This window comes from Ramlibacter humi (assembly GCF_004681975.1).
Taxonomy (GTDB): domain Bacteria; phylum Pseudomonadota; class Gammaproteobacteria; order Burkholderiales; family Burkholderiaceae_C; genus Ramlibacter; species Ramlibacter humi.
In genome coordinates this window covers 609,934-1,069,601 of the sequence record NZ_SMLK01000001.1, presented here as the reverse complement: position 1 = coordinate 1,069,601, position 459,668 = coordinate 609,934, and the positions used below count along the sequence as shown (strand labels likewise).

The following is a 459,668-nucleotide window of genomic DNA, read 5'->3' as shown; positions in this document are numbered from 1 at the left end:
CGCCTTGCCGCGAACGATGACCACGGGGCGGATCAGCTGGTGGTCCTGCGGGCGCCAGCTCACTTCACCCACCATGGAGTTGAGCTTGCGCGGCGACTCGTACGACTTGATCACGTCCGGCGGGTAGAAGGTGCCGGCGTGTTCCACCGCCTCGGCCCACAGCGCGAACTCCATGTAGGCGTTCTCGGCGCCCCATTCGGGCTTGTAGCCGAACTTCTTCTCGAAGGCCTCGACGAACTGCTTGGCCAGCGGGTACTTGTCTTCCATCGTCCACCAGAAGTCGGTGGCGGCGAACACGCCTTCCGTCACTTCCGGGCCGACCTCGCGCGCCAGGAAGGGGATCTGGTAGGGGATCACCAGCTTCATCTTGGGCAGCAGGCCGAACTGCTTGGCCTGCTGCGTGGACAGCACGGCGTCGTGCCCCCAGTTGACGTTGATCAGGAACTCGGCGCCCGAGTTGGCGATGTTGGTGAGGTAGGAGCTGTAGTCCGGCGCGCCCAGCGGCGAGACCTGATTGGTCACCATCTGCCAGCCGCCGTTCTTGGTGAGGAAGTCGTTCACCGACTTGGTCACCGTGTGGCCGTAGGTGTAGTCGGGCGTCATGAACGCCGCCTTCTTGTTCTTGCCGTAGGCCTTCAGCAGCGCCGGGCCGATGGCGTTGGCGGCCGTCTCGCCATAGATGTTCTGGCGCACGCCGTAGCGCACGCAGTCCTTGCCGGTGGTGTCGTTGGAGCCCGAGATGCCGCAGCAGAACAGCACCTTCTCGCGCTGCGCCAGCTTGTTCAGCGCCACGGCTACCGCGCTGGACGTGCCCCCGGTGATCATGATCGCCTTGTTCTCGGTGATGAAGCGCTGCTGCGCCTGCACCGCGTCGTTCGGCTTGGCGGCCGAATCGGCCACGCCGTACTTCAGCTGCTTGCCCAGCACGCCCTTCCTGGTCTTCGGCGAGATTGCCTTGATCAGCGGGTGGCCTTCGTTGATGTGCTCGACGGCCAGCTGGTAGCCCTTGAGTTCATCCTCGCCCTGAACGGCGTAGGTGCCGGTGCGCGGGACGGAGATGCCGATGAAGACGGAATCGCCCTGCGTGCCCGCCGGCCACGTGCCGATGGGCGATTGGTCGGCGGCATGCGCCGTGTTGAGCAGGGACGGCAGCGCCATGCTGCCGGCGCCGGCGAGGCCGGCCTGCAGCAGCGCGCGGCGGCCGGGCGAAGGGGGCACATTCTTCATTGCGATCTCCTGTTCCTGGACGAACTGCGCAGGTATATCGTCAGCCGATATATGAAAAGCATATCGATGCACGATATGTTTCTTCATCCGCACAAGCCCTAACCGCCAAACCCACGGACGGGTTCGGAATGAAAGGAACGTGAAAGGAAAGCAGTGAAGGAAAGCGGCGCGCGCCTTCCTTCACTGCGCAGGCAGATCAGCGGGAGACGAGGGGCCGCCGGCTCGGCGGTGGGAGAGCGCGGGCGATCAGGCGGCGGCGCGTTCCGCGGCTTCGAGCGTGTTGACCAGCAGCATCGCGCGGGTCATGGGGCCCACGCCGCCGGGCACGGGCGTGATCCAGCCGGCGACTTCTTTCACGCCTTCGAAGTCGACGTCGCCGCAGAGCTTGCCGGCCTCGTTGCGGTTCATGCCGACGTCGATGACCACGGCGCCGGGCTTGACCATGTCGGCCGTGAGCACGTTGCGCTTGCCGACAGCCGCGACGACGACGTCGGCCTGCCGCGTATGCGCCGCCAGGTCCTTGGTCGCGCTGTGGCAGATGGTGACGGTGGCGTTCTTCTGCAGCAGCATCAGCGCCATCGGCTTGCCGACGATGTTGCTGCGGCCGATGACCACGGCGTGCTTGCCGCGCAGGTCGTAGCCGATGTCTTCCAGCATCTTCAGGCAGCCGTACGGCGTGCAGGGCCAGAAGCCCGGCTGCCCCGTGACCAGCGCGCCCGCGCTGGCGACGTGGAAGCCGTCGACGTCCTTGGCCGGCGAGATGGCTTCGATGACCTTGCCGCTGTCCATGTGCCTGGGCAGCGGCAACTGCACCAGGATGCCGTGCACCGACTTGTCGGCGTTCAGCTCGCGGATGCGGGCCAGCAGCTTTTCCTCGCTGAGGTCGGCGGGGTAGGTCTCCAGCGTGGCCTTCAGCCCGGTCTCGGTGCTGTCGTTGACCTTGTGCTTGGTATAGACCTGGCTGGCCGGGTCTTCGCCGACCAGGATGATGGCCAGGCAAGGCTGGACGCCTCGCGCCTTCAGTGCCCGGGTGCGGCCCGCGACTTCGGCACGAATCTTTTTTGCGAGTGCGTTGCCGTCGATCAGCTGTGCCGGCACTAGAAAACCTCCGCGCTGCGCGCTGCGGTATTCGCCTTGGGAGCGGCCCGGCGGCTCATGCCTTCGCCGCCTGGTTCTGGCCCAGGGCGATCTTCAGCAGGTCGGCGACCGTGTTGGCGTTGAGCTTTTCCATGATGTTGGCGCGGTGCGCCTCGACGGTCTTGATGCTGATGCCCAGGTCGTCGGCGATCTGCTTGTTCAGGCGGCCGGCGACGATGCGCTCCAGCACCTGGGCTTCGCGGCTGGTGAGCTTGGAGAGCAGGGCGTCGCGGCTGGCGGCGCTCTGGTATTCGGCGAACGCGCCCTTGGCGTGTTCGAGCATGCGCTCGACCAGGCTGACCAGTTCTTCTTCCTTGAAAGGCTTCTGGATGAAATCCATCGCGCCTTTCTTCATCGTGTTCACCGCCATCGGCACGTCGCCGTGGCCGGTGATGAAGACGATGGGCAGCGGGGACTTCCGCTCCATCAGGCGGTCCTGCAGTTCCAGGCCCGTCATGCCGCCCATGCGCACGTCGACGATCAGGCAGGCGACTTCGCGCGGGTCGTAGCGGGAGAGGAAGGTCTCGGCCGATTCGAAGCAGCGGACGCGGTAGTCCTTGCCTTCCAGCAGCCATTGCAGCGAGTCGCGGACGGCCTCGTCGTCGTCGACGACGTACACCGTGCCCTTTTTGGGAATGAGGCTCATGCGACTACTCCGGTGTCCTTGTTTGCTGCGGAACTGATAGCGCCGGACACAGGAAGCCAGAAGGAGAATCGGCAGCCGGCGATGTCCGCGCCATTGTAGATGTTCTCCGCCTGCATCCTGCCCTGGTGCGATTCGACGATGGAGCGGCAAAGGTTCAGGCCGATGCCCATGCCTTCCACCTTGGTGGAGAAGAAGGCTTCGTACAGGCGGTCCATCACTTCGGGCGCCAGGCCCTTGCCGGTGTCCAGCACGGTGAACTCCACCACCGCCTGGCCATCCACCTGCCGCGGCACGGCGCGCAGTTCGACGCTGCGCTGCGCGGGCGGGCGGCGCGCGTGGTCGATGGCCTCGGCTGCGTTCTTCATCAGGTTGACCAGCACCTGCTCGATCAGGATCGGGTCCACCAGCAGCTTGGGCAGGCGCGCGGCCACGTAGTGCGACAGCCGCACGTTGCGCCGGCGCAGTTCGATCTCGGCCAGCTCCACCGCCTCGCCCACCATCGTGGCCACGTCGGCCTCGGTGCGATTGGGTTCGCTGCGGCGCACGAAGCTGCGGATGCGCTGGATGATCTGGCCCGCGCGCTGCGCCTGGTGCGCGGTCTTCTCCAGCGCCTTCAGCAGGTCGTCCTCGCGGATCTGCCCGCCGCGGATGCGCGACACCATGCCGTTGCAATAGTTGTTGATCGCCGTGAGCGGCTGGTTCAACTCGTGCGCGACGCTGGACGCCATCTCGCCCATGGTCACCAGCCGGCTGGCGGCCTGCGCGCGCTCGGCCTGCGCGGACGCCTGTTCCTCCGCATGGCGGCGCGGCGTGATGTCGGTGGCGATCACCATCTGCGCCAGGCGGCCGTCCACCCAATTCAGGTAGCGTGAGCGCACTTCCAGCCACTTGCCCAGTTCGGGGACGAAGATCTCGGCGTTCTCGGACTGCGCCGTCGTCAACTGCCCCGTGGGCAGGCCGACGAAGGAATCCACCTCGTCCAGCGATTCGTCGGTGCGCGGCTGGTCGGGCACGCCCGCCTGCGCCACCATCTGCAGGTGGCCGCCGGTGTGCAGGCCGAACCACAGGCGGTACAGCTTGTTGGCGAACAGCAGCTCCTCGCTGCCCAGCGGCGCCACCGACACGGAAGCATCCAGCGCTTCCAGCACCGTGGTGAAGCGTTCGTACGAAGCGGACAGCTGCTCGCGGATGCGGTTCGGCTCGGTGATGTCCGTCATCGACGTCATCCAGCCGGTCTGGTGCCCCTTGGGGTCGATCAGCGGCGAGACGTACATGCGCGCGTCGAACAGGCTGCCATCCTTGCGCTTGACGCGCACCTGGAAGCCGCCGGGGGTGGTGCGGCCGTTCAGTTCGTCGTCCAGCCGCGCGTTCAGCTGTTCGCGGTCGGCGTCGGGCCAGTAGGGGAAGGGCGCGGTGCGGCCCACCAGCTCCGGTTCGCTCCAGCCGGTCATCTGGCAGAACGCGGGGTTCACGTAGGTGATGCGGCCCTGCATGTCCAGCGCGCGCATGCCGGTGAGCATGGAGTTCTCCATCGCGCGCCGGAAATTGGTTTCGGCGATCAGCGCCTGCTGCGCCTGCACGCGGCGGCGCGTGTGGCGCCAGTTGCCGATCAGCATCCACGCCGTCATGGCGCTGAGCGTGCCCACCAGCCAGAACAACCCGCTGCCCACCAGCCCCAGCGACGTGCGGTAGGCCTGGCCGCGCAGCACCAGCCCGTTGCCCACCGGCGTGACGGGCACCTCGAATTCATTGGTGCGCGGCGCGACCCAGGAGGGCAGCCAGCCGGCGGTGTTGCGCGGCGGCAGGGTCTGGCCCGCGAGCAGGCGGCCCTTGCCGTCGTGCAGCGACACGGCGTAGCGTGCGGAGACTTCGGCGGGGACGCCGTAGCGCAGCAGGCCGTCGATGGAGTACTCGGCCAGGATCACGCCCGCGAAGCGCGCCTGGTCCGCCAGCGGCACGTGCAGTTGTAGCAGCGGCGCCAGCTCCGTGCCGCCCGCCGGCTGCGCGTACACCGGCTGCTGCAGGTCTCGCACCAGCAGGAAGGTGGTTTCGGTTTCGCCGGGTTTGAGCACGTCGCCGGCTTCGCGCTGCTGCTGCGGCGGCAGGCTGGGCGCGGAGTAATCGGCCTTGATGCGGCGGCGGTCGTCGATCCAGGCCAGTGACTGCAGCTCGGGGTACTGGATCACCAGGGTCTCGGCGCGGCCGACGAATTCTTCCGGGTCGACGTCCTTGTTGGCGATGTCGCGCGCGATGCGCATCAGCTGTTCCTGCCGCTCCAGCAGGCGCAGGCGCACGCGCTGCTGCGCATATTCCACATCGCGCCGCACAGCTTCCTGCTCGCGGTCCATTTCTTCCAGCCGCAGGTACCAGAACGCGGAGATGATGGCCGCGAGGAACAGCATCACGGCGGCCAGGGGCGCCAGCATGGCGAAGCGGTCCTGTCGGCCCGGCGTCTGCCGGCGCCACCAGCGCCGCAGCCAGGACATCGGCGGCGCAACTTCGTGCAGCTCGGGAACGACGCTGTCTTGCATGGAGCCTTGGAGTGTAGGTGAGCCCTTCCAGTGCCCGTACCTGATGAAATTCATGATGTGAAATACATCGGCACGATTTGAAATGTGCTGAATTTCGTGCGAAACTGCCCGCCGCCGCAGGCCAGCCGTTGCTGGCGTACTAAATTCCCGAACTTCCAGGAGACAAAACCATGTCAGCCCAGCCCGAGCAAGCGTTCGGCGCGGCGGCCAACGACGCCGACGCCCAGGAAACCCGCGAGTGGATCGACGCGCTCACCGCGCTGATCTCCACCGAAGGCCGCGAGCGCGGCCATTTCCTCCTCGAGCAGCTGCTGGAGGAAGCACGGCAGCACGGTATCGACATGCCGTTCTCCGCCACCACCGGCTACGTCAACACCATCGAGCCGGAAGACGAGGAGCGCTGTCCCGGCAACCTGGAGATGGAAGAGCGCCTGCGCGCCTACATGCGCTGGAACGCGATGGCCATGGTGGTGAAGGCCAACCGCCTGCACCCCGAAGACGGCGGCGACCTGGGCGGGCACATCAGCTCGTTCGCTTCGCTGGCCACCATGTTCGGCGCCGGCTTCAATCATTTCTGGCACGCCGAGAGCGAGAACCACGGTGGTGACTGCCTCTACGTGCAGGGCCACAGCTCGCCCGGCATCTACGCCCGCGCTTTCCTCGAAGGCCGCATCACCGAGGAGCAGCTGCTGAACTTCCGCCAGGAAGTGGACGGCAAGGGGCTGTCCAGCTACCCGCACCCGAAGCTGATGCCGGAGTTCTGGCAGTTCCCCACGGTGTCCATGGGCCTGGGCCCGCTGATGGCCATCTACCAGGCGCGATTCCTGAAGTACCTGCACGCCCGCGGCATCGCCAATACCGAAAACCGCAAGGTGTGGGCCTTCTGCGGCGACGGCGAGATGGACGAGGTGGAATCGCTGGGCGCCATTGGCGTGGCGGCGCGCGAGAAGCTGGACAACCTGATCTTCGTCGTCAACTGCAACCTGCAGCGCCTGGACGGCCCGGTGCGCGGCAACGGCAAGATCATCCAGGAGCTGGAAGGCGAGTTCCGCGGCGCCGGCTGGAACGTGATCAAGCTGGTGTGGGGCAGCTACTGGGACCCGCTGCTGGCGCGCGACAAGGAAGGCATCCTGCGCCAAATCATGATGCAGACCCTGGACGGCGACTACCAGGCGATGAAGGCCAACGACGGCGCCTTCGTGCGCAAGAACTTCTTCGGCCAGCATCCCAAGGCGCTGGAGATGGTCGCCAAGATGAGCGACGCGGACATCTGGCGCCTGAACCGCGGCGGCCACGACCCGCAGAAGGTTTACGCGGCCTACCACCAGGCGGTGAACCACAAGGGCCAGCCCACGGTGCTGCTGATCAAGACGGTGAAGGGCTTCGGCATGGGCAAGGCCGGCGAGGGCCGCAACATCGCCCACCAGGCCAAGAAGCTCACGGACGAGGACATCAAGATCTTCCGCGACCGCTTCAACATCCCGATCCCGGACGACAAGCTGGCCGACATCCCGTTCTACAAGCCGGAGGAGCACACGCCCGAGATGCAGTACCTGCACGAGCGGCGCAAGGCCCTGGGCGGCTACCTGCCCAAGCGCCGCACCAAGGCCGACGAACAGCTGAAGGTGCCGCCGCTGGAAACCTTCAAGGCGGTGCTGGAGCCGACGGCCGAAGGCCGCGAGATCAGCACCACGCAGGCCTACGTGCGCTTTCTCACCGCGCTGCTGCGCGACAAGGAACTGGGTCCGCGCGCGGTGCCCATCCTGGTGGACGAGGCCCGCACCTTCGGCATGGAGGGCCTCTTCCGCCAGATCGGCATCTACAACCCGGAAGGCCAGAAGTACACGCCGCAGGACCGCGACCAGGTGTCCTACTACAAGGAGGACGTGGGCGGCCAGATCCTGCAGGAAGGCATCAACGAAGCCGGCGGCATGGCCAGCTGGATCGCCGCGGCGACGTCGTACTCGACGAACAACCGCATCATGGTGCCGTTCTACATCTACTACTCGATGTTCGGCCTGCAGCGCGTCGGTGACCTGGCCTGGGCGGCCGGCGACATGCAGGCGCGCGGCTTCCTGCTGGGCGGCACTTCGGGGCGCACCACGCTGAACGGCGAGGGCCTGCAGCACGAGGACGGCCACAGCCACGTGCTGGCCGGCACCATCCCCAACTGCGTGAGCTACGACCCGACGTTCGCGCACGAGGTGGGCGTGATCATGCAGCACGGCCTCAAGCGCATGGTGGAGAAGCAGGACAACGTTTTCTACTACATCACGCTGCTGAACGAGAACTACCCGATGCCCGGCCTGCAGCCCGGCACCGAGGAGCAGATCGTCAAGGGCATGTACCTGTTCAAGCCGGGCGCGAAGAAGGCGAAGGCGCCCATGGTCAACCTGCTGGGCTCCGGCACCATCCTGCGCGAGTCCATCGCCGCGCAGGAACTGCTGGAGAAGGACTGGGGCGTGTCGGCCAACGTGTGGAGCTGCCCCAGCTTCAACGAGCTGGCGCGCGACGGCCAGGATTGCGAGCGAGCCAACCTGCTGCACCCGTCGGACCAGCCGCGCGTGCCGTTCGTGACGCAGCAGCTGGAGCCGCACGCCGGCCCGGTGGTGGCTTCCACCGACTACATCAAGGCGTACGCGGAACAGATCCGCGCCTTCATGCCCAAGGGCCGCAGCTACAAGGTGCTGGGCACCGACGGCTTCGGCCGCAGCGACTTCCGCAGCAAGCTGCGCGAGCACTTCGAGGTGAACCGCCACTACATCGTGGTGGCGGCGCTCAAGGCCCTGGCCGACGACGGCGCGCTGCCCGCGGCCAAGGCGGCGGAAGCCATCGCGAAGTACGGCATCAAGGCCGGCAAGATCAACCCGTTGTACGCCTGACCGCGGCCCGCGGCGAAGAAGAACAAGCAGGAGAACAAGCCCATGGCATCGGTCGAAGTGAAGGTCCCCGACATCGGGGACTTCAAGGAAGTCGCGGTCATCGAAGTGCTGGTCAAGCCCGGTGACACCATCAAGCCGGAGCAGTCGCTGATCACCGTGGAGAGCGACAAGGCCTCGATGGAGATCCCCGCCACCACGGGCGGCGTGGTGAACGAACTGAAGGTGAAGATCGGGGACAAGGTCTCCGAGGGATCGGTGGTGCTGGTGGTGGAGGCAGAAGGTGCTTCGGCGCCGTCAACTGCCGCTGCGCCGGCTGCCGCACCCGCCAAGGCTTTCGCGCCTGCACCGGCCCCAGCTGCTGCGGCGCCTGCGCCAGCCACTGGCGGCAAGGTCGAGGTCAAGGTGCCGGACATCGGCGACTTCAAAGACGTCGCCGTCATCGAAATTCTGGTCAAGCCCGGCGACACGGTGAAGCAGGAGCAGTCGCTCATCACCGTCGAAAGCGACAAGGCTTCGATGGAAATCCCGTCATCCGCCGCGGGCGTGGTGAAGGAACTGAAGGTCAAGATGGGTGACAAGGTCAACATCGGCGACCTGATCGCGGTGCTGGAGGGGCAGGGCGGGGCGGCTGCGCCGGCCAGCGCGGCACCTGCGCCTGCACCTGTAGCAGCAGCAAGTTCCGGCGCCGGAGCGCCCCCACCCCAGCCCTCCCCCAGCGGGGGAGGGAGCGAGAGAACGGTTCCCACCGCGGCGCTTCCGCCGCACGAGCCCACTTCTCCTACCGGCAACCTGCCGCACGCTTCGCCTTCGGTGCGCAAGTTCGCGCGCGAACTGGGCGTGCCTCTGGAAGAGGTCAAGGGCACCGGCCCCAAGGGCCGCATCCTGCAGGAGGACGTGCAGCACTTCACCAAGGCGGTGATGAAGGGCGACGCCACCACCAAGGCGGCTGCCGGCAAGGGCGGCGGCGCGGGAGGTGGCGAAGCGCTGGGCCTGCTGCCGTGGCCGAAAGTGGACTTCGCGAAGTTCGGGCCCGTCGAGCGCAAGGACCTCTCGCGCATCAAGAAGATCAGCGGCGCGAACCTGCACCGCAACTGGGTCATGATCCCGCACGTCACCAACCACGACGACGCGGACATCACCGAGCTCGAAGCGTTCCGCGTGCAGCTCAACAAGGAAAACGAGAAGAGCGGCACCAAGGTGACCATGCTCGCTTTCCTCATCAAGGCCAGCGTCGCGGCACTGAAGAAATTCCCCGACTTCAACAGCTCGCTCGATGGCGAGCAGCTGGTGGTGAAGAACTACTGGCACATCGGCTTCGCGGCGGACACGCCCAACGGCCTGGTGGTGCCGGTGATCAAGGACGCGGACAGGAAGGGCATCCTGCAGATCAGCCAGGAGATGGCTGAGCTCGCGAAGAAGGCGCGCGACGGCAAGCTGTCGCCCGCCGACATGACGGGCGCTACGTTCACGATCTCTTCGTTGGGCGGCATCGGAGGCCGTTACTTCACTCCCATCATCAACGCGCCGGAAGTCGCTATCCTCGGGGTGTGCCGATCGCAGACCGAACCGGTCTGGGACGGCAAGCAGTTCCAGCCCCGGCTGATGCTGCCGTTGTCGCTGTCGTGGGACCACCGCGTCATCGACGGGGCGTCGGCAGCGCGCTTCAACGCGTACCTCGGTTCGGTGCTGGCCGATTTCCGCCGAGTGCTCCTGTAGAAGCCTTGAAGAAGAAGAAGACCCGCAGCCCATGACCACCGTCGTCGTAGTGAAGAAGGCCGGCCAGATCGCGATCGCCGCCGATACCCTGGTGACTTTTGGCGACACGATGCTGTCGAAGCGATACGAGGACAACACCAAGATCTTCAAGGTCGACACCGATGCGGGGCCCACCTACATCGGCATGGCGGGGACGGTGGCGCACTTCCCGGTGCTTCGCAAGGCGATGGGTTCCATGCCCCGCGAGATCCTGAAGCTGCACGGCAAGGACGACGTGTTCGACACGTTCACCAAGCTGCACCCGTACCTGAAGGACAACTTCTTCCTGCAGACCAAGGAAGAGGACAGCGACCCGTACGAGTCCAGCCAGTTCAGCGTGGTGCTCGCCAACTCCAGCGGCATCTACGGCCTGTACAGCTACCGCGAGGTGTTCGAGTTCAAGGAGTTCTGGGGCATCGGCTCGGGCCGCAGCTTCGCGCTGGGCGCCATGCACGCCAGCTACAACCGGCTGAAGACTGCGCGCGAAGTCGCGGAAGCCGGCATCACCGCCGGCTGCGAGTTCGACCGCAACTCCGCGCTGCCGTTCGACGTGTTCACGGTCAAGGCGAAAGACGCCAAATAAAGGGCGCGCGCCGCGCGCCCCACATCTGCGAGGGGCAAGCTATGAGCTTGGTGGAAGTGAAGGTCCCGGACATCGGGGACTTCAAGGACGTGGCCGTCATCGAAGTGCTGGTCAAGCCCGGTGACACGGTGAAAGAAGAGCAGTCGCTTGTGACGGTTGAAAGCGACAAGGCCTCGATGGAGATCCCTTCGACCCACGCCGGCGTGGTCAAGGAGATGAAGATCAAGATCGGCGACAAGGTCTCCGAAGGGTCCGTGCTGCTCACGCTGGAAAGCCAGGGTGCAGCGGCGGCATCGCCCGCACCGGCTCCCGCACCCGCCGCGGCGAAAGCTCCCGCTTCCGCGCAAGCAGCCGCGCCCGCACCCGTCGCGTCCACCTACGCCGGTGGCGCCGACCTCGAGTGCGACATGCTGGTGCTGGGCGCCGGCCCGGGCGGCTATTCGGCCGCGTTTCGCGCCGCCGATCTCGGCATGAAGGTGGTGCTGGTGGAGCGCTACGCCACGCTGGGCGGCGTCTGCCTCAACGTGGGCTGCATCCCTTCGAAGGCGCTGCTGCACGTGGCGGCGGTCATGGACGAGGTCAGCCACTTCGAGTCACTGGGCGTGAGCTTCGGCAAGCCCACCGTGGACCTCGACAAGCTGCGCGCGCACAAGTCCAAGGTGGTGGGCAAGCTCACCGGCGGCCTCGCCGCGATGGCGAAGATGCGCAAGGTGACGGTGGTGCGCGGCTACGGCACCTTCGCCGATCCGCACCACGTCCAGGTCGAGGAAACCTCCGGCGACGGCCAGGAAAAGACCGGCAAGAAGCAGACGATCAAGTTCAGGAACGCCATCATCGCGGCCGGTTCGCAGGCCGTGCGGCTGCCCTTCATGCCGCAGGATCCGCGAGTGGTCGATTCCACCGGCGCGCTGGGCCTGGAGAAAGTGCCCAAGCGCATGCTCATCCTGGGCGGCGGCATCATCGGCCTGGAGATGGGCACGGTGTATTCCACGCTGGGCGCGCGGCTGGACGTGGTGGAGATGCTCGACGGCCTGATGCAGGGCGCCGACCGTGACCTGGTGCGCGTCTGGCAGAAGATGAACGCGCCGCGCTTCGACAACGTCATGCTCAAGACCAAGACCGTCGGCGCCGAGGCAACGAAAGACGGCATCCTGGTGAAGTTCGAAGGCGAGCAGGCGCCCAAGGAGCCGCAGGTCTACGACCTGGTGCTGCAGGCCGTCGGCCGCAGCCCCAACGGCAGGAACATCGGCGCCGAGAAAGCCGGCGTCACCGTCACCGACCGCGGCTTCATCCCGGTGGACATCCAGATGCGCACCAACGTGCCGCACATCCATGCCATCGGCGACGTCGTGGGCCAGCCCATGCTGGCGCACAAGGCGGTGCACGAAGCGCACGTCGCGGCCGAAGCCGCGGCCGGCGAGAAGAGCACCTTCGACGCGCGCGTGATCCCCAGCGTGGCCTACACCGACCCCGAAGTCGCGTGGGTCGGCCTCACCGAGGACCAGGCCAAGGCGCAGGGCATCGCGCTGAAGAAGGGGCACTTCCCCTGGACCGCTTCGGGCCGCGCCATCGCCAACGCGCGCGACGAAGGCTTCACCAAGCTGCTGTTCGATGCGCAGACGCACCGCATCCTGGGCGGCGGCATCGTCGGCACGCACGCCGGCGACATGATTGGCGAGATCGCGCTGGCCATCGAGATGGGCGCGGACGAGGTGGACATCGGCAAGACCATCCACCCGCACCCCACGCTGGGCGAAAGCATCGGCATGGCCGCCGAGATCGCGCACGGCACCTGCACCGACGTTCCGCCGCAGCGGAAGTGAACTGCCCCGGGCCTCGGCCCGCGGCGCGGGTTCAGGGCGACTGGTGGGTGGCGGGCTGCTGGGCAGTTGCCTGCGGCGTCCCCACCAGCACGCGGCGGGCGCCGTCGAAGCGGCGCTGCCAGTAGCTGCCGCTCATGTCTTCCACGCGCACTTCGGCGCCCGGCTTGGGCGAGTGGATGAACTTGCCGCCGCCGACGTAGATGCCGACGTGGCTGAAGGCGCGGCGCATGGTGTTGAAGAACACCAGGTCGCCGGGCTGCAGGTCTTTCTGGTCGATGGGCTGCGTGGCCGCCGCCTGCTGTTCGGCGCGGCGCGGCAGCAGCAGGCCGACGGTCTGCTCGTACATCGCGCGCACGAAGCCGCTGCAGTCGAAGCCGGTCTCGGCCGAGTTGCCGCCGCGGCGGTAGGGCACGCCCAGGAAACCCATGGCGGTGACGACCAGTTCGGACGTCGTGTCGCTGATGCGGCCGCGCATCTCGTCCAGCTTGCCCAGCAGGCCCTTGTCGGCCACGAAGCGGCCCAGGTCGTCGTCCGCCGCCGCAGGTGCGGGTGCAGCCTGAGCCGAAAGGGCGCAGGCCAGCAGCAGGACAGTGACGGGCCACCTCAACATGACGGGCGCAGGGTAAGCAGGCGGAAACGAGAAGTCAAGCGAAGTTTGAAATGTAAGCTGTTGATGCGGCAGCATTTTTGACGTAGTCCTGACGGGTCATAGTGCGACCGGACCCCTGCGTTCGAGCCAAGGAGTTTCGCCGATGAGCTGGTTTGGTCAATCCCGTACCGCCCTGACGGCAGCGTTTCTGGCGACCTGCATGCAGCTGGTGGCCGGCGGAGCTGCGGCCGAGCCTCGCGCACAGACGGTGGCGTCGGGCTTCCCGCATCCCTGGGCCGTGGCCTTCATCGAGGGCGGCCGCTTCCTCGTCACCGAGCGCGGCGGCCGCATGCGGGTGGTGGAGGCGGATGGCCGCGTTGGGCCGGCGATCGCCGGCGTTCCGCCAGTGGTGGCACGCGGGCAGGGCGGGCTGCTGGACGTGGTGACCGACAGCGGCTATGCATCGAACCGCACCGTGTTCTTCTGTTTTTCGGAGCCGGGCGAGGGCGGCAACTCGACGGCGATGGCGCGGGCACGGCTGTCGGCCGATCGCACGCGGCTGGAGCAGGTGAAAGTCATCTTCAGCCAGCGGCCCAAGGTGGAGAGCACCGCGCACTTCGGGTGCCGCATCGTGGAGACGCCCGAAGGGCTGCTGTTCCTCACGCTGGGCGAGCGCTTTTCGCGCAAGGAAGATGCGCAACGGCTGGACAACGACCTGGGCAAGATCGTCCGTCTGACCAAGGACGGCGCGCCCGCGCCGGGCAACCCCTTCGTGGGCCGCGCGGGTGCGGCGCCGGAAATCTGGAGCTATGGCCACCGCAACGTGCAGGGCGCGACCTGGGGTCCTGACGGGCGGCTGTGGACGCACGAGCACGGCCCGCAGGGCGGCGACGAGATCAACCTGCCGCAGCCCGGCCGCAACTACGGATGGCCTGTGATCACGTACGGAGAAAACTATGGCGGCGGCCCCATCGGCGAGGGCATCACCGCAAAGGCCGGCATGGAGCAGCCGCTGCACTACTGGGTGCCTTCGATCGCGCCCTCGGGCATGGCTTTCCTCACCAGCGACCGCTACGGTCCGGCGTGGAAGGGCAATCTGTTCATCGGCTCGCTGAAGTTCGGCTACCTCGACCGCATCGAGCTGGCCGGCGGCAAGGTCGCCCGCGAAGAGAAGCTGCTGGAAGGGGTGGGCCGGGTGCGCGACGTGCGGCAGGGCCCCGACGGCCTGCTGTACGTGCTGACCGATGAGGAAAACGGCAAGCTGCTGCGCTTGCAGCCTTAAGGCTTGACCAAACCCTTGCGCACCGCGTAGCGCGTGAGGCTCGCGATGTCGTTGAGCTTGAGCCTTTCCATGATCCGCGCGCGGTGCACGTCCACGGTCTTGGGCGACAGGCCCAGGTCGAAGGCGATCTCCTTCGACGCCTTGCCTTGCGCGATGAGCTTGAGGATTTCCAGCTGGCGGTCGGTCAGCTCGTCGCTGGCGCTGGGCTCCGAGGGCTGCAGCAGCCGCTGCGCAATGACCGGGCTGAAGTAGGTGCCGGTGGCCATCACGCTGCGGATGGACTGCTCCAGCTCGAACGGGGGCGCGTCCTTCATCAGGTAGCCGCAGGCGCCGCTGGCCACCGCGCGCTTGACGAAGTCCACCGTGTCGTACATCGACAGCACCAGCATGCGCACTTGCGGCTGCCGCATGCGGATCTCGGCGATGGCCGCGATGCCGTCCATGTGCGGCATGGAGATGTCGGTCATCACGATGTCGGGCTTGAGCGAATCGACCAGCCGTATCAGCTCCTGGCCGTCGCGCGCCTCGGCGATCACCTCCACGCCGTCGATCATGCCCAGCAGCGCCTTGATGCCCGAGCGCACGAGGTCATGGTCGTCGGCGAGCACCACCCGCACGGGTCCGGATCCATTCGTCTTCATGTTCTTCTTCTCGTCGTCAGAGAACGGCGCGCACGGCACAGCCCGCGCCGGGCCGCGAACGCAACTGCAGGCGGCCCCCCGCCAGCTCGGTGCGCTCGATCATTCCATACAGTCCCAGGTTGCGTTCGCTCGGCTGCGCCATCAGCACTTCCTGCTTGTCGAAGCCGACGCCGTTGTCCACCACCAGCAGGCCGATGCGGCCACCCGGCAGGAAGCGCAACCGCACGCGGATGAGCGTGGCGCGCGCATGCCGGATGGTGTTGTTCAGTGCTTCCTGCACCAGCCGCACCGCGACGCTGGCGTTTTCGCCCAGCTGCTGCGGTTCCTCGCCGCGCGCTTCCACCTCGAACGCGATGTCGGCCGGCTCGGCCACGCGCTGCACCGCCGAGCGGACCGCCGCCACCAGGCCCAGCAGGTCCAGCTGCGCGGGCCGCAGTGAAAAGGAGAGCGTCTTCAGTTGCTCGACCGCGGCTTGCGCCATTTCCACCGCCGTTCCCGCGTGCTTGCGCGCGACTTCCGGCTCGGTGACGCGCTGGGCGGCATGCAGGTGGATCACCACGCCCGTTAGCGTCTGGCCCAGCTGGTCGTGCAGTTCGCGCGAGATGAGGGTGCGTTCGCGTTCCTGCGCGACCACCAGCCGCGCGGACAGCTTCTTCAGCCGCCGGTACGCCGCCTCCAGCTCACGGGCCAGCCTTTCCTGCTCGGCCGCGCGGCGGCGCTCGGCCATCACGCGGTCGATGATCTGAGGCAGCGTGCCGAGCTTGTCCTTGGTGACGTAGTCCATGGCGCCGCAGCGCAGCACGTGCACCGCGGCTTCCTCGCCGATGGCGCGCGTGACCACCACCAGCGGTGTGGGCACGCGCTGGGCCATCAGGATTTGCAGGGCCGCGTACGGCGAGAACCGCGGCATGTTGAAGTCACAGAGGATCGCGTCGTGGTCTTCCTGCTGCAGGGCCTGCGCGAAGGCGGCGGCGTCGTCCACCCGCTGCATCCGGTACTCGCGTCCGGGGTCCGCGCGTTCCAGGGCGATGCCCATCAGCTCGAAGTCGTCCGGGTTGTCTTCCACGCAGAGCAATCTGACGGTGGAAGGGGCGACGAGGATGGAGCTCATGGATTGGCGGGGGCAGGGGCAAAAGTTTACCTAGGAGTGAGGGATTGCCGGTGCCCCGATGAAGCCCGTCAGTAAGCAAATTTCCTAAGGTCGGGCCCGGCAACGGCTAGCTCCCCGCCCGTGTCCGCATGGTGTCATCGGTGGACGGGATCGATCGGGAGAACACCATGGACAACGCATCGCAATTCGGCGCTTCGCACGGCACGGCCGCTGCGCCCGTCCTGCCTGCGGCATGGGTGACCGACTCCGTCCGCCGGCTGGAGCCCTTGCTGATGGCCGCGTTGGCTGCGGCCATCGCCTCGACGGCCGTGTTTGCGGGCGAAGGCCCCAGCGGCCTGGCGGCTGCCGCGCTGGCCCCGATGCTCGCGGCGGCCTGGGCCAAGGTCTGGCCGGCCCGGCACCAGGCCGGCGTCGCCGCCCGCAGCACGCTGATGGTGACGGCCATCCTGCTCGCCGCGCTGTGCGCGAGCGCCGGCGGCACGCTGCTGCCGACGATCTGGCTGGGCTTTGCCGGCCTGGCCTATGGCGTGCTGCTGCGCGGCGCGTGGACCACCGGCCTGACTGTTTTCGCGGTGGCCGGCTGGGCCGGCGTGGAATTGCTGGCCGGCCGGCCGTTGCTGGAAGGACTGCAGGGCCTGGCGCTGTTGGTCCTGGCGCCCCAGATCGCCGCCGTGGCCGGCGGTGCCTGGCTGCGCCGGCTGGACGCGCGCCGCGAGGCCACCCGCTTCGATGGTGTCACCGGGCTGTTCAGCCGGGACGGCCTTTGCGCCGCCGTGGACCTGCTGGGCTCCGCCGGGCGGCCGGCAGCGGTGGCCGTGTTCGATTGCAACGACCTGCTGGAGATCCAGCGCATCTACGGCACGCGCATCGGCCGCGGCATGGTGAGCCGCGTGGTCCGGCAACTCGGCCTGCTGGCCGGGGAGCGCGGCTTCGCCGCCCGTACCGGCCCGGCCGAGTTCACGGTCGTGCTGCCCGGCGCCGGCCGCGAGCGCGTGCTGGCGGCGGTGCAGCAGGCTTTCGGCACGCCCACGCGCGTGGAGTACGACTTCCGCGACAGCGAGATCATGGTGGTGCCCAACGTGCTGATCGGCATCGCCGGCGAAGGCGAGGACGTGGGCGCGCTGCAGGCCGCGCTGAGCCGCCGCCTGCAGTGGGACCGCGCGTACGAGGAGCGCCGGCTCGACTACCTTCGCCGCGAGCGCGAGCGGCACTCGCGGCCGGCCGAGCTCGCCCCGCATCGCAGCCGCCCGGCGGACGATGAGGACCTGCCGGTGCTGACCGCCGCAGTCTGAGCGACCGGATAATGGCGTCCCCCACCTGAGGACGCCGATGCTTCTGGACGCCGACGATTGCCTGCTCGTGCTGGTCGATTACCAGCAACGCCTGATGCCCGCCATCCATGAGGGGCCGGCCGTCGTCGCCAGCGCGCTGAAGCTGGCCCAGGCCGCGCGCCTGGCCGGCGTGCCGGCTTTCGGCACCGAGCAGAACCCGCAGGGCCTGGGTCCGCTCGATCCCGCGCTGCCGCCGCTGCTGGCATCCGTGCTTCCCAAGATGAGCTTCGGCGCGGCCGAGGTGCTGCTGCCCGTGCTGCGGCCGCCCGCGCGCAAGCCTTCGGGCAACGCGCGCAGCCTGCCCAAGCACCTGCAGAAGCCGGTGGCCGAAGAACCGGGCCGCAACAGCGTCGTGCTGGCCGGCTGCGAGGCGCATGTGTGCCTGCTGCAGACCGCGCTGGAACTGCTCGACCAGGAGTTCGACGTCTGGGTCGTGACCGACGCCTGCAGCTCGCGCACCGAACGCAACCGTGACGCCGCCTTCGACCGCCTGGCTGGCGCGGGCTGCGAACTCGTCACCACCGAGATGGTGGTGTTCGAGTGGCTGCGCTCCGCGGAACACCCGCGCTTTCGCGAGGCCCTGGCACTGGTCAAGTAGGCTCGCGCCGCGTCAGCCTGGGGCAAGCCGCCGGTCCACAATAGCCCGGCCGGCAAGGCAACCACAGGAGACGCGATGGCAGGTTCCGCCACCAGTTACGCCGAGTTCTACCGCCGCTCGATCGAGCAGCCGCAGGAGTTCTGGGCCGAGCAGGCCCGCCTGATCGACTGGCAGACGCCGCCGCGGCAGGTGTGCGACGACAGCCGTCCGCCGTTCACGCGCTGGTTCGTGGGCGGCACCACCAACCTTTGCCACAACGCGGTCGACCGGCACCTGAAGGACCGCGCTTCGCAGACGGCGTTGATCTGCGTCTCCACGGAGACCGACACCGAAAAGACCTACACGTTTGCCGAGCTGCATGCCGAGGTGCAGCGCACCGCCGCGATGCTGCAGGCGCTGGGCGTGCGGCGTGGCGACCGCGTGCTGATCTACATGCCGATGATCCCGGAGGCCGCCTTCGCCATGCTGGCCTGCGCGCGCATCGGCGCCATCCACTCGGTGGTGTTCGGCGGCTTCGCCTCGGTGTCGTTGGCCTCGCGCATCGAGGACGCGCAGCCGAAGGTGATCGTCAGCGCCGACGGCGGCTCGCGCGCGGGCAAGGTGATCCCGTACAAGCCGCTGCTGGACGAGGCCGTCCGCCTGTCGTCGCACAAGCCGCAAGCCGTGCTGCTGGCCGACCGCGGCCTGGCGCCGATGGACCGCGTGCCGGGCCGCGACCACGACTGGGCGCCGATGCGCGAGAAGCACCTGCATGCTCAAGTGCCGTGCGCCTGGCTCGATTCCACCGAGATCAGCTACACCATCTACACCAGCGGCACCACGGGCCGGCCCAAGGGCGTGCAGCGCGACACCGGCGGCTACGCCGTCGCACTGGCCGCGAGCATGAAGCACATCTTCGAAGGCAGCGCGGGCGAAACCTACTTCTCCACCAGCGACATCGGCTGGGTGGTGGGCCACAGCTACATCGTGTACGGCCCGCTGATCGCGGGCATGGCGACCATCATGTACGAAGGCTTGCCGATCCGGCCCGATGCGGGCATCTGGTGGAGCCTGGTCGAGAAGTACAAGGTCACCGTGATGTTCAGCGCGCCCACCGCGGTGCGCGTGCTGAAGAAACAGGACCCCGCTTTCCTGAAGAAATACGACCTGTCCAGCCTGCGCGGCCTGTTCCTGGCCGGCGAGCCGCTGGACGAGCCCACCGCGCGCTGGATCGCCGACGGCCTGGGCGTGCCCATCGTGGACAACTACTGGCAGACCGAAAGCGGCTGGCCCATGATCACGCTGGCCAACGGCGTCGAGCCGCAGCGCGCCAAGTTCGGCAGCCCCGGCGTGCCCATGTACGGCTACAAGATCAAGATCCTCCACGAGTCCACCGGCGAGGAACTCACGAAGCCGAACGAGAAGGGCGTGGTGGTGATCGAAGGCCCGACGCCCCCGGGCTTCATGCAGACGGTGTGGCGCGACGACGAGCGCTTCGTCAACACGTACTGGAAAAGCATCCCCGGCAAGCAGGTGTACAGCACCTTCGACTGGGGCATCCGCGACGAGGACGGCTACTACTACATCCTGGGCCGCACCGACGACGTGATCAACGTCGCGGGCCACCGCCTGGGCACGCGCGAGATCGAGGAGAGCATCTCCAGCCATCCGGGCGTGGCCGAGGTGGCGGTCGTCGGCGTTGCCGACCCGATGAAAGGGCAGGTGGCGATGGCTTTCGCCGTGCCCAAGGATTCCGCAGTCGTCGGCGACGCGAATGCGGCGATGAAGCTGGAGGGCGACGTGATGAAGCTCGTCGACCAGCAGCTCGGCGCGGTCGCGCGCCCCGCGCGTGTCCGTTTCGTGACGCTGCTGCCCAAGACGCGCAGCGGCAAGCTCCTGCGCCGCGCGATCCAGGCCGTCTGCGAGGGCCGCGACGCCGGCGACCTGACCACCATCGAAGACCCAGCTGCCCTGGAGCAGATCAAGGCGCTGGTCAAGCAATGACCTGCCCCCTCTCCCCTTCGGGGGAGAGGGCTGGGGTGAGGGGGTTCGTGAGCGTTCATCCGCCCCGCGGATGCGCCGTGGGGCGCGGACCGGAGGACGCGGAAGCGGGCCGTGCCACGAAGTGGCACAATCGCTCCCGCAACTCCGGTCCTTCCAGCCCCACAGTTCGCATCCGCCAACCGGTTCAGCCGTGTCGCGGAAGGTTCCACAACCAGCTGAAGCTTCCTGAAGGGAAGCAGAAAGTAGCGAGACAGATGAGCGACCAAAGCTCGGTCTATACGGCCTATCGCGGCAACTCGTACCTCTTCGGCGGCAACGCGCCGTACGTGGAGGAGATGTACGAGAACTACCTGGCCAATCCCACCAGCGTCCCCGAGACCTGGCGCGAATACTTCGACGCGCTGCAGCACGTGCCCGCCTCCGACGGCAGCAACGCCAAGGACGTGCCGCACATGCCCGTGATCAACGCCTTCGCCGAACGTGCGAAGCAGGGCGGCACCAAGACCGTGGTCGCCGCAGGCGGTGACCTGGAAACGGCGCGCAAGCGCACCGCCATCCAGCAGCTGATCGCGGCCTACCGCAACGTCGGCTGCCGCTGGGCCGACCTGGACCCGCTCAAGCGCACCGAGCGCGAGAACATTCCCGAGCTGGAAGCCTCGTTCTACGGCTTCTCCGCCGCCGACCAGGAAGCGGTGTTCAACACCAGCAACACGTTCTTCGGCAAGGACAGCATGTCGCTGCGCGAGCTGATCAACGCGCTGCGCGAGACCTACTGCGGCACCATCGGCGCCGAGTACATGTACATCAGCGACCAGGGCCGCAAGCGCTGGTGGCAGCAGAAGCTGGAAGCCATCCGCGCCAAGGCGACCTTCCCGGCCGAGAAGAAGAAGCACATCCTCGACCGCCTGACTGCGGCCGAAGGCCTGGAGCGCTTCCTGCACACCAAGTACGTCGGCCAGAAGCGCTTCTCGCTGGAAGGCGGAGAGAGCTTCATCGCGTCGATGGACGAGCTGATCCAGCAGGCCGGCGCCAAGGGCGTGCAGGAAATCGTGATCGGCATGGCCCACCGCGGCCGCCTGAACGTGCTGGTGAACACGCTGGGCAAGATGCCCGCCGACCTGTTCGCCGAGTTCGACCACACCGCCAAGGAAGATCTGCCCGCGGGCGACGTGAAGTACCACCAGGGCTTCTCGTCCGACGTCACCACCCCCGGCGGCCCGGTGCACCTGTCGCTGGCCTTCAACCCCTCGCACCTGGAGATCGTGAACCCGGTGGTCGAAGGCTCCGTGCGCGCGCGCATGGACCGCCGCGCCGACCCCAAGGGCAAGCAGGTGCTGCCGGTGCTGGTGCACGGCGACGCCGCCATCGCCGGCCAGGGCGTGGTGCAGGAAACGCTGGCGCTGGCCGAGACCCGTGGCTACTTCACGGGCGGCACGGTGCACATCGTGATCAACAACCAGATCGGCTTCACCACCAGCGACCCGCGCGACACGCGCTCGACGCTGTACTGCACCGACATCGTGAAGATGATCGAGGCGCCGGTGCTGCACGTGAACGGCGACGATCCCGAGGCGGTGGTGCTGGCCACCCAGCTGGCGCTGGAATACCGCATGGAGTTCGCCAAGGACGTGGTGGTCGACATCGTGTGCTTCCGCAAGCTGGGCCACAACGAGCAGGACACGCCTTCGCTCACCCAGCCGCTGATGTACAAGAAGATCGCGGCCCACCCCGGCACGCGCAAGCTGTACGCCGACAAGCTGGCCGCGCAGGGCCTGGGCGACACGCTGGGCGACGACATGGTCAAGGCCTACCGCGCCGCCATGGACGCCGGCAAGCACACGGTCGACCCGGTGCTGACCAACTTCAAGAGCAAGTACGCGGTCGACTGGAGCCCGTTCCTGGGCAAGAAGTGGACCGACGCCGCCGACACCGCCATCCCGACGGCCGAATGGCGCCGCCTGGCCGAGCGCATCACCACGGTGCCGGACAACTTCACCGTGCACCCGCTGGTGAAGAAGGTGCTGGAAGACCGCGCCGCCATGGGCCGGGGCGACGTCAACGTCGACTGGGGCATGGGCGAGCACATGGCTTTCGCCTCGCTGGTGGCCAGCGGCTACCCGGTGCGCCTGTCCGGTGAAGACGTCGGCCGCGGCACGTTCACGCACCGCCACGCCGTGCTGCACGACCAGAACCGCGAGAAGTGGGACATCGGCACCTACATCCCGCTGCAGAACGTGGCCGAGAACCAGGCCCCGTTCACCTGCATCGACTCCATCCTGTCGGAAGAGGCGGTGCTGGGTTTCGAGTACGGCTACGCGTCCAACGACCCGCACACGCTGGTGATCTGGGAAGCGCAGTTCGGCGACTTCGCCAACGGCGCGCAGGTGGTCATCGACCAGTTCATCGCCTCGGGCGAAGTGAAGTGGGGCCGGGTCAACGGCCTGACGCTGATGCTGCCGCACGGCTACGAAGGGCAGGGCCCGGAGCACAGCTCCGCTCGCCTGGAGCGCTTCATGCAGCTGTCGGCCGACACCAACATCCAGGTGTGCCAGCCGACGACGGCCAGCCAGATCTTCCACATCCTGCGCCGCCAGATGATCCGCCCGCTGCGCAAGCCGCTGGTGATCATGACGCCCAAATCGCTGCTGCGGAACAAGGACGCCACCTCGCCGCTGGCCGAGTTCACCAAGGGCGGCTTCCAGACCGTCATCCCGGAGAACAAGGACCTGAAGGCCGACAAGGTCAAGCGCGTGGTCGTGTGCTCGGGCAAGGTGTACTACGACCTAGCCAAGAAGCGCGAGGAGAAGGGCATCGACGACACCGCCATCCTGCGTGTGGAGCAGCTGTACCCCTTCCCGCACAAAGTGTTCGCGGCCGAGCTGAAGAAGTACCCCAACGCCACCGACATCGTGTGGTGCCAGGACGAGCCGCAGAACCAGGGCGCCTGGTTCTTCGTGCAGCACTACATCCACGAGAACATGCTCGAAGGCCAGAAGCTGGGCTACTCCGGCCGCGCGGCTTCGGCGTCTCCCGCGGTGGGCTACTCGCACCTGCACCAGGAGCAGCAGAAGGCCCTGGTGGATGGCGCGTTCGCCAAGCTCAAGGGCTTCGTCCTGACGAAATGACAAATGACGAATGACTCGCCGCTGCGCGGCGGGATGACGGTCATCCGTCATTGAGCGCGCAGCGCGAGGTCATTTGTCATCGAACAAGACAAAACACTGGAAAGAACTCAAATGGCGATCGTTGACGTCAAGGTGCCGCAGCTGTCCGAATCGGTGGCCGAAGCCACCCTGCTGCAGTGGAAGAAGAAGCCCGGCGAGGCCGTGGCGCAGGACGAGATCCTGATCGAGATCGAGACCGACAAGGTCGTGCTCGAAGTGCCCGCGCCCAGCGCCGGCGTGCTGGCCGAGATCGTGGTGGCCGACGGCGGCACCGTGGTGGCCGACCAGCTCATCGCGAAGATCGACAGCGAAGGCAAGGCCAGTGCTGCGGCTCCGGCACCTGCCGCGGCTGCTCCGGCGCCCGCCGCACAAGCATCTGCCGCCGCGGCGTCTGCCGGCAGCAAGGGCGACGTATTGATGCCCTCGGCCGCCAAGCTGATGGCCGACAACAACCTGGCCACGGGTTCCGTGGCCGGCACCGGCCGCGACGGCCGCGTGACCAAGGGCGACGTGCTGCAGGCCGTGGCCGGTGGCGCCGCCAAGGCCGCTGTGGCCCCGCCCGCGCCGGTGCGCGCCGCCGTGGCGCCCGCGCTGCAGCAGGTGGCCGCACCGGTGTCGCCCGACCTGGGCGACCGCCCCGAGCAGCGCGTGCCCATGACCCGCCTGCGCGCCCGCGTGGCCGAGCGCCTGCTGCAGTCGCAGTCGACCAACGCCATCCTCACCACCTTCAACGAGGTCAACATGGCCCCGGTGATGGAGATGCGCAAGCGCTTCCAGGAGAAGTTCGAGAAGGAGCACGGCGTGAAGCTGGGCTTCATGTCGTTCTTCGTGAAGGCCGCGGTGCATGCGCTGAAGAAGTACCCGGTGCTCAACGCCAGCGTGGACGGCAACGACATCGTCTACCACGGCTACTTCGACATCGGCATCGCGGTGGGTTCGCCGCGCGGCCTGGTGGTGCCGATCCTGCGCAACGCCGACCAGATGTCGTTCGCCGACATCGAGAAGAAGATCGCCGAGTACGGCGCCAAGGCGCGCGACGGCAAGCTGGGCCTCGAGGAGATGACCGGCGGCACCTTCTCCATCTCCAACGGCGGCGTGTTCGGCTCGATGCTGTCCACCCCCATCATCAACCCGCCGCAGTCGGCCATCCTGGGCGTGCACGCCACCAAGGACCGCGCCGTGGTGGAGAACGGGCAGGTGGTGGTGCGCCCGATGAACTACCTGGCCATGAGCTACGACCACCGCATCATCGACGGCCGCGAAGCCGTGCTGGGCCTGGTGGCGATGAAGGAAGCGCTGGAAGACCCGGCGCGCCTGCTGTTCGACCTGTAAGGGGACGCGATGGCCAAGCAATTCGACGTGGTCGTCATCGGTGGCGGCCCCGGCGGCTACATCGCCGCCATCCGCGCGGCGCAGCTGGGGTTCAACACCGCCTGCATCGACGAGTGGAAGACCAGGGACGGCAAGCCCGCGCCGGGCGGCACCTGCACCAACGTGGGCTGCATCCCTTCCAAGGCGCTGCTGCAGTCTTCGGAGCATTTCGAGCACGCCGGCAAGCACTTCGCCGACCACGGCATCGAGGTCGGCGGCCTGAAGCTGGACGCCGCGAAGATGCTGGCGCGCAAGGACACCGTCGTGAAGCAGAACAACGACGGCATCCTGTACCTGTTCAAGAAGAACAAGGTCAGCTTCTTCCACGGCCGCGGCTCGTTCGTGCGCGCCGCTGAAGGCGGCTACGAGATCCAGGTCACTGGCGCCAACGAAGAAGTGATCACCGGCAAGCACGTGATCGTGGCCACGGGCTCCAACGCGCGCGCGCTGCCCGGGGCGCCGTTCGACGAGGAGAACATCCTGTCGAACGATGGCGCGCTGCGCATCCCGCAGGTGCCGAAGAAGCTGGGCCTCATCGGCTCCGGTGTCATCGGCCTGGAGATGGGCTCGGTGTGGCGCCGCCTGGGCGCCGACGTCACCATCCTCGAAGGCCTGCCCACTTTCCTGGGCGCGGTGGACGAGCAGATCGCCAAGGAAGCCAAGAAGGCTTTCGACAAGCAGGGCCTGAAGGTCGAGCTGGGCGTGAAGGTCGGCGAGGTGAAGTCCGGCAAGGGCGGCGTGTCCGTGGCGTACACCAACGCCAAGGGCGAAGCGCAGAAGCTGGAAGTCGACAAGCTGATCGTCTCCATCGGCCGCGTGCCCAACACCATTGGTCTGAAGCCGGACGCGGTGGGCCTGAAGCTCGATGAGCGCGGCGCGGTCATCGTCGACGACGAGTGCAAGACCAACCTGCCCAACGTCTGGGCCATCGGCGACGTGGTGCGCGGCCCCATGCTGGCGCACAAGGCGGAAGAAGAGGGCGTGGCGGTGGCCGAGCGCATCGCGGGCCAGCACGGCCACGTGAACTTCAACACCATCCCCTGGGTGATCTACACCAGCCCCGAGATCGCGTGGGTCGGCCAGACCGAGCAGCAGCTCAAGGCCGCCGGCGTGAAGTACAAGGCCGGCACCTTCCCGTTCATGGCCAACGGCCGCGCGCGCGCGCTGGGCGACACCACCGGCATGGTGAAGATGCTGGCGCATGCGGACACGGACGAGATTCTGGGCGTGCACATCGTCGGCCCCATGGCCAGCGAGCTGATCTCCGAAGCCGTGGTGGCCATGGAGTTCAAGGCCAGCTCGGAGGACATCGCGCGCATCTGCCATGCGCACCCGTCGCTGTCGGAGGCGACCAAGGAAGCCGCGCTCGCGGTCGACAAACGCACGTTGAACCTCTGAGTCTCATGGCCCCCACGCTCCCCCACTGCGTGTGGCTCGCTGCCCCCCGAGGGGGCCCAGCCGCCTTCGGGCGGCCGAGCGGCGGCTGATGCCCACGGTCCGCGAGGCCTACGACAGCGAACTGCTCGCGCGGGGTTACCAGAGTGACCCCGCGCAGTTGCGCGCCGTCGAGGCCCTGGACCGCTGCGCCCGCGAATGGGCGCAGTTCAAGGAGCAGCGCTCCAACGCCTTCAAGAAGCTGATCAACCGGCCGGCCATCCCGCGCGGGGTGTACATGTATGGCGGCGTGGGCCGCGGCAAGAGCTTCCTGATGGACTGCTTCTTCCAGGCCGTGCCGCTGGTGCGCAAGACGCGGCTGCACTTCCACGAGTTCATGCGCGAGGTGCACCGCGAGCTGGCGGAGCTGCAGGGCACGGTGAACCCGCTGGACGCGCTGGGCGAGCGCATCGCGCGGCGCTTCCGGCTGATCTGCTTCGACGAGTTCCACGTCGCCGACATCACCGATGCGATGATCCTGCACCGCCTGCTGCAGGCGCTGTTCGACAACGGCGTGGGCTTCGTCACCACGTCCAACTTCCGGCCGGACGATCTGTACCCGAACGGCCTGCACCGCGACCGCATCCTGCCCGCCATCGAGCTGCTGAACGAGAAGCTGGAAGTGGTGAACGTGGACAACGGCACTGATTACCGGCGCCGCACGATGGAGCACCTGAAGCTGTACCACACGCCGCTGGGGCCGGAAGCGGATGCGGAAATGACGAAGGCCTTCGACCGGCTGGCCGAGACGCACGACGAGGAGCCGGTGCTGCACATCGAGCAGCGCGAGATCCGCGCGCGGCGCAAGGCGGGTGGGGTGGTGTGGTTCGACTTCCGCACGCTCTGCGGCGGTCCTCGGTCGCAGAATGACTACCTGGAGATCGCCACGCAGTTCCACACCGTGCTGCTGTCCGACGTGCCGTACATGCCGGTGAACCTGGCTTCCGAAGCGCGGCGGTTCACCTGGCTGGTGGACGTGCTGTACGACCGGCGCGTGAAATTGATCATGTCGGCTGCGGTGCCGCCGGAGGCGTTGTATACCGAAGGCCCCCTGGCTCACGAATTTCCGCGTACCGTGTCCCGCCTGAACGAGATGCAATCCGCCGAATTCCTGGCCCAGGAACGCCGCACCGTCGACACCCGCCTCACATGAAGCCCATCGCCGCCGTCTTCCTTTTGCTCGCTGCCGCCGCCCCGGCCTGGGCCCAGTCCCAGCAGGAGGTGGCCGCCGAGCGGGCCCGCATCGCGGCGGAGCGCAGCCACATCGAGGCGGCTTTCACCCAGGCGCAGAAGGCCTGCTACCAGAAGTTCGCGGTCAGCGACTGCATCGACGAGGCCCGTGACACGCGGCGCGAGCAACTGGCCGACCTGCGCCGGCAGGAAATCCAGCTGAACGACGCGGAGCGCCGGCGCCGCTCGGCCGAGCGCATCAAGGACCTGGACGAGCGCCAGTCGCAGGAAAAGCAGGACCAGAAGGCGCAGTCGCGCGGGAAGGCGCTGGCCGACCAGCAGACGCGCGAATCGCGGGCGGCCACCAAGGCCGACAAGGCGGCGCAGGCCGCTTCGGCGGCCCAGGCGCGCGCGCAGAAGGCCGCGGGCAAGGAAACCAAGGATCCCACGCTGCCCGACGCGCAAGCCAACGCCAGCCGCTACGACGAGCGCATGAAGGAAGCCCAGGAGCACCGGGCCAAGGTGGAGAAGAAGCAGGCCGAATCGCAGAAGCCGGCCAAGGCGCCCTTGCCGGTGCCGCAGTTGCCGCTGCAGTAACGCGCGGCCCGGCGGCTCTCAGCCTTCCAGCGGCTCCAGCTTCACGATCACCAGCGAGAGGTTGTCGCCGCCCCCACGGCCGCGCGAGCGCGCCTTCTCGATCAGGAACTCGCTGGCTTCGCGCGGCGACAGCGAAGAGAGCACCGAGCCCAGCTCATGGTGGCTGAAGTAGTGCCACACGCCGTCGCTGCAGGCCATCAGCACGTCGCCCGGCCGCAGCTGGGGCACGTAGTGCAGGGTGGCCGGCGGATCTTCTTCGGCGCCCAGGCAGCCCATCAGGATGTTGGACTGCGGATGGACGTTCGCCTCTTCCTCGGTGAGCTGGCCGGCGTCCACCAGCGTCTGCACGTAGGAATGGTCCAGCGTGCGCTTGACCAGCTTGTTGCCGTGGAACTGGTAGATGCGCGAATCGCCCGCGTGCACCCAGTGGCAATCGCCGGCCGGGTTGATCAGGTAGGCGGCGATGGTGCTGTGCGGTTCCTGCTCGGCCGCGATGGCGGTGAGCTTGATGACCAGGTGCGCTTCCTGGGCGATCTGCTTGAGCAGCACGCCGGCGTCGTCGTGGTCGGGCGAGTAGCGCTCGAACAGCTGCTTGGCGGTCATCATGACCTGGTCGGACGCCTTGCGGCCGCCGCTGCGGCCGCCCATGCCGTCGGCGACGACGGCCAGCACGCAGCCGCTCACGCGCGGATGGGCGATCAGCGCGACCTGGTCCTGCTGGTATTCGCGGTCGCCCTTGTGGATGCCGGTCGCGGCGGTGAGTCGGTAGCCTTTGCCCATGCTGCTTTCGGGGGAGCGGGTGGGGTCCGCGCTCGATAATTGGCCTTGGAGGACGTATTATCGTTTGAACCCGAAGAGCTCCGTCCGCCGCACTGTCAACTTTCCCGTGGAAACCAACCTGCACTCGCCCGAGCGAAGGCTGATCGAGCTGCGGATCGAGCACGCCGACCTCGACGCGCTGATCGACACCGCTACCGCGGAGAAGCCGATGGATGAGCTCACCGTCCGCCGCCTGAAGAAGCGCCGGCTGGCCCTGCGCGACCAGATCGCCCAGCTGGAACTCGCGCTCGACCCGAAGGAACCGGCCTGAACAGCGCCGAAGAACAGCGCTGAGAGAAGTTTTCCGAATGACCCTGACCGAAGCCGTCCGCGGCGCCTTCGCGGCCGACGGCGCGTTGCCGCGCGCGGCCGAAGCCTTCCGCCCCCGCGACGGCCAGACCGAGATGGCGCTGGCCGTCGCCGATGCCATCGAAACCGGCGGCGCGCTCGTGGTGGAAGCCGGCACGGGCGTCGGCAAGACCTTCTCCTACCTCGTGCCCGCGCTGTTGTCCGGCGAGCGCGTGCTGGTCTCCACCGCCACCAAGACCCTGCAGGACCAGCTGTTCGGCCGCGACCTGCCGCGCCTGGTGGAAGCGCTGGGCGTGCCGGTGCGCACCGCGCTGCTCAAGGGCCGCGCCAGCTACCTGTGCCTGCACCGGATGGAGCAGGCCCGCCGCGATCCCGGCGTGGACCGCGCGGCCACCGTGACGCTCGCGCGCATCGAGCAGTGGTCGCAGGCCACCCGTACGGGCGACCTGGCGGAGATGCCGGGGCTGGACGAGCGCTCGCCCGTGCTGCCGCTGGTGACGTCCACGCGGGAGAACTGCCTGGGGTCGCAGTGCCCGCGCTTTCGCGAGTGCCACGTCAATCATGCGCGACGCGAGGCGCTGGCCGCCGACGTGGTGGTGGTGAACCACCACCTGTTCTTCGCCGACCTGGCGGTGCGCGAGTCGGGCATGGCCGAACTGCTGCCGACGGTGAAGGTGGCCGTGTTCGACGAAGCGCACCAGCTCAATGAGACGGGCGTGCAGTTCCTGGGCCGCCAGCTGGGCACGGGCCAGCTGATCGACTTCGCGCGCGATCTTCTGGCCGCGGGCCTGCAGCTGGCGCGCGGGCTGGCCGACTGGTCCGGGCTTGCCGGCTCGCTCGACCGGGCGGGGCGCGAGCTGCGGCTGGTGGTGGGGCGGTCTACCGCGGGCTCGCGCTTGCGCTGGACAGCACAGGCGCCGGAAGGCGTGCCGCCGCAACCGTGGGAAGAGGCCCTGGACGACCTGCGCGCAGCCTGCGAGGACGCGATGGACGCGCTGTCCACGGTCAGCGAAATCGCGCCGGACTTCGTGCGCCTGCACGAGCGCGCCGCGGGCATCGCGGAGCGCGCCGCACGGTTCGCGGGCCCGGCCGAGCCGGGCGCGGTGCGCTGGGTGGACGTGGGCACGCAGTTGCGGCTGGTCGAGTCGCCACTGGACATCGCGCACGCCGTGCGCACGCGGCTGCTCGGCATGAAGGATGACGAGGACGACGGCGCGCAAGACGAGCAGCTCACCGGTGGCCGCGCCTGGATCTTCACCTCGGCCACGCTGGGCGACGACGCGCGGCTGTCGTGGTTCACCGAGCCTTGCGGCCTGTCGAGCGCGCAGGTGCTGCGCGTGGGCAGCCCGTTCGACTACCCGTCGCAGGCGTCGCTCTACCTGCCCGCCAACCTGCCCAAGCCGGCCGACCCGGGGCACAGCCTCGCGGTGTCCCGCCTGGCCGGGCAGGCGGCGCAGCACCTGGGCGGCCGCACCATGGTGCTGACCACCACGCTGCGCGCGCTGCGCGCGATCGGCGAGGACCTGCAGCGCCGCTTCGACGGCTCGCGCGACATCGAGGTGCTGGTGCAGGGTCAGTGGCCCAAGCGCCGCCTGATCGAGCGGTTCCGCGAAGGCTCGGCCGGGGGCGCGCCGGGCTGCCTGCTGGTGGCCTCGGCTTCGTTCTGGGAAGGCGTGGACGTGCCGGGCGACGCGCTGGAGCTGGTGGTCATCGACAAGCTGCCTTTCCCGCCGCCCGGCGACCCGCTGGTGGAAGCGCGTTCCCAGCGGCTGGAAGCGCAGGGCCGCAGCCCGTTCAACGACTACTTCGTGCCGGAAGCGGCGGTGGCGCTGAAGCAGGGCGCCGGCCGGCTGATCCGGCGCGAGAGCGACCGCGGCGTGCTGGTGGTGTGCGACACGCGCCTGGCGACCATGGGATACGGGCGGCGGCTGCTGGCCGCGCTGCCGCCGATGCGGCGCCTGCGTTCAGGCGAGGAATTCGAAGCCGCGCTGGATGCGCTGGCCGCGGCACGTCTCGCCGCGGCCTGAGGCCATCACCAGAGCTGCCACCAGGGCTTGCTGACCGTGCGGCCGCCGTTGGTCAGCAGCTCGCTTTGCGGATAGGTCTTCTCCAGCACGCGCTTGCTGTCGTCGCGCAGTTGCGTCATGCCCAGCGCGTCGTACGACTTCACCAGGATGAACAGCGCCTCTTCCAGCGCGGGCACGTCCTGGTAGTCGGCCAGCGCCGTCTGCGCGCGGTTGATGGCGGCGACGTACGCGCCGCGCGAGTAGTAGTAGCGGGCGACGTGCACCTCGGACTGCGCCAGCGAGTTGACGATGTACGTCATGCGGGCGCGGGCATCCGGCGCGTAGCGCGATTCGGGGAAGCGGGTGACCAGTTCCTTGAACGACTCGAACGATTCCTTCGCCGCCTTCTGGTCGCGCTCCGACAGGTCCTGCCGCGACAGCCACGAGAACATGCCCAGGTTGTCGTTGAAGTTGACCAGGCCCTTGAGGTACAGCGCGTAGTCGTAGGCGGGGCTGGACGGGTGCAGCTTCATGAAGCGGTCCAGCGTGGCGATGGCCTGGGCCTGGTCGCCGGTCTTCCACTGCGCGTAGGCCTTCTCCAGCTGCGCCTGCTGCGCCAGCGGCGTGCCGGCGGCGCGGCCTTCCAGCTTCTCGAACAGCGGCACCGCCTTGTCGTAGTTGCCGGAACTCAGTTCGTCCTTCGCTTCGGAGTAGATCTTGTTCGGGCTCCAGTTCGCGGTCTTGTCGTCGCTCGTGGTGGAGCAGCCGGCCAGCAAAAGCAGCATCGCGGCGGCGGCAAACGATAATTTCGCTCGGAGCATGAGGCGCAAACCTTCTTGAAACAGGGCCGCACGATTATAGGGACCGCACCCGGCGGGCCCACACCGGAACCGCCCGACGAGGAAGCCGAAGCCGACTCGGGATCGGAGCTGCGCGCCTTCACGGTGGACGCTTCCCTGCACGGCAAGCGGCTGGACCACGCGCTGGCGCAGCTGGTGCCCGAGTTCTCGCGCAGCTACCTGCAGCAGCTGGTGGCCGCGGGCGCGGTGCGCCTCGCGGGCGCTCCGGCGTCGCGGCCCGCGCACCGGGTGAAGGCGGGCGCCACCCTGGAAGTCGAACTGCGGCCCACGCCGCAAAGCATGGCGTTCCGCGCCGAGCCCATGCCGCTGTCGGTCGTGCATCAGGACGACCACCTGCTGGTGGTCGACAAGCCGCCGGGGCTGGTGGTTCACCCCGCGCCCGGCCACTGGAGCGGCACGCTGCTCAACGGCCTGCTGGCCCGCGACGACCGCGCGTCGCTCTTGCCGCGTGCCGGCATCGTGCACCGCCTGGACAAGGACACCAGCGGCCTGATGGTGGTGGCGCGAACCCGCGAGGCGATGGACGCGCTGGTCCGCATGATCGCGGCGCGCGAAGTCTCGCGGCAGTACCTGGCCATCGCGCACCGCGCCTGGCGCGGCGAGCCGGTGCGCAAGGTGGAAGCGCCCGTCGGACGCGATCCGGTGCACCGCCAGCGCATGGCGGTGGTGGACCTGGCGCTTCACTCCGGCAAGCAGGCGATGACCACCTTCGAGATGCTGGACACGGCGGACGCCGGGTGCCTGGTGCGCGCCACGCTGCACACGGGACGCACCCACCAGATCCGGGTGCACATGGCTTTCCTCGGCCACCCGCTCGCGGGCGACACGCTTTACGGCGGCACGGCCGCCAGCGGCATGGCGCGGCAGGCCCTGCACGCGCAGCGGCTGGCGTTCACGCATCCCATGACGGGCGAGGCGCTGGCGTTCACCTCGGCCTTGCCCGCCGACTTCGTGGAAGGGCTGGCGGCGTGGGGGCTGCGTTACAATCCGTCCCCAGCGATGGCGTCCCCGGCCATGCCCGGCCGGCCCCCCGCCGCCGGCCAGCCGCCCGCGATGCCGCCCCCACGAAGACGGGCCCCATGACTGGAGCGCCACCGGCGCCCGATCCAGCCAGGAAGTACGCAAGACATGAATACCGCGGATGCCAAGCGCGTCCTCGAAACCGCACTGATCTGCTCCTCGCAGCCGCTGCAGGTTCGCGAGCTGCGCGTGCTGTTCAACGACGAGCTCGGGGCCGACACGGTCAAGTCGCTTCTGGAGGAACTGCAGGACGACTGGACCCAGCGCGGCGTGGAGCTGGTCTGCGTGGCCAGCGGCTGGCGCTTCCAGAGCCGTCCCGACCTGCGCGAATACCTCGACCGCCTGCATCCGGAAAAGCCGCCCAAGTACACGCGGGCCGCGCTGGAGACGCTGGCCATCATCGCGTACCGCCAGCCCGTCACGCGCGGCGACATGGAAGACATCCGTGGCGTCACCATCAACACGCAGATCCTCAAGCAGCTGGAAGACCGTGGCTGGGTCGAGGTGATCGGCCACCGCGAAGCGCCCGGCCGCCCGGGGCTGTACGCCACCACACGCCAGTTCCTGGACGACCTGGGGCTGGCCTCGCTCGACCAGCTGCCAATGCTGGAATCGCCCAGCCAGCAGGCCGAGGTCTTCGCCGGCCTGGCCGAAGCCGCCGAATCGCCGCTGCAGCCCGCGTTGGTCATGGAAGGCGAGGGCGCCGACGCCGCCGCCCTGCCGCCCGAAGCCTCTTCCGAGGGCAGCCCGGCCGACGCCGGCGATGCCCCGGCCGATCCGCCATCCCCGCCCGGCGAGTCCGGCGACGCGGCGCCCGCGCCGCCCTCACCTGAAGTCGCATGAACCCTAACGACCAGCCTGCCTCCTCCGAAGCGCCGGCCACCGAAGAGAAAGACAAACCGGCGGCCGCGCCGCAGGCCGCAGAGCCCGCGGACGAGCCGCAAGCCGAGTTCGACGACGGGCGCGAGGACGACGAAGCGGAGGGCGGCGACGAGGACGAAGAAGACGAGGACGGCGAACCGCGCGGCCGCGGCCAGCGCCGCGCGCGAGAGCCCGCGCCCCCGCCGGCTGAGCCGGTGCGTTTCGAGGACGTGGTCTCCGGGCGCTACGACGCCGAAGGCGAGTCGCCCGATGGGGCCACCGCCAAGCGCGTGCTCGCGCCGCAGGCCGAGACGCCCAAGCTGCACAAGGTACTGGCCCAGGCCGGCCTGGGTTCGCGCCTGGAGATGGAGCAGCTGATCATGGAGGGGCGCATCTCGGTCAACAACGAGCCCGCCCACATCGGCCAGCGCATTCAGTGGGGCGACTCGATCAAGGTCAACGGCAAGCCGATCAAGGTGCGCATCGCGCCGCCGCCGGCGCGGGTCATCGCGTACCACAAGCCGGTGGGCGAGGTCGTCACGCACGACGACCCGCAGAACCGGCCCACCGTGTTCCGAAAGCTGCCCAAGCTGCAGCAGGGCAAGTGGCAGTCGGTCGGCCGGCTGGACCTCAACACCGAAGGCCTGCTGCTGTTCACCAGCTCGGGCGAGCTGGCCAACCGCCTGATGCACCCCCGCTTCGGACTGGAGCGCGAATACGCGGTGCGCGTGCTCGGCGCCCTCAGCAACGAGGAAAAGCAGCGGCTGCTGGACGGCATCGACCTCGAGGACGGCCGCGCGCAGTTCGGCTCCATCGAGGAAGGCGGCGGCGAGGGCGCCAACGCCTGGTACCGCGTGACCATTTCGGAAGGCCGCAACCGCGAGGTGCGCCGCCTGTTCGAGGCGCTGGGCCACGCGGTCAGCCGCCTGATCCGCATCCGCTATGGCGCGATGGTGCTGCCCAAGGGCCTGAAGCGGGGCGCCTGGACCGAGCTGGACGAGCGCGACATCCGGTCCCTCACGCACGCGGCCGGCGGCATGCCCCAGCCGGCGGGTGAGCGGGGCGGGCGCAGTGAAGGCGAGGGCAATTCGCGCAACCGCCGCCGGGGCAACCGCGGCGGCGGACCGCGCCCCGACGGCTCGCGCAACGCGGGGCCGCAAGGCAACCCGCCCAAGGGGCAGGGCGGCCAGCGCCGCAACAAGGGCGGTGGCGGAGGCGGCGGTGGTGGCGGCCAGCCCGATCCGATGAAGACCTCGTTCGGCTACATCGGCGCCGACAGCTTCCTGCGGCAGAGGCAGGGCGGCGGTCCCGGCGGCGGCCAGCGCCGCGGCGGGGGCGGCAATGGCGGCGGTGGTGGCCGGCGCGGCAACCGCGGCGGCCGCTGAGCCAAAGAAAGTCACGCCCGCGGGTTAAAATATCGGGCTTTGCCGAACTCGGGCCGCCTGTGGCGGTCCCACCTGCCGGTCCCCGCAGCCGGCATCCATTCCACAACAAACGACAGGTAATTCCCAAATGGCGATCGAACGCACCCTCTCCATCATCAAGCCGGACGCCGTGGCCAAGAACGTGATCGGCCAGATCTACGCCCGCTTCGAAGCCGCCGGCCTGAAGGTCATCGCCGCCCGCATGGCGCACCTGTCGCGCCGCGAGGCCGAGCAGTTCTACGCCGTCCACAAGGAGCGTCCCTTCTTCAAGGACCTGGTGGACTTCATGATCTCCGGCCCGGTGATGATCCAGGTCCTGGAAGGCGAGAACGCCATCCTGAAGAACCGCGAGCTGATGGGCGCCACCGACCCCAAGAAGGCCGACAAGGGCACCATCCGCGCCGACTTCGCCGACAGCATCGACGCCAACGCGGTGCACGGCTCCGACGCGCCCGAGACCGCCAAGGTCGAGGTGGGCTTCTTCTTCCCCGGCATGAACGTCTACTCCCGCTGACAAGGCGGGCGGTACCCATGCGATGACGGCCAATCTCCTGGATTTCGATCTCGAGGGGCTGGCCGCGTTCTGCGAATCGCTGGGCGAGAAGCGCTTCCGCGCCACCCAGCTGTTCCGCTGGATCCACCAGCGGGGCGAATCCGACTTCGACCGGATGACCGACCTGGCGAAGTCCCTGCGCGGGAAGCTGAAGACCGCGGCGCACGTGCAGGCGCTGCCGGTCATCTCGCAGCAGGCTTCCGCCGACGGCACCATCAAGTGGCTGTTCGACGTGCGGGACGGCAACGCCGTCGAGGCGGTCTTCATCCCCGAGGACGACCGCGGCACGCTGTGCATCTCCTCGCAGGCCGGCTGCGCCGTCGGCTGCCGCTTCTGCTCCACCGGTCACCAGGGCTTCTCGCGCAACCTCACCACCGGCGAAATCGTCGCCCAGCTGTGGTTCGCCGAGCACTTCCTGCGCCGCCACCTGGGCAGCGACGAGCGCGTCATCTCCAACGTGGTGATGATGGGCATGGGCGAGCCGCTGCAGAACTACTCGGCGCTGGTGCCGGCGCTGCGCACCATGCTGGACGACCACGGCTACGGCCTCTCGCGGCGGCGCCTGACCGTGTCCACCTCGGGCGTAGTGCCGATGATGGACCGCCTTGGGCAGGATTGCCCCGTGGCGCTGGCTGTGTCATTGCATGCGCCGAACGACGCGCTGCGCGACAACCTCGTGCCGCTCAATCGCAAGTACCCGCTGGCCGAGCTGATGGACGCCTGCAACCGGTACCTCGAACACGCGCCGCGCGACTTCATCACCTTCGAGTACTGCATGCTCGATGGCGTCAACGACCGCGACGAGCACGCGCGCGAACTGGTGGCGCTCGTGCAGGGACATGCGGGCCGGGGCGTCAGCTGCAAGCTGAACCTGATCCCGTTCAACCCCTTCCCCGAATCCGGGCTGACGCGCTCCCCCAACACCCGCGTCGCGGCCTTCGCGAAATTGCTGAGTGATGCTGGTATCGTCACCACCGTGCGCAAGACGAGAGGTGACGACATCGCCGCCGCCTGCGGCCAGCTGGCCGGCGACGTGAAGGATCGCACCCGGGTGGGCGAGCGCATCGCCCAGCAGCGCACCGTGATGCTGAAACAGGTGCCGGCCGTGGCCGCCGCCAAGGAGTCGTGAGCATGGAGCGCGGGTTGGGGCGGATCGGGCTGTTGGCGGCCCTGGTGCCGTGGGCGGGGCTGTTGTCGGCGTGCATGGCCCTCTCGGGCTGTGCCACCACCGGAGGCGGCGACGCGGCGCGCTCGTCCGACATCCCCACCGAATTCGACGAGACGGACGCCCGCCGGCGCGCGCGCATCCGCATGGAACTGGCCGTGGGCTACTTCGAGCAGGGCAAGACCACCGTCGCCCTGGACGAACTGAAGCAGGTGCTGGCGGCCGACCCTACCTTCCCCGACGCGTACAACCTGCGCGGCCTGGTCTACATGCGGCTGAACGATTACCCGCAGGCGGAAGAGAGCTTCCGCCGGGCGGTGGCGCTCAACCCGCGCGATTCCGGGGCCATGCACAACCTGGCCTGGATGTACTGCCAGCAGCGCCGCTTCGCCGACGCGGACAAGACCTTCGACCAGGCGCTGGCCAACCCGGGTTACGGCGACGTGGCCAAGACGTTGATGGCCAAGGGCTTGTGCCAGTCCAGCGCCGGCAAGCCGGCCGAAGCCGAGAAGACCCTCGCGCGCGCCTACGAGCTCGATGCCGGCAATCCCATCGTCGGCTACAACCTCGCGACCCTGCTTTATGCGCGCGGGGACTACCAGCGTTCGCAATTCCTCATCCGCCGCATCAACAACAGCCAGCTGGCCAACGCCGAGACCCTCTGGTTGGGCGTGAAGGTCGAGCGCAAGCTGGGCGACCGCCTCGCCGCCGCGCAGCTGGCCGACCAGATGCGCCGGCGCTTCCCGCAATCCAGGGAGGTGACCGCCTACGACCGCGGGGCTTTCGATGAGTGAGTCGGTGGAAGCGGCAACGCCCACGGCGGGCGAACTGCTTCGCGAGGCGCGCGAGGCAGCGGGACTGCACGTCGCCGCGCTGGCCGTGTCGCTGAAGGTGCCGGTGCGCAAGCTCGAGGCGCTGGAAGACGACCGCTACGACCAGTTGCCCGATGCGGTGTTCGCCCGCGCGCTGGCTTCCAGCGTGTGCCGCACGCTGAAGGTCGATCCGCAGCCGATCCTGGCGCGCCTGCCGCAAAGCGCGGTGCCCCGGCTGGTGCAGTCCAGCGAAGGCATCAACGCGCCGTTCCAGGCGCCCGGCGATGCTGTCGCGCCGGCCTGGCGCGACCACGCCACGCGTCCCGTCACGCTGGCCGTCGGCGCCCTGCTGGTGGGTGCACTGGTGATCATGTTCCTGCCCAGCCTGTCCAACCTGCGGGCCGATGCGACCACGCCCAAGGTCACTGAATCAGCGGCCGTGCCGATGGCCGCCGCCGTGGTGGTGCAGCCGGCCACCGACGGCCCCGCAACGCCGGGTGCCGTCGTCTCCGAACCTGTCGCCGTGCCGGCGATGACCACGCCGGATGTCGCGCAACCGGCGCCGGTCGCGGCACCCGCCGCGGTGAATGCCGCGGCTTCGGCGCCGGCTCCGGCGGCCACCGCCTCGGCGCCGGCCGCCAAAACCGAACCGCCGGTCTCCACCACCGGCATCATTGTTTTCAAGACCACCGGACCTTCCTGGATCCAGGTCACCGACAGCAAGGGCACCGTGACCCTGCAGCGGCTGATGACTGCTGGCGAAACCGCCGGCGCGTCCGGCGCTCCCCCGCTGGCCGTGACCGTGGGCGATGCCAAGGCCACCGCCGTGTCGGTGCGGGGCAAGGCGTACGACCTGGGGCCGGTGTCGCGCGACAACGTCGCGCGTTTCGAGGTGAAGTGATGCCCGATCAACCCTGCCTGCCGGTGCTGCCGGCGGCGCCCGCTTCCCGCCGCAGCCGCCAGGCGCGCATCGCCTGGGGTTCGCGCGTGGTCACCGTCGGCGGCGACGCGCCGGTGCGCGTGCAGTCGATGACCAACACCGACACCGAAGACCCCATCGCCACGGCCATCCAGGTCAAGGAACTGGCCATCGCCGGCTCCGAGGTGGTGCGCATCACGGTCAACACGCCCGAAGCGGCGAAGCAGGTGCCCTACATCCGCGAGCAGCTCGACCGCATGGGCATCGACGTGCCGCTGGTGGGCGACTTCCACTACAACGGCCACCGCCTGCTCACCGAGTTTCCCGACTGCGCGCAGGCGCTGTCCAAGTACCGCATCAACCCCGGCAACGTGGGCAAGGGCGACAAGCGCGACCGCCAGTTCGGCCAGATGATCGAAGCCGCCATGCGGTTCGACAAGCCCGTGCGCATCGGCGTCAACTGGGGCAGCCTCGACCAGGAATTGCTGGCTTCGCTGATGGACGAGAACGCGCAGCGCGCGCAGCCCTGGGATGCGCGCAGCGTGATGTACGAAGCGCTGATCACCTCGGCCATCGAATCCGCGAAGCGAGCGGAGGAGATGGGCATGCCGGGGCACCAGATCATCCTGTCGTGCAAGGTCAGCGGCGTGCAGGACCTCATCTCCGTGTACCGCGAGCTGGCGCGCCGCTGCGACTACCCGCTGCACCTGGGCCTGACCGAAGCCGGCATGGCCACCAAGGGCACGGTGGCTTCCAGCGTGGCGATGGGCATCCTGCTGCAGGAAGGCATCGGCGACACCATCCGCGTGTCGCTGACGCCGCAGCCGGGCGAATCGCGCACGCAGGAAGTGGTGATCGCCTCCGAGATCCTGCAAGCACTGGGGTTGCGCGTCTTCGTGCCCAGCGTCACCGCCTGTCCGGGCTGCGGCCGCACCACCAGCACCACCTTCCAGGAACTGGCCAAGCAGATCGACGACCACCTGCGCGCCAACATGCCCGTGTGGCGCAGCAAGTACCCGGGCGTCGAGAAGCTCAGGGTCGCCGTGATGGGCTGCATCGTCAACGGTCCCGGCGAGAGCAAGCACGCCGACATCGGCATCAGCCTGCCCGGCACCGGCGAGGCGCCCGCCGCGCCCGTCTTCATCGACGGCGAAAAGGCCCTGACCCTGCGCGGCGAGAACATCGCCGCCGAATTCCACAAGATCGTCGAAAACTACATCGAGAAGAGGTTCGGCCACGCAGTGGCCGAAACCGCCTGACTCGGGATCGCTTCCATGGCTGAAAAACTCAGTGCCGTCAAAGGCATGAACGACATCCTGCCGCCGTCCGTGCCGCGCACGGAGAAGCTGCCGGATTCGGTGCTTTGGCAATGGTTCGAGACGGCAGTGTGCGACGTGCTCGGCCGCTACGGCTACCAGTACCTGCTGACGCCCATCGTCGAGCCCACCGCGCTGTTCGTGCGCGGGCTGGGCGAGGTGACCGACATCGTCGAGAAGGAGATGTACTCCTTCACCGATTCGATGAACGGCGACCGCCTCACGCTGCGGCCCGAGGCCACGGCCGGCATCGTGCGCGCGATGATCGAGCACAACGCGCTGTACAACGGGCCGCTGCGGGTGTGGACCGTGGGTCCCATGTTCCGCCACGAGCGTCCGCAGAAAGGCCGTTACCGCCAGTTCCACCAGCTGGACGTGGAAGCGCTGGGCTACGCGGGCCCGGACGTCGACGCCGAGATGATCCTGATGGCTCGCGCGCTGTGGCGCGAGCTGGGTCTGGTGGAAGGCCAGCACGTCCGGCTGGAGATCAACAGCCTGGGCCAGCCCGACGAACGCCGCGCGCACCGCGACGCGCTGGTCAAGCACTTCGAGCAGCACGCGGACGTGCTGGACGAAGACTCGCGCCGCCGCCTGCAGTCCAACCCGCTGCGCATCCTGGACAGCAAGAACCCCGCGATGCAGGCCGTGGTGGAAGCGGCGCCCAAGCTGATCGACTTCCTCGGCGCCGAGTCGCTGGCGCACTTCGACGCCGTGCGCGGCGTGCTCGATGCCGTCGGACTGGAATACCGCGTGAACCCGCGCCTGGTGCGTGGCATGGACTACTACAACCTCACCGTATTTGAGTGGGTGACCGACCAGCTCGGCTCGCAAGGCACGGTGTGCGGTGGCGGCCGCTACGACGGGCTCATCGGCCAGCTGGGCGGCAAGCCCGCGCCCGCGGTGGGCTTCGGCCTGGGCATCGAGCGCCTGTTGCTGCTGATCCAGGCCCTGGGGCTGCCGGTGCCCTCGGGCGCGCCCGACGTTTACGCGGTGGTCATGCCGGGCACGCCGCTGCCGCCCGTGGTGGCAGCGCTGGAAGCGCTGCGCGCGGCCGGCGTCAGCGTGGTGCAGCACGGCGCCGGGCCCGATGGCCTGGGCAGCCTCAAGTCGCAGTTCAAGAAAGCCGATGCCAGCGGCGCGCGTCACGCGCTGGTGTTCGGCGGCGACGAGCTCGCGGCCGGTGAGGTCACGGTCAAGGCATTGCGCGACGGCGGCGGCCAGCAGGAACGCCGTTCGCTCGCTTCCGTCGCGGCCTGGGCCGCCACCCTGAAGAGCTGAGCCGGCGGCTCACTACAATGCTCGGCTGCCCCGGGCAGTCACAAGGACTTCATGGCCTCTCACCTCGACCTCGAAGAACAGGAGCAGCTTGACGAGCTCAAGCACTTCTGGAACACGTACGGCAACCTCATCTCCTGGGCGCTGATCCTGGTGTTCGGCGCCATCGCCGCGATGAACGGCTGGCAGTGGTACCAGCGCACCCAGTCGGCCAAGGCTTCGGCGATCTACGAAGAGGTGGAGCGTGCCGTGCAGGGCGGCGACCTGGCCCGCGCCGAGCAGGGCTTCGCCGATGCGCGCGACAAGTTCTCCGGCACGGTGTTCACGCAGCAGGCCGGCCTGCTGGTGGCGCAGGCGGCCATGGACAAGGGCAAGCCCGACACCGCCAAGGCGGCGCTCACCTGGGTGGCGGAACACGCTTCCGACGAAGGCCTGCAAGCCGTGGCGCGGCTGCGCCTGGCTGCCGTGCTGGTGGAAGCCAAGGCTTACGACGACGCGCTCAAGCAGCTGTCGGCCGAGATGCCGGCGCAGTTCACCGCGCTGGCCGCCGACCGCCGCGGCGACATCTACAACCTGCAGGGCAAGAAGGCCGAGGCGAAGGCCGAGTACAGCAAGGCCTACCAGGGCCTGGACGAGCGGGCCGAGTACCGCCGCCTGCTCGAGGTGAAGCTCACCGCCCTGGGCGTGGACCCCAAGACCCTCGCACCCGCCGACAAGTCCGCCGCGGGAGCCGCCAAGTCATGATGAAACCCGTGATGCGCACCCTGGCCGTCGCGCTGGCCGCCACGGCGCTGGCCGGCTGCTCCGTCTTCAGCTTCTTCAGCGGTCCGGAAAAGCCGAAGGCGGCCGAACTGCCCGCCAATCCCGCCACGCTGGGCGTGCGCCCCGCGTGGGCCAACCACGTCGGGCCGGTCAACTTCCCGCTGGTCATCAACGTCACCGGCAACCAGCTGGCCGTGGCCGCGGGCGACGGCACGGTGGCCGTGCTCGACGCCGCGACGGGCCGTGACCTGTGGCGCGGCAACGCGGGCGCGCCCATCGCCGCCGGCGTGGGCAGCGACGGCACGACCCTGGCGGTCATCACCACGGCCAACGACCTGGTGGCCCTGTCGGGCGGTCGCGTGCTGTGGCGCGAGAAGCTGCCCGCGCAGTCGTACACCGCGCCTCTGGTGGCGGGCAACCGCGTGTTCGTGCTGGCGGGCGACCGTTCCGTCAGCGCCTTCGACGGCCAGAGCGGCCGCAAGCTGTGGACCCAGTCGCGCCCCGGCGAACCGCTGGTGCTGCGCCAGGCCGGTGTGCTGCTGGCAGTAGGTGACACGCTGCTGGCCGGGCAGGGCGGCCGCCTCGTCGGATTCAACCCGCTGAACGGCAGCGTGCGCTGGGAAGCGCCGGTGGCCAGCGCGCGCGGCACCAACGACGTGGAACGCCTGATCGACCTGGTCGGCCGCGTCAGCCGCCAGGGCAACTCGGTCTGCACCCGCGCGTTCCAGACCGCGGTGGGCTGCGTGGACGCCTCGCGCGGCCAGGTGGCCTGGAGCAAGCCGGCCAACGGTTCCGACGGCGTGGGCGGCGACGATCGCTTCGTCGTCGGCACCGAATCCGACGGCCGCGTGGTGGCCTGGCGCCGCGACAACGGCGAGCGCGCCTGGATCTACGACCGCCTGCTGCACCGCACGCTGACCGGCCCGGTGGTGGTGGGCAGCTCGGTCGCCTTCGGCGACGCCGACGGCAACCTGCACGTGCTGGCGCGCGACGACGGCACGCTGCGCAACCGCATTCCCACCGACGGCAGCGGCGCCGCGGCGGCGCCGGTGGTGGCGGGCTCGACGATGGTCATGGTCACGCGCAACGGCGGCGTCCACGCCTTCGTCCCGCAATAAGCTTCCCGGAGGGCGGCCTTGAAACCCGTGATGGCCCTGGTGGGCCGCCCCAACGTCGGCAAGTCGACGCTGTTCAACCGGCTGACCAAGTCGCGCGACGCCATCGTCGCCGACTTCGCGGGCCTCACGCGCGACCGCCACTACGGCAACGCGAAGCAGGGCCGCTACGAATTCATCGTCATCGACACCGGCGGCTTCGAGCCGACGGCCGAGACCGGCATCTACAGCGAGATGGCCAAGCAGACGCGGCAGGCCGTCGCCGAAGCCGACGTCGTCGTGTTCGTGGTCGATGCGCGCGGCGGCCTCTCCGCGCAGGACCACGACATCGCCGGCTACCTGCGCCGGCTGGGCAAGCCCACCGTGCTGGCGGCCAACAAGGCCGAAGGCATGACCGAAGGCGTGCAGCTGTCGGAGTTCTACGAGCTGGGCCTGGGCGAGGTGAACGCGGTGTCCGCGGCGCACGGGCAGGGCATCCGCAGCCTTGTCGACACGGCACTGGGGCTGCTGCAGCTGCCGGAAGAAGACGAGGAAGAGGGTGCGGAGTCCGAAGACGGCGTGGTGAAGCTCGCCGTGGCGGGCCGGCCCAACGTCGGCAAGTCGACGCTCATCAACACCTGGCTGGGCGAGGAGCGCCTGGTGGCGTTCGACCTTCCCGGCACCACGCGCGACGCGATCAGCGTGCCGTTCGAGAAGGGCGGCCGCAAGTACGAGCTCATCGACACCGCGGGCCTGCGCCGCAAGGGCCGCGTGTTCGAGGCCATCGAGAAGTTCTCGGTGGTCAAGACGCTGCAGGCCATCGAGTCGGCCAACGTCGTGCTGCTGCTGCTGGATGCCACGCAGGGCGTCACCGACCAGGACGCGCACATCGCGGGCTACATCCTGGAAAGCGGCCGCGCGGTGGTCATCGCGGTGAACAAGTGGGACGCGGTCGACGAGTACCAGCGCGAGCAGCTGCAGCGGCAGATCGAGGCGCGGCTCGCATTCCTGAAATTCGCTTCGCTGCATCTCATCTCGGCGAAGAAGCGCCAGGGCCTGGGCCCGGTGTGGAAGTCCATCGGCGAGGCGCACCAGGCCGCCATGACCAAGATGCCCACGCCGGTGCTCACGCGCTTGCTGCAGGAAGCGGTGCAGTTCCAGGCGCCCAAGCGGTCCGGCATGTTCCGGCCCAAGCTGCGCTACGCGCACCAGGGCGGCATGAACCCGCCCGTCATCGTCGTCCACGGCAATTCCCTGGAGCACGTGACGGATGCGTACAAGCGCTTCCTGGAAGGGCGCTTCCGCAAGCACTTCAACCTCATCGGCACGCCCCTGCGCGTGGAGATGAAGACTTCGAAGAATCCGTACGCCGACAAGGAATAACGGTGCGGCGCCCGGAAGCGGGCCGGTGCCCCTTGAACGGCAGCCCGGCGGCCCCACGTCGGGGTATGCCGGACGGACTACTTGCACAGCTGTGTTGCTGTGGTAAGGTGTCCGTCCCCCCAAATCTTCGAACACGGAGAATATCGTGAGCAACAAAGGGCAGCTGCTACAAGACCCGTTCCTGAACACGCTGCGCCGCGAGCACGTGCCGGTCTCCATCTACCTGGTCAACGGCATCAAGCTGCAGGGACAGATCGAGTCGTTCGACCAGTACGTCGTCCTGCTGCGCAACACCGTGACCCAGATGGTTTACAAGCACGCCATCTCCACCATCGTCCCCGGCCGCGCCGTGAACTTCTCCACGGCCGAGAGCAACGAGTCCGCCGCCAGCTGATACGCCGGCGCGGCCACCGCGCTCGCCCGGGCGTTTCCCTCCATTCGAGACCCCGGACCCTCTCTTGTCGGAACTCCCAGATAGAGCCGCCGCCCCCACGATCCTCGTGGGGGTGGACCTTGGCCTGCCCCATTTCGATGCCGAGCTGCAGGAGCTCGGCGAACTCGCCCGCACCGCCGGGCTGCAACCCGTCGCCCGCCTCACCGCGCGCCGCAAGGCCCCCGACGCCGCGCTGTTCGTCGGCAAGGGCAAGGCGGATGAGATCAAGGCGCTGGCCGAAGAGGCCGGCGCCAGCGAGGTGCTGTTCGACCAGGCGCTCAGCCCCGGCCAGCAGCGCAACTTGGAACGCCACCTCGGCCTGCCGGTCAACGACCGCACGCTGCTGATCCTGGAGATCTTCGCCCAGCGGGCGCGCAGCCACGAAGGCAAGCTGCAGGTCGAGCTGGCGCGGCTGCAGTACGTCAGCACACGGCTGGTTCGCCGCTGGTCGCACCTGGAGCGCCAGACCGGCGGTGCCGGCCTGCGCGGCGGCCCGGGCGAAAAGCAGATCGAGCTGGACCGCCGCATGATCGGCGACGCGATCAAGCGCACCAAGGACCGGCTGGACAAGGTCAAGAAGCAGCGCAACACCCAGCGCCGCCAGCGCGAGCGGCAGGGCGCTTTCAACATCTCGCTGGTGGGCTACACCAACGCCGGCAAGTCCACGCTGTTCAACGCGCTGGTGAAGGCGCGTGCGTATGCGGCCGACCAGCTGTTCGCGACGCTGGACACCACCACGCGCCGCCTGTACCTCGAGGACGAGGAGGGCGGCACCGGCGGCCGCTCGGTGTCGCTGTCCGACACGGTCGGGTTCATCCGTGACCTGCCGCACGGGCTGATCGACGCTTTCCAGGCCACGCTGCAGGAAGCGGCCGATGCCGACCTGCTGCTGCACGTGGTGGACGCGGCCAATCCGCACCATCCGGAGCAGATCCAGGAGGTGCAGCGCGTGCTCGAGGAGATCGGTGCCGGCCAGGTGCCGCAATTGCTGGTGTTCAACAAGATCGACGCGCTCGAGCCTTCGCAGCGCCCGCACCATTCGGCCGACTGGTTCGAGCTGGACGGTGCGCCGGTGCGCCGCGTCTTCGCCAGCAGCCGCATGGGCGAAGGCCTGGCGGTGCTGCGGCGCGACCTGGCGCAGCGCGCGCAGGCGGCGGCCAGGTCATCCTTGCAGCCAAGTGATGAATTGCACGACGCGCCCGCCTGATTGGGCACAATCCCGGCAGCCAACGAGAACAAACACACCTTGCGCATGAACCTACAACCCGCCGGCCGGATGGCCGCCCTGACCGGGCGGCTGCGAGGCATGTTCAACCTCAACGACCCGCGCTGGGGCCGGGGCGGCGACGACGGCAAGGACCGTCAGGACCCGCAACGCCCGGATCGCGGGCCCAACCAGGGGCCGCCGGATCTCGACGAACTCTGGCGCGATTTCAACCGCCGCCTGGGCGGCCTGTTCGGTGGCGGGCGCGGCCGCGGCCCGCGCGACCCGAACAACAATAACTACCAGCCAGACATGAAGAGCGCGGGCATCGGCATCGGCCTGATCGCCGGCTTGCTGGTGCTGATCTGGCTGGGCACCGGCTTCTTCATCGTGCAGGAAGGCCAGAAGGCGGTGATCACGCAGTTCGGCCGCTACAAGGCCACCGTGGGCGCGGGCTTCAACTGGCGCCTGCCGTACCCCATCCAGCGCCACGAGCTGGTGTACGTCACGCAGATCCGCAGCGTGGACGTGGGCCGCGACAGCATCGTCAAGGCCACCGGCCTGAAGGAATCGTCGATGCTCACCGAGGACGAGAACATCCTCGACGTGAAGTTCTCGGTGCAGTACCGCCTGAAGGACGCGCGCGCCTATCTCTTCGAGAGCAAGAACCCGGCGGAGACGGTGGTGCAGGTGGCCGAGACCGCCGTGCGCGAAGTCGTCGGCAAGATGCAGATGAATGCCGCCCTGGGCGAAGAGCGCGAGCAGATCGCGCCGCGCGTGCGGCAGTCGATGCAGGCCATCCTGGACCGCTACGGCGTGGGCATCGAGGTCGTCGCCATCAACCTGCAGCAGGGCGGCGTGCGCGCCCCCGAGCAGGTGCAGGCCGCCTTCGACGACGTGAACAAGGCGGGCCAGGAACGCGAGCGCCTGAAGAACGAAGGCCAGGCCTACGCCAACGACGTGATCCCGCGCGCCGCGGGCTCCGCCGCCCGTTTGCGCCAGGAAGCCGAGGCGTACAAATCGCGCGTCGTCGCGCAGGCGCAAGGCGATGCGCAGCGTTTCCGCTCCGTGCTGGCCGAATACCAGAAGGCGCCGCAGGTCACGCGCGACCGCATGTACCTGGAAACCATGCAGCAGATCTACGCCAACGTCACCAAGGTGATGGTGGATTCGCGGCAAGGCTCCAACCTGCTGTACCTGCCGCTGGACCGCATCCTGCAGCAGGGCGGCGCGGCGGCCGCACCGGCCGCCCCCGAGCCCGCGCCGTCGGCCGGCGCCTCGCCTTCTTCCTCCTCCTCGTCCGGCGCGTCGGCCGGCGACGCCCGCACCCGCGACAACGGACGCAGCCGCGAGCGCGAGAGCCGTTGACCGAAGCAGGACGAGACAACAAGATGAACCGCATCGGATTCTTCGCCGCGGCCGCCCTGGTGGTGCTGGCCCTCCTCAGCTCCATGCTCTTCGTGGTGGACCAGCGCCAGTTCGGCGTGGTCTACGCGCTCGGCCAGATCAAGGAAGTGATCACCGAGCCGGGCCTGAACTTCAAGCTGCCGCCGCCGTTCCAGAACGTCAGCTACATCGACAAGCGCCTGCTCAACCTGGACAGCAACGACACCACGCCGGTGCTCACCGCGGAGAAGCAGCCGGTGGTCATCGACTGGTACGTGCGCTGGCGCGTCACCGATCCCACCCAGTACATCCGCAACGTAGGTCTCGACGAGGCCACCGGCGCCAACCGCCTGGCCAACGTCGTGCGCAGCGCGTTCAACCAGGAGGTGAACAAGCGCACCGTGCGCGAGCTGCTCTCCAGCCAGCGCGAGAAGCTGATGGCCGACGTGAAGGCCGAGGTGCTGGAGCAGGTGAAGGGCGCCAACCCCTGGGGCATCGACGTCATCGACGTGCGCGTGACGCGCGTGGACTACAGCGAAGCCATCACCGAATCGGTCTACCGCCGCATGGAAGCCGAGCGCAAGCGCGTGGCCAACGAGCTGCGCTCCACCGGCGCGGCCGAGAGCGAGAAGATCCGCGCCGACGCCGACCGCCAGCGCGAGGTCATCATCGCCAACGCTTATCGCGACGCCCAGAAGATCAAGGGTGAAGGCGACGGGCAGGCCGCTTCGCTGTACGGCGAGGCTTTCGGCCGCGATCCGCAGTTCGCCCAGTTCTACCGCAGCCTCGAGGCCTACCGCGCCACCTTCAACAAGAAGAGCGACGTGCTGGTGGTCGACCCCAATGGCTCGGAGTTCTTCAAGGCGTTCCGCGGTTCGGGCGCGACGCCTGCCGCCCCTGCCAGGAAGTAGGCGTCTTGGGAGCAGGGCGTCTTGGGCGCTGACACCTTCTGGGCCGCGCTGGCGCTCGTGCTCGTCTTCGAGGGACTGTTCCCGCTGATCGCGCCGCGCGGCTGGCGCAATACGTTCCAGGCGTTGCTGCAGCTGCGCGACGGGCAGCTGCGGTTCTTCGGCCTGTGCAGCCTGCTGCTGGGCCTGCTGCTGCTGTGGGTGGCGCTCTCTTAGCCGCCTAGCGTCCCACCAGCGAGAAGCTGCCGGCGTTGTCTTCCAGCCAGCGCACCGAAGCGCTGCTGTCGTGCTGCGCGGGATTGAAGTCCCGCCTCAGGTAGTCCTTCCAGGGGCGGAAGGTCTGGCGCACCAGGCCGCGCCGGCCGAACAGGTACGAAGCGGCGCTCTTCCAGGTGCTCCACTTCCACAGCTCGCCTTCCTGCCGCAGGTTGCTCACCGTCTGGCGCAGCGTGTCGCCCAGGAAGATCAGCGTCACGCGCCGGAACCAGCGAACGCGCCACTCGTGGCTGCCGCCCAGCGCTTGGTACAGGTCGAAAGCCGTGCTCTTGTGCTCCGATTCCTCCGCGCTGTGCCACAGCCACAGCGTCTTCAGGCGCGGGTCGCGATCGCCCAGCAGGTCGGCGTTGCGCAGCATCCAGTCGGCGAAGATGGCGGTGAAGTGCTCGTTGGCCGCGGTGATGGCCAGCCAGTGGCGCACGTCCACGCCTTCCATCAGCGACAGCCGAGCGCGGGCGCGCGGCTCCCAGTGGTTCACCAGCCCGCGCTTTTCGAGGTGGCCGTTGTACAGGGCATGCAGGCGGCGATGGGTCGCCTCCTGGCCGACGAAACCCTGCACCTCGGCGCGGAAGCGTTCCTGCTTTTCCTGCGGCAGTTCCTTGAAGCCGTTGCGCACCGAATCGATGAAAAACTGTTCCCCGACGGGAAAGCTCATCGAGAGCGCATCGAACAGGGCGGTGCGGAACGCGTCGCCAGCGCACCAGCGGCTCTGGATGGGCTGCTCCATGTCGACGAGCAGGCGGCGGACGGTGAGATCGGTCATGGCAGGAATCCAGCGCAACGGTACGTGACGGTACCAATGTCGCGGATGATGCGAGCTGGCATGGGTACTGTCAAGTACCGATCATCTGCCGGGCGACGAGCGGCAAAATCGCGCGCCATGGCCGAGCCCGAGCTTCCCATCCCCGAACACCGCAGCCGACTGCTGGAGGGCATGGCCCGCGCCGTCGCGGCGAAAGGCTACGCGGCGACCACCATCGCCGACATCGTGCGCGAGGCCAGCGTGTCGCGCCGCACCTTCTACGAGCACTTCGGCGGCAAGAACGAGTGCCTGATCGCGCTGTACGAGGCGGCGAGCCGCAACGCGCTGAAGGTGCTGCGCAGCGCGATCGATCCCGCGCGGCCCTGGCCCGCGCAAGTGGAGCAGGCGCTGGGCGCCTACCTGCAGTGCCTGGCGAGCAATCCGATCCTGATGCGCACGCTGTACGTGGAGATCCTCAGCCTCGGTCCCGAAGGCCTTGCCTCGCGCCGCCGCGTGAACCAGGAGATTGCCGACTTCATGCTGGGCGTGGTGAACGGCGCCGGGGCGGGCCACGCCGTCACGCCGCAGATGGCGATGGCGGTGGTCGGCGGCATCAACGAACTGGTGCTCGAGGCCATCGAGCAGGACCGCGTGGCGCAGCTGGGGGAGCTGGTCGGCCCCGCCGCGCAGCTGGTGCACGCCGTCACCGGCAAATGAAAAAGGCCCGCGCGAGGCGGGCCTTCCGGTCGAAGCCCGCATGAGCGGGCCCGTGTCTCAGTTCGATGCCGCGGAAGCAGGCGCTGCCGCTGCGGGCGCAGCTGCAGCGGGTGCCGCCGCCGTCGGCGCGGTCACCGCCGCGGGCGCGGCATGTGGCGCAGCCGGCGCATCGCCCGGATGGAACTTCACCACCAGCGGCACGATGAGCAGCGCCACGATGTTGATGATCTTGATCAGCGGGTTGACCGCGGGGCCGGCCGTGTCCTTGTAAGGATCGCCCACCGTGTCGCCGGTGACCGCCGCCTTGTGCGCATCGGAGCCCTTGCCGCCGTGGTGGCCGTCCTCGATGTACTTCTTGGCGTTGTCCCAGGCGCCGCCGCCCGTGCACATGGAGATGGCGACGAACAGGCCCGTGACGATGGTGCCCATGAGCAGGCCGCCCAGCGCCTTCGGGCCCAGCACCAAGCCGACGACGATGGGCACCGCCACCGGCAGCAGCGACGGGATCATCATTTCCTTGATCGCGGCGGTGGTCAGCATGTCGACCGCGCGGCCGTACTCGGGCTTGGCCGTGCCTTCCATGATGCCCTTGATCTCGCGGAACTGGCGGCGCACTTCCTCCACCACGCTGCCCGCGGAACGGCCCACGGCTTCCATGGCCATGGCGCCGAACAGGTAGGGGATCAGGCCGCCGATGAACAGGCCCACGATCACCATCGGGTCCGACAGGTCGAAGCTGACCGTGCGGCCGAAGGTTTCCAGCTTGTGCGTGTAGTCGGCGAACAGCACCAGCGCGGCGAGGCCGGCGGAGCCGATGGCGTAGCCCTTGGTCACGGCCTTGGTGGTGTTGCCCACGGCGTCCAGCGGGTCGGTGACGTCGCGCACGCTGGGCGGCAGTTCGGCCATCTCGGCGATGCCGCCGGCGTTGTCGGTGATGGGGCCGTACGCGTCCAGCGCCACCACGATGCCCGCCATGCTCAGCATCGACGTCGCGGCGATGGCCACGCCGTACAGGCCCGCGAGCCAGTAGCTGGCGACGATGGCCACGCAGACCATCAGCACCGGCCAGGCGGTGGACTTCATGCTCACGCCGATGCCGGCGATGATGTTGGTGGCGTGGCCAGTGGTGGACGCTTGTGCCACGTGCTTGACCGGGGGGTAGTCGGTGCCGGTGTAGTACTCGGTGATCCACACCATGCCGGCGGTCAGCAGCAGGCCGACCACGCAGGTGCCGAACAGCGCCATCTGGCTCACCGTCTTGCCCTGCACCGTCAGCCCTTGCGGGAAAAACTGCTGGGTGACGAAGAAGAAGGCGATGAGGCTCAGCACGCCGGCCACGATCAGGCCCTTGTACAGCGCGGGCATCACGTTCTTCATGCCGGGCGAAGCCTTCACGAAGAAGCAACCGATGATGGAAGCGATGATGGACACCGCGCCCAGCGCCAGCGGCAGGATCACCGGATTGGCGCCGGCGCCCGTGACCATCAGGCCGCCAAGCACCATGGTGGCGATCAGCGTCACCGCGTAGGTCTCGAACAGGTCGGCGGCCATGCCGGCGCAGTCACCCACGTTGTCGCCCACGTTGTCGGCGATCACCGCCGGGTTGCGCGGGTCGTCCTCGGGGATGCCGGCTTCGACCTTGCCCACCAGGTCGGCGCCCACGTCGGCGCCCTTGGTGAAGATGCCGCCGCCCAGGCGCGCGAAGATCGAGATCAGCGAAGAGCCGAAGGCCAGGCCGATCAGCGGGTTCAGCGCCTTGCTGTCCGCCGCCGTGCCGCCCAGGTACCAGTAGAAGAGCGTCACGCCCAGCAGGCCCAGCCCGACCACCAGCATGCCGGTGATGGCGCCGCCCTTGAACGCCACGCCCAGCGCCGGGGCGATGCCGCCCGTGGCCGCCTGCGCGGTGCGCACGTTGGCGCGCACCGAGACGTTCATGCCGATGAAGCCGCAGGCGCCGGACAGCACCGCACCGACGACGAAGCCCGCGGCCGTCTGGCCGTCGAGGAACACGCCGATGAGGATGGCCAGCACCACGCCGACGATGGCGATGGTCTTGTATTGGCGGGCCAGGTAGGCCGCCGCGCCGGTCTGCACCGCCGCCGCGATCTCCTGCATGCGGGCATTGCCCGCGTCCATCGCGAGGATCGAGCTGCGGGCCCAGAACCCATAAGCCACGGCGAGGATGCCGCAGACGAGCGCCAGGATAAGCGCCGAGTTGCCAGTCATTCTTCCAGTCTCCTTCCATTGTCTGCTTGGAGGAAGCACCGCAAGCGGCACCTCCGCTGCGTTGCTTCCTCGTCGCATCCCGATGGCGGGAGACGATTGGCCAACGCGCGGACTATACAGGCGGAACCATGACGGGCCCGCTGCAGACGCGCCCCAGCAAGGCCGGCGAAAGTAAAATGCGGGTTAATCCTAGGCTTTCATTCCCAGCAGAACTCCATCCATGTCCCTCGACAACGTCACGCCCGGCAAGCAGGCCCCCGACGCGTTCAACGTGATCATCGAAATCCCGATGAACGCCGATCCCGTGAAGTACGAGGTCGACAAGGAAACGGGCGCCATCTTCGTGGACCGCTTCATGAGCACGTCCATGCACTACCCGACCAACTACGGCTACGTGCCGCAGACCATCAGCGGCGACGGCGACCCGGTGGACGTGCTGGTGATCACGCCGGTGCCGCTGATCCCCGGCGTGGTGGTGACGTGCCGCCCCATCGGCATGCTTCGCATGCAGGACGAAGCCGGCGACGACGCCAAGGTGCTGGCGGTGCCCGTCGACAAGGTGCTGGCCATCTACACGCACTGGCAGAAGCCCGAGGACATGAACCCGCTGCGACTGAAGACCATCGCGCACTTCTTCGAGCACTACAAGGACCTGGAGCCGAACAAGTGGGTCAAGGTGCTGGGCTGGGAAGGCCCGGAAGCCGCGCGCCAGGAAGTGCGCGAGGGAATGGAGAGCTACCGCAAGAAGCACGGCTGAGACGCCGCGCATCCAATGGAAAACGGCCGGGTCATGCCCGGCCGTTTTCGTTGGTGCGACGCGAGTCAGGCGCGCGCGGGATCGGGGAACACCAGCGCCTGCAGGCCGAACAGCGCGGGCGGCTGGAACGGCTTCCACGCCTTGGGCGATTGCGCCAGGCGATCGGCCACGGCCCACCAGGCCGAGGGATTGAGGCCCAGTCCCATGTGGCTGGCCACCACCTCGATGTTCTCCGTGCGCGCATGGTCGGGCCGCTGCAGGCTGCCTTGCCACGCGACAATGCCGTCGCTGCGCGAATAGATGCTGGTGGTGGGCACCGGCGGCGCGGCGGGCAGGTCGTACTGAGAGGCTTCGCGTTCGATGTCGCGGCCGCTGGCCAGTTCGTAGATGCGCCACGCGTTGGTGGACTTGGGGTGCGCCGAGAACGGCGTGCCCAGCGTGACGACGCAGCGCACGAGCTGCGGGAATTCCTTGGCCAGTTCGCGCGCGTACACGCCGCCCAGGCTCCAGCCGACCAGGCTCACCGGCCCGCCCGAGCTTTGGCAGGCGTCCTGCAGGTCCTGCCGCGCGCGCTCCAGCACGCCGGCGCGCGGGCCGAAGTTGAAGCCCTGGTCCCACCCGCGTGCGGCGTAGCCCAGCGAGCTGAGGTAGCGGCGCAGCGGGATGGTCGTCGCATCGGAAGCCGACAGCCCGGGAAACACCAGCACCGCGTGGCCATCGCCGGCGGGCGCGCGGCGAAGCACGGGCCACGCGGGCAGCAAGGCGCCGAACTCCCAGGGCGCGCGGAACTCCAGCGCCAGCAGGCCCAGGCTGGGCGGCGGCAGCGGTTCGTCGGCGGTGCGGTGGGAGCGGGAGCGTGCGCGGGTGGCGGGCATGGAAGGCCGGGAAGTGGAAACCCGACCATAGCAGCTGCGGCGCCCCGCAGCCCTCGCGAAAGCCATTAGCGGAATTAGGGGCCTGAGCCTAGGCGGCCTGCTTGCGCTGCGGCTTCGCGGCCGGCTTGCGCGGCGATGGCGGCTTCGTCTTCGCTGCGCGCTTTCTCGGCGCGGGCTTCGCCGGAGCCGCCGTTGCGGGCGCGGCAGCTGTGGGCGCTTCCGTGCCGAACACCTCGACGGCTTGCTCGAATGCCTTCTCCAACCCGCTGGCGAGCTGCTGCAGTTGCGGCAGGGCAGCCGGGTCCGCGATCAGGCCGAAGTCCACCCGTCCCGCATACGTCTGGATCGTGATGTTCAGCGCCATGCCGTGCAGGATGATGGACAGCGGGTGGAAGGTCAGCATGCGCGCGCCGGCCAGGTACAGCGGCATCTGCGGGCCCGGCACGTTGCTGATGGCGACGTTCGCCAATGCGGGCAGCCGCTCGGCGATGCCCGCGCTGCCGTAGGTCTTCAGCGCGAGCCGGCCCGCGCCGCCGACCAGCCAGGGCGCCATCAGCGACGGGTAGTCGGTGGGCAGCACCGACTTCAGCCCCGACAGGGCTTCCTTCACCTTGCCGGTCGATTCGAGGATGGCCTGCATGCGCGCCTTCGGGTCGGCCAGGTGCGTGCCCAGCTGCACCAGCGACAGCGAAGCCTGGTTGTTCAGCTCCTTGTTGCTCTCTTCGCGCAGGCTGACCGGCATGGCCGCCACCAGCGGCTTGCGCGGCACGGTGCCGTGCGCGTGCAGGTATTCGCGCAGCGCCGTGGCGCACACCCACAGCACGACGTCGTTGAAGCTGCCGCCGGCGGCCTTGGCCACGGCGCGCGCTTGCGCGAAGGGCAGGGTGGCGGTGGCGAAAGAACGGCGCGCGGTGATGCCGACGTTGAAGATCGTCCTGGGCGCCAGCTGCACCGGCGCCTTGGTCCTGGTGATCGACTGCCTGGCGAGGCCGCCGATGGACCCTGCGGCGGCGGGCAGCGTGCGCGCGAGCTTCGCGTACTGCGCCAGCGAGTTGGAGAACACCGCGCCGATCATCTCGCCGATGCGCAGGTCCGCGCCGCTGCGGCCGCGCCGCGAAGGGTCGGCCGGCGCCACTTCGCGCGGCACCGGCGTGAGGTCGAGGATGGCGTTGGCCAGCACCGTGCCGCCCTTGCCGTCCAGCGCGGCGTGGTGGATCCTGGAGTGGAAGGCGACCAGCCTGCCTTCCACCGCCATGCCCTTGGGCGGCGCCACGTTGTCGAAGATCGTGAACTGCCACAGCGGGTGGTTGCGGTCGATCAGCTCCGCGTGCAGCTTCGCGGCCGCGGCTTCCACCTGTCGCACGGTCAGCTTCGCGCCCGGCGCCTTGCGGATGTGGAAGTCGAGATCCACCTCGTCGGCTTCGACCCACATCGGGTGACCCATGTCGAAGGGCATGAACGCCAGGCGGCGCGTGAAGATGGGCGCCAGGTGCAGGCGGCCGGCGATGTGGTCCTGCACCGCGCGGTGGAAGCTGCCGCGGAAGCCCTTGGGCAGCTCGTACAGGTGGAGCGAGCCGACGTGCATCGGCGTCTCCGGCGTTTCCAGGTACAGGAACGTGGCATCCAGGCCGCTGAGTGTCTTCATGGGCGTCTCCTGCGCCCACGGTAACGCCGGGCCCGGCAGGTGGCATCGGGGTTTGCCTGCCCGATCGCGCTTTGGGGTTCAGCCTTTCTCGCGCCGGAACGGCGAGCGCGCTTCCAGATGCTCCAGGTAGTGCTCGATGCCTTCGCCCTCGCGCGCGAGGAAGCGTTCCACCGCATCGGCGAAGGAAGGATGAGCCAGCCAATGGGCGCTGTGCGTCTTCACCGGCATCAGCGCGCGCGCCATCTTGTGCTCGCCCTGGGCGCCGCCCTCGAAGCGCTGCACGCCATGCTCTATGCACCACTGCAGCGGCTGGTAGTAGCAGGCTTCGAAGTGCAGGCTGTCCACGCGTTCGATGGCGCCCCAGTAGCGGCCGTACGCGACGGCGGGCTGGGCGCTCTCGTCCGACACCGCGACAAGGCTGCACGCCACGTCGCGGCCGTTGCGTTGAGCCAGGAACAGCACCCAGTTCCCGCCCATGTCCGCCGCCATGCGGCGGAAGAAGTCGCGGCGCAGGTACGGCGGATTGCCGTGCTCGCGGTAAGTGCGGTCGTAGCAGCGGTAGAAGAAGTCCCACTCGCGATCGCCGATCTGCGCGCCGCGCAGCGCGCGGAACGTGACGCCGGCCTCGGCGACCTTGCGCCTTTCCTGGCGGATCTTCTTGCGCTTGTCCTGCGACAGCCCGGCGAGGAATGCGTCGAAGCTGTCCCAGCCCTGGTTTTCCCAATGGAACTGCACGGTGTGGCGCGCCATCAGGCCCGCGGCTTCGCACGCGCGCACGTCCGCGGGCGACAGGAAGAGCAGGTGCAGCGACGAAAGCTCCAGCTTCTCGCACAAGGCCGGCAGGCCGCGCGCCAGCGTCTCGCGCGCCGCGTCGTCGCGCGCGAGCAGGCGTGAGCCGGGCACGGGCGTGAACGGCACCGCGACCAGGCCTTTGGGGTAGTAGGCCAGGCCGTGCTGCTCGTACGCGTTGGCCCACGCCCAGTCGAACACGTACTCGCCGTATGAATGGTCCTTCACGTAGAACGCGCACGCGCCATGCAGCTCATCGCCGCGCCAAAGCGTGACGAAGCTCGGTTGCCAGCCGGTGTCGGCGGTGGCGCTGCGGCTGGCATGCAATGCGGCGAGGTACTCGTGCCGCATGAACGGCGTGGGCTGGTCCTGCGCCGCAAGCAATTCGTTCCACGCGGATGCGCCCACCTCCAGCGGCGATTCGCAGAGGCGGATGACATAATCGTCCGGCTGTTTTTTCACTGCTGCCATGGCCCTTCAGATTTGCATCGCCCAGCTCAACTACGTGGTGGGCGACATGCCGGGCAACGCTCAGAAGATCATCGACGCGGCGCGCCAGGCTTATGAGCAAGGCGCGCGGCTGGTGGTCACGCCCGAGCTGTCCCTGTGCGGTTACGCGGCCGAAGACCTGTTCCTGCGCCCGGCGTTCATCGCCGCTTGCGATGATGCCGTCAAAACGGTGGCCCGCGAGCTGGCGGGGTTGAAAGGCCTGCACGTCATCGTCGGCCATCCCGTCGGCGGCGACGTGCGCAGCAAGTCGGTGCAGGTGCAAAGGCGCCTGAACGCCGCCACCGTGGTCAGCGAAGGCCGCTTGCTGGAAACCTACGCCAAGCGCGAACTGCCGAACTACCAGGTGTTCGATGAGCGCCGCTACTTCACGCCGGGCCGCGGCACCTGCGTGTTCCAGGTCGAAGGCGTGAACGTCGGCTTGCTGATCTGCGAGGACGCGTGGTTCGACGAGCCGGGCGAGCTGGCGCGCGAAGCCGGCGCCGAGATGCTGGTGGTCACCAATGCATCGCCTTTCCACGTGGGCAAGGGCGGTGAGCGCGTCGCGCGCATGGCCGACCGCGCGCGTGCCGCGAACGCGCCCGTGGTCTATGCGCACTTCGTCGGAGGCCAGGACGAGGTGGTGTTCGACGGCAGTTCGTTCGCGGTCGCGGCCGATGGCACCCTGGTTGCGCGTGCTCCCTCGTTCAAGGAAGACCTCTTCACCGTGACGGTTGAAGGCGGTGGCGGAAAATTGTCGCTCTCCGGCCCGATGTCGCCGTCGCGCGAACCCGAGGCCGACCTGTGGGATGCGCTGGTGCTGGGCGTGCGCGACTACATCGGCAAGAACGGTTTTCCCGGCGTGCTGCTGGGCCTGTCGGGCGGCATCGACTCGGCGCTGGTGCTGGCCATCGCGGTGGACGCGCTGGGCAAGGACAAGGTCCGCGCCATCATGATGCCGTCGCCGTACACGCAGGACATTTCCTGGATCGACGCGCGCGACATGGCCAAGCGGCTGGGCGTGCGCTACGACGAGATCTCCATCGTGCCGGAGTTCGAGTCTTTCAAGGCCTCGCTCGCGAAGGAATTCGAAGGCCGCGCCGAGGACGCTACCGAGGAAAACATCCAGGCGCGCATCCGCGGCGTGCTGCTGATGGCGCTGTCGAACAAGTTCGGCAGCATCGTGCTGACCACCGGCAACAAGAGCGAAATGGCCACCGGCTACTGCACGCTGTACGGCGACATGGCGGGCGGCTTCGCGGTGATCAAGGACGTGTTCAAGACCAACGTTTTCAGGCTGGCGCGGTGGCGCAACGCGAACGATCCGTACGGCACGGGCGCCAACCCGATTCCTGAACGCATCATCACTCGCCCTCCCAGCGCCGAACTGCGCGCGGGCCAGGTGGACCAGGACAGCCTGCCGCCATACGACGTTCTCGACGCGATCCTGGCGCGCTACATGGAAGACGACGAGGGCGTGGAAGCCATCGCCGGCGAGGGATTCGACCGCGAGTTGGTGGAACGGGTGGCGCGCCTGGTGCGCATCAACGAATACAAGCGCCGCCAGGCGCCGGTGGGCATCCGCGTGTCGCACCGGGGCTTCGGCAAGGATTGGCGCTATCCTATTACCGGAAAGTTCCGGGCCTGAGGGGCGCAGAGGAAGGACCACATGAAACAGATCACCGCCATCGTCAAACCGTTCAAGCTGGAGGAAGTGCGCGAGGGGCTGGCCGAATGCGGCGTCACCGGCCTGACGGTCACCGAGGTGAAGGGCTTCGGCCGCCAGAAGGGCCACACCGAGCTCTATCGCGGCGCCGAGTACGTGGTGGACTTCCTGCCCAAGGTGAAGGTGGAAGTGGTGGTCAAGGACGACGACGTGGACCGCTGCGTCGACGCCATCGTGAAGGCCGCGCGCACCGGCAAGATCGGCGACGGCAAGATCTTCGTCACCAGCGTGGAGAGGGTGGTGCGCATCCGCACCGGCGAGACCGACGAGTCCGCGGTCTGAGCGCCCCGGCCCGCGCGGCCGCCGTCCTGATTTCAGATTTCCGAGAGGTCCTGCGCCGAAGGCGCGGTGGATTCGTCCACCAGCGCCTGCAGCATCGCGTGCGTGTCCGTGCCGACGCGCACCAGGTCCATCTGCCAGTCGTTCATGAAGCCGTGGCCCACGCTGCCTTGCAGGAACTTCAGCAGCGGCTGGTAGTAGCCGTCCGTGTCCAGGATGCCGACCGGCTTGTCGTGGTAGCCCAGCTGGCGCCAGGTCCACACCTCGAACAGTTCTTCCAGCGTGCCGATGCCGCCCGCCAGCGCGAGGAAGGCGCCGGCGCGCTCGGCCATCATTCGCTTGCGTTCGTGCATGGTCTGCACGACGTGCAGCTCGGTGCAATCGCGCTTGGCCCATTCCTTCTCGACCAGTGCCTGGGGAATGATGCCGATCACGGTGCCGCCCGCGGCGAGCGTGGCATCGGCCGCGATGCCCATCAGGCCGTTGTTGCCGCCGCCGTAGACGAGTTGCCCGCCGCGCTGGCCGATCCAGGTGCCCACCGCGCGCGCCACGTCGACGAAGGGCTGCGCCACGCCGTTGCGCGAGCCGCAGTACACGCAGATGGAAAAAGGAGGCTGCGCCATCACCAGCCGGCCCTCTGCGCGATGGCGGCGGCCCAGATGCCGATGGCCAGCAGCAGGGCCAGCAGCACGGCGGCGCTGCCCATGTCCTTGGCGCGCTTGGAGAGGTCGTGCCACTCGGGGCCGATGCGGTCCACCACGGTTTCGATGCCCGTGTTGAGCAGTTCGACGATCATCACCAGCATCACCGAGCCGGCCAGCAGCGCCACCTGCACCCAGCCTTGCCCGAGCCAGAAGGCCAGCGGCACGAGCACGATGGCCGAGACGGCTTCCTGCCGGAAGGCGGTTTCGCCCCAGCCGGCGCGCAGCCCCTGCAGCGAGTAGCCGAACGCGTGCCGCAAGCGGCTGAGGCCGGTGCGCAGCTTCTGCGGATTGACGGGGGGCAGGCCTTGGGTCATGGCCACGATTGTCTACGAGCGCATGCCCACGCCGACCGGCCGGGCGCCGACCAGGCGCGTGCCTGCCAACGCGTCGTGCCAGAACTGGCGCTGCGGGTGGAAGCGGCTGAGGAGCGCCCACATGGCGACCCAGCCCGCGATGAGCACCACCATCTCGCCGACGGCCAGGTGCATCGGCCCGAGGGCCATCAGCGCGGGCAGGAACCACAGCCAGCTGCACAGGTAACGCAGCAGCGCGCGGCCCTGGGTGAGCGGGCGGCCGTCGCGGTCCACCACGCGGATGCCCCAGGTCTTCATCGCCAGCGTCTGGCCGCGGCTCCAGAACCAGCCGAAGTAGATGCCGAAGATGACGAAGAGGAAGGCCTGCAGCAGGTGCCGGCGCGAATCCATGCCGCTGCGCACCTGGCCGAGCGTGCTGAACAGCCAGCCGGCGATGAACACCACCGCGAACAGCAGCATGCCTTCGTAGACCCAGCACGCCATGCGGCGTGCGAGTGGGGGAGCTTGCAGGTTTTCCGGGGCGGGCGCGGCCGCGCCGCCGGGATCGATCGGCTGCTGGGACATCCGGTGAGCTTACTGGTGCGCGGGAGCCGGCAGGGGCACGGCGGAAGCGCCCTCGGGGCCGGCGGCGATGCGCGGCGACGACTTGCCGCTGGGGTCGGGCCGTGGCGTGTTGGCCAGCTTCTGCGGCGGCACCGGCTTGACGGCGGCGGCGGTGGAAGCGGTCTTGCCGCCGGCGCCGGCCGCCAGCTTTTTCTTTTCCTCGGGCGAGAGGGCCTGGTAGGCCTCCCACTTGGCCTTCTTGTCGTCGGCCGAGAGGTTCTTGGTTTCGGCGAAGTTCAGCCGGGCCTGGGTGCGCTGCTGCGGGCTGAGCGCCACCCATTCGTTCATGCGGCTGTGCAGCTTGGCCTGCTCTTCCGGCTTCATCTGCCGGTAGTTGCGCGACATCGCGATCCACTTGCGCTTCTGGCCTTCGCTCAGCCTGGACCAGTCGCCTGCCAGGGGCCGCAAGGCCTGCTGCTGGTCGGGCGTGAGTTCCGCCCAGGTGGGGCGGGGTTCGGCGGCGGCGCGTTGGGCGGAAGCGGCGCGGCTTGCGGCCGGCTTGGTCGAGGCGGGCTTGGCTGCCGACGCCCCGGCGGCGGGCGGATTGGGGACCTGGGCGGCGCACAGGCCCGCCAGCAGGGCCGCGGCGAGGCCTGCTGCGAGAGCCGGACGGAGGCGCGCTGCCCGCATGCCGGCCCCGGTCAGGGGTTGGACTTGAGGAACTGGACGAAGCCCGGGTCGGCGTAGGCGGCCGGCGGCAGGTCGTCGGTGAGCAGGGCGGCGTCGACGTCCGCCACTTCGCGGGCGCGGCGATCGTTCTGCACCACGTGGATGGTGACCAGCCCGGCGGCCAGCACGATCAGCGGCAGGGCGGAGGCCAGGCGCTGCCAGAAGCTCAGGCCTTCCTTGCCGCCCAGGGTGGCCTGGCCGTCAGCCGAGGCGGAAACGGAACGGGCCGTCTGCAGGGCGGCCAGCTTGCGATGCGACAGGGCCTGCATGCGGGCGGCACGCAGGCGCTCGGAGATGTCGTGCGGCAGCCCGGCCGCGCCGGCGTCCAGCCGGGCCGCGACCCGGCGGGCGAATTGGTCCTGGCGGGCCTGCGCCAGGGCGGGGGTGACGTCGTTCATGGTTGTAATCCCTTTGCCTTCAGTGCCTTGCTGAGGGCCTGGACCGCCCGGGAACAGTGCGTCTTGACGCTCCCTTCCGAACAGCCCATGGCCGCCGCCGTTTCGGCCACGTCCATGTCCTCCCAGTAACGCATCAGGAAAGCCTCGCGTTGACGCGCGGGCAGGGCCTGTATCTCCTGCTCGATTTCCCGCAAGACCTGGGCCCGGCGCGTGCTGTCCTCGGCGCTCTCCGCCTGCTGGGAGCCTTCCAGGACCGTATAAGTTTCCAGAAGGTCGAAATCCCCGTCCTCGCCGGCGGATTCGAAGTCGCTCAGGTTCGAAAAGAGCGCATTGCGCGTCTTCTGGCGGCGGAACCAGTCCAGCGTGCAGTTGGACAGGATGCGCTGGAAGAGCATCGGCAGCTCGGCCGGCGGCTTGTCGCCGTAGTGCTCGGCCAGCTTCATCATGCTTTCCTGCACGATGTCCAGCGCGGCTTCCTCGTCGCGCACGTGGTAGACCGAACGTTTGAACGCCCGCTTCTCGACGCTCTTGAGGAAGTCGGAGAGTTCTCTTTCGGTGGCCAAGGGGCGGGGAGCGAACGTCGAGGTGATTGAGGCGGCGGGATTATGGCACCCGCATGCCCTGTTGCAGGGTTGCCCGTCCACCGATGCCATAATGCGCGCTGCAAGTCAAAGGCAAACGAGCCCGGATCCGGCGGAAGCAACAGGCCCGCCCATGGTCCGAGGTTCTAAGTCCCGACGAGGCCTCACGAGGGCTGGCGAAGGGGCACCCCAAGGTTCTTCTCGGAAACCGGAAAGGTTGATCATGGAAATCTCCAAGGCGGAGCTCACCTCCGCGGCGGCAGCGCCCACGGGCCTGCAGTCACCCCCTCCTCAGGACCTCCGCGGCGCGGAAATCCTCGTCAAGTCGCTGCAGGCCGAAGGCGTGAAGTACGTCTGGGGCTATCCCGGCGGTGCCGTGCTGCACATCTACGACGCGTTCTACAAGCAGGACACCATCCAGCACGTGCTGGTGCGCCACGAGCAGGCGGCAGTGCACGCGGCGGACGGTTATGCGCGTGCGACGGGCGACGTCGGCGTGGCCCTGGTGACGTCGGGCCCCGGCGTCACCAACGCCATCACCGGTATCGCCACCGCGTACATGGATTCGATCCCGATGGTGATCGTCACCGGGCAGGTGCCCACGGCCGCCATCGGCCTGGACGCCTTCCAGGAATGCGACACGGTCGGCATCACGCGGCCCATCGTCAAGCACAACTTCCTGGTGAAGGACGTGCGCGACCTGGCCGAGGTGATGAAGAAGGCTTTCCACATCGCCCGCAGCGGCCGTCCCGGCCCGGTGGTGGTGGACATCCCGAAGGACGTCTCGTTCAACAAGACTGCCTACGCCGGCTACCCGGACAAGGTGGAGATGCGCTCGTACAACCCGGTGCGCAAGGGCCACGGCGGCCAGGTGCGCAAGGCCGTGCAGATGCTGCTGGCGGCCAAGCGCCCGTACATCTACGCGGGCGGCGGCGCCATCCTGGGCAACGCGACGCAGGAGCTGCGCCAGCTGGCCGACATGCTGGGCTGCCCCACCACCAACACGCTGATGGGCCTGGGCGCTATCGACGGCACCGACCGCAAGTTCCTGGGCATGCTGGGCATGCACGGGACGATCGAGGCCAACAACGCGATGCAGAACTGCGACGTGCTGCTGGCCGTGGGCGCGCGCTTCGACGACCGCGTGATCGGCAACCCCAAGCACTTCGCTTCGGGCGACCGCAAGATCATCCACATCGACATCGATCCCTCCAGCATCTCCAAGCGGGTGAGGGTCGACGTGCCGATCGTGGGCGACGTGAAGGACGTGCTGGCCGACCTCATCTCGAACATCCGCGAATCGGGCCAGAAGCCCGACGCGCAGGCGCTGGCCGCGTGGTGGGACCAGATCGAGACCTGGCGCAAGCGCGACTGCCTGAAGTACGACCGCGGCAACAAGGAAGTGATCAAGCCGCAGCACGTCATCGAGACGCTGTGGAACATGACCAAGGACGTCGACACGTACATCACGTCCGACGTCGGCCAGCACCAGATGTGGGCCGCTCAGTTCTACAAGTTCCGCGAGCCGCGCCACTGGATCAACAGCGGCGGCCTGGGCACCATGGGCGTGGGCATCCCCTACGCCATGGGCATCAAGCTGGCCAAGCCGCAGAGCGAGGTGTACTGCGTCACGGGCGAAGGCTCGGTGCAGATGTGCATCCAGGAGCTGTCCACCTGCCTGCAGTACAACACCCCGATCAAGGTCATCTCGCTGAACAACCGCTACCTGGGCATGGTGCGGCAGTGGCAGGAGCTGGACTACGAAGGCCGCTACAGCCACAGCTACATGGACGCGCTGCCCAACTTCGTGAAGCTGGCCGAAGCCTATGGCCACGTCGGCATGCTGATCGAGAGGCCGCAGGACGTGGAGCCGGCGCTGCGCGAAGCGCGCAAGCTGAAGGACCGCACGGTCTTCATGGACTTCCGCACCGACCCGACGGAAAACGTCTGGCCGATGGTGCAGGCCGGCAAGGGCATCACCGAGATGCTGCTCGGCTCCGAGGACCTCTGACCCCCAACCCGTAACGCGGCGAACCGAATCGTCCCGCCGAGCCCGCCGCTTACCGGCGGCGGGGGAGGGCGGCGAAAAGGCGAGCCGGAGGACACATGAAACACATCATCGCAGTGCTGCTGGAGAACGAGCCGGGCGCGCTCTCCCGCGTGGTGGGCCTGTTCTCGGCCCGCGGCTACAACATCGAATCGCTCACGGTAGCGCCGACCGAGGATGCCTCGCTGTCGCGCATGACCATCCAGACCACCGGCTCGGACGACGTCATCGAGCAGATCACCAAGCACCTGAACCGCCTGATCGAGGTGGTGAAGGTGGTCGACCTGACCGAGGGCGCCTACACCGAGCGCGAGCTCATGATGGTGAAGGTGCGCGCGGTCGGCAAGGAACGCGAGGAGATGAAGCGCATGGCCGACATCTTCCGCGGCCGCATCATCGACGTCACCGAGAAGAGCTACACGATCGAGCTGACGGGCGACCAGTCCAAGAACGACGCGTTCCTGGAAGCGATCGACCGCAGCGCCATCCTCGAAACCGTGCGCACCGGCGCCAGCGGCATCGGCCGCGGCGAACGCGTGCTGCGCGTGTAGCGGGCGGCAGGAATCGAGGCTCAGCCCACCACCCGTTCGGGCTGAGCTTGTCGAAGCCCCGGTGCGCCGGGGTTGCTTGAGCCCTTCGACAGGCTCAGGGCGAACGGGTTGTCATTCAACTGGAGAGAAGCATGAAGGTTTACTACGACAAGGACTGCGACCTGAGCCTGATCAAGGGCAAGACCGTCGCCATCATCGGCTACGGCTCGCAGGGCCATGCGCACGCGCAGAACCTGAACGACAGCGGCGTGAAGGTCGTGGTCGGCCTGCGCCCGGGCGGCGCTTCCTGGCCCAAGGTCGAGAAGGCCGGCCTGAAGGTCGCGGCCGTCAACGAGGCCGTGAAGATGGCCGACGTGGTCATGATCCTGCTGCCCGACGAGCAGATCGCCACCGTCTACAAGAACGACGTCGAGCCGAACATCAAGCAGGGCGCTTCCGTCGCCTTCGCGCACGGCTTCAACGTGCACTACGGCCAGGTCGTGCCGCGCGCCGACCTCGACGTGTGGATGGTCGCGCCCAAGGCGCCCGGCCACACCGTGCGCAACACCTACACGCAAGGCGGCGGCGTGCCCCACCTCGTGGCGGTGCACCAGGACAAGAGCGGCAAGGCCCGCGACCTGGCGCTGTCTTACGCGATGGCCAACGGCGGCGGCAAGGCCGGCATCATCGAGACCAACTTCCGCGAAGAGACCGAGACCGACCTGTTCGGCGAGCAGGCCGTGCTGTGCGGCGGCACCGTGGAGCTGATCAAGGCCGGTTTCGAGGTGCTGGTGGAAGCCGGCTACGCGCCCGAGATGGCGTATTTCGAGTGCCTGCACGAGCTGAAGCTGATCGTCGACCTGATCTACGAAGGCGGCATCGCGAACATGAACTACTCGATCTCCAACAACGCGGAGTACGGCGAGTACGTCACGGGCCCGCGCATCGTCACCGAAGAGACCAAGGCGACGATGAAGAAGGTGCTCAAGGACATCCAGACCGGCGAATACGCCAAGAGCTTCATCCTGGAAAACCGCGCTGGCGCCCCGACGCTGACCTCGCGCCGCCGCCTGATGGCCGAGCACCAGATCGAAGTGGTGGGCGAGAAGCTGCGCGCCATGATGCCCTGGATCAAGGCGAACAAGCTGGTCGACAAGTCGAAGAATTGACGACCAATCCCCGCGAAGGTGGGGACCTGTGAAAAGGCCCGCGACAGCGGGCCTTTTTTCATTGCGCGCCAGCGCCCTTTACACTCACGCCCCATGCACGACGGCACCGACAGTATCGAGACGCCCGCGCCCGAAGGCGTGGTGGTGCGCAAGCGCCGCAAAGGCATCTACATCCTGCCCAACCTGTTCACGCTGGCCGCGCTGTTCGGCGGCTTCTTCGCCGTGGTGATGGCGATGAACCAGCGCTTCGACATGGCCGCGGTCGGCGTGTTCGTGGCGATGGTGCTGGACAGCCTGGACGGCCGCGTGGCGCGCATGACCAACACGCAGAGTGCCTTCGGCGAGCAGATGGACTCGCTGTCGGACATGGTGTCGTTCGGCGCCGCGCCCGCGCTCATCGCGTACGAGTGGGCGCTCAAGGGCCTGGGCCGCTGGGGCTGGATCGCCGCCTTCGTCTATTGCGCCTGCGCTGCGCTGCGCCTGGCGCGCTTCAACGTCAACACCGGCGTGGTGGACAAACGCTATTTCCAGGGCCTGCCTTCTCCCGCCGCCGCCGCGCTCGTCGCCGGCTTCATCTGGCTGGCGACCGACAACGGCATCAAGGGCTACGAAGTCGAGTGGGTGATGTTCGGCTTCGCGCTGTACGCGGGCCTGACGATGGTGACCAACGTGCCGTTCTACAGCTTCAAGGACATCTCCATGAAGCGCAGCGTGCCGTTCGCCGCCATCGTGCTCATCGCGCTGATCATCGCGGTGATCAACATCGACCCGCCCATCGTGCTGTTCTCCCTCTTCTGCATCTACGGCATCTCCGGCTACGCCGTGTACGGCTGGCGCAAGGCAAAGGGCCAGCAGACCAGCGTCATCAGCACGTCCACCGACGAGCCGGACGAGCGGGGCCTGCACCGCTGACCCGCGAAACCGCTGGACAGCCTGCCCATCCTTCGTGTTACCATCCCGCGCCATGAACCTGCTGTCGCTGGCCCTACTGCTAATCCCCCACGGGCGGAGACGGTAGAGCGCGCGCGCAAGCACCTCACTCGACGGCCCGTATGCACCAGCAGCGGGCCGTTTTGTTTTGGGGCTGCTGGTTCACCTCCACGAAACGAAAGATCACATGTCCATGTTGAAGAACCCCGCCACCAAGTACCGCTCCTTCGCGCCGGTGGGCCTGAAGGACCGCACGTGGCCGGACGCGGTGATCAGCCGCCCTCCGGTGTGGTGCAGCGTCGATCTGCGCGACGGCAACCAGGCGCTGATCGAGCCCATGGACATGGCCCGCAAACTGCGGATGTTCCAGGCGCTGGTGAAGATCGGCTTCAAGGAGATCGAGGTGGGCTTCCCCTCGGCTTCCCAGGTGGAGTTCGACTTCATCCGCAAGCTGATCGAAGAGGACCTGATCCCCGACGACGTCACCATCCAGGTGCTGACCCAGGCGCGCGAGCCGCTGATCCGCCGCACGTTCGAGTCGCTGCAGGGCGCGCGCCGCGTCATCGTCCACCTGTACAACGCCACCGCGCCCGTCATGCGCAAGGTGGTGCTGGGCCTGGATGAAGACGGCATCGTGCAGCTGGCTACCAGCCAGGCGCGCCTGTTCAAGGAACTGGCCGCGGAGCAGCCGAAGACGGAATGGACCTTCCAGTATTCGCCCGAGATGTTCTCCGGCACCGAGCTGAAGTTCGCCAAGCGCGTCGTCGACGCGGTCACCGAGGTGTGGCAGCCCACCCCGGCGCACAAGTGCATCGTCAACCTGCCGTCGACGGTGGAGCACTCCACGCCGAACATCTTCGCCGACATGATCGAGTGGATGCATCGCAACATCGCCCGCCGCGATTCCGTCGTGCTGTCGGTCCACCCGCACAACGACCGCGGCACCGGCACCGCCGCCGGCGAGTTCGCCATCATGGCCGGCGCCGATCGCCTGGAAGGCTGCCTGTTCGGCAACGGCGAGCGCACCGGCAACCTCGACCTGGTGAACGTCGCCCTCAACATGTACACGCAGGGCGTGAACCCCGGGCTGGACTTCTCCGACATCGACGACATCCGCCGCACGGTGGAGCACTGCAACCAGTTGCCGGTGCACCCGCGCCACCCGTACGCGGGCGACCTGGTCTATACCTCGTTCTCCGGTTCGCACCAGGACGCCATCAAGAAAGCTTTCTCGGCCCGCAAGGAAGGCGACATCTGGGACATGCCCTACCTGCCCGTGGACCCCAAGGACCTGGGCCGCAGCTACGAGGCGGTCATCCGCGTCAACAGCCAGTCCGGCAAGGGCGGCATCTCCTACCTGCTCGAAAGCGAGTACGGCCTGGAGCTGCCGCGCCGCCTGCAGATCGAGTTCAGCCAGGTCGTGCAGGCCGTGATGGACGCCAGCGGCAAGGAGCTGAGCGCGCGCGAGATCCACGAACTGTTCACGCGCGAGTACGGTCTCGGCGGCATCCCCGCGCCGTCGCACCAGCTGGTGGAAGAGGCGGGCGCTACCGGCACCACGGTGAAGCTGAACGCGGAAGTGGTGGTCGACGGCAAGCCGATGACCGTGCGCGGCATGGGCAACGGCCCGATCGACGCTTTCGTCGAAGGCCTCTCGGCCGCCACCGGCGTGGAAGTGCGCGTGCTGGACTACCACGAGCACGCCATCGGCGCCGGCGCCAACGCGCAGGCCGTGGCGTACCTGGAATTGCGCGTGGGCTCGCGCACGCTGTTCGGTGTCGGCATGGACGCCAACATCGTGTCCGCCTCGCTCAAGGCCATCGTCTCCGGCCTGCAGCGTGGCCGCAGCGGGCAGGCGGAAACGCCGCGCGAAGCCGCCCCCGCGAAATAATCGCGGTTCGCCAACAGGAGCACCGCGCATGGCCGACCAGCTGATCATCTTCGACACGACCCTGCGCGACGGCGAGCAATCGCCCGGCGCGTCCATGACCAAGGACGAGAAGCTGCGCATCGCGCGGCAGCTGGAACGCCTGAAGGTGGACGTCATCGAGGCCGGCTTCGCCGCCAGCTCCAACGGCGACTTCGAGGCGGTGCAGGCCATCGCCGCGGCGATCAAGGACAGCACCGTGTGCTCGCTGTCGCGGGCCAACGACCGCGACATCGCGCGCGCGGCGGAAGCGCTCAAGAGCGCGGCCCGCGCGCGCATCCACACCTTCATCGCCACCTCGCCGCTGCACATGGAAAAGAAGCTGCGGATGACGCCCGAGCAGGTGCTGGAGCAGGCGAAGCAGTCCGTCCGCTTCGCGCGCAACCTGTGCGGCGACATCGAGTTCTCGCCGGAGGACGGCTACCGCAGCGAGATGGACTTCCTCTGCCGCGTGCTGGAAACGGTCATCGCGGAAGGCGCCACCACCGTCAACGTGCCCGACACCGTGGGCTACGCCGTGCCCGAGCTGTACGGCAACTTCATCAGGACGCTGCGCGAGCGCGTGCCCAACTCCGACAAGGCCATCTGGTCCGTGCACTGCCACAACGACCTGGGCATGGCGGTGGCCAACTCGCTGGCCGGCGTGAAGATCGGCGGCGCGCGCCAGGTCGAGTGCACGATCAATGGCCTGGGCGAGCGGGCGGGCAACTGCTCGCTGGAAGAGATCGTGATGGCCGTGCGCACGCGCAAGGACTACTTCGGGCTGGACGTCGCCATCGACACCAAGCACATCGTGCCGGCCAGCCGCATGGTCAGCCAGACCACGGGCTTCGTGGTGCAGCCCAACAAGGCCGTGGTCGGCGCCAACGCGTTCGCCCATGCCAGCGGCATCCACCAGGACGGCGTGCTCAAGGCGCGCGACACCTACGAGATCATGCGGGCCGAGGACGTGGGCTGGTCGGCCAACAAGATCGTGCTGGGCAAGCTGTCGGGCCGCAATGCGTTCAAGCAGCGCTTGCAGGAGCTGGGCGTGCAGCTGGACAGCGAGGCCGAAGTCAATGCCGCGTTCGCCAAGTTCAAGGAACTGGCCGACCGCAAGAGCGAGATCTTCGACGAGGACATCCTGGCGCTGGTCAGCGACGAGACGGTCACCGACGAGCAGGAAACCTACCGCCTGATCTCCCTGGCCCAGCACAGCGAAACCGGCGAGCGGCCGCATGCCGTGGTCGTGTTCGCGGCCCACGGCAAGGAAGTCCGCGGTGAATCCGACGGCAACGGTCCGGTGGACGCTTCCCTGAAGGCCATCGAGGCCCACGTGGCCAGCGGGGCGGAGATGGTGTTGTATTCCGTCAACGCCATCAGCGGGTCCACAGAAAGTCAGGGGGAGGTGACTGTCCGGCTGCAGAACAGCGGAAGAGTTGTCAACGGCGTGGGGGCCGACCCCGACATCGTGGTGGCTTCGGCCAAGGCTTACCTGAGCGCCCTCAACAAGTTACAAAGTAAAGCTGAGCGGGTGGCTGCACAAGGTTAGGGTTGTGTCCATATAATTCGGCTGCTGACTTAGGAATACCGCCTAAGTCGTTGAAGTAGTACAGTTTTTCACCGTCGACCATCCACCCGGCGGTGCCTGTGGACACGAAGGAGTCCGAATGCAGCCGAAGGTGCCGACGCCCACCAGGAAGACGTTGACACGCGTGCTACACGCGGTGACTGTATTGGCGTTCGTCGCCGGCCTGCTGCCGGACGCCGCCGAGGCTGCCACCGCGCGCAAGGCGGTCAAGAAATCGCGTCCCGCCGCCACGCAGCGCGTCGCCCGCACGTTCGTTTCCACCAAAGCCCGCCGCTCGGTCGTCTACGCGCCGGCGCGTCCGTCGTTCGGCCAGATCGCCGGCCTGCACGGCGGGAAGGACGCGCTGGACCTGAAGTCCAGCGTCGCCCTGGTCATCGACCAGGACACGCGCGAAGTGCTGTTTTCCAAGAACGACCAGGCCGTGCTGCCCATCGCGTCGCTCACCAAGCTGATGACCGGCGTGCTGATCAGCGAAGCGCACCTGCCGATGGACGAGACCATCACCATCACGCAGGACGACGTGGACACCGAGAAGGGCAGCTCGTCGCGCCTGCGCGTGGGCTCCACGTTGACGCGCGCCGAAGCGCTGCACCTGGCGCTGATGTCCAGCGAGAACCGCGCGGCGCACGCGCTGGGCCGCACCTACCCGGGTGGCCTCGCGGTGTTCGTGTCGCAGATGAACGCCAAGGCCAAGCTGCTGGGCATGAAGGACACGCAGTACGTGGAACCCACGGGCCTGTCCAGCCGCAACCAGTCCAGCGCGCATGACCTGGCCACGCTGGTGAACTTCGCCTATCAAGATCCGCAGCTGCGCGAATATTCCACGTCGCCCGGCTACCAGGTCGCGGTCGGCCACCGCACGCTGCAGTACAACAACACCAACCGCCTGGTGAAGAACCCCGACTGGGAGATCGGCCTGCAGAAGACCGGCTACATCTCCGAAGCCGGCCAGTGCCTGGTGATGCAGGCCAAGATCGCCGGCCGCAAGCTGATCATGGTGTTCCTGGATTCCGCCGGCAAACTCAGCCGCATCGGCGACGCGGAGCGCGTGCGCCGCTGGGTCGAGAACAACGTGCCCACGCCCGCCGGGTCCGCCACGCCGGGCGCCACGCCCTCGGCTACCGTGATCCGGCAGGTGAGCGGCTGAGATCGGCGCAAGCGCCCCATGAAAAAAAGGCCCCTCACGGGGCCTTTTGCTTTTACGCCGCGGCTCTTTGCGCGGGCGGCGTGTACCCCAGCGCCGCCGAGATCTCGCTCGCCGTCGCCTGCAGCTTCGTCAGCCAGCCTTCGTCCAGCCGATCCGCCGGCGCCGAGATGGACAGGCCCGCGATCAGCTTGTTCTGGTCGTCGTAGATGCCCGCGGCCATGCAGCGCACGCCCAGCTCCAGCTCCTCGTTGTCGCGGGCGATGCCGTACTGGCGCGCCTTGGCCAGTTCGCGCTCCAGCACCGGCAATTGAGTGATGCTGTTGCGCGTGTGGCCCGCCAGGCCGGTGCGCGTGGCGTACGCGCGTACGCGCGGCGCGTCATCCGCGGCCAGGAACAGCTTGCCGGTGGACGTCAGGTGCAGCGGCGCGCGGCCGCCGATGGCGCGCACCACCTGCATGCCCGAGCGCTCGCTGTACGCGCGCTCGACGTAGACGATCTCGTCGCCCTGGCGCACCGACAGGTTCACCGGCTGCTGGATCATCTTGTGCAGCTCGCGCATCGGCGTCAGCGCCGCGTCGCGCACGTTCAGCCGCGCCTTCACCAGGTTGCCCAGCTCCAGCAGCCGCATGCCCAGCCGGTAGCTGCCGGCTTCGGGCCGGTCGACGAAGCGGCCGACCGCCAGGTCGTTGAGGATGCGGTGCGTGGTGGAAGGGTGCAGGCCGGTCTTCTCGCTGATCTCCTTCAGCGACACGGCTTCCTCGCGCGAGGCCAGCACGTCGATGAGCGCGAACATGCGCTCGATGACCTGGATGGTGGGGGTGGCGGGCGCGCCGCCTTCGGACTTTCTCATGGGAACGGCTGCTTCAGGCGTTCCCGCGATTTTATCTTGTGAAATCAGCCGCCGCGGCGGGCAACTTCGACCCAGCTGCCTTCCTGCAACACCTGGTGCGGGCGGAAGCGGGCCTTGTAGCTCATCTTGGGACTCTCGCCGATCCAGTAGCCCAGGTACACGTGCGGCAGCTTGAGCTTCTTCGCCTGGTCGATCTGCCACAGCACGCTGTACGTGCCGTAGCTGGCATTGGGATCGGGCTCGTAGAAGGTGTAGACCGCCGAGAGGCCGTCGCCCAGCACGTCGAGGATGGACACCATGCGCAGCGCGCCGGGCGAGCCGTCGGGCAGGGTGTCGCGGAACTCCACCAGGCGCGAGTTCACGCGGCTTTGCAGCAGGAACTGCGTGTACTGGTCGATGCTGTCGTGGTCCATGCCGCCGCCCGCGTGGCGGCCACTCTGGTAGCGCAGGTACAGCTGGTAGTGTTCAGGAACGAAGCACAGCTTCAGCACGCGGGCCTGCAGGTTGGCGTGGGCCGCCCACGCGCGGCGCTGGCTGCGATCGGGCTGGAACTGCTCGGCCAGCACGCGCAGCGGCACGCACGCGCGGCAGCCGTCGCAGTAGGGCCGGTAGGTGAACATGCCGCTGCGGCGGAAGCCGCTGGTCACCAGGTCGGAATACGCGTCGTTGTGGATCAGGTGGCTGGGGGTGGCCACCTGCGAGCGGGCCTGCTTGCCCGGCAGGTAGCTGCACGGGTAAGGCGCCGTCGCATAGAACTGCAGTGTCTGGAGCGGAAGGTCCTTGAGGTGCGTCACGCAGCGGGCTTTCGCAACAGGAGTTCGCTCCAGTATACGGAATCGAATTTCCATCGCGGTGTTGCACGGCGCGCGCGTTTTGCGACGGCCGCAACGAATTCCTTGCGCGGGATCTCGCGCGCGCCCAGCGAGGCCAGGTGCCGCGTGTTCTGCTGGCAGTCGATGCACTCGATGCCGTGGTGCAGGCAGAAGGCCACCAGCCCCGCCAGCGCGACCTTCGAAGCGTCCGGCACGCGCGTGAACATCGACTCGCCGAACACGGCCTGGCCCAGTGACACGCAGTACAGGCCGCCCGCCAGCTGCCCGTCGATCCAGGTCTCCACGCTGTGCGCGAAGCCGGCGGCGTGAAAAGCCTCGTAAGCCTGCACCATCGGCGGCACGATCCAGGTGCCCGACTGGCCCTCGCGCGGGCTGCCGGCGCAGGCGCGGATCACCTCGTCGAACGCGGTGTCGAACCGCACCTCGCAGCGCGGGTCTTCCATGAACTTCTGCAGCGTCTTGCGCAGCGACCGGTGCAGGCGGAACTCACCGGGGAACAGCACCATGCGCGGGTCGGTGCTCCACCACAGGATGGGCTGGCCTTCGCTGAACCACGGGAAGATGCCGCCCGAATATGCGCGCTTGAGCGTGGGCACGTCCAGCGCGCCGCCGGCGGCCAGCAGCCCGGGAGCGGGCTGCGATTCGTCCCAGGCCTCGCCGGCCGGGGGAAACGGGTCGCCTGGGTCCAGCCAGGGAAGCTTCATCGCGCGCACGTCGGATCGTCTCCAGCCCCGATTGTGGTCGCATATGCTCGCCGCATGGACTTCCAGGAAGCGATCGACTTCGCCGTTGCGCACGAAGTGCCTTGGCCGCGCGACCCCACCTGCGACCCCGCGCGCTGGGGAGTGCACCACGCCGACCCGGCGCCGTTCAATCGCCTGCGCGGGCCGGTGCATGAACGCGGCGGCGTCTCAGGCGTCATCCGCGCCGGCGGCAGCGAAGCCGCGGCCTGGGGCGAACCGGACCGGGCCGACCTGACGTTCAGCGTCGCCAAGACCTACCTTGCGCTGCTGGCGGGACTCGCCCACTCGCGTGGACTGCTCGACGTGAACGAGCGCGTCGGCAACCGCGTGCCCGGCATCGGCTTCGAAGGCGCGCACAACGGGCAGGTCACCTGGACGCACCTGCTGGAGCAGACCAGCGAGTGGTCGGGCACCTGCTTCGGCATGCCCGACACCGTGGAGCACAACCGGCGCGTGTCGCACGACCCGAAGCCGCCGCAGGGCGCGAAGGGCGAACCGCGGCAACTGCAGGTACCCGGCACGTACTGGGAATACAACGACGTGCGCATCAACCAGCTGTCGCTGGCGCTGCTGCATGTCTTCAGGCGGCCGCTGGAGGAGGTGTTCCGCGAGGAATTCCTCGTGCCGCTGGGCGGCGGCGAAGGCTTCGCGTGGCGCGGCTACGACGACGCATGGGTCACCATTGACGGGCAGCGTATCCCGTCGGTGCCCGGAGGCTCGCACTGGGGCGGCGGCGTGTCGATCTCCGCGCGCGACCAGGCGCGCATCGGGCAGCTTCTGCTCGACGGCGGTGCACACCAGGGGCGGCAGTTGTTGCCCGCCGAATGGATCGACCGCATGCGGCAGCCCTGCGCGGTGGCGCCGTTCTACGGTTGGCTGAGCTGGCTCAACCGCGACGGTGCGATGTTCGCCGACGCCTCGCGCGAAAGCTGGTTCCTGGTCGGCGCGGGCGGACATTACACGTGGATCGATCCGGCCAACTCGGCGGTGGCGGTGGTGCGCTGGATCGACCCGGCGCGCTCGCCCGGGTTCGTGCACCGCGTGGTGCGGGCGCTGGCCCGCGGCAGCTAACCAAAGTTTTCAAGGGTTCCCCCGTTGGCGCCGGCAGATCGGCGGCCCTAGCCTGCGCGCAGTGCCCGCCATTCCCCGGGCCAACCACGCGAGGAGACCCATGCGCTTCCTGCAGAAAATGGCCGCCGGCCTGTTCATGACGTTCGCCCTGGCGGGCATCGCGTCGGCCCAGGCCGACTATCCCAACAAGCCGATCCGCTGGATCGTCGCGTACCCGCCCGGCGGCAGCACCGACGTGACCGCGCGGCTGATGGCGCAGTGGCTCAGCGCGCGGCTGGGGCAGCAGGTGATCGTGGACAACCGCGCGGGCGGCGGCAACAACATCGGCACCGAGGCGGCCATCCGCTCGGCGCCTGACGGCTACACGATCTTCCTGGTCAACCCGGCCAACGCGATCAACGCCACGCTGTACCCCAAGCTGCCGTTCAATTTCCTCGAAGACATGACGCCGGTGGGCGGCATCATCCGCGTGCCCAACGTGATGACGGTGCGCAAGGACTTCCCCGCGAAGACGGTGGCCGAGTTCATCGACTACGCGAAGAAGAACCCGGGCAAGGTGAACATGGCTTCGTCGGGCTCGGGCACCTCGGTGCACCTGTCGGGCGAGTTGTTCAAGAGCATGGCCGGCATCGACATGAAGCACATCCCGTACAAGGGCGCGGGCCCGGCCACCACCGACCTCATCGCCGGGCAGGTGGACGTGATCTTCGACAACATGCCTTCCATCATCGGCCACATCCGCAACGGCACGGTGCGACCGCTCGGCGTCACCAGCGCGCAGCGCTCGCCCGCGCTGCCCGACGTGCAGGCGATCGCAGAGACCGTGCCCGGCTATGAAGCCAGCGCGTGGTTCGGCGTGTCGGCTCCCAAGGGCACGCCGGCGTACGCCATCGAGCGGCTCAATCGCGAGATCAACGCCGCGCTGAATGATCCCGGCATGAAGGAGAAGCTGGCCAATCTGGGCGGCGTGCCGATCCCCGGCACGCCCGAACAGTTCTGGCAGCTGCAGCGCATGGAAACCGAGAAGTGGGCGAAGACGGTGCAGTTCTCCGGCGCGAAGGCCGAGTAGCGAACCCGTTTCGCCCGCACCGTCAACGCATACAATCCGCTCGCCTTCGCTTCGAAGGCAATCCGCTGGGGGTGTTGCTGCCGAACGGCAGCGACTGAGAGAGTCCCTTTGAACCTGACTGAGGTAATCCTCGCGCAGGGAAGCAAGCATAGGGCGGTGCTCCGGATTCTCGACAGGAGCATTCCACCGCCCATCGCGAGCCGACCTGCCACTGAACGTTGGAGAAAACGTCGTGGCAACCATGAAACCCATCCCGGGCGCCATCGCGCTCCTGCTGTCGGCGTGCGTGCTGGCGGCGCACGCGCAGGACACCACGCTGCGCCCCGTCACCGTCACGCCCGCGGCCGTGCCCACCGCGCCGGACGTCACCGGCTTCGGCGACGTGCCAGCCAAGGAAGTGCCGGCCTCGGCCACCGTGATCGGCGCGCCGCAGATCGAAGCCGCGGGCGCGCGCCGCCTGGCCGACCTGACGCGCTTCGACAGCTCGGTGAGCGACGCGTACAACGCGCCGGGCTACTGGGACATCATGTCCGTCCGCGGCTTCACGTTGGACAACCAGTTCAACTACCGCCGCGAAGGCCTGCCGATCAACGCCGAGACCACCATCCCGCTGGACAACAAGGAGCGGGTGGAAGTGCTCAAGGGCACCAGCGGGCTGCAGGCGGGCACCAGTTCGCCCGGCGGCCTGGTCAACTACGTCGTGAAGCGGCCGACGGCGCACCCCTTGCGCACCGTGAAGCTCGAAGCCACCGAGCGCGGCGGCCTGCTCGGCGCCGCGGACCTGGGCGGCCGTTTCGGCGCCGGCGATGCCTTCGGCTACCGCCTGAACGTCGCGCAGGAGCGGCTGCGTCCCTATGTGCGCGCCACCGACGGCGAACGCAGCCTGGCGGCACTGGCGATGGACTGGCGCGTGACCCGCGACTCGCTGCTGGAAGGCGAGTTCGAATGGAGCCACCACGCGCAGGCCAGCCAGACCGGCTTCTCGCTGCTGGGCAACGTGCTGCCCGCGCCGGTGGACCCGCGCCTGAACCTGAACAACCAGCCCTGGACGCCGCGCTCGCAGTTCGACGCGCTGACCGGCACGCTGCGCTTCACGCAGGCCATCAACCCCGACTGGCGCTGGTCCGCCCAATGGGGCACGCAGCGGCTGAAGAGCGACGACTACACGGCGTTCCCCTTCGGCTGCATGGCCGAAGGCAACTTCGACCGCTTCTGCTCCGACGGCACGTTCGACTACTACGACTTCCGCAGCCAGGACGAGCGCCGCCGCCGCGATGCCGCGGCGCTGAAAGTGTCGGGCCGGTTCCAGACCGGCGGCGTCACGCACGACCTGTCGACCGGCGTGCTGGTGCACCGCACGCGAGACCGATTCAACCCGCAGGCGTTCAACTACACCGGGGCTTCCGGCACCGTGGACGGCCTGACGGTCGTGCCGCCCGCTCCCGAGCCGACCACGCCGGTGCCCGATCGCGACGAGCGCGCGACCGAGCTTCACCTGCAGGACGCCATCCGCTGGAACGACCGCTTCACCACCTGGCTGGGCGTGCGGCACACGCGGCTGGACCGCGGCTACGTGCAGAACCTGACCACCCCCTGGGCGGCGATCAGCTACAAGTTCGACGGCGTGGTCGCTTACGGCAGCTGGAGCCAGGGCGTCGAGTCGTGGCAGGTGACCAAGAGCCCCGTCTTCGCGCTGGCCAACGCCGGGCTGGTGCTGCCCGCCGCGAAGTCGCGCCAGATGGAGGCGGGGTTGCGCGGCGGCGATGCGGCGCTGGGCTGGAACGCGGCGCTGTTCCAGATCCGCCGGCCGGTGACCAACTTCGACTACTGCACGCGCACGTTCCTCTGCACGATCGGCGAATACGACGGCGAAGCGGTGCATCGGGGCGTGGAGGCCGAGGCGCATTGGGCCAAGGGCCCGTGGTCGCTGCAGGGCGCCGTGACGCTGCTGCGCGCGCGGCGCGAGGGCAGCGTGTACGAACCGCTGACCAACGGGCAGCGGCCCACGAACGTGCCCGAGACGGTGGTGCGCATGACGGCGGGCTACCGTGTCGCTGCCGTGCCCGGCCTGTCGGTGGAAGGCCACGTGTCGCACGAAGGATCGCGCTCCGTGCTGTCCGACGGCTCGATCTCCATTCCCGGCTGGACCCGCGTCGACGCGACGCTGCGCTACGAGACGCAGCTGAACGGCGCGCAGACCACCTGGACGCTGGGCGTGCAGAACCTCGCGGACAAGCGCTACTGGCGCGAATCGCCCTACCAGTTCGGGCACGTCTACCTCTATCCGGGCGCGCCGCGCACGGTCCGTTTGTCTTTCACAGCCGCGCTGTGACGGCCGGGCAAAAAATGACGCTATAATCGCGGGCTCATTCCCCGATAGCTCAGTCGGTAGAGCGCCGGACTGTTAATCCGTAGGTCCCTGGTTCGAGCCCAGGTCGGGGAGCCAAATCGAAAAGGCCTTGGTCGAAAGACCAGGGCCTTTTTCTTTGCCGCCGCAGGATGCCACCCCAAGAAGAAAGGGCCCCGAAAGGCCCTTTGTCGTTGATGCGGCAGCAGCGCTCAGTCGAACACCGGCGTCTCCACGCCCAGCACCTTGTGCAGCTTCGGCGACGTGGTCGTGTACTGCAGGTGGATCTTGCCCTTCTCGGGGAAGATGATGGGCGCGGCGGCGAAGGCGGCCAGCGCGCATTCGTGGAAGCCCGAGAGGATCAGCTTCTTCTTGCCCGGGTAGGTGTTGATGTCGCCTACCGCGAAGATGCCCGGCACGTTGGTGGAGAACTTCTCGGTGTCCACCTTCAGCTGCTTGCGCTCGATGTCCAGGCCCCATTCGGCGATCGGGCCCAGCTTGGGCGACAGGCCGAAGAAGACCAGCAGCGTGTCGGTGGGCACGACGCGCGTCACCCCGTCTCCGCCGGTGACCTTGGCGCCGGTGAGCTTGCCGTCCTTCTCTTCGTAGCCGGTGACCTGGCCGACGATGAACTGCATCTCGTACTGCTCGCACAGCTCGTGCATCTTGGCCACGGACGCGGGCGCGGCCTTGAAGCCGTCGCGGCGGTGCACCAGGATCACGCTCTCGGCCTTGTTCGGGCCTTCGGCGGTGAAATTCAGCGTCCAGTCCAGCGCCGAATCGCCGCCGCCCACGATCACCAGGTTCTTGCCGGCGAAGTCGGCCGGGTTCTTCACCCGGTAGTGCAGCTGCGAGCCGTCGAACTTGTCCAGGCCGTCCACCTTGAGCAGGCGCGGCTCGAAGGCGCCCACGCCCGCCGCGATGAAGATGGTCTTGGTCAGGAACTCGGTGCCCTTGGACGTCTGCACGTAGAAGCGGCCGTCGTCCTGCTTCTGCACCGCGGTGACCGTCTGGCCCAGGTGGAACGTGGCGCCGAAAGGCTCGATCTGCTTGAGCAGCGCGTCGGTCAGTTCCTTGCCCGTGCACACCGGGATGGCCGGGATGTCGTAGATGGGCTTGTCGGGGTACAGCTCGATGGGCTGGCCGCCGGGGTAGGCGAGCGAGTCGATGACGTGGGCCTTGATCTCCAGCAGGCCCAGCTCGAACACCTGGAACAGGCCGACCGGGCCGGCGCCGATGATGACGGCGTCGGTCTCGATGGGGCCGTCGTGCTCGGCGGCGGTCTTGATCACTTCTTGGTTGAGTTTGAGGTCCATTTTTCCTTCAGCGGACCAGCTCCGACAGCTTGCCGGGCTTGTCCTTCCATTCCTCGGCGTCGTCCAACGCCGGCTTGCGCTTGGTGATGCTCTTCCAGCCGGCGGCGCGGGCCAGCTCGGCGTTCAAGGCGGTGAAGGCCACCTGGTCCGCCGGGACGTCTTCCTCGGCGTAGATGGCGTTGACCGGGCACTCGGGGATGCAGACCGCGCAGTCGATGCACTCATCGGGGTCGATCACCAGCATGTTCGGCCCTTCGCGGAAGCAGTCCACGGGGCAGACGTCCACGCAGTCGGTGTACTTGCAGCGGATACATTGTTCGGTGACGACGTGGGTCATGACTTGACGTGGTGCAGTTGCGCTGGGGAAAACCCCGAATTTTAGCGGGCGGCCATGGCCACGCCAGCAGGCGGGTGGATGGCCGTACAGGCGCTTTCAGCGCACCAGCAGCGCTCCGGAAGTCTTGTGGCTGGCCGTGTCCACCAGCACCAGCGAACCGGGCAGGCGGGCACGCCCGAAAGGCCGGGCCGCCAGGGGTTCCTGCAGTGCCAGTTCGACGTGGCCGATGGCGTTGGGTTCCAGCTGGGCGGCGTCCTGTTCGGCCAGCGTCTGGATGTCCAGGCGGTGCACCACGCGGCGCACCTTGGCCTTCACCCAGCGGTGGCCATGCAGCGCCCAGTAAACGCGTCCCGCCACCAGCGGCTCGTCGTCCAGCCAGGCCACGGTGCCCGAGATCTCGCGCACCGCTTCCGGCGCATCGGCGGCCAGCAGCCAGTCGCCGCGCGACACGTCCACTTCGCGATCCAGCACGACGCCCGCGCTGTGGCCGGCGCCGATGGCGCGCGGCTTGCGCACGGCGTCCAGCACCTGCGACACGGTGGCGGCCTGGCCCGAGGGCATCACGCGCACGGCCTGGCCCGGACGCACCGTGCCGGCGGCCACGCGGCCCCAGAACACGCGCCGGCCCTGGCTGGTGTCGGACGAGGAGGAGAACTTCTCCACCCACTGCACCGGGAACGAGAAGGACTCGTCCACTTCGGCGGCGGTCACCGGCAGTTGTTCCAGCACGCGCAGCAGCGTGGGGCCTTCGTAGCCGCACCAGCCCGCGGGGGCGGCTTCGACCACGTTGAAGCCCTTGAGCGCCGACACCGGCACGATGGCCGTGGGCTCGATGCCGGCGGCCAGCGCGAAGCGCACCAGCGCGGCCGAGATGCGGCGGAAGGCGAGGGCGGGGTTTTCCACCGCGTCCAGCTTGTTCACCGCGAACACGATGGAAGGCACGCGCAGCAGGTGCGCCAGCAGCGAATGGCGATGCGTCTGCGGCAGCAGCTTCACTTCCTCGTTGCCCCAAGCCAACTTGGTGGCGTCCACCAGCACCACGGCGGCATCGGCGCTGGAGGCCGCCGTGACCATGTTGCGGGTGTACTGCTCGTGGCCGGGCGCGTCGCCGATGATGAACTTGCGCGCCGGCGTGGCGAAGTAGCGGTAGGCCACGTCGATGGTGATGCCCTGCTCGCGTTCGGCGGTCAGGCCGTCGGTCAGCAGCGCCAGGTCGGTCTCGCCGGCGCGCTGCACGCCCGCCAGCTGGTCCTGCAGCACGGCCTTGCTGTCCACCAGCAGGCGCCCGATGAGGGTGCTCTTGCCGTCGTCGACGGAGCCGCAGGTGATGAAGCGAAGGGCGGCGTCGTGGTCGCCGGCCGCCAATACCCCGTCATTCCCGCGGAGGCGGGAATCCATGGCTTCCTGGGGTGCGCGTGCCGCAGCCGCGTCGCGGTGGATCCCCGCCTTCGCGGGGATGACGACTTCCTGGTCCATCAGAAATACCCGTCCTTCTTGCGCTTCTCCATCGAAGCGTCGCTCGTCTTGTCGTCCATGCGCGTGGCGCCGCGCTCGCTGACTTCCACGGCCAGCGTCTCGGCCACCACTTCGGCGGCATTCGCCGCGGGGCTGGCCACCGGGCAGGTGCAGGTGATGTCGCCGACGGTACGGAAGCGCACCGTGCGCGTCACCGGGTACTCGCCGTCGCGCGGCGGGGTGAGTTCGGTCACCGGCACCAGCAGGCCCTTGCGCTCCACCACCTGGCGCTGGTGCGCGTAGTAGATCGAAGGCAGCTCGATGTTCTCGCGCTCGATGTACTGCCAGACGTCCAGCTCGGTCCAGTTGGAGATGGGGAACACGCGGAAGTGCTCGCCCGGCTGCAGGCGCGTGTTGAACAGCGTCCACAGCTCGGGGCGCTGCGCCTTGGGCTGCCACTGGCCGAAGCTGTCGCGGTGCGAAAAGATGCGTTCCTTGGCGCGCGCCTTTTCCTCGTCGCGGCGGGCGCCGCCGATCAGCGCGTCGAAGCGGAATTCCTCGATCGCCTCCAGCAGCGTCACCGACTGGTGCACGTTGCGCGACTCGCCCGGGTGGGCCAGGCGCACCGTGCCGCGCTTCATCGAATCCTCGACGCTGCGCACGACCAATTCCGCGCCCAGCTGTTTGGCGCGGTAGTCGCGGAAGTCCGTGACCTCGGGGAAGTTGTGCCCGGTGTCGATCATCAGCAGCGGGTACGGCAGGCGGCCCGCGCCGAAGGCCTTCTCGGCGCACTTCAGCAGCACCAGCGAGTCCTTGCCGCCGGAGAACAGCAGGGTGGGGCGCTCGAAGGCGCCGGCCACTTCGCGCAGCACGAAGATGGCTTCCTCTTCCAGCGCGTCGAGGTGGCGGTTGCTCAGCTGCCCGAGCAGGTGCGGTTCCACGCGGGCGTTCATGCCGCACCCCCTTGTGATGCCCGTTCGCCCTGAGCCTGTCGAAGGGCTTGCGCGGGGGCGGCTTCGACAAGCTCAGCCCGAACGGAGGTGGGGGTTTGTTCCTTCACGTGCAATCCGCACTCCTTGGCGTTCTCGTCTTCCCACCACCAGCGGCCGGCGCGGAAGTCTTCGCCCAGGCTGATGGCGCGCGTGCAGGGCGCGCAGCCGATGCTGGGATAGAACTCGTCGTGCAGCGGGTGGTAGTCCACGCCGTTGCTGGCGATGTAGTGCCACACGTCGCCCCAGGTCCAGTTGGCCAGCGGGTTGAACTTGGTGCGCGGCTCGCTGGTGTCGATCAGCGGCACGTCGGCGCGCGCGGCGGACTGCTCGCGGCGCAGGCCCGTGATCCAGGCCTTCTGGCCGGCCAGCGCGCGCTGCAGCGGTTCCACTTTGCGGATGTGGCAGCAGGCCTTGCGCAGCTCGATGCTGCGGTACATCGCGTCCTCGCCTTCGCGGCGCACGAACTGGATCACCTGCTCCTGCACCGGCGTGAAAACGTGCACCGGCGCGCGCGAAGTGGCTTTCAGCCTGTCCAGCAGCTGCAGCGTCTGCGGGTGCAGGCGGCCCGTCTCCAGCACGAACACCGGGATGTCCAGCTCCAGCTGGTTGACCAGGTGCGTGATGACCATGTCCTCGGCGCCCAGGCTGTTGGCCTGCGTCAGCGGCGAGAACTCCGCAGCCGCGCGGATCAGCAGCTGCTGGGTCTCTGCGAGCTTCTGGTCGTAGTCCTTGGAGGCGCGGGCGTGCAGCTCGGTGGCCTTCACGTCGTCCACCTCGCGAACAGCGGCCGCGGGTCCTGCACGTCGCCCTGGTAGAACGCCGGGAAGCGGTCGAACTGCCGCTGCGCGTGGGCGCGGTCCTGGCCTTCCTTCAGCACGGCGCTGGAAAAGCCCGTGCGCTGCATCTGCACCAGCTGGTCGATCAGCACGGCGCCGACGGCGCGCAGCTCGCCCTGGAAGCCGCGGCGGCGCAGCGCCACGGCCTGGCTGTACGCGCGGCCGTCGGTGAACTTGGGGAAGTCCAGCTCGATGACCTGCGCGCCGGCGAAGTCCACGGTCTCGGCATCGACGTCGTTGGCCAGCCGCAGCACCGCCAGCTGGGTGCCCATGCCGGCGTATTCGGCCGCGGTCAGGATGTTCAGTTTGCGTTCCATTACGCGGCTTCCCGTTCGGTGAATCGCGCGGCGTTGGCGGCGGCCTTGAACGGCTCGATGCCCACGCGGCGCACGGTGTCGATGAAGGCTTCGGCGCGGCCGTCCGTGACCTGCCTTTCGCGGCGGTAGGCCTCGATCACGGCCTCGACCACTTCCGGCACTTCGGCGGCGGAGAACGAAGGCCCCACCACCTTGCCCGGCTGCGCGGCGCCCGACAGGTTGGAGCCGTCGGCGCCGCCGATGGTGACCTGGTACCACTCCTTGCCGTCCTTATCGACGCCCAGGATGCCGATGTGGCCCGAGTGGTGGTGGCCGCAGCTGTTGATGCAGCCGCTGATGTTCAGGTCGATCTCGCCGATGTCGTACAGCTCGTCCAGGTCCTGGTAGCGCTGCGTGATGGCTTCGGCGATCGGGATGGACCGCGCGTTGGCCAGCGAGCAGAAGTCGCCGCCGGGGCAGGAGATCATGTCGCTGAGCAGGCCGATGTTGGCGCGCGCCAGGCCCAGCTTGCGCGCGGCGGCGTACAGCTCGGGCAGGTCGTCCTGGTGCACCCAGGGCAGCAGCAGGTTCTGGTGGTGCGTCACGCGCGCCTCGCCGCTGGAGAAGCGGTCGGCCAGGTCGGCGGCCGCGGCCAGCTGGTCGGCGTTGGCATCGCCGGGCGCCTGGCCCAGGCGCTTGAACGACAGCGTCACGGCACGCAGCTGCGGGTCGCGGTGCTCGTGCACGTTGCGCTGCAGCCAGCGGTCGTAGGAAGGATCGGCTTCCGCGTCGGCACGCACGATCTCGTGCAGGCGCGCATCCTTCTTCGCGGGCTGAACCTTGGGCACTTCGAAGTGGGCCGCCACGCGGTCGAACTCGGCTTGCGTGATGGTGTGATGCGCACCGCCGGCGGCGATGCGGGCGAACTCTTCTTCCACCTGGTCGATGTAGCGCTGGCCCTCGGCCTTCACCAGGATCTTGATGCGCGCCTTCCACAGGTTGTCGCGGCGGCCGTAGCGGTTGTAGACGCGGATGCACGCCTCGACGTAGTTGAGCATCTGGTCCCAGGGCAGGAACTCGCGCACCACGCTGCTGATGACCGGCGTGCGGCCCATGCCGCCGCCCACGTGCACGCGCATGCCCAGCTCGCCGGCTTCGTTCTTCAGCAGCTGCAGGCCGATGTCGTACCAGCGCAGGGCCGAGCGGTCCTCGCGCGCGCCGTTGATGGAAATCTTGAACTTGCGCGGCAGGAACAGGAACTCGGGGTGCAGCGAGCTCCACTGGCGCAGGATTTCGGCGAAGGGGCGCGGATCGGCGATCTCGTCGGGCGCGATGCCCGCCAGCTCGTCGCTGCAGATGTTGCGGATGGTGTTGCCGCTGGTCTGGATGCCGTGCATGTTCACGCTGGCCAACAGCTCCATGACGTCGGCGCTCTTGACCAGCGGGACCCAGTTGAACTGCACGTTGGTGCGGGTGGTGAAGTGGCCGTAGCCGGTCTTCAGGCGCGTGACGACGGGCGTGCCGCCGCGCACGGGCACTTCGCCCAGGGCCGATTGCTTCTCCTGCGCTTCCTGCAGCAGGGCGGCGGTGGGCTGGTCGTAGTCGCGGGCGATCTTCGACAGCACGCGCAGCTGGGCGCCGGAGATCTCCCCGTAGGGCACCGCGATGCGCAGCATCGGGGCGTAGCGCTGGATGTACCAGCCGTTCTGCAGGCGCAGGGGCCGGAAGTCGTCGTCGCTGAGCTGGCCGGCCAGGTTGCGCTCCAGCTGGTCGCGGTACTGGGCCGCCCGGGCGCGCACGAAAGCCTTGTCGAACTCGGAATACTGATACATGGGCCGCGACTCTACGGACGGCCCTTATGGAACCAAACGATTTTTTAATCCGCGCCTTATGCGGATAAGCTTATTCGCCAGTGCCGGCGCGGGTTTCCTGGCGGCATGAGCTGATGTCCGGATAAAGGCTTTCCAGCGCGGCAGTGGACCGCGATAATCCCGGCGCGGCACAGCAAGAGGGCAAATTGCAGCGGGTTTTCGTCAAGGTGGTGGGGTTCAGCGACGTCGAGCGCCATGCGCTCAACACGCTGTTCCGCCTGTCCGAAGAGCGTGAGACCGGCTACGCCCTCTGGACCCCCGACTGGGGCATCGACGCCCAGATCACCCTCATCGACAGCGAATCGCACGAAGCGCTGGTCGAGTTCGAATCGCCCAGCAACGAGGGCATGAAGACGGTTTGGGTGGGCGCTCAGCCCAACCCGCAAGCCTGGCGCAGCTTCTCCCGTCCCATCGATTGGCCCGCGGTCATCTCGCTCATGGACCAGGTGTTCATGCCGCCGCCCGACATCGCGGTGGAGCTGGATTTCGACTTCGAGGATGCCCAGGACACCCGGCCGCCGGAACCCGGCGAGCCGGTGAAGCGGGCACTGATCGCCAACGCCGACCGGGCCGAGCGCCTGTACATCCGCGCCCGCATGTCGCTGGCCGACCTGACCCAGGCCGACGAAGCCGAGACGGCCGCCGACGCGCTGGAGCTGGCCCGCAACAACCGCTACGAGGTGGCCGTCATCGACTACGGCCTGCCGGGCGCCAAGGGCGGCTACGAGCTCGTGCGCCAGCTGACGCGCACCGAGCAGCGCATCCCGCACGTCATCGTCACCAAGGACAAGCTCTCCACGGCCGAGAAGGTCGGCGGCCTGTTCGGCCGCGAGCCGGTGGTGCTGGAAAAGCCCGTCCACCCGCTGAAGCTCACCGCGCTGCTCAGCCGGGTCTGACCCTGGCCGCGTCCAGCGCGGCCGCCAATCTCGCGGGCAAGGGCAGCGGTTCGCCATGCAGGCGCGCCGCCAGCAGCTCGGCGCACAGCAGCGCGAAAGTCAGGCCGCGCGAGCCCAGCGCTGTGCTGACCCAGAGACCTTCCCCCAATGCACCCACCAGCGGTCGCCGGTCCGATGAGGCGCAGCGCACGCCCGCCCAGGCGCGCACCCGGCCTCGCTCGAAGGCGGAGGCGAGTGCCGATGCCGCTTCGGGCGCCAGCTGCTGCAGCCGCGCGAGGTTGGCCGCGTGGTCTTCGGGACGCTCGTCCGTGCCGCTGTCGCCGCGGCCGTAGGTCGAGCCGGTCAGCCAGGCCTGGCCTTCGCGCAGCGGCACGGCGGGCAGGAAGTGGCCGTTGCCGTTGAGCGGGGTGGGCGCCGGCGGATCGCCGTCGGCGACGCCCCAGCTCACCTGGCCGCGCACCGGGTTCAGCGGCAGGTGAGGGGACAGCACTTTCGTGCCGAGCGCGGCGGCGAGCACCACGAGATCGGCTTCGGCGAGCACTTCATCGTTCGCGCCGACCACGCGCCAGCAGTCGCCTTCACGCTGCACACGGGACACCGCCGTGCCGCCGCGCCACTCGATGCCGGGTGTTGCCAGCCACGCGCGTACGAGCGATGCCGGCTTCACCCAAGCCGCTGCTTCGTGCCACACGGAGGTGTGCGAGTCGTCCTGCCAACGCTGCCAGTCTTCTTCGCCAGGGCCCAGCGCGGGCAGTGGCCGGTTGTCGTCCAGCCTTTTCTCCAGCGAGCCGGTTCTGGCGAAGTCGTTTCCATCGACCAGTCGCGCCGCCGCTTCCGCCAGCGTCATGCGCACGCCGGCGCGCGAAAGGCGCGAGAGCAGGTTGTCGTCGGGGGAGGTGTGAGGCGCCAGCAGGCCGGCGGGCAGGGCGGAGGCGCCGGAGGCGGGTTCGGGGGCTGCATCGATCACCTGCACGTGCCATCCGCGCCGCGCGAGGCTGGCCGCTGCCGCCGAACCCGCGATGCCGCCGCCAACGACAACGGCCCGCGTTGGCGCCGTCATGACTGGATTTCCACGTACGCTCTCGCTCCTCACGCGGGAACGACGGCGGGAGGGTTTCCACGCGGGATCGAATGTTCCTCGCAGGACTCCGGCAGGACCTTGCTCGAGCTGAAACCCGTTCTGCCGAAGTTCAGGCTCCGCTTTGGACGGCGCCACGATCCCCGCGCCGCGCTGGCAGCACCGCGCCATTGCCTTGGCCGTGCCGGGTTCCCAGGTGCCCAGGATCACCGAGTCCGCCTCGAACGCGAGTTCCTGCAAGACGGCCTGCGCCTCGCCCACGCACAGCGTCAGCAGCACGCGCCCATCGTCGAACGACAGGCGATGGAACCCCGGCACCAGCCCCCACCATTGCGCGGCGAGTTCGCGCGCGAGCGGCTCGAGCTCGGGTGCAGTCGCGCGCGCGGCGCGCAGCAGTTCGTCCGCGGATACCGAGGACGCTTCGACGCCGACGAAGTGCAGCAGGCGAGGGCGCCGCGGATCGTCCCGCCACGCCTGCCACGCCGCCAGGAAGTCCAGCCCGGGGCCAAACCCGGTCTGCAGGATGCGCCACTGCGCCTGCCCGGCCCATGCGGCGGGCAGGCTGCAACCTTCAAGAGAAACTTGCCGAGCCGGCTCGGCCACGGTGGCGAAGCGTCAGGCGGAAGGCGGCACGTAGCCGGCCGCCTGCTCGGCACCGCCGCCGAAGAAGTGCGCTTCCATCTGGCGCTTCAGGTACTCGCGGGCGCGCTGGTCGGCGAGGTTCAGCCGGTTCTCGTTGACCAGCATGGTCTGCTGCTTCAGCCAGCCCTGCCAGGCTTCCTTGCTGACGCTTTCATAGATGCGCTTGCCCAGCTCGCCGGGATAAGGCGGGAAATCGAGGCCCTCGGCCTCGCGGCCGAGCTTGATGCATTGGACGGTGCGCGCCACGGGCGACTCCTAAGCTTATGCGGATAAACAACTGAAAATTGGTTCGTTCCCTTGCGGAACGCGGGCTCCCAGAATCCGCCGCATCACATCGACACCTGAGTGGAGCGGACCTTCATGAGCCTTCGTCGCGACTTTATCAAGATTCCCCTGGCCGCCGCCTTCGGCGCCTCGTTGCTGTCTGCCGGACTCCCGGCCTTCGCCCAGCAGCAGCCCGTGACGCTGCTCAATGTCTCGTACGACCCCACGCGCGAACTCTACGTCGAGTTCAACCAGGCTTTCGCGAAGTACTGGAAGGGCAAGACCGGCCAGGACGTGACGGTGAAGCAGTCGCACGGCGGCTCGGGCAAGCAGGCCCGCTCCATCATCGACGGCCTGGAAGCCGACGTCGCCACGCTGGCGCTGGCCGGCGACACCGACGCGCTGGTGAAGAACGGCGGCTGGGTGAAGGAAGACTGGCAGAAGCGCCTGCCGCACAACTCGTCGCCCTACACGTCGACCATCGTGCTGGTGGTGCGACAGGGCAACCCCAAGGGCATCAAGGACTGGGACGACCTGGTCAAGCCCGGCGTGAGCGTGATCACCCCGAACCCCAAGACCTCGGGCGGCGCGCGCTGGAACTACCTGGCTGCGTGGGAATTCGCCAAGCGCAAGTACGGCGGCGACGCGAAGGCCAAGGAATTCATCGCGAAGCTGTTCGGCAACGTGCCCGTGCTGGACACCGGCGCGCGCGGCTCCACCATCACCTTCGCCCAGCGTGGCCAGGGTGACGTGCTGATCGCCTGGGAAAACGAAGCGTTCCTGCTGGAAAAAGAGTTCGGCGCCAGGTTCGACGTGGTCGCGCCCTCCGTCTCCATCCTGGCCGAGCCCGCGGTCACCGTGGTGGACAAGGTCGTCGACAAGCGCGGCACCCGCGCCATCGCCGAGGAGTACCTGAAGTACCTGTACACCGAGGAAGGCCAGGACATCATCGGCAAGAACTTCTACCGCCCGGCCATCTCGCAGAAGGCGCAGGCCAAGTACGCAAAGCAGTTCCCGAAGATCAACCTGTTCACCATCGACCAGGCTTTCGGCGGCTGGACCAAGGCGGACAAGGAGCACTTCGCCGACGGCGGCAGCTTCGACCAGATCTACACGAGGAAGTGATGCCGGCCGCCCAGTCCCTCCGCCGCCTGGCAACTTCCGCCGTGCAGCGCAACGCATGCGCGGTGCTGCGGACGACGACGCTGGCATGGGGACTGGCGCAGACCCGGCCGGTGGCGGCGCCGTTGCTCCGCGCTGCGTTCACGTTCAGCGCAGCGCCGCGGCCAGCAGCGTGAGGCCCGAGAACACCATCAGGCCGTCCACGATCAGCCGGAAGGCATCCGGCGACAGCCGCAGCACCACGTGCTTGCCGGCGAACGACCCCGCCATCAGCGAGCAGCCGGCGATCAGTCCCTTGGTGACGGTGCTGAGCGGCAGCGCGCCCATGCCGCTGAAGGTGGCCAGCTTGGTGGCATACACCGCCAGCGACGCCAGTGCTTCGGTGCCCAGCAGCGCGCCGCGCTCCAACCCGTAGGACGTGAACAGCGGCACCTGCAGCGGCCCGGTGGACACCACGATGCCCGTGAGGTAGCCGAGCGGCGCGCCGATCACCGGCACGGCCCACAGCGGCAGGCGAACTTCCCGCCGCTTCAGCCACCGGCGCGCCGGCACCATCGCCAGGAAGAACAGGCCCAGCGCGGCCTCGATCAGCGCCGCGGGCGCGGCCAGCAGCGTGCGCACGCCGAGCACCGCGCCGGGCAGGGCGGTGATGCAGAACAGGGCGGCGGCTTTCCAATCCAGCTCTCGCCGCCACGCGACCACCCGGCCGAAGTTGCCCATGAACGCGGCGATGGCCATCACGGGCACCGCCTCCACCGGCCCCCAGAACCACACCAGCACCGGCATCAGCACGATGGAAGAGCCGGTGCCCACGATGCCGCCCAGCGTGCCGCCGAACAGGCCGACGATCAGGACGAGGGCGTAATCCATTCGCACCGGACTCTAGCAAGCCCGGCCGCGCGCCCAGTGGGGCCGTGCGTTCTCCGGTATCGTCGCGGAATGCCTGCCGCTTCTCCCTCCGCACCTTTCGACCTCGGCGAGATCGTCTCCGGCCTGCGCGGCGCGCGGGAGACGTGGCGCGATTCGCAGGGCCGCCTGCGCGAAGCCGGCGGCCGCGAGCTGCCTTCGCCGCAGGCGCTGGAGCGCATCGTCGAACTGCTCAAGGGCGCGCTGTTCCCCATGCGCCTGGGCCCGCCGGACCTGCGCAACGAAACCGAGGACTTCTACGTCGGCCACACGCTCGACGCCGCGCTGCAGGCGCTGCTGGGGCAGGCGGTGCTGGAACTGGGCCACCGGTCGCGCCAGGGCAGCGAACGCGAAAGCGCATCGACGCGCGCGCCGGAGATCGTGCACGAGTTCGCGCGTTCGCTGCCCGGCATCCGCCGGCTGCTGGACACCGACGTGCTGGCCGCCTGGCAGGGCGACCCCGCGGCGCGCAGCGTGGACGAGGTGCTGCTCTGCTATCCCGGCGTGCAGGCCATGATCCACCACCGCCTGGCGCACCGGCTGTACCAGCTGGGCCTGCCGCTGCTGGCGCGCATCGTGGCCGAGGTGGCGCACAGCCGCACCGGCATCGACATCCATCCCGGCGCCACCATCGGCCCCGGTTTCTTCATCGACCACGGCACCGGCGTCGTGATCGGCGAGACGGCCATCATCGGCGAGCGCGTGCGGCTGTACCAGAACGTCACGCTGGGCGCCAAGCGCTTCCCCGTCGGCGACGACGGCAGCCTGACCAAGGGCCTGCCGCGGCACCCGGTGCTGGAAGACGACGTGGTGATCTACGCCGGCGCCACCGTGCTGGGCCGCGTGACCATCGGCAAGGGCGCCGTGATCGGCGGCAACGTCTGGGTCACGCACGACGTGCCCGCGGGCGGCAGCGTCACGCAAGCGCGTGGCAACGAGGATCGGCCGATTTCGTGAAAGCGGGATCGGACTCCCTTACGCAGAGCGCGCAGAGGTAGCGCAGAGGACGCAGAGAAGACAGAAAACTCGAAGGTTTTCCTCCGCGATCTCTGCGTTACCTCTGCGCGCTCTGCGCAAGGGTGTCCGCTTTCTTACTTCAGCCCCTCCCACCACCGCGTGTTCACCCGCGGCTTGCCGACGGTGAGGACTTCGCCGATTTCGGGCGTGGCCAGTTGCAGGCCCTGCTGCTCGGCCAGGGCCGCGACTTTCTCCAGCGGTTCGCGCCAGCCGTGGAAGGCCAGATCGAAGGTGCTGTTGTGCACCAGGTAGAGCGTGCGCGCGCCCAGGTCGCGGAAAGCCTTGACGGTCTCTTCGGGGCGCATGTGCACGGCGGGCCAGTAGCTGTCGTAGGCGCCGTTTTCCATCAGCGCGATGTCGAACGGGCCCAGGCGCTTGCCGATCTCGGCGAAGCCGGGGAAGTAGCCCGAGTCGCCGCTGTAGAAGATGCTTTCGCCGCCGCTGCGCAGCAGCCACGAAGCCCACAGCGTCTTGTTGCGGTCGAACAATGAGCGGCCGCTGAAGTGCTGCGCCGGCGCGGCGACGAGTTCCACTTCGCCGTGCTTGCCAGACTGCCACCAGTCGTATTCCTCGATGCGGTCGGCCGCCACGCCCATCGCGCGCAGCCGCGCACCCACGCCCAAGGGCACGAAGTAGCGCTTCACCTTGCCCAGCAGGCCGGTGATGGTGGGCTCGTCCAGGTGGTCGTAGTGGTCGTGCGAGAGCACCAGGCCGTCGATGGGCGGCAGGTCGGCCAGCGCCAGCGGCGGTTCGTGGAAGCGCTTGGGGCCCGCCCACGTCAGCGGCGAAGCGCGCGGGCCGAACACCGGATCGATCAGCCAGAAGGTGCCGCGCAGCTTCAGCAGGTGCGACGAATGGCCCAGGCGGATGACGTGGTTGGCCGTGACATCCAGCGAATCCAGCGCCGCGCGCGTGAGCGTGCGCACGGGGATCGGGTCTTCCGGCACCGTGCCGACCTTCTTCTCCAGCAGGAAGCGCTTCCAGATGTCCCAGCTGCCGCGCTGCCCGGGCAGGTCGGGATTGGGACCGTTCCGGAACGTGCAGTCGGCGGCGACGAACTGCGGCGAATTGGCGAAGCGCGGGTCGCAATCGGCCGCGCCGGCGCCGGCGGTGAAGCCCAGCCCGCCCAGCGCGGCGAAGAGCGGACCGCAAGCGCGGCAGCGCAGCCGGTTCATGCGCGCGTCCCCACGAAGAAGGCGGGCAGGGCGGCGGTGGTCATGGCGGTCTCCTCTCCAGGTCGATGGCAGCGAGGGTAGGGCGGTCTGCACCCGCGGGCGTGGCGCCATGCGCCAATCCACTCGCCCGGCACGTCACGCGGCAGGCGCAGCCTATCATCGGCCCGCTGACTTCGACCATGGACAACGCTACGCCCCTGGCGCCCCTGCCGCGCAACCTGCTGGACGCGATCCGCGATGCGGGTGTGGACCCCGCTTCTCTGGCTCGCCGCCTCGGCATCGAGCCGGCGAGCCTGGAAACCGGCGTGTCGTTCGCCGACGTCGACCGCTTCATGCTCGCCGCGTGGGAAGCGCTGGCCGACCCGGCTTTCGGGCTGAAGGCGGGCAGCCGCCTGCGGCCCGAGCGCTTCGGCATCGTGGGGATCGCGGCCATGAGCAGCCCGGACCTGGGCACGGCGCTGAAACGCAAGGCCCGCTACAACCGCCTGGTGTGGGGCGACGTGTACGAGGTGGACCGCCGCGGCGATCGCGCCACCATCCGCGTCGCCTGCGTACTGCCGCCGCGCCCGTACGCGCAGGCGCGCATCGACATGGAACTGGCTTCGCTGCTCACGTTCTCGCGGTTGGTCACGGGCCGTGAAGTGACGCCGGTGGCGGTGACCGTGCGCCAGGCCGCGCCGGCGTACCGGCGGCTCTACGGCGAAACCTTCGGCTGCCCCGTCACCTTCGAAGCGGAAGACGACAGCCTGGTGCTGCGCGCGAGCGACCTGGACCTGCCGCTGGTCAGCGCGAATTCTTCCGTGGGCGCGGCGCTGGTCGCCGCCGCCGAGGCGCACCTGGGGCGCATGGTGGCGCCGGTGGAGGAAGACGGCTTCCGGCCGCGCGCCGCGCAAGCCGTGCGGCGCCTGCTGCGCGGCAGCGAACCGACGCTGGACGCGGTGGCTGACCAGCTGCACATGAGCAGCCGTACCGTGCAGCGCCGGCTGGCCGAACACGGCCTGAGCTTCACCGCGCTGCTGGACGAGGCGCGGCGCGAATCCGCGCTGGACTACCTGCGCGGTCACAGCGTCACGGCGGAAGAGATCGCCTTCCTGCTGGGTTTCGCCACGCCCAGTTCGTTTTTCCGCGCGTTCAAGCGCTGGACCGGCCGCACGCCCGAGGCGTGGCGGCGCGAGATGCGGCTGCGCCCGGCCTGAACCCATCGGCTGATTCAATCGTCTCCGGTGGTATCCCTTTGCCCCCAAGGCGGGCCACCGGTCGCCACAATGGTTGGTCTTCCAACCTCATCCCCGCCCTCCCATGGACAAGTACCGCATCGCCGTCGTCGTCGGCAGCCTCCGCAAGGATTCGATCAACCGCAAGCTGGCGCTGGCGCTGGCAGCGCTGGGGCCGCAGGACTTCAGCTTCGAGCACGTCGCCATCGGCGACCTGCCGCTCTACAACCAGGACGACGATTCGAACCAGCACGCCAACGTGAAGCGCCTGAAGTCCGAAGTGGCCAACGCGCAGGGCGTGCTGTTCGTGACGGCCGAGTACAACCGCTCGGTCCCCGGCGTGCTGAAGAACGCCATCGACCATGCGTCGCGTCCCTACGGCCAGAGCGCCTGGGCCGGCAAGCCCGCCGGCGTGATCGGCATGTCCGGCGGCGCCATCGGCACCGCGCTGGCGCAGCAGCACCTGCGCAACATGCTGGCCTACCTGGACATGCCCACGATGGGCCAGCCCGAGGCTTTCGTCCAGAACAAGGAAGGCCTGTTCGACGACAAGGGCCACATCGCGAACCCCGACACCCGCAAGTTCCTGCAGACCTGGATAGACCGGTACGTGGCCTGGGTGAAGATGCACGCGAAGATGTGAGACTGGGAGCGGACTCCCTTACGCAGAGTTCGCAGAGGAAGCGCAGAGGACGCGGAGAAGACAAAGAAAACTTAAAGTTTTTTCCTCTGCGATCTCTGCGTCACCTCTGCGAACTCTGCGCAAGGGAGTCCGCTTTCAGCGGCCCCTGAACTAGGCAGCGATAGCTTCGTCGGCCACCGCCGTTTGCCGGTCGATGTCGGCGCGCGCTGAAGCGATGGCCTTGGCCTTCGCCTCTTCGCCCATCGCGATGCCCTCGGCGCGCACGATGTGCACGTCGGTCACGCCCATGAAGCCGAGCACCGTGCGAAGGTAGCCTTCCTGGTGGTCCACCGGGGCGTTCGAGTAAACGCCGCCGCGAGTCGAGGCGATGATCACGGTCTTGCCGCCGGCCAAGCCTTGCGGGCCTTGGGCGGTGTAGCGGAACGTGCGGCCGGCTTGCGCGATGCGGTCGATCCACGCCTTCAGCTGCGTCGGCACGCTGAAGTTGTACATGGGCGCGCCGATCACCACCACGTCGGCGGCCAGGAACTGGCTCACCAGTTGCTCCGACAGCAGGTTCTCGCGGCGTTGCTCTTCCGTGAGGTCGTTGGCGGCGATGCCCAGCTTGAACCCCAGCGAGTCCATGTCCAGGTGAGCCGGCGCGTTCACGGCCAGGTCGAGGTGCTCGACCACGGTGCCGGGGTGGCGGGCGGTCCACTCGGCGACGGTCTCGCGGGTGAGCTGGCGGGAGACGGAAGCGGTGCCCAGCGGGCTGGAATCGATGTGCAGCAGTTTCATTTCAAGGTCCTCCAAAGGAATGGATTGATTGTGGAAATGAACCGGTCGCCTGATAAGTCCCTGGTTTCGGGATAGATTGTTGCAATCATGGAACGATCGGAGCCGCCCCCGTGCAAGACCTGAACGACATGCTGCTGTTCGCCGAGGTGGTGGACCAGGGCAGCTTTGCTGCCGCCGGGCGCACCCTCGGCCTGCCCAAGTCGACGCTGTCCCGGCGCGTGGCCGAGCTGGAAGGGCGCTTGGGCGTGCGGCTGCTGCATCGCACGACCCGCAAGCTGTCGCTGACCGAAGCGGGCGAGCTGTACCACCGCCACTGCGTGGCGATGCGCGAGCAGGCGCAGGCGGCCGAGGAAGCGGTGGCCGCTTTCCACGACGAGCCGCGCGGCACCGTGCGCGTGGCCTGCCCGGTGACGCTGGCGCAGATCAACATCGGGCCGCTGCTGCCGGCGTTCCTGGCGCGGCACCCGTTCGTGCGCATCGAGATGCAGGTGACCAACCGCGTGGTGGACCTGGTGCAGGAAGGCTTCGACGTCGCGCTGCGCGTGCGCCCCACGGTGGACGACAGCGGCAGCCTGGTGGTCAAGCGGCTCGCGCGCACGCGTGCCCTGCTGGTCGCCAGCCCCGCGCAGCTGGAGCGCGAGGGGCGGCCGGCCTCGACGGCTGATCTTCCCCGGCTGAGTACCGTCGCGATGTCCGCGGTTGACGGCCGCGCGAGCCTCGTACTTCAGGGCCCGCAGGGCGAGCGCTACGAGCTCGCGCACCGGCCCGTGTTCGTCGCCGACGACCTGCTCACGGTGAAGCACGCCATCACCGAAGGCCTGGGCATGGGCATCCTGCCCGACTACATCTGCGCGCGCGAGATGCGCGGAGGCACGCTGGTGGAAGCGCTGCCGGGCTGGAACCCCGCGCCCGGCGTGCTGCACGCCGTGTTCCCGTCACGCCGCGGCATGGTGCCGGCGGTGCGGCGGTTTCTCGATTTCCTGGGCGAGCAGGTGAAGGAAGAAGATCTCGGCGCGAACTGCCCCGGTTAAGACAGGAAGCGGTGGATTCCCGCCTCCGCGGGAATGACGGAAGTTGGCGTTGCGGGAATGACGAGGGTTGGCGCCATCCCCGCGAAGGCGGGGATCCACGGCTTGCGCCTCCCTCTAAGCCGTCGCGAAGAACTTCGGCGTGGCGCGCTCCATCGCGTCGGCGTACACCTCGACGTAACGCTTCGCGCTCGCCTCCCAGCCAAAAGGCTGCGCCATCCCATTGGCCTGGATGCGGCGCCAGGTCACGGGATCGATCCACGCCCGCCGCAGCCGCTGCACCGCGTTGGAGAACCCTTCCTCGTCGGCGGTGCGCATCACGAAGCCGGTGCCTTTGTGCGGATCCTCGGTGGCGTCCAGCACCGAATCGACCAGCCCGCCCGTGCCGCCCACCAGCGGCGGCGTGCCGTACGCCTGGCTGTACATCTGGTTCAGCCCGCAAGGCTCGAAGCGCGAGGGCATGAGGAAGGCATCCGCGCCGGCTTCGATCATGTGCGCCAGCCGCTCGTTGAAGCCCAGCGTCACGTGCATCGCGCGCGGCGACCTGGCGGCGGCGTCGGTCAGTGCCTTCTGCAGGCCCGCATCGCCGCTGCCCAGCACCACCAGCTGCGCGCCGCCTTCCAGCAGCTCGGGCAGGCGCGCCAGCACCAGGTCGATGCCTTTCTGCGAGGTGAGCCGGCTCACCATGCCGAACATCAGCGCTTCGGGGTCGGGCGCGAGGCCGCACTGCGCCTGCAACATGGCCTTGTTGCGCGTCTTGCCCGCCATGTCGCCCGGGCCGAAGCGCGCGGGCAGCAGCTCGTCCACCTGCGGGCTCCACACCTGCATGTCGATGCCGTTCAGGATGCCGGTGAGGTGTTCGCGCCGCCAGCGCAGCGCGCCATCCAGGCCGCAGCCGAACTCCGGCGTCTGGATCTCGCTCGCGTAGTTCGGGCTGACGGTGGTGATGGCGTCGGCGAACTGCAGGCCGCCCTTGAGCATCGACAACTGGCCCCAGAACTCCACGCCGTCCATGCCGCGCCAATAGCCGGGGATGCCCAGCAGGTCGGCGTGGTGCATGTCGAACACGCCCTGGAACGCCAGGTTGTGGATGGTGAGCACGCTGGCCGCGACGTGCCCGTGCACGTTGCGCTCGCGCGCATGCGCCAGGTACAGCGGCGCGAGTGCCGCGGGCCAGTCGTGGCAGTGCACGACGTCGGCCTGCCATTCGCCCAGCGGGCTGGCCGACGTGCCCAGCTTCGCCGCGATGCGGCTGAGGAAGCCGAAGCGCCGCACGTTGTCCAGGTAGTCCTGCCCCGACGCGTCGACGTAGGGGCCGCCGGCGCGTTGGTAGAGGGCAGGGCAGGCCAGCAGCAGCATGGTGACGCCGCTGTCCAGCTTCACGGTCAGCAACTGCGCCGCGGGCCAGCCGTCTTCCGCGGGCAGGTCCACCGAATCGCCGACTTCGCCGGCGACCTTCATGCCGCGGTAGGCGGGCAGCAGCACGCGCACGTCGTGGCCCAGCGCCGCCAACGCGGTGGGCAGCGCGCCACTGACGTCGCCGAGCCCGCCGGTCTTCACGAACGGCGCGCACTCGGGCGTGGCGAACAGGATCTTCACGACGTTTCCTCGGCCACGAGCACGGCAAACGGCAGGCCGCCCGCGCCCGCGAACACGTTTTCCAGCGGCAGCCCGTCGTCGCCGACGCGCAGGTCATGCCCGGTGAACCAGTGCCGCCAGCGGCCCCAGCGGCGCAGGCCCGCGGCTTCGGCCGCGCGCACCTGGGTGCCGCGCCACAGTTCGGGGCTCCAGCGCGATTCGTCGCCGCCGCACAGCGTGCACGTCAATCGCGCCGCGACCACGATCACCGCCTGCGAATCCCACACGCGCACGAAAGCCAGCGCGTGATCGCCGGCCGGGCCTTCCGCCGGCAGCGGCTGGTAAGCGCCATCGCGGAACAGCCGCGCGAACCGCTCGCGCAGCTGCAGCAGCCGCCACGTCACCAGCTGCTTCACCCGGCCATCGGCCGCCCGTGCCTGCAGCTGCTGCCACATCGCCGCGGTCGGCATGCCGTCGCGGCATTGCGCCTTCAGCTCGGCCAGCGACCGCGCCAGCTTGCCGAAGTCCACCGGGCGCCGGTTGTCCGGGTCCACCAGGCTGAAGTTCCACTGCTCGCAGCCCTGGTAGATGTCGGGCACGCCCGGCACCGTGAGCTTCAGCGCGACCTGCGCCAGGCTGTTGCGGAAGCCCCAGGGCGCGAGGCGCGCGGTGAACTTCTGCAGTTCGTCGACGAAGGGGTTGGGCTGGCCGGGCCGCAGGATCGCGTCCACGTAGCGCGCCAGTGCTTCCTCGTAAGTCTGGTCGGGGCAGACCCAGCTGGTATGGCGCTTGGCTTCGCGCACCGCCTTGCGCATGTAGTCCTGCACACGCTTGCGCAGGTCCTCGCGCTCCTGCGCGTGTGGCGTTTCGGCCGGCCAGATGCCCACCAGCGTCTGGAACAGCAGCCAGATGTCGTTGCGACTGGGCGCGTAGCCGGACTCGGTCTCGCCCAGGTACAGCTCGGCCCAGCCGGACCAGCGCTGAAGCGCGTCGTTCCACAGCTGCGGCACTTCGGACAGCACGTCGATGCGCGCGCGCGTGTCTTCGCCGCGCTTGCTGTCGTGCGTCGAGGTCGCCAGCAGGCAGTGCGGGCGATGGCGCGCGCGCGCCTGGTTGGACCCGTGGAAGGCCGCCACCGAGATGCCGAAGCTGGCCGGCTCGCCGCCCACTTCGTTCAGCGACGTCAGTCGCAGGTAGCGGTAGAACGCCGTGTCCTCCACCGCCTTGGCCATCACCGGCGCGGTGAACTGCTGCCAGCGCGCGAGGAAGCGCGCGCGCTGGTCGGCCGGCACGTCGGCCAGCTCGCCTTCGCCCAGCAGCAGTTCGCGCACGTGGTCCAGCACGCCGGCTTCGCTGCCGCCCAGGCGGCGCTTGGCCGATGCGACCGCCCAGTCGATGTGGCGGCGATCGGCGGGGCTGGCCGGCTCGCCCACGCGCAGGTAGGTGCGGTACACCGGGAAGCCCGAAGCGATCTCCGCCAGCGCCAGCCGCAGGCGGTTGCGCGTGAAGTCGCAGCGGCGGCGGTTGACGCGCGTGATGCGGTACGCGGCTTCCACCAGCCAGTTCAGCTCGGAAAACAGCGAGGTGCCGATGATCAGCCGCTTGGCCTGGTAAGCCACCTCGCCGAAGTCGTCCTGCAGCCCGGTGAACCCGCGGTAGCTGCGGTCCAGCGCCACGACCTGGCGCGAATCGACGAACAGCCCGTTCACCAGCGTGGCGAAGCGGTAGCCGGTGTCGCCGTGCACCGGCCACAGGTGCGACAGCGGCTCGTGCTCGGCCAGGATCTTCTCGGCGACCAGGTACAGCGCGCGCGGCTCGCGGCCCGCGACTTCGGCCTGCCGCGCGAAGCGCGCCTGCAGCCGCTGGAAATACTGCTGCGGGTCCGACAGCCCGTCGGGGTGGTCGATGCGCAGCGCGTCCAGGTGGCCGTCCTGCAGCCACTGCAGCACGCGCGCGTGCGTGGCCTCGAACACCTCGGGCCGCTCCATCCGCAGCGCAGCCAGCGTGTTCACGTCGAAGAAGCGCCGGTAGTTCACGTCGTCGCTGGCGACGTGCCAGTCGGCCAGCCGGTATGCCTGGCGCGAGATCAGCTTGTCCAGCAGGTCGAAGCTGGCCGGGTCGCCGGCCGTGCCGTTGAAGCGTTGCACGCAGGAATCGATCCAGTGCGCCAGCCAGTCGTTGCGCGCCACCAGCCGCGCGAGGTTGCGCTTGTAGATGGCCGCGTCGCGCACGCGGGCGCGGCGCTGGTCGTCTTCCTGGCTGTCGCGCGGCGGCAGGCGCTCGAAAGAAGCCAGCACCGATTCGACGACCGCGTGGCTGTCGCTTTCCGCTTCGTCCTGCGCGGGCGGCGCGGGCAGCACGGCCAGGATGTCGGGGTAGGTCGCCGGGTCGATCGGGAAGCGGTGGTCCCAGTAGCGCAGGCCGAACTCGCCGCTCTCGCGCGAGAAGTGCAACTGCAGCTCGCCCGATTCCAGCACGCGGCCGTAGTGGTCGCCCAGCACCGGCAGCAGCACCCGGCCGCGCATCTCCGGCGCGGCCGGCGACCATTCGATGTCGAAGGTCTGCGCGTGCGAGGAGGCCTGGCCGTGCTCCAGCACTTCCAGCCACCACGCGTTGTCGGCCTCGAGCACGCCCATGTGGTTGGGCACCAGGTCCAGCATCTGGCCCATGCCGTGGCGGCGCAGCGCCCGGCACATGCGCTCGAAGTCGCGCTCGTCGCCCACCTCGGGGTTGATGGCGCCGTGGTCGATGATGTCGTAGCCATGCGTGCTGCCGGGGCGCGCGCGCAGGTACGGCGAGCTGTACAGGTGGCTGATGCCCAGGTCATGCAGGTAGGGCACGGCTTCGGCCACGTCGGCAAAGCGGCAGCCTTCGTGGAACTGCACGCGGTAGGTGGCGACGGGAATGGTGGCCGTCTCCAGCGCGGGCAACTCGGCGGGCGCGGATTCCGGCGCGGGGCCGGTGCGTTCGGCGCGCAACACGGCGGCGACGGCGGCGAAGCGCTCGTCGCTGGCCAGGTCCTCCACCGCCACGCTGATCTTGCGCCGCCAATTGGGGAAGCGGTCCTCGGTCGTGCCGGGCACGTTCACCTGCAGCAGCTGCCCGGTGACGTCTTCCAACTGCACGCCCACCAGCCAGCTGGGCGTGCGCGCCAGGTAGGCGTACACCGCCGCGACGAAGGGTGGCGTGGCATCGGGCACCGACGTGGGCTGCGCGTTGGTGTCCGGCGGCAGCAGGTTCTGGTGCTGCAGGGCCAGCAGCAATCGCGCGCGGTCCTGCGAGCGATCGATCACCGCACGTTCGCGTGCGCCGTCGCCGGGGAACAGGCCCAGCTTGGCGATCTGCTCCAGGTCCTCGCCCAGCCAGAAGCCGCGCAGCGTCGGCAGGTCGTGCGTGCTGACCACGGCCAGCGCCTGCGGCTGCCAGTCGGGCGGCTGGCGGAAGCTGCCGTCCTCGGTGCGTTCGAACAGCAGCGGGCGGTACGACAGCAGGCAGCGCTCGCGCATCGCCTCACGCATGGCGGGCGCCACGTTGCCCAGGTCCTCGCCGATCACCAGGCACTGGTGGCGATGGCTTTCCAGCGCCAGGATGCCCAGCAGGTCTTCCAGCGGATAGGTCACGTAGGTGCCGCCCTGGCCGCCGATCCAGAAGAGGCGCATCAGGGCCATCACGTGGTCCATGCGCAGCGCGCCGCTGTGGCGCATGTTGGCGCGCAGCGTTTCGATGAAAGGCTGGTAGCGCGCGGCCTTCAGCTGCACCGGGTTGAGCGGCGGCAGGCCCCAGTCCTGGCCCAGCGCGTTCAGCGGGTCCGGCGGCGCGCCCACGTGCATGCCCAGCGCGTACAGCGAAGGCTGGACCCAGGTTTCGGCGCCGCCTTCGTTGACGCCCACGGCCAGGTCGCAGTACAGGCCGAGGCCCATGCCGCGCGTCTTCGCGTAGCGCTGCACGGATTCGAGCTGCACTTCGGCCAGCCATTGCAGCCAGAAGCGGAACTGCACGGCGGATGCGTGATCGCGGCGGAAGGCCTGCACCGCGGCGCCGCGCGGGTCCTTGTACTCGTCCGGCCACGCGGGCCAGCCCCATGCGTTGGCGTCGGCGGCATGCAGGTGCGCCTGCAGCGCCTCGAACAGCGCGTGCAGGCCCAGCGTGTCTTCGCGCTCCTGCATGAAGCGAACGAAGTGCGCGCCGCGCGAGCTGCCCGGGTGCATCTCGTGCTGTTCGAAGTGCCGCCACAGGATGGCCAGCATCTCCTCCTTGGCCGAAGCCACGCCGGGGTAGTCCACCAGCTCGGCTTCGCGCAGGCGGCGCAGGCGGTCCTGGAATTCCTCGTCGTGCAGCTTGCGGCGCGCTTCGTCGCAGCCCGACAGGTCGGCCAGCGCCTGCACGTCCAGGTACACGGGGTTCAGCGCGGTGCGGCTGGAAGGGCTGTAGGGGCTGGCGACTTCAGGGCGATGCGGGAACAGCGCGTGCAGCGGCGACAGCCCGATGAACGAAGCGCCTTGCCGCGCGGCAGTGTCCACCAGCCGGCGCAGGTCGCCGAAATCGCCGATGCCCCAGTTGCGGCCGGAGCGCAGCGCGTACAGCTGGATGGTGCAGCCCCACCAGCGCTGGCCTTCCAGCAGCGCGCTGGGCGCCCAGCACTTGCGCGGTGCGGCGGCCACGACGCAGAGCGCCTGCGGGTCGCCGTCGAGCGTGAGGTGCCAGTAGCCGGCGGGCAGGGCAGGCAGGTGGATGGCGGCGTGGTCAGCATCGTGCTGCACGTCGCCTTGGTGCAGCGGTGCGCCGCCTCGCTCGGATGTGATCGACCAGCGCGTGCCGGCGCCGTGCCAGGCGATGCGCGAAGGTGCGTTCTCCTGCACCACCTGCACTGGCGGCAGGCCTTGCGATTGCGGCTCGGGCGTGTGGCGCAGGCCCATGCTGGTGAGCGCCTGGTCCAGCACTTCCGGCGCGACTTGCTTGTCTTCGCCCCAGAAGGAGTGGTAGCGCAGCGCGACGCCGTGCCGCTCGGCCTGGCGGGCGAGGTCGTCGAAGTCGTTGTTCTCGAGGCTCATGTTCTTGTTTTGCGACGCACCGCAACCAACCTTGTCATGCAGGGCTCGACCCGGCATCCACCGAATCGCGTCCATGCGATGCCCGCGTGCGGGAGGTGGATCCCGGCGTTCGCCGGGATGACACAGGGGGCCGGGTTCCTCATTGCGTGATCTCCGCGCCGATTCGCCAACGCGCGGCCCAGGCGGGCCACACGCCATCGGGTGTTTCCCTGGGCCAGCGGTGGCGGAAGACATCTTGCGCTTCGACCGGTCCGGTCCGCAGGGCTCCCGCCTGCACCGGTTCGCCGCCGAGGTTCACCTCCAGCGACAGCACCTGCCCATCCTCATACCGCCACTGCACCGCGATGCCGCGCGCGCCCACCCGCTGGTGCGTGTGTTGGCCGGTGATCAACTGCGATTGCCGCGGCAGGATGAATTGCCGGCGCGCGGCTAGGGCATCGCGCACCATCGCCAGCCACTGCCTGCCGCGCTCGCTGTCGCGCTCCTGCGCCGTCGGCCTGCTGGCTTCGAAAGTTTCCGCGCTGCAGGGGTCGGGCAGCGGCACCGGCTTGCCGTCGACCTCCTTCGTCACGTGGCCGAACTCGCGCTTGCGGCCTTCCCGAACCGCCTTCTTCAGGTCGCCTTCCCAATCGGCAAAGTACAGCCACGGGTGCGTGCTGCCGAACTCTTCGCCCAGGAACAGCATCGGCACCGCGGGCGTCAACAGCGCCAACAGGGTCGCGAGCGGCGCGGCATCGGGTCCAGCCAGCTGCGACAGGCGCTCGCCGAACGCGCCGTTGCCCACCTGGTCGTGGTTGTGCGCGAAGTTCACCAGCGCCGTGAGCGGCACCGGCGGCGTGGCGCGCGGATTCACGCGCGCGCCGCCCGGCTTGCGCTTGCTGTCCTCGAACAGCATGCCGTGGGTGAGGCAGCGCGCCAGCAGGTCGAGTGCGTCCTCGCCCGGCAGGCGGCCGTAGTCGTGGTAATAGCCCTGGGTCTCGCCCGTCATGGCCACGTGCAGCGCGTGGTGGAAGTCGTCGTTCCACTGCCCGTCGTAGCGGCCGGGCTCGGGGCCCGGGGCCAGCCGTTCGTGGTTGTTGTTTTCGTTTTCCAGCACCAGGTGCACGTGGCGGCCGCCGGTGGCCTCGCGAACACGGCGCGACAGTTCCTCCAGCACGTGGGGCTGGCTGGCGTCGTGGATGGCGTGCACCGCGTCCAGCCGCAGGCCGTCGAAGCGGTATTCGGTGGTCCAGTACACCGCGTTCTCGATGAAGAACTCGCGCACCCAGCTGCCTTCGCCGTCGAAGTTGATCGCGGCGCCCCACGGGCTGCTGTGCGTCTTCGAGAAGAAGTCCGGCGCGTAGCGGTGCAGGTAGTTGCCTTCCGGGCCGAAGTGGTTGTAGACCACGTCCAGGAACACCATCAGCCCCAGCCGGTGCGCGGCCTGGATGAAGTGCTTCAGTTCGTCCGGCGTGCCGTAGGCCGCGTGCGGCGCGTAGGGCAGCACGCCGTCGTAACCCCACCCGAAGCGGCCGGGAAAGTCGGCCAGGGGCATCAACTCCACCGCCGTGATGCCCAGGTCCTTCAGTTCGGCCAGGCGCTTCCCGGCCGCGACGAATGTGCCTTCGGGCGTGAATGCGCCGATGTGCAATTCGTACAGCACCACCTCGTGCCAGGGGCGGCCGTGCCAGCCGTCATCCCACTCGAACGCCAGCGGATCCACGACAGCGCTGGGTGCGTGCACGCCGCGCGGGTTGCAGCGCGATGCCGGGTCGGGGACGTTGAGTTCGTCGTCGATGCGCCAGTGGTAGAGTGTGCCGGCCTTCGCGTCGACGACTTCGCAGGACCACCAGCCCTGGGCGTCACGCTGAGCGGGATGAACCACCCCGCCGTCCGGGCTGAGCTTGCCGAAGCCTGTCCTGAGCTCCGTCGAAGGGCCGGGGGCCGCGCCTCGCCCTTCGACAAGCCCAGGGCGAACGGAGCCGGGAACGGACGGAGGCTCATACGTCACGACCGCGGCCTGCTTCGCCCCCGGCGCCCACAACCGGAACTCCACGCCGCCCTGCGGCTTCAGGTGTGCCCCGAAGGGCATGCGGTGCGCCTGCTTCATCCGCCGCGGCCTTCGACCAGCACTGCCATCGCATGCGATTCCAGCTCGATCTTGGCCTGCGGCTGCACGCGCTCGGCTTCGTCGGGCAGGAAATGCCCCTGGCCGGTGTCCACGCGCACGCGCCATTCCTCGATGCCGGGCACTTCCGGCAGGGTGAAGATGACTTCCTCGTCCGACGCGTTGAACAGCAGCAGCACGCTGGGGCTGGGCTTGCCGTCCGCCGGCGAGAACTTGCCGTCGAACAGCGCGGCGATGCAGCGCACCGAGGGGTTGGTCCATTCCTCTTCGGTCATGGACAGGCCCCACACGCTGAACCACGCCAGTTCGGCCCGGCCTTCGTCGTCGGGCTCGCCGGTCGGCCAGCGGTTGTCGCGCAGCACCGGCAGTTCGCGCCGCAGCTCGATCAGCGCGCGGGTGAATTCGATCAGCGGGTCGGCCTTGCGTTCCTCGCCCCAGTCGAACCAGCTGACCGGGTTGTCCTGGCAGTAGGCGTTGTTGTTGCCGCCCTGCGTGCGGCTCATCTCGTCGCCGCCCAGCAGCAGCGGCACTCCGCGCGAGCAGAAGAGGGTGGTGATGAAGTTGCGCTTCTGCCGCTCGCGCAGCGCCAGCACGTCGGGGTCGGTGCTCGGGCCTTCGGCCCCACAGTTCCAGCTGCGGTTGTGGCCCTCGCCGTCGCGGTTGTCCTCGGCGTTGGCTTCGTTGTGCTTCTCGTTGTAGCTGACCAGGTCGTTCAGCGTGAAGCCGTCGTGCACCGTCACCAGGTTGATGCTGGCCGAAGGGCGGCGCCGCGAATGGCCGTAGATGTCGGCGCTGCCGGCCAGGCGCGCGGCGAATTCCTGCACCGCGCCGTCGGCGCCGCGCCAGAAGTCGCGCACCGAATCGCGGTAGCGGCCGTTCCACTCCGACCAGCCCGGCGGGAAGCCGCCCACCTGGTAGCCGTTGTCGCCGATGTCCCAGGGCTCGGCGATCAGCTTCACCTGCCGCAGCACCGGGTCCTGCGCCACCGCGGCCAGGAAGGGCGAGCGGTGGTCGAACTCGTACTGGCCGTTGCGCGCGACGGCGGGCGCCAGGTCGAAGCGGAAGCCGTCGACGTGCATCTCTTCCACCCAGTAGCGCAGGCTGTCCATCATCAGGCGCAGCGTCGCGGGGTGGCTGATGTCCAGCGTGTTGCCGGTGCCGGTGACGTCGGCGTAGTAGCGCTTGTCCTCGGGCACCAGCCGGTAGTAGGCCGTGTTGTCCAGGCCTTTCAGGAACAGCGTGGGGCCCAGGTGGTTGCCTTCGCAGCTGTGGTTGTAGACCACGTCCAGGATGACCTCGAGGCCCGCGGCGTGCAGCGCCTTCACCATGCGCTTGAAATCGTTCGCGTCGTTGCCGGCGCAGTAGCGCGGCTCGGGCGCGAAGAAGGCGACGGTGTTGTAGCCCCAGTAGTTGGCCAGGCCCAGGTCGATGAGGCGGCGCTCGTCGTTGAACGCGTGCACCGGCAGCAGCTCGACCGACGTGACGCCCAGGCGCTTCAGGTGCGCGATGGCGGCCGGGTGCGCCAGGCCGGCGAAAGTGCCGCGTTGGCCCTGCGGCACCTCGTCCATCTGTTTCGTGAAGCCGCGCACATGCACTTCGTAGAAGACCGTGTCTTCCAGCGGTACCTCGGGCCGGCGGTCGTCGTCCCAGTCGAAGCGGTTGTCCAGCACGATGCACTTGGCCGCGCCGGGGGCGTTGTCCGCCGTGTCCATGGCCAGGTCGCGCGCGGGGCCGCCCAGCGTGTACGCGTATTGCCACGCGCCGCCGCGCAGCGGACGGTCCAGCGCGCGCGCGTACGGGTCGAGCAGCAGCTTGTTCGGATTGCAGCGCAGACCGTGCTGCGGCTGGTAGGGCCCGTGAACCCGCAGGCCGTAGCGCGTGCCGGGAGGAAGGCCGGGCATCAGGCCGTGCCAGACGTCGTCGGTGCGGCAGGGCAGGGCGTAGCGGCGCACCTCGCGCGCGCCGGTGCGGTCGAAGACGCACACCTCCACCTTCTCGGCCATGCTGGAGAAGACGGCGAAGTTGACGCCGTGCTCCGTGAGCGTGGCGCCGAGCGGCCAGGGACGGCCGGGCTCGCAGTGGTCCGGCAGCTTGGCTTCGAGGGGGGGCGCGGGGATGGCGGCGACGGCCGCTGCCGTCATGCAACCACCTCCAGCCGCCCCTTGCCGGCGCGGACGATGCTGCGGGCCTGGCTGACGTGCCTGGCCCCGGCCCTGAAGTAGCCGGCCGGCACAACCACGATGCCGCTTTCGGTGACGTGGAAACGGCGGCGGTCCTGGTCCAGGTCGAAGCCGATGCGCTCGCCGGGCGGCACGTCGTTGTCCTGGTCGATGATGGCGCGCTGCACCTGGGCGCCTCGGCCGATGCGGCTGCGCTCCATCACGATGCAGTGCTCCAGCCGCGCGCCGCGGTCCACGTGCACCGAGCGGCGCAGCATGGCGTGGTCGAGCGACGCGCCGTCGACGATGCTGCCCGAGCCCACCACCGAGCGGTTGATGACGCCGTTCTCGATCTGGGCCGATTCGGCCTGGTCGGGGCTGGCGTAGATCGGCCAGCGCGAGTTGGTCATGCGGAACTTGGGCGCCGCGCCCAGCGTGTCGAAGTGCGCCTCGAAGTAGGCGTCGATGGTGCCCACGTCGCGCCAGTAGGCATGCTCCTCGTACGGCTCGGTGCCGGGGATGTGGTTGGTATCGAAGTCGTACGCCACCAGCTTGTGGCTCTTCACCATGCTGGGCAGGATGTGCTTGCCGAAGTCGCTGGTGCCGTTCTCGTGCATCTTGCGCAGCTGCTCCAGCAGCACGTCGGCGTTGAAGATGTAGTTGCCCATGGAGCCGAGCGCGTGGGTGTGGCTGCCGGGCATCGGCTTGCACTTCTTCGGCTTTTCCATGAAGTCGGTGATCCGGTTGTTGTCGTCGATCTCGACGATGCCGAACTGGCCGCTCTGCGACAGGCGCACGGGCAGCGTGGCGACGCTGGCGGCCGCGCCGCTCTGGATGTGGAAGTCGATCATCTGCCGGATGTCCATGCGGTAGATGTGGTCCGCGCCGAACACCGCCACGATGTCGGGCTTCATGCTCTCGATCAGGTGGATGTTCTGGTACACCGCGTCGGCCGTGCCCTGGAACCACTCCGGGCCATTGCGCATCTGCGGCGGCACGCAGGTGATGAAGTGCTGCGGCATGAAGCGCGCCATGGTCCACGTCTGGCGCACGTGCTCGATCAGCGACTGGCTCTTGTACTGCACCAGCAGGTAGGTCGAGTAGATCTCGGAATTGACCAGGTTGGACAGCACGAAGTCGACGATGCGGTGCTTGCCGTTGAAGGGCACCGCGGGCTTGCAGCGTTCCGCGGTCAGCGGGTGCAGGCGAGAGCCTTCGCCGCCTGCCATCACGAAGGCCAGGACATTCCTATGAGCGGACATGGGGGACTCCTCCAGAGATCGTTGCATTCGGGTCGCGGTCCACGAGGACGAGGACCGACAAGGGCGGCAAGGTGAGCGAAGCGCTGGCCGGCGCGCCGGCCAGGGGTGTCTCGTCCGCTTCCACGCGGCCGAGGTTGCCCATGCCGCTGCCGCCGTAGTGCACGGCGTCGCTGTTGAGCAACTCGTGCCACGTGCCGGCATGGGGCAGTCCGAGCCGCAGTCCGTGGCGCGGCTCCGGGGTCATGTTGACGAGGGCCACCGCCAGCGCGTCGCCGGGCCCGCCCCGCCGCGCGAAAGCCAGCACCGTCTGCGGCTCGGCCACGTCGACCGGCAACCACGAGAACCCCTCGCCATGGAAGTCGTTGACGTGCAGCGCCGGCCACCGGCGGTACGCGGCATTCAGGTCGGCCACCCAGCGCGCCACGCCGGCGTGCAGCGGCCGCGCCCACAGGTGCCAGTCGAGCGTGCGCTCGTGGTGCCATTCCTGCAGCTGGCCGAACTCGCCGCCCATGAAGAGCAGCTTCTTGCCCGGGTGGGCCCACATGTAGCCGTACAGGGCGCGCAGGCCCGCGAAGCGCTGCCATTCGTCGCCGGGCTGGCGGCCGAGCAGGCTGCCCTTGCCGTACACCACCTCGTCGTGCGACAGCGGCAGCACGAAGTTCTCGTTGAACGCGTAGACCGAGCTGAAGCGGATGTCGTCGCCGTGCCAGCGCCGGTAGAAGTGGGGCCGCTGCATGTAGCGCAGCGTGTCGTTCATCCAGCCCATGTTCCACTTCATGCCGAAACCCAGGCCGCCGTGGTGCACGGGGCGCGACACGCCGGCCCAGGCGGTGGATTCCTCCGCGATCATGTGCACGTCGGGGAAGGCGGCGTACACGGCGCTGTTCAGGTCCTGCAGGAAGCGCACCGCTTCCAGGTTCTGGTTGCCGCCGAACTGGTTGGGGATCCACTCGCCCGGCTCGCGCGCGAAGTCCAGGTACAGCATGGATGCCACCGCATCCACGCGCAGGCCGTCGAAGTGGTACTTCTCCAGCCAGAACAACGCGTTGCTGATCAGGAAGTCGCGGACTTCATAGCGGCCGTAGTTGAAGATCAGGCTCTGCCACTGCGGATGGAAACCCAGGCGCGGGTCGGCGTGCTCGTACAGCTCGGTGCCGTCGAAGCGGGCGAGGGCGTGCCAGTCGCTGGGGAAGTGCGAACCCACCCAGTCCAGCAGCACGCCGATGCCGTGCTGGTGCAGCGTGTCCACCAGCACCATCAGGTCCTGCGGCGTGCCGTAGCGCGCGGTGGGCGCGTAGTAGCCGGTGGTCTGGTAGCCCCAGGAGCCGTAGAACGGGTGCTCGGCGATGGGCATCAGCTCCACGTGCGTGAAGCCCATCGTGCGGCAGTGCGAAGCCAGGCGCACGGCCAGGTCGCGGTAGTTGAGGACGCGACCGTCCTCCTCGCGCTGCCACGAACCCAGGTGCACCTCGTAGATGGACATGGCCTCGCGGTGCGACTGGCGCTGGCCGCGCTGCGACATCCACTCGCGGTCGCCCCAGCTGTGCGACAGGTCCCAGACCTGCGACGCCGTGCCGGGCGGGTGCTCGCAGCGGAAGGCGTAGGGGTCGGCCTTGTCGAACCACTGGCCGTGCGCGCCCTGGATGCGGTACTTGTAGTAGTCGCCGGGCCGCGCGCCCTCGACGCGCCCGTGCCACAGGCCGCTGCCGTCCTCGATGCGCTGCAGCGGCTCGCAGTGCCAGCCGTTGAAAGAGCCGGCCACACCCAGGCTGCGCGCGTTGGGCGCCCAGACCGTGAAGCGCGTGCCGCTGCCGTCGGGGTGCGCTCCCATCACGTCGTACTGGCGGAAGTGGTGGCTCGGCCGTGCCGCCCTGCGATCCCCGGTCGGGACGGTCGAGCTCACGGCGCCGGATTGGAGTTGTGCGGACGTCATGTCTCGTAACTTGCGTGAGAAGAAATTCTGTTGGGCGCGGGCCGCGAAGGATGAAGGAGGCGCAGCGCAATGGGAGTAGGCGGGAACCTACAGGTGCGTGTCGATTCCGCTGACGTCCGCGCGGGCGCGAACGTAGCTCGGCCGCGAGCCGTTACGGTGCGCTACCGCGAGATCTCAGCCGACAAGCGTTTGCAATGGCTGAGCTGGGCAAATGCGGGAGCGGACTCCCTTACGCAGAGGGCGCAGAGGTTTCGCAGAGAGCGCAGAGGATGCAAGAAAACTTTGAGGGTTTTCTCTGCGAACTCTGCGCTTGCTCCGCGTCCTCTGCGTAAAGGAGTTCGCCTCTAGCGGCGCTGGATCAGACGCCGAGGTGCTGGGCCAGCAGTTGCGGCTGTGACAGCAGCTCGTCGGAAGTGCCGCTGAACACGATCTCGCCCTTGACGAGGATCAGGTTACGGTTCGTGAGCTGTGTCACGTGCTTCCAGTTTTTGTCAACGATCACGGTCGAGATGCCGGATTCGCGGATGAGTCCGCAGATGCGCCAGATCTCGCGCGCGATCAGCGGCGCCAGCCCTTCCGTGGCTTCGTCGAGGATGAGCACGTCGGGGTTGGTCATCAGCGCGCGGCCGATGGTCAGCATCTGCTGTTCGCCGCCCGACAGTTGCTGGCCGCCGTGCGACAGGCGTTCGCTCAACCGCGGAAAGGTGTCCAGCACGCGGTCGTAAGTCCAGTCGCGCTGCCCGCGGGTGCCGGGGCGCGCGGCCATCTTCAGGTTCTCGACCACGCTCAGGTTGCCGAAGATGCCGCGGCCTTCGGGGACGTAGGCCACGCCCAGCTGCGCGATCTCGTACGGCGCGCGGCCGGTCATGTCTCGGCCCATCACCTGCACCCGGCCTTCGCGCGGCTTGACCAGGCCCATCAAGGTCTTCAGCAGCGTGCTCTTGCCCATGCCGTTGCGGCCCATCAGGCCGATGGTCTCGCCGCGGCCGACGTGGAAGTCCACGCCGCGCAGGATGTGGCTCTGGCCGTAGTAGGTATGCAGGCCGGTGGCCTGGATGAGGGCGGTGGTCATGTCCTGAAGTCCGGAAAGCGGACACCCTTACGCGGAGTGCGCGGAGGTTTCGCAGAGGACGCGGAGAAGGCAAAGGAAATTCTTCAAAGGTTTTCCTCTGCGATCTCTGCGAAACCTCCGCGTGCTCTGCGTAAGGGAGTCCGTGTTCAATGCTCTTCCCCCAGGTACGCCGCCTGCACGCCCGCGTCGGCGCGAATCTCGGCGGGCGTGCCGCTGGCGATGACCTGGCCGTTGACCATCACGGTCAGGCGGTCGGCCAGGGCGAAGACGGCGTCCATGTCGTGTTCCACCAGCAGGATGGCGTGCTCCTGCTTCAGGCGGTGCAGCAGTTCCACCATGCGCTCGGCTTCGGCCACGCCCATGCCGGCCAGTGGTTCGTCCAGCAGCAGCACCTTGGGTTGCGTGGCCAGGGTCATCGCGATCTCCAGCTGGCGCTGCTCGCCGTGGCTGATGGTGCCGGCGATGGCGTCGCGGCGCGGCTTCAGGCCGGCGAGGTCGATCGCGCGCTCGGCCAGCTCGTTGGTCGGCGCGTAGGAGGTGGCGCGGCGCAGCCAGCTGGCCGCGTGCTGCGCGCGCGACTGCGCTGCCAGGCGCACGTTCTCCCACACGGTGAACGGCAGGAAGATGTTGGTCTTCTGGTAGCTGCGGCCCAGGCCCGCGCGCGAGATGCGTTCCGGGCTGCGGCCGGTGACGTCGGCACCGCCCAGCGTGATGCTGCCGGTGGTGAGTGGGAGGTCACCGGAGAGCAGGTTGGTCAGCGTCGACTTGCCGGCGCCGTTGGGCCCGATCACCGCGTGGATGCGGCCGCGCCACAGGTCGACCGATACGTCGTTGACCGCCGCCAGGCCGCCGAAGCGCTTGACTAGGTTCTTCGCGGAAAGCAGCACTTCACTCATCGCGCTTGCCCTTCCCGCGCAGCAGGCGTTCGGCCACGCCCAGCAAGCCGCGCGGCGCGAAGGCCACCACCAGGACGATGAACAGGCCCATCCACAGCTGCCAGTGCTTGCCGGCGTTGAACGCACCGATGGTGGGCAGGCCCTTGAATTCGTCCAGCAGCCACTCGAAGGCGAAGGCGCCGACGATGGCGCCGGCGAAGTTGCCCATGCCGCCCAGGATGACCATCATGATGGCGTGCGCGCTCATGTGGAAACCGAGCAGCTCGGGGTTCACGAAGCCGGTCTGCGCGCCCCACAGGTAGCCCGCCAGGCCCGCCAGCGCGCCGGCCAGCGTGAACGCGGTGAGCTTGTAGCCGAAGGTGCCGTAGCCCAGGGCGCGCATGCGGTGCTCGTTGACGCGGATGCCGGCGAGCACGCGGCCGAACGGGCTCCACAGCACGCGGCGCAGGAACAGATAGGTGGCGCCGAGGCAGAAAAGGGTGAAGTAATAGAAGACGAGCTTCTTCTCGAGGTCGAAGAAGCCGGCATCAGGCTTGAAGTTGATGTAGAGGCCGTCCGAGCCGCCCAGCTTCAGCGGCAGCAGCCCGAAGACGTTCAGTTCCTTGTTGTCGAACACCAGGTAGAACAGCATCTGGGCGAACGCCATCGTCACCATGATGAAGTAGATGCCGTGGGTGCGCACCACGAAGAAGCCGATCACCAGCGCGAACAGCCCGGAGACCAGCACGGCGAATGGCAGCGTCCACCACAGGCTGACCGCGGCGCTGTCCGAAGACACCAGCGAAAGTGCGTAGCCGCCGATGCCGAAGAAAGCCGCGTGGCCCAGCGACACCAGGCCGGTGACACCCTGCAGCAGGTCCAGGCTCATGGCGAAGATGGCCAGGATCATCATGCGCGCGACCATCTGCGCGTAGAAGTCGCTGCCCACGAAGGGGAAGGCGGCCAGGGCGATGAAGCCGAGGGCCAGTGCGACCTGCAGGCTGCGGGGCAGGGCTTCGAGATGGGACTTGGTGGCGCTCATTCGCTCCCCATGGCGCCATGCCCGCCCACTACCGCGTCATTCCCGCGAAGGCGGGAATCCATGGTTTCCGTGTTCATGACCGTCGAGTGAAAGCCATGGATTCCCGCCTTCGCGGGAATGACGAAATCCTTGCTCATTGCTTGAACAGCCCTTCCGGCTTCCACAGCAGCACCGCCGCCATCAACACATACACCAGCATCCCCGACACCTGCGGCAGCAGCACCTTGCCGAAGGTGTCCACGGCGCCGACCAGTAGCGCGGCGATCAGCGCGCCGCGCACCGAGCCGATACCGCCGATGACCACCACCACGAAGCACATGATCAGCACCTGCGAACCCATGTTCGGGTACACGCTGCTGACCGGCGCCGCGATCATCCCGGCGATGGTGGCCAGGCCCACGCCCAGCGCGAACACGATGGCGTGGATGCGCTTGATGTTGATGCCCAGCGCCTCGGTCATGTCGTGGTTGAAGGCGCCCGCGCGGATCTTCATGCCCAGGCGCGTCTTCGAGATGAGGAAGTACAGCCCCAGCGCCAGCGCGATGCACACGCCGGACATGAAGAGGCGGTACACCGGGTACGACAGGTTGTCCGTCAGCGGGATGGAAGCGCCCAGCGCCGCCGGGATGTCCACGCCGTGCACGTCGTCGCCCCACAGGATGGAGCGCATCTCCTCGAACACGTAGATCAGGCCGAACGTGAGCAGCACCTGGTCGAGGTGGTCGCGCCGGTAGAAGTGGCGGAAGAGCAGCTTTTCGAGCAGCAGGCCGAAAGCCACCGCGATGACCGCGCCGCCCAGGATGGCCAGCGTGAGGCTGCCGAACCGCGACGACAGGTACCAGGCGACGTACGCGCCCAGCATGTAGAAGCTGCCGTGCGCCAGGTTGACCACGCCCATGATGCCGAAGATCAGCGTCAGGCCGGCGGCCAGCATGAACAGCAGCAGCCCGTACTGCGCCGAGTTGAGCAGCTGCAGCAGGAAGTTGGAGAAATCCATCAGGCGTTTCGGCGCGAGAGAAGGAGCAACCCGCCCATCACCGTGAACAGCCCGCCACACACGCGGTTGATCCAGCGCACCACGTGCGTCTGCTTCAGCCAGCCCGCGATGCGGCCGACGCCGAACGCGGCCACCACCAGCATCAGGAAGTCGCCGATCACGAAGGTGGCAGCCAGCAGCGTGAACTGCGGCAGCACCGGCTGCGCGGGGTCGATGAACTGCGGGAAGAAGGCCGAGAAGAACAGGATGGCCTTGGGATTGCTCGCGCCCACCAGCAGGCCCTGCACGTACAGCGAACCGCCGCGCACCGCGCGCGCGCCCAGCTTCAGCGTGCCGCCGCTGCGGAAGGTCCTGATGCCCAGGTAGACCAGGTAAGCCGCGCCCACCACCTTCAGCACCATGAACGCCGTCTCGGACGCCGCCAGCACCGCGCCCATGCCCGCCGCCGACAGCGCCATCACGCCCACGCTGGCGGTCAGGGCGCCTGCTGCGGACGACAGCGCGCGCACCGGCCCGTGATTGAGCGCGTTGGTCACGGTCATCAGCATGGTGGGACCGGGCGTCACGATCAGCAGCGTCACCGCGGCGAGGTAGATGAGGTAGGTCGCGAGGGTCATCCGTGGATTGTGGCGGTCAAACAAAAGGGAGGCCTAAGCCTCCCTTCCTGGGGGCACGGGAGGCCGAAGCCTCCCGTTAAAGAGAGCAGGATGCGTGCCGGGCTCAGCCCATCTTGCAGCCGGTGCCGGGGTCGGCCAGCTGCTTGGCGGCCACGCCGATCACCTTGTTCTCGCCCTTTTCCACGCGGCGCAGGTAGATGTCCTGCACCGGGTTGTGCGACTTGCTCATGGACCACTTGCCGCGCGGGCTGTCGATGGTGGCGCCTTCCATGGCCTTGTACAGCGCCTGCTTGTTGGCGAGGTCGCCCTTGACGGCCTCAGCGCCCTGCGCCAGCAGCAGGCCGGTGTCGTAGCCTTGCACCGCGTACACGTCGGGCTGCATGCGGAAGCTCTTGGCGTACTCGAGGCGGAATTTCTGGTTGCGCGGCGTGTCCAGCGAATCGCTGTAGTGCATCGTGGTCATGATGCCCTCGGCCGCCGGGCCCGCGGCGTCCAGCACGCCTTCGGTGAGGAAGCCCGAGCCCCACAGCGGGATCTTGTCCTTCAGGCCCGCCGCGGCGTAGTCGCGGATGAACTTGGCCGCGCCGCCGCCGGCGAAGAAGCAGGCCACGGCGTCGGGCTTGAGCGAGGCGATCTCGGTGAGCAGCGCCTGGAATTCCACGTTCGGGAAGGGCAGGCCCAGTTCCTTGACGATCGTGCCGCCGGCCTTGGTATAGCTTTCCTTGAAGCCTTCGAAAGCCTCGTCGCCCGCGGCGTACTTCCAGGTGATCCACACCGCCTTCTTCAGGCCCTTGTCGACCATGGGTTTGCCCAGCGCCAGCGTGGGCTGGCTGTTGGTGAACGAGGTGCGGAACACGTTGGGCGCGCACAGGCCGCGCGTGGCGGCGTGGACGCCGGCGTTGGGGATGAGGTTGAGCACGCCGCTTTCGCGCGCGACGCGCTGGATGCCCATCTGCACGCCCGAGTGCACCGTGCCGATCAGCACGTCGACCTTGTCGCGCTGCACCAGGCGGTTGGCGTTCTCCACGCCCTTGGAAGGCTCGGACTCGTCGTCCACCTTGAACCACTCGATCTCGCGGCCGGCCAGCTTGCCGCCCTTCTCGTTGAGGGCCATGCGCACGCCGTTCTCGATGGCGACGCCCAGCTGCGCGAAGGTGCCGGTGTAGGGCAGCATGAAGCCCACGCGCACCTTGTTGGACTGCGCGCGCACGATCTGCGGCAGCAGCAGGCCGGCGGACGCGGCGCCGACGGCGGCGGCACCGCGGGTGAGGACGAGACGGCGTGTGGTCATTGTTGTTTCTCCAGTGTGGAACGTTCGCCGGTTTGTACCGCAGCGCCTCTCGCGCCGCACCATGAATTACCCGAATGACGGATGACGAACGACTCGCCGCTGCGCGGCGGGATGACGAATGGCAGGCGACGGGTATCCGCGTTCCCATCTGTCATTTGTCATCCCGCCGCGCGCAGCGCGCGGGGGGTCATTCGTCATTGCAACCCGCGCAGCCTGAAGCGCTGGATCTTGCCCGTCGCGGTCTTCGGCAGCTCGGGCACGAACTCGATCCAGCGCGGGTACTTGTACGGCGCGAGCTGGCCCTTCACGTGCTGCTGCAGGTCCGCGCCGCTGGCGGATTGGCCGGACTTGAGCACGACGTAGGCCTTGGGCTTCACCAGCTGGTCGGCGTCCTGCACGCCGATGACCGCGGCTTCCAGCACGGCGGGGTGCGTCATCAGCGAAGCTTCCACCTCGAACGGCGAGACGTAGATGCCACCCACCTTCAGCATGTCGTCGCTGCGGCCGCCGTAGGTGTAGTAGCCGTCGGCGTCGCGCGTGTACTTGTCGCCGCTGCGCGTCCAGTCGCCCGCGAAGGTCGCCTTGGTCTTGCCGCGGTTGTTCCAGTACATGATCGCCGCGCTCGGGCCCTTGATCTGCAGTTCGCCGATCTCGCCCGCGCCGCACTCGCGGCCGTCGTCGCCGACGATGCGCAGCTCATAGCCGGGCACCGCCTGGCCGGTGGTGCCGTAGCGCACCGCGCCGGGGCGGTTGGACAGGAAGATGTGCAGCATCTCGGTGCTGCCGATGCCGTCCAGGATCTCGCAGCCGTAGTCGGCGGTCCAGCGCCTGCCGATCTCCGCCGGCAGCGCCTCGCCGGCGCTGGTGCACACGCGCATCGCGACTTCGGATTTCTTCGGGCGCTCGGGCGAAGCGAGCAGCGCCGCGTACAGCGTGGGCACGCCGTAGAAGATGGTCGGCTGGTATTTCTTCAGCACGCCGAACACGTCGCTCGGCGCCGGGCGCAGCGGCAACAGCACCGTGGTGGCGCCCACCGCCATCGGGAAGGTGAGGGCGTTGCCCAGGCCGTAGGCGAAGAACAGCTTCGCGGCCGAGTACACGACGTCGTCCTCGCGGATGCCCAGGATGGCGCGGCCGTACAGCTCGGCCGTCTGCACCAGGTGCGAATGCAGGTGCACCGTGCCCTTGGGCGTGCCGGTGGATCCGCTGGAGTACAGCCAGAAGCAGGTGTCGTCGCTGCAGGTGGCGGCGACCTGCGGCTTCGCGTCGCCGGAAGCCACCATGCCGGCGACCGAGTCGGGGCCTGCACCGCCGGCGACGACGACCGAGCGGAGCGTGGACACGCGCGGGATGACCGCGTCGAACGTGGGCAGCAGCGGCTTGGAGACGAACAGCACCTGCGCGCGCGAATCGCGCAGCATGAATTCGAAGTCGGGCGCGGTGAGCAGCGTGTTGGCCGCGATGGGCACCACGCCGGCCAGGATGCAGCCGAGGAAGACGACCGGCCACTCGGGTGTGTCCAGCATCGCCATCAGCACGCGCGACTCGGGCTGCAGGCCGCGGGCGCGCAGCGCGTTGGCGAAGCGGTGGGCCTGTTCGGCGAGCTGGCCGTAGGTGAGGGTGGCGCCGCTGGAAGCGTCGATGTACGCAACCTTGGAAGCGCGCGAGGCGTTGCGCTGCAGCAGGTCGTGCGCCGCGTTGTAGTCGCGCGGGATTTCGACGCGCGGCGGGCTGGTGCTGTGGTCGGCCTGGCTCAGGTGCATGTGGTTGTCTCCATTCTTGTGCGCGGAACCCGTTCGCCCTGAGCTTGTCGAAGGGCTGCGCCCCGGCCCTTCGACAAGCTCAGGACAGGCTTCGACAGGCTCAGCCCGAACGGGCACGGGCATCACGCCGCTGTCTTTTCGTCCGCCAGCGCCTGCGTGAGCCACTGCCGGCACCACGCCGTGCCTTCTTCCTCGGGCATCGTCCCGGCGCTGGCATCGTGGCACCACACCTCGCCGATGCGGTGCGCGCCAAGGCCTTCCAGGCGCTCGTCGAACTTCTTGCCGCCGAAGCAGAAGGTCTGCTGGTAGGTGCGGTCGCCCAGCGCGATGACGCCGTAGCGCACGTGGCCCAGGAACTTCGGTTGCGTGTCCAGCGAGTCGTACAGGTTGCGCGCGTTGTCCGGCACGTCGCCGGAACCGTAGGTCGATGAGCAGATGAGATAAAGTGCATCTTCGTCGAAGGCGCTGATGTCCAGCCCGTCCATCAGCTGCACCTCGATGTCTTCCACGAGGTCGGCGCAGTCCATCTGGATGGCCTGGGCGACATAGTCGGCGGTGCTGGTCATCGTGCCGACGAGGATCTTGAGCTTCATGGTCCGGGTCCTTCTCCAAGTCGCATGCAGTAAACTGCTTGACATGCGATCGAGAGGAAGTATATTGCAATCTTGACGCAGGTCAAACGAAACGCAGAAACCTGAGCCGAAGATGCAGCCGATGGCCGATACGGACCCCAAAGCCACCCTCTCCGAACTGGGCGGGCGGGTGCGCGCCTGGCGTGCACGGCGCGGCATGACGCGCAAGCAGCTGGCCGCCGATTCGGGGCTGTCCGAGCGCTTTCTCGCCGACGTGGAGACAGGCAAAGGCAACGTCTCCATCAATTCGCTGGAAGCGGTGGCTCGCGCGCTGAACATCTCGATCCTCGAGCTGCTGCAGGACGCGCCGCGCCCCGCGCTGGCGCGCGTGCACCACCTGCTGGGCCGCCTGGACGAAGCGCAGCTCGACCAGGCTTATTCCTTGATGGCCGGCGCCTTCGGCCTGGGTGACGCGCAGGGGCGCGAGCAGCGCGTGGCGCTGATCGGCCTGCGCGGCGCGGGCAAGTCGACGCTGGGCGAGCAGCTGGCCGCCGACCGCGGCGTGCCTTTCGTCGAGCTCGACCGCGAGATCGAGCGCGAGGCCGGCACCAGCATGAACGAGATCCAGCTGCTGCACGGCCAGGCCGGTTACCGCCGTTACGAGCGCCGCGCGCTGTTGCGCATCGCCGAGGACCATGCCGATGGCGTGGTGATGACCACCGGCGGCAGCATCGTGAGCGAGCGCGAGACCTTCGACCTGCTGCAAAGCCACTTCTGGTGCGTCTGGCTCAAGGCCAGCCCCGAGGAGCACATGAGCCGCGTCGTCGCCCAGGGCGACATGCGGCCCTTCGACACGACCCGTGGCGCCACCGCCGAAGCGCTGGACGACCTGCGCCGCATCCTGGCCAGCCGCGAGTCCCTGTACGCCCGCGCCGACGCGGTGGTGGACACCGCCCACCGCTCGGTGAAGCAATCACTCAAGGACCTGGAACGAGCCGTTCCGCAAACCCCCACCCCCGTTCGCCCTGAGCCTGTCGAAGGGCCGGGCGCAAGGCTTCGACAGGCTCAGCCCGAACGGACTGGGTCTTGAACCCACAAGGAGACCGCATGAACGCCATGACCGAACCCCTGCTGTTCAAGCAGGGCGAGCGCGAGCTGGTGCGTTTCGAGACGCACCCGGCCAAGTACCAGCACTGGACGCTCACCGTGGAAGGCGACGTCGCGCGCCTGAAGCTGGACATCGACGAGGACGGCGGCATCAAGCCCGGCTACAAGCTCAAGCTCAACTCGTACGACCTGGGCGTGGACATCGAGCTGCACGACGCGGTGAACCGCATCCGCTTCGAGCACCCCGGCGTGAAGGTGGTTGTGTTCGAGTCGGGCAAGGACCGCATCTGGTGCTCGGGCGCCAACATCTACATGCTGGGCCTGTCCACGCACGCGTGGAAGGTGAACTTCTGCAAGTTCACCAACGAGACCCGCAACGGCCTGGAAGACTCTTCGCGCTTCGACGGCCTGAAGTCCGTCGCGGCCGTCACCGGCGCGTGCGCAGGCGGCGGCTACGAACTGGCGCTGGCGTGCGACCGCATCGTGATGGTGGATGACCGTTCGTCCACCGTCAGCCTGCCGGAAGTGCCGCTGCTGGGCGTGCTGCCCGGCACCGGCGGCCTGACGCGCGTGACCGACAAGCGCAAGGTGCGCCGCGACCTGGCCGACATCTTCTGCACCACCAGCGAAGGCGTGCGCGCCGACCGCGCCCGCGACTGGAAGCTGATCGACGCGTATGCCAAGCCGCAGCAGTTCCCGCAGCTGGTGGCGCACGAGGTCGAAGCGCTGAAGAAGCAGTCCACCCGCAACGGCCCGGAGAAGGGCATCGAGCTGACGCCGCTGGGCGCGAAGATCGACGACGCGGGCTACCACTACTCGACGGTGGACGTGCAGATCGACCGCGATGCGCGCATCGCCACGCTGACCGTCAGCGCGCCCGCGGCCGCCATCGAAGCCAGGCCGGATACCATCGCCGCCGCGGGCGCCAACTGGTGGCCGCTGAAGCTGGCCCGCGAACTCGATGACGCCATCCTGAACCTGCGCGCCAACGAGCTGGAGATCGGCACCTGGGTGCTGAAGACGCGCGGCGACGCGCGCCTGGTGCTGCAGGCCGACGAGGTGCTGGAAGCGCAGAAGTCGCACTGGCTGGTGCGCGAGACGCTGGGCCTGCTGCGCCGCACGCTGGCGCGCCTGGACGTCACCAGCCGCTCGCTCATCGCGCTGGTGGACCAGGGCTCGTGCTTCGCCGGCACCTTCCTCGAACTGGCGCTGGCCGCCGATCGCACCTACATGCTGGACCTGCCGGATGCGCCCGACGCCGCGCCTTCGCTGCACCTGTCCGCTGCCAACTTCGGCCGCTACCCCGAAGTGAACGGCCAGACCCGCCTGCAGACGCGCTTCTACGGCGACGAAGGCACGATCGCGCAGCTGCAGTCGCTGCAAGGCAGCCCGCTGCGCGCCGACCAGGCGCTGGGCCTGGGCCTGGTGACGCTGACGCCCGACGACATCGACTGGGACGACGAGATCCGGCTGATGCTGGAAGAGCGCGCCTCGCTGTCGCCCGACGCGCTGACCGGCATGGAAGCGTCGCTGCGCTTCCCCGGCGCCGAGACCATGGAAACCCGTGTCTTCGGCCGCCTGTCCGCCTGGCAGAACTGGATCTTCATCCGCCCCAACGCCGTGGGCGAAGACGGCGCGCTGAAGCTGTTCGGCACCGGCAAGAAGGCCCGCTTCGACTGGAAGCGGGTTTAAGCAATTCAAATGCGGGGTCCGCAACGCAGAGAACGCAGAGGTTACGCAGAGATGACACGGAAAGCCACCTACGGTTTTCTCTGCGTTCTCTGCGCTCGCTCTGCGTTCTCTGCGTTGCGGACCCCGCATTTCTACCGCGAGGAATCACCATGTCCACCATCGACCTCCAAGCCCTGATCCCCAACAACGTCGGTCTCAACGACAACCGCCAGTTGCAGCGCGCGCTGGAGCACTGGCAGCCGGCCTTCCTGAAATGGTGGGAAGAGATGGGCCCGAGCGACTTCAACGCGCGCGACGTCTATCTGCGCACCGCCGTGGGCGTGGACGCCGGCGGCTGGGCGCAGTACGGCTACACGCCCATGCCCGATTACCGCTGGGGCATCTTCCTGGCCGACCGCCAGGAAGGCCGCAAGATCGGTTTCGGCGACTTCATGGGCCAGGACGCCTGGCAGGACGTGCCCGGCGAATTCCGCTCCACGTTCCGCCGCCTCATCGTCACGCAGGGCGACACTGAGCCCGCGTCGGTGGAGCAGCAGCGCCTGCTGGGCCACACCGCGCCTTCGCTCTATGACCTGCGCAACCTGTTCCAGGTGAACGTGGAAGAGGGCCGCCACCTGTGGGCCATGGTGTACCTGCTGCACGCGTACTTCGGCCGCGACGGCCGCGAGGAAGCGGAAGAACTGCTGGAGCGCCACAGCGGCGACCCCGACAAGCCGCGCATCCTGGGCACGTTCAACGAGCCCATGGACAACTGGCTGTCGTTCTTCATGTTCACGTACTTCACCGACCGCGACGGCAAGTTCCAGCTGAAGTCGCTGGCCGAAAGCGCTTTCGACCCGCTCAGCCGCACCTGCCAGTTCATGCTGACCGAGGAAGCGCACCACATGTTCGTGGGCGAGACCGGCGTGGGCCGCGTCATCCGGCGCACGCTGGAAGTGATGAAGGAACTGGACACCGACGACTGGAAGAAGGTGCGCGAGGCCGGCGCCATCGACCTGCCCACCATCCAGAAGTTCATGAACTTCTGGTTCAGCAGCTCGCTGGACCTGTTCGGCTCGGAAGCTTCGTCCAACGCGGCCAACTACTTCAGCAACGGCATCAAGGGGCGCCCCGACGAAACCAAGTTCGCCGACCACGTCGAGACCGACACCAGCATGACCATCCAGGTGCCGGACGGCAAGGGCGGCGTGAAGGACGAGACCATCTCGGTGCGCAATGGCATCAACGAGGTGACGCGCCTGGAGTACGTCAAGGACTGCAACGTGGGCGTCACGCGCTGGAACATGGCGGTGAAGCGCTCGGGCATCCCGTTCGAGTTCAAGCTGCCTTCCATCCGCTTCCGCCGCAACGTCGGTGCGTGGGCCGGCCTGCACACCGACCCGCAGGGCAACCCCGTCACCGCCGCCGAGTTCGAGGCGAAGAAGGGCGAGTGGCTGTTCAGCGAGGACGACCTGCGCTTCGTCAAGAGCCTGATGCAGCCCGTCACCCAGCCCGGCAAGATGGCGGCCTGGATCGCTCCACCGGACCGCGGCATCAATGCCCAGCCGGTGGAGTACGAGTACGTGAAGCTGTAGGAGATCCCGCACCCGGATGGGTTGCCCGAGCTGACCGACAGCGGCCGGGCTGCGGACCATGCTGGACCTCATGTCCCGTGCCAGCCGGCACGACGGGACGTCTCTCATGGAGGAATCCAAGCATGAGCAAGCTTCTGACCATCCTGGTGGCCTCGCTGGTCGCGGGCGGCGCATTCGCGCAGACGACCATCGGCGGCTCCGCCAACACGGGCACCACCACCGGTGGCTCGACCGTTGCGCCCTCGGGCGCTTCGTCCACCGGCACTTCGCCGGCCACCGATGCCACCCGCCAGGGCCAGGGCGCCACCAGCACGGGCGTGCTGGGCGCCAGCGGCGGCGCGATCGTGCAGCCGGGCGGTGTTTCGGCCACCACGGGCACCTCGACCAGCGCGACCACCACCACGCCGGGCACGGCGGCCGGCACCACCTCGGGCACGGGCACGACCGGCAGCACCACGGGCAGCAGCACCACGCTGCCGGGCGGCACCGTGGGCAGCACGTCCAGCAGCAGCGGCACGCTGGGCAGCTCGTCAAGCAGCACCGGCGTGATGGGCGCCAGCGGCGGAACGCTGGGCGGCGGCACCACCGGTTCGGTGAGCGGCACGACGCCCGACACCACGGCCACGCCCGACACCTCGACGCTGGGCAACCGCGCCGACTGCCCTCCGGGCCTGGCGAAGAAGGACAACGGCTGCATGCCTCCGGGACAAGCGAAGAAGGTCACGCCGTAAGCGGCACCTGACCTTCGCGACGGGAACGCCGGCCTTGCGCCGGCGTTTTCTTTTCAGCGTGGAGCAGCGGGCTCGGGCGCGTCCGGTGTTTCGGCCGGCGACATCTCGCGCATGCGCTGCACGAGGTCGTCTTCGCTCTCGGCGGGCGTGGTGCCGGGCGCGGGCGGCGCATCGCCGAGGAAGTGCACCGATGCGGGCCATGCGAACACGAGCACCGTCACGAGCAACTGCACGGCCGCGTACGGCGCGATGGCGCGCAGCAACGGGCGCGTGCCCACGTGCTGCGCAGAGAGGCCTCGCGTCATCAGCACCGCATACCCCAGTGGCGGCAGCAGGAAGCCGAGCTGCAGCGCGAGCAGCAGCAGCACCGCCACCTGCCGCGCGTCGCCCAGCTCCACCACCAGCAGTGGCGCGACGACCGGCACGACCACGAAGATCATCTCGAACGCATCCAGCACCCAGGCGCACGCGAGCACCGCGGCCAGCACCACCGCGGCGGTGACGTGCGCGGGCCAGGGCGAATGCAGCACCAGGCCGGCCAGCCAGCGATCGGTGCCGAACAGGCGCAGCACCAGGCTGAAGGTGGTCGCGCCCGCCAGCAGCGCGAACAGCGCGCCCGACAGCGCCAGCGTGTCGTTCAGCACCTCGCGCCACGCGGCCCAGGGCAGCGCGCGCAAGGCCAGCGTGGCCGCCGCCAGAAGGCATGCGCCGGCCGCGGCGGCTTCCACCGCGAACAGCCGGCCAGCCAGCACGCCGCCCAGCAGCGCCGCGATGCCCGCCACCACGAAGACCGTCAGCGCCACGTCGCCGCGCGAAGGAGAGGGCGCTTGCGTCTTCGGCAGGCGGCGCGCGCCCCACCACGCGGCCAGCGCCCACAGCAGCAGCACGGCCAGCCCGGGCAGCAGGGCGGCGTTGAACACGTCCTGCGTGTTCACGATGCGCTCCGCGCCGAGCTTGTAGCCGGGGAGGTTGCTCGCCTCCGTGTGCGCGCGAAGCATCGCGTCGCCCAGCAGGATGAGCACCAGCGAAGGCGGCACCACCACGCCCAGCGTCGCCGAAGCGGCGGCCAGAGCGACGCGCCCCGAAGCGTCGCCACCGGCTTGCCGGCGGCCGGCCAGCCGCGCGAGCAGGGCCGAGCTGGCGGCCACCGACCCGTTCATCGGCGCGATCACCGCGCCCGTGGCCAACGCGGCCAGCGGCTCGCCCGCGCCGGTGCGGCGCAGCGCGTGCGCGAAGGTGCGGTACAGCGCGTCGGCCGCGGGCAGCCGCGCCAGCAGCAGGCCGACGAAGACATACAGCGGCATGGCCTGCAGCAGGTCGTGCTCCAGCAGGTTCACGATGCGCGTGGGCAGCGCGGCCAGCACGTTGGTGTCGAACACGCCCGCTGCCAGCCCGACCGCGGCGGCGGCTGAAGCCACGCCGATCAGCAGCGCCCACACCGGCAGGCCGGTGGTGGCCACCAGCACGCCCAGCGCCACCAGCATCCACAGGCCGGCGGTGTTCATCGGGCGGGCCGCGGCGACATCGCGTCGAGGAAGGCTTGCACCAGCGCCAGCGCGGCCAGCAGCCACAGCGCCAACCGCACCAGGAAGTAGCCGGGATTCAGGGTCTCGGCGAAGCGTTCCTGCTGCAGCAGCGACTGCCACACCGTCGGCGCCGACGACCAGAGCAGATAGGCGGCCCACGGACCGACCAGCACCAGCACTGTCCATCGCCGCCACGGCGCGTTGGCATCGCCGCGCGGGGCCCGCAGGTGCGTGCCGGCGCGGCCCGCGGCCGCCACGCCCACCGCCATGACCAGGGCGAAGAGGATTTGCGCGGCGTCGTTGGCCTGGCGCGAACCGGCCTGCACCACGTCCCGCAGCGGCCACTGCGCGAACAGCAGCACGACCAGCGGCAGGATCAGCGCGGCAGCCGCCGCGAACAGCCAACGCATGTCAGCGCACTTCCGCGCCGCGCTGCGCCAGCAGCTCGCGCAACAGGGACCGGTGGCAGCGCGCCTCGTTCTCGCAATAGCAGCCGACGGCGAAGTCGGCGTGCTTCGACAGGGCGGCCAGCAGGTCCAGCGAGCGCGACGCATCGGGTTGCGCCATCTCGGCCTTGTAGCGCTTGCTGAAGGCCGCCCAGTCCTTGTCGGTCTCGGCTTTCAGGCCCAGCTGCATGGTTTGCGCGCTGGGCGCCAGGTTGGGGTACCAGACGTCGTACCAGTCGTCCGACGCGAACTTTTCCCTGGGCACGCCCCGCGGCGGCCGCCGCACGGTGCCAATGCGCAGGCCCTCGCCCTTGGCGCGCGGGGTGCCCAGCCTCACGATATGGACCGCCATCTGCCTCTCCTCGTCGTGGCCCGGCGGCTAGAATGCCGGGGATTCGGAGCGTAGCGCAGTCTGGTAGCGCATCTGGTTTGGGACCAGAGGGTCGTAGGTTCGAATCCTATCGCTCCGACCACTTTCCTCGCCTTCAGCCCGCGCCTGGCCAACACCAGGATCTGCGGGGTCGGCATCCCCTTCGACGAAGAAGCGCAGCTTCGCATTGATGCTGCCGGCGGCCGGCAGGTGCTCCACGGGTTCGTAGGAATCCGAGTAGCCCGAACGTGTCGTTGCCGAGCCAGGGTGGGGAGGGTCTCCTGCCTCCATGTCCCCCGCCGCCTGAACGGCGTAGCTCCTCCTTGACTTACGGCAGGAGACCCTCCCCACCCTGGCCCTACGGCGCGCGATGCTGGAAGGCACTCTTGAGCGGCGGAGGTGCGGGCCGCTCGGGCGGCCTTGAAACCCGCGCGAATTCCCTTCCGGGTCCCTCTCTTGATCTCACGCGATCTCCAAGCCGCCCGAGCGGCCGCGCACCTCTGCGCTTATCGAGTGCGTGACGTTCCCGCCCCCTGACCCGGTCACGACTGCCCCAGAATCAAGCCATGAACACAGAACAGGTCCTGATCGTCGGCGCCGGCCCGGTAGGCCTGACCTTGGCCATGGACCTCGCCCAACGCGGCATCCAGGTCCTGGTCGCCGAAACCCGCCACCGCGGCGAGCCCCCCAGCGTGAAGTGCAACCACGTCGCGGCCCGGACGATGGAAATCTTCCGTCGCCTGGGCATCGCGAAGGCGGTGCGCGACACCGGCCTGCCCGCCGACTACCCGAACGACGTCGCCTACCGCACCACGTTCACCGGCGAGGAGTTGTCGCGCATCCCCATCCCCTGCCGGCGCGACCGCTACACCGACAAGAGTGGCCCCGACGGCTGGTGGCCGACGCCGGAGCCGCCGCACCGCATCAACCAGATCTATCTGGAGCCGGTGCTGTTCGCCAACGCGGAAGCCATGCCCAACGTGCGCATCGTCAACCGCGTGCGCATCGACGATTTCGAGCAGGACGAGGACGGCGTCACGGTGACGGGTGAATACCTGGATGGTGGCGACGCGTTCACGGCGCGGTGCCGGTACCTGGTGGGTTGCGACGGCGGCCGCTCGATGGTGCGCAAGCGCATCGGCGCCAAGCTGTCGGGCACCGACGTGGTGGGGCGCGTGCAGTCCACTTACTTCCGCGCGCCGGACCTGTACTCGCGCGCGAAGAACAAGCCTTCGTGGGCCACGTTCTCGCTCAACCCGCGCCGCTCCGGCAACGTGTACGCCATCGACGGCCGCGAGACTTTCCTGCTGCACAACTACCTGCGCGCCGATGAGACCGAGTTCGACTCGGTCGACCGCGACTGGGCCATCCGCGAGATCCTGGGCGTGGGCCCGGACTTCCGCTACGAGGTGATTTCCAAGGAAGACTGGATCGGCCGGCGGCTGGTGGCCGACAGGTTCCGCGACCGCCGCGTGTTCATCGCGGGCGACGCGGCGCACCTGTGGATCCCGATGGCGGGTTACGGCATGAACGCGGGCATCGCCGACGCGATGAACCTGTCGTGGCTGCTGGCCGGCCACCTGAACGGCTGGCTCACCGAGGCGGCGCTGGCCGCGCACGAGGCCGAGCGGCAGCGCATCACCGAGCAGGTGTCCAACTTCGCGATGAACCATGCCATCGCGCTGCAGAAAGAACGCGAGGGCGTGCCGGCGGGTATCGAGCAGCCGGGACCGGAAGGCGAAGCCGCCCGCACGGCCGCCGGCAAGGCGCTGTACGACCTGAACGTCAAGCAGTACTGCTGCGCGGGCCTGAACTTCGGCTATTTCTACGACCGCTCGCCGCTGATCGCGTACGACGGCGAGGCGCCGCCGGCCTATTCGATGGACCGCTTCACGCCATCCACCGTGCCCGGCTGCCGCACGCCGCACCTGTGGCTGGACGACGGCCGCTCGCTGTACGACGCGATGGGGCCGGAGTACACGCTGCTGCGCTTCGATCCCGCCATCGACGTGCGGCCGTTGCAGGAAGCCGCTGCGAAGCGCGGCCTGCCGCTGGAAGTGCTGGACGTGTGCTCTGCCGAAGCGGCCGCGCTGTACCCGCAGAAGCTGGTGCTCTCCCGCCCCGACCAGCACGTGGCCTGGCGCGGCGATGCGCTACCAGCCGACCCGGTGGCGCTGGTCGACCGGCTGCGCGGCGCAACGGCCGGGTGATGGATCCCGGCGTTCGCCGGGATGACAGTGGGTTGTCATGGCGGGCTTGACCCGCCATCCACCTCCCGCACTCATGAGGTGCGCGCGAACCGGGCTCGCTTCTTGCACGGCAAGGCCACAGGCGCCTTCGCCGCAGGAAAGCAGTACCCGATGCCCCAAGCCCGCGCCGCCCGCCGGCGGCTGGAACAGGACGATGCCCAGCGCTGGACCGCCACGTCGCCGTTGCTCGACCTCGACGATCCCAAGCTGAGGTTGCGCGCGCAGTCCATCGTGCAGCTGTGCAAGACCGAGCGCGAGCAGGTGCTGGCCCTCTACGCCTGCGTCAAGCGCATGCCCTTCGCCATGTCGTTCAAGATGCGGCTGCACACCGCGCGCGAGGTGCTGCAGCAGGGCCGCGGCGATTCCTTCGACAAGGCCACGCTGCTGGTCGCGCTGCTGCGGCTGGCGGGCTTTCCCGCGCGGCTGCGCTTCCTCACGCTGGACGGGGCCGTGATCCGCGGGCTGCTCGGCGCGGCGCCCCGGCCGGTGCGCCCGGTGCTGGAGGTGTTCCGCGACAGCCGCTGGATCGCCACCGACACCTACATCTTCGACGGGCCGTACGCGGCCGCGGCGCGGCGGCGCCTGCGCGACAGCGGCTGGACGCACGGCTGGGGCATGTGCGTGCACGGCGCCGCGTTGTGGGACGGGCAGACCGATGCCTTCCTCAACGGCGACGAACCTCATGAAGACGGGCTGGTGCTGCACGACCATGGCGTGTTCTGCGACCCGCTGGAGTTCGTCTCCTCGCCCAGCTACCGCGAGATCCACGGCCGGCTGGCGCGCGCGGTGCAGTGGAACGTGCTCGCCTCGGGCCTGGAGCGCGGTATCCGCGAACTGCGCCAGCACCTGCCCGACACCGCCGCCTGTGGAACGCCCGCGTGAGCCAGGAGAGCCCGATGACCGCATCCAACGTGTTCCTCTTCGGCGCGGCGGCGCCGGGTTCCGCGGAAGGGCGCGTGCGCGGCATCGCGGCGCAGCAGGTGCCCAAGGTGCGCGAAGCGGCGCTGGCATTGCGCGAGCAGGTCGTGTCCTGGGACTTCGCCGGGCTGGAATCGGTGCTGCTGTCGCACCTGAACGGCCTGGCCGGCCTGCGCTTCGACCTGCTGGTGTCGCCGGGCCTGCGCGCGGGGCCGCTGGAGCGCGACCAGGCGGCTTTCCGCGGTCAGGTGGCGGCGGTGTCAGATTGCACGGAAGCGACGTGGCGTGCCCTGCGCCGCACGCTGGAACTGGGCAAGGGCGCGCGCGGCGAAGCCGAGGCGCTGGCCGCCGAATTCGCGATGGAGTCGCGCTCGCTGCTGCGGCGCGTGGCGGAAGAATCGCGCACCGCGGGCGCGCTGCAGGCCACGTTGCAGGCGAGGGCGCACCAGGCCGCGACCGAGGCGGCGCGCAAGGCGCTCCATGACATGGCCGCGCGCAACGGCGGCGTGTTCGGTTTGCTCGACCGCCTGCAGCGCCTGTGCGACGCGGCACGGCCGCTGCAAGCCTCGGCGTACGAGCTGGCGGAGGCGCACACGGAACTATTGGGCACGATGCGCAAACTCGCCGCGCGGCTCAAGGGCGGCCTGCTGGAGCGGCTGCGCGCGCTGGTGACGGGCGAGATGGGCTCGCCCGCCGACGAGCTTCGGCAAGCGCAGCAGGCGCGGTCGGAGCTGCAGTCGGGCTTGTCGGAAGCCATCAGCGAAGTGCAGCGCGTGCAGTCGTGCAGCCAGGATCTGCTGGTGTGGCTGAAGGCGGTGGAGCACGAGGCGCAGTCCGTCATCCCTGCGGAGGCGGGGATCCGCGGCTTTCATGAGCCTGGACGCCATGGATTCCCGCCTTCGCGGGAATGACGCTGCTCTGCGGTTCTGTGTCACGAGTGCGCTGCACACTGCGGCCAATGCCTGAATTCACCCGCATCAATCTAGCCCTGCAAGGCGGCGGTTCCCACGGCGCGTTCACCTGGGGCGTGCTCGACGCGCTACTCGAAGACCGCCGCCTGTCTTTCGAAGGCCTCAGCGGCACCAGCGCCGGCGCGATGAACGTGGCCGCACTGGCTTCCGGCTGGGCCGTCGCCAGGCGCGCCAACCGCGACCCGCGCGAAGGCGCCCGCGAAGCGCTGGCCGCGTTCTGGGACGAAGTCGCCACGCTGGGCGCAGCCGGCTCGGTGCACCGCAAGCTCTTCGCCAGCCTGTGGGGCCTGTCGCCGCTGGGCGCTTTCGGCTTCGTGCCTTCGCAGCCGATCTCGCCGTACCAGTTCAACCCGCTGGACCTGAACCCGCTGCGCGACCTGCTGGAGCGCCGCATCGACTTCGCCGCCATCCGCGCGCAGCACACGCACCGGCTGTACGTCAGCGCGACGGAGGTGGAGACGGGGCGCGCGCAGATCTTCACCGGTGCGGCGCTGACGGCCGACGCGGTGATGGCGTCCGCCTGCCTGCCGCAGCTGTGGCGCGCCACGGTGATCGGCGGCCAGCCGTACTGGGACGGCGGCTACTCGGCCAACCCGGCGATCACGCCGCTGCTCACGCTGTCCGAGAGCCGGGACGTGCTGCTGGTGCAGATCAACCCGCTGCGGCGCGAAGAGGTGCCGCGCGAAGGCGGCGACATCGTCGACCGCATGGCGGAGCTGGCCTTCAACGCCAGCCTGCTGACGCAGATGCGCCAGCTGCACGCGTGGAACCAGCTGGCGGAGAGGGGCGCCGCCGCGGGACGCGGGGCGATGCGCGTGCACCGCGTGGACGGCGGGCGCGTGCTGGAGGAACTGCCGCAATCCTCGCGGACCACCGCGGACCCGGTGCTGGTGCGGCGCTTGTTCAAGGCCGGCCGCGAGGCGGCGCAGGCCTGGTGCGATGCGAATCACGGCGACGTCGGCCGCCGCAGCACGGTGGACCTGCGGAAGGAGTATGGCGACGGCACCTGGCTGCAGCTCGCCGCACCGCCGGCGCCGGCCGTTCGGCGGCTGCGGCCGCGGCGCATGCTCCTGAAGTCACGGCCGCGCATCGACGGACGCAAACGCTAGTGCGGCTGCGGCTGCGGCTCGGCCGTGGCCGGCCTGCCGGGCTGGGTCCGGTTACCGGCCGCCAGCAGCTGGGCTTCCAGCCGCGCGGGGTTCAGCGGCTTCTGCAGCACTTCGGTGCCGGGCAGGCGGGCGCGGATGGACCGCAGGTCCACCTCGCCGGTCATCACGATGCCCGGGATCCCCGGCCGGCTGCGCCACGCGGCTTCCAGCAGTTCGGCGCCGTTCATGCCGGGCATGTTGAAGTCGGTCAGCACCACGCCGATGTCCGCGTGCTGCTCCAGCAGCGCCAGCGCCGTGCGCCCCTCGGGCGCGGACAGCACCGCGAAGCCCAGAATCTCCAGCAGCGCGACCATCGCATCCAGCACATCCGGGTGGTCGTCCACCACCAGCACGCGCATCGGTCCCGGTTCCGCCGGCGGTTCGGCCACCGGCGCGCGCGGCAGGAAGACGTCGACACGCGTGCCGTGCTCGGGCGTGCTGTCCACCCGCATCGTGCCGCCGCAGTGCTGCACCACGCCCAGCGCCTGCGCCAGGCCCAGTCCGGTGCCGCGTCCCGGGCCCTTGGTGGTGAAGAACGGCTCGAAGCACCGGGTCAGCGTTTCGGCGTCCATGCCCATGCCGTCGTCGATCACGCTCAGGCCGGCATACGCCCCTGGTTTCAGGTCGCCGCGTCCCAGGGGACCGGCGGCGACTTCGTGGTGCCAGGTGCGCAGCTTCAGCGTGCCGCCGGACGGCATCGCATCGCGCGAGTTGAGGCACAGGTTGAGCACCACCATCTCGACCTGCGTCGGGTCGGCCAGCACTTCCGGCAGGCCGGGCTCCAGCTCGAGTTCGATCGACAGCCCGCCGCGCGCGGCCTGCTGCACCAGCGGCTGCAGGCCTTCGACCAGCTCGTTGAGGTCGAAGGCCTGCAGCGCCACGTCCTTGCGCCGCGCGAAGCTGAGCAGTTGCCCGACGATCTTGGCGCCGCGCCGGCTGGCGTCCAGGCCCGCGTCCAGCACCTTGCGCACCTCGGGCTGCGGTGAGGCGCGCAGGCCGACTTCCAGGTAGCCGGTGATCGCGGCGAGGATGTTGTTGAAGTCGTGCGCGATGCCGCCGGTCAGCCGCCCGATCGCCTCCAGCCGTTCGGCCCGGATGCGGCTTTGCTCGGCCTGCTTCTGTTCGGTGACGTCGCGCCCCACGGCGTAGAACCTGGCGTCGCCGCGGACGGCGGCCGCGCGCCACGAGACGATGCGCTCTGTGCCATCGCCGTGGTGCACGCGCGTTTCGAAGTCCACCGCATCGCGCCCGCCGAGGATCAGGCCGATCTCGCTTTCGATGCGTTCGATCTCCTGCGGCGGCACGAACACGGAGAAATGCTGTCCGGCGGCCTTGTCGGCCGGCACGCCCATCACGCGCTCGAACGACGGGCTGACCATGATGAGGCGGCCGTCGGCGCCCATGCTCATCAGGATGTCCAGAGACAGGTCGAAGATGCGGCGCAGTTCCTGCGTCTGGGCGTGCACCCGCTGGGCCAGTGCTTCCTTGACCTGCTGCAGTTCCGTCACCGACAGCTCGCCCTGCGCCAGTTCCACGGTCACGCCCGCCCATTCGGCAGGCAGGCCATCGGGGCCGGCGACCGGCGCCGCGCGCGAAACCACCTGGGCGTGCCGCCCGCCCAGGCGCGCGCTGCGCAGTCGATAGGTGGCCTGGAACGGACGCCGGTCGAGCCGGGCCTGCGTCCAGGCGGCGCGGGCGCTCGCATGATCGTCGGGGTGGATGGCGTCGATCCAGCCCATGCCCAGGTGCTCGCTGGGCGGCTGGCCGGTGTACCGCTCCCACGCCAGCTGGGGCTCGATGAAGGTGCCCGCTTCCGATGCCGACCACCGCGCCGACGGCCGGTCGGCCAGCAGGGCGTCGCACAACGCGCGCAGGCGCGCGGCCTCCGGTTCCATCGCCGATGCATCGTTGCCGCCCATGCGATCAGGATAGGGGTGGCGCACAGACACCCAAGCGCGCGCGGCTGGCTCCTAGGGCGTAAAACCGTTACCGCCATGTGCGGCCGGTTCGCGTTTGCAAGGAACGTAAGCGCGAAGGGGCCGCGGTTTCCCGCGGCCCCCTTCAGGCAAGCCCATCGATGCGGGCTTGCCGTGCGAAGCGCTGCTATCAGCGCGCGGTCGCGCCGCCCGAAGCCGACGAGCCGGTCGAGCCGCTGGTGCCCGAGCTGCTGCTCGTGCCCGCGCTGCCGCTGCCCGACGGAGTCGTCGCCGTGGAGCTGCCCGACGAGCCCATGCCCGAGCGAGTGCCGGAGCTCGAAGAGCCGCCGCTGCCGCTGGGCGCCGACGAGCTGGTCGACGACGGGCCGATCGACCCGCTGGCGGAACCGCCGGTCGAGCCCATGCCGGACGCGGTGCCGGAAGCGGACCCCGACGCGGTGGTTCCGCAAGCGGACAGGGCGGCCGCGGCGGCGATCGTGAGGGCGATGGTGAGTTTGTTCATCGGAACTCCTTTTTCGTTGGCGAGGCCGGATGGCCTGCTGGAGCAAGGATGCCGTCCCCGGGTTCCATGGGAGAGTTTCCCAGCCGCCCGAGCTTCCGTCGGAATCCGCAGCCCGCGCGCGTCGGCGCAACTCGACTCGGCCATTCCCTGTGCCGCGCTGGAGGCCCTTCGACGAATACTTTCTTCTCGTCGGTTGGCCACAACACGGCGGCGAGCCGCTGGCCTGCCCGGCCGCCCGCCCGGAGAATCGCGGCTTTCGCGGAGGCGGGGATGAGGCATGGATGGAACGGGCGGCGGCCGCCCGCAGGTTGGAAGCTGGCGGCGGTGGCCCTGGCGGCAGTGTTGGCCGCCGTGCCGGCGCAGGCCGACGAGCATTACGGCAACAGTGCCGCCGCCAAGGCGGCCATGGAGCAGCTGCGTACCGATGCGCCCGCCGAGGTGCGCGCGCGCTGGGGCGCATTCGCCGACCTGGCGGGCGGCGCGTTCATCGCGCAGGACGTCGGCTCGTACGAGGTGATGTGGCGCGACCTCGAGTGGCTGGTGCCGGGCGCGGTCATGCGCTGGGGCAACGGCATGTGCCGCAGCGGCGAGTGCTACCACGCCGACTACGTCGTGCAATGGAATCCGCAGGAGAAGCGGCTGGACTTCTTCTACGAGAACAGCCTGAAGATGACCGCGCAGCCGCGTGCCGACGGCGCGCTGCCGATCCGCTACGGCTTCATGGGTTTCGAGACCGTGCTGCCGGAGCAGGGCCTGTACAGGACCGAGAGGTATTCGCTCGAACCTGCCACCCAGTCGCGCCTGCTGGCGATGAGCAAGGGCAAGGCCGGCAGCGCGCAAAGAGCCGCGCAGGAAGCCGCCGGCGGCCAGGGCACGGCCGCCGCGGCGGCCGTGCCTTCGGGCCCGGCTGTGGAGTCCGCCATGAAGGCTACGGGGCAGTCGGCGGCCGAGCTGTCCCGGCGCTGGGGCCTGCTGCTGGGCGTGCTGGACAAGCGCTTCATGGACGTGGACGGGCGCGATGTCGCCTGGCGCGCCTTCGAATGGCAGCAGCCCGGCGTGGCCATGCGGCAGTGGGTGGTGGGCTGCGGCAACTTCGGCTGCGGCAGCCCCTACCAGGTCATCATCCGGCCCACCGACACCGAAGGCTTGCTGGAGGTGAACGACACCGTGGACGGCAGCCGCCGCTACTTCGCCGTCGAACCCGACGGCGCCCTGCGCCTGCAGTCCACCCGCACCGGCGTCGTGCTGGGCAAGTGGAGGCTGGGCGCGTCCGGCCAGCTGTCGATGCACGGCCGCTGGTTCCGTCCCGTCGATGCCGACACTCTGGCGCAGGCGACGCAAGGCAAGTCCAAGGCGGTGGCGCTCGCGGCGGACAACCCGCCGCCCAGACCGGCCGCGGTCGCGCCGGTGCCCGCGCCGGCACCCGCCGCGGCGGCGCCTGCCGGCGGCAGCGACCTCAAATCGCAGCTGGCGGCGATGCAGCAGCAGATGGCCGCGCTGGCGAAGAAGATCGAAGAGCAGGACAAGGCCGCGCGCACGCCCGCGGCCGCATCCACGCCGGCGCGGGCGCCCTCCGCGGCGACGCGCCAGTCCGCGCCCGCGCCGGCGCGCGCCGCCGGGCAGGGGGCGGCTTGCGGTGCGGTCGAAGGCGTGTACGGCACGGGCGACAACTACCAGGTGCAGGTGAGCTTCGAAGGCGACACCCTGGTGCTGCAGGAGCCCAATCGCCGCTCGGTATACCGGCACGAAGGCAACTGCCAGTTCGCCTTCACGCACCCGAACGGCACGACCTACCGGCTGGGCGTTTCGGGCAAGTCGCTCAACGCGTACAAGGGCGACCCTTCCTCGGGCACCGCGCTGGGGCTGCTGCGCGCCGCGCCGGCGGCCGAAGCCGCGCGCGTCGCCGCGCCCGCTTCGGGCAGCTGCAAGGCCGAGGCGATCTCGTTCCAGAACGCCGAGGCCGCCAACCCGAACCGCGTGGATCACCTGTACGGCATCCGCTCGCTGCCGGACCGGAGCGCCGAACCGTCGGGCCGTTACCAGGCGCCCGAACCGAACGGGCGCCCCTGGACCGTGCTGGGACCGAATGGCGTCGGCGGCACCTTCGAGGAATACGGCGCGCCGCGGCCGGACTTCATCTACGGCATCCGGCGCTGGTGGATCCAGGCCAACTGCGACGGCAGCCCGGTGGTGGAAAAGGGCGCGGCGGGCAGCCGCTACCTGCTGATCTACGAACTGGACCGCCCGCGCCAGGGCAGCAGCTGGCAGCGCGACGAGCTGATCGTCCTCGAGCGCGAGGACAAGATGTTCTTCATCGACCGCGTGAAGTCCAAGCGCTGAAGTGAAGGCGGCTGCGCCGCCTCACGCGTGCGCGCTCGCCTCGCGGTACGCCGCGACCTCGGCCTCGATCTCGTGCAGCCATTGCAGCGCGCGCTCGGGCTGCACGCCGTCCAGCTCCGCGCGTGCGCACAGCGTGGCCACCCGCGGCGCGCCGACGGTGCCAGCCGTGCCCCTCAGCTTGTGCGCGGCTTCGGACACCCGGCGCCCGTCGCCCTCGGCGGCCGCGCGCGCGATCGCCCGCAGGTTCTCCGGCGCGCGGTCCAGGAACAGCCGGCGCGACTGTTCCCACAGCGGCCGGTTGCCCAGGAAGCGGTCCTGCAGCGTGCCCTGCTCGTACGGTTCGTCGCTGGTCACCAGCGGCGCGGGCGCGGAGATCTGCGCCTCGCCGGCGTCCAGCCACTTGGCCATCATGTTGCCCAGGAGGCGCGGCTCGATCGGCTTGGTGAGGTAGTCGTCCATGCCGGCCATCAGGCAGCGCTCGCGGTCGCCCGCCATCGCATGCGCGGTCAGCGCGATGATGGGCGTGGCCAGGCCCCGCTTGCGCAGTTCCATCGTCGCGCGCAGGCCGTCCATCTCCGGCATCTGGCAGTCCATCAGGATCAGGTCGAACGCGCGTCGCTCGCATTCGTACAGCGCTTCCAGCCCGTTCTCCGCCGTGGTCAGCCGCGTGTAGCCCAGGCCGGCCAGCAGGCCCTTGGCCACCACGCGGTTCACCTCGTTGTCTTCCACAAGCAGGATGGCGGCATTGGCGCGTGCCCGCGGGCCTTCCTTTTCCTCGCCGGCCACCGAAACCTGCGCCGCGCGCAGCGGCAGTTCCAGCGTGAAGGTGGATCCCACGCCGGGGCGGCTGGCCAGCTGCACGTCGCCGCCCATCAGCCGCGCCAGCTCGCGCGAGATCGCCAGGCCCAGGCCCGTGCCCTGGTAGCGGCGCCGCGCGGAAGCGTCGGCCTGCGTGAAGCGCGTGAACAGGCGGGCCTGGTCCGCTTCCGCGATGCCGATGCCGGTGTCGCTGACAGTGAAGCGCAGGCGCGGTCCTTCGGCGCCGGCCGGCGCGTCCACCTGCAGCGAGACGCCGCCGACGTGGGTGAACTTGCAGGCGTTGCCCAGCAGGTTCAGCAGGATCTGCTTCAGGCGCACCGCGTCCAGCAGCACGCCGGCGGGCACGGACGGCGCCATCTGCACCGTGAACGCGAGGTCCTTCTCCGCCGCGCGCACGGTCACCACGTCGGCCACCTCGCGCACCAGGGCGCGCAGGTCGGCCTGCGTTTCCACCAGGCTCACCCGGCCGGCCTCGATCTTGGAGAAGTCCAGGATGTGGTCCACCAGGCCCAGCAGCGACTTGGCGCAGCTGTGGATCATCGCGACGTAGCCGCTCTCGCGGCCCGGCAGCCGGGCGTCGCTCAGCAACTGCGCCAGCCCGATCACGCCGTTGATGGGCGTGCGGATCTCGTGGCTCATGGTGGCGAGGAAATCGCTCTTGGCGCGGCTGGCTTCGCCGGCCGACTCCAGCGCCCGGCGCAGCGCCTCGTCGGCCCTGCGGCGCTGCGTGATGTTGCGGCTGACGCCCACCACGCGCAGCGCGCGGCCCTCGGGCGAGCGCGCCGTCACCTGGCCTTCGGTCAGCAGCCAGATCAGTTCGCCGCCCACGGTGCGGATCGGGTGCTCCTCGGCGAAGCGGGGCGTCTCGCCGCGCAGCATCGCCTTGTGCGCCGCGTACAGGCGCGGCAGCTCCTCCTTGGGGATGCGCGCCAGGATGTTCCCGCCGGGCGTGTGGCGTTCCTCGGGGGGCAGGCCCAGCATGTCGGCCCAGCGCCCCGAGATGTAGGCCGCACCGGTGGTCACGTCGTATTCCCACAGGCCCACCTCCGAGGCGTCGTGGGCGCGCTCCAGGCGCTCGCGGCTGACCTCCAGTTCAGCCGTGACGCGGCGGGCTTCGGTCACGTCGTTGTAGGTCGTGACCAGGACGCCGCCGGGCATGGTGTCGCCGATCACCTCCACCGTCCGGCCGTCGGGCAGCAGGCGTTCGCTGCGGTGGGGCGCGAGCCTCGCGTTGCGGGTGCGTTCCTCCACGAGCGCCTGCGGATCGCCCGGCCCGTAGTCGCCGCGCCGGGCCAGGAGCAGGCCGATCGACTGGAACGTCGCGTCCGGCGCCTCGAACACGTGGTCCGGCAGGTTCAGCATGCGGCGCACACGCCGGTTGCTGATCACGTGGCGCATGCCGTCGTCGAACACCGTCAGCCCCGACGGCATGTGCTCGATCACGGCCTGCAGCAAGGCGTTCTCCTTCTCGGCGCGGTCCTGCAGCTCGTGCATCTCGGTCACGTCCAGCAGCGCGGCGACGAAGCCGGGCGTGCCGTCCGCGCGGGTGACCGCGTGGGTGCGGAACTTGACCCAGCGCTGCCGCTCGCCTTCGTGCGGGATCGGCCGGATCAGGCCGTTCATCGGGCGCCGCTCGCGCAGCGCGACCTCCCATTCGGCGCTGAACGCCTTGCGATCGTCCGGGTGGATGCGGTGCACCCAGCGCATGCCGCGCATCGCCTCGAAGGATTCGCCGCCCAGCACCTTCGGCCACAACGAATTGGCTTCGGTCACCGCGCCGGTCACGTCGCCCCAGCTCAGGCCGACGGGCGCCAGCTCGGCCAGCAGTTCGATGCCGGAGAGGCTGCGCTCGTGGCGCAGGGCGAGTTCCTGCTCGCGCAGCAGCAGCACGTCGACGGCGTTGCGCGCCAGCTGGCCCAGCCAGTGCGATTGGTCACCGGTGAGCCGCCCCGGTTCGGGGCCGGCCACACAGAGCGTGCCGATGCGCTCGCCGCCCGGCATCACCAGCGGGTGGGCGGCGTAGTGCAGGATCGGCCTTCCTTCGTGCTCCGCCGGATCGCCGGCGACCCGCGGGTCGGTGCGGGCGTCCTCGATCTCGAAGAAGCCGTCCTGCCGGATCACGTGCTGGCAGTAGGAGAGGTTGCGCGGGCTGCCGGTGCCTTGCCGCAGCCCGACCGCCGACTTGAACCACTGCCGCTCGGCGTCCAGCAGCGAGATCAGCGCGATCGGCTGGCCGGTGAGCGACGCGGCCAGCTTCGTGATGCCGTCCAGCACCGCTTCCGCGCCCGTGTCCATCACCTGCAAGGCGGCCAGCCGCGCCAGGCGGCACTGCTCCTGCAGGTCCAGGTGCGGCTCCTTGATCATGCCGCGTGGGCCGGGGCGGCCCCCAGTTCGCGCAGCTGGCGTTCCACCAGCCGCAGCAGCTCGTCCAGCGTCAGCTTCGCGCGCGCCGCGCCCGCGGGGCCCCTGGACAGCAGGTCCTTCAGCAGCGCGGTGCCGCGCCACAGGCCCAGCACCAGCGTGCCGCTGTACAGGCGCTGCAGGCGCGCATCGGTGTCGCCGCCGGCGGCCAGGGCCGCGGCGCATTCGGCCGCGTCGTCGCGCAGCTTGCCCAGAAGGCCGCCCAGCTGGTCGGCCCCGATGGCCAGGCGCCGGCGCGTGACCAGCACGTTCTCGGACTCGGACGCGCGGCGCTCGCGCAGCACGCGTTCCACCAGCGTGCGCGTCTGCACGGCCAGGTAGGGCTTGAGGATGTAGCCCGCCACGCCGCCGGCGATGGCGTTCTGCACGGTCTGGCGGTCTGACGCGGCGGAGATCAGCACGAAAGGCAGGTCGTGCAGCACCGGATGCGCGCGCACGCGCTGCATCAGGCCCAGCCCGTCCAGCCGGGGCATGTTGATGTCGCAGCAGCACACCTCGGGACGCAGCCCTCCCTGCAGCTTCTCCCAGGCCTCCTCGCCGTCCTCGGCCAGGGCGACCTGGCCCAGGCCATGGAGGATGTTGGCCAGCGACATGCGGGCGATCTCGTCGTCGTCCACGATCAGGATGTTCATGGGAGTCCTTTCGGCCCGCGAAGGGGGGAATGAAGGAAGGGGGGCATCAGCCGAATGCCTAAGCCCTCAAGCCGGCGCCGCCGCTGCCGAAACCGCTGGTCATGGACACCGCCGCGACTTCGCCCGAAGCCCAGCGCCTGCTGGCGATGGCGCCCGCGGCGCTGCCCGTGCTGCACGCCACCCGCGAGGGCCTGGCGCACTGGGCGGCGCGGCCCGACCATGCCGACGCCAACCGGCTGGCCGACGTGGTGCTGCGCGACCCGTTCATGGTGATGCGCACGCTGCACCTCGTGGCCAGCCGCTTCGGCTCGCGCCTGGCGACGCCGGTGCAGACCGTGACGGCCGCGCTGGTGCTGGTGGGCGTGGACCCGTTCTTCCGGGCCTGCGAAAACCTGCCGGTGCTGCAGGACCGCCTGGCGCACGAGCCCGCGGCGCTGCAGGGCGCGCTGGCCGCCATCGAGCGCGCGCATGCGGCCGCGCGCATCGCGGCGGCTTTCGCGGTGCACCGCCAGGACGACGACGCCGAACTGCTGCACCAGGCCGCGCTGCTGCACGACTTCGCCGGGCTGTTGCTGTGGTGCGAAGCGTCGGGCGCGGCGCTGGCGATCGCGATGGCGCAGAAGATGGATCCCGCGCTGCGGTCCGTGCAGGCGCAGCGTGCGGTGCTGGGCATCGAGCTGTCCGCCATCGGCCAGCAGCTGCTCGAACGCTGGGGCGTCGCGCTGCCCGTGCGGCAGGCCGTGGACGCGCTGCACGGCGACAGCAGCCGCACGCGCACGCTGCGGCTGGCGGTGCAGGTGGCGCGGCACCTGGAACACGGCGGCTGGCACAACCCGGCCCTGCCCGACGATTTCACCGAAGCCGGCCACCTGCTGAACCTGCCCGCGGATGCGGCGGCGTCGCTGGTGCGGCAAGCGCTTTGAATACGGGGCATCTCACGACAGCAGGTCGAACAGCGTCTGCTTCGACAGGGTCGCATACGCTTTCAGGGCCGCCTGGCTGCCGACCTGGGCGTTCTGCAGGTCGCTGATGGCGCTGGCCAGGTCCAGGTCCTGCAGGCTGCTGCGGCGGGTGGTGACGGCCAGCTTGTCCTGTGCGTTGCCGTCGGCGGCGCCCTGCACGGCGTTCATGGCTTCGCCCACGCGGGTGCGCGCCAGGCTCATGCCGTCCAGCGCGCGGTCCAGGCCGGCGTGGGCGCGCTCCAGGCCTTCGTTGTAGGCGGCGGTGGTGGGGCTGCCTTCCAGCAGCGCGATGGCGGAATCCAGCGAGGCGAACACGCTCTGCGTGCCCGCGGGCGCGATGTCGAAGCTGTCGCCGGTGGCGGGCGTGCCGGAGATGGTCACGCGCTGGCCGGCGATGTCGATCGCGCTGCCCGAGGTGAACGCCACGTTGCTCGCCAGCGTGGTGCCCGCCGTCGTGTCGGTGACGGTGTAGGTGGGGGCTGCCGCGGTGCCGCCGATGGTGACGGCGTAGGCGTGGCCGGTGAGGGCGGACGCGTCGGACACGCTGCCCGCGCCGATCCAGCCGCTGCCGGTGTTGGCGGCGGCCGAAGCGGTGGTGAACACGCCGTTGCCCTGCGGCAGGTTGAGGAAGACTTCGCGGCCGTCGACGGTGGACGGGTAGCGGGCGCTTTCGCCGATGCGCTGGTCGCCGGCGGCGGGCGTGTACGCCGGCACCTGCGTGCCGGAGAAGGGATCGGTGCTGGTGCCCTGGCCGCCGAACACGCGGCCGCCCGCGCCGTCGCTGGTGTTGGCCAGCTCCAGCAGCTGGTCGCGCGCGTTGCGCAGCGTCAGGGCAAGCGCCTTGCGGTCCTGCGCGTTGTAGCCCGCGTTGCCCGCGGCGACGATGGCTTCGCGCGCCGATTGCAGCAGGTCGGTGCCGCGCGACAGCGCGCCGTCGGCGGTGCTGAGCACGCTGGTGGTCAGGTCCGTGGCCCGCGCGTCCTGCGCCAGGCGCGAAAGACGCGAGCGCGCGAGTTCGGCTTGCGCGGCGGCGGCCGGGTCGTCGCTCGGCCGCTCCACGCGCAGGCCGCTGGTGATGCGCGACTGCAGGCGGGCCTGCTGCGCCCCGCGGGCGGTGAGCGCCTCTAGCGCCTGGTTGGAAGACTGGAGGGTGGCGACGCGCATGGTGATCAGCGGGTGGCGTTGAGGAGGCTCTCGAACAGGCTCTGGCTGGCCTGCAGGATGCGGGCGCTGGCCTGGTAGGCCTGCTGGAAGCGAAGCAGGTTGGCGGCTTCCTCGTCGAGGTTGACGCCGGACACGGCCTGCTGGCGGGCGGCGGCGTCGCTGGCCAGCTGCGCGGAAACGTCCGCGGCGGCCTGGCCCGACTGCGCGCGGTTGCCCACGTCGGCCAGCAGCGAGGCATAGGCTTCGTTCAGCGTGCCGCCGCCCACCAGCCCTTGCGAAGCCAGCTGCGTCAGGGCGAGCGCGTTGCGGTTGTCGGCGGTGGGCGATGCAGTGACGCCGACGGTGAACGCATCACCGGCCTTGGGCGTGCCGTCCAGCTTCACCGTCCAGCCGTTCCAGTCGCCGGACGCCGGCACTTTCTGCCCCGGCGTGTACGGCACGTTGGTGAGGCTGCCGCCCGCCAGGCCGGTGACGTTGAACGAGGTCGGCGGGTTGTTGAAGGTGATGGTCACCGGCAGCGTGTTGTCGCTGCTGGCGCGCACGATGGAGAAGCCCGACGCGCTGGCGCCGCCGGTGTTGGTGGCGGCCGGCTGGATGGTCGATGCGAAAGCGGTGGCGACTTCGCGCGGCGTCAGGGGGCGCACGGCCAGCTGCGTGGCCGCGCCGGCGAACGGGCGCACGCGCCACTGGTCGCCGGCGGCCGCGGTGCCGCTGCTGGCGGCGAAGGTCAGCCCGTCCACGGTGGCGGGCAGCGACGCGGAGACGGTGGTGTTGCCGTCCGCCATGCGCACGACGCTGTAGTTGGTGCCGTCGAAGCGCACTTCGTAGTCGCTGGGCTGCAGCGCGGCGGACGACGTGACAGTGACGGCCAGCGAAGCCGTGCCGGTGTTGCCGGAGGCGGGCTGCGACGTGGGCGAGGGCAGGGTGAAGATCGCCGCGCCGGGCTGGCCGTTGGCGTCCACGCCCAGGGCTTGCTGGCGATTGAAGGCGTCGGCCACCACGGTGGCGATGCGGCCCACCTGGTTCAGCGCGGCGGGCAGGTCTTCGTCGCGCAGCCGCAGCGCACCGGCCAGGCTGCCGCCGCCCAGCGCGGTGGCGTCCAGCATCTGCGTGGTGGATCCGACGGTCAGTTGCAGCGCGTGCTGGGTGGCGTCCGCGGGATCCGCGATCGCGTCCAGGCGCGACACCTGGCGGCCCACCAGCAGCGGGGCACCGGAGTTGGTGAAAAGGTTGAGGCCGCCGTTGTCGGCGGCGACCGCACGCACGCCGATCAATTGCGACAGCGCCTGCACCGCGCCGTCGCGCTGGTCCAGCAGGTCGTTGGGGGATTGGCCGCTGCCGGTCGCTTTTTCGATCTGCGCGTTCAGCCGGTCGATCTCGCCCAGCTTGGTGTTCACCGCCGCCGCATCGGAAGGCAGGCGGCCGTCGGTCTCTTTCGCCAGCGACGCGATCTGCGAGCCGATGCTGTCGATGCGGCCGGCCAGCTGCGAGGCGCGCGAGAGGAACACCTGCCGCGCCGAAAGGTCGGCCGGGCGGTTGGCCAGGTCGCCGGCCGCGGAGAAGAAGGCGTCCAGCGAGGCGCCGATGCCCATCTCGCTGTTGCCGAACAGCGTGTCCAGCGATTGCAGCCCGGTGGCGCGCGTGGCGTCGGCGGCGCTGGTGGAAGCGGCCGAGCGCGCGGCCGTGGTGAGGAACTGGTCGTACTGCCGCTGCACCGTGGTCAGGTCGACGCCGCGGCCGAAGAAGCCCGAGCCGGTGTACAGGCCGCCCGCCGTGGACAGCACCGCTTCCTGCCGCGAATAGCCCGCCGTGTTGGCGTTGGCGATGTTGTGCGAGACGGTGGTGAGCGTGCCTTGCGCGGCCAGCAGCGCACGGCTTCCGATGTTGAGAAGGGCGTCGGCCATGTCGTCGCTCAGGCGACCAGCGCGCGCTGCAGCGCGATGGTGTGGTGGATGGTGCGGGCCAGCTTGGCCCCGTACTGCGGGTCGGTGGCGTAGCCGGCGCGCTGCATGCCGCCGGCGAACTGTTCCACCGTGCTGGAGCGGGCCACTTGCGCGTAGCGCGGGCTGCCGGCCAGCATGCGGGCGTAGTCGGTGAAGGCGTCGGCGTACGACGAGTAGCTGCGGAAAGCCGCCTTCTGCTTGACCGGCTGGCCGTCCTCGTACTCGGTGGTGGCGACTTCGGTTTGCGCGCCCTGCCAGCCGCCCTGGGCCTTGATGCCGAAGAGGTTGAACGAGTTGCTGCCGTCGGCGTTGCGGATCGCGCCCTTGCCCCAGCCCGATTCCAGCGCGGCCTGGCCGAGGATGAAGGAGGCGGGCACGCCGGTGCGGCGCTCGGCTTCCTTCGCATGCGGCAGCATGTCGCGGATGAAACCGGCCGCGCGGCTGCCGGTGTCGGCGTTGCCCGTCGCTCCGGTAGCGGGAGTGGCTGCGGCAGCGGCCTGGTTCTCGGCCGACACCGGCGGCAGGTTGCCCATCTGCCTGGACAGCTGCTTCTCCAGCATGTCGGCCAGCCCGCCGGGACGTCCCGCGAACTGCTTGGCGAAATGCGAATCGAGCATGGACGTGAACTGGTCGCCGCCCGCCCCCTTGTCGGTGGATGGCGTGGCGTCGCGCATGCTCTTGACGACCATCTGCATGAACAGCGACTCGAACTGCACGGCGGCCTGGCGGGTGGCGGCCTTCGGGTCGGCCGCGGCCTGGCGCCGCAGGCCGTCCAGCGAGCGGGCGTCCAGGTTCAGGCCGGCCGTGTTCGGGTCGGTGCGCATCAGATGATCTCCAGCTCCGCCTTCAGCGCGCCGGCGGCCTTGATCGCCTGCAGGATGCCGATCAGGTCCTGCGCCGAGGCGCCCAGCGCGTTCAGCGACTTGACGATCTCGGCCAGGTCGGCGCTGGCGGGCACGTTGAAGAGGGTGCCCGCGCCTTGCTGGATCCTGATGTCGGATTTTTCGGCGACCGTGGTCTGCCCCTGCGACAGCGGCGCGGGCTGGCTGACCATGGGCGTGGTGGACACGGTGACCGACAGGTTGCCGTGCGCGACCGCGCAGGCGCCCAGGCGCACCGACTGGTTGATGACGACGGAGCCGGTGCGCGCGTTGACGATCACCTTGGCGGGCGGCGCGGCCAGCGCCACTTCCAGGTTCTCCAGGCCGGCGATGGCCTTCACGCGGCCGGCGCCGCCGGGCAGGCGCACCTGCACCACGCGCGCGTCCAGCGGCTGCGCCGCGTCGCCGCCCAGCGAGCGGTTGATGGCGTCGGCCATCGCTCTCGCCGTGCTGAAGTCGGTCTGGTTCAGCTCCAGGTGGATGACGTCGGCTTCCAGCGCGGGGTTGGGGACCGCGCGTTCCACCGTGGCGCCACCCGGCACGCGGCCGGCCAGCAGGTGGTTGATGGCGACCTTGCTGCCGGCGGACGAGGCGCCCGCGCCGCCGATGACCAGGTTGCCCTGCGCCATCGCGTAGATCTGGCCGTCGGCGCCGCGCAGCGGCGTCAGCAGCAGCGTGCCGCCGCGCAGGCTGCGCGCGTTGCCCAGCGAGGACACCGTGATGTCGATCTGCTGGCCGGGCTGCGCGAAGGCGGGCAGGGCCGTGGTGACCATCACCGCGGCCACGTTCTTCATCTGCGGCGTCACGCCGGGCGGCAGCGTCACGCCGAACTGCGACAGCAGCGACTGCACGCTCTGGCCGGTGAACTGCACCTGGTTGGTGGCGTCGCCGCTGCCGTCCAGGCCGACGACCACGCCGTAGCCGATCAGCTGGTTGACGCGCACGCCGGAGACGGTGGCGAGATCGCGGATGCGCTCGGTGTTGCCGGCGGCGAAGGCCGACGAGCACAACGCGAACGCCAGCAAAAGCCTCGCCATTCCCGCGCCCCACTTCGTCATCCCCGCGAAGGCGGGGATCCATGGCTTCCCTCGGAGGCCGTGAAAGCGGACGCCATGGCTTCCCGCCTTCGCGGGAAGGACGCCATCGAGGAAGGAGGTGCGCGTGAAACTCATACCGGCGCCACCGACAGGAAGAACCGCGACAGCCAGCCCATGCCCTGCACGCGGCCGACGTCGCCGCGGCCACGCTGCTCCAGGCGCGCTTCGGCGACCTGCGTGGAACTCACGACGTTGCCGGCGCGGATGTTCACCGGGTTCACCACGCCGGAGAAGCGCAGCACGTCCACGTTCTGGTTCACGCCGATCTGCTTCTCGCCGGCCACCAGCAGGTTGCCGTTGGGCATGACCTGCGCCACTGTGACGGTGATCACGCCGCTGAAGGTGTTGGTGCTGTTGGTCTTGCCGTCACCGCTGCCGGAAGTTGCCGACTCGCCGCCCACGCCCAGCTTGCCCATGCGCGAGCCTTGCAGGATGCCGAAGGGCAGGGCGCTGACGCTGGACTCGGTCTTGCCGCTGCGGTCGTACTTGCTGGTGGACTGCTGGCTGGCGTTGAGCGTCTCTTCGATCTGGATGGTGAGCGTGTCGCCCACCAGGCGCGCGCGGCGGTCCTCGAACAGCGGCCGGTGCGAAGCGGCCTGGAAGATGGCGCCGGGCGTCGGCGCGGGCATGGCGGCTTGCGTGACGGGAACGGGCGGCACGGCGTGCATCTCCACCGGCGGGGTGGACACGACGGCGCAACCGGCCATCAGCGCGGCGCTCAAGAAACCGGAAGAACGGGCGAAAAGATTCGTCATGGCGGGCCTCGGAATGCTCATCAGAGTTGCGACAAACGGCCCAGCATCTGGTCGGACGTCTGGATGGCCTTGGAATTGATCTCGTAGGCGCGCTGCGTCTGGATCATGGCGACCAGCTCCTCGACCACGTTGACGTTGGAACTCTCCACCGAGCCCTGGTTGAGCGAGCCCAGCCCGTTGCTGCCCGGGTTGCCGGTCTGCGGGTTGCCCGAAGCGGCCGTCTCGGCGAACAGGTTGCCGCCGCGCGGGTCCAGGCCGGCCGGGTTCACGAAGTTGGCCAGCTGCAGCTGCCCCACGTTGGTGGGCTGCGCGCTGCCCGGCACCTGCACCGACACGACGCCGTCCTTGCCGATGGTGATGCTTTGCGCGTTGGCGGGGATGGTGATGTTGGGCTGCACCAGGTAGCCGGCCGAAGTCACCAGCTGGCCTTGCGCATCGACCTGCAGCGCGCCGTCGCGCGTGTACGAGGTGGTGCCGTCGGGCATCTGGATCTGCAGGAAGCCCTGGCCGTTGATGGCCAGGTCCAGCGAGTTGCCGGTCTGCGTGAGCGCGCCCTGCGAGAAGTTGCGCGAGGTGGCGACGGCGCGCACGCCGCTGCCCAGCTGCAGGCCGGTGGGCAGCTGCGTTTCGGCGGTGTTGCTGCCGCCGGCCTGGCGCAGGTTCTGGTACAGCAGGTCCTCGAACACGGCGCGGCTGCGCTTGTAGCCGTTGGTGCCGACGTTGGCGAGGTTGTGCGTGATGGCGTCCAGCTGGGTCTGCTGGGCTTCCAGGCCGGTCTTGGCGATGTCGAGCGAGCGGAGCATCTGCTTTCCTTTTCTCGTGTTCAGCGGACCGGGGCGAGCAGTTGCGATGCGCGCTGGTCGTCCTGCTCCGCGGACTGCAGGAGCTTCATCTGGGTGTCGAACTGGCGGGCGGCGGCGATCATGCCGACCATGGCCTCGACCACGTTCACGTTGCTGCCCTCCAGCGCGCCGGCGGCCACGCGCACTTCCGGGTCGGCCGGCGCTTCCCCGCCGCCGTCCATGCGCAGCAGGCCGTCGTCGCCCTTGCGCAGCGCGCCGGGCTCGGGGTTCACCAGCTTCAGGCGGCCGACCTGCTGGGCCGGGCCTGTGGCCGGCTGCGCGGTCACCGTGCCGTCGCGGCCGATGCTCACCGTGGCGCCGGCGGGGATGTTCAATGCGCCGCCTTCGCCGTTGACCGGCAGGCCTTGCGAAGTGACCAGCGCGCCCTGGTCGTTGACCTGCAGCGCGCCGGCGCGGGTGTAGGCCTCGGTGCCGTCGGGCGCCTGCACCGCCAGGTAGCCGCGGCCGAGCACGGCCACGTCGAGGTTGCGGCCGGTCTGCTCGATGGGACCGCTCTTCTCGTTGAAGCCGGCCGAAGCCTCCAGCGACACCACGCGCGTGGGCATGCCTTCGCCGCGCACGGGCACGGCGCGGAAAGCCGTCTCGCTTGCGCGAAAGCCCGGCGTGTTGGCGTTGGCCAGGTTGTTGGCATGGCCGTCCTGGCGCTGCATCAGCGCGCGGGCGCCGGCGGCGGCGGTGTAGATCAGGCGGTCCATGGCGCGGCCTCAGCGTTCGATCAGCGCAGGTTGACCAGCGTGGAGAGCATCTGGTCCTGCGTCTTGATGGTCTGCGCGTTGGCCTGGTAGGCGCGCTGCGCACTGATCATGTCCACCAGCTGCGTGGTGAGGTCGATGTTCGATTCCTCCAGCGCGCCGCCCTGCAGCGAGCCCAGCGTGCCGGTGGCGGGCGTGCCGATGACCGGCGTGCCCGACGAGGTGGTGGAGCGCCACAGGTTGTTGCCCATCGGCACCAGGCCCTGCTCGTTGGCGAAGTCGGCCAGCGCGATGCGCGCGGCGCCGATCGTGCGGCCGTTGGAATAACGCGCCTGCACCGTGCCGTCGCCGTCGACGGAGAAGCCGGTGAGCTGGCCGGGGCCGAAGCCGTCCTGCGACAGCGCCGTGACGCCGAAAGCCTGACCGAACTGAGTGGTGCCGGTGAACGACAGCGTGACGGGCGCGGACGTCGCCGACGACGAGGGCGGCACCGGCAGCGTGGACGTCGGGTAGGGCAGCTGCACCGACAGGTCGCCGGCGGTCAGCACGCCGGCGTTGAGCGTGCCGGACTGCGCGGTATCCAGGGTGCCGTCGGCATTGAACGTCAGGCGGCCGGCGGGCGGCTGCACGCCCGCGGCCAGGGCCGGCACGGGGTTGCCGTCGAGCGAGGCGTACACGTCCCACTGGTTGTCGACCGCGGTGCGGCGGTAGTAGGTGCTGAGCACGTGCTCGTTGCCCTGCTGGTCGTACACCGTCATCGAGGTGGAAGACGCGTACGACGCCGAATTGGTGGTCGAGAAAGCCGGCGTGCTGGCCGTGGGCGCCGCGGCGCGGCCGTCCAGGTTCAGCGCCAGCGTGCCCTTGGTGGTGACCTGCGGCTGGATGCCGGTGGACGACAGCTGGATGTCCGACAGCACGCCGGTGGTGACGCCGGTGGTGGGGTCGACCGAGTAGCCCTGCAGGCGCTGGCCGTCGCCGGTCACCAGGTAGTTCTGGCTGTCCATCTGGAACTGGCCGTTGCGTGTGTACGAGCGGTCCAGCGCGCCGGGCTGCGACACCACGAAGAAGCCGCGGCCGTTGATGGCCAGGTCGCGTGGGTTTTCCGTCGAGCGGATGGAGCCCTGGCCGAACTGCTGCGTGACGGCCGAGACCGCCACGCCCATGCCCGGCGTGGAGCCGGCCTGGTGCAGCGCGGTGTTGGCGTAGATGTCCGCGAACTCGGCGCGCGACACCTTGGCGCCCACGGTGTTGGCGTTGGCGATGTTGTTGCCGATCACCTCGAGGTTGCGGGCGGCGGCGTTCAGGCCGCTGATGCCTTGCTGGAAGCTCATGTGGCTTTACTCCCTGGGATTCAAAGGTAGGCCTGGACGGCGTCAAGCGGTTTCACGCCGCCGGTGCCCAGGTCGAGTTGCACGGCGCCGTCGGCGCCGGTGGTGACGGCGCGCACCTGCGCGGGTGCGAGCGCGGTGGCATCCACCGCCTTGCCGGAAGCCGTGGCGGTGACGCGGAACTTGTAGGTGCCTTCGGGCGCGGTGCCGCCGGCATCCAGCTGGCCGTTCCACTGGAAGCTGCGCACGCCGGCCGCGGTCTTGCCCAGCTGCAGCGTGCTGACCGCCTGGCCGGTGGCGTCGATCACTTCCACCTTCACCGTATCGGCGTCGGCGCCCAGCGACACGCCGCCGGTGGCCTGGCCGTCCGCCAGCGTGAGCTGGTTGCCCTCCACCAGCACGTTGCGGCCGGAGAGTTCGGTAGCGCTGGTGGCTTGCATGCGGTTGAACGCCGACAGCAGCGAAGCCACCGTGGTGTTCAGCTTCTCGATGCCGCCCACGGTGTTGATCTGCGCGATCTGGCTGGTCATCTGCGCGTTGTCCAGCGGATTGAGCGGGTCCTGGTTCTTCATCTGCGCGACCAGCAGCTTCATGAAGCGGTCTTCCTGGTCGGCGGCGCTGGTGAGCGAGGACACCTTGCTGGCGGTGCCGGTGGTTGCGCTGGTGGGGGAGGTGACGGTCGTCATCGCGCGTTTCCTTTACTGACCCATCTGCAGCGTCTTGGCCAGCAGCGCCCGGGCGGTGTTCATCACCTCCAGGTTGTTCTGGTAGGCGCGCGAGGCGGAGATCATGTTGACCATCTCGTCGACCACGTTGACGTTGGAGTGCGTCACGTAGCCGTCGGCGTCGGCCATGGGGTGGGCGGGGTTGTGCACGCGGCGGCCGGGCGCTTCGCTCTCGGTGATGCCGGCCACGCGCACGCCGGCCGCTTCGCCGGCGTCCTGCAGTTCGGACTGGAAGGTGACCTGGCGCGCCTTGTACGGCTGACCGTCGGGGCCGGCCACGCTGTCGGCGTTGGCGAGGTTGCTCGCCACCACGTTCAGGCGCTTGGACTGGGCCGACACGGCGCTGCCGGCGATGTTGAACAGCTGGACCAGGGACATGGCGCGCTTCCTTATTGGCCGGTGATGGCGGACAGCATGGTCCGCACGTCGTGGTTGACGAAGCGCAGCGTGGCTTCGTAGCGCATGGCGTTGTCGGCGAAGCTGGCGCGCTCGCGGTCCAGGTCCACCGTGTTGCCGTCCAGCGCGGGCTGCTCGCTGGTGCGCCAGGCGGGCTCGGCGGCGGCGGGCGACACCGGTGCGATGTGACCGGCGTTCGTCGCGGCCATCGCGCCGCCGGCTTGGCCGCGGGCCTGGGCCAGCGCCTGCGAGAAATCGAAATCGCGCGCCTTGAAGCCGGGGGTGTCGGCGTTCGCGATGTTGCCCGCCAGCAGCTTCTGGCGCTCGGCCAGCAGCGACAGGGCCGTGGCGTGGGCGTCGAGGGAAGTGGTGAACAGGGACATGGCGGCGATCCTTATCGGGGTCGGGGCAGTATCGGCAGCGGGTTGCGACACTGAAGCGGGGATAAGGCGGCCTTTGGCTCGGCTTTTGGGCGCCGCGGGGCAGGGGCCTGGCACCTAAAGTCACCCCATCCCCAACCGCGAGGCTTCCCATGCGCTTTCCCTTCTTCCTTTTGCTGGTGGCCGCCGCGCCTGCTTTCGCGCAGGCGCAACGCTCGCCGTTTGAAGAGAGCGTGCTGCGCGCCGCGGTGGACAAGCACATGGCCGCCCAGGCGGCGCAATTGACGCGCTACGAAGTGCAGGTGGGCCCGTTCACGCCGCGCGCCGACCTGCCGGCGTGCGCGCGTACCGACACCTTCCTGCCGACTGGCGCGCGCCCCTGGGGCCGCATGGCCGTGGGCGTGCGCTGCGTGGAAGGCGGTACCTGGACCGTGATGGTCCCGGTGACCGTCCGCGCCTGGACCACCGCGCTGGTGGCCGCCGCGCCGCTGGCCGCGGGCGCCGTGCCTTCGGCCCAGGACCTGCAGGAGCAGGAGATCGAACTCACCCGCGAAACCGCGCTGCCGCTGCGCGACGCGCAAGCCGTGCAGGGCCGTGCCCTGACGCGCCCGCTGGCCGCTGGCCAGCTGCTGCGGGCCGACATGCTGCGCGCGGTGCAGGTGGTGAACGCGGGCGACGCCGTGCGGCTGCGCATCGCGGGCGCCGGCTTCAACGTCTCGGCTGCCGGCCAGGCGCTGACCGCCGCCGCCGAAGGCCAGCCGGTGCGGGTGCGCACGGAGCTGGGCCGGGTGCTCAGCGGTACCGCGCGTGAAGGCCGGATCGTGGACGTGGCCCTGTAACGGGGCCTCGGCGGCATAAAAAGGCGGAAAAAGGCCGCTTTCCGGGGCTTAAGTTCCCGCCGGACGCGCCGAAGATTCCCCCAAAGCCCCTGAAGCGGGGGCCTGGAGCAGACCCATGAAGATCGGATCGACCCACGACTTGACGCCCGCCGCCCCGGCCGCGGGCAGCAGCCGCCCGGCGGCCCCCGTCGCGCCCCTGTCGGCCACGCCGGCCGTGGACACGGCGGACGTTTCGCCCGCGGGCGCCGCGCTGGTGCGCGCGGCCGGCGGCAGCGACTTCGACCAGGCCAAGGTGGACGCCGTCCGCAAGGCCATCTCCGAAGGCCGCTTCACCGTCAACGCCGGCGCCATCGCCGACCAGCTGATCTCCGACGCGACGGCCCTGCTGTCGCCGCGCAGCGCCGGATGACCGGCGGCGCCGAGCGCGCCATCGCGCAGCTCGAAACCATCGTCGCGCGGCAGCAGGAGCACCTGCGCCGCGGCGAGGCCGATGCGTTGCACGCGCTGGACGCGGCGCTGCGCACCGGCCTGGCCCTGCTGGGCGCGCAGGTGCGCGCCGGCGGGCTGCCCCTTGCCTTGAAGCCGCGCGTGGCGGCCCTCTCCCTGGCCTGCGAAACGTGCTGGCGCCTGGCCCAGCGCCGCGGCCAGGATGCCGAAGCCGCCCTGCAAGCGCTGGGCGCCGGCCAGACGCGCCTGCAGGAAGCGCGGTTGCGGGGCGTGTACGGCCGCACCGGCGGCGTCAGCAGCGGCTGGCGCAGCGGCGGCACCGCCATCGCCTGAGCGCGGTTCCCGCGCGCGAGTCATCGCGCCGTCACCGCCGGTCCGCAGCCTTGCGGCATTTCCCTATCGGGCGCCGCCGCGAGCCGCCGAAATCTGGGGAAGCCATCTGCGCAAGGACCCTCCCATGCTCGAGACCATCGAACGCTACCGCCATCTCTTCCTGGCGACCTACACCGTGCAGGCCGACGGGGCCTGGCACGGTTACACCAAGATCTGCCCTGTGAGGCCACTGTCGGTTTGGGAGACGTCGCATGCGTTTCGCAAGACGACTTCGGGCGGGTGCGAGTCGCAGCCGCAGGCGCACGAGATTTCGCGGCGGACGGCGCGGGATTTCATCGACCGCGTGTTCGATGACGTGCCGGAGGGCGTGGATGCGGATGCGGCGGATTCGGTGCCGATGATGTTGGAGGCGGAGGGGGTGGTGAGAGGGCAGGGGGCTTCGCCGGCCTGAGGGTCAGCAATCGCTCCCGTTCTTGTCAATCCGGCAATCGCCAGAATCCATCTCCCGATCTCTTATGCCGCGGAACGTTGGTGCCGTGGCTGCAGGCTCTTGTGCGCGGCGTTTGTGCTTTCGCTTTCGCATAGTCGGATGGGTATCCGGCGAGACGGGAGGCGTGAAGAGAGGGGGACGTGGCGTGAAGCTCCGCGGGGGGTATCGCGCGAAGGTGGACTACCTGTTCCTTGTGGAATCGGCCTTGCTCAGGCCTTCCTTAGATCTCCAGACCATTCCACCCCTCTGCACGGTAAGTGCGGAAGCCGGTCAGGCCCGCATCATGGAACGCAGCGGCCACGTCTTCGCGAATGAGTGTCAGTCGCCGCATGCGATGGCACCGGAACATTTTCGCGTCAGCAGAGATGGCGTCCTTCTGGAGACGAAGCTTCTTGATCCGTCCGATCTGCTCCTTGTCGATGTGGTTCATCTTGTAGTCGGAGCCCTGCATGTCGATGGCATTCTCGGCTCCGATCAGGTTCAAAAGAGCGTACTCGCCTGGCACGTCCTCGCCACGATGGTTCTTCAGGACGACGGGCAGGAGCTCGGCGTTGTGGATCGACAAGGAGTCGATGACCCTTCGGACCCTACCGGAGACAACGGGTGTGCTCAGCGTGGTGGACTGAAAGTCATACAGCTTGTCGAAGGTGGGAAACAGCGGGGAGAAACACACCTCAGCATGCAGAGGGAACTCGTGAGCCATGCGGAGACCCTCGCCAAACTTCCAAATGGCCGGACTGCCTTGCGGGTAGTCGTTGATAACTCCGCCGGCCTGGGCAGAGGTTGTCAGAACAAAATAGTCCATGCAAAGGGCAACGAGCGACGGGTGCGAGAGCGGGTCTTGCAGAGTACAGAGGGGAAGCGGCCGCGTCGTCCTGCGGGCGCAGTAATCCGGGGAACACATGAAGCATTGGCCGTGTGCAGCGGTATGCGGAAGCCGCATTCCTGCCCAAGGTCCAGGCGCGCGCCGCGCAACTCGCAAAGACGGCACCGTACGGCCCAGTGCTTGACAAGATGCCTCACGAAAGCCGAGTGATTGCGGGTCGCTGCGACCGCGGTGCATCTGTGCGCGGCGTCCCTGTCTTCGTATGATGGGACCCGAAATCATGCAGAGCGAGGTGACCATGTTCCTGGATCACATCATTGTTCCGGCCAAGGACAGAAGAAGCTCCGCGGAGCTTCTCGCCAGGGTGCTCGGCGTGAACTGGGCGGAGCAGGGCGTCGGCCCGTTCTGCCCGGTGTATGTGAACGACGGGCTGACACTGGATTTCGACCAGTGGGACGGCGCGTTGCCCAGGCAGCACTACTGCTTCAGGATGAGCGAAGCGGAGTTCGACCAGGTGGTCGCCCGGCTCGGCGAGTTGGGCATCCCTTATCGAAGCACTCCTCACGGTCCGCCCGACTCTCGGGTGAACATGCACCATGGCGGGCGCATCGTGTACTGGAGCGAGCCTGACGGGCATGTATGGGAAGCCCTCACCGTGAGCTATGCGAGAGAGCCTCGGCCCGAGCGATGAAACGTCCTGGCGTGCATGCGACACTTGCGCCATGACGCCTCCCGAAGTCCGATGAAAGCCCTTGCCTTTGCCGCCGCATTGTTGTTTGCCACCGCGGCGTACGCCGCCGACGCCGAGCCGCCCGCGTCCACCCCCGGCGAGCAGCAGGCGCTCTACACCATGCGCATGTTCATGGACCTGTGCCTCACGCCGCAGGCCGACCCGCAGAAGGTCGGCGAGCAGGCCGAGAAAACCGGCTTCCGACCGCTGCGGCCGGAGGCGGCCAAGCGTTTCCTGGGCAACGCCGAAGGGCGGGCGTGGGCCGTGCAGCTGGCGGTGGGCGACTGGGCGCTCACGCTGGACCGGCAAGGCGTGTGCACGGTGTGGGCGCGCAAGGTCGACGCCAAGGCGCTGGAGGAGGTGGTCTCGTCATGGCTGCCGTCGCGCAGCACCGGTTTCGAGACGGAGCCGGGCCAGCCCACCACCACGCCCAACGGCCTGCGCACCGTCGTCTACAGCGTCCATCGCGGGCCCGCGCCGTATGCCTCGTGGGTGCTGAGCACTTCGCCGGTGGACGGTGCGTTCTTCCAGGGCGCGGTGTCGCTGAGGATGGCGAAGTAGGGCGCCCGGGATGAGCTACGACTTCCTGGTGTTCAAGCCGACGGTGGAAGTCCGCTCGATGGCCGACCTGTCCGAAGAGGCGATGGCGCCGCAGCAAGCCGCCGAGGTGATGGCGGCGCTGTCGCGGCTCTACCCCCTCCTGCAGTGGCGGGACACCTCGGTGCCCGGCGCGCCGCCGCACTTCGGCGCCCAGTACGAAGATGGCGAGACCTGGTACGAGTTCAGCGTGGAATCGCCTTCGTCGCTCGCCTGGTCCATCCGCACTTCGCACCGCGCCACGCAGCGCGCGGTGGTGGCGCAGATCTGCCGCACGCTGGGCTGCCTGGCGTTCGATGGCCAGGCCATGACGATGATCGGGCCCGACGGCAAGACGTTCGCGACGGGCTGAAGGCTCATCGCTGGCGGCGGATGACGAAAGCGTTGTCCGCCGGCTGGAAGCCCACGGCGGGGTAGTACGACATCGCGTCGGGCGCGGACAGCAGGATGAGCGACACCTCATCGCCGATGACGGCTTGCGTCCGCCGGATCAGCTCACGACCGATGCCACGCCCTTGCAAGGCCTGGTCCACCGCCAGGTCGGACAGGTAGCAGCAGTAGCTGTAGTCCGTCAGCGAACGCGCCACGCCCACCAGTCGCCCCGCGCACCAAGCCGAGATCACCAGCGCCGGCGCCGCAAACATCCTGGCGATGCGCGGCAGGTCGGCCGTCGGGCGCTTGATGCCCGATGCGTCGAAGACGCGGGCCACTTCGACGGGATCCAGGGGCAGGTTATGGCGGTAGTCGATGGGGGTCGTGTTCATCCGCGCACGATAACGGACGTCCAGCCGGACGGCCGTCCACCAAGGTGTCATGCCGGGCCTGACCCGGCATCCATCACCGGGAAGTCGAACTGCGCAGGCGCAACTTTCCGGGGATGGATCCCGGCGTTCGCCGGGATGACATGGATGCGCAAGCAAAAAAGAGGGGCGCCACCAAGGGCGCCCCAAAATCACCTTGGAGGGGACTTTGCAAATCCCCCGGTACAAAAAAAAGAACTCAGAACGTCGTCCAGTCGTCGTCCGTGCCTGTCTTCGCCGGCGTGGACAGGTTGGGCGACACCACCGGTCGGCTGACCGGGGCGCTGGCCTTGGTGGTGGCGTAGGCCGGGCGCGGCACGTTCGCGGGTGCCGGCGGGGCGCCGGTCACGTTGGGCATGTTGGACGCCACCGAAGCCTGGCCGGCGAGCTTGAACACCGACACCGCGCCCACCAGCTGGCCGGCCTGGGCTTTCAGGCTGTCGGCGGCGGCGGCGCTTTCTTCCACCAGCGCGGCGTTCTGCTGCGTGGCCTGGTCCATCTGCGCGACGGCTTCGCCGATCTGCGCGACGCCGGCGCTCTGTTCGCGGCTGGCGGCGCTGATCTCGCCCATCAGGTCCGTGACGCGGCGGATGGACTGCACCACTTCTTCCATCGTCGTGCCGGCCTGGTCGACCAGCGCGCTGCCTTGCTCGACGCGCTCGACGCTGGCGGTGATCAGCTGCTTGATCTCCTTGGCGGCGTCGGCGCTGCGCTGGGCCAGTGATCGCACCTCGCTGGCGACCACCGCGAAGCCGCGGCCTTGCTCGCCGGCACGCGCGGCTTCCACCGCGGCGTTGAGCGCGAGGATGTTGGTCTGGAAGGCGATGCCGTCGATCACGCCGATGATGTCGGCGATCTTGCGGCTGCTGTCGTTGATGCCCTTCATGGTCTCCACGACCTGGCCTACCACTTCGCCGCCGCGGGTGGCCACGTCGCAGGCCGCCACGGCCAGCTCGTTGCCTTGTTCCGCGTTCGCGGCGTTCTGGTGCACGGTGGTCGCCAGCTGCTTCATCGAAGCGGCGGTTTGCTGCAGTGCCGAGGCCTGTTCCTCGGTGCGGCTGGACAGGTCGTTGTTGCCCTGCGAGATCTGGCCCGAAGCCGTCGCCACGCTGTCGGCGTTCTGGCGCACGCCGTTCACGATGGCCGACAGGCTGTCCTGCATGCGCTTGAGCGCCGCCACCAGGCTGGACTGGTCGCCGTTCTTCACCTGGATCTGCACGCTCAGGTCGCCGTCGGCGACGCGCTTGGCCAGGTCGGCGGCTTCAGCCGGTTCGCCGCCCAGCTGGCGGGTCACCCCACGCACGATCCAGATCCCCAGCGCGGCGGCCACCACCAGCGCGAAAGCGCCGATGCCCATCACCCAGATGATCGCGGATTGGTAGGCGGCGTTGGCGCTGGCCGACGAGGTGCGCGAGCCCTTGTCTTCGTACTGCACCAGGTCGTTGAGAACCTGCACCATGTCGTTGAAACTCTTGCGCGAATCGCCGCGCAACATCGCCAGCGCTTCGCCCTTGGTCTTGGCATTGCGCGACAGCGCGAACAGCTTCTGCTGCTGGCCCAGCCAGGCGTCCTCGTGCTTGCGGAACTGGACCAGCAGGGCCTTCTCCTCCGCGGAGTCGGCCACGGGTTCGAAGGAGCTGATGGCTTCGGTCATGGCCGCCTTCTGCTCGATGATCTGGCCTTCGATCGCGACCATGTCCGATTCGGACGTGGACAGCAGGTGGTCGCTCTCGGCGCGGCGGATGCGGTTGGCCGCGGAGCGCGCATCGCCCAGCGTCCGGATGCTGGGCAGCCAGTTGATGGCCATTTCGTCGGTCGCGGTGTGGATCACCTGCAGGCGTTGCAGCGCGATGCCGCCGACGGCCAGCGTCAGCGCCAGCATGGCGGCGAAGGCAAGGGCCAGCCTGGTGCTCAGCTTCAATCCGGATTTCTTGGACATGTTTCTCGGCTTTCAGGGAAGGGAAGGGGGCCGCCCAGCGCGGACCTTACGGTGCTTATCGGCGGCGGCGCGCGGAAGTTGATGCTCAATACGCCTTCAGCCGCGAGCGCAGGCGCGCCACGGCCTGGCTGTGCAGCTGGCACACGCGCGATTCCGTCACGCCCAGCACCGCGGCGATCTCCTTCAGGTTCATGTCGTGCTCGTAGTACATGGACATCACGTACTGCTCGCGCTGCGGCAGGTCCTCGATGGCGCCCACCAGCGCTTCGCGGAAGCGCCGGTCCGACAGCTGCGCGGCCGGGTCGGCCTTGGCGTCGGGCGTGGTGTGGCGGTCCAGGTAGTGCGAATCGTCCTCGCCGGCCTCGTAGTCGTCGGTGTAGACCAGCTGCGCGCCGCGCACGTCCACCAGCATGTCGTGGTACTCGGCCAGCGTCACGCCCATGTGCTGCGCGATTTCGCTGTCGGCCGGCGCGCGGTGCAGCTTCTGCTCCAGCTTCTGCACGGCGTCGGCGATGTCGCGCTGGTGCTTGCGCACGGAGCGGGGCACCCAGTCGGTGCCGCGCAGCTCGTCCAGCATGGCGCCGCGCACGCGCTGCAGCGCGAAAGTCTCGAACTGCGCGCCGTGGCCCTGCTCGTAGCGCTCCAGCGCTTCCATCAGGCCCATGACGCCGGCCTGGATCAGGTCGTCCACTTCCACGTTGGCGGGCAGGCGGCCGATCATGCGGTGCGCCGTGCGCCGCACCAGCGGCAGGTAGTGCTCGATGCCGGGCTGGGGCGTGCTGGACTGCAGCTTTCCTTGGGCGGTGTACATGGCGAATTCCTCGGGGGAGTCTCGTTCGTCTTTCATGCGGCCACCGGTTGCGCGGCGGTGCGGAGAAGGGTGTCGGCGGTGCGGGCCAGTGCGGCCTGCGGCGCCTGTGGCGCGCGCGGCAGCCAGCCGGCCATGGCCACGTCCGCGCCCAGGAAGGCGGCGGCCGCGGCGGCCAGGCCGGCATGGGCGCGCTGCGCGTCGGCGTTGTCTTCGGCGCCGCGCACCACGCAGGCGAAGCGCCGGAAGCCGTGGCCATGCAGCTGCTTGGCCTGCGCGTACGCCTGCATGCGCGAAGCGCCGCTGGTGTCCAGCACCAGCACGGGCACGGTGCGGGCGGGCGAGGCGATGCACGCCAGTTCCGCCGCCGGCATGGCCAGCAGCAGTTCGTCGAATTTCGGGGAGACGCGCGAGAACGCGTCCAGCAGCGGGGCGGCCGCGCTGCCGGAAGCGGCGAAAGCTTCCAGGCCGCGATCACCGCGCAGCACGTAGATGCCGTCGGCGGTGGGCTGCGCCACGGCGTCGAACTCGCGCTCGCCGCGCAGCAGGTGCAGCAGGTCGTGGCGCGTGGGTTTCAGGCCCAGCGCGCCGGCCACCGCGCCGCGCGCGGCGTCCAGCACCACGGGGCGGCGGCCCAGCGAGCGCAGCGCGCGCGCCAATTGCGCCACCCAGCCCGCGGGGCCTTCGCCCAGCGGGAAGGCCAGCAGCTGCAGCGGAGCGATGCGGCCCGCGCGGCGCAGGCCCGCGGCCTGGTCGCCGCCTTCAAGCATGGTGCCCCTCCTGCGAAGAGCGCGTGCCGGGCGGCAGCGTGAGCAGCAGGCCCAGGTCGGTGTCGTCGGGCGCGAAGCGGCCGGCGGGCTTCATCAGCGCCTTCTGCGCCAGCAGCTGCGAATGCGGGCGGTGCCAGTCTTCGGGCACGCGCTGGCCGTTGGCGATGCCTTCCACCACCAGGCGGTGGCGCAGCGCCACGTCCACGGCGCCACCGCAGCGCACGGCTTCGTCGAGCTTGGTGATCACGCAGCGCGTGCCGGGGCCGGCGGTGTAGGCCTGCGCCACCTGGTCCAGCGTCTCGCCGGACACGGCGGCGTTCAGCACCAGCAGGCGGGTGACTTCCTTGGCGGGCAGGCCGGCCAGCAGCTCCTGCACGCGGCGGTCGCGCTGGCCCAGGCCCACGGTGTCGATCAGCACCAGCTTGCGGCCGGCGAACAGCTGCAGCAGCTCGTGCAGCGAAGCGGCGTCGCGCGCGGTGTGCACGGGGATGTTCAGCAGGCTGCCGAAGGCGCGCAACTGGTCGCTGCCCGCCATGCGGTAGGTGTCCACCGTGATCAGGCCGACGCTGGCAGGGCCGTGCTGCTGCGCGAACTGCGCGGCGATCTTGGCGGTGGTGGTGGTCTTGCCCACGCCGGTGGGGCCCACCAGCGCATACACGCCGCCGCGCTGGTGCAGGCCGTCGTCGCCGGCGCAGCGCAGGTTGTGCGACAGCATGTCCAGCATCCACTTCTCGGATTGCGTTTCCGGCACGTCGTCGGGCAGGCGGGCGACCAGCTCGCGCGCCATCGCGGGCGAGAAGCCGTTGCCCACCAGCAGGCGCAGCAGGCGCGTCTGCGCCGGGCTGCGGCGCGCGTTGTCGAACCAGGCCAGGCCCGAGAGCTGGCGCGTGATGGCGCTGTGCATGCTGCGCAGCTCCGTCATCAGTGCCTCGCTCGCCGCGGCGTTCACGGCCTGCGGCGCGGGCAACGCTTCAGCGCGAGGGGGCTCGGTGAAGGTTGCGGCCTCGGCCAGCGCGGCTTCGGCCAGCTGCTGGCGCGCGAAGCGGCCGGGCTCGGTCGGCGTGCGGCGCGGGGTGGGCATGGGCGCCGGCACTTGCGCCGCGACGGGCGCTGCTTCCTGGCGCTGGCGCTCGCGCACGTAGTCCTGGAACGACAGCGTGCTCATGAGCGGCGCTTCCTTGGGCTTGGCCGCCGCCGGCAGCGGCAGGGGCAGCTCGGGCGCGTCGGCGTCCTCGCCGGCCATGGCCAGGATCTCCACGCCGCCGGGCACCGGGCGGTTGGACAGCACCACGGCGTTGTCGCCGCATGCGGCGCGGGCCTGGGCGAGGGCTTCGCGGGCGTTCTTGCCGACGAACCGCTTGACGTTCATGGGGTGACTCCGAGGACGCGTTGGATGTGGATGGAATGGGTGCGCGGGATTTCCGAGTGCGCCAGCACGTGCAGGCGCGGGGCCTTGCGGCGCACCAGGCGCGACATGGCGGTGCGGATGCGGTCGGGCACCAGCAGGCAGGCGGGCAGGCCGGCTTCTTCCTGCTCGCGCGCGGCCGCTTCGGCCTGGTTGCACAGCAGTTCGGCCATGCCGGGGTCCAGCGGCGCGGTGGCTTGCGGCGAAAGCGCCTGCACCAGCACTTGTTCGAGTCCGGGTTCGACGGCGATGACGCCCAGCTCGCGCACCGAGCCGTACAGGTGCTGCACGATGGCGGGCGCCAGGCCGATGCGGATCTCGCGGGTGAGGGATTCGGCGTCGGGCGTGCCACCGGCTTCGGCGACGAGTTCCAGCACGCCGCGCACGTCGCGCAGGTGCACGGTCTCGTCCAGCAGGTTGCGCAGCACCTTCTGCAGCACGGGCAGGGGCACGACCTTGGGCACGGTCTCGTCCACCAGCGAAGGCGCGTACTTGCGCACGTGGTCCAGCAGCTCCTGCAGCTCGTTGCGGCCCAGCAGCTGGGCGGCGTGCGCCTGCATCACGTGGTTGAGGTGCGTGGCCAGCACGGTGGAGGCGTCCACCACGGTGTAGCCCAGGGCCTGGGCGTCTTCGCGCAGGCGCGCTTCCACCCAGGTGGCCTCCAGGCCGAAGGCGGGGTCCTTGGTCAGCGTGCCGGCCAGCGGCACCTTGATGTGGCCGGGGTTGATGGCCATGTACATGCCGGCCAGCGCCTGGCCTTCGCCCACCACCACGCCGCGCAGCAGGATGCGGTAGGCGGACGGGTGCAGTTCCAGGTTGTCGCGGATGTGCACGGCGGGCGGCAGGAAGCCCACTTCGCCGGCGAACTTCTTGCGCACGCCCTTGATGCGGCCCAGCAGGTCGCCGCCCTTGTCCTTGTCCACCAGCGCGATCAGCCGGTAGCCCACTTCCAGGCCCAGCACGTCCACCGGCGCCACGTCGTCCCAGCTCGCTTCGCCGTTCGACGCGGCCGCCGCCGCAGCAGGTGCTTCGGCCGGCTTCTCTTTCGCCAGTTTCGACAGGTACCACGCGCCCCAGCCGCACAGGCCGGCGAGCAGCAGGAAGGGCAGGTGGGGCATGCCCGGCACCAGGCCCAGCACGCCGATGACGGCGGCGGTGAGGCCCAGCGCGCGCGGGATGGAGAACAGTTGCGACGCCAGCTGCTCGCCGATGTCGTCCTCGCCGACGCGGGCGACGATCAGGCCGGCGGCCACGGAGATGACCAGCGCGGGCACCTGCGCCACCAAGCCGTCGCCGATGGCCAGCAGCACGTACTGGTCCAGCGCGGTGGACAAGGGCAGGCCGTGCTGCAGCGTGCCGATGACCAGGCCGCCCGCGACGTTGATGAACAGGATCAGGATGCCGGCGATGGCGTCGCCGCGCACGAACTTCGACGCGCCGTCCATGGCGCCGTAGAACTCCGCTTCCTGCGTCACTTCCTTGCGGCGCTTGCGGGCTTCCTTCTCGTCGATGCTGCCGGCCGCCATGTCGGCGTCGATGGCCATCTGCTTGCCGGGCATCGCGTCCAGCGCGAAGCGCGCCGACACCTCGGCGATGCGGCCGGCGCCCTTGGTGATGACGACGAAGTTGATGATGGTGAGGATGGCAAACACCACCACGCCGACGGCGAAGCTGCCGCCGATCAGGAAGTGGGCGAACGACTCGATCACCTGGCCCGCGGCGCCGGTGCCGGTGTGGCCGTTGAGCAGCACCGCGCGCGTGGAAGCGACGTTCAGCGACAGGCGCAGCAGCGTGGTGACCAGCAGCACACCGGGGAAGCTGGCGAAGTCCAGCGTGCGCTTGGTGGACGAGGCCACCATCAGCACCACCAGCGAGACGGCGATGTTGAAGGAAAACAGCAGGTCCAGCGCGAACGGCGGCAGCGGCACCAGCATCATCGCCAGCACCATGACGATGAGCAGCGGCGCGCCCAGCGCCTTGGGTGCGGGCAGCCAGCGCATCAGCCCGGCGGGGCCGGGCGCGCCATGGGCGGCGGGAACGATGGCCGTGCTCATGCTTCAGCGGCCTGCGGGTCCATGCTCGCGGGGACTTCGATGACGGGGGTCTCAGGCGTGCGGCGCGCGTCGCGCAGGGCGTACACCCAGGCCAGCACCTGCGCGACGGCGGTGTACAGCGCCACCGGCACTTCCGCGCCGATGTCGCCGTGGCGGTACAGCGCGCGCGCCAGCGGCGGCGCTTCCAGCGTGGGCACGCGCGAAGCCTTGGCGACTTCGCGGATCTTCAGTGCCAGGTGGTCGGTGCCCATCGCCACGATGCGCGGCGCGCCCCCGGCACCTTCCTCGTAAGCCAGGGCGACGGCGTAGTGGGTCGGGTTGGTCACCACCACGCTGGCCTTGGGCACGTCGGCCAGCATGCGACCGCGCGACAGCTCGCGCGCCATGCGGCGGCGCTGGCCCTTGACGTGCGGGTCGCCTTCCGATTCCTTGTTTTCCTGCTTCGCCTCGTCGTGCGTCATGCGCAGCTCGCTCTTGTGGCGGAAGATCTGCAGCGGCACGTCGATCAGGGCGACGGCGAAAGCCACCAGCGCCAGCAGCGTCATGCCGGCGGCGATCCAGTCGACACCGGCGGACAGCGCGGCCACCAGCGGCATGCGGGCGAAGTTCTGCAGTTCGCCGCCGTGGTTCCACAGGTAGAGGCCAGCGGCGGCCACCAGCGCGGCGGCCGCGGCCACCACGCGCAGGTGCTGCAGCATGCCCTGCAGCGAGAACATGCGGCCGAAACCGGCGAGCGGGTCCAGCCGATCGAGCTTGGGCTCGAGCGCCTTGGACGTGAGGTTCCAGCCGCCGACGGCGACGCCGCAGGCGGCCAGCAGCAGGGCGAGGACGAGCGAGACGGGGGCGGCCAGCAGCAGGCCTTCGCCGCCCAGGTCGGCCAGGCGGGTGGCCATGCGCGCTTCCTCGAAGGCGGCGGCGCGGTCGAAGCGCAGGCCGCGGCCCACCAGTTCCAGCGCGCCCTTGCCCAGCCAGGGCCCGGCGGCCAGCAGCAGGCCGATCGCCGACAGCGCCACGGCCAGGTGGCCCAGCTCGCGCGAGCGCGGCAGCTGGCCTTCCTCGCGCGCCTGGTCAAGGCGGCGCTGGGACGCTTCTAGCTGTTTGTCTTCCTTGCTGGCTTCGGACGCGGACATCGGGCAACTTCTTCAGTTGCCGGTGATTGTTCGATCCGGGCGGAAAACTTAAGTGCGGAGAAGAAGGGGAAATGTGCCCTTCACGGGGCGGGGGAGGCGGGAGCGGACTCCCTTACGCAGAGGGCGCAGAGGACGCGCAGAGGACGCTGAGAAGGCGAGGAAAACTTTTGATGGTTTTCCTCTGCGATCTCTGCGACACCTCTGCGCGCTCTGCGCAAGGGAGTCCGACTTTCAGAACCCCAGCGATTCCAGCAGGTCGTCGACCTGTTCCTGGTTGGTCACCACGTCGGCGCGGGTGACGTCGGCCACGGGGCCGTCCAGGGGGCCGCGGTCGGTGAGGGTGGAGGGCGGCGACGCTTCCAGTAGCAGCTTCAGCAGCGACTCTTCCAGGCTGGCGGCGATGTCCACGACCTTGCGCACGGTCTGGCCGGTGAGGTCGTGGAAATCCTGGGCCAGCATGATGTCGGTCAGCTGCGAATTGGTGGCGGCGGCGTTGTCGCGCACCATCTGCGTGAACCCGCGCAGCGCGCCTGCGTCGGGGCGGCCGGAATCCAGCATCGCATCGATGCGCGCGGCCTGCTGCACCAGCGCGTCCTGGCGGGCCTGGGCGGCGTCGACGGTGTTCAGCACCTTCTCGGCCGCCTCGCCGGTCAGGCGGGCGATCAACTGCAGGCGCGAGCGCGCGTCGGGCAGCGAGCCGAGGGATTGCTCGATCTGCTTGTCGTAGCCCAGTTCGCGCAGGGCTTCGTGCAGGCGGCGGGTGATCTCGCCCACGCGCTGGTAGAACAGTTGCGCGTCGGGCGGGGTGGAGGCGTGTTCGGCGGTCATGTCGGGGCTTCCCTCTTCTTGCGATTCGCCGCCGTTCAGGCCGCCAGCTGGTGCTTCTGCAGGATCTTGCCGACCTTCTCCTCGAGCGTCGCCTTGGTGAAAGGCTTGACGATGTAGCCCGAAGCGCCGTTCTGCGCGGCCAGCACGATGTCTTCCTTGCGCGCTTCGGCGGTGATCATCAGCACCGGCAGGTTCTTCGTCGACGGCTCGGCGCGGATGGCGGCCAGCAGCTCGAAGCCGTTCATGTTGGGCATGTTGATGTCGGACACGACGAAGTCGAAGCCACCCCCCTTGATCTTCTGCAGGGCGACGGCGCCGTCCTCGGCCTCGTCGGCGTTGGCGTGGCCCGCTTCCTTGAGCAGGTTGCGCACGATGCGGCGCATGGTGGAGAAATCGTCGACGATCAGGAACTTCAGGTCGGCAGGGGCGGTCATGGACGGGCTCCGGGTACGGCGGGTTGGTTGGAGACGGTTTCGGGGTGGGGGGCGGAAGCCGTGGCGGCCGGTGCCGGCGCGGCGCTTTCGCGGCGGGCCAGCAGGCGTTCCAGGGCCTGCGCTTCGGACACGGGCACTTCGGTGCCCGACTGCCAGCGTTCGCGGCCGAGCTGGCCGAGCACGAGGATGGAGATGCGGCGGTTGAGCGGGCTCATCGGGTCGGCGGCTTCGAAAGGCACGGAAGAACCCAGGCCCAGCACGCGCACCACGCGGTCTTCCGACAGGCCGCCGGCCAGCAGTTCGCGGCGCGAGGCGTTGGCGCGGTCGGACGACAGCTCCCAGTTGGAGTAGCCGCGCTCGCCGCCGGAGTAGGCCGACGCGTCGGTGTGGCCGGACAGCACGACGAGGCCGTCGTACTCGTTCACCAGCTGGCCGATGCCGCGCAGCAGCTCGCGCATGTAGTCCTTCACGCGGGCGCTGCCGGCGTCGAACATGGGCCGGCCCTGGTCGTCCACGATCTGGATGCGCAGGCCGTCGGGCGTGACGTCGGTGCGCAGCTGGCCGCGCAGGCCCGCCAGGCGCGGGTTGCTGGCGATGGCCGCTTCCAGCTTGGCCTGGACTTCCTGCATCTTGCGCATGTCGGCCGCTTCGACTTCGGAACGCAGGGCCTGCAGGTTGTAGGCGTGGCTCTCCGACTTCACCTCGCCGCGCTGCATGTTGCCGTTGGTGCGGGTGAGCGACTGGCCGCCGCCCTTGATGATGCTGGAGCTGTCGCCCGAGCCGCTGCCGCCGGTGAGGGCGACCTTCAGCGGGCTCTGGAAGTACGAGGCGATGCCCTGCAGGTCGCCCTGGGCGGTGGAGCCCAGCAGCCACATGAGCAGGAAGAACGCCATCATGGCCGTCACGAAGTCCGCGTAAGCGATCTTCCACGCGCCGCCGTGGTGGCCGCCGTGGCCGCCCTTCTTGATGCGCTTGACGATGATGGGCTGGAGTTTTCCGGTCGCGGCCATGATGTGTTCCTCAGGCTGCCTTCCTGGCGCCCTTGACGTGGGACTCGAGCTCGGCGAAGCCGGGGCGATCGGTGGAGTACAGCACCTTGCGGCCGAACTCCAGCGCGATGGCAGGGGCGTAGCCCTGCACGCTGGCCAGCAGCGTGGTCTTCACGCACTGCAGTTCCTTGGTGGCTTCGTCCACCTTCTGGTTGGCCAGCGACGCGAGCGGGCTCACGAAGCCGTACGCCATCAGGATGCCCAGGAAGGTGCCCACCAGGGCGCCGGCGATCATCTGGCCCAGCACCGCCGGCGAAGCGCCGACCGAGGCCATCGTCTTCACCACGCCCAGCACCGCGGCCACGATGCCGAAGGCGGGCAGGCCGTCGCCCACCGCCTGGATGGCGTGGGCGGGCACGGCGGCCTCGTGGTGGTGCGTCTCGATCTCGTTGTCCATCAGGTTCTCGAGCTCGTGCGCGTTCAGGTTGCCCGACACCATCATGCGCAGGTAGTCGGTGATGAACTCCATCAGGTGGTGGTCGGCGGAGATCAGCGGGTACTTCCTGAAGATCGCGCTTTCCCCGGGCTTCTCGATGTCGCCTTCGATGGACATCAGGCCGTCCTTGCGCGCCTTGACCAGCACGTCGTAGAGCAGGGCCATCAGCTCCAGGTAGCGGGCCTTGCTGTACTTGCTGCCCTTGAGCAGGGTGGGCAGGTACTTGAGCGTGGCCTTGATGGTCTTGCTGCTGTTGCCCACCAGGAAGGCGCCGAGCGCGGCGCCCCCGATCACGAACAGCTCGTGCGGCGCCGCGTGCACGATGACGCCGAAGCTGCCACCCGCGATCGCATAGCCGCCCAACACGCAGCCGATCACCACCACGTAACCGAGCAGGACGAACATCTTGTTTTCCACTTCACGCCCCCCGCGCGAAGGCGCAGGGACGGCCATGAGGGAGTTAACGGCTCTGGGTGGCCCGGCTTGAGCGCCGCGGCTAGGCAAATCGCCTAAATGCGGACGCCCTTACGCAGAGTGCGCAGAGGGAGCGCAGAGTACGCAGAGAAGAAACACCTTGAATGGATTTCCTCTGCGACCTCTGCGCTCCCTCTGCGCACTCCGCGTAAGGGAGTCCGTATTGGTATCAGTGGATAGCGCCCGCACGCTTGGACTTGCCCGCGCGGGCCGGCGGTTCGCACAGGCCGCAGACGAAGGGCTTGAACCCCGGGCCGTATTCGTGGGTGTGGGTCACGAAGTGGCCGCCGCACTGGGTGCACAGGGTCAGGCACAGCATGTCGCTGTGGACGAACTTCACCAGGCGCCAGGCGCGGGTGATGGACAGCATGGGCTCCACGCCCTGGCTCACCATCTCCTCGCGGTACAGCTCCCACGCCTTGATCAGCAGCTCGGTCGACGGCAGCGCCAGCGACTTGTCCAGGCGCTCGTGGATGTTCATGAACAGCGAGCTGTGGATGTTCGGCTGCCAGGCCAGGAACCAGTCGGTGGAGTAGGGCAGCTGGCCCTTGGAAGGCGACTGGCCGGTGATCTCGCGGTGCAGGCGCACCAGGCGTTCGTGCGACAGGCTGGTCTCGGACTCCAGCACCGCCATGCGCGCGCCCAGCGCGATCAGGCGCATGGCCTGCTGCAGCTGCTGGTTCTCGGCGATCAGGCTCTTGCTCATCGCGCGTGCTCCCGTCAGGCCGCGGCGGCGCCGGCGGCGAAGCTGGAAGCGCGGCTGGCCATCAGCACGCTGGCGTGCAGGCGGCCGGCGGTGGAGTCCTCGGACTGGCGCGGCGCGTGGCGGTCGGTCAGCAGGCCCCAGACCATTTCATCTTCGAAACGCATGGCGCACAGCGTCTGGGTGCGCGAGGCGGCACGGACCAGCTGCTGGGGCGACATGGCGGCGATGAGCTCGGACACTTCCTCGCTGATCCCCAGGCGGAACAGGGCCTGCGCCTTGTCGGCGCGGATCATGTTCTGCGCGAGCATGAGGTACGACAGGTTGAGCTCGCGGATTTCCTGGGTGACTTGTTCGGGGGGCATGTGTCTCTCGTTCGGTGTTCGGTGGATAAGGGGTCGAACCGCGTGTCTGTTCGATGGACGTACTGTGCCTTTGTGTAACTGTCTTCTTGATGAGAAAAAACAGTTGTGTCGGGCCAGCAAATTCCCTAAGGCGGACAAAAGCTCCCCATTGACTTGAGCAAATTCCCTAAGCGCCCGGCGAACCGGCGAGGTTCAAGTCCGGCGGCGGCGCGCCGAAGACGGAAGGCAACGGGGCAGTTCCCCGCCGGGCCCGCGAAGAAGGATTCGCGGCTTTGCAAAACCTGGGGCCGCGGGCCCGCACCTAGAGGACAAACGAAATGGCTTCCGTCATCAACACCAACATCGCTTCCCTGAACGTCCAGCGCAACATGAGCGCTTCGCAGTCGGCGCTGAACACCTCCATCCAGCGCCTGTCCACCGGCCTGCGCGTGAACAGCGCCCGCGACGACGCGGCCGGCCTGGCGATCGCCGAGCGCATGAACGCGCAGGTGCGCGGCCTGAACGTCGCTGCCCGCAACGCCAACGACGGCGTGTCGCTGGCGCAGACGGCCGAAGGCGCGCTGGGCAAGGTCGGCGAGATGGTCCAGCGCATGCGTGAACTGGCCGTGCAGTCGTCCAATGCCACCAACACGCAGACCGACCGCGACGCCCTGCAGCAGGAAGTGAGCGAACTGAAGTCGGAAATCGACCGCGTCGCCGGCAGCACCAACTTCAACGGTACCAAGCTGCTGGACGGCAGCTTCTCGTCGGCCAAGTTCCAGGTCGGCGCGGACGCCGGCGAGAGCATCACGATTTCCAGCATCACCAACGCGTCGCTGGCCGGCATGGGCGTGGTCAACCGCGCCAGCACGCAGAACGCGGCGCAGATCTCCGACCTGACGGCCACCACGGCCGGCGACCTGGTGATCAACGGCACCGACGTCGGCGCGCTGGCTGCCGCGGGCACGACGCAGGAGCGCCAGGCACAGGTGGTCGACGCGATCAACCGGGTGTCCACCACCACCGGCGTGGGCGCGTTCTTCGACGCCCAGAACAACAAGATCGTGCTGACCTCGTCGAGCAACATCACGATCACCGGCACGGCCGCCAACACGGCCAAGGTGGGCTTCGCCGCCGCCGACTCCGCCACCGCCGCCGCCAGCGCCAACATGGCTTCGCTGGACGTCAGCAGCTACGGCGGCGCGCAGCTGGCCATCCAGCAGGCCGACGCGGCGCTCAAGCAGGTCAACAGCGCGCGCGCCAAGCTGGGCGCCATCCAGTCGCGCTTCGAGAACGCGGTGGCCAACATCCAGATCGCTTCGGAGAACACCACCGCCGCCCGCTCGCGGATCATGGACACGGACTTCGCGGCGGAAACGGCCAACATGACCCGCGCGCAGATCCTGCAGCAGGCCGGCACGGCGATGCTGTCGCAGGCCAACCAGCTGCCCCAGCAGGTGCTGAGCCTGCTGCGCTGATCGCGGAAGGTGAATGACGAATGACTCGCGCTTCGCGCGCAATGACGGATGAAGGTCATTCGTCATTGAGCGAAGCGAAGTCATTCGTCATCGCGCGCGATGCGCGCCATCGAATAGGGCGGAATTCCGCCCTTTTCTCGTTCGATCGCGCCGGGGCTGCCCGGCGCAAAGTTCCGGGACCCTCCCAGCGATGGGGGGCCAGTTCCGGAAGCCCGACGCCTGGGCACATCCGGTTGAAACCCGTTTTCGATTGGAGTCCCCATGTCCTCGGTCATCAATACCAACCTGGCGTCGCTGAACACGCAGCGCAACCTCAGCTCGTCGCAGTCGTCGCTGAACACTTCCATCCAGCGCCTGTCCAGCGGCCTGCGCGTCAACAGCGCGAAGGACGACGCGGCCGGCCTGGCGATCGCCGAGCGCATGAACGCGCAGGTGCGCGGCCTGAACGTCGCCGCCCGCAACGCCAACGACGGCGTGTCGCTGGCGCAGACGGCCGAAGGCGCGCTGGGCAAGATCGGCGAGATGGTGCAGCGCGTGCGCGAACTGGCCGTGCAATCGTCCAACGCCACCAACAGCAACACCGACCGTGCCGCCCTGCAGCAGGAAGTGGCTCAGCTGAAGGAGGAAATCGACCGCGTCGCCGGCTCGGCCAACTTCAACGGCACCAAGCTGCTGGACGGCAGCTTCACCTCGGCCAAGTTCCAGGTCGGCGCCGACGCCGGCGACAGCATCACCGTGTCGGCCATCGTCGACGCGCGCCTGGCCGGCATGGGCTCGGTCAACCGCGCCAGCACGCAGAACGGCGTCGCCATCACCGACCTGACGGCCACCACCGCCGGCGACCTCGTGATCAACGGCGTCGACATCGGCGCGCTGCCCGCCGCGGGCACGACGCAGGAGCGCCAGGCGCAGGTGATCGACGCGATCAACCGCATCGGCACCACCACCGGCGTGGGCGCGTTCTACGACAGCACCAACAACCAGATCGTGCTGACCTCGTCGAGCAACATCACGATCACCGGCACGGCCGCCAACACGGCCAAGGTGGGCTTCGCCGCCGCCGACTCCGCCACCGCCGCCGCCAGCCCCAACATGGCTTCGCTGGACGTCAGCAGCTACGGCGGCGCGCAGCTGGCCATCTCGCAGGCCGACGCGGCCCTGACGGCCATCAACGGCGCGCGCGCCAAGCTGGGCGCGGTGCAGAGCCGCTTCGAAAGCGCCGTGGCCAACATCCAGATCGCGTCGGAGAACACCACGGCCGCGCGCTCGCGGATCATGGACACCGACTTCGCCGCGGAAACCGCCAACCTGGCCCGCTCGCAGATCCTGCAGCAGGCCGGCAACGCCATGCTGTCGCAGGCCAACCAGCTGCCGCAGCAGGTGCTGCAGCTCCTGAAGTAACTCCGCTGAAGGACTGAGGCTTGGCTTCGATCAGCAGCACCGGCGTCGGCAGCGGCTTGGACGTCAACACCATCGTCACCCAGCTGATGTCGGTGGAGCAGCGTCCGCTGACGCTGCTGCAGACGACCGCCAGCGGCATCCAGACCAAGCTCTCGGCCTTCGGCACGCTGCAAGGCCAGATCGCCAGCCTGGGCGACGTGGTCACGCGCATTGCCGACCCTTCGGCATGGAACCCGATGCGGGTGGACTTGGGCGACAGCTCGGTGGCCACGGCCACCGCGACGACCGCGGCTTCCGCCGGCGCGCATTCGCTGGAAGTCGAGCAGCTGGCCAAGTCGCAGGTGCTGGCCAGCGGGCCCTTCCTGCCCGCGACCAAGCCCGTGGGCACCGGCAAGCTCACCATCGAACTGGGCACGACCACCAACGGCGTGTTCGCGCCCAGGGATGGCAGCAGCCCGGTACCGATCACCATCGATTCATCCAACCAGACGCTGGCGGGGATCCGCGACGCCATCAACGCGTCCAAGGCCGGCGTGACGGCCAGCATCGTCACCGGCAGCGGGGGCGCGCAGCTGGTCTTGCGCGGCGGCGACGGCGCGGCGGGGTCGATGCGCATCCTGGTCGCGGACGACGACAACGACGACACCAACGCCGCCGGCTTGTCCCAGCTGGCCTACGACCCGGCGGCCGGCGCGGCGGCGGGACGCAACCTCACGCAGACGCAGCAGGCGCAGGACGCCAAGTTCAGCATCGACGGCGTGGCGCTCACCAGCGCCACCAACACGCCTTCGGACGCGCTGCAGGGCGTGACGATCACGCTCAAGGGCGAGACCGGCGGGCCCGTGGCGCTGAACGTGGCGGTGGAAACCACCGCGGTGCGCAAGAACATCAACGATTTCGTCAACGCCTACAACGCGCTGAACACGCTGGTGCGCAACCAGACCCAGGCCGACCCCACCGGCAAGGCCAACGGCGCGCTGCAGGCGGACTCGACGGCGGTGTCGCTGCTCAACCAGATGCGCGCGCTGCTGCAGGGGCAGGTGATCGGCGCGGCCAGCACGTCCAGCAGCCTGTCGGTGGCCGGCATCGCGATCCAGCGCGACGGCTCGCTGCAGGTGACCGATGCCAAGCTGACGCCGCTGCTGTCCGACCCCGCGCAGCTGGCCAAACTGTTCGCGCAGCCGCAGGCGGGCACCGATGCCGGCTCGCGCGGCTTCGCGGTGCGGTTCAAGGCCTGGGCCAAGGCGCTGACCGGCGACGCGGGCGCGTTGCAGTCGCGCCTGGATGGCCTGAAGCGCAGCCAGAGCGACAACCAGAAGCGCCAGGACGCCGAGAACGACCGCCTCGCGCGCAAGGAGGCCGCCCTGCGCGCGCAGTACCAGGCGCTGGACACCCAGATGACCACGCTGAACCAGCGCATGGCGCAGATGAAGTCCGCGCTCGGACTCTCGTAAGCTACGCACCCGCGCCCGTAGAAAAACGGGTTAAAGCAGCCGCCTACTCAAGCGGCGCGCCCCTTCGCCGAAACAGGAGGGCAAGGGAGCCACAAGCATGTTCACGACGACCCTCCAGCCCATAGAGCAGTACCGGCAGGTCGGCACGGCCACCGCCGTGTCGCAGGCCGATCCGCACCGGCTGGTCTCGCTGCTGTTCGACGGCGCCATCGCCGCCGTGCTGCAGGCGCGCCACGCGGTGCTGACCGGCGACATCGCCACCAAGGCCGCCATGGTCAGCAAGGCCATGCGCATCATCGACGAAGGCCTGAAGGCCTCGCTCGAATCGCGCGGCGATCCCGCGCTGGAGGAAAACCTGCGCTCGCTGTACGAGCACATGGTCTCGCGCCTGTTCATCGCCAACCTCCACAATAGCGAAGTGCCGCTGACCGAAGTGGCCCGCCTGCTGGGCGACCTGCGTTCCGCCTGGGCGCAGATCGCCCCGAAACAGGAGGCCGCCCATGCCGACCTTCACGCGTGAGGCCCTGCCGATGAGCGACCTGTCCGACGACGCCAGCGCCCTGATGCGCTGCTACACCGCGCTGGATGCCGCCAGCCGCGAGATGCTGGACGCCGCGCGCGCCGGCGACTGGGACGGCGTGTGCCGCCTCGAAGGCGCCTGCGCCCTGGTGATCGCCCGCCTTGAAGAGCTGGGCCCGCCGCGCTCGATGCCGCCGCACGAGCAGAAGGAGCGCATGCGCATCCTGCGCCGCATCGTGGAGCGCGACGCCGAGATCCGCCGCATCGGCGAGCCCGTGCCCGCGTGGCTGGACCCGGCGCCCGCGCCGGCTTCGATCCTGCTGCACTGATCCGCGTTTGTACGGACGCGCCTTCCCGGGCGCGGCACGGCAGAATGCGCGCTGGCACGAGCGGCCGGGCTGACACGGCCGCCGGACAAAAGGGAAGGATCGGAAGCCGCATGGTGGCTGCGGACACGCGCTGGGCGGGGCGGCCCCAACTGCTGGCATTGGCGCTGGCGGCGGGGTACCTGGCCGTCGGCCTGCTCTGGATCCTGTTTTCCGACCGGGCGGGCGAAGCCTTGTTCAACTCGCCCGCGGCCCTCACCCGTTTCCAGACCTGGAAAGGCAGCGCGTTCGTCGCGCTGTCGGCGCTGTTCGTCTACGCCGCGGCCCTGATCACGGTGAACGGCGGCGCCGAGATGCCGCTGCGGCCCGACTCGGGCCGCGGGTTCCCGGTGGCGGCGCTGCTGTCGATGCTGGTGCTGGCCACCGCGCTGCCGTTGGTGGCGCTGCTCGGGTGGCTGGTGGAGCGCGAAACCGACGACCAGCTGCAGGATTCGGAAAGGCTGGTGCGCACCGTGGCGCGCAACACCGCGTCCGACGCCGCCGGCTTCCTTCGCGCTCGCGCCCGCATCGCATCCATCCTGGCCGACCGCCCCACGGTGCGGCGCCTGCACACATCTTCCTGCGACCCGCTGCTGGACCAGGTGCCGGACCTCGACGGCGTGGTGCAGGAGGCGACCACCTTCCGCCTGGACGGCAGCGTGGTGTGCGGCCGCGCCGCGCGCACGCCGCAGGTGGTGCCGGACTGGCGCGAGCGGCTCGCCCGCCCCGGCACCTACGTCAGCGGCATCGCGCGCGACGCGCTGAACCACGACTGGAACTTTCTGGTCGTGCACGCCGTCGTCGACGACCAGGGGCGCCTGGCCGGCGGCCTGGAGCTGATGCTGGCGAACACGACCCTCACGTTCGCGCTGGACAGCCCGCTGCCCGAAGGCAGCGCCGTGGCGCTGATGGACGCGCGCGGCACGCTCATCGCGCGGCAGCCCGCGATGCGGGGCGACGTCGGCACGCCCGTCGAGGGCGTCGTGCGGCGCGCGTACCGCGCCCGCGTGGAGCAGACCTTCGTGACCAGGGGCATGGACGGCGTGGAGCGTCTCTACGCGTTGCACCCGGTGGAGGAAACGGGCTGGATCGCCGCGGCCGGCGTGCCGCTGGACTTGCTGTACGCGCCGGCGCGCCGGACCTTCGTGCGGTCCATGCTGGTGGGCACGGGCATCCTGCTGCTGTGCGGCCTGATGGTGCTGCGGCTGGCGCGCGCCATCACCTCGCCGGTGCGCGCGCTGCGCCGCGCGGCCGACGCGGTGGCGGCCGGCGACTTCAGCCGGCGCGCGCCCGAGTCCGGCCCCGCCGAACTCGCCGCGCTGGGCGAAGGCTTCAACCGCATGCTGGACCGCCTGCCGCAGCTGCAGCAGGCGCTGCTCGCCAGCGAGCAGCGCCGCACCACCATGGTGGAGAAGCTCTCGCGCAACGTGCCGGACATGGTGTTCGTGTTCGTGCTGCCGCGCGAAGGGCCGCCGCGGCTGCCGTTCGCCAGCGAGGCGATCCGCCGGCTGCTGGAGCTGGAACCCGGGCAGGTGATGCACGACGCCACGCCGGCGCTGGACCGCATCCACTGGCTGGACCGCGAGCGCATCGACAGACTCTGGACCGACTCGGCGCGGCAGCTCTCCGACGTGGAGATGGAGTTCCGCGTGCTGCTGCCGCACGCGGGCCTGCGCCACCTGCTGGCGCGCGCCAACGCCGAGGCGGGCGAGGACGGCGCGATCTGCTGGTACGGCTCGCTCACCGACGTGACCGAGCTGCGCGCCAGCCGGCAGGCGCTGTCGGACCTGAACGACTCGCTGGAGCAGCGCATCGCGGAACGCACCACCGCGCTGGCCGTCGCCAACGAGGCGCTGGAGTCGTTCTCGTACTCGGTGGCGCACGACCTGCGCGCGCCGCTGGGCTCCATCGGCGGCTTCGCGCGCGCGGCGGCCGAGGCGCTGCAGCGCGGCGAACAGGACCGTGCGCGCGGCTACCTGGAACGCGTGGCGGCCAACACCGAGCGCATGGACGTGCTGATCGAGGGCTTCCTCGCCCTGGCCAAGGTGGGCCGCGAGCGCCTGGTGGAATCGCCGGTGGACGTGGGCCGCCTGCTGGAAGAGTCGGTCACCGAGCTGTCGCCGCCACCGGGCGTGCGGCTGTCGCTGGCGGCCATGCCGCGCGTGCTGGCCGACCAGGCGCTGCTGCGCCAGGTGTGGGCCAACCTGCTGTCGAACGCCTTCAAGTACAGCGCGAACGAAGCCGCGCCGCGGGTCGACGTGTCGTTCGACGGCTCCGGCGCCGAACTGGTTTTCAGCGTCTCCGACAACGGCGTGGGCTTCGACCCCGAATACGCCGCGCGCCTGTTCACGCCCTTCAGCCGTCTGCACAAGGCCGAGGAGTTCGAAGGCACCGGCGTCGGCCTGGCCCTGGTGCGCCGCATCGTCGAGCGCCACGGCGGCCGCATCTGGGCCGAGTCGAAGCCGGGCGAGGGCGCGGTGTTCTCGTTCTCGCTGCCGCGCGACCGGCTGATCCCCGAAGGGGCTTAGGCGCCGGCGGCGTCTTCCAGCGCCGACAACGTCCCTTCGATCGCCTCGCGCACGCCCACCGCGAGCGACACGCCGTCCTCACCCGCCTTCGCCGCATGCTCCGCATGCGCCGCGCGGCGCGACAGTTCCCCGGCGCCCAGGGTGCCGGCCATGCCCTTGATCGTGTGGAACAGGGGCGCGACGTCGGTGTCGCCGGGCGCGCGCAGCTGGCCCGACAGCGTGCGCAGCTGCTGGATGAACACCGGCAGCACGTGCGCCAGCAGCTTGGGATCGCCGCCGACACGGCGCAGGGCTTCGGCGCGGTCCCACCAAGGGCCACCGCCCGGCGCCGCCGCGGGCGCGGGCGTCGCCGCGATGGGCGGGTGGGCGGCGGGCGCGGAAGAGGGCGCCGGCTCGGGGTCATCCAGGTCGAAAGCCAGCGGCACGGGTTCGCCGGCCGGCGGCGCGTCGCGCTTGGTGTGCCGGCGCAGCACCGCCACCAGCTCGGCCAGCTCGAACGGCTTGGCCACGTGGTCGTTCATGCCGGCGGCCAGGCAGCGTTCGCGGTCCGACGACATCGCGTTGGCGGTCATCGCGATGATGGGCGTGGTGCGGTCGCCCAGGCGTTCGCGGATCTCCCGCGTGGCGGTGCAGCCGTCCATCACCGGCATCTGCATGTCCATCAGCACGGCGTCGAAGCCGCGGGACGCCGACTGCATCGCGCGCACGCCCTCGGCGCCGTCGGAAGCCAGCACCACCTCGGCGCCTTCGCCGGTGAGCAGCTCGCGCGCGACCTGCTGGTTGACCGGGTTGTCTTCCACCACCAGCAACCGCAGGCCCTGCAGCGGCATGGCCATCGCCAGGGCGGCGGGCAGGGTCTGGCGGGGCAGCGGCACCGTGGCCTCGGCCGAAGCCTCGGGCAGCACCAGGTCGAAATGGAAACGGCTGCCGCAGCCGGGCTGGCTGTCCAGCCGCAGCTCGCCGCCCATCATGGCGATCAGGCGCCGGCAGATGCCCAGGCCCAGGCCGGTGCCGCCGAATTCGCGCGTGGTGGACGAGTTGGCCTGGCTGAAGTCGGCGAACACGCGGTCCATCTCTTCGGGCGCGATGCCGATGCCGGTGTCTTCCACTTCGATGCCCACGCGCACGCCGCCCTGGCCGCGGCCCAGCAGGCGCGCGCGCACGGCCACGAAACCGGCGCGGGTGAACTTCACCGCGTTGCCGCCCAGGTTCACCAGCACCTGGCGCAGGCGCAGGTCGTCGCCCACCAGCACGGCGGGCAAGGCGGGGTCCAGGTCGACGCGCAGGTCCAGGTCCTTGCCGTGGGCGGCGCCCGAGAGGATGGACCTCAGGTCGTGCAGCAGCACGTCGGGGCGGAAGGGCGCGGGGTCCAGCACCATGCGGCCGGCCTCGATCTTGGACAGGTCCAGCACGTCGTTCAGCAGCCGCAGCAGCGAGCGCGCGGCGCTTTCCGCCTTGCGCGCGTAGTCGGCCTGCCGGCCGTCCAGGTCGCTGCCGCGCAGCAGCGTCAGCATGCCGAGGATCGCGTTCATCGGCGTGCGGATCTCGTGGCTCATGTGAGAGAGGAACTGCGTCTTGGCCTCGCTGGCGCGCTGCGCCTGTTCCTGCGCCGCCTTCAGCGCGGTGATGTCCACCGCCATGCTGAACGTGCCGCGCGAGGCGCCCTCGAACCAATCGGGGATCAGTTCCACCAGCAGCACCGCGGACGTGCCGTCGGGGCGGTCGATCTTCCATTCGAAGCGCTGCGCTTCGCCCACCTGCACGCGCTCGATGTGGCGCGAGAACGCTTCCTCGCCGGCGCGGCCCAGGACCTCCTGCACGCTCTTGCCGAGCAGCATCTCCGCCGGGCGGCCCGCGGCGATGGCCATCGCGCGGTTCACGAGCAGGCAGCGGCCGTCGATGCTCCAGTACGACAGCCGCACCGGCACGTTGTCGGTCACCATGCGCAACTGGTGCTCGCTCTCGGCCAGGCGCTGCTCGGCCAGCCGGCGGGCGGTGATGTCGGTGGCGCGCAGCGTGTAGCCGCCCGCGTCGTCGGGCTGCAGCAGCGCTTCCAGGTGGCACGTCTGGCCGTCCTTGCAGCGGTGCACCAGCTCCAGCTGCGACTGCGCCGCGCCGTGGCGCAGCCGGTCGGCGGCCTGCGCCAGCAGCGGCTGGCCCTTGGCCGGCTGCAGCCAGCGGCCGGTGGGGCGGCCCACGCAATCCTCGTCGCTCCAGCCGGTCAGCAGCGTGAAGCCGGGGTTGATCCAGCGCACGCGCAGCCGGTCGTCCAGCCCGATGGCGACGACGTCGGTGCGGTGCATCAGCTCCTGCATGCGCTCCAGGTCGGCCTGTTCGCGGCGCTGCCGCTCGGCGGCGGTTTCGCGCACGCGCGCCAGGCGGCCCGCGCCGGCCGCGGCCAGCACGCTCAGCGCGAAGCAGGCCAGGGCCACCGACCAGGCGGTGCGCCAGCCCGCGGGCAGGGGGCGGCCCCAGACGCGCACGCCGATGTGGCGGCCGCCGAATTCGAACTGCCGCGCGATGGAAAGCGAGCCGGCCGGCGGCCCGGCCTCTTCGCCCGTGCGGTAGATGAGGCCGCCGCCGGGGCCGGCGTCGAAGATTTCGTAGCCGTCCTCGCCGCCTTCGGGGATGGTCAGCTCGTGGGCGATGTCGTCGGCGGCCACGCGCGCGTAGAACAGGCCGTCCAGCGCGCGCAGGCGTTCCTCGGCGGTGCCCTGCGGCAGCCAGGGCCGGAAGGCCGGCACCATCATCAGCCAGCCGCGGCGGTGCTGGGCCTCGCGGCTGAGGGTCAGGGGCGGGCTGATCGCGGTGTCGCCGAGCGCCACCGCGGTCATCGCCGTGCCGCGCCGGGCGGCCTCGCTGCCGATGTCATAGCCGAGCGAGGCGCGGTTGCGCTCCAGCGGCTCGATGAAGCGCACCACGAACAGGTCGTCGGCGTCGCCTTGCGCGTCGATGGCGAAGTCGGGTGCCCCGTCGGCACGCTGGCGTTCCGCGAAAGCCTCGGCTTCGCCGCGCGGCACGCGTTCGATGAAGCCGAGGCCGCGCATGCCCTGCAGGGCCTTTTCGCGGTCCAGTGCGCCGATGTAGGTGCGAAAGCGCCCGCGGTCGAAGCCGCCCAGGGTGACGTGCGCCGCGCGCGCGGCCTTCAGCATGGCCTGCATGCGCAGCATCCGGCGGTGCACGGCGTATTCCATGCGCTCGGCGCGCATCTCCAGCTGCTGGCGCGCGTCGCGCTTCTCGTCGGCGGCGACCCGCAGGTAGGCGAAAAGGGTCAGCGCGAGGCCGATGGCCAGCACTGCCAGCGCGACGCGCAGGGACCCGGCGGGGGTGACGGCCGTGTCGGAATTGATGCGGCGGGACCGCACGGAAACGGCGCGCACGATCAGACCTGCATGTTCATGATGTCGCTGTACGCCGACACGAGGCGGTTGCGCACGTGCAGCGCCGACTGGAAGCCGATCTGCGCCTTCTGCATCGACACCATCGCCTGCTCCAGGCTCACCGAGCCCGGGTCCGACTGGAACTGCTGGGCCAGGGCGGACGCTTCCTGCTGCGTGGCGCTGACGGACTTCAGCGCCTGGTCCAGGGCGCCGGCGAACGAGGCCGGTTCCGCGCCCGCGGCCGGCGCGGGCGTGGCGCCGCCGCGCGCGGCGTTGCGGCGCAGCGCGTCCAGCAGCGGCGTGGGCAGGCCGGAGGAAACGGGAGGCAGGTTCATGGCGGGCTCTCGGTCGGGAGTGCAGGAACTTTAGGGTGCGGCCCTCGCGCGAGGCGCCGGAATAGCGGCCCAAACCTGCTTCATTTCCAAGGTCGCCTTTCCGACGGACGGCCTCAAGATTCGCCGGCTCGCAGCTCAGCCGCCCATGGACACCCGACCCAACCCCGCCGCCGTCACCGCCGCCGTCAAGGTGCCCACCGACCAGGCCTCGCCGCTCCAGCGGCTGGCGGCCATGCCCAACCGCAACAAGATCGGGCTGGCGCTGGGCGTCATGCTGCTGACGGCGCTGCTGGCCTGGGGCCTCTCCGCCGGCCGCCAGACCGATTACCGCGTGCTGTACGCCAGCCTGTCCGACAAGGACGGCGGCTCGGTCATCGCGGCCCTGCAGCAGATGAACGTGGCCTACAAGTACGCCGAGGGCGGCGGCGCCATCCTGGTGCCGGCCGACAAGGTGCACGACGCGCGCCTGAAGCTGGCTTCGCAGGGCCTGCCGCGCGGCGGCGCCGTCGGCTTCGAGCTGATGGAGAACCAGAAGTTCGGCACCACCCAGTTCCAGGAGCGCCTGAACTTCCAGCGCGGGCTGGAAGGCGAACTCGCGCGCTCCATCATGTCGCTGCAGGCCGTGAACCAGGCGCGCGTGCACCTGGCGCTGCCGCAGCAGACCGCCTTCCTGCGCGAGCAGCAGAAGCCTTCCGCTTCCGTGCTGCTCACGCTGCACGGCGGCCGCACGCTGGACCGCGGCCAGGTCGCCGGCATCGTGCACCTCGTGGCTTCCAGCGTGCCCGACATGCAGCCCAGGGCGGTGAGCGTGGTCGACCAGAACGGCACGCTGCTGTCGCAGGCCAGCGAAGGCCCCGGCGCGGGCCTGGACGCGCCGCAGCTGCAGTACGTGCGCCAGGCCGAGCAGTCGCTGCAGCAGCGCATCCTCACCATCCTCGAGCCCATCGTCGGCGCCGGCAACGTGCGCGCGCAGGTGACGGCCGAGATCGATTTCACCCAGAGCGAATCCACCGCCGAGACGTACGCGCCCAACCAGGGCAGCTCGCCGCAGGCCGTGCGCAGCCAGCACCTGTCCGAGGCGCCGGGCGCCGGCGGGGCGGGCGCGGGCGGCGTGCCCGGCGCGCTGTCCAACCAGCCGGCGGCCACGCCGGCATCGCAGGTCAACGGCGCGCCCGGCGCGATCCAGCCGCCTGGCGCCTCCAGCGGCGCGGCCGCGGGCGTCAAGCGCGACGCCGTGACCAACTACGAAGTGGACAAGACCATCAAGGTCACCCGCAACGCGACCGGCAACATCAGGCGCCTGTCGGCGGCCGTGGTGGTGAACCACATGTCGCTGGTTGGCGCCGACGGCAAGGCCGCCGCGCCCGCCGCGCTGCCGGCCGCGCAGATGGAGCAGGTCAACGCGCTGGTGCGCGAGGCGATCGGCTTTTCCAAGGAACGCGGCGACACCGTGCAGGTGGTCAACGCGCCTTTCACTTCCGTCGCGCCGCCGCCCGCCGTGGAACTGCCGCTGTGGCGCCAGCCCGAGATGCAGGACCTGGCGCGCAGCCTGGCGCCCTGGCTGGGCCTGCCGCTGGCCGCGCTGGTGGTGATCCTGGGCTTCATCCGTCCCGCGCTGAAGACCGCCCGCGCGCCCGCCGCGCCGCGCCTGTCGGCCACGGTGCGCGACGCGATCGAGCTGGCGCCCGCCGATGGCGGCGCCAGCGGCGTGACCAAGGTCAGCGTCGAGCCCGACGCCGACGCGCCCGCGCTGCTGCCCACCGCCGAAGCCTCGCGCCAGCAGGCCCGCACCACGCAGCTGGACCACATCCGCCAGCTGGCCAAGGCCGACCCCGCCACCGTGGCGAACGTCGTGCGCAACTGGGCCAGCCAGCCCGCGTAAGGAACCCAGACCATGGCTTTGTCCGCCTCCGAAGAGGAAGGCCTGCAGGCCGGCGCCATCCTGCTGCTCGCGCTGGGCGAGGACTGCGCGTCCGAGGTGTTCAAGCACCTGCAGCCCAAGGAAGTGCAGCGCATCGGCGAGCGCATGGCGCGCCTCACCACGGTGGCCGACGACCAGTTCGACGCCGTGCTTTCGCGCTTCGACAGCACGGTGCAGTCGCAGCGCTCCATCGTCAGCGACACGGGCGCCTACGTCAGCAACGTGCTCAAGCGCGCGCTGGGTGAGGACAAGGCGGGCCTGCTGATCGACCGCATCGTGCAGGGCCGTGACGTCAGCGGCATCGAGAGCCTGAAGTGGATGGACCCGGGCGCGATCGCCGAGCTGATCCGCAACGAGCACCCGCAGATCGTCGCCACCATCCTGGTGCACCTGGACCGCGACCACGCCTCGGGCGTGCTGCAGTCGTTCGAGGAGCGCCTGCGCAACGACGTGATGTACCGCATCGCCACGCTCGACGGCATCCAGCCCAACGCGCTGAAGGAGCTGAACGACGTGCTGTCCAAGGTGCTGGCCGGCGGCGACCGCGTGCGCAAGGCGCCGCTGGGCGGCGCCAAGACGGCGGCCGAGATCATGAACTTCCTGGGCACCACCGCGGAAGGCTCCATCCTGGAATCCATCCGCTCCAACGACGCCGACCTGGCGCAGAAGATCGAGGACCAGATGTTCACCTTCAGCGACCTGCTGAAGCTGGACAACAAGAGCCTGCAGCGCGTGCTGCGCGAGATCAACAGCGAGCAGCTGGTGGTGGCGCTCAAGGGGGCCGAGCCGGAGATGCGCGAGCACGTGTTCTCCAACATGAGCTCGCGCGCCGCCGAGACGCTGCGCGAAGACCTGGAAAGCAAGGGCCCGGTGCGGCTGTCCGACGTGGAGACCGAGCAGAAGGCCATCCTCAAGGTGGTGAAGCGCCTGGCCGACGAAGGCGAAGTGATGCTGGGAGGCGGCGGTGGCGAAGATTTCGTCTGAGCACGACGCCGCGGGCGCACCGGCGGCACCCACCAGCCGCATCATCGCGGCCGAGGCGCTGGCGGGCGTGCGCGCCTTCGATCTCACGGAGCTGGCCGGCGCCAAGCCCGCGCCGGTGAAGCGGCTCACGTCGCGCGACCTGTCGAACGACACGGCCCGCGCCGCCTATTCGCTGGGCCATCGCCGCGGCTACGAGCAGGGCGCCAAGGCGGGCCTGCAGCAAGGCTACGAGCAGGGTTCGCAGGCGCTGGAATCGCACGAGTCGCGCAAGGCGGCGGACGTCGCCGCGCAGATGAAGCGCCTGCTGGAAGGCTTCACGCGCGACCTGTCGACCCTGGAATCGCAACTGGCCAGCGACGTGGTGTCGCTGGCCGTGGACATCGCGCGCGAAGTGATCCGCCGCGAGCTGGCCCTGGACGAACAGGCGCTGCTGCCCGCCGCGCGCGAAGCCTTGCGCGCGCTGGGTGAGGGCGCCTCGGTGCTGGAAGTGCACCTGAACCCGACGGACGCCGAGCGCATCGCGCCGGCACTGCAGGGCGCGCAGCCCGCGCCGCGCGTGGTGCCCGATGCGGACCTGCCGCCCGGCGGCTGCCGCGTCGAGGGCGACACCGGCATCGCCGAAGCCAGCTTCACCGCGCGCTGGCAAGCCGTGATGGCGCGCCTGGGGCGCGACGGGGAGCCGTTCGCATGACCGGCCCCATGGCTTCGCGGCTGTGCCGCCACGTGCAGGCGCACCGCCGCCTGCTGTCGCCCGGCGTGCCGCTGCCCGTGCAGGGCCGGCTGGTGCGCGTGTCGGGCCTGGTGATGGAAGCGACGGGCCTGCGCCTGCCGCTGGGCAGCGTGTGCCGCGTGCACGACGGCGCCGTTTCCACCGAGGCGGAAGTCGTCGGCTTCGCCAAGGGCCGCCTGCACCTGATGCCCACTGGCGACATCAACGGCCTGGCGCCCGGCGCGCGGGTGGAGCCGCTGAGCTATCCCTTCGAAGGCCTGCACTACGGCGGCAACGAACCCGCCAACGCGCTAGCCGCCGAACATGGCCGCCGCCTGCCCATGGGCGATGCGCTGCTGGGCCGCGTGGTCGATCCGGCGGGCAATCCGCTCGACGGCGGCACGCCGCTGTTCGGTGCCCGCGCCGAGCCGCTGGCGCGCGAGCCGATCAACGCGATGGACCGCGATCCCGTGCGCGAGCCGCTGGACGTGGGCGTGCGCGCCATCAATGCGCTGCTCACCGTCGGCCGCGGCCAGCGGCTGGGCCTGTTCGCCGGTTCGGGCGTCGGCAAGTCGGTGCTGATGGGCATGATGGCCCGCTACACGAAAGCCGACGTCACCGTGGTGGGCCTGGTCGGCGAGCGGGGCCGCGAAGTCAAGGAATTCGTCGAGGACATCCTGGGCGAGGAAGGCCGCCGCCGCGCGGTGGTGGTCGCCGCGCCGGCCGACCTGCCGCCGCTGATGCGCATGCAGGGCGCCGCCTATGCGACGGCACTGGCCGAGCACTACCGCGACCGCGGGCTGCACGTGCTGCTGCTGATGGATTCGCTCACGCGTTACGCGATGGCGCACCGCGAGATGGCGCTGGCCCTCGGCGAGCCGCCGGCGACCAAGGGTTACCCGCCTTCGGTGTTCGCGCGCCTGCCGCAGCTGGTGGAGCGCACCGGCAACGGCCTGAACGGCGTGGGCTCCATCACCTCGTTCTACACCGTGCTGACGGAAGGCGACGACCAGCAGGACCCGGTGGCCGACAACGCGCGCGCCATCCTGGACGGCCACATCGTGCTGTCGCGGGCGATCGCGGAGCAGGGGCACTACCCGGCCATCGACATCGAGCAATCCATCTCGCGCGTGATGCACAACGTGACCAGCGCCGAGCAATTGAAGCTGGCGCGCGGCCTGAAAGCGCTGTATTCCCGCTGGCAGCGCAACCGCGACCTGCTGGCCGTGGGCGCGTACGTGCCCGGCGCGGATGCGCAGACCGACCTGGCGATCCGGCTGCAACCGCAGCTGGCCGCCTTCCTGCAGCAGGACATGCGCGAAGGCGCGGCGCTGGCCGCCAGCGTGCAGCAGCTGCAGGCGGTGATGGCGCAGGCAGGCATGTGATGGAACACGTGCTGCCCATGCTCACCCAGCAGGCCACGGCCGCGCGCGACCGCGAGGCCGCCCGGCTGCAGCAGGCCCGCCAGTCGCATGCGCAGGCACAGGCCACGCTGCAGCGGCTGGAAGCTTTCCGCCAGGAATGCCTGGCCCGTTCGCCCGCCGCCACCGGCGGCCGGGGCGACGGCGCCACGCTCGCCGCGTACCAGCAGTTCGTGGCGCGGCTGGACGAAGCCATCGCGATGCAACGCCAGGAAACCGGCTTGCGTGCAAATCAGGCGGATGCGCAGCAGCAGCGCCTGGCGCAGGCGCAGCAGCGGCTGCTGGCTTTCCAGGCGCTGGCCAACCGGCAGGCCGTGCGCGCGGCCCAACGGGAAACGAAGCGCGAGCAGCGCATGGCCGATGAATTCGCGGCGCGTGCCACGGCGCGCGCGCAGGAACCTTTCGCATGACGACAGTGACGACACCCGCTCCCGCCGCCGCGCAGGCCAAGCCTGCCGCCGGCCACCACGCCGCCGCCGGCAAGTCCGCGCCGAGCGCGCCGGCTTCGCCGGCCGATGCCTTCGCCGAACTGCTGGCCGCGATGGCCGACGACGCGGGGGCGGACACCGGCGCCGGGTTGAGCGCGGATGCCGGTGACGCCGCCACGCAGGGCGATGCGGCCACGACGAAGCTCGGCGCCGACGCAGCGGCTATGGCCGCGGCTGCACCGCTGCCCACCGCGCCAACTTCACCGAATGCGTGGATCGCCGCGATGCTGCCGGCGACGGTGGCCAAGGCGGATGCGCGCGTCGCCACAGCCGCGTCGCAGGATGGCGGCAAGGCGGAAGCCGTGGGCGCCGGGCCCACCGCGTCGCGCGGTCCGCGCGACCTGGCCCAAGCCTTCAAGGCGGACGACAAGCCGGGTGCGCAGCCCGCTGCCGGCGCGCCGGCAGCGCCCCATCCGCATGCCTCGCTTCTGGCCGCCGCCGCTTCCGAGAAGGCCGGCGAGCAGCCGCGCGAAGACACCTCCGCGATCGCCAACCTCACGGCCACCCCGGCGCTGCCGCATGCGCATGCCGCGGAGGCCGCCAACACCGTGCGCCTGCCGGCCGATTCGCCAGTCAAGGCCGAAGTTCACCAGGCCGCCTTGCCCTCGCATCCGCTCGACGCCGCTTTCGCGGGCGACATCGCGGCGGAAGTGAAGCTGATGGCCGACGGCGGCCTGAAGCAGGCCGAACTGCGCCTGAACCCGGCGGAGCTGGGGCCGGTGCACATCAAGCTGGAACTGCAGGCCACCACCGCCGACGTGCAGTTCACGGCTGCCCATGCGACGACGCGTGAAGGCCTGTCGCAAGCCTTGCCGCAACTGCGCGAACTGCTGGCGGGCCAGGGCCTGCAACTGGGCCATGCCGGCGTGGGCGCCGGCACGGGGCAGGGGAGTGATTCGTCCGCGTGGCAGGCGCAGCGGGAGGCCGCGCGGGCCGTGCAACGCAACGCAGGCGCGGGCGGCGCGGACGAATCCACGGCTGCGCCGGCGATCGTGACGCGCCGCCTACAGGCGGGGCGCGGATTGCTGGATTTGTACGCGTAGCCGTCGTTTCCGCCTCTCCCGGCGTCATCCCCGCGGAGGCGGGGATCCATGGCTTCCATCCCCGCGTCCCGAATGCGGGAGCCATGGATTCCCGCCTCCGCGGGAATGACGCCGGGGTGGGCGAATAAAGGGGCCGAGTCCGCCTTTATCGCCGCTTAAGTTTTCGCCCGGCTCCACAGAATCCTCCCATTCCCAGGAGCGATTCCCCATGTCCGAAGCCGCCGCCGAGCCGAAGAAGAAATCCGGCAAGAAAATGATCGTCATCGCCATCGTGGCCCTGCTGGCCGCGGGCGGCGGGGGCGGCGGCGCGTGGTTCTTCCTCGGCCACAAGGCCGAAGCCGGCGAGGAGCATGCCGAGAAGCCCAAGAAGGCGTCCAAGCCGCTCTTCACGACCCTGGAGCCGTTCACGGTCAACCTGCAGGACCCGCGCGGCGAGCGCTTCGCGCAGATCGGCATCACGCTGCAGTTCGAGGACCCCAAGCTCGAGGCCGAGCTGAAGGACCGCCTGCCGGCCGTCCGCAACGAGATACTGCTGCTGATCTCGTCCAAGCAGATCGAGGAGCTGCTCTCCACCGAAGGCAAGCAGAAGCTGGCCGAGGAGATCCGCTTGCGCTCGGCGCGTGCCATCGGCATCGACGTGGCCGAAGTTGCCGCCCATGGCAGCGACGACGAGGACGAAGACGAGGACGACGCCAAGGCGAAGGCCAAGGCGAAGAAGAAGGGCAAGCACAAGGCGCCGGAGAGGGTCGAGAACCCGATCCAGGGCGTGCTGTTTTCCCAGTTCATCGTGCAGTAAGGGCAGCGCCATGTCGCAACACGCGCTGTCGCAGGAAGAGGTCGACGCGCTCCTGGCCGGTGTCAACGGCGAGGAAGCGTCCGACGCGGGCGAAGGCGAGGCGGATGCCGGCGGTGTCCGCGTCTACGACCTTTCGAGCCAGGAGCGCATCGTCCGCGGGCGCATGCCCACGCTGGAGATCGTGAACGAGCGCTTCGCGCGCAACTTCCGCGTCGGCGTCTTCAACTTCATGCGCCGCAACCCCGACATCTCGGTGGGGCCGGTGAAGGTGCAGAAGTTCGGCGCCTTCCTGCGCAACGTGGTGGTGCCCACCAACATCAACATCATGCAGGTGCGGCCGTTGCGCGGCTCGGGCCTCCTGATCTGCGACCCGACGCTGGTGTTCGCGGTGATCGACAACCTGTTCGGCGGCGCCGGCCACGCGCCCGCGCGCATCGAGGGCCGCGAGTTCTCGGCCACCGAGCAGCGCATCATCCTTCGCCTGGTGGAAGTCATCGCGGCCGAGTACGCCAAGAGCTGGGCCGCCATCTACCCGATCGAGCTGGAATACGCGCGCTCGGAGATGCACACGCAGTTCGCGAACATCGCCACGCCTTCCGAGATCGTGGTCACCACCACTTTCCACGTGGAGTTCGGCGACACCGGCGGCGCGCTGCACATGTGCATCCCGTATTCGACGTTCGAGCCGATCCGCGAGATCCTGTACTCCAACCTGCAGGGCGACCAGGGCGGCCCCGACCGCCGCTGGGTGTCGCTGATGACGCAGCAGATCAAGTCGGCCACCGTGGAACTGGCGGCCGAACTCGCCTACAGCCAGGCCACCGTCGGCGAGCTGATGGCGCTGAAGGTCGGCGACTTCATCGAGCTGGACCGCTCGCCGACGCTCACCGCCAAGGTGGACGGCGTACCGGTCTTCGAGTGCGACTACGGAACCATGGGCCCGCATTACGGCCTGCGCATCCGCGAATTCCTGACCCAGCCCCAGCCGCTGCCGGCCGGCACCGCGCCGCCCCGGCCCTGACCCCGAACACCACGAGCACCGCCATGCCCGAAACCACCACCGCCACCGCCCCGACGCAAGACGCCATGGCCGACGACTGGGCCGCCGCACTGGCCGAAGCCGAAGCGGCCTCCGTGCCCGCGACCACCAACAGTTCCGCCGCCGTGTTCCCGCGCCTGGGCGACGGCGCCGCCGGCGCGCAGCGCGACGACATCGACCTGGTGCTGGACATCCCCGTGCAGCTGACGGTGGAACTGGGCCGCACCCGCATCCCGATCAAGCACATCCTGCAGCTGGCGCAAGGCTCGGTCATCGAGCTGGAGGCGCTGGCCGGCGAGCCGATGGACGTGCTGGTCAACGGCTTCCTCATCGCCCAGGGCGAGGTGGTGGTCGTCAACGACAAGTTCGGCATCCGCCTGACGGACATCGTCACGCCGTCCGAGCGCATGCGCCGCCTCTCGCGCTGAAGGACGGCGCCGATGATGTCGACCGCCTGGTCCCTGTTGATGCTGCTGCTGGTGCTGGCGGCCATCCCGCTGGCGCTGTGGGCGCTCAAGCGCCTGCAGGACGTGCAGCCGCGCGGCGCCGGCCCGCGCCCTCTCTCCATCGCCGCGCAGCTGCCCCTGGGCGCGCGCGAGCGCGTGGTGCTGCTGCGCGTGCAGGACAAGCTGCTGGTGGTGGGCGTGACCGCGCAACAGGTCACGCTGCTGGGCGAGGGCGACCCCTCGTCGCTGCCGGCCGCGCCCGCCGCGCCGGATTTCGGCTCGCTGCTGCGCGGATTGAAGGGGCGGCCGTGATTCACCGGGAAGAATTGGGACTCCCTTGCGCAGAGGTCGCGGAGCGAGCGCAGAGGTCGCAGAGGACATCCTTTGTTGTCTTTCTCTGCGACCTCTGCGCTCGCTCCGCGATCTCTGCGTACGGGAGTTCTCGACTGCTCCTGACCCTGGCGCTGGCGCTTTTCGGCGCCACGGCGGCCTTCGCGCAGACGACCCCCTTCGGCTTCACCGCCCAGACCTCGGGCAACACCACGACCTACTCGGTGCCGGTGCAGACGCTGCTGATGTTCGGCGCGCTGTCGTTCCTGCCGGCGGTGCTGCTGCTGATGACCAGCTTCACGCGGCTGATCATCGTGCTGGGCCTGCTGCGCCAGGCGCTGGGCCTGCAGTCGTCGCCGCCCAACCAGGTACTGGTGGGCCTGTCGCTGTTCCTCACCTTCTTCATCATGGGCCCGACCCTGGAGAAGGTCTACAACGACGCGTACAAGCCGTTCAGCGAACAGAAGATGACCTTCGAGCAGGCGGTGGAAAAAGGCAGCGACCCGCTGCGCGCCTTCATGTTGAAGCAGACGCGCGAAGGGGACCTGGCGCTGTTCAACCGCATCGCCAAGGCGCCGGCCGTCAAGGCGGAAGAGACGCCGATGCGCATCCTGGTGCCCGCTTTCGTCACCAGCGAACTGAAGACCGCCTTCCAGATCGGCTTCATGGTGTTCGTGCCCTTCATCGTCATCGACCTGGTCGTGGCGAGCGTGCTGATGTCGATGGGCATGATGATGCTGTCGCCCGTGCTGATCGCGCTGCCTTTCAAGCTGATGCTGTTCGTGCTGGCCGACGGCTGGAACCTGCTGATCGGTTCGCTGGTCGCCAGCTTCGGGGGCACGTCGTGACGCCCGAGGCCGTCCTCACGCTGGGCCGCGAGGCCATGCAGATGCTGGTGACCGTGTGCGCGCCGGTGCTGCTGGCCGCGCTGGCGGTGGGCCTGCTGGTCAGCCTGCTGCAGGCCGTGACCCAGGTCAACGAAGCCACGCTGTCGTTCCTGCCCAAGCTGCTGGCCGTGCTGGCCACGCTGGCCATCGCGGGGCCGTGGATGGCGTCGATGCTGGTGGACTGGATCCGCCAGGTGCTCAGTTCCATCCCGGCCGCGGTCGGCTGATGCAAGACAACGCGTTCCGCGTGGATCCCGGCTTTCGCCGGGACGGCCACTGACGTGGTCGCCTTCAGCCAGCTCCAGCTGGACGCCTGGCTGGCGGGCCTGCTGCTGCCGTTCCTGCGCGTGCTCAGCCTGTTCGGCGCCGCGCCCATCCTCTCGCACCGCTCGTTCCCGATGCGCGCGCGCATCGCGTCCGCGGGCGCGGTGTCGTTCGCGGTCGCGCCATTCGCCGGCGTGCCCGCGGGCGTTTCGCTCGCGTCGATGGCGGGCCTGGGCCTGGTCGCGCAGCAGGTGGTCGTCGGCCTCGCGCTCGGCTTCGCGGCGCGGCTGCTGTTCTCGCTGTTCGAGATCGCGGGCGAGTTCATCGGCCTGCAGATGGGCTTTTCGTTCGCCGGCTTCTTCGACCCGCACGGCGGCACCGAATCGGCCGTGGGCAGCTGGCTGCACACGCTGGCCATGATGGCTTTCCTGGCGCTGGACGGCCACCTGGTGCTGATCGACGCGTTGGTCGGCAGCTTCAAGGCCGTGCCCATCGGGCCGGACCCCTTCGCCGTCATCGGCCTGCTGCGCCCCGACCGCCTGGGCGGCGAAGTGTTCCGGCTCGCGCTGTCGCTGGCCCTGCCGGCGGTGCTGCTGATGCTGTTCGTGAACCTGGCGCTGGGTTTCGTCTCTCGTGTGGCGCCGCAGCTGAGCATCTTCTCGGTCGGCTTCCCCGTCACGATGCTCGCCGGCCTGGGCGCGCTGCTGATCGTCGCGCCGCAGGTGGAACCGGCGGTGACGGAAGCCTTGAAGCTGCTGCTGGCGCCGCTGGGGTAGGGCGCGACTGTGTCACGATCCGGCCCCACCGGACCGACATGAAACCGCAGGAACGCACGCCCGCCGAAGTCTTCTTCGCCTTTCTCGCGCTGGGCCTCACGTCCTTCGGCGGGCCCGTCGCGCACCTGGGTTACTTCCGCGCCGAGTTCGTCGAGCGCCGGCGCTGGCTGGACGACCGCAGCTACGGCGACCTGGTCGCCCTGTGCCAGTTCCTGCCCGGCCCGGCGAGCAGCCAGGTGGGCATGGCGCTGGGGCTGGCGCGCGCGGGGTGGCTGGGCAGCCTCGCCGCGTGGATCGGCTTCACGATGCCCTCCGCGCTGGCGATGATCGCCTTCGCGTACGGCATCGCGCATTGGGGCGGCGCGGTGTCCGGTGGCGCGGTGCATGGACTGAAAGTCGCCGCCGTCGCCATCGTCGCGCAGGCAGTGTGGGGCATGGCGAAGTCGCTGTGCCCCGACCGGCCGCGTGCGGCGATGGCGATCGCGGCGGCGTTGCTGGTGCTGGCCGCGCCGTTGCCCGCCGCGCAGGTGGGCGTCATCGCGCTCGCGGGCGTCGTCGGGTGGAAGCTGCTGAAGGTGCCCGGCGCGGGACCCGTCGCGCATGTGTCGTACGGCGTGTCACGCCGCGCAGGCGTCATCGCGTTGTCGCTGTTCGCGCTGCTCCTCGCCGGACTGCCGCTGCTGGCCGCGGTCTCCGGCGATCCGATGCTGAAGCTGCTGGACGGCTTCTACCGTGCCGGCGCGCTGGTGTTCGGTGGCGGCCACGTGGTGCTGCCGCTGCTGCAGGCGGCCGTGGTGCCTTCCGGGTTCATCGGCAACTCCGAATTCCTGGCCGGCTACGGCGCGGCGCAAGCCGTGCCCGGGCCGCTGTTCACGTTCGCGGCGTACCTCGGCGCCGCGATGCACCTGCCGATCGCGCCGTGGGCCGGCGGCCTGCTGTTCCTGGTCGCGATCTTCCTGCCGGCCTTCCTGCTGGTGGCCGGCGCGTTGCCGTTCTGGGACGCACTGCGGGGACGCGATGGCGTACGCGCCGCGATGGCGGGCATCAACGCCGCCGTGGTGGGACTGCTGCTCGCCGCGTTGTACGACCCGGTGTGGACCAGCGCCATTCGCGGCCGCGCGGATTTCGCGCTGGCCTTGGCGGCGTTCGGGTTGCTGGTTTACGCGCGCGTGTCGCCCGTGCTCGTCGTGGCGCTCGCGGCGCTGGCGGGCGTGGTGCTGGGCTGAGCGCCGCTGTCGCAAGATGTCGTGACCGGCCCAGAGGGCAGCAGGCCTCCTGCATCCATGCCCCCGCCGCGTCGCGGCGGATCTCATCCGGAAATTCGCGCCAACCTCAAGGCCGCCCGAGCGGCCCCGCACCTCCGCCGCCGATGACTGCCCTCGAGCATCGCGCGCTGTAGGGGCAGGGTGGGGAGGGTCTCCTGCCGTAAGTCAAGGAGGAGCTACGCCGTTCAGGCGGCGGGGGACATGGAGGCAGGAGACCCTCCCCACCCTGGCCCGGTCTTGACGGCGCTCGAGAGCGGCTTCAGAGAATCAGGCTCGCCGGCGCCGCGGGACGACCGTCAGGGGTGCCAACGCGACAATGCCGCCGGTGTCGCCGCGGACTTGCTGCCCGCCAGCGCGTACGACAGCTGGTTGGCCGCGCGGATGACGGCCTTGGCGTGCTTTTCCAGCTTCGCCTTCGTCAGGCGCGAACTGGGCCCCGAGATGCACATCGACCCCAACAGCCGCCAGTTCAACCCGAACACCGGCGCCGCGACGCTGGCGACTTCGGCTTCGCGTTCGCCCAGCGAGATGTGGAAGCCGCGCTCGCGGATGGATTCGTACGGCTCGCCGTGCGCGCCGCTGAAGGCCAGGATGACGCGCCCCGGCGCGCCCTTGTTCAGCGGCAGCCTTTCGCCGATGCGCACGTTGTGCCGCACGGACCGCGGACCTTCCACACGCGCCACGCACGAGCGGACATCGCCTTCGCGCACGTAGAACGACGCGCTCTCGCCGGTGTCCTTCACCAGCTGGTGCAGCGCGGGCTCGACCACGTTGTTGACGTCGAAGCCGGCCTGGTAGCGCGCGCCCAGCCAGCCCGCGGCGGGGCCCAGGCGCCACTGGCCGTCTTCCGTCTGCACCATGTACCGGGACAACGCCAGCGTGCGCGCCAGCCGCAGCGCCGTGGTTTTGTGCATGGCCGAGCGGCGGCTCAATTCGGCGAGCGACAGCGTCGCTTCGCCGACCTCGAAGGCCTCCATCAGCGACAGCGCGCGCGTGACGGCGGTGACGCCGCCTTCCGTGGCGCCTTCGTCCCGGGCCGCCTTCGTGGCTTTCGCCGTCGTGTTGCGCATGACGCACCGTGGTTCGCTGTGTGAAACGGTATTGTACGTGGCGCAACCACTGCCTACAGTTCTCCGCAAGGGGACATTCACGTCCCCATCCAGGAGACAAGCATGCAGATTTCCCGCCGCGCGGCGATCGCCGCCGCCGCCGCCTCGCTGGCCGCCGCCACCGTCACCGCCGCCTTCGCGCAAGGCTGGCCCGCCAAGCCGATCCGCCTGGTGGTGCCGTTCCCCGCGGGCGGCGGCACGGACATCATCGCGCGCGAGCTGGCCAACAAGATGCAGTCGTCCGGCTACAACTTCGTCATCGACAACAAGCCCGGCTCTGGCGGCAACCTCGGCGTCGACGCGGCGGCCAAGGCGCCCGCCGACGGCTACACGCTGGTGATGGGGCAGACCAGCAACCTGGCGATCAACCCGACGCTGTACCCCAAGCTGCCGTACGACCCGGTGAAGGACCTCACGCCGGTGGGCCTGGTGGCGACCTCGCCGCTGGTGATCGTGGCCAGCGCCGAGTCGCCGTTCAAGACGCTGGCCGACGTGGTGAAGGCTTCCAAGGAGAAGCCGGGCAGCATCAACTACGCGAGCTCGGGCAACGGCACGGTTTCGCACCTGGCGGCCGAATCGTTCCAGAAGGCTGCGGGCATCAAGCTCACGCACATCCCGTACAAGGGCGCGTCGCAGGGCGTCACCGACGTCATCAGCGGCCAGGTGCAGCTGTACGTGTCGTCGGTGCCGACGCTCATCGCGCACATCAAGAGCGGCAAGATGCGGCCGATCGCCGTCACTTCGTCCAGGCGGGTGGAAGACCTGCCGAACGTGCCCACCATCGCCGAGAGCGGCTACAAGGGTTTCGACGCGGTGACCTGGTTCGGCATCCTGGGCCCGGCCAACCTGCCCAAGGACATCGTCGCCAAGCTGAACGCCGACATGCAGAAGGCCCTGAAAGACCCGGTGCTGGCCAAGAAGCTGGGCGACCAGGGCGCCGACGTCACCGCCGGTGCGCCGGACGCTTTCGGCAAGCTGATCCACGACGACATCGGCCGCTGGGGAAAGATCGTCAAGGAATCGGGCGCCAAGATCGACTGACGCGCCCGCACGAGGACATCACATGAGCAACGACATCCTGCGCGACTTCGATCGCGTGCCCGCGGCGCTGGTGAAGCAGGCGGCCGAATTTCAGGCCGCCATCCTGGCCGACGTCAACGGCCGCCGCGGCGCGCTGCATGGCCGCATCGCGGCGCTGCGCCCGCGCATGAAGGCCGTGGGCACCGCGCTGACGGTGGACGTGCGCCCCGGCGACAACCTGATGATCCACGCCGCCATCGCGATGGCCAAACCGGGCGACGTGCTGGTGATCGACGGCAAGGCCGACCAGACCGCCGCGCTGATGGGCACCATCATGATGACCGCGTGCCAGCAGCTGGGCATCGCCGGCGTGGTGATCGACGGCGCTGTGCGCGACACGCTGGAGATCGACGAGATGGACTTCCCCGTCTTCGCCTTCGGCAGCAACCCCAACGGCCCGACCAAGAACGTGCCGGGCCGCATCGGGCACCCGATCGCCTGCGGCGGCGTGACGGTGCGCTCGGGCGACCTGGTGGTGGCCGACGCCGACGGCGTGGTGGTCATCGAGCGCGAGCGCGTGGAAAGCCTGCTGCCGCTGGCGCGCAAGAAGGTCGTGGACGAAGCCGCGCGCATCGCCGAGATCAAGAAGGGCAACACCAGTGCGTCGTGGCTGGACGCCGCGCTGCGCACCGCCGGCGTGCTGAAGCAGGGGGAGAGCCTGTGACGGCTCGCCGCGCCATCCTGGTCACGGGCGCCGACCTGGCGCCGCAGGCGCTGGAACTGCTGCGTGACTTCGAGATCGTGTTCGCCGGCAAGACGCCGACGGAGCCGGATCTCGTCGCGCTGTGCAGGCAGCACGACCCCGTGGCGATCATCGTGCGCTACGGCGCCGTCGGTGCCGCGGTCATGGACGCCGCGCCCTCGCTGCGCGTGATCTCCAAGCACGGCAGCGGCACCGACACCATCGACAAGGCCGCCGCGAAGGCGCGCGGCATCGAGGTGAAAGCCGCCGCCGGCGCCAATGCCGCGGCAGTCGCCGAACAGGCGATGGCGCTGCTGCTGGCTTGCGCCAAGTCCGTGGTGAAGCTGAACGAGCGCATGCACGCCGGCCACTGGGACAAGGCCACGCACAAGAGTATCGAGCTGCACGGCCGCACCATCGGACTGGTGGGCCTGGGCGCCATCGGCCAGCGTTTCGCGCGCATGTGCGACGCGATGGGCATGAAGGTGCTGGGCCACGACCCGTTCGCCGGCGAGCTGCCCGCGTACATCCAGCGCGCCGACCTGCCCACGCTGTGGCGGGAGTGCGATGCCATCTCGCTGCACTGCCCACTGACGGCGGACAACCGCGGCCTGATCAACGCGCAGGTGCTGCAGTCGTGCAAGCGCGGCGTGCTCCTGGTGAACACCGCGCGGGGCGGGCTGGTCGACGAAGCGGCGCTGCTGGAGGCAGTGCGCTGCGGCCAGGTGGCCGCCGCCGGCCTGGACAGCTTCGCGGTGGAACCGATGACGGCCGGGCATCCATTCCACGGTGAGCCCAACATCGTCCTCAGCCCGCACATCGGCGGCGTGACCGGGGATGCCTACGTCAACATGGGCGTGGGCGCGGCGCGCAACGTGCTGGCGGTGCCGGGGGCCGCTGTCGCGCAGGCAGCGTGATCGAACGACGGGGTTGAATCCGTGCTTGCGCGCGCGGAACCAGCCCCTATACTTCGCGGCTCGCGGGGACCCGAGCAGACTCCCCGCCCTTCAAGAGGCGCCCCGCCTCCAAGTTCTGCTCCTGATCATGGGCCCGGCCCAGTTGGGAGCGCACTTGATTCCCGCTTTTTCCACCTCCGTTTCGCCGCACGTCAACCGGAACCCCTCCGGAGCAGCCGCATGAACGCGCCGCCTTACACGCTCTGGCAGCTGGTGAAGTACATGCTCGGCCTGGGCACCTGGGGCTTCGGCGGCCCGGTGGCGCTGGTCGGCTTCATGTACCGCGACCTGGTGGAGCGCCGGCAGTGGCTCGCCGAGTCCGACTACAAGGAGGGCATGGTCATCGCCCAGCTGATGCCCGGCCCGCTGGCCGCGCAGCTGGCGATCTACCTCGGTTACGTGCACTACCGCGTGCGCGGCGCCACGCTGGCCGGCGTCGCCTTCGTGCTGCCGTCGTTCGTCATGGTGGTCGTGCTGGGAGCGCTGTACCGGACGTACGGCGGCCTCGCCTGGATGCAAGCCGTCTTCTACGGCGTCGGCGCCTGCGTGGTGGGCATCATCGCGATGAGCGCCTGGAAGCTCACCAGCAAGAACATCGGCACCGACAAGCTGCTGTGGGCCATCTTCCTGGCCAGCGCCGTGACCACGGTTGTCACGCAGTCCGAGGAACTCTGGCTGTTCCTCGGCGCGGGCGTGCTGGTGTGGCTGGTGCGGGCGCCACCGAAGTTCGGCTCGGCCGGCACGATGCAGGCGGCCGCCGCGCCGCTGGCCGCAGCGTTCTCGCTGCAGGCGGTGGACTGGCACCGGCTCGCGCAGATCGGCGCCTACTTCGCATACGCGGGCACCTTCGTCTTCGGCAGCGGGCTGGCCATCGTGCCGTTCCTCTATGGCGGCGTCGTGAAGGAGTACGGCTGGCTGACCGACAGGCAGTTCGTCGATGCGGTGGCGGTGGCGATGATCACGCCCGGGCCCGTCGTCATCACCACCGGCTTCATCGGTTACCTGGTCGCCGGCTTCTGGGGCGCCGTGGCGGCCGCCGCCGCGACTTTCCTTCCCTGCTATTTGCTCACGATCCTGCCCGCCCCCTGGTTCAAGCGCCACGGCAAGCGGCCTGCGATCGCGGCTTTCGTCGACGGCGTCACCGCGGCGGCCATCGGCGCCATCACGGGTGCGGTGATCGTCATCGCGCAGCGATCCATCACCGACTGGTTCACCGCGGCGCTCGCGGCGGCGACGGCGCTGGTGCTCTGGCGGTTCAAGAAGGTGCAGGAGCCGGTGGTCGTGCTGGCCGCCGCGCTGATCGGGCTGGCCGTCTATCCGCTCATGCGCGGCTGATCGACCTGGCGCGGCTCGACCCCGTGGGCGCGCCCGGCTACGCCTGGAACGGCCTGAAGCGCGAGGAGCTGATCGCCACCAATTCCATGCTGCTGCACGAGCTGTATTTCGGCAGCATCGCGGCGCAAGCGCAGGCGATGGAGCCGGCGGGGTTCCCCATGCAGCCGCGGCAGTAGAACCTCCGTAGTCGTGCCGCGCGTTGCGGCGTTGGCGTGATCGCGCCGGCGCTGCAAAAAGTCCGGCTTTCGCGGTGATCGATGCCGGACAATGCCTGCTGCAAGAGGGAGCAGCAGTCTCTGATGTCCACCATCGCAGCGTTTCGCGCGGAGTTCGGCGCCATGGTGCGCCGCCCCATGTTCCGGCGAGGCTTGCTCGACGCCGCGCCCATGTCCCTGGGCATCGTGGCCTGGGGCGTGGTTGCCGGCGTGGCGATGGCCAAGAGCGACATGGGCGTGCCGCTGGCCGTCCTGATGTCGCTGCTGGTGTACGCGGGCTCGGCGCAGATCGCGGCGCTGCCGCTGATCGCGGCCGACGCGCCCATCTGGGTGGTGTGGGCCACGACGCTGTGCGTGTGCCTGCGGTTCATGGCCTTCAGCTTCCACTACCGGCCGTACTTCGAGCACTTGCCGCGCGGCCGCCGCATCCTGCTGAGCTACCTCATGGGCGACACCAGCTTCGCTCTGTTCATCCACCGCTTCCCGAAGCCCGCGCACGGACAGGACCATGTGGACTACTTCCTCGGCGGATCGTTCATCACGTACGGCACGTGGCAGGTGGCCATCGTCACCGGCATCTTCGCGGGCCACGCCATCCCGCCTTCGTGGGGCCTGGGCTTCGCCGGGACGATGGCGCTGCTGGCGCTGACGTGCACGCAGCTGCGCAGTCCTTCCGCCAGCGTGGCGGCGCTGGTCGCCGCTTGCGCCGCCGTTGCGGCGTATGCGCTGCCGCTGCGCCTGAACATCGTGGTGGCCATCGCGGCGGCCATCGCCTTCGGCGTGCTGGCCCGGCATGCGCGGTCACTGCGCGGCGAGGGGGAAGCATGAGCGGCTGGGAGATCTTCTTCACCACGCTGGGCATGGCCATGGTCACGCTGGTGTGCCGCGCGTTCTTCCTGCTGCCCAGGGGCGAGCTGCCGATGCCGCGCTGGCTGCGCGAAGGCCTGAACTACGCGCCCGTCGCGGCGCTGTCGGCGGTGGTGGCGCCCGAGCTGGTGATGACGCAGGGCCACCTCATCCACACCTGGCAGGACGCACGCGTCTTCGGCGCGCTGGCGGGGCTGGCGTTCTACGCGTGGCGCCGCAGCCTGCTGTGGACCATCGTCTGCGGCACCGGCGTGATGCTGGCGTTGCGGTTCGGGTTGGGGTGGTAGCCCGGCCTGGGCTCAGCGCGCGGGCGCGGGATACCGGCGCGCGATGGCGACGTACAGCAACGCGCCTGCCAGCAGCAGGCCGGCGGCGATCCACAACGACACGCCGAACCCGTGCGCCGCGCTGGCGCTGCGCGCCACCAGCCACGCGGCCAGCGGCGGCCCCGCGATCTGGCCCCAGGCCGTAGGCGGCGGTGAGCAGGCCCATGAAGCTGGTGGCCTGCAGCGGCCGCACGCGGCGCACCTCCTGCATCGCGAAGAAGGTGATGGCGGTGAAGGGCAGCCCCAGCAGCAGGCTGCCCGCCGCGAAACCGGCCAGCGTGGGGCTGACCAGGCTGGCCGCCACGCCCACCGCCTGCACCAGGTAGCAGGCCGCCAGGCGCAGCCGCAGGTCGCCGTGCGGGCTGAGCCGCGAAGCGCCGATGGCGCCCAGCATCACGCCCACGCCGAACAGCGGCCAGAACAGGTCCAGCCAGTGCGAGCCGGGCAGGGCCTGCCGCGCGATCACGGGCAGGAAGGTGGCCGTGATGATGTAGCCGATGCCCGCCAGGCCGTACGCCACCGTGAGCAGGGCCATCTCGCCGTTGCCCGCGTCCGTGGACGGCGCCGCGGGTCCGGCGGTCGCATGGCCCGCAGCCGGCGCGGCGATGCCGCGACGCGAATCGAAGACACGCCACACCGCGGACATCAGCAGCGCGGCCAGCACCCCGAACGTGAGCCAGCCCATCGAGGCCGGCGCGTGCATCTGCACCAGCAGGGTGGCGGCCAACCCCGAAGCGACGATGCCCAGCCCCGGACCCACGTAGATCAGCGCGCCCATCGCGGGCACGCCTCGGCGCGCCAGCTGCTCGAGGCAAAAGCCCGATGTGTAGAGGAAGACCACCGCACTGGCCACGCCCGCCGCGAACCGCAGCAGCACCCAGGCGCCCGGCACGTGCAGCGCCATGCCCAGCGTGAGCAGCACCGTGGCGATCAGGCCGCCGCGCACCAGCTTCGGCCCGTTGACCGCGCTCGCCCAGCCGAAATGCCGCCAGATCCACGGCTGGAACGTGCACGCCACCGCGCCCAGCAGGTAGCCCAGGTAGTTCGCGCTGGCGAGCAGGCTGGCGCCCGTGAGGTCGACCGAGCGTTCGGCCAGCATCATCGGGAGCAGCGGAGTGAACGCGAAGCGGCCGATGCCCATCGCGACACCGAGGGAGACGAGGCCGGCGAGTGCGATGGAAAGCGGATTCAGCGGCCGGGTGTGGGTCATGCCGGTGCGAGTGTCGCATGCGTGTTGCCGGGTTCGCATGAGCAAGCGCCATGCGACGCCGGACTAAGATGGCCGCTCACACGGAAGCCTGGACCATGGATCCCTTGCTCTTCTTTCCCGTCGCGGTGCTGATGGCGCTGGCGCCGGGGCCGAACAACTTCTGCGCGCTGAACAACGGCATCCGCCAGGGTGTGGTCGCGGCCTTGGTCGGCACGATCGGGCGCGTGGTCGCCTTCGCGATCTTCCTCGCCATCTCCGCCATCGGCCTGGGCGCGATGCTGCTGGCGTCCGAGACGGCGTTCAACGTCCTGAAGTGGATCGGCGCGGTCTACCTCTTCTGGCTGGGCCTGCGCGCCTGGCGCAGCAAGGACAGCCTGGGCCTCGACGAGCAGGCCGAAGCGGCCGCGGCGCCGGTGCGCCCCATGCGCAGCCTGGTGCTGCAGGAATTCCTGCTGGGCATCAGCAATCCCAAGGCCGTCCTGCTGTTCGCCGCGATCTTTCCGCAGTTCATCGATGCGGCGCAGCCGGCCGCACACCAGTTCCTGGTGCTGGGCGCCACCTACCTGGCGGCGGAGTTCGTGTCGTCGCTGGTGTACGGCCTCGGCGGCCGCCAGCTGCGGCGCGTCATCACCAGCCGCAAAGGCGCGCAGAGGCTGAACAAGGCGACCGGCGGGTTCTTCATCGGCGCCGGCGGGGTGCTTCTGGCGGCGCATCGGTAGCGGGCCGGATCTTCGGCCGCCAGCCGGCATCCGTGCGGAACACCTGCTCCGCCGTCCTGAAGTGTTCCGCCGTGTCCTCGTCGGACTGGTGGCAAGGCTCGTGCTCGCACTGGACCGTGACGTGCGTGATGCCGAACCGGCCGGCGAGCTGCCTGCGGATCTCGGGGAGGATGCTCTTTTCCGCGCCGACGGTTTCATCGTTGACCACGTGAACCGTCAGGCTCACCTTGCCGCTGGTGAGGGCCCAGATGTGCAGGTCATGGATGCTGCGGACACCCGGGACGGCAAGCAGGGTGTCGCGCACGGCTTCCAGGTCCACGTCCTCGGGGACCCCCTCGAGGAGGATGTTCACGCTGGACCTCAGCAGCGACCACGTCCTCGGCAGCACCCAGAGGCCGATGAGGACGGCCACCACCGAGTCGACCCAGTCGTATCCGGTGACCTTGATGATCACGGCGCCGAGAATGACCCCCAGGGAGCCGAGCATGTCGCTCCAGACTTCCAGGTAGGCTCCCTTCACGTTCAGGCTCTCGTCGCGGCCCGAGGCCAGGACCTTCATCGCGGCGACGTTCACCAGCAGCCCGATGATGGCGATCGCCAGCATGCCGGCGGGCTCCAGGTCCGGCGGCTGCTTCAGGCGCCGGTACGCCTCGTACACGATGAACACGGCCGCGCCGAAGAGAAGCAGCGCGTTGAACGCCGCGGCCAGGATCTCGAACCGCGCGTAGCCGAACGTCCGGCGCGCATCCACCGCGCGCCTGCCGACACGGATGGCCACCAGGGCGATGGCCAGGGCGGCGACGTCCGTGAGCATGTGGGCGGCGTCGGAGATGAGCGCCAGGCTTTGCGTGACGATGCCGCCGGCCAGCTCCACCAGCAGGAAGGCGAACGTCAGGCCCAGCGCGATCTTCAGGGACTTCTCGTTGGCGCCCGCCGTGTGGTCATGGCCGGCGTGGGAGCCGCCATGGCCGTGCCCGCCGTCATGGCGATGCCCGGAGTCCGGGGCGTGTCGATGCTCGTGGGCCAATGTCGTTCTCCTTCAGGCGGCATTTGAAACCCTGCAGGAGAAAAAAGGTCAAGCCCTGGAAAAACTCACGAAGAGGGATGGCCGCGGACCGCACCCGTGCGCTGCACGAGTTTCGACGCGATCTGGCCCAGCGGCGCCACTTCGCTCGCCGCGCCCGCCGCGATGGCTTCCTTCGGCATGCCGAACACCACGCAGCTGGCTTCGTCCTGCACGAAGTTGTACGCGCCGCGGTCGCGCATCTCGCGCATGGCCTTGGCGCCGTCGGCGCCCATGCCGGTGAGCATGACGCCGGTGGCGCGCTTGCCGGCCACGCGCGCGACGGACTGGAACATCACTTCCACCGAAGGCTTGTGCCGGTTCACCGCTTCGGTGTCGGTGATGCGGCAGACGTAGCCGCCCATGGCGTGCCGCTCGATGACCATGTGCTTGCCGCCCGGCGCGATGTACACGTGGCCCTGCAGCACGCGGTCGCCGTCGGCGGCTTCCTTCACGCGCAGCGCGCACAGGCTGTCCAGCCGCGCCGCGAAGCTGGCGGTGAAGCCGGGCGGCATGTGCTGGGTGATCACGATGCCGGGCGTCTCCGCCGGCAGCTTGCACAGGATCTCGCGGATGGCCTCGGTGCCGCCGGTGCTGGCGCCGATGGCGATCAGGTGGTCATGCGCCTGGCCGGTGGCCGATGGCTTCGGCACGGAGACGGCGGGCACGGCGGCGGGTGGCATCGCGGCGCGCTTGACGCGCGCTTGCGCGGCGGCGCGCAGCTTGCCGGTCAGTTCGGCGGCCAGCGCCGACAAGCCATTGCGCACGTTGGCGGTGGGCTTGGCGACGAAGTCCACCGCGCCCAGTTCCAGCGCGCGCAGCGTGGTGGCGGCGCCGCGCTCGGTGAGGGTGGAGACCATCACGGCGGGCGTGGGCCGCAGCCGCATCATCCGCTCGAGGAAGGCCAGGCCGTCCATGCGCGGCATCTCCACGTCCAGCGTGATGACGTCGGGGTCCAGCTCGCGGATCTTCTCGCGCGCTTCGTAGGGGTCGGCCGCGCTGCCGATGACTTTCAGGTCGGGGCTGCGGTTGATCAGCTCGGTGAGCACGCTGCGCACCAGGGCGGAATCGTCGACGACGACGACGCGGATCGGATTCATCAGAACAGCTCCACGGCACCGCCGCGCTGGCGCCCGATCTCGGCGCGGTAGCGCGCCTCCTGCACTTCGGCTTCCGTGGCCTGCGCGGCGGGCAGCCGCCGGCACAGCACCTTGCCGCTCCTGGGGAACATGCAGACCTTGCGCGGGAACACGTCCAGCACGTCGCTGCCCATGACGGGGATGCGCTCGCGCGAGAGGTAATCCTTGACGAAGGCCACGTTCTTCTCGCCGATCAGCGTGCCGGCCAGGCTTTTCATCACCGAGCCGCCGCCGAAGATCTTGGCCTGCAGGGCGGAGCGGCGCGCGCCGCGCTTGAGCAGCTCGTTGATCAGCAGTTCCATCGCGAAGGCGCCGAAGCGCCCGCCCGCGGCGGCATCGCCCGCGTCGGGCAGCATGAAGTGGTTCATGCCGCCCAGGCCCGCGCCGGCGTCGTGCAGGCAGGCGGCCACGCAGCTGCCCAGCGTGGTGGTGACGGCGAGCTCCTCGGTGCCGGCGTAGAACTCGCCCGGCAGCACCTTCACCGACGCGCAGCCGAAGTTGCCGTCCCAGAAGAAGAACGAAGCCTCGTGCTCGCGCGGCGTGCGCGCGCGCAGCCTGGCGATCGCCTGGGCCGGCGAATCCTGCAGTGCGGCCTCGGCCATCAGCCGGCCCGCCGGTACACCGTCTTGCCGGTGAGGACGAACAGGTCGCGGTGCTCGGAGAAGTTCTCCGAATGGCCGGCGTAGAGCAGGCCGCCCGGGCGCAGCGCGCCGTGCAGGCGCTCCAGCACCTGGCGCTGGGTCGGGCGGTCGAAATAGATCATCACGTTGCGGCAGAACACGGCGTCGTAGTCGCGCGCGTCCCAGCCGGAAGCGAGGAGGTTGAAGGCCCGGAACGACACGCGCTCGCGCAGCTCGGCTTTCACGCGCGCCTTGCCTTCGTGCGCCCCGGTGCCGCGCTGGAAGAAGCAGCGCAGGCGTTCGGCGCCCAGCGACGAGACGTTCTCCATCGCGTACACGCCGGCGCGGGCCTGGGCCAGCACGCGGGTGTCGATGTCGCTGGCGTCGATCTTCACGCTGGCGCCCGATTCGGCGGCCGTCATGGCGATGCTGTACGGCTCCTCGCCGGTGGACGCGGCGCACGACCAGATGCGGCGCGCGGTGGCCGGCGTCTTCTTCAGTTCCGCCGCCAGCAGCTCGAAGTGGTGCGGCTCGCGGAAGAACGAGGTGAGGTTGGTCGTCAGGCAGTTGATGAACTCCTGCCACTCGTCGCCGCCCGTGCGTTCCAGCGCGTCCAGGTAGTCGCGGAAGCTGCCGTGGCGCGTCTCGCGCAGGCGCCGCGACAGGCGGCCGTACACCATGTTCTGCTTGCCGGGGTGCAGGTCGATGCCGGCCTTGGTCCGGATCAGCGCGCGCACGCGCTGGAAATCGGCGGCGTCGAAAGCCACGTCCTGCGAAGACGTGCCGGGATAGGCGAGGGCGGCGGCGGTCATGGTAGCTCCACGGAACTGCGTGTGGATGGGTGCCGTCAGGCGGCGTGCGGCACGCGGAAGCCGCCCACCAGGCGCGCCAGCGACACAGCCTGGTCCTTCAGGCTTTGCGCGGCGGCGGCGGCTTCTTCCACCAGCGCGGCGTTCTGCTGCGTGATCTGGTCCAGCTGCGTCACGGCCTGGTTCACTTCGCCGATGCCGCCGGCCTGGCCTTGCGCGGCTTCGGAGAGGCCGCCGATGGCGCGGGTGACCTGCTGCACGCTCTTCTCGATGTGCTGCATCGTCTGGCCGGCGTCGCCCACCAGGCGCGAGCCGTCGGCCACGCGGGCGCTGCTGGCGTCGATCAGGCCGCGGATCTCGCGCGCCGCTTCGGCGCAGCGGCCGGCCAGGCCGCGCACTTCGGCGGCCACGACGGCGAAGCCGCGGCCTTGCTCGCCGGCGCGGGCGGCTTCCACCGCCGCGTTCAGCGCCAGCAGGTTGGTCTGGAAGGCGATGCCGTCGATGACGGAGGTGATCTCGCCGATGCGGCCCGAGCTGGCGTCGATGTCGGCCATGGTGCGCACGACTTTGGCCACCACTTCGCCGCCGCGGTGCGCGACGTGCGCGGCCTCGTCGGCCAGCCGGCGCGCGTCGCCGGCGTTGCCGGCCGCGGAGGTCATGGCCTCGCTCAGGGTCGACAGCGTGGCGGCGGTCTGCTGCAGGTTGCCGGCAGCGCGCTCGGTGCGCGAGCTCAGGTCCTGGTTGCCGCTGGCGATCTGCGACGTGGCCACACCCAGGCTCTCGGTGCCGGCGCGGATGCCGCCGACCATGCCGCGCAGGTTGTCCTGCATGGCGGCCAGCGCGGCCAGCAGGTCGCCCACTTCGTCGCGGCGGCCGGCGGGTACGGGTTCGGTGAGGTCACCGCTGGCGATGCGGCGGGCGACGCCCTGCGCCTGGCCCAGGGGAACGGTGATGCTGCGCGCCACCAGCCAGGCCATCGCGGCGCCCAGCAGCAAGGCGAGGCCGGCCAGCGTGGGCAGCAGCTTCATCGCACGGCCGTGGATGGCCGCGCGTTCGGCGTAGACGGCTTGCAGCTGTCCGTCCACCAGCTTGCCCACGTCGGCCAGGCTGGCCAGGTAGGCGCGCGACGCGGGCAGCAATCTCGCGTCGACATCGGCTTGCGCCGCGGCGGCCTCGGCAGGCACCGCCATGCGCTTGAGCAGCCCGGCGCGCAGGTCCACGTAGGCCTTGCGCGCCGTCGCGACGGCTTCCATCCGGGTTTTTTCCTCGCGCGAGGTGAAGCCCGCCTCCAGCTTCTTCTGCAGCGCGCCGATGGCGGCGGAGGTCTGCTTCATCTCGCCGTCCGTCCATTGCGCCAGGCCGGCATGGCTGCCGGACTTGGCGACGGACACGGCGCGCGACACGTTCAGGCGCGTGAGCGATGTCCACTCGTTGACGTCGTCGCGGCGCTGCCTGAGCGAGTCTTCCCGCTCGTCCATCGAGTCGAGCGAGACCAGCTGCGCGACGGCGATGCCGGCGACCAGCACTTGCAGGGCCAGCAGGGCGGCGAAGGCCCCGGCGAGGCGCGTGCGCAGCTTCATCTTCATGTCATGCCTGCCCGGGGATGGAGCCGAGGGCGGCGCCCAGCAGGCACACCATGTCCACCAGCATGATCATGCGATCGGACACGCTGGCGATGGCGGTGACGAAGTCGGCGGCCTGCGCGTCGGCCAGTTCCGGCGGCGGCTTGATGGTCTCGGCCTGCAGGTCCAGCACGTCGGACACGGCGTCCACCACGGCGCCGACCACGCGGTTGTTCACGGCCATCACGATGACGACGGTGAAGGGGTTGTAGGCGACCTCGTCGCAGCCCAGTTTCACGCGCAGGTCGACGATGGGGACGATCACGCCGCGCAGGTTGACCACGCCCTTGACGTAGTGCGGCGCGCCGGGGATGCGGGTGGGATGCTCGTAGGAGCGGATTTCCTGCACCTTCTGGATGTCCACGCCGTATTCCTCGGTGCCGAGGCGGAACGTGAGGTACTCGCCGGCGTGGGGAGCGGCGATGCTGCGGGCGGCTTCCTGGCGGGCGATGTGTTCGCCCTCTTTGATCATGTCCATGTCGGTACGGGTCGTTGGGTGAAGGTGGAGGTGGAAGTCAGGCCGGGACGGCCGCTTCTTCCTGTTGTCGGAAGGCGGCGGCGGAACTGGATAGGGAAGATGCTGAAGGGCAGCCGCGCACGAGCAGGCCCACGTCCAGGATCAGGGCGACGCTGCCGTCGCCCATGATGGTGGCGCCCGAGACGCCTTTGACGCGCTGGTAGTTGGACTCCAGGTTCTTCACCACCACCTGCTGCTGGCCGACCAGGCGGCCCACCTGCAGCGCGATGCGGCGGCCTTCCGCCTGCACCAGCACCAGCATGGGCTGGCCGTTGTCGTCCACCGGCGGCGCGCCGGTGAAGTCGGACAGCGCCACCACCGGCAGCCACTCTTCGCGCACCTTCACCACGCGCGGGCCTTCGGGCATCTGGCGCACCGTGCCGCGCTGGGCCTGGAACGACTCGACCACGCCGGCCAGCGGCAGGATGTACAGCTCGCCGCCGGCTTCCAGCGTCATGCCGTCCATGATGGCCAGCGTCAGCGGCAGGCGCACGCGCACGCAGGTGCCCACGCCCAGTTCCGAATCCAGTTCGACGCTGCCGCCCAGGCCCAGGATGTTGCGGCGGACCACGTCCATGCCCACGCCGCGGCCGGAGATGTCGGTCACGGCTTCGGCGGTGGAGAAGCCCGGCGCGAAGATCAGCTGGAAGACCTCGGCGTCGGTCATGGTGTCGGGCAGCTGCATGCCGTTGCGGCGCGCCTTGGCCAGCAGCTTTTCGCGGTCCAGGCCGCGGCCGTCGTCGTCGACTTCGATGACGATGCAGCCGCCTTCGTGGCGGGCCGACAGGGTCAGCGTGCCGTGCGCCGGCTTGCCCTTGGCGATGCGCTCGGCGGGCAGCTCGATGCCGTGGTCCACCGAGTTGCGCACCAGGTGGGTCAGCGGGTCGGTGATCTTCTCGATCAGGCCCTTGTCCAGCTCGGTGGACTCGCCCACGGTGCGCAGTTCCAGCTGCTTGCCCAGGCGGCCGGCCAGGTCGCGCAGCATGCGCGGGAAGCGGTTGAAGACGTCGCCCATCGGGATCATGCGGATCGACATCACGGCTTCCTGCAGGTCGCGCGTGGTGCGCTCCAGGTCCGACAGGCCACCGGCCAGCTGCTGGCGCGTGGCGCCTTCCAGGCGCGAGGTGCGCTGGGCCAGCATGGCCTGAGTGATGACCAGCTCGCCCATCAGGTTGATCAGCTGGTCGACCTTGTCGAGCGAGACGCGCAGCGTTTCGGTGGTCGCCGCGGGCTTGCGCGCGGCAGCCGGTACGGGAGCAGCCGCGACCGGAGCGGCCACGGGCGCGGGAGCGATCACGGCGGGCGCCGCTTCAGCGGGCCACGGCGCGATGCGGATGCGGTCGCGCGAGAGGTGGAAGCTGCAAAGGTCCAGCAGGTCGGCATCGCTCGCCGTGGTGCGCAGGCGGAAGCGTTGCGTCTTTTCGTCCTGGCCGGGCAGGGCATCGACGCGCTCCAGCTGGCCGCCGACGTTCACTTCGGCGAACAGCTCGACCAGGTCGTCGGCCACGGAAGACGAGTCCAGCGGGCCGGCGGACAGTTCCAGGTCGCGCTGGCCCGCGGGGGCCGGGACGGGCGCGGCGGCCACGACGGGGGCGGGAGCAGGCGCGGGCGCGGCGGCATGGTGCGCGTCGCCGCCGATGTGGGCTTGCAGCGCGGCCAGCAGCGCCGCGGTGTCGGGCGCATCGCCGCCGCCTTGCTGGTGGCGGGCCAGCAGGGCGCGCAGCACGTCGCCGGACTGCAACAGCGTGTCCACCATCGCGGTGGTGGGCTGCTGCTCATGGCGGCGCAGGCCGTCCAGCAGCGTTTCCATCGCGTGCGTCACGTCGGCCACGTCGGAGAAGCCGAAGGTGGCGGCGCCGCCCTTGACGGAATGGGCGCAGCGGAAGATGGCGTTCAGCGTCTCGTCGGACGGGGCGGCCACGTCCAGGTCGACCAGCAGCTGCTCGAAATTGTCCAGGTTGTCGGCGGCTTCCTCGAAGAAGACGCCATGGAATTGGGCGAGGTCGAAATCAGCGGCCATGGCCGGCTCCGTGGGTGGGTTGGGGCACGACGCGCGCCAGCGTGTCCAGCAGGCGCTGCGGTTCGAAGGGCTTCTGCAGCCAGCCGGTGGCGCCGGCCGCGCGGCCTTCGCTCTTGATGGCGTCGCCGCTTTCGGTGGTGAGGATCAGCACCGGCACCTTCCGCCAGCGCTCCTGCGCGCGCAGCGCACGCGTCAGCGCCAGTCCGTCCAGGCGCGGCATGTTCTGGTCGGTGATGACGAGGTCGACGCCGGCGCCCTCGAGGCGTTCCAGCGCCTCGGCGCCGTCGGCGGCTTCGATCACTTCGTAGCCGCCGGTGCGCAGCGTGTACGCCAGCATCTGTCGCATGGAGGCCGAATCGTCGACGGCCAGGACCCGGGTCATGGGGAGAACTCCTTTTCGCGGGCGCACTCGCCCGGATGCGGAGGATTCTTCGGCGGACGGCGCTGCCTTGATGGCCCGGAAAGCGGCGCACAAGGCCGCCTTTTCGCGCGGCTTGCGTGGCGCGCCGCCGGTAACTTCCACGGTCCCGGAGGAAAAAGTGCGCCTGTTGGTCATCGAGGATTCGCCGCTGGACTACGAACTGCTGCTGGCCACGCTGGCCATGCAGGGCGTGGGCGCCACCGGCGTGCGCGTGGAGACGGGCGGGGAGCTGTCCGCCGCGCTGGCCCGCGAGCGCTGGGACCTGGTGATCTCCGATCACGAGCTGCCGGGCTTTTCCAGCGGCGAGGCGCTGGCCATCGTGCGGGCGCTGCCCGCGCCGCCGCCTTTCATCATCGTTTCCGGCGTCATCGGCGAGGAGACCGCCGTGGACGCCATGCGCGCCGGCGCCGACGACTACCTGATCAAGGGCCGCCTCGCGCGCCTGGGCACGGCCGTGCGCAACGCGCTGGCGGCCGCCCAGGCCCGCCGCGACAAGGCCGAGGCCGAGCGCCTGCTGCAGCTGTCGCAGCAGCAGCTGGCCAACCTGTCGCAGCGCCTGCAGTCCATGCTGGACGAGGAGCGCGCGGCCATCGCGCGCGAGATCCACGACGACATCGGCGGCACGCTGACGGCGGTGCGCTTCGACATCGAAGGCCTGCGCCGCCACCTGGCGCCCGGCGCGCTGCCGCGGCTGGAACGCGCGCACTCGGCGCTGACCGAAGCGTCGACCGCCGCCCAGCGCATCCAGCAGAACCTGCGGCCGCCCAGCCTGGACGCCGGCCTGGCCGCCGCGCTGGAATGGCAGGTGCGCCAGTACCGCGAGCGCCACGGCGCCGACGTTCGCTTCGAAGCCAGCGGCGCCAAGCGCGAAGTGCACGAAGCCGCCGCGCTGGCGGTGTACCGCACCTGCCAGGAAGCCTTGACCAACATCGCCAAGCACGCCGCCGCGCGCAGCGTGGAGGTGCACCTGCATCACGGCGCAGCCGTCGTGTCGCTGGAAGTCAGCGACGACGGGCGCGGGCTGGATGCTTCGGCGCTGCTGAAGCCCGGGTCGCTGGGCTTGCGCGGCCTGGCCGAACGGGCGCGCGCCGCCGGCGGAGGCATGGAGATCGGCAGCGGCGGCGGCCGCACCACGTTGATGCTGTGGCTGCCGCGCGCGCCCGCGGAGGTGGCCGCATGACTTCGGTGGTGCTGACCGACGACCACGCGCTGATCCGCCGCGGCCTGCGTGACGCGCTGGGGGACGAAGGCGTCGCGATCGCGGGCGAAGCCGGGTCGTGGGACGAGCTGGAGCCGCTGCTGGCCGTGACGCCGTGCGACGTGCTCGTGCTGGACATCCAGCTGCCGGGTCCGTCGGGGCTGGACATCCTCACGAAGCTGGCCGCGCGGCCGAAGAGGCCGCGCACGCTGGTGCTGTCCATGTACCCGGAAGACCCGTACGCGATGCGTTCGCTGGAAGCGGGTGCGGATGGCTACGTGACCAAGTCGGCGGATACGCGCCAGCTGGTGGAGGCGATCGAGACCGTGAGCCGTGGCGAGCGCTGGGTTTCGTCGCAGATCGCCAGGCTGATCGCGGGTGCGACCTCTTCGTCCGGCGGTGCGCCGCACGACCATCTTTCGCCGCGGGAGCGGTTGCTGCTGGTGCTGCTGGCGCAGGGGCTGGAGCTGGCGGAGTGTGCGCAGCGCCTGGGCGTGGAGCCCAGGGCGGCGGCGGTGTACCGCGCGAGGTTGCTGGAGAAGATGAAGATGGCCGGCAATGCGGAGCTGGCGCATTACGCGAAGCGGCACGGCCTGGCGTGAACCGGCTCCACGCGTTGTCATGGCGGGCTTGACCCGCCATCCATCGCCGGAAACCAACGCCCGCGCTTCACCGATGACGGCGGATGGATCCCGGCGTTCGCCGGGATGACAGGTCAGGGTGAGGGTGCCGTCAGAACGGCTCGAGCGCCACCAGCGTCCGCGCCGCCGCCGCACGGACTTCCGGCCAATGCGACGCTGCCGTCTCGCCATCGCCCGACCGCAGCGCCCGTTCCATCGCGCGCGCCGGCACCGACAGGTCCGGATCCTGCATCATCGCCGCCGATCCCGCGAGCTTGTGGACCAGCGGCGCGAGTTCCTCGCCCGGGAACCCCTCGAACGCCGTCTGCAGCGAGCGCAGCTGCGAAGTCAGCGTCTCGCGGTACATCGCGACCATCTGCGCGCGCGTGGGGGCCGGCAGCAGGGCCAGCAGCTTGAGCATGCCTTCGCATCCGGGCATCGTGTCTTTCATCCTTGCAGGACTTCGCCGACCAGGTCGCACAGCTCCTCGACGCCGCGGGGCTTGTCGAAGAGGCTGCGCACGCCCAGCTCGGCGGCGCCCTGGCGCAGTTCGTCGGTGATGTAGCCGGACGCCAGCACCAGCGGCAGCTCCGGTCGCAGGTGGCGCAGCTGCTGCGCCAGTTCCAGGCCCGAGCAGCCGGGCATGTTGTAGTCGGAGACGACGAGGTCGGTCTCGCCGGCGTGCTCGCGCAGCCATTCCAGCGCGCGCAGCGGGTCGTCGAAACCGGTGACGCGGTAGCCGCGGCCTTCCAGCACGGCCGTCACCATCAGCACCATCGCGGGATAGTCGTCCAGGTACAGCACGTGCTCGCCGCGGCCGCGGCGCTCGGTGGCGTCCACCGCGGCCGGCAGCGGCGGCGGCGCGGGCTGGGCCCGGGCGGCGCTCTCTTGCGCCATCGGCAGCCAGATGCGGAACACCGTGCCTTCGCCGGGCTGGCTGTCCACCGTGATGCGGCCGCCGTGCGAACTCACGATGCCGTGCACCACCGGCAGCCCCAGGCCGGTGCCTTCGCCTTTCGCCTTGGTGGTGAAAAAGGGCTCGAAGATGCGTTCGACCGTGCCCGCGTCCATGCCGCAGCCGTTGTCGGCGACGCACAGGCAGGCTTCGCGCCCCTCGCGCGCCAGGCTCACCGTGATGCGCCCCTGGCGGCCGATGGCCTGCCAGGCGTTGGTGCCCAGGTTCATCAGCACCTGGCTGACCTGCGTGGGGTCGGCGCAGACCAGCAGGTCTTCGTCGGGAACGTCGCACACCACCTGGATGCCCGAAGGCAGCATCGCGCGCAGCAGCTGCACGCCTTCGCGCACCAGCGGCTGCAGCGCCTGGCAGGTGAACACGGCCGGCTGGTTGCGGCTGAACGAGAGGATGCGCTGCACCAGGTCGCGCGCGCGCACGCCGGCGCTGGCGATCTCGCTGATGAAGGGGCGCGCGGGTGACCCGGCGTCGCAGTGGTCGCGCGCCAGCCGGGCGTTGCCCATGATGGCGGCGACGATGTTGTTGAAGTCGTGCGCGATGCCGCCGGCCAGCGTGCCCAGCGCTTCCATCTTCTGCGACTGGCGCAGCTGCAGCTCCAGCGACTGGCGGGCCTGTTCGGCCTGCAGCGGCTGGGTGAGGTCGCGCACCGTCAGGCAATAGAGGGCGTTGCCGCCCAGCACGATGCGCGAGAGCGAAGCCTCGGCCGGAAAGCCCGTCCCGTCGGTGCGGCGGGCTTGCAGTGCGAGGCCGCGCACGAGTTCGGCCGGCGTGATGGCGGCGCGCGCGTGGGCGGTGGCGATGAAGCCGGCCGCCTGCGGCAGCCAGTCGTGCAGCGTGCGGCCCAGCGCTTCCATGCGGCTGCAGCCGAACATGGCGCCCGCGCCGCGGTTGAACAGGACGATGCGGCCTTCGGCGTCGACGGTGATGATGGCGTCCACCGACGTGTCGATCACCGCGGCCAGCTGCGATTCGCTGGCGTTGAGCGCCTGCTCGGCCTGCTTGTGCGAGGTGATCTCCTGGCCCACGCCGCGGTAGCCCTCGAAGCGGCCGTTGCGGCCGAAGATGGGGCGGCCGCTCACGCGCAGGTGGCGCGGGCGGCCCTGCGAATCCAGGCGAACGACCTCGATGCCTTGCAGCGGCTGGCGCGCTTCCATCGCGGCGCGCAGGGTGCAGCGGGCCCGCTCCTGCTCGGAATCCAGTCCGTCCCAGCACGCGCGCCGCACCGGCGGCAGCTGGCCCTGGTCGGCGTAGCCGGGCGAGCAGCGCACCAGCGTCATGCGCAGGTTGGCGTCGGCTTCCCACACCCAGTCGGCCGTCAGCTCCAGCAGTTCACGCAAGGCGTCGACCGCCGGGCCGAAGCGCGGGCGGCGGTCCTGCAGGCGGCGTACCGCGGGCATCGTGATCAGGCGTTGGCCAGGCGCTGGTACACGCCGCAGCCAAGGTAGAGCGCACCCAGCTTGAGCACGTAGGACATCTTGCGCTGCACGATGCCCGTCACCGGGTTCTGGATGTCGTACTCGACCCAGCCCGGCTCGCGCTCGGCTTGGGCGACGATGGCGTCCAGCAGATGCGCGCCGCGCACGCCCGGCAGGTCCTGCACGCGCGAGCCCACCTTGCCGGGGTTGCCGCCGAAGGCGCGATAGCAGCCCTGCGCGTCCAGCGCGAAGACGTACATGTCGCGGTCGTGGAAAGGCTGCCGGGGGTCGGTGATGAGGCGGGCGAATTCGTCGGCGCCGCGGCCTTGCGCGGCGGCACGCGCGCTTTCCACCAGGGCCAGCGCCTCGCCGGCCGTGCCTTGCGGCAGGGTGAAGTGCGCCACGGCGGACGACAGCGCGGCCGAGCGGCCCTTCAGCGAGAGCGCGTGGCGGGAGGTTTCCTCCACCATGCCGGCGTTTTCGCGCGTGATGCCGTCCAGCTGTTCGATGGCCTGCGCCAGTTCGGCCAGGCCCTGGCTCTGCTCGCGGCTGGCGGCCGAGATGCTGGACATGCGCGCGGCGACTTCGCGCACGCCTTCCAGCACCTGCGCCATGCCCTGGCCGGCCCCGCCGATCACCTGCGCGCCCTGGTCCACGCCGCGCGTGGACGACCCGATCAGTTCGCGGATGCGGCCGGCTTCCTCGGCGCTGCGGGTGGCCAGGCGGCGCACCTCGGCGGCGACGACGGCGAAGCCGCGGCCCTGTTCGCCGGCGCGGGCCGCCTCGACGGCCGCGTTCAGCGCCAGCAGGTTGGTCTGGAACGAGATGTGGTCGATGACCGAGACCATCTCGCCCATGCGGTGCGCGTCCTGCTGGATGGCGCGCACCTTGTGCATCGCTTCCTGCATGGAGCGGCCGCCGCCTTCGGCGAGGCCGCGCACCCGGCCCGATTCGGCGTCGGCCAGCGAAGCGTTCTGCGCGTTGGTGTCCACCGTGCCGGCCAGCTGGCGGATGCCAGCGCTGGTCTCCTGCACGTTGGCGGCCTGGCGTTCGGTGCGGCCGGACAGGGCTTCGCAGTCCGCGGCCAGGCGGCGGCCGGCTTCCTCCACCAGCGCCGCGTTGCTGCGGACTTCGCAGACGACGGCGGAAAGGCCGGTGGTCATGCGCGCCAGCGTCTGGCCGAGCTGCGCGATCTCGTCGCGGCCGGCCGGCGGCACCATGGCCAGCAGCCGGCCCTGCGCGACGTCGTCCATGCGGGCGACCAGCGCGCGCAGGCCGCCGATGAAGCCGATGCAGAAGGCGACGGCCAGCCAGGCCCAGGCCAGCAGCGCCAGCCCGCCGAGCGTGAACAGGACCGCGGCCGGCGTGCCCCGGGCCAGCAGGCCGAAGGCGAGGGCGGCCGCGCCGCCCGCGAACAAAGCACCCAGCAGGGCCAGCTTGGCGGGGAGGGCGATGGCGCGCAGCATGCGCAGCGCCGGGGAGAGGAGAAAGCGCGCAGACGCGGCCGGGAAGGTCGGATGAGGGGTCACCGTGGCAGTTTCCGCCGCCGTGCGCATCGCCACTGAGGCGATAAAGGGGGGCAACGCCCCGCTTATCCGCGGCGTTGCCGGATGAGACAATCCGGCTCGCGCACTGCCCGTAGCTCAACTGGATAGAGCAGCTGCCTTCTAAGCAGCAGGTCGGGGGTTCGAGTCCCTCCGGGCAGGCCAAGGACCGCCATTCCGCGCCAGGCTTTCGGCGATCATCGAAGGCCGCAGCCTGTGGGCGAAAACAAGAATGCTCTTCAACATCGCAGTGAAACATGGCGGGCCCTGGCTGCTCGTGGTGGGCAGCGGACCCGCGGAGTTCTGCGATCTCGCGGCGCTGGTGGACGTCGCGGCCCGCTTGGCCAACGCGAAGTCGTACCGATGCGTCCTGGCCGACCTGCTGGCGGTGGATCCGCAGCTGACGCAGGATGAGTTCGCGCGGATCGGCCGCTACGTGGCCACCGCGCTGGACGGGCTGGACCGCGTCGCAGCGGTGGTGGCCCGCGATCGCAGCACCACCGAAAGCGCGGCCAACCAGGCGGGCTTTCGCCTGCGCATGTTCTCCGACCTGCACACGGCGGAAGCCTGGCTGGCGAGCGAAGCGCACGCAGCCTGAGCGCGGCCGCGTGGCGCCGAAGCCACTGCCTAGGAAATCGGCTGCATGGCTTCCGGGTCGCGCGCGCCAGAATCGCGGGTGAGCGAGGAGGACTGCATGAGCGTGACCCGGTTCCAGCGGGCGATGAGGCACTGGCGCACGGCCGATGCCCGCGCGTGCGTGGCCGAAAAGACGGCGGTGGAGGCGTTCGCGCGCTACGTCTCGGGCACGGGCGCCTTGCCGAACCTGATGATGGAGACGGAAGCGGCCGTGGCGCGGCAGGAAGCCTTCCAGGCGCTGGAAGCGGTCTACGCCGAAGCCAAGCGGCTGCGCGCCCCGAGTGAAGAAGAGGTGCGCACCAGCGTGCCCGGCGCCCTGGGCGGCGAGTAGGGCGCGGAAGAAGCTGAGTCTTCCCCGTCCTACGGACCGCACGGATGCGTTCCCACCGTGACGCGCCTTCGATGACGACGGGCGGGCGGCGGCGGCTCCCGCAAGCTGCGCCCTGGAGAACAGACTGAGTGGACAGGCCCGACGACCCGGATCCCCAACGCAAGCCGATCCTGGCGACGGACCGGCGACGCCCGGCCCCGCGCCGCGAACGCTCGGGGCGCGGGTCGGCCAGCGCGCTTCAGTCGCTGCGTGAACTGGAACGGGACTGGGAGTGGTACGAGGCGCCCGCGGCGCCCAGCGACGACAAGAAGAAGGGTTGAGGCTTCAGGCGGCTTGTGCCGCGGAGGCCGCGCCGATCGAACGCAGCAGTTGCCGCTCGCCCTTGAGCAGGTGCTCCACGGAGTGCAGCATGGCCGGACGGTCGCCGGCCACGGCCTGGTCACGCAGGCGCTCCAGCGCGGCGATCCTCGCCAGCACGCGCAGCTGCTCATCCTTCATCCCGGTTGCTTCGATTCGATCCATGGCCTTGCCCATCCAAACGCACATGGAATGTGCGGCAGGCCGCGTGGCTCGGCTGTAGGAATGGGCCGCGAATCACGGGCGGCGTAAGCCATTTTCCTAAGGCCGCAGGCGACAAAAACCCCTCGTGCCGTGCCGTGCGGTGCCGATGATCGCTTTCGAGGGCCCCGAATGCCCGGCAGGATCACCATGACCCAGAACCCCCAACCGGTCTTCTCGACCGCCGACCCGATCTACTCCGCCACCGCCGCCGGCCAGCAGGAACTGCGCGGGCGCGTGACCGACCTGGACGGCGTCGCGCTCGAACTGCTCGTGCGCCTGGATGGGACCCAGGCGATCTCCACGCTGAAAGGCGCGATGGCCGCGGCCGGCGCCGCGGCTTTCGAATCGGCGCTGGCCACGCTGGTGCGCCGCGGGCTGGCGGCGCCCAAGGCCGCCGACCCGATGGCGATCTCGTTCGACGAGCAGCTGCTTCGCCTGACGCCGCAGCTGTCGCGCCCCGGCACCGTGCGTTCGTCCGCCGATGGCTTCGCGGTCAGCCTGGTGCGGCGGCGCCGCCAGCCGCCGCCCGCGCGGGCAGGGGGCCTGATCGCGGTGGTGGTGGAAGACGATCCGGTGCTGTCGAAGTTCATCGAGTGCTTCCTGGCGCTGGACGGCTTCGAGGTGCGCCTGGCGGCCGACCGCGCCGGCATCGTGGCGCAGATGAACCGCCCCGAGCGGCCGGACATCGTGCTGCTGGACGGCACGCTGCCCGACGTGGATGGGTTCCACGTGCTGCGCAAGCTGCGCGCGCATCCGCGCCTGTGCAACGTGCCGATCGTGATGCTGACGGGCCGCAGCAGCCGCGAAGCGGTGATCGACGCGCTGTCGGGCGGCGCGGACGGCTACGTGACCAAGCCTTTCGACGCCGAAGACCTGACCAAGGCGGTACGCGCCGCCTGCGGCCTGGACGCCGCCGTGGCGCAGCAGCCAGCCGCCGGCAATTCGCGCGGCGAGCAGCGCAACGACAACTGGGCGATGAGCACGATGGGGCTGCGCCTGGCCGCGTGAGCGGTCAGCGGCGCTCGTACTGGGTCTTGCCGAAGAGGATCTCGCGCGCCTTGTCGTCCTGCAGCGGCTTGCGCAGGTCGGCCAGCACCTTGACGCCGCGCTGCACCGCGGGCCGCTCCTCGATCGCGTGGAACCACTTTTCGAGGTGCGGGTAGTCGGACAGCTCGATGCCCTGGTTCTTCCAGTTGCGAAGCCACGGCCAGGTGGCGATGTCGGCGATGGAGTATTCGCCGCAGCCCAGCCACTTGCTCATCGCCAGCCGCCGGTCGATCACGCCGTACAGCCGCCTCGCTTCGTTGGTGTAGCGGTCGATGGCGTAGGGCAGGCTCGTAGGCGCGTACTGCCGGAAGTGGTGGTTCTGCCCCAGCATCGGGCCGACGCCGCCCATCTGGAACATCACCCACTGCAGCACCTCGTAGCGCGTGCGGTCGGGACCGGGCAGGAACCTGCCGGTCTTGCCGGCCAGGTACACGAGGATGGCGCCCGACTCGAACAGCGAAAACGGACGCCCGTCCGGCCCTTCGGGATCGGTGATGGCCGGAATCTTGTTGTTCGGGCTGACGGCCAGGAACTCCGGCTTGAACTGGTCGCCCGCGCCGATGTTCACGGGGAGGGCCCGGTACTCGAGGCCGCATTCCTCGAGCATGATGTGGACCTTGTGTCCGTTGGGCGTGGGCCAGCTGAAAACGTCGATCATGCTCAGTCTCCCGATGGTGTTTGCTTCGATAATGGCGCGAATGTAGGGGAATCCACCCATCCATGTTTGACCGACTGAAGAAGGCCTTTTCGCGCGAAGCAGCCACCGCAGGAGCACCGCCGGCGCAGCCCGGCGCGTCGGCCTTCTCGCCGGTGTCGCAATGGGCCTCGGCGCAGGGCCTGTCGTACACGCCGGCGGCCAGCGGCTTCTCGGTGGACGGCAAGGTGGGCGGCAAGCCGTGGAAGCTGGAATGGGGCCGCGCCAGCCGCAAGTACATCAAGGGCGAAGAGCTGCGTGCCCGCGCCGAACTGGGCGTCAATCCGGACGTGCTGGTCGTGCTGATGAGCCGGCCGCTGAAGGAAGCGCTGGAGAAGCAGGCCTACGCCCTGTACACCGACACGCTGCAGACCAGCGTCGACCCCAACCTGCCCGAAGAGATGCGCATCCTGGCCATGTACCAGGAGGTGGGCTGGGAAACCATGTCGCGCGTGTTCTGGAGCCGCTACGCGCTGGTGGCCGACGACCGCGAGCATGCGCAAGCCTGGCTCGACCCCAACCTGGCGCGCCAGCTGATGGAATGGCCCGCTCCCGCACCGGGCGCCGAGGTGCCTTTCATGCTGATGCTCCTGCGCGGCAAGGCCTACCTGCGCATGCAGCAGGGGCCGCTGCACATGCCCACGCTGCAGCACGCGGTGCAGGTGTTCAACGCCGCGTGCGAAACGGCGCTGGGGGCTTTCCGGGCGTCTTGAGATGCGGGGTCCGCAACGCAGAGAACGCGGAGCAAGCGCAGAGCGCGCAGAGGAAGAAAGAAACCTTCAGAAGGTGTTCTCTGCGATCTCTGCGTTCACTCTGCGATCTCTGCGCTGCGGACCCCGAATTGAACTTCAGCCCCCGCGCGTGACCGCGGCTTCCGCGTTGCGGCCGTAGCTGCCGTACTTGCCGAGTTCCCACTTGGCGATGGCATTGCGGTGCACTTCGTCCGGGCCGTCGGCGAAACGCAGCGTGCGGGCGTGGGCGTAGGCGCTGGCCAGCGGGAAGTCGTCGCTCATGCCGCCGCCGCCGTGCACCTGCATGGCCCAGTCGATGACCTGGCAGGCCATGTTGGGGGCCACGACCTTGATCATCGCGATCTCGGTGCGCGCCACCTTGTTGCCGGCCACGTCCATCATCCAGGCGGCTTTCAGCGTGAGTAGGCGCGCCATGTCGATCTTGCAGCGCGCTTCGGCGATGCGTTCCTGCGTGACGGTCTGCTGCGCCACGCTCTTGCCGAAGGCCACCCGCGACAGCGCGCGGCGGCACATCAGTTCCAGCGAACGCTCGGCCAGGCCGATGAGGCGCATGCAGTGGTGGATGCGGCCCGGGCCGAGGCGGCCCTGGGCGATCTCGAAACCGCGGCCTTCGCCCAGCAGGATGTTGCCGGCCGGCACCTTCACGTTCTCGAAGTACATCTCCATGTGGCCGTGCGGCGCGTCGTCGTAGCCCATCACGTTGAGCGGCCGCACGATGCGGATGCCGGGCGTGTCGGCGGGCACGACGATCATGCTCTGCTGCGAGTGCTTGGGCGCCTCGGGGTCGGTCTTGCCCATGGTGATGAACACCGCGCAGCGCGGGTCGCCGGCGCCGGAGATCCACCACTTGTGGCCGTTGACGACGTAGTGGTCGCCCTGGCGCTCGATGCGGGTGGCGATGTTGGTGGCGTCGGATGAAGCGACTTCCGGCTCGGTCATCGCGAAGGCCGAGCGGATCTCGCCTTCCAGCAGGGGCTTGAGCCAGCGGGACTTGATCTCGTCGGAGCCGTAGCGCGCCAGCGTTTCCATGTTGCCGGTGTCGGGCGCCGAGCAGTTGAACGCCTCGGGCGACCATGGCACGCGGCCCATGATCTCGGCCAGCGGCGCGTATTCCTGATTGGTGAGGCCCGCGCCTTCGTAGCCTGAGGCGTGCGCGCTGTCCACCGGCAGGAACAGGTTCCACAGGCCGGCCTTGCGCGCCTTGACCTTCAGCTCCTCGATCACGGGCAGCGGCTTCCAGCGGTTGCCGGCGCGCGTGTTGGCGTCCTGCTGCTCGTCGTAGGTCTTCTCGCTGGGGTAGATGTGGTCGTCCATGAACTTCAGCAGGCGCTGCTGCAGTTCCTTGGTCTTGGCGGAGTATTCGAAATCCATTGCTTTCTCCGGGAGTGTTCGGTTCAGGCCTTCTGCGCGAAGGCCCAGGCGAGTTCGGCCATGGGGCGCGCGCCCTTGCCGCTGGCGGCGGCGCTGGCGCTGGACGCGGTGCCCATCTCCACCCGCTTGGCGATGCCCTGCAGGATGGCGGCGATGCGGAACATGTTGTAGGCCATGTAGAAATTCCAGTCGGCCTTCAGGTCGGCGACGGTGGACAGGCCCGTGCGGTCGCAGTAGCGGCGGATGTATTCGTCCTCGCTGGGGATGCCCAGTGCCTGCAGGTCGAGACCGCCGATGCCGCGCGACATGGCGTGCGGGATGTGCCAGGCCATGCAGTGGTAGCTGAAGTCCGCCAGCGGATGGCCCAGCGTGGACAGTTCCCAGTCCAGCACCGCGATGATGCGCGGCTCGGTGGGGTGGAACATCACGTTGTCCAGGCGGTAGTCGCCGTGCACGATGGACACCTTGCCCTCGTCGCGCGCCGCCGCCGGGATGTGCGCGGGCAGCCAGTCCACCAGCTTTTCCATCTCGGGGATGGGTTGGCTCATGGGGCCGGCGCCGTCGGCCGATGCCTTGTACTGCTTGCTCCAGCGGCCGATCTGGCGCTCGAAGTAGTTGCCGGGCTTGCCGTAGCCGGCCAGGCCGCGCTCGGCGAACTTCACCGTGTGCAGGGCGGCGATGACGCGATTGAGCTCGCCGTAGATCTCGCCGCGCTGGGCGTTGGTCATGTCCGGCAGCGCCTGGTCCCACAGCACGCGGCCCTGCATGAACTCCATGACGTAGAACGCGCGGCCGATGACCGACTCGTCCTCGCACAGGCAGTACATCTTCGGCACCGGCACGTCGGTGCCGGCCAGGCCCGTCATCACCGCGTACTCGCGCTCGACGGCGTGCGCCGAAGGCAGCAGCCTGGCCACCGGGCCGGGCTTGGCACGCATGACGTAGCTGCGCGAAGGCGTTTCGAGCTTGTACGTCGGGTTGGACTGGCCGCCCTTGAACATGCTGACCTGCAGCGGGCCCCGGAAGCCCTCGAGGTTCTTCTCCAGCCACGCGGTGAGCGCGGGCACGTCGAAGGCATGCTTGCCGGACACGGCACGCGTGCCGACGAAGTGGTCGTAGTTGTGTTGTTCGCTCATGCTCAGGCGTCCGCCTCGACGATGCGCATCAGCGCGTCCCGGTTGCGCACCACCAGCCCGCCGGGCTCGATGCGGATGACTTCCTCGCGTTCCATGGCCTTCAGTTCCTGGTTCACGCGCTGGCGCGACGCGCCCAGCAGCTGCGCCAGCTCTTCCTGCGCCAGGTGCAGGCCGATGCGCATCTCGCTGCCGTCGGCCAGCTGCGGCACGCCGTAGCTGCGCACCAGGTGCACCAGCTGCTTGGCCAGGCGCGCGCGCAGGGGCAGGGTGTTGAGGTCTTCCACCAGGCCGAACAGCTGCCGGATGCGCCGCGCGTGCAGCCGCAGCATGGCTTCGTACAGCTCGACGTGCGAGGCGAGAATCTTGCGGAAATCGGCCTTGGCCACGCACACGATGGACGTGTCGCCATGCGCATACGCGTCGTGCGTTCGCCGGTCGCCGTCGAAGATGGCCACGTCGCCGAACCAGATGCCCGGCTCCACGTAGGTCAGCGTGATCTGCTTGCCGGAGATGGACGTTGAGCTGACGCGCACCGCGCCGCGGGCGCAGGCGATCCAGTCCTCCGGCGGATCGCCGCGTGCGGCGATCAGGTCGCCGTCCTTGTAGCGTTTGACGTAAGCGCATCGCAGGATGTCATGGCGCAGCGACGGCGACAGCGAGGAGAACCAGCGGCCGCCGTTGATGGCCTCTCGTTCCTCGATCGTAAGAATGGGCTCGTCCATGGTCTGTCCTGCAAGCGACTGGGCGCGCGGGGATTGTCGCGCGGGGGACGGAGCGTGCCGCTCAGGGTTGTCACCTGCGCGGCAGTGGCGCGCGCGGCCGGGACTCAGCCGTACTTCGGCTTGTCCTTGGCCAGGAACGCGGCGATGCCGATGCCCGCGTTGGCGTGGTGCAGGTTGCGCACGAAGTGGTCGCGCTCGGCGGCCAGCTGCTGGTGCAGCGGCGCTTGCGCGGCTTCGTTGAGCAGCTCCTTGATGCTGGCCAGCGAGTTCGGCGCGCGGTCGTTCAGCCGCTCCGCCAGCGCCAGCGCTTCGGGCAGCGCCGACCCGCGGGGCACGACGCGGTTGACGACGCCGAGTTCGTGCAGGCGCCCGGCGCCCACGCGCTCGCCGCACAGCAGCAGTTCAGCCGCCAGCTGGCGCGGCAGCATGCGCGCCAGCGACCAGGTGCCGCCGCCGTCGGGCGACAGCGCCACGTTGCTGTATGCCATGACGAACACCGCATCATCGGCCGAGACGATCAGGTCGCAGGCCAAGGCGAGCGAGAAGCCCGCGCCCGCGGCCGGACCTTCGACCGCCGCGATCACCGGCTTGGGGAAGCTGCGGATCGCCTCGATCCAGTTGTGCAGTCCTTCGATGCTCTGCGCCTGCACCTCGGGCGGCTGCTGCCGGTTGGCCTGCAGGCGCTGCAGGTTGCCACCCGCGCAGAAGATGCCGCCTTCGCCGGTGATGACCACGGTGCGAACCTCGGGCGACTTGTCCGCGACGTTCAGCGCTTCGACGCCGGCGGCGTAGATCTCCGGCCCAAGCGCGTTGCGCTGCTCCAGGTTGCGGATGGTCAGCACCATGGTGGCGCCCTGGCTGGTGCTCTTGAGCTCGGCCGGCATGGTCTTAAGCCTCTTCCTGCAGCAGCGACAACCCGATGGCGCCGCGGCGGCGCAGCCAGGGGCTGGGACGGTAGCGCGGGTCGCCGTACACGGTCTGCATGTTGAACAGCACTTCCAGCACGTTGGCCGGGCCCCAGCGGTTGCCCATCGCGAGCGGACCCATCGGGTAGCCCAGGCCCAGCGTGACCGCGGTCTCCAGGTCCTGCGGCGTGCAGATGCGCTGCTGGCAGATGTCGGCCGCGATGTTGACGATGGTGGCGACGACGCGCTGGGTGACGAAGCCGGCCGAATCGCGGATGACGCTGACCGGCTTGCCGTCGCGCGCGAACAGCGCATGCGCCGCGTCGCGCATGTCGGCGCGCGTGGCGGGGTTGGTGGCCAGCACGCGGCGCTTGGTGGCCGCGTCCTCCACCAGCATGTCGATGCCGACGGTGCGCGCCGGGTCCAGGCGTTCCACCACCGCGACAGTGGTCACGTCGAAGCCCAGCGGTGCCACGATGGACAGCGCAGTGGGCGAGGGCGATTGCCCGGTCTCGATCTTCGCGCCCAGGTCCTTGAGCAGCTGGTAGACCTCCTGGCGGCGCGCCGCGCGCGTGGACACCCAGACGGGGGGCAGCTCGTCCACCTGGGGCGCCGCGGGCTCGACGGGCACCTGCGCCTTGCCGTCGGTGTACTTGTAGAAGCCTTCGCCCGACTTGCGACCCACGACGCCGCCGGCCAGGCGCTGCGCGGTGATGACGCTCGGGCGGTAGCGCGCCTCGTCGTAGTACTGGCGGTAGATGGACTCCATCACCGGGTGCGACACATCCAGCGCCGTCAGGTCCATCAGCTCGAACGGGCCGAGCTTGAAGCCCACCTGGTCGCGCAGGATGCGGTCGATGGTGGCGAAGTCGGCCACGCCTTCGCCCACGATGCGCAGCGCTTCCGTGCCGTAGCCGCGGCCCGCGTGGTTGACGATGAAGCCGGGCGTGTCCTGCGCCTGCACCGCCTGGTGGCCGAACTCGCGCGCGTAGGCGGCGAGCTTCTCGCAGACGGCGGGATCGGTGCGCAACCCGGCCACGACCTCCACCACCTTCATCAGCGGCACCGGGTTGAAGAAGTGGTAGCCGGCGACTCGCTGCGGCCGCTCCAGGCCGGCGGCGATGGCGGTGACGGACAGCGACGAGGTATTGCTGGCCAGCACTGCATCGGGCGCGACCACGGCCTCGAGCCGCGCGAAGAGTTCGCGCTTGACGTCGAGCCGCTCGACCACGGCTTCGACCACCAGCGAGCAGTCGGCCAGCTGCGAGATGTCGTTGGCGGGCAGCAGGCGCTGCTTGGCGGCGGCCACCGCATCGGCGTCCATGCGGCCCTTCTCGAGCAGGCGATCCCACTGGGCGCCGATGGCCTTGACCGCTTTCTCGGTGGCTTGCGGCTGGGTGTCGTAGAGGCGGACTCGGCTGCCCGCCTGCGCGGCGACCTGGGCGATGCCCTGGCCCATCGCGCCCGTGCCCACGACGGCCACGGTTTCATACTGGATCGGCATCGGGCGATTATCGGGGTGCGCACAAGCGGGCCTTTGGTCAGCAGGGCTGTGCAAGAATTCCAGCGGATGAAGACGCTGTCCGTTACGCGCACCCTGGCCTTGGCGCTTGCCGGGTTCGCGGCGGCGTCGGCGTGGGGTCTTTCGCTGGGCCGTGCCCAAGGGGTGGCGCTCATCGGCCGCCCGCTCGAGGTTGGATTGCCGGTCCTGTTCGAACCCGGCGATCCGCCCCCCGAATGCGTGGGCGCGGAAGTCTTCTATGGCGACACCCGGGTGGAGCCCAACAGGGTCTCGGCCGAGCTGCTTCCTTCGAACACAGGGGCCGGCATCCGCGTGCGATCGCCCGTCGCGGTGAACGAACCCGTCGTGACGGTGTACGTGCACCTGGGCTGCACAAGCAGGTTGACGCGCAAGGTCGTGCTGTTGTCCGAGCAGCCGAGCCTGCAACCGGAGACGGCCCGCGCGGTGGCTGCAGTGCCGGTGCCCGCGCCTGCGGCCGAAGCGCCCGCGGCGCGTCCGTCCGCGGCGGTTGCCGCGCGTCCCCAGCGCGGTGCGCGTGCGGCGGCACAGGAAGCTCCGTCCCCAATGGCCGCGCCTGCGCGTGCTCGCCAGTCCGCGGCCTCCGAAGCGTCCAGCCGGCCAGCGGCCGAGGCCACCCGTCCCGCTGCAAAGGCACCCGCGCGTGAACGCGCAGCCGATGCGCGCAACAAGGCCAAGCTCGAGCTGGAGCCGCTGGACCTGTCGCCGGCCGCGGATCCCAGGTTGCGGCAGACCGACGTGCTGGCCACGGGCGAAGGCTCGCCGGAGCAGCGCGCCGTGGCGCAGGCCTTGTGGCGCGCGCTGAACGCGGACCCGCAGGCGCTGCTGCGCGATTCCCAGCGGGTCGCGGCGCTGGAGCGCGAAGTGGCCGAGCTGCGCGCCGGCGCCTCCCGCAAGGACGCCGCGCTGGCGCGGGTGCAGGCACAGGTGGAGGAAGCGAAAGCGCAGCGCTATGCCAATCCGCTCGTCTTCGCGCTGGCGGTGCTGCTGCTGGCCGCCATCGCATTCGCCGCGTATGCGTGGCGCCGGGGCGGCTTCGTGCACACCGAATGGTGGCGGCCGGGCGACGCGCAGGACAGCCTGCCGCATGACTTGCCACCCGCGCCAGAACCGCTGCGCCGTGCGGACGCCGAGGCACCGGCACCGAAGCAGGTCGCTGTGCCATCGGCGCCGGTCCATCCGGACTTCGATGTCGCGGCGGAGCCCGCGCTGTCCGCAGCGAGGACGCAGCCGCTGAAGGTGATTCCGCAGCCGCCGATGGAGGAGCCGCGCGCCTTCCTGCACGGCCGCGACTTCCAGGACAGCCATGGCGTCAGCCTGCGATCGATGAAGGCGGAGGAGCTGCACGACGTGCAGCAGGAAGCCGACTTTTTCATGGCGCTGGGCGAGCACGAGCGCGCCATCGAGGTGCTGCGCTCGCACATCGGCATGAACCCCGAAACCAGCGCCGTGGCCTGGCTGGACCTGCTGGGCATCTACCACCGGCTGGGGCGCGAGGAGGAATTCGACTACACGCGCGGCGAGTTCGAGAGGAACTTCAACGCCAGGGTGCCGGACTTTGCCGACTACGAAAACCTGGACGGCGAAGGCGGCCTGGAGGACTACCCCAACGCGGTCGCGCGCATCACGGCGCTGTGGCCTTCGCGCCGCGTGCTGGACGTGATCGAGGATTCGATCTTCCGCTCGCCCGCCGGCGACGGCCGGCCGGCCTTCAGCCTGGCCGCGTACCGCGACCTGCTGATGCTGCACCACGTGGGCGAGGAGCTCCTGGGCCGCGAGGTGGCGCCTTCTTCCTTCGGCGACCTGGGCGGCATTTCGCAGCCGCCCGGCTTTTCGGCCACCAACATCCATCCGCTGTCCGCGGAGGAAGGTCCCGCCGACGGCGGCTTCGGCCTGGACATCGACCTGGACCTGGCCACGCCGCCCGACGAGCCGCTGGTGGGCCTTCCCACCATCGAGGCGCCCGACTCCAACATGCTGGACTTCGACCTGCCGGACATGGACGTCAGCTCGATGAAGACGAAGAAGACCCGCGAGTGAGCGGGCCGGCGCGGCCTCAGGCCGCGCGAAGGCCGGCGCGCGTGGCCAGCACGCTGGCCGCCATGGATGCGGCCAGCCCCACCAGCCCCGCCCAGTGCAGCGCGCCGAAGCCCTGGTTCGCGATCAGCCAGCCGCCGCCGGCGGCGCCGATGGCTTGCCCCGCGTACATCGCCGAGCTGTTCAACGCCACCGAGCCGGCGGCCAGTGCGGGCGCGATGCCCACCAGGCGCGCCTGCTGCGCGGAGTTGGAAGAGAAGCAGCCGAGTGCCCAGGGCACGACCACGGCCGCCATCGTCAGGAGGGTGGTGCCCAGAGGCCACACGATGAAGCTGAGGGCCATGGCGCCGACCGCCAGCAGCACCGAACGGTCGGCACCGATGCGATCGATGTTGCGCGACATCACCATGTTGCCGATGAAGCCGAACAGGCCGAACCACATGAACATCAGGCTGAGCGTGCCGGGCGAGGCATCCAGCACCTGGCGGTAGTACGGCGACAGGTAGGAGAACAGCACGAACTGGCCGGCCGAATAGAGCGTGGTGACCGCCACGCACAGCATCAGCGGCCGCGACGCGAACACCTGCGCCCAGGCCTGGCGGGACAGGGCGGGCGGCTTCACGCCGTCGGGCAGCGTGCGCCAGACCCACACACCTGCGACGAGCGACAACGCGGCGATCGCCACGAACGCGGCCCGCCAGCCCAGCACGCCGCCGATGTACGCGCCCAGCGGCATGCCCAGCACCGAAGCCACCGACCAGCCGAGGAACACGAAGGTGATGGCGCGGCCGCGGTCCTGCGGCGGCACCAGCAGGCCCACGCAGGCCGCAGCCTGCGGCGTGAAGATGGCGGGTGAAATGACCGCCAGCGCGCGCAGCGGGATGAGCGTGGCGAAGTCGGGCGCGCAGGCGCAAGCCAGGTGCAGCAGCGCATACCAGAGCATGGACAGCGCCAGCAGCCGGCGGCGGTCCCAGCCGGCGACGAGCGCCGCCAGCAGCGGCGCGCCCAGGCACATGACGACACCGCCTACCGTGATGAGCTGGCCCGCCGTGGCCGGCGTCACGCGCAGCGAATGGCTGATCTCGTTGAGCGTGCCGGGCACGACCATCACGCCCGCGCCGATGACGAAGTTGCCGAACAGCAGCGGCCACAGCACCGGTGGCAGCGCCGCGCGTTCGCGCACGGACGGCGTGGCGAGGGCGGCGGGGTCGGCCATGCGCGCTAGCGGCGCACCTGCAGGGCCGCCGGGTTCACCACGTTGGTGGGATGGCCCTCGATGAAGTTGACGACGTTGTCGAAGGCGGCGCCGAAGTACAGCTCGTAGCTTTCCTGCTCGACGTAGCCGATGTGCGGCGTGCAGATGCAGTTTTCCAGCCGCAGCAGCGCATGCCCCTGCAGGATGGGCTCGCTCTCGAACACGTCGACCGCGGCCATGCCGGGGCGGCCGCGGTTGAGCGCCGCGATCAGCGCGTCGTGCTCGATCAGCTCGGCGCGCGAGGTGTTGACGAAGAGCGAAGTGGGCTTCATGCGGCCGAAGTCTTCCAGCCTGACGAGGCCGGCCGTTTCGTCGTTCAGCCGCACGTGCAGGCTGAGCACGTCGCTTTCGGCGAAGAACTGCTCGCGGCTTTCGGCGGCTTCGTGGCCGTCGGCTTCCGCGCGCGAACGCGATCCCTCGCGACCCCACACCAGCACGCGCATGCCGAAGGCACGCCCGTAGCCGGCGACCATCTGGCCGATCTTGCCGTAGCCCCAGATACCTAGCGTCTTGCCCTTGAGCACCATGCCCAGGCCGAAGTTGACCGGCATGGACGCCGACTTCATGCCCGACTGTTGCCAGGCGCCGTGCTTGAGCGTGGAGATGTACTGCGGCAGCCGGCGCATGGCCGCCATGATCAGCGCCCACGTCAGCTCGGCCGGCGCCACGGGCGAGCCGGTGCCTTCGCACACGACGATGCCGCGCTCGGTGCAGGCTTCGACGTCGATGTGCGAGCCGGCCCGGCCGGTCTGCGAGATGAGCTTGAGCCGCGGCAGCTTTTCCAGCAGCTGGCGCGTGATGTGCGTGCGTTCGCGGATCAGCACGATGACGTCGGCGTCGCGCAGCCGGACGGAAAGCTGGCCGATGCCCTTGACCGTGTTGGTGTAGACCTTGGCGGGATAGGCCTCGAGCTTGGCTGCGCTGCGCAGCTTGCGGACCGCGTCCTGGTAGTCGTCGAGGATCACGATGTTCATGGCGCGATTGTGCCCTGCGGCCCATCGGCCCGCGCCCTGCAGAGTTGCCGCCGCGCCGCTAGCATGGCGGCCTCGTTTCACGCGAACAGCGAACCAAGGAGATTTTCGATGTCGATTTCCATGTCGTCGGCCAGCCTGCCGATCTTCCGCACCGGCCTGCAGAACCTTTCGCACATCCTGGCCAAGGGGCTGGCGAGCGCGCAGGCGCGCAAGTTCGATCCGCAGGTGCTGGTGACGGCGCGTCTGGCGCCGGACATGCTGCCGCTCAGCCGCCAGGTGCAGATCGCCTGCGATTCCGCCAAGCTGTGCGTGGCGCGCATCTCCGGCGTGGACGCGCCCAAGTTCGAGGACAACGAAGCCAGCTTCGACGACCTGACGGCCCGTGTCGCGAAGACGCTGGAGTGGCTGGAAAGCGTGCCCGCCGCGAAGCTGGATGGGACCGAGGAGAAGGAGGTCACCATCCCCACCGGGCGCGAAACCACCCGCACGATGAAGGCCGAGGCTTACCTCAAGCACCACGCGCTGCCCAATTTCTTCTTCCACATGACCACCGCGTACGCGATCCTGCGGCACAACGGCGTGGAGCTGGGCAAGCTGGACTACCTGGTCGGCGCGCGCTGAAGGCGCGCCGCCACTCGCTCAGGCCGCGGCTGCTTCCTGCGCGGCCAGCCGGTCGAGTTCGGCACACACGTCGGCCATGCGGCCGGAGATGACCATGCGGCCCGCGCTGCTGGGGCCGTGCTGCGCGTCGACCACGCGCAGCACGCGAAGCGGACGCGTGAGGGCGGCGCCCGCGGGCGGCCAGGCGACGTGGCCGCGGCCCGCCGCGGTGTGCAGCCGCGTGGTGGCCAGCGGACGCAGGTCGATGGGCGCGCCGGAGCGGCGCAACTGCATGCGGCCGATCCAGGCGCGCAGCGTGCGGGCGAGGGTGAAGAGGAGAGTGGTTCCCATGTCGCTTTCCTTTTGAATCCAGGGGTCGAACACAGGCGAGATTGCGAACGGTGCCGGCCGGCGCAGGGTGATGGCGCGCCATGCGCCATACGCCCGCCACCTGCTGCCTGCCGGCGGGGGTTACATCAGCATGGTGTTGCGGATCAGGCCGACGGCCAGGCCTTCGATCTCGAACGGTTCGCCCGGCTCGACCACGATGGTGGGGTAGTCGGGGTTCTCGGCGTGCAGCTCGATCAGGTGCTTGTTGCGGCGGAAGCGCTTCACGGTGACTTCGTCGCCCAGGCGCGCCACCACGATCTGCCCGTTCTTGGCGTCCTTGGTGGCCTGCACCGCGAGCAGGTCGCCGTCCATGATGCCGGCGTCGCGCATGGACATGCCGCGCACCTTCAGCAGGTAGTCGGGACGGCGCTGGAACAGGCTGCTTTCCACGTAGTAGGTCTGGTCGACGTGTTCCTGCGCCAGGATGGGCGAGCCCGCGGCCACGCGGCCGATGAGGGGCAGGGCCAGCTGCGCGAGGTTGGGCAGCGGCAGCGAGAACTGCGCGAAGCGCGATTCGTGGATGGAGCGCAGCGTCTCGCCCTTGAGGCGGATGCCGCGCGAGGTGCCGCTGACCAGTTCGATGACGCCCTTGCGAGCCAGCGCCTGCAGGTGCTCTTCGGCCGCGTTGGCGGACTTGAAGCCCAGTTCGGCCGCGATCTCGGCGCGGGTGGGCGGCGCACCCGTGCGGGCGATGGCCGACTGGATCAGGTCCAGAATCTGTTGCTGGCGTGCGGTGAGCTTCGGGGTCTCGTTCATTGCGGGCTCCTTGGGCGAGTCACTGGCTGCCCATCCAGTAGGCTGTATTTTTAACCAGTTTCGTGAAAGAGTGCAACTGATGGCTCAACGGATCGTTGTGCTGGGTACCGGCGGAACCATCGCCGGGCGTGGCGCGGATGCGTCGGACCACCTCGGCTACAAGGCGGGCGAGGTGGCGGTGAAGGACCTGCTGGCGGACATTCCGCTGCTGGCGGGCGTGTCGGTTTCCAGCGAGCAGGTGGCGCAGATCGACAGCAAGGACCTGTCGTTCGACGTGCTGCGCAAGCTCGCGGCCCGTTGCGCGGAGGCCCTTGCTCAGGACGACGTGCAGGCGATCGTGATCACGCACGGCACCGACACCATCGAGGAAACCGCGTGGTTCCTGCAGCGCGTGCTGGCGCCCGCGAAGCCCATCGTGCTGGCCTGCGCGATGCGGCCGGCCACCGCCATCTCACCTGACGGCCCGCAGAACCTGGTGGATGCGTTCACCGTGGCTCGGCACCCGGGCGCGCGAGGCGCTGTCGTGGTTTGCGCGGGCCAGGTGCATGGGGCGGCGGACGTGCGCAAGGTGCACCCGCATCGTCTCGATGCCTTCGGGTCGGGCGATGCGGGCTCGGTCGGCTACGTGGAAGCGGGCCACGTGCGGCAGTTGCGCGCCTGGCCGCAGACCCGGCCGCAAGGCACGCTGGCGGCGCGCATCCAGGCCGCGAGCGAATGGCCCTGGGTGGAGATCGTCACCAGCGGTGCGGGCGCGGACGGCCGCGTGGTGGATGCGCTGGTCGCTGCGGGCGTGCGAGGTCTTGTCGCCGCGGGCACGGGCAACGGCTCGCTGAATTCCGAGCTGGAATCGGCGCTGCGCAGGGCGGAAGAGAAGGGCGTGCGCCTGGCGCGCGCCAGCCGCTGCCTGGATGGCACGATCGTCGGCACACCGACAGGCGCGCTGCGCGCGAGCGCGCTCACGCCGGCGAAGGCGCGGATCGATCTGGTGCTGGATCTGCTGGCGGCCTGAGCCGCCGGGGGATCAGGAGGAGAGCGCCGCCAGTGCGCGCGCGGTGATCTCTTCCACCGTGCCGACGCCGCTGATGGCGCGGTACTTGGGCGCGTTGGCGGGATCGGTCTTGGCCCAGCCCGCGTAGTAGTCCACCAGCGGGCGCGTCTGCGAGGCGTAGACCTGCAGGCGCTTCATCACGGTTTCTTCCTTGTCGTCCTCGCGCTGCACCAGCGGTTCGCCGGTGACGTCGTCCTTGCCTTCCACCTTGGGCGGGTTGAACTTGACGTGGTAGGTGCGGCCGCTGGCCACGTGCGAGCGGCGGCCGCTCATGCGTTCGACGATGGCTTCGAACGGGACGTCGATCTCCAGCACGTAGTCGAGTTTCACGCCGGCCTGCTTCATCGCGTCGGCCTGCGGGATGGTGCGGGGAAAGCCGTCGAACAGGAAGCCCTTGGCGCAGTCGGGCTGCGCGAGGCGTTCCTTCACCAGCCCGATGATGATGTCGTCGCCCACCAGGGCGCCGGAGTCCATGACCTTCTTCGCGGCCAGCCCCAGGGGCGTGCCGGCCTTCACCGCGGCGCGCAGCATGTCGCCGGTGGAGATCTGCGGGATGCCGTACTTCTGGCAGATGAAGGTTGCCTGGGTGCCTTTGCCCGCGCCCGGCGCGCCCAGCAAGATCAGTCTCATGGAAGTCCTCGGATGGTGGTGAAGCGGGCGCTTCGGACCCCTGGTTGTCTCCCTGCGCGGGGCCTTCGCGCTTGTTGCGCTTGAGGATAGCACGCGCCCCTTGCGGGGCCTTACGGGCTTGCCATGAAGACGGCGCGCACCCGCTCGAGGTCCTCGGGCGTGTCGATGCCGGGGCCAGGCGCGTCCTGCGTCACGTGCACCGCGATGCGATGGCCATGCCACAGCGCGCGCAATTGCTCCAGCGCTTCCAGCCCTTCCAGGGGCGCCGGCGGCAGCGCAGGGAAGGTGCGCAGGAACCCCGCGCGGTACGAGTAGATGCCGACGTGGCGCAGCGGCGCGGGATCGGGCAGCGAACGGATGCCGCCCGCGAAGCCGTCGCGCCACCACGCGATGGGCGCGCGGCTGAAGTACAGCGCGATGCCTTGCGCGTCGGTGACCACCTTCACCACGTTCGGGTTGGTGAACTCTTCGACGGCGTGCAGCGGATGGGCGGCGGTGCCCATCGGCACGTCGCGGCGCTGGTCCAGCAGCGCGGCCACGGCGTCGATGAGCGAAGGATCGATCAGCGGTTCGTCGCCCTGCACGTTGACCACGACCTCGTCGTCCGGCAGGCCGAGCACGCGGCTGGCTTCGGCGAGGCGGTCGGTGCCGGAGGGATGGGCGGGATCGGTCAGCACGGCCTGCACGCCATGGTCGCGGCAAGCCCGGAGGATGGCTTCGCTGTCGGCGGCCACGACGATGCGCGTGGCCGAAGAACCGCGTGCGCGCTCGGCCACGCGCACGACCATGGGCTTGCCCGCGATGTCGGCCAGCGGCTTGTTCGGCAGCCGGCTGGACGCGAGCCGCGCCGGGATCAGGACGGTGAAGCCCACGGCGTCAGGCCAGCGGCGTGCGCGAAGGCAGGTGCTCGAGCTCTTCGTCGGACAGCGTGCGCGCTTCTTCCTCGAGCAGGACCGGGATGCCATCGCGCACCGGGTAGGCGAGCCGCGCGCTGCGCGACACCAGTTCCTGGCGCGCGCGGTCGTAGTGGAGGTGGCCCTTGGTCACCGGGCACACGAGCAGCTCAAGCAGCTTGGGGTCCATGCGTCGATGATAGCTTTGCGTCCAGCAGCCGATCGAGCTGCTGCCAGAACGCGGGAGCGATGTCGATCTCCAGCGGCACGGCCCATGCTTGCGGGAAAGCGCGCCAGAGCTTGACCGCGTCCTTCTCGGTGCAGAGCAGTGGCACGTCGGCGTGCGTGGCCCATGGACCGGGCGCGGCAAAATCGTGGTGATCGGGCAGCGCCCATCGTTGGCGCAGTTCGACGCCCGCGCTTTGCAGCGCGTCGAAGAATCGCGAAGGTTCGGCGATGCCGGCCAGCGCATCGCAGGGCTGCCCCTTGAAGGCCTCCAAAGGGCGGGTTGCGCCGTCAGCGCGCCGCGCGACGGCCGCGAGTTTGCGGCGGACTTCGTGGCCTTCGATGCCTGGCGTCTCGTGCGTGCGCAGCACCAGGTCGGCGTGACGAGGCCAGGGCTCGCGCAGCGGTCCCGCCGGCAACTGCCAGCCGTTGCCGATGCCGCGCGCGTCGAACACGACGATTTCGATGTCGCGCGCCATCGCGAGATGCTGCAGGCCGTCGTCGCTGACGATCGCTTGCGTCGCGGGGTGCGCGGCCAGCAACGCCGCGATGGCCTGCGGGCGATCGGCGCCGACGAACACCGGAACGCCGGCGCTGCGCGCGATGAGCAGCGGCTCGTCGCCGGTCCATGAAGGATCGTCCGAGGGCCGGGCCTCGCGCACGTCGTTCGTCTTGCGGCCATGGCCGCGCGAGACGACGCCCACATTGAACCCGCGGCTGCGCAGATGCGAGGCGAGCGCGATCACCACCGGCGTCTTGCCCGCGCCGCCGGCGATCACGTTGCCGACGACGATCACCGGCACCGGTGCGCGCTGCGCGTGAAGCAGATCGAGGCGGTAGAGCAGGCGCCGCGCGGCGGCAATCGCGCCGAACAGCAGGCTCAGGGGGAAGAGCAGGCAGGCGAGGGGACCGCGGCGCAGCCAGGCGCGCCGCAGCGCCCCGCCCATGCGCTCAGCGGCCGCCGGCCTGGGCCGACGATTGCGCTGCGAAGGTGACCTGGTTGAGGCCGGAGCGGCGTGCCGCTTCCAGCACCGTGATGACCGACTGGTGCGGCGCGGCGCCGTCGGCACTGACGATGATGACGCTGTCTTTGCCCGCCTTGGCGGCTTCGGCCATCGCGCCGGCCAGCACTTCGGGGCCGCGGCCGTTCACCGGCACCTTGTTCACCGTGTAGCGGCCGTCGGCGGCCACGCCCACCACCACCTCGCGCGGGTAGTCGCGCTGGGCGTCGGCGTCCGCCACGGGCAGGCGCAGCTGCAGCTCGGTGAACTTGCTGTACGTCGTGGACAGCATCAGGAAGATCAGGACGACCAGCAGGACGTCGATGAACGGGATCAGGTTGATCTCCGGTTCCTCGTTCTGGCGCGAGCGGAAATTCATGTCGGCTTCAGGCGCGGCGCAGCGCGAGCAGGTGGCGCACGAAGCGCTCCGACGCCAGTTCCAGCGTCAGCAGGTAGTAGTCGACGCGCGCACGGAAGTAGCGCCAGAAGATCAGCGCGGGAACCGCGATGACCAGGCCGAACGCCGTGTTGTAGAGCGCGACCGAGATGCCGTGCGCCAGCTGCGCGGGGTTGCTGCCGGTGGAGGTGCCGGACTGCGAACCGAAGATCTCGATCATGCCGACCACCGTGCCGAACAGGCCCAGCAGCGGGGCTGCTGACGCGATGGTGGCCAGCGCGCTCAGGTAGCGCTCCAGCCGGTGCGCGACGGCCCGGCCGGTGCCTTCCATGGTCGAGCGCAGGTCCGATTCGCTGCAGCGCGGATCGCTGTTGAGCGCGCGGAAGCCGCTGGCCAGCACCTCGCCTAGCGCCGAGTTCTGCTCGAGCTGGGCAACGACTTCCGGCGTCGGCACGGATGAGCGGGAAACGGCGATGGCTTCGTCCAGCAGCTTGGGCGGCGCCACGCGGGCCGTCTTGAGGCTGAGGAAACGCTCGATGACGAGGGCCAGGGCCAGGATGGAACAGGCTAGAAGAGGCCAGATCGGCCAGCCTGCGGCTTGTATGATCGACAGCAAAAGGGACTCCGCCGCGCTGGGAAATGCAAAGGTGGGCGCGATTATGGGGGACGCCGCAAGCTGTAGGAAAAAAGCGATGTGGCGTAGGAAGCGCCCCACAGTTCCTGTGGACAACTTTGTGCAGAAGCACCGCCCCCCGGTCCGCCAGGCCGCGCCAGTGCTTCAGGATGTCAGTCCGATGACATTTTCAGCACGGAAAAATCGTTTGAAATCAATGAGTTGCTCCACAGAATCTGAGCTTTGCCACGCTGCCGTGCGGTTTGGCCTTGCGGCCGGCCCTCTGTGGACTAGTTTCGCGGCCCGGAAGCGTCCCGGGCCGCGCCGTTGCTGATGGTCGACGGCCAGAACCCAGCACCGTCGCCGCGAATCTGGCAAGTCGGCGCGCTGTGCCGCGCCGTTGCTGACTTCCTGGACGCCAGGCTCAATCCCGTCGCGGTTCGCGGCGAGGTTTCGGGCTTCTCGCGCGCTTCCAGCGGGCATCTGTACTTCTCGCTCAAGGATCCGCAAGGCCAGCTGCGCTGCGCGATGTTCCGGCGCGCCGCCGGCCTGCTGGATTTCACGCCGCGGGATGGCGACCTGGTCGAAGTCCAGGGCCGCATCACCGTCTATGAACCGCGCGGCGACCTGCAGCTCGTCGTGGAAAACCTGCGCCGGGCCGGGCAGGGCGCCTGGTACGAGCGGTTCCTGCGCCTGAAGGCGGATCTTGAAGCGCAAGGCCTGTTCGACGAAGACCGCAAACGGCCGCTGCCCAGGCAGCCGCGCGGCATCGGGCTGGTGACTTCGCTCGGCGCGGCCGCGCTGCACGACGTGGCGACGGCGCTGCGCCGTCGCGTGCCCCACATCCCCGTGGTGCTCGCGCCGACGGCCGTGCAGGGGCCTCAGGCCGCCGGCGAGATCGTGGCGGCGCTTGAAGCGCTGTACCGGCAAGCCGAAGCGGGCGTGGTCGACGTGATCCTGCTCGTGCGCGGCGGCGGCTCCATCGAGGACCTGTGGTCGTTCAACGAAGAGGTGGTGGCGCGCGCGATCGTGCGCAGCCCCGTGCCGCTGGTCAGCGGCGTGGGCCACGAAACCGATGTGACCATCGCGGACTTTTGCGCCGACTTGCGTGCCCCCACGCCGACCGCCGCGGCCGAACTGGTGTCGGTGCCGCGCGCGGAGTTGCTGCGCCAGCTCGACGGGGCGGGTGAGCTGCTGTCGAGCCTGGTGACCCGTCGGCTGGACGTTGCAGAGCAGCGGCTCGATCTGGCCGCTGGGCGCCTGGGGCGACCGTCGTCCCGTCTTGCCGGCTTGCAGCGCCAGGTGGCGCAACTCGGCGATCGCTTGCGGCATGCGGTGCAACTGCGTGGGGAACGCGCGGGCGCGGTGCTGACGCAACGCGAATCGGGCAAGCGCGACGCACTGGCCCGGCGGCTTCAGCGCGAGCGCGAGAGGCTCCATCGCGCCGAGCTGCGGCTGCAACTGCTCGACCCCAAGCTGGTGCTTCGCCGCGGCTATGCACTGCTCACCGACGAGCACGGACACGTGGTCACGCGCGCCGCGCAAACGCGGCCAGGCCAACCGCTGCACGGGACCCTTGCCGAGGGCGAGGTTGATCTGACGGTGTCGCAGCCGCGGCTGCTTTAGTGCCTAGAATCGGCGGCTCTTGACTCCGACTCCAACACCAACTCGAGGACCCGTCATGGAACACACCCTGCCTCCGCTCCCGTATCCGATCGATTCGCTGGCGCCGCACTACTCCAAGGAGACGCTGGAGTATCACCATGGCAAGCACCACAACGCCTATGTGGTGAACCTGAACAACCTGCAGAAGGGCACCGAGTTCGAGAGCATGACGCTCGAGGAGATCATCAAGAAGTCCTCCGGCGGCATCTACAACAACTCCGCACAGGTCTGGAACCACACGTTCTTCTGGAACTGCATGAAGCCCAACGGCGGCGGCGAGCCCACCGGCGCGCTGGCCGATGCGATCAACAAGAAGTGGGGCAGCTACCCGGCTTTCCGCGAGGCGTTCGTGAAGTCGGCCGTCGGCAACTTCGGTTCCGGCTGGACCTGGCTGGTGAAGAAGCCCGATGGCAGCGTGGACATCGTCAACACGGGTGCCGCCGGCACGCCGCTGACCACGCCCGACAAGGCGCTGCTGACGGTGGACGTCTGGGAACACGCCTACTACATCGACTACCGCAACCTGCGCCCGAAGTTCGTCGAGACCTTCCTCGACAAGCTGGCGAACTGGGACTTCGCGGCGAAGAACTTCGGTTGAAGCGGACGCTCCGCGCCGATGAAAAGGGGCCCGCATCCGCGGGCCTTTTTTCATTGGCAGCCCGTTACTTGAACGGGCTGCCGGAGAGCTTCGTGCCCGCCTTGATCCCGCGGTGGGCGAACCAGCCCTGGTTCATCTCCAGCACGTAGCGCACGGGCTTCTCGGAGCAATGGGCATCCAGCGTCTTCGGCTTCATGTCGGCGATGTTCACCACGGTGCCGTCGTCGGCGATGAAGGCGGCCGAGAGCGGCAGCAGGGTGTTCTTCATCCAGAAGCATTGCTGCGAGGGCTGCTCGAAGACGAACAGCATGCCTTCGTGCTGGGGCATCTGCTCTCGGAACATCAGGCCGGTGGCGCGCTGGTCGGGGGTCAGCGCGACCTGCGCGTCGATCTGGTGCATGCCGGCTGAAAGCTTCACGCGCGGCAGGCCGCTCTGGGGCTGGTCTTGGGCTTGGGTCGACGCGGTAAAGGCCAACGCGGCCAGCAGGAGGGGGAGGACGGCTTTCATCGGGCGGATTGTGCGGCTTGGAGCAATGCGGCTGCCTGACCTGAAAAAGAAAATGCCCGCCGAGGCGGGCATTTCGCGGAAAACGCGAGAGCCTGATCAGGCCTTCTTGTCTTCGGCGGCAGCCTTCTTCTTGGAGGCCTTCTTCTTGGAAGCCTTCTTCTCGCCCTTGGCGACCGGCTTGTCGGCCTTCTTCTCGGCGGCGGCTTCGGCCTTGGGCGCGGAAGCACCGGCCATCGGGGCGCCGGCGTGCGAGGCGGCGAAGGCGGTGGACACGGCGAAGGCCGAGGCGATCAGGGCGGCGAGCAGCTTGGTCATGGTTCAGATCCTCTGAAAAACGGAGTTTGACTTTCCGGTGCATCCTCCGGACCACCCGGAAGGCTCTCCCGTAACGGAGTCCTCAACTCGGCGGTTGACAGGAGCGGCACCGAAAAAAAGCCAGGAGTGCGCAGGCGGCGGGAGAAATGAAAAAGCCCGCACGAGGCGGGCTTCCAGGCTTGGGCCAGAAGTGGATTACTTCTTGGCTTCTTCCTTCTTCTCGGCCTTGGCTTCAGCCTTGGCGTGCTTCTTCTCGGCCTTGGCGACCTTCTTCTCCGCCTTGGCGTCGGCCTTGGCTTCCTTCTTTTCGGCCTTGGCTTCGGCCTTCGCGGCCTTCTCTTCCTTCTTCGCTTCGGCCTTGGGGGCGGACGCGGAGGCGGCCTTGGCTTCGGCCTTGGGGGCGGAAGCGGAGGCGGCCGGGGCGGCGGCCTGGGCGAAGGAAGCGGTGGCGAAGAGGGCGGCCACGAGGGCGGCGAGCAGCTTGTTCATTTCAATGGTCCTCTGAGGATTGGTTTTCGAAAATCACCTCCCGTCCCCGGGAAGTCTTCCGCCAACGCGGCAGCCCATCCGTCGGTTGACACGGCCGCGCGAACCGGCGCGCCGCCGGGGCTAGAATCCGGCGTTCGCCGCTCGGGCGGCGCACGCATTCCTTTCCCCCGCAGACCCCACTTCCTCCATGTACAAGCACATCAAGGTGCCCAGCCAGGGCCAGAAGATCACCGTCAACGCCGACATGTCCCTGAACGTGCCGGACCAGCCCATCATCCCGTACATCGAGGGCGACGGTACCGGCATGGACATCACGCCGGTGATGCTGAAGGTGGTGGACGCCGCGGTGGCGAAGGCCTATGGCGGCAAGAAGAAGATCCAGTGGATGGAGATCTTCGCCGGCGAGAAGTCGACCAAGGTCTATGGCCCGGACGTGTGGCTGCCCGAAGAGACGCTGCAGGTCGCGCGCGAGTACGTGGTGTCCATCAAGGGTCCCCTGACCACGCCCGTCGGCGGCGGCATCCGTTCGCTGAACGTCGCGCTGCGCCAGGAGCTGGACCTGTACGTCTGCCTGCGCCCCATCCAGTATTTCAAGGGCGTTCCTTCGCCGCTGAAGGAGCCGGAGAAGACCAACATGGTCATCTTCCGCGAGAACTCCGAGGACATCTACGCCGGCATCGAATACGAAGCCAACACCGACAAGGCGAAGAAGGTCATCGATTTCCTGATCAAGGAAATGGGCGTCAAGAAGATCCGCTTCCCGGGCACCTCGGCCATCGGCATCAAGCCGGTGTCGGTGGAAGGCACCGAGCGCCTGGTGCGCAAGGCCATCCAGTACGCCATCGACAACGACAAGCCCAGCGTCACCCTGGTCCACAAGGGCAACATCATGAAGTTCACCGAAGGTGGCTTCCGTGACTGGGGCTACGAGCTGGCCAAGAAGGAGTTCGGCGCCGTGGAGATCGACGGCGGCCCGTGGTGCAAGATCAAGAACCCGAGGTCCGGCAAGGACATCGTGGTCAAGGACGTGATCGCCGACGCCTTCCTGCAGCAGATCCTGCTGCGCCCGGCCGAGTACAGCGTGATCGCCACGCTGAACCTGAACGGCGACTACGTTTCCGACGCGCTGGCCGCGCAGGTCGGCGGCATCGGCATCGCCCCGGGCGCCAACCTCAGCGACTCGGTGGCCATGTTCGAAGCCACGCACGGCACCGCGCCGAAGTACGCCGGCAAGGACTACGTCAACCCGGGTTCGGAAATCCTCTCTGCCGAGATGATGCTGCGCCACATGGGCTGGACCGAAGCCGCCGACCTGATCATCAGCTCGATGGAAAAGTCCATCGCGTCCAAGAAGGTCACGTACGACTTCGCGCGCCTGATGGACGGTGCCACCCAGGTCAGCTGCTCGGGTTTCGGCCAGGTGATGATCGACAACATGTGATCGCCGCGCGGGCCCGCTGCCCGCGTGCCGGCCATGAAAAAGCCGCCCGCGGGCGGCTTTTCTTTTGCCGGACCGGCCCGACTTATTCGGCGGGCAGGTCGGGGCGCTGCGAAGACGCGTGGAACTGCGGCGCACGCACCTTGGACTGGCGCGGCGGGCGCTCTTCCTGGCGCGGCTGCGTCTGGATGGGCTGCACGCTGTCCGCTTGGATGTTCTGCGCCAGCTGGCCCTTGGGGCCTTGCGTGACCTCGAAAGTGACGCGCGAGCCCTGCTTCAGCGTCTTGAAGCCTTCCATCGCGATGGCGGAAAAATGCGCGAACACGTCGGCACCGCCGCCGTCGGGCTCGATGAAGCCGAAGCCTTTCGCGTCGTTGAACCATTTCACAGTACCGGTGGCCATGTCGCGCCCTTCCTATCTTGTTTTGTTCCCTCGAAACGTCCGCGCGAGTGTCACGGAGGAGCTTCACGCTGTCAACATTTTCACATACTAAAGTTTTGATGGCTCCGCAAGAAGTGCTGGGGGCGGATAGTGCGCCGCCGCTGGGACAATGAAGCGGCGCGTTGTTTCCCCGGCGCGGGCACCGGGCGCCATCGCCGGTGCATGCAGGCAGCGCTTGAATGTGGCGCTCGCGTCACCATTTCACTTTTGCGATGCAGTGCGAAAGCCTGCTCGATAGAATGAAATTCATGGCTAGCAAACCCCCCGCGCCTTCTCCGGCCGCGCCTCCCAAGACGCAGCCGGTGGTGGAGGACGACGGCGGCTCCGTGGTGCTGGAGCGGCGGACCGAAAAAACCAAGCCGCCGCAGATGTACCAGGTCGTCATGCTCAACGACGACTACACCCCGATGGAGTTCGTGGTGGTGGTGATCCAGGAGTTCTTCAACAAGGACCGGGAGACCGCCACGCAGATCATGCTGAAGATCCACCTGGACGGCAAAGGCATCTGCGGGGTCTATTCCAAGGACGTGGCGGCGACCAAAGTCGAGCAGGTACAGGAGGCTGCCCGGCAGGCGGGGCACCCGCTGCAGTGCATGTGTGAACCCGTCGAGTGAAAGCGGGTCGAAGAAGTAGCTTGTAGTGATCGAATCGAAGCGAATCTAGGCAGAAGGAAATTTCATGATTGCCCAGGAATTGGAAGTCAGCCTCCACATGGCATTCGTGGAGGCGCGGCAGCAGCGCCACGAGTTCATCACCGTGGAACACTTGCTGCTGGCCCTGCTGGACAACCCCAGCGCGGCCGAAGTGCTCCGGGCATGCTCGGCGAACATCGACGACCTGCGCAAGTCGCTGTCCAACTTCATCAAGGACAACACGCCGCAGGTCGCTGGCACGGACGACGTGGACACCCAGCCCACGCTGGGTTTCCAGCGCGTCATCCAGCGCGCCATCATGCACGTCCAAAGCACGGGCAACGGCAAGAAGGAAGTCACCGGCGCCAACGTGCTGGTGGCGATCTTCGGCGAGAAGGACTCGCACGCCGTGTACTACCTGCACCAGCAGGGAGTGACGCGCCTCGACGTCGTGAACTTCATCGCCCACGGCATCAAGAAGAGCGACCCGCCGGAGCCCGCCAAGAGCGGCGAATCGTCCTCGGGCGAGGGCGACGAGGGCGGCGAGAAGAACGAGAAGGCTTCGCCGCTGGAGCAGTTCACCGTCAACCTCAACCAGCAGTCCAAGGACGGCAAGATCGACCCGCTGATCGGCCGCGAGTACGAGGTCGAGCGCGTCATCCAGATCCTGTGCCGCCGGCGCAAGAACAACCCGCTGCTGGTGGGCGAAGCCGGCGTGGGCAAGACCGCCATCGCGGAAGGCCTGGCCTGGCGCATCGTGCAGAAGGACGTGCCGGAAATCCTGGCCGACTCCGTCGTGTATTCGCTCGACATGGGCGCGCTGCTGGCGGGCACCAAGTACCGCGGCGATTTCGAGCAGCGCCTGAAGGGCGTTCTCAAGTCGCTGAAGGACAAGCCCAACGCCATCCTGTTCATCGACGAGATCCACACCCTCATCGGCGCCGGCGCGGCGTCGGGCGGCACGCTGGACGCGTCCAACCTGCTGAAGCCGGCGCTGTCCAGCGGCCAGCTGAAGTGCATCGGCGCGACCACGTTCACCGAGTACCGCGGCATCTTCGAGAAGGACGCGGCGCTGTCGCGGCGCTTCCAGAAGGTCGACGTCGTGGAGCCGACGGTCGAACAGACGATCGAGATCCTCAAGGGGCTGAAGAGCCGCTTCGAGGAGCACCACAGCGTGAAGTACGCGGCGGGCGCGTTGCAGGCCGCGGCCGAGCTGTCCGCCAAGTACATCAACGACCGGCACCTGCCGGACAAGGCCATCGACGTCATCGACGAAGCCGGCGCGGCGCAGCGCATCCTGCCGCAGGGCAAGCGCAAGAAGACCATCTCCAAGACCGAGGTCGAGGAGATCGTGGCCAAGATCGCGCGCATCCCGCCCGCCAACGTATCCAACGACGACCGCGGCAAGCTGCAAAGCCTGGAGCGCGACCTGAAGTCCGTGGTGTTCGGCCAGGACAAGGCGCTGGAAGTGCTGTCGGGCGCGGTGAAGATGGCGCGCTCGGGCCTCGGCAAGGGCGACAAGCCGATCGGCGCGTTCCTGTTCAGCGGCCCCACCGGCGTCGGCAAGACCGAGGCGGCCAAGCAGCTGGCGTACATCATGGGCATCGAGCTGATCCGCTTCGACATGTCCGAGTACATGGAACGCCACGCGGTGTCGCGCCTGATCGGCGCGCCTCCGGGCTACGTGGGTTTCGACCAGGGCGGCCTGCTGACCGAGGCCATCACGAAGAAGCCGCACGCGGTGCTGCTGCTCGACGAGATCGAGAAGGCGCACCCGGACATCTTCAACGTGCTGCTGCAGGTGATGGACCACGGCACGCTGACGGACAACAACGGGCGCAAGGCCGACTTCCGCAACGTCATCATCGTCATGACGACGAACGCGGGCGCCGAGACCATGAACAAGGCGACCATCGGCTTCACCAACCCGCGCGAGGCGGGCGACGAGATGGCCGACATCAAGCGCCTGTTCACGCCCGAGTTCCGCAACCGCCTGGACGCCATCGTCAGCTTCAAGGCGCTGGACGAGCAGGTCATCCTGCGCGTGGTCGACAAGTTCCTGCTGGTGCTGGAACAGCAACTGGCCGAGAAGAAGGTGGAAGTCACCTTCACCGACCAGCTGCGCAAGCACCTGGCGAAGAAGGGCTTCGACCCGCTGATGGGCGCCCGCCCGATGCAGCGCCTGATCCAGGACACCATCCGCCGCGCCCTGGCCGACGAGCTGCTCTTCGGCCGGCTCACCGAAGGCGGCCGCCTGACGGTGGACCTGGACGACAAGGAAGAAGTCGTGCTGGACATCCAGCCGCTGCCGAAGAAGGAAGGCCGCTCCAAGCCCGAGCCGGAGGAAATCTCCAGCGAGTAAGGCGCCTGCCGCCTGTCCGAAAAGCCGCCTCTGGGCGGCTTTTTTTGCACGGCCGATACAAGGCGGACATCCTGGGCCGGGGCTGCCGCGTTGAAATGCCTGCACCATGCTTTCCGCCACCGCGCTCAATCGCTTCGGCCTCGGGGCTCGCCCGGACGAGCCCGTGCCGCCCGATGCGCAGCGCTGGCTGCTGCAGCAGCTGGATCGATTCGAGACGCGCCCGCCGGCCTTGGCTTCGCAACCCGCCAGCGGTGCCGCATTGGCGCAGTACCTGGCGGAGCGGCGGGAGGTGCGCCAGGCCGCGGACGAGACGGCCCGCGTTGCCGCGCAACAGGTTTACCGGCGTGGCTCGCGCGAAGCGTACGTGGCCGCGGTCGGCGCACGCACTTCCGCGGCGCTGCAGTCGAACACGCCGTTCGCCGAGCGCCTGGTGCACTTCTGGTCCAACCACTTCGCGGTCTCCATCGACAAGCTTCCGGTCGTCGGCCTCGCCGGCGCGTACGAAGCCGACGCCATCCGGCCGCACGTGCTTGGCCGCTTCCACGACCTGCTGCTCGCGGCCGTGCGCCATCCGGCGATGCTGCTGTACCTGGACCAGGCGGCTTCCATCGGCCCGGACAGCCCCGCGGGCCGGCGCCTGGCGCAGCGCGACGAAACGCGCCGGCGCGGGCTGAACGAGAACCTCGCGCGCGAAGTCCTGGAGCTGCACACGCTCGGCGTGCGCAGCGGCTACACGCAGGCCGACGTCACGGAATTCGCGCGTGCGCTCACGGGCTGGAGCGTGGCGGGGCTCGATACACCGCCGGGTGCGGCGTCGCCGGAAGGCTTCGTGTTCCGCCCCATGGTCCACGAGCCCGGCACGCGCACGCTGCTGGGCCGGCGCTACCCGGAAGGCGGCGAGGAGCAGGCGCTGGCCGTGCTGCGCGATCTGGCCGCTTCGCCGGCCACGGCGCGGCATGTCGCGGCCAAGCTTGCGCGCCACTTCGTCGCCGACGATCCGGCGCCTGCCCTGGTGCAGCGGCTGTCGGACACGTTCCTGCAAACCGGCGGCGACCTGCCTAGCGTCTACCGCGCGCTGGTGACTGCGCCCGAAGCGGCCGCGCCGGTCCCGTCCAAGTTCAAGTCACCCTGGGACTGGACGCTCTCGGCGCTGCGCGGCCTGGGCCGGCGCGACATCGCGCCGCAGCAGGCCGTCGCCCTGTTCAACCAACTGGCCCAGCCGGTGTGGCGGCCCGGCTCGCCTGCCGGGTGGGACGACGTGGCGGCCTCGTGGGCCGCGCCCGATGCGCTGGTGCGCCGTGTGGAACTGGCCCAGCGCATCGCCTCGCAGGCGGGAAACGCGGTGGATGCGCGCGACCTGGCCCGGCGGCTGCTGCCCGGCACGCTGGGTGAAGCCACGGCCACCCAGATCGCGCGGGCGGAAAGCCCCGGCAGCGCGCTGGCACTGCTGCTCGTGTCGCCGGAATTCCTGCGGAGATGACCATGACACTGGACCGCCGCCACTTCCTGGGTGCCGCCGGCACGATGCTGCTGTCCCCGCGGCTCGCACTGGCGCAGGCCGCGACCGAGCGGCGCTTCGTCTTCATCCTGCAGCGTGGCGCGGCCGATGGGCTGCACACGGTGGTGCCGTACGCCGATCCCGCTTACGCCGCCCTGCGCGGCGCATTGGCGGTCGACACGGCGCAGGCGCAAAAGCTCGACGGGACGTTCGCGTTGCATCCTTCGTTGGCAGAGTTCGGCCGGCTGTACCAGCAAGGGCAGGCGATCTTCGTGCACGCGGTGGCATCGCCGTACCGCGACCGCTCGCACTTCGACGGCCAGAACGTGCTGGAAAGCGGCGGCACCGCGCCTTACCAGCTGAAGGACGGCTGGATGAACCGCCTGGTGGGCCTGCTGCCGCGCGCCAGCAAGGAGGCCATCGCCTTCGCGCCGACGGTGCCGCTGGCGCTGCGCGGCAGCGCCGAGGTGGCCTCCTATGCGCCTTCGTCGCTGCCGCAGGCCAGCGACGACCTGCTCATGCGCGTGCAGCAGCTGTACGCCAACGATGCGCAGCTTCATGCGCTGTGGTCGGCGGCGATGGACGCGCGCGGCATGGCGGGCGGCGCGGTCGATGGCGGCAACCGCCAGGATCCGGCGGCGCTGGGCAAGTTGGCGGCGAGCTTCCTCTCGCAGCCGGACGGACCGCGGCTGGCGATGATCGAAACGGGCGGATGGGACACGCACAGTGCGCAAGCAGGGCGTCTGACCGCGCAGCTGCGGGGGCTGGACAACCTGGTGGGCGCGTTGCACGAAGGCCTGGGGACCACATGGCAGCAGACAGTTGTGGTCGTGGCCACCGAGTTCGGCCGCACCGCCGCGGCCAACGGCACGGGCGGCACCGACCACGGCACGGGCTCCGTGGCGCTGCTGGCCGGCGGTGCGCTGCAGGGCGGCCGCGTCATCGCCGATTGGCCGGGGCTGGCCGCCAACGCATTGCTGGAAGGCCGGGACCTGCGTCCCACGATGGACCTGGATGCGCTGCTGGCTTCGCTGGCCGCCGAGTCTTTCGGACTGGACCGCGAACGGGTTGCGCGCCGGCTGTTCCCGCGCGCGGCGCAGATGCAGCCGGTGCCCCGCCTGCTGCGCGCCTGACGTCTCGGCCCTAGGCCGCCTTGGCGCCAAGCAGGCGCACGATCTTCTTCCAGTGCGCCGGCTCCACCGGCGTGATCGACAGCCGGTTGCCTTTCTTCAGCACCAGCATGTCGGCCAGCTCGGGAGTGGAGCGCAGCTCGGGCAGCGTGAGGTTGCGCGTCTTCTCGACGACCTGCACGTCCACCAGCATCCAGCGCGGCTCTTCACGCTTGGCCGCGGCGTCGTAGTACGGAGACTTCCTGTCGAACTGGGTCGGGTCGGGGTAGGGCGTCGACGCCACGCGCGCGATGCCGACGATGCCCGGCTCGGCGCAGCTGGAGTGGTAGAAGAGCACGCCGTCGCCCACGCGCATGCCGTCCCGCATGAAGTTGCGCGCCTGGTAATTGCGCACGCCGGTCCAGGGCACGGTCGACTTCGGCGCGGCCAGCGCGTCGTCCACCGAAACTTCGTCCGGCTCGGACTTCATCAGCCAGTAAGCGGTCATCGTGCGTCCTTCTCCCGCGGCCCTACGCGACGCGGCCGCAGGATTATGGAGGGACGCGCGCCTACCAGCCCCGCGAGTTGAACAGCGCCTTGATGCGGTCGGCAGCGAACTGCGACCCGGCGCCGTTGAGGTGGATCTCGTCCACCCGGAACATGGACGCCGGCACGTCGTTCGCCTGGTCGGCCGCGTCGCCCTGTGCCACCAGCAGCGAACGGATGTCGAGGTACTGGGCCGGATAGAGCGCCTGCAGGTCCGCGTTCAGTGCCATCTCGATGTCGTACAGCGCGGTTCCCCGCAGCGCCAGCGTGGCGTCGTTGAGGATGGAGAGCACGACGAAGTCGTCGTTGCCGGGCGCCAGCCCGGCCACCATCGCGGCCAAGTCGGCCTTCACCTGCGCGGCGCTGGAAGCGTCCTGCTTCAGGTTGTTGTGGCCGAACCAGAACACGGTGATCCAGTCCCGGTGCGTGGTGTCGGCCTGGAAGCGCTGCAGCACCTGGCTCGAGGTATCGCCCGCCACGCCGCCGTTGAAGATCTGGCGGTCGGGGAAGTCCATCTGCAGTGCCACCGAGAGCGGCGGGATGAGGGAGTCGCCCCATAGCGAGATGCTGGGCGTCGCGGGCGGCCGCAGTGCCGTGGTGCCGCCGCTGGCAAGAGCCCCCGTGTCCGACCCGCCTCCGCCACACGCGGCAAGGGCAAATGTTGCAAGCAAGGCGGTCACTTCTCTTCGATTCATGGTCCTGTCCGTGAAAGACGGAACCATTCTCGAAAACGCTTCCCGGCGCTGTGTGTAATGCGTTGGCAGCCCTGTTGCGGCATGTTGCCGCAGCGGCAGGGTCAGAGCCTGCTCAGTCGCTCCAGCGCGCCGCGCAAGGTCTCGTCCTTCTTCGCGAAACAGAAACGCACTACGCGCTGGTCGAAGCCGTCGCCGTAGAAGGCGGACAGCGGGATGGCGGCCACGCCGATCTCACGCGTGAGCCACTTGCAGAACTCCTCCTCCGGCAGGTCGCTGACCGAAGAGATGTCCACGCACTGGAAGTAGCTGCCTTCGCTGGGCAGCACACGCAGCCGCGTGCGCGCCAAGCCTTCGCGGAACAGGTCGCGTTTGCGCTGGTAGAAGGCCGGCAGCTGCAGGTAAGGCTGTGGGTCGGCCATGTACGCGGCCAGGCCGTGCTGCACGGGCGTGTTCACCGTGAACACGTTGAACTGGTGCACCTTGCGGAACTCCGCCGTCAGCGACACGGGTGCGAGAACATAGCCCACCTTCCAGCCGGTGACGTGGTAAGTCTTGCCGAAGCTGGACACGATGAACGAACGCGCGGCCAGGCCGGGGAAGCGCGCGGCGCTCTGGTGCGGCTGGCCGTCGAACACCATGTGCTCGTACACCTCGTCGCTGATCACCAGCACGTCCGTCGGCGCCAGCAGCTCCTGCAGGCGCAGCATCTCCTCGCGCGTCCAGACGGTGGCGCTGGGGTTGTGCGGGGAGTTCACCAGGATGGCGCGAGTGCGCGGCGTGATCGCGGCCGCGATGCGGTCGAAGTCGGGCCGGAACGTGCCGGGCACCAGCGGCACGCGCACCACGGTGCCGCCGGCCAGCTCGATGTTCGGCACGTAGCTGTCGTAGCACGGTTCCAGCACGATGACCTCGTCGCCGGGCCGCACCACCGCGAGGATGGCGGTGATGATGGCCTGCGTGGCGCCGGCTGTGATGGTGATTTCCGTGCCCGCGTCGTAGCGGCGGCCGTACATGGCCTCGACCTTGGCTGCCACCGCTTCGCGAAGTGCCGGCACGCCGGTCATCGGCGGGTACTGGTTGAGGCCGCGCGCCATCGCGTCGGTGACCGACTGCACCAGCTTCGGGTCGCACTCGAAGTCCGGGAAGCCCTGGCCGAGATTGACCGCGCCGGTCTCCGTGGCGAGCGCGGACATGACGGTGAAGATGGTGGTGCCCACGGCGGGCAGCTTGGTCCGGACGGCCGGCGTACGCACGGCAGTGGCTTCAAAGGTCATAGTCGTTGGCGTGGCCGTTCATGGCCTTCGCGATCAGCTGGCGGTCCAGGCGGTCGGACAGCAGTTCGGCGAAGCGGAAGACGAAGTTGCGCAGGTAGGCGCCGCGCTTGAAGGCGACGCGCGCCACGTTCTGCCCGAACAGGCTGCCCAGCGGGCGCGTGGCCAGGTCGGCGTTCTGCCCGTCGTCGCGCACGGCCATCTCGGCGACGATGCCGACGCCCAGGCCCAGGCGCACGTAGGTCTTGATCACGTCCGAGTCGATCGCCTCCAGCGCGATGCGCGGCTGCAGCTTGCGCGTGGCGAAGGCGTTGTCGATGCGCGTGCGGCCGGTGAACGAAGGGTGGTAGGTGATGAGGGGCTCGGCCGCGATGTCCTCGAGGCTGATGCGCTCCTTCTTCGCCAGGGGGTGGTCCAGCGGCATCACCAGCACGTGCTGCCACTCGTAGCAGGGCAGCGTCACCAGTTCCTGGTAGTCCGACAGCGATTCGGTCGCGATGCCGATCTCGGCGGTCTCGTCGATCACCATGCGCGCCACCTGGTCCGGCGAGCCCTGGTGCAGGCTGACGTTCACCTTGGGGTACGCCTCGCGCAGCTTGGCCACGGGGGCCGGCAGCACGTAGCGCGCCTGCGTGTGGGTGGTGGCGATGGACAGCGTGCCGCTGTCCTGGGCGCTGAACTGCTCGCCGATGCGCTTGAGGTTGCCGACCTCGCGCATGATCAGCTCGATGCTGCGCAGCACGTGCTGGCCGGGTTCGGTGATGCGCTTCAGCCGCTTGCCGTGGCGCGCGAAGATCTCGACGCCGAGCTCTTCCTCGAGTTCGATGATCGCCTTGGAGACGCCCGGCTGCGACGTGTGGAGCGCCTTGGCGGCCTCGGTGAGGTTGAGGTTGCGCCGTGCGGCTTCCTGGACAAACCGGAATTGGTGCAGGTTCATGCCTGATTCATCTTAAGCAGGCATCCATTATGCTCAAATGGCTAGGTTTGAGAACCCTGCACAGCCAAAAGCGCGAGCAAGTCCAGGACTGCCGCGTGCTCACCGACCGGCGGCAGCACGTCGATCCGTACACCCGGATGCCGGGCCCGGGCAGCCGAAACCAGCTGCGGGAGGTCTTCCCGGGCGTGCTTTCCGACCCCCAGGAACATGGGCAAGACGGTCACTTGGCTGACGCCCGATCCACTGAGCTTCGCCAGCGCCGCGGGAAGGTCGGGCGCCTGCAGCTCCAGGAAGGCGCATTCCACCGCGACGTCCGGCGCTTGCGCCTTGAGCCGGGCGGCCACAGCGTCCATCGGCTCGCGCCACGCCGGGTCGCGCGAGCCGTGGCCGAACAGGACGATGCCGCGCTTCACCTTCGAAGCACGAGGAAGGTGAAAGCCGCCAGCGACAGCAGCGTGTACAGCAGTCCTGGCGCCGCCGCCGTCAGCCAGGGCCACCAGTCGCGCAGGTTGCCCACGTAGCCGAACACGTTGTTCAGCAGGAAGAAGCTGATGCCGATCAGCACGCCGCCGAACACGTAGCTGGTGATGCCGCCCGAACGGAAATGCAGGTAGGCGAAGGGCAGCGCCAGCACCACCATCACCATGCAGCTGAGCGGATAGAACACCTTGCGCCAGAACTCGATCTCGTAGCGCTGCGAGGTCTGCCCGTTCTGCTCCAGGTGCTGGATGTACTGGAACAGGTCGATGGTGCTCATGCGATCCGGTTTCAGCAGCGCCACCGACACCATCTCCTGCGTCAGCTCCGTCCTCCAGCGCAATTGGGGGACCGTCTGGTGGTCCACCCGCGCCCGCTGGCCGCTGTTGTCGAAGTGCGAGATCTCCGCGTCCATCAGCAGCCAGGCTTCGTCCACGAACTGGCCGCGCGCCGCCGAAGTGGTGCGCATCAGGCGGCCCTGGTCGTCGGCCTCGAACAGGCGCACGCCCTGCAGCGAGCCGTCCGCCGCCAGCGCCGAGACATTGACCGTGTACGTGCTCTTGTCCTGGCGTTCCTTCAGCCAGGCGCCGGTCTGGCCGATGCTGATGCGCCCCTGGTAGCGGGCGCGCAGCAATTGCGCGGCCTTGTCGGCGGCCGGCGCCACGTAGTCGCCCGCGGCGAACGTGAGCAGCGTGAAGATCACGCCCAGCGCCATCAGCGTGCGCAGCGCCCGGCCCGGGCCCAGGCCGCTGGTGCGCAAGATCGTGTACTCGGAGCTTTGCGCGAGCCGCGCCATCACGAAGATGGTGCCGATCAACACCGCGATCGGCATCAGCTCGTACAGGTGGTTGGGCACCAGCAGCGTCACGTACAGCAGCGCCTGCGTCAGGCGGTAGGGCGTGACGCCCCGGCCGACGTTGGGCAGCTCGTCGACGAAGTCGAAGAAGAAGAAGAGGGCGAGGAAGCCCGCCGCCACGAAGACGACGGAGGCGATCACCTCGCGGTAGATCAGGCGCCGGATGGTCCTCATGCCGCGGCACGCTTCGCCAGCCGGGGCCAGCGCCAGTTGTTGTGCTGCTTCGCCAGCCAGCCGACCGACAGCAGGAACACGGTGCCATGCAGCCCGAGCAGGAAGCCGGCGAACGTCACCCGGCCCGAGCTCACCCAGCTCTGTCCCAGGTTGAGGAGGTTGTAGTACACGACGAAGGCCGACAGCGCGAACACCAGGTTGCCGCTGCGGCCCGCGCGCGGATTGACGCTGGAGACGGTGATGGCGATGACGATGAAGTTGAGCGTCGCCAGTGCCAGGCCCAGGCGCCAGGCCAGCTCACCCAAGTTCAGCCGGTTCGGGTCCACCATCAGCGCGAAGGTCGAAAGCGTCTTGGCCGGCGCGCTGTCGGCGGGCCCGAGTTGCGAGCCGCCGACCTTGTTGCCCATCACCTGGAACTCGCTGATCTTCAGCTGGCCGGTGGCCGTCTCGGTCTCCAGGCGCTGGCCGTCGGCCAGCACCAGGAACTGGTTGTCGCCTTCGTTCACCACCTGGCCGGTGCGCGCCGAAGTCACGATCTGCTTTCCCTTCTCGGCGCTGGCGATGAAGATGTTCTTGCCCGACTTGTTGTCCGGCGTGTCCTTGTCCAGGAAGAACACGCGATTGCCGCTGGCCGATTCCTGGAACTGGCCGGGCGCCACGCGCTCCAGGTCGCCACGGTTGCCGTAGCGGTCGCGCATGTCCTGGGTTTGCCGGTTGGCCCACGGCCATACCAGCAAGGCCAGCACCGCGACCGCGCCGAAGATCGGCCATGCGAAGCCGAGCAGCGGCCGCAGCAGGGCGGACAGGCCCCGGCCCGCGGAGAACCAGATCACCATCTCGCTATCGCGGTACATGCGCGAGAGCGTGCCCACGATGGCGATGAACAGGCACAGGGTCATGATCGGCGGCAGGTAGCCCAGCACCGTGTAGCCCATGACCATCAGCACTTCCTGCGGGTTGACGCTGCCGCGATTGGCCTGGCTCAGCGTGCGGATCAGCGTCATCGTCATGACGATGGTGACCAGCACCACGAGGGTCGCGCCGAAACTGCGGGCCAGCTCTTTGCGCAGGGAGGAATGGAATAACATCGGCGCCGACCGCGAACACGCGAACCAAAACACCGGATTATGGACTTCGAACTCAAGACCCTCGGCCCGGCCGAGGCGGCCGCGCAGAAGTGCGACGCGGTCGTGGCGGTGCTGGCTGAAGGCTTCAAGGGCGGCGGCGATCCGCTGTCCCGGCTGGCGGACGAGGCCCGCAAGGCCGGCGATTTTGAAGGCAAGCCCGGCAAGCTGCTGCAGGCCTACCGCGCCGCCGGCGTGGCCGCCCCGCGGCTGGTGTTGGCCGGCGCGGGCGACGGCTCGGGCAAGCGCGTGCAGGCCGCCGTGCAGGCTGCCGTCTCCTCGTTGCGCAGCAAGGGCGTCAAGCGCCTGGTGATCTGCCTGCCCGCGGATGCGGGCGAGGATGCGGTGCGCGCCGCGGTCCAGGCCACCGCCGAGGCCAGCTACGTGTACGTCGCGACCAAGTCCAAGCCGGAAGGGCGGGAACTGCAGCGGGTGACCATCGGCGTGGCCCAGGTTTCGAACGACCTGCGCGCCGCTTTCGACACCGCGCGCGGCGCGGCCAACGGCATCGAGCTCGCGCGCGAGATGGGCAACCTGCCGCCGAACATCGCCACGCCCACGCGGCTGGGCGAGGAAGCGAAGAAGCTGGCCAAGGCGCACGGCTTCCAGTGCGAGGTGCTGGGCCCGAAGGAAGTCGAGAAACTGGGCATGGGCTCGTTCATGGCGGTGGCGCGTGGCTCCGAGCAGCCGCTGCGCTTCATCGTGCTGCGCTACCAGGGCGCCGCGTCGTCCGAGCCGCCGGTGGTGCTGGTGGGCAAGGGCATCACTTTCGACAGCGGCGGCATCTCCATCAAGCCGGCCGGCGAGATGGACGAGATGAAGTTCGACATGTGCGGCGCGGCCAGCGTGCTGGGCACGTTCCGCGCACTGGCCGACCTGCGGCCCTCGCTCAACGTCGTGGGCCTCATCCCCGCCTGCGAAAACCTGCCGGACGGCCGCGCGCTCAAGCCGGGCGACGTGGTCACCAGCATGGGCGGCCAGACCATCGAGGTGCTCAACACCGACGCCGAGGGCCGCCTCATCCTGTGCGACGCGCTCACGTATGCGGAGCGCTTCAAGCCGCGCGCGGTGGTGGACATCGCCACGCTCACGGGCGCCTGCGTCATCGCGCTCGGCGCGGTCCGCAGCGGCCTCTTCGCTTCCGACGACGCACTGGCCGCCGACCTGCAGCGCGCGGGCGATTCGGCGTTCGACCTGTGCTGGCGCATGCCGCTGGACGACGAGTACGGTGAAGGCCTGAAGACGAACTTCGCCGACATGGCCAACGTCGCGGGACGTCCCGGCGGCGCCATCACCGCCGCCAAGTTCCTCCAGCGTTTCGCGGGCAAGTACCCCTGGGCGCACCTGGACATCGCGGGCACCGCGTGGAAGGGCGGCGCGGCCAAGGGGGCCACCGGCCGTCCCGTGGGACTGCTGGTGCAATACCTGCTGTCGCAACAGCGGCAGGGTGGTGCCAAGGCCGCGAAGGCGCCGAAACGCAAGGCGGCCGCGCGCTAGCCGCATGACCGAAGTCGCGTTCCACTTCAACGCGCCCGACAAGCTGGGCTATGCCTGCCGCCTGCTGCGCAAGGCGTACGGCACCGGCGCGCAAGTGGTGGTGACCGGAGAACCCGAAGTGCTGCGCGAACTGGACGTGAACCTCTGGACCTTCGGCTCGCTGGAATTCGTGCCGCACTGCCTTGGGACGGAGCGGGACGAAAGGGTGCAGGCGCGCACCCCGATCGTGCTGTCCGGCTTGCCGCGCTCGTCCCCTCACCAGCAGGTGCTGGTCAATCTCGGCCATGAAGTGCCCGAGGGCTTCGAACGCTTCGAGCGGCTGATCGAGGTGGTGACGAACGACGGCGCCGACCGCCAGCAGGCCCGTGCGCGCTGGAAGCACTATGCCGACCGGGGCTACGCCATTGTCCGGCACGACCTGGCGGAGCAACGCTGATGGCCACCCGCACGCCCCCGCGGTTCGTTCCCACGCTCACCGAAGTCGTGCAGGGCGCCGCGGCCACGCCCGCTTCGGCGCCCGTGGCCGAGGAGCAGCTGGTGCATCGCATCATGCAGCGCGTGGACCTCACGCTGGACCGCAGGCTGCGCGAGGCCATCGCGGCCGTGGTGGTGGAGCACAGCCGGGCCCTGGCGCCGGCGCTGCGCCAGGAGATCGAAGCCGTGGTTGCAGCCGCCGTTTCCGAAGCCCTGGCAGAGGAACTCGGCGCGCAGGGCAAACCGCCGCCCTCGCAGCGCTGAGCCAGCTGGCCGCCGCGGCATTGGACAACGCGCCTCGCCGGGGGCCGGACGGCGGCGCTTACCCCTATGGCCCGGGTCCGGAAATTGCGTTATGTTCGCGGCCGTTGAGTTAACAACTGATCTCAACCCATTCCCCACATTCGGAGGTATCCCCATGCAGATGAAGATGAAATTGACGGTAGCTGCCGCCATCGCCTCGGCCTTCGGCCTGGCGTCGGCGCAGGAAGTGATCAAGATCGGTCACGTCGCCCCGGTGTCCGGCGCGCAAGCGCACTACGGCAAGGACAACGAGAACGGCACCCGCATGGCGATCGAGGAGCTGAACTCCCAGAACATCACCATCGGCGGCAAGAAGGTCAAGTTCGAGATCCAGGCTGAAGACGACGCCGCCGACCCGAAGCAGGGCACGGCCGCCGCCCAGAAGCTGTGCGACTCCAAGGTCGCCGGCGTGGTGGGTCACCTGAACTCGGGCACGACGATCCCCGCTTCCAAGGTGTACAACGACTGCGGCATCCCGCACATCACCGGCGCCGCCACCAACCCCGCGCTGACCAAGCCCGGCTACGACACCACCTACCGCATCATCGCCAACGACAACGCCCTGGGCGCTGCGCTGGCCCTGTACGCGGCCGACACGCTGAAGCTGAAAAAGGTCGCCATCATCGACGACCGCACCGCTTACGGCCAGGGCGTCGCCGAAGTGTTCAAGAGGACCGCGCAGTCCAAGGGCATGCAGGTGGTGGACGAGCAGTTCACGACCGACAAGGCCACCGACTTCATGGCCATCCTGACCGCCATCAAGGCCAAGAACCCCGACGCCATCTTCTACGGCGGCATGGACCCGCAAGCCGGTCCCATGCTGCGCCAGATGGAGCAACTGGGCCTGTCCAACGTCAAGTACTTCGGCGGCGACGGCATCTGCACCAGCGAGATCATCAAGCTGGCCGCGGGCGCCAAGACCCTGGACAACGTGATCTGCGCCGAAGGCGGCTCGTCGCTCGACAAGATGCCCGGCGGCAAGGCGTGGAAGGCCAAGTACGACGCCAAGTACCCTGGCCAGTTCCAGGTCTACAGCCCGTACACCTATGACGCCACCTTCGTGCTGGTCGATGCGATGAAGCGTGCAGGTTCGTGGGATCCCAAGAAGTACATCCCCGAGCTGAAGAAGACCAACTACAAGGGCGTGACCGCCACGATCGCCTTCGAACCCAACGGCGAGCTGAAGAACCCGGCCACCACCCTGTACACCTACAAGGGCGGCAAGAAGACCGCGATGAACTGATCGCGCAAGCGAAACGTTGATCGAGAGGCCGCCTTCGGGCGGCCTTTTTCATTGCCGCGGCAGGCAGCCCGGGCATGCTTTCGGGTTGCTCGCACGACCTGCGCGCTCGTCCATCCGCCGCTCAGCGCGGCTGTAGTACGCCGGCACGTTCTGCTGTCAGTGCGCTCCTACAACCCGCGCCGGCACTGGCTTTGCGGGCCATCCTTGCATGGACGAGGTTGCCTCATCCTTGCCGATTCACTACCCTGCGCGCTCCCCGTCCCGTGCGACGGGGCGCTTACGTATTGGGGACACGGAAATGGAAGTTGTCGCGAAGCTCCCGGTCAACGAGCAGCAGGGCGGCGAGCTCAAGCTGTTGCTGAAAGCGCTGGAGGCTTACCGCCGGGGTGAGTCCGGTGTCACGCTGCCGACCGACTGGGACGGCGCCTACGGCAGCATCGCCGCTGAATTCAACGAACTGTCGGGCCAGACGGCCCGCACCACGCACCGGCTGAAGTCGGTCGAGACCGTGTCGCGGCTCGGCGGCAAGGCCAGCCGCCGTATCGACGACGCGCGGCTCACCGGCTTCTGGCAGGACAACGTCGCGGCCATCAACCTTCTCGTGGACGAGCTGGAGATCACCGGCGACAACTCGCGCGCGCTGCTCAAGGCGCTGACCGACCTGAAGAAGGGCAACTCCAAGGCCCAGCTGCCGCCCGACTGGTCCGGCGTGTTCGGCAAGGTGGCCGATGCGTTCAACGAGGTGGTGTCCGAGAACGTGCGCATGGCGCAGGAGCTGGCCCGGCTGTCGCGCGTCGTCGGCAAGGAAGGCAAGCTGAAGGAACGCGCCCAGATTTCCAACGCCACCGGGTTCTGGCGCGAGTCGGCCGAATCGATCAACTCGCTGATCGGCGACCTGGTGCACCCGACGTCCGAAGTGGCGCGCGTGATCGGCGCGGTGGCGCAGGGCGACCTGTCGAAGTCGATGGCCCTGGAAGCCGATGGCCGGCCGCTGGAAGGCGAGTTCCTGCGCACCGCCATGATCATCAACAAGATGGTGCAGCAGCTGGGCACCTTCGCCGCCGAAGTGACGCGCGTGGCGCGCGAGGTGGGCACCGAAGGCAAGCTGGGCGGCCAGGCCGACGTGCAGGGCGTGGCCGGCACGTGGAAGGACCTCACCGACTCGGTGAACTTCATGGCTTCCAACCTCACGGCGCAGGTGCGGAACATCGCGGACGTGACCAAGGCCGTGGCGGCGGGCGACCTGTCCAAGAAGATCACGGTGGACGTGAAAGGCGAGATCCAGGAACTGAAGAACACCATCAACACGATGGTGGACCAGCTGTCGTCGTTCGCTTCGGAAGTGACGCGCGTGGCGCGCGAAGTGGGCACCGAAGGCAAGCTGGGCGGCCAGGCCGACGTGCAGGGCGTGGCCGGCACGTGGAAGGACCTGACCGAGTCGGTGAACTCCATGGCCGGCAACCTGACCGGCCAGGTGCGCAACATCGCGGATGTGACCAAGGCCGTGGCCGCGGGCGACCTGTCCAAGAAGATCACGGTGGACGTGAAGGGCGAGATCCTGGAGCTGAAGAACACCATCAACGTGATGGTGGACCAGCTGCGGTCGTTCGCCTCGGAAGTGACGCGCGTGGCGCGCGAAGTGGGCACCGAAGGCAAGCTGGGTGGCCAGGCCGACGTGCAAGGCGTGGCCGGTACCTGGAAGGACCTGACCGACAACGTGAACTTCATGGCCGGCAACCTGACGGCCCAGGTGCGCAACATCGCGGACGTGACCAAAGCCGTGGCGGCGGGCGACCTGTCCAAGAAGATCACGGTGGACGTGAAGGGCGAGATTCTGGAGCTGAAGAACACCATCAACACGATGGTGGACCAGCTGTCATCGTTCGCCTCGGAAGTGACGCGCGTGGCGCGCGAGGTGGGCACCGAAGGCAAGCTGGGCGGCCAGGCCGACGTGCAGGGCGTGGCCGGCACGTGGAAGGACCTCACCGACTCGGTGAACTTCATGGCTTCCAACCTCACGGCGCAGGTGCGGAACATCGCGGACGTGACCAAGGCCGTGGCGGCGGGCGACCTGTCCAAGAAGATCACGGTGGACGTGAAGGGCGAGATCCTGGAGCTGAAGAACACCATCAACACGATGGTGGACCAGCTGCGGTCGTTCGCCTCGGAAGTGACGCGCGTGGCGCGTGAAGTGGGTACCGAAGGCAAGCTGGGCGGCCAGGCCGACGTGCAGGGCGTGTCGGGCACCTGGAAAGATTTGACCGAGTCGGTGAACTTCATGGCCGGCAACCTGACGGCCCAGGTGCGCAACATCGCCGATGTGACCAAGGCGGTGGCTGCGGGCGACTTGTCCAAGAAGATCACGGTGGACGTGAAGGGCGAGATTCTGGAGCTGAAGAACACCATCAACACCATGGTGGACCAGCTCTCATCGTTCGCCTCGGAAGTGACGCGCGTGGCGCGCGAAGTGGGTACCGAAGGCAAGCTGGGCGGCCAGGCCGATGTGAAGGGCGTGGCCGGCACCTGGAAGGACCTGACGGACAACGTGAACTTCATGGCCGGCAACCTGACGGCCCAGGTGCGCAATATCGCCGACGTGACGAAAGCGGTGGCGGCGGGCGACCTGTCCAAGAAGATCACGGTGGACGTGAAGGGCGAGATCCTGGAGCTGAAGAACACCGTGAACACCATGGTGGACCAGCTGCGATCGTTCGCCGCCGAAGTGACGCGCGTGGCGCGCGAGGTGGGCACCGAAGGCAAGCTGGGCGGCCAGGCCGACGTGCAGGGCGTGGCCGGCACCTGGAAGGACCTGACCGAGTCGGTGAACGGCATGGCGTCCAACCTCACCGTGCAGCTGCGCGACGTGTCCAAGGTGGCCACCGCCATCGCCACCGGCGACCTGACGCAGAAGATCACCGTGGATGCGCGCGGCGAGATTCTGCAGATCAAGGACGTGATCAACACCATGGTGGACCAGCTGTCCTCGTTCGCCGTGGAAGTGACGCGCGTGGCGCGCGAAGTGGGTACCGAAGGCAAGCTGGGTGGCCAGGCCGACGTGAAGGGCGTGGCCGGCACCTGGCGCGACCTGACCGAGTCGGTGAACTCGATGGCGTCCAACCTCACGGTGCAACTGCGCGACGTGTCCAAGGTGGCCACCGCCATCGCCATGGGCGACCTGACGCAGAAGATCACCGTGGACGTCCGCGGCGAGATTCTGCAGATCAAGGACGTGATCAACACCATGGTGGACCAGTTGCGCTCGTTCGCCGCCGAAGTGACGCGCGTGGCGCGCGAGGTGGGTACCGAAGGCAAGCTGGGCGGCCAGGCCGATGTGCAGGGCGTGTCGGGCACGTGGAAGGACCTGACCGACAACGTGAACTTCATGGCGTCCAACCTCACGGGCCAGGTGCGCAACATCGCCGACGTGACCAAGGCCGTGGCCGCGGGCGACCTGTCCAAGAAGATCACGGTGGACGTGAAGGGCGAGATCCTGGAGCTCAAGAACACCATCAACACCATGGTGGACCAGCTGTCGTCGTTCGCTTCGGAAGTGACGCGCGTGGCGCGCGAGGTGGGCACCGAAGGCCGCCTGGGCGGCCAGGCCCAGGTAAAGGGCGTGGCCGGCACGTGGAAGGACCTGACGGACAACGTGAACTTCATGGCCGGCAACCTGACGTCGCAGGTGCGGGGCATCGCCAAGGTGGTGACCGCGGTGGCCAACGGCGACCTGCAGCAGAAGCTGACCGTGGAAGCCAAGGGCGAGATCGCCGCGCTGGCCGAAACCATCAACTCCATGACCTACACGCTGGCCACGTTCGCCGACCAGGTGACGACGGTGGCGCGCGAGGTGGGCGTGGAAGGCAAGCTGGGCGGCCAGGCCAAGGTGCCGGGCGCCTCCGGCACGTGGAAGGGCCTGACCGAGAACGTGAACAACCTCGCGGCCAACCTCACCACCCAGGTGCGCGCCATCGCCGAGGTGGCCACCGCCGTGACGCAGGGTGACCTGACGCGATCGATCACGGTGGAAGCGCAGGGCGAGGTGGCCGCGCTGAAGGACACGATCAACGAGATGATCACCAACCTTCGCGACACCACGCAGCTGAACACCGAGCAGGACTGGCTGAAGACCAACCTGGCCAAGTTCTCGCGCATGCTGCAGGGCCAGAAGGACCTGGTCGCGGTGGGCCACCTGATCCTCTCGGAGCTGGCGCCCGTGGTGGCCGCGCAGCAGGCCGAGTTCTACGTGCTGCGCTACACCGCCGAGCAGCCGCGCCTGCGCCTGATGGCCAGCTACGCCAGCGACGGCCACGGCGCGTACGGCAAGGAAGTGGACCTGGGCGAAGGCCTGGTCGGCCAGTGCGCTTTCGACAAGAAAAAGATCCTGCTGACCTCCAGCATCCCCGAGACGCTGAAGATCTCCTCGGGCCTCACCGAGACGGCGCCGCTGAACGTGCTGGTGCTGCCCATCATCTTCGAAGGCCAGGTGCGCGGCGTGCTGGAACTGGCCTCCATCGACCGCTTCAACCCGACCCACCAGCAGTTCCTCGACCAGCTGACCGAATCCATCGGCATCGTGATCAACACGATCGAGGCCAACATGCGCACGGAAGACCTGCTGACGCAGTCGCAGTCCCTGGCGCAGGAGCTGCAGAGCCGCCAGCAGGAACTGCAGCAGACCAACGAGGAACTGCAGGAGAAGGCCCGCCTGCTCGCGCACCAGAACCAGGAGGTGGAGCGCAAGAACACCGAGGTGGAACAGGCCCGCCAGGCGCTGGAGGAAAAGGCCAAGCAGCTGGCCCTGACGTCCAAGTACAAGTCCGAGTTCCTGGCCAACATGTCGCACGAGCTGCGCACGCCGCTGAACTCGCTGCTGATCCTGTCCGACCAGCTGTCGAAGAACCCGGACGGCAACCTCACCACCAAGCAGGTGGAGTTCGCCAAGACGATCCACTCGTCGGGCAACGACCTGCTGATGCTGATCAACGACATCCTGGACCTGTCCAAGATCGAGTCGGGCACGGTGGCGGTGGACGTCAGCGAGCTGCACCTGTCCGACCTGCAGCTGTACGTGGAGCGCACGTTCCGCCACGTGGCCGAGGCCAAGAACGTGGACTTCGTCATCCACACCGGCCTGCAGCTGCCCGAGGCCATGGTCACGGACATCAAGCGCCTGCAGCAGATCCTGAAGAACCTGCTGTCCAACGCGTTCAAGTTCACCCACCAGGGCAATGTCACGCTGGCCATCGAGGAGGTGGTCACCGGCTGGAGTTCCGACCACGACGAGCTGAACCGCGCGCAGCAGGTGGTGGCGTTCTCGGTGTCGGATACCGGCATCGGCATCTCGGCCGACAAGCAGCAGATCATCTTCGAGGCTTTCCAGCAGGCCGACGGCTCCACCAGCCGCAAGTACGGCGGAACGGGCCTGGGCCTGGCCATCAGCCGCGAGCTTTCGAAGCTGCTGGGCGGCGAGATCCGGCTGGCCAGCGCGCCGGGGCAGGGCAGCACGTTCACGCTGTACCTGCCGGTGCACTACCCGTCGACGCGCAGCACGCGGCGCACCAGCTCCTTCTCGGAGGCGCGCTCGCCCGAGCCCGTGGCACGCCGCCTGCCGCCGCAGCCGCTCCCGCGGCCCGAGCCCGCCGCGGCCGAAGATGCGACGGACATGTCGGCGCTGGTGCTCAACGAAGCCAACGACGACCGCCACAACATCCAGGAAGGCGACCTGGTGCTGCTCATCGTCGAGAACGACCTGGGCTTCGCGAGATTCCTGCTGGACGCCGCGCGCGCCAAGGGCTTCAAGGGCCTGGTCACGTCGATGGGCGCCGGCGCGCTGACCTTCGCCAACCAGTACCAGCTGTCCGCCATCACGCTGGACATGTACCTGCCCGACATGGACGGCTGGCGCGTGCTGGATCGCCTGAAGCAAGACTTCGTCGCGCGCCACGTGCCGGTGTGCGTGATCTCCACTGACGATTCGCGCGAGCGCGCGTACAAGGGCGGGGCGCTGGCCTTCGTCGAGAAGCCGATCCAGTCGCAGGAAGTGCTGGACGCGATGCTGGACAAGCTGCGCTCGTACTGCATGCGCCGCCAGCGGCAGGTGCTGATCGCGATGAAGGACGCGGCCGCGCGCGAGGAACTGCGCGGCTACCTGGAGACGGGCGACGTCGCCGTCACGGTGGTGCAGGACGCCGAAAGCTTCCTGGCCGCGCTGGACGGGCACGGCTTCGACGCCGTGGTGCTGGAAGACGCGCTGGGCAAGCTGGACACGGGCCACGTGCGCCAGGCGCTGGGCAACCATTCCGGCTTGGGGCCGTTGCCGCTGATCCTGTACCGCAACGCCGCGGGCGCCGAAGCGGGCCGCTTCGCCTGGCACTCGGACGACCGCGTCACGGTGACCGAGGCGCACAGCGTGGCGCGCCTGTACGACGCGGCGCTGCTGGCGCTGCACCAGAGCGTGAATCGGTTGCCTGAGGCGCGCCGAGGCGTGCTGGAAGGCGTGATCGCCGAGTCCAAGCCGCTGGCCGGCAAGCGCGTGCTGATCGTCGACGACGACATGCGCAACATCTTCGCGCTGGCCACGGTGCTGGAAGAGCACGCCATGGACATCGTCTGGGCCGACAACGGCCGCGAGGCGATCAGCCGCGTGGCGAACGACCCGCAGATCGAGATCGTGCTGATGGACATCATGATGCCGGAGATGGACGGCATGGCCACCATGAAGGAAATCCGCAAGCTGCCGCAAGGCAAGAACCTGCCGATGATCGCCGTCACCGCCAAGGCGATGAAGGGCGACCGCGAGAAGTGCATCGAGGCCGGGGCCTGGGACTACCTGTCCAAGCCGGTCAACACGCACGACCTGCTCACCGTCCTGAGGGCCTGGCTGCACCAGTGACTTCGCGAACCAACCCCGACGCGGCCGCCGCGCTGCCCGAGCGCGAGAAGGTCAACATCCTGGTGGTCGACGACCTCCAGGAGAAGCACGTCGTCTTCCGCACCATCCTGGACGAGCTGGACGAGAACATCGTCAGCGCGCGTTCCGGCAAGGAAGCCCTGCGCTACATCCTGGAGATGGAGTTCGCGGTCATCCTGCTGGACGTCAACATGCCCGACATCGACGGGCTGGAGACGGCCAGCCTGATCCGCCACTACAAGAAGTCGGCGCAGACGCCCATCGTCTTCATCACGGCGTACGTGGACGAGCTGCAGGCCAAGCGCGGCTACGCGCTGGGCGCGGTCGACTACATCCCGTCGCCCGTGGTGCCCGAGGTGCTGCGGTCCAAGGTGCGGGTGTTCGTCGAGCTGTACCGGATGAACCGGCAGCTGCAGCTGCGCGCGGCGGAGCGCGAGGCGCTGGCCCGCTCGGAAGCCGCGCGGGCGGCGGCCGAGGACGCCATCAGCCGCGCCGACTACCTGGCCGAAGTGAGCCAGCAGCTCTCCCTGTCGCTGGAAACCGACCAGGTGGCGCGGGCGCTGCTGGACCTGACAGTGCCCATGCTGGGCGACAGCGCCGTCCTGGCTTTCGCGGACGCGGACGGCACGTCCGTCGCGCGCTCCATCGAGCATGGCGAGCAGGGCCTGGCCGCGCTGCCGGCGGAAGCGCGCGAAGCGGTGGCGGCCGTGCTGCGCGAGAAGCGCTTCCGGTTGTGGACCGACGACGAAGGCCTGGCGGTCGCCATCTGCCCGCTGCTGGTGGGCGACCGCAGCCGCGGCGCGTTGGCGATCTCGGGACCATCGCGGCAATTCGACGGCGCGCGCGTGGCGCTGGCCCGCGAGGTGGCCAGCCGCGCGTCCATCGCGCTGGAGAACGCGCGCCTGTATTCCGCGGTGCAGGAAGCCGACCGCCGCAAGAACGAATTCCTGGCCATGCTGGCGCACGAGCTGCGCAACCCGCTGGCGCCCATCCGCAACGCGGTGCACATCATGCAGGGCTCGGAGGTGGCCGCGCCCACGATGAACTGGGCCCGCGACGTCATCAGCCGTCAGGCCGACCACATGGCCCGCCTGATCGACGACCTGCTGGACGTGTCGCGCATCGTGCAGGGCAAGGTGGTGGTCAAGCCCGAACGCCTGAGCCTGGCTTCGCTGATCGAGCGCACCGCCGAAGCCACGCTGCCCAAGCTGGAAGCGCGCAACCAGAGCCTGCAGGTGCTGTTGCCCGAGGTGCCGGTGGAGATCGACGGCGATCCCGTGCGGCTGGCGCAGGTGCTGTCCAACCTGGTGAACAACGCGTCCAAGTTCTCGCCGCCGGAGACCTGCGTGGCGCTGCGCGCCAGCTACGACGAAGGCGAAGTGCAGATCGCGGTGAAGGACCAGGGCAGCGGCATCGCGCCCGAGTTCCTGCCGCACATCTTCGACCTGTTCGCGCAGGCCGACCAGTCGCTGGACCGCTCGCAGGGCGGCCTGGGCATCGGGCTGACGCTGGTCAAGCACCTGGTCTCGCTGCACGGCGGCACGGTGCAGGCGCACAGCGACGGGGCCGGCCATGGCACCGAGGTGACCGTGAGGCTGCCCGGGCGCATCGCGCCGGAGGAGCACGCTTCCTCGCCGGCGCCGCTGGAAGCGCGGCGGCCCGCGGCCACGGCGCAGGCTTCGCGCATCCTGGTGGTCGACGACCTGATGGCTTCGGCGGAAACGCTGATGACGCTGCTGGAGATGGAAGGCTTCGAGGTCAAGGTGGCCAACGAGGGCCAGGCCGCGCTGCAGATCGCGCAGGAGTTCCGCCCCGACGTGGTGCTGCTGGACATCGGCCTGCCGGGGATGAACGGCTTCGAGGTGGCGCACCAGCTGCGCAACCAGCCGGCTTCGCGCGACGCGCTGTTGATCGCGTTGACGGGCTACGGCGAAGCGGAAAGCCGCTCGCGTTCGGCGCAAGCCGGCTTCGACTTCCACATGGTCAAGCCGGCGGACGTGAACCTGCTGCTGACGATGATCTCGGATCCGGTGGAGGCGAGGAGGGTGAGGGCGGCCTGACTCGGCCAGTCGGGCCGCGCTGCACTGCTACAATCGCGGGCTTCCCGGAGAGGTGGATGAGCGGTTTAAGTCGCACGCCTGGAAAGCGTGTGTGGGTTAATAGCCCACCGCGGGTTCGAATCCCGCCCTCTCCGCCAGGACAAGAAAAGGCCCGCGTCAGCGGGCCTTTTGCTTTCCGGCCGGGAAGAATGGCTCAGCTCTTCCCCAGCGGGCTCGGACGCGAGCGCAGCCCTTCGGGCAGCAGGTTGTCGAACATGTCGCTCACGCCCGAGATCGCTTCCAGCGCCGCCGCCTCGCCCCGCGTGCGCGCCAGCACCGCCATCAGCTCGCCGCGCATGAACCACAGGGACTCCACCTGGTCGGCGTAGCGGAGGCGCCGGGCGACCACCGCCGTGCGCTCGTCGCCATCGGTGTCCGGCGGCACCAGCTGCAGCATCCGCTGGCGGATGTCCTCGATGGTGAAGGCGGATTCGGCTTCTTCCGGCCGTGCCTGGCCGAGGCCCGCGCTAAAGATCGCGTGGAGGCTGTTTCGCAGATTCGGCTTGAACCAACGCATGGTCGTTCCTCTCTGTGCTCAGGCCGGCGGCGGGCCGGACATGGGATCGGTCGATGCCGGGCCACCGTTGAGGTCCAGCAGTTCGGTGACGGGCAGGTCCGCCGCGGCGGGCGGGACCAGGGGCGAGTGGGGCTGCAGCCCGGCCAGGTCGGCCAGGCGCGAAAAGCTGGACAGCACGGGGCGGGCGGAAGGCTTGCCGGCGCGCGGCACCCCGTAGGAGAGGCGGGCGCGCTCCTCGGCGGAGAGCTTGCCCACCAGGTTGCGCGTCACCCAGATGCCGCCTTCGCGAGCGGCGCGCGACAGTTGGCCGGCATGGTCGGCCGCACCGCCCACCACCGTCAGCTCGGGCGGCTCCACCAGCCGCAGCACGCCCAGCCAGTCCTGGCCTTCGTCCACGCCGGTGTTCATGCACAGCTCGAAGTCCCAGCCCTTGCGAGCCTGCCAGCGGCTGTTGATCTGGCGCATGGCTTCGCGGGCCGACTGCGCGGCGGCCAGTGCGTTCCACAGGTAGTTGCCGGGCGGCTGGGGCAGGAAGTGGCAGACCATGCCTTCGCCCGGATGCCGGCCGTGGCGGCCGCCATGGTTCGTGAAGATGCGGTCCAGCGACAGCCAGATCTCGTTGACCAGTTCGAAGTATTCGCCGGCGGGCAGTTGCAGCCACAACTCGCCGGCGTCCTGCAGCGTGCTGACGAGCACGGCGACGGGTGTCAGGCGCGGGGCCGGGAAGCGGCGGGCGGGGGCGGTTGGGAGCCCTTCGGGCCGGACCACGACCGCCGGTGGGACGGGCGAGGTGGCGGATCCAGGCGCGGGAGCCGGGGCAGGGCGCACGCCCGGGGCCGCCGGCGGGATCGAGCCACCGCTTTCGAACTGCGCCGCGATGCGGGCGATGCTCCAGCCCTCGCGCTTGAGCCGCTGGATGGTTTCGATGCGTTCGACGGTGTCGTCGGGGAAGTAGCCGATGCGCGGAGCGGCACCGTCCTCAGGGTTCGGCGGCAGCACCTCCGGCCGGGGCAGCAGCCCGGCCTGGATGTAGTTGTTCAGGGTCGCCCGGGAAATCCCCGTCCGGTCCAGAACGTCTTTGCTGGTGAGCACGTCGATCTCTGTCCAAGAGTGTTTGGACAGTATCGATGATTCCTAGACACTCAGCAAGACAAATGTTGCAGGACGGATACATACCTACCCAATCTCTGTCTAATTCATGGGAGGTCGATTAGACAGATAGCTGGACAGCTGTCTAGACAGTCACTTGGACAGATGGTCCGAGGGCCTTCCTGCCTGGATCATCCGCATCGACGCCGCGATCAGTCCCGAGATCTCGCTCATGTTGCCCGGCACGATCAGCGTGGTCTGCGCCTCGTTGGCCACGTTGCGGAACGCGTCCACCGCCTTCTCGGCGACCTCCAACTGCACCGCCTGTTCGCCACCGGGCTGCTGGATCGCCGCGGCCACCTTGCGAATGGCCTCGGCCTTGGCTTCGGCCACCGCCAGGATGGCGGCCGCCTGGCCCTGCGCCTGATTGATCTCGGCCTGCTTCTCGCCTTCGGAGCGGGCGATGAAGGCCTCGCGTTCACCCGTGGCGATGTTGATCTGCTCCTGCCGGCGGCCTTCGGAGGCGGCGATCAGGGCCCGCTTTTCCCGCTCCGCGGTGATCTGGGCCTGCATCGCGCGCAGGATCTCGGCTGGCGGCGTCAGGTCCTTGATCTCGTAGCGCAGCACCTTCACGCCCCAGTTCAGCGCCGCCTCGTCGATGGCCTGGACCACGGCGGCGTTGATCATGTCGCGCTCCTCGAAGGTCTTGTCCAGCTCCAGCTTGCCGATGACGCTGCGCAGCGAGGTCTGGGCCAGCTGGGTGACGGCCACGATGTAGTTGGAGCTGCCGTAGCTGGCGCGCATCGGGTCGGTGACCTGGAAGTACAGGATGCCGTCCACCTGCAGCTGGGTGTTGTCGCGGGTGATGCAGACCTGGCTGGGCACGTCCAGCGGAATCTCCTTCAGGCTGTGCCGGTAGGCCACCTTGTCGATGAAGGGCACGATGAAGTTCAGGCCCGGGGTCAGCGTGGCGTCGTACTTGCCCAGCCGCTCCACTACCCAGGCGTGCTGCTGCGGCACCACCTTCAGCGTGCGGATGACGAACACGATCGCCACCACCAGCAGGATCAGCGCGATGTACATGGTTTTCTCCTCCTCGGCCCCTCAGGCCTTTTCAACGACAAGACGGTTGCCCACGACTTCCCGCACCCGGTGGCGGCCCGGCTGCAGGGTGCTGCCGGGCGCGGCGGTGACGGTCCAGGTGGCGCCGCGGTAGCGCACCTGGGCCGAGCCTTCCGGGTCCCAGGCTTCGACGTGGACGATTTCGCCCACATCCAGGTTCACGTCGGGGTTGGCCGCGGCGGGCGGTCCGGCGGGGCGCCGGCCCCGCGACCAGTGCCAGCCGCCCACGGCCCCGCCACCCACCAGGGCGGCGGTGACCAGCTGCACGGTGGTGTCAGCGCCCGCATGGGCGGCCAGCGCGCCGGCGGCCAGGCCCAGGGCCAGCATCAGTAAATAGAAAGTCCCTGTTGCCAGTTCCACGGCCACGGCCGCGCCGGCCAGCAGCCACCAAAGCGTCGATTGCGCCATCGCTGTCCCTCCTTCGTTCTCAGCCCAGCCATTGTGGGCGATGCGCGGGACGCACCGGCGTCACCGCGATTTCATACACTTCGCGGCTTGCCTTTCCGGCCCGCCGCCAACCATCCACCCGCATGAAATTCCGCTTTCCCATCGTCATCATCGACGAAGACTACCGGTCGGAGAACACTTCCGGCCTGGGCATCCGCGCGCTGGCCCAAGCCATCGAGGCCGAAGGCATGGAGGTGCTGGGGGTCACCAGCTACGGCGACCTGGCGCAGTTCGCGCAGCAGCAGAGCCGGGCCAGCGCCTTCATCCTGTCCATCGACGACGAGGAATTCACCCCCGGGCCGGACCTGGACCCGGCGGTGCTGAACCTGCGCAACTTCATCAACGAGGTGCGGCGCAAGAACCCCGACGTGCCGCTCTACGTGTACGGCGAGACCAAGACGTCGCAGCACCTGCCCAACGACATCCTGCGCGAGCTGCACGGCTTCATCCACATGTACGAAGACACGCCGGAGTTCATGGCGCGTCACATCATCCGGGAAGCCAAGTCATACCTTGAGGGCATCCAGCCGCCGTTCTTCAAGGCGCTGCTGGACTACGCGGAAGACGGCTCGTACTCGTGGCACTGCCCGGGCCATTCGGGCGGCGTGGCCTTCCTGAAGAGCCCCATCGGCCAGATGTTCCACCAGTTCTTCGGCGAGAACATGCTGCGCGCCGACGTCTGCAACGCGGTGGACGAGCTGGGCCAGCTGCTGGACCACACCGGCCCGGTAGCGGCCAGCGAGCGCAACGCGGCGCGCATCTTCAACGCCGACCACTGCTTCTTCGTCACCAACGGCACCAGCACGTCCAACAAGATGGTCTGGCACCACGAAGTGGCGCCCGGCGACGTGGTGGTGGTGGACCGCAACTGCCACAAGTCCATCCTGCACTCGATCATCATGACCGGGGCCATCCCCGTGTTCCTGAAGCCGACGCGCAACCACTTCGGCATCATCGGGCCTATCCCGCAGGCCGAGTTCTCGCCGGAAGCCATCAAGGCCAAGATCAAGGCCAACCCGCTGCTGGCCCACGTCGACCCGGAAACCTGCAAGCCGCGCATCGTGACGCTGACCCAGAGCACGTACGACGGCGTCCTGTACAACACCGAGACCATCAAGAAGCAGCTGGACGGCTACGTCGAGGCGCTGCACTTCGACGAAGCCTGGCTGCCGCACGCGGCCTTCCACCCGTTCTACGGCAGCTTCCACGCCATGGGCAAGAAGCGCGCGCGGCCGCAGAAGTCCATCACCTACGCCACGCAGTCCATCCACAAGCTGCTGGCCGGCATCAGCCAGGCCAGCCACGTGCTGGTGCAGGACGCCAGCGAGAACAAGCTGGACCGCCACCTGTTCAACGAGGCGTTCCTGATGCACACCTCGACCAGCCCGCAGTACTCCATCATCGCCAGCTGCGACGTGGCCGCCGCGATGATGGAGCCGCCCGGCGGCACGGCGCTGGTGGAGGAATCCATCATGGAAGCGCTGGACTTCCGGCGCGCCATGCGCAAGGTCGACCAGGAGTACGGCAAGGACTGGTGGTTCAAGGTCTGGGGCCCGGACAAGCTGGCCGAGGAGGGCATCGGCCGGGCCGACGACTGGATCATCAAGGGCGAGGCCCGCACGGCCAAGTGGCACGGCTTCGGCAACCTGGCCGAAGGCTTCAACATGCTGGACCCGATCAAGTCCACCGTGGTCACGCCCGGCCTGGACCTGAACGGCAAGTTCGCCAAGACCGGCATCCCGGCTTCCATCGTCACGCGCTTCCTGGCGGAGCACGGCATCATCGTGGAGAAGACCGGCCTGTACTCGTTCTTCATCATGTTCACCATCGGCATCACCAAGGGCCGTTGGAACACGCTGCTGACGGCGCTGCAGCAGTTCAAGGACGACTACGCGCGCAACCAGCCGATGTGGCGCATCCTGCCGGAGTTCTGCGCCCAGTACCCGCGCTACGAGCGCATGGGCCTGGCCGACCTGTGCCAGCACGTGCACGAGCTGTACGCCCGCTACGACATCGCGCGCCTGACCACCGACATGTACCTGTCGGACCTCAAGCCCGCGATGAAGCCCAGCGACGCCTACGCGCACATCGCCCACAAGAAGACCGAGCGGGTGGAGATCGACCACCTGGAAGGCCGCATCACGACGTCCCTGGTGACGCCGTACCCGCCGGGTATCCCGCTGCTGATCCCGGGCGAGGTGTTCAACAAGAAGATCGTCGACTACCTGAAGTTCTCGCGTGAGTTCAGCGCCATCTGCCCGGGCTTCGAGACCGACATCCACGGCCTGGTGGAAGAGGTCGGCCCGGACGGCCGCCCGCGCTACTTCGCCGACTGCGTGAAGGTGACGCCATGAAGTGGCGTCATCCTCGCGAAGGCGGGGGCCCAGGACAATGAGCGTTCCTTCCAGCGCGCTGCCTGCGCAGGCGACACCGGCCGTCGTGCCCTGGCTGCTGAACATCGCGCACGCCATCGACCACATGTTCCTGCTCATCTTCGCCACCGCGGTGGCGGCGATGGCCACGGAGTTCGGCGCGGCGCGCTGGGAAGACCTGATGCCGGTGGGCGTCGGCGCCTTCGTGATGTTCGGCCTGGGGTCCATCCCCGCCGGCCGGCTGGGCGACCTGTGGGGCCGGCGCCAGATGATGCTGGTGTTCTTCTTCGGCATGGGCGTGTCGGCGCTGCTGGTCGCGGTCACGCAGAACAGGTGGCAACTCGCCGCCGTGCTGACGTTGCTGGGCACCTTCGCTTCCATCTACCACCCGGTGGGCATCCCGATGCTGGTGCAGCAGGCACGCAACCCCGGCGCCACCATCGGCCTGAACGGGCTGTCCGGCAACCTGGGCATCGCGGTCGCCGCGCTGGTCACCGGCTATCTGGTGAAGTGGGCGGGCTGGCGCGTGGCGTTCGTGGTGCCGGGGCTGGTGTCGATCGGCTGCGGCCTGGCGTTCGCGTGGCTGTGCCCGCGCGAGACCGAGCCGCCGCACAAGCGCACGAGCAAGGCCAGGGTCACGCTGTCGCAGGCGCAGCTGGCGCGCGCGTTCCTCGTCATGACCACGGCGGCGGCCACCGGCGGCATCCTCTTCAACATGACCACCAACGCCAACACGCAGCTGATGGCCGAGCGCTTTCGCGGCGTGGTGGAAGACCCCGCGATGCTGGGCACGCTGCTGGCCATCGTCTACGCCATCGCCTCCCTGGCGCAGGTGATCGTGGGCCGGCTGATCGACCGCTACGCGCTGCGGCCGCTGTACGTGGGGGTGGCGCTGCTGCAGATTCCGCTGCTGCTGATCGCGGCTCATTCGCAGGGCTGGCTGCTTTTCGCCGCGCTGACGGGCGTGATGGTGTCGATCTTCGGCGCCATCCCGTTCACCGACGCGATGATCGTGCGCTACGTGGATGACCGCCTGCGCTCGCGCGTGGCCGGCATGCGCCTGGCCGTGGGCCTGGGCATCAGCTCGGTGGCGGTGTGGGCGCTGGGCCCGGTGGTCAAGGGCGTGGGGTTCACCACGCTGCTGATGGTGCTGGCCGCCATCGCCGCCGTGACGGCGACGATCGTCAACTTCCTGCCGGACGAGAAGTAGGCCTGTCATGCCGGGCTTGACCCGGCATCCACCTCCGGAAGGTGGCTAGGGCGCGATGGCTCGGTGACGGATTGCGGGTCAAGCCCGCAATGACATCTTCACTCGGCGATGCCGCCGACCACCTGGCTGAAGCCGCCGTCCACGTAGGTGATCTCGGCGCTGACGCCACCGGCCAGGTCGGACAGCAGGAACGCGGCGACGTTGCCGACGTCCTCGATGGTCACGTTGCGGCGGATGGGCGAGGTGTCCGCCACCACCGACAGGATCTTGCCGAAGCCCTTGATGCCGCTGGCCGCCAGCGTCTTGATGGGACCGGCGCTGATGCCGTTGACGCGGATGCCCTTGGGACCCAGCGACTCGGCCAGGTAACGCACCGAAGCTTCCAGCGAAGCCTTGGCCAGGCCCATGGTGTTGTAGTTGGGGACCGTGCGGATGGCCCCCAGGTAGGTGAGGGTGAGCAGCGCCGACTTGTCGTTGAGCATGGGCAGCGCCGCCTTGGCCATGGCCGGGAAGCTGTAGGCGCTGATGTCGTGCGCGATCTTGAAGCCTTCGCGCGACAGCCCGTCGAGGAAGTCGCCGGCGATGGCTTCGCGCGGCGCGTAGCCGATGGCGTGCACGAAGCCGTCGAACTTGGGCCAATGCGCGCCCAGGTCCGCGAACAGCTTGGCGATCTGGGCGTCGTCGCCCACGTCGCAGTCGAACACCAGCTTGGAGCCGAACTCCGCGGCGAATTCGGTGATGCGGTCCTTGAACCGCTCGCCCACGTAGCTGAAGGCCAGCTCCGCGCCTTGCGCGTGGCAGGCGCGGGCGATGCCGTAGGCGATGGAGCGGTTGGACAGCACGCCCGTGATCAGGAATTTCTTGCCGGTGAGGAAGCCCATGCGTCTTTTCGTGTGCGGAATCTGGGCAGAATTGTCGCATGCGAGGTTGGGTTCTTCCGCTGGTGATCGCGTTGACGGCAGCCGCCGCGCCCAGTTGGGCAGCCCATGCGTACGCCCAGTTCGGCGACGTGAAATACCCGCCGGGCTTCACCCACTTCGACTACGTCAATCCGGCCGCGCCCAAGGGCGGCGAGATTCGCATGGTGCCGCCCACGCGGAACACCAACTTCGACAAGTTCAACCCGTTCACGCTCAAGGGCACGCCCCCGCACGCCATCGACGCGCTGATGTTCGACAGCCTGCTGACGGGCGACCTGGATGAGCCGGCCACGGCCTACGGCCTGCTGGCGGAAGACGTGGACGTGGCGCCGGACGGCCTGTCGGCCACCTTCCGCCTGCGGCCCGAGGCGCGCTTCCACCACGGCAAGCCGGTGCTGGCGGCGGACGTGGTGCATTCGCTGAACACGCTCAAGAGCCCGCAGGCCGCGCCGCAGTTCCACACCATCTACGCGGAAGTGAAGCAGGCCGTGGCGGTGAACGAGCGCACCGTGCGCTTCGACTTCGCGTCGCCCAACCCGGAACTGCCGCTCATCGCCGGCTCCATGGCGGTGTTCAGCCGCGACTGGGGGGCCGGCAAGCCGTTTGACCAGGTGGTGTCCGAGATCCCCATCGGCTCGGGACCGTACCGCATCGCCAACCCGCGTCTGGGTGGGCGCGACATCACCTACACGCGCGACCCGAACTACTGGGCGCGCGACCTGCCGGTGCGGCGCGGCCAGTTCAACTTCGACCGCATCACCTTCAAGATCTACCTGGACGAAACCTCTCGCTTCGAAGGCCTGAAGGCGGGCGAGTTCGACTTCATGCGCGAGTTCATCTCGCGCAACTGGGCCCGGCAGTACAAGGGCAAGCAGTTCGACAGCGGCGAGCTGAAGAAGGGCACCTTCACCAACCGCAACCCGGGCGACTTCCAGGGCTACGTCTTCAACCTGCGCAAGCCCAAGTTCCGGGACCCGCGGGTGCGGCAGGCCATCGGCCTGGCGGTCGACTTCGAATGGATGAACCGGCAGCTGTTCTACGGCCTGTACAAGCGCGTGCAGGGCTATTTCCCGAACAGCGACTTCCACGCCGAGGGCCTGCCCAAGCCCGACGAGCTGGCGCTGCTGGAGCCACTGCGCGGCAAGCTGCGGCCCGAGGTGTTCGGCCCCGCGGCGCAGCCTTCCAGCACCGCGCCGCCCAACAGCCTGCGCGAGAACCTGCGCCGGGCGCAACAGCTGTTGAAGGACGCGGGCTGGACCTACCGCGATGGCGCGCTGCGCAACGCGCAAGGCGAACCCTTCGTGATCGAGTTCCTGAACGACCAGCCTTCCATCGTGCGCATCGTCGCGCCGTTCCAGAAATCGCTGGAGAAGCTGGGCATCCAGTTCGTCTACCGGTCCGTGGACTATTCGCTGTCGAAGCAGAAGATGGACGCGTTCGATTTCGAGATGACCTCGGTCCGCATCCCTGCTTCGCTGACACCCGGAAGCGACCTGATGGAGCGCTTCGGCTCCAAGGCGGCTGCCACGCCGGGTTCGGCCAACATCTGGGGCATCGCCGACCCGGCGGTGGATGCGCTGCTGCAGAAAGTGGTGTCGGCCCGCAGCCGGCCCGAGCTCAACACCGCCATGCGCGCGCTGGACCGCGTGCTGGGCCACGGCTACTACTCGGTACCGCAGTACTACAGCGACAACTTCCTGGTGGGCTACCGGCCTCGCCGCTTCGTGCTGCCGGCGGTAACGCCGCCTTACTACGACGTCGACCCGTGGGCGATGTCCACCTGGTGGGCCTCGCCGGAGAATCGCTGAAGGACCGACAGACATGGCCGCCTACATCCTCAAGCGCCTGCTGCTGATGATCCCCACGCTGCTGGGGGTGCTGCTGGTCACTTTCGCCATCGTGCAGTTCGTGCCCGGCGGGCCGGTGGAGCAGATGGTGGCGCAGCTGCAGGGCCGCGATTCCGGCGGCGAGCGCGCCGCGTCCCCGGGCGCCGGCTACCGCGGCCGGCAGGGCATCGACGAGCAGCAGATCGCGGAGATCCGCAAGCTGTACGGCTTCGACAAGCCGGCTCACGAGCGCTTCCTGCAGATGCTGGGGCAGTTCGCGCGCTTCGACCTGGGCCAGAGCTTCTACCAGCACAAGGACGTGTGGGAGCTGGTGAAGGAAAAGCTGCCGGTGTCGGTCAGCCTGGGGCTGTGGACGTTTTTTCTCAGCTACCTGATAGCGGTGCCGCTGGGGGTGGCCAAGGCGGTGCGCGCGGGCACCCGGTTCGATTTCGTCTCCACGCTGTTCGTGTTGGTGGGCTACGCCATCCCGGGGTTCGTGCTGGGCGTGGCGCTGCTGGTGGTGTTCGGCGGCCAGCTGCAGTGGTTCCCGCTGCGCGGGCTGACGTCGTCCAACTGGGAGCAGCTCAGCCTGGGCGGCAAGGTGGTGGACTATCTGTGGCACATCGTGCTGCCGGTCACCGCGATGGTGTTCGGCAGCTTCGCCATCACGGCCATGCTGACCAAGAACGCCTTCCTGGAAGAGATCCGCAAGCAATACGTGCTGACGGCGCGCGCCAAGGGGCTGGACGAAGGGCGCGTGCTCTGGAAGCACGTGTTCCGCAACGCGCTGATCCCGATCATCACGGGCTTTCCGGCAGCCTTCATCGGCGCGTTCTTCACCGGCTCGCTGCTGATCGAGACGCTGTTCTCGCTGGACGGCCTGGGGCTGCTCAGCTACGAAAGCGTGATCCGCCGCGATTACCCGGTGGTGCTCGGCACGCTGTACCTCTTCACGCTGATCGGGTTGGTCACGAAATTGATCAGCGATCTCTCGTACGTTCTGGTGGACCCGCGTGTCAAGTTCGACTGAGGGCAACGCAATTCCCGTTCGGCCTGAGCTTGTCGAAGGCCCGGCCGAGGCCGCTTCGACAGGCTCAGGACAGGCTTCGACAAGCTCAGGCCGAGCGGGTGGGGAATCCATTCCGGGTGGGGCATCCATCACGGGTGAGGCACCCATCCCGGGCGGGGTGTCAATTCCGGGCGGGGTGTCGGTTTCCCCCGGTCGCCGTGCCTGGCAGCGCTTCCGGCGCAACCGCATCGGCTTCGTCAGCCTGGTGGTCTTCTCGATGCTGGTGGTGGTGAGCCTGTTCGCCGAGGTGATCTCCAACGACAAGCCGCTGGTGGTTCGCTACGAAGGCCAGCTGTACTTCCCGCTGGTGCGCGACTACCCCGAGACCGCCTTCGGCGGCGACTTCCCCACGCCCACCGACTACCTGGACCCGTTCATCACGAAGAAGCTTTCGCAGGGCGGCAACTGGGCGCTCTATCCGCCCAACCGCTACGGCCCGCGGACGCTGAACTACTTCGCCAGCCAGCCGAACCCGGCGGCACCTTCGGGCGAGAACGTCTTCGGCACCGACGACCGTGGGCGCGACCTGCTGGCGCAGTTGATCTACGGCTTCCGCGTCAGCGTGCTGTTCGGCCTGGCGCTGACGGTCATCGGCGTGGTGCTGGGCGTGGTCACCGGCGCCATCCAGGGGTACTTCGGCGGCCGCACCGACCTCACGTTCCAGCGCCTGATCGAGATCTGGTCCTCGATGCCGGAGCTGTACCTGCTGATCATCTTCTCCGCCGTGTTCGCGCCCAGCGTGGCGCTGCTGCTGGTGCTGCTGTCGCTGTTCGGCTGGATGGGGCTGTCCGACTACGTGCGGGCGGAGTTCCTGCGCAATCGGCAGATGGACTACGTGCGCGCCGCGCGGGCGCTGGGCGTGGGCAACGTTCGCATCATGTGGCGGCACATCCTGCCCAACAGCATGACGCCGGTGGTGACCTTCCTGCCGTTCCGCATGAGCGCCGCCATCCTGGCGTTGACCTCGCTGGATTTCCTGGGCCTGGGCGTGCCGCCTGGCACGCCTTCGCTCGGCGAGCTGCTGAGCCAGGGCAAGGCCAACCTGGACGCGTGGTGGATCTCGCTGTCCACCTTCGCCGTGCTCGTCGTCACGCTGCTGCTGCTGACGTTCATGGGCGACGCGCTGCGCGACGCGCTCGATCCGCGCAAGGCGGGGCCGGCATGAGCTTCGACGCCGGCCTCACGCAGGCCTTCATGAAGGAGAAGCCGCTGCTGGACGTTCGCGGCCTGCGCGTCGCGTTCGGCGGCAAGGAGGTGGTGCACGGGGTGGACTTCAGCATCCGCGCGGGCGAGAAGCTGGCGCTGGTGGGCGAGTCCGGCTCCGGCAAGACGGTGACGGCACTGTCGCTTCTGGGGCTGGTGCAGGGCGCGCAGGTGACGGGCGCCGCGCTGCTGGAACCGCCGAAGGGCGCCACCGGCCACCGGGTGGACCTGTTGTCGCTGCCCGAACGCGAGCTGCTGCGCGTGCGCGGCGGTGACATCGCGATGATCTTCCAGGAGCCGATGACGGCGCTGAACCCGCTGTACACCGTGGGCGACCAGGTGGCGGAGGTGCTGGAGCTGAAGCAGGGCCTGTCGCGCCGGCAGGCCTGGGCCGCTGCCATCCAAGCTCTCGCGGCCACTGGCATCCCCGAGCCCGGACGGCGGGCCCAGGCCTTCCCGCACCAGTTGTCGGGCGGGCAACGGCAGCGCGCCATGATCGCGATGGCGCTGGCATCGCGCCCGCGGCTGCTGCTGGCCGACGAGCCCACCACCGCGCTGGACGTCACGCTGCGGGTGCAGATCCTGAACCTGCTGGCCGACCTGCAGCGCCAGACCGGCATGGCGGTGCTGCTGATCACGCATGACCTGAACATGGTGCGGCGCTTCGCCGACCGGGTGGCGGTGATGGAGAACGGCGTGCTGGTCGAGGAAGGCGAGGTGAGGGCGGTGTTCGAGCACCCTGGCCACGCGTACACGCGCAAGCTGATCGGCAGCAGGCCGGAGCGCGGGGTGAGCGAAGCGCCGTCGCAAGGCGCCCCCATCCTCCGGGGCGACGCGGTGCGTGTGGCGTATCCGGTGCCCATCCCCGGCTTCCGTGGCTGGTTCCGGCGCGGGGAATTCGTGGCGGTGCAGGGTGCCAGCTTCCAGGTCGCGCCCGGGCGCACGCTCGGCGTGGTGGGCGAGTCGGGTTCGGGCAAGTCCACCCTGGCCTTGGCGGCGCTGGGCTTGCTTCCGCACGCCGGTGGACTGGACGTGGCAGGCGGCCGGTGGCGGCGCGGCACGGCTGCCAACCGGCCATTGCGGCGGCAGGTGCAGGTGGTGTTCCAGGATCCGTATTCGTCGCTGTCGCCGCGCATGACGGTGGAGGAGATCGTCGGCGAGGGACTGCTGGTGCACGAGCCTGGACTGCCCGCCACCGATCGCCGCCGGCGCGTGCTGGCAGCGTTGGCGGACGTGGGCCTCGGCGAAGAGCAGTTCCCCGGCCTGCTGGACCGTTATCCGCACGAGTTTTCCGGCGGCCAGCGGCAGCGGCTGGCCATCGCGCGGGCCCTGATCGTCGGCCCTTCGCTGCTGGTGCTGGACGAGCCCACCAGCGCGCTGGACGTCACCATCCAGAAACAGGTGCTGGCCCTGCTGCAACGGCTGCAGCGCGAAAAGGGGCTGGCCTACCTGCTGATCACGCACGACGTGGACGTGGTGCGCGCCATGGCGCACGAGGTGCTGGTCATGAAGGAAGGGCAAGTGCTGGAAGCCGGCCCGGTGGAGCAGGTGCTGGGCAGGCCGTCGCACGACTACACGCGCGCCCTGGTCGCCGCCGCGGCGTGAGCATGTCGCTGCGCCCGCGGCGGACGAGCATCCCGCCCGGCGAGGTGGAAATCACCGCCGTGCGCTCCCAGGGCGCCGGTGGCCAGAACGTCAACAAGGTCGCCAGCGCGATCCACCTGCGCTACGACATCCGGGGCTCGTCGCTGCCGGCCGAGCACAAGGCCCGGCTGCTGGCTTCGCAGGACCAGCGCATCACCCGGTCTGGCGTGCTGGTGATCAAGGCTCAGCAGCACCGCACGCAGGAGCTCAACCGCCAGGAGGCCTGGGACCGGCTCCAGGAGGCGGTGGACGCCGTGGCCGAACCGCCGCGCTTGCGCAAGCCGACCAAGACCCCATTTGGGGAAAAGGTCAGGCGCTTGGCCGACAAGCGGCGCCGGGCGGACATCAAGCTCAGGCGCTCGGGCCGCGACCCGGACGACTGAATCGCCCCCCAAACAGTTGCGAAAACCCGCTGCGCGCGGTACAATCTTTGCTTCACGACCAAGCCGGGCGGGTACTCACCGCCCGTTTTTTTTGGGCGCGCGAAAAGTTGGGGAAACAGAAGAAGTGGCGTTGCAGGACATCGCCGGGCAGACCGTGACGGGCCTGGGCTACGAGCTGGTGGAGATCGAACGCTCCGCCGGCGGCCTGCTGCGCGTGACCATCGACCTGCCCTGGCAGCCGGGCACGCCGGAGACGTTCGTGAACGTCGAGGACTGCGAGAAGGTCACGCGGCAACTCCAGTACGCGCTGGAAGTCGAAGGCATCGACTACAAGCGGCTGGAAGTGTCGTCGCCGGGGCTGGACCGCCCGTTGCGCACGGAACGCGACTTCGAGCGGTTCGCCGGCGAAGTGGTCGACGTGACGCTCAAGGCGCCGGTGGGCGCCGCGGGCGCGGGACTGGTGGCGGCCAACCGGCGCAAGTTCCGCGGCCGGCTGGAGAAGGCCGAAGGGGCCGGAGCCGGCTGGCAGGTCGTGTGGACCGACGAGCCGGCCGCCAAGCCGGGCCAGAAGGTGAGCAGGAAGCGGGAAGCCGCGCCGTTGCAGGTGCTGGGCTTCACGCTGGACGAATTGAAGGAGGCGCGTCTCGCGCCGGTGGTGGATTTCAAGGGCCGCAAGGCCCGGCCGGGGGCGCAGCCCGAGGCGGTTGGTGGAGCAGAGAAATGAACCGTGAACTGTTGATGCTGGTCGAGGCGATCTCGCGCGAGAAGAACGTCGAGCGCGACGTCGTGTTCGGCGCCGTGGAATCGGCGCTGGCCCAGGCCACCAAGAAGCTCTACGAGGGCGAGGTGGACATCCGCGTGGCCATCGACCGCGATTCGGGCAACTACGAGACCTTCCGCCGCTGGCTGGTCGTGCCCGACAGCCAGGGCCTGCAGAACCCCGACGCCGAGGAGCTGCTGATGGACGCCCGCGACCGCGTGGCCGACGTCGACGAGGGCGACTACATCGAGGAGCCGGTGGACTCGCTGCCCATCGGCCGCATCGGCGCCATGGCCGCCAAGCAGGTCATCCTGCAGAAGATCCGCGACGCCGAGCGCGAGATGCTGCTGAACGACTTCATGTCGCGCGGCGACAAGATCTTCGTGGGCACCGTCAAGCGCATGGACAAGGGCGACATCATCGTGGAGAGCGGGCGCGTCGAAGGGCGCCTCCGCCGCGGCGAGATGATCCCCAAGGAGAACCTGCGCAACGGCGACCGCGTCCGCGCCATGATCATGGAAGTGGACCTGACGCTGCGCGGCGCGCCCATCATCCTGTCGCGCGCGGCGCCCGAGTTCATGATCGAGCTGTTCCGCCAGGAAGTGCCCGAGATCGAGCAGGGCCTGCTGGAGATCAAGAGCTGCGCCCGCGACCCGGGTTCGCGCGCCAAGATCGCCGTGCTGTCGCACGACAAGCGCGTGGACCCCATCGGCACCTGTGTGGGCGTGCGCGGCACGCGCGTGAACGCGGTGACCAACGAACTCGCCGGCGAGCGCGTGGACATCGTGCTGTGGTCCGAGGACCCGGCGCAGTTCGTCATCGGCGCGCTGGCACCGGCCAACGTCACGTCCATCGTGGTGGACGAGGAGAAGCACGCCATGGACGTGGTGGTGGACGAGGAGAACCTCGCCATCGCCATTGGCCGCGGCGGCCAGAACGTGCGCCTGGCTTCCGAGCTGACCGGCTGGAAGATCAACATCATGGACGCCAACGAATCGGCCCAGAAGCAGGCCGAGGAGCAGACCACGCTGCGTTCGCTGTTCATGGAGAAGCTGGACGTCGACGAGGAGATCGCCGACATCCTGATCTCCGAGGGGTTCACCAGCCTGGAGGAAGTGGCCTACGTGCCGATCCAGGAGATGCTGGAGATCGAATCCTTCGACGAGGACACCGTCAACGAGCTGCGCGCCCGCGCCAAGGACGCGCTGCTGACCATGGAGATCGCACGCGAGGAAAGCGTCGAGGAAGTCTCGCAGGACCTGCGCGACCTCGACGGCCTGAACCCCGCGCTCATCTCCAAGCTGGCCGAGGCCGGCGTGCAGACCCGCGACGAGCTGGCCGACCTGGCCGTCGACGAGTTGACCGAGATCACCGGCCAGTCCGCGGACGAGGCCAAAGCCCTGATCCTGAAGGCGCGCGAGCACTGGTTCTCCGGTGCGGCGGCAGCCCATGAGTGAGATGGAGGGGTCCAGAACATATGTCCAGTACGACCGTCGCCGAGTTCGCGAGCGAACTCAAGAAATCACCCCAGACGCTGCTTGAGCAATTGCGCAGCGCCGGCGTGGCCAAGTCCGCGCCGACCGACGCGCTGTCCGACGCCGACAAGCAGAAGCTGCTCGGCTACCTGCAGGCCAGCCACGGCACTGCTTCGCCCGAGCGCAAGAAGATCACCCTGGTCAAGAAGAGCACCAGCGAGATCAAGCAGGCCGACGCCAGCGGCAAGGCGCGCACCATCCAGGTGGAAGTGCGCAAGAAGCGCACCTTCGTCAAGCGCGATGAAGGCGGCGACACCGCCGTCGTCGAGGCGCCCGAGCCCGAGGTCCGCGACGCCGCGCCGCATGTGGACGATGCCGAGCTGTCCCGCCGCGAGGAAGAGGCGCGCCGCCAGGCCGAACTGATCCGCCGCCAGGAAGAAGACCTGGCCGAGAAGCGCCGCCTGCGCGAAGAGCAGGAAAAGCGCGAACGCGAAGCCGAGGAGCGTGCCGCCGCGTACGCGGCCGCCGAAGAACAGAAGAAGGCCGCGGTCGCCAACGCGCAGGCCGAAGCCAGCGCAGGCGCCGCCGAAGCCGCCGCCGCCCGTGCCGCCGCCGCCGCGGAAGCCCGCGCGCGCGCCGAAGCCGAATCCAAGGCCCGCGCCGACGAGGAAGCTGCCCGCGCCAAGGACCTGGAAGACCGCCGCCGCAAGGCGCTGGCCGAGGCCGAGGCCATCCGCGCCATGATGGCTGCGCCCAAGAAGGTGCTGGTCGCCAAGAAGCCCGAGGAAGCCAAGCCGGTCGCCAAGCCCGGCGACGCCGCCAAGCCCGGTGCCAAGGGCACGCTGCACAAGCCGGCCACCACCGGCCGCGCCGCGCCCGGTTCCGCCCCCGCGGCGCCCGGCTCCGGCAAGGAAGTCAAGTCGGCCAAGCTGTCGTCCAGCTGGGCCGCCGACCCGTCCAAGAAGAAGCCCCTGCCGACCCGCGGCGACGCGTCGGGCGGCGTGGGCCGCAACAACTGGCGCGGGGGCCCGCGCGGCCGCCGCGGCAATGACCGCGACCAGCGCGACGACTCGCGCCAGCAGGAACCGCAGGAGCAGCGCGTCATCGAAGTGCACGTGCCGGAGACGATCACCGTCGCCGAGCTGGCGCACAAGATGGCGATCAAGGCTTCGGAAGTGATCAAGGCGCTGATGAAGATGGGCCAGATGGTCACCATCAACCAGCCTCTGGACCAGGACACGGCCATGATCGTGGTCGAGGAAATGGGCCACAAGGCGGTGGTTGCCGCCCTGGACGACCCGGAAGCCTTCACCGACGAGGACACGGCCGCCGCGGAAGGCGAAGCCCTGCCGCGCGCCCCGGTGGTCACCGTCATGGGCCACGTCGACCACGGCAAGACTTCGCTGCTGGACTACATCCGCCGGGCCAAGGTGGCGGCGGGCGAAGCCGGCGGCATCACGCAGCACATCGGCGCGTATCACGTCGAAACGCCGCGCGGCGTCATCTCGTTCCTGGACACCCCGGGCCACGAGGCCTTCACGGCCATGCGTGCCCGCGGTGCCAACGCCACCGACATCGTCATCCTGGTGGTGGCGGCCGACGACGGCGTGATGCCGCAGACCAAGGAAGCGGTGAAGCACGCCAAGGCGGCGGGCGTCCCGATCGTGGTCGCGGTCAACAAGATCGACAAGGCCGGTGCCAACCCCGACCGCGTGAAGCAGGAGCTGGTGGCCGAGGAAGTGGTGCCCGAGGAATACGGCGGCGACTCGCCGTTCGTCAACGTCTCGGCCCTCACCGGCCAGGGCGTCGACGACCTGCTGGAGCAGGTGCTGCTGCAGGCCGAAGTGCTGGAGCTGAAGGCGCCGGTGGATGCCGCCGCCAAGGGCCAGGTCATCGAAGCGCAGCTGGACAAGGGCCGCGGCCCGGTGGCCACGGTGCTGGTGCTCTCGGGCACGCTGAAGGTGGGCGACGTCGTGCTGGCGGGCCAGACCTACGGCCGCGTGCGCGCCATGCTGGACGAGAACGGCAGGACGGTGAAGTCGGCCGGTCCCTCCATCCCGGTGGAGATCCAGGGCCTGACCGAAGTGCCGCAAGCCGGCGACGACTTCATGGTGATGACCGACGAGCGCCGCGCGCGCGAGATCGCCACCTACCGCGCCGGCAAGTTCCGCAACACCAAGCTGGCCAAGCAGCAGGCGGCGAAGCTGGAGAACATGTTCGAGAACATGGCCGCCGGCGACGTCAAGACGCTGCCCATCATCGTCAAGGCCGACGTGCAGGGTTCGCAAGAAGCGCTGTCGCAGTCGCTGCTGAAGCTGACGACCGAGGAAGTGCGCGTGCAGCTGGTGTACGCCGGCGTGGGCGGCATCAGCGAGTCGGACGTCAACCTGGCCATCGCCTCCAAGGCGGTGATCATCGGCTTCAACGTGCGCGCCGACGCCGGCGCGCGCAAGCTGGCCGAGGGCAACGGCATCGACCTGCGCTACTACAACATCATCTACGACGCGGTCGACGAGCTGAAGGCCGCCATGTCGGGGATGCTGGCGCCGGAGAAGCGCGAAGAAGTCATCGGCTCGGCCGAGATCCGCACGGTGTTCGTGGCTTCCAAGATCGGCACGGTGGCGGGCTGCTACGTCACGTCCGGCCTGGTCACGCGTTCGGCGCACTTCCGCCTGCTGCGCGACAACGTCGTCATCTACACGGGCGAGCTGGAATCGCTCAAGCGGATGAAGGACGACGTGCGCGAGGTCAAGGAAGGCTTCGAGTGCGGCGTGAAGCTGAAGAACTACAACGACATCAAGGAAGGCGACCAGCTCGAGTTCTTCGAGGTGAAGGAAGTGGCCCGAACGTTGTGACGCGATGACGGATGACCTCGTGCTGCGCACGTCGATGACAAATGACCGGTCATTCGTCATTCGTCGTTGAGACGCGCAGCGTCGAAGTCATGCGGGCCGCAAGCGAAGCAGTCATGAAGAAGCAGACCAAGCCCAACCGCAGCTACCAGGTCGCCGACCAGGTCCAGCGCGACCTGGCGGAGCTGATCCGCGAGGTCAAGGACCCCCGGCTGGGCATGGTCACGATCAGCTCGGTCGAGGTGACGCCGGACTACGCGCATGCGCAGGTGTTCTTCAGCGTGCTGGTGGGTGACCCGCAGGAATGCGAGGAGGCCCTCAACCACGCGGCGGGCTTCCTGCGCAACGGCCTGTTCAAGCGGCTGCACATCCACACCGTGCCGACGCTGCACTTCCATTTCGACCGCACCACCGAGCGCGCGGCCGACATGAACGCGCTGATCGCGCGCGCCGTCGCTTCCCGTTCCAAAGACACGGACGGCCAGGGCTGAAGCATGAGCGCACCACGGGCACGGGTCGTGAGGCGCCCCGTGCATGGGGTGCTGCTGCTGGACAAGCCGAGAGGCCTGTCCAGCAACGACGCGCTGCAGAAATGCAAATGGCTGCTGCGGGCCGAGAAGGCGGGCCACACCGGCACGCTGGACCCGCTGGCCACCGGCGTGCTGCCGCTGTGCTTCGGCGCGGCCACCAAGTTCAGCCAGCTGCATCTGGACGCGGACAAGGCCTATGAAGCCGTCGCGGTGCTCGGCGTCGTCACAAGTACCGGCGATGCCGAAGGCGAAGTCGTGTCGCAGGCCCCGGTGCCGCATGTCGACGACGTCGTGCTGGCGAAGCTGGAAAGCCTGTTCACCGGACGCTTGAAGCAGGTGCCCCCGATGCACAGCGCGCTGAAAAAGGACGGCAAGGCGCTGTACGAATACGCGCGCGCCGGCGAAACCGTCGAACGCGAGCCGCGCGAGATCACCGTGCACGAACTGCGGCTGGAGGCCATCGCGCACGAGGGCTGGGCCGCGCTGAAGATCCGCACGCGCGTGAGCAAGGGCACCTACATCCGCACGCTGGGCGAAGACATCGGCAAGGCCCTGGGCTGCGGTGCGCACCTGGCGTCGTTGCGCCGCGTGGCCACCGGCCCGTTCGACATCTCGGAATGCGTGGACCTGGAAGCCTTCCAGGCCATGAGCGAGCCCGAGCGCGAAGCCGCGCTGCTGATGCCCGAGGCGCTGCTGGGCGGACACACGCCCGTCACCCTGGGCCGCGACGATGCGGGCCGATTCCTTTCCGGACTGCGCCGCCGCGGCGCGTGGCCCGACATCGAAGCCGCCGCCGTATTCGGAGAAGACCCGCCGGCGCTGCTCGGCACCGGCCACGTGAAGGCCGGCGAACTCATCCCCGGGCGTTTGCTGAGCCCGATCGAAATCCAGCAAATCCTGCAGTCGCGAACCGCGACCACGACCCCATGACCGCCAAGCAAATCCGCAACATCGCCATCATCGCCCACGTCGACCACGGCAAGACCACCATGGTCGACCAGCTCCTGCGCCAGTCGGGCACCTTTGCCGAACACGAGAAGGTGCAGGACACCGTGATGGACAACAACGCCATCGAGCGCGAGCGTGGCATCACCATCCTGGCCAAGAACTGCGCCGTCAGCTGGAAGGGCACGCACATCAACATCGTCGACACCCCCGGCCACGCCGACTTCGGCGGCGAGGTGGAGCGCGCGCTGTCCATGGTCGACGGCGTGCTGCTGCTGATCGACGCCCAGGAAGGCCCGATGCCGCAGACCCGCTTCGTCACCAAGAAGGCGCTGGCCCTCGGCCTGCGCCCGATCGTGGTGGTGAACAAGGTGGACAAGCCGGGCGCCGATCCCGACAAGGTGATCAACGCCGCCTTCGACCTGTTCGACAAGCTGGGCGCCACCGACGAGCAGCTGGACTTCCCGGTGGTGTACGCGTCCGGCATCAACGGCTGGAGTTCGATGGAAGCCGGCGCGGCGGGCGAGCAGTGGGGCCCGGACATGTCGGCCCTGTTCGAGACCGTGCTGAAGCACGTGCCGGCGCACGAAGGTGATCCGGCCGCGCCGCTGCAGCTGCAGATTTCCGCGCTGGACTTCTCCACCTTCGTCGGCCGTATCGGCGTGGGCCGCATCAACGCGGGCACGCTCAAGCCCGCCACCGACGTGCTGGTGATGGAAGGCCCGGACGGCAATTCGTTCAAGGGCCGCATCAACCAGGTGCTGACCTTCCAGGGCCTGGACCGCGTGCAGGTCAACGAAGCCGGCCCCGGCGACATCGTGCTGGTCAACGGCATCGCCGACCTCGGCATCGGCGTCACCATCACCGACCCGCTGAACCCGCAGCCGCTGCCGGTGCTGAAGGTCGACGAGCCGACGCTGACGATGAACTTCTGCGTCAACACCAGCCCGCTGGCCGGCCGCGAAGGCAAGTTCGTCACCAGCCGCCAGATCTGGGACCGCCTGCAGAAGGAGCTGCAGTCCAACGTGGCGCTGCGCGTGCGCGAGACGGACGAGGAGGGCGTGTTCGAAGTGTCCGGCCGCGGTGAACTGCACCTCACCATCCTGCTGGAGAACATGCGCCGCGAAGGCTACGAGCTGGCCGTGTCCAAGCCGCGCGTGGTGTTCAAGGACATCGACGGCCAGCGCTGCGAGCCGATCGAGCTGGTGACCGTGGACATCGAGGAGCAGCACCAGGGCGGCGTGATGCAGGCGCTGGGCGAGCGCAAGGGCGACCTGGTGAACATGGAGCCGGACGGCCGCGGCCGCGTGCGCCTGGAGTACCGCATCCCCGCGCGCGGGCTGATCGGCTTCTCCAACGAGTTCCTGAACCTCACCCGCGGCTCGGGCCTGATCTCGAACATCTTCGACCGCTACGAGCCGTTCAAGGGCGACATCGGCGGCCGCAAGAACGGCGTGCTGATCTCCATGGACGACGGCGAGATCTTCACCTACGCGCTGGGCAAGCTGGACGACCGCGGCCGCATGTTCGTCAAGGCCAACGACCCGGTGTACGAAGGCATGATCGTCGGCATCCACAGCCGCGACAACGACCTGGTGGTCAACGCCACCCGCACCAAGCAGCTGACCAACTTCCGCGTCAGCGGCAAGGAAGACGCGATCAAGATCACGCCGCCGATCGAACTGACGCTGGAATATGGCGTCGAATTCATCGACGACGACGAGCTGGTCGAGATCACGCCGAAGTCGGTGCGCCTGCGCAAGCGCTTCCTGAAGGAGCACGAGCGCAAGCGTGCCCTGCGAGAAGCAGCCTAAGATCGCGACTCCGCCCGCGGGACACGGGCGGACCACAACAACAACGAGATGAAGCTCACCCACACCAAAGCGGTGTTCCTGATGGTGGCGGTCACCCTGATGTGGTCGATCGCCGGCGTCATCACGCGCCACCTGGAGCAGGCGCGCAGCTTCGAGGTCACCTTCTGGCGCAGCTTCTTCACCGTGCTGTCGCTGCTGGTGATCCTGCCGTTCTTCCAGGGGCGCGCCGTGTTCCGCAAGTTGCGCACCGGCGGCGCGCCGCTGTGGCTGTCCGGCCTGTGTTGGAGCGTGATGTTCACCGCCTTCATGGTGGCGCTCACGCTGACCAGCGTCGCCAACGTGCTGGTGACCATGGCGGCGGGACCGTTCCTCACGGCGCTGGTGGCGCGCATCTTCATCGGGCACCGCATCCCCGGCCGCACCTGGCTGGCCATCCTGGTGGCCGGCGTGGGCATCGGCTACATGTACGGCGCGCAGGTGTCGGGCGGGCAGATGGCCGGCACGCTGGTGGCGCTGTGCGTGCCGCTCGCGGGCGCGGTCAACTGGACCGTCGCGCAGCGCGCGCATGCGCACGGCGAAAACATCGACCTGGTGCCGGCGGTGCTGGTGGGCGCGGTCATCTCCTGCATCGCCACGCTGCCGCTGGCCATGCCGTTCGCCGCCTCGTGGCACGACATCGGCCTGCTGGCGCTGCTGGGGCTGGTGCAGTTGTCGATCCCCTGCGTCCTCTCGGTGCTGTGCGCGCGGGTGCTGAAGGCGCCGGAGGTCGCGCTGCTGGCTTTGCTGGAAGTGATCTTCGGCATCGTGCTGGCCTGGGTGGGCGCCGACGAGGTGCCGACGCAGACGGTGCTGTCGGGTGGCGCGCTGGTCATCGGCTCGCTGGTGATGAACGAAGTGGTGGGCTGGAGGCAGCGCGCATGAGCGAGGTGGTGGTCGAGGTTTCGGGCAAGGCGGGGCGCATCACGCTCAACCGGCCCAAGGCGCTGAACGCGCTGTCGCTGGACATGATCCGGGCGCTGACGTCCACGCTGCTGCAGTGGCGCGACGACCCGCGCGTCGAGGTGGTCACCATCCGCGGCACCGGCAAGGAAGGGCCCTTCGGTTCCTTCTGTGCGGGCGGCGACATCCGCTTCTTCCACGCCGCCGCGCTGGCGGGCGACCCGGCGCTGGAGGCCTTCTTCACCGAGGAATACACGCTCAACCACCTCGTGCACGGCTACGCGAAGCCGTACGTCGCCTTCATGGACGGCATCGTGATGGGCGGCGGCATGGGCATCTCGCAGGGCGCGCGCTGCCGCATCGTGACCGAGCGAACGAAGATGGCGATGCCCGAGACCAACATCGGCCTGTTCCCCGACGTGGGCGGCGGCTACTTCCTCTCGCGCAGCCCCGGCCGCCTGGGCGAATACCTGGCGCTGACGGGCGAGATGATCGGCGCGACGGACGCCGTGGATGCGCGCTTGGCCGACATCTCCTTGCCTTCCGGCGAGTTGCCTTCGCTGTGGGACAGGCTGGCCATCGAGGGTTCGGCCGCCGTGCCCGTGCCGCACCGCGTCGAAGGTTCGCCCCTCTCGCAGCATCGTCCCGAGATCGACCGCATCTTCGCGTTGCCCACCGTGCCCGAGATCGTCTCCGCGCTCGAAGCCGAAACGTCCGACTGGGCGCGCCACACCGCCGCTGCGTTGCGCAAGCGGTCGCCGCTGATGCTGCACGTGGTGCTGGAACAGGTGCGCCGCGCGCGCGCCATGAACCTGGCCGACGACCTGCGCATGGAGCGCGACCTGGTGCACCACTGCTTCCACCTGCGCCCTGGCGCGGCCAGCGAAACCGTGGAAGGCATCCGCGCGCTGGCGGTGGACAAGGACCACTCGCCGCGCTGGAACCCGGCGCGCATCGAGGACGTGACGCCGGCCATGGTGGCGCCGTTCTTCGCCAGCCCCTGGCCGGCGGAACAGCACCCGCTGCGCGGCCTGGCCTGAGCGCCGCGGCTCAAAGCTGGCGGTAGACGGTCTCCGCCAGCGGCAGCAGCTCGGCGCGGCCCATCCGGCCGGCCAGCGCGTAGCCGAACCCCTGGTCCACCCAGTAGAAGCTGGAAGCGCCGTCTTCGTGCGTGAAACGGAAGGCCGTCTCGCCGGTACCTCCGTCGCTGGGACCCTTGGCACCGGAATCCACCGCGCCGACGTACAGCGTGATGCGCTCGGTGCGCGCGTTCTGGTACATGAACTGCGCCCGCGCGCCGTCCTCGCCGGGCAACAGGCGGCCACCGACCAGCTCGTAGCCCTGCGCCGTGAGGTCGGGCACCTTCAGCGGCCGGCCCAGGCGCTTGGACAGCCACTGAACCAGGTGATCCTGCTGCGCGGCCGTCACTTCCACCGGATGCCGCACCTCGGGCGAATACACCACGTGCGCCACCACGGCCTGGCGGCCGAACTCGGCCAGCTGGCGCGGCTTGGCGCCGGCCTGGTCCCAGCCGTGCGCCAGCCAGCCGACGGTGAAGGCGATCACCACCGAGGCGGCGATGCCGCCCCAGCGCTGCCACCGGTCCAGCCGGCGGCCTTCCTGGCGAAGATGGCGCGCGGCGGCAGCCAGCGCGGGCGGCACGGGCTCGCGCAGCACGCCGGCATGCAGGGCGCGCAGGTGTTCGCGTTGCGCGGCCCAGGCCTTCACGGTGGCTTCAGCCTCGGGGTCAGCGGCCAGTTGGGCGCGCAGCGCTTCGCGCTCCGCGGGCGGCAGCTGGCCATCCACCAGCGCATGCAGGCGGGCTTCGTCGGGACGCGGATCGGTTCCTGCGTTCATCTCGGTTCTCATTTCATCCGGCGCAACGGCACCACCGCCGCGGGCAAGCCGCCTTCCATCAGTTCCCGCAGGCGGCTGCGCGCGCGGGAGAGGCGCGACATCACGGTGCCGATCGGCGTGCCGGTGATGCGGGCCACTTCCTCGTAGCTGAGGTCCTGCAGGGTGACCAGCAGCAGCACCTCGCGCTGTTCGTCGGGCAGGCGAAGCAGGCAGCGCTGCAGGTCCAGCGCCTGGTCGGTCGGGCCGGAGGGCGCCACCAGCTCCGGTGCCGCATCGTCCAGGTCCAGGTGCTGGTCCGCCTGCTGGCGCAGCGCGCGGCGCGCGCCGTCGATGAACAGGTTGTGCATCAGCGTGAACAGCCAGGCGCGCAGGTCACTGCCGGCCTGCCACAGGCGCCAGCGGTCGCAGGCTCGCTCCAGCGTGTCCTGCACCAGGTCGTCTGCCGCCCACGCGTCGCCAGCCAGCGTGCGCGCATAGCGCCGCAGCTGCGGGATCTGCGCCTCGAGATCGGCGGCGGACAGTGGCATCGGCGCAGCTTAGTGCAGCGGGGCCGGACGCGAAACGGGGGCGTCCGGCCAGTGCCGCAGGAAGACTGCGTCGACTTCCGCGATGGCGGCGCGGGCCCAACCCTCGCCGCGTTCGCCGCCGGGAGGCATGCCGGTCATCGGCATCAGGGACGCGCCACGCGCCAGGCGTTGTTGAAGTTGTCGCCGCCGCGCTCGCCCGGCTTGGTGTCCTTGGACCAGTAGTAGACGGGCTTGCCCTTGTACGCCCACTGCTTGGCGCCGTCGTCGCGGGTCACGACGGTCCAGTCGCCCGAACCGGACGCCGAGGCTGCGGCCGTCAGCGGCGGCCAGATGGTGGCGCAGGGGCCGTTGCAGGCGGACTTGCCGCTGCTGGCCGCGTCGCGGTCGAAGGTGTACAGGGACATGCCGTTGGGGCCGACCAGCGCGCCGTCGGCCACCTTGGCCGGCGCGCCGTCGGACGCCATCGACATGGACGAGCAGGCGGCCAAGGCTGCCGCGAAGCCGAGGGCGGGGAGGGTGTGGGACAGGGCCATGGTTCGCTCCGGTTATGGGGATGCCGGATGAACGATGGCGAAGGGCGGTTTATTCCGCCCCGGTCAGCGATTGCGCGATTTCATGGCCCGCTCGACCTCGCGCTTGCCTTCCCGGTCCTTGATGGTGTCTCGCTTGTCGTGCTCGGCCTTGCCCTTGGCCAGCGCCACCTCGCACTTCACCTTGCCGGCCTTCCAGTGCAGGTTGATCGGCACCAGGGTGTAGCCCTTCTGCTCGACCTTGCCGATGAGGCGCCGGATCTCGTCCTTGTGCATCAGCAGTTTCTTGGTGCGGATGGAGTCTGGGTTGACGTGGGTGGACGCGGTCTTCAGCGGGTCGATGCGGCAGCCGATGACGTAGAGCTCGCCGTCGCGGATGACGACGTAGCCATCGGTGAGCTGCACCTTGCCTTCGCGCACGGCCTTGACTTCCCAGCCTTGCAGCACCATGCCGGCCTCGTACTTCTCCTCGAAGAAATAGTTGTACGAAGCCTTCTTGTTCTCGGCGATGCGGGTGCTGCTGTCTTGCTTGTGGGCCATGGGCTTACAGATGGGGAGCGGAGGGGCTCCCTACAATCCCCGGCAGGCTCTGCTCCGCGGGGCCCCGCATTCTGTATGAAAACCGTCCACCGTTCCGTGCTGATCTGGTACAGCGCGGAAGAGATGTTCAAGCTGGTCACCGACGTGGCACAGTATCCCAAGTTCCTGCCGTGGTGCGACCGCGCCGCGGTGCTGGAGCAGGACGACCGCGGCATGAAGGCGGAAGTGAGCATCGCTTTCAGCGGCATCCGCCAGAGCTTCGTCACCCGCAACGACCACGTGCCGGGGCGGCAGGTGCACATGAAGCTGGTGGAAGGACCGTTCTCCAACCTGGACGGCAACTGGACTTTCGTGCCAGTGGGCAAAGCGGGCCAGCGCGCCTGCAAGGTCGAACTGGACCTGAACTACGGCTTCAAGAGCGGCGCCCTGGCGGCGGTGGTCGGCCCGGTGTTCGACCGCATCGCCGGCAGCCTGGTGGACGCCTTCGTCAAGCGCGCCGAGCACGTCTACGGCTGACGCCATGCCCCGCGTGACCATCCTCCATTCGCCGGGGCCGCGCGAAGTGCGCGAGCAGGCGCTCGATCTGCCCGAAGGCGCGACCATCCGCGATGCCCTGGTCGCAGCGGGACTGACTCCCGTCGAAGGCGAAGCCGTCGGCGTGTGGGGCCGCAAGGTGGCCCTGGAAGAAGTGCTGCGCACCGGCGACCGCGTGGAGCTGGCGCGGCCGCTGAAGGTGGACCCGAAGGTGGCGCGCCGCGAGAGGTTCCGGCGCCAGGGCAGCCGCGCGGCCGGCCTGTTCGCCAGCCGCCGGCCGCGCGCCAAGCCCGGTTACTGAACCGTCTTGCAGTCGCTGGCGATGATCTGCTTGAGCCGCGCGACTTCGGCGGCGCGCTGCTTGTCGTCCAGGAATTCGCGCTCGCCCTTTTCGTTGGTGCGCGAGATGCGCGCGCCGGAATCGAATTCGGCCTTGGCGCCCTTGGCGCGCGTGCAGTTCTCGGCCTGCGCCTTGGCGACCTTCTCGGTTTCGGCCTTCTTCTTCTCGGCTTCGGCGGCTTCGGCCTGCTTGCGCTTGTCTTCCAGGCCCTTGTCCGTGGTGGACACCTTCGGCCCGCTGGCAGCGGCCACGGCGGGCTTGGACGCCGCGGCTTCGGGTTCGGCGGCGGCCGGTTGCGGAGCGGCGCGGCCGCCGGGCTGGCGCAGGATGTTCTTCGGCGGCGTGCCTGGCGGCGGCGCCTGATCGCTCAGGACCTTGCGGCCGTCCTTGTCGACCCACATCCATTGCGCGGCGGCGGCGAGGGGCAGGGTGCACAGGGCGGCGAGGGTGAGGGCGCGGACAGCGTTCATCGCGCCAGTTTAGCCGCGTAGCCCAACAAGTCGAAGGCCGCGCGGACGCTCGCGCGCGCACTGTTTCACGCAAACGGCGCAGTTCCCTCACGCGGGAAAGCCCCAAGGGCCCATGGGTACAATCCGTTTTTTGGAGCCTTCCCCATGCGCCTTCTCGGCAAAGCGCTCACCTTCGACGACGTGTTGCTGGTGCCGGCGTTCTCCCAGGTCCTGCCCAAGGACACTGCCCTCGCCACCCGCCTTTCGCGCAACATCTCCCTGAACCTGCCGCTGGTGTCCGCCGCGATGGACACCGTGACCGAAGCCCGCCTGGCCATCGCCATGGCGCAGGAAGGCGGCATCGGCATCGTGCACAAGAACCTCACGCCCAAGCAGCAGGCGGCCGAGGTGTCGCGCGTGAAGCGCTACGAATCCGGCGTGGTGCGCGACCCGGTGGTGATCACGCCTTCGCACACGGTGCGCCAGGTGATGGACCTTTCCGAGCAGCTGGGCGTGTCGGGCTTCCCGGTGGTGGACGCGGGCAAGGTGGTGGGCATCGTCACCGGCCGCGACCTGCGCTTCGAGACGCGCTACGACGTGCCCGTCAGCCAGATCATGACGCCGCGCGACCGCCTGGTGACGGTGCGCGAAGGCACGTCGCTGGTGGAAGCGAAGGCGCTGCTGAACAAGCACAAGCTGGAGCGGCTGCTGGTGGTGGGCGAGGGCTTCGAGCTCAAGGGGCTGATCACTGTCAAGGACATCACCAAGCAGACCAGCTTCCCGAACGCCGCGCGTGACGCGTCGGGCCGCCTGCGTGTTGGCGCGGCGGTAGGCGTGGGTGAGGGCACGGAAGAACGCGTCGAGGCGCTGGTGAAGGCCGGCGTCGACGTCGTGGTGGTCGACACCGCGCACGGCCACAGCAAGGGCGTCATCGAACGCGTGCGCTGGGTGAAGCAGAACTACCCGCAGGTGGACGTCATCGGCGGCAACATCGCCACCGGCAGCGCGGCGCGCGCGTTGGTCGAGGTGGGCGCGGACGCGGTGAAAGTCGGCATCGGCCCCGGTTCCATCTGCACCACGCGAATCGTCGCGGGCGTCGGCGTGCCGCAGATCACGGCCATCGACAACGTCGCGACGGCTCTGCAAGGCAGCGGCGTGCCGCTGATCGCCGACGGCGGCATCCGCTTCTCGGGCGACATCGCCAAGGCCATCGCGGCCGGCGCCAGCACGGTGATGATGGGCGGCATGTTCGCCGGCACCGAGGAAGCGCCCGGCGAAGTCATCCTGTACCAGGGCCGCAGCTACAAGAGCTACCGCGGCATGGGCTCCATCGGCGCCATGCAGCAGGGCAGCGCCGATCGCTACTTCCAGGAAGCCACCAGCACCAACCCCAACGCCGACAAGCTGGTGCCCGAAGGCATCGAAGGGCGCGTGCCGTACAAGGGCTCGCTCGTGTCCATCGTCTACCAGCTGGCCGGCGGCGTGCGGGCTGCCATGGGTTATTGCGGCTGCGCCAGCATCGAAGAGATGCGGTCCACGGCCGAATTCGTCCAGATCACCGCGGCCGGCATGCGCGAAAGCCACGTCCACGATGTGCAGATCACCAAGGAAGCGCCGAACTACCGGGCGGACTGACGAACCCACGCTTCCTCAAAAGGGCCAGAATTTTCTGGCCCTTTTTTCTTTGTTCGGCCTAAAATATGGCCTAAATCAACTCGATTCTGCCCAGATCATGCAGACCATCCCCATCCACCAAGCGAAAAGCCAGTTGTCCGAGCTGATCCGTGCGGTCGAGCAGGGCGAGGAAGTCGTCCTGACGCGCCATGGCAAGCGCGTGATCCGGTTGATCCGTGAGCCCGAAACCGAGCAACCCAGCATCGAGGCGCGCCGCCAGGCCGTGATCGCGGAGCTTCAGGCCCTGCGCGCCAAGGTCAATCCGGCTGGTCCGGGCTTCCAGGAAATCTGGGCCGGGCACAAGCGCGAGATCGAGGAGCGCGCCGAACGCTGGCTCGGCGCCAAGGACGGCCATGCTGGTCGTTGATGCCTCGGCGTTCGCCAGCTGGGCGTTTCCGGACGAGGGCGGTGACCGCGTGTCGCAGTCGCTGGTCCGCGTCATGACGCACGAGGAAAGCGCCACCAGCGCCGCGATCTTCCCGCTCGAGGCCCTGCATGCCGCGGGCTGTGCCCTGGCGCGAGGACGGTTCACGCCGGCCGTCCACCAGCACGTCCTTCGGCTGCTGAGCCGGCTTCCCGTGTCACTGGCGCCGATGCGCGTGTCGCCGCTGGAATTCTGGTCATGGGCGCAAGACCTCGCGCTGACGCCCTGCGACGCCGCGTACCTCAAGCTGGCCCTGGACCTGAAAGCGCCCCTGGTCACGATGGACGAAGCGCTCAAGCGCGCCTGCGTGAAGCTCGACCACCCCGTCATCACCGACCTCCCCTGAACCCGCCATGCAACACGACAAGATCCTCATCCTCGACTTCGGCTCCCAGGTCACGCAGCTGATCGCCCGGCGCGTGCGCGAGGCGCACGTGTATTCCGAAGTCCACCCCTGCGACGTCAGCGACGACTGGGTGCGCCAGTACGCCGCCGACGGTCGCCTGAAGGGCGTCATCCTCTCCGGCAGCCACGCCAGCGTTTACGAAGAGACCACCGACAAGGCGCCGCAAGCCGTGTTCGAACTCGGCGTGCCGGTGCTGGGTATCTGCTACGGCATGCAGACCATGGCGCACCAGCTGGGCGGCAAGGTCGAAGGCGGGCACAAGCGCGAGTTCGGCTTCGCCGCCGTGCGCGCCCGCGGCCACACCGAGCTGCTGCGCGGCATCGCCGACTACACCACGCCCGAAGGCCACGGCATGCTGAACGTGTGGATGTCCCACGGCGACAAGGTCGTGGAGATGCCGCCCGGGTTCAAGCTGATGGCGTCCACCGAGAGCTGCCCGATCGCCGGCATGGCCGACGAGGCGCGCAAGTTCTATGCGATCCAGTTCCACGCGGAAGTGACCCACACGGTGCAGGGCCGCGCGATCCTCGAGCGCTTCGTGCGCGGCATCTGCCAGGCGCGCCCAGACTGGGTGATGCGCGACCACATCGCGGAGGCCGTGGAGGCCATCCGCAAGCAGGTCGGCGACCAGGAGGTGATCCTGGGCCTGTCGGGCGGCGTGGATTCGTCCGTGGCCGCGGCGCTGATCCACCGCGCCATCGGCGACCAGCTGACCTGCGTGTTCGTGGACCACGGCCTGCTGCGCCTGGACGAAGGCAAGATGGTCATGGAGATGTTCGCGGGCAAGCTGCACGCGCGGGTGATCCACGTGGATGCCAGCGAGCAGTTCCTGGGCCACCTGAAGGGCGTGAGCGACCCGGAGCAGAAGCGCAAGATCATCGGCCGCGAATTCGTCGAGGTGTTCAAGGCCGAAGCCGCGCGGCTGAAGGCGGGCGGGCAAGGGCACAAGGGCGCCACCTTCCTGGCGCAGGGAACCATCTACCCGGACGTCATCGAGTCCGGCGGCGCCAAGAGCAAGAAGGCCGTCACGATCAAGAGCCACCACAACGTGGGCGGCCTGCCGGAGCAGCTGGGCCTGAAACTGCTGGAACCGCTGCGCGACCTGTTCAAGGACGAGGTGCGCGAGCTGGGCGTCGCGCTGGGCCTGCCGCCGGAGATGGTGTACCGCCACCCGTTCCCCGGCCCCGGCCTGGGCGTGCGCATCCTGGGCGAGGTGAGGAAGGAATACGCCGACCTGCTGCGCCGGGCCGACGACATCTTCATCCAGGAACTGCGCAACTTCCGCGACGAGGCCACCGGCAAGAGCTGGTACGACCTCACCAGCCAGGCCTTCACGGTGTTCCTGCCCGTCAAGAGCGTGGGCGTGATGGGCGACGGCCGCACCTACGACTACGTGGTGGCGCTGCGCGCGGTGCAGACCAGCGACTTCATGACCGCCGACTGGGCCGAGCTGCCGTACGCGCTGCTCAAGAAGGTGTCCAGCCGCATCATCAACGAGGTGCGCGGCATCAACCGCGTGACCTACGACGTGTCCAGCAAGCCGCCCGCGACCATCGAGTGGGAGTGACCCCGCATCGCTCTGATGCGGAAATTGCAGCACGCGGCGGCCTTCGCGCCGCTACAGTGGCCTTCGAGGAGTGACCGCCATGTACATGCCGCCGCAGTTCAAAGCCAAGGATGCCGCGCTCGCCGCCACGCTGATGCGCGAGCACCCGTTCGCCAGCCTCGTCTCGTGCGACGAGGACGGGCTGCCTTACATCACGCACCTGCCCCTGCACCTGGAAGAGCGGCCGGAAGGCCTGTTGCTGCTGGGGCACGTGGCCAAGCCGAACGCGCACTGGCGCTATCTGGCCGAGCGGCCGCGCGCGGTGGCTTCGTTCCTGGGCCCGCATGCCTACCTGTCGCCCAAGGTGTACCTGGACCTGCAGCGCGTGCCGACGTGGAACTACGTCGCGGTGCATTGCACCGTCGAAGCCACGCTGATCGAAGATGCCGAAGGCAAGGACAAGCTGCTGAAGAAGCTGATCGGCGACCATGAGCCGCCGTACGCGGAGCAGTGGCGCGGGCTGCCGGAAGAATTCGCGCAGAAGATGCTCACGGGCATCGTGGCCTTCGAGCTGAAAGTCGTCGACCTGCAATGCAAGATCAAGCTGAACCAGCACCGGCCCGAATCGCATGCGCGCATGCGCGAGGCTTGCCTCGCGGGCGGCGAGCAGGGGCAGGGCCTCGTCGCGTGGATGGACCGCATCGGCCAGGGTGCCTGACGGGGGCAGGGCGGTGAGCGCGGACCGCGACGCCGCTTTCATGCGCCTGGCGCTGGAACAGGCGGCGCTGGCGCAAGCCGCCGGCGAGGTGCCGGTGGGCGCCGTGGTCGTGCGCGGCGACCAGGTCATCGGCCGCGGCCACAACCGGCCGATCGGCGCGCACGACCCCACGGCGCACGCGGAAGTCATGGCGTTGCGCGAAGCCGCGGCCGCCACGGGCAATTACCGGCTGGACGACTGCGAGCTGTACGTGACGCTGGAGCCTTGCGCCATGTGCAGCGGCGCGATGCTGCACGCGCGGCTCAAGCGCGTGGTGTTCGGCGCGGCGGACCCCAAGACGGGCGCCGCAGGGTCGGTGCTGAACCTGTTCGAAGAGCGCCGGCTGAACCATCGCACTCAGCTGGCCCAAGGCGTGCTGGCGGACGAATGTGGTGCCGGCCTCTCCGCGTTCTTCGCCGCGAAACGGCAGGAGGCGCGCGCCAATGCCTTTCCGCTGCGCGACGACGCCTTGCGCACGCCGGAGGAACGGTTCGCGAACCTGCCGGACTATCCGTGGGCGCCGCACCATGTCGCAGACCTGCCTTCGCTGGCGGGTCTGCGGATGCACTACCTCGACGAAGGCCCCCGGCAGGCGCCCATCACCTGGCTGTGCCTGCACGGCAACCCGGCGTGGAGCTACCTGTATCGCCGGATGATCCCGGTCTTCCTGGCGGCCGGCCATCGCGTGGTGGCCCCGGACCTGGCCGGCTTCGGCAAGAGCGACAAGCCCAAGAAGGATTCGGCGCACACGTTCTCCTGGCACCGGCAGATGCTGCTGGAATTCGTCGAGCGCCTCGACCTGCAGGACGTCGTGCTGGTGGTGCAGGACTGGGGCGGCCTGCTGGGCCTGACACTGCCGATGGAAGCGCCCGGCCGTTACCGCGGGCTGCTGGCGATGAACACCACGCTGGGCACGGGCGACGTGCCGCTCAGCGAAGGTTTCGTCGCGTGGCGCCGCATGTGCGCCGAGAAGCCCGACTTCGACGTCGGCCGGCTGTTCGCGCGCGGCAACCCGCACATGACGCCGGAGGAATGCGAGGCGTACAACGCGCCGTTCCCGGACCGCGGCCACCGCGCGGCGCTGAGGGCGTTCCCGCCGATGGTGCCGGAGTTCCCTGATTCGGACGGCGCGGAAGTTTCTCGCCGTGCGCGCGAGTTCTGGCGCCAGGACTGGGCCGGCCGCAGCCTGATGGCCATCGGCGCGCAGGACCCCGTGCTCGGCACGCCCGTCATGCAGGCGCTGCGCGAACAGATCCGCGGCTGCCCCGAACCCATGGTGCTGCCGCAGGCCGGCCACTTCGTGCAGGAGCACGGCGAGGCGATCGCGCGCAGGGCGGTGGGATACTTCGCCGCGTGACCTCCTCCCAACGCATCTACGTCTATTCCCCCTCCAGTGCCGTTCGCGACAAGGCCGCCGTGCGGCGCGGCATCAAGCGCCTGCGAGCGCTGGGCCATGAAGTCGAAGTCGACCCCGATACCTTTTCGGTGCACATGCGCTTCGCCGGCGACGACGACACGCGCCTGGCGGCCATCGAACGTGCGGCGAACAGCGGCGCCGACGTGGCCATCATCACGCGCGGCGGCTACGGCCTGACCCGCCTGCTGCCGCGGCTGCCCTACAAGGCGATCGCCAGGGCGGTGAAGGGCGGCACCAAGTTCGTCGGCCTGAGCGACTTCACCGCCTTCCAGAACGCCGTGCTGGCCAAGACGGGCGCCGTGACCTGGTCTGGTCCGGCGGTCGGCGAGGATTTCGGCGTGCACGCCGAACCCGACGACATCATGCAGGCCTGCTTCGAGGACCTGGCTGTGGGGCAGGGTGAAGGCACCGGCTGGCGCCTGCCGGCGTCCGAAGCCGCTCCGAAGTTCAAGCGGGTGGAAGGCATGCTCTGGGGCGGCAACCTGTCGATCCTGGCGGCGATGGTCGGCACGCCCTGGCTGCCCGCGATCAAGGGCGGCATCCTGTTCATCGAGGACGTGCACGAGCACCCGTACCGGGTCGAGCGCATGCTGACGCAGCTGCTGCACGCGGGCATCCTGGCGAAGCAGAAAGCCGTGGTCTTCGGCCACTTCACCAACTACAAGCCGGCGCCGCACGACCGCGGCTTCAAGCTTGCGACGGTGGTGGGCTGGTTGCGCTCCCAGGTCAAGGCGCCCGTGTACACCGGCCTGCCTTTCGGCCATGTGGCGACCAAGGTGGCGCTGCCGGTGGGCGCACCGGTGCATCTGGCCGTCGAAGGCCGGGATGCGTTCCTGCTGTGGGGGCACCGGCACTAGCCGGCGGGGTTCAGCCTCGGGCGCCGGCGGTCAGCGCCTTGGGCAGCAGGCCGCGGAACATGTCCGTGACCGACTGGACGTGGAGCCGTGCCTGGGCTTCGCCGTGCAGCGAGGCCAGCACCGCCATCAGGTCGCCGCGCAGGTACCAGAGCGCCTGCACGTCGCCTGCGTAGCGGATTCGACGCGTGACTTGCGGGAAGTCGCGCGGGCCGCTCGTCCCGAGGAGGTCGAGCATGGACTCGCGGATGTCTTCTATCCGGCTGTCCAGCGTCGTATCGGACAGCTGGCCGTGGCCCAGCAGCCCGTAGAGGCTATTGCGAAGGCTTTGCTTGGACCAACGCATGTGTCGTTTTTGTCTCTAGGGTGCCGATTTGTGGCAGCAGGTTTGACAAGATAGGCCGCCCCGGTTGAGCCAGCAAGGACGGCGGGTGACGGATTTCACGAAAAACTCCTTGCAGGATCAAGGAGTTGGTAACGAGTCGTCATGCCGTTTCTAGTTGTTGCGATCAGTGGGCCGGAGGCGGTGCTTTCGGGTACTGCGACCTCCAGGAAGAACGCGAATTGCAGGCGGGTGATGCGCATGGGGAGCATGGAGATGGGATGACCGTCGGCGCGTCGGCGAAGATGGCTATCGAATTGGGAGCTAGTTTCCCACGGCCTCGTTGTATCCGACGGAGCGCCAGCCTCTTGTCATGCCTCTGCAGGACGGAGCCACGTGGAGGGCCCGGTCGCTTGAGCGCCGGGAGGCTGACGGATGCGAGGTCCGGGGGCGCTACCGAAACTCATGAAGACTTCGCAGCGCCTGTTATTTTACATAATGCACATCGTATCAATTCAATCAGATGGGCAGACGGAGGCTCAAAACCTGCAGCCCGCCTACCACTTGCCCTTCGGCTGCTGGCTCCGCACGTACGCCGAGATCATCTCCGCCGAGTCCGGCCGGTTGCCCAGCTTGGCGAACGCGATCGCATCCAAGCCGCGCTGGTTCTTCATGGCCGTGTCCGCGCCAGCCTCCAGCAGCAGCTTCACGGCGGCCGGCGTGCCGTACTGGGCGGCCATCATCAGCGGCGTCGTGCCGTTGGGCGACTCGGCGTCGATGAACGCGTAGTTCTCCAGAAGGAAAGCCATGATCTCCAGGTGGCCGCCGGTCGCCGCGTAATGCAGCGGCGCCCAGCCCGGCTTGTTGATGTCCGCGCCGCGCTCGACCAGGCGCTTGACCAACGCCACCTGGCCCTTGAGCGCCGCCATCATCAGCGGGCTTTCATCATGAGCGTTGCGCACCTCGACGTTGGTCTGCGGCCAGTCGACCAGGGCCTGGGCAGCTTTCAGCGAGCCGTCCCGGATCGCCAGGAACAGCCCGTTCTGGCCATCCGGCGCGGGCGTGTTGGGGTCGAAACCGCGCTGCAGAAGCCCGCTGATCGCCGACGGATCGTCTTGCTTGAGGGCCCGGAAGAAGTCGTCGTACGACCCTGCATGGGCCGAAGAAAATCCAATCAGGACAATTAGCTGGAGAATGAAGTTGATGTACTTTCTCACGCCAAAACCCCCGCGAAGAGGCGCTCGAAATTACGGCTGGTGAGCTCGCCGACGGCTTCGGGCGCCAGTCCGCGCAGCTCGCCGATCTGCCTGGCCACGTAAGGCACGTAGGAAGGGTTGTTGGTCTTGCCACGGTACGGCACGGGCGCCAGGTACGGGCTGTCGGTCTCGATCAGGATCCGGTCTTCCGGCACGAAGGCGGCCACCTCGCGCAGGTCGGCCGCGCTCTTGAAGGTCAGGATGCCGGAAAACGAGATGTAGAAGCCCAGGTCCAGCGCCGCCCGGGCCACTTCGGCGGTTTCGGTGAAGCAATGGAACACGCCCCCCACGCTGCCGGGTGAGCCGTCTTCACCCTCCTCTTTGAGGATCGCCACCGTGTCGGAGGAGGCCGAGCGGGTGTGGATGATCAACGGCTTGCCGCACTGCCGGGCGGCGCGGATGTGGGTGCGGAAGCGGTTGCGCTGCCATTCCAGGTCGGCGACGCTGCGCCCGCCCTTGCGCTCGTCCATCTGGTAGTAGTCCAGCCCGGTCTCGCCGATGGCCACCACCTTGGGCCGGGCGGCGCGCTCCAGCAGGTCCTGGAGGCTCGGCTCCTGGATGCCTTCGTTGTCCGGATGCACGCCCACCGACGCCCAGAAGTTGTCGTAACGCCGCGCCAGCGCGTGGATGTCCTCGAACTCCTCCAGCGTCGTGCAGATGCAAAGCGCGCGGTCCACCTGCGCCTGCGCCATGGCGGCGCGGATCTCGTCCAGCTTTTCGGACAGCTCGGGAAAGCTCAGGTGGCAATGCGAATCGACATACATCCGCCGATGATGCACCAGCGGCGAAGGCCGCTTGAGGACCGGGTCAGATGGTCTGCGTCGGCCGCTCGGACGCCAGGTGCCCGCCCAGGATCTCCTCGATCTTGAGCTTCAGCAGCTTGGACTTGTCGTCGGCCGGGAACCGCACGCCCACGCCCTGGGTGCGGTTGGCCGCCGCGCGGGGCGGCGTCACCCAGGCCACCTTGCCGGCCACCGGGTAGCGCTGCGGATCGTCCGGCAGGGACAGCAGCACGTACACGTCGTCGCCCAGCTTGTAGTCGCGGGTGGTGGGGATGAATACGCCGCCGTCCGCGAACAGGGGGATGTAGGCCGCATACAGCGCCGCCTTCTCCTTGATGGCGAGCTGGATGACGCTGGGACGGGGGGTGGCGGTGCTCATGTGGGGGAACTCAGCCGGCCGAGTGTAGGGCCGCGCGCGCCCGGCCCACAAGCGATTCCAGCATCAGGCCAGCGTTGAAGGGATGTTCTGCCGTTTTTTGCGCCACGGCGAGGTCACGCCACCACGCCGTCAGCGATTCGTAACCGGCCGGCCGCGGCAGGTCGCCGGGCTCGAAGAACCGCGGCACCGCCTGAACGCGCACGGCCAGCAGGTCGTGGCAGAGCTTCTGCAGCACGTCGATGGCCTGAGCCGGCGAGCAATCTTCCAGTGCGCCCACCTCGCCCCGGGCCACCGCCTTGGGCACCTGCGACCAGGCCTTGGCCGTGCGGCCCGCCCTGCTCCAGGCCAGCGCTTCCTCGGGCCGGCCGCCCGCCGCGCGCAGCAGTACCGGCGCGTCGGCCGCCGGCACGCCCTGCGCCGCCAGCCACGCCAGCGATTCGTCCGCGCCGGGCCAGCGCATGGTGTGGCCCAGGCAGCGGCTGCGGATGGTGGGCAGCAGCTGGTGCGCCGACTCGCTGGCCAGCACGAAACGCACGTCGCCGGGCGGCTCTTCCAGTGTCTTGAGCAGCGTGTTGGCCGTCACGTGGTTCATGCGCTCGGCCGGGTACACCAGCACCACCTTGCCGCGGCCGCGCGCGCTGGTGCGCTGCGCGAATTCCACCGCGTCGCGCATCGCGTCGACGCGAATCTCCTTGCTCGGCTTGCGCTTCTTGTCGTCGATCTCCTGCTGCGCCTTTTCCGCCAGCGGCCATTCCAGCGCCTGCATGGCCGTTTCGGGCATCAGGACGCACAGGTCGGCATGGGTGCGCACGCCGATGGCGTGGCAGCTGGCGCACTGGCCGCAGGCGCCGTCCGGGCCCGGCTGGTCACACAGCCAGGCGCGCGCCATCTCCAGCCCCAGCGCGTACTGGCCCAGCCCCGAGGGGCCCTGCAGCAGCCACGCATGGCCGCGCTGCGCCAGCAGCGCGCGGGCCTGCTCGGCGATCCACGGTGCCGCGTTCATGCCAGCCACCCGCGCGATCGCACCGCGAGGATCACCTGATCCCAGACCTGCTCGCGGGGCCGGTCCGCATCGATGCGCGCGAAGCGCCCTGCTTCGGCTTGGGCACGCGCCTCGTAGCCTCGCAGCACGCGGCGGAAGAACTCGGCCGGCTGCGATTCGAAGCGATCGGGCGCCCGCGCGCCCGCCAGCCGTTGCGCCGCGACTTCCGGCGCGACCTCGAACCACAGCGTCAGGGCCGGCTGCCGCAGCGTGCCGGCGGGCAGGGCCGGCGTCGACTGCACCCAGCGTTCCAGCTGCGACAGCACGGCCAGATCGAAGCCGCGCCCGCCACCCTGGTAGGCGAAGGTCGCGTCGGTGAAGCGGTCGCACAACACCACGTCGCCACGCGCCAGCGCCGGCTCGATGACCTGCCCCAGGTGGTCGCGCCGCGCGGCGAACATCAGCAGCGCTTCGGTCAACGGGTCCATCGGCGCGTTCAGCGCCAGCGCGCGCAACTGCTCGGCCAGCGGCGTGCCGCCCGGCTCGCGCGTCACGGTGACGTTGCGGCCCGCCGCGCGGAAAGCCTGTGCCAATCCTTCGACGTGCGTGCTCTTGCCCGCGCCGTCGATGCCTTCGAACGAGATGAACAGCCCCTGGCTCACTGGCCCCTCTGGTATTTGTTGACGGCGCGGTTGTGCTCGTCCAGCGTTTCGCTGAAATGGCTGCTGCCGTCGCCGCGCGCGACGAAGTAAAGCGCCTTGCTTTGCGCCGGCTGCACCGCGGCCAGCAAAGCAGCCTTGCCCGGCATGGCGATGGGCGTCGGGGGCAGCCCCGGGCGCGTGTACGTGTTCCAGGGCGTGTCGGTCTGCAGGTCGATCTTGCGCAGGTTGCCATTGAAGGCGGCGCCCATGCCGTAGATCACCGTCGGGTCGGTCTGCAGCGGCATGCCCACGCGCAGGCGGTTGTTGAACACCGCCGCCACCAGCGGCCGGTCGGCGCCGCGGCCGGTTTCCTTCTCGACGATGCTGGCCAGGATCAGCGCCTCTTCAGGCGACTTCACCACCACCTGCGGCGTGCGCTGCGCCCACGCCGCGTCCAGCCGCTTGTCCATGGCGCGAAGCGCGCGCTTGAGCAGGGCCGACTCGGGGCTGCCCTTGGCGAACGTGTACGTGTCGGGGAAGAAGCGCCCTTCCGGGTACTGGCCCGCGCGGCCCAGCAACTGCATCAGGGCGGCGTCATCCAGCGCGGACGTGTCGTGCTTGAGCGAATCTTCCTTGGCCAGCGCCGCCCTCACCTGCCGGATGTTCCAGCCTTCGACCAGCGTCAGGGCCCGCAGGCTTTCCTCGCCGCGGGCCAGCTTCGACAGCAGCCGGTAGGCCGTGATGCCCTGCTCCAGCTCGTAGCTGCCGGCCTTGATCTGGCGGGCTTGCCCGGACAGGCGGAACCAGGCGTAGAGCAGGTCGGGATTGACGTCCACGCCCGCGTCGGCGACGGCCTGCGCCACGCCGCGCGGCAGCGTGCCCGGCTCGATGGACAGGTCGACCGTCGCCGCCGGCAGCGCCAGCGGCCGCTGCACCCACCACCAGCCCCAAGCGGCCACGGCCAGCAGTGCCAGCGCGGCGAGCAGAAAAAGCATCTTGAAGAACCGCGCCACGCCCCTGAAAACCCTGTTGGAAATGACCGGCCATGATAATGGAGCGATGGTTCATCCCCTCGAAGGCCGCGCCGCCCTCACCCACCTGGGCGTGATCCGCGCGCAGGGCGAGGAAGCCGCCCGCTTCCTGCACAACCAGCTCACCCAGGACTTCGCCCTGCTGCCGTCAGGCCAGGCGCGGCTGGCCGCGTTCTGTACCGCCAAAGGCCGCATGCTGGCCAGCTTCGTCGCGCTGGCGGCCACGAAGGAAGACATCCTTCTCGTGACTTCGCGCGACTTGCTGGCGCCCACGCTGAAACGCCTGTCGATGTTCGTGCTGCGCACGAAAGTGAAGCTCAGCGAAGCGACGGCCGATTTCGCGCTGCAAGGCCTGGCCGGCGACGTTGCCTCGGCCGCGCTGGGCGGTCCGCGCGAACCCTGGTCGGCGGTGGCGCAAGGCGAAGGCCACGCCATCGCGCTTTACCCGGCGGACCGGCAGCCGCGTGCATTGCTCATCGCACCCGCGGGCCAAGCCCTGGAACCAGCTCAGTTGCCGCTGGACACCTGGCTCTGGGGCGATGTGCGCAGCGGCGTCGCCACGCTCACCGCGCCGGTGGCCGAAGCCTTCGTGCCGCAGATGCTGAACTACGAGTCGGTCGGCGGCGTGAACTTCAAGAAGGGCTGCTACCCCGGCCAGGAAGTCGTCGCGCGCAGCCAGTTCCGCGGCACGCTCAAGCGGCGCGCCTACATCGTGCATGGCACGGCACCGATGCAGGCCGGCCAGGAAGTCTTCCACGAGTCCGATCCCTCGCAACCCTGCGGCCTGGTCGCGCAGGCGGCCCCCGCACCATCCGGCGGTTGGGATGCGATCGTCTCCATGCAGGTGTCGGCGGCCGAAAGCGGCCGGCTCACGCTGGGCGCGGCGGACGGCCCGGCATTGGCGCTACAGCCCCTGCCCTACGCGCTGCTGGCCGACATCTGATCAGCGCGCCACCTGGGCGCGGTACTCGGGCGGAATCTGCTGCAGCAGCAGTTCGCGCTGCTCCGGCGGCGTGGCAGCCAGTGCCTGCCGCCACGAAGCGATGGCGTTCGCCTCCACCTTCTCCACTTCCAGGTGGAAGCGGCCCAGCTCCAGCAGCACCTGCGGCCGCGAGGACGGGTACTGGGCCGCCAGCTTCTGCAATGCGTCGCGCGAAAGCGCCGAGTCGCCCGTGCGCAGGCCGAGCCGGAACGCGTTGAACAGCAGGTCGTAGTCGTAGCGCCCCAGGTCCAGTGCCTGCCGGGCCAGCTTCGCCGCTTCTCGGGCGTCGCGGAAGCGCGAATACAGGATGACTTCCAGCGACAGCACCGAAGGCGCATGCGGCGAAACGGCCCGCGCCCGCTCCAGGTACTCGAAGGCCTGGTCGGGCTGGTTGAGCGAGGCGTAGCCGCGCGCCACGTTGGTGATGATGGCCACCACGTAGGGACGCGAGGACAGCACCGATTGCCAGACCCAGAGCGCGTCCTTCCAGTCGCCCCAGTTGGCCATCTCGTCGGCGGCGATGGGCGTGATCTTGCGGTAGTGGCGGTTGATGGCGATGCCTTCGCGCAGCAGCTGCAGCATCTCCGCCCGCGCGCCGTCCCATTTCGGGTCGTTCGGGTTGGCCTCGCGGCTGATCGACGTGGCCAGCTGGGCGGCGCGCACCAGCTTCCGCTCGCACTCGGCCGCTTCCCATGTGATGAAGACGGCCAGTGCCAACGCCAGCGTCGTGCCCACCAGTGCCGGCGAAGTCCAACCCGTCCGCCAAGCCGCCGTGCGCGCGCGGATGCGGCCGCCGAAGCCGATGCGCGCATCGGAGGCCGCCAACAGGCCGAGGCACGCCGCGAACAGCGCGCCGGTGGCCGCCATGCGCCACGGGAAGCCCACGTTGCTGACCACCATCAGCGACAGCAGGCTGGCCAGCGCGACGGCCCGCAAGGGCCCCTCTTCCGATGCAGATCCGGCCCGCCATGTGCGCCACGCCGACAGCAGCAGGTAGCCGAACAGTCCCGCGAGGAACACGAGGCCCACCACGCCATCTTCGGCCAGCAGCTGCAGCACCTCGTTGTGCACGTAGTAGTCGGTCTCCAGCTGCTCGCCGTCGGCCTGGTAGCGCGGAACCTGCACCTCCCAGGCGCCGGCGCCGACACCGCTGACGGGACGGTCCGCAATCATGCGCAGCGTCGCCGCCCACATCACCTTGCGCAGGTTGAGCGATTCGTCGTTCGGCCCGATCGATGCCGTGCGGTTGAAGCCGCGTTGCAACGCGGTGGTGCCGCGCCCTTCCTTCAGCAGGCTCTCGTTGTTCGAGGGGATGGAGCCGAGCCCGATGACGCCGACCAGCAGCACCGCCGCGGCCACGCCCACCCGGGCCTTCGGCCAAGGCACCGCTTGTGAACGGAACCGCCAGGCGATGAAAGGAAGCACCGCCAGCAACTGCAGCCACAGCGAGATGAGCGCCGCGCGGGTGCCGGTCATCAGGATCGCCAGCACGACCAGCGCATTCGTCGCCGCCAGGATCACCGTGCCCGGCATCGTGCGCGCGCGGGCCAGCAGCAGCGCGCCGAACGGCAGCGTGCAGACGACGAACTCGGCGAAAAAGTTGCGGTTGACGAAAGTCGATGCCGGATTCGGTCCCTGCGGGAACAGGGTGAACTCGCCCCAGAACTGCAGCGCCGCCCAAAGCGAAGCCACAACGGCGCCGCCGTGGATGGCCGCGGCCAACACCGGCAGGCGGCCCGGCGTGAACGCCTGCAGCCCCAGCCACAGGATCAGCGAGAACACGAACCAGCGGATGGCCTCGACACCGCCCAGGTAGGCATGGGACCACGCCATGCTGCCCAGCGCGTACGCCATGAGCAGCAGCGGCAGCCACAGCACGGGATGCCACCGCACCTCGCGCAATGCGCCGCGTTGCTGCCAGAAAAACACCAGGGCCGCCGCCAGCGCCGCGAACGAGACGACGATGGACTTCAGCGTGTCCTGCAGCATCAGCTCGCTGGGAACACCCAGGGCCGGCGCGAGGAACAGCGCGGCAGCCAGCAGCCACACGACGCCGGCCGAAGTTCCGGACGCAGTGGCGGGTGCCGCAATGACGGGCGCGGCCGTCGCCGCTTCCCGCGCGGCTGCGCGCTCGGCAGAACGCCGGCGTTGGCGGCCCATGCTCAGCGCGCCGCCAGCGGCAGCGGCGCGGCCATCGTGATGTGCGGGATGCCGGCTTCCTCGAAAGGCTCGCCTTCCGGCTGGAAACCCAGGCGCTGGTAGAAGCCTTCGGCGCTGCGCTGCGCATGCAACACCGCGCGGCGATCGCCCCGCTGGTGCGCCGCGGACAGCAGTGCGTGGAGCACCCGCGCGCCCACACCTTCGCCGCGCAGCACCTCATGCACGGCCATGCGGCCGATCTTGGCGACGCCCGGCTCGGGCTGCAGCAGCCGGCCCGTGCCCACGGCCTGGCCCAGGCGGTTGTAGGCGACAGCGTGCAGCGCCGTGCGGTCGTCCTCGTCCCACTCCAGTTCGGCGGGGATGCGCTGCTCGTCGACGAACACGCGCGTGCGCAGTGCCGCCGCGTCGGTGCCCAGCTCCGACCACGGGCCGGTGCGCACCTGCAGCACCGGCCCACCCGCTTCGAAGCCGCTCAGGATGTCGCGCAGCGCCTGCGGCACCGGCTTCGAAGTCTGCGTGGCCGGGTCGGCGAACACGTAGACCAGCTCGCAGGTGATCAGCAGCTGGTCGCCGCGGAAGATGGCGCCCAGGAACTGCATGGATGAATTGCCGATGCGCGCGCACTTCATGCCCACGTCCAGCCGGTCGTCCATGCGCGCGGACGCGTGGAATTCCACCGTCGCCTTCTTCACGTACAGGTCGCCATCCAGCCGGTGCATGGCTTCCTCGTACGGCAGCGCCAGCGCGCGCCAGTAGTCCGCCACCGCCGTGTCGAAGTACATCAGGTAGTGCGCGTTGAAGACGATCTTTTGCATGTCCACCTCGGCCCAGCGCACGCGCAGGCGGTGGAAGAAGCGGAACTCGGCTCGTTTCATGGTGCTCGGAAAACGGTGGCGAGGGCGCGGCCCGCGGACGCGTGGGCATCGCGCGCTTCGGGCAGCACGCGACCCATCTTGATGAACTCGTGGGTGACGCCGCGCCAGACTTCCAGCTCGACGGGCACGCCGGCGGCCCGCAGTTTATCCGCATAGGCCACGCCTTCGTCGAAGAGCGGATCGCACTCCGCCAGGCCCACCCACGCCGGCGCGACGCCATCCACGTCGTCGGCCAGCAGCGGCGCGAAGCGCCAGTCCTCGCGCCGGTCCACGTCGATGTAGTGGCCGAAAAAGTAGTCGATGTGCGATTGCTCCAGCACCAGGCCGTGCGCGTAGCGGCGGTGCGAAGCGCTGTCCTGGCGCGGCGCGGTGCCCGGGTAGAACAGCAGTTGCAGTGACAGCGGGATGCGGGCGTCGCGCGCCTGGAGGGCGCACACCGCGGCCAGCGTGCCGCCCGCGCTGTCGCCTGCTACCGCCAGCGGCGCATCGGCGCTAGCCAGTTCGCCGCGTTGCGCTGCCACCCACTGCAGCGCATCCCAGGCATCGTCGGCCGCGGTGGGAAACCGGTGCTCCGGCGCCAGCCGGTAGCCCACCGAAACCACCGTGCAGCGGCCCAGCGCGGCCAGTTCGCGGCACAGGATGTCGTGCGTATTGACGCTGCCGATGGTGAAGCCGCCGCCGTGGAAGTACACGAGCAATCCCCTCGCCTCTTCACCGGCGCGATACAGCCGGGCCGGCAACTGCGCGCCGTCGCGTGCCGGCACCTGCAGGTCGCGCACGACGGCCAGCGGCCGCGAAGGCACCTCGAGCACGTCGGCCGAGTGCTCGTAGGCGTCCCGTGCGGCTTGCGGGCTCAACAGGTGCATGGGCTGGCGGCGCACGCGCGCCATGCGCTCGAGCACCGAGCGCATCTTCGGCGTGAGTTCCGGGTATTCCGGGAGGTAGGTCAAGCGGTGCGGCAAGCTACAGTGTCGCCGCATCTTAAGAGAGACCCGCCATGGCCTTCATCTACTACGTCACCCAGATCCAGTTCGACTTCGGCGCCGTCAAGCTGCTGCCGCAAGAGTGCAAGCGCGTGGGCATCACCCGCCCCCTTATCGTCACCGACCAGGGCGTGAAGGCCGCCGGCGTGCTGCAGAAAGCCATCGACGCGCTGGGCTCCATCCCGTACGCCGTGTTCGACCAGACGCCGTCCAACCCGACGGAAGCCGCGGTGCGCGCTGCCGTGCAGATATACAAGGACCAGAAGTGCGACGGCCTGATCGCCGTGGGCGGCGGCTCGGCCATCGACTGCGCCAAGGGTGTGGCCATCGCCGCGACGCACGAAGGCCCCCTCACCCACTACGCCACCATCGAAGGCGGCTCGCCGCGCATCACCGACAAGGCCGCGCCGCTGATCGCGGTGCCCACCACCAGCGGCACGGGCAGCGAAGTGGCGCGCGGCGCCATCATCATCGTCGACGACCACCGCAAGCTGGGCTTCCATTCCTGGAACCTGGTGCCGCGCACCGCCATCTGCGACCCCGAGCTGACGCTGGGCCTGCCGCCCAAGCTGACCGCCGCCACCGGCATGGACGCCATCGCGCACTGCATGGAGACGTTCATGTCGGCGGCGTTCAACCCGCCGGCCGACGGCATCGCGCTGGACGGGCTGGAGCGCGGCTGGGCCAACATCGAGCGCGCCACCAGGAACGGCAGCGACCGCGAGGCGCGCTCCAATCTCATGAGCGCGTCCATGCAGGGCGCGATGGCGTTCCAGAAGGGCCTGGGCTGCGTCCACTCCCTCAGCCACAGCCTGGGCGGCGTGAACCCGCAGCTGCACCACGGCACGCTCAACGCCATGTTCCTGCCGGCAGTGATCCGCTTCAATGGCGAAGCCGAGTCGGTGCGCAAGGACCACCGGCTGGAGCGCATGGCGCGCGTGATGGGCGCGGGCTCCGCTGCCGACCTGCCCGGCGTCATCCGCGACATGAACGCGCGCCTGGGGCTGCCCAAGGGCCTGGCCGAGATGGGCGTGCAACGCGACTGGTTCGGCAAGATCATCGAAGGCGCGCTCGCGGACCACTGCCACAAGACCAATCCGCGCCTGGCCAGCGCCGAGGACTACGAGCGCATGCTCGCCGAATCGATGTGAGTCAGAGGGCCTCGACCTGCGACAGGTCGGGCCTTCGCAGCCACTCGCCGAATTCGTCGGCCAGTTGCGCGCTGGCCGACACGGCCTGCGTCCACACCTTCACCCGGGCCTGCAGGTCCGTGCCATAGCGCGGGAAGTCGGTGCGGTCGGGCAACTTGCCGTTGGGCAGCGTTCGCACCCACGCCGGATCGGGCGCAACCACGATGGTGTTGGACAGGAACGGCGTAGCGCCGTGCCGCCACCGCCACGCCTTGTCCAGCCAGCCGGGGACGATGGCTTTCTGGAAGTGCGGGTACAGCACCAGTCCCTCGGGATGCCGGGCCGAATAGTTCAGGTGCAGGTGGTAGTCGGTGATGCCGCCGTCCCAGTACGCGCCGGGCGGCGCGCCGGGGATGTCGTGGATGGCCTGCAGCACGAAGGGGATGGAGCAACTGGCCTGCAGCGCGGGCTGGAAGTTCGCTTCCGTCAGGTGCACCTGGCGCGTGCGGAAGTCCTGGTCGTCGAAAGGCAGGCTCAGCGCTTCTGTTGCTCGCCCTGAAGAGAACACCACGCGTTCCAGCCACGCGCCCAGTGCCGGCCGGTACACACCGTTGGTGAGATAGGCGCCCAGGTAGCCCAGCGGCGTGCGCACGCGATGCTCGCGCGACAGCAGGTGCCGCCCGCGTGAAGTGACGATGTGCAGCCGGTAGCGGGGATGGTCCAGCACCTGCCGCACGCGGCCACCGTAGAAGGCCGAGAGGTTCTCCGCGAACCGCTCGCTCACGTGCCGAGCGGTGGGTGTCTTGCGGCCCGGCGGCAGCTCGTAGTCCTGCGCGATGTAGTCGCGTTCCAGGCGCTGGAACATCGCGACGGCGTCGTCGAGGCAAGCCGTGGCGAGGCGCCACGCACCGATGGACGCGCCGACCAGGTGCACCGGCTGCGACGACCGGGCCAGGAAGTCGCCGAACAGGAAGCGGTCCAGCGGGCCGAGGATCAGGCCTTTCGGCCCACCAGCCGCGCCCGGCACGACGCTGACGTCCTGCGGCCGCAGCCCGTGCTGCTCCAGGTGACGGCGCGCGCGCGGACCGGCGTAGAGGCGGAGCGCGCGCTGCACCATTGCCTTACTTGCGCTGTTGCTGCAGCTTGGCGAACGCGCCGGCCATCGCGGTGTTCAGCTGCGGGTTGGAAGGCGCGCGCTGGCCGCGGCCGGCGTTTTCGAACTTGTTGTCGCGCGGCCCGTCGCGGCGCGGAGCAGCTTTCGCATCCAGCTTCATCGTCAGGCTGATGCGCTTGCGGGCCACGTCGACCTCCAGCACCTTCACTTTCACGATGTCGCCGGCCTTCACGACCTCGCGCGCGTCGTTGACGAAGCGGTTGGACAGCTGGCTGACGTGCACCAGGCCGTCCTGGTGCACGCCCAGGTCGACGAAGGCGCCGAATTGCGCGACGTTGCTCACCGTGCCTTCCAGCACCATGTCCGGCCGCAGGTCGGCGATGTCTTCCACGCCGTCGTTGAAGCGCGCCACCTTGAAGTCCGGGCGCGGGTCGCGGCCGGGCTTTTCCAGCTCGCCCAGGATGTCGCGCACCGTGATGACGCCGACCTGCTCGTTGGCGAACAGCTCGGGCTTGAGCGTGCGCAGCATCTCGGCGCGTCCCATCAGCTCGGCCACCGGCTTGCCGGTCTTCTCGATCATCTTTTCCACCACCGGATAAGTCTCCGGGTGCACGCCCGTCATGTCCAGCGGGTTGTCGCCTTCGCGGATGCGCAGGAAGCCGGCGCTCTGCTCGAACGTCTTGGCACCCAGGCCGCTGACTTCCAGCAACTGCCGGCGGCTGCGGAAGGCACCGTTGGCTTCGCGCCAGCGCACCACGGCTTTCGCCACCGAGGACGACAGGCCGGACACGCGCGTGAGCAGCGGCACGCTGGCCGTGTTGAGGTCCACGCCCACCGAGTTCACGCAGTCCTCGACCACCGCGTCGAGCGAGCGCGCCAGCTCGGTCTGGTTGACGTCGTGCTGGTACTGGCCCACGCCGATGGACTTGGGATCGATCTTCACCAGTTCCGCCAGCGGGTCCTGCAGCCGCCGCGCGATGCTGGCCGCGCCGCGCAGGCTGACGTCCACGTCGGGCATCTCCTGCGACGCGAACTCGCTCGCCGAATACACCGAAGCGCCGGCCTCGCTGACCACCACGCGCTGCAGCCCTTCGAAGCGCTTGGCCAGGTCGGCCGCCAGCTTGTCGGTTTCGCGGCTGGCGGTGCCGTTGCCGATGGCCACCAGCTGCACGCCATGCTGCCGGCACAGCTTTTCCAGCGTGTGCAGCGAGCCTTCCCAGTCGCGGCGCGGCTCGTGCGGGTACACGGTGGACGTCGCCACCAGCTTGCCCGTCGCATCGACCACCGCCACTTTCACGCCGGTGCGGATGCCGGGGTCCAGCCCCATCACCACCTTCGGGCCGGCGGGCGCGGCCAGCAGCAGGTCGCGCACGTTGTCGGCGAACACCTTGATCGCCACCTTCTCCGCGTCCTCGCGCAGCCGCGCGAACAGGTCACGTTCCAGCGACAGCGACAGCTTCACGCGCCAGGTCCAGGCCACGCACTTGCGCAGCAGGTCGTCGGCCGGGCGCTTCGAATGGCTCCAGCCCAGCTGCACCGCGATGCGGCCTTCGGCGATGGAAGGCTGGCCCGGCTCCGGCTCCTGCGGCAGCGCCAGCTTGGCGTCCAGGATCTCCAGCTGCCGGCCGCGGAACACCGCCAGCGCGCGGTGCGAAGGCACGCGGCCGATCGGCTCGTCGTATTCGAAGTAGTCGCGGAACTTGGCGACGTCGGGGTGGTTCTCGTCCTTGCCGGCGGCGAGCTTGGAGCGGAACAGGCCTTCCTGCCACAGCCATTCGCGCAGGTTCTGCACGATGGCCGGATCTTCCGCCCAACGCTCGGACAGGATGTCGCGCACGCCGTCCAGCACAGCGGCCACGGTGGTGAAGTCTTCGCCGCCCTCGCCCTTCTCGGCCTTGACGAACGCTTGCGCCTGCGCGGCGGGGTCGAGCGTGGGGTCGCCGAACAGCTTGTCGGCCAGCGGCTCGATGCCGAATTCGCGCGCGATCTGGCCTTTGGTGCGGCGCTTCTGCTTGTACGGCAGGTACAGGTCTTCCAGTTCCTGCTTGGTCGGGGCCGCCTCGAACGCGGCGCGCAGCTCGGGCGTGAGCTTGCCCTGCTCCTCGACGCTGCGGATGACGGCGGTCCGCCGCTCTTCCAGTTCGCGCAGGTACCCCAGCCGGAATTGCAGCTCACGCAGCTGCACGTCGTCCAGGCCGCCGGTGGCTTCCTTGCGGTAGCGGGCGATGAAGGGCACCGTGGCGCCCCCGTCGAGCAGCTCGACCGCCGCCCTCACCTGCTGCTCGGCCACCTTGATTTCCGCCGCGATCTGCCGGGTGATCTTGTCCATCAAAACTGCTGTGCTTCAGAGGGAAAGCGCGCGAGTTTGCCATAGCGCACGCACAGCAATTGGCGGCGTGGGCTGACAGCGGAAGAACCTGACGTTTCCAAGAATCTTTCCAACATCCCCTTGCTTTTTCCGGAGAGTCGAACATGCGCGCACGAATGCTGATCCTGGTGCTCGCCATCCTGGTTGTCGCGGGCTTCGCGGCGCAGAACTGGGGCGAGATCAACCACACTTCGCTCCTGAACTTCGGCGTGGTGCAGGCCGAGGCGCCGCTCGGGCTGATCCTGCTGACGCTGCTGGGCCTCACCCTGCTGGTGTTCCTGGCCACCGCCGCCACCATGCGCACCCAGAGCCTGGTGGAATCGCGCCATCACGCGCGCGCGTTGAACGCGCAGCGCGATCTCGCCGAAAAGGCCGAGGCTTCGCGCTTCACCGACCTGCGCGGCCTGCTGGACGGCCACCTGCGCGAAATGCGCCAGCGCGAGTCCATCGGCCACACCGAGATGGAACGCACGATGGCGCAGCACCAGCGCGAGCTGCGCAACCAGCTGGAGCAGATGTACCACCTGCTCACCTCGCGCATCTCGGAAATGGAGCGGCGGCTGGATGGGCGTGGACCGGTGGCTGCGGTTGAACGCGAGCCGATGGCGACGCGGATCGAGCCGAGCACGGTGGACAGCCGACCGGTTCATGTGCCGCCGGGGCGGGAGAGGGTTTGATTCTTCGCGTTGACCGAAGCGCGTGGAACCAGTGTGCGGGTTCCAATGGCGTCATTCCCGCGAAGGCGGGAATCCATGGCGTCCGCATTCAACGGCCGCAGTGGAAGCCATGGATTCCCGCCTTCGCGGGAATGACGCCGTTGAGGGGCCGCGCGCTGCAGGTGAAATGTCTTCTTCGAACCCGCACGCTGGTCCCAGCGCGGCCTTCGCCGCCCACGCCGAAAAAACCTAGTCGAACAACCCCGGCCCATCCCCCAACACAGCCCGCTCGATCTCCAGAATCTTCAGCTTCGTCCGCACCCCACCATCGGCAGAAAACCCGCCACTCGCCCCATTCGCCGCGAGGATGCGATGACACGGGATCAGCGGCGCGAACGGGTTGTGCCCCAACGCCTGCCCCACGGCACGCGAAGCGCCGACATCCCCCAGCTCCCGCGCGAGCTCGCCATACGTCTTCACTTGACCCGGCGGAATCGCCCGCGCCGCTTCATAGACGCGCTGGTTGAACGGCGGCACGCCCTCGTAATCGAGCGGGACATCCGCCAGCGTGTCACGATCCCCCTCCAGCAACCGCTGCAACCGCGCGATCACCGCCTGCACGCCGGATGGCGGCGCATCGACAGGCACGTCCCCACTGCGCCGACGCAGTCGAGCCAGCGTGCGCGCATCGTCGCCATCGGGCAGCAGCACACCCTGGATCACGCCATCGGCCGTCCACGCGATGCCGCAGCGGCCGATGGCCGTGTCGAACAGGGAGCAACCGACCGCCGCGGCCATGGCTCAGGCCTGGCGCAGCGCGGCGCGAAGCTGCTGGCCCACTTCCGGCCGCTCCAGGAAGGGGTCCGGCGGATTGCGGATCTCGACGATCGCTTCCATGCGGCTCTTCACGTTGCCCAGCGCCTTGGGGTGGCTGAACACGTAGAACTGGTCGGCGGCGATGGCATCGAACACCTTCTGCGCGACTTCGGCCGCCGTCACCTTGCCCGAGCCCACGGCCTTGTCACTCATCGCCTGCCCGATCATCTGGCTCTTGGTTGGCTTCTCCGCCGCCAGCTCGCCGGGGCGATTGCGCTCGCTGCGATTGATGCCCGTCGGCACGAAATACGGGCACAGCACGCTGGCGCCGATCTGGTCGGTGACCAGGCGCAGGTCCTGGTACAGCGTCTCGGTGAGCGACACCACCGCGTGCTTGCTCACGTTGTAGATGCCCATGTTCGGCGGCGTCAGCAGGCCCGCCATGCTGGCCGTGTTGACGATGTGGCCCTGCCACTGCGGGTCGGCGTTGGCCGCTTCCAGCATCATGGGCGTGAACACGCGCACGCCGTGCACCACGCCCCAGACATTGACGCCCAGCACCCATTCCCAGTCGGCGATGCTGTTCTCCCACACCAGCCCGCCCGCGCCGACGCCGGCGTTGTTGAACACGAAGTTGGGCGCGCCGAAACGCTGCTTCACCGCGGCGGCCAGGGCCTCCATCTCGACGGCCTTGGACACGTCAACGCGTTGCGCCAGCACCTGCGCGCCGGCCTTCTCCATCTCGGCCTTCGCCTGGTCCAGCGCGTCCTGCTGCACGTCCACCAGCACCAGGTTCATGCCCAGGCGCGCGCCGATGCGCGCGCACTCCAGGCCGAAGCCCGAGCCCGCGCCGGTGAGAACGGCGGTCTTGCCCTTGAAGTCGGTGATCATGCGGATTCGGCCTTTCTCAATACGTACCCGATGCGGGGGAAATGGACGTGCACCGCGCCGGCGCGCGGGTCGGTGCGGCGCAGCGTGTAGTGGGTGCGGGTGGCGGCCATGAGCTCGCCTTCGGTGGCCTCGGGCCCGAAAGCTTCGGCCGCGATGGTCACCCGCGTGCCCAGCGGGATGCCGTGGTCGTCCTGGAAGGCGCTGTCCACCAGCAGGTTCTGGCCCGGCGGCTTGGGCTCGACCTTGGCGGCCATTTCGATGGCTTCGGCCGCCGACATCCTCTCGTGCAGGCCGTGGCCCAGCGCGTCCATGCGCTGCATCCACTCCAGCAGCGAGGGCGTCGGCTGCAGGATGCCGGCCATCGCGGGCGCGCGAACGCGCGTGAACCACAGGGGGTGGTAGGCGGCGAAGTCGGCGATGCAGGGCTCGGCGCCGAACAGGAAGTCGTGCTCGTCGGCCATGTTCGCGATGCGCCGCAAGTAAGAGCGATAAGCCGAGGTGGCGTCGCCCACGCGCAGCTGGGTCATGTTGGTCCGCATCGCCTTGCGGTCGGCGATGAACGCCTGGGCCTGCGCCTCGTCCGAGAACACCGTGCCGCCCGACTTCGGCTGGATGCTGTAGGTCATCGCGGCCCAGAACAGCGTGCTGTCGGCCCACTGCGAGAACACGCGCGCCACGCCTTTGAGGTGCGGCGGGTACAGCGTCGGCTCGGGCTTGACGTGTTCCAGGACATCGGCGATCAGGGCCGTGTCGCAGTAAACATCCGCACCAACCTGCAGGAAAGGTGTTCTTCGGTAACCGCCGGTGAGCGCCACCACGTCGGGCTTGGGCTGCACGGGCGGCACGCGCACCGATGACCAGGGCAACTGCTTGTACCCAAGGATGAGGCGCACCTTCTCGGAGAACGGGGACTCGGGGTAGTGATGAAGGATCAGGCCAGCGTCCATCCGCGTAATGTACGGCGGCCTACCTCTCCTTACAGCCGAGCTGTGTCGCGCACGTAGCCTTCGCCCTCCAAAAAGCGTTGACCGCCTGTCCGGCAGGCGACACGAGGAGGTTCCCTTGAAGCAGTTCCAGGCGCGCAAGCGCTTTTCGTCGATCTTTGCCCGTACGGCCGCCGTGGCCGCCGCCACCTTGCTGTTCGCGTGCGGCGGCGGCGGTGGAGGTGGCGACGGCAGCAGCGCCAGCGGCAGCAGCGTGCTGGGCCTTCCCGGCACCAGTGGCGGCAACGGCGGCACCGGCACGGTGGGCAGCCAGGGCAGCAGCTCCGCCGCCGCGCTGGCCGCGCGCATGGGCAAGCCGCAGCGCTTCCTGTCGGGACTCGGCACCGGCAATCCGACCGCCTCGATCCAGTCGCAGAACCTGCATCCCGACATCTACGACGCCTACCTCTCGGGCTTGGGGGGCGGTGCCTGGCAGGACTGGAACAGCCCCAGCGGCGCCTACGTCAACGTGCACGCGGCCAAGGCCGATGCGATGGGCGCGGTGCCGATGTTCACGCTGTACCAGATGGCGGCCAACGGCGATGGCAACCTGGCGGGCCTCACGGACGCCAGCTTCATGTCGCAGTACTGGGCCAACGTGCGCCTGATGTTCCAGCGCCTGGCCATCTACGACAAGCCGGCGTTCGTGGTGGTGGAGCCCGACTTCTGGGGCTACGTGCAGCTGGCCGCGCCCGGCGGCGACCCGCGCCAGATGGCCGCGCGTGTCACCGATAACGCCGACTGCGCCAACCAGCCCGACAACGTCACGGGCATCGCCGGCTGCATCGTGCAGATGGCGCGCCAGTACGCGCCCAAGGCGGCGATCGGCTTCATGCCTTCGCGCTGGGGCGCTTCCAGCGCCGCGCAGGTGGCCAGCTTCATGCGCGTGGTCGGTGCACAGAGCGCCGATTTCGTGGCGATGGAAACGCTGGACCGCGATGCCGGCTGCTTCGAAGCGCAGGCCGCGGGCTGCACGCGTTCCGGCAGCGGCTGGTATTGGGACGACAACGCCTTCCGCACCCACCTGGCCGACGCCAAGACGATGCATGACGTGGTGGGCCTGCCGCTGGTGTGGTGGCAGACGCCGATGGGCGTGCCTTCGGCCACGCCGGGCGGCAGCAACGGCCAATGGCGCGACAACCGCGTGCAGTACTTCCTGACGCATGCCGCCGACCTCGTGGCGGCGGGCGGCCTGGGCGCGGTGTTCAGCTGGGGCGCTTCGGGCCAGACCAGCATCGACACCGACGGCGGCCAGTACAAGCGGCTGTCAGAGGCCTATCTCGCCAGCCCCGCAGCGCTGCCCTGACCTTGGCGGTCAGCGCGGCATCGCGCGGGCGATGATGGCGTCAAAGTCCGTGCCGGCGCCCAGCGTGCCGAAAGCCTGGCCCCAGTCGCCGCCGATGCGCGACGCGCAGAACGCGGTGGCCACGGCCGGCGGCGCCGACTGAAGCAGCAGCGCCGCCTGCACGGCCAGGGCGACGTCCTGCGCCAGGCGGCGCGCCTCGGCTTCGGTGGCCATCTCTTCCACTCGCGTTGGCAGCGCCGCCACCAGCCGGTCCAGCGCGGGATGCGAGCCTTTCACCGGCGAGAGCTCGTGGGCCAGCGCCGCGGCCGCGTCGGCCTTTCGGATGGCGCGCAGCAGGTCCAGCGCCATGATGTTGCCGGCGCCTTCCCAGATCGAGTTGAGCGGCATCTCGCGGTAGATGCGCGCCATCACGCCTTCGCCGCCCTCTTCCACGTAGCCGTTGCCGCCCAGGCACTCCATCGCCTCCTGCGCGAAGGGGCTGCCGCGCTTGCAGATCCAGAACTTGGCCACCGGCGTGAGCAGGCGCGCCATCACGGCTTCGTGCCCGTCGCCGCGGCGGTCGAACGCGCGTGCCAGGCGGATGGCCAGCGCCGTGGCCGCCTCGCTTTCCAAAGCCAGGTCCGCCAGCACGTTGCGCATCAGCGGCTGCTCGATCAGCGTCTTGCCGAAAGCCTTGCGCTGCGAGGTGTGGTTCAGCGCCAGCGCCAGCGCCTGGCGCATCAGCCCGCTGGTGCCCAGCGCGCAGTCCAGGCGGGTCATGGTGCCCATCTCCAGGATCTGCGGCACGCCCCGGCCTTCCTCGCCCACCAGCCACGCGGTGGCGTTCTCGAATTCCACTTCGGAACTGGCGTTGGCGTGGTTGCCCAGCTTGTCTTTCAGGCGCTGGATGCGGATGGCGTTGAGCGATCCGTCGGGCAGCACGCGCGGCAGGAACAGGCACGACAACCCGGACGTGGTCTGCGCCAGGATGAGGAAGGCGTCGCACATCGGCGCCGAGAAGAACCACTTGTGGCCCGTGACGCGCAGCCGCTTGCCCCAGCTGTCCTCGCCGTCGGGTTCGGCGCGCGTGGTGTTGGCCCGCACGTCCGAGCCGCCCTGCTTCTCGGTCATGCCCATGCCCATGGTCACGCCGGGCTTCTCGCGCCACACGCGCAGCTGCGGGTCGTAGGCGCGGCTGGTGAGCTTGGTGCTCCAGTCGTGGTGGATGCCCGGGTTGCCGCGCAGCGCGGGCGTGACCGCGTAGGTCATGGAGATGGGGCACAACACGGAAGGCTCCAGCTCGGTGAAGAGCATGAAGCCGGCGGCGCGCAGCACGTGCGGCGATGCGCCCTCGCCCGCCCACGGCGTGCCGTGCAGGCCGGCTTCCACCGCCGCCTGCATCAGCGCGTGGTAGCTGGGATGGAACTCCACCTGGTCGACGCGGCGGCCGAAGCGGTCGTGCGTGTGCAGCTGCGGCTTGTGGATGTTGGCCAGCCGTGCGTGCTGCTGCATCTCCTGCATGCCCAGCTTCGCTCCCAGCGCGGCCAACGGCGCGGTGTCCAGCTGCGGCGCGTTGAACTTCAGCGCGTCACGCAGCGCGGCGTTGCCTGCGAACAGGTCGTAGCCGGCCAGCGGCGCCGGCTGGTTGAACACTTCATGCGTTTGCGGCACGACTGCTCCTCCTCGGTGCGAACACCCGGCGCCACGTCTCGGCGAAATCGCGGACCTCGGCGGATTGCAGCGCGCCCTTCTGCAGCAGCAGACGGTGGAGCGCGGGCAGGTGGTAGTGCGGCACCGCCGGGTACAGGTGATGCTCCACGTGGTAGTTCACGTGGTGCGGGAACAGGAACACACGCGCCAGCAGATTGCCGGCGCTACCGGTGGTGCGATTGGTGCGCGCGGCGGTGAGCGGCGAGCTCAGGTCTTCGGCCGCGCCGTGCTCGCAGATGGCGCGCAGCCGCAGGATGGGCTGCAGCACGGTGACCAGCGGCACCAGCCACAGCACTGCGTACAGCAGCAGGCCGTGCCATCCGCCTACGGCAAGAGCGATGAGAGGTGCAGCTGCGTGGAACGCGACGACCCACACGCGATCGGCCCGTGCCGCGGCGCGCAGCTCCGGCGAGGTGTCGTCCAGCGGGCGTATCTCGCGGTTGGTGTCGGCGTTGATCGCCGGCGCGCCGAAGAAATACGCGAACGTCTTCCAGGCATTCAGCCCCACCAGGTCGCGCGCCAGCTTGTTCAGCAGGTAGCCTTGCCCGCGCGGATAGCCGCCGTGGATGGCCGTATCCGGGTCTTCTTCGGTGTACAGGTTGTTGTGGTGCAGCCGGTGCGTGACGCGGTAGGTGCACATCGACAAGCCGCCCGACATGCCGAGCGCGCGACCCACCCAGTCGTTCGCCTCGCGGTTGGCGAACAGCCGGTAATGCGCGGCCTCGTGCGCCAGGATGAACAGGCCGTGCTGCGCGATGCCGATGGCGACGATGGACACCAGCAACCACGGGCTCGGCCACGTCAACACGGCCAATGCGATGGCGGCCGCGATCAGCCCCAGCGTCTGCGCGATGGCCAGCGAAGAGCGCCACGACGACAGCTGCGTCAGCGGCGCCAGCTCGGCCGGCGTGAGGATGCGGCGCGCCTCGGCGTTGCGGGCGCCGGGGCGCCGCAGGTCTTCGCGGAATTCCTCGCCGGCGCGCGCCTGCATGGCGTCAGACCAGCTTGACCAGCTGCTTGCCGAAGTTGCGGCCGCGCAGCAGGCCCATGAAGGCTTCGGGCGCCGATTCCAGCCCTTGCGCCACCGACTCGCGCGGCTTCAGCTCGCCGCTGCCCACCAGCTGGCCCAGTTCGGCCAGTGCCTCGGGCCACACCTCCATGTGCTCGCTGACGATGAAGCCTTCGATGCGCATGCGGTTGGTGAGGATCAGCTGCGGGTACTGCATCGGGATGGGCTTGCCGTCGTAGCCGGAGATCATCCCGCACATGGCGATGCGCGCGAACGAGTTGGCGCGCAGCAGCACCGCGTCCAGCACGATGCCGCCGACGTTCTCGAAGTAGCCGTCGACGCCGCCGGGGCAGGCTTCCTTCAGCGCCTGCGACAGCGACTGCGCGTCCTTGTGCTGCTTGTAGTCGATGCACGCGTCGAAGCCGAGCTCCTCGGTCACGTAGCGGCACTTCTCCGCGCCGCCCGCCACGCCCACGGCGCGCGCGCCGCGCTTCTTGGCCAGCACGCCAACCGCGCTGCCCACCGCGCCGCTGGCCGCGCTGACCACCACGGTCTGCCCCGCCTTGGGTTCGATGATCTTCACCAGCCCATACCAGGCGGTGACGCCGGGCATGCCCACCGCGCCCAGGTAGTGCGACAGCGGCACCTGCGATGTCGACACCTTGCGCAGCGCGCCCGGCTGGTTGCCGTCGACCACGCTGTATTCCTGCCAGCCGCCCATGCCCACCACCTTGTCGCCGGCAGCGTATTTGGGATTGCGGCTCTCGGCGACCTCGCCGACCGTGCCGCCGATCATCACCTGCCCCAGCGGCTGCGGCTGCGCGTAGCTCTTGCCCTCGTTCATGCGCCCGCGCATGTACGGGTCCAGGCTCAGGTAGTGGTGGCGCACCAGCACCTGGCCATCGGCCAGCGCGGGCGTGTCGGTGGTGAGCAGCTTGAAGTTGGCGGCGCTGGCCTCGCCCTGCGGGCGGCTGTCCAGCACGATCTGGCGGTTCTTCGGCATGGCTGTCTCCTGGTGTTCAGTCGGTCGAGATCACGTTCAGCTGCTTGGTGCCCTTGGGCCCGATGGGCAGCCGCGGCACGTACTTGAAGGTGCCGGTGGCATGGGCGCAGGCGCGGCCCTGCGCGTCGACGATGGTGGCTTCGGTGAACGCCATCGTGGCGGTGCGGTGCATCAGCCGCCCCCGCCCCTGCAGCAGGCCGCGGCAAGGCTGCATGAAGGTGGTCTTCATCTCGATGGTGACCACGCCCATTTCCTTTTCCAGGCTGCGCGCCGCCACCGCCATCGTCACGTCCATCAGCGTCATCACGGCGCCGCCGTGCGTCACGCTGAAGGAGTTGAGGTGCTCGGGCCGGGCTTCGTACTCGAGCGTCGATTCGCCGCCCTCCATCCGCAGCAGCCGGAACCCCAGGTGCTGCACGAAAGGGATGGCGACGCCGAAGGTGTGGTCGTCCATCAGCCCCCCGTCACCACGCTGACGCCGCCGTCCACCGCCAGCCACTGGCCGGTGATGTGCTTGCCGGCATCGGATGCGAAGAGCACGCAGGTGCCCTTCAGGTCTTCGTCGTCGCCCAGGCGGCGCAGCGGCGCATGCGAGGCGAGTTCGTCCTCGCCCAGGCGCTCCAGCGTGCCCTTGGTCATCTTGCTGGGAAAGAAGCCCGGGCAGATGGCGTTGACGGTGATGCCGTAGCGGCCCCACTCGCAGCCGAGCGCGCGGGTGAAGTTGATGACGGCGCCCTTGGACGTGTTGTAGGCCAGGGTCTGCATCTCCGGCGGATTGCCGCCCAGGCCGGCGATGGACGCGATGTTGATGATGCGGCCGTACCGGTTCGGGATCATCGACTTCTTCGCCAGGTGCTGGCTGAGGATGAAATAGCCGCGCACGTTCAGGTTCATCAGCTTGTCCCACGCTTCCACCGGGTGGTCCTCGGCGGGCGCGCCCCAGGCGGCGCCGGCGTTGTTCACCAGGATGTGGACGTCGCCCATGCGCTGCAGCGTCTCGTCCCCCAAGCGCCGAAGGTCTTCCTCTTTCGACGCGTCGGCCGCGATCCAGCGCGCGTCGATGCCGGCCGCCTGCAGTTCGGCCACGGCTTCCTCCAGGTCGCCCGCCTTGCGCGAAGTGAGCATGATGCGCGCCCCGGCCTCGCCCAGCGCATGCGCGAACTGCAGGCCCAGCCCGCGCGAACCGCCGGTGACCAGGGCCACCTTGCCGGTGAGGTCGAAGAGCTGGGGGACGGTGCGGGTCATGGCGGAAACGAAAAGCTGTGGAATCGCCAATCATGCCCAACTTCGCGGGCGGCGCCTGCTCCGCCAGTGACAGCTCAACGGGACGGTGGCGCGGGGCTGGCCGCGCTGCCGCCGCGCCACTCTTGCGACCGGCGGCGGTCAGGTCATTTGCGTGGTGGAGGCGAAAGCCGCGCGCGGATGACGATGAGCACGATGCCCGCCGCGATGGCCACGCCGCCGAGCACGCCCAGCGACCAGCCGGCCACCAGGTGCGCGCCATGCGTGGCAACGCCGAGGATCAGCGCGATGCAGCCAGCATAGACCAGGATCCAGACGAGCCGGTCCAGCCACGCCAGCGTGCGGGCCGAGGCCATGGTCAGAACGCCTCTTCGGGCGTTTCGGCGCAGGTGGGGTCGCGCGTTTCCACGACCTTCAGCCAGGCGCCGAGCTTGGGCAGCTCGTAGTGGAAGAAGTAGCGTGCGGCGTGCACGCGGCCGATGGATGCCGCGTCCTGCGCGCCCGCCGGCACGGCCAGCAGCACGTCCAGCCAGGTCCACCCCAGCACCATGTGGCCGAAGGCCTGCATGTACGGCACCGCGTTGGCCAGCGCGGCCGTGGGCTCGCCGGTGGCCCAGGCCGCCTTGGTGGCCGCGCCCACATGCTGCAGCGCCTTGGCCAGCGCGTTCGCGTGCCCGGCGAGTTCAGGCCGCTGCATGGCGCGTTCGATGGTGCCGTTGACACGGCCGGCCAGCAGCTGCAGGCCCTTGCCGCCTTCCATCACCACCTTGCGGCCCAGCAGATCCGTCGCCTGGATGCCGTGCGTGCCTTCGTGAATCATGTTCAAACGCTGGTCGCGCCAGTACTGCTCCACCGGGAAGTCGCGCGTGTAGCCGTAGCCGCCGTGGATCTGGATGGCCAGCGAATTCGCTTCCAGGCAGTTCTCGCTCGGCCAGCTCTTGGCGATGGGCGTCAGCACCTCGAGCAGCAATCGCGCTTCATCGGCGTCTTCCGGCGTGCCGGTGTGCTGCTCGTCGACCAGGCGCGCGCAGTACAGCATGAGCGCGAGCGAGCCTTCGCAATACGACTTCTGCGCCAGCAGCATGCGCTTGACGTCGGCGTGTTCGATGATGCGCACCTGCGGCTGCGCGGCGTCCTTGCCCGCAGGTCCCAGCGGGCGCCCCTGCGGCCGGCTCTTCGCGTAGTCCAGCGACGCGTAGTAACCCGCCAGGCCCAGCGCGGTGGCGGCCATGCCGATGCCGATGCGCGCCTCGTTCATCATGTGGAACATGCAGCGCAGGCCTTCGCCCGGCTTGCCCACCAGGTAGCCGATGGCGCCGGCCTTCCCCTGCGGCTGGAACTTGCCTTCGCCGAAATTCAGCAGCGTGTTGGTGGTGCCGCGCCAGCCCAGCTTGTGGTTCAGGCCGGCCAGCGCCACGTCGTTGCGCTCGCCGGTCAGTTGCCCGTCGATGCCCACCAGCTTCTTGGGCACGATGAACAGCGAGATGCCGCGCGTGCCCGGCACCGTCCTGCCGTCCGGCCCCGGGATCTTGGCCAGCACCAGGTGGACGATGTTCTCGGTGAGCTCGTGTTCGCCCGCCGAGATCCACATCTTGTTGCCCTTGAGGCGGTAGCGCGGGCCCAGCGGATCGGCCTGGTAGTTGTCGCCGTCCGGTATCGCGCGCGTCGCGACATCGGAGAGCGACGAGCCTGCCTGCGGCTCCGACAGGCACATCGTCCCGGAGAAGCGGCCGTTGAACTCGTTCAGCGCGAAAACCTGCTTCTGCAGATTCGTGCCGTGCGCCATCAGCAGGTTGGCGTTGCCGATGGTGAGCAGCCCGCCGCCGATGCTGACCGAGGCCACGCCGAAGAACGAGCCGGCCGCCGCTTCCACCGTGTACGGCAGCTGCATGCCGCCGACGTCGTAGTCCTGCGCCGCGGTGAGCATGCCGGACCCGGCATACGCCTGCCACGCCGCCTTGGTGGCTTCGGGCAGCACGACGCGCAGGCTGCCGTCGGCATCAATCACCGTGCGCGGCTCCTCCGTGTCGACCAGCCGGTTGAACGGGGCGTACTTCTCGCGCGCGATGCGTTCGCAGGTGTCGAGCACCGCGTCGAACGTTTCGCGCGAGTGGTCGGAAAAGCGGGTGCGCTCATTCAGCTGCGCGACCTTCAGCCAGTCGTGCAGCAGGAAGTCGAGGGTGGAGCGGAGGGAGGACATGAAAATTCGGAATCGGACTCCCTTACGCGGAGCACACAGAGGAAACGCAGAGTTCGCAGAGGGAAACCTTGAAGATTTCTTCTGGCTTCTCTGCGTCCTCCGCGCTTGCTCTGCGCCCTCTGCGTAAGGGTGTCCGTATTTACAGAACTTCGAACACGCCCGCGGCGCCCATGCCGCCGCCGATGCACATCGTCACGACGACGCGCTTGGCGCCGCGGCGCTTGCCTTCGATCAGGGCGTGGCCCGTCAGGCGCTGGCCCGACACGCCGTACGGGTGGCCCACGGCGATGGCGCCGCCGTTGACGTTCAGGCGGTCGGCCGGGATGCCCAGCTTGTCGCGGCAGTACAGCACCTGCACGGCGAAGGCCTCGTTCAGTTCCCACAGGTCGATGTCGCCCACCTTCAGGCCCAGCTTGTTCAGCACCTTGGGCACGGCGAACACGGGGCCGATGCCCATCTCGTCGGGCTCGCAGCCGGCGACCGCGAAGCCGAGGAAGCGGCCCATGGGCTTGAGGCCCTTCTTCGACGCGTACTCCTCGCTCACCACCACGCACGCACCCGCGCCGTCGGAGAACTGGCTGGCGTTGCCGGCCGTGATCAGGCCGCCGGGCAGCGCGGGCTTGATGCCGGAGATGCCTTCCTTGGTGGTGCCCGCGCGCAGGCCTTCGTCGGCGCTGACGGTGACTTCCTTGGTGCGCAGGCCCATCACGGGGTCGGCCACGCCGGCCTTCACGGTGATGGGCGCGATCTCGTCGTTGAACTTGCCGGCTTCCTGCGCGGCGCAGGCCTTCTGCTGGCTGGCGGCGCCGTATTCGTCCATGCGGTCGCGGCCGATGTTGTAGCGCTTGGCCACCTGCTCGGCGGTCTGCAGCATGGACCAGTAGATCTCGGGCTTCTTCTTGTCCAGGTCCAGGTCGCGCAGCATGTGCTGGTTCATCTCCTGCTGCACGCACGAGATGCTTTCCACGCCGCCGGCCACGTACACGTCGCCCTCGCCCGCGATGACGCGCTGCGACGCCATGGCGATGGTCTGCAGGCCGCTGGAGCAGAAGCGGTTGACGGTGGCGCCCGACACGGTGATGGGCAGGTCGGCCATCAGCGCGATCTGGCGCGCGATGTTGGCGCCGGTGGCGCCTTCGGGGTTGGCGCAGCCCATCAGCACGTCCTCGATGGCGCCGGGGTCGATGCCCGCGCGCTGCACGGCGTGCCTGACCGCATGGCCGCCCAGGGTGGCGCCGTGCGTCATGTTGAACGCACCCTTCCAGCTCTTGGTGAGGGGCGTGCGGGCAGTGGAGACGATGACGGCGTTGGTCATGGTGGGCCTTTCAGGGATGAAGCGGTTCAGGGTTGCGGCGCGTTGAGGTTGCGCAGCAGCAGGTGGTAGAAGCGGACGAGTTCGGCCAGGTTGGCCGTGGAAATGCGTTCGTTGGTGCCGTGCAGCCGCGGCAGGTCCTCGGCCTTGGCGCGCACCGGCGAGAAGCGGTAGATGCTGTCGGCGATCGGCACGAAGTGCTGCGAATCGGAGCCGGCGACGTAGAGCGCGGGCGCCACCAGCGTGCCGGGGAACAGCGAGCGCAGCGTGCGCTCCAGCGTGCGGTACGAAGCGGTCTGGGTGGACGTGATCGGCGTGGGATCGGTGCTGTCGCCGATGGACTTCACGTCCACGCCGGGGCCCACGCGGTCGCGCACGTGCTGCAGCACCGTCTCGCGCGTGTCGCCCGGCAGGATGCGGAAATCCAGCGTGGCCTGGGCCTGGCCCGGCACCACGTTGAACTTGTTGCCGGCGCTGAGCATCGTCAGCGCGGTGGTGGTGCGGAGCATGGCGCTGGTGCTGGGCACCTTGGCCAGTTGCGCTTCCACCAGCGGGCGGAACAGCCACAGGTTGGACAGCACCACGCGCTGGGCACCGCCCATCTCGGGCGCGAGCGTCTCGAACAGTTCGCGCGCGACGCCTTGCAGGCGCGGCGTGAACTGGTCCTGGTCCAGCCGCTGCAGCGCGGCGGACAGCTTGGCGATGGCGCTGGTACCCGCGGGCGGCGGCATCGAGCCATGGCCGGGCGCGGCCCTGGCGGTGAGCTGCACGGTGATGTAGCCCTTCTCCGCCACGCCGATCAGCGCCGTCGGCGCGCCGATGCCGGGCACCAGGCCCTCAGTGAGCACCAGGCCCTCGTCGATGACGAAATCCAGGCGCACGCCGCGTTGCTTCAGCAGCGCCACGGCCTGCGCCGCGCCGCGCATGCCGCCCAGTTCCTCGTCGGCGCCGGAAACGATGTAGACCGTCTGCCGCGGCTGGAAGCCTTCGGCCAGCAGGCGCTCCACCGCTTCCAGTTCCGCGACCAGGTTGCCCTTGTCGTCCCAGGTGCCGCGGCCCCAGACGTAGCCGTCCTGAATGACGCCGCCGAACGGCGGTTGTTGCCATTGCGATTCGGTGCCGGGCGCGATGGGCACCACGTCCTGGTGCGCCATCAGCGCGACCGGCTTGGCCGAAGCGTCGGTGCCGCGCCACGTGTACAGCAGGCCGAAGTCGCCCAGCATCTCGCGCTGCAGGCGCGCATGCACCAGCGGAAAACGCGCGGCCAGCTCGGCGTGCAGCTTGCGGAATTCGCCGGCGTTGGCCTGCGGATCTTCCGGGACCGTGACGGTGCGCAGGCGCACCAGCGCGGCCAGCTTGTCGGCCACGGCCTTCTCGTCCACCGCCAGCGGCGGCGCGGGCGGCACGTCCAGCTGGCGCGAGCCGTGGCGCAGCGTGTTGACGGCCACCGCGGCCGCGAACAGCGCGACAGCCGCTACAACCGCGATGACGATTCTTCGGAGCATGCTTGATGACGAATGACTTCGCTGCGCTCAATGACAAATGACGGGCCGCCGTGTCATGTAGGCGAAGCCGCGTCATTCGTCATTTGTCATCCATTGAACCCCTTCCCTTCGGCGACCAGCTTCTTGATCAGCGGCGCCGGCTCCCAGAACTTCGCGTCGTCGCGCGGGTTCTGCTGGAAGCGCTTCATCGCCTGCATGACGTTGAACAGGCCCACCTGGTCGGCGTACAGCATCGGGCCACCGCGGTGGATGGGGAAGCCGTAGCCGGTGAGGTACACCATGTCGATGTCGCTGGCGCGCTGGGCGATGCCCTCTTCCAGAATGTGCGCGGCTTCGTTGACGAGCGCGAACACCAGGCGCTGGACGATTTCCTCGTCGCTGATCTTGCGCGGCTCGATGCCCGCTTCCTTGCGGTGGGCGGCGATCATGTCCTCGACCAGCTTGGACGGGATGGCGTCGCGCTTGCCTTCCCGGTAGTCGTACCAGCCGGCGCCGGTCTTCTGGCCGAAGCGGCCCAGCTCGCACAGCTTGTCGGCGGTGCGGCTGTACTTCATGTCGGCGCGCTCGGTGGCGCGGCGCTTGCGGATCGCCCAGCCGATGTCGTTGCCGGCCAGGTCGCCCATGCGGAACGGGCCCATGGCGAAGCCGAACTTCTCGATCGCCCTGTCCACCTGCTGCGGCGTGGCGCCCTCGTCCAGCAGAAAGCCGGCCTGGCGGCTGTACTGCTCGATCATGCGGTTGCCGATGAAGCCGTCGCAGACGCCGGACACCACGGCCGTCTTCCTGATCTTCTTGGCGGCGTCCATCACCGTGGCGAGCACGTCCTTGGCCGTCTTCTCGCCGCGCACCACTTCCAGCAGCTTCATCACGTTGGCCGGGCTGAAGAAGTGCAGGCCGACCACGTCCTGAGGCCGCTTGGTGAACGACGCGATCTTGTTGACGTCCAGGGTGGAGGTGTTGGAAGCCAGGATCGCCCCCTGCTTCATCACACCGTCCAGCGTCTCGAACACCTTCTGCTTGACGCCCATCTCCTCGAACACCGCCTCGATCACCAGGTCGGTGTCCTTCAGGTCGTCGTAGCTGAGCGTGGTCTTCAGCAGTGACATGCGCTGCTCGTACTTGTCCTGCTTGAGCTTGCCCTTCTTGACCTGGGCTTCGTAGTTCTTGCGGATGGTGGCGACGCCGCGGTCCAGCGCTTCCTGCTTCATCTCCAGCAGGGTCACCGGGATGCCGGCGTTCAGGAAGTTCATCGAGATGCCGCCGCCCATGGTGCCGGCGCCGATGACGCCCACGCGCTCGATCTTGCGCTTGGGAGTGTCCTCGGGGACGTCGCCGATCTTGGACGCGGCACGCTCGGCCATGAAGATGTGGCGCAGCGCGCGGCTCTCCGGCGTGAACATCAGGTTGGTGAAGATCTCGCGCTCGGCCGCCATGCCGTCGTCGAACTTCTTCTTGGTGGCGATCTCCACGGCGTCGACGCACTTGGCCGGCGCGGGGAAGTTCTTCGCCATGCCCTTGACCATGTTGCGCGCGAACTGGAAGTACGCGTCGCCCTGCGGGTGCTTGCAAGGCAGGTCGCGCACGCGCGGCAGCGGGCGCGTGCCGGCCACCGAGCGGGCGAAGGCAATGGCCTCTTCCAGCAGCGATTCGGGCGACGACGCCATCTTGTCGAACAGCTTCTGGCCGGGCAGTTGCGCCAGCAGCTCGCTCTTGACCGGCTCGCCGGACACGATCATGTTCAGCGCGGTTTCCACGCCCAGCACGCGCGGCAGGCGCTGCGTGCCGCCGGCACCGGGGATCAGGCCCAGCTTCACTTCGGGCAGCGCCACGTTGGCGCCGGGCGCGGCGATGCGGTAGTGGCAGCCCAGCGCCAGTTCCAGGCCGCCGCCCATCGCGACGGAATGGATCGCGGCGACCACCGGCTTGGCCGAGTTCTCGCACGCCAGGATCAGCGACAGCAGGTTGGGTTCGGCGATCGCCTTGGGCGAGCCGAACTCCTTGATGTCGGCGCCGCCGGAGAACGCCTTGCCGGCGCCGGTGACGACGATCGCCTTGACGGCCGGATCGGCATTGGCCTTCTCGAGGCCGGACGCGATGCCCTGCCGGTTGGCCAGGCCCAGCCCGTTGACGGGCGGGTTGTTCATCGTGATCACGGCGACGTCGCCGTGCACCTTGTATTCAGCCGTCATGTGCGGTGCTCCTGGAGGGTTCGGGAGAGAAAAAGAACGGTCGTTCGCTTCCTGGGCGATTGTAGGAACGCGCCGCGAGCACCCCAAAAAGGTTTGTCGCAGAAGGGACAAGAGCGTACCCCAGCCGCACGGTTGAGCTGCCCCCGCCAACCGCATTTCCGGCCTTCGTGGCGTGCGGAAAAGCGGCCGCACTACTGCCCCAATTCACTTCGGACTTCGGCGCCCGCGTGTCATCCTTGTTCCGGCCTCCCGGCGGCACCGGCGCAGGCGCTTTCACAACATCAGGAGGACCCATGTCTGCCACGCTTACCCACGCCCACGCCGCGGCCGCCAGCCATCCCGGCCCCGACCTTCCACCTGCCGCCAGCGCCGCCGCCCTTTCGGTGCGCCTGCTGCGCACGCCGGAAGAGCGGCTGGACATCTCGCACCTGAGGCAGTACGCCGACTCCCGCTCCGAGTACGAAGTGGACCCGGGCATGGCATCGCTGGACAGCATCAAGGACGCGCTCGGGCTGGTGATGGCCTTCTCCGCGGGCGACGAGGTCATCGCCACGCTGCGGGTCATCCCGTCCGGCCACGGCGTGACGCTGACCGAGCGCTGGTGGGGCGGCTTCGTGAACGACCGGGCGCTGCTGCGCGCCGGCAGCTGGGAGGTGGGCCGCCTCGTGATGGCGCCCGAGCATCGCCGCAAGGACCTGTTGCCGCGCTTCATGGGGATGGGCCTGGCGTGCCTGCTGGAAAACGCCCACGTCGTGCACATGCACGCGACCTGCCACATGGCGATGACGCGGCTGTACCGCCGGTTCGGCTTCGGCATCCATTCGAAGCGGGTCCACGGCGAGATCGATTGCGCGCTGATCCACGGTCCCGTCGACCAGGTGGCCCGCGCGCTGAAGGTGGTCCAGGTCCAGGACGCACCCGAATCCGCAGAGCCGGTGCTGCTACAGTGACCACCGGTTCCAGGGAAGCGGCCGGACGGGTCACGCGGTCGCGTCCGGACCATCCGCGTCCCGGAGACCAGCGAATGACGGCGCACTTGCGCAACCTGTTCGAGCACTACCGCGCCCACCACGAAGACCGCCCGCTGCTGCAGTGGTTCGGCATCGTGGGTTGCATCGCCTTCCCGCTGTTCTATCTCGCCCGCCGCGCGGTCGACACGCCGCCCCTTTACGACGACCTGCTGCTGCGCCTGGCGGCGGCGGCCCTGTGCCTGGGCGTGACGCTGCGGCCCTGGTGGCCCGCACGCCTGCGGCCGGCGTTCTTCCCGTATTCGTATTTCACGGTCTTCTTCAGCCTTTCGTTCCTGCTGTCGTACACCATGCTGCGCAACCACGGCGGCATTCCCGGCGTGGTGAACATGGTGATCGGCGCGGTGCTGGTCATCGTGCTGGCCGACTGGCGCAACGCCATCGTGATCCTGGTGGCCGGGTACGTGCTGGCGGCGCTCATGCACCTGGCGGCCGACCCGGCGCCGGAACTGCTGCGCGAATTCATCTTCGCCGCCGGGGGCTCGCTGCTGCTGGTCGTCGGCGGCGCCCTGCACTACCAGGGCCAGAAGCGCGTGGAGATCAACCGCATGCGGCGCGTGTACACCGGCCTGGCGGGCTCCATCGCGCACGAGATGCGCAACCCGCTGGCGCAGGTGCGGCACTCGCTGGACCGCATCGCCTCGGCGCTGGAACCCGCCGCGGCCGGCGCCGGCGCCAGGCCCTCGGACGAGGAACTGCAGCAGGTGCTGGGCGCGGTGCAGGAAGGCCGCGACGCCGTCGCGCGGGGCCTGCAGGCGATCGAGCTGACGCTGCAGCAGCTGCGGCCCGAATCGGCCGATCCTTCGCGCGTGCGCACCGTGTCCGCGGCCGATTGCGTGCACCGCGCGGTGGAAAGCTTCGCGTACGAAGACCCGCGGCAGCGCCAGCGCGTGCGGGTGGAGGTCCGCGGCGACTTCCGCTTCCGCGCCGACCCCGACGCGGTGGAGCTGGTGCTGCTGAACCTGCTGAAGAACGCGCTGTACTACGTGCCGGTGCGCCCGGCCATGACGGTGAAGCTGTCGGTGGCGGCGGCCCCGTCGGCCCACATCATCGTGCGAGACACCGGCCCAGGCATCGAACCCGACCTGATGCCGCGCCTGTTCCAGGAGTTCTCGACCTCGGGCAAGGCCGAAGGCACGGGCCTGGGCCTGTCGTTCTGCCGCCGCGTGATGCGCGGGCTGGGCGGCGACATCGACTGCCATTCGCAGCCGGGCCGCTTCACCGAATTCGTCCTGTCATTCCAGGTGCTGGAGGAATCCGACAGCATCCTGCCCCCGCCCGCCGCCGTCAGCGCCAGCGGGCTGGAGGGCCGCACCATCCTGGTCGTGGACGACCAGCCCCTCAACCGCGCCATCGCGCGCGCGCTGGGGGCCGACATGGGCCTGCAGGTGATCGAGGCGGCCCACGCCCAGGAAGCTCTGGACCTCATCGCCGACGGCACCATCCCCGACGCGGTGCTGATGGACGTGAACATGCCGGGGCTGGATGGCATCACCGCCACGCGCCGCCTGCGGGAGATGCCGGGCGAAGCCGGCCGCGTGCCGGTGCTGGCCGTCACGGCCAACGATTCGCCGGCGGTGCAGGCCGCCGCGCGCGACGCTGGCATGCAAGGCGTCATCGCCAAACCCATCGACCCCGAGGCGCTGGCGCAGGCGCTGGTGCACATGGTGGCGGGCGACCGCCAGGCGCGCGTCGCGCCCCGCGCCGAGGCGGAACCGGAGCTGCTCAACCACCGCCGCCTGGCCGACTTCCGGCGGCTGCAGCTGCTGGACGACATCGTGCCCGGCTCGCTGGACGAACTGGCCATCCACCTGGAACGCATGGAAACCGCGCTGGCCGCCGGCGACCGCGAGGCGGCGCAGCAGTCGCTGCACGGCTTCGTCGGCGTCAGCGGCGAAGCAGGCGCGCTGGCGCTGCACGCGCTGGCCCGCCGCCGCTATGCCGAGATGCTGGAAGGCGCCGAGCCGGGCACCGGCTGGCTGGAGGAACTGCGGCGCCTGCTGGCGCACACCGAGGAATCGCTCGCGCGCGAGTACGGGCTGCACCCGCGCGCCAACGGTCAGACTTCGAGCCACTCCTTGCGGGTATAGGCGTCGGCCCGCAGGCTGTCGGGCGTGCCCTGGAAGACGATGCTGCCGTGCCCCATGACCAGGGCGCGGTCGGAGATGGCCATCGCGATGGTCAGCTTCTGCTCGATCAGCAGCACCGAGATGCCGCGCTCCTTCAGCTTCTTCAGGTACTCGGCCACCAGCTCGACGATCTTGGGCGCCAGGCCTTCGGTGGGCTCGTCGATGATGATCAGGTCGGGGTCGCCCATCAGCGTGCGGCACAGCGTCAGCATCTGCTGCTCGCCGCCGGACAGCACGCCGGCTTCGGTGTGCTGGCGTTCCTTCAGGCGCGGGAACATCGCGTACATGTCGTCGAACGACCAGCGGCCCTGCTGGTTCGCCCGCTTCTGGCCGAGCATCAGGTTCTGGTGCACGGTGAGCTTGGGGAAGATGTCGCGGTTCTCCGGCACGTAGCCGATGCCCAGGTGCGCGATCTCGTAAGGCTTGCGGCCCACGGCCGCCTGTCCCTTGAAGTCGACCGTGCCGGTGCACTCGACCATGCCCATCACCGCCTTCGCGGTGGTGGAGCGCCCCGAGCCGTTGCGGCCCAGCAGCGCGACGATCTCGCCGGCGCCGACGTCGAAGTTGACGCCGTGCAGCACGTGGCTCTTGCCGTAGAAGGCATGGAGGTTCTCGACCTTCAGCATCTGCAAAACTCCGATGCGGACTCCCTTGCGCAGAGGGCGCAGAGATGACGCAGAGGACGCCGAGAGATGCAAAGAAATCCTTTGACGGTTTTTCTCTGCGATCTCTGCGTCATCTCTGCGCCCTCTGCGTAAGGGAGTCCGTATTCATTCATCAATGCGCCCCCGCCTGAGCATCAGCGATGTGCGAGCCGAGGTAGGCCTCCTGCACCCGCGCGTTGGCGCGCACGTTCTCGGGCGTGTCGAAAGCGATGACCTCGCCGTACACCACCACCGCGATCTTGTCGGCCAGGCCGAACACCACGCCCATGTCGTGCTCCACCGTCAGCAGCGTCTTGCCGACGGTCACTTCCTTGATCAGTTCGATGAAACGCCTGGTCTCGCTCTTGCTCATGCCGGCGGTGGGCTCGTCCAGCAGGATGACGCCCGCGCCGCCGCCGATGGTGATGCCGATCTCCAGCGCGCGCTGCTCGGCGTACGTGAGGTTCACCGCCAGCACGTCGCGCTTGCGTTCCAGGTGGATCTGGCTGAGCAGCTGCTCGGCCCGTTCGTTGGCATCTTCCAGGTCGGCCAGGAACTTGAAGAAGGTGTAGCGGTAGCCCAGGCTCCACAGCACCCCGCAGCGCAGGTTCTCGAACACGCTGAGCTTGGGGAAGATGTTGGTGATCTGGAAGCTGCGCGACAGCCCCATGCGGTTGATCTCGTACGGCTTCCTGCCGTCGATGCGCTGGCCGTGCAGCAGCACCTGGCCGCTGGTGGGCTCGAAGCGGCCGGAGACCAGGTTGAACAGCGTGGACTTGCCGGCGCCGTTGGGGCCGATGACCGCCACGCGCTCGCCCGGCCGCACGGCCAGGTTGGCGCCCCGGATGATCTCGGTCTTGCCGAAGCTCTTGCGCAGGTCGCGCAGTTCCAGCGCGTATTCCGTCCCGCTCATGCCATCGCCTCCCTGCGCTTGATCTCCTTCTCGATGTCTTCCTGGATGCGGCCCCACTGGTGCACGAAGGTGCGGCGCGTGAGCTCGAACAGGCCCAGTCCGGTGAGCAGCGTGAACGCGCAGCCGAACCAGCTGTCGACCCCGTGCGCATTGAGCGTGATGCCCAGGAACTGCAGCTGCGGTCCCAGGGCCGGGTTGAGCTTGAGGTGGTAGACCATCTCGATCATGCCGGCCGCGCCCAGCAGCGCGAGCAGCGCGGTGGCGCCCAGCGCCAGGTAACTCACCCACAACTCGCGCAAGCGGCCGAAGGAAGCCACGCGCAGGTTCATCATGATCAGGCTGGCGATGCCGCCCGGCGCGTACATCACCATGAACAGGAACAGGAGGCCCAGGTACAGCAGCCAGGCCTTGGTGACTTCGGACAGGAACACAAACGCCACCACCATCAGCACGGCGCCGATGATGGGACCGAAAAAGAAGGTGGCGCCGCCCAGGAAAGTGAACAGCAGGTAGGCGCCCGAGCGGGGGCCGCTCACCACTTCGGACGTCACGATCTCGAAGTTCAGCGCCGCCAGGCCGCCCGACACGCCGGCAAAGAACGCCGCGACGATGAAGGCGAGGTAGCGGACGATCTGGGTGTTGTAGCCCACGAATTCCACCCGCTCGGGGTTGTCGCGCACCGCGTTGAGCATGCGGCCCAGCGGCGTGCGCGTGAACGCGAACATGGCGGCCGTGCACACGAAGGTGTAGACCGCGATCAGGTAATACAGCTGGATCTGCGGGCCGAAGGTGATGCCGAAGGTCTTGGCGCCCGCCACGCGGTTGCCGGAAATGCCGCCCTCGCCGCCGAAGAACTCGGGGAACATCAGGGCCGAGGCCCACACCAGTTCGCCCACGCCCAGCGTGATCATCGCGAAAGGCGTGGCGGCCTTCTTGGTCGTCACCCAGCCGAACACCACCGCGAACAGCATGCCGGCCAGGCCGCCCACCACGGGGACCAGGCTGACCGGGATGGGCAGGCTGCCCTTGGACACCAGGTTCAGCGTGTGGATGGCCAGGAACGAGCCCATGCCCGAATACACCGCGTGCCCGAAGCTGAGCATGCCGCCCTGCCCCAGCAGCATGTTGTACGAGAGGCAGACGATGATGGCGATGCCCATCTGGCTGAGCATGGTGTGCGCCAGCGAGCTGGTGAACACCAGCGGCGCGACGCCGAGCAGCAGCGCGAAGAACGACCAGATGATCCAGCGGCCGATGTTGATCGGGCGGAACTCGTAGTAGCCCGCATGCGCGCCGGCGGCCGGGATGGGCGACGGCGACGTGCCCGGGATGCCCATGGGCACGCCGGTGCGCGAGTTCTCCTGCGCCGCGGAGGAAGACGGATCGGTCAAGGTGGACGACATGATTAGCCCTCCCGCGTGCCCAGCAGGCCCTTGGGGCGGAACACCAGGATCAGCACGAGGAACAGGTACGGCAGGATCGGCGCGATCTGGCTGATCTTCAGCTTCCACAGCGGGTAGCCGAAGGTGGACGGCGTGATGCCCAGGCCGGCGGATTGCGCCGCGCCCATCAGGGAAGCGTCGATGCCCACCGCGAAGGTCTGGATGATGCCGATGGCCAGCGAGGCGACGAAGGCGCCGGCCAGCGAGCCCATCCCGCCGACCACCACCACCACGAAGATGACCGAACCCACCGTCGCCGCCATGCCCGGTTCGGTGACGAAGGCGTTGCCCCCGATCACGCCAGCCAGGCCGGCCAGCGCGGCACCGCCGCCGAACACCAGCATGAACACGCGCGGCACGTTGTGGCCCAGCGCTTCCACCGTTTCCGGATGGGTGAGCGCCGCCTGGATGACCAGGCCGATGCGCGTGCGCGTGAGAAGCAGCCAGATGGCCACCAGCATGAGCAGCGCCACCAGCATCATGAAGCCGCGGTACATCGGGAACTGCGTGCCGTACAGCGTGAAGAGCGGGCCGGACAGCAATGCCGGCACGCGGTAATCCACCGAGCTGGTGCCCCACACCAGCTGCACCATCTCCAGCACGATGAACGACAGGCCGAAGGTGATGAGCAGCTCGGGCACGTGGCCGAACTTGTGCACGCGGCGCAGGCACGCGCGCTCGAAGCCGGCGCCCAGCGCCCCCACCAGCAGGGGCGCGACGAACAGCGCCGGCCAGTAGCCGACCAGCTGCGTGGTGCTGTACGCGAAGTACGCGCCCAGCATGTAGAAGCTGGCGTGGGCGAAGTTGAGCACGCCCATCATGCTGAAGATCAGCGTGAGGCCGGAGCTCAGCATGAACAGCAGCAGCCCGTAGCTGATGCCGTTCAGGAGCGAGATGGTGAAGAACTCCATGCGGATCCGATGACGAATGACTACGCGCCTCGCGCGCCTATGACGCGGCTGCGCCGCATGACCCCGTCATTCGTCATTGAGCCGAAGGCGAAGTCATGCGGCGCGGGCCGCGGGTCATCCGGGCGTTCAGCCCGGGCGCTTCATCTGGCAGCTGGTCGGCGTGCTGGACACGTACGGGTCGAACTGCTTGACCGGCACGAACGTGTAGTCGGTGTTCTCGACGCGGTAGTCACCCTTCTTGGCCTTCTGCCACTTGGTGATGAACATCGCCTGCTGCAGCTGGTGGTCGGAAGCGCGCATGGTCACGTCGCCGGCGAAGCTCTTGATCGACAGGCCTTCCATCGCCTTGGCGACCTTCACCGGATCGGCGGAGCCGGCCTTGGCCATAGCGGCGCCCAGCAGCTGGATGCCGTTGTAGGTGGCGTAGGTGTAGTAGTCGTCGTTGAACTTCTTGTGGAACTCGGCACCCATCTGGCCCAGTTCGCCGGTGTGGTTGGCGTGGCCATAGGCCACGACGTACACCTCGCTGTCGCCGCCGGCGGCCAGCGCCGTGGGCGTGCCGGTCACGCCGGCGTAGTAGGTGTACATCGGGATCTTCAGGCCGGCGTCGTTCAGCGCCTTGACCAGCAGCGTGAGGTCCTGGCCCCAGTTGCCGGTGACGATGCTGTCGGCGCCCGACTGCTTGATCTTGGCGACGTAGGGCGAGAAGTCCTTGACCTGGCCGATGGGCGTGAGGTCCTCGCCGGCGATCTTCACGTCGGGGCGCTTGCGCGCCATGGCGTCCTTGAAGTACTTGGCGACCTGGTGGCCGTGCGAGTAGTTCTGGTTGATCAGGTAGACGCTCTTGACCTTGGGCTGGTCCTTCATGAAGGTGGTCAGCGCCTCCATCTTCATGGAGGTGTCGGCGTCCAGGCGGAAGTGCCAGTAGTCGCACTTCTCGTTGGTCATGGACGGATCCACCGCGGCGTAGTTCAGGTAGATCAGTTCCTTGCCCGGGTTGCGCTCGTTGTGCTTGGCGACGGCGTCTTCCAGCGCCAGGCCGGCGCCCGAGCCGTTGCCCTGCGTGATGTAGCGGAAGCCCTGGTCGATGGCGGCCTTCAGCGTGTTCAGGCTTTCCTGCGGCGAGCCCTTGTTGTCGAAGCCGACCACCTCGAACTTCACGCCGGCCGGGTTCTTGGCACCGGAGAAGTGCTCGGCGGCGTACTGCCAGCTCTTGAGCTGGTTCTGGCCGACGTTGGCGAACGGACCCGACAGCGGGTCCATGAAGGCGATTCGCACCGTCTGGCCGGCGAGCGCGCCGGCGGCAGCGGGGGCCGCGGCCGGCTTGGCTGCGGCCACGGGAGCAGCCTTGGCAGCGGGCGCAGAGGCGGGCTTCGCGGGTGCCTGCGCGAACGCGAAACCGGCCCCCACCACCAGCGCCGCTGCCACCGTCACTTGCCTGAACGACACTTTCATCGCTTGTCTCCTGTCGTGATTTGGAATGCGCGCAGGGTACATTTTTTTGTGCAGTGCACGGTCAGGGAATGCCCGTAAGCAGTGACACCCCTATCGCCGAAGCGACACGCGCACCTTTGGTGCGCGACCGCGGTCAAGCGCTGGGCAGCCTGTAGTCCTTCAGCATTTCGCGCAGGCGGGTCTTGAGCATCTTGCCCGTCGCGCCCAGCGGGATGGCATCGACGAACACCACGTCGTCCGGCACCTGCCATTTGGCGATCTTGCCCTCGTAGAACTTGAGCAGTTCCTCGCGCGTGACCTCGGCGCCGGGCTTCTTCACCACGGCGACGATCGGCCTTTCGTCCCACTTCGGGTGCGGCATGCCCACGCAGGCGGCCATCTGCACGGCCGGGTGCGCCATCGCGATGTTCTCGATGTCGATGGAGCTGATCCACTCGCCGCCGGACTTGATCACGTCCTTGCTGCGGTCGGTGATCTGCATGTAGCCGTCCTCGTCGATGGTGGCCACGTCGCCGGTAGGGAACCAGCCGTCCACCAGCGGGTTGCCGCCCTCGCCCTTGAAGTACTCGCGCACGATCCACGGCCCCTTCACGTACAGGTCGCCGTACGCCTTGCCGTCCCACGGCTTTTCCTGGCCGTCGTCGCCCACGATCTTCATGTCGACGCCGTAGATCGCGCGACCCTGCTTCAGGCGGATCTTCATCTGCTCGTCCGGGGACATCGCCAGGTGCTTGTTCTTCAGCGTGCACAGCGTGCCCAGCGGGCTCATCTCGGTCATGCCCCAGGCGTGCAGCACGTCCACGCCGTAGTCCTCGCTGAACGCGTGGATCATGGCCGGCGGGCAGGCCGAGCCGCCGATGACCGTGCGCTTCAGCGTCGAGAAGCGCAGGTTGCCCGGCTTCAGGTGGCCCAGCAGCATCTGCCACACGGTGGGCACGCCGGCGGCGAAGGTGACCTTCTCGCTTTCCATCAGCTCGTACACGGACTTGCCGTCCAGCGCCGGGCCGGGGAACACCAGCTTGCAGCCGGTGAGCGCGGCCGAATACGGAATGCCCCACGCGTTGACGTGGAACATGGGCACGACCGGCAGCACGGAGTCGCGCGCGGACAGCGCCATGACGTCGGGCAGCGCGGCGGCGTACGCGTGCAGGATGGTCGAGCGGTGGCTGTAGAGCGCGGCCTTGGGGTTGCCGGTGGTGCCGCTCGTGTAGCACATGCTCGAAGCCGAGTTCTCGTCGAAGCTCGGCCATTCGTAGTCGGTGGGCTGGCCGCCGATCCAGTCCTCGTACGAGACCAGGTTGGGGATGCCGCTGTCCGCCGGCACCTTGCCCGGGTCGCACAGCATCACGTACTGGCGGATGCCGGGGCAGCGCGCGTGGATGGCCTGCACGATGGGCAGGAAGGTGGCGTCGAAGCACAGCACCTGGTCTTCGGCGTGGTTGGCGATCCAGGCCACCTGGTCCGGGTGCAGGCGCGGGTTGATGGTGTGCAGCACGCGGCCCGAACCGGAAACGCCGAAGTACAGCTCCAGGTGGCGGTAGCCGTTCCAGGCCAGCGTGGCGATGCGGTCGGAGAAAAGGAAGCTGCCGGCGTCCAGCGCGCGCGCCACCTGGCGTGCGCGCCGCGCCACGTCGCGCCACGTGTAGCGGTGGATGTCGCCCTCCACCCGGCGAGACACGATCTCGCCGGCGCCGTGGTGGCGCTCGGCGAACTCGATCAGCGACGAGATCGAGAGGGGTTGGCTTTGCATCAGGCCGAGCATGGGTTGTCTCCTGGGTACGGCTGTGGTTGTTGTGGAACCGCCGATGCTAAAGCCGAACGGGGCCGCGAAGGCCCCGATTCCCGAGCGTGGCAGAAGGGTCAGCCCGCGGCGGCGGGCTGCACGCCGCGTTCGAACGCGAGCGTGATCGTGGTGCCCTGCCCTTCGGCCGACACCACCTGCACCGAGCCGCCCGCGGCCTGCATCACGCGCTGGCAGAACATCAGGCCCATGCCGCTGCCCCCGTTGCCCTTGGTGGTGACGGGCGCGCGCGTGAGGAGCTCCAGCACGTCGGGCGGGATGCCCGGCCCGTTGTCGGCGAAGCGGATCCAGCCGCGCGGGCCGGCGGGCGTGTCCTCGCAGCCGGCTTCCACCACCAGGTGCGGGTGCGGATGGCCGCGCAGCACCTGCACCGCATTCTTGGCCAACGTGCACAGCACGAGGTACAACAGGTCGCGCCGGCCCGGCAGCCGGAAGTCGGCCTGCACGCGCCTTTCCACCCAGGCACGCTCGCCCTCCTCGAACGGAAACTCGTTGAGCAGCGCGTCCACCAGCGAACTGGCGCTGACGGTCTGCGGGGCCGCGCCGGGATAGGCGTCGCGCGCCGATTGCAGGAAGGTGGCGACCAGCGACTGGCAGTACTGCGCGCGGCGCTCGGCCCTCTCCAGCGCGGCCAGCAGCTCGCCGGGTTGCAGCTCCTCGAAGCGCGCCAGGCCCTCGCCGCCGCCGACGTGGCGTGCGGCGACGGTGCTGACCAGCCCGCGCACGGTGGACAGCGGCGTGTTCAGCTCGTGCGCGAGAAAGCCCAGCGTTTCGCGCAGCGTGGCGGCGCGGCCCTCGTTCATCGCGCGTTCCAGCGCCTGCGCGCGGTACACCGCCAGCGCCTCGCGCAAGGCTTCGCGCGTGGGCTCGTCCTCCAGCGGCTTTTCCAGGATGCGCAGCACCTTGCCCTGGTTGACGGCGGCGATGGCGACATCCTTCTCCGCGTACGCGGTCGCCAGCAGGCGGACGATGTGGCGGTGGTCGCGCTGCACGCGGCGCAGCAGCTTCATGCCGTCCTGCTCGGGCATGCGGTAGTCGGTGACCAGCGCCGCGAACTCGTCGCCGCGCTCGGCCAGGATGGCCAGCGCGTCGTCGGCGCTGGCCGCGGTGGCCACCTGGAACTCGCCGCCGAAGCAGCGCGCGAACCACTTGCGCGACGGCACCTCGTCGTCGACGAACAGGATGGCTTGGGCGATGTTCTGCATCGGGTCCATCGTCATGCGGGATCGGCCGGGGCGTGGCGCGCGCCGTACTCGCGCAGGGCCTGGTCGGTGCGATCGGCCAGGACGCGAACCTGCGCCCATTCGCCCGCCGGCGGCCAGCGGCCCTCCTCGAGCACGGGAACATACACCCGGCGCACCCGCTGGTACAGCGCCAGCGCGCCGGCCTCGCCGCTCATGCCGAGCAGCGAATGCAGCACGTCCTGCGCCTGCGCGAGATCGCCGCGCGCGACGGTTTCTTCCAGCACGCCCACCAGCCGCTGCAATTCGGGGAGGTAGTCTTCCAGCAGTTCCTGCAGCAGGCCCAGGCGCCGGTAACTTTCGAGGCGGGCTTCGTTGAGGAGCGGGCCTTCGCCCTGCTGCGGCGCGGGAGGTGGCGTCACGGGCGTGGCCGCAGCCTCATCGCCACGCAACAGCGTCTCGAGCGTTTCGCAAAGCGGGCGGGCCTCGACCGGCTTCACCAGGAAGCCGTTCATGCCGGCCTCGCGGGCGGATTGCACGGCGGGTGCATCGGAATGAGCGGTGAGCGCCACGACGGGGACGCTCGCCCAGGGCTGGCCACTGGCGCGGATCGCTCCCGTGGTTTCCAGCCCGCCCATGCCGGGCATGTTCAGGTCCAGCAGCACCGCGTCGAACGCGGGGCCCGCTTCCAGCGCCTGCAGCACGGCACGCCCGTGATCGACCTCGGCGACTTCGGCCCCCGCATCGCGCAGGTAGGCGGAGACGGCGCGGCGGTTGTAGGCGCTGTCGTCGGCCAGCAGCACGCGGCGGCCGGCCAGCGGGCGGGCGCCGGCCGGTGCCGCCGCGCTGCGCTGTTCCAGCGCCTTGTGCAGTGCCTGCACCAGCATGAGTTGCGCCGAAGGCTTGCCGACGAAGCCGTCCATGCCGGCGCGCTGCGTCTTCACCCGCGCCAGGTGCGGCGGCTCGCTGGTGTGCGCCACGATGCGCACGTAGCGGTTGGCGGGCACCTGGCCCAGCCGCAGCCGCTGCGCCAGCTGGTAGCCGTCCAGCACGGGCATGTTCAGGTCGAGCAGCACCAGGTCGTAGGCGTGCTGCGAAAGCAGCTGCAGCGCCTGCTGGCCATCGGCCGCCTCGTCGATGGCCAGGCCCAGGGGGCGCAGCTTGTGCCGCGTGGTCAGGCGCTGCGCCGCGTCGTCCTCCACCAGCAGCAGCCGCTTGCCTTCGAGCAGCGCGCGTGCCGCCTGCAGCACCTTGTCGCGGTGCTCGCGCATGGCTTCCTCGCCCACCGGCGGAAACTCCATGGCGAATTCGGTGAAGGAACTCTGCACCGATTCGCAGCGGATGTCGCCGCCGAAGGCGCGCATCACGCGCCGGCAGTACGACAGGCCCAGGCCCGTGCCGCCCGCCTTGCCGACCGTGCGGAAAGGCTCGAACAGCGTGGGCAGCACGTCCGGCGCGATGCCGGGGCCGTTGTCGCGCACGCGGATGCGGCGGCCGCCCACGGTGACGGTCACGCGCGTGCCGGGGTTCGGCCCGAGGTAATACAACGCGTTCTTGACCAGGTTGAACAGGACGAAGAGGTAGGCGGTCTCCTCGCCGCGGAAATGGAAGTCCTCCAGCACGTGCACTTCCACGTGCGCGCGGGCCTCTTCCGACTCGTAGCCGTACTCGTCCACCGCCTTGTGCGCCACCTCGGACGCCGACAGCAGGTCGAAGTTGGCGGCGTCCAGCGGCTTGGCGGCCAGCTCGTCCAGCGTCATCGCGATGACCTGCAGGCCCCGTTCGATGGCGCGTTCGCCGTTGGCCAGCTGCGCGTAGAGCGTATCGACCTCCTGCGGCGACAGCGAAGTCAGCTGCCCGGCCGGGCCCGGTGCGGGCAGCGCGCGCTGGATGGCGCCCAGGCTGTGGCGCAGTTGACCCAGCGGGTTGCGCATCTCGTGCGCGACCGAGCCGGCCAGCGCGGTGGCCGCATCCAGGCGCTCGGCCTGGATCTGCTTTTCGGAGAGCTTGAACGCATTGCCGCCCACCACGATGAGGATCAGCGTCGGCAGGCGGCCCAGGTAGTCCACCGGCATGGCCGGGTCGGGCGTGGTAGCGAAATAGGTGAGCACCGCGCCGGCCGCGCCCAGCGCGGTCATGACGACGGTGTTGCGCCAGTCGCTCAGCAGGACCAGGAAGAACACCGCCATGAACGTGTTGGCGACGCCCACGGAACCGCCGCCGTTCTTGAGTGCCAGGTACACGTTGAAGAACGGCAGGCAGTACAGGTAGGTGGCGTACGACCAGGGTACGTACCAGCCGCGCCAGCGCTCGGGCCAGCGGTCGCGCAATGCCAGGCCCAGGCACAGGAGCGCGGCGGTGCCACGCAGCCAGGCGCTGTCGTAGTCCTTGGTGCCGCGCACTTCGTGCAGCGCGTAGAAGAGCGGAAATGCGATCGCGCCCACCATGCCCACCGCCTTCGGGATGTGGCGCATGTAGTCCGCGTGGGCCGCGTAGTGCGACCAGAGCCGGCGCAAGGCGTTCATGTCAGGCTTCCACCGCCTCGGCGGCGGGCGCGAGCGCCTCGCGCACGCGGCCAACTTCGCCGTGGATCAGGCAATAGGTTTTCTCGGTCCCGGGCAGCAGCACGTCGCGCGCGAACAGCGAGAAACCGAAGCGGCGGTACAGGCGGCTGAGGATATGGGTGCAGGAACCGGCCAGGTGCCGCACGTCGGCGTGCTCCAGCAGGTCGGTCAATGTGAGGTGCAGGCAGCGCTTGAGGACGTCCTGGCCGACCCGGTATTCGGGCGCGACGACCAGCCGTCCGGCGTCCCAGGCCTGGGGCCAGCGGGACATCGCCTGGGGATCGGAGATGCTGAGCAATTGCTCGGTGAGGGTGAGGCCGTGGCCCAGGGGGACCAGGCGGATGGTGCCGATCAGGCGGTCATGCAGTTCGAAAGCGAAGACCAGGCCCAATTCGTCTCTTTTTTTTCGCGGGTGGCGAAATGCGGGTCCACCGAAGTGGCCGCCTTCAGGTCGATCTGGCCGCGCAGCTGCGCCAGCTCGCGGATCTCGTACTGCTTTTGCAGGCGGCGGATGGTGAGGTCTTCGACGGCGATGTCGCGGGTGCCGGCGGCTTCGGGCTCGAAGGCGGCAGGCGGCAATTGGGCCAGGCCCGCGCGGGGCATGGGCGTGTGAAGCACGGTTGACAGCATGAGGGTCAGTCCCTGGAAAAGTCGATGAAGGAATGCGCTGCTGCGCGCGGACGCGATTCGTCCGCGGTGGCGCTTGTCGCGATAGCCAGGCCGTCTGCCGCCTTTGGCGGTCTTGTCGCGGCCACGGGGGTATGCGAACCCCGCATCGGTGCCTGTCGAGTCCTCCCTGCGCGGCCGTGGGCCGCAGGAACTGCCCAACCATTATTTGGTCATCCGCGCTTCCTGCCAATAAGCCATTGCCTTAAATGCCAGGGGGCTCCCGCGCCGACGGACAATCGGGGCATGGATTCCGTCATCGAGGCGCCGCCCGGCGCGCTGGATCTGGGCGTCGCCTGGCGCGATGGCTTCGCCGGTTTGGGCCCTTCGTTCTACACGGAGCTGCCGCCGGCCCCTTTGCCCGCGCCTTACCTCGTCGGCCTGAACCGTCCGCTGGCTCGAACGCTGGGGCTTCCTGAAGAGTTGCTTGCGGGCCACGAAGGGGTGCGTGCGCTGGCCGCCTCGCTACCAGTCACCGGCACCCGCCCGCTGGCCAGCGTCTACAGCGGCCACCAGTTCGGCGTCTGGGCCGGGCAGCTGGGCGACGGCCGGGCCCTGCTGCTGGGCGAACTGGAAACGCCGTCCGGCCCGATGGAACTGCAATACAAGGGCAGCGGCCGCACGCCCTACTCGCGCATGGGCGACGGGCGGGCCGTGCTGCGCTCGAGCATCCGCGAATTCCTCGGCTCCGAGGCGATGCACGGCCTGCGCGTGCCGACCACTCGCGCATTGAGCGTCGCCGGGTCCGATGCGCCGGTGCGGCGCGAGGAAATGGAGACCGCCGCGGTGGTGATCCGCGTCGCGCCCAGCTTCATCCGCTTCGGGCACTTCGAGCACTTCGCCTCGCGCGAGCAGGACGCCGAACTTCGCCAGCTGGCCGACTACGTCATCGACCGCTTCTATCCGCACTGCCGCGCTTCCGAGAAGTTCGCGGGCAACCCCTACGCCAACCTGCTGGAACAGGTGTGCGAACGCACGGCGGCGATGGTGGCGCAGTGGCAGGCGGCGGGCTTCTGCCACGGCGTGATGAACACCGACAACATGAGCATCCTGGGCCTGACCATCGACTACGGCCCGTTCCAGTTTCTCGACGCCTTCGATCCCAACCACATCTGCAACCACAGCGACGAGACCGGCCGCTACGCGTACAACCGGCAGCCCAACGTCGCCTACTGGAACCTGTTCTGCCTGGGCCAGGCGCTCTACCCGCTGATCGGCAGCGAGGAGCTCACACTGGCCGCGCTGGAGCCGTACAAGACCGTCTTCCCGCGCGAACTGCAAAAACGCATGAGCGCCAAGCTCGGCCTGGGCGATGTCCAGGACGCTGACCGCGACCTGATCGAGCGCGCGCTCAAGCTGCTGGCCCAGGACAAAGTGGACTGGACGATCTTCTGGCGCCGTCTTTCGCACGCGGTGGCGGGCGGCTCCAACGATGCGGTGCGGGATCTCTTCCTCGACCGTACGGCCTTCGACGCCTGGTGGCTAGACTACGCCGCCCGCCTGCCGGCGGACCGCGCGGCGGCGGGGCTCGAAATGCTGGGAACCAACCCCAAGTTCGTGCTTCGAAACCACTTGGCCGAGCTGGCGATCCGGCGCGCGAAGGAAAAGGATTTCGGCCCAGTCGCCAATCTCCTGAAAGTCCTCCACGCCCCCTTCGACGAGCATCCCGAACACGAAGACATGGCCGGCTTCCCGCCCGACTGGGCATCGAACATCGAGATCAGCTGCTCCTCATGACTTACCCGATCCAGAAAACCGACGCCGAGTGGAAGGCGCTGCTCGCCGAGAAAGGCGCGGAGCGCGGCGCCTTCGAGGTGACGCGCCACGCGGCAACCGAGAGGCCCTTCTCCGGCAAGTACGAACGCGTGTGGGCCGACGGCAGCTACCACTGCATCTGCTGCGGCGCCAAGCTGTTCGACTCCGGCACGAAGTTCGACGCCGGCTGCGGCTGGCCCAGTTTCTCGCAGGCGGTGCCCGGCGCGATCAAGGAGATCCGCGACACCAGCCACGGCATGGTGCGCACCGAAACGGTCTGCGCCCAGTGCGGGGCCCACCTGGGCCACGTGTTCCCCGACGGCCCCACGCCCACCGGCCTGCGCTACTGCATGAATTCGGCTTCGCTGGAGTTCACGCCCGAATGAAGATCCTCATCGACTTCGCGCCCATCGCGGTCTTCTTCGTCGCCTACAAGCTGTGGGACATCTGGGTGGCCACCGGCGTGGCCATCGCCGCCACCATCGCGCAGATCGCGTACCTGCGCTGGTCCACCGGCAAGGTGGAGCCAATGCAGTGGCTCAGCCTGGCGGTGATCGTCGTCTTCGGCGGCGCCACCATCGCGCTGCACGACCCGCTGTTCATCAAGTGGAAGCCGTCAATCCTGTACTGGTGCTTCGCCGCGGTCCTGGCTTTCGGCCAGCTGGTGCTCAAGCGCAACCTGCTGAAGTCGGCGATGGGCAGCCAGATGGAGCTGCCCGACGCTGCCTGGAAGGTGCTCACCTGGAGCTGGTGCGGCTTCTTCGCCGCGATGGGCGCGCTGAACCTCTGGGTGGCGATGAACTTCAGCGAGCAGGCGTGGGTGAACTTCAAGGTGTTCGGCCTGTTCGGGCTGATGGTGGTGTTCGTCATCGCCCAGGCCGTGTACATGAGCAGGCTGGTGAAGGACCCCGACCCGGCCGAGGGCGGCAACCCTTGAGCACCGGCATCACCGCCGACGCCCTGCGCGTCCGGCTGCAGGAAAAGCTGTCGCCTTCGCGCGTGGAGGTGCTCGACGAGAGCTACCAGCACGCGGGCCACGCGGGCGCCGATGGAACCGGCTTCGGCACCCACTTTCGCGTGCGCATCGACTCGCCGCTGTTCGAAGGGCGCTCCAGGGTGGCCCGGCACCGGCTTGTGTATGATGCGCTGCGCGAGTACATCGACGCCGGGCTGCACGCCCTGGCCATCGAAACCCCCTAGTCCTCCCCGCTTTCCGTCTGACCTCACGAGAGGGATTCCCATGAAAAAGCACCTGCTCGCGGCCGTGGCCGCCGCCACCCTGTGCGCCGCCCTGCCGGCGCTGGCCCAGAACGTGGCCGTCGTCAACGGCAAGCCGGTTCCCAAGGCGCGTGTCGACGCGCTGGCCGCGCAGCTCGCGAAGACGGGCCGGCCCATCACGCCCGAAGTGACCGACCAGCTGAAGGACGAAGTCATCGCGCGCGAAGTCTTCATGCAGGAAGCGCAGAAGCGCGGCCTGGACGCCACCGACGACTACAAGAACCAGATGGAGCTGGCGCGCCAGGCGCTGCTGATCCGCGAGCTGTTCGCCGACTACCAGAAGAAGAACCCGGTCACCGACGAAGAGATCAAGGCCGAATACGACAAGTTCGTCGCGGCCAACGGCGGCAAGGAATACAAGGCCCGCCACATCCTGGTGGCCGACGAAGCGCAGGCCAAGAAGATCATCGCCGACCTGAAGAAGGGCGCGAAGTTCGAGGACATCGCCAAGAAGCAGTCCAAGGACCCGGGGTCGGGCGCCAACGGCGGCGACCTGGACTGGGCCAACGCGGCCAGCTACGTGCCCGAGTTCTCGCAGGCCATGATCAAGCTGAACAAGGGCCAGACCACGCCGGAACCGGTGAAGACCCAGTTCGGCTACCACATCATCCGCCTGGACGACGTGCGCGAAGCGCAGCTGCCCAAGCTGGAAGAAGTGAAGCCGCAGGTCGCGCAGTCGCTGCAGCAGCAGAAGCTGGCGAAATTCCAGGAAGACCTGCGCAAGAGCGCCAAAGTCGAATAAGGACTTCCGGCAGCAAGGACGAACGGCCCCTCGGGGCCGTTTTTTCATTTCAGCGTGCCAGCGCCGTCACGCCCATCACCGCGCCGATCATCACCGGCTGGTGCAGCATGTACCAGGTGAGGCTCCACCGCCCCATCCAGGCCAGCCAGCCGGCTTGCGGCGGCAGCGCACCACGAAGCACCTGCGGCCGTTCCGCCAGCAGCCACTGCCCCGCCGCCATGCCCCACCACATCACGCCCAGCCAGGGGAACAGCGGCACGTAGTCCTCGGTGAAAGGCTTGCGGCTCACCAGCCCCAGCCAGTGGAACGGCGGCCGGTTCAGGAACTCCAGCGCGGGCCAGTGCGCATGTGCCCACGGCGCGGCCAGCGCCAGGCCAATGGCGAGAAGGCCTGCCGGCCACAACCAGCGGCCCCATCCCCCCGTGAGCCGCACCACGACCAGCATCACCGCGATGCCGTGCAGCACGCCGAAGAAGATGTAGCTGCGGGGGAACATGAACCACGAGCCCGCGGTCACCAGCAGCGCGCAACCGGCCACCTGGGCACATCGGCGCCAGAAGCGCGGCCAGCCTTGGCCCTGCGCGTGCGCGACGGCCTGCGACAGCCCCGCGGTGAAGAGGAACAGGCTGACGATGCACGTGCGCTGCCAGGTCCACACCGGGTCGCGCAGGAAGTCCTGGCGGATCCAGCCGAAGTGGTTGAGGTCGAAGCAGAAATGGAACGCCGTCATCCAGACGATGGCGGCGCCGCGAAGCGCGTCGAGTCGGTCGTAACGTGCACCAGGCATGGGCGCCGAGTGTAGGGCGCGTTGCGGGTTTTCCCGTTGCACGCGACGTGCCGGGCTTCGCTCCAATTCGGGTGGCATGCCAACACCAAGGAGCTTCTCCACCATGCGCAAGACTGCGTTCCTTCTCGCCGCCCTGCTCTCCGCCGTCCTCGCCGGCTGCGCCGCCGGCCCGGGCCCGGTGGCTACCGCGCCGAAGCCGATGCCCCCAGGCCAGGTCGCCGCGGGCAAGACCGAAGTGCTGTGGCTGGGCCAGGCCACCACGCGCATCACCACGCCCGGCGGCAAGGTGATCGTGATCGACCCGTGGCTGAAGACCAACCCGAAGACGCCCGCGAACTTCAAGGACCTGAACGCCCTGGGCAAGGTGGACCTGATCCTGGTGACGCACGCGCACTTCGACCACTTCGCCGACGCGCCGGAGCTGGCGAAGATGAACAACGCGCCGCTGTACGCCCCCGCCGGCCTGGGTTCGACCATTGCCGCGTACAGCATCCTGCCCGCCAACCTGGCGCCGCGCTCCGGCAAGGGCGGCACCGTGCTGCCCTTCGGCGCCAACGGCCCCAGGATCACGGCGGTGCGCGCGGAGCATTCGTCCGAGCTTGACTGGAAGGATGCCGCCGGGAAATCCATCGTGCTGCCCGGCGGCGAACCCGTGGGCTACATCATCGAGATGGAGAACGGCTTCAAGGTCTGGCACATGGGCGATACCGCCGTCTTCGGCGACATGAAGCTGATCGGCGACATGTACAAGCCCGACGTGGTGATGGTGCCGATCGGCAACCACTTCGTCATGAGCCCGCAGGACGCCGCCGCGGCGGTGCGCGACATGATCAAGCCCAGGTACGCCATCCCCATCCACTTCGGCACCACGCCGCAGCTGCGCGGCACGCCGGCCGAATTCGAAGCGGCGCTGGGCAGCGGCAGCCCGAAGATGATCCTGCTGGAACCCGGCCAGAAGCTGGATTTCTGATGACCGGTCGCGGAGGCGCCGCCGTCGCGCCGCCGGGCAAAAGCTAGCGGTGGTTCTTGCCGATGCGCGAATACGCGTCGTCGGCATTGCCCTTCTTCGGCGCCGTGTCGTTGACTTTCACCGAGTCGGCCGCCGACAGCGGGCCCAGCTGGCTGTCCAGCTGGAACTGCGACTGCTCCCAGAGGTCCCACGCCGACTCGTCGTGGTCTTCCTTCACCTCGGGCATCGGGGGCGGTTCGTGGATCGCCGGTGCGGCAGCCGGCCGCGCGCTGCGCACCGGCCGGGGCCGCGCGGCAGGGGCCGGCGGCTCCGCGCGCTTGAAGAACTTGAACAGCATCGGAGTGTGTCGGGACGAGCGGCAGGCTGCGCCGCCCTACCTCCTGTAACTTGAAGTTACATTTCAACCGTTCGAGAGGGAACGGTCAAGGCCTGGCACCTAAAATCGCCCGCTTTCCCCGCCTGGACCCCTCCCCCCATGTCGCTGCAGAGCCACCAGCTCGAACTGCTCGCGCCCGCTCGCGACGCGGACATCGGCATCGAAGCCATCAACCATGGCGCCGATGCCGTGTACATCGGCGGCCCCGACTTCGGCGCGCGCGTCTCCGCCGGCAACTCGGTGCAGGACATCGAGCGCCTGGCGCGCCACGCCCGCCGTTTCGGCTCGCGCATCTTCGTCACCCACAACACCATCCTGCGCGACGACGAACTGGAAGCCGCGCGCCGCATGGCCTGGGACGTGTACCACGCAGGCGCCGACGTGCTGATCATCCAGGACATGGGCCTGCTGGAGCTGGACCTGCCCCCCATCCAGCTGCACGCCAGCACGCAGACCGACATCCGCACGGTGGAGAAGGCGAAGTTCCTGCAGGACGTGGGCTTCTCGCAGATGGTGCTGGCGCGCGAGCTGACGCTGGAGCAGATTCGCGAGATCCACGAGGCGCTGGACGCCGAGCGCTGCAAGGTGGAGTTCTTCATCCACGGCGCGCTGTGCGTGGCGTACAGCGGCCAGTGCTACATCAGCCACGCGCACACCGGCCGCAGCGCCAACCGCGGCGACTGCTCGCAGGCCTGCCGCCTGCCCTACCAGGTGGTGGACTCGCAAGGGCGCTTCGTCGCGCACGACAAGCACGTGCTGTCGATGAAGGACAACAACCAGAGCGCCAACCTGGGCGCGCTGGTGGACGCCGGCGTGCGCAGCTTCAAGATCGAGGGCCGCTACAAGGACATGGGCTACGTGAAGAACATCACCGCCCACTACCGGCGGCTGTTCGACGAACTGATCGAGGACCGCGAAGGCAGTGCATTCCCGTTGTCGCGCGCTTCCAGCGGCCGCACCACCTTCACCTTCACGCCCGACCCGGACCAGAACTTCAACCGCGAGTTCACCGACTACTTCGTCAATGGACGGCAAGACGACATCGCGGCGATGGATTCGCCCAAGAACCCGGGCCGCGCCATCGGCTGGGTCACGAAGGTGAACCCCGATTCGCTTGAACTCGAGTGTGAGGACCCGAAGGCCGTGCTGCACAACGGCGACGGGCTTTGCTACTACGACTTGCAGAAGGAACTGGTCGGCGTGGCGATCAACCGCGCCGAACGGACCTCCGTCCCTTCCCCTCTGGGGGAGGGCCGGAGTGGAGGCACTCCCGCGCGCAATGCGTGGCGCGTTTTCCCCAAGGACCCGATCGCCGGCCTGCGCGACCTTCGCAAGGGCACGCAGCTCAATCGCAACCGCGACATGGACTGGGTGCGCACGCTGGAGAAGAAGTCCAGCGACCGCCGCATCGGCGTGTGGGCCTCGTTCGAGGAAACGGCGCAAGGTTTTTGCCTGCTGCTCACCGACGAGGACGGGCACGCCGCCGAAGCGTCGGCACCGCACGCGAAGGAACCTGCGCGCGACGCCGGGCGCCAGGAAGCCGGCCTGCGCGAGCACGTGGCCCGCTTCGGCAACACCATCTTCGAGCCAGTAGACGTTCAGCTGAAGCTGTCGCAGCCGTGGTTCGTGCCGTCGTCACTGGTCAACCAACTGCGCCGCGACGCGGTCGAGAAGCTGGAAGCTGCACGGCTCGCCGCGTACCAGCGGCCCCTGCGCGGCAAGCCGGTGGAACCGCCCGCGCCCTACCCCGAAGACACCCTCACCTACCTGGCCAACGTCTTCAACCAGAAGGCGCACGACTTCTACGCGAAGCACGGCGTGAAGGTGATCGCCGCCGCCTACGAAAGCCACGAAGAGGAAGGCGAAGCCAGCCTCATGATCACCAAGCACTGCGTGCGCTGGTCCATGAGCCTGTGCCCCAAGCAGGCCAAGGGCGTGGTCGGCGTCAAGGGCACCATCAAGGCCGAGCCGCTGCAGTTGATCAACGGCAAGGAGAAGCTCACCCTGCGCTTCGACTGCAAGCCGTGCGAGATGCACGTGGTCGGGAAGATGAAGCCGGGCGTGAGGCTTCAGCGGGCGAAGGAGATGGCGGAGATGCCGCTGACGTTCTATCGCACGCGGCCAGCGCCGGTGGCGCCGGGCTGAGAAGCCGGAAGCCATGGATTCCCGCCTTTGCGGGAATGACGCCTCTCTCGCAGCCCGTACCCGAATCCGTTCCCCGCGGAGGCGGGATCCACGGCTTTCAGCTCACCCCACCCACTTGCGCGCATTGCGCCAGATGCGGATCCAGGGGCTCAGCTCGCTCTTGTCGCCACCCGTCCACGACATCTGCACGTTGCGGAACACGCGCTCGGCGTGCGGCATCATGGCCGTGAAGCGGCCATCGGCCGTGGTCACCGCGGTCAGGCCTTGCGGGCTGCCGTTCGGGTTGAACGGATAGGCCTCGGTCGGCGCGCCATCGGGGCCGATGAAACGCATCGCGGGGATCACCTTGGCAGCATCGCCCCGGTGCGCGAAGTTGGCATAGCCCTCGCCGTGCGCCACCACGATGGGCAGGCGGCTGCCGGCCATGCCGGCGAAGAACAGGCTGGGCGATTCCAGCACTTCCACTTGCGAAAGCCGAGCCTCGTAGCGCTCGCTGCGGTTGGTGGTGAAGCGCGGCCAGGCTTGCGCGCCCGGGATGATGTCGGCCAGCTCGGCCAGCATCTGGCAGCCGTTGCACACGCCCAGCGCGAAAGTGTCGGTGCGGGCGAAGAAGGCCTTGAACTGCTCGGCCAGCTGCGGGTTGAAGGTGATGCTGCGCGCCCAGCCGATGCCCGCGCCCAGTGTGTCGCCGTAGCTGAAGCCGCCGCAGGCGACGAAGCCCTTGAACTGCGGCAGGTCGGCGCGACCGGACTGCAGGTCGGTCATGTGCACGTCCACCGCCTCGAACCCCGCCAGGTCGAAACAGTACGCCATCTCCACGTGCGAGTTGACGCCCTGCTCGCGCAGGATGGCGACTTTGGGGCGCGACAGGTTCAGGAACGGTGCAGCGACGTCTTCCTTCGCATCGAAGCTCGGCGCGAACTGCAAGCCCGGGTTGGCCGGATCGCCCGCCGCGGCGTGCTCGGAATCGGCACCCACCGGGTTGTCGCGCTGCTGGCAGATCTTCCAGCTGACGCTGTCCCAGACCTGGTGCAAGTCGGACAGCTTGGCGCCGAACACCGCCTTGGTGTCGCGCCACACCTGCACCTCGCCCTTGCCCACTTCCATGGACGACGAAGCCGGCCGGGTCTTGCCGACGAAGTGCGAGTAGCGCGCCAGGCCGTGCTCGCGCAGCACCTGCATCACGTCGTTGCGCTGGTCGGTGCGCACCTGCAGCAGCACGCCCAGCTCTTCGTTGAACAGCGCCTTCAGCGTCAGTTCCTCGCGCCGCGCGCTGACCTGCGTCGCCCAGTTCTTCGCGTCGCCGAATTCGGCACGGCTGTCGCTGATGCCGTCGCCTTCCGTGACCAGCAGGTCCACGTTGAGCGAAACACCCACCTGGCCCGCGAACGCCATCTCGCAGGCGGCGGCGAACAGGCCGCCGTCGCTGCGATCGTGGTACGCCAGCACACGGTCCTGCGCGCGCAGCGCATTCACGGCGTTGACCAGGTTCACCAGATCCTGCGCATCGTCCAGGTCCGGCACGTCGCCACCCGGCTGGTCCAGCACCTGCGCCAGGATGCTGCCGCCCATGCGGTGCCGGCCTTTGCCCAGGTCCACCAGCACCAGCGTCGTGTCTTTGGTGGCTTCCAGTTGCGGCGTCAGCGTGGGCCGCACGTCGTCCAGCGAAGCGAAGGCCGTGATGATCAGGCTGACCGGCGAGGTCACCTTGCGGCCGTCCCACTGCGTGCGCATCGACAGGCTGTCCTTGCCCACGGGGATGGAGATGCCCAGTGCCGGGCACAGCTGCATGCCCACCGCCTTCACCGTCTCGTACAGCGCCGCGTCTTCGCCCGCTTCGCCGCAGGCGGCCATCCAGTTGGCCGACAGCTTGACGCGCTCCAGTTCGATGGGCGCGGCCAGCAGGTTGGTGATGGCCTCGGCCACGGCCATGCGGCCGGAAGCGGGCGCGTCGATGGCCGCCAGCGGCGTGCGCTCGCCCATGCTCATCGCCTCGCCGGCGAAGCCCTTGAAGTCGGCCAGCGTCACGGCGCAATCGGCCACCGGTACCTGCCACGGGCCGACCATCTGGTCCCTATGGGACAGGCCACCCACGGTGCGGTCGCCGATGGTGACCAGGAAGCGCTTGGAAGCGACGGTCGGGTGCGACAGCACGCGGATGGCCGCGTCCTGCAGATCCACGCCGGTCAGTCGGATGGCCGGCACCTCGCGCGCGACGGACTTCACGTCGCGGTGCATGCGCGGCGGCTTGCCCAGCAGCACGTCCATCGGCATGTCCACTGGCGACTTGGCGGATTCGTCGGCAACGACGAGCTCACGCTCCTTCGTCGCCACCCCCACCACTGCGAACGGACACCGCTCACGCTCGCAGAAATCGCGGAACTGCTCCAGCGACTGCGGCGCGATGGCCAGGACGTAGCGCTCCTGGCTTTCGTTGCACCAGATTTCCTTGGGCGCCAGGCCGGACTCTTCCAGCGGGATCTTGCGAAGGTCGAAACGCGCGCCGACGCCGGCGTCGTTCGACAACTCCGGAAAGGCGTTGGACAGGCCACCCGCGCCGACGTCGTGGATGGCGAGGACGGGATTACTGCTCCCCAGCGACCAGCAGTGGTTGATGACCTCCTGCGCGCGCCGCTCGATCTCGGGGTTGCCGCGCTGCACCGAATCGAAGTCCAGCTCGGCCGTGTTGGTGCCGCTGGCCATGGAGCTGGCCGCGCCGCCGCCCATGCCGATGCGCATGCCGGGCCCGCCCAGCTGCACCAGCAGCGTGCCGGCCGGGAAGCGCTCTTTCATCGTCTGGCCGGCCTCGATGCTGCCCAGGCCGCCAGCGATCATGATGGGCTTGTGGTAGCCGCGCGTGACGCCGGCCACGTCCTGCTCGTACTCGCGGAAGTAGCCCAGCAAGTTGGGACGGCCGAACTCGTTGTTGAACGCAGCGCCACCCAGCGGCCCCTCGGTCATGATCTGCAGCGGGCTGGCGATGTGCGCGGGGCGCCCATTCGGCGACTCCCACAGTTTGGACACCGAGAAGCCGGTCAGGCCCGCCTTGGGCCTGGCGCCGCGGCCGGTGGCGCCCTCGTCGCGGATCTCGCCGCCCGCGCCGGTGGAAGCGCCCGGGAAAGGCGAGATGGCCGTCGGGTGGTTGTGCGTCTCCACCTTCATCAGCACGTGGTGCAGCGCGCCGCCGCGCTGGTAAGTGGAAGGCCCGTCGCCGCGCACCGGCTGGAAGGTTTCGACCTGCGTGCCCACCATCACCGCCGCGTTGTCGGAATACGCAACGATGGTGTGCTTGGGCTGCTGCTGGTGCGTGTGGCGGATCATGGCGAACAGGCTCTTGTCCTGCGCCGCGCCGTCCAGCGTCCAGCTGGCGTTGAAGATCTTGTGCCGGCAGTGCTCGCTGTTCGCCTGCGCGAACATCATCAGCTCGACGTCGGTCGGGTTGCGCTTCAGCCCGCGGAAAGCTTCCAGCAGGTAGTCGATCTCGTCGTCGGCCAGCGCCAGGCCGAAGCGCGTGTTCGCCTGCTCCAGCGCAGCGCGGCCGCCGGACAGCACGTCGACCTCTTCCATCGGCGCGGGCGCCAGCTCGCTGAAGAGCCGGTGCGCATCGGCACGGTCGGCCACGATGCTTTCCGTCATGCGGTCGTGCAGCAGCGCGGCGATGGCTTCGCGCTGGGCGCCCGAAAGCGACGCACTGCCGAGCAGCGGCGCCTTCAGCTGCACGTGGTATTCGACGGCGCGCTCGAGCCGGCGGACGGCCAGGCCGCAGTTGTGGGCGATGTCGGTGGCCTTGGAAGCCCAGGGCGAGACGGTGCCCAGCCGCGGCGTGACGATGAACGGCTCGCCCTTGTCCGGACCTTCGGCGGGCTCGCCGTAGGTCAGCAGCGAGGCCAGGCGGTCCGTTTCGGCGGCGGCGGGCTGGTGATCCCAGGCGGCGAAGTGGATGAACCGCGCCGACAGTCCCTGGACCTTGTCGTGCACTTCCTGGAGCCTGGGCAGCAATTGCTGGACGCGGAACTCGCTGAGGGCGCGGCCGCCCTCGAACTCGGAGATGTGCAGGGTCACGTTTGGGCCTGTGTGGGAACGGAAAGCGCCACCGCTGACTGGGGTGGCGCTGAACCCGCTGATTTTACCGGCCATGCCCGCGCACCCCTGCGGTGCATGGGTGCCTTTGGGATAATCGGGACATGGCCATCACGTACAAGGACGACGCAGGCGTCCAGGGCATGCGCACCGCCGGCCGGCTGGCCGCCGAGGTGCTGGACTTCCTCACGCCCCACATCAAGCCCGGCATCACCACCCAGGACATCGACCGGCTGGCGGCCGGGCACATGCAGACGCAGGGGTCGATCTCGGCCACGCTGGGCTACCAGCCGCCGGGGTATCCGCCCTACCCCGCTTCGCTGTGCACCTCGGTCAACCACGTGGTGTGCCACGGCATCCCGAACGAGAAGCCGCTGAAGAAGGGCGACATCGTCAACGTCGACGTCACCGTGATCAAGGACGGCTGGTACGGCGACACCAGCCGCATGTTCATCGTGGGCGAAGCGTCCATCGCGGCCAAGCGCCTGGTGAACCTGACCTACGAAGCCATGTGGCACGGCATCGTGAAGGTCAAGCCCGGCATCCACCTGGGCGACATCGGCTTCGCCATCCAGCAGTTCGCCGAGAAGAACGGCTTTTCCGTGGTGCGCGAGTTCTGCGGCCACGGCATCGGCCGCAACTTCCACGAAGAGCCGCAGGTGCTGCACTACGGCAAGCCCGGCACGCTGGAACGCCTGGAGCCCGGCATGACCTTCACCATCGAGCCGATGATCAACGCCGGCCGCAAGGAGGTGAAGGAGTTCGGCAACGACGGCTGGACCATCGTCACCAAAGACCACTCTCTGTCCGCGCAGTGGGAGCACACCGTGCTGGTCACCGAGACCGGCTACGAGGTGATGACGCTGTCGGCCGGCAGCCCTCCGCCGCCGCCTTTCGTCAACGCGGCCTGATCCCGCCATGGCCTCGGCCGTCCTCCAGACAACGCCGCAGGCCAGCGCCTCGACGGCCCTGCTGCGCGACCGGCTGAAGCAACAGAAGGCCGCCATCAACGCTTCCCTGCTGGTGCAGGGCATCCCGCCGCGCGCGGTGGGCCGCGTGCTGCGCAAGATGGCGCGCCACGTGGACGACGCGCTCAAGGCGCTATGGCAGCAGGCCGGCTTCCCGGCCGACTGCGCGCTGATCGCCGTCGGCGGCTACGGCCGCGGCGAATTGTTCCCACATTCCGACGTCGACGTGCTGGTGCTGCTGCCCGACGGCACGCAGGCCGACGGCGACGGGCCGCTGCGCCGCCAGCTGGAAGCTTTCATCGGCCAGTGCTGGGACATCGGCCTGGAGATCGGCTCCAGCGTGCGCACGGCCAGCGAATGCGCGGCGGCCGCGCAGGCCGACGTCACCATCCAGACCTCGCTGCTGGAATCGCGCCTGCTGGCGGGCGACGGCGCCCTCTTCCGCCGCTTTCACGAAAGCTTCCGCGCCACGGTGGACCCGCGTGCCTTCTTCATCGCCAAGACGCTGGAGATGCGCCAGCGGCACAACAAGTTCGAGAACACGCCCTACTCGCTGGAACCCAACTGCAAGGAATCGCCCGGCGGCCTGCGCGACCTGCAGGTCATCCTGTGGGTGGCCAAGGCGGCGGGGTTCGGCAGCAGCTGGGAAGAGCTGGCCGCCAACGGCCTGGCCACCCCGCTGGAAGCGCAGCAGATCCAGCGCAACGAGGCGCTGCTGAACCTGATCCGCGCGCGCCTGCACGCCATCGCGGGTCGGCGCGAAGACCGGCTGGTGTTCGACCTGCAGACGCCGGTGGCCGAAGCTTTCGGCTACCGCACCGAAACCGCGCCGGACGGCCGCCTGCTGCAGCGAGCCAGCGAGGCGCTGATGAAGCGGTTCTACTGGGCGGCCAAGGCGGTGACGCAGCTCAACCAGATCCTGCTGCTGAACATCGAGGAGCGCATCACGCCCAGCGGCCAGGAGCCGGTGCCCATCAACCCGCGCTTCGCCATCAAGGCGGGGATGCTGGAGGTGACGAGCGACGACCTGTACCAGCGCGAGCCGCACGCCATCCTGGAAACCTTCCTCGTCTACCAGACCACGGTGGGCCTGAAGGGGCTGTCGGCCCGCACGTTGCGCGCGCTCTACAACGCGCGCGACATCATGGATTCGAAGTTCCGCAACGACCCGGTCAATCACGCCACCTTCAAGGCGATGCTGCTGCAGCCTTCGGGCATCACGCACGCGCTGCGGCTGATGAACCAGACGTCGGTGCTGGGGCGCTACCTGTGGGTGTTCCGCCGCATCGTCGGCCAGATGCAGCACGACCTGTTCCACGTCTACACCGTGGACCAGCACATCCTGATGGTGCTGCGCAACGTGCGCCGCTTCTTCATCGCGGAGCATGCGCACGAATACCCGTTCTGCTCGCAGCTGGCCGCGGGCTTCGACAAGCCCTACGTGCTGTACGTCGCCGCGCTCTTCCACGACATCGCCAAGGGGCGCGGTGGCGACCACTCCGAGCTGGGTGGCGAGGAAGTGCGCCGCTTCTGCCGCCAGCACGCCATCGACACCACCGACTGCCGCCTCATTGAATTCCTGGTGCGCGAGCACCTGACCATGAGCCGCATCGCGCAGAAGGAAGACCTGTCCGATCCCGAGGTGATCGCGGCTTTCGCCAAGCGAGTGGGCGACGAGCGCACGCTGACGGCGCTGTACCTGCTGACGGTGTCCGACATCCGCGGCACCAGCCCCAAGGTGTGGAATGCCTGGAAGGGCAAGCTGCTGGAAGACTTGTACCGCGCCACGCTGCGCGCGCTGGGCGGCCACGCGCCGGGCAACGCCGCCGAAGTGGAAGCGCGCAAGCGCGAAGCGCTGGTGCAGTTGCAGCTGCACGCGCTTCCGTTCGAGGCGCACAAGAAGCTGTGGGACACGCTGGACGTGGGCTACTTCATGCGCCACGACGCCGGCGAGATCGCCTGGCACACGCGGCACCTGTCGCGCCACGTGGGTGCTGCTCGCCCCGTGGTGCGCGCGCGCATCTCGCCGGTGGGGGAAGGCCTGCAGGTGCTGGTGTACACGCCCGACCAGCCCGACCTGTTCGCGCGCATCTGCGGCTACTTCGACCAGGCGGGCTTTTCCATCCTGGACGCGCGCATCCACACGGCGAAGAACGGCTATGCGCTGGATACGTTCCAGGTGGTCACGTCCATGCTCCCCGAGCACTATCGCGAACTCGTGACCATGGTGGAGTCGGAACTGGAACAGACGCTGGAGCGCGCGGGCCCGCTGCCGCAACCCAGCCGCGGCCGCGTGTCGCGCCGCGTGCGCAGCTTCCCGGTCACGCCGCGCGTGCAGCTGTCACCCGACGAGCGCGCGCAACGCTGGCTGCTGTCGGTGTCGGCCAGCGACCGGGTGGGCCTGCTCTACTCCATCGCGCGGGTGCTCGCAAAACACAAGATCAACCTGCAGCTGGCCAAGGTCAGCACGCTGGGCGAGCGGGTGGAAGACACCTTCCTCATCGACGGGCCGGAACTGCAGCAGAACCGCCGGCAGATCGAGATCGAGACGGAGCTGCTCGAAGCGCTCGGAGAGAGCTGAGAGCAGCGAGGCGACGTCATTCGCGCGAAGGCGGAGAACCCACGCTTTCGCACGGCCTTCAGTTTCCGGCCGCATCGCCGCGCACGTTCGGCGTCACGGCCAGCGGCGGAAAGCAGGCGAACGACTGCGTCTGCGGGTAGGCCACGTTGGTGGCGCAGTCCACCCCGATGTTGCCCATCCGGTGGTTGAACACCGGCACCTGCAAGGTGAAAGGCCTCAGCGGAAAGCACAGCGCCAGCATCTGTGCCGCGCCGCGCGGGCTCAGCGTGTACGCCGGCAGGCCGAAAGCCATGCGCAGGCGCCACGCCTGCACCGGCGTGCGCTGCGGCTGGAATTCATCGACGGCCTGGCGCAGCTGCGGCTGGTCGAACAGCATCGCGACCGACGAGACGTTGCCCATCGGGTGCACGTGCAACAGCGTGTCGAAGTTCCAGCCCCACAGCACCAGGTCCCAATCGGCCGGCAAGCCCGCCAGTACCTCGCGGCTGCGTTCCGCAAAGTCGTGGCGGAACACCGCATCGTCCTCCGCGATCGTGAGCGGCGCGCCCGCCGCCGCGGCTTCCTTCCACAGGTGCCAGTGCGACAGTGCCGCGCCATAGGCATGCGCCTGGTAGGTGGCTTCGACTTCGCGCGTGAAGGCGCCGGAGGCGCGCACTTCATCTGCGGTCAGGCGGCTGCCGTCGACGGCGTCGAAGAAGGTGAAATTCAGGTGCGCGTTGCGGCGCCGGAACTGCTCGCGCCGACGCGCGTGGCGCTGCAGGCTGATCACTCGGACGACGCTCATCGCGGGCGACTTTAGCCCACCGGGCGCGCGAACCCCGCTGGTAAGCTGCGCGCATGGCTTCCATCGCCGTGATCACCCCCTACCACCAGGAGCCGCTCGAGGTCCTGGAGCAATGCCACCGCAGCGTGCTGGCGCAGGAGCCGGCGGCCGATCACTTCATGGTTGCCGATGGCTTTCCAAACCCGCAGGTCGCGGGCTGGAAGGTGAGGCACGTGGTGTTGCCGCAGGCGCACGGCTACGGCGGCTCGGTGCCGCGCGGTGTCGGCGCCATGCTGGCCGAGGCGCAAGGCTACGAGTTCGTCGCTTTCCTCGACGCCGACAACTGGTACCACCCGGGCCACCTGGCTTCGCTGGTCGAATTGCAACGGCGCACCCGCGCGCCGGTCTGTTCGTCGCTGCGCACTTTCCACCAGCCGGACGGCACGCCGATCGAGACGGTGGAAGCGGCGGAAGACCAGCTGGTGCATGTCGATACCAGCTGCCTGCTGATCCACCGGTCCGCGTTCAGCGCGCTGCCCGTGTGGATGCACCTGCCGCAGCAGATCTTCAAGCTGTGTGACCGCGTCTTCGTCGCGGCCCTGCGCCACAAGCGCTTCGCGATCGCCTCGACACGCCAGCGCACGGTGGCGTATCGCACGCTTTACCAGACGCACTACGAAGCCGCGGGCCTGCCGCTGCCCGCCGGCTTCAAGCCGACGAACATCCTGCACCCTTCGTACGAGTGGCTGAACACGCGCGAGGGTGTCGCGCTGACCGTGGAGCGCCTGGGCTTCTGGCCGGCCGCCTACATGGCCTGAGGCTCAGTCGTCCTCGGACGCGTCGATGTCCGGGAACAGCACCTCGGTGTAGCCGAACTTCGTGAAGTCGCGCACCCGCATCGGGTAGAGCTTGCCCGCCAAGTGGTCGCACTCGTGCTGCACCACGCGGGCGTGCCAGCCGTCGACCGTGCGGTCGATGGGCTTGCCGTCGGGGTCGACGCCCGTGTAGCGGATCGTCTTCCAGCGCGGCACCATCCCGCGCAGGCCGGGCACGGAGAGGCAGCCTTCCCACCCGTCTTCCTCGTCGCCGCCGACCGGTGTGATGGTGGGATTGAGCAGCACGGTGCGCGGCACGGCCGGTCTTTCCGGGTAGCGCGGGTTCGGCGTATCGCTGCCGAAGATCACCAGCTGCAGGTCGACGCCGATCTGCGGCGCGGCGAGGCCCGCGCCGTTGACGGCCTTCATCGTTTCGAACATGTCGTCGATGAGGCGGCGGATGTCGGGGGTGCCGAACTCGGTGACGGGCTTGGCCACGCGCAGGAGGCGCGGGTCGCCCATCTTCAGGATTTCGCGGACGGTCATGAGTAGTGCACCTTGGAATCTGTCACGTGGTCAATGCCTGACTTGGCAATCGTTAGGCAGGCTCACTCATGGACGAGGCCCAGATGTCTTCGTGAACAATCCTAAGTGGAACTCCTGCTGTTCTGTACTCGATTGCTTTCTCAATTTTGGTCCCAAAGTTTCCATGCTTCCATTCAGCGCTGCCCAAGCCACCAACGATCAGAAAATTCAGTTTCTTCGTAACCGAAGCAGCGATGGACCCGCCGCGACGGAGCACAGCTGATTCGCACACGGTACGCGGGCCGAACGCGAAGTCACCAGTCATGCAAAAAACTTGATCCGCGAAATCAAGGCTGAGAATTTCGTCAAAGGCCAATGCATTGACTGGTCGAGCGTCGACGTCATCAAACTTCCCGCCAACGAAACCCTCAAGGACTTCTACTAGATGCGAGCGCTCTTCAGCAGTAACGTGCCCATCTGCTAGGATTTCGTTCACCTTGGCATGGATTGCGGATCCCGGCCACACCCCATTGACGGCGTCGGCGGCAGTAAGCCACTTGTTCAGAAACTGAATCTCTTGATCGTTTAGCTGACCATCAGCGAGCAGACCTTGAACAATGCCCACTAGAGCGGCGCATGATTGACGCATTTCATTGCGAAACGCGGCCGCTTGCCGTGTGTAGAGATTTGGCATCACCCCTCCTCGGATCGCCTCAACAAACCTAAATCGCTATCCCCGCCGAAGCAAGAAGGGCAAGAAACTCAGGCTCTTCGATGATCTTAATGCTCAACGACTCGGCCTTCGTCACCTTGCTCGCCCCGGGCTCCACTCCTCGAACGAGGTACGTCGTTTTCTTGGAGACTGAATCAGTGACCTTCGCTCCCGCTGATTCCGCAAGCTCAGCTGCTCGCTCTCGATTGGCAAAGTGACTAAGCGTACCGGTGATAACAATAGTCGCGCCCGCCAAGTCGCCGGTGCCCATTCGGGCCTGAGTCTCGACCCTCCGCACCTTGATATCGAGAGCTTCGAGTTGCTCCAATACACGCTGCCATCTGGGCAACTTGAGTTCGTCATATATCGCGCGTGCAGCTGGATCGGCCGACGCGAGCACTTGGACGTCCGCAGCGAGCAGCTCGTCAATATCGGCGAAGGAGTCACTGACCCGGTCCAAAGTGACCGAACCAATGCCTTTCAGCCGCAACTGGGTGATGAATCGACCGAACGGGATGCTGGTGACGCGCTCGGTGTCGGCAACCTTAGGCGTCTGTAGCTTCGTGGCGAGTTCTGCGACAACACCTAGGTTGCGCTCAGAAGAGAAGAAATCGTGAATTGCCTTCGCGGTCTTCGCGCCTAGTTGCTCGATCAAGACAATCGTATCGACTGATGCATCCGCGAGGTTCGCTAAGGATCCAAAGAAGCGCGCTAAGTCCTTCGCTGTCGTCTCACCGACGTGCGGAATTCCCAACCCAAGAATCACCCGATGAAGCGGCCTCGTCTTCGACGCTTCCACAGCACCAATTAACTTTTCAGCCTGAGTCCTTTGGATCGTGACTCTTTTAGTGCCATGCCGACCGTTTTTATATGTATAGGGCTCTTCTCGCAAGACTGTGCCAATGAGATCTTCTTGGCGGAGCTTATAGAAATCAGCGACGGTTCTAAGCCGCCCATCCAAGTCGAATCGCGCAATGTATTCGCTGCCGAACCCCTCCAGGTTCATCGCACTCCGCGCTGCAAAGTGGCGCAAGGCGCGTCGCCTCTGTGCCGGACAGATCAACCCTCCAGAGCATCGATGCGCCACCTCCCCCTTCTCTCTCACCACCCGGCTGCCGCATTCGGGGCAAATCAGCGGCATGAAGAAATTCCGGAGGTAGCCACTTCTGGAGTTCGGAACCGGACCAACAATCTCAGGGATAACATCGCCGGCGCGTCGAACTATGACTTGATCGCCTACTCGAACTTTCCTGCGACGCAGATCGAACAAGTTGTGGAGCGTGACGTTGGCAACGGTGACGCCGCCTACTCGTATAGGCTCGAGCTTTGCAACTGGCGTGAGCTTTCCAGTCCGTCCAACTTGGACGTCGATGTCATTTAGTCTTGTCGACCGCTCCTCTGGTGGGAACTTGTGGGCGATTGCCCACCGTGGAACTCTCGACTTGAAGCCTAAGTCCCTCTGCACATCGCGCGAGTCAATTTTGTAGACCACGCCATCGATGTCAAAAGGGAGTTGGTTCCGTCGCGCGGCCACACTCCCATGGAAGTTGCACAGTCCTTCAGCCCCGCGCGACATCTGCCAGTCTGAATTTACCGGCAACCCCATTCGAGCAAGTTCTCGTAGCAGACCTGAGTGGGTCTGAGGCTCCTCCCATCCTTGTGTATCGCCTAGGCCATATGCAAAGAAGCTAAGGGCTCTTTCTTCGGCGATGGCGGCGTTCAATTGGCGAACAGCACCAGCAGCTGCATTTCTGGGGTTTGCGAACAGCTTGCCGCCGGAAAGAATCTGTCGCTGGTTAAGGGATTCGAAGTCACTCAGTGACATGAACACTTCGCCACGTACTTCAAGTACCGGTGCGCTGCAGTCAACAAGCGTCCTGGGTATGGATCGGATCGTCGAGATCGTATGGGTGACGTCCTCGCCGTTGTAGCCGTCACCCCGAGTCACGGCACGGACGAACCGTCCCGATTCGTAACGAAGACTGATGGCAAGGCCATCAAACTTCAACTCTGCAACATAGGAGATCTGATCACCGTTGAGCAGAGCCATTGAGGCTTGACTCAGAGCCTCGCGCAACCCTTGCGATACACGTTTCCGCTCCGTCGCGAGTGCATCTCGGACTTTTCGATCGAAGTCGAAGGCCCCCTCAGATGAGCTATCGGTTTCGGTCTCGATTGACAGCATCGGCACCGTGTGCTGGACCTCGACGAGGCCCTTCATCACGGTTCCAACAACTTTCTGAGTCGGAGATTCTGAAGTGATGAGCTCCGGATGCTCGAGCTCTAACGACTGAAGCTCATTGAAAAGCTCGTCGTACTCCCAGTCTTCTATCTCCGGATCATCCTCGTCGTAGTAACGCTTCGCGTGATACAGAACTTGTTCGCGGAGCGCTTTGACTCGCTCGCGAACTGACTTGTCTGTCGACATCTGGAAAGTTTAGGAGAAAAGGCGCCGCGCCTGAGGCGACCCCGCCGCCAGGTCGCGCGATTCCAGCGTGTCGTAGAGCATCTCCAGGTCGGCACCCACCACGTCCAGGCCTTCGGCCGCGATCACCTGGCCGTTGTCGTCGATGATGGCGCCGTCCATGCCCGCCGCCAGCCCGATGGCCGCGTCGCGCATGCGCGCGAACGGCTGCTCGCCGCGCGGCACCTGCGGCACGTCCAGGCTCAGCGACACCTCGCGGATGGCCGACTGCGCGGGGTCTTCCGACAGCGCCGCATGGCTGTCGAACGACAGCACCAGCAGCGGCGGGTTGCCGGCCTGCGAGGAAGGCAGCACCAGCCGCCCCGGGATGGCGCCGGCGACGAAGCCGAAGCGCGAGGCGTTCTGCTGCACGTAGCCGGGGCTCCACGCGGCGTTGCGGGCACGCAAGGTGAAGCTCAGCTGCGCGTCGTGGCCGCCCGCAAACTGGTCGAGCTCTCGGGCGCGCGCCACCTCGGGCAGCATGTCCGGAAACTCGGCCGCGCCGTTCACCGCATCGGCGAAGGCCTGGGCCTTGACCACGAACTCGGAGAACTCGATCTCGTTGAGCGCGCCCGTGCGGTTGGCCAGCTGCACGCCGGCCTGGAAGGCCGTGTAGCGCTGGCCGGCCTGAGGCACTTCCCACTGCTGGGTGGCTTCGTTCAGGCCTTCGACCGCGAACGGCTTGCTGCCCGCGCGCCGGGTGGCCGGCAGCGCGGCCATCGCGGCTTCGCCCGCGACCGGATGTTCCACCGCGATGGGCGCCAGCGCGTCGATGAGCGCGTCCAGCCCCGGCTTCTTCTCGGGCATGGGCAGCGGCGGCTCTTCGGCATCGAACACGGGCTCGACGGGAACGGGTTCTTCGCCCGGTTCGTTGCGGGGCAGCGCCTGGTCGGCCTGCCGCGGCTTGAGCTGGCGCGTGGTCCACGCGTTCCAGGCGACGAGGACGGCGAGCACCAGCCCGCCGAGGATGGCTACGCCGACGGTGAAGCCGCTCATGTCAGGCGGCCTCGGCCATCGACACCGCGGATTCCATGTCCACGGCCACGATGCGCGACACACCTTGCTCCTGCATGGTCACGCCGATCAGCTGCTCGGCCATCTCCATCGCGATCTTGTTGTGGCTGATGAACAGGAACTGCGTTTCCTTCGCCATGGCCGACACCAGCTTGGCGTAGCGCTCGGTGTTGGCGTCGTCCAGCGGCGCGTCCACCTCGTCCAGCAGGCAGAAAGGCGCCGGGTTCAGCTGGAAGATGGCGAACACCAGCGCGATGGCCGTCAGCGCCTTCTCGCCGCCCGACAGCAGGTGGATGGTCTGGTTCTTCTTGCCGGGCGGCTGCGCCATCACCTGCACGCCGGAGTCGAGGATCTCCTCGCCCGTCATCACCAGCTTGGCGTTGCCGCCGCCGAACAGCTCGGGGAACATGCGGCCGAAGTGTTCGTTGACGGTGTTGAAGGTGCCGGCCAGCAGCTCGCGCGTCTCGCCGTCGATCTTGCGGATGGCGTCTTCCAGCGTGGTGATGGCCTCGGTCAGGTCGGCCGTCTGCGCGTCCAGGAACTGCTTGCGCTCGCGCGCCGAGGTCAGTTCGTCCAGCGCCGCCAGGTTCACCGCGCCCAGCGCCGCGATCTCGCGCTGCAGCCGGTCGATCTCGCCCTGCATGCTGGAAAGGCGCACGTTGCCGTCCTGGATGGACCTGGCCACGGCTTCCAGGTCCGCGTTCGCGTCGGCCAGCAGTTGCGTGTATTGCTCCAGGCCCAGGCGGGCGGCCTGTTCCTTCAGCTGCAGGTCGGTGATGCGCTGGCGCAGCGGGTCCAGCTCGCGTTCCAGCTGCAGGCGGCGCTCGTCGCTGGCGCGCAGCTTGGCGGTCAGGTCGTCGTACTCGCTGCGCTTGGCGCCCAGGGCCTGCTCGCGCTCGGATTTCAGCTGCAGCGCAGACTGCAGGCCGGCCTGCGCGGCGGCGTCGGTCAGCCGCGAGAGTTCCGCATGCGCACGCTCCTCTTCGGCGGCAATGCTGCCGGCCTGCTGCTGCGCGGTATCGATGGCACGCTGCAATTCCCCACGGCGCGCTTCCAGCGAACGCTGCGAGAACTGCGCTTCCTGCGCCTGGCGTTCCAGGCTGCGTTGCTGCTCGCGGGCCTGCGCCAGCTTGCGCTCGGCGTCGATCACGCGTTCGTCCAGCTGGGCATGCCGCTCCTGGCTGTCGGCCAGCTGCATGTCCAGTTCCTCGAAGCGCCCTTCGGCGGCGACGCGGCGTTCCTGCAGTTCTTCCAGCAGCGCGTCGACTTCGGCCAGGTCACCGGCGATCTGCTCGCTGCGCGCGCGGGTCTGTTCGGCCAGCTGCGTCAGGCGCAGCGTCTCCACCTGCAGCTCGTGCGCCTTGGCCTGCGTTTCCGCGGCTTCGCGGCGGACGGCCACCAGGCGCTGGGAGGCGTCGGTGTAGGCAGCCTCGGCCCGCACCAGCGCGCCGCGCGATTCCTCGGCGATGAGCAGCTGCGCGCGCAGCTGCTTCTCCAGGTTCTCGATCTCCTGCTGGCGGGCCAGCAGGCCGGCGCGCTCGGAGTCCTGCGCGTAGAAGCTGACGCTGTGCGCGGTGACGCAATGGCCGGTCTGCACGTAGATGACTTCGCCGGGCTGCAGCTTGTCGCGCGCGGCCAGCGCGTCCTCGAAGCTGGCGGCGGTGTAGCAGCCGTGCAGCCAGTCGGCCAGCAGCGCCTTCTGGCCCGCGTCGTTCAGCCGCAGCAGGTCCGACAGGCGCGGCAGCGAGCCGGCGGGCAGCGGCACGGCGGCCGCGGGCGGGCTGTAGAAGGCCAGCTTGGCCGGCGGCGCGTCGGTGGCGAAGGCGCGCACCATCTCCAGCCGCGAGACTTCCAGCGACGACAGGCGCTCGCGCAGCGCCGCTTCCAGCGCGTTCTCCCAGCCCTGCTCCACGTGGATGCGGCTCCACAGCGCCTGCAGGCCTTCCAGGCCGTGGCGGGCCAGCCAGGGTTTGAGCTTGTCGTCGGTCTGGACTTTTTCCTGCAGCGCCTTCAGCGCTTCCATGCGCGCGGACAGGTCGGCCTGCTTGTGGCTTTCGCGGTTGACCGTTTCCTGCTTCTGGCGGCGGTCGTCGTCCAGCTGCGGCACCTGGTCCTGCAGCTCGTGCAGGCGGGCGTCCGCCGCGGAGGCGGTTTCCTGGGCGACCGCCAGCTGCTGTTGCAGGTTGGTGAGCCGCGCCTCGTCGGGCGCGGCCAGCGCGTTGCGGTCGGCCACCAGGCGCTCGCGGCGCTGGCCCAGCTGGCGCGACTGCTCCTCGATGTTGCGCTGGTCGGCGGCCAGCACCTGGATCTGCTGCTGCACCTGGGCCACGCCCTGGCGCTGCTCGGTGGACTTGGCCTGCGCCTGGCGCAGCGCCTCTTCCAGGTCGGGCAGCGCCATCGACTGCTCTTCCAGTTGCGCGGCCAGCAGCGTCGCCTTCTCTTCGGCGTCCACGGCCTGGCCGGCCAGCGTCTCGATCTCGGCGGCCGCGTCGTCCTTGCGCGCGGCCCAATGGGAGGTCTGTTCCTTCAGCTGCTGCAGCCGCTGCTCCACGCGCTGGCGGCCTTCGACCACGAAGCGGATCTCGGCCTCCAGGCGGCCGACTTCGGCGCTGGCTTCGTACAGCTGGCCCTGCGCCTGGTTGACCTGGTCGCCGGCCGCGTAGTGGGCCTGGCGCACGGTTTCCAGCTCGTTCTCGACGTGGCGCAGGTCGGCGACGCGCGACTCCAGGTCGTTGACGGCCTTGTCGGCGTCCTGCTTCAGCTTGCCCTGGTCGCCCTCGGCTTCGGCGCGCTTGAGGAACCACTGCTGGTGCTGCTTCAGGTTGACGTCGGCCTGCAGCGAGTTGTAGCGCTGGGCGACTTCGGCCTGCTTCTCCAGCTTGTCCAGGTTGGCGTTCAGCTCGCGCAGGATGTCTTCCACGCGGGTGAGGTTCTCGCGCGTGTCCGAGAGGCGGTTCTCGGTTTCGCGGCGGCGTTCCTTGTACTTCGAGACGCCCGCGGCTTCCTCCAGGAACAGGCGCAGCTCTTCCGGCTTGGATTCGATGATGCGGCTGATGGTGCCCTGGCCGATGATGGCGTAGGCGCGCGGGCCGAGGCCCGTGCCCAGGAACACGTCCTGCACGTCGCGGCGGCGCACCGGCTGGTTGTTGATGTAGTAGCTGCTGGTGCCGTCGCGCGTCAGCACGCGTTTGACGGCGATCTCGGCGAACTGGCTCCACTGGCCGCCCGCGCGGTGGTCGGCGTTGTCGAAGATCAGTTCGACCGAAGAGCGCGAGGCCGGCTTGCGGGACGTCGTGCCGTTGAAGATGACGTCCTGCATGGACTCGCCGCGCAGCTCGCTGGCCTTGGACTCGCCCAGCACCCAGCGAACCGCGTCCATGATGTTGGACTTGCCGCAGCCATTGGGGCCGACCACCCCGACCAGCTGGCCGGGAAGCATGAAGTTGGTGGGTTCGGCGAAAGACTTGAATCCGGAAAGCTTGATGGAGTTGAGTCGCACGTGCGCAAGCCCTGGCGGAGGTGTTCGGAACGGCCAGCGCCGCCCACGGGCGGCGCTGGAAAAGTCCGCCGCATGATAGCGAACTGGGCAGCGCCCCCGCCGGACGGAATTCGCTTGCCACCGCCCCGAAACCGCGCTAAGCGCCGACCCACGGGCGGCCCCGTTTTTGGCAACAAGCGGGCACGGCGGGAAGGCGTCAGCCGGAACCGATAATTCGGCCCATGAATCCCCTTTTGGCCCGCCTGCAGCCCTACCCTTTCGAGCGGCTGCGGCAGTTGTTCGCGGGCGTGACCCCGAATCCCGAATTCCGCCCCATCAGCCTGGGCATCGGCGAGCCCAAGCACCCGACGCCATCCTTCATCAAGCAGGCGCTCAAGGACGCGCTGGAAACGCCGGGCAGCGACCTGACGGGCTACCCGCCCACCGTGGGCACGCCCCAGCTGCGCGAAGCTTTCGCCGGCTGGCTGAAGCGCCGCTACGGGCTGGCGGTGGACGCGGCGACGCAGGTGCTGCCGGTCAACGGCTCGCGTGAGGCGCTGTTCGCTTTCGCGCAGACGGTGATCGATCCCACCAGGTCGCCGGTGGTGGTCTGCCCCAACCCGTTCTACCAGATCTACGAAGGCGCCTGCCTGCTGGCGGGGGCGGAACCGTACTACGCGCCCAGCGACCCGGCGCGCAATTTCGCGGTGGACTGGGACAGCGTGCCCGCGGAGGTCTGGGCCCGCACCCAGCTGATCTACGTCTGCTCGCCCGGCAACCCCACCGGCGCCGTGATGCCGCTGGACGAGTGGCGCAAGCTGTTCGAGCTGTCGGACCGGCACGGCTTCGTGATCGCTTCGGACGAGTGCTACAGCGAGATCTACTTCCGCGACGAGCCGCCGCTGGGCGGCCTGGAAGCCGCCGCCCAGCTGGGCCGCACCGATTTCCGCCGCCTGGTGGCGTTCACCAGCTTGTCCAAGCGCAGCAACGTGCCCGGCATGCGCAGCGGCTTCGTCGCGGGCGATGCGCAACTGTTGAAGGCTTTCGCGCTGTACCGCACCTACCACGGCAGCGCGATGGCACCGCCGGTGCAGGCCGCCAGCATCGTGGCCTGGAACGACGAGCAGCATGTGGTGGACAACCGCGCCGAGTACCGCCGCAAGTTCGCCGAGGTCACGCCCGTGCTGGCCGAGGTCATGGACGTGCGCCTGCCCGACGCGGGGTTCTATCTCTGGGCCGGCGTGCCCGGCGGCGACGACACCGCCTTCGCCCGCGACCTGCTGGCTCAATACAATGTGACGGTCTTGCCGGGCAGCTACCTCGCCCGCGAGAGCGGCGGCCGCAACCCCGGCGCCGGCCGCGTGCGCATGGCCCTGGTCGCGGAAGCGGCCGAGTGTCTGGAAGCCGCGCAACGCATCGTCCGATTCATCCAGAACCGAAAAGCCTGAACCTTCCATGAGCCAGCAGCTGCAGCAGACCATAGCCACCGCCTGGGACAACCGCGCCAACCTGTCCGCGAAGGACGCGCCGAAAGACGTCGCCGAGGCCGTCGAACACGTCATCGCCGAACTGAACCACGGCCGCCTGCGCGTGGCCACGCGCGAAGGCGTCGGCAAGTGGACCGTGCACCAGTGGATCAAGAAGGCGGTGCTGCTGTCGTTCCGCCTGAAGGACAACGCGCTGATGAAGTCCGGCGAGCTGGCCTTCTTCGACAAGGTGCCGACCAAGTTCGCCCACCTGTCGCCCGAGGAGATGGCGGCCACCGGCGTGCGCGTGGTGCCGCCGGCCGTGGCGCGCCGCGGCAGCTACATCGCCAAGGGCGCGGTGCTGATGCCCAGCTACGTGAACATCGGCGCGTACGTCGACGAAGGCACCATGGTGGACACCTGGGCCACCGTGGGCTCGTGCGCGCAGGTGGGCAAGAACGTGCACCTGTCCGGCGGCGTGGGCCTGGGCGGCGTGCTGGAGCCGCTGCAGGCCAACCCGACCATCATCGAGGACAACTGCTTCATCGGCGCCCGCTCCGAGATCGTGGAAGGCGTCATCGTCGAGGAGAACTCGGTGGTGTCCATGGGCGTGTACATCGGCCAGAGCACGCCGATCTACGACCGCGCCACCGGCGAGACCAGCTACGGCCGCGTGCCGGCGGGCTCGGTGGTGATCTCCGGCAGCCTGCCCAAGGACGGCGGCAAGTACAGCCTGTACGCCGCCATCATCGTGAAACGCGTGGACGCGCAGACGCGCGCCAAGACCAGCCTGAACGACCTGCTGCGTCCGTGAAAACCATGACGAATGACGGATGACCGCGCTGCGCGCGGATGACGGAAGGCCGGCCCGGGCATTTGTCATTTGTCATTCGCAGGCGAAGCCGCGATCATTCGTCATTGAGGAACGAGGAGTAATGCCATGAGCGGCACGATGGAGCGGATCCTTCGCCTGATGGGCGAGAAGAAGGCGTCCGACGTCTACCTGTCGGCCAACGCGCCGGCGCTGATCAAGATCAATGGCCAGTGCGTGCCGATCAACAACCAGCTGCTGCCGCCCGACGCGCCCAAGGCGCTGCTGGCCGAGGTGCTGCCGGCCAAGCGCATGACGGAGCTGGAGGAAAGCGGCGAGTTGAACATGGCGCACGCCATCGACGGCGTGGGCAACTTCCGCTTCTCGGCCATGCGCCAGCGCGGCACCTACGCCGCGGTCATCCGCTACATCACCACCGAGATCCCGCCGCTGGAATCGCTGAACGTGCCGTTGGTGCTGGGCGAGCTGATCATGGCCAAGCGCGGCCTGCTGCTGATGGTGGGCTCCACCGGCGCCGGCAAGAGCACCACGCTGGCTGCGATGATGGATTACCGCAACGAGAAGGCATCCGGCCACATCCTGACCATCGAGGACCCGGTCGAATTCCTGTTCAAGAACAAGAAGTCGGTGGTCAACCAGCGCGAGGTGGGCAGCGACACGATGTCGATGCAGACCGCGCTGAAGAACGCGCTGCGCCAGGCGCCCGATGTCATCCTGATCGGCGAGATCCGCGACCGCGAGACCATGTCGGCCGCCATCGCGTACGCGCAGTCGGGCCACCTGTGCCTGGCCACCATGCACGCCAACAACAGCTACCAGGCGCTGAACCGCATCCTGTCGTTCTACCCGGTGGAGGTGCGTCCCACCATGCTGGGCGACCTGGCCGCGGCGCTGAAGGCTATCGTGTCGCAGCGCCTGCTGCGCACCATCCACGGCGGCCGCGCGCCGGCGGTGGAGGTGATGCTCAACACCAAGCTGGTGTCCGAGCTGATCGAGAAGGGCGACTTCTCCGGCGTGAAGGAAGCGATGGAGAAGTCCATGGCCGAAGGCTCGCAGACGTTCGAGCAGGCCATCGCCAAGCTCATCGTCGATGGCGTGGTGGACAAGAAGGAAGGCATCGCGAACGCCGACTCGCCCACCAACCTGCAGTGGCGCCTGCAGAACGACTTCGGCCCGGGTGCGGGTGCGGCCAGGCCGGAGGAAGGCGCGAGCGAGGAAGACCTGGCCGACGAGCCTTCGTTCACCGAGATCACGCTGGACGTGAAGCACTAGGCGCTCACCGCCACCCCGCGAACGCGGGAATCCCGTCATGCAGGCCCTCTACCTCACCGAACAACTCGTCTCCCGCCGCTCGGTCACCCCGGAAGACGGCGGCTGCCAGCCGCTGCTGCGGCAACGGCTGGAGCCCTTGGGATTCGAGTGCGAAACCATCGTCAGCGGCCCCGAGAACTTCCGCGTGACCAACCTCTGGGCCAAGCGCGCTTCGTCGAAGCCCGGCGCGCCCGCGCTGGTGTTCGCCGGCCACACCGACGTGGTGCCCACCGGCCCGCTGGAGCAATGGACCAGCGACCCCTTCGTGCCCGCGCACCGCGACGGCAAGCTGTACGGGCGCGGCACGGCGGACATGAAGACGTCGATCGCGGCGTTCGTCGTGGCCGTCGAGGAATTCCTCGCCGCGCATCCCGATCCGGCGCTGTCGATCTCGCTGCTGATCACCAGCGACGAGGAAGGACCGTCGGTCGATGGCACCGTGGTCGTGTGCGAGCAGCTGAAAGCGCGCGGCGAGAAGCTGGACTACTGCATCGTCGGCGAACCCAGCTCGGTGACGCGCTTGGGCGACATGATCAAGAACGGCCGCCGCGGCAGCCTGTCGGGCAAGCTCACCGTGCGTGGCGTGCAGGGCCACATCGCCTACCCGCAGCTGGCGAAGAATCCCATTCACCTGGCGATGCCGGCGCTGGCGGAACTGGCCGGCATCGAATGGGACCGCGGCAACGACTTCTTCCCGCCCACCAGCTTCCAGTGCAGCAACATCCACTCGGGCACCGGCGCGACCAACGTCATCCCGGGATCGCTGGTGGTGGATTTCAACTTCCGCTATTCCACCGAGTCGACGCCTGACGCACTGAAGCAGCGCGTGCACGCGGTGCTCGACCAGCACGGCCTGGACTATCAGCTGGACTGGACCCTGGGCGGCCTGCCCTTCCTCACGCGGCCGGCCGAACTGGTGGGCGCGATGACGAAGGCGATCGAGGAGATCGCGGGCGTGACGCCGGAGCTGTCCACCACCGGCGGCACGAGCGACGGCCGCTTCATCTCGCGCATCTGTCCCCAGGTCGTCGAATTCGGCCCGGTGAACGCCATGATCCACAAGATCGACGAGCACATCGAGGTGGCGCAGATCGAGCCGCTGAAAGACATCTACCGGCGCACGCTGGAACTGCTGGACCGGGCCTGAGGCGCGGACCATGACCCTCATCGAACTGATCGAGCTGTCCGCCTCGCGGCTGCAACAGGCCGGCGTGGCTTTCGGGCACGGCACCACCAACGCTTTCGACGAAGCCGCGTGGCTGGTGCTGTGGCGGCTAGGCCGGCCGCTGGACGAACTCGAAGGCCACGAGGACGATGCCATCGACGCGACGCAGGCAGCGCACGCGATGCAGCTGGTGGACGAGCGCATCGCCACCCGCAAGCCCGCCGCCTACCTGACGCGCGAAGCGTGGCTGCAAGGTGTGCCGTTCTACGTGGACGAACGCGCCATCGTGCCGCGCAGCTTCATCGCGGAACTGCTGGCGGACGGCACCATCGACCCCTGGCTGAGCGAGAACACGCGCCGGGTGCTGGACCTGTGCACGGGCAACGGTTCTCTCGCGGTGATCGCCGCGATGGCCTGGCCGGACGTGCGGGTAGATGGCGCCGATCTGTCGCTGGAGGCACTGGAAGTGGCGGCCATCAATGTCGGCAAGCATCAACTGGAAGACCGCATCACGTTGCTGCAGTCGGACGGCCTGGGCGCCCTGCCCGGCCCGTATGACCTAGTGCTCTGCAACCCGCCATACGTGAACAGCGCCAGCATGGCGGTGCTGCCGGCCGAATACCGCGCCGAGCCCGAACTCGCGCTGGCCGGCGGCATGGACGGCATGGACTTCATCCGGCAACTGCTGGCCGACCTGCCTTCGCGCCTGTCTTCGGAAGGCGTGCTGGTGCTGGAGATCGGCAACGAGCGGCAGCATTTCGAAGCGGCGTTCCCACACCTCGAAGCCGTGTGGCTGGACACCAGCGCGGGCGACGACCAGGTGCTGCTGCTGACGCGCGAAGCCTTGGTGCGACAATGACGCCCTTCGCCGGCCGCTGAAGCGCCGGCCCGCGCGGCACCCACGCCGCGTCACCCCAACCCGATGTCCCTTTCCCGATGATCACGCTGCGCAACCTCACCCTGCGCCGCGGCGCCAAGGTGCTGCTGGACGGCGTGTCGCTCACGCTGCACGCCGGCGAGAAAGCCGCCCTGGTCGGCCGCAACGGCGCCGGCAAGTCCAGCCTGTTCGCCGTCTTCAACGGCCAGCTGCATGAAGACAGCGGCGAGTTCTCGCTGCCCGCGCAATGGCGCCTCTCGCAAGTGGCGCAACACATGCCGGAGACGGACGAGAGCGCCACCGCCTTCGTCCTGGGTGGCGACACGCGCCTGATGGAACTGCGCGCGGAACTGGCGCAAGCGGAAGCCTCCGAAGACGGCATGCGCATCGCGCACGCGCACTCGGACCTGGCCGACGCCGGCGAGCACGACGCGGTGCCGCGCGCGCAGGCGCTGATCCTGGGCCTGGGCTTCCAGGTGCACGAGCTGGAGCAGCCGGTGAACAGCTTCTCCGGCGGCTGGCGCATGCGCCTGCAGCTGGCGCGCGCGCTGATGTGCCCTTCGGACCTGCTGCTGCTGGACGAACCCACCAACCACCTGGACCTGGACGCGCTGGTGTGGCTGGAATCGTGGCTGCAGCGCTATGCCGGCACGATGGTGGTCATCAGCCACGATCGGGAGTTCCTGGACGCGGTGACCAACGTCACCGTGCACATCGACCACCAGAAGCTCAATCGCTATGGCGGCAACTACAGCGCGTTCGAGCTGCTGCGCGCGCAGCAGCTGGAATTGCAGCAAGCCGCCTTCGCCAAGCAGCAGGACAAGATCGCGCACCTGCAGAAGTTCATCGACCGCTTCAAGGCCAAGGCGTCGAAAGCCAAGCAGGCGCAAAGCCGCGTCAAGGCGCTGGAGCGCATGGAGAAGATCGCGCCGGTGCTGGCCGACGCGGAGTTCAGCTTCGAATTCAAGGAGCCGCAGAACATCCCCAACCCGATGCTGGTGGTGCAGGACGCCGAGCTGGGGTACCGCGGCGACGCCGCGGAGAAGGTGATCCTGCGCGGCGTCAACCGCTCGGTGATGGCGGGCCAGCGCATCGGCATCCTGGGCGCCAACGGCCAGGGCAAGTCCACGCTGGTGAAGACGGTGGCGCGCGCCATCGAACCGCTCGGGGGGACACTCACCGAAGGCAAAGGCCTGCACATCGGCTACTTCGCGCAGCAGGAACTGGACGTGCTGTCGCCGGACAGCAATCCGCTGGAACACATGATCCGCCTGGCCCGCGACGTCGGCCCGCAGGCGCGCGAGCAGGAACTGCGCAACTTCCTGGGCAGCTTCAATTTCAGCGGCGACATGGTGGCGCAGGCCGTGGGCACCATGAGCGGCGGCGAGAAGGCGCGCCTGGTGCTGGCCATGATCGTGTGGCAGCGCCCCAACCTGCTGCTGCTGGACGAGCCGACCAACCACCTGGACCTGGCCACGCGGGAAGCCCTGTCGATGGCGCTGAACGAGTTCGAAGGCACCGTGCTGCTGGTCAGCCACGACCGCGCGTTGCTGCGGGCGGTGTGCGACGAGTTCTGGCTGGTCGGCCGCGGCCAGGTCGGTCCGTTCGACGGCGACCTGGACGACTACCAGCGCTACTTGCTGGACGAAGCACGCCGCCTGCGCGAGGTGGCGAAAGTGGCCGCCGCTGCACCCGTTGCGGTCCCGGCTCCGCCAGTGGCCGCCCCGCAGGCCCAGCGCAAGCTGGACGCGGCCGCACGTCAGCAGCTGGCGGCCCGTACACGCCCGCTGAAGAAGGAACTGGCGCAGGCCGAGCAATCCATGGCCCGTCTGCAGGCGGAAAAGGAAGCGCTGGAGGCCCGCTTGGGAACGCCTCTGCCGCCGGCGGACATCGCTGAAGCGGGGCGGCAGCTGAAGGGCGTCGTCCAATCGCTGGAAGCAGCCGAGGAACGCTGGCTGGCGCTGACCGGCGAGATCGAACAGATCGAAGGCTCGGCCGCCTGAGTCCGGCCGGCCGGGCGAGAATCCGGCATGCCCACCGCCCTGCAACTGGCCGCCGGCGATCCGCAACTGGTCGAGCGCGTGCGGCTGTGCCGCAAGCTGCTCAACCGGCGCGCACTGGCGGGCGCGGCCGCCAGCGCGGTGCCCGTGCCGGGACTGGACTTCGCGGTGGACGCGGCGCTGCTGTCCAGCCTGCTGCCCGAGATCAACTCGCAGTTCGGCCTGACGCCGGAGCAGCTGTCCCGCCTGCCGGCGCACAAGCGCAGCGAGGTGCAGAAGGCGGTATCGGTGGTCGGGTCGCTGGTGATCGGCCGGCTGGTCACGCGCGACCTGGTGCTGCGCCTGGCGAAGACGATCGGCGTGCGGATGAGCGGCAAGCAGGCAGCGAAGTACGTGCCGTTCGCCGGCCAGGCGGTGGCGGCGCTGATGGGCTACGCGGCGCTGCGCTACCTGGGCGAGGAACACCTCAAGGACTGCGTGCGGGTCGTGAAAGACGCGCAGCTGACGCTGCCGCCGCCCGCCCCGGTGCTGTCACTGGTCGAGCGACTGCGCTGAAAGCTCGCGCAGCACCTGCTCGTTGTCGAGCAGGCGCGCTGCCAGTCGCGCGCCGTGGCGCAGCCAGCGCTGGTCACGTTCGGCCGCTGCGGCATTGGCCGAAGCCTGGCAGCAGCACAGCCGGCCCAGCACCTGGCCGTCGCGCAGCACGATGGGCTCTTCCACCAGGGAACCGCCCTGCGCGCCGGTGGCGATGGCCGCGGCCGGCCCGTGGCTCATCGTCTCGACGATGCGGAAGCGCCGCGAGCCTTCGGTGTAGGCCCCGACGAACACCACGTCCATGCCGTGTTCCTGCAGCATCGACAGCACCACGCGGATGACCTCCTGCTGGCCGGCGGGAACGGTCGGGCGGCGGGAAGGGGTGAGCGGCGCGGCGGAGAGCATGGGCGTTGTTCGGTTGGCGAATGGGAATCCTACCCATGGCCTTTTCCAGCGTTGTGCCGCCGAGTAACAGGGTGGCTCGGGCCGCAACAGCACGGATGGGGCCGCCCGTGAGGCCGCCCGCCTCGCCGCCGATGGTGCCTGGCGGCCCCGAAGCCCTTGCTTACGGATGAGCCCCGTTACGTTTGGGACAATCGGCGCGTCGCTTTCGCATCACCCGTTACCACCACCCATGGCCACCGACCCCAACGTCCTCACCCTGCCGCTCCAGTACATGATTCCGACCGACGTGCTCACGGACGGCAGGAGCCTTGCTGCGCTGGACTGGCCGCCCGGACTCACCGCGTTCGGCAACGAGTGGAAGGCGATACCGAACCCCACCAGCCTGGGCACGGCGCATTGGCGCCCGCATGTGCTGGGCGCCGACGAATGCGCCACGGTGACGGCGTGGGCCCGTGCCCTGCCCGAACTCGACCTCTCCGGCCAGGCGGCGCCCGCCGCGCATCTGGGAAGCCACATGCGCTGGATCGAACCGCGCGAAGAAAACCACTGGCTGTACCACCGCATCGGCGCGCTGATGGCCCAGGTCAACCGCCAGTTCGGTTTTACCCTGGCCGGGCTTTCCGAAGCCCTGCTCTACGTCGAGTACGGCCCCGGCTCGCACTGGCACTGGCGCATGGACCTGGGCAGCGGCATCGCCAGCCTGCGCAAGCTGGCGGCAGTCATCCAGCTCTCCGATCCGTCGGAATACGACGGCGGGACGCTGTCGTTCGTGGGACTGGGAACGATGGACGAAGTGCGCCAGCACGGGTCCGCGACGTTCCATCCGGCGTACCTGGGGCACGAGATGACGCCGGTGACGCGAGGGACGCGGAGGGTGTTGCTGGCTTGGGCTTCGGGGCCGGCGTTTCGATGAAGCGCAAGCGCAGGCACTGAATTCTCGCCTGGAGGTCGTGTTCCGCGAACGCGGACCGCTGCGGACAACGAGATCAACGCTTTCGCGATCCAGGCGATGCAAGCGCTTGTCTTGCGGCGCGGCACGCACGGCCGGCGCCAATCGGGGAAGACGCGGCAGCGGTTACGCTACGCCGCCATGACCACCACTCCGACAGTCGGCGCTCCGCTCCTCTACCGCTTTCCCACCGGCGTCAGCGTCGATGCCGCCGGCGTCGGATCGCTGCAATGGCCCCCGGGCACCGGTCCGTTCAACGCAGCGCTCCAGGCGCAGCCCAACCCGATGGTGGCGTCCATCCAGTGGCACGCCGGCGTGCTGACGGCGGCCGAATGCGAGACCGTGGTCGCCCTCGGCCGGCAGTTGCCTTCGATGGCGGGCCGCGCCGAGCTGGACCCGGAGAACTACCGTGTCAGCCAGATCGCCTGGATCCCACCGGAGCCCGCGAACCATTGGCTGTACCACAAGCTGGGCGTGCTGTTCCTGCAAGCCGCCGGCCAGTTCGGCTATGAGATGGAAGGGTTCGTGGACGCGCTGCAGTTCACCGAATACGGGCCGAGCCAGCACTTCGACTGGCACATGGACATCGGCCGCGACCAGACCAGCCTGCGCAAGCTGTCGCTGACCATCCAGCTGAGCGACCCGCAGGACTACGACGGCGGCATGCTGGACTTCGTGGGACTGGGGTCGCGCGAAGAGAGCCGCCAGCGCGGCTCGGCGACGCTGTTTCCCTCGTACATGGCGCACCGGGTGACCCCCGTCACGCGCGGCGTGCGGCGGTCGCTGGTGGCGTGGGGATCGGGAAGGCCGTTCCGCTGAACGCGAAACGGTGAACAAGAGGGCCTGGTAGGACGTACAAGATTCGAACTTGTGACCAACGGATTAAAAGTCCGCTGCTCTACCAACTGAGCTAACGTCCCGCCTCTCGTGACGAGCATCGCTCGCCGCAAAGCCTACGATTATAGCGGGACTTGTGCGGCTTTCCGCACCAATTGATCCATCACCCAACCTGCGGCGCATTGGCCGAACGTCGCGGTGACCGCGACGCTGGATCCGTAGCCGCTGCAGTTGAGCGATCCGTCCCCTTCGATCGCGCACGACGGGTCCGGCGGCGCCACGGCTTCGCGGCTGAACACGCAGGTGACGCCGATGCGCTTGCCTTCGCGCGGCGCGCCGTGGAACTTGCGCAGGCGGTAGCGCACTTGCGCCAGCAGCGGGTCGTGAGTGGTCTTCGAGAGGTCGTCGATGTCCACCTTGTGCGCCAGCCGCTTGCCGCCGGCCGCGCCGCAGGCGATCAGCGGCGTGCCGCTGCGCAGTGCCCACGCTGCGATGGCCACCTTGGCTTTCACTTCGTCGCACGCCTCCACCACCGCGTCCACCGCCACCGGCAGCAGCGCGGGCCAGTTGGCCGGCTCGGCGAATTCCTCGACCTCGTGCACGCGGCAGCCCGGATGGATCTGCGCGATGCGCTCGCGCATCGCCTGCACCTTGGCCTGCCCCACCGTGGCGTCGGTGGCGTGCACCTGCCGGTTGATGTTGGATTCGGCCACGTGGTCCAGGTCCACCAGCACCAGCGAGCCGACGCCGCTGCGGGCCAGCGCTTCCGCGGCCCAGGACCCCACGCCGCCGATGCCCACCACCGCGACGCACGCGCGCCGCAGCGCCGCGGCGCCCGTGACGCCGTACAGCCGCTCCAGCCCCGAGAACCGGCGTTCCAGGTCCGGCGCGGCGTCCAGCGCGTGCAGCATCAGCGCAAACGGATCAGCGCAGGCGCGCGAGACGCTCGCGCGCGGCCGAAGCCGCTTCGGACTGCGGGTAGGCCTTCACCAGGTCGTCGAGCGTGCGGCGCGCGCCCGCGTTGTCCTTCAGCTCGATCTGGCAGTTGGCGATGGACAGCACCGCTTCCGGCGCGCGCGTGGTCGGGCGCCTGCTGCAGCAGCGCCCGGAAGTTGGCCAGCGCGCCGCGGTAGTCCTTGTTGGCGTACTGCGCGTTGCCCAGCCAGAACAGCGCCGAAGGCCGGTAGCCGCTTTGCGGCCAGCGCTTGATGAAGTCGGTGAACGCGGCCTGCGCGGGCGGGAAGTCGCCCTTGCGGAACACCGCCAGCGCGGCTTCGTAGTCGCGCTGCTCGTTCGGATCGGCCGTGAACTCGCGGCCGTCGACGGTCACCTTCTGCGGCTCGAATTTGCGCAGCCGTTCCTCGGTGGCTTGCGCCACGTCCTTCTGCCGGCGCTGCAGGTCGGCGATGTCGCGCGAGAGCTGCTCGTCGGTGCCGTGCAGCTTGGCGAGGTCGGCGCGCAGCTGTTCGATCTGCCCCTGCAGGTCCAGCAGGCTGCGGCGCAGCTGCGCGTTGTCCTCGGTGGCGCGCTGCAGGTCCTGCGCCTGGCGCTCGGACTGCTGGCGCTGCGCCTCCACGCGCTGGCGCAGTTCCAGGATCGCGCGGCGGGCCTCGTCGTCCTCGAACAGGGCGGCTTGCGAAATCAGCGGCAGGCACAGCGCGGCCGCTGCGGCGAGGGGAGCGAAAAAGGAGCGCGCGCGCATCAGCGGTACGCGATCTCGACGCGGCGGTTCTGCGCCCAGGCCGCTTCGTCGCTGCCGACGATGGCGGGCTTCTCCTTGCCGAAGCTCACCGCCTCCATCTGGTTGTCGCCCACGCCCAGCAGCGACAGTTGCTTGCGCACGGCCTCGGCGCGCTTCTGGCCCAGGGCCAGGTTGTATTCGCGGCCGCCGCGCTCGTCGGTGTGGCCTTCCAGGCTCACCTTGCGCTGCGGGTTGGCTTTCAGGTAACGCGCGTGCGCCTCGATCACCGACTGCGATTCCGGCTTGATGGTGTAGCTGTCGTAGTCGAAGTACACCAGGCGCGTGACGTTGACCGGGCCGCCGGTGCCGCCGGCCGCCTGGTCCACCGCCACCGGCGTGACGTTGCTTTGGGTGCCGGTATTGGCGCCGGGCCCCTGCGGGTTGACGGCGGTGCCGGAGCGGTCCTCCACGGGCACGTCATTGAGCTTGACGCCGGTACTGCAACCGGCGAGCGTGGCGGCCAGCAGCAGGCCGGTCACGAGGCGACGGATCATCGAACGGTCCTCCATTGCGAATTCGGTGAAAGGTGAAATCGGTTCAGCGCTTGAACGGGCCCCAGTCGGGCTCGCGGATGTCGCCACCCTGCCCCGCCAGGCGGGCCTTGATCTTGCCGTCCAGCGTGGTCGTCATCAGCGCTTCGCGGCCATTCTGCCGTGTCGCGTAGACGATCAGGCGGCCGTTGGGGGCAAAACTCGGGCTCTCGTCGGCGGTCGTATCGGTGATCGGCACGCCCTGGCCGGAAGGCAGTTCCATCACGTGCAGCTTGAAATTCCCGTTCACGCGCGAGATGTAGGCGAGCCAGCGGCCATCCGGACTGACGGTCGGGCTGATGTTGTAACTCCCGGTAAAGGTGACGCGCTCGGGCGACCCGCCCGTCGCGGCCATCCGGTAAATCTGCGGCGCGCCGCCGCGGTCGCTGACGAAGTAGATGCTGCGGCCGTCGGCGGAAAACACCGGCTCGGTGTCGATGCCCGACGACTGCGTCAGGCGGCGCGGCTCGCCGCCGTTGGCGTCGATCAGGAACAGCTGCGAGCCGCCCTCGCGGCTGAGGGTGACGGCCAGCGTGCGGCCGTCCGGCGCCCACGCGGGCGCGCTGTTGGAGCCGCGGAAGTTGGCCAGCAGGCGCCGGCGGCCGCTGGCCACGTCGTGCACGTACACCACCGGCTTGCGCGACTCGAACGACACGTACGCCAGCTGCGCGCCGTTGGCCGACCACGCCGGCGAGATGATGGGTTCGGGGCTGGCCAGCGCGGACTGCGCGTTCTCGCCGTCGGCGTCGGCCACCCACAGGTTGTAGCGCGTGCCGGCCTTGGTGACGTACGCGATGCGGGTGGAGAAGATGCCCTTCTCGCTGGTGAGCTTCTCGTAGATGAAGTCGGCGATGCGGTGCGCCGCCAGGCGCAGGTCGCCCACCGTCACGCCGTAACTCTGGCCGCCCAGGTCCTGGCCACGCACCACGTCCCACAGGCGGAAGCGCACGTCGTAGCGGCCGTCGGCCAGCCGCGTGACGCTGCCCACCGCCAGCGAGTCGGCGCCCGCGCTTCGGAAAGTTGCGAGGTCGGGCCGCGCGGCTTCGTCCAGCGGCTGCGAGAACGCGGGCTGCACCGGCCGGAACTGGCCGCTGCGCTCGAGGTCGGCGCGCACGATCTCGCCGATCTTCTGCGGCGCCTCGGCGTCGCCGCGGAACGGCATCACCGCGATGGGCAACTGCGTGAGGCCCACGCCGGTCACCTCGACGCGGAACTGGGCCCAGGCAGCGGGCGCGATGGCGGTCGCGGCCAGGCCGCCAAGCATGCGGCGGCGCCGCCAGGAGGGGGACAGGTTCATGGTCATGCTCTGGAGTCGCTCCGAAGATTTTGGTTCAACCTGGTCCGGCTTCGTTTCCGGCCGCCTGGCGCTGCATCAGCCAAAGCTTCATGTAGCGATAGTAGGTGCCTTCGGCGTTGGAGACGGCCAGCGCGAAGCCCAGGCGCCCATCGAGGAAGCCTAGCCGGAATACGTAGGTTCGCAGGAAGGCCCACAGGCCGTGCGCGATGGACTTGCCCATCGAGCCGCGCACACCCCGCTCCATCAGCATGCGCGCGCCCGCGGTCGAGTAGCGGTCCATCTTGTCGATGACGGACTCGAAGTCGCGCATGCTTTCGTGCAGCAGCTTGCCTTCCAGCCGGCCGACCGGGCCGGCTGGCACCAGCCGTTCGTGCACCTGCGACGGGGAGAACGATGCCGTGCCGCGGCGCACCAGGCGCACCACCCTGTCGGGCGACCAGCCCGAATGCGCCATGGATTGCCCGCAATAGCTGGAACGCCGGTCGATTTCGTAGGCATCGAAGCGCGGCTGCGCGATGGCGGCCAGGATGGATTCGCGCAACTCGGGCGTGACGCGCTCGTCGGCGTCGATCGACAAGACCCACTCGCCGGTGGCGAGCTCCAGTGCGCGGTTCTTCTGCGGGCCGAACCCCGGCCAGTCCTGCGTGACGACGACGCGGGCTCCCCGCGCCTGCGCCAGCGCGGCCGTTCCATCGCTGCTGCCGGAGTCCACCACCACGGCCTCGGCGGCGAACGACACGCTCTCCAGGCAGGCTTCGATGTTGCGTGCTTCGTTGCGGGTGATGAGGATGACGGACAGGCTTTTCACGCGCTCTGGGCGGCCCCGGCGCGGCGACGCGCGCGGGCATAATTCAGGCCGGATCAACGGATCATTATTGCACCCTCATCCATGGACCCCACTCCCACCGTCATCGTCGCTGGCGGCGCGGGCTACATCGGTTCGCACATGGTGCGGATGCTGCGCGAGAACGGCTTCCGGCCGGTGGCCGTGGACAACCTCGCGACGGGCCACCGCGACGCGGTGCGCGGCGACGAGCTGCGGGTCGGCGACATCGGCGACCGTGCGTTCATGGCGTCCGTCCTGCGGGAAACCAGTCCTGCGTGCGTCATGCATTTCGCCGCCTCCAGCCTGGTCGGCGAATCGGTCGGCAATCCCGGCAAGTACTGGCGCAACAACCTGGTCGCCACGCTGAACCTGCTGGACACGATGCTGGAGCACGGCGTGCGCCAATTCATCTTCTCCTCCACGGCCGCGACCTACGGCAATCCCGTGAAGGTGCCGATCCCCGAAGACCACCCGACGCAGCCGATCAACCCGTACGGCCACAGCAAGCTCGCGGTCGAATACGCGTTGCGCGACTACGACCAGGCGCACGGCCTGCGCTCCATCTCGCTGCGCTACTTCAACGCGGCCGGCGCGCATCCCGACGGCACGCTGGGCGAAAGGCACGAACCGGAGACGCACCTCATCCCGCTGGTGCTGCAGGTGGCTTCGGGCCGCCGCGCGTCCATCTCGCGCTTCGGCTCGCAGCACGCGACGCCGGACGGCTCCTGCCTGCGGGACTACATCCACGTGCAGGACCTGTGCGCGGCCCATCTGGCGGCGCTTCGCAAGCTGCAGTCCGGTGCGCCAACCACCGTCTACAACCTGGGCACCGGCGCGGGCGCGTCGGTCAACGAGGTGATCGACGCGGCCCGCCGCGTCACGGGACACCCGATCCCCATGCGCGACGACCCGCCGCGCGCTGGCGACCCCCCGGTGCTGGTGGCCGATGCGGCACGCGCGCGCGCCGAGCTGGGCTGGGCGCCGCAGTACCAGGACCTGGGCACGATCATCGAGCACGCCTGGCAATGGGAGCGCCGGGTCCGGGCGGCGCAGGCCGCGTGAGCCGGATCGACTTTTCCGCCGTGCGCTGGCTCGCGCCCTACTTCGGGCGTGCCAGCGCGCGTTTCTGGGCCGTGGCGGCCCTGGCCACCATCGTCTCCTCCGCGGCCGAGCCGCTGCTGCCGGCCATGCTGAAGCCGCTGCTGGACCGGGGTTTCCGCGGCGGTCTCGAACTGTGGATGGTGCCCGCGGCGCTGCTGCTGCTGTTCGCCGTGCGCGGGCTCGCCGGGTTCGTCGCCGACCTGGCGATGGCACGCATCACGCAGGATGGCCTGCTCGCGCTGCGGCGCGACATGTTCGACCGCCTGCTGGACGCGCGGCTGTCCCTGTTCGCCCAGCAGAACGCCACCACGCTGTCGAACACGGTGGTGTTCGAGGTGCAGACCGGCTCGATGCTGCTGGTCAACGCGGTCATGGGGCTGGTGAAGGACACCATCGCGCTGCTCGCCTTGCTGGGCTACCTGTTCTATCTCAACTGGCGCCTGACGCTGATCGTGTTCCTGATCGTGCCCGGCGTAGCGGTGATCATCCGGGTGGCATCGCGGCGGCTCTTCGCCATCGCCCGCAGCACGCAGGGCGCCACCAATGACCTGGCCTATGTCGTCGAGGAGAACGTGCTGGCCGTGCGCGTGGTGCGCCTCCACGGCGCCCAGCAACCGCAGGCGCGCCGATTCGCGGGGCTGAGCGAATCGCTGCGGCGGCTGGCGATGAAGACCGCGGTCGCCTCCGCGGCAGTGACGCCGCTCACCCACATGATGGCGGCCGCCGCTTTGTCGGCGGTGATCTGCATCGCGCTGTGGCAAAGCCGCGGCGGGCTGACCATCGGCACTTTCGCCGCGTTCATCACCGCGATGCTGATGCTGATCGCGCCGATCAAGCGGCTGTCGGAAGCGGCCAACCCCATCAGCCGCGGCCTGGCGGCGGTGCAGCGCGCCATCGACCTCGTCGAGCACACGCCCGCCGAATCGGGCGGCACCTACGCCCCGGGGCGCGCGCGCGGCCACATCGAGCTCAGGAACGTGACGGTGCGCTACCGCGGCGACACCGCGCCGGCGCTCGACCGGGTGAACCTCACCCTGGAGCCGGGCCGCACCATCGCGCTGGTCGGCCCTTCCGGATCGGGCAAGACCACGCTGGCGAATCTGCTGCCGCGGTTCATCGCCGCCGACGAAGGCGCCGTGTTGCTGGACGGCCGCGACGTGGCCGAGTGGTCGCTGCCCGCGTTGCGCGAACAGTTCGCGCTGGTCAGCCAGGATGTCGTGATGTTCAACCAGACGCTGGCAGCCAACATCACGCTGGACGCGCCGCTGGACCCTGCGCGGCTGCAAAGGTGCATCGAAGCAGCCAATCTCGCGGATGTCCTGCAGGCGCTGCCGCAGGGCCTGGAGACGGTGACGGGACACAACGCCACCCAGCTGTCGGGTGGCCAGCGGCAGCGCCTGGCCATCGCGCGCGCGCTGTACAAGGATGCGCCGGTGCTGATCCTGGACGAGGCCACTTCGGCGCTGGACGCCGCGTCCGAAAGGCTGGTGCAGGAAGCGCTGCAGCGCCTGATGGCGGGCCGCACCACCCTGGTCATCGCCCACCGCCTGTCCACCATCGAGCATGCAGACCAGCTGGTGGTCCTGGACCAGGGCCGCATCGTGGAAACCGGCACCCACCAGGAGCTGCTGTCCCGCGGCGGTCTCTATGCCAGCCTGCACGCACTGCAGCGCGGGCAGCCGTGAGCGTTTCAGGGCCGGGGGACGAGGGCGGGCGGCCATGAACCGGATCCTCATCGTCTGCACGCGCCAGATCGGCGACGTGTTGCTCACCACCCCGCTCATCCGGGCGGCGCGCCTGCGCTGGCCGGACGCCACCATCGACGTGGCGGGTTTCGCCGGCACGCTCGGCATGCTGCGCGGCAATCCAGACATCCACCAGCTGATCGAGTCGCCGCCGCGCCTGGGATGGGCCGGCTTCCGCGATCTCGCGCGCCGCCTGTGGCGCCGTTACGACCTGGCGCTGGTGACGCAGCCCAGCGACCGCGCGCACCTCATCGCCTGGCTGGCCGCTCCTGTGCGCAGCGGCGTGGTGCCCGAGAGCAGCAGCAGCAACTGGTGGAAGCGGCGGCTGCTCACGCACGCCGTCGTCAGCCGTGGCGACCTGGGGACCGAGCATTCGGTGCAGGAGAAGCTCCGGCTGCTGGAACCGTGGGGCGTACGCGGCGCCGCCGTCGCCGTGGTGCCCCCGCCCGGTTCCGACCTGCCCTCCGCGTTGCGCGACACGCTGCGCCCCGGCGCCATCGTCGTGCATGCGCCTTCGATGTGGCCGTACAAGCAGTGGGCGCCGGAGAAGTTCCGCGAACTGGTCGAAGCATTGCTGGCACGCGGGCACCAGGTCGTGTTGACCGGCACGGGCGGCGCGCGCGACCAAGCCTGCATCGCACCCGTGCGGCAGGCGGGCGCGGCGCCGCAACTGCTGGACGTCTCGGGCCTGCTCGACTTCAACCAGCTGGTCACGCTGCTGCGCGGCGCGGCGCTGTACATCGGGCCGGACACTTCGGTGTCCCACCTCGCGGCCGCGACGGGCGTGCCGGTGCTGGCGATCTTCGGGCCGACCAACCCGCAGCGCTGGGCGCCCTGGCCAGGCGGCGCGCAGCCGGTGTTCTTCCAGCGCCGCGCCTTGGGGCAAACGGTGGGCAACGTCACGATCCTGCAGGACAGCCTGCCGTGCGTGCCGTGCGGCCGCGCCGGTTGCGAGGACCACCTGGAAAGCCGGTCGGACTGCCTGATCGCGATCACGCCGCAACGCGTGCTGGCGCAGGCTCTGCAGCTGCTGAGCGGCCCACCCGCCGGGTAAACTCCGGGCCCCGCGACGATGCCTTCCATCCTGTTACCCAAGCGCCCGCAGGCGCCTGCCGCAATCGGGCCCGCCCACCTGCGCGCCGACTTCCTGGACCAGCTTCTGCTGGTGCTCCCCACCCTCGCCGCCGCCGGCTACTTCCTCGTGCGCGGATGGCTCAATGCCTTGACCGTCGTCGGGGGCGTGGTCGCACTCGCGGCGCTCATCTCCCACCGGGACGACGCCCGGTCGCTCCTGCGCCAACGCCAGGTCCGCTGGATCGTGCTGGCGCTCGCAGCCCCGCTGGCGGCGGTCCTCGCGACGGCCTTGGCCCACCAGCAACTGGTGCCTCGCTACCTGGACGGCCCGATACGTTACCTGTTCGCGGGCCTGCTGATGCTGGGGCTGGCGGCGCGCCGGCTCGACTTCGGCCCGCTCGCGGGACCTTCGTTCGCCGTGGGCCTGCTTCTTTGCGGCGGCATGTTCCTGCTGCCGACTGCTCCCCTCTTCTTCTGGGGAGATCGCCTGGCGAGCTACTTCATCGACCCGATCGTGCTGTCGCAGCACACGATGATCGGTGCTTTCGTGTGCCTCTATTCCCTGCGACGGAGAGAGCCCTTGTGGCTCCGGGCCTTGAAACTCGCGGGCGCGGCGGCAGCCGTGGCCGTGTCCGTGCGCACCGGCTCACGCACTGGCTGGACCATGGCCCCATTGCTGCTGGTGCTCTGGCTCCTCAAGGCACGCGGCGGTGCGACCGCGCGCACCGTGGCCGCCTCCGTCGCACTGGTGGCCCTGGCCTGCTTCGCGGTGTACTTCGCATCCTCGACCGTGCATGTGCGCATCAACGATGCCGTCAATGACGTGCGGCAGTACGCAGCGGGCACCTTCCTCGACAGCTCGGTCGGTATCCGGATTTCCCTGTACCGCGCCAACTGGATCTTCTTCCTGCAGCACCCCTGGTTCGGCTGGGGGCACAGCACCTTGCCGGACGTGAAGACGGTGCCGGCCATCGCGGCGTTCTACTCCCCTTTGTTCGAAACCAACTTCGTCGGTGCCGGCGGCCACAACGAATTCCTCCAAGCCATGATGCGCATGGGAAGCGTGGGCCTTGCCTCGCGCCTGCTCTTGTTCCTGGTGCCGCTTTGGGTGTTCGTGGCCGCGGTCCGGTCTGGCGACCCCGCGCGGCGACAGAACGGCTACTACGGCCTGGTCTTGGTCATCGGCTACCTCACGGCCAGCATCACCCCCGAGACCACCAACCTGATCCACGCCGCGTCGTTCTACGCGCAGTTCGTCGCGGTGTTCGCGGCGGGCGCGCTCGCCCGGGAACCTGCATGAGCCAGCCCAGCCTCGCCGTCACTTTCGCCTGCTACAACCAGGTCGACTACACGCGCCAGTGCGTGGACAGCCTGGTGCGCACCGGCTTCGACCTGGGCCGGGTCATCGCCGTCGACAACGGCTCCAGCGACGAAACCCGTGCCTACCTGGCCGGACTGCCGCTGGGCGGCGCGGTCTTGAACGGCCACAACCTGGGCTGCGGGGTCGCCTGGAACCAGGGCGCGCTGGCGCTGCAGGCCGACTGGACCGTGGTCATGAACAACGACGTGGTCGTGTCGCCGGGCTGGATCGAAGGCCTGCTGCATGCGGCGCAGCGCGAATCGCTGAAGGTGGTGTCGCCGGCGCTGATCGAAGGACCGCTCGACTACGACCTGGACGCCATCGCCGCGGACCACGGCAGGCGGATGCGCGACACCGTTCGCGTCGGCGCACGCCACGCCGTCTGCATGATGATCCACCGCTCGGTGTGGGACGAGATCGGCTACTTCCGCGCCACGCCCAAGCTGTGGGGCTACGAGGACACCCTCTTCTTCCGCGAGCTGGAAGTCGCCGGCATCCGCACGGGCATCACCGGCGCCTCGTGGCTGCACCACTTCGGCTCGGTCACGCTCAGCGCGCTCAAGCGCGAGCGAGGCCTGTCGCAGAAAGAGGGCCTCAGCGCGCGCGACAGCTACAAGCTGCTGGGCCAGTCTTTCCTCGGCCGCAAGCTGGCCAAGGCACGCCGCAAGCGGCAGGAGGCCGCCTGGCGGGAGCAGGAACTCGCGAAGTACGGCGCCACCGTGCACGGCGAGAAGGTGGACGGCGGGTTCCGCTGGCTCTGATCACGCCGGATGCGCGGACCCCGCCAGTTCACCGCCGCGGAGTGGCTGCGGCTGCTGCCCGTCCAGCAAGCCCTCAAGCAGGCCCGGAATGACGCCCTGCTGGCGCGCTACCTGCGGCAGCGCCCCGACGACCTCGACAAGTTCATCGCGGGACATACCGCCTTGCAGGACAAGGCCGTGGCCATCGTCATCGCCTTCGAGCAGCCCTGGGCGCTGGACTGGCAACTGCGGGCTGCCCGCGCGATGCTGGCGGACACGACCGTGCTGGTGCTGGACAACTCCCGCGACGAGGCATCGCGCTCGCGCATCCAGGAGGTTTGCCGTGCGAACGGCTCACCGTACCTGGGCCTGCCGCCCTACCGCACCCGTCATGTCAACCGGTCGCATGGCATGGCCATGTCCTGGGCGTACCACAACGTCGTGCGGCCGCTGCGCCCTTCGGTGTTCGGCTTCCTGGACCACGACCTGGTGCCGATCCGGCCGGCCGATCCCGCCGAGCGCCTGGGCACGCAGCCGGTCTTCGGCCTGCTCAACGCAGGCAACCTGGACCACTGGTCGCTGTGGGCCGGCTACTGCTTCTTCCGTTTCGATGCGACGCAGCAGCTGCCGCTCAATTTCCTCTACGACTTCTCGCGCGAGCTGGACACGGGCGGGCGCAACTGGGGACCGCTGTACTCGCGGCTGGACCGGCAGGCACTGCGCTTCGCGCCGCGGCGCTTCCTGCCGCTGCGGCTGCCCGACGGCGAAGAGCGCGAGGTCGAACTGGTGGACGGCCGCTGGCTGCACATCGGCGGCATCAGCTACAACAACAACCTGGAGCCCAAGTTCGCCTTCTTCGAGCGGCTGCGGCGGCTGCTCGAATCCGGCGCCGACCCGGCGGCCCTGCTCGTGGGCGAGTGAACGCCCTCAGAGCAGCACGATGTCGTACTGCTCCTGCCCCATCGCGTTCTCGCTCTGCAGCGAGATCGGCTTGCCGATGAAGTCCGACAGCCCGGCCAGGTGCTGGCTCTCCTCGTCCAGGAACAGCTCCACCACCCGGGGCGACGCCACCACGCGGTACTCGCGAGGGTTGAACTGGCGCGCCTCGCGCAGGATCTCACGCAGGATGTCGTAGGCCACGCTGCGCGCGGTCTTCACCTGGCCCGCGCCGTGGCACCACTCGCAGGGCTCGCACAGCATGTGGGCCAGCGACTCGCGCGTGCGCTTGCGGGTCATCTCCACCAGGCCCAGCTGCGAGAAGCCGCCGGCCATGGTCTTCACGCGGTCGCGCGCCAGCTGCTTGCGGAATTCCGCCAGCACCGCGTCGCGGTGGTCCTCGCGCTGCATGTCGATGAAGTCCACGATGATGATGCCACCCAGGTTGCGCAGGCGCAGCTGGCGCGCGATGGCGCCAGCCGCCTCCAGGTTGGTGCGGAAGATCGTGTCGTCGAAGTTGCGCGCGCCGACGAAGCCGCCGGTGTTGACGTCGATGGTGGTCAGCGCCTCGGTCTGGTCGACGATGAGGTAGCCGCCCGACTTCAGGTCCACGCGCCGGCCCAGTGCCCGCGCGATCTCCTCGTCGACGTTGAACAGGTCGAAGATCGGCCGCTCGCCCTTGTACTGCTGCAGCTTGGCCGCCGCCTGCGGCATGAACTCCTCGCCGAAGGCCTTGAGGATGCCGAACTGCTCGCGCGAATCGATGCGGATGGTCTGCGTGCCCTCGGTCACCAGGTCGCGCAGCACGCGCCGCAGCAGGCTCAGGTCCTGGTGCAGCAGCGAGCCCGCCGGCAGGCGCAGCGCCGCATCCTTGATGCGTGCCCAGGTCTTGCGCAGGTAACTGATGTCGTCGGCCAGTTCGGCGTCGCTGGCGTCCTCGCCATTGGTGCGCAGGATGAAGCCGCCGCCACCACCGGTCGCGGGCGTGCCCACCAGGTTCGTGAGCCGCGAACGCAAGGCGTCGCGCTGTTCGCCCGGGATCTTCTGCGACACGCCCACGTGGTCGTCCCCCGGCAGGAACACCAGCAGGCGGCCGGCGATGCTGATCTGCGTCGAGAGGCGCGCGCCCTTGGTACCGATGGGGTCCTTGATCACTTGCACCATCAGCGGCTGGCCCTCGAACACCTGCTTCTCGATGGGCACCGCCGGCTGGCCGTGGCGGTTGCCGTGCTCTTCGTGCGGCCGCGCGCCGTGCAGGTCGGCCACGTGCAGGAAGGCGGCTCGCTCCAGCCCGATGTCCACGAACGCCGACTGCATGCCGGGCAGCACCCGTGCCACCTTGCCCAGGTAGACGTTGCCGACGAGGCCGCGTTCCAGCGTGCGTTCCACGTGCAGTTCCTGCACCGCGCCGTGTTCGATGATGGCGACGCGGGTCTCCTGGGGAGACCAGTTGATCAGGATGTCCTGCTGCATGTGTGCTTTGGTGCTCGTCTCCGTGCGGCACAGGATAACCGAGGGGCGGCTGGACTTGCCTCTCCCCCGCAGTACCCCGCTTGAATTCCCCCCGCCGGCGAGGCAGGGAAGCCCTAGAACTGCACGCCCGCGGCGCGCAACAGCCGCGCGGTCTCGTGCAGCGGCAACCCCATGATGCCGGGGTACGACCCGCTGATGCGCACGATGAACGCCGCGGCGCGGCCCTGCACCGCGTACGCGCCAGCCTTGCCCATGGGTTCACCGCTGGCGACGTAGGCGCGGACCTGCGCGGGCGTGAGCATATCGAAGGTCACGCGCGAATCGCTCGTCGCCTCGCGGCGTGTGCGGCCCGACTGCACCGCGATGGCCGTCAGCACGCGATGCGTCGCGCCGGACAGCTCACGCAGCATGCGCGACGCATCGGCCTCGTCCTCGGGCTTGCCGTAGATGCGGCGGCCAAGCGCCACCGTGGTGTCCGAGCACAGCACGGGCGCCGGCGGCAGGCCGCGGCGGCGCAGGCGCGCGACGGCGGCGTCGAGCTTCAGCGCGGTGACGCGGCGCACGTAATGCGCCGGGGCTTCGCCCGGCAGCACCGCTTCCAGCGCCTCGCTGTCTTCGCCGGTATCCGGCAGCAGCAGCTCGTGGCGCACGCCGATTTGTTCCAGCAGCTGGCGGCGGCGCGGGCTTTGCGACGCGAGGTAGACGAAATCACTCACGGTGGTAGGGATGGCCGGCGTTGACGGACCAGGCGCGGTAAAGCTGTTCGGCGAGCAGCACGCGCACCATGGCGTGCGGAAGCGTGAGGTCGGACAGGCGGATGCGTTCGTGCGCCGCGGCGCGCAACGCGGGATCCAGGCCGTCGGGGCCGCCGATCAGCAGTGCGACGTCGGCGCCCTCGCCCTGCCATGCCTTCAGCTTGGCGGCCAGCGCCTGCGTGGTGAGCGCGGTGCCGCGCTCGTCGAGCGCGACGATGCGGGCACCCTTGGGAATGGCGGCTTCGAGACGTTCGCGTTCCGCCGCCATCAGCTGCGGCACGGTGCGCGAGCCGCGCGGCTCCGCCTTCACAGCCTTGAGCTCCAGCTTGAGCTCGGGCGGGAAGCGCTTGGCGTAGTCGTCCCAGGCCGTGACCGCCCAATCGGGCACGCGCTGGCCCACGGCGGCCACCACCAGCCTCATGGCCGGCGGGTGGCCTTGGCGGGGGCTTTCTTCGCGGGCGCTTTTTTGGCTGCGGTTTTGGCGGGCGCCTTGGCCGCGGTCTTTTTGGCGGGGGCCGCAGCCTTCTTCGCCGGCGTCTTGCCTGCAGCGGTCTTCGCGGGCGACTTCGCCGGCGCCTTGCGCGCCGGAGCGGGCTTGGCCGCGCCGTCAGGCTTCGCGGCAGCGGCCTTCTTCGCAGCCGGCCCCTTCAGCTTCACCGGCTTCTCGCCCCAGATCTCTTCCAGGTGGTAGTACTGGCGGATGGCGGGCTGCATGATGTGCGCGACCGCCGGGCCGCAGTCCACGATGATCCACTCGCCGTTGTCCTCGCCCTCGATGCGCGGCTTGGCGAAGCCCGCCTCGCGCACCTTGTCGCGCACACTGGACGCCAGCGCCTTGGTCTGCCGGTTCGACGTGCCCGAAGCGACGATCACGCGTTCGAACAGCGGCGACAGGTGCTCGGTGTTGAAGACCTGGATGTCCTGCGCCTTCACGTCCTCGAGCCCATCGACGATGGCCCGCTGGAGTTTCTGGGTGTCTTTCCTGGCGCTGGTGTCTTGGGTCATCAGGTCGGTGCGTAAAGGTGATGGCGGGCAATATAACTTGCGACGCCGGGGGGAACCAGTTGGCCGATCCCCTGCCCGGCCGCCACGCGGCCGCGGATGAGGGTGGCGCTGACCGGCATGGGCGGCAACTCGACCGCGACGAAGCGCCCGCCGGCGGGCAGCGTCGTGGCGTCGAAAGGTGGCGCGTCGGGGTCGGGCCGCGCGCGTGCGGCCACCGCGATGGTGGCCAGCTTCACGATCTCGCCGCTCTCGCGCCAGGTCTTCAGGGCTTCGGCCTGGTCGGCGCCGATCACCAGCACCAGTTCGGCCCGCGGGTGTTCGGCGCGCAGCTCGCGCAGCGTGTCGACGGTGTAGGTCGGCCCTTCGCGGCGCAGTTCGCGGTCGTCCACCGTGGCCCTGGGCAGTTCGCCGAAAGCTTCGCGCGCCATCGCCAGGCGCTGCTCGCCGCCGGTCAGCGTGCGCGACTTGTGCCAGGCCTGGCCGGTGGGCAGCACGCGCAGCTCATCGAGCCCCAGCTGCGTGATGGCCGCGCGCGCCAGCGCCACGTGCGCCACGTGGGGCGGGTCGAACGCGCCGCCGAAGATGCCGATGCGCGGCGCGCTCAAACCCACTCCCTCCGCGGAAGAAAGCGCGTGTAGAGCTCCGCTTCCGGCGTGCCGGGCGCGGGCTCCTGGCGGTAGGCCCAGCTGCACAGCGGCGGCATGGACAGCAGGATGGATTCGGTGCGGCCGCCCGATTGCAGCCCGAAGTGCGTGCCGCGGTCCCACACCAGGTTGAATTCCACGTAGCGGCCGCGCCGGTAGAGCTGGAAGCCGCGCTCGCGCTCGCCCCAGGCCATGTCCTTGCGGCGCCCGAGGATGGGCTCGTACGCGCCGAGGAAGGCGTCGCCCACGGACCGCATCAGCGCGAAGCCGCCGTCGAAACCCAGGTCCGACACGTCGTCGAAGAAGATGCCGCCCACGCCGCGCTGCTCGTTGCGGTGCTTCAGGTGGAAGTACTCGTCGCACCACTTCTTGTAGTGCGCGTGGCGGTCGGCGCCGAACGGTTCGACCGACTGCTTGCACACGCGGTGGAAATGCACCGCGTCTTCCTCGAAGCCGTAGATGGGCGTCAGGTCCATGCCGCCGCCGAACCAGAACACGGGCGGTGCGCCAGCCGGCTCGGCCGAGATCATGCGCACGTTCATGTGCACCGTTGGCGCGTACGGGTTGCGCGGGTGGAACACCAGCGACACGCCCAGCGCTTCGAACGGCGCGCCGGCCAGCTCGGGCCGGTGCTGCGTGGCCGAAGGCGGCAGCCGGGTCCCGCGCACGTGCGAGAAGCCGCAGCCCGCGCGTTCCAGCACGGCGCCCTGCTCCAGGATCTTCGTGACGCCGTTGCCCTGCAGCGGCTCGCCTGGCGCCTTCTCCCAGCGGTCTTCCAGAAACGGCGCGCCATCGATGGCGGCCATCGCGGACGTGATGCGCTGCTGCAGGTCCAGCAGGTACGCGCGAACCGCCTCGACTTGCTGCATCAGCCGCGCACGGCCCGGTGGCCGATGTCCCGGCGGTACTGCGCCCCGTCGAAGCGGATGGCCTGCGCCACCTCGTACGCGCGGTGCTGCGCGGCTTTCACCGTGTCGGCCAGCGCGGTGACGCACAGCACGCGTCCGCCGCTGGTGACCAGCTGGTTGTCTTTCAGCGCGGTGCCGGCGTGGAACACCATCGCATCCTCCGCCTCGCGCGCGATGCCGCTGATGGCGTCGCCCTTGCGCGGGCTGAGCGGGTAGCCGGCCGCGGCCATCACCACGCCCAGCGCGGTGCGGCGGTCCCACTGCAGGTCCACCTGGTCCAGCGTGCCGCCGGTGGCGGCCATCATCACGTCGTACAGGTCGGACTTCAGCCGCATCATGATGGGCTGCGTTTCGGGGTCGCCCATGCGGCAGTTGAATTCCAGCGTCTTGACGTGCCCCTCGCGGTCGATCATCAGGCCCGCGTACAGGAAGCCGGTGTAGGGGATGCCGTCCTTCTCCATCCCGCGCACGGTGGGCAGGATGATCTCGCGCATGGCGCGCGCATGCACCGCGGGCGTGACCACCGGCGCGGGCGAATACGCGCCCATGCCGCCGGTGTTGGGGCCCTGGTCGTCGTCCTGCAGGCGCTTGTGATCCTGGCTGGTGGCCAGCGGCGTGACGTTGCGGCCGTCGCACAGCACGATGAAGCTGGCTTCCTCGCCCTGCAGGAATTCCTCGATCACCACCCGCGCGCCGCCCTCGTTGTGGGCCACGCCCAGGCGGTTGTCCAGCAGCATGAAGTCGATGGCTTCGTGCGCCTCGGCGGTGCTCATCGCCACCACCACGCCCTTGCCCGCCGCCAGGCCGTCGGCCTTGATGACGATGGGCGCGCCTTCGCGGTCGACGTAGGCGTGCGCCTGCGCGGGATCGGTGAAGGTCTGGTACTTCGCCGTCGGGATGCCGTGGCGCCGCATGAACGCCTTGGAGAAAGCCTTGGAGCTTTCCAGCTGCGCAGCGGCCTTGGTGGGGCCGAACACGCGCAGGCCATGCGCGCGGAAATCGTCCACCACCCCCGCCGCCAGGGGCGCTTCGGGGCCGACCACCGTCAGCGCGATCTTCTGCGCCAGTGCCCAGTCGCGCAGCGCGGCCACTTCGGTGATGGGCACGTTCTGCAGCCTCGGGTCCTGCGCCGTCCCGCCGTTGCCAGGCGCGACATAGACCATCTGCAACTTGGGCGATTGCGCCAGCTTCCAGGCCAGCGCGTGCTCGCGGCCGCCGCCGCCGATGACGAGGACTTTCATGCGGGAGAGCCGGTGCGCGCGGGCAATGCAGCGGCGGCCATCAGGACTCCGGGAGCGACGCGTTGTGGAACACGTCCTGCACGTCGTCCAGGTCTTCCAGCATGTCCAGCAGCTTCTGCATGCGGGCCGCGTCGTCGCCGGCGAGGTCGGTGGTGTTCTCGGCCCGCATCGTGACTTCGGCGATCTCGGGCTTCAGGCCCGCGGCTTCCAGCGCGTTGCGCACCTTCTCGAAGTCGGCCGGCGCGGTGAGCACCTCGATGGCGCCGTCGTCGTCGGTCACCACGTCCTCGGCGCCCGCTTCCAGGGCCACTTCCATGACCTTGTCCTCGCTGGTGCCCGGCGCCAGGATGAGCTGGCCGCAGTGCTTGAACTGGAAGGCCACCGAACCTTCGGTGCCCAGGTTGCCGCCGTACTTGCTGAAGACGTGCCGCACCTCGGCCACCGTGCGCACCTTGTTGTCGGTCATCGTGTCCACGATGACGGCCGCGCCGCCGATGCCGTAGCCCTCGTAGCGGATCTCCTCGTAGTTCACGCCTTCGAGGTTGCCGGTGGCCTTGTCGATGTTGCGCTTGATGGTGTCGGCCGGCATGTTGGCCGCCTTGGCCTTGTCCACCGCCAGCCGCAGGCGGGGGTTGGCGTTCAGGTCGCCGCCGCCCTGCCGCGCGGCGACCATGATCTCGCGGATGACCCGCGTCCAGATCCTGCCGCGCTTCTCATCCTGCCGCCCCTTGCGGTGCTGGATGTTGGCCCATTTGCTGTGTCCAGCCACTTGGTGTTCCTTGTCTGCCGCAATGCGTTTCGCATTGCTATATTGCCCGGACCGCATTCTACTTTTCGCCCCATGGCCGACCCGCTGCTCATCGCCAAGAACAAGAACACCGAGTGCTTCCTGCTGCCCGGGCTGGCCAACCGCCACGGCCTGATCACGGGCGCCACCGGCACCGGCAAGACCGTCACGCTGCAGACGCTGGCCGAGAACTTCTCGAAGATCGGCGTGCCGGTCTTCATGGCCGACGTCAAGGGCGACCTCACGGGCATCAGCCAGCCGGGCCGGATGCCGCCCAAGATGGCGCAGGCGATCCAGGAACGCGGCCTGCCCGAGCCGGAACCCGCGGCCTGCCCCGCCACCCTGTGGGACGTTTTCGGCGAGCAGGGCCACCCAGTGCGCGCCACGGTCTCCGACATGGGCCCGCTGCTGCTGGCCCGCATGCTGGACCTGAACGACACGCAGGCCGGCGTGCTCAACCTCGTCTTCAAGATCGCCGACGACCAGGGCCTGCTGCTGCTGGACCTGAAGGACCTGCGCGCCATGCTGCAGTTCATCGGCGACAACGCGGCCCAGTTCCGCACGGAGTACGGCAACATCAGCGCGGCCAGCGTGGGCGCGATCCAGCGCGGGCTGATGCAGATCGAGACCCAGGGCGGCGACAGGTTCTTCGGCGAACCGATGCTGGACATCGCCGACCTCATGCAGACCGCAAGCGGCAAGGGCGTGGTCAACATCCTGGCGGCCGACAAGCTGATGAACGCGCCGCGCCTGTACGCCACCTTCCTGCTGTGGATGCTGTCCGACCTGTTCGAGCGCCTGCCCGAGATCGGCGACCCGGAAAAGCCCAAGCTGGTGTTCTTCTTCGATGAGGCGCACCTGCTCTTCAAGGACGCGCCGGCGGTGCTGCTGGAGCGCATCGAACTGGTCGTCCGCCTGGTGCGCTCCAAGGGCGTGGGCGTGTATTTCGTCACCCAGAACCCGCTGGACATTCCGGATTCGGTGCTGGCCCAGCTGGGCAACCGCGTGCAGCACGCGCTGCGCGCCTTCACGCCGCGCGACCAGAAGGCGGTGAAGGCCACGGCGCAGACCATGCGGCAGAAGCCCGGCCTGGACATCGAGTCGGCCATCACCGAACTCGCCGTGGGCGAGGCGCTGGTGAGCCTGCTCGACGAGAAAGGCCGGCCCAGCGTGACCGAGCGCGTGTTCGTGCTGCCGCCCGGCAGCCAGATCGGGCCCATCGCGCCGGAGCAGCGCAAGGCGCTGATGGACGGCTCGCTGGTCGCCGGCGTGTACGAGAAGAGCGTCGATCGCGAGTCCGCCTACGAAAAGCTCAAGGACCGGGCGCAGCAGCCGCCCTCGCCCACCTCGTCCGGCGGCGGGGGCGCCACCGACCGGTCCACCGGCAGCGCCATGGGCGGGCTGAACGACATCCTCTTCGGTTCGACCGGCCCGCGCGGCGGCCGCCACGAAGGCATGGTCGAGATGATGGCCAGGTCGGCCGTGCGCACCATCGGCAGCAGCGTCGGTCGCGAGATCGTGCGCGGGGTGCTGGGCGGATTGCTCGGCGGGAAGAAATAGATTCTCTGGATTCCCGCCTGCGCGGGAAATGACGGCCTACGCGGCCGTCACTTGCAGTCGTTGCCGCCGCCGGCCTTCAGCGCCACGGGGCCGCTGATGCACTCGCCCAGGCGCACGGCGACGTTGTTCCACTTGTTCGCTTCCACCGCGTCGCGGCCGGCGCCCAGCTGGCCCTTGGTGTAGATGTCGCCCAGGCGCTTGGCGGCGGGGCCACTGCCGGCGTTGGCAGCCTGCTTGTAGGCGCTGAGCGCCTCGGCGGCGCGGCCTTCGCGCTCGGCCGCCTGGGCGGCCGCCAGCAGCGCGGACGGGCTGGCCTTGGCCACCTGCACGTCGGCCGCCTTGGCCTTCGCGGCGGCGGCTTCCGCATCGGCTTTCGCCTTCGCTTCGGCCTGGGCCTTGGCCTGCGCTTCGGCCTGGGCGGCCTTGGCCTTCGTCTCCTGTTCGGCCTTGGCATCCGCCTGCGCCTTGGCCTGCGTTTCGGCTTGCGCCTTCGCCTGGGCTTCGGCCTGCGCCTTGGCCTTGGCTTCCTGTTCGGCCTTGGCCTTGCCCTCGTCCTGCTTCTTCGCGTCCTGGGCCTTCTTCGCCTCTTCTTCCTTCTTCTTCGCTTCCTCGGCCTTCTTGCGGGCTTCTTCTTCCTTCTTCTTCGCCTCGTCCGCCTTCCTGGCGTCTTCCTTGGCGGCCGGCGCGGGAGCCGGAGCGGGAGCCGCTTGCGGCGCGGGCGCTGGTGCGGGCGAAACCCTGGCCTGGGGCGCGGACGCTTCCGCTGGGCTGGTGGCCTTGGCCACGGTTTCCTCGGGCGCCTTCTTGCCCGTCATCATGATCACGCCGCCGCCGATGAGGCCCAGCACGACCACGCCCGCGATCACCATCGGGGCCTTGGACTTGGGCTGGGCAGCGGGTTCGGCACTCGTGGCAGGCGCCGGCGCGCGAGCGGCCGGCGCGGTGGCGGCCGTCTGGGGTTGGGCCCTGGCCTGTTCGGCGGCCTTGCGGGCGGCTTCGTCGGCCACCTTGCGCGCCTCGTCGGCCTTGCGCTTCGCCTCCGCGTCGGCCTTCGCCTTGGCTTCCGCTTCCGCCTTGGCGCGTGCTTCGGCTTCCGCCTTCGCTTTGGTTTCGGCCTCCGCCGCCTTGCGCTTCGCCTCGGCTTCGGCCTTCTGGCGTGCTTCGGCATCCGCTTTCGCCTTCGCTTCCGCTTCGGCTTTCCGCTTGGCCTCCGCCTCGGCGGCCTGGCGCTTCGCTTCCTCGTCGGCCTTGCGCTTCGCTTCGGCTTCCGCCTGCTGGCGCGCCTGCGCGTCGGCCTTCGCCTTGGCTTCCGCGTCGGCCCTCGCCTTTGCTTCGGCTTCAGCCTTTGCGCGGGCATCGGCTTCCGCCTTGCGCCTGGCTTCCGCTTCGGCGGCCTGGCGTTTCGCTTCCTCGTCGGCCTGGCGCTTCGCTTCGGCCTCTGCCTTCGCACGAGCTTCGGCTTCCGCGCGGGCCTTCGCCTCCGCTTCCGCCCTCGCCTTGGCTTCCGCTGCCTGGCGCTCGGCTTCCAGCCGCTCGACTTCCTTGGCGGCGGCCGCGGCGCGGGCTTCGGCGGCGCGCGCCTCTTCCGCGGCACGCGCTTCCTGCGCGGCCTTGTCGGCAGCCGCCTGGCCGGCCTTGGCCATCACCGCGTCGGGCATCTCCGCCGGCGCGCGGGCCGGGGCGCCCGTGTGCGCTCCGGTGCGCGAAGCCGGCATGACCGTGGCGTCGTCCGGCGCCACGACCACGTGCTTGTCCATCAGCTTCAGGCTGCCGGTGCCCGAAGTGCCGGAGGTGCCTGAAGTGCCCGAGGTGCCGGAGGTGCGCGACAGCTGGCCCGGCAGGCGGGTCTTCTCGTCGTCGTCATCGTCCGCTGGGCTGGGGCCGCGCGCCGCGGGCACCGAGGCGCCGCCCGGGTCCTCGTACCCCAGTTTCTTCAGCCGCCGCTGCGCCAGGGCCGCGAACTTGCCGCCGGGGAACTGCTCCAGGAAGTCGACGAAGTCGCTCGCCTCTTCCGAATCCTTGATGTCCTTCCAGTACTCGAGTTCCAGCTCGAGATTGATGGAGGAAGGTCCCGTCGCGGCGTCGGTGGGGTCCTTGACCGACGCGCCGCTCATGGCCGGCTGGGCGCCGATGCTGGTGCCGGACGCGGACGCCCCACCGGCGGTGCCGGCGCCCGTGCTGCCCACCCGCTGGCCGGCGGCCTTCAGCGCCATGGCGAACTCGCGCGCCGACGAGAAGCGTTCGTCGCGGTTCTTGGCCAGCGCCTTGGCCACCACCGTGTCGATGGACTTGGGCAGCCGGTTGTTGTGGTACGTCGGCGGCGGCGGGACCGAGCTGACGATCTGGTGGATGATCGCGAACGGGTTGTCGCCGTCGAAAGGCCGCACGCCGGTCAGCAGCTCGTACAGCACGATGCCGGCGCTGAACAGGTCGGACCGCGAGTCCACCCGCTGGCCCTGCGCCTGCTCCGGCGACATGTAGCGCGGCGTGCCGATGCCGCCCGCGCCCAGCTGGGTCTTGTTGGCCGAGTCCGGGTCCTGGATGCGGGCCACGCCGAAGTCGGTGAGCTTGACTCGCCCCTTCTCGATCAGCATGTTGGCCGGCTTGATGTCCCGGTGCACGATGTTGTTCTCGTGCGCGTGGTCCAAAGCGGACAGCAGGTCAAGCACCATGGCCATGGCCGCCTGCGGGCTGTAGCGCTCGCCGCGGTCCAGGTGGTCCTTGAGGTCGTCGCCCTCGATGTACTGCATCACCAGGAAGGCGATGCCCTCGTGGCGGCCGAAGTCGAACACCGGCACGATGTTCGGATGCAGCAGCCGGGCGGCCGCCAGCGCCTCCGTGCGGAAGCGCGACTCGTACTCCTCGGCGGCCTTGGAGTCGAGGTTCTCGACGATGATGGTCTTGATCGCCACCCGGCGCTGCAGCACCGAGTCCTTGCCCTCGTACACGAGACCCATCGCACCCTTTCCGAGGGTGCGGAGGATGTCGTAGCGGCCGAGCTTCTTGACGACGGTCACGGGGAGGTCATACGGGCAGGTATCTGAGTGTAAGCTCAGCCTTCCTTTGGAGCCATCCGACCACCTCTTCCGCCAGGGAGGAAGTCACGGACTCCGGCCGTGACGGATGTTTTCCCGCATCACTTGCAAGCCTCGCCCGCCGCCTGCTCGCTCACGCAGTCGGGCTTGTTGATCTCCAGCCCGTCGAAGCTGAGCGGCGCGCTCAGCTCGTCGAAACCGATGCGGCCGGCCCCCACGCCCGCTTCCACCGCGCCGATGCCGGCGTTGAACTTCAGCACCGTGAGGAAGTAGCGCGCGATCTCCGCCTGCGTGGAGCCCACGCCCGCCATCGCGTCCTGCAGCACCTCTCGCACGCTCTTGTCAGCGAACAGGTTGCCCGCGATCCACACGTGGTGGCCGGCGTCCACCGTGGCCAGGAACTTCGCCGAGTCCGGGTGGATGTAGAACGGATCGCCCTGCGTGTTCAGGTCGCCGCCTTTCACGTTCACCACGATCTCGTCGAGCGCCACGACGCCCGGCGAGCCGTTCTTGAGCGTGGTGGCGGTGTTCAGGAACGTGATGTTGCCGTTGTCCGTGCCCATGGCCAGCCGGCGCACCGAAGCCAGTTGCGCGGCGTCCACCGTCATCGCGCCGGCCGACTGCAGCGTGACCGACGCGGTCGGCGCGGCCATCAGCATGTTCACCACGAACGGCGTGGCCGCGCTGGTGTCGCGCAGGCTGACCATCGTGGCGCCGCCGTCCACGCGCACGGCGCCCTGGAAGTCGCCCGCCAGGTCCACCGTGCCCGGGCCCATCAGCCGGAACAGCGTGTTGTTGCCGATCAGGCCCGTGGACACCGTGAAGCCGCCCGCCGCCTGCAGCGTGGAACCCGCCGCGGTGCTGACCGGGCCGGTGTAGGCCTGGGCGCCGGTGGTCGTCACGTTGCCGGCGAAGGTGGCGGTGCCGCTGCTGCCGATGCTGCCCGCGGTGATGTCGTTGCCCGCCGCCAGGGTGCCGGCGTTGGTCACGGCCGCGGTGCCGAGGGCTTGCGAAGCGGCGCCGGTGGCCAGCGTGGCGCCGGCCGCGATCGCGAGGCTGGTGGCGCCGGTCAGGCGGTTGGCGGCGTTGGCCAGCCGCAGGGTGCCGCCGTTCACGTTGACCGTGCCCGCCGCCACCGTGCCGTTGACCGTGGTGGTACCGCCCGCCTGCGTGAAGGTGCCGCCGCCCAGGTTGGCGTCGAGGGTGGCGCCGTTGGCCGTGTAGCTGCCCGCCGTCAGCGTGCCGGTGCCGGCCAGCCGCGACTGGTTCAGCGCCAGGCTGCCCACCGTGTCGCTGAAGCCTTGCAGGTCCAGCACGCTGCCGGCCGCCACGGTCACCGCGGCGTTGTCCGCCAGGCGATCCGCGCTTCCGAGCTGCAGCGTGCCGCCCTGCACGTTCACCGTGCCGGCGTTGGATGTGCCGTTCAGCACCGTCGTGCCGCCCACCTGGTTGAGCGTGCCCGTGCCCAGGTTCGCGTTGACGGTGCCGCCGCTGAAGTTGTACGCGGCCGCGGTGATGTCGCCGTCGGTCGTCGCCCCGGTGCCCGCGGTGAACGTGCCCAGGCCGGTGCCGTTGTTGATGACCGTCGTGCCCGTGGAGACGATGGTCAGGTTGTTGCCGCCGCCGGTGAGGTTGCCGGCGAACGTCACGCCGCCAGTGCCGGAGTTGACCGTCACCGGCCCGGTGAGCGCCAGCGACGAGTTGAAGTCCACGTTGGCGTTCGTTGCGGTCACGTCGGCCGCGCTGCTGATGCCCGCGCTGCCCGTCAGGCTGACGGCGCCGCCGGAGGTGATGTCGCCGGCCGCCGCGAGCGTCAGCGCGCCGCCGTTGGCCGACAGCGTCACGCCGCCCGAGCCCGCGTTGATCGCGCTGTTGACGGTCACCGAGTTGCCGGCCGCCAGGTCGTAGGCGCCGCCGGTGGTGTTCTTCACCGCCAGCACCACCTGGCCGCTGCCCCAGGCCGGCGCCGCGATGGTCACCGACGCGTCCGCCAGGGTCGCGCTGCCGGTTGCGTTCAGGTAGACCCCGCCCGTGCCCGATTGCGCCGCGATGGCGCCGGCATCGGTGTTGATGCGGTTGGCGCTGGTGCCCACCGAGCCGCCCGGGGCGCCGGCGATCAGCGACAGCTGGCCGGCCGTCACGTTGCTGCCCGCATCGAGGATGGAGCCCGCGATGGCGCGCGCCGTGAGCGCGTGGGTCCCGGTGTTCACGGCCGCCAGGCCCAGGTCGCCCGCCGCGGTCTGGAACACCACGTCGCCGTCCACCGTGCCCGTGCTCTGGAAGGTGGCCGCGCCCAGGTTGACGACCGAAGCCTTGCCCGTGCCCACGCCGGCCAGCGTGACGGTGCCGGTGTTCGTCACCACCGGGTTCTGGACCGCCACCCAGCCGATGGAGCCCGCGCCGCTGGTGCCGAGCGTGACGCCGCCGGCGCCGCCCGTGTCGAACCGCCCCACCCCGGCCGCATCCTCGGTGATGCTGCCGCCGTTGGCCACGGCCGTGATGGCGCCGCCGGTGCCGGTCTGCACGTTGCGGAAGCGCAGCTCGCCGGTGCCGCCGCCGGCGGTGTTCACCGTGATGGAGATCGCGCCCGCCGTGGTGTCCGTGGTCTTGAGATTGGCCGCCGTCTGCGTGAACGCTTCCGAGCCCGCGCCGTCCTGGTTGGCCGCGATGGTGATGGTGCCGGTGGCGTCGGTGTCGCCGTCCACCGTCACGCCGTTCTGCGCGCGCACGTTGATCGTGCCCGCCTTGGTGGCGTTCAGGTTGGCGGTGCCCGCCATCACCTGGTACGCACCCACCGAGTCCACGACGCCCGTGGCGACCGTGCCGCCGGTGCCCGCGTTCAGCGTCAGCCAGGCGCCGCCGCCCGCCACCGTTCCCAGCGTGATGTCGGCGCCGGTTGCCGCCGCCAGCGTCGTGTCCAGGGTGGTGTCCGCGGCCAGGCTCACCGTGCCGGTGTACGACTGCGCGCCGCCACTGGTGATCGTGCCCAGGAGCGTGGTGCCCGCGCCGCCGCCGGTGATCGTGCCGTCCACGCTGCCGCCGTTGCCCCAGAACTGGTTCGGCACCGCCGCGCCCCGCAGGTTCGTGACGTTGCTGTAGGTCAGCGTATCCGCGACGCCGCTGCCCGACCCGGTCAGCTCGAAGCTCGCGCCCGTCAGCGTGGTGAAGCCCGCGTGGCCCACCAGGTTCTCAATGCCGCTGAAGGTGCCGCCCACGCCGGTGGACGTGCCCTTGGTCGCGTCGAAGGCCACCGTTCCCGCCGCGCCGCTCAGGTCCAGCGTGTCGGCGCCGGTCTGGCCGCCGCCCACCACGTTGCCGGCGATCGAGCCCGTGCCCGTGAAAGCGAAGGTGTCGTCCTTCGATCCGCCGGTGAGGTTCTCCACATTGCTGAACGCCAAGCCACCCGCGGTGCCCTGGTTGGTGCCATTGACCGTGAAGGTGGTGCCCGAGGTGTCGCTGCCCCGCAGCGTGTCGTTGCCGCCCGCGCCGTCCAGCGTGGCGGTCGTGGCCGGCGCCGCGCTGAAGTCGAACGTGTCGTCTTCCGCGCCGCCGGTGATGGTCGTGCCCGAGGGCAGCGCCGCCACCGTGCTGAAGGTGCCGGCCTTCGACTGGCCGAACAGGATGGTGGCCGTGCCCGTCGCGGACACCGCGTCGCCGAGGGTCACGTTCCGGCCGGCCGAGAGGTTCACGCCGCCGCCGGTGGCCGTGATCGTGCCGCCCGCCAGCGTGGTGATGTCGCTCGTGTTGCCCGTGGCGGTCAGCGACACGGCCGAGCCGGACACCGCATTGGCGCCCACGTCGATGGATCCGCCCTGCGCGTTGATCGTCACCGTGCCCAGGCCGCCGGCCGTGACCACGTCGCCCAGTTGCACCGACGTCGCCGCCTCCAGCGTGACGTTGCCGTCCGCCGCGGTGGTCACCGCGCCCGTGGTGGCCAGCGAACCGCCGGCCTGCCTGACGCTCACCGCGCCGCCGCCCGTCTGCGAGATACCCGACACCGTGAGCGCCGTGGCGTTGTCCACGACCTGGATGTCGCCGCTCGCCGTGTTGGTGGCTTGCAGCCCGCCGAACACGTTGCCCGCGTTCGTGAGCGTCTGGCCCGCGACCGACTGGGTGGTCAGCGTGCCCGTACCCAGCGCGATGGCGGCGGACTGCGTGATCGAGCCGCCCGCGCCCGTCGCGGTGAGCGCGGCGTTGCCGCCGTCGGTGCCCAGCGTGCCGGCGATCTGCAGTCCGATGTTCGCGCCGTTCGACGCCTGCGTGATCGACACGGCGCCGCCGCCGGTCTGGTCGATGCCCACCACCTGCAGCGGCAGGAACTGGCCACCCGCTGTGTACGCGGGGCTGGACGCGTTGTTGAAATCGATGTCGCCGCTGCCCGTGTTCTTCACGCTCAGCCGGTTGACCGAGTTGTTCTGCAGCAGCGTCGTGCCGCCCACCGACTGCACATACAGGCCGCTGCCGGCGGCGTCGCTGCCCTGCGTCCCGATGGACGTGCCCGCGTATTGCGTGACGGTGGCCGCCGAGCGGATGTCCACGCGGCCCGCATTGCCGGGCACGCTGACGCCAGCGCTGTCGCCGCTGGCCTGGATGTCGCTGACCTTGACCGTGCCCATCCCGGCCGTGTCGGTGACCAGGTTGACCGTACCGCCGTTGCCGATGAAGCCGGCGCCTGTCCCGCCGTTCGCCGTGATGGCGCCCTGCAGGTCGATCGCCCCGCCCGTGGAGTGCAGCGTCACCGTGCCGCCCGCGCCGCCGCAGCAAAGCGAGGTCGTGTTGAGGACGCCCGCCGCCGTCGAGGTGATGTCACCGCTGGCCTGGATGTCCAGGGCGCCGCCCGCCGTGCTCACGAGCCCGCTGACCGCCACGATGCCCTGGTTGTCCACCTTGGTGGAGCCGCCGGTCTGCTGGTCGATGCCGGTGATGGTGAGGTCGCCCGTGTTGTTCAGCGCGATGTCGCCGTTCCACAGGCTGATGGCGTTGAAGCTGCCGACCTTGTTCGCGCCCGTGAGCGACTGGCCGGCGACCCCGGTGCCCGCCAGGCCCGAAGTCGTCGCGAGCTGGCCGGAGGTGCCGAACATGCCGCTGGTGCCTTCGCTGATGCCCGTACCGGCACTGACGCTGATATTGCCGCTGGTGCTCTGCACCGCCGCGTTCACGTCCACGCCGCCGCTCGCCGAGAGCGACACCGTGCCGCTGCCGCCCGCGGTCACGCCGGCGTCGACCTTCAGGTTGCCGCTGAACGCGTTCAGGTCGATCGCGCCGTTGGCCGCGGTGTCCACCGTGCCCGCGACCACCATGTCGCCGCCGTTCTGCACCACCACGCTGCCGCCGCCGGACTGGCTGACCGTGTTGACGGTGAGCGTGGGCGCGATGTTGAGCAGCCGGATGTCGCCGCCCGTCTTGTTGGTGGCCTGCAGGCTGGTGACCTGGTTGAAGTTGCCCTCCAGCACGGCGCCGCCGACGCTGTCGAGGGTCAGCGCGCCGCCGGACAGGAAGCCGCTGGATTCCGAGATGTCGGCGGTCGATGCCAGCGAGATCGCGCCGGCGCCCGTGCTCACCGTGCCCGCGACGTCCAGCGTGCCGCCGGCCGTCACGTTGTAGGTGCCGCCGGCGGCCGTGCCGTTGGAGACGCTGCCCACGTCCTGCAGCGTGACGCCGTTGACCGCCGAGACGTAGACGTCGCCGCTGGTGCGGGTGCGCGCCGCCAGGAAAGCCGCATCGACGCTCACCCAGCCGCCGGTGCCGGTGCCCACGCCGGTATCGCTGTCCAGCGCCACGTTGGCGCCGGTGACGGTCGCCCCGCCGGTGATGGTGCCCGCGGACGTGAGCGTCACGTCGCCGGTGCCGGCATTCACCGCTTGCGTGAGGGTGATGTTGCCCGCGGTCGTCTCGAGCGTCACGCTGCCGTTCGCCGCGCTGGTGTCGATGCCGGCGACGCCGTTGACCGTGCCGGCGTCCAGCGCCGCGGCGTTCCTGAAGCCGATGATGCCGCCCGTGAGCTGCGCGGCGATCACCGGGACGGTGTTCGTGCCCGCGGTGAGGTCGAAGTCGGCCGTGCCGGCGAGCAGCAGGCCGCCCGCCGCGATGTCGCCGTCGCCGCCGCCGGCCTGCGTCACGTTGCCGCCCGATCGCAGCGAGAGCGTGTTCGCCGCCGACGAGGTGCCGACGGTGATGCCCTTCGTCGCTCCGACCGCGCCGACCGTGAAGCCGTTCGAGTCCGCGTAGGAAACGGTGGACGAAGCACCGCCGACGTCGACGGCCAGCGTGCCCACGTCGTTGTTCGACGAGGCGAGCGAGTAGCTGGTGGTGCCGGCGCCGGTGTTGCTGCCCTTGAGCAGCAGGTTGTTCGCAAAGATGCCGTTGGACGCGCTCCCGTTGTCCACCTGGACCACGTCGCCGCCGGTCACGCCGGTATCGATGGTGACGGTATCGCCGGAGACCTTGGTGCTGGTGCCGCCGTTGTTCAGCACCACGCCGCTGCCGCCGCCGCTGGCCAGCGTCACGTCGCCGGCCGTGCCGATGGTGTTGGTGCCGCCCTGCAGGATCACGCCGTGGCCGCCGCCGGCCGCCACGCCGGTACCGGTGAGCGAAATGTTGCCGCTGGTGGACGTGATGTGGTTGGTGCCCGAAAGCTCGATGCCGTAGGCATTGCCGTTCAGGCCGGTGCCCGTGATGCTGATCGAGCCCGAACCGCTGGTCACCGACGAAGCCGCACCGCCACCGTCCCACAGGACCACGCCGCGGCTCGTGCCGTTGTTGCCGCCGGTGCCGTTGATGGTCACCGTGCCGGCGCCGGTCGCGTCGACGCTGCTGCCGTCGCGCAGCAGCACGCCGAGGTTGAAGTCGTCGCCCGGATTGACCGAGCCACCGGTGCCCGTGACGGAGATGCCGCCGCTGCCCGTGAACCTGGAGCCCGTGTCGAGGAACACGCCATGGTTCGGGTTCACGAACCCGCTGTTCGGCGTGCCCGCGTTGCCCCCGCCGGTGCCGGCGACCGTGATGGCGCCGCTGCCGGCGTTCACCACCGCGCCATTGCGCAGCCACACGCCGGTGTTGCCGCCCGCCGCGTCGCCGCCGCCCTGGCCGAGCACGTTGACATTGCCGCCGGAGGTGTTGATCGTCACGCCGTCCAGCAGCACGCCCGCGCCGTTGGCCGCCGTCGCAGCGGTCGTGGTGGGATCGAGCCCGCCGCCGATGGTGAGCGCGCCGCCATTGGTGGCGATGTCGCCGCCCGACAGCACGGCGACCGAGCCGGCACCCGCGCCGGTCGCGTCCGCGTTCAGCGTGACGTCCAGCTTGCCGGTGCCGGTCGCCTGGATCGCGGCCGTGTCCACCCGCACGTTGCGGCCCGCCGCCAGTGTGAGGCCGGCATCGGCAGCGCCCGTGAAGGTGACGCCGCCCGACACGGTCAGGTCGTCGCCCGCACCCGTCGCGGCGACGGTGACCGCGCCGTCGCTCTGGATGAGCCCGGTCGTGGTCACCGACCCCGCGTTGAGGATGGTGGTGGCGCCCCCGCCGATCTGCTGCACGGACGCGATGTTCAGGGCGCCGCCGTTGTTCACCGCGATGTCGCCGCTTGCGGTGTTGGCCGCCTTCAGCATGCCGATGGCGTTGTTGCCGCCCGTGAGGTCCAGGCCGGTGCCGGTGGTGACGTCCAGCGTGCCCGCCACGATGGCCTGGCTTTGCGTGAGCTTGCCCCCCACGGTCAGCGTGGCCGAGTCGGCCGCCGTGCCCGTCGCGCCGGCCTTCAGGCCGTCGGTTTGCGTGGATGCGGCGCCGTCGAACGAAGTCACCGAGCCGATCGCCAGGTCGCCGTTGTTCGCGAACGCCAGCGTGCTGCCGGTGGACAGGTCCGCGGCGAGCGTCGCCACTTTGTTCGTCGCATTGCCGAGCTTGAAGTCTCCGCTGCCCAGCAGCCGCAACGCGCCGCCCTGGATGTCGCCCACTCCCCACTGGGCCACGGCGCCCCCGCCTTGCGCGGACAGCGTGACGGTGCCGGCCTGCACGTTGACGTCCTGCAGGTGCATGCCCGTGCCGCCCGGGGATCGGATCAGCACCTCGCCGCCGGCGGCGATCGTGCTCAGCGACGATCCGGTCACCACGCCGGTCTCCATGAAGGGCGTCGCCACGCCGGTGCCGGTGATGAAGATGTTCCCGCTGGCGCTGCTGACCGACGAGCCGCCGCCGATGCCGTTGACGTGCACCCCGTAGTTGCTGGAACTGCCGGTGCCCGCGCTGGTGCCCGTCATGGTGATGTCGCCCGACGCCGTCGAGACGGTGGCCCCGCTCTCGACGTCCACGCCGCGCGAGCCGTTGGCGCCGGCGCCGGAGTCGCCCTTGAACGTGATGGCGCCCGTGCCCGTGGCCGAGACCGTGGCGAGGTCGTAGACCAGCACGCCGATCGTGTTGGTGCTCGTGCCGCTGGTACCCGTCAGGCGGATGTTGCCGTCCACCGTGGTGACCGTGGCGCCGCCCTGGACGGCCGTCGCCCAGCCTTCGCCCTGGCCGGTGACGTCGATGTCGCCGCCCGCGGTCTGCACCGTGCTGTTGTTGGCGATGGTCACGCCCGAGCTGTCGGCACCCGCCGCGACGCCGTGCAGCGTGATGCTGCCGCTGCCGCTGGTGGCCACCGTGTTGCCCGCGTTGATCACCACGCCGTACGCGCCGGCCGTGCCGGCGTCGGCCTGCCCGCGGATGCTGATGTTGCCGCCCGCCGCGCCGAGGTTGGCCTGGATCACCGCACCGTTCGCGTACACGCCGCCGGCGCTGTAGCCCTGCGCGGCCTGGGTCGCCGGCGACGTGCCGCCGCCGATGGTGATGTTGCCGCCCTGCGTGGCGATGTCGCCGCCGCCAAGGACCGCCACCGCGCCGCCGTTGGTCGCGTCGCGGTCCGAGTTCAGGATGACGTCCAGCGTGCCGCCGGCGCCGGTCGCCCTGACCGGGTTGTTCAGCACCGTCACGTTGCGGTTGGCGCGCACGTCCAGCGTGCCGGCGCCCGTGCCCGTGAACTCGATGCCGCCGCTGATGGTGACGTCGGCATCGGTGCCCGCCGCGGGCGTGGCGTACAGCTTCAGCGTGCCGCTACCGAACTTGAGCAGCCCATTGGTGGCGATGTCGCCCGCGGAGGCGATGCTCACCGCGCCGCCGACCGACACGCCAGCCAGGCTGACCGACGACGGGGGGCCGTCGATGGTCAGGTTGTTGAGGTGGCTGATGTCGCCCGCGACGCTGAGCGCGCCGGTATTGAACGTGGTCAGCGACTCGGTGCCGGCGGCTCCGGTCACCGTGCTGCCGAGCTGGATGTTGCCGCCGGCGGCATCCAGCTTCGTGTCGGCGCCGAGCGTCACCGCGTTCTTGAAGTTCTGGGTGCCGGTCGTGTTGACCGCGCCGCCGTTGATCCTCGTGCCGCCCGTGCTGCCCACCGTCAGGGTCGAGAGCCGGTCGGTGGCGCCGACGGGCCCGCCGAACACCGTCGCGCCGGCGTCGTTGACCGTCAGCGAGAAGTTCTTGCCCGCCGCCGAATCGACCTTGCCCCCCAGGGTCAGGGCATTGCCGGTCAGCGTGGTGTCGGCGCCCAGCACCACGGCGTCGCCATAGGTCTGCAGCCCCGTCGTCTTGATGGAGCCGCCCTTGATGGCGGTCGTTCCGGCCGCATCGGTCGTCAGGCTGGTGAGCGCGGTGGTCCCGCCCACCGCTCCCCCGAACGTCGTGGTGCCGCTGTCGTTGACGACCAGGACCTGCGCGCCATTGACCGTGCCGCCCAGGGTCACGTTCACGCCGGTCAGCGCCGTGGCCGCGCCCAGCGTCACCGCGTCGTTGTACGTCTGCGCACCGGTCGTCTTGACCGTGCCGCCGTTGAGGGCCGTCGTGCCGGCCGCATCGGTGGTCAGGCTCGTCAGCGCGGTGGTACCGCCGACCGCGCCGCCGAAGGTGGTGGTGCCGCCGTCGTTGACGGCCAGCGCCTGCGCGCCGTTGACCGTGCCGTTGAAGCTCACGTTCACGCCGGTCAGCGTGGTACCCGCGCCCAGCGTCACCGCGTCGTTGTACGTCTGCGCGCCGGTGGTCTTGATCGTGCCGCCATTGAGGGCCGTCGTCCCGCCGGCGTTCGTGGTGAGGCTGGTGAGCGCGGTCGTGCCGCCCACCGCGCCGTTGAACGTCGTGACGCCGGCGCCGCTGCTGTTGGCCGTCAGGCTGAACGCGCCGTCGACCGTGTTGCCGAACGTGATCGCGCCCGTGCCGGCGTCGATCGTGGTGTTCGCGCCCAGCTGGACGGCATCGCCGTAGTTCTGGGCGCCGGTGGTCTTGACGGAGCCGCCATTGAGGAAGGTGATGCCCCCGGCGTTGGTGCTGAGCGCGGAGAGCGCCGTCGTCGCGCCGACGGCGGACGTGAAGGTCGTGTTGCCGCCGGAATTGACCGTGAGATTCTTGCCGCCGTCCACCACGCCGGTGAAGGTGACGTCGCCGTTGCCGGCGTTGATGGTGGCGTTGCCGGCCAGCGTGGTCGTGCCCGCCGCCTTGAAGGCGGCGTTGCTGGTGGTGTAGGTGCCGTTCAGCGAGACGTTGTCGTTGAACGTGATCGCCCCCGTGGTGGCGACGCTCGCGGCCACGGTACTGCCGAGGCTGTCGGTCGTCAGGCTGGCCAGCGCGGTGCCGGTGCCGACGGCCTGGGCGAACGTCGTGGTGCCGCTGCTGTTGACCGTCAGCGCCTGGGCGCCGCTGGTGGTGCCGTTCACGGCGCCGTTGAACTGCACGTTGCCGGCGCCGGTGCCGATGGTGACGGCCGCGTTGGCCAGCCTGACGGACTTGTCGGCCTTGAAGGCGCCGCCGCTGGTCGTGTACGTGGTGCCCTGAAGGGTGACGTTGTCCTGGAAGTTGATGGCGCCCGTCGTGGCGACGTTCTGCACGGTCGTGGTCCCGCTCGTGACCGTGGTCAGCGAGCTGAGCGCGTTGGTGCCACCGACGTCCTTGCTGAACGTCGTGGCGCTCTTGCTGTCCACACTGAGCGAGGCGCCGCCGGCGCTGGCCGCATCGACGGTGCCGGAGAACGTGGTCGTGCCGCCGCCCACCGCGATCGTGGTGTTGCCCTGCAGCACCGTGTTGCCGGCGACGGAGAAGTTGCTGTTCTTGCTGTTGTAGCTGCCGCCCAGGTAGGCGTCGTCGCCGATCGTGATGTCGCCGCCCTTGGTGGTGATCCCCAGCGAGTAGGTCCTGCCGCCGGCGTTGGTGGACAGGCTGTCCAGTGCCGTGTTGCTGCCGACCAGGCCGTTGAACTTCGTGTCGCCCTTGGTGTTGACGGCCAGGCCGAAGTTGCCGTCGACCGTGCTGCCGAAGGTGACGTCCTGGTTGCCCGTGGACGCGACGGTCGTGGCCGCCGCCAGCGTGACCGCGCCCGCATACGACTGGGTGCCGCCGCTGCTGATGGTGCCCGACAGCGTGGTGGGCACCGCGATGCCGGTGATCGAACCGGTGACGCTGCCGCCGCTGCCGGTGAAGCTGTTGGAAGCGCCTCCGCCCTGCAGGTTGACCGCGCCCGAGTACTTGACGCCGTCCACCGTGCCGGTGCCCGCCGTCTGCAGCACGAACGCCGAGCCCGTGAAAGTGGAGCCGGCGCCGGCCGCCAGCGATTCGATGCCGCTGAAAGTCCCGCCGAGGAACGACGCCGTGCCGCTCGCGGTGCTGAACGTGACGCCGCTGATCGCGCTGGCATCGATGGTGTCGCCCGCCGCGTGGGCGCCGCCCGCGACGCTGCCCTTCAGCTGCCCGGCCGCCGCGAACGTGAACGTGTCGTCGCCCGAGCCGCCGGCCAGGCTGCCGATCTTGCTGAAGCTGGTGGTGGTGTTGAGCGTGCCGGTGTCGGAGCCGCTGATCGCCCACGCGTTGGTGCCGTTCGTGGCGGCCAGCGTGTCGCCGCCGCCGCCGCCGTCGATCGAGCCCGAGAACGTCGTGACGCCCGTGGCCAGCGTGAACGTGTCGCTGCCGGTGCCGCCCGCCAGCGCCTTCATGTTGGTGGCCGTCAGGCCGTTGACCCCCACCTTGTTGGCGCCGGTGATGGACCAGGCCGTGTTGGCGCTGGAACCCGTCAACGTGTCGCCGGCCGCGGAACCGGCGAGGTTCGTCATGCCGGTGAAGGTGGTCGTCCCGTTCAGGGTACCGGCGTTGGCGCCGGTGGTCGTCCAGCTGTTGTTGCCGTCCGTCACCGCCACGGTGTTGGTGCCCGCGCCGCCGGTGAGCGTGCCGCCGAAGGTGGTGATCCCCGCCGCCAGCGTGAAGGTGTCGGCGGCGGTCCCGCCGTCGAGCTTGCCGATGCCCGAGAACGCGGTCGTCGTGTTCAGCGTGCCGGTGCCCGCGCCGGTGATGGACCACGCGTTGGTGCCGTCGGTGGCGGCCAGGGTGTCGCTGCCGCCGCCGCCCGCGATGGTGCCGGAGAGGCTGGTGACGCCGGATGCCAGCGTGAACGTGTCGGCGCCCGTGCCGCCGGTGAGATTGGAAATGCCGGAGAACGCCGCGCCGTTCAGCGTGCCGCCCTTGGCCGACGTGATGGACCAGGCGTTCGTGCCGTCGGTGGCCGCCAGCGTGTCGGTGCCTCCGTTGCCGTTGATCGTGCCGCCGAAAGAAGTCACGCCGCTGGCCAGCGTGAAGGTGTCGTTGCCCGCACCGCCCTTGAGCGTGCCGATGTTGCTGAAGCCGAGGCCGTCGCCCGTGCCTGTGCCCGCCGCCGTGATGCCGTAGGCGGCACCGGCGCTGCGGCCCGTGAGCGTGTTGGCACCCGCGCCGCCGTTGACGGTCGCGCTGAACGCGCCCGCGTTCGTGAAGTCGAACGTGTCGGCGCCGGCGCCGCCGATGAACTGGCTGTTCTTCGAACTGACCGTGGTGCCCGCCGTGAACGAGAGCGTGCCCGCGGCGGCCCCGCCGAGGTTGACGGTGGCGGTGCCGTTGCTGGCGGTGACATTGCCGCCCAGCGTCACGTTCTGGCCCGCGTTGAAGATGACGTTGCCGTTGGCCGAAGACACCGTGTTGCCGGTGGTGATGGCGCCAACGGCGCCGCCGGCCGTCAGCGTGACGCCGCTGCTGCCCGCGACGGTGGACGTCTTCAGGTCCAGCGCGCCCGTGGTGGCCAGCGTGGTGTTGCCACCCGCGCTGACGTTGCCCGTGACGTTGAGGCCGCCGGCGCTGTCCAGCACCGACACGTCGCCCGAAGCGGCGGTGATGCCGCCGACGTTGGCGATGGCATTGCTCTTCGTGCCGAGGTCGAACGAGCCGGTGGTGGCGCTGCCCTTCACCGTCGTGGCGGTGACTACGCCGGTCTGGCTGACCGCGCCTGCCGTCACGTCCAGGGTGCCGACGGTGGTCGTCGGCAGGACCACGGCGGCCGGCGCCCCGCTGACCGTCAGCGCGCCCAGGTTGGAGATCGTGCCGCCGAATGTCAGGGTGCCGGTGTTGCTCGTGGTGAGCGATTCCGTCCCCGCGGAGCCGGCCAGCGTGCTGCCGAATGCGACGTTGCCGGTGTCCGCCGTCAAGGTCACGCTCGCGCCGGTGACCGTGGATGCGCCGGTGTACTTCTGGTCGCCCGTCGTGGTGACGCTGCCGCCCAGGCTGGACGTGCCGGAGACGCTCACGCTGGCCGCGCCGACCGCGCCATTCGTGGTCAGCGCGTTGGTGATCGCCACCGCACCGAGGTCGCTGGCCGTGCTCGTGATCGTGGTGTTGCCGCTGGTCACGGTCAGGTTCTTGCCCGCGCCCGTGACCGCGCCCAGCTTGATGCTGTTGGCCGCCGCGCCGGAAGCCAGCGTCACGTCCGTCTCCAGCGTGGTGCCGCCCGTGTAGGTCTGGCCCGCGGCGCCCGTGGTGGTCACGTTGCCGCCGAGGGTGGTGGCGCCGGTGACGCTCACGCTGGCCGCGCCGATGGCGCCGCCCGTGGTCAGCGCATGGGTCACCGACAAGGCGCCCAGGTTGCTGGCCGTGCTGGCGATCGTCGTGTCACCGCTGGAGACCGTCAGGTTCTTGCCCGCGCCGGTCACCGTGCCCAGCTTGACGGTGTTGGCCGCCGCGCCGGAGGCCAGCGTCACGTTGGCGCCCAGCGTCGTGCCGCCCGTGTAGGTCTGGCCTGCGGCACCCGTGGTGGTCACGTTGCCGCCCAGCGTGGTGGCGCCGCTCACGTTGACACTGGCCGCGCCGATGGCGCCTCCCGTGGTGAGCGCATGGGTCACCGCCAAGGCGCCCAGGTTGCTGGCCGTGCTGGCGATCGTCGTGTCGCCACTGGAGACCGTCAGGTTCTTGCCCGCGCCAGTGACCGCGCCCAGCTTGACGGTGTTGGCGGCCGCGCCGGAAGCCAGCGTGACGTCGGCGCCCAGCGTCGTGCCGCCCGTGTAGGTCTGGCCCGCGGCACCCGTGGTGGTCACGTTGCCGCCCAGCGTGCTCGCGCCGCTCACGTTCACGCTCGCGGCGCCCACGGCACCGCCGGTGGTCAGTGCGTTGGTCACCGCCAGCGCACCGAGATCGCTGGCCGTGCTCGCGATCGTGGTGTTGCCGCTGGTCACCGTGAGGTTCTTCCCCGCGCCGGTGACCGCTCCCAGCTTGATGGTGTTGGCCGCCGCGCCCGAAGCCAGCGTCACGTCATTGGTCAGCGTGGTGGCCGTGTAGCTCTGCCCGGCCGCCGCGGTGGTGGTCACGTTGCCGCCCAGGCTGGCACCCGCGGTGGTGGCGACGCTGGCTGCGCTCAGGCTCGTGCCCGATCCGGTGGTCAGCGTCGTCACGCCGCCGATCGCTCCGGTGCTGCTTGCGCCGCCCTTGGTGGTCAGCGTGAGGGCGTTGCCGCCGCCGGCGACGGAAGTGCCCAGCACGATCGCCTTGTCGGCACTGTCGCTCAGGGCTGCGCTGCTCGACAACTTGACGCTGCCGTAACTCTGGCCGTTGGTCCCCGTTCCGGCCGTCGCGACGTCGCCGCCCAGGGTAGCGGCGCCGCTCACGGTGACGCTGGTGGCCGAGAGGTCCCCCGTGGTCGTGAGCGTGCCTGCGCTGACGGCAAGGGCCCCCAGCCCGGTGCCGCCGGCCAGGCTGGCATTGCCGGTGCCGATGGTCAGGTTCTTGGTGCCGCCCGTCACCGTGTCCAGCGAAACCGTGTTGCCGGCGCCCCCGCTCATCGTCACGTTGCCGGTGAGGGATGTGCCGCCGGTGATCGTGATGCCGGAGCCCGCGGTGATGTTGGCGCCGATGCTGTTGGCCGTGCCGCTGTTGTAGTTGGTGATGGACACCGCGCCGGTCGCGCCGGTGCTCAGCGCGGCGGCGACGGTGACCGATCCCGTGGAGCTGCCCTTGGTGCCGCCCACATCGTTGGCCGACAGCGAAATGGCGCCCTTGTTCGTGGTGATCCCGGCGTTGACGTTGATGTTGTTGCCCGCCTGCGCCGTGAACGTCGCGCCGCCCTGCGTCAGCGTGACCGCATCCGTGATGGTGATGTTGTTGGTGGCCTGGAGCGTGACGTTCGCCTTCAACGAGGCCAGGGTCGTCGGATCGATCGTCTGCGAGGTTCCGGACTGCGCGGCGAACGTGCTGACATCCGCGTACACGGCGGTGCCCTTGGTCTGGACGGTGATGTCCGCCGGATCCAGCAGGAGCGTCCCGGTCTGGCCCACCGGCGCGGCCAGGTCGGCCGTGCCGTCGAACACCAGGCTTTGCTTGCCCGAGACCTCCGCGAAGCCGCCATTGCCGGCGCCGGCGCCGCCCCTGGCGCTGATCTGGCCGCCGTAGCGGGTCGTGTCGTCGGCCCAGACGATCACCTTGCCGCCGTCGCCGGACGTGCCGGCGTCGGCGTGGATGCCCGCGTCCTTGTCGACGTAAGTGACGGTCGCGTTCTGCTCCGGTCCCTTGCCCTGGAAATTGCCGCCCACCAGCACCTGGCCGCCGCCGGCATCGCCGCTGACGTCCACGTTCGCGCCGGCCATCAGCCCCACGCGATCGCCCAATACCTTCACCGTCCCGCCGGTCTCGCCGGCATTCGCGCCCCTGGCTTCCAGCGTGCCGCTCACCTTCACGACGCCGGTATTGCCGCCGCTCAGCACGATGACGCCGTTCTGCTGCGACATGCTGTTGGCGCGGATGACGCCGGCCTGGTTGATGACCGTGGCGAGCGTGTCGCCCACGGCCTGCGCGGCCATCAGCACCTGGCCGCCGTCGGCGACGACGGTGCCGGTGTTGGTCGCGGCCGCGTTGACGGCCGCCGCGTCCACCGAGAACTTCACCAGCCCCGCGCCGCTGGCGTCCACCGACACGCGCGAGCCGGCCAGCAGGCCCACCGAGCCGCCGTTGGCTTCGATGGTGCCGGCGTTCGCCACCTGCGCGCCCGCCAGCGCCACGTAGCCGGCGCGGATCATGCCGTTGTTGACGACGCTCGCGCCGCTGGGCCCGCTGAACGTGTACTTGCCGTTCAGGAAGTCCTGGTTGTTGATGTTCAGCGTGGTGGCGATCAGGCCGCCCACGTTCACCTGCGCGCCCGGCGCGAAGTACACGCCCGCGGGGTTCACCAGGAACACCTGGCCATTGGCGCTCAGCGTGCCGAAGATCGACGAGACGTCCTGCCCCACCACCCGGTTCAGCGCGACCGACGAAGCCCCCGGCTGCACGAACTGCACCGACTGCCCCGCGCCGATGGAAAAGCCCTGCCAGTCGATGATCGCCTTGTTGGTCCCCTGGTTCAGCACCATCGAGCTGGAACTCGGCGTGTTGATGGTCACCGTGCCCGACTGCACCACCCCGCCCTGCGGCAGCGCATGCGCCAGCGAACTCACCAGCGCGCCGAGCAGCGCCGCCAGCAGCCGCGAGAACAGGCGGCCGGATCGCAGCCGGTAGGTCGCCTTCAGCTTTCGCGAGATCTGGACGATGACGGTTCGGATGCTGGGACGGCGGCTGGTGCGGGACGGCTTCATGGGGAACCTCGGGGCGGAGAGAGGGTCGTGCTGGGGGTACAGGGGGCGGAAGCGCGCTCGCTCAGAGCCACTTCTGCAGGGAGAACCAGAACCTCGGACGCTTGTCCGGATCGGAGGCGGGCGCGCGGTCCAGGCGCCAGGCGAGCTGCGCGCTCACCAGCCAGTCGCCGTACGTGCCGGCCGTGAGGCCCAGCCCCACGGAGCTGAGCGACTCGCTGTTGGTGATGGCGCCGAAGGCGGCCGGGATGGTGCCCTCGTTGTATTTGATGCGGCCCCAGTCGTAGAACGCGCTGGCGCGCAGCGGAACGCCGAAGGTTTCGGGCAGCTGGTGGCTGTATTCCAGCTGCACGACGGTGCCGCTGTCGCCCACCGCCTCGCCCGAGGGGTAGCCGCGCACGCCGGCGGGGCCGCCCAGGCCGATCTTCTCGGCGGACGTGAGGTTCTTGCTGGCCAGCTGGCCTTGAACCGACAGGCTCACGCGGCCCGCGGCCGAGACGAAGGTCGTGCGCAGGTACTCGAAGTTCAGCTTCTCGTAGCCGCCCGCGGTGCGCAGCCCGGTGGCGCCCTGGTCCAGCGCCAAGGTGGCGTTGTCCATCTTCACGCGGCCCGCCGTGTAGTGCACCGCGTAGCTGTTGAACGACGCGCCCAGCGCTTCGTCGACGAAGTTGCCCAGCAGGCTGCCGCGCCAGCTGTCCACCTTGCGGTCCGCGGTGGAGGGCGGCAAGGTGGTCATGTCCGTCAGCGACTTGTGCTCGTACGTCAGCGAAGCCAGCAGGTTGCTCACGCGCGAGCGGATCAGGGGCTGCGTGAGGCTGGCGCCCAGGATGTCGGCCCGCCCGGAAGCGCCCAGCGCCGCGAACTGCTTGCCCAGTTCGTATTCGGTGCGGGTCGCGTTCAGGCCCAGCTTGGTGGCGTAGCCGCCCACCGTGGCGCTGTAGCCCAGGCGGTACAGCTGCGAAGCGGATCGCTCGCCTTGCTGCACGCGCACGCTGGCCACGTCGCCGTGGCCGGTGACGTTGTTCAGGTTGGCGTTGCCGAAGGCGCGCCACTGGCCGGCGGAGCGCACGCCGAAGTTGTCCGCGCCGACCAGGCCGTCCGCCCTGGGCCCGGCGGACTTCACGAGGACCGTGACGTCGGCCTCGCCCGCGTTGGTGCCGGGCTCCACCGCCGCGGTGGCCTCGAAGCCGATCAGGTCGCGAAGCAGCAGCACCGGCTTGTCCAGCAGCTTCTCGGTGATGGCGTCGCCGCTGCGCAGGTGGGTGTTGACGATGGCGGCGGCCAGCGGCTCGCTGATGCCCTCGCCTTCCACCTTCACCGCCACCTTGCCGACACGCGCTTCCAGCACCTGCAGCTTCACCGGCCCGCCGGACAGCGGCAGCTGCTGCTCGGGCAGGTACACCTCGGTGAGCAGGTAGCCGCGCTCGCGGTAGTAGCGCCGCACCGCCTGCGCGGCCTGCAGCAGTTGCTCCATGTCCGCCGGCTTGCCCACGAGATCCGCCACCAGGGGCTGCAGTTCGGCATCCTTGTAGATCGTGTTGCCCTCGATCACGAAGGCGCTGGGCACCACCTGGATGGACTTGTCGATCGGTGCCGCGGCGGGTGGCTGCGGCAGCACGGCCGAAGGCGGGCCGCCCGGCGCCGGCACCGCGGGCGCCTGCCGCGGTTCGAGAAGCGTCCCGGCGTCGGGACGGACCTGCTGGGCGGCGATGGGGAACGCCAGCGCAACGGCGATGGCTGCGGCTGCACGTGGGGCGTGTGGCAAGAGTCCCTCCTCCGCCTTAAGCGGTTTGCTTAAAGACTCTTACATTCATTTACCAAAGTGTCAAACCTATTTACATCTTTCGGGCGAGCCCGTCAGGCTGGCATGAAGTCATGGCGCCGGGCCAAAAGAAAGGGCGCCCGAAGGCGCCCCTGAGGCTGGAAAAACCCCCGAGCCCGTTTACTGGCAAGGCTGGCCGTTGGCCTGCTCCGCCACGCACTTGGGCGCCTTGATGGCCAGGCTGCGGAACGCCAGCGGCGCCGTGATGCCTTCCATGTCGGTGCTGCCGAACGTCACCAGGTCCTCCACCGCGCCCACGCCCACCGCCCTCTTCAGCTCGCGCAGGAAGTCGCGGACCATCTCGGCGCGGCCCGCACCCACCGCGTCGGCCGACCCGGCCAGGGCCAGGCGGGTGATCGCGTCGGCGGCCACGTTGCCGGCCAGGAAGGCATCGGACGTGGCGCTGATGGTCACCGAGAGGTTGCCGGTGCCCGCGTTGATGTACATCGGGTCCGCCGTGGTGTTCAGGTTCCCGCCGTTGACGGCCAGGTGGATCTGGTTGGCCAGGATGCCCGGCTGGCCGTTGTGCGGCGCCTGCGAATTCAGGAACATCAGCGGCCCGTTGTTGGTGGCCGCGTTCAGCGTGCCCACCTGCGAGAGATTGGCCGCGTCCACCGTCATGCCGCCCGCCGAGGTGAGGTACAGCGTGCCGGTGGAGGCCAGCTGGGCCTGGTTCACCTTGAAGGCGGTGGCCGCGGAGTAGTCGGTCAGGCTGACCTGCGTGGCGCCCGGCGCCGTCACCGAAGTGCCGCCGGCGAAATCGCCGCCGACTTCCACCGTGCCGTTGCCGGTGAGCTGGAAGGTCACGTTGTTGCCGATCTGGATCTGCGCCGGGCTGGTGGCCGCCAGTTGCTGCGCGCGCAGCTTCGAGGCGCTCACCGTCAGCGGCGGCAGGGAGTGGCCGATCTCGATCCTGGTGACCGCCTTCACCGTGGTGTTGGCTGCCAGGGTCGTCGGGCCATTGAGGGTCACGTCGGCGGCCGTGGCCGTGACGTTGCCCGCGAAGTTGGCCGTGCCGTCGCTGTTGATGCTGCCCGCGCTGAAGTCGCCGCCGGCGACGAGGGCACCGCTGTTGGTGACCGCCGCAGTGCCCAGCGTTTGCGCGAAGGCGCCCGTGTTCAGCGTGCCCGCCGCGCCGATGTTGACCGCCGACGCGTTGGTCAGGCGGTTGCTGCCGCCCAGCTGCAGCGTGCCGCCGTTCACGTTCACCGTCGAAGCGGCGGACGTGCCGTTCAGCGCCGTGGTGCCGGCGGCCTGCGTCAGCGTGCCCGCGCCCAGGTTGGCGTTCACCGTGCCGCTGTTCGCGGTGTACGTGCCCGCGGTCAGCGTGCCGGTACCCGCGATCGTGCCGCCGTTCAGGGCCGCCGAGCCGACGGTCTCGTTGAAGCCCTGCAGGTCCAGCGTGCCTGCCATGGACACCGCGGCCGAGTTGCTCAAGCGCTCGGCGGCGCCCAGCAGCAGCGTGCCGTTGACGTTGACCGCGCCGGCGGCCGACGTGCCGTTCAGCGTCGTCGTGCCGGACTGCTGGTTCAGCGTGCCCGCGCCGAGCGTCGCGTTCACGGTGCCGCCGTTCAGGTTGTACGCCGTGGCGGTGATCGAACCGTTGGTGGTGCCGTTCGTGCCCGCGGTGAACGTGCCGATGCCGGTGGCGTTGGTCAGCGTGGTCGTGCCGGTGCTGACGATCGCCAGGTTGTTGCCGCCGGCGGCCAGGCTGGTGGCGACGTTGATGGCGCTGTTGGTCGAGTCGGTCAGCGTCACGCCGCCGGTCAGGGTGGCGGCGCCGGTGTAGGTCTGGCCCGCCGCCGTCGTGACGTTGCCGCCCAGGCTGCTGGTGCCGGTGACGGCCACCTTGTTCGCCGCCAGCGTGCCGCCGGTGGTGAGGTTGCCGGTGGTCGTGACGTTGCCGGTGGCGTTGGCGTTGCCCGTCAGCGTGGCGTTGGCCGCGGTGATGTTCACCGCCGACGTGGTGGCGCCGACGCCGAGCGTGCCGCTCGACACGTCGATGTCGCCCGTCACGCCCACCAGGCCGGTCACCGCCAGGCCGCCGTTGGTCTGCTTCAGGTTGTTGATGCCGTTGATCGACGTCGCCGCCGCGCCGCCGGTGGTGGTGAGCGTCAGGTCGAACGCGCCCGTGGCGGCACCCAGGCTGATGGCCTTGTTCGCGGTGTCGGACAACGTGGCGTTGGCCGCCAGCGTGGTCGCGCCGTAGCTCTGGCCGCCGGCCGTCGTGGTGACGTTGCCGCCCAGCGTGGCCGTGCCGGTGGCCGTCACGCTCCCTGCCTGCAGCGCGCCGTTGGTCGTCAGGCCCGCCACCGTGACGGCGCCCGTGCCCGTCGCACCGCCGGTGGTGGTCAGCGTCAGGTTCTTGCCGGTGCCGGCCACGCCGGTGCCCAGGTCGATCGCCGTGTTGGCGGTGTCCTTCAGGACCGCGTTGGCGTTCAGCGCCACGCCGCCGGTGTAGGTCTGGCCCGCTGCGGTGGTGACGTTGCCGCCCAGCGTGGCCAGGCCACCGACCGTGACGGTGTCGGCGCCGATCGCGCCGCCGGTGGTCAGGCCGCCGGTGACGTTCAGCGCGCCCAGGTTGCTGGCCGTGCCGGCGATCGCCGCGTCGCCGCTGGTGACCGACAGGTCGTTGCCGGCGCCCGTGACGATGCCCAGGCTGACGGGGTTGCCCGCGCCCGCATCCAGCGTGACGTTGCCGGTCAGCGTGGTCGAGTGGTAGCTCTGGCCCGCGGCGCCCGAAGTCGTCACGTTGCCGCCCAGCGAAGCCGCCGCGGTGGTCGCCACGCTGTCGGCCGTGAGGCCGGTGCCCGCGGTGGTCGCGAGGCCGGCGACGCTCACGGCGCCGGTGCTCGTCGCACCGCCGGTCGTGGTCAGCGTCAGGTTCTTGCCCGCGGCGCTGACCGACGAGCCCAGCGCGATCACCGCGTTGCCCGTGGACTGCAGGGTCGCGTCGGTGTTGAGCGTGGTGCTGCCGTACGTCTGGGCGCCGCTCGTCGTGACGTTGCCGCCCAGCACCGCGGCGCCCGTGCCCGCGATGCTGGCTGCCGTGATGGCGTTGCCGGTCGTCAGCGTGCCCGCGTTGGTGACGGCACCTGTGCCACCGCCCAGCGCCTGCGTGGCGCTGCCCGTGTCCAGCGCCGCGCCGGCCGAGATGTCGATGGCGGCGCCCGCGCCCGTGAGGCGGTTGGCCGTGCCGGCCAGCGTCAGCGTGCCGGTCTTCACGTTGACCGCCGTCGCGGCGGCCGTGCCATTCAGCGCCACGGTTCCGTCGCTGTTCAGCGTGCCCGCACCCAGGTTGGCGTTGATGGTCGCGCCGTTCAGGTTGTAGGTCGTCGCCGTCAGCGTGCCGGTGTTGGCCAGCGTGCCGTTGAGGTTGGCCGTGCCGACGGTGTCGGTCTTGCCGTTCATGTCCAGCGAAGCGCCGGAAGCGACGGCCACCGTGGCCGCGTCGGCCAGGCGGTCGTTGGAGCCCAGCGTCAGCGTGCCGGTGTTGACGTTCACCACCGTGGCGCCGGCCGTTCCGTTCATCGCCACCGCGCCATCGCTGTTCAGCGTGCCCGCGCCCAGGTTGGCGTTGATGGTCGCGCCGTTCAGGTTGTAGGTCGTCGCGGTCAGCGTGCCGGTGCTCGCCAGCGTGCCATCGATGTTGGCCGTCGCGACCGTGTCGGTCTTGCCGTTCATGTCCAGCGAAGCGCCACTGCTGACGGAGACGGTCGCGGCGTCGGCCAGCACGTCGCTGGCGCCCAGCTTCAGGGTGCCGCCCGTCACGCCGACGGTGGTCGAGCCGATCGCCGTGTCGAGCACCAGCGTGCCGCCGGAAACGGTGGTCGTGCCGGAGTAGTTGTTGGCGCCCGCCAGGGTCTGTGTGCCGCCGGCCTGTTCGATGGACAGCACCGCGCCTCCGCTTTCGTTGATCGAACCGCTGAAGGTGCCCGTGCCGCCGGCGCTGCCCAGCACCAGCTTGGCCGAAACGCCGGGGCCGACCTGGTAGGCGTTCAAAGTGCCCGTGCCGGTCAGGGCGTTGATCGTTTCCGTCTGGCTGGTGCCGTCGACGACCAGGCGCCACTCGCTGCCCGCGCCGATGTCTACGCTGGCGGCATTCGGGATGTGGTCGGCGGAAGCATTGGTCTGGAACACGGTGCCCGCGCCGGTGACCTGGACGTTGCCGGTGAACGTGTTGGCGGACGGTCCAAAGAACGCGACGCGGCCGCCGCCGGTGGAGGCGATCGTGAGCGTGCCGACGTTGCCGCTGATCACGCCGTCGAAAGTCGTGCGCCGGACGGGGTCGCCGGTCTGGTCGGTCAGGGTCGTGGCGCGGTTGAGCGCCAGGGTGCCGTTGAAGTCGGAGAAGTCGCCGACGTTGGCGCTGGAACCGATGCTGCTGGTGCCGGTGCCCTGGTTGGCCACCACAATGTTGTTGGCGAGGCCGTTGACGCCATTGATGCCGCTGGCGTCGATGAGCAGCGCGGTGTTGGACGCGCCCGTCGACGCATCGTTCAGGGTCACCGTGCCGGTGCCCAGCGCGGACTTGTTCCGGATCAGGACGGTGCCGGCGCTGATGGTCGTGCCGCCGGTGTACGTGTTGTTGCCCGACAGCGCGAAGCTGCCAGAACCGCGTTTGACCAGGCTGCCGCCCACGCCGGAGATGGTGCCGCTGAAGGCGGTGTTGGTTGCGCCGCCCGTGGTCAATGTGTTGCCGCCCAGGGCGACGGCGCCGGATCCCGAGAGCGACCCGATGGTTTCCGCGCCGCCCAGGTTCAGCGTGGTGCCGGACAGCGTCACGGCCGCCGTGTCGGCCAGGCGCTCGGCGGCGCCCAGCGTCAGTGCGCCGGTCTTGACGTTGACTGTCGTGGCGCTGGACGCGCCGTTCAGCGTCACCGTGCCATCCGTGTTCAGCGTGCCGGTCCCCAGCGCGGCGTTGACCGTCCCGCCGTTCACGTTGTAGGTCGTCGCGGTGACCGAGCCGTTGGTGGTGCCGTTGGTGCCGGCCGTGAAAGTGCCGATGCCGGAGGCGTTCGCCAGGCTGGTGGTGCCCGAGGAGCCGATGGCCAGGTCGTTGCCACCACCCGTGAGGCCGGTGGCGACCGTGATGTTGCTGTTCGCGCTGTCCATCAGCGTCACAGCGGCCGCGCTCAGGGTCGCGCCACCCGTATAGGTCTGGCCCGCGGAGGTGCTGACGTTGCCGCCGATGGTCGCGGCACCGGTGACGCTGACGCTGGCCGCGCTGACGGCGTTGGTGGTCGCGAGCGACTGGTTGGCAACCAGCGCACCCACGCCCAAGGTCGCGCCGATGGTGGCGGCGCCCGTGAACGTCAAATTCTTGCCGGCGCCAGTGATCGCGCCGGTGCCGATCGTGCCCGTGCCGGAATTGGCGCTGAGCGTGCTGTCGGCCGCCAGCGTCGTGCTGCCGTAGCTCTGGTTGCCCGTGGTCGTCACGTTGCCGCCCAGCGTCGCAGCGCCCGTCACGGCCACGCTGGCCGCGTCCACCGTGCTGCTCGTGACCAGCGACTGGTTGGCCATCAGGGCACCCACGCCGCTGGTGACGCCGATCGTGGCCACGCCCGTCAAGGTCAGGTTCTTGCCTCCGCCGGTGACCGTGCCCGTGCCGATCGTGCCCGCGCCAGCGTTGGCGCTGAGCGTGCTGTCGGCGGTCAGCGAGGTGCTGCTATATCCCTGGTTGCCCGTCGTCGTGACGTTGCCGCCGAGGGAAGCTGCGCCCGCACCCGTGATGCTCGCCGCCGTGACGGCAGCGCCGGTCTTGAACGCGCCGGCGTTGGTGATGGCACCGGTGCCGCCGCCCAGCGCCTGCGTGGCGCTGCCGGTATCCAGCGTCGCGCCGGACGAGATGTCGATCGCGGCGTCCGCGCCCGTGAGGCGGTCGGAGGTGCCGCCCAGCGTCAGCGTGCCCGACTGGACGTTCACCGCGGTGGCCGCCGCCGTGCCGTTCAGCGCCACGGCGCCGTTGCTGTTGAGCGTGCCGCCGCCCAGGGCGCCGCTGACCACGGCGCCGCCGTTCAGGTTGTACGTGCCGGCCGTGAGCGTGCCCGCGCCGCTGACCGTGCCGGCCGACGTCAGGGTGCCGATCGTTTCGGACGCCGACACGTCGAGCGTCGCGCCGCTGGCCACCGCCACGCTGCCCGTGTCCACGATGGCGTTGCCGCCCGACAGCTGCAGCGTGCCGCCGCTCACCGTGGTGCCGCCCGTGTAGGTATTGGTGCCGCTCAGGATCTGCGTGCCGCTGCCCACCTTCTGCAAGGCGAGCGCGCCCAGGCTGCCGGAACCGGCGTTGTTGTCCTGGATCACGCCGGAGAAAGTGCCGCCGCCGCCGGCCACGCCCACCGTCATCGTGACCGGGCCGCTCCAGCCGCCTTGCAGCGTCCCGGCGCCATTGAGGGCGTTGACCTTCACGACGCCTTCGAAGGTGTCGAAAGTCGCGCCTGCGGCGATGTTGAGGTCGCCCTGGTTGTTGGTCCAGATGCCTTGGCCCGCGGAGCTGCCCCACACCGTCCCGCTCGCGATGTCGACAAGGCCACCCGCGCTGAGGTTGATGACCGTCGGGCCCGAGTTGCCGATGACGGTGCTGCTGCCGCCGTTGCCGGTGAACTGCAGCGTGCCGGTGCCCGTGTAGGTGCCCGGCTTCAGCAGCAGCTGGCCGCCCGTCTGATTGTCGTACTGCAGGATCGTGCCGGAGGCGATGGACACGTTGCCGCCGGGGAGGACGGAGTTCTGCACCACCAGCTTGCCGCCGGACACCGTGGTGCCGCCGGAATACGTGTTGGCGCCGGTCAGCGTGACGACGCCCCCCGTCTGCTTGAACAGCGAGCCGGTGCCGGCCAGGTTGGCGCTGATCGTGCCGTTGTTGACCGTGTAGCCGCTGCCCGTCAGCGTGCCGTTGCTGATGGTGCCGTTGGCCAGCGTCACCGCGCCCACGGTGTCGGAATGACTGCCCAGGTTCAGCGTGGCCGCGCCGGTCACGCTGACCGCGGCGGCGTCGGCCAGACGGTCGTTGGCGCCCAGCGTCAGCGTGCCGCTGTTGACGTTGACCGTGGCCGCGCCGGAAGTGCCGTTCAGCGTCGTGGCGCCGGCGCTGTTCAGCGTGCCGGTGCCCAGGCTGGCGTTCACCGTGCCGCCGTTCAGGCTGTACGTCGTCGCCGTGATCGAGCCGTTGGTGGTGCCGTTCGTGCCGGCCGTGAACGTGCCGATGCCGGTCGCATTGGTCAGGGACGTGGTGCCGCTGGAGACGATCGCGAGGTCGTTGCCGCCGCCCGTGAGGCCGCTGCCGACGGTGATGGCGCTGTTGCCGCTGTCGGTCAGGGTGATGGCCGCCGCGTTCAGCGTGGCGCCGCCGTTGTACGACTGGCCAGTGGAAGTCGTGACGTTGCCGCCCAGGGTCGCGGCGCCTGTCACGGTGACGCTGCCCGCGCTGACCGTGCCGGTGGTCTTCAGCGACTGGTTGGCCACCAGCGCGCCGACACCGCTGGTGGTGTCGAGCGTGGCCACGCCGTTCAGCGTGAGGTTCTTCGCGCCGCCGGTCACGACGCCGGTCCCGATCGTGCCCGCGCCGCCATTGGCGCTGAGCGTGCTGCCGGACGTCAGCTTCGTCGACCCGAAGCTGAGGTTGCCCGTGGTCGCCGTCACGTTGCCGCCCAGCGAAGCGGCGCCAGCGACGCTCACGCTCGTGGCCGTGAGGTTGGTGCCGTTGCTCGTCGTCAGGGCACCGGCGGTGACGGTACCCGCGGTGGCGCCCGCCCCGCCCACCGTCAGCGTGAGGCTCTGGCCCACGGCGCTCACGTTGCCCAGGCTCATGGAGGCGCCGGTGTCCTTGAGCTGCGCGGTGCCCGTGATGGTGGTGCTGCCGTAACTCTGGCCGGCGGAGGTCGACACGTCGCCGCCCAGCGAAGCCGCGCCGGTCACGGTCAGGTTGGCGGCGGACAGCTTGGTGCCCACCGTCGTCGTCAGCGAGCCGGCGGCCAGGTTGCCGGTGCTGCCGGCGAGCCCGGAGACCGAGTCCAGCGTCAGGCTCTGGCCGGTGGCATCGAGCACGCCCGTCACCGTGATGCCGCCCGCGGCGGTGTTCTTCAGGGTCGCGGTGGCATTGACGGCCGCACCGTTCCAGTAGCTCTGGCCGCCGGAGGTCGTGACGTTGCCGCCGAGCGTCGCGGCGCCCGCGACGGTCAGGCTGGTCGCGCTGACCGAGCCGGTGGTCGTCAGCGACTCGTTGGCCGCCAGCACGCCGACGCCGCTCGTCACGCCAACGGTCGCATCGCCGGTCAGCGTCAGGCTCTTGCCGTTGCCGGTGACGGCGCCCAGGCTGACCGTGCCGGCGCCCAGGTTGGCGGTGATCGCGGAATCGGCGGTGAGCGTCGTCGAAGTGCCGACGGCGATGTTGCCGGTGGTGGCGGTCAGGTTGCCGCCCAGGCTTGCCGTGGCGACGGAGACATCCGCGGCGAGCACGCTCGTGTTCAGGCTGGTGACCAGCGAGTTCACGCCGCTGATCGAACCCGCGGTCACGCCACCCGCGGCCGTCAGGCTGAGGGTCTGTGGGCCGGAGACATCGCCGATGCTGATCACGGAACCGCTGAGGCTGGTGGCACCGGTCAAGGTGGAAGCGCCGGTGATGGTGACGCCGCCGCCGCCAGTGATGCTGGAACCCAGCAGGTTGGCGTTGGAGCTGCCGTGATTGCTGATGGAAACGCCGGCGCTGCCGGCGTCGATCGCGGCGCCCACCGCGACGCGGCCCGTGCCGACCGCGCCACTGCCCGCCGTCTGGTCGTTGGCCGACAGGATCACGGACCCGTTGGTCGTCGAAATCGACGCGTTGACGTTGATGTCGTGCCCGGCCATCACCGTCAGGCCGACGCCGGAGTTGGTCATCCCCACCGAGCTGGAGAAGGTGATGTCGCCGGTGGCTTGCAGCACCACCGTCGAAGCCGCGCCATTGATGGTGCCGGCGGCGATGGTCGCCGGTTCCCCCGCGGCGCTGTCGGAGAACTCGTCCACGTCGCCGAGCGCGGCGGCACCCGTGGCGGCCACGACGATGTCCACGGGATCCAGCAGCCAAGTGCCGGTGGCTCCCTTGGCCGCAGTGGTATCGACCCGGGCCGTTTCCGCCACCACCAGGCGTCCCTTTCCGGACGTCTCGACAGATCCGCCGTTGCCGCCCGCGGCGCCGCCCCGGGCCGTGATCGTGCCGCCGACGGCCGTGCTGCCATCGGACCACACCACCACCTGGCCGCCATCGCCCCGGCTGCCGGCATCGGCATGGATGCTGGCGCCAGTGGCCATGAAAGCCGAGCTGGCGTTCTGCTCCGCGCCCTTGCCCTGGAAGTTGCCCCCGACCAGCGCCGTGCCGCCGCCGGCGTCGCCGCTGACGTCCACGTTCGCTCCGGCCATCAGCCCCACGCGGTCCCCCAGCACCTTCACCGTGCCGCCCTTCTCGCCCGCGTCGTCGCCCTTCGCCTCCAGCGTGCCCGACACCTTCACGATGCCCGTGCCCCCGCCGCTGAGCGTGATCACGCCGTTGCGGTCCGCGGCGCTGTTCGCACGGATCACCCCCGACTGGTTGATCACCGTCGCCAGTGTGTCGCCCACCGCCTGCGCCGCCATCAGCACCTGCCCGCCTTCGGCCACGATCGTGCCGCTGTTGCTCGCCGCCGCGTTCACCGCCGCCGCGTCAACGGAGAACTTCACCAGACCCGCGCCCGACGCGTCCACGCTCACGCGCGAGCCCGCCAGCAGCCCCACCGAGCCGCCGTTGGCTTCGATCGTGCCCGCGTTGCTCACCTGCGCCCCCGCCAGCGCCACGTAGCCCGCGCGGATCAGCCCGTTGTTGACCACGCTCGCGCCGCTGCTGCCTTCAAAAACGTACTTGCCGTTCAGGAAGTCGTTGTTGTTGATGTTCAGCGTCGTGGCGATCAGGCCGCCCACGTTCACCTGTGCTCCGGGCGCGAAGTACACCCCCGCCGGATTCACCAGGAACACCTGCCCGTTGGCGCTCAGCGTGCCGAAGATCGACGACACGTCACCGCCCACCACCCGGTTCAGCGCCACCGAAGACGACGACGGCTGCACGAACTGCACCGAGTTGCCGGCGCCGATGGAGAAGGTCTGCCAGTCCAGGATCGCCTTGTTCGTGCCCTGGTTCACCACCATCGCGCTGCCGCTGGTGGTGGCCGACGCCTGGCCGGACTGCACGGTCATGCCCGTGGGCAGCTGCGCCAGCACCAGCGAGGAATACATGCCCACCAGCGCCGCCAGCAGGCGCGAGAACAGGCGGCCCGTGCGGATGCGGTACGTCGCCCGCAGCTTGCGGGTGATCTGGACGATGACGGTGCGGAAGCTCTGGCGGCGAGCGGTCCGGGACGTGGGGCTGGTAGTCATGGGACTTCCTTCGTACTGCGGGAGGGGAAACGGGATTCGGGGAAAGCGGCCGGCTCGGTGGCTCACAGCCACTTCTGCAGCGACAGCCAGACGCGCGGGTGCTTGTCCGGGTCGGTGCCGGGCGCGCGGTTCAGGCGCCACGCGAGCTGCGTGCTCACCAGCCAGTTGCCGAAGGTGCCGGCGGTCAGGCCGATGCCCACGGAGCTGAGCGACTCGCTGTTGGTGATGGCGCCGAAGGCGGCCGGGATGGCGCCCTCGTTGTATTTGACGCGGCCCCAGTCGTAGAACGCGCTGGCGCGCAGCGGGATGCCGAAGGTCTCGGGCAGCTGGTGGCTGTATTCCAGCTGCACGATGGTCCCGCTGTCGCCCACGGCTTCGCCCGAGGGGTAGCCGCGCACGCCGTTGGGGCCGCCCAGGCCGATCTTCTCGGCGGAGGTGAGGTTCTTGTTCGCGAACTGGCCCTGGAACGACAGGCTCACGCGGCCCGCGGCGGACACGAAGGTCGTGCGCAGGTATTCCAGGTTGATCTTGCTGAAGTGGCCCGCGGTGCGCAGGCCGGTGGCGCCCTGGTCCAGTGCCAGGGTCGCCGCGTCCTCCCGCAGGTGGCCGCTGGTGTAGTGCACGCCGTAGCTGTTGAACGAAGCGCCCAGCGCCTCGTCGACGAAGTTGCCCAGCGCGCTCAGGCGCACCGTGTCCACCTTGCGCTCGGCGGTCGAAGGCGGCGTCGTGGTGCGGTCCGTCAGCTCCTTGTGCTCGTACGTGATGGCGCCCAGCAGGTTGTTCACGCGCGAACGGATGAAGGGTTGCGTCAGCGAAGCGCCGTAGATCGTCGCTTCGCCCGTCGCGCCGAGCGCCGCGAACTGCTTGCCCAGCGCGTACTCGGTCCTGGTGGCGTTCAGCCCCAGCTTGGTGGCGTAGCCGCCGACGGCGGTGCTGTAGCCCACGCGGTACAGCTGCGACGCCGACCGCTCGCTTTCCTGCACCCGCACGCTCAGCACGTCGCCACGGCCGGTGGGGTTGTTCAGGTTGGCGCTGGCAAAGGCACGCGTCTGGCCCGCCGAACGCACGCCGGAGTTGTCCACGCCCACCAGGCCGTCGGCCTTCGGGCCGGCCGACTTCACCACCACGGTGATGTCGGCTTCGCCGTTGTTGGCGCCGGGTTCGACGGCGGCCGTGGCCTCGAAGCCGATCAGGTCGCGCAGCAGCAGCACCGGCTTGTCCAGCGACTTCTCGCTGATGTAGTCGCCGGCCTTCAGGTGCGTGTTGACGATGGCGCTGGCCAGCGACTGGGAGATGCCCTCGTCCTCGACCTTCACGCTCACCTTGCCCACGCGGGCTTCCAGCACCTGGATGGTGACGGTGCCGCCCGTGGCGGCGAACTGCTGCTCGGGCAGGTACGCCTCGGTCAGCAGGTAGCCCCGGTCACGGTAGTAGCGGCGCACGGCGTTGGCGGCCTTGACCAGGCCTTCCATGTCCGTTTCCTTGCCGACGAACTCGGCCACCAGCGGCCGCAGTTCTTCTTCCTTGAAGAGGGTGTTGCCCTGGATGCGGAACGCCGCGGGGGTCATGCGCACCGAGCTTGCGAACGGCGCGGCGGCGGGAGCCTGCGGGACGACCGTGGTGGGAGCGCCGCCCGGCGCGGGGAGCGCGGGGAGCTGGCTGGGCTGTTCCAGCAACGTGCCCGCATCGGGGCGGATCTGCTGGGCGAACGTGGGAACGGTACTGCAAAGCGTGGCCGCGGCGACGGCCACCCAGCTCTTCTTGTTCAAAGCAAGACTCCTCTGCGAGGCGAGTTTCTGTAGAGACTGTAACTTTTACATCCGTTTACTAATGTGTCAAACGTAGTGGCGCTCATGTACAACGCCTAAGCAAGGTTTCCGTCATCTTTAGGGACGTTGCCTAACACAGTTATGTCATTGGGACGGTGTACGGCACTGGTTCACGGCGACACCGGCGTCGCACGGCCTGATCGGCCGCCCGGTCATCGGTAGTTGTTACACATTCCAACGTTACAAAGTGGCCGCATGAGAATCTCGGATGAGGGCTCTCGTTGTCCTCGGTTTGGCCGTTCGCACTGCCGCGAAAGCCGCGGCATCGCGGCAGCGGCGACGTGGTGCAAGCCAGGCGACGGAATCAGCAGGCGGTGGCGATGGGCGAAGTGCTGCCGCAAGCGGTCAGGCCGCGTTGGTGCGATCCGCGCTGGCCCGGCGGTCCGGCACAATGTGTGTCCGTTTGCATCACCCCCACCAGAGGCGTGTCGTTCCTCCTGCATTTCACCGGGCCTTCTTCCTTCGAGCAGACGGTCGCCCTCAAGCCCAAGACACCCGCCGTGGTGGTCGGCCGTGATCCCGAAGCCGCCGTCTACCTGCCGGACACCGAAAGGCTGATCTCCCGCCGCCACCTGTCCATCGAGTGGTCGGACGGCGGCGCCCGTGTCCGCGTGCTGTCGGCCAACGGCATCAACACCGACCGCGGCGACTACTTCTCCGGCGACGAAGTCGTGCTGGCCGAAGGCGAATCGGCGCGCATCGGATCGTTCTCGCTCATCGTCTCGGGCGAGCCCGAATCCAGCCTGGACGCCACCAGCTTCTCCGGCATGGGGGCGCGCCCCGTGCCTGCGGGGCCGGTCACGCGGGCCTCGCCGGCGGGCAACAGCGACGACCCCTGGGCCGACCTGCTGTCGGATCACGCGCCCAAGCCCGCGCCGCTGCCGGCGGAGCCGCCCGCTGCCGTCGCGGCGGCACCGCAGCAACCCGCCGCGCCGGCGCCCATGCCTTCGGGCAACCACGACGACCCGTTCTCGTCGTCCACGTCGTGGCGCATGGTGGACGTTGGCGACCCGTTCTCGGCCTCCTTCGTCGGCCGCTCCGGCGTCGACCAGCCGCTGCCTTCGGCGGCGCCCGGCGTCATCCGTGCCGGCGTGCCGGCCGCGGGGCCGTCGCCGGCCGGTGGCCAGGCGGAACAGATGGCGCTGAAGAACCTGTGCCGAGGGCTGGGCGTGGAGATGCCCGGCAGCCTGACCGGCTTCGACTGGGAGCGCTTCGGCCAGTCCGTGCGCCACGTCGTGCAATGCCTGGGCGACCACCTGGCCACGCGCGTGGATGCCAAGCAGTCCATGCGTGCCGAGGACCGCACCATGCTGGGCGCCAAGGAAACCAATCCGCTGAAGGCGTCCATGCCGGTGAAGGACATGCTGCAGTACCTGCTGTTCGCCGCCGACGGCGTGGGCGGGTACACGCCGGCCAACAGGGCGCTGCAAGAGGCCGCCGTGGAAGCCAAGTCGCACGAGGCCGCCGCGCGCGCCGCCGCCAGGGGCCTGGCCGAAGGCGCGATCAAGGAATTCGATCCCGCCAAGCTGCGCGGCACGCTGCTCAAGGGCAAGCTCAGCATGAGCTCGCTGGTGGACAACGCCCGCCTGTGGGACCTGTACACCGGCTTCTACGACAGGAAGAAGGAAAAGCTGCCCGACTGGGGCGAACAGCTTTTCAACCGCTACTACATGGCGGCCTACCTGCGCGAGACCGAGAAGCTGCGGCGCTCGCGCATGCCGCCGCCGGCGCAGCGCACGGAGTAGCGCCGGTCCCACCCCGCCCTCACCCCGGCCCTCTCCCGCAGGCGGGAGAGGGGGTGAACGGGCGGCGCTTCGCGCCACAACATCATCATCCGGCGCTAAAGTCCCCTCTTTGAGGAGACCCCATGTCGTCGCCCAACACCACCGCGCCGCGGCACATCCGGCTGACCTCCCACAGCGGCGGCACCGGCGCCCCGTCCCTGCTCTGGGGCGCGGCCAACCCGGCGGTGCGCGGCCCCGTCGTCGGCACCACCACCTCGCGCGAGCACCGCAACGTCATCGGAACGCACAGCGGGTCGTACAGCGTGTACCGCGCGCTGGCCGTGGCCGCCGGCGCCCTGTCGCGCAGCCACAAGGCGGACCTCACCAACACCTCGCCCACCGACGCGATCGGCCCCTACCCGCAGTGGAGTGACCCGGAGCGCATCGTCAGCCTCGACCCCTGGGGCGCGATGGTGGCCGACGTGTTCGCCGAAGAACTGAAGGCCGGCGTGGACATCCGCCCCACCATCGCGGTGACCAAGGCCCACGTCATCCTGCCGGAGGTGATCGAGGCGGTGCAGAAGGGGCGCCTGAAGCCGGACGGCAAGATGCTGCTGCCTTCGGGAGCGGCGATGGTCACCAAGGCGGCCATCGAGCCCGTGTGGTACCTGCCCGGGGTCGCCAAGCGCTTCGGCTGCACGGAAACCGACCTGCGCCGCGTGCTGTTCGAGGAGACGGGCGGCATGTATCCCGAACTGGTGACGCGCGGCGACCTGGAAGTGTTCCTGCCGCCCATCGGCGGGCAGACCATCTACATCTTCGGCTCGCCGCGCGACCTGGCAAACCCCGAGGTCGAACTCACCGCCCGCGTGCACGACGAGTGCAACGGCTCCGACGTGTTCGGCTCCGACATCTGCACCTGCCGCCCCTACCTGACGCACGCCATCGAGGAATGCATCCGCGGCGCGCAACCCAGGGAAGCCGGCGGCCGCGGCGGCGTGGGCCTGATCGCCTACTCGCGCAAGGAAGGCCGCGCGCTGGGCGAAGTGACCAAGTTCCTGGTCTACAACGCGCGCAAGCGGCAGGTGGGCGGCGACACCGCCGACCAGTACTTCGCTCGCACCGAGTGCGTGGCTGGCGTGCAGGACATGCGCTTCCAGGAGCTGATGCCCGACGTGCTGCACTGGCTGGGCGTGCGCAAGATCCACCGCCTGGTGTCCATGAGCAACATGAAGTACGACGCCATCACCCAATCCGGCATCGAGGTCGGCGAGCGGGTGAACATCCCCGACGAGCTGATCCCCGCCGACGCGCGGGTGGAGATGGACGCCAAGATGGCGGCCGGCTACTTCACGCCCGGCGAGGTGCCGGACGCGCGCAAGCTGAAGGAAACCAAGGGACGGGAGCTGGAATGACGGGCCCGGAGGATTTCGTTCACGAGCGCTCGCAGGGCGAGATCGCTGCCAGCCACCTGCGGTCCACCGTCGCCGTGCGCGAGCGCTGCGCGCAGTTGCTGGACCGCGCGCGCGTGGGCCAGTCGCACTGGTTCAAGGTGGACGATGGCGCGCTGCGCACCGCGGCCGCCGAAGTGGCCGCCGCCACGCGCCGCCGCTACCCGAAGGGCACCGTACCGTTCCACAGCCGCTGGCGCCACTTCGAAGCGGGCGGCGTCGACCGCAAGGCGCAGCTGGAAGCGCTGCTGGGCAACGTGGCGCCGCAGACGCGGCTGCATGCGATGGTGGACCTCACCATCGTCAGCGTGCTGCTCGATGCCGGCGCGGGCCCGGACTGGAAATACACCGAATCCGCCAGCGGCAAGACGCTCACGCGGTCCGAAGGGCTGGCCGTCGCCAGCTTCCACGCCTTCACCGCCGGCATGTTCTCCAGCGACAAGCTGCGGCCGCTGCAGGTGGACGCCGAAGGCTTGCGCTCCCTCGTGACCGACCGCCTGGCGCAGGCCTTCCAGGTCAGCGAGGGCAATCCGCTCGTGGGACTGGAAAGCCGCGCGGTGCTGCTGCGCCGGCTGGGCGAGGTGCTGGCCGAGCAGCCCGAAGTCTTCACCGACGGCCGGCCTTCCGGGCTGGTGGACCTGCTGGTCGGCGACGAAGGCGGCGTGGCGCACACCGCGGAAGTCGACGCGCACGACATCCTGTCGCAGCTGCTGGTGTCCATGTCGGGCATCTGGCCCATGGGCAACAGCATCGGCGGCGTGCCGCTGGGCGACGTGTGGCGGCATTCGGCCGTGCGCGGCGAAGGGCCCTCGGACGGCTGGGTGCCTTTCCACAAGCTGTCGCAGTGGCTGACGTATTCGCTGCTGGAGCCGCTGCACTGGGCCGGCGTGAAGCTGCTTGGCATCGACCGTCTCACCGCCCTGCCCGAATACCGCAACGGCGGCCTGCTGCTGGACACCGGCGTGCTGCAGCTGCGCGAGCCCGACGCGGCGCACCAGGTCTGGCATCCGGGCGACGAGATCATCGTGGAATGGCGCGCGCTGACGGTGTCGCTGCTCGACGAGCTGGCCGGCGGCGTGCGCTCGCAGCTGTCGCTGACCGAAGAGCAGATGCCGCTGGCGCGCGTGCTGGAAGGCGGCACCTGGGCCGCGGGCCGCGAACTGGCGCAGCAGCGCCGCGGCGGCGTGCCCCCGCTGCAGGTGCAGAGCGACGGGACGGTCTTCTGACTGGCTATATTCGCCCCATGTCCCAAGTCCACCTCATCGACCACCCGCTGGTGCAGCACAAGCTCACGCTGATGCGCAAGAAGGAAGCCAGCACCAACAGCTTCCGCCGCCTGCTCGGCGAACTCGCCTCCCTCATGGCCTACGAGGTCACGCGCGACACGCCGCTGCAGGACGTGGAGATCGAGACGCCGATGGAGAAGATGACCGCCAAGGTCATCGACGGCAAGAAGCTGGTGTTCGTCTCCATCCTGCGCGCGGGCACCGGCATCCTGGACGGCATGCTCAACGTGGTGCCCGGCGCGCGCGTCGGCCACATCGGCCTGTACCGCGACCCCAAGACGCTGGTGGCCGTGGAGTACTACTTCAAGATGCCGCAGGACATGGCCGAGCGCGACGTCATCGTCGTCGACCCGATGCTGGCCACCGGCAACAGCGCCATCGCGGCGGTGGAGCGCATCAAGGAGCTCAAGCCCAAGTCGGTGAAGTTCGTGTGCCTGCTCACCTGCCCCGAGGGCCTCAAGGCGATGGGCGACGCGCACCCCGACGTGCCGGTCTACACCGCCGCCATCGACCGGCAGCTGAACGACCACGGCTACATCCTGCCCGGCCTGGGCGATGCGGGCGACCGCATCTTCGGCACCAAGTAACTTGAAGCGCGGTGCGTTACGGCGGCTCGCGGCCGCCTGCCTGCTGTGCAGCTGCGCGGGCGCCTTCGCCGCGCCCTTCACGCCGAAAAGCGACGACGAGGTCGTCGAACGCCTGCCGCTCGCCGCGGACCCGTCCGCACGCCGCGTCGAAGCGATGCGCCGCCAGCTCGCTTCCCGCCCGCAGGACCGGGCGCTGCGCGTGGAGATCGCGCGCCGCCACTTCGAGCTGGCGATGGCGCAAGGCGACCCGCGCTTCGTCGGCTATGCCTTCGCCGATCTCGCGCCGATGGCGAAGGACGCGGGCGCCGATGCCGGCTACTGGCTGGTGCTGGGCCAGCTTCAGCAATACAGCCACGACTTCGCCACGGCGCTGGAAAGCCTGGCGCGGGCCGCGACGCTGGCGCCGCAGGATCCGCAACCGGTGGCATGGCGCGCGGCCATCCTCATGGTGCAGGCCCGCTATGCCGAAGCGGATGCGGAATGCGAACGGCTGGCCGCCCTCGCCGAACCGCTGTTCGCCACCGGTTGCGCCGCCTATGTGCAGGCCGCGACGGGCGCGCTGCGGCCCGCGTACGAGAAGCTGTCGGCCGCCGCGGCGGCAACGCCGCGCGCCGCGCCGGAACTGCAGCTGTGGGTGCAGACCCGCCTGGCCGAAATGGCGCTGCGGCTGGGCGGCGACGCCGCGGCGGAAAAGCACTTCCGCGCCGCGCTGGCGCAGGGCATCACCGACCAGTTCCTGCTCGGCGCGTACGCCGATTTCCTGATCGACCGGAAACGTCCCGCCGAAGCGCTGAAGCTGCTCGCCGGCTGGGAGCGGTCCGACGTCCTGCTGCTGCGCCTGGCGCTGGCGGGCAAGGCGGCCAGCGATGCGAAAGCCGCCGACTGGGCATCGCAGCTGAAGGAGCGCTTCGCCGAAGCCGCGCAGCGTGGCGACCGGCTGCATGAACAGGAAGCCGCCCGCTTCGCGCTCGACGTGCAAGGGCAGCCGGACGAAGCGCTGCGCCTGGCCACCAGCAACTGGCAACAGCAGAAGGAGCCGCGCGACGCACAGGTGCTGATGCGCACCGCCCTGGCCGCGCGCCAGCCCGCCGCGGCGAAGCCCGCGCTCGACTGGCTGGCCGCCAGCCGCTACGAAGACCCGCAATTGCAGGACCTGGCGAAGCAGCTGGGAGGCGGCAAGTGAAACGCCTGCTCGCCCTCCTCGCGCTGCTGCTCGCCCTGCCCGCCTGGGCGCACAAGCCCAGCGACAGCTACCTCACCGTGCGCGCGAACGGCGACGGCCGCGCCATCGAAGTGCGCTGGGACCTGGCGCTGCGTGACCTGGACTACGTGCTGGGCCTGGACCGCGACGGCAACGGCGAGATCACCTGGGGCGAGGTGCGCCGGCGCGCCGACGACATCCACCACTACGCCACCTCGCGGCTGGCATTCGCGGGTTGCACGTGGGCCGCGCCCGGTGCCATGCAGCTGGACCACCACAGCGACGGCACCTACGCCGTGCTGTCGCTGCACGCCGATTGCCCGCCTTCGGCCGGCGAACTGAAGCTGCGCTACACCGCGCTGTTCGACGTCGATCCCACGCACCGCGGGCTGGTCCAGTGGCTGGCGCCCGGCGCCACGGGGGCGCAGGCGCTGGTGTTCTCGTCCGCTTCGTCCGAGCAGGCGCTGTCCATGCGCGCGCCCAGCGCCTGGGAGACTTTCCGCCAGTACGTGGTCGAAGGCGTTTGGCACATCTGGATCGGCTTCGACCACATCCTGTTCCTGCTGTCGCTGCTGCTGCCCGCGGTCCTTTTCCGGCGCGACAACCGCTGGGAACCGGTGGACAGCCTGCGCGGCGCGGTGCTGGCGGTGGTGAAGGTGGTCACCGCGTTCACGCTGGCGCACTCGGTCACCCTGAGCCTCGCGGCCCTGGGCTTCGTGTCGCTGCCTTCAAGGCTGGTGGAATCGGTGATCGCCGCCTCGGTGGTGGTGGCCGCGCTGAACAATTTGCGGGGCACGGTGGAGAAACGGCGCTGGGTGATGGCTTTCGTGTTCGGCCTGATCCACGGCTTCGGCTTCGCTTCGGTGCTGGCCGACCTGGGCCTGCCGCAAGGCGCCCTTACTTTGGCGCTGGTGGGTTTCAACGCGGGCGTGGAACTGGGGCAGCTGGCCATCGTCGCGGCTTTCCTGCCGCTGGCCTTCGCGTTGCGCCGCACGGCGTTCTACCGCGTGGGCGTACTGCGCTTCGGGTCGCTGGCCATCGCGCTGGTGGCGGCCTGGTGGTTCGTGCAGCGCGCCTTCGACATCGGCGCGTGAGGCCAGGCCTTCAGAAGCGCGACTCGTTGCTGCTGCGGCGCTTGCGGCGGCTGTCCATGTACCAGGCCAGGAACGGCAGCAGCAGCATGGAGCCGGGCAGCGCCCAGATGAACAGGTAGGGGCTCACCGAGGAAGCGGACCGCACCATCACACCGAGCTGCGCCTTTTCCTCCGCCGTCCACCTGCCGCCGTTGCGCTGCTTCATCAGCAGCGGCAGCGCGCCTTTCATGGTGGCCAGCTCGTCGCGCAGGCGCCGCTTCTCGCGGCTGTTGCCGGCCATCATCGAGCAGAACCAGACCGGCGCCTTCTTCATCTTCGACTGGAAGACGGCCGTGCTGTTCGGGTCGAACGCCTCCGCCGGATGGGCCGGACCGCCGAGGGGAACGTCGACTTCTCTCGGAGCGGTGGGGCTGCCTTCGGCCATGTAACCGAGTGTACTGACTTGCGGCCGCTGCTGGCAGCCCGACGCACGCCGCGCAACCGGGATGACGAGGGCTTGACGCCGCTTTGCCACTGGCATGACCCTTGCAAGTTGCACCGACTCAACCGGAGGAGCCACCATGTCCCGCATCACGACCACCCGCCGCGCGGCGATCGCCGCCGCCATCACCCTCGCCGCCCTGGGCCCCGCCGCCGCGCTGGCGCAAGCCAAGCTGAAAGTCGCCGGCGTCTACACGGTCCCGTTCGAACAGCAATGGGTCAGCCGCCTGCACAAGGCGCTGAAGGCCGCGGAGGCGCGCGGCGAGATCGAATACAAGGCCAGCGAGAACGTCGCCAACGCCGACTACGAGCGCGTGATGCGCGAGTACGCGACCGGCGGCAACCAGCTGATCATCGGCGAATCGTTCGCGGTGGAAGCCGCGGCGCGCAAGGTGGCCAAGGACTTCCCCAAGGTCGCGTTCCTGATGGGGTCCTCGGGCAAGCCGCAGGCGCCCAACTTCAGCGTCTTCGACAACTACATCCAGGAGCCGGCCTACCTCACCGGCATGATCGCCGGCGGCATGACCAAGACCAACAGGATCGGCATGGTCGGCGGCTTCCCCATCCCCGAGGTCAACCGCCTGATGCACGCCTTCATGGCGGGCGCGAAGGAAACCAATCCGAAGGTGGAGTTCACCGTCACCTTCATCAACAGCTGGTTCGACCCGCCCAAGGCCAAGGAAGCCGCCTTCGCCATGGTGGACAAGGGCGCCGACATCCTCTACGCCGAACGCTTCGGCGTTTCGGACGCCGCCAAGGAGAAAGGCAAGCTGGCCATCGGCAACGTGATCAACACGCAGGACAAGTACCCCGACACCGTGGTGGCGTCCGCGCTGTGGAACATGGAGCCCACCATCGACCTGGCGATCAGGAACGTGAAGGAAGGCAAGTTCAAGGCCGAGGACTACGGCCAGTACTCGATGATGAAGCACAAGGGTTCGGAGCTCGCGCCGCTGGGCACGTTCGAGAAGAAGGTGCCGGCCGAGCTGGTGGCCAAGGTGAAGGCGAAGGAAAAGGACATCCTGGCCGGCAAGTTCACCGTCAAGGTCGACGACAGCCAGCCGAAGTCCACCGCGAAGTAAATGCCCGACCCAGGCCGGACGGTCCTTCGGCTGTCCGGGATCACGAAGCGCTTCGGCCCGCTCGTCGCCAACGACGCCATCTCGCTTTCGCTGGCCGAAGGCGAGGTGCTCGCGCTGCTGGGGGAGAACGGCGCGGGCAAGTCCACGCTGGTCTCCATCCTCTTCGGCCACTACGTGGCGGACGAGGGCTCGATCGAGGCCTTCGGCCGGCCGCTGCCGCCGGGACAGCCGCGCGCCGCGCTGGCCGCGGGCATCGGCATGGTCCACCAGCACTTCACGCTGGCGGACAACCTGTCGGTGCTGGACAACGTGCTGATGGGCACCGAACCGCTGTGGCGGCCCGTCAGCCGCCGCGGCGCCGCGCACGCGAAGCTGCTGGAGGTGGCTTCGCGCTTCGGCTTGCCGGTGCAGCCGGACGCCCTGGTCGCCCAGCTGTCGGTGGGCGAACGCCAGCGCGTCGAGATCCTCAAGGCGCTGTACCGCGGCGCCCGCATCCTGATCCTGGACGAACCGACGGCGGTGCTCACGCCGCAGGAAAGCGAGGCGCTGTTCGCCACGCTGGCGCAGATGGTGGCGCAAGGCCTGTCCATCGTCTTCATCAGCCACAAGCTGGCCGAAGTGCTGCGCGTCGCCCATCGCGTCGCGGTGCTGCGCGGCGGCAAGCTGGTGGCGCAAGCGGATGCCCGCGAAGTCACGCAACCGCAACTGGCAAGTTGGATGGTGGGCCAGGCGGTGGAACTGCCGCAGCGCTCGCCGGCGAAAGCGGTGGCGGATGTCGTTTGCCGGCTCGAGCACGTGGACGCCGGCGCGGGACGCGACCGGCTGCGCGACGTGTCGCTGTCGCTGCGCGCGGGCGAGATCACCGCGGTCGCCGGCGTCTCCGGCAACGGCCAGCTCGCGCTGGCGGACCTGCTGTGCGGCGTGCGGCGTGCTTCGCCGGGTGCCGTGACGCTCGCCGGTGAACCCTTGCGAGCGCAACCCGCCTGGCTGGTTCGCCAAGGCGTGGCGCGCATCCCCGAGGACCGGCACGCCGCCGGCGTGGTCGGCGACCTGCCGGTGTGGGAGAACGCAGTGGCCGAGCGGCTGCGCAGCCGCGCCTTCTCGCGTGGGCCGTTCGTGCGCCGCGCCGCGGCACGCGCGCACGCGCAGCGCATCTCGCAGGCTTTCGACGTGCGCGGCGCGGGCGTGGACGCGCCCGCTCGTGCGCTGTCCGGCGGCAACATGCAGAAGCTGATCCTCGGCCGCGCCCTGCTGGCACCCGACGGCGCCACGCCGCGGCTGATCGTCGCGCACCAGCCCACGTGGGGCCTGGACATCGGCGCGGTGGCTTACGTGCAGCGGCAGCTGATCGCGGCCCGCGATGCGGGTGCCGCGGTGCTTCTGCTGTCGGATGACCTGGACGAAGTGCTGGCGCTGGGCGACCGCATCGCGGTGATCCACGAAGGGCAGCTGAGCGAGGCGAAGCCGTGGGGCGAGTGGACGCGTGAAGAGATTGGATTGGCGATGGTGGGAGTTGCGGCATGAACACCCTCGCCCCCGCCCTCTCCCGCCAGCAGGAGAGGGAGCAAGCCCCTCGCGGCCGGGCCACCCCCTCTCCCCTCCGGGGAGAGGGTTGGGGTGAGAGGCGCCCCCAGACGCACGGATGACCATGCGCCTCGAAAAACGCCCCGCACCTTCCGCCGCTGCGCTCGCTCTCGCGCCGCTAGGCGCGATCGCCTTCACTTTGCTCGTCAGCTCGCTGCTGGTGCTGTGGGCAGGCGCACCAGTGGCGCCCACGTGGGGCTTGCTGCTGCGTGGCGCCTTCGGCTCGGTCTTCGCGTGGACCGAGACGCTCACACGCGCCACGCCGCTCATCCTCACCGGCCTGTCGGCGGCGGTGGCATTCCGCGCGCGCCTGTTCAACATCGGCGCGGAAGGCCAGCTCTACGCCGGCGCGCTGGCCGCGGTCGCGGTGGGCGGCATGCACGGCGGCGAAGGCTTCGCCCTGCCGGCCGCCGTGCTGTTCCCGCTGATGGTGCTGGCGGCGGCGCTCGCGGGAGCCGTGCTGCTGCTCGGCCCCGCGCTGCTGAAGGCGAAGCTGGGCGTAGACGAAGTCGTCACCACGCTGCTGCTCAACTTCGTCGTGCTGCTGGGCGTGTCCGCACTGCTGGACGGCCCGATGAAAGACCCCGCTGCCATGGGCTGGCCGCAAAGCGTGGCGCTGCAAGGCGCTCTGGAACTTTCGCGCCTGATCGAAAGCGCCCGGTTGCACACCGGCCTGATCGCTGCCGCCGTGCTGGCCGCGCTCGTGTGGGCTCTGCTCAAGTTCACCACCTTCGGCTTCGACGTGCGCGCGCTCGGCGCCAACCCGCGGGCGGCGGCGTTCGCCGGCGTCCCGGTCACGCGCACCGTGATCGTCGTCGCGCTGCTGTCGGGTGCGCTGGCCGGCCTGGCCGGCGCGGTGGAAGTCGCCGGCCGCACCAGCTACGTCACTCTGGACATGTCGCCGGGCTACGGCTACAGCGGCATCGTCATCGCGATGCTGTCGGGCCTGCACCCGCTGGCCGTGCTGCCCGCCGCGGTCTTCGTCGCCGGCGTGCTGGTGGGCGCCGACAGCATGAGCCGCGCCATCGGCGTGCCGACCTACATCGCCGATGTCATCGTCGCCGCTTCGCTGCTCTCCGTGCTCGTCGCCGCGATGCTGGCGCAGTACCGCGTGAGGTGGCGATGAGCGAGCTGCCGGACCTGCTGGCCAACCCCGCGCTGTGGATCGCGGTGCTGCGCATCGCCACGCCGCTGGTGCTGGGCACGCTGGGCGTGCTGCTGTGCGAGCGCGCCGGCGTGCTGCACCTGGGCATCGAGGGCATCATGGTCGCGGGCGCGTTCACCGGCTGGCTTGCGGTGTACGCCGGTGCAACGTTGTGGACCGGCGTTCTGGTCGCCGCATTGGCAGGCGCGGTGTTCGGCTTGCTGCACGCGTGGCTGACGGTGGGGCTGGCGCTGTCGCAGCACGTGGCAGGCTTGGGCATCACGCTTCTCGCTACGTCGCTCAGCTACTTCGGCTACCGCGTGAGCTTTCCCAAGGTGAACACGCCGCCGACCATCCAGCCTTTCCTGCCCATGGAGTGGCTGGGCATCCCGGTGCTTTCGGCACAGACGCCCCTGACGCTGCTGGCGCTGGCACTGGTGCCGCTCATCGCGTGGGTCCTGTACCGCACGCCGGTGGGCCTGGCGCTGCGCATGGTCGGCGAGAATCCGCAGGCCGCGGAAAGCCAGGGCGCATCCGTCCTGGGCCTGCGCACGGGCGCCATCGTCGCCGGCTCGGCGCTGATGGGCGTGGCCGGCGCATTCCTCACGCTCTCGGCTTTCAACTCGTTCTACTTCAACATGGTCAACGGCCGCGGCTGGATCTGCGTGGCGCTGGTCGTGTTCGCATCGTGGCGACCCGGCAAGGCGCTGCTGGGCGCCCTGCTGTTCGCCTTCTTCGACGCGCTGCAGCTGCGCCTGCAACAGGCCGGCGACGCCGCGCTGCCCTACCAGGTCTACCTGATGCTGCCGTACCTGCTGTCCATCCTGGCGCTGGTGCTGGTGGCGCGCAAAGCCGCCTATCCTCAAGCCCTCATGAAGCCGTACCGCAAGGGAGAACGCTGAGATGCTCGATCTCCTCGTCACCAACGCCACGCTGCCCGACGGCCGCACCGGCATGTCCATCGCCGTCGAAGGCGGCCGCATCCGCGAAGTCGCGCCGAGCCTGTCCGCGCCCGCCGCCCAGACCATCGACGCCGCGGGCCAGCTGCTCACGCCGCACTTCTGCGATCCGCACTTCCACATGGACGCGACGCTCAGCTATGGGCTGCCGCGCGTCAACCAGAGCGGCACGCTGCTGGAAGGCATCGCGCTGTGGGGCGAGCTCAAGCCGCTGCTGAAGATCGACGACCTGGTGTCGCGCGCCCTCGCCTACTGCGACTGGGCCGTGGCCAAGGGCCTGCTGGCCATCCGCAGCCACGTGGACACCAGCGACCCCAGCCTGCTGCCGGTGGAAGCGATGCTGGACGTGAAGAAGCGCGTGGCGCCTTACATCGACCTGCAATTGGTCGCGTTCCCGCAGGATGGCGTGCTGCGCACCCAGGGCGGCATGGACAGCCTGAAGCGCGCGCTGGACCTGGGCGTGGACGTGGTGGGCGGCATCCCGCACTTCGAGCGCACCATGGCCGACGGCGCCGCCAGCGTGAAGCTGCTGTGCGAACTGGCGGCGCAGCGCGGCCAGCTGGTGGACATGCACTGCGACGAGTCGGACGACCCGCTGTCGCGCCACATCGAGACGCTGGCGTACGAGTCGCAGCGCCTGGGCCTGCAGGGCCGCGTCAACGGCTCGCACTGCACGTCCATGCACAGCATGGACAACTACTACGTCAGCAAGCTGCTGCCGCTGATCGCCGAGAGCGGCGTCAGCGTGGTCGCCAACCCGCTGATCAACATCACGCTGCAGGGCCGCCACGACACCTACCCCAAGCGCCGCGGCATGACCCGCGTGCCGGAGCTGATGGCCGCCGGCGTCAACGTCGCCTTCGGCCACGACTGCGTGATGGACCCCTGGTACGGCATGGGGTCGGGCGACATGCTGGAGGTCGCGCACATGGGCTTGCACGTGGCGCAGATGACCAGCCAGGCGGGCATCCGCGCCTGCTTCGACGCGGTGACGGCCAATGCGGCGCGGGTGATGCATCTGGACGACTACGGTTTGGAGCCGGGCTGCGATGCGAGCTTCGTGCTGCTGCAGGCGCGCGATCCGGTCGAAGCCATCCGGTTACGGGCGACGCGCTTGAAGGTCTGGCGCAAGGGAAAGCTGCTGGCCGAGAGTGCGCCGCAGTCTTCGTCGCTGAAGGTCGAAGGGCGGCCTGGCGGCGTCGACTTCATCAAGCGCCAGTAAGAACGCGGTAACCGGCGACGGCCGGGTGCGGACCTAAGCGCGCTGCTTGCGTCCGGAAGCCAGCAGCAGTTGCGCCGCCAGTCCCAGCAGGGTCCACCCCAACATCAGCAGGCCCAGGTTCACCTGGGTCTCGTGCGTCACCAGCCCCACGGCGAAACCGCCGAAAGCGCCCAGCAGCTGCTGCGAAACGCCGCCCACCGCGGCGGCGGCACCGGCCAGCGCGGGGATCAATCCGACCGTTCCCGCGAGCGTGGGCGGCACGATCAACCCGTGGCCCACACCCAGCAGCAGCAGTGGCAAGGCCAATGCGAGTGGCCCGCGCACCGGTGACAGGCCCAGCGCGATCACCAGCGCCACGCCCAGCAGCGTGAGCGCCAGTCCACCGGCGACGATGGCGTGGTCCGCCAGCCGATGCGAAAGCCGCAGCGTCAGCAGGTTGCCGAAGATGTACGCGACCGGGATTGCACCGATGTACCAGCCCAGCTGGTCGGGCCGGACGCCGTAAGCCTTCAGGGCGAGCGGCGTGCCGCCGAGGAAGGTATAGAACGTCGCGGTGGTGGACGCGAGCAGCAGCACGTACAACAGGAAAGCCGGCTCGCGCGCGAGCGTCGCGTAGCTGGTGGCCAGCTCGCGCAACGCACCGGGGCGTTGATGCCGGCCGGCCGGCTGCTGCGAAGGCAGGCCCCACCATGCCGCGGCGAGCAGCGCAACCGCAAGCACGGAGAGCAGCACGAAGCACGCCTGCCAGCCGAAGCGCACGTGCAGCGCGCCGCCGGCCAGCGTGGCCAATGGCGGCACCACGCCCATGCTCATGCCGACCAGCGCCATCGCGCGCGTGCGCTCCGCGCCCTGGAACAGGTCCTGCACCATCGCGCGGCCCGTCACCATGCCCGCCGCCACGCCGGCGCCCTGCAGCACGCGGGCCAGCGTCAGCGTGGCGAGATTGGTTGCGAAAGCCGCCATCACGCTGCCGAGGAAGGCGATGCACAGGCCGATCATCAGCACCGGCTTGCGGCCGATGCGGTCGGACCACGGGCCGTACACCAGTTGCATGCAGCCGTAGGCGCCGACGAAGCCGCCGAACGTGAGCTGCACCGCCGCCTGGCTGGCGCCGAACGTCGCGGGCCAGTCCTGCATGGACGGCAGGCAGATGGTCATCGACAGCAGGCCGTACGCCAGCTGGCCGACGAGGTTGAGCATGCGAAGCCGCGTGTGGCTCATGCGTTGAGCTGCGCCCACACCTTGGCCAGCCGCTTGATGCTCACGGGCTGCGGCGTGCGCAACTCCTGCGCGAACAGGCTGACGCGCAGTTCTTCCAGCAGCCAGCGCAATTCCTGCATGCGGTCGTCCACCTGCCCCTTGCGCTCGGCCACCAGGCGCCAGTAGCGCTGCTCCTCGGGCTTCACCTCGTTCATGCGCGCGGCGTCGCGGGCCGGATCGGCGCGCAGCTTGTCCAGCCGCAGCGTGATGGCCTTCAGGTAGCGCGGGAAGTGCTGCAGCGCGGCCCAGGGCGTGTCGGACAGGAAGCGCCTGGACACCAGCCGCTGCAGCTGCTGCGCGGCATCGGCCGTGACATCCGGCTGCGACTTGGTGTCCTTGATCTTGCGCGCGGCCGCCGCGTACTCGGTGAGGATGGTGCCGGCCAGCCGCGCCACTTCGTTGGCGATGAGCGTCAGCCGGCCGCGGCCCTCTTCGACGCGCCGCTTGAACGCGGCTTCGTCGGCGGGCAGCGGGTCGAGCAGGAAGGCGCGGTCCAGCGCCACGTCGATGACCTGCTGGCGCAATTCCTCCTGCGTGCCCAGCGGCATGAACGCCACCGCCATCTTCTGCAGGTCGGGGATGTTCTTCTCCAGGTACTTGAGCGCGTCCTTCAGCTGCAGCGCGAAGAGGCGCCGCAGGCCGATGCGGTGCTTCGCGGCCGCGACCTGCGGTTCGTCGAAGACTTCGATGGTGACGGCGTCGCCATGGTCCACCAGGGCGGGGAAGCCAACGAGGGACGTCGCACCCTTGCGCACTTCCATGAGCTCGGGCAGTTCGCCGAAGGACCACGTGGTGTAGCGCTGCGACGAGTCTCTTGCCCCTCCCCCCTCTGGGGGGAGGTTGGGAGGGGGGCTGGCGCCCGCGCGATTCCTGGCCTCGTGCGTGCCCCCACCCTGCCCTCCCCCAGAGGGGGAGGGTTCAACCGCGCGGCCTTTCACCCCCGCCAGCGCCTGGAACGCCCCGCGCGCCTTCGCTCCCCATTCCGCTTTCAACGCGCCCAGGTTGCGCCCCATCCCCAGCTGGCGCCCGTGTTCATCGACCACCCGGAAGTTCATGAACAGGTGCGCGGGCACCATGTCCAGCTTGAAGTCGGTGCGCTTCACGTCCAGCGACGTCTCCTCGCGCACGCGGCGAAGCAGCACGTCCACCAGCGAGCCGTGCGCCCAGCGCTCCGGCGCCGTCAGGCTGCCGGCGATGCGCGCCGCCGATTCGGGCAACGGAACGAACCGTGAGCGGGGCTTTTGCGGCAGGCTCTTGAGCAGCGCCTGCACCTTGTCCTTCAGCATGCCCGGCACCAGCCACTCGGCGCGCTCCTCCGCCACCTGGTTCAGAACGAAGAGCGGCACGGTCACGGTGACGCCGTCGCGCGCGTCGCCCGGTTCGTGCAGGTAGGTGGCCGCGCAATCCACGCCGCCCAGCTTCACCGTCTTCGGGAAAGCGTCGGTCGTGATGCCCGCGGCCTCGTGCCGCATCAGCTCCTCGCGCGTGAGTTTCAGCAGGTTCGGGTTGCCGCGCGATGCCTGCCGGAACCACGCCTCGAAGGTGTGGCCGCTGTAGACGTCGGCCGGCAGCTGCTGGTCGTAGAACGCGTAGATCAGCTCCTCGTCCACCAGCACGTCCTGCCGGCGCGACTTGTGCTCGATTTCCTCGACCTGCTTCACCAGCTTCAGGTTGGCGGCCAGGAACGGCAGCCTGGTGTCCCACTGGCCCGCTACGAGACCTTCGCGGATGAAGATCTCGCGCGCGCCCTGCTGGTCGACGCGCGCGAACGGCACCCGCCGCCCGCTGTAGATGACCAGCCCGTACAGCGTGGCGCGCTCCAGCGCCATCACGTCGGCCGCCTTCTTCTCCCAGTGCGGATCCAGCAGCTGCTTCCTGAGCAGGTGGCCCGCGACTTCCTCGATCCACTGCGGCTCGATGTTGGCGATGCCGCGGCCGAAAAGGCGCGTGGTCTCCACCAGTTCGGCGCAGACGATCCAGCGGCCAGGCCGCTTCTTCAGGTGCGCACCGGGGTGCCGGTAGAACTTGATGCCGCGGGCGCCCAGGTATTCCGATTGGCCCGAACCCGGCGCGGCCGGGTCTTCCATCTTCCAGCCCACGTTGCCCAGCAAACCGGCCAGCATGGACTTGTGCAGCTGCTCGTAGCCCGCCGCTTCGGTGTTCATGCGCCACTTGTGCTCGGCCACCACGGTGTGCAGCTGCGAGTGGATGTCGCGCCACTCGCGCACCCGGCGCACGTTGATGAAGTTCTGCCGCAGCAGCGATTCGTACTGCCGGTTGGACAGGCGATGCGTGGGGTGGCTCCCTCCCCCTTTGGGGGCGGGCTGGGGCGGGGGCACGCCACCGCGTGCCGTGTCCAGCCATTCCCACAGCCGCAGGTAGCCCGAAAACTCGCTCTTCTCGTCGTCGAACTTGGCGTGCTGCTGGTCGGCCTGCGCCTGCATCTCCAGCGGGCGGTCGCGCACGTCCTGCACCGACAGCGCGGACGCGACGACCAGCACTTCCGCCAGCGCGCCGCGTTCGCGTGCCTCCCAGATCATGCGCGCCACGCGCGGGTCCAGCGGCAGCTTCGCCAGTTGCGCGCCGATGGGCGTGAGCTCGTTCGCGTCGTCCACCGCGCCCAGCTCGCCCAGCAGCTGGTAGCCGTCGGCGATGGCGCGGCGCGGCGGCGGCTCGATGAAGGGGAAGTCCTCCACGTTGCCCAGGTGCAGCGCCTTCATGCGCAGGATCACGCCCGCCAGCGAGGAACGCAGGATCTCGGGATCGGTGAACCGCGGGCGCGAGTTGAAATCCGGTTCGTCATAGAGCCGAATGCAGATGCCGTTGGCCACGCGGCCGCAGCGGCCCGCGCGCTGGTTGGCCGCCGCCTGGCTGACCGGTTCCACCAGCAGCTGCTCCACCTTGCTGCGGTAGCTGTAGCGCTTGACGCGCGCGGTGCCGGCGTCGATGACGTAGCGGATGCCCGGCACCGTGAGCGAAGTTTCGGCCACGTTGGTGGCCAGCACGATGCGCCGGCGCGAGTGCGTGTCGAACACCCTCTCCTGCTCCGCCTGCGACAGGCGCGAGAACAGCGGCAGCACCTCGGCATCGCGCGTCAGCGGGCGGTGCGACAGGTGCTTGCGCAGGTGTTCGGCCGCCTCGCGGATTTCGCGCTCACCGGGCAGGAACACCAGGATGTCGCCCGAAGCGTTGCCCTGCCAGAGCTCGTCCACGCCATCGGCGATGGCTTCGTCGAGGCCGTACTCGCGCGTCTCCTCGAACGGCCGGTAGCGCTGCTCCACCGGGTACATGCGGCCGGACACGTAGATGACCGGCGCCTTGCCGTTGGCGGAAGCGAAGTGCTCGGCGAAGCGTTCCGCGTCGATGGTGGCGGACGTGACGACGATCTTCAGGTCGGGCCGCCGCGGCAGCAGCTGGCGCAGGTAGCCCAGCAGGAAGTCGATGTTCAGGCTGCGCTCGTGCGCCTCGTCGATGATCAGCGTGTCGTACGCCTGCAGCAGCGGATCGGTCTGCGTCTCCGCCAGCAGGATGCCGTCGGTCATCAGCTTCACCGAGGCGTCGCGCGACAGGCGGTCCTGGAAGCGGACCTTGTAGCCCACCACCTCGCCCAGCGGCGTCTCCAGTTCCTCGGCGATGCGCTTGGCCACGCTGGACGCCGCGATGCGCCGCGGCTGCGTGTGGCCGATCAGGCGGCCCTTCTCGCCCGGTTTGGCATTGAGCTTGCCGCGGCCCATGGCCAGGGCGATCTTGGGCAGCTGCGTGGTCTTGCCCGAGCCGGTTTCGCCGCAGACGATGACGACCTGGTGGTCCTGCATGGCGCGCGCGATCTCGTCGCGCTTGCCGGAAACGGGCAGCGAATCGGGGAAGGTGATGCGGGGAGCGGGCAAGGCGGGTGAAACGTCGCAAGGCCGCCGGCGGGCGCGGCGGCGGAACCCGCGATTATCGGACGGCGACGGGGCCCGGCGGCGCGCCGAGTTCGGCGATCTTCCGGGCGTCCTCGTCGTAGCCGGCCACCCGGCTGGCGTAGCTCCAGGCGGTGCGCGACATGGCCTTGGCCGCGGCGATGGCCGTGGGCGCGCGCATCTGCGGCGGCGCCACCAGCACGCCCACGCCCACGTCGGCCACCCAGGTGGTGCGGGTGGTCTCCAATTCGGCCATCTCGCCGGTGGTGCCGATGGCCACCGGCCGCGGCACGCGCTGGGCGATCACCTGCGCCAGTTCGATCAGCGCGCCGGCCGAGACCGGCCGCGGCATCAGCAGCAGGAAGGCGTCGTTGCCCAGGCGGCCCAGCTGCACGCCGGCCGGCGTGATGCGGCGCAGCCGGCCGGCGCAGATGAACAGCCCGTGGTTGTAGGCGGCGCGGCCATGCAGGTGCTCCAGCGCCTCGAAGTTGCCGATGGAGACGACGATGACTCCCAACGGACGCCCTTCCCGGTAGCCCTTGGCGAAAGCCTCGCCCACCAGCAGGTTGGTTTCGTGGTGCGACGGCATGCGCGTCACCGGGTCGTAGCTGGGGCCGTGGATCATGGCCTGCCGCACGTCGATGAGGTACGAGTAGCGCGCCCAGAGCGCGCTGGCCATGCTGCCCGTGTAGCCGATGGCCGCCAGCGCGCCCAGCGCATGCAGCCACCAGGGCGTGAGCGCCGGCGCGAACGCGTACCAGGTGAGCACCGCGATGGTGGTCGTCATGAAGCCCAGGCCGGCCAGCGCCAGGTGGCCGGGGGGCGCGCCGCGCCAGGCGCTGTGCCCCGCCGCACCAAGGCCGGCGGCCACCAGTGCCGCCTGCATGCCGACCGCGACGGCCAAAGCGCCCTCGGCGGGCAGCGTCCAGCCGAACAGGATGACCGCGGCCGTGGCGGCGGCGGCCAGCACCACGGCGCGGCTCACGCGCGCGCCGCGCACCAGGCCCAGCAGCCAGAACAGCAGGAACCCCAGCACCGCGGAGGCGGCAGCGGCCAGCGCGGCGTCGAGCCGGAGTTGCGCGTCATGCCCCAGGCCGGGCAGCCAGCCGAGGAATACCAGCACGTAGAGACCGGAGACGACGGCGGAGAGAGATCCCGTCAGCGCCACGCGCCGGGCGGAGCGGCGGAAGGCCAGCACGGCGGCGAACAGCGACAGGCTGACCGCGCCGAAGAACGCTCCCCAGAAACCGACCGCGACGCTGTCCATGCGCCTGTCCCCTTTGGCGGCTGCCCATGGCCGCGGAACCGTACCTTACACTGTCCCGCTCTCCCCGCCGCATCTCCCCCGACAGCTTTCACAGCCGCATGTCCGCCGTCTTCAATTTCACCTTCGTGCCCTGGTTCCGGTCGGTGGCGCCGTACATCCACATGCACCGGGGCAAGACGTTCGTGGTGGCGGTGGCGGGCGAAGCCATCGCGGCGGGCAAGCTGCCCCACATCGTGCAGGACCTGGCCCTGATTCAGAGCATGGGCGTGAAGGTGGTCCTGGTGCACGGCTTCCGCCCGCAGGTGAACGAGCAGTTGAAGGCCAAGGGCCACGAGGCACGCTACTCGCACGGCATGCGCATCACCGACGAAGTGGCGCTGGACTGCGCCCAGGAGGCCGCCGGGCAGCTGCGCTACGAGATCGAGGCCGCCTTCAGCATGGGCCTGCCCAACACGCCGATGGCCGGCGCCACCGTGCGCGTGATCTCGGGCAACTTCATCACGGCCCGGCCGGTCGGCGTCCTGGACGGCGTGGACTTCCGCCACTCCGGCCTGGTGCGCAAGGTGGACGTGGCCGGCATCCGCCGCACGCTGGACCACGGGGCGATGGTGCTGCTGTCGCCCTTCGGCTTCTCGCCCACGGGCGAGGCTTTCAACCTCACGATGGAAGAAGTCGCCACCAGCGTGGCCGTCGCCCTGCAGGCCGACAAGCTGGTGTTCCTGACCGAGGTGCCCGGCATCCGCATGCGCGCCACCGAGGCCGAGTCCGAAGACAACCCGATCGACACCGAACTGCCGCTGGCCGCCGCCGAACAGCTGCTGGCGCAACTGCCCAACCCGCAGCAGCCCACCGACACCGCCTTCTACCTGCAGCACTGCGTGAAGGCCTGCAAGGCCGGCGTCGAGCGCAGCCACATCATCCCGTTCTCGGTCGACGGCGCGCTGCTGCTGGAGGTGTACGTGCACGACGGCATCGGCACGATGGTCATCGACGAGAAGCTGGAGGAACTGCGCGAAGCCACCGCCGACGACGTGGGCGGCATCCTGCAGCTGATCGAACCGTTCGAGCGCGACGGCACGCTGGTCAAGCGCGACCGCACCGAGATCGAGCGCGACGTGGGCAACTACAGCATCATCGAGCACGACGGCGTGATCTTCGCGTGCGCCGCGCTCTACCCCTACCCCGAAGCCAAGACCGGCGAGATGGCGGCGCTGACCGTGTCGCCGCAAAGCCAGGGCCAGGGCGACGGCGAGAAGATCCTCAAGCGCGTCGAACAGCGCGCGCGGGCCATGGGCCTGGACAGCATCTTCGTGCTCACCACGCGCACCATGCACTGGTTCCTCAAGCGCGGCTTCGTGCAGGTGGAACCCGACTGGCTGCCCGACGCGCGCAAGCGCAAATACAACTGGGACCGCAAGTCGATGGTGTTCGTCAAGAAGCTAAGTTGAGTCTCACCGCTGGCTGAATAACGCCGAGAGCACAGAGTGAACGCCGAGGACGCAGAGAAAGCCCTTCGAAAGGTTTCCTCTGCGTCCTCTGCGCTTGCTCCGCGTTCTCTGCGTTGCGGACCCCGCTTTCGAGAATCTAGCCGCGCCGCAGCGCCCTGATCAGCACCACCAGGAACACGACCGCGAACGCGGCGAACGCCACGAACGACCAGTTCGCTATCGACCCGCCGAGGAAGGTCCAGTCGACCTTGGTGCAATCGCCGCTGCCGCGGAAGATCATGGGCACGGCGCGCTTGAGCGGGAAGGTTTCGATCATCCCGTAGAAGTCGCGGCCGCACGAGACGATCTCGGGCGGGTACCACTGCAGGAAACTCTGGCGCGCGGCGACGAAAGCGCCGAAGCCGGCGAACCCCAGTCCCAGCAGGCTGCCCACGACCCAGGCGCCACGGCGTGGGATGGCCGCGGCGATGCCGGCGAAGATGGCGACCAGGATCAGCGCATAGCGCTGCACGATGCACATCGGGCAGGGCTCCAGCCCGACGACGTGCTGCAGGTACAGCGCGAACGCCAGCATGCCCACGCAGGCGGCGCACACCAGCGCAAGAGTGCGGCGCGGCGCCGCGAACAGCCAATGGAACAAGTTTTCTTCTCCTGACGGGCGGCCCCCTCAGGCCGCCCCTTCCACGAACACCCGGGCGCGCCGCGGCGTCACCACCAGCGTCTCGCCCTCCCGGAACCCCAGGTCGCGGAATTGTTGCGCAGGAATCTGCGCTTCAATCACGGAATCTTCACGCCCGGGGCCGGACGGTTGGGTTTCCTCGGCCGGCGAAAGTTCCAGCCGGGCGACCGGGCCCACTACGATGGCGCGCGACAGCTGCACCACGATGCCCTGGGCGCCGGGCGAATAGCGCTGCACGTCCAGGTCGTGCGGACGCACGTAGGCGAAGGCCTTGGCGTTCTGCACGTTCGCATGCTCGGGCGCCTTGAGCTGCAGGCCGTCCAGCTGCACCTCGCCGCGGTGCGCGCGGCCGTGGAAGGTGTTGACGTCACCGAGGAAGCCGTACACGAACGGGCTGGCCGGGTGGTCCCACACCTCCTGCGGCGAGCCCACCTGCTCGATGCGGCCGGCGTTCATCAGCACCACGCGGTCGGCGACTTCCAGCGCCTCTTCCTGGTCGTGCGTGACGAAGATGCTGGTGACGTGCAGCTCGTCGTGCAGGCGGCGCAGCCAGCGGCGCAACTCCTTGCGCACCTTGGCGTCCAGCGCGCCGAAAGGCTCGTCCAGCAGCAGCACCTTGGGTTCGACCGCCAGGGCGCGCGCCAGGGCGATCCGTTGCCGTTGCCCGCCCGACAGCTGCGAGGGGAAGCGCTCGGCCAGCCAGTCCAGCTGCACCAGGCTGAGCAGCTCGTGCACCTTCTCCTTGATCTTCGCTTCGCTGGGCCGCTGGCTGCGCGGCTTCACGCGCAGGCCGAAGGCGACGTTCTCGAACACGGTCATGTGCCGGAACAGCGCATAGTGCTGGAACACGAAGCCCACCTGCCGCTCGCGCACGTGCACGCCGGTGGTGTCTTCGCCCGCGAACAGGATGCTGCCCGCGTCGGCCGTCTCCAGCCCCGCGATGATGCGCAGCAGCGTGGTCTTGCCGCAGCCCGACGGGCCCAGCAGCGCGAACAGCTCGCCCGAGCCGATGTCCAGCGACACGTCGCGCAACGCGTGGAAGTCGCCGAAGCGCTTGGAGACGTTCTTGATTTCGATACTCATGTCGGAACTCCAATGCGGACACCCGTACGCAGAGGACGCAGAGCAAGCGCAGAGATCGCAGAGGAAAACCCATGAAAGTTTTCCTTGTCTTCTCTGCGTCCTCTGCGCTTGCTCTGCGCTCT

At 69.1% G+C, this 459,668-nt stretch carries 387 protein-coding genes, 5 tRNA genes, 4 pseudogenes and 1 riboswitch (1 of these 397 running past the window's edge); of the genes and pseudogenes, 192 read left to right on the top strand and 204 right to left on the bottom strand.

From position 1 onward, the window contains the following. The 4 genes from EZ216_RS04900 to EZ216_RS04885 form a co-directional block, all read right to left on the bottom strand. Window positions 1-1,227, bottom strand: the 5' portion of a protein-coding gene (locus tag EZ216_RS04900; protein ID WP_205959617.1) for a substrate-binding protein. It extends 114 nt beyond the left edge of the window; the window shows 1,227 of its 1,341 coding nt (coding positions 1-1,227); the start codon lies at window positions 1,225-1,227; the stop codon falls past the left edge of the window. A gap of 246 nt (window positions 1,228-1,473) precedes the next feature. Then, on the bottom strand, window positions 1,474-2,325 hold the full coding sequence (gene folD / locus EZ216_RS04895; RefSeq protein ID WP_135248435.1) for a bifunctional methylenetetrahydrofolate dehydrogenase/methenyltetrahydrofolate cyclohydrolase FolD: 852 nt from the start codon (window positions 2,323-2,325) through the stop codon (window positions 1,474-1,476). A gap of 55 nt (window positions 2,326-2,380) precedes the next feature. Continuing rightward, the gene (locus EZ216_RS04890) at window positions 2,381-3,010 is read right to left on the bottom strand and encodes a response regulator transcription factor (protein ID WP_135248434.1); all 630 of its coding nucleotides are present in this window, start codon (window positions 3,008-3,010) and stop codon (window positions 2,381-2,383) included. Next, entirely contained in the window at window positions 3,007-5,541 is a 2,535-nt protein-coding gene (locus tag EZ216_RS04885; RefSeq protein WP_135248433.1) for a PAS domain-containing sensor histidine kinase, read from the bottom strand. The genes EZ216_RS04890 and EZ216_RS04885 overlap by 4 nt, the downstream gene beginning before the upstream one ends. A 170-nt stretch (window positions 5,542-5,711) precedes the next feature. Here EZ216_RS04885 and aceE point away from each other — a divergent pair, with 170 nt between their 5' ends. From aceE to lpdA (EZ216_RS04865), 4 genes are read left to right on the top strand one after another with little or no spacing between them, the layout of a single operon-like run. Beyond that, a complete protein-coding gene (gene aceE, locus EZ216_RS04880; RefSeq protein ID WP_135248432.1) occupies window positions 5,712-8,423 on the top strand; it encodes a pyruvate dehydrogenase (acetyl-transferring), homodimeric type in 2,712 nt (903 codons plus the stop codon). Between the two features lie 42 nt (window positions 8,424-8,465). After that, entirely contained in the window at window positions 8,466-10,139 is a 1,674-nt protein-coding gene (aceF, locus tag EZ216_RS04875; RefSeq protein ID WP_135248431.1) for a dihydrolipoyllysine-residue acetyltransferase, read from the top strand. Window positions 10,140-10,170: 31 nt separating this feature from the next. Further along, a complete protein-coding gene (locus EZ216_RS04870) occupies window positions 10,171-10,761 on the top strand; it encodes an Ntn hydrolase family protein (RefSeq protein WP_135248430.1) in 591 nt (196 codons plus the stop codon). Between the two features lie 41 nt (window positions 10,762-10,802). Next, window positions 10,803-12,584 (top strand): dihydrolipoyl dehydrogenase, encoded by a 1,782-nt coding sequence (gene lpdA, locus EZ216_RS04865; RefSeq protein WP_135248429.1) that lies wholly within the window; start codon window positions 10,803-10,805, stop codon window positions 12,582-12,584. A 31-nt stretch (window positions 12,585-12,615) separates the two neighbouring features. On the opposite strand, the gene EZ216_RS04860 is transcribed toward lpdA (EZ216_RS04865), so the two are convergent. After that, window positions 12,616-13,194: a C40 family peptidase gene (locus tag EZ216_RS04860; protein ID WP_135248428.1), complete on the bottom strand. Its 579-nt coding sequence runs from the start codon at window positions 13,192-13,194 to the stop codon at window positions 12,616-12,618. A 199-nt stretch (window positions 13,195-13,393) separates the two neighbouring features. On the opposite strand from EZ216_RS04860, the gene EZ216_RS04855 reads away from it, so the two are divergent. Next, on the top strand, window positions 13,394-14,455 hold the full coding sequence (locus tag EZ216_RS04855) for a PQQ-dependent sugar dehydrogenase (protein ID WP_205959634.1): 1,062 nt from the start codon (window positions 13,394-13,396) through the stop codon (window positions 14,453-14,455). Here EZ216_RS04855 and EZ216_RS04850 read toward each other — a convergent pair. Beyond that, the gene (locus EZ216_RS04850; RefSeq protein WP_135248426.1) at window positions 14,452-15,096 is read right to left on the bottom strand and encodes a response regulator; all 645 of its coding nucleotides are present in this window, start codon (window positions 15,094-15,096) and stop codon (window positions 14,452-14,454) included. The genes EZ216_RS04855 and EZ216_RS04850 overlap by 4 nt on opposite strands. 16 nt (window positions 15,097-15,112) lie before the next feature. Next, entirely contained in the window at window positions 15,113-16,207 is a 1,095-nt protein-coding gene (locus EZ216_RS04845) for an ATP-binding response regulator (protein ID WP_135248425.1), read from the bottom strand. A gap of 167 nt (window positions 16,208-16,374) precedes the next feature. On the opposite strand from EZ216_RS04845, the gene EZ216_RS04840 reads away from it, so the two are divergent. From EZ216_RS04840 to EZ216_RS04800, 8 genes are all read left to right on the top strand, one after another. Further along, on the top strand, window positions 16,375-17,499 hold the full coding sequence (locus EZ216_RS04840) for a GGDEF domain-containing protein (protein ID WP_167772830.1): 1,125 nt from the start codon (window positions 16,375-16,377) through the stop codon (window positions 17,497-17,499). Between the two features lie 37 nt (window positions 17,500-17,536). Next, a complete protein-coding gene (locus EZ216_RS04835) occupies window positions 17,537-18,136 on the top strand; it encodes an isochorismatase family protein (protein WP_135248423.1) in 600 nt (199 codons plus the stop codon). A 75-nt stretch (window positions 18,137-18,211) separates the two neighbouring features. Further along, window positions 18,212-20,119 carry a propionate--CoA ligase gene (locus tag EZ216_RS04830; RefSeq protein WP_135248422.1) on the top strand — a complete coding sequence of 636 codons (1,908 nt, stop codon included), beginning with the start codon at window positions 18,212-18,214 and terminating at the stop codon, window positions 20,117-20,119. A gap of 254 nt (window positions 20,120-20,373) precedes the next feature. Beyond that, window positions 20,374-23,244, top strand: coding sequence for a 2-oxoglutarate dehydrogenase E1 component (locus EZ216_RS04825; protein ID WP_135248421.1), 2,871 nt, complete (start codon window positions 20,374-20,376; stop codon window positions 23,242-23,244). A gap of 111 nt (window positions 23,245-23,355) precedes the next feature. Then, window positions 23,356-24,615 (top strand): 2-oxoglutarate dehydrogenase complex dihydrolipoyllysine-residue succinyltransferase, encoded by a 1,260-nt coding sequence (odhB, locus tag EZ216_RS04820; RefSeq protein ID WP_135248420.1) that lies wholly within the window; start codon window positions 23,356-23,358, stop codon window positions 24,613-24,615. A 9-nt stretch (window positions 24,616-24,624) separates the two neighbouring features. Then, complete coding sequence (gene lpdA / locus EZ216_RS04815; protein ID WP_135248419.1) at window positions 24,625-26,052, top strand: dihydrolipoyl dehydrogenase; 1,428 nt, start codon at window positions 24,625-24,627, stop codon at window positions 26,050-26,052. Window positions 26,053-26,140: 88 nt separating this feature from the next. Further along, entirely contained in the window at window positions 26,141-27,241 is a 1,101-nt protein-coding gene (zapE, locus tag EZ216_RS04805; protein WP_135248418.1) for a cell division protein ZapE, read from the top strand. Continuing rightward, a complete protein-coding gene (locus EZ216_RS04800) occupies window positions 27,238-27,855 on the top strand; it encodes a hypothetical protein (protein WP_135248417.1) in 618 nt (205 codons plus the stop codon). The genes zapE and EZ216_RS04800 overlap by 4 nt, the downstream gene beginning before the upstream one ends. An 18-nt stretch (window positions 27,856-27,873) precedes the next feature. Here EZ216_RS04800 and EZ216_RS04795 read toward each other — a convergent pair whose 3' ends face one another. Further along, window positions 27,874-28,635, bottom strand: a complete 762-nt coding sequence (locus tag EZ216_RS04795; protein ID WP_135248416.1) for a PP2C family protein-serine/threonine phosphatase — start codon at window positions 28,633-28,635, stop codon at window positions 27,874-27,876. Between the two features lie 106 nt (window positions 28,636-28,741). On the opposite strand from EZ216_RS04795, the gene EZ216_RS04790 reads away from it, so the two are divergent. Together EZ216_RS04790 and yoaA are read left to right on the top strand one after the other, a co-directional pair. Then, window positions 28,742-28,945 (top strand): YdcH family protein, encoded by a 204-nt coding sequence (locus EZ216_RS04790; protein ID WP_135248415.1) that lies wholly within the window; start codon window positions 28,742-28,744, stop codon window positions 28,943-28,945. Between the two features lie 37 nt (window positions 28,946-28,982). Further along, a complete protein-coding gene (gene yoaA, locus EZ216_RS04785; RefSeq protein WP_135248414.1) occupies window positions 28,983-31,010 on the top strand; it encodes a DNA repair helicase YoaA in 2,028 nt (675 codons plus the stop codon). Window positions 31,011-31,015: 5 nt separating this feature from the next. Here yoaA and EZ216_RS04780 read toward each other — a convergent pair whose 3' ends face one another. Beyond that, on the bottom strand, window positions 31,016-31,810 hold the full coding sequence (locus EZ216_RS04780) for an outer membrane protein assembly factor BamD (protein ID WP_135248413.1): 795 nt from the start codon (window positions 31,808-31,810) through the stop codon (window positions 31,016-31,018). Window positions 31,811-31,825: 15 nt separating this feature from the next. Between EZ216_RS04780 and EZ216_RS04775 the strand changes: the two genes are divergently transcribed. From EZ216_RS04775 to EZ216_RS04695, 17 genes are all read left to right on the top strand, one after another. Next, a complete protein-coding gene (locus EZ216_RS04775; RefSeq protein WP_135248412.1) occupies window positions 31,826-32,932 on the top strand; it encodes an RluA family pseudouridine synthase in 1,107 nt (368 codons plus the stop codon). A gap of 45 nt (window positions 32,933-32,977) precedes the next feature. Then, complete coding sequence (gene scpB / locus EZ216_RS04770) at window positions 32,978-33,712, top strand: SMC-Scp complex subunit ScpB (RefSeq protein ID WP_135248411.1); 735 nt, start codon at window positions 32,978-32,980, stop codon at window positions 33,710-33,712. Beyond that, on the top strand, window positions 33,709-35,115 hold the full coding sequence (locus EZ216_RS04765; RefSeq protein WP_135248410.1) for a pseudouridine synthase: 1,407 nt from the start codon (window positions 33,709-33,711) through the stop codon (window positions 35,113-35,115). The genes scpB and EZ216_RS04765 overlap by 4 nt, the downstream gene beginning before the upstream one ends. A gap of 127 nt (window positions 35,116-35,242) precedes the next feature. Next, on the top strand, window positions 35,243-35,668 hold the full coding sequence (gene ndk / locus EZ216_RS04760; RefSeq protein WP_135248409.1) for a nucleoside-diphosphate kinase: 426 nt from the start codon (window positions 35,243-35,245) through the stop codon (window positions 35,666-35,668). A 22-nt stretch (window positions 35,669-35,690) separates the two neighbouring features. After that, window positions 35,691-36,836 (top strand): dual-specificity RNA methyltransferase RlmN, encoded by a 1,146-nt coding sequence (rlmN, locus tag EZ216_RS04755; RefSeq protein WP_135248408.1) that lies wholly within the window; start codon window positions 35,691-35,693, stop codon window positions 36,834-36,836. Between the two features lie 2 nt (window positions 36,837-36,838). After that, a complete protein-coding gene (pilW, locus tag EZ216_RS04750; RefSeq protein ID WP_135248407.1) occupies window positions 36,839-37,666 on the top strand; it encodes a type IV pilus biogenesis/stability protein PilW in 828 nt (275 codons plus the stop codon). Then, window positions 37,659-38,585, top strand: coding sequence for a helix-turn-helix domain-containing protein (locus tag EZ216_RS04745; protein WP_135248406.1), 927 nt, complete (start codon window positions 37,659-37,661; stop codon window positions 38,583-38,585). Before pilW ends, EZ216_RS04745 begins: the two co-directional genes overlap by 8 nt. After that, a complete protein-coding gene (gene ispG, locus EZ216_RS04740) occupies window positions 38,585-39,862 on the top strand; it encodes a flavodoxin-dependent (E)-4-hydroxy-3-methylbut-2-enyl-diphosphate synthase (RefSeq protein ID WP_135248405.1) in 1,278 nt (425 codons plus the stop codon). Before EZ216_RS04745 ends, ispG begins: the two co-directional genes overlap by 1 nt. Window positions 39,863-39,877: 15 nt before the next feature. Continuing rightward, window positions 39,878-41,197 (top strand): histidine--tRNA ligase, encoded by a 1,320-nt coding sequence (hisS, locus tag EZ216_RS04735; RefSeq protein WP_135248404.1) that lies wholly within the window; start codon window positions 39,878-39,880, stop codon window positions 41,195-41,197. 51 nt (window positions 41,198-41,248) lie between these two features. Then, complete coding sequence (locus tag EZ216_RS04730) at window positions 41,249-41,938, top strand: YfgM family protein (RefSeq protein ID WP_135248403.1); 690 nt, start codon at window positions 41,249-41,251, stop codon at window positions 41,936-41,938. Next, on the top strand, window positions 41,935-43,074 hold the full coding sequence (gene bamB, locus EZ216_RS04725; RefSeq protein ID WP_135248402.1) for an outer membrane protein assembly factor BamB: 1,140 nt from the start codon (window positions 41,935-41,937) through the stop codon (window positions 43,072-43,074). The genes EZ216_RS04730 and bamB overlap by 4 nt, the downstream gene beginning before the upstream one ends. A gap of 18 nt (window positions 43,075-43,092) precedes the next feature. Beyond that, window positions 43,093-44,433: a ribosome biogenesis GTPase Der gene (gene der / locus EZ216_RS04720; RefSeq protein ID WP_135248401.1), complete on the top strand. Its 1,341-nt coding sequence runs from the start codon at window positions 43,093-43,095 to the stop codon at window positions 44,431-44,433. A gap of 145 nt (window positions 44,434-44,578) precedes the next feature. Then, complete coding sequence (hfq, locus tag EZ216_RS04715) at window positions 44,579-44,827, top strand: RNA chaperone Hfq (protein ID WP_135248400.1); 249 nt, start codon at window positions 44,579-44,581, stop codon at window positions 44,825-44,827. Window positions 44,828-44,891: 64 nt separating this feature from the next. Then, the gene (gene hflX / locus EZ216_RS04710; protein WP_135248399.1) at window positions 44,892-46,073 is read left to right on the top strand and encodes a GTPase HflX; all 1,182 of its coding nucleotides are present in this window, start codon (window positions 44,892-44,894) and stop codon (window positions 46,071-46,073) included. Window positions 46,074-46,118: 45 nt separating this feature from the next. Then, window positions 46,119-47,438, top strand: coding sequence for an FtsH protease activity modulator HflK (gene hflK, locus EZ216_RS04705; RefSeq protein ID WP_135248398.1), 1,320 nt, complete (start codon window positions 46,119-46,121; stop codon window positions 47,436-47,438). A gap of 23 nt (window positions 47,439-47,461) precedes the next feature. Beyond that, window positions 47,462-48,367, top strand: a complete 906-nt coding sequence (gene hflC, locus EZ216_RS04700; protein WP_135248397.1) for a protease modulator HflC — start codon at window positions 47,462-47,464, stop codon at window positions 48,365-48,367. 21 nt (window positions 48,368-48,388) lie between these two features. Continuing rightward, a complete protein-coding gene (locus EZ216_RS04695; RefSeq protein WP_135248396.1) occupies window positions 48,389-48,580 on the top strand; it encodes a DUF2065 domain-containing protein in 192 nt (63 codons plus the stop codon). Window positions 48,581-48,584: 4 nt separating this feature from the next. Here EZ216_RS04695 and EZ216_RS04690 read toward each other — a convergent pair whose 3' ends face one another. Then, on the bottom strand, window positions 48,585-49,403 hold the full coding sequence (locus tag EZ216_RS04690; protein WP_135248395.1) for a metal-dependent hydrolase: 819 nt from the start codon (window positions 49,401-49,403) through the stop codon (window positions 48,585-48,587). A 117-nt stretch (window positions 49,404-49,520) separates the two neighbouring features. On the opposite strand from EZ216_RS04690, the gene EZ216_RS04685 reads away from it, so the two are divergent. Further along, window positions 49,521-50,099 (top strand): TetR/AcrR family transcriptional regulator, encoded by a 579-nt coding sequence (locus tag EZ216_RS04685; protein WP_239024270.1) that lies wholly within the window; start codon window positions 49,521-49,523, stop codon window positions 50,097-50,099. Window positions 50,100-50,156: 57 nt separating this feature from the next. Here EZ216_RS04685 and EZ216_RS04680 read toward each other — a convergent pair whose 3' ends face one another. Next, a complete protein-coding gene (locus EZ216_RS04680) occupies window positions 50,157-52,325 on the bottom strand; it encodes a sodium-translocating pyrophosphatase (protein ID WP_135248393.1) in 2,169 nt (722 codons plus the stop codon). 220 nt (window positions 52,326-52,545) lie between these two features. Here EZ216_RS04680 and ppa point away from each other — a divergent pair, with 220 nt between their 5' ends. Continuing rightward, a complete protein-coding gene (gene ppa / locus EZ216_RS04675; RefSeq protein ID WP_135248392.1) occupies window positions 52,546-53,082 on the top strand; it encodes an inorganic diphosphatase in 537 nt (178 codons plus the stop codon). Between the two features lie 65 nt (window positions 53,083-53,147). On the opposite strand, the gene EZ216_RS04670 is transcribed toward ppa, so the two are convergent. From EZ216_RS04670 to EZ216_RS04660, 3 genes are all read right to left on the bottom strand, one after another. Beyond that, entirely contained in the window at window positions 53,148-53,957 is an 810-nt protein-coding gene (locus EZ216_RS04670; protein ID WP_135248391.1) for an esterase/lipase family protein, read from the bottom strand. Window positions 53,958-54,045: 88 nt separating this feature from the next. After that, the gene (locus tag EZ216_RS04665) at window positions 54,046-55,602 is read right to left on the bottom strand and encodes a wax ester/triacylglycerol synthase family O-acyltransferase (protein WP_135248390.1); all 1,557 of its coding nucleotides are present in this window, start codon (window positions 55,600-55,602) and stop codon (window positions 54,046-54,048) included. 78 nt (window positions 55,603-55,680) lie between these two features. Next, entirely contained in the window at window positions 55,681-56,862 is a 1,182-nt protein-coding gene (locus tag EZ216_RS04660) for a GNAT family N-acetyltransferase (RefSeq protein WP_135248389.1), read from the bottom strand. On the opposite strand from EZ216_RS04660, the gene EZ216_RS04655 reads away from it, so the two are divergent. Continuing rightward, complete coding sequence (locus tag EZ216_RS04655) at window positions 56,861-58,525, top strand: NAD+ synthase (RefSeq protein WP_135248388.1); 1,665 nt, start codon at window positions 56,861-56,863, stop codon at window positions 58,523-58,525. The two genes, EZ216_RS04660 and EZ216_RS04655, sit on opposite strands and share 2 nt — an antisense overlap. A gap of 21 nt (window positions 58,526-58,546) precedes the next feature. Next, window positions 58,547-58,885 carry a P-II family nitrogen regulator gene (locus tag EZ216_RS04650; RefSeq protein WP_135248387.1) on the top strand — a complete coding sequence of 113 codons (339 nt, stop codon included), beginning with the start codon at window positions 58,547-58,549 and terminating at the stop codon, window positions 58,883-58,885. Between the two features lie 32 nt (window positions 58,886-58,917). On the opposite strand, the gene EZ216_RS04645 is transcribed toward EZ216_RS04650, so the two are convergent. From EZ216_RS04645 to EZ216_RS04620, 6 genes are read right to left on the bottom strand one after another with little or no spacing between them, the layout of a single operon-like run. Next, on the bottom strand, window positions 58,918-59,505 hold the full coding sequence (locus EZ216_RS04645; RefSeq protein ID WP_135248386.1) for an LOG family protein: 588 nt from the start codon (window positions 59,503-59,505) through the stop codon (window positions 58,918-58,920). Further along, window positions 59,505-59,900, bottom strand: coding sequence for a diacylglycerol kinase (locus EZ216_RS04640; RefSeq protein ID WP_135248385.1), 396 nt, complete (start codon window positions 59,898-59,900; stop codon window positions 59,505-59,507). The genes EZ216_RS04645 and EZ216_RS04640 overlap by 1 nt, the downstream gene beginning before the upstream one ends. A 12-nt stretch (window positions 59,901-59,912) precedes the next feature. Next, complete coding sequence (locus tag EZ216_RS04635) at window positions 59,913-60,464, bottom strand: RDD family protein (RefSeq protein WP_135248384.1); 552 nt, start codon at window positions 60,462-60,464, stop codon at window positions 59,913-59,915. Between the two features lie 9 nt (window positions 60,465-60,473). Next, window positions 60,474-61,133, bottom strand: a complete 660-nt coding sequence (locus EZ216_RS04630; RefSeq protein ID WP_135248383.1) for a DUF3106 domain-containing protein — start codon at window positions 61,131-61,133, stop codon at window positions 60,474-60,476. Window positions 61,134-61,144: 11 nt separating this feature from the next. Continuing rightward, window positions 61,145-61,570, bottom strand: coding sequence for a DUF3619 family protein (locus EZ216_RS04625; protein ID WP_135248382.1), 426 nt, complete (start codon window positions 61,568-61,570; stop codon window positions 61,145-61,147). After that, entirely contained in the window at window positions 61,567-62,133 is a 567-nt protein-coding gene (locus EZ216_RS04620) for an RNA polymerase sigma factor (protein WP_135248381.1), read from the bottom strand. Before EZ216_RS04620 ends, EZ216_RS04625 begins: the two co-directional genes overlap by 4 nt. Window positions 62,134-62,374: 241 nt before the next feature. Here EZ216_RS04620 and EZ216_RS04615 point away from each other — a divergent pair, with 241 nt between their 5' ends. The 7 genes from EZ216_RS04615 (at window position 62,375) to EZ216_RS04585 (ending at window position 71,471) form a co-directional block, all read left to right on the top strand. After that, entirely contained in the window at window positions 62,375-64,162 is a 1,788-nt protein-coding gene (locus tag EZ216_RS04615; RefSeq protein WP_135248380.1) for an acetolactate synthase 3 catalytic subunit, read from the top strand. 95 nt (window positions 64,163-64,257) lie between these two features. After that, complete coding sequence (gene ilvN, locus EZ216_RS04610) at window positions 64,258-64,749, top strand: acetolactate synthase small subunit (protein ID WP_135248379.1); 492 nt, start codon at window positions 64,258-64,260, stop codon at window positions 64,747-64,749. A 131-nt stretch (window positions 64,750-64,880) separates the two neighbouring features. Next, entirely contained in the window at window positions 64,881-65,897 is a 1,017-nt protein-coding gene (ilvC, locus tag EZ216_RS04605) for a ketol-acid reductoisomerase (RefSeq protein ID WP_135248378.1), read from the top strand. A gap of 93 nt (window positions 65,898-65,990) precedes the next feature. Beyond that, complete coding sequence (gene pssA / locus EZ216_RS04600; protein WP_135248377.1) at window positions 65,991-66,809, top strand: CDP-diacylglycerol--serine O-phosphatidyltransferase; 819 nt, start codon at window positions 65,991-65,993, stop codon at window positions 66,807-66,809. 211 nt (window positions 66,810-67,020) lie between these two features. Beyond that, complete coding sequence (gene leuA / locus EZ216_RS04595) at window positions 67,021-68,718, top strand: 2-isopropylmalate synthase (protein ID WP_135248376.1); 1,698 nt, start codon at window positions 67,021-67,023, stop codon at window positions 68,716-68,718. A gap of 28 nt (window positions 68,719-68,746) precedes the next feature. Further along, a complete protein-coding gene (locus EZ216_RS04590; protein WP_135248375.1) occupies window positions 68,747-70,285 on the top strand; it encodes a 2-isopropylmalate synthase in 1,539 nt (512 codons plus the stop codon). 118 nt (window positions 70,286-70,403) lie between these two features. Next, the gene (locus EZ216_RS04585) at window positions 70,404-71,471 is read left to right on the top strand and encodes a serine hydrolase (RefSeq protein WP_135248374.1); all 1,068 of its coding nucleotides are present in this window, start codon (window positions 70,404-70,406) and stop codon (window positions 71,469-71,471) included. 52 nt (window positions 71,472-71,523) lie between these two features. On the opposite strand, the gene EZ216_RS04580 is transcribed toward EZ216_RS04585, so the two are convergent. The 3 genes from EZ216_RS04580 to aat are packed head-to-tail and all read right to left on the bottom strand — an operon-like array spanning window position 71,524 to window position 73,858. After that, window positions 71,524-72,321 (bottom strand): IclR family transcriptional regulator, encoded by a 798-nt coding sequence (locus EZ216_RS04580; protein WP_135248373.1) that lies wholly within the window; start codon window positions 72,319-72,321, stop codon window positions 71,524-71,526. 44 nt (window positions 72,322-72,365) lie between these two features. Continuing rightward, a complete protein-coding gene (locus EZ216_RS04575; protein ID WP_135248372.1) occupies window positions 72,366-73,115 on the bottom strand; it encodes an arginyltransferase in 750 nt (249 codons plus the stop codon). After that, window positions 73,112-73,858 carry a leucyl/phenylalanyl-tRNA--protein transferase gene (gene aat / locus EZ216_RS04570; protein WP_135248371.1) on the bottom strand — a complete coding sequence of 249 codons (747 nt, stop codon included), beginning with the start codon at window positions 73,856-73,858 and terminating at the stop codon, window positions 73,112-73,114. The genes EZ216_RS04575 and aat overlap by 4 nt, the downstream gene beginning before the upstream one ends. Before the next feature lie 54 nt (window positions 73,859-73,912). On the opposite strand from aat, the gene EZ216_RS04565 reads away from it, so the two are divergent. The 4 genes from EZ216_RS04565 (at window position 73,913) to EZ216_RS04550 (ending at window position 78,483) form a co-directional block, all read left to right on the top strand. Further along, the gene (locus EZ216_RS04565; RefSeq protein WP_135248370.1) at window positions 73,913-74,968 is read left to right on the top strand and encodes a serine hydrolase domain-containing protein; all 1,056 of its coding nucleotides are present in this window, start codon (window positions 73,913-73,915) and stop codon (window positions 74,966-74,968) included. Between the two features lie 100 nt (window positions 74,969-75,068). Then, entirely contained in the window at window positions 75,069-76,037 is a 969-nt protein-coding gene (locus EZ216_RS04560; RefSeq protein ID WP_135248369.1) for a Bug family tripartite tricarboxylate transporter substrate binding protein, read from the top strand. Between the two features lie 57 nt (window positions 76,038-76,094). Then, window positions 76,095-76,195: riboswitch (TPP riboswitch) on the top strand. Between the two features lie 83 nt (window positions 76,196-76,278). Then, window positions 76,279-78,369 (top strand): TonB-dependent siderophore receptor, encoded by a 2,091-nt coding sequence (locus EZ216_RS04555; protein ID WP_135248368.1) that lies wholly within the window; start codon window positions 76,279-76,281, stop codon window positions 78,367-78,369. A gap of 38 nt (window positions 78,370-78,407) precedes the next feature. Further along, window positions 78,408-78,483, top strand: a tRNA-Asn gene (locus EZ216_RS04550). Window positions 78,484-78,596: 113 nt separating this feature from the next. On the opposite strand, the gene EZ216_RS04545 is transcribed toward EZ216_RS04550, so the two are convergent. The 7 genes from EZ216_RS04545 to EZ216_RS04515 form a co-directional block, all read right to left on the bottom strand. Beyond that, window positions 78,597-79,700, bottom strand: coding sequence for an NAD(P)/FAD-dependent oxidoreductase (locus EZ216_RS04545; protein ID WP_135248367.1), 1,104 nt, complete (start codon window positions 79,698-79,700; stop codon window positions 78,597-78,599). Between the two features lie 7 nt (window positions 79,701-79,707). Continuing rightward, the gene (fdxA, locus tag EZ216_RS04540) at window positions 79,708-80,037 is read right to left on the bottom strand and encodes a ferredoxin FdxA (RefSeq protein ID WP_135248366.1); all 330 of its coding nucleotides are present in this window, start codon (window positions 80,035-80,037) and stop codon (window positions 79,708-79,710) included. A gap of 96 nt (window positions 80,038-80,133) precedes the next feature. Then, window positions 80,134-81,435 (bottom strand): sulfate adenylyltransferase subunit 1, encoded by a 1,302-nt coding sequence (locus EZ216_RS04535; RefSeq protein WP_135248365.1) that lies wholly within the window; start codon window positions 81,433-81,435, stop codon window positions 80,134-80,136. Between the two features lie 77 nt (window positions 81,436-81,512). Then, the gene (gene cysD, locus EZ216_RS04530; protein ID WP_135248364.1) at window positions 81,513-82,445 is read right to left on the bottom strand and encodes a sulfate adenylyltransferase subunit CysD; all 933 of its coding nucleotides are present in this window, start codon (window positions 82,443-82,445) and stop codon (window positions 81,513-81,515) included. Then, window positions 82,442-83,248: a phosphoadenylyl-sulfate reductase gene (locus EZ216_RS04525; RefSeq protein WP_135248363.1), complete on the bottom strand. Its 807-nt coding sequence runs from the start codon at window positions 83,246-83,248 to the stop codon at window positions 82,442-82,444. The genes cysD and EZ216_RS04525 overlap by 4 nt, the downstream gene beginning before the upstream one ends. After that, window positions 83,245-83,637, bottom strand: coding sequence for a DUF934 domain-containing protein (locus EZ216_RS04520; protein WP_135248362.1), 393 nt, complete (start codon window positions 83,635-83,637; stop codon window positions 83,245-83,247). Before EZ216_RS04520 ends, EZ216_RS04525 begins: the two co-directional genes overlap by 4 nt. Further along, window positions 83,637-85,448: a nitrite/sulfite reductase gene (locus tag EZ216_RS04515; protein WP_135248361.1), complete on the bottom strand. Its 1,812-nt coding sequence runs from the start codon at window positions 85,446-85,448 to the stop codon at window positions 83,637-83,639. The genes EZ216_RS04520 and EZ216_RS04515 overlap by 1 nt, the downstream gene beginning before the upstream one ends. Before the next feature lie 185 nt (window positions 85,449-85,633). Between EZ216_RS04515 and EZ216_RS21600 the strand changes: the two genes are divergently transcribed. Beyond that, on the top strand, window positions 85,634-86,383 hold the full coding sequence (locus EZ216_RS21600) for a response regulator (RefSeq protein WP_205959616.1): 750 nt from the start codon (window positions 85,634-85,636) through the stop codon (window positions 86,381-86,383). Here the strand turns inward: EZ216_RS21600 and EZ216_RS04505 are convergent. Both EZ216_RS04505 and EZ216_RS04500 read right to left on the bottom strand, forming a co-directional pair. Next, complete coding sequence (locus EZ216_RS04505) at window positions 86,370-88,064, bottom strand: FAD-dependent oxidoreductase (protein ID WP_135248360.1); 1,695 nt, start codon at window positions 88,062-88,064, stop codon at window positions 86,370-86,372. The two genes, EZ216_RS21600 and EZ216_RS04505, sit on opposite strands and share 14 nt — an antisense overlap. Window positions 88,065-88,076: 12 nt before the next feature. Beyond that, window positions 88,077-88,349, bottom strand: a complete 273-nt coding sequence (locus EZ216_RS04500) for an oxidative damage protection protein (protein ID WP_135248359.1) — start codon at window positions 88,347-88,349, stop codon at window positions 88,077-88,079. Between the two features lie 114 nt (window positions 88,350-88,463). Between EZ216_RS04500 and EZ216_RS04495 the strand changes: the two genes are divergently transcribed. Continuing rightward, entirely contained in the window at window positions 88,464-89,492 is a 1,029-nt protein-coding gene (locus EZ216_RS04495) for a sulfate ABC transporter substrate-binding protein (protein WP_135248358.1), read from the top strand. 144 nt (window positions 89,493-89,636) lie between these two features. Here EZ216_RS04495 and EZ216_RS04490 read toward each other — a convergent pair whose 3' ends face one another. After that, a complete protein-coding gene (locus tag EZ216_RS04490) occupies window positions 89,637-90,359 on the bottom strand; it encodes a sulfite exporter TauE/SafE family protein (protein WP_135248357.1) in 723 nt (240 codons plus the stop codon). Window positions 90,360-90,428: 69 nt separating this feature from the next. On the opposite strand from EZ216_RS04490, the gene epsC reads away from it, so the two are divergent. After that, window positions 90,429-91,352 (top strand): serine O-acetyltransferase EpsC, encoded by a 924-nt coding sequence (gene epsC, locus EZ216_RS04485; protein ID WP_135248356.1) that lies wholly within the window; start codon window positions 90,429-90,431, stop codon window positions 91,350-91,352. A gap of 134 nt (window positions 91,353-91,486) precedes the next feature. On the opposite strand, the gene EZ216_RS04480 is transcribed toward epsC, so the two are convergent. Continuing rightward, complete coding sequence (locus EZ216_RS04480) at window positions 91,487-92,587, bottom strand: MBL fold metallo-hydrolase (protein WP_135248355.1); 1,101 nt, start codon at window positions 92,585-92,587, stop codon at window positions 91,487-91,489. A 179-nt stretch (window positions 92,588-92,766) separates the two neighbouring features. On the opposite strand from EZ216_RS04480, the gene EZ216_RS04475 reads away from it, so the two are divergent. After that, window positions 92,767-93,783, top strand: coding sequence for an AraC family transcriptional regulator (locus EZ216_RS04475; RefSeq protein ID WP_167772829.1), 1,017 nt, complete (start codon window positions 92,767-92,769; stop codon window positions 93,781-93,783). Window positions 93,784-93,886: 103 nt separating this feature from the next. Continuing rightward, a complete protein-coding gene (locus tag EZ216_RS04470; RefSeq protein WP_135248353.1) occupies window positions 93,887-94,444 on the top strand; it encodes an NADPH-dependent FMN reductase in 558 nt (185 codons plus the stop codon). A 150-nt stretch (window positions 94,445-94,594) separates the two neighbouring features. Here EZ216_RS04470 and EZ216_RS04465 read toward each other — a convergent pair whose 3' ends face one another. Further along, complete coding sequence (locus EZ216_RS04465) at window positions 94,595-95,221, bottom strand: FMN-dependent NADH-azoreductase (RefSeq protein ID WP_135248352.1); 627 nt, start codon at window positions 95,219-95,221, stop codon at window positions 94,595-94,597. Between the two features lie 110 nt (window positions 95,222-95,331). Between EZ216_RS04465 and EZ216_RS04460 the strand changes: the two genes are divergently transcribed. Beyond that, a complete protein-coding gene (locus tag EZ216_RS04460) occupies window positions 95,332-96,252 on the top strand; it encodes a LysR family transcriptional regulator (RefSeq protein ID WP_135248351.1) in 921 nt (306 codons plus the stop codon). Window positions 96,253-96,366: 114 nt separating this feature from the next. On the opposite strand, the gene glgA is transcribed toward EZ216_RS04460, so the two are convergent. From glgA to EZ216_RS04390, 14 genes are all read right to left on the bottom strand, one after another. Beyond that, on the bottom strand, window positions 96,367-97,848 hold the full coding sequence (glgA, locus tag EZ216_RS04455) for a glycogen synthase GlgA (RefSeq protein WP_135248350.1): 1,482 nt from the start codon (window positions 97,846-97,848) through the stop codon (window positions 96,367-96,369). Beyond that, window positions 97,845-102,878: a malto-oligosyltrehalose synthase gene (locus tag EZ216_RS04450; RefSeq protein ID WP_135248349.1), complete on the bottom strand. Its 5,034-nt coding sequence runs from the start codon at window positions 102,876-102,878 to the stop codon at window positions 97,845-97,847. The genes glgA and EZ216_RS04450 overlap by 4 nt, the downstream gene beginning before the upstream one ends. A gap of 139 nt (window positions 102,879-103,017) precedes the next feature. Beyond that, window positions 103,018-104,949 carry a malto-oligosyltrehalose trehalohydrolase gene (treZ, locus tag EZ216_RS04445; RefSeq protein ID WP_135248348.1) on the bottom strand — a complete coding sequence of 644 codons (1,932 nt, stop codon included), beginning with the start codon at window positions 104,947-104,949 and terminating at the stop codon, window positions 103,018-103,020. Window positions 104,950-104,963: 14 nt separating this feature from the next. Beyond that, window positions 104,964-107,126: a glycogen debranching protein GlgX gene (gene glgX / locus EZ216_RS04440; RefSeq protein ID WP_135248347.1), complete on the bottom strand. Its 2,163-nt coding sequence runs from the start codon at window positions 107,124-107,126 to the stop codon at window positions 104,964-104,966. Continuing rightward, window positions 107,123-108,406: a glucose-1-phosphate adenylyltransferase gene (locus EZ216_RS04435; RefSeq protein WP_135248346.1), complete on the bottom strand. Its 1,284-nt coding sequence runs from the start codon at window positions 108,404-108,406 to the stop codon at window positions 107,123-107,125. Before EZ216_RS04435 ends, glgX begins: the two co-directional genes overlap by 4 nt. Further along, window positions 108,393-110,309, bottom strand: a complete 1,917-nt coding sequence (gene glgB / locus EZ216_RS04430; protein WP_239024269.1) for a 1,4-alpha-glucan branching protein GlgB — start codon at window positions 110,307-110,309, stop codon at window positions 108,393-108,395. The genes EZ216_RS04435 and glgB overlap by 14 nt, the downstream gene beginning before the upstream one ends. Before the next feature lie 388 nt (window positions 110,310-110,697). Further along, a complete protein-coding gene (locus EZ216_RS04425; RefSeq protein ID WP_135248344.1) occupies window positions 110,698-111,411 on the bottom strand; it encodes an ABC transporter ATP-binding protein in 714 nt (237 codons plus the stop codon). 146 nt (window positions 111,412-111,557) lie between these two features. Beyond that, window positions 111,558-112,307 carry an ABC transporter ATP-binding protein gene (locus EZ216_RS04420; RefSeq protein WP_135248343.1) on the bottom strand — a complete coding sequence of 250 codons (750 nt, stop codon included), beginning with the start codon at window positions 112,305-112,307 and terminating at the stop codon, window positions 111,558-111,560. Beyond that, window positions 112,300-113,328 (bottom strand): branched-chain amino acid ABC transporter permease, encoded by a 1,029-nt coding sequence (locus tag EZ216_RS04415; RefSeq protein ID WP_135248342.1) that lies wholly within the window; start codon window positions 113,326-113,328, stop codon window positions 112,300-112,302. The genes EZ216_RS04420 and EZ216_RS04415 overlap by 8 nt, the downstream gene beginning before the upstream one ends. Before the next feature lie 133 nt (window positions 113,329-113,461). Further along, window positions 113,462-114,325, bottom strand: a complete 864-nt coding sequence (locus tag EZ216_RS04410) for a branched-chain amino acid ABC transporter permease (RefSeq protein WP_135248341.1) — start codon at window positions 114,323-114,325, stop codon at window positions 113,462-113,464. Further along, entirely contained in the window at window positions 114,325-114,942 is a 618-nt protein-coding gene (locus EZ216_RS04405) for a LysE family translocator (protein ID WP_135248340.1), read from the bottom strand. The genes EZ216_RS04410 and EZ216_RS04405 overlap by 1 nt, the downstream gene beginning before the upstream one ends. Before the next feature lie 103 nt (window positions 114,943-115,045). After that, on the bottom strand, window positions 115,046-116,233 hold the full coding sequence (locus tag EZ216_RS04400) for an ABC transporter substrate-binding protein (RefSeq protein WP_135248339.1): 1,188 nt from the start codon (window positions 116,231-116,233) through the stop codon (window positions 115,046-115,048). Between the two features lie 194 nt (window positions 116,234-116,427). Further along, a complete protein-coding gene (locus EZ216_RS04395; RefSeq protein ID WP_135248338.1) occupies window positions 116,428-117,996 on the bottom strand; it encodes a benzoate-CoA ligase family protein in 1,569 nt (522 codons plus the stop codon). Window positions 117,997-118,118: 122 nt separating this feature from the next. After that, the gene (locus EZ216_RS04390) at window positions 118,119-118,589 is read right to left on the bottom strand and encodes a flavodoxin domain-containing protein (RefSeq protein ID WP_135248337.1); all 471 of its coding nucleotides are present in this window, start codon (window positions 118,587-118,589) and stop codon (window positions 118,119-118,121) included. A 100-nt stretch (window positions 118,590-118,689) separates the two neighbouring features. On the opposite strand from EZ216_RS04390, the pseudogene EZ216_RS04385 reads away from it, so the two are divergent. From EZ216_RS04385 to EZ216_RS04370, 4 genes and pseudogenes are all read left to right on the top strand, one after another. Beyond that, window positions 118,690-119,658: pseudogene (locus EZ216_RS04385) on the top strand (helix-turn-helix transcriptional regulator); the annotation flags it as partial. A 17-nt stretch (window positions 119,659-119,675) separates the two neighbouring features. Further along, window positions 119,676-121,367 carry a 2,3-epoxybenzoyl-CoA dihydrolase gene (boxC, locus tag EZ216_RS04380; RefSeq protein ID WP_135248335.1) on the top strand — a complete coding sequence of 564 codons (1,692 nt, stop codon included), beginning with the start codon at window positions 119,676-119,678 and terminating at the stop codon, window positions 121,365-121,367. A gap of 149 nt (window positions 121,368-121,516) precedes the next feature. Further along, complete coding sequence (gene boxB, locus EZ216_RS04375; RefSeq protein WP_135248334.1) at window positions 121,517-122,941, top strand: benzoyl-CoA 2,3-epoxidase subunit BoxB; 1,425 nt, start codon at window positions 121,517-121,519, stop codon at window positions 122,939-122,941. A gap of 122 nt (window positions 122,942-123,063) precedes the next feature. Beyond that, window positions 123,064-123,672 (top strand): hypothetical protein, encoded by a 609-nt coding sequence (locus tag EZ216_RS04370; protein ID WP_135248333.1) that lies wholly within the window; start codon window positions 123,064-123,066, stop codon window positions 123,670-123,672. Between the two features lie 53 nt (window positions 123,673-123,725). On the opposite strand, the gene EZ216_RS04365 is transcribed toward EZ216_RS04370, so the two are convergent. Genes EZ216_RS04365 through EZ216_RS04355 form a run of 3 tightly spaced genes read right to left on the bottom strand, consistent with a single transcriptional unit; the run spans window position 123,726 to window position 125,996 of the window. Beyond that, entirely contained in the window at window positions 123,726-125,177 is a 1,452-nt protein-coding gene (locus tag EZ216_RS04365; protein ID WP_135248332.1) for a TRAP transporter large permease subunit, read from the bottom strand. Further along, window positions 125,174-125,608, bottom strand: coding sequence for a C4-dicarboxylate ABC transporter substrate-binding protein (locus EZ216_RS04360; RefSeq protein WP_135248331.1), 435 nt, complete (start codon window positions 125,606-125,608; stop codon window positions 125,174-125,176). The genes EZ216_RS04365 and EZ216_RS04360 overlap by 4 nt, the downstream gene beginning before the upstream one ends. A 1-nt stretch (window position 125,609) precedes the next feature. Next, a complete protein-coding gene (locus EZ216_RS04355; RefSeq protein WP_135248330.1) occupies window positions 125,610-125,996 on the bottom strand; it encodes a DUF488 domain-containing protein in 387 nt (128 codons plus the stop codon). A gap of 44 nt (window positions 125,997-126,040) precedes the next feature. Here EZ216_RS04355 and EZ216_RS04350 point away from each other — a divergent pair. From EZ216_RS04350 to EZ216_RS04330, 5 genes are all read left to right on the top strand, one after another. Continuing rightward, window positions 126,041-126,117 (top strand) — tRNA-Pro (locus EZ216_RS04350). A gap of 463 nt (window positions 126,118-126,580) precedes the next feature. Further along, window positions 126,581-128,224: an FAD-dependent oxidoreductase gene (locus tag EZ216_RS04345; RefSeq protein ID WP_135248329.1), complete on the top strand. Its 1,644-nt coding sequence runs from the start codon at window positions 126,581-126,583 to the stop codon at window positions 128,222-128,224. A gap of 150 nt (window positions 128,225-128,374) precedes the next feature. After that, window positions 128,375-129,145, top strand: coding sequence for a transglutaminase family protein (locus EZ216_RS04340; protein ID WP_167772828.1), 771 nt, complete (start codon window positions 128,375-128,377; stop codon window positions 129,143-129,145). 14 nt (window positions 129,146-129,159) lie between these two features. Continuing rightward, a complete protein-coding gene (locus EZ216_RS04335) occupies window positions 129,160-130,092 on the top strand; it encodes a hypothetical protein (RefSeq protein WP_135248327.1) in 933 nt (310 codons plus the stop codon). A gap of 47 nt (window positions 130,093-130,139) precedes the next feature. Further along, the gene (locus EZ216_RS04330; protein ID WP_135248326.1) at window positions 130,140-131,261 is read left to right on the top strand and encodes a patatin-like phospholipase family protein; all 1,122 of its coding nucleotides are present in this window, start codon (window positions 130,140-130,142) and stop codon (window positions 131,259-131,261) included. Here EZ216_RS04330 and EZ216_RS04325 read toward each other — a convergent pair. Together EZ216_RS04325 and EZ216_RS04320 are read right to left on the bottom strand one after the other, a co-directional pair. Further along, on the bottom strand, window positions 131,258-133,219 hold the full coding sequence (locus EZ216_RS04325; RefSeq protein WP_135248325.1) for a PAS domain-containing hybrid sensor histidine kinase/response regulator: 1,962 nt from the start codon (window positions 133,217-133,219) through the stop codon (window positions 131,258-131,260). The two genes, EZ216_RS04330 and EZ216_RS04325, sit on opposite strands and share 4 nt — an antisense overlap. Window positions 133,220-133,406: 187 nt before the next feature. Continuing rightward, window positions 133,407-133,739, bottom strand: a complete 333-nt coding sequence (locus tag EZ216_RS04320; protein ID WP_135248324.1) for a hypothetical protein — start codon at window positions 133,737-133,739, stop codon at window positions 133,407-133,409. 324 nt (window positions 133,740-134,063) lie between these two features. On the opposite strand from EZ216_RS04320, the gene EZ216_RS04315 reads away from it, so the two are divergent. Then, window positions 134,064-136,079 (top strand): hypothetical protein, encoded by a 2,016-nt coding sequence (locus EZ216_RS04315; protein ID WP_135248323.1) that lies wholly within the window; start codon window positions 134,064-134,066, stop codon window positions 136,077-136,079. A gap of 21 nt (window positions 136,080-136,100) precedes the next feature. Here the strand turns inward: EZ216_RS04315 and EZ216_RS04310 are convergent, their stop codons facing one another. Further along, window positions 136,101-139,262, bottom strand: coding sequence for an ATP-binding protein (locus EZ216_RS04310; RefSeq protein WP_167772827.1), 3,162 nt, complete (start codon window positions 139,260-139,262; stop codon window positions 136,101-136,103). Then, a complete protein-coding gene (locus EZ216_RS04305) occupies window positions 139,259-139,951 on the bottom strand; it encodes a response regulator transcription factor (RefSeq protein WP_135248321.1) in 693 nt (230 codons plus the stop codon). The genes EZ216_RS04310 and EZ216_RS04305 overlap by 4 nt, the downstream gene beginning before the upstream one ends. A 101-nt stretch (window positions 139,952-140,052) precedes the next feature. Between EZ216_RS04305 and EZ216_RS04300 the strand changes: the two genes are divergently transcribed. Next, a complete protein-coding gene (locus EZ216_RS04300; RefSeq protein WP_135248320.1) occupies window positions 140,053-140,874 on the top strand; it encodes an HDOD domain-containing protein in 822 nt (273 codons plus the stop codon). Between the two features lie 12 nt (window positions 140,875-140,886). Here EZ216_RS04300 and flgL read toward each other — a convergent pair whose 3' ends face one another. From flgL to flgB, 11 genes are all read right to left on the bottom strand, one after another. Continuing rightward, window positions 140,887-142,077: a flagellar hook-associated protein FlgL gene (flgL, locus tag EZ216_RS04295; protein WP_135248319.1), complete on the bottom strand. Its 1,191-nt coding sequence runs from the start codon at window positions 142,075-142,077 to the stop codon at window positions 140,887-140,889. Between the two features lie 5 nt (window positions 142,078-142,082). Next, entirely contained in the window at window positions 142,083-143,981 is a 1,899-nt protein-coding gene (gene flgK / locus EZ216_RS04290; RefSeq protein ID WP_135248318.1) for a flagellar hook-associated protein FlgK, read from the bottom strand. An 8-nt stretch (window positions 143,982-143,989) separates the two neighbouring features. Then, window positions 143,990-144,844, bottom strand: coding sequence for a flagellar assembly peptidoglycan hydrolase FlgJ (gene flgJ / locus EZ216_RS04285; RefSeq protein ID WP_135248317.1), 855 nt, complete (start codon window positions 144,842-144,844; stop codon window positions 143,990-143,992). Then, on the bottom strand, window positions 144,844-145,938 hold the full coding sequence (locus tag EZ216_RS04280) for a flagellar basal body P-ring protein FlgI (protein WP_135248316.1): 1,095 nt from the start codon (window positions 145,936-145,938) through the stop codon (window positions 144,844-144,846). Before EZ216_RS04280 ends, flgJ begins: the two co-directional genes overlap by 1 nt. Before the next feature lie 131 nt (window positions 145,939-146,069). Continuing rightward, complete coding sequence (locus tag EZ216_RS04275; protein ID WP_135248315.1) at window positions 146,070-146,753, bottom strand: flagellar basal body L-ring protein FlgH; 684 nt, start codon at window positions 146,751-146,753, stop codon at window positions 146,070-146,072. 20 nt (window positions 146,754-146,773) lie between these two features. Beyond that, window positions 146,774-147,556 (bottom strand): flagellar basal-body rod protein FlgG, encoded by a 783-nt coding sequence (gene flgG / locus EZ216_RS04270; RefSeq protein WP_135248314.1) that lies wholly within the window; start codon window positions 147,554-147,556, stop codon window positions 146,774-146,776. Window positions 147,557-147,576: 20 nt separating this feature from the next. Then, a complete protein-coding gene (flgF, locus tag EZ216_RS04265; protein WP_135248313.1) occupies window positions 147,577-148,311 on the bottom strand; it encodes a flagellar basal-body rod protein FlgF in 735 nt (244 codons plus the stop codon). A gap of 20 nt (window positions 148,312-148,331) precedes the next feature. Beyond that, on the bottom strand, window positions 148,332-149,639 hold the full coding sequence (gene flgE, locus EZ216_RS04260; RefSeq protein WP_135248312.1) for a flagellar hook protein FlgE: 1,308 nt from the start codon (window positions 149,637-149,639) through the stop codon (window positions 148,332-148,334). A 20-nt stretch (window positions 149,640-149,659) separates the two neighbouring features. After that, window positions 149,660-150,322, bottom strand: coding sequence for a flagellar hook assembly protein FlgD (locus EZ216_RS04255; protein WP_135248311.1), 663 nt, complete (start codon window positions 150,320-150,322; stop codon window positions 149,660-149,662). Window positions 150,323-150,334: 12 nt separating this feature from the next. After that, complete coding sequence (gene flgC / locus EZ216_RS04250) at window positions 150,335-150,739, bottom strand: flagellar basal body rod protein FlgC (protein ID WP_135248310.1); 405 nt, start codon at window positions 150,737-150,739, stop codon at window positions 150,335-150,337. An 11-nt stretch (window positions 150,740-150,750) separates the two neighbouring features. Further along, window positions 150,751-151,140 carry a flagellar basal body rod protein FlgB gene (gene flgB, locus EZ216_RS04245; protein ID WP_135248309.1) on the bottom strand — a complete coding sequence of 130 codons (390 nt, stop codon included), beginning with the start codon at window positions 151,138-151,140 and terminating at the stop codon, window positions 150,751-150,753. A gap of 149 nt (window positions 151,141-151,289) precedes the next feature. Here flgB and flgA point away from each other — a divergent pair, with 149 nt between their 5' ends. The 4 genes from flgA to EZ216_RS21265 all read left to right on the top strand — a co-directional run bounded on the left by flgA (window position 151,290) and on the right by EZ216_RS21265 (window position 153,207). After that, window positions 151,290-151,976, top strand: coding sequence for a flagellar basal body P-ring formation chaperone FlgA (flgA, locus tag EZ216_RS04240; RefSeq protein WP_135248308.1), 687 nt, complete (start codon window positions 151,290-151,292; stop codon window positions 151,974-151,976). Between the two features lie 115 nt (window positions 151,977-152,091). Next, complete coding sequence (flgM, locus tag EZ216_RS04235) at window positions 152,092-152,385, top strand: flagellar biosynthesis anti-sigma factor FlgM (protein ID WP_135248307.1); 294 nt, start codon at window positions 152,092-152,094, stop codon at window positions 152,383-152,385. Then, window positions 152,382-152,756, top strand: a complete 375-nt coding sequence (locus EZ216_RS04230; protein WP_135248306.1) for a hypothetical protein — start codon at window positions 152,382-152,384, stop codon at window positions 152,754-152,756. Before flgM ends, EZ216_RS04230 begins: the two co-directional genes overlap by 4 nt. Window positions 152,757-152,880: 124 nt before the next feature. Beyond that, a complete protein-coding gene (locus tag EZ216_RS21265) occupies window positions 152,881-153,207 on the top strand; it encodes a hypothetical protein (protein ID WP_167772826.1) in 327 nt (108 codons plus the stop codon). 259 nt (window positions 153,208-153,466) lie between these two features. Here EZ216_RS21265 and EZ216_RS04220 read toward each other — a convergent pair whose 3' ends face one another. After that, window positions 153,467-154,051, bottom strand: coding sequence for an imm11 family protein (locus EZ216_RS04220; RefSeq protein WP_135248305.1), 585 nt, complete (start codon window positions 154,049-154,051; stop codon window positions 153,467-153,469). 301 nt (window positions 154,052-154,352) lie between these two features. Between EZ216_RS04220 and EZ216_RS04215 the strand changes: the two genes are divergently transcribed. Genes EZ216_RS04215 through EZ216_RS04205 form a run of 3 tightly spaced genes read left to right on the top strand, consistent with a single transcriptional unit; the run spans window position 154,353 to window position 155,751 of the window. After that, complete coding sequence (locus tag EZ216_RS04215; RefSeq protein ID WP_239024267.1) at window positions 154,353-154,763, top strand: VOC family protein; 411 nt, start codon at window positions 154,353-154,355, stop codon at window positions 154,761-154,763. A 51-nt stretch (window positions 154,764-154,814) separates the two neighbouring features. Next, window positions 154,815-155,363: an NMCC_0638 family (lipo)protein gene (locus tag EZ216_RS04210; RefSeq protein ID WP_135248304.1), complete on the top strand. Its 549-nt coding sequence runs from the start codon at window positions 154,815-154,817 to the stop codon at window positions 155,361-155,363. Window positions 155,364-155,373: 10 nt separating this feature from the next. Next, window positions 155,374-155,751 (top strand): hypothetical protein, encoded by a 378-nt coding sequence (locus EZ216_RS04205; protein ID WP_135248303.1) that lies wholly within the window; start codon window positions 155,374-155,376, stop codon window positions 155,749-155,751. Window positions 155,752-155,755: 4 nt separating this feature from the next. On the opposite strand, the gene EZ216_RS04200 is transcribed toward EZ216_RS04205, so the two are convergent. The 13 genes from EZ216_RS04200 to flhD form a co-directional block, all read right to left on the bottom strand. Next, entirely contained in the window at window positions 155,756-156,163 is a 408-nt protein-coding gene (locus tag EZ216_RS04200) for a GNAT family N-acetyltransferase (RefSeq protein WP_135248302.1), read from the bottom strand. Window positions 156,164-156,398: 235 nt separating this feature from the next. Then, complete coding sequence (locus EZ216_RS21960) at window positions 156,399-158,138, bottom strand: methyl-accepting chemotaxis protein (protein WP_135248301.1); 1,740 nt, start codon at window positions 158,136-158,138, stop codon at window positions 156,399-156,401. Between the two features lie 85 nt (window positions 158,139-158,223). After that, the gene (locus EZ216_RS04190) at window positions 158,224-158,949 is read right to left on the bottom strand and encodes an RNA polymerase sigma factor FliA (RefSeq protein WP_135249114.1); all 726 of its coding nucleotides are present in this window, start codon (window positions 158,947-158,949) and stop codon (window positions 158,224-158,226) included. A gap of 32 nt (window positions 158,950-158,981) precedes the next feature. Then, on the bottom strand, window positions 158,982-159,716 hold the full coding sequence (locus EZ216_RS04185; protein ID WP_135248300.1) for a MinD/ParA family ATP-binding protein: 735 nt from the start codon (window positions 159,714-159,716) through the stop codon (window positions 158,982-158,984). Then, window positions 159,709-161,085 (bottom strand): flagellar biosynthesis GTPase FlhF, encoded by a 1,377-nt coding sequence (gene flhF, locus EZ216_RS04180; RefSeq protein ID WP_135248299.1) that lies wholly within the window; start codon window positions 161,083-161,085, stop codon window positions 159,709-159,711. Before flhF ends, EZ216_RS04185 begins: the two co-directional genes overlap by 8 nt. Then, complete coding sequence (flhA, locus tag EZ216_RS04175) at window positions 161,082-163,121, bottom strand: flagellar biosynthesis protein FlhA (RefSeq protein WP_239024300.1); 2,040 nt, start codon at window positions 163,119-163,121, stop codon at window positions 161,082-161,084. Before flhA ends, flhF begins: the two co-directional genes overlap by 4 nt. Window positions 163,122-163,171: 50 nt before the next feature. Then, a complete protein-coding gene (locus EZ216_RS04170) occupies window positions 163,172-164,305 on the bottom strand; it encodes an EscU/YscU/HrcU family type III secretion system export apparatus switch protein (RefSeq protein WP_135248297.1) in 1,134 nt (377 codons plus the stop codon). A gap of 231 nt (window positions 164,306-164,536) precedes the next feature. Then, complete coding sequence (locus EZ216_RS04165) at window positions 164,537-165,133, bottom strand: protein phosphatase CheZ (protein ID WP_135248296.1); 597 nt, start codon at window positions 165,131-165,133, stop codon at window positions 164,537-164,539. A gap of 35 nt (window positions 165,134-165,168) precedes the next feature. Then, entirely contained in the window at window positions 165,169-165,567 is a 399-nt protein-coding gene (gene cheY, locus EZ216_RS04160) for a chemotaxis response regulator CheY (RefSeq protein WP_135248295.1), read from the bottom strand. Further along, entirely contained in the window at window positions 165,564-166,577 is a 1,014-nt protein-coding gene (gene motB, locus EZ216_RS04155) for a flagellar motor protein MotB (protein ID WP_135248294.1), read from the bottom strand. The genes cheY and motB overlap by 4 nt, the downstream gene beginning before the upstream one ends. Window positions 166,578-166,587: 10 nt before the next feature. Further along, window positions 166,588-167,457 carry a flagellar motor stator protein MotA gene (gene motA, locus EZ216_RS04150; RefSeq protein WP_135248293.1) on the bottom strand — a complete coding sequence of 290 codons (870 nt, stop codon included), beginning with the start codon at window positions 167,455-167,457 and terminating at the stop codon, window positions 166,588-166,590. A 238-nt stretch (window positions 167,458-167,695) separates the two neighbouring features. Further along, window positions 167,696-168,232 (bottom strand): flagellar transcriptional regulator FlhC, encoded by a 537-nt coding sequence (gene flhC / locus EZ216_RS04145; protein ID WP_205959615.1) that lies wholly within the window; start codon window positions 168,230-168,232, stop codon window positions 167,696-167,698. A gap of 14 nt (window positions 168,233-168,246) precedes the next feature. Next, the gene (flhD, locus tag EZ216_RS04140; RefSeq protein WP_135248291.1) at window positions 168,247-168,594 is read right to left on the bottom strand and encodes a flagellar transcriptional regulator FlhD; all 348 of its coding nucleotides are present in this window, start codon (window positions 168,592-168,594) and stop codon (window positions 168,247-168,249) included. A 317-nt stretch (window positions 168,595-168,911) separates the two neighbouring features. On the opposite strand from flhD, the gene EZ216_RS04135 reads away from it, so the two are divergent. The 6 genes from EZ216_RS04135 to EZ216_RS04110 all read left to right on the top strand — a co-directional run bounded on the left by EZ216_RS04135 (window position 168,912) and on the right by EZ216_RS04110 (window position 176,318). Continuing rightward, complete coding sequence (locus tag EZ216_RS04135) at window positions 168,912-170,051, top strand: flagellin N-terminal helical domain-containing protein (RefSeq protein WP_135248290.1); 1,140 nt, start codon at window positions 168,912-168,914, stop codon at window positions 170,049-170,051. Window positions 170,052-170,312: 261 nt separating this feature from the next. Then, complete coding sequence (locus tag EZ216_RS04130) at window positions 170,313-171,452, top strand: flagellin N-terminal helical domain-containing protein (RefSeq protein WP_135248289.1); 1,140 nt, start codon at window positions 170,313-170,315, stop codon at window positions 171,450-171,452. A gap of 20 nt (window positions 171,453-171,472) precedes the next feature. Beyond that, complete coding sequence (fliD, locus tag EZ216_RS04125) at window positions 171,473-172,906, top strand: flagellar filament capping protein FliD (RefSeq protein ID WP_135248288.1); 1,434 nt, start codon at window positions 171,473-171,475, stop codon at window positions 172,904-172,906. A gap of 97 nt (window positions 172,907-173,003) precedes the next feature. Next, window positions 173,004-173,426, top strand: a complete 423-nt coding sequence (gene fliS, locus EZ216_RS04120; protein WP_135248287.1) for a flagellar export chaperone FliS — start codon at window positions 173,004-173,006, stop codon at window positions 173,424-173,426. Then, window positions 173,407-173,754 carry a flagellar protein FliT gene (locus tag EZ216_RS04115; RefSeq protein WP_135248286.1) on the top strand — a complete coding sequence of 116 codons (348 nt, stop codon included), beginning with the start codon at window positions 173,407-173,409 and terminating at the stop codon, window positions 173,752-173,754. The genes fliS and EZ216_RS04115 overlap by 20 nt, the downstream gene beginning before the upstream one ends. A gap of 110 nt (window positions 173,755-173,864) precedes the next feature. Further along, a complete protein-coding gene (locus EZ216_RS04110) occupies window positions 173,865-176,318 on the top strand; it encodes a sensor histidine kinase (protein ID WP_135248285.1) in 2,454 nt (817 codons plus the stop codon). On the opposite strand, the gene EZ216_RS04105 is transcribed toward EZ216_RS04110, so the two are convergent. Together EZ216_RS04105 and fliE are read right to left on the bottom strand one after the other, a co-directional pair. Beyond that, on the bottom strand, window positions 176,315-179,698 hold the full coding sequence (locus EZ216_RS04105; protein ID WP_135248284.1) for a CHASE domain-containing protein: 3,384 nt from the start codon (window positions 179,696-179,698) through the stop codon (window positions 176,315-176,317). The genes EZ216_RS04110 and EZ216_RS04105 overlap by 4 nt on opposite strands. 2 nt (window positions 179,699-179,700) lie before the next feature. After that, entirely contained in the window at window positions 179,701-180,033 is a 333-nt protein-coding gene (gene fliE, locus EZ216_RS04100; RefSeq protein ID WP_135248283.1) for a flagellar hook-basal body complex protein FliE, read from the bottom strand. A gap of 145 nt (window positions 180,034-180,178) precedes the next feature. Between fliE and fliF the strand changes: the two genes are divergently transcribed. From fliF to chrA, 14 genes are all read left to right on the top strand, one after another. Next, the gene (gene fliF, locus EZ216_RS04095) at window positions 180,179-181,915 is read left to right on the top strand and encodes a flagellar basal-body MS-ring/collar protein FliF (protein ID WP_135248282.1); all 1,737 of its coding nucleotides are present in this window, start codon (window positions 180,179-180,181) and stop codon (window positions 181,913-181,915) included. Between the two features lie 12 nt (window positions 181,916-181,927). Further along, on the top strand, window positions 181,928-182,938 hold the full coding sequence (gene fliG / locus EZ216_RS04090; protein WP_135248281.1) for a flagellar motor switch protein FliG: 1,011 nt from the start codon (window positions 181,928-181,930) through the stop codon (window positions 182,936-182,938). Next, window positions 182,919-183,629: a FliH/SctL family protein gene (locus EZ216_RS04085; protein ID WP_135248280.1), complete on the top strand. Its 711-nt coding sequence runs from the start codon at window positions 182,919-182,921 to the stop codon at window positions 183,627-183,629. The genes fliG and EZ216_RS04085 overlap by 20 nt, the downstream gene beginning before the upstream one ends. Beyond that, window positions 183,626-185,032, top strand: a complete 1,407-nt coding sequence (gene fliI, locus EZ216_RS04080; protein ID WP_135248279.1) for a flagellar protein export ATPase FliI — start codon at window positions 183,626-183,628, stop codon at window positions 185,030-185,032. Before EZ216_RS04085 ends, fliI begins: the two co-directional genes overlap by 4 nt. Next, window positions 185,032-185,478 (top strand): flagellar export protein FliJ, encoded by a 447-nt coding sequence (gene fliJ, locus EZ216_RS04075; protein WP_135248278.1) that lies wholly within the window; start codon window positions 185,032-185,034, stop codon window positions 185,476-185,478. The genes fliI and fliJ overlap by 1 nt, the downstream gene beginning before the upstream one ends. Next, complete coding sequence (locus EZ216_RS04070) at window positions 185,475-186,599, top strand: flagellar hook-length control protein FliK (RefSeq protein WP_135248277.1); 1,125 nt, start codon at window positions 185,475-185,477, stop codon at window positions 186,597-186,599. The genes fliJ and EZ216_RS04070 overlap by 4 nt, the downstream gene beginning before the upstream one ends. Before the next feature lie 208 nt (window positions 186,600-186,807). Then, a complete protein-coding gene (locus EZ216_RS04065; RefSeq protein WP_135248276.1) occupies window positions 186,808-187,395 on the top strand; it encodes a flagellar basal body-associated FliL family protein in 588 nt (195 codons plus the stop codon). Window positions 187,396-187,405: 10 nt separating this feature from the next. Then, a complete protein-coding gene (gene fliM / locus EZ216_RS04060) occupies window positions 187,406-188,416 on the top strand; it encodes a flagellar motor switch protein FliM (protein WP_135248275.1) in 1,011 nt (336 codons plus the stop codon). Window positions 188,417-188,439: 23 nt separating this feature from the next. Next, a complete protein-coding gene (fliN, locus tag EZ216_RS04055) occupies window positions 188,440-188,862 on the top strand; it encodes a flagellar motor switch protein FliN (RefSeq protein WP_135248274.1) in 423 nt (140 codons plus the stop codon). A gap of 12 nt (window positions 188,863-188,874) precedes the next feature. After that, window positions 188,875-189,192 (top strand): flagellar biosynthetic protein FliO, encoded by a 318-nt coding sequence (gene fliO, locus EZ216_RS04050; protein WP_135248273.1) that lies wholly within the window; start codon window positions 188,875-188,877, stop codon window positions 189,190-189,192. A 110-nt stretch (window positions 189,193-189,302) separates the two neighbouring features. After that, on the top strand, window positions 189,303-190,058 hold the full coding sequence (gene fliP / locus EZ216_RS04045) for a flagellar type III secretion system pore protein FliP (protein WP_439126718.1): 756 nt from the start codon (window positions 189,303-189,305) through the stop codon (window positions 190,056-190,058). Next, window positions 190,055-190,324 (top strand): flagellar biosynthesis protein FliQ, encoded by a 270-nt coding sequence (fliQ, locus tag EZ216_RS04040; protein WP_135248272.1) that lies wholly within the window; start codon window positions 190,055-190,057, stop codon window positions 190,322-190,324. The genes fliP and fliQ overlap by 4 nt, the downstream gene beginning before the upstream one ends. Window positions 190,325-190,378: 54 nt before the next feature. Then, window positions 190,379-191,137 (top strand): flagellar biosynthetic protein FliR, encoded by a 759-nt coding sequence (gene fliR, locus EZ216_RS04035; RefSeq protein ID WP_167772825.1) that lies wholly within the window; start codon window positions 190,379-190,381, stop codon window positions 191,135-191,137. Window positions 191,138-191,175: 38 nt separating this feature from the next. After that, window positions 191,176-192,363 (top strand): chromate efflux transporter, encoded by a 1,188-nt coding sequence (gene chrA / locus EZ216_RS04030; protein WP_135248270.1) that lies wholly within the window; start codon window positions 191,176-191,178, stop codon window positions 192,361-192,363. Window positions 192,364-192,698: 335 nt separating this feature from the next. On the opposite strand, the gene EZ216_RS04025 is transcribed toward chrA, so the two are convergent. Next, on the bottom strand, window positions 192,699-193,472 hold the full coding sequence (locus tag EZ216_RS04025) for an IclR family transcriptional regulator (protein ID WP_135248269.1): 774 nt from the start codon (window positions 193,470-193,472) through the stop codon (window positions 192,699-192,701). Between the two features lie 102 nt (window positions 193,473-193,574). Here EZ216_RS04025 and EZ216_RS04020 point away from each other — a divergent pair, with 102 nt between their 5' ends. From EZ216_RS04020 to EZ216_RS03990, 7 genes are all read left to right on the top strand, one after another. Further along, window positions 193,575-194,552, top strand: a complete 978-nt coding sequence (locus EZ216_RS04020; RefSeq protein ID WP_135248268.1) for a Bug family tripartite tricarboxylate transporter substrate binding protein — start codon at window positions 193,575-193,577, stop codon at window positions 194,550-194,552. A 22-nt stretch (window positions 194,553-194,574) separates the two neighbouring features. Then, window positions 194,575-195,255: an RraA family protein gene (locus tag EZ216_RS04015; RefSeq protein ID WP_135248267.1), complete on the top strand. Its 681-nt coding sequence runs from the start codon at window positions 194,575-194,577 to the stop codon at window positions 195,253-195,255. Then, window positions 195,252-196,190, top strand: coding sequence for a hydroxyacid dehydrogenase (locus EZ216_RS04010; protein WP_135248266.1), 939 nt, complete (start codon window positions 195,252-195,254; stop codon window positions 196,188-196,190). Before EZ216_RS04015 ends, EZ216_RS04010 begins: the two co-directional genes overlap by 4 nt. Window positions 196,191-196,409: 219 nt before the next feature. Continuing rightward, on the top strand, window positions 196,410-197,564 hold the full coding sequence (locus EZ216_RS04005) for a chromate transporter (RefSeq protein ID WP_135248265.1): 1,155 nt from the start codon (window positions 196,410-196,412) through the stop codon (window positions 197,562-197,564). A 23-nt stretch (window positions 197,565-197,587) separates the two neighbouring features. Continuing rightward, the gene (locus EZ216_RS21740; protein ID WP_239024266.1) at window positions 197,588-197,740 is read left to right on the top strand and encodes a hypothetical protein; all 153 of its coding nucleotides are present in this window, start codon (window positions 197,588-197,590) and stop codon (window positions 197,738-197,740) included. 123 nt (window positions 197,741-197,863) lie between these two features. After that, window positions 197,864-198,607: an AzlC family ABC transporter permease gene (locus EZ216_RS03995; protein WP_239024265.1), complete on the top strand. Its 744-nt coding sequence runs from the start codon at window positions 197,864-197,866 to the stop codon at window positions 198,605-198,607. Further along, window positions 198,604-198,933, top strand: a complete 330-nt coding sequence (locus tag EZ216_RS03990; RefSeq protein ID WP_135248264.1) for an AzlD domain-containing protein — start codon at window positions 198,604-198,606, stop codon at window positions 198,931-198,933. Before EZ216_RS03995 ends, EZ216_RS03990 begins: the two co-directional genes overlap by 4 nt. A 12-nt stretch (window positions 198,934-198,945) precedes the next feature. Here the strand turns inward: EZ216_RS03990 and EZ216_RS03985 are convergent. Then, window positions 198,946-200,182 (bottom strand): annotated as a pseudogene (locus tag EZ216_RS03985) (YbfB/YjiJ family MFS transporter). A 95-nt stretch (window positions 200,183-200,277) separates the two neighbouring features. Here EZ216_RS03985 and EZ216_RS03980 point away from each other — a divergent pair. Then, entirely contained in the window at window positions 200,278-200,901 is a 624-nt protein-coding gene (locus tag EZ216_RS03980; protein ID WP_135248263.1) for a LysE family translocator, read from the top strand. Here the strand turns inward: EZ216_RS03980 and EZ216_RS03975 are convergent. The 8 genes from EZ216_RS03975 to EZ216_RS03940 all read right to left on the bottom strand — a co-directional run bounded on the left by EZ216_RS03975 (window position 200,861) and on the right by EZ216_RS03940 (window position 209,073). Beyond that, the gene (locus tag EZ216_RS03975) at window positions 200,861-201,814 is read right to left on the bottom strand and encodes a cation diffusion facilitator family transporter (RefSeq protein WP_239024297.1); all 954 of its coding nucleotides are present in this window, start codon (window positions 201,812-201,814) and stop codon (window positions 200,861-200,863) included. The two genes, EZ216_RS03980 and EZ216_RS03975, sit on opposite strands and share 41 nt — an antisense overlap. Window positions 201,815-201,993: 179 nt before the next feature. Further along, the gene (locus EZ216_RS03970) at window positions 201,994-203,067 is read right to left on the bottom strand and encodes a protein-glutamate methylesterase/protein-glutamine glutaminase (protein ID WP_135249111.1); all 1,074 of its coding nucleotides are present in this window, start codon (window positions 203,065-203,067) and stop codon (window positions 201,994-201,996) included. Then, complete coding sequence (gene cheD / locus EZ216_RS03965; protein ID WP_135248261.1) at window positions 203,064-203,705, bottom strand: chemoreceptor glutamine deamidase CheD; 642 nt, start codon at window positions 203,703-203,705, stop codon at window positions 203,064-203,066. Before cheD ends, EZ216_RS03970 begins: the two co-directional genes overlap by 4 nt. Continuing rightward, the gene (locus EZ216_RS03960; protein WP_135248260.1) at window positions 203,705-204,535 is read right to left on the bottom strand and encodes a CheR family methyltransferase; all 831 of its coding nucleotides are present in this window, start codon (window positions 204,533-204,535) and stop codon (window positions 203,705-203,707) included. Before EZ216_RS03960 ends, cheD begins: the two co-directional genes overlap by 1 nt. Before the next feature lie 35 nt (window positions 204,536-204,570). Then, the gene (locus EZ216_RS03955; RefSeq protein ID WP_135248259.1) at window positions 204,571-206,118 is read right to left on the bottom strand and encodes a methyl-accepting chemotaxis protein; all 1,548 of its coding nucleotides are present in this window, start codon (window positions 206,116-206,118) and stop codon (window positions 204,571-204,573) included. Window position 206,119: 1 nt separating this feature from the next. After that, window positions 206,120-206,632 carry a chemotaxis protein CheW gene (locus EZ216_RS03950; RefSeq protein WP_135248258.1) on the bottom strand — a complete coding sequence of 171 codons (513 nt, stop codon included), beginning with the start codon at window positions 206,630-206,632 and terminating at the stop codon, window positions 206,120-206,122. A gap of 37 nt (window positions 206,633-206,669) precedes the next feature. Beyond that, window positions 206,670-208,691 carry a chemotaxis protein CheA gene (locus EZ216_RS03945; protein WP_135248257.1) on the bottom strand — a complete coding sequence of 674 codons (2,022 nt, stop codon included), beginning with the start codon at window positions 208,689-208,691 and terminating at the stop codon, window positions 206,670-206,672. Further along, on the bottom strand, window positions 208,681-209,073 hold the full coding sequence (locus EZ216_RS03940) for a response regulator (protein ID WP_135248256.1): 393 nt from the start codon (window positions 209,071-209,073) through the stop codon (window positions 208,681-208,683). Before EZ216_RS03940 ends, EZ216_RS03945 begins: the two co-directional genes overlap by 11 nt. 70 nt (window positions 209,074-209,143) lie before the next feature. Between EZ216_RS03940 and EZ216_RS03935 the strand changes: the two genes are divergently transcribed. Continuing rightward, window positions 209,144-210,292 (top strand): hybrid sensor histidine kinase/response regulator, encoded by a 1,149-nt coding sequence (locus EZ216_RS03935; RefSeq protein WP_167772824.1) that lies wholly within the window; start codon window positions 209,144-209,146, stop codon window positions 210,290-210,292. Beyond that, entirely contained in the window at window positions 210,289-210,912 is a 624-nt protein-coding gene (locus tag EZ216_RS03930) for a response regulator (RefSeq protein WP_135248254.1), read from the top strand. Before EZ216_RS03935 ends, EZ216_RS03930 begins: the two co-directional genes overlap by 4 nt. Before the next feature lie 130 nt (window positions 210,913-211,042). Here the strand turns inward: EZ216_RS03930 and EZ216_RS03925 are convergent, their stop codons facing one another. Genes EZ216_RS03925 through EZ216_RS03915 form a run of 3 tightly spaced genes read right to left on the bottom strand, consistent with a single transcriptional unit; the run spans window position 211,043 to window position 214,847 of the window. Next, the gene (locus tag EZ216_RS03925) at window positions 211,043-211,351 is read right to left on the bottom strand and encodes an Hpt domain-containing protein (protein WP_167772823.1); all 309 of its coding nucleotides are present in this window, start codon (window positions 211,349-211,351) and stop codon (window positions 211,043-211,045) included. Window positions 211,352-211,377: 26 nt separating this feature from the next. Then, window positions 211,378-213,300, bottom strand: coding sequence for a hybrid sensor histidine kinase/response regulator (locus EZ216_RS03920; protein ID WP_135248252.1), 1,923 nt, complete (start codon window positions 213,298-213,300; stop codon window positions 211,378-211,380). A 5-nt stretch (window positions 213,301-213,305) separates the two neighbouring features. Continuing rightward, entirely contained in the window at window positions 213,306-214,847 is a 1,542-nt protein-coding gene (locus EZ216_RS03915; RefSeq protein WP_338050526.1) for a methyl-accepting chemotaxis protein, read from the bottom strand. 103 nt (window positions 214,848-214,950) lie between these two features. Between EZ216_RS03915 and EZ216_RS03910 the strand changes: the two genes are divergently transcribed. The 4 genes from EZ216_RS03910 (at window position 214,951) to EZ216_RS03895 (ending at window position 216,149) form a co-directional block, all read left to right on the top strand. After that, window positions 214,951-215,027, top strand: a tRNA-Arg gene (locus tag EZ216_RS03910). Between the two features lie 67 nt (window positions 215,028-215,094). Further along, entirely contained in the window at window positions 215,095-215,460 is a 366-nt protein-coding gene (locus EZ216_RS03905; RefSeq protein WP_135248250.1) for a hypothetical protein, read from the top strand. Between the two features lie 96 nt (window positions 215,461-215,556). Further along, window positions 215,557-215,829, top strand: coding sequence for a hypothetical protein (locus tag EZ216_RS03900; RefSeq protein ID WP_135248249.1), 273 nt, complete (start codon window positions 215,557-215,559; stop codon window positions 215,827-215,829). Window positions 215,830-215,957: 128 nt separating this feature from the next. After that, window positions 215,958-216,149: a hypothetical protein gene (locus tag EZ216_RS03895; protein WP_135248248.1), complete on the top strand. Its 192-nt coding sequence runs from the start codon at window positions 215,958-215,960 to the stop codon at window positions 216,147-216,149. A 4-nt stretch (window positions 216,150-216,153) separates the two neighbouring features. Here the strand turns inward: EZ216_RS03895 and EZ216_RS21260 are convergent, their stop codons facing one another. Further along, a complete protein-coding gene (locus EZ216_RS21260; protein ID WP_167772822.1) occupies window positions 216,154-216,327 on the bottom strand; it encodes a hypothetical protein in 174 nt (57 codons plus the stop codon). A gap of 210 nt (window positions 216,328-216,537) precedes the next feature. Between EZ216_RS21260 and EZ216_RS03890 the strand changes: the two genes are divergently transcribed. Then, window positions 216,538-217,398, top strand: coding sequence for a response regulator transcription factor (locus EZ216_RS03890; RefSeq protein WP_167772821.1), 861 nt, complete (start codon window positions 216,538-216,540; stop codon window positions 217,396-217,398). A gap of 4 nt (window positions 217,399-217,402) precedes the next feature. Here the strand turns inward: EZ216_RS03890 and EZ216_RS03885 are convergent, their stop codons facing one another. Next, window positions 217,403-218,095, bottom strand: a complete 693-nt coding sequence (locus tag EZ216_RS03885; RefSeq protein WP_135248246.1) for a glutathione S-transferase N-terminal domain-containing protein — start codon at window positions 218,093-218,095, stop codon at window positions 217,403-217,405. A 62-nt stretch (window positions 218,096-218,157) separates the two neighbouring features. Between EZ216_RS03885 and EZ216_RS03880 the strand changes: the two genes are divergently transcribed. Continuing rightward, on the top strand, window positions 218,158-218,844 hold the full coding sequence (locus EZ216_RS03880) for a hypothetical protein (RefSeq protein ID WP_167772820.1): 687 nt from the start codon (window positions 218,158-218,160) through the stop codon (window positions 218,842-218,844). Window positions 218,845-218,979: 135 nt separating this feature from the next. Here EZ216_RS03880 and EZ216_RS03875 read toward each other — a convergent pair whose 3' ends face one another. The 5 genes from EZ216_RS03875 to EZ216_RS03855 form a co-directional block, all read right to left on the bottom strand. Next, window positions 218,980-220,254 carry an acyl-CoA dehydrogenase family protein gene (locus EZ216_RS03875; protein ID WP_135248245.1) on the bottom strand — a complete coding sequence of 425 codons (1,275 nt, stop codon included), beginning with the start codon at window positions 220,252-220,254 and terminating at the stop codon, window positions 218,980-218,982. 23 nt (window positions 220,255-220,277) lie between these two features. Next, entirely contained in the window at window positions 220,278-221,390 is a 1,113-nt protein-coding gene (locus EZ216_RS03870) for a phosphotransferase (protein WP_135248244.1), read from the bottom strand. A 2-nt stretch (window positions 221,391-221,392) separates the two neighbouring features. Then, complete coding sequence (locus EZ216_RS03865; RefSeq protein WP_135248243.1) at window positions 221,393-222,112, bottom strand: Crp/Fnr family transcriptional regulator; 720 nt, start codon at window positions 222,110-222,112, stop codon at window positions 221,393-221,395. Window positions 222,113-222,216: 104 nt separating this feature from the next. After that, the gene (locus EZ216_RS03860; RefSeq protein WP_135248242.1) at window positions 222,217-222,996 is read right to left on the bottom strand and encodes an oxepin-CoA hydrolase, alternative type; all 780 of its coding nucleotides are present in this window, start codon (window positions 222,994-222,996) and stop codon (window positions 222,217-222,219) included. A 4-nt stretch (window positions 222,997-223,000) separates the two neighbouring features. Beyond that, window positions 223,001-224,521 (bottom strand): 3-hydroxyacyl-CoA dehydrogenase, encoded by a 1,521-nt coding sequence (locus EZ216_RS03855; protein WP_135248241.1) that lies wholly within the window; start codon window positions 224,519-224,521, stop codon window positions 223,001-223,003. 66 nt (window positions 224,522-224,587) lie between these two features. Between EZ216_RS03855 and EZ216_RS03850 the strand changes: the two genes are divergently transcribed. Further along, on the top strand, window positions 224,588-226,597 hold the full coding sequence (locus EZ216_RS03850; protein ID WP_135248240.1) for a type IV pilus assembly protein FimV: 2,010 nt from the start codon (window positions 224,588-224,590) through the stop codon (window positions 226,595-226,597). Window positions 226,598-226,613: 16 nt separating this feature from the next. On the opposite strand, the gene EZ216_RS03845 is transcribed toward EZ216_RS03850, so the two are convergent. Together EZ216_RS03845 and EZ216_RS03840 are read right to left on the bottom strand one after the other, a co-directional pair. Then, complete coding sequence (locus EZ216_RS03845) at window positions 226,614-227,810, bottom strand: MFS transporter (protein ID WP_135248239.1); 1,197 nt, start codon at window positions 227,808-227,810, stop codon at window positions 226,614-226,616. 5 nt (window positions 227,811-227,815) lie between these two features. Then, window positions 227,816-228,823: a D-2-hydroxyacid dehydrogenase family protein gene (locus EZ216_RS03840; RefSeq protein ID WP_135248238.1), complete on the bottom strand. Its 1,008-nt coding sequence runs from the start codon at window positions 228,821-228,823 to the stop codon at window positions 227,816-227,818. A gap of 108 nt (window positions 228,824-228,931) precedes the next feature. Between EZ216_RS03840 and EZ216_RS03835 the strand changes: the two genes are divergently transcribed. Continuing rightward, the gene (locus EZ216_RS03835) at window positions 228,932-229,444 is read left to right on the top strand and encodes a DUF1993 domain-containing protein (protein WP_135248237.1); all 513 of its coding nucleotides are present in this window, start codon (window positions 228,932-228,934) and stop codon (window positions 229,442-229,444) included. An 18-nt stretch (window positions 229,445-229,462) separates the two neighbouring features. Here the strand turns inward: EZ216_RS03835 and EZ216_RS03830 are convergent, their stop codons facing one another. Then, window positions 229,463-229,774, bottom strand: a complete 312-nt coding sequence (locus tag EZ216_RS03830; RefSeq protein ID WP_135248236.1) for a hypothetical protein — start codon at window positions 229,772-229,774, stop codon at window positions 229,463-229,465. Between the two features lie 120 nt (window positions 229,775-229,894). After that, complete coding sequence (lexA, locus tag EZ216_RS03825; protein ID WP_135248235.1) at window positions 229,895-230,569, bottom strand: transcriptional repressor LexA; 675 nt, start codon at window positions 230,567-230,569, stop codon at window positions 229,895-229,897. 79 nt (window positions 230,570-230,648) lie between these two features. Here lexA and EZ216_RS03820 point away from each other — a divergent pair, with 79 nt between their 5' ends. Beyond that, a complete protein-coding gene (locus EZ216_RS03820; RefSeq protein WP_135248234.1) occupies window positions 230,649-231,578 on the top strand; it encodes an asparaginase in 930 nt (309 codons plus the stop codon). A 12-nt stretch (window positions 231,579-231,590) separates the two neighbouring features. Here the strand turns inward: EZ216_RS03820 and adk are convergent, their stop codons facing one another. The 6 genes from adk to EZ216_RS03790 all read right to left on the bottom strand — a co-directional run bounded on the left by adk (window position 231,591) and on the right by EZ216_RS03790 (window position 235,379). Continuing rightward, a complete protein-coding gene (gene adk / locus EZ216_RS03815; protein ID WP_135248233.1) occupies window positions 231,591-232,247 on the bottom strand; it encodes an adenylate kinase in 657 nt (218 codons plus the stop codon). Between the two features lie 110 nt (window positions 232,248-232,357). After that, the gene (gene kdsB / locus EZ216_RS03810) at window positions 232,358-233,119 is read right to left on the bottom strand and encodes a 3-deoxy-manno-octulosonate cytidylyltransferase (protein ID WP_239024264.1); all 762 of its coding nucleotides are present in this window, start codon (window positions 233,117-233,119) and stop codon (window positions 232,358-232,360) included. 4 nt (window positions 233,120-233,123) lie between these two features. Then, window positions 233,124-233,330, bottom strand: a complete 207-nt coding sequence (locus EZ216_RS03805; RefSeq protein WP_135248231.1) for a Trm112 family protein — start codon at window positions 233,328-233,330, stop codon at window positions 233,124-233,126. Then, window positions 233,311-234,312: a tetraacyldisaccharide 4'-kinase gene (gene lpxK / locus EZ216_RS03800; RefSeq protein WP_135248230.1), complete on the bottom strand. Its 1,002-nt coding sequence runs from the start codon at window positions 234,310-234,312 to the stop codon at window positions 233,311-233,313. The genes EZ216_RS03805 and lpxK overlap by 20 nt, the downstream gene beginning before the upstream one ends. Before the next feature lie 4 nt (window positions 234,313-234,316). Next, entirely contained in the window at window positions 234,317-234,745 is a 429-nt protein-coding gene (locus EZ216_RS03795; protein ID WP_135248229.1) for an ExbD/TolR family protein, read from the bottom strand. Window positions 234,746-234,752: 7 nt separating this feature from the next. Continuing rightward, window positions 234,753-235,379 (bottom strand): MotA/TolQ/ExbB proton channel family protein, encoded by a 627-nt coding sequence (locus tag EZ216_RS03790; RefSeq protein ID WP_135248228.1) that lies wholly within the window; start codon window positions 235,377-235,379, stop codon window positions 234,753-234,755. A 330-nt stretch (window positions 235,380-235,709) separates the two neighbouring features. On the opposite strand from EZ216_RS03790, the gene xseA reads away from it, so the two are divergent. Further along, window positions 235,710-237,002 (top strand): exodeoxyribonuclease VII large subunit, encoded by a 1,293-nt coding sequence (gene xseA, locus EZ216_RS03785; RefSeq protein WP_135249109.1) that lies wholly within the window; start codon window positions 235,710-235,712, stop codon window positions 237,000-237,002. Between the two features lie 55 nt (window positions 237,003-237,057). After that, a complete protein-coding gene (locus EZ216_RS03780; protein ID WP_135248227.1) occupies window positions 237,058-237,639 on the top strand; it encodes a superoxide dismutase in 582 nt (193 codons plus the stop codon). A 64-nt stretch (window positions 237,640-237,703) separates the two neighbouring features. On the opposite strand, the gene EZ216_RS03775 is transcribed toward EZ216_RS03780, so the two are convergent. The 3 genes from EZ216_RS03775 to EZ216_RS03765 form a co-directional block, all read right to left on the bottom strand. Next, on the bottom strand, window positions 237,704-238,147 hold the full coding sequence (locus EZ216_RS03775; protein ID WP_135248226.1) for a DUF192 domain-containing protein: 444 nt from the start codon (window positions 238,145-238,147) through the stop codon (window positions 237,704-237,706). A 96-nt stretch (window positions 238,148-238,243) separates the two neighbouring features. After that, a complete protein-coding gene (locus EZ216_RS03770) occupies window positions 238,244-238,462 on the bottom strand; it encodes a hypothetical protein (protein ID WP_135248225.1) in 219 nt (72 codons plus the stop codon). 195 nt (window positions 238,463-238,657) lie between these two features. Beyond that, entirely contained in the window at window positions 238,658-238,951 is a 294-nt protein-coding gene (locus EZ216_RS03765; protein WP_135248224.1) for a hypothetical protein, read from the bottom strand. 187 nt (window positions 238,952-239,138) lie between these two features. Between EZ216_RS03765 and icd the strand changes: the two genes are divergently transcribed. Then, window positions 239,139-240,392: an NADP-dependent isocitrate dehydrogenase gene (gene icd, locus EZ216_RS03760; RefSeq protein ID WP_135248223.1), complete on the top strand. Its 1,254-nt coding sequence runs from the start codon at window positions 239,139-239,141 to the stop codon at window positions 240,390-240,392. Between the two features lie 82 nt (window positions 240,393-240,474). Here icd and EZ216_RS21955 read toward each other — a convergent pair whose 3' ends face one another. After that, entirely contained in the window at window positions 240,475-240,792 is a 318-nt protein-coding gene (locus EZ216_RS21955; protein ID WP_135248222.1) for a cold-shock protein, read from the bottom strand. A gap of 278 nt (window positions 240,793-241,070) precedes the next feature. On the opposite strand from EZ216_RS21955, the gene clpS reads away from it, so the two are divergent. The 4 genes from clpS to EZ216_RS03735 all read left to right on the top strand — a co-directional run bounded on the left by clpS (window position 241,071) and on the right by EZ216_RS03735 (window position 246,456). Next, complete coding sequence (clpS, locus tag EZ216_RS03750; protein WP_135248221.1) at window positions 241,071-241,445, top strand: ATP-dependent Clp protease adapter ClpS; 375 nt, start codon at window positions 241,071-241,073, stop codon at window positions 241,443-241,445. Between the two features lie 64 nt (window positions 241,446-241,509). Next, the gene (gene clpA, locus EZ216_RS03745) at window positions 241,510-243,825 is read left to right on the top strand and encodes an ATP-dependent Clp protease ATP-binding subunit ClpA (RefSeq protein WP_135248220.1); all 2,316 of its coding nucleotides are present in this window, start codon (window positions 241,510-241,512) and stop codon (window positions 243,823-243,825) included. A gap of 106 nt (window positions 243,826-243,931) precedes the next feature. Beyond that, window positions 243,932-245,305 carry a DUF1800 domain-containing protein gene (locus tag EZ216_RS03740; protein ID WP_135248219.1) on the top strand — a complete coding sequence of 458 codons (1,374 nt, stop codon included), beginning with the start codon at window positions 243,932-243,934 and terminating at the stop codon, window positions 245,303-245,305. Further along, the gene (locus EZ216_RS03735) at window positions 245,302-246,456 is read left to right on the top strand and encodes a DUF1501 domain-containing protein (protein WP_439126711.1); all 1,155 of its coding nucleotides are present in this window, start codon (window positions 245,302-245,304) and stop codon (window positions 246,454-246,456) included. The genes EZ216_RS03740 and EZ216_RS03735 overlap by 4 nt, the downstream gene beginning before the upstream one ends. Window positions 246,457-246,466: 10 nt before the next feature. Here the strand turns inward: EZ216_RS03735 and EZ216_RS03730 are convergent, their stop codons facing one another. From EZ216_RS03730 to lptF, 7 genes are all read right to left on the bottom strand, one after another. Beyond that, a complete protein-coding gene (locus tag EZ216_RS03730; protein ID WP_135248218.1) occupies window positions 246,467-246,940 on the bottom strand; it encodes an EVE domain-containing protein in 474 nt (157 codons plus the stop codon). Window positions 246,941-247,001: 61 nt separating this feature from the next. Further along, a complete protein-coding gene (locus tag EZ216_RS03725; RefSeq protein WP_167772819.1) occupies window positions 247,002-247,673 on the bottom strand; it encodes an SGNH/GDSL hydrolase family protein in 672 nt (223 codons plus the stop codon). Between the two features lie 101 nt (window positions 247,674-247,774). Beyond that, on the bottom strand, window positions 247,775-248,947 hold the full coding sequence (locus EZ216_RS03720) for a pyridoxal phosphate-dependent aminotransferase (protein WP_135248216.1): 1,173 nt from the start codon (window positions 248,945-248,947) through the stop codon (window positions 247,775-247,777). Continuing rightward, window positions 248,937-249,881 (bottom strand): CysB family HTH-type transcriptional regulator, encoded by a 945-nt coding sequence (locus EZ216_RS03715; protein ID WP_135248215.1) that lies wholly within the window; start codon window positions 249,879-249,881, stop codon window positions 248,937-248,939. Before EZ216_RS03715 ends, EZ216_RS03720 begins: the two co-directional genes overlap by 11 nt. Before the next feature lie 41 nt (window positions 249,882-249,922). Further along, complete coding sequence (locus tag EZ216_RS03710) at window positions 249,923-250,294, bottom strand: sirohydrochlorin chelatase (RefSeq protein ID WP_239024262.1); 372 nt, start codon at window positions 250,292-250,294, stop codon at window positions 249,923-249,925. Then, window positions 250,291-251,388 (bottom strand): LPS export ABC transporter permease LptG, encoded by a 1,098-nt coding sequence (lptG, locus tag EZ216_RS03705; RefSeq protein WP_135248214.1) that lies wholly within the window; start codon window positions 251,386-251,388, stop codon window positions 250,291-250,293. The genes EZ216_RS03710 and lptG overlap by 4 nt, the downstream gene beginning before the upstream one ends. After that, complete coding sequence (lptF, locus tag EZ216_RS03700; protein WP_135248213.1) at window positions 251,385-252,476, bottom strand: LPS export ABC transporter permease LptF; 1,092 nt, start codon at window positions 252,474-252,476, stop codon at window positions 251,385-251,387. Before lptF ends, lptG begins: the two co-directional genes overlap by 4 nt. A 39-nt stretch (window positions 252,477-252,515) precedes the next feature. Here lptF and EZ216_RS03695 point away from each other — a divergent pair, with 39 nt between their 5' ends. From EZ216_RS03695 to EZ216_RS03665, 7 genes are all read left to right on the top strand, one after another. Next, a complete protein-coding gene (locus EZ216_RS03695) occupies window positions 252,516-254,009 on the top strand; it encodes a leucyl aminopeptidase (protein WP_135248212.1) in 1,494 nt (497 codons plus the stop codon). Window positions 254,010-254,013: 4 nt separating this feature from the next. Then, window positions 254,014-254,445, top strand: a complete 432-nt coding sequence (locus tag EZ216_RS03690) for a DNA polymerase III subunit chi (RefSeq protein ID WP_135248211.1) — start codon at window positions 254,014-254,016, stop codon at window positions 254,443-254,445. Then, window positions 254,445-254,747 (top strand): hypothetical protein, encoded by a 303-nt coding sequence (locus EZ216_RS03685; RefSeq protein ID WP_135248210.1) that lies wholly within the window; start codon window positions 254,445-254,447, stop codon window positions 254,745-254,747. The genes EZ216_RS03690 and EZ216_RS03685 overlap by 1 nt, the downstream gene beginning before the upstream one ends. 154 nt (window positions 254,748-254,901) lie before the next feature. Then, entirely contained in the window at window positions 254,902-256,029 is a 1,128-nt protein-coding gene (locus EZ216_RS03680; RefSeq protein ID WP_135248209.1) for a branched-chain amino acid ABC transporter substrate-binding protein, read from the top strand. A gap of 298 nt (window positions 256,030-256,327) precedes the next feature. Continuing rightward, the gene (locus EZ216_RS03675; protein ID WP_135248208.1) at window positions 256,328-262,921 is read left to right on the top strand and encodes a HAMP domain-containing protein; all 6,594 of its coding nucleotides are present in this window, start codon (window positions 256,328-256,330) and stop codon (window positions 262,919-262,921) included. Beyond that, window positions 262,918-264,999 (top strand): hybrid sensor histidine kinase/response regulator, encoded by a 2,082-nt coding sequence (locus EZ216_RS03670; RefSeq protein WP_135248207.1) that lies wholly within the window; start codon window positions 262,918-262,920, stop codon window positions 264,997-264,999. Before EZ216_RS03675 ends, EZ216_RS03670 begins: the two co-directional genes overlap by 4 nt. A 46-nt stretch (window positions 265,000-265,045) precedes the next feature. Next, window positions 265,046-265,136: transfer RNA gene (locus EZ216_RS03665), tRNA-Ser, on the top strand. 56 nt (window positions 265,137-265,192) lie between these two features. Here EZ216_RS03665 and EZ216_RS03660 read toward each other — a convergent pair. From EZ216_RS03660 to EZ216_RS03645, 4 genes are all read right to left on the bottom strand, one after another. Then, complete coding sequence (locus tag EZ216_RS03660; RefSeq protein WP_135248206.1) at window positions 265,193-265,555, bottom strand: hypothetical protein; 363 nt, start codon at window positions 265,553-265,555, stop codon at window positions 265,193-265,195. 18 nt (window positions 265,556-265,573) lie between these two features. Continuing rightward, the gene (locus tag EZ216_RS03655) at window positions 265,574-266,647 is read right to left on the bottom strand and encodes a MerR family transcriptional regulator (RefSeq protein ID WP_167772818.1); all 1,074 of its coding nucleotides are present in this window, start codon (window positions 266,645-266,647) and stop codon (window positions 265,574-265,576) included. A 150-nt stretch (window positions 266,648-266,797) separates the two neighbouring features. Continuing rightward, window positions 266,798-267,727 (bottom strand): SPFH domain-containing protein, encoded by a 930-nt coding sequence (locus tag EZ216_RS03650; protein WP_135248204.1) that lies wholly within the window; start codon window positions 267,725-267,727, stop codon window positions 266,798-266,800. Between the two features lie 21 nt (window positions 267,728-267,748). After that, window positions 267,749-268,174: an NfeD family protein gene (locus tag EZ216_RS03645; RefSeq protein WP_135248203.1), complete on the bottom strand. Its 426-nt coding sequence runs from the start codon at window positions 268,172-268,174 to the stop codon at window positions 267,749-267,751. Window positions 268,175-268,296: 122 nt separating this feature from the next. On the opposite strand from EZ216_RS03645, the gene EZ216_RS03640 reads away from it, so the two are divergent. Both EZ216_RS03640 and EZ216_RS03635 read left to right on the top strand, forming a co-directional pair. Next, window positions 268,297-270,567, top strand: a complete 2,271-nt coding sequence (locus tag EZ216_RS03640) for an arginine/lysine/ornithine decarboxylase (RefSeq protein ID WP_135248202.1) — start codon at window positions 268,297-268,299, stop codon at window positions 270,565-270,567. 37 nt (window positions 270,568-270,604) lie between these two features. Then, complete coding sequence (locus EZ216_RS03635) at window positions 270,605-271,795, top strand: MFS transporter (RefSeq protein WP_135248201.1); 1,191 nt, start codon at window positions 270,605-270,607, stop codon at window positions 271,793-271,795. Window positions 271,796-271,893: 98 nt separating this feature from the next. On the opposite strand, the gene fabI is transcribed toward EZ216_RS03635, so the two are convergent. Beyond that, window positions 271,894-272,676: an enoyl-ACP reductase FabI gene (gene fabI / locus EZ216_RS03630; protein ID WP_135248200.1), complete on the bottom strand. Its 783-nt coding sequence runs from the start codon at window positions 272,674-272,676 to the stop codon at window positions 271,894-271,896. A 38-nt stretch (window positions 272,677-272,714) separates the two neighbouring features. Between fabI and EZ216_RS03625 the strand changes: the two genes are divergently transcribed. The 13 genes from EZ216_RS03625 (at window position 272,715) to EZ216_RS03565 (ending at window position 289,195) form a co-directional block, all read left to right on the top strand. Then, window positions 272,715-274,523, top strand: a complete 1,809-nt coding sequence (locus tag EZ216_RS03625; protein WP_135248199.1) for an extracellular solute-binding protein — start codon at window positions 272,715-272,717, stop codon at window positions 274,521-274,523. A gap of 13 nt (window positions 274,524-274,536) precedes the next feature. Further along, window positions 274,537-275,571: a microcin C ABC transporter permease YejB gene (locus EZ216_RS03620; RefSeq protein ID WP_135248198.1), complete on the top strand. Its 1,035-nt coding sequence runs from the start codon at window positions 274,537-274,539 to the stop codon at window positions 275,569-275,571. A 175-nt stretch (window positions 275,572-275,746) separates the two neighbouring features. Next, window positions 275,747-276,775, top strand: a complete 1,029-nt coding sequence (locus tag EZ216_RS03615; protein ID WP_439126709.1) for an ABC transporter permease — start codon at window positions 275,747-275,749, stop codon at window positions 276,773-276,775. Continuing rightward, window positions 276,772-278,418 (top strand): ABC transporter ATP-binding protein, encoded by a 1,647-nt coding sequence (locus EZ216_RS03610; RefSeq protein ID WP_167772817.1) that lies wholly within the window; start codon window positions 276,772-276,774, stop codon window positions 278,416-278,418. The genes EZ216_RS03615 and EZ216_RS03610 overlap by 4 nt, the downstream gene beginning before the upstream one ends. Window positions 278,419-278,420: 2 nt before the next feature. After that, a complete protein-coding gene (gene arfB, locus EZ216_RS03605; RefSeq protein ID WP_135248197.1) occupies window positions 278,421-278,840 on the top strand; it encodes an alternative ribosome rescue aminoacyl-tRNA hydrolase ArfB in 420 nt (139 codons plus the stop codon). A gap of 124 nt (window positions 278,841-278,964) precedes the next feature. Next, the gene (gene rimP / locus EZ216_RS03600; protein ID WP_135248196.1) at window positions 278,965-279,564 is read left to right on the top strand and encodes a ribosome maturation factor RimP; all 600 of its coding nucleotides are present in this window, start codon (window positions 278,965-278,967) and stop codon (window positions 279,562-279,564) included. Further along, complete coding sequence (nusA, locus tag EZ216_RS03595; RefSeq protein ID WP_135248195.1) at window positions 279,561-281,057, top strand: transcription termination factor NusA; 1,497 nt, start codon at window positions 279,561-279,563, stop codon at window positions 281,055-281,057. Before rimP ends, nusA begins: the two co-directional genes overlap by 4 nt. Window positions 281,058-281,077: 20 nt before the next feature. Further along, on the top strand, window positions 281,078-283,930 hold the full coding sequence (infB, locus tag EZ216_RS03590; protein WP_135248194.1) for a translation initiation factor IF-2: 2,853 nt from the start codon (window positions 281,078-281,080) through the stop codon (window positions 283,928-283,930). Window positions 283,931-284,043: 113 nt separating this feature from the next. Then, complete coding sequence (gene rbfA, locus EZ216_RS03585; protein WP_135248193.1) at window positions 284,044-284,418, top strand: 30S ribosome-binding factor RbfA; 375 nt, start codon at window positions 284,044-284,046, stop codon at window positions 284,416-284,418. 3 nt (window positions 284,419-284,421) lie between these two features. Further along, the gene (gene truB, locus EZ216_RS03580; protein WP_135248192.1) at window positions 284,422-285,387 is read left to right on the top strand and encodes a tRNA pseudouridine(55) synthase TruB; all 966 of its coding nucleotides are present in this window, start codon (window positions 284,422-284,424) and stop codon (window positions 285,385-285,387) included. Beyond that, window positions 285,384-287,216: a translational GTPase TypA gene (gene typA, locus EZ216_RS03575; protein ID WP_135248191.1), complete on the top strand. Its 1,833-nt coding sequence runs from the start codon at window positions 285,384-285,386 to the stop codon at window positions 287,214-287,216. The genes truB and typA overlap by 4 nt, the downstream gene beginning before the upstream one ends. A gap of 48 nt (window positions 287,217-287,264) precedes the next feature. Further along, the gene (locus EZ216_RS03570; RefSeq protein WP_135248190.1) at window positions 287,265-288,137 is read left to right on the top strand and encodes a DMT family transporter; all 873 of its coding nucleotides are present in this window, start codon (window positions 287,265-287,267) and stop codon (window positions 288,135-288,137) included. Next, entirely contained in the window at window positions 288,134-289,195 is a 1,062-nt protein-coding gene (locus EZ216_RS03565; protein WP_135248189.1) for an enoyl-CoA hydratase/isomerase family protein, read from the top strand. The genes EZ216_RS03570 and EZ216_RS03565 overlap by 4 nt, the downstream gene beginning before the upstream one ends. Window positions 289,196-289,205: 10 nt before the next feature. On the opposite strand, the gene EZ216_RS03560 is transcribed toward EZ216_RS03565, so the two are convergent. The 4 genes from EZ216_RS03560 to smpB form a co-directional block, all read right to left on the bottom strand. Next, window positions 289,206-290,012 (bottom strand): anti-sigma factor family protein, encoded by an 807-nt coding sequence (locus EZ216_RS03560; protein ID WP_205959613.1) that lies wholly within the window; start codon window positions 290,010-290,012, stop codon window positions 289,206-289,208. Window positions 290,013-290,020: 8 nt separating this feature from the next. Beyond that, window positions 290,021-290,539, bottom strand: coding sequence for a sigma-70 family RNA polymerase sigma factor (locus EZ216_RS03555; protein ID WP_135248187.1), 519 nt, complete (start codon window positions 290,537-290,539; stop codon window positions 290,021-290,023). A 143-nt stretch (window positions 290,540-290,682) separates the two neighbouring features. Beyond that, complete coding sequence (locus tag EZ216_RS03550; protein ID WP_135248186.1) at window positions 290,683-291,072, bottom strand: COG4315 family predicted lipoprotein; 390 nt, start codon at window positions 291,070-291,072, stop codon at window positions 290,683-290,685. A gap of 63 nt (window positions 291,073-291,135) precedes the next feature. Then, window positions 291,136-291,609, bottom strand: coding sequence for an SsrA-binding protein SmpB (smpB, locus tag EZ216_RS03545; RefSeq protein ID WP_135248185.1), 474 nt, complete (start codon window positions 291,607-291,609; stop codon window positions 291,136-291,138). A 75-nt stretch (window positions 291,610-291,684) separates the two neighbouring features. Between smpB and EZ216_RS03540 the strand changes: the two genes are divergently transcribed. Both EZ216_RS03540 and EZ216_RS03535 read left to right on the top strand, forming a co-directional pair. Further along, window positions 291,685-292,125: a type II toxin-antitoxin system RatA family toxin gene (locus EZ216_RS03540; RefSeq protein ID WP_135248184.1), complete on the top strand. Its 441-nt coding sequence runs from the start codon at window positions 291,685-291,687 to the stop codon at window positions 292,123-292,125. Between the two features lie 4 nt (window positions 292,126-292,129). Beyond that, complete coding sequence (locus EZ216_RS03535; RefSeq protein WP_135248183.1) at window positions 292,130-292,444, top strand: RnfH family protein; 315 nt, start codon at window positions 292,130-292,132, stop codon at window positions 292,442-292,444. Here EZ216_RS03535 and EZ216_RS03530 read toward each other — a convergent pair. Then, on the bottom strand, window positions 292,438-292,953 hold the full coding sequence (locus EZ216_RS03530) for a DUF4124 domain-containing protein (RefSeq protein ID WP_135248182.1): 516 nt from the start codon (window positions 292,951-292,953) through the stop codon (window positions 292,438-292,440). The two genes, EZ216_RS03535 and EZ216_RS03530, sit on opposite strands and share 7 nt — an antisense overlap. A 144-nt stretch (window positions 292,954-293,097) precedes the next feature. On the opposite strand from EZ216_RS03530, the gene guaB reads away from it, so the two are divergent. The 7 genes from guaB (at window position 293,098) to EZ216_RS03495 (ending at window position 300,013) form a co-directional block, all read left to right on the top strand. Beyond that, entirely contained in the window at window positions 293,098-294,567 is a 1,470-nt protein-coding gene (gene guaB, locus EZ216_RS03525; protein ID WP_135248181.1) for an IMP dehydrogenase, read from the top strand. Between the two features lie 97 nt (window positions 294,568-294,664). Next, complete coding sequence (locus EZ216_RS03520; RefSeq protein WP_135248180.1) at window positions 294,665-294,973, top strand: type II toxin-antitoxin system Phd/YefM family antitoxin; 309 nt, start codon at window positions 294,665-294,667, stop codon at window positions 294,971-294,973. Beyond that, a complete protein-coding gene (locus EZ216_RS03515; protein WP_135248179.1) occupies window positions 294,960-295,376 on the top strand; it encodes a type II toxin-antitoxin system VapC family toxin in 417 nt (138 codons plus the stop codon). Before EZ216_RS03520 ends, EZ216_RS03515 begins: the two co-directional genes overlap by 14 nt. A gap of 7 nt (window positions 295,377-295,383) precedes the next feature. Further along, complete coding sequence (gene guaA / locus EZ216_RS03510) at window positions 295,384-297,003, top strand: glutamine-hydrolyzing GMP synthase (RefSeq protein WP_135248178.1); 1,620 nt, start codon at window positions 295,384-295,386, stop codon at window positions 297,001-297,003. A 79-nt stretch (window positions 297,004-297,082) separates the two neighbouring features. Then, entirely contained in the window at window positions 297,083-297,700 is a 618-nt protein-coding gene (locus tag EZ216_RS03505) for an FMN-binding negative transcriptional regulator (protein ID WP_135248177.1), read from the top strand. Window positions 297,701-297,713: 13 nt separating this feature from the next. Then, window positions 297,714-299,096, top strand: a complete 1,383-nt coding sequence (gene tadA, locus EZ216_RS03500; protein ID WP_135248176.1) for a tRNA adenosine(34) deaminase TadA — start codon at window positions 297,714-297,716, stop codon at window positions 299,094-299,096. Next, window positions 299,093-300,013, top strand: coding sequence for an LD-carboxypeptidase (locus EZ216_RS03495; RefSeq protein ID WP_135248175.1), 921 nt, complete (start codon window positions 299,093-299,095; stop codon window positions 300,011-300,013). Before tadA ends, EZ216_RS03495 begins: the two co-directional genes overlap by 4 nt. A 10-nt stretch (window positions 300,014-300,023) precedes the next feature. Here the strand turns inward: EZ216_RS03495 and EZ216_RS03490 are convergent, their stop codons facing one another. The 7 genes from EZ216_RS03490 to mltG all read right to left on the bottom strand — a co-directional run bounded on the left by EZ216_RS03490 (window position 300,024) and on the right by mltG (window position 305,367). Beyond that, window positions 300,024-300,356 (bottom strand): hypothetical protein, encoded by a 333-nt coding sequence (locus tag EZ216_RS03490; RefSeq protein ID WP_135248174.1) that lies wholly within the window; start codon window positions 300,354-300,356, stop codon window positions 300,024-300,026. Between the two features lie 533 nt (window positions 300,357-300,889). After that, window positions 300,890-301,549: an ankyrin repeat domain-containing protein gene (locus tag EZ216_RS03485; RefSeq protein ID WP_135248173.1), complete on the bottom strand. Its 660-nt coding sequence runs from the start codon at window positions 301,547-301,549 to the stop codon at window positions 300,890-300,892. Further along, complete coding sequence (locus tag EZ216_RS03480) at window positions 301,546-302,352, bottom strand: TatD family hydrolase (RefSeq protein WP_135248172.1); 807 nt, start codon at window positions 302,350-302,352, stop codon at window positions 301,546-301,548. The genes EZ216_RS03485 and EZ216_RS03480 overlap by 4 nt, the downstream gene beginning before the upstream one ends. Window positions 302,353-302,395: 43 nt before the next feature. Continuing rightward, a complete protein-coding gene (locus EZ216_RS03475; RefSeq protein WP_135248171.1) occupies window positions 302,396-302,749 on the bottom strand; it encodes a PilZ domain-containing protein in 354 nt (117 codons plus the stop codon). A 10-nt stretch (window positions 302,750-302,759) separates the two neighbouring features. Beyond that, window positions 302,760-303,752 (bottom strand): DNA polymerase III delta subunit-related protein, encoded by a 993-nt coding sequence (locus tag EZ216_RS03470; protein WP_135248170.1) that lies wholly within the window; start codon window positions 303,750-303,752, stop codon window positions 302,760-302,762. Continuing rightward, window positions 303,749-304,393 carry a dTMP kinase gene (tmk, locus tag EZ216_RS03465; protein WP_135248169.1) on the bottom strand — a complete coding sequence of 215 codons (645 nt, stop codon included), beginning with the start codon at window positions 304,391-304,393 and terminating at the stop codon, window positions 303,749-303,751. Before tmk ends, EZ216_RS03470 begins: the two co-directional genes overlap by 4 nt. Continuing rightward, window positions 304,390-305,367 carry an endolytic transglycosylase MltG gene (gene mltG / locus EZ216_RS03460; RefSeq protein ID WP_167772816.1) on the bottom strand — a complete coding sequence of 326 codons (978 nt, stop codon included), beginning with the start codon at window positions 305,365-305,367 and terminating at the stop codon, window positions 304,390-304,392. Before mltG ends, tmk begins: the two co-directional genes overlap by 4 nt. A 64-nt stretch (window positions 305,368-305,431) precedes the next feature. On the opposite strand from mltG, the gene ygfZ reads away from it, so the two are divergent. Beyond that, window positions 305,432-306,346 carry a CAF17-like 4Fe-4S cluster assembly/insertion protein YgfZ gene (gene ygfZ / locus EZ216_RS03455; RefSeq protein WP_135248167.1) on the top strand — a complete coding sequence of 305 codons (915 nt, stop codon included), beginning with the start codon at window positions 305,432-305,434 and terminating at the stop codon, window positions 306,344-306,346. Here the strand turns inward: ygfZ and EZ216_RS03450 are convergent, their stop codons facing one another. Genes EZ216_RS03450 through EZ216_RS03440 form a run of 3 tightly spaced genes read right to left on the bottom strand, consistent with a single transcriptional unit; the run spans window position 306,347 to window position 310,400 of the window. Continuing rightward, on the bottom strand, window positions 306,347-308,545 hold the full coding sequence (locus EZ216_RS03450) for an O-antigen ligase family protein (protein WP_135248166.1): 2,199 nt from the start codon (window positions 308,543-308,545) through the stop codon (window positions 306,347-306,349). Window positions 308,546-308,547: 2 nt separating this feature from the next. Beyond that, window positions 308,548-309,420, bottom strand: coding sequence for a YbgC/FadM family acyl-CoA thioesterase (locus EZ216_RS03445; RefSeq protein ID WP_135248165.1), 873 nt, complete (start codon window positions 309,418-309,420; stop codon window positions 308,548-308,550). After that, the gene (locus EZ216_RS03440; protein WP_439126708.1) at window positions 309,417-310,400 is read right to left on the bottom strand and encodes an alpha/beta hydrolase; all 984 of its coding nucleotides are present in this window, start codon (window positions 310,398-310,400) and stop codon (window positions 309,417-309,419) included. The genes EZ216_RS03445 and EZ216_RS03440 overlap by 4 nt, the downstream gene beginning before the upstream one ends. Before the next feature lie 17 nt (window positions 310,401-310,417). On the opposite strand from EZ216_RS03440, the gene gbd reads away from it, so the two are divergent. Beyond that, window positions 310,418-311,554 carry a 4-hydroxybutyrate dehydrogenase gene (gene gbd / locus EZ216_RS03435; RefSeq protein WP_135248164.1) on the top strand — a complete coding sequence of 379 codons (1,137 nt, stop codon included), beginning with the start codon at window positions 310,418-310,420 and terminating at the stop codon, window positions 311,552-311,554. 1 nt (window position 311,555) lies between these two features. On the opposite strand, the gene EZ216_RS03430 is transcribed toward gbd, so the two are convergent. Beyond that, the gene (locus tag EZ216_RS03430) at window positions 311,556-312,647 is read right to left on the bottom strand and encodes a patatin-like phospholipase family protein (protein ID WP_239024261.1); all 1,092 of its coding nucleotides are present in this window, start codon (window positions 312,645-312,647) and stop codon (window positions 311,556-311,558) included. Between the two features lie 7 nt (window positions 312,648-312,654). Next, the gene (locus tag EZ216_RS03425; protein ID WP_135248162.1) at window positions 312,655-314,976 is read right to left on the bottom strand and encodes a Tex family protein; all 2,322 of its coding nucleotides are present in this window, start codon (window positions 314,974-314,976) and stop codon (window positions 312,655-312,657) included. A gap of 143 nt (window positions 314,977-315,119) precedes the next feature. Here EZ216_RS03425 and EZ216_RS03420 point away from each other — a divergent pair, with 143 nt between their 5' ends. After that, entirely contained in the window at window positions 315,120-315,692 is a 573-nt protein-coding gene (locus EZ216_RS03420; protein ID WP_135248161.1) for a hypothetical protein, read from the top strand. 228 nt (window positions 315,693-315,920) lie between these two features. Here the strand turns inward: EZ216_RS03420 and EZ216_RS03415 are convergent, their stop codons facing one another. The 3 genes from EZ216_RS03415 to EZ216_RS03405 are packed head-to-tail and all read right to left on the bottom strand — an operon-like array spanning window position 315,921 to window position 318,325. Next, window positions 315,921-316,469, bottom strand: coding sequence for a methylated-DNA--[protein]-cysteine S-methyltransferase (locus tag EZ216_RS03415; RefSeq protein WP_135248160.1), 549 nt, complete (start codon window positions 316,467-316,469; stop codon window positions 315,921-315,923). 3 nt (window positions 316,470-316,472) lie between these two features. Further along, a complete protein-coding gene (locus EZ216_RS03410) occupies window positions 316,473-317,378 on the bottom strand; it encodes an SDR family oxidoreductase (protein ID WP_135248159.1) in 906 nt (301 codons plus the stop codon). Continuing rightward, a complete protein-coding gene (locus EZ216_RS03405) occupies window positions 317,375-318,325 on the bottom strand; it encodes a glutathione S-transferase family protein (protein ID WP_135248158.1) in 951 nt (316 codons plus the stop codon). Before EZ216_RS03405 ends, EZ216_RS03410 begins: the two co-directional genes overlap by 4 nt. Window positions 318,326-318,440: 115 nt before the next feature. Here EZ216_RS03405 and EZ216_RS03400 point away from each other — a divergent pair, with 115 nt between their 5' ends. Continuing rightward, window positions 318,441-319,667, top strand: a complete 1,227-nt coding sequence (locus EZ216_RS03400) for a hypothetical protein (protein WP_239024260.1) — start codon at window positions 318,441-318,443, stop codon at window positions 319,665-319,667. Between the two features lie 9 nt (window positions 319,668-319,676). On the opposite strand, the gene EZ216_RS03395 is transcribed toward EZ216_RS03400, so the two are convergent. From EZ216_RS03395 to EZ216_RS03350, 10 genes and pseudogenes are all read right to left on the bottom strand, one after another. Next, a complete protein-coding gene (locus tag EZ216_RS03395) occupies window positions 319,677-321,317 on the bottom strand; it encodes an isovaleryl-CoA dehydrogenase (protein WP_135248157.1) in 1,641 nt (546 codons plus the stop codon). Then, on the bottom strand, window positions 321,301-322,347 hold the full coding sequence (locus EZ216_RS03390; RefSeq protein WP_135248156.1) for a fatty acid desaturase family protein: 1,047 nt from the start codon (window positions 322,345-322,347) through the stop codon (window positions 321,301-321,303). Before EZ216_RS03390 ends, EZ216_RS03395 begins: the two co-directional genes overlap by 17 nt. A gap of 4 nt (window positions 322,348-322,351) precedes the next feature. Next, window positions 322,352-323,368, bottom strand: a complete 1,017-nt coding sequence (locus EZ216_RS03385; RefSeq protein ID WP_135248155.1) for an NADP-dependent oxidoreductase — start codon at window positions 323,366-323,368, stop codon at window positions 322,352-322,354. Between the two features lie 16 nt (window positions 323,369-323,384). Further along, window positions 323,385-323,822, bottom strand: coding sequence for a PaaI family thioesterase (locus EZ216_RS03380; protein WP_135248154.1), 438 nt, complete (start codon window positions 323,820-323,822; stop codon window positions 323,385-323,387). Then, complete coding sequence (locus EZ216_RS03375; protein ID WP_135248153.1) at window positions 323,822-324,613, bottom strand: SDR family oxidoreductase; 792 nt, start codon at window positions 324,611-324,613, stop codon at window positions 323,822-323,824. The genes EZ216_RS03380 and EZ216_RS03375 overlap by 1 nt, the downstream gene beginning before the upstream one ends. Before the next feature lie 143 nt (window positions 324,614-324,756). After that, complete coding sequence (locus EZ216_RS03370; protein WP_135248152.1) at window positions 324,757-324,966, bottom strand: hypothetical protein; 210 nt, start codon at window positions 324,964-324,966, stop codon at window positions 324,757-324,759. Between the two features lie 2 nt (window positions 324,967-324,968). Further along, window positions 324,969-326,810: an acyl-CoA dehydrogenase family protein gene (locus tag EZ216_RS03365; protein ID WP_135248151.1), complete on the bottom strand. Its 1,842-nt coding sequence runs from the start codon at window positions 326,808-326,810 to the stop codon at window positions 324,969-324,971. Between the two features lie 139 nt (window positions 326,811-326,949). Beyond that, the gene (locus tag EZ216_RS03360) at window positions 326,950-328,125 is read right to left on the bottom strand and encodes an acetyl-CoA C-acyltransferase (RefSeq protein ID WP_135248150.1); all 1,176 of its coding nucleotides are present in this window, start codon (window positions 328,123-328,125) and stop codon (window positions 326,950-326,952) included. Between the two features lie 26 nt (window positions 328,126-328,151). After that, window positions 328,152-329,648, bottom strand: a pseudogene (locus EZ216_RS03355) (M20 family peptidase); the annotation flags it as partial. A gap of 65 nt (window positions 329,649-329,713) precedes the next feature. Then, window positions 329,714-331,816 carry a 3-hydroxyacyl-CoA dehydrogenase NAD-binding domain-containing protein gene (locus EZ216_RS03350; protein WP_135248148.1) on the bottom strand — a complete coding sequence of 701 codons (2,103 nt, stop codon included), beginning with the start codon at window positions 331,814-331,816 and terminating at the stop codon, window positions 329,714-329,716. 293 nt (window positions 331,817-332,109) lie between these two features. Between EZ216_RS03350 and EZ216_RS03345 the strand changes: the two genes are divergently transcribed. Continuing rightward, window positions 332,110-332,766 (top strand): GNAT family protein, encoded by a 657-nt coding sequence (locus EZ216_RS03345; protein WP_135248147.1) that lies wholly within the window; start codon window positions 332,110-332,112, stop codon window positions 332,764-332,766. 74 nt (window positions 332,767-332,840) lie between these two features. Further along, window positions 332,841-334,934, top strand: a complete 2,094-nt coding sequence (locus EZ216_RS03340) for a hybrid sensor histidine kinase/response regulator (protein ID WP_135248146.1) — start codon at window positions 332,841-332,843, stop codon at window positions 334,932-334,934. On the opposite strand, the gene EZ216_RS03335 is transcribed toward EZ216_RS03340, so the two are convergent. The 10 genes from EZ216_RS03335 to EZ216_RS03290 form a co-directional block, all read right to left on the bottom strand. Beyond that, window positions 334,904-335,599, bottom strand: a complete 696-nt coding sequence (locus EZ216_RS03335) for an ABC transporter ATP-binding protein (RefSeq protein ID WP_135248145.1) — start codon at window positions 335,597-335,599, stop codon at window positions 334,904-334,906. The genes EZ216_RS03340 and EZ216_RS03335 overlap by 31 nt on opposite strands. A gap of 151 nt (window positions 335,600-335,750) precedes the next feature. After that, on the bottom strand, window positions 335,751-336,530 hold the full coding sequence (locus EZ216_RS03330) for an ABC transporter ATP-binding protein (RefSeq protein ID WP_135248144.1): 780 nt from the start codon (window positions 336,528-336,530) through the stop codon (window positions 335,751-335,753). Further along, a complete protein-coding gene (locus EZ216_RS03325; RefSeq protein ID WP_135249102.1) occupies window positions 336,527-337,867 on the bottom strand; it encodes a branched-chain amino acid ABC transporter permease in 1,341 nt (446 codons plus the stop codon). The genes EZ216_RS03330 and EZ216_RS03325 overlap by 4 nt, the downstream gene beginning before the upstream one ends. 68 nt (window positions 337,868-337,935) lie before the next feature. Next, the gene (locus EZ216_RS03320) at window positions 337,936-338,889 is read right to left on the bottom strand and encodes a branched-chain amino acid ABC transporter permease (RefSeq protein ID WP_135248143.1); all 954 of its coding nucleotides are present in this window, start codon (window positions 338,887-338,889) and stop codon (window positions 337,936-337,938) included. Between the two features lie 120 nt (window positions 338,890-339,009). After that, window positions 339,010-340,338: a branched-chain amino acid ABC transporter substrate-binding protein gene (locus EZ216_RS03315; protein ID WP_135248142.1), complete on the bottom strand. Its 1,329-nt coding sequence runs from the start codon at window positions 340,336-340,338 to the stop codon at window positions 339,010-339,012. Window positions 340,339-340,471: 133 nt separating this feature from the next. Further along, a complete protein-coding gene (locus tag EZ216_RS03310) occupies window positions 340,472-342,100 on the bottom strand; it encodes a 3-(methylthio)propionyl-CoA ligase (protein ID WP_135248141.1) in 1,629 nt (542 codons plus the stop codon). A 98-nt stretch (window positions 342,101-342,198) separates the two neighbouring features. Continuing rightward, a complete protein-coding gene (locus tag EZ216_RS03305; RefSeq protein WP_135248140.1) occupies window positions 342,199-343,344 on the bottom strand; it encodes a hybrid sensor histidine kinase/response regulator in 1,146 nt (381 codons plus the stop codon). 11 nt (window positions 343,345-343,355) lie between these two features. Beyond that, on the bottom strand, window positions 343,356-345,845 hold the full coding sequence (locus tag EZ216_RS21950; RefSeq protein ID WP_135248139.1) for an ATP-binding response regulator: 2,490 nt from the start codon (window positions 345,843-345,845) through the stop codon (window positions 343,356-343,358). A gap of 1 nt (window position 345,846) precedes the next feature. Next, on the bottom strand, window positions 345,847-346,275 hold the full coding sequence (locus EZ216_RS03295) for an N-acyl amino acid synthase FeeM domain-containing protein (RefSeq protein ID WP_239024259.1): 429 nt from the start codon (window positions 346,273-346,275) through the stop codon (window positions 345,847-345,849). Beyond that, the gene (locus EZ216_RS03290) at window positions 346,236-346,514 is read right to left on the bottom strand and encodes a hypothetical protein (protein ID WP_135248138.1); all 279 of its coding nucleotides are present in this window, start codon (window positions 346,512-346,514) and stop codon (window positions 346,236-346,238) included. Before EZ216_RS03290 ends, EZ216_RS03295 begins: the two co-directional genes overlap by 40 nt. Before the next feature lie 282 nt (window positions 346,515-346,796). Between EZ216_RS03290 and EZ216_RS03285 the strand changes: the two genes are divergently transcribed. From EZ216_RS03285 to EZ216_RS03265, 5 genes are read left to right on the top strand one after another with little or no spacing between them, the layout of a single operon-like run. Continuing rightward, a complete protein-coding gene (locus EZ216_RS03285; RefSeq protein WP_135248137.1) occupies window positions 346,797-348,287 on the top strand; it encodes a protein adenylyltransferase SelO in 1,491 nt (496 codons plus the stop codon). Then, window positions 348,284-348,691, top strand: coding sequence for a peptide-methionine (R)-S-oxide reductase MsrB (gene msrB / locus EZ216_RS03280; protein ID WP_135248136.1), 408 nt, complete (start codon window positions 348,284-348,286; stop codon window positions 348,689-348,691). Before EZ216_RS03285 ends, msrB begins: the two co-directional genes overlap by 4 nt. Further along, complete coding sequence (locus tag EZ216_RS03275; protein ID WP_135248135.1) at window positions 348,688-349,242, top strand: septation protein A; 555 nt, start codon at window positions 348,688-348,690, stop codon at window positions 349,240-349,242. The genes msrB and EZ216_RS03275 overlap by 4 nt, the downstream gene beginning before the upstream one ends. After that, window positions 349,239-349,505, top strand: coding sequence for a BolA family protein (locus tag EZ216_RS03270; protein WP_135248134.1), 267 nt, complete (start codon window positions 349,239-349,241; stop codon window positions 349,503-349,505). Before EZ216_RS03275 ends, EZ216_RS03270 begins: the two co-directional genes overlap by 4 nt. A 40-nt stretch (window positions 349,506-349,545) precedes the next feature. Beyond that, window positions 349,546-350,325, top strand: a complete 780-nt coding sequence (locus EZ216_RS03265; RefSeq protein ID WP_135248133.1) for a peptidylprolyl isomerase — start codon at window positions 349,546-349,548, stop codon at window positions 350,323-350,325. A 49-nt stretch (window positions 350,326-350,374) separates the two neighbouring features. Here the strand turns inward: EZ216_RS03265 and EZ216_RS03260 are convergent, their stop codons facing one another. Continuing rightward, window positions 350,375-351,112 carry a heparan-alpha-glucosaminide N-acetyltransferase gene (locus tag EZ216_RS03260; RefSeq protein WP_135248132.1) on the bottom strand — a complete coding sequence of 246 codons (738 nt, stop codon included), beginning with the start codon at window positions 351,110-351,112 and terminating at the stop codon, window positions 350,375-350,377. 103 nt (window positions 351,113-351,215) lie between these two features. Between EZ216_RS03260 and EZ216_RS03255 the strand changes: the two genes are divergently transcribed. After that, entirely contained in the window at window positions 351,216-352,082 is an 867-nt protein-coding gene (locus EZ216_RS03255) for a metal-dependent hydrolase (RefSeq protein WP_135248131.1), read from the top strand. Between the two features lie 43 nt (window positions 352,083-352,125). Here the strand turns inward: EZ216_RS03255 and EZ216_RS03250 are convergent, their stop codons facing one another. After that, window positions 352,126-352,419: a hypothetical protein gene (locus EZ216_RS03250; RefSeq protein WP_135248130.1), complete on the bottom strand. Its 294-nt coding sequence runs from the start codon at window positions 352,417-352,419 to the stop codon at window positions 352,126-352,128. 138 nt (window positions 352,420-352,557) lie between these two features. On the opposite strand from EZ216_RS03250, the gene EZ216_RS03245 reads away from it, so the two are divergent. Then, window positions 352,558-354,603 (top strand): peptidase U32 family protein, encoded by a 2,046-nt coding sequence (locus tag EZ216_RS03245; RefSeq protein ID WP_135248129.1) that lies wholly within the window; start codon window positions 352,558-352,560, stop codon window positions 354,601-354,603. A 102-nt stretch (window positions 354,604-354,705) separates the two neighbouring features. Here EZ216_RS03245 and purL read toward each other — a convergent pair whose 3' ends face one another. Continuing rightward, window positions 354,706-358,665, bottom strand: a complete 3,960-nt coding sequence (gene purL / locus EZ216_RS03240; protein ID WP_135248128.1) for a phosphoribosylformylglycinamidine synthase — start codon at window positions 358,663-358,665, stop codon at window positions 354,706-354,708. 122 nt (window positions 358,666-358,787) lie between these two features. Here purL and map point away from each other — a divergent pair, with 122 nt between their 5' ends. Then, complete coding sequence (gene map, locus EZ216_RS03235) at window positions 358,788-359,594, top strand: type I methionyl aminopeptidase (RefSeq protein WP_135248127.1); 807 nt, start codon at window positions 358,788-358,790, stop codon at window positions 359,592-359,594. 7 nt (window positions 359,595-359,601) lie between these two features. Further along, window positions 359,602-362,232 (top strand): [protein-PII] uridylyltransferase, encoded by a 2,631-nt coding sequence (locus EZ216_RS03230; protein WP_135248126.1) that lies wholly within the window; start codon window positions 359,602-359,604, stop codon window positions 362,230-362,232. A gap of 58 nt (window positions 362,233-362,290) precedes the next feature. Here EZ216_RS03230 and EZ216_RS03225 read toward each other — a convergent pair whose 3' ends face one another. Beyond that, on the bottom strand, window positions 362,291-363,016 hold the full coding sequence (locus tag EZ216_RS03225; protein ID WP_135248125.1) for a glycosyltransferase family 25 protein: 726 nt from the start codon (window positions 363,014-363,016) through the stop codon (window positions 362,291-362,293). A gap of 53 nt (window positions 363,017-363,069) precedes the next feature. Here EZ216_RS03225 and EZ216_RS03220 point away from each other — a divergent pair, with 53 nt between their 5' ends. Next, window positions 363,070-363,813, top strand: a complete 744-nt coding sequence (locus EZ216_RS03220; RefSeq protein ID WP_135248124.1) for a glycosyltransferase — start codon at window positions 363,070-363,072, stop codon at window positions 363,811-363,813. A gap of 3 nt (window positions 363,814-363,816) precedes the next feature. Here the strand turns inward: EZ216_RS03220 and def are convergent, their stop codons facing one another. The 5 genes from def to smc are packed head-to-tail and all read right to left on the bottom strand — an operon-like array spanning window position 363,817 to window position 372,024. After that, window positions 363,817-364,356 carry a peptide deformylase gene (gene def, locus EZ216_RS03215; protein ID WP_135248123.1) on the bottom strand — a complete coding sequence of 180 codons (540 nt, stop codon included), beginning with the start codon at window positions 364,354-364,356 and terminating at the stop codon, window positions 363,817-363,819. Window positions 364,357-364,408: 52 nt separating this feature from the next. Beyond that, window positions 364,409-365,029 (bottom strand): BRCT domain-containing protein, encoded by a 621-nt coding sequence (locus tag EZ216_RS03210; protein WP_135248122.1) that lies wholly within the window; start codon window positions 365,027-365,029, stop codon window positions 364,409-364,411. Window positions 365,030-365,057: 28 nt separating this feature from the next. Beyond that, window positions 365,058-367,475, bottom strand: a complete 2,418-nt coding sequence (gene ligA / locus EZ216_RS03205; protein ID WP_135248121.1) for an NAD-dependent DNA ligase LigA — start codon at window positions 367,473-367,475, stop codon at window positions 365,058-365,060. 9 nt (window positions 367,476-367,484) lie between these two features. After that, window positions 367,485-368,507, bottom strand: coding sequence for a cell division protein ZipA C-terminal FtsZ-binding domain-containing protein (locus EZ216_RS03200; RefSeq protein ID WP_135248120.1), 1,023 nt, complete (start codon window positions 368,505-368,507; stop codon window positions 367,485-367,487). A 1-nt stretch (window position 368,508) separates the two neighbouring features. Beyond that, the gene (gene smc, locus EZ216_RS03195; RefSeq protein ID WP_135248119.1) at window positions 368,509-372,024 is read right to left on the bottom strand and encodes a chromosome segregation protein SMC; all 3,516 of its coding nucleotides are present in this window, start codon (window positions 372,022-372,024) and stop codon (window positions 368,509-368,511) included. Between the two features lie 221 nt (window positions 372,025-372,245). Between smc and dapC the strand changes: the two genes are divergently transcribed. The 7 genes from dapC (at window position 372,246) to EZ216_RS03160 (ending at window position 380,209) form a co-directional block, all read left to right on the top strand. Further along, window positions 372,246-373,451, top strand: coding sequence for a succinyldiaminopimelate transaminase (gene dapC, locus EZ216_RS03190; RefSeq protein WP_135248118.1), 1,206 nt, complete (start codon window positions 372,246-372,248; stop codon window positions 373,449-373,451). Between the two features lie 7 nt (window positions 373,452-373,458). Next, window positions 373,459-374,283 (top strand): 2,3,4,5-tetrahydropyridine-2,6-dicarboxylate N-succinyltransferase, encoded by an 825-nt coding sequence (gene dapD, locus EZ216_RS03185; RefSeq protein WP_135248117.1) that lies wholly within the window; start codon window positions 373,459-373,461, stop codon window positions 374,281-374,283. A gap of 126 nt (window positions 374,284-374,409) precedes the next feature. Then, on the top strand, window positions 374,410-375,573 hold the full coding sequence (locus tag EZ216_RS03180; protein WP_135248116.1) for a PilT/PilU family type 4a pilus ATPase: 1,164 nt from the start codon (window positions 374,410-374,412) through the stop codon (window positions 375,571-375,573). 37 nt (window positions 375,574-375,610) lie between these two features. Beyond that, window positions 375,611-376,759 (top strand): succinyl-diaminopimelate desuccinylase, encoded by a 1,149-nt coding sequence (gene dapE, locus EZ216_RS03175; RefSeq protein ID WP_135248115.1) that lies wholly within the window; start codon window positions 375,611-375,613, stop codon window positions 376,757-376,759. 10 nt (window positions 376,760-376,769) lie between these two features. Next, window positions 376,770-377,636: a 50S ribosomal protein L3 N(5)-glutamine methyltransferase gene (prmB, locus tag EZ216_RS03170; protein WP_135248114.1), complete on the top strand. Its 867-nt coding sequence runs from the start codon at window positions 376,770-376,772 to the stop codon at window positions 377,634-377,636. A gap of 77 nt (window positions 377,637-377,713) precedes the next feature. Continuing rightward, window positions 377,714-379,657: an ABC-F family ATP-binding cassette domain-containing protein gene (locus EZ216_RS03165; protein WP_135248113.1), complete on the top strand. Its 1,944-nt coding sequence runs from the start codon at window positions 377,714-377,716 to the stop codon at window positions 379,655-379,657. Window positions 379,658-379,684: 27 nt separating this feature from the next. Continuing rightward, window positions 379,685-380,209 (top strand): hypothetical protein, encoded by a 525-nt coding sequence (locus EZ216_RS03160; RefSeq protein WP_135248112.1) that lies wholly within the window; start codon window positions 379,685-379,687, stop codon window positions 380,207-380,209. Here the strand turns inward: EZ216_RS03160 and EZ216_RS03155 are convergent. Next, complete coding sequence (locus EZ216_RS03155) at window positions 380,186-380,593, bottom strand: hypothetical protein (protein WP_135248111.1); 408 nt, start codon at window positions 380,591-380,593, stop codon at window positions 380,186-380,188. The two genes, EZ216_RS03160 and EZ216_RS03155, sit on opposite strands and share 24 nt — an antisense overlap. Before the next feature lie 229 nt (window positions 380,594-380,822). On the opposite strand from EZ216_RS03155, the gene EZ216_RS03150 reads away from it, so the two are divergent. Next, window positions 380,823-381,506, top strand: a complete 684-nt coding sequence (locus EZ216_RS03150; RefSeq protein ID WP_135248110.1) for a 2OG-Fe(II) oxygenase — start codon at window positions 380,823-380,825, stop codon at window positions 381,504-381,506. A 177-nt stretch (window positions 381,507-381,683) separates the two neighbouring features. After that, complete coding sequence (locus EZ216_RS03145; protein WP_167772815.1) at window positions 381,684-382,361, top strand: 2OG-Fe(II) oxygenase; 678 nt, start codon at window positions 381,684-381,686, stop codon at window positions 382,359-382,361. Between the two features lie 25 nt (window positions 382,362-382,386). On the opposite strand, the gene EZ216_RS03140 is transcribed toward EZ216_RS03145, so the two are convergent. From EZ216_RS03140 to EZ216_RS03115, 6 genes and pseudogenes are all read right to left on the bottom strand, one after another. After that, window positions 382,387-382,462: transfer RNA gene (locus EZ216_RS03140), tRNA-Lys, on the bottom strand. Window positions 382,463-382,501: 39 nt separating this feature from the next. Beyond that, window positions 382,502-383,290, bottom strand: coding sequence for a tRNA threonylcarbamoyladenosine dehydratase (locus tag EZ216_RS03135; RefSeq protein WP_135248108.1), 789 nt, complete (start codon window positions 383,288-383,290; stop codon window positions 382,502-382,504). Window positions 383,291-383,303: 13 nt separating this feature from the next. Further along, a pseudogene (gene ybgF, locus EZ216_RS03130) lies at window positions 383,304-384,081 on the bottom strand (tol-pal system protein YbgF). Beyond that, on the bottom strand, window positions 384,081-384,614 hold the full coding sequence (gene pal, locus EZ216_RS03125) for a peptidoglycan-associated lipoprotein Pal (RefSeq protein ID WP_135248107.1): 534 nt from the start codon (window positions 384,612-384,614) through the stop codon (window positions 384,081-384,083). The pseudogene ybgF and the gene pal overlap by 1 nt, the downstream one beginning before the upstream one ends. Window positions 384,615-384,657: 43 nt before the next feature. Further along, the gene (gene tolB, locus EZ216_RS03120) at window positions 384,658-385,947 is read right to left on the bottom strand and encodes a Tol-Pal system beta propeller repeat protein TolB (protein WP_439126707.1); all 1,290 of its coding nucleotides are present in this window, start codon (window positions 385,945-385,947) and stop codon (window positions 384,658-384,660) included. A 34-nt stretch (window positions 385,948-385,981) separates the two neighbouring features. Beyond that, window positions 385,982-386,755, bottom strand: coding sequence for a glycosyltransferase family 2 protein (locus EZ216_RS03115; protein WP_135248105.1), 774 nt, complete (start codon window positions 386,753-386,755; stop codon window positions 385,982-385,984). A gap of 81 nt (window positions 386,756-386,836) precedes the next feature. Here EZ216_RS03115 and galE point away from each other — a divergent pair, with 81 nt between their 5' ends. Genes galE through EZ216_RS03085 form a run of 6 tightly spaced genes read left to right on the top strand, consistent with a single transcriptional unit; the run spans window position 386,837 to window position 393,714 of the window. Continuing rightward, window positions 386,837-387,835: a UDP-glucose 4-epimerase GalE gene (galE, locus tag EZ216_RS03110; RefSeq protein ID WP_135248104.1), complete on the top strand. Its 999-nt coding sequence runs from the start codon at window positions 386,837-386,839 to the stop codon at window positions 387,833-387,835. Further along, window positions 387,799-389,559, top strand: coding sequence for a lipid A export permease/ATP-binding protein MsbA (gene msbA / locus EZ216_RS03105; protein WP_135248103.1), 1,761 nt, complete (start codon window positions 387,799-387,801; stop codon window positions 389,557-389,559). Before galE ends, msbA begins: the two co-directional genes overlap by 37 nt. Window positions 389,560-389,593: 34 nt before the next feature. Next, window positions 389,594-390,673 (top strand): glycosyltransferase family 9 protein, encoded by a 1,080-nt coding sequence (locus EZ216_RS03100; protein ID WP_167772814.1) that lies wholly within the window; start codon window positions 389,594-389,596, stop codon window positions 390,671-390,673. Window positions 390,674-390,691: 18 nt separating this feature from the next. Then, a complete protein-coding gene (locus EZ216_RS03095; protein ID WP_135248101.1) occupies window positions 390,692-391,993 on the top strand; it encodes an O-antigen ligase family protein in 1,302 nt (433 codons plus the stop codon). Beyond that, on the top strand, window positions 391,990-392,814 hold the full coding sequence (locus tag EZ216_RS03090; RefSeq protein ID WP_135248100.1) for a glycosyltransferase family 2 protein: 825 nt from the start codon (window positions 391,990-391,992) through the stop codon (window positions 392,812-392,814). Before EZ216_RS03095 ends, EZ216_RS03090 begins: the two co-directional genes overlap by 4 nt. Window positions 392,815-392,823: 9 nt before the next feature. Further along, entirely contained in the window at window positions 392,824-393,714 is an 891-nt protein-coding gene (locus EZ216_RS03085) for a hypothetical protein (protein WP_135248099.1), read from the top strand. Window positions 393,715-393,720: 6 nt separating this feature from the next. On the opposite strand, the gene rng is transcribed toward EZ216_RS03085, so the two are convergent. The 8 genes from rng to EZ216_RS03045 all read right to left on the bottom strand — a co-directional run bounded on the left by rng (window position 393,721) and on the right by EZ216_RS03045 (window position 400,524). Next, window positions 393,721-395,202: a ribonuclease G gene (rng, locus tag EZ216_RS03080; RefSeq protein ID WP_135248098.1), complete on the bottom strand. Its 1,482-nt coding sequence runs from the start codon at window positions 395,200-395,202 to the stop codon at window positions 393,721-393,723. A 113-nt stretch (window positions 395,203-395,315) separates the two neighbouring features. Continuing rightward, window positions 395,316-395,918: a Maf family protein gene (locus EZ216_RS03075; protein ID WP_135248097.1), complete on the bottom strand. Its 603-nt coding sequence runs from the start codon at window positions 395,916-395,918 to the stop codon at window positions 395,316-395,318. Continuing rightward, a complete protein-coding gene (gene rlmH, locus EZ216_RS03070) occupies window positions 395,911-396,378 on the bottom strand; it encodes a 23S rRNA (pseudouridine(1915)-N(3))-methyltransferase RlmH (RefSeq protein ID WP_135248096.1) in 468 nt (155 codons plus the stop codon). Before rlmH ends, EZ216_RS03075 begins: the two co-directional genes overlap by 8 nt. Continuing rightward, window positions 396,375-396,962 carry a ribosome silencing factor gene (gene rsfS, locus EZ216_RS03065; RefSeq protein ID WP_135248095.1) on the bottom strand — a complete coding sequence of 196 codons (588 nt, stop codon included), beginning with the start codon at window positions 396,960-396,962 and terminating at the stop codon, window positions 396,375-396,377. Before rsfS ends, rlmH begins: the two co-directional genes overlap by 4 nt. After that, a complete protein-coding gene (gene nadD / locus EZ216_RS03060) occupies window positions 396,962-397,567 on the bottom strand; it encodes a nicotinate (nicotinamide) nucleotide adenylyltransferase (protein WP_135248094.1) in 606 nt (201 codons plus the stop codon). Before nadD ends, rsfS begins: the two co-directional genes overlap by 1 nt. Beyond that, the gene (hemF, locus tag EZ216_RS03055) at window positions 397,564-398,475 is read right to left on the bottom strand and encodes an oxygen-dependent coproporphyrinogen oxidase (protein ID WP_135248093.1); all 912 of its coding nucleotides are present in this window, start codon (window positions 398,473-398,475) and stop codon (window positions 397,564-397,566) included. Before hemF ends, nadD begins: the two co-directional genes overlap by 4 nt. Then, a complete protein-coding gene (purD, locus tag EZ216_RS03050; RefSeq protein ID WP_135248092.1) occupies window positions 398,475-399,755 on the bottom strand; it encodes a phosphoribosylamine--glycine ligase in 1,281 nt (426 codons plus the stop codon). The genes hemF and purD overlap by 1 nt, the downstream gene beginning before the upstream one ends. 40 nt (window positions 399,756-399,795) lie before the next feature. Continuing rightward, window positions 399,796-400,524, bottom strand: a complete 729-nt coding sequence (locus EZ216_RS03045; RefSeq protein ID WP_135248091.1) for a YebC/PmpR family DNA-binding transcriptional regulator — start codon at window positions 400,522-400,524, stop codon at window positions 399,796-399,798. A gap of 72 nt (window positions 400,525-400,596) precedes the next feature. Between EZ216_RS03045 and EZ216_RS03040 the strand changes: the two genes are divergently transcribed. After that, complete coding sequence (locus EZ216_RS03040) at window positions 400,597-402,102, top strand: helicase HerA-like domain-containing protein (protein ID WP_135248090.1); 1,506 nt, start codon at window positions 400,597-400,599, stop codon at window positions 402,100-402,102. A gap of 47 nt (window positions 402,103-402,149) precedes the next feature. Here EZ216_RS03040 and EZ216_RS21255 read toward each other — a convergent pair whose 3' ends face one another. The 5 genes from EZ216_RS21255 to EZ216_RS03005 form a co-directional block, all read right to left on the bottom strand. Further along, a complete protein-coding gene (locus tag EZ216_RS21255) occupies window positions 402,150-405,119 on the bottom strand; it encodes a serine/threonine-protein kinase (RefSeq protein WP_167772813.1) in 2,970 nt (989 codons plus the stop codon). 119 nt (window positions 405,120-405,238) lie between these two features. Continuing rightward, on the bottom strand, window positions 405,239-422,062 hold the full coding sequence (locus EZ216_RS03020; RefSeq protein ID WP_135248089.1) for a filamentous hemagglutinin N-terminal domain-containing protein: 16,824 nt from the start codon (window positions 422,060-422,062) through the stop codon (window positions 405,239-405,241). 61 nt (window positions 422,063-422,123) lie between these two features. Continuing rightward, window positions 422,124-423,824, bottom strand: a complete 1,701-nt coding sequence (locus EZ216_RS03015) for a ShlB/FhaC/HecB family hemolysin secretion/activation protein (RefSeq protein ID WP_135248088.1) — start codon at window positions 423,822-423,824, stop codon at window positions 422,124-422,126. A gap of 177 nt (window positions 423,825-424,001) precedes the next feature. Further along, window positions 424,002-434,264 carry a filamentous hemagglutinin N-terminal domain-containing protein gene (locus EZ216_RS03010; RefSeq protein ID WP_135248087.1) on the bottom strand — a complete coding sequence of 3,421 codons (10,263 nt, stop codon included), beginning with the start codon at window positions 434,262-434,264 and terminating at the stop codon, window positions 424,002-424,004. Between the two features lie 62 nt (window positions 434,265-434,326). Then, the gene (locus EZ216_RS03005; protein WP_135248086.1) at window positions 434,327-436,033 is read right to left on the bottom strand and encodes a ShlB/FhaC/HecB family hemolysin secretion/activation protein; all 1,707 of its coding nucleotides are present in this window, start codon (window positions 436,031-436,033) and stop codon (window positions 434,327-434,329) included. A gap of 485 nt (window positions 436,034-436,518) precedes the next feature. Between EZ216_RS03005 and tagH the strand changes: the two genes are divergently transcribed. The 6 genes from tagH (at window position 436,519) to EZ216_RS02975 (ending at window position 443,436) form a co-directional block, all read left to right on the top strand. Continuing rightward, on the top strand, window positions 436,519-437,838 hold the full coding sequence (tagH, locus tag EZ216_RS03000) for a type VI secretion system-associated FHA domain protein TagH (RefSeq protein ID WP_167772812.1): 1,320 nt from the start codon (window positions 436,519-436,521) through the stop codon (window positions 437,836-437,838). Between the two features lie 122 nt (window positions 437,839-437,960). Then, window positions 437,961-439,232 carry a GTP cyclohydrolase II gene (locus tag EZ216_RS02995; RefSeq protein ID WP_135248084.1) on the top strand — a complete coding sequence of 424 codons (1,272 nt, stop codon included), beginning with the start codon at window positions 437,961-437,963 and terminating at the stop codon, window positions 439,230-439,232. After that, on the top strand, window positions 439,229-440,494 hold the full coding sequence (locus EZ216_RS02990; protein ID WP_135248083.1) for a URC4/urg3 family protein: 1,266 nt from the start codon (window positions 439,229-439,231) through the stop codon (window positions 440,492-440,494). The genes EZ216_RS02995 and EZ216_RS02990 overlap by 4 nt, the downstream gene beginning before the upstream one ends. Before the next feature lie 17 nt (window positions 440,495-440,511). Next, entirely contained in the window at window positions 440,512-441,141 is a 630-nt protein-coding gene (gene upp / locus EZ216_RS02985; protein ID WP_135248082.1) for a uracil phosphoribosyltransferase, read from the top strand. A gap of 1 nt (window position 441,142) precedes the next feature. Further along, window positions 441,143-442,324 (top strand): tetratricopeptide repeat protein, encoded by a 1,182-nt coding sequence (locus tag EZ216_RS02980; protein ID WP_239024258.1) that lies wholly within the window; start codon window positions 441,143-441,145, stop codon window positions 442,322-442,324. Further along, the gene (locus EZ216_RS02975; protein ID WP_135248081.1) at window positions 442,321-443,436 is read left to right on the top strand and encodes a HupE/UreJ family protein; all 1,116 of its coding nucleotides are present in this window, start codon (window positions 442,321-442,323) and stop codon (window positions 443,434-443,436) included. Before EZ216_RS02980 ends, EZ216_RS02975 begins: the two co-directional genes overlap by 4 nt. A 10-nt stretch (window positions 443,437-443,446) precedes the next feature. On the opposite strand, the gene EZ216_RS02970 is transcribed toward EZ216_RS02975, so the two are convergent. Next, a complete protein-coding gene (locus EZ216_RS02970) occupies window positions 443,447-443,860 on the bottom strand; it encodes a hypothetical protein (protein ID WP_135248080.1) in 414 nt (137 codons plus the stop codon). Window positions 443,861-443,996: 136 nt separating this feature from the next. On the opposite strand from EZ216_RS02970, the gene EZ216_RS02965 reads away from it, so the two are divergent. The 5 genes from EZ216_RS02965 (at window position 443,997) to EZ216_RS02945 (ending at window position 449,907) form a co-directional block, all read left to right on the top strand. After that, a complete protein-coding gene (locus EZ216_RS02965; protein WP_135248079.1) occupies window positions 443,997-444,998 on the top strand; it encodes a BMP family protein in 1,002 nt (333 codons plus the stop codon). Next, window positions 444,999-446,522: an ABC transporter ATP-binding protein gene (locus EZ216_RS02960; RefSeq protein ID WP_135248078.1), complete on the top strand. Its 1,524-nt coding sequence runs from the start codon at window positions 444,999-445,001 to the stop codon at window positions 446,520-446,522. It begins immediately after the preceding gene. A gap of 124 nt (window positions 446,523-446,646) precedes the next feature. Beyond that, the gene (locus tag EZ216_RS02955; protein ID WP_135249099.1) at window positions 446,647-447,708 is read left to right on the top strand and encodes an ABC transporter permease; all 1,062 of its coding nucleotides are present in this window, start codon (window positions 446,647-446,649) and stop codon (window positions 447,706-447,708) included. Beyond that, window positions 447,705-448,628: an ABC transporter permease gene (locus EZ216_RS02950; RefSeq protein WP_135248077.1), complete on the top strand. Its 924-nt coding sequence runs from the start codon at window positions 447,705-447,707 to the stop codon at window positions 448,626-448,628. The genes EZ216_RS02955 and EZ216_RS02950 overlap by 4 nt, the downstream gene beginning before the upstream one ends. Before the next feature lies 1 nt (window position 448,629). Then, a complete protein-coding gene (locus EZ216_RS02945) occupies window positions 448,630-449,907 on the top strand; it encodes an amidohydrolase family protein (RefSeq protein ID WP_135248076.1) in 1,278 nt (425 codons plus the stop codon). Window positions 449,908-449,940: 33 nt separating this feature from the next. Here the strand turns inward: EZ216_RS02945 and EZ216_RS02940 are convergent, their stop codons facing one another. Genes EZ216_RS02940 through EZ216_RS02930 form a run of 3 tightly spaced genes read right to left on the bottom strand, consistent with a single transcriptional unit; the run spans window position 449,941 to window position 456,336 of the window. Beyond that, window positions 449,941-451,128: a Bcr/CflA family efflux MFS transporter gene (locus tag EZ216_RS02940; RefSeq protein WP_135248075.1), complete on the bottom strand. Its 1,188-nt coding sequence runs from the start codon at window positions 451,126-451,128 to the stop codon at window positions 449,941-449,943. Further along, window positions 451,125-455,054, bottom strand: a complete 3,930-nt coding sequence (gene hrpA, locus EZ216_RS02935; RefSeq protein ID WP_135248074.1) for an ATP-dependent RNA helicase HrpA — start codon at window positions 455,052-455,054, stop codon at window positions 451,125-451,127. The genes EZ216_RS02940 and hrpA overlap by 4 nt, the downstream gene beginning before the upstream one ends. Window positions 455,055-455,106: 52 nt before the next feature. Next, the gene (locus tag EZ216_RS02930) at window positions 455,107-456,336 is read right to left on the bottom strand and encodes a GGDEF domain-containing protein (RefSeq protein WP_135248073.1); all 1,230 of its coding nucleotides are present in this window, start codon (window positions 456,334-456,336) and stop codon (window positions 455,107-455,109) included. Window positions 456,337-456,434: 98 nt separating this feature from the next. Between EZ216_RS02930 and argA the strand changes: the two genes are divergently transcribed. Beyond that, complete coding sequence (gene argA, locus EZ216_RS02925) at window positions 456,435-457,784, top strand: amino-acid N-acetyltransferase (protein ID WP_135248072.1); 1,350 nt, start codon at window positions 456,435-456,437, stop codon at window positions 457,782-457,784. A gap of 136 nt (window positions 457,785-457,920) precedes the next feature. On the opposite strand, the gene EZ216_RS02920 is transcribed toward argA, so the two are convergent. Then, the gene (locus EZ216_RS02920) at window positions 457,921-458,424 is read right to left on the bottom strand and encodes a disulfide bond formation protein B (protein WP_135248071.1); all 504 of its coding nucleotides are present in this window, start codon (window positions 458,422-458,424) and stop codon (window positions 457,921-457,923) included. A gap of 27 nt (window positions 458,425-458,451) precedes the next feature. Then, a complete protein-coding gene (locus EZ216_RS02915; RefSeq protein WP_135248070.1) occupies window positions 458,452-459,546 on the bottom strand; it encodes a sulfate/molybdate ABC transporter ATP-binding protein in 1,095 nt (364 codons plus the stop codon). Between the last annotated feature and the right edge of the window lie 122 nt (window positions 459,547-459,668).

Coding starts and splice junctions, on each gene's coding strand:
- EZ216_RS04890 (WP_135248434.1), bottom strand. CDS start 3,010: ATGAGCCTCATTCCCAAAAAGGGCACGGTGTACGTCGTCGACGACGAC.
- EZ216_RS04885 (WP_135248433.1), bottom strand. CDS start 5,541: ATGCAAGACAGCGTCGTTCCCGAGCTGCACGAAGTTGCGCCGCCGATG.
- aceE (WP_135248432.1), top strand. CDS start 5,712: ATGTCAGCCCAGCCCGAGCAAGCGTTCGGCGCGGCGGCCAACGACGCC.
- aceF (WP_135248431.1), top strand. CDS start 8,466: ATGGCATCGGTCGAAGTGAAGGTCCCCGACATCGGGGACTTCAAGGAA.
- EZ216_RS04870 (WP_135248430.1), top strand. CDS start 10,171: ATGACCACCGTCGTCGTAGTGAAGAAGGCCGGCCAGATCGCGATCGCC.
- lpdA (WP_135248429.1), top strand. CDS start 10,803: ATGAGCTTGGTGGAAGTGAAGGTCCCGGACATCGGGGACTTCAAGGAC.
- EZ216_RS04860 (WP_135248428.1), bottom strand. CDS start 13,194: ATGTTGAGGTGGCCCGTCACTGTCCTGCTGCTGGCCTGCGCCCTTTCG.
- EZ216_RS04855 (WP_205959634.1), top strand. CDS start 13,394: ATGCAGCTGGTGGCCGGCGGAGCTGCGGCCGAGCCTCGCGCACAGACG.
- EZ216_RS04850 (WP_135248426.1), bottom strand. CDS start 15,096: ATGAAGACGAATGGATCCGGACCCGTGCGGGTGGTGCTCGCCGACGAC.
- EZ216_RS04845 (WP_135248425.1), bottom strand. CDS start 16,207: ATGAGCTCCATCCTCGTCGCCCCTTCCACCGTCAGATTGCTCTGCGTG.
- EZ216_RS04840 (WP_167772830.1), top strand. CDS start 16,375: ATGGACAACGCATCGCAATTCGGCGCTTCGCACGGCACGGCCGCTGCG.
- EZ216_RS04835 (WP_135248423.1), top strand. CDS start 17,537: ATGCTTCTGGACGCCGACGATTGCCTGCTCGTGCTGGTCGATTACCAG.
- EZ216_RS04830 (WP_135248422.1), top strand. CDS start 18,212: ATGGCAGGTTCCGCCACCAGTTACGCCGAGTTCTACCGCCGCTCGATC.
- EZ216_RS04825 (WP_135248421.1), top strand. CDS start 20,374: ATGAGCGACCAAAGCTCGGTCTATACGGCCTATCGCGGCAACTCGTAC.
- odhB (WP_135248420.1), top strand. CDS start 23,356: ATGGCGATCGTTGACGTCAAGGTGCCGCAGCTGTCCGAATCGGTGGCC.
- lpdA (WP_135248419.1), top strand. CDS start 24,625: ATGGCCAAGCAATTCGACGTGGTCGTCATCGGTGGCGGCCCCGGCGGC.
- zapE (WP_135248418.1), top strand. CDS start 26,141: ATGCCCACGGTCCGCGAGGCCTACGACAGCGAACTGCTCGCGCGGGGT.
- EZ216_RS04800 (WP_135248417.1), top strand. CDS start 27,238: ATGAAGCCCATCGCCGCCGTCTTCCTTTTGCTCGCTGCCGCCGCCCCG.
- EZ216_RS04795 (WP_135248416.1), bottom strand. CDS start 28,635: ATGGGCAAAGGCTACCGACTCACCGCCGCGACCGGCATCCACAAGGGC.
- yoaA (WP_135248414.1), top strand. CDS start 28,983: ATGACCCTGACCGAAGCCGTCCGCGGCGCCTTCGCGGCCGACGGCGCG.
- EZ216_RS04780 (WP_135248413.1), bottom strand. CDS start 31,810: ATGCTCCGAGCGAAATTATCGTTTGCCGCCGCCGCGATGCTGCTTTTG.
- scpB (WP_135248411.1), top strand. CDS start 32,978: ATGAATACCGCGGATGCCAAGCGCGTCCTCGAAACCGCACTGATCTGC.
- EZ216_RS04765 (WP_135248410.1), top strand. CDS start 33,709: ATGAACCCTAACGACCAGCCTGCCTCCTCCGAAGCGCCGGCCACCGAA.
- ndk (WP_135248409.1), top strand. CDS start 35,243: ATGGCGATCGAACGCACCCTCTCCATCATCAAGCCGGACGCCGTGGCC.
- rlmN (WP_135248408.1), top strand. CDS start 35,691: ATGACGGCCAATCTCCTGGATTTCGATCTCGAGGGGCTGGCCGCGTTC.
- pilW (WP_135248407.1), top strand. CDS start 36,839: ATGGAGCGCGGGTTGGGGCGGATCGGGCTGTTGGCGGCCCTGGTGCCG.
- EZ216_RS04745 (WP_135248406.1), top strand. CDS start 37,659: ATGAGTGAGTCGGTGGAAGCGGCAACGCCCACGGCGGGCGAACTGCTT.
- ispG (WP_135248405.1), top strand. CDS start 38,585: ATGCCCGATCAACCCTGCCTGCCGGTGCTGCCGGCGGCGCCCGCTTCC.
- hisS (WP_135248404.1), top strand. CDS start 39,878: ATGGCTGAAAAACTCAGTGCCGTCAAAGGCATGAACGACATCCTGCCG.
- EZ216_RS04730 (WP_135248403.1), top strand. CDS start 41,249: ATGGCCTCTCACCTCGACCTCGAAGAACAGGAGCAGCTTGACGAGCTC.
- bamB (WP_135248402.1), top strand. CDS start 41,935: ATGATGAAACCCGTGATGCGCACCCTGGCCGTCGCGCTGGCCGCCACG.
- hflK (WP_135248398.1), top strand. CDS start 46,119: ATGAACCTACAACCCGCCGGCCGGATGGCCGCCCTGACCGGGCGGCTG.
- hflC (WP_135248397.1), top strand. CDS start 47,462: ATGAACCGCATCGGATTCTTCGCCGCGGCCGCCCTGGTGGTGCTGGCC.
- EZ216_RS04690 (WP_135248395.1), bottom strand. CDS start 49,403: ATGACCGATCTCACCGTCCGCCGCCTGCTCGTCGACATGGAGCAGCCC.
- EZ216_RS04685 (WP_239024270.1), top strand. CDS start 49,521: ATGGCCGAGCCCGAGCTTCCCATCCCCGAACACCGCAGCCGACTGCTG.
- EZ216_RS04680 (WP_135248393.1), bottom strand. CDS start 52,325: ATGACTGGCAACTCGGCGCTTATCCTGGCGCTCGTCTGCGGCATCCTC.
- ppa (WP_135248392.1), top strand. CDS start 52,546: ATGTCCCTCGACAACGTCACGCCCGGCAAGCAGGCCCCCGACGCGTTC.
- EZ216_RS04670 (WP_135248391.1), bottom strand. CDS start 53,957: ATGCCCGCCACCCGCGCACGCTCCCGCTCCCACCGCACCGCCGACGAA.
- EZ216_RS04665 (WP_135248390.1), bottom strand. CDS start 55,602: ATGAAGACACTCAGCGGCCTGGATGCCACGTTCCTGTACCTGGAAACG.
- EZ216_RS04655 (WP_135248388.1), top strand. CDS start 56,861: ATGGCCCTTCAGATTTGCATCGCCCAGCTCAACTACGTGGTGGGCGAC.
- EZ216_RS04660 (WP_135248389.1), bottom strand. CDS start 56,862: ATGGCAGCAGTGAAAAAACAGCCGGACGATTATGTCATCCGCCTCTGC.
- EZ216_RS04650 (WP_135248387.1), top strand. CDS start 58,547: ATGAAACAGATCACCGCCATCGTCAAACCGTTCAAGCTGGAGGAAGTG.
- EZ216_RS04645 (WP_135248386.1), bottom strand. CDS start 59,505: ATGGCGCAGCCTCCTTTTTCCATCTGCGTGTACTGCGGCTCGCGCAAC.
- EZ216_RS04640 (WP_135248385.1), bottom strand. CDS start 59,900: ATGACCCAAGGCCTGCCCCCCGTCAATCCGCAGAAGCTGCGCACCGGC.
- EZ216_RS04635 (WP_135248384.1), bottom strand. CDS start 60,464: ATGTCCCAGCAGCCGATCGATCCCGGCGGCGCGGCCGCGCCCGCCCCG.
- EZ216_RS04630 (WP_135248383.1), bottom strand. CDS start 61,133: ATGCGGGCAGCGCGCCTCCGTCCGGCTCTCGCAGCAGGCCTCGCCGCG.
- EZ216_RS04625 (WP_135248382.1), bottom strand. CDS start 61,570: ATGAACGACGTCACCCCCGCCCTGGCGCAGGCCCGCCAGGACCAATTC.
- EZ216_RS04615 (WP_135248380.1), top strand. CDS start 62,375: ATGGAAATCTCCAAGGCGGAGCTCACCTCCGCGGCGGCAGCGCCCACG.
- ilvN (WP_135248379.1), top strand. CDS start 64,258: ATGAAACACATCATCGCAGTGCTGCTGGAGAACGAGCCGGGCGCGCTC.
- ilvC (WP_135248378.1), top strand. CDS start 64,881: ATGAAGGTTTACTACGACAAGGACTGCGACCTGAGCCTGATCAAGGGC.
- pssA (WP_135248377.1), top strand. CDS start 65,991: ATGCACGACGGCACCGACAGTATCGAGACGCCCGCGCCCGAAGGCGTG.
- leuA (WP_135248376.1), top strand. CDS start 67,021: ATGTTGAAGAACCCCGCCACCAAGTACCGCTCCTTCGCGCCGGTGGGC.
- EZ216_RS04590 (WP_135248375.1), top strand. CDS start 68,747: ATGGCCGACCAGCTGATCATCTTCGACACGACCCTGCGCGACGGCGAG.
- EZ216_RS04585 (WP_135248374.1), top strand. CDS start 70,404: ATGCAGCCGAAGGTGCCGACGCCCACCAGGAAGACGTTGACACGCGTG.
- EZ216_RS04580 (WP_135248373.1), bottom strand. CDS start 72,321: ATGAGAAAGTCCGAAGGCGGCGCGCCCGCCACCCCCACCATCCAGGTC.
- aat (WP_135248371.1), bottom strand. CDS start 73,858: ATGAAGCTTCCCTGGCTGGACCCAGGCGACCCGTTTCCCCCGGCCGGC.
- EZ216_RS04565 (WP_135248370.1), top strand. CDS start 73,913: ATGGACTTCCAGGAAGCGATCGACTTCGCCGTTGCGCACGAAGTGCCT.
- EZ216_RS04560 (WP_135248369.1), top strand. CDS start 75,069: ATGCGCTTCCTGCAGAAAATGGCCGCCGGCCTGTTCATGACGTTCGCC.
- EZ216_RS04555 (WP_135248368.1), top strand. CDS start 76,279: ATGAAACCCATCCCGGGCGCCATCGCGCTCCTGCTGTCGGCGTGCGTG.
- EZ216_RS04545 (WP_135248367.1), bottom strand. CDS start 79,700: ATGGACCTCAAACTCAACCAAGAAGTGATCAAGACCGCCGCCGAGCAC.
- fdxA (WP_135248366.1), bottom strand. CDS start 80,037: ATGACCCACGTCGTCACCGAACAATGTATCCGCTGCAAGTACACCGAC.
- EZ216_RS04535 (WP_135248365.1), bottom strand. CDS start 81,435: ATGGATTCCCGCCTCCGCGGGAATGACGGGGTATTGGCGGCCGGCGAC.
- cysD (WP_135248364.1), bottom strand. CDS start 82,445: ATGAACGCCCGCGTGGAACCGCACCTGCTCGGGCAGCTGAGCAACCGC.
- EZ216_RS04520 (WP_135248362.1), bottom strand. CDS start 83,637: ATGGAACGCAAACTGAACATCCTGACCGCGGCCGAATACGCCGGCATG.
- EZ216_RS04515 (WP_135248361.1), bottom strand. CDS start 85,448: ATGTATCAGTATTCCGAGTTCGACAAGGCTTTCGTGCGCGCCCGGGCG.
- EZ216_RS04495 (WP_135248358.1), top strand. CDS start 88,464: ATGAGCCTTCGTCGCGACTTTATCAAGATTCCCCTGGCCGCCGCCTTC.
- EZ216_RS04490 (WP_135248357.1), bottom strand. CDS start 90,359: ATGGATTACGCCCTCGTCCTGATCGTCGGCCTGTTCGGCGGCACGCTG.
- epsC (WP_135248356.1), top strand. CDS start 90,429: ATGCCTGCCGCTTCTCCCTCCGCACCTTTCGACCTCGGCGAGATCGTC.
- EZ216_RS04480 (WP_135248355.1), bottom strand. CDS start 92,587: ATGAACCGGCTGCGCTGCCGCGCTTGCGGTCCGCTCTTCGCCGCGCTG.
- EZ216_RS04475 (WP_167772829.1), top strand. CDS start 92,767: ATGGACAACGCTACGCCCCTGGCGCCCCTGCCGCGCAACCTGCTGGAC.
- EZ216_RS04470 (WP_135248353.1), top strand. CDS start 93,887: ATGGACAAGTACCGCATCGCCGTCGTCGTCGGCAGCCTCCGCAAGGAT.
- EZ216_RS04465 (WP_135248352.1), bottom strand. CDS start 95,221: ATGAAACTGCTGCACATCGATTCCAGCCCGCTGGGCACCGCTTCCGTC.
- EZ216_RS04450 (WP_135248349.1), bottom strand. CDS start 102,878: ATGAGCCTCGAGAACAACGACTTCGACGACCTCGCCCGCCAGGCCGAG.
- treZ (WP_135248348.1), bottom strand. CDS start 104,949: ATGCCCTTCGGGGCACACCTGAAGCCGCAGGGCGGCGTGGAGTTCCGG.
- glgX (WP_135248347.1), bottom strand. CDS start 107,126: ATGACGGCAGCGGCCGTCGCCGCCATCCCCGCGCCCCCCCTCGAAGCC.
- EZ216_RS04435 (WP_135248346.1), bottom strand. CDS start 108,406: ATGTCCGCTCATAGGAATGTCCTGGCCTTCGTGATGGCAGGCGGCGAA.
- EZ216_RS04425 (WP_135248344.1), bottom strand. CDS start 111,411: ATGACCACCGCCCTCATCCAGGCCACCGGCCTGCATACCTACTACGGC.
- EZ216_RS04420 (WP_135248343.1), bottom strand. CDS start 112,307: ATGAGTGAAGTGCTGCTTTCCGCGAAGAACCTAGTCAAGCGCTTCGGC.
- EZ216_RS04415 (WP_135248342.1), bottom strand. CDS start 113,328: ATGAGCGCCACCAAGTCCCATCTCGAAGCCCTGCCCCGCAGCCTGCAG.
- EZ216_RS04410 (WP_135248341.1), bottom strand. CDS start 114,325: ATGGATTTCTCCAACTTCCTGCTGCAGCTGCTCAACTCGGCGCAGTAC.
- EZ216_RS04405 (WP_135248340.1), bottom strand. CDS start 114,942: ATGACCCTCGCGACCTACCTCATCTACCTCGCCGCGGTGACGCTGCTG.
- EZ216_RS04400 (WP_135248339.1), bottom strand. CDS start 116,233: ATGACCACACGCCGTCTCGTCCTCACCCGCGGTGCCGCCGCCGTCGGC.
- EZ216_RS04395 (WP_135248338.1), bottom strand. CDS start 117,996: ATGCACCTGAGCCAGGCCGACCACAGCACCAGCCCGCCGCGCGTCGAA.
- EZ216_RS04390 (WP_135248337.1), bottom strand. CDS start 118,589: ATGAAGCTCAAGATCCTCGTCGGCACGATGACCAGCACCGCCGACTAT.
- boxC (WP_135248335.1), top strand. CDS start 119,676: ATGAACGCCATGACCGAACCCCTGCTGTTCAAGCAGGGCGAGCGCGAG.
- boxB (WP_135248334.1), top strand. CDS start 121,517: ATGTCCACCATCGACCTCCAAGCCCTGATCCCCAACAACGTCGGTCTC.
- EZ216_RS04370 (WP_135248333.1), top strand. CDS start 123,064: ATGAGCAAGCTTCTGACCATCCTGGTGGCCTCGCTGGTCGCGGGCGGC.
- EZ216_RS04365 (WP_135248332.1), bottom strand. CDS start 125,177: ATGAACACCGCCGGCCTGTGGATGCTGGTGGCGCTGGGCGTGCTGGTG.
- EZ216_RS04360 (WP_135248331.1), bottom strand. CDS start 125,608: ATGCGTTGGCTGTTCGCGGCGGCTGCCGCGCTGATCCTGCCGCTGGTC.
- EZ216_RS04355 (WP_135248330.1), bottom strand. CDS start 125,996: ATGGCGGTCCATATCGTGAGGCTGGGCACCCCGCGCGCCAAGGGCGAG.
- EZ216_RS04345 (WP_135248329.1), top strand. CDS start 126,581: ATGAACACAGAACAGGTCCTGATCGTCGGCGCCGGCCCGGTAGGCCTG.
- EZ216_RS04340 (WP_167772828.1), top strand. CDS start 128,375: ATGCCCCAAGCCCGCGCCGCCCGCCGGCGGCTGGAACAGGACGATGCC.
- EZ216_RS04335 (WP_135248327.1), top strand. CDS start 129,160: ATGACCGCATCCAACGTGTTCCTCTTCGGCGCGGCGGCGCCGGGTTCC.
- EZ216_RS04330 (WP_135248326.1), top strand. CDS start 130,140: ATGCCTGAATTCACCCGCATCAATCTAGCCCTGCAAGGCGGCGGTTCC.
- EZ216_RS04325 (WP_135248325.1), bottom strand. CDS start 133,219: ATGGGCGGCAACGATGCATCGGCGATGGAACCGGAGGCCGCGCGCCTG.
- EZ216_RS04320 (WP_135248324.1), bottom strand. CDS start 133,739: ATGAACAAACTCACCATCGCCCTCACGATCGCCGCCGCGGCCGCCCTG.
- EZ216_RS04310 (WP_167772827.1), bottom strand. CDS start 139,262: ATGATCAAGGAGCCGCACCTGGACCTGCAGGAGCAGTGCCGCCTGGCG.
- EZ216_RS04305 (WP_135248321.1), bottom strand. CDS start 139,951: ATGAACATCCTGATCGTGGACGACGACGAGATCGCCCGCATGTCGCTG.
- EZ216_RS04300 (WP_135248320.1), top strand. CDS start 140,053: ATGGACACCGCCGCGACTTCGCCCGAAGCCCAGCGCCTGCTGGCGATG.
- flgL (WP_135248319.1), bottom strand. CDS start 142,077: ATGCGCGTCGCCACCCTCCAGTCTTCCAACCAGGCGCTAGAGGCGCTC.
- flgK (WP_135248318.1), bottom strand. CDS start 143,981: ATGGCCGACGCCCTTCTCAACATCGGAAGCCGTGCGCTGCTGGCCGCG.
- flgJ (WP_135248317.1), bottom strand. CDS start 144,844: ATGCGCACCGACCCGAACACGGCCGGCCTGAACCTGGACGCCCGCTCG.
- EZ216_RS04280 (WP_135248316.1), bottom strand. CDS start 145,938: ATGGCGAGGCTTTTGCTGGCGTTCGCGTTGTGCTCGTCGGCCTTCGCC.
- EZ216_RS04275 (WP_135248315.1), bottom strand. CDS start 146,753: ATGACGAATCTTTTCGCCCGTTCTTCCGGTTTCTTGAGCGCCGCGCTG.
- flgG (WP_135248314.1), bottom strand. CDS start 147,556: ATGCTCCGCTCGCTCGACATCGCCAAGACCGGCCTGGAAGCCCAGCAG.
- flgF (WP_135248313.1), bottom strand. CDS start 148,311: ATGGACCGCCTGATCTACACCGCCGCCGCCGGCGCCCGCGCGCTGATG.
- flgE (WP_135248312.1), bottom strand. CDS start 149,639: ATGAGCTTCCAGCAAGGCATCAGCGGCCTGAACGCCGCCGCCCGCAAC.
- EZ216_RS04255 (WP_135248311.1), bottom strand. CDS start 150,322: ATGACGACCGTCACCTCCCCCACCAGCGCAACCACCGGCACCGCCAGC.
- flgC (WP_135248310.1), bottom strand. CDS start 150,739: ATGTCCCTGGTCCAGCTGTTCAACATCGCCGGCAGCGCCGTGTCGGCC.
- flgB (WP_135248309.1), bottom strand. CDS start 151,140: ATGTCCCTGTTCACCACTTCCCTCGACGCCCACGCCACGGCCCTGTCG.
- flgA (WP_135248308.1), top strand. CDS start 151,290: ATGCGCTTTCCCTTCTTCCTTTTGCTGGTGGCCGCCGCGCCTGCTTTC.
- flgM (WP_135248307.1), top strand. CDS start 152,092: ATGAAGATCGGATCGACCCACGACTTGACGCCCGCCGCCCCGGCCGCG.
- EZ216_RS04230 (WP_135248306.1), top strand. CDS start 152,382: ATGACCGGCGGCGCCGAGCGCGCCATCGCGCAGCTCGAAACCATCGTC.
- EZ216_RS21265 (WP_167772826.1), top strand. CDS start 152,881: ATGCTCGAGACCATCGAACGCTACCGCCATCTCTTCCTGGCGACCTAC.
- EZ216_RS04220 (WP_135248305.1), bottom strand. CDS start 154,051: ATGGACTATTTTGTTCTGACAACCTCTGCCCAGGCCGGCGGAGTTATC.
- EZ216_RS04215 (WP_239024267.1), top strand. CDS start 154,353: ATGCAGAGCGAGGTGACCATGTTCCTGGATCACATCATTGTTCCGGCC.
- EZ216_RS04210 (WP_135248304.1), top strand. CDS start 154,815: ATGAAAGCCCTTGCCTTTGCCGCCGCATTGTTGTTTGCCACCGCGGCG.
- EZ216_RS04205 (WP_135248303.1), top strand. CDS start 155,374: ATGAGCTACGACTTCCTGGTGTTCAAGCCGACGGTGGAAGTCCGCTCG.
- EZ216_RS04200 (WP_135248302.1), bottom strand. CDS start 156,163: ATGAACACGACCCCCATCGACTACCGCCATAACCTGCCCCTGGATCCC.
- EZ216_RS21960 (WP_135248301.1), bottom strand. CDS start 158,138: ATGTCCAAGAAATCCGGATTGAAGCTGAGCACCAGGCTGGCCCTTGCC.
- EZ216_RS04190 (WP_135249114.1), bottom strand. CDS start 158,949: ATGTACACCGCCCAAGGAAAGCTGCAGTCCAGCACGCCCCAGCCCGGC.
- EZ216_RS04185 (WP_135248300.1), bottom strand. CDS start 159,716: ATGCTTGAAGGCGGCGACCAGGCCGCGGGCCTGCGCCGCGCGGGCCGC.
- flhF (WP_135248299.1), bottom strand. CDS start 161,085: ATGAACGTCAAGCGGTTCGTCGGCAAGAACGCCCGCGAAGCCCTCGCC.
- flhA (WP_239024300.1), bottom strand. CDS start 163,121: ATGCGCTGGCTGCCCGCACCCAAGGCGCTGGGCGCGCCGCTGCTCATC.
- EZ216_RS04170 (WP_135248297.1), bottom strand. CDS start 164,305: ATGTCCGCGTCCGAAGCCAGCAAGGAAGACAAACAGCTAGAAGCGTCC.
- EZ216_RS04165 (WP_135248296.1), bottom strand. CDS start 165,133: ATGACCGCCGAACACGCCTCCACCCCGCCCGACGCGCAACTGTTCTAC.
- cheY (WP_135248295.1), bottom strand. CDS start 165,567: ATGACCGCCCCTGCCGACCTGAAGTTCCTGATCGTCGACGATTTCTCC.
- motB (WP_135248294.1), bottom strand. CDS start 166,577: ATGGCCGCGACCGGAAAACTCCAGCCCATCATCGTCAAGCGCATCAAG.
- motA (WP_135248293.1), bottom strand. CDS start 167,457: ATGTTCGTCCTGCTCGGTTACGTGGTGGTGATCGGCTGCGTGTTGGGC.
- flhC (WP_205959615.1), bottom strand. CDS start 168,232: ATGAGCAAGAGCCTGATCGCCGAGAACCAGCAGCTGCAGCAGGCCATG.
- flhD (WP_135248291.1), bottom strand. CDS start 168,594: ATGCCCCCCGAACAAGTCACCCAGGAAATCCGCGAGCTCAACCTGTCG.
- EZ216_RS04135 (WP_135248290.1), top strand. CDS start 168,912: ATGGCTTCCGTCATCAACACCAACATCGCTTCCCTGAACGTCCAGCGC.
- EZ216_RS04130 (WP_135248289.1), top strand. CDS start 170,313: ATGTCCTCGGTCATCAATACCAACCTGGCGTCGCTGAACACGCAGCGC.
- fliS (WP_135248287.1), top strand. CDS start 173,004: ATGTTCACGACGACCCTCCAGCCCATAGAGCAGTACCGGCAGGTCGGC.
- EZ216_RS04115 (WP_135248286.1), top strand. CDS start 173,407: ATGCCGACCTTCACGCGTGAGGCCCTGCCGATGAGCGACCTGTCCGAC.
- EZ216_RS04110 (WP_135248285.1), top strand. CDS start 173,865: ATGGTGGCTGCGGACACGCGCTGGGCGGGGCGGCCCCAACTGCTGGCA.
- fliE (WP_135248283.1), bottom strand. CDS start 180,033: ATGAACCTGCCTCCCGTTTCCTCCGGCCTGCCCACGCCGCTGCTGGAC.
- fliF (WP_135248282.1), top strand. CDS start 180,179: ATGGACACCCGACCCAACCCCGCCGCCGTCACCGCCGCCGTCAAGGTG.
- fliG (WP_135248281.1), top strand. CDS start 181,928: ATGGCTTTGTCCGCCTCCGAAGAGGAAGGCCTGCAGGCCGGCGCCATC.
- fliI (WP_135248279.1), top strand. CDS start 183,626: ATGACCGGCCCCATGGCTTCGCGGCTGTGCCGCCACGTGCAGGCGCAC.
- fliJ (WP_135248278.1), top strand. CDS start 185,032: ATGGAACACGTGCTGCCCATGCTCACCCAGCAGGCCACGGCCGCGCGC.
- EZ216_RS04070 (WP_135248277.1), top strand. CDS start 185,475: ATGACGACAGTGACGACACCCGCTCCCGCCGCCGCGCAGGCCAAGCCT.
- EZ216_RS04065 (WP_135248276.1), top strand. CDS start 186,808: ATGTCCGAAGCCGCCGCCGAGCCGAAGAAGAAATCCGGCAAGAAAATG.
- fliM (WP_135248275.1), top strand. CDS start 187,406: ATGTCGCAACACGCGCTGTCGCAGGAAGAGGTCGACGCGCTCCTGGCC.
- fliN (WP_135248274.1), top strand. CDS start 188,440: ATGCCCGAAACCACCACCGCCACCGCCCCGACGCAAGACGCCATGGCC.
- fliO (WP_135248273.1), top strand. CDS start 188,875: ATGATGTCGACCGCCTGGTCCCTGTTGATGCTGCTGCTGGTGCTGGCG.
- chrA (WP_135248270.1), top strand. CDS start 191,176: ATGAAACCGCAGGAACGCACGCCCGCCGAAGTCTTCTTCGCCTTTCTC.
- EZ216_RS04025 (WP_135248269.1), bottom strand. CDS start 193,472: ATGCGCAACACGACGGCGAAAGCCACGAAGGCGGCCCGGGACGAAGGC.
- EZ216_RS04020 (WP_135248268.1), top strand. CDS start 193,575: ATGCAGATTTCCCGCCGCGCGGCGATCGCCGCCGCCGCCGCCTCGCTG.
- EZ216_RS04015 (WP_135248267.1), top strand. CDS start 194,575: ATGAGCAACGACATCCTGCGCGACTTCGATCGCGTGCCCGCGGCGCTG.
- EZ216_RS04005 (WP_135248265.1), top strand. CDS start 196,410: ATGAACGCGCCGCCTTACACGCTCTGGCAGCTGGTGAAGTACATGCTC.
- EZ216_RS03995 (WP_239024265.1), top strand. CDS start 197,864: ATGTCCACCATCGCAGCGTTTCGCGCGGAGTTCGGCGCCATGGTGCGC.
- EZ216_RS03990 (WP_135248264.1), top strand. CDS start 198,604: ATGAGCGGCTGGGAGATCTTCTTCACCACGCTGGGCATGGCCATGGTC.
- EZ216_RS03980 (WP_135248263.1), top strand. CDS start 200,278: ATGGATCCCTTGCTCTTCTTTCCCGTCGCGGTGCTGATGGCGCTGGCG.
- cheD (WP_135248261.1), bottom strand. CDS start 203,705: ATGGCCGAGGCCGCACTGCAGGATTCGCCGGCCCAGGCGATCGCCAGG.
- EZ216_RS03960 (WP_135248260.1), bottom strand. CDS start 204,535: ATGACCGCCGCCGCCCTCGCCTATCCCGGCACGTCTTCGCAGGACGTG.
- EZ216_RS03955 (WP_135248259.1), bottom strand. CDS start 206,118: ATGAAGATGAAGCTGCGCACGCGCCTCGCCGGGGCCTTCGCCGCCCTG.
- EZ216_RS03950 (WP_135248258.1), bottom strand. CDS start 206,632: ATGGACATGATCAAAGAGGGCGAACACATCGCCCGCCAGGAAGCCGCC.
- EZ216_RS03945 (WP_135248257.1), bottom strand. CDS start 208,691: ATGGCCGCTGATTTCGACCTCGCCCAATTCCATGGCGTCTTCTTCGAG.
- EZ216_RS03940 (WP_135248256.1), bottom strand. CDS start 209,073: ATGACCCGGGTCCTGGCCGTCGACGATTCGGCCTCCATGCGACAGATG.
- EZ216_RS03935 (WP_167772824.1), top strand. CDS start 209,144: ATGGCCCGGAAAGCGGCGCACAAGGCCGCCTTTTCGCGCGGCTTGCGT.
- EZ216_RS03930 (WP_135248254.1), top strand. CDS start 210,289: ATGACTTCGGTGGTGCTGACCGACGACCACGCGCTGATCCGCCGCGGC.
- EZ216_RS03925 (WP_167772823.1), bottom strand. CDS start 211,351: ATGCTCAAGCTGCTGGCCCTGCTGCCGGCCCCCACGCGCGCGCAGATG.
- EZ216_RS03920 (WP_135248252.1), bottom strand. CDS start 213,300: ATGCCCGCGGTACGCCGCCTGCAGGACCGCCGCCCGCGCTTCGGCCCG.
- EZ216_RS03905 (WP_135248250.1), top strand. CDS start 215,095: ATGCTCTTCAACATCGCAGTGAAACATGGCGGGCCCTGGCTGCTCGTG.
- EZ216_RS03900 (WP_135248249.1), top strand. CDS start 215,557: ATGAGCGTGACCCGGTTCCAGCGGGCGATGAGGCACTGGCGCACGGCC.
- EZ216_RS21260 (WP_167772822.1), bottom strand. CDS start 216,327: ATGAAGGATGAGCAGCTGCGCGTGCTGGCGAGGATCGCCGCGCTGGAG.
- EZ216_RS03890 (WP_167772821.1), top strand. CDS start 216,538: ATGACCCAGAACCCCCAACCGGTCTTCTCGACCGCCGACCCGATCTAC.
- EZ216_RS03885 (WP_135248246.1), bottom strand. CDS start 218,095: ATGATCGACGTTTTCAGCTGGCCCACGCCCAACGGACACAAGGTCCAC.
- EZ216_RS03880 (WP_167772820.1), top strand. CDS start 218,158: ATGTTTGACCGACTGAAGAAGGCCTTTTCGCGCGAAGCAGCCACCGCA.
- EZ216_RS03875 (WP_135248245.1), bottom strand. CDS start 220,254: ATGGATTTCGAATACTCCGCCAAGACCAAGGAACTGCAGCAGCGCCTG.
- EZ216_RS03870 (WP_135248244.1), bottom strand. CDS start 221,390: ATGAGCGAACAACACAACTACGACCACTTCGTCGGCACGCGTGCCGTG.
- EZ216_RS03865 (WP_135248243.1), bottom strand. CDS start 222,112: ATGGACGAGCCCATTCTTACGATCGAGGAACGAGAGGCCATCAACGGC.
- EZ216_RS03860 (WP_135248242.1), bottom strand. CDS start 222,996: ATGCCGGCCGAGCTCAAGAGCACCAGCCAGGGCGCCACCATGGTGCTG.
- EZ216_RS03855 (WP_135248241.1), bottom strand. CDS start 224,521: ATGCCGATCCAGTATGAAACCGTGGCCGTCGTGGGCACGGGCGCGATG.
- EZ216_RS03850 (WP_135248240.1), top strand. CDS start 224,588: ATGAAGACGCTGTCCGTTACGCGCACCCTGGCCTTGGCGCTTGCCGGG.
- EZ216_RS03845 (WP_135248239.1), bottom strand. CDS start 227,810: ATGGCCGACCCCGCCGCCCTCGCCACGCCGTCCGTGCGCGAACGCGCG.
- EZ216_RS03840 (WP_135248238.1), bottom strand. CDS start 228,823: ATGAACATCGTGATCCTCGACGACTACCAGGACGCGGTCCGCAAGCTG.
- EZ216_RS03835 (WP_135248237.1), top strand. CDS start 228,932: ATGTCGATTTCCATGTCGTCGGCCAGCCTGCCGATCTTCCGCACCGGC.
- EZ216_RS03830 (WP_135248236.1), bottom strand. CDS start 229,774: ATGGGAACCACTCTCCTCTTCACCCTCGCCCGCACGCTGCGCGCCTGG.
- lexA (WP_135248235.1), bottom strand. CDS start 230,569: ATGAACGAGACCCCGAAGCTCACCGCACGCCAGCAACAGATTCTGGAC.
- EZ216_RS03820 (WP_135248234.1), top strand. CDS start 230,649: ATGGCTCAACGGATCGTTGTGCTGGGTACCGGCGGAACCATCGCCGGG.
- adk (WP_135248233.1), bottom strand. CDS start 232,247: ATGAGACTGATCTTGCTGGGCGCGCCGGGCGCGGGCAAAGGCACCCAG.
- EZ216_RS03805 (WP_135248231.1), bottom strand. CDS start 233,330: ATGGACCCCAAGCTGCTTGAGCTGCTCGTGTGCCCGGTGACCAAGGGC.
- lpxK (WP_135248230.1), bottom strand. CDS start 234,312: ATGGGCGGGGCGCTGCGGCGCGCCTGGCTGCGCCGCGGTCCCCTCGCC.
- EZ216_RS03795 (WP_135248229.1), bottom strand. CDS start 234,745: ATGAATTTCCGCTCGCGCCAGAACGAGGAACCGGAGATCAACCTGATC.
- xseA (WP_135249109.1), top strand. CDS start 235,710: ATGGTCGACGGCCAGAACCCAGCACCGTCGCCGCGAATCTGGCAAGTC.
- EZ216_RS03780 (WP_135248227.1), top strand. CDS start 237,058: ATGGAACACACCCTGCCTCCGCTCCCGTATCCGATCGATTCGCTGGCG.
- EZ216_RS03775 (WP_135248226.1), bottom strand. CDS start 238,147: ATGAAAGCCGTCCTCCCCCTCCTGCTGGCCGCGTTGGCCTTTACCGCG.
- EZ216_RS03770 (WP_135248225.1), bottom strand. CDS start 238,462: ATGACCAAGCTGCTCGCCGCCCTGATCGCCTCGGCCTTCGCCGTGTCC.
- EZ216_RS03765 (WP_135248224.1), bottom strand. CDS start 238,951: ATGAACAAGCTGCTCGCCGCCCTCGTGGCCGCCCTCTTCGCCACCGCT.
- icd (WP_135248223.1), top strand. CDS start 239,139: ATGTACAAGCACATCAAGGTGCCCAGCCAGGGCCAGAAGATCACCGTC.
- EZ216_RS21955 (WP_135248222.1), bottom strand. CDS start 240,792: ATGGCCACCGGTACTGTGAAATGGTTCAACGACGCGAAAGGCTTCGGC.
- clpS (WP_135248221.1), top strand. CDS start 241,071: ATGAAATTCATGGCTAGCAAACCCCCCGCGCCTTCTCCGGCCGCGCCT.
- clpA (WP_135248220.1), top strand. CDS start 241,510: ATGATTGCCCAGGAATTGGAAGTCAGCCTCCACATGGCATTCGTGGAG.
- EZ216_RS03740 (WP_135248219.1), top strand. CDS start 243,932: ATGCTTTCCGCCACCGCGCTCAATCGCTTCGGCCTCGGGGCTCGCCCG.
- EZ216_RS03735 (WP_439126711.1), top strand. CDS start 245,302: ATGACCATGACACTGGACCGCCGCCACTTCCTGGGTGCCGCCGGCACG.
- EZ216_RS03730 (WP_135248218.1), bottom strand. CDS start 246,940: ATGACCGCTTACTGGCTGATGAAGTCCGAGCCGGACGAAGTTTCGGTG.
- EZ216_RS03725 (WP_167772819.1), bottom strand. CDS start 247,673: ATGAATCGAAGAGAAGTGACCGCCTTGCTTGCAACATTTGCCCTTGCC.
- EZ216_RS03720 (WP_135248216.1), bottom strand. CDS start 248,947: ATGACCTTTGAAGCCACTGCCGTGCGTACGCCGGCCGTCCGGACCAAG.
- EZ216_RS03715 (WP_135248215.1), bottom strand. CDS start 249,881: ATGAACCTGCACCAATTCCGGTTTGTCCAGGAAGCCGCACGGCGCAAC.
- lptG (WP_135248214.1), bottom strand. CDS start 251,388: ATGAGGACCATCCGGCGCCTGATCTACCGCGAGGTGATCGCCTCCGTC.
- lptF (WP_135248213.1), bottom strand. CDS start 252,476: ATGTTATTCCATTCCTCCCTGCGCAAAGAGCTGGCCCGCAGTTTCGGC.
- EZ216_RS03695 (WP_135248212.1), top strand. CDS start 252,516: ATGGACTTCGAACTCAAGACCCTCGGCCCGGCCGAGGCGGCCGCGCAG.
- EZ216_RS03690 (WP_135248211.1), top strand. CDS start 254,014: ATGACCGAAGTCGCGTTCCACTTCAACGCGCCCGACAAGCTGGGCTAT.
- EZ216_RS03685 (WP_135248210.1), top strand. CDS start 254,445: ATGGCCACCCGCACGCCCCCGCGGTTCGTTCCCACGCTCACCGAAGTC.
- EZ216_RS03680 (WP_135248209.1), top strand. CDS start 254,902: ATGCAGATGAAGATGAAATTGACGGTAGCTGCCGCCATCGCCTCGGCC.
- EZ216_RS03675 (WP_135248208.1), top strand. CDS start 256,328: ATGGAAGTTGTCGCGAAGCTCCCGGTCAACGAGCAGCAGGGCGGCGAG.
- EZ216_RS03660 (WP_135248206.1), bottom strand. CDS start 265,555: ATGCGTTGGTTCAAGCCGAATCTGCGAAACAGCCTCCACGCGATCTTT.
- EZ216_RS03650 (WP_135248204.1), bottom strand. CDS start 267,727: ATGTACATCGCGCTGATCCTGCTGGTGGTGGCGATCGTGTTCGTCATC.
- EZ216_RS03645 (WP_135248203.1), bottom strand. CDS start 268,174: ATGGCGCAATCGACGCTTTGGTGGCTGCTGGCCGGCGCGGCCGTGGCC.
- EZ216_RS03640 (WP_135248202.1), top strand. CDS start 268,297: ATGAAATTCCGCTTTCCCATCGTCATCATCGACGAAGACTACCGGTCG.
- EZ216_RS03635 (WP_135248201.1), top strand. CDS start 270,605: ATGAGCGTTCCTTCCAGCGCGCTGCCTGCGCAGGCGACACCGGCCGTC.
- fabI (WP_135248200.1), bottom strand. CDS start 272,676: ATGGGCTTCCTCACCGGCAAGAAATTCCTGATCACGGGCGTGCTGTCC.
- EZ216_RS03625 (WP_135248199.1), top strand. CDS start 272,715: ATGCGAGGTTGGGTTCTTCCGCTGGTGATCGCGTTGACGGCAGCCGCC.
- EZ216_RS03620 (WP_135248198.1), top strand. CDS start 274,537: ATGGCCGCCTACATCCTCAAGCGCCTGCTGCTGATGATCCCCACGCTG.
- EZ216_RS03610 (WP_167772817.1), top strand. CDS start 276,772: ATGAGCTTCGACGCCGGCCTCACGCAGGCCTTCATGAAGGAGAAGCCG.
- arfB (WP_135248197.1), top strand. CDS start 278,421: ATGTCGCTGCGCCCGCGGCGGACGAGCATCCCGCCCGGCGAGGTGGAA.
- nusA (WP_135248195.1), top strand. CDS start 279,561: ATGAACCGTGAACTGTTGATGCTGGTCGAGGCGATCTCGCGCGAGAAG.
- infB (WP_135248194.1), top strand. CDS start 281,078: ATGTCCAGTACGACCGTCGCCGAGTTCGCGAGCGAACTCAAGAAATCA.
- rbfA (WP_135248193.1), top strand. CDS start 284,044: ATGAAGAAGCAGACCAAGCCCAACCGCAGCTACCAGGTCGCCGACCAG.
- truB (WP_135248192.1), top strand. CDS start 284,422: ATGAGCGCACCACGGGCACGGGTCGTGAGGCGCCCCGTGCATGGGGTG.
- typA (WP_135248191.1), top strand. CDS start 285,384: ATGACCGCCAAGCAAATCCGCAACATCGCCATCATCGCCCACGTCGAC.
- EZ216_RS03570 (WP_135248190.1), top strand. CDS start 287,265: ATGAAGCTCACCCACACCAAAGCGGTGTTCCTGATGGTGGCGGTCACC.
- EZ216_RS03565 (WP_135248189.1), top strand. CDS start 288,134: ATGAGCGAGGTGGTGGTCGAGGTTTCGGGCAAGGCGGGGCGCATCACG.
- EZ216_RS03560 (WP_205959613.1), bottom strand. CDS start 290,012: ATGAACGCAGGAACCGATCCGCGTCCCGACGAAGCCCGCCTGCATGCG.
- EZ216_RS03555 (WP_135248187.1), bottom strand. CDS start 290,539: ATGCCACTGTCCGCCGCCGATCTCGAGGCGCAGATCCCGCAGCTGCGG.
- EZ216_RS03550 (WP_135248186.1), bottom strand. CDS start 291,072: ATGGCCCTGTCCCACACCCTCCCCGCCCTCGGCTTCGCGGCAGCCTTG.
- smpB (WP_135248185.1), bottom strand. CDS start 291,609: ATGGCCCACAAGCAAGACAGCAGCACCCGCATCGCCGAGAACAAGAAG.
- EZ216_RS03540 (WP_135248184.1), top strand. CDS start 291,685: ATGAAAACCGTCCACCGTTCCGTGCTGATCTGGTACAGCGCGGAAGAG.
- EZ216_RS03535 (WP_135248183.1), top strand. CDS start 292,130: ATGCCCCGCGTGACCATCCTCCATTCGCCGGGGCCGCGCGAAGTGCGC.
- EZ216_RS03530 (WP_135248182.1), bottom strand. CDS start 292,953: ATGAACGCTGTCCGCGCCCTCACCCTCGCCGCCCTGTGCACCCTGCCC.
- guaB (WP_135248181.1), top strand. CDS start 293,098: ATGCGCCTTCTCGGCAAAGCGCTCACCTTCGACGACGTGTTGCTGGTG.
- EZ216_RS03520 (WP_135248180.1), top strand. CDS start 294,665: ATGCAGACCATCCCCATCCACCAAGCGAAAAGCCAGTTGTCCGAGCTG.
- EZ216_RS03515 (WP_135248179.1), top strand. CDS start 294,960: ATGCTGGTCGTTGATGCCTCGGCGTTCGCCAGCTGGGCGTTTCCGGAC.
- guaA (WP_135248178.1), top strand. CDS start 295,384: ATGCAACACGACAAGATCCTCATCCTCGACTTCGGCTCCCAGGTCACG.
- EZ216_RS03505 (WP_135248177.1), top strand. CDS start 297,083: ATGTACATGCCGCCGCAGTTCAAAGCCAAGGATGCCGCGCTCGCCGCC.
- EZ216_RS03490 (WP_135248174.1), bottom strand. CDS start 300,356: ATGCGTTGGTCCAAGCAAAGCCTTCGCAATAGCCTCTACGGGCTGCTG.
- EZ216_RS03480 (WP_135248172.1), bottom strand. CDS start 302,352: ATGTATGTCGATTCGCATTGCCACCTGAGCTTTCCCGAGCTGTCCGAA.
- EZ216_RS03475 (WP_135248171.1), bottom strand. CDS start 302,749: ATGAGCACCGCCACCCCCCGTCCCAGCGTCATCCAGCTCGCCATCAAG.
- EZ216_RS03470 (WP_135248170.1), bottom strand. CDS start 303,752: ATGAACGCGGCACCGTGGATCGCCGAGCAGGCCCGCGCGCTGCTGGCG.
- mltG (WP_167772816.1), bottom strand. CDS start 305,367: ATGCTTTTTCTGCTCGCCGCGCTGGCACTGCTGGCCGTGGCCGCTTGG.
- ygfZ (WP_135248167.1), top strand. CDS start 305,432: ATGGTTCATCCCCTCGAAGGCCGCGCCGCCCTCACCCACCTGGGCGTG.
- EZ216_RS03450 (WP_135248166.1), bottom strand. CDS start 308,545: ATGGGCCGCCAACGCCGGCGTTCTGCCGAGCGCGCAGCCGCGCGGGAA.
- EZ216_RS03445 (WP_135248165.1), bottom strand. CDS start 309,420: ATGAAACGAGCCGAGTTCCGCTTCTTCCACCGCCTGCGCGTGCGCTGG.
- EZ216_RS03440 (WP_439126708.1), bottom strand. CDS start 310,400: ATGCGGCGACACTGTAGCTTGCCGCACCGCTTGACCTACCTCCCGGAA.
- gbd (WP_135248164.1), top strand. CDS start 310,418: ATGGCCTTCATCTACTACGTCACCCAGATCCAGTTCGACTTCGGCGCC.
- EZ216_RS03425 (WP_135248162.1), bottom strand. CDS start 314,976: ATGGACAAGATCACCCGGCAGATCGCGGCGGAAATCAAGGTGGCCGAG.
- EZ216_RS03420 (WP_135248161.1), top strand. CDS start 315,120: ATGCGCGCACGAATGCTGATCCTGGTGCTCGCCATCCTGGTTGTCGCG.
- EZ216_RS03415 (WP_135248160.1), bottom strand. CDS start 316,469: ATGGCCGCGGCGGTCGGTTGCTCCCTGTTCGACACGGCCATCGGCCGC.
- EZ216_RS03410 (WP_135248159.1), bottom strand. CDS start 317,378: ATGATCACCGACTTCAAGGGCAAGACCGCCGTTCTCACCGGCGCGGGC.
- EZ216_RS03405 (WP_135248158.1), bottom strand. CDS start 318,325: ATGGACGCTGGCCTGATCCTTCATCACTACCCCGAGTCCCCGTTCTCC.
- EZ216_RS03390 (WP_135248156.1), bottom strand. CDS start 322,347: ATGCAGGCGCGCGCCGGCGAGGAATTCCGCGAAGACCTGCGGCGCCCC.
- EZ216_RS03385 (WP_135248155.1), bottom strand. CDS start 323,368: ATGCCGAAGAACCGCCAGATCGTGCTGGACAGCCGCCCGCAGGGCGAG.
- EZ216_RS03380 (WP_135248154.1), bottom strand. CDS start 323,822: ATGGACGACCACACCTTCGGCGTCGCCATCCCTTTCGTGCAGCACCTG.
- EZ216_RS03375 (WP_135248153.1), bottom strand. CDS start 324,613: ATGACCCGCACCGTCCCCCAGCTCTTCGACCTCACCGGCAAGGTGGCC.
- EZ216_RS03370 (WP_135248152.1), bottom strand. CDS start 324,966: ATGGCCTCGGCCCGCACGCTGGCGTGGCTGGACCGGCTCGTCTGGATC.
- EZ216_RS03365 (WP_135248151.1), bottom strand. CDS start 326,810: ATGTCCTCCCTCCGCTCCACCCTCGACTTCCTGCTGCACGACTGGCTG.
- EZ216_RS03360 (WP_135248150.1), bottom strand. CDS start 328,125: ATGACCAACGCCGTCATCGTCTCCACTGCCCGCACGCCCCTCACCAAG.
- EZ216_RS03350 (WP_135248148.1), bottom strand. CDS start 331,816: ATGACGGCTGAATACAAGGTGCACGGCGACGTCGCCGTGATCACGATG.
- EZ216_RS03345 (WP_135248147.1), top strand. CDS start 332,110: ATGTCTGCCACGCTTACCCACGCCCACGCCGCGGCCGCCAGCCATCCC.
- EZ216_RS03340 (WP_135248146.1), top strand. CDS start 332,841: ATGACGGCGCACTTGCGCAACCTGTTCGAGCACTACCGCGCCCACCAC.
- EZ216_RS03335 (WP_135248145.1), bottom strand. CDS start 335,599: ATGCTGAAGGTCGAGAACCTCCATGCCTTCTACGGCAAGAGCCACGTG.
- EZ216_RS03330 (WP_135248144.1), bottom strand. CDS start 336,530: ATGAGCGGGACGGAATACGCGCTGGAACTGCGCGACCTGCGCAAGAGC.
- EZ216_RS03325 (WP_135249102.1), bottom strand. CDS start 337,867: ATGGGCATCCCGGGCACGTCGCCGTCGCCCATCCCGGCCGCCGGCGCG.
- EZ216_RS03315 (WP_135248142.1), bottom strand. CDS start 340,338: ATGAAAGTGTCGTTCAGGCAAGTGACGGTGGCAGCGGCGCTGGTGGTG.
- EZ216_RS03310 (WP_135248141.1), bottom strand. CDS start 342,100: ATGCTCGGCCTGATGCAAAGCCAACCCCTCTCGATCTCGTCGCTGATC.
- EZ216_RS03305 (WP_135248140.1), bottom strand. CDS start 343,344: ATGCAGAACATCGCCCAAGCCATCCTGTTCGTCGACGACGAGGTGCCG.
- EZ216_RS21950 (WP_135248139.1), bottom strand. CDS start 345,845: ATGAACGCCTTGCGCCGGCTCTGGTCGCACTACGCGGCCCACGCGGAC.
- EZ216_RS03290 (WP_135248138.1), bottom strand. CDS start 346,514: ATGCTGTCAACCGTGCTTCACACGCCCATGCCCCGCGCGGGCCTGGCC.
- EZ216_RS03285 (WP_135248137.1), top strand. CDS start 346,797: ATGGATTCCGTCATCGAGGCGCCGCCCGGCGCGCTGGATCTGGGCGTC.
- msrB (WP_135248136.1), top strand. CDS start 348,284: ATGACTTACCCGATCCAGAAAACCGACGCCGAGTGGAAGGCGCTGCTC.
- EZ216_RS03275 (WP_135248135.1), top strand. CDS start 348,688: ATGAAGATCCTCATCGACTTCGCGCCCATCGCGGTCTTCTTCGTCGCC.
- EZ216_RS03265 (WP_135248133.1), top strand. CDS start 349,546: ATGAAAAAGCACCTGCTCGCGGCCGTGGCCGCCGCCACCCTGTGCGCC.
- EZ216_RS03260 (WP_135248132.1), bottom strand. CDS start 351,112: ATGCCTGGTGCACGTTACGACCGACTCGACGCGCTTCGCGGCGCCGCC.
- EZ216_RS03255 (WP_135248131.1), top strand. CDS start 351,216: ATGCGCAAGACTGCGTTCCTTCTCGCCGCCCTGCTCTCCGCCGTCCTC.
- EZ216_RS03250 (WP_135248130.1), bottom strand. CDS start 352,419: ATGCTGTTCAAGTTCTTCAAGCGCGCGGAGCCGCCGGCCCCTGCCGCG.
- EZ216_RS03245 (WP_135248129.1), top strand. CDS start 352,558: ATGTCGCTGCAGAGCCACCAGCTCGAACTGCTCGCGCCCGCTCGCGAC.
- map (WP_135248127.1), top strand. CDS start 358,788: ATGGCCATCACGTACAAGGACGACGCAGGCGTCCAGGGCATGCGCACC.
- EZ216_RS03230 (WP_135248126.1), top strand. CDS start 359,602: ATGGCCTCGGCCGTCCTCCAGACAACGCCGCAGGCCAGCGCCTCGACG.
- EZ216_RS03225 (WP_135248125.1), bottom strand. CDS start 363,016: ATGAGCGTCGTCCGAGTGATCAGCCTGCAGCGCCACGCGCGTCGGCGC.
- EZ216_RS03220 (WP_135248124.1), top strand. CDS start 363,070: ATGGCTTCCATCGCCGTGATCACCCCCTACCACCAGGAGCCGCTCGAG.
- def (WP_135248123.1), bottom strand. CDS start 364,356: ATGACCGTCCGCGAAATCCTGAAGATGGGCGACCCGCGCCTCCTGCGC.
- EZ216_RS03210 (WP_135248122.1), bottom strand. CDS start 365,029: ATGCCAAATCTCTACACACGGCAAGCGGCCGCGTTTCGCAATGAAATG.
- ligA (WP_135248121.1), bottom strand. CDS start 367,475: ATGTCGACAGACAAGTCAGTTCGCGAGCGAGTCAAAGCGCTCCGCGAA.
- EZ216_RS03200 (WP_135248120.1), bottom strand. CDS start 368,507: ATGAGCGGCTTCACCGTCGGCGTAGCCATCCTCGGCGGGCTGGTGCTC.
- dapC (WP_135248118.1), top strand. CDS start 372,246: ATGAATCCCCTTTTGGCCCGCCTGCAGCCCTACCCTTTCGAGCGGCTG.
- dapD (WP_135248117.1), top strand. CDS start 373,459: ATGAGCCAGCAGCTGCAGCAGACCATAGCCACCGCCTGGGACAACCGC.
- EZ216_RS03180 (WP_135248116.1), top strand. CDS start 374,410: ATGAGCGGCACGATGGAGCGGATCCTTCGCCTGATGGGCGAGAAGAAG.
- dapE (WP_135248115.1), top strand. CDS start 375,611: ATGCAGGCCCTCTACCTCACCGAACAACTCGTCTCCCGCCGCTCGGTC.
- prmB (WP_135248114.1), top strand. CDS start 376,770: ATGACCCTCATCGAACTGATCGAGCTGTCCGCCTCGCGGCTGCAACAG.
- EZ216_RS03165 (WP_135248113.1), top strand. CDS start 377,714: ATGATCACGCTGCGCAACCTCACCCTGCGCCGCGGCGCCAAGGTGCTG.
- EZ216_RS03160 (WP_135248112.1), top strand. CDS start 379,685: ATGCCCACCGCCCTGCAACTGGCCGCCGGCGATCCGCAACTGGTCGAG.
- EZ216_RS03155 (WP_135248111.1), bottom strand. CDS start 380,593: ATGCTCTCCGCCGCGCCGCTCACCCCTTCCCGCCGCCCGACCGTTCCC.
- EZ216_RS03150 (WP_135248110.1), top strand. CDS start 380,823: ATGGCCACCGACCCCAACGTCCTCACCCTGCCGCTCCAGTACATGATT.
- EZ216_RS03145 (WP_167772815.1), top strand. CDS start 381,684: ATGACCACCACTCCGACAGTCGGCGCTCCGCTCCTCTACCGCTTTCCC.
- EZ216_RS03135 (WP_135248108.1), bottom strand. CDS start 383,290: ATGCTGCACGCGCTGGACGCCGCGCCGGACCTGGAACGCCGGTTCTCG.
- pal (WP_135248107.1), bottom strand. CDS start 384,614: ATGATCCGTCGCCTCGTGACCGGCCTGCTGCTGGCCGCCACGCTCGCC.
- tolB (WP_439126707.1), bottom strand. CDS start 385,947: ATGAACCTGTCCCCCTCCTGGCGGCGCCGCCGCATGCTTGGCGGCCTG.
- galE (WP_135248104.1), top strand. CDS start 386,837: ATGGACCCCACTCCCACCGTCATCGTCGCTGGCGGCGCGGGCTACATC.
- msbA (WP_135248103.1), top strand. CDS start 387,799: ATGGGAGCGCCGGGTCCGGGCGGCGCAGGCCGCGTGAGCCGGATCGAC.
- EZ216_RS03100 (WP_167772814.1), top strand. CDS start 389,594: ATGAACCGGATCCTCATCGTCTGCACGCGCCAGATCGGCGACGTGTTG.
- EZ216_RS03095 (WP_135248101.1), top strand. CDS start 390,692: ATGCCTTCCATCCTGTTACCCAAGCGCCCGCAGGCGCCTGCCGCAATC.
- EZ216_RS03090 (WP_135248100.1), top strand. CDS start 391,990: ATGAGCCAGCCCAGCCTCGCCGTCACTTTCGCCTGCTACAACCAGGTC.
- EZ216_RS03085 (WP_135248099.1), top strand. CDS start 392,824: ATGCGCGGACCCCGCCAGTTCACCGCCGCGGAGTGGCTGCGGCTGCTG.
- rng (WP_135248098.1), bottom strand. CDS start 395,202: ATGCAGCAGGACATCCTGATCAACTGGTCTCCCCAGGAGACCCGCGTC.
- rlmH (WP_135248096.1), bottom strand. CDS start 396,378: ATGAGGCTGGTGGTGGCCGCCGTGGGCCAGCGCGTGCCCGATTGGGCG.
- rsfS (WP_135248095.1), bottom strand. CDS start 396,962: ATGACCCAAGACACCAGCGCCAGGAAAGACACCCAGAAACTCCAGCGG.
- hemF (WP_135248093.1), bottom strand. CDS start 398,475: ATGCAGCAAGTCGAGGCGGTTCGCGCGTACCTGCTGGACCTGCAGCAG.
- purD (WP_135248092.1), bottom strand. CDS start 399,755: ATGAAAGTCCTCGTCATCGGCGGCGGCGGCCGCGAGCACGCGCTGGCC.
- EZ216_RS03040 (WP_135248090.1), top strand. CDS start 400,597: ATGGCCGACCCGCTGCTCATCGCCAAGAACAAGAACACCGAGTGCTTC.
- EZ216_RS03020 (WP_135248089.1), bottom strand. CDS start 422,062: ATGAAGCCGTCCCGCACCAGCCGCCGTCCCAGCATCCGAACCGTCATC.
- EZ216_RS03010 (WP_135248087.1), bottom strand. CDS start 434,264: ATGACTACCAGCCCCACGTCCCGGACCGCTCGCCGCCAGAGCTTCCGC.
- EZ216_RS02995 (WP_135248084.1), top strand. CDS start 437,961: ATGTCGTCGCCCAACACCACCGCGCCGCGGCACATCCGGCTGACCTCC.
- EZ216_RS02990 (WP_135248083.1), top strand. CDS start 439,229: ATGACGGGCCCGGAGGATTTCGTTCACGAGCGCTCGCAGGGCGAGATC.
- upp (WP_135248082.1), top strand. CDS start 440,512: ATGTCCCAAGTCCACCTCATCGACCACCCGCTGGTGCAGCACAAGCTC.
- EZ216_RS02970 (WP_135248080.1), bottom strand. CDS start 443,860: ATGGCCGAAGGCAGCCCCACCGCTCCGAGAGAAGTCGACGTTCCCCTC.
- EZ216_RS02965 (WP_135248079.1), top strand. CDS start 443,997: ATGTCCCGCATCACGACCACCCGCCGCGCGGCGATCGCCGCCGCCATC.
- EZ216_RS02960 (WP_135248078.1), top strand. CDS start 444,999: ATGCCCGACCCAGGCCGGACGGTCCTTCGGCTGTCCGGGATCACGAAG.
- EZ216_RS02955 (WP_135249099.1), top strand. CDS start 446,647: ATGCGCCTCGAAAAACGCCCCGCACCTTCCGCCGCTGCGCTCGCTCTC.
- EZ216_RS02950 (WP_135248077.1), top strand. CDS start 447,705: ATGAGCGAGCTGCCGGACCTGCTGGCCAACCCCGCGCTGTGGATCGCG.
- EZ216_RS02945 (WP_135248076.1), top strand. CDS start 448,630: ATGCTCGATCTCCTCGTCACCAACGCCACGCTGCCCGACGGCCGCACC.
- EZ216_RS02940 (WP_135248075.1), bottom strand. CDS start 451,128: ATGAGCCACACGCGGCTTCGCATGCTCAACCTCGTCGGCCAGCTGGCG.
- EZ216_RS02930 (WP_135248073.1), bottom strand. CDS start 456,336: ATGGACAGCGTCGCGGTCGGTTTCTGGGGAGCGTTCTTCGGCGCGGTC.
- argA (WP_135248072.1), top strand. CDS start 456,435: ATGTCCGCCGTCTTCAATTTCACCTTCGTGCCCTGGTTCCGGTCGGTG.
- EZ216_RS02915 (WP_135248070.1), bottom strand. CDS start 459,546: ATGAGTATCGAAATCAAGAACGTCTCCAAGCGCTTCGGCGACTTCCAC.